Annotated in this window: 386 protein-coding genes, 9 tRNA genes, 2 rRNA genes, 1 other RNA gene, 6 pseudogenes and 1 riboswitch (1 of these 405 running past the window's edge); of the genes and pseudogenes, 243 read left to right on the forward strand and 161 right to left on the reverse strand. The window is 70.1% G+C overall.

Going from position 1 to position 461,373, the window contains the following annotated elements:
• Together OG584_RS22020 and rrf are read left to right on the forward strand one after the other, a co-directional pair.
• Positions 1–2,544, forward strand: a 23S ribosomal RNA gene (locus OG584_RS22020); it begins 580 nt to the left of the window's first position.
• Positions 2,545–2,622: 78 nt separating this feature from the next.
• A 5S ribosomal RNA gene (gene rrf, locus OG584_RS22025) occupies positions 2,623–2,739 on the forward strand.
• Between the two features lie 55 nt (positions 2,740–2,794).
• Here rrf and OG584_RS22030 read toward each other — a convergent pair.
• Both OG584_RS22030 and OG584_RS22035 read right to left on the reverse strand, forming a co-directional pair.
• Positions 2,795–4,150: an MFS transporter gene (locus tag OG584_RS22030; protein ID WP_405780282.1), complete on the reverse strand. Its 1,356-nt coding sequence runs from the start codon at positions 4,148–4,150 to the stop codon at positions 2,795–2,797.
• A 372-nt stretch (positions 4,151–4,522) separates the two neighbouring features.
• Entirely contained in the window at positions 4,523–5,749 is a 1,227-nt protein-coding gene (locus OG584_RS22035; protein WP_405780284.1) for a hypothetical protein, read from the reverse strand.
• A gap of 156 nt (positions 5,750–5,905) precedes the next feature.
• On the opposite strand from OG584_RS22035, the gene mtnA reads away from it, so the two are divergent.
• The 7 genes from mtnA to OG584_RS22070 all read left to right on the forward strand — a co-directional run bounded on the left by mtnA (position 5,906) and on the right by OG584_RS22070 (position 14,532).
• The gene (gene mtnA, locus OG584_RS22040) at positions 5,906–7,024 is read left to right on the forward strand and encodes an S-methyl-5-thioribose-1-phosphate isomerase (RefSeq protein ID WP_405780285.1); all 1,119 of its coding nucleotides are present in this window, start codon (positions 5,906–5,908) and stop codon (positions 7,022–7,024) included.
• Between the two features lie 15 nt (positions 7,025–7,039).
• The gene (gene mtrA, locus OG584_RS22045; RefSeq protein WP_005486885.1) at positions 7,040–7,717 is read left to right on the forward strand and encodes a two-component system response regulator MtrA; all 678 of its coding nucleotides are present in this window, start codon (positions 7,040–7,042) and stop codon (positions 7,715–7,717) included.
• Between the two features lies 1 nt (position 7,718).
• Positions 7,719–9,743 (forward strand): MtrAB system histidine kinase MtrB, encoded by a 2,025-nt coding sequence (mtrB, locus tag OG584_RS22050; RefSeq protein WP_405780287.1) that lies wholly within the window; start codon positions 7,719–7,721, stop codon positions 9,741–9,743.
• 94 nt (positions 9,744–9,837) lie between these two features.
• Positions 9,838–11,652, forward strand: coding sequence for an LpqB family beta-propeller domain-containing protein (locus OG584_RS22055; protein ID WP_405780289.1), 1,815 nt, complete (start codon positions 9,838–9,840; stop codon positions 11,650–11,652).
• Positions 11,653–11,842: 190 nt separating this feature from the next.
• Entirely contained in the window at positions 11,843–12,562 is a 720-nt protein-coding gene (locus tag OG584_RS22060) for a ComF family protein (RefSeq protein ID WP_405780291.1), read from the forward strand.
• A 348-nt stretch (positions 12,563–12,910) separates the two neighbouring features.
• Positions 12,911–13,600 carry a ribosome hibernation-promoting factor, HPF/YfiA family gene (hpf, locus tag OG584_RS22065; protein ID WP_405780293.1) on the forward strand — a complete coding sequence of 230 codons (690 nt, stop codon included), beginning with the start codon at positions 12,911–12,913 and terminating at the stop codon, positions 13,598–13,600.
• Positions 13,601–13,797: 197 nt separating this feature from the next.
• Complete coding sequence (locus OG584_RS22070) at positions 13,798–14,532, forward strand: response regulator (RefSeq protein ID WP_405780295.1); 735 nt, start codon at positions 13,798–13,800, stop codon at positions 14,530–14,532.
• A gap of 54 nt (positions 14,533–14,586) precedes the next feature.
• Here the strand turns inward: OG584_RS22070 and OG584_RS22075 are convergent, their stop codons facing one another.
• A complete protein-coding gene (locus OG584_RS22075; RefSeq protein WP_405780297.1) occupies positions 14,587–15,774 on the reverse strand; it encodes a winged helix-turn-helix domain-containing protein in 1,188 nt (395 codons plus the stop codon).
• A gap of 117 nt (positions 15,775–15,891) precedes the next feature.
• Complete coding sequence (locus tag OG584_RS22080) at positions 15,892–16,467, reverse strand: GNAT family N-acetyltransferase (protein ID WP_405780299.1); 576 nt, start codon at positions 16,465–16,467, stop codon at positions 15,892–15,894.
• 281 nt (positions 16,468–16,748) lie between these two features.
• On the opposite strand from OG584_RS22080, the gene secA reads away from it, so the two are divergent.
• Positions 16,749–19,568, forward strand: coding sequence for a preprotein translocase subunit SecA (gene secA, locus OG584_RS22085; protein WP_405780300.1), 2,820 nt, complete (start codon positions 16,749–16,751; stop codon positions 19,566–19,568).
• Between the two features lie 170 nt (positions 19,569–19,738).
• Here secA and OG584_RS22090 read toward each other — a convergent pair whose 3' ends face one another.
• Complete coding sequence (locus OG584_RS22090; RefSeq protein ID WP_405780301.1) at positions 19,739–20,137, reverse strand: Rv3235 family protein; 399 nt, start codon at positions 20,135–20,137, stop codon at positions 19,739–19,741.
• Positions 20,138–20,491: 354 nt separating this feature from the next.
• On the opposite strand from OG584_RS22090, the gene OG584_RS22095 reads away from it, so the two are divergent.
• From OG584_RS22095 to OG584_RS22105, 3 genes and pseudogenes are all read left to right on the forward strand, one after another.
• Positions 20,492–20,998: a DUF6912 family protein gene (locus OG584_RS22095; RefSeq protein WP_405780303.1), complete on the forward strand. Its 507-nt coding sequence runs from the start codon at positions 20,492–20,494 to the stop codon at positions 20,996–20,998.
• Between the two features lie 124 nt (positions 20,999–21,122).
• Positions 21,123–21,788: pseudogene (locus OG584_RS22100) on the forward strand (HAD family hydrolase); the annotation flags it as partial.
• Positions 21,789–22,297: 509 nt separating this feature from the next.
• Positions 22,298–27,295, forward strand: a complete 4,998-nt coding sequence (locus OG584_RS22105; protein WP_405780305.1) for an NAD-glutamate dehydrogenase — start codon at positions 22,298–22,300, stop codon at positions 27,293–27,295.
• A 129-nt stretch (positions 27,296–27,424) separates the two neighbouring features.
• On the opposite strand, the gene OG584_RS22110 is transcribed toward OG584_RS22105, so the two are convergent.
• Entirely contained in the window at positions 27,425–28,225 is an 801-nt protein-coding gene (locus OG584_RS22110) for an ABC transporter ATP-binding protein (RefSeq protein WP_405784221.1), read from the reverse strand.
• Positions 28,226–28,253: 28 nt separating this feature from the next.
• Positions 28,254–29,192, reverse strand: coding sequence for an ABC transporter permease (locus OG584_RS22115; protein WP_405780306.1), 939 nt, complete (start codon positions 29,190–29,192; stop codon positions 28,254–28,256).
• A 209-nt stretch (positions 29,193–29,401) separates the two neighbouring features.
• Between OG584_RS22115 and OG584_RS22120 the strand changes: the two genes are divergently transcribed.
• Both OG584_RS22120 and OG584_RS22125 read left to right on the forward strand, forming a co-directional pair.
• On the forward strand, positions 29,402–30,010 hold the full coding sequence (locus OG584_RS22120) for a TetR/AcrR family transcriptional regulator (protein WP_405780308.1): 609 nt from the start codon (positions 29,402–29,404) through the stop codon (positions 30,008–30,010).
• Between the two features lie 308 nt (positions 30,011–30,318).
• A complete protein-coding gene (locus OG584_RS22125; RefSeq protein ID WP_405780310.1) occupies positions 30,319–32,322 on the forward strand; it encodes a glycosyltransferase family 2 protein in 2,004 nt (667 codons plus the stop codon).
• 95 nt (positions 32,323–32,417) lie between these two features.
• Here OG584_RS22125 and OG584_RS22130 read toward each other — a convergent pair whose 3' ends face one another.
• The 5 genes from OG584_RS22130 to OG584_RS22150 form a co-directional block, all read right to left on the reverse strand.
• The gene (locus OG584_RS22130) at positions 32,418–33,218 is read right to left on the reverse strand and encodes a class I SAM-dependent methyltransferase (protein ID WP_405780311.1); all 801 of its coding nucleotides are present in this window, start codon (positions 33,216–33,218) and stop codon (positions 32,418–32,420) included.
• 322 nt (positions 33,219–33,540) lie between these two features.
• Positions 33,541–34,467, reverse strand: coding sequence for a carbohydrate ABC transporter permease (locus OG584_RS22135; protein ID WP_405780312.1), 927 nt, complete (start codon positions 34,465–34,467; stop codon positions 33,541–33,543).
• Positions 34,464–35,813 carry a carbohydrate ABC transporter permease gene (locus OG584_RS22140; RefSeq protein WP_405780314.1) on the reverse strand — a complete coding sequence of 450 codons (1,350 nt, stop codon included), beginning with the start codon at positions 35,811–35,813 and terminating at the stop codon, positions 34,464–34,466. Before OG584_RS22140 ends, OG584_RS22135 begins: the two co-directional genes overlap by 4 nt.
• 7 nt (positions 35,814–35,820) lie before the next feature.
• Positions 35,821–37,200: an ABC transporter substrate-binding protein gene (locus OG584_RS22145; RefSeq protein ID WP_405780315.1), complete on the reverse strand. Its 1,380-nt coding sequence runs from the start codon at positions 37,198–37,200 to the stop codon at positions 35,821–35,823.
• A gap of 154 nt (positions 37,201–37,354) precedes the next feature.
• A complete protein-coding gene (locus tag OG584_RS22150; RefSeq protein WP_405780317.1) occupies positions 37,355–40,828 on the reverse strand; it encodes an FHA domain-containing protein in 3,474 nt (1,157 codons plus the stop codon).
• A 450-nt stretch (positions 40,829–41,278) separates the two neighbouring features.
• On the opposite strand from OG584_RS22150, the gene OG584_RS22155 reads away from it, so the two are divergent.
• The 4 genes from OG584_RS22155 (at position 41,279) to OG584_RS22170 (ending at position 46,801) form a co-directional block, all read left to right on the forward strand.
• Positions 41,279–42,907, forward strand: coding sequence for a protein kinase domain-containing protein (locus tag OG584_RS22155; RefSeq protein ID WP_405780319.1), 1,629 nt, complete (start codon positions 41,279–41,281; stop codon positions 42,905–42,907).
• Positions 42,908–43,156: 249 nt separating this feature from the next.
• Entirely contained in the window at positions 43,157–44,437 is a 1,281-nt protein-coding gene (locus OG584_RS22160) for a serine/threonine-protein kinase (RefSeq protein ID WP_405780321.1), read from the forward strand.
• Positions 44,438–44,533: 96 nt separating this feature from the next.
• Positions 44,534–45,640 carry a peptide chain release factor 2 gene (gene prfB, locus OG584_RS22165; protein ID WP_405780323.1) on the forward strand — a complete coding sequence of 369 codons (1,107 nt, stop codon included), beginning with the start codon at positions 44,534–44,536 and terminating at the stop codon, positions 45,638–45,640.
• A 303-nt stretch (positions 45,641–45,943) separates the two neighbouring features.
• Positions 45,944–46,801: a hypothetical protein gene (locus OG584_RS22170; RefSeq protein WP_405780325.1), complete on the forward strand. Its 858-nt coding sequence runs from the start codon at positions 45,944–45,946 to the stop codon at positions 46,799–46,801.
• 225 nt (positions 46,802–47,026) lie between these two features.
• On the opposite strand, the gene OG584_RS22175 is transcribed toward OG584_RS22170, so the two are convergent.
• A complete protein-coding gene (locus OG584_RS22175) occupies positions 47,027–47,221 on the reverse strand; it encodes a hypothetical protein (protein WP_405780328.1) in 195 nt (64 codons plus the stop codon).
• A 246-nt stretch (positions 47,222–47,467) separates the two neighbouring features.
• On the opposite strand from OG584_RS22175, the gene ftsE reads away from it, so the two are divergent.
• The 5 genes from ftsE (at position 47,468) to ssrA (ending at position 51,341) form a co-directional block, all read left to right on the forward strand.
• Positions 47,468–48,157, forward strand: a complete 690-nt coding sequence (ftsE, locus tag OG584_RS22180) for a cell division ATP-binding protein FtsE (RefSeq protein WP_164266073.1) — start codon at positions 47,468–47,470, stop codon at positions 48,155–48,157.
• 9 nt (positions 48,158–48,166) lie between these two features.
• Complete coding sequence (ftsX, locus tag OG584_RS22185; RefSeq protein WP_327297304.1) at positions 48,167–49,087, forward strand: permease-like cell division protein FtsX; 921 nt, start codon at positions 48,167–48,169, stop codon at positions 49,085–49,087.
• Positions 49,088–49,155: 68 nt separating this feature from the next.
• Positions 49,156–50,325: a S41 family peptidase gene (locus tag OG584_RS22190; RefSeq protein ID WP_405780330.1), complete on the forward strand. Its 1,170-nt coding sequence runs from the start codon at positions 49,156–49,158 to the stop codon at positions 50,323–50,325.
• A gap of 18 nt (positions 50,326–50,343) precedes the next feature.
• Positions 50,344–50,823 (forward strand): SsrA-binding protein SmpB, encoded by a 480-nt coding sequence (smpB, locus tag OG584_RS22195; protein WP_405780331.1) that lies wholly within the window; start codon positions 50,344–50,346, stop codon positions 50,821–50,823.
• Positions 50,824–50,952: 129 nt separating this feature from the next.
• Positions 50,953–51,341: a transfer-messenger RNA gene (ssrA, locus tag OG584_RS22200) on the forward strand.
• A gap of 229 nt (positions 51,342–51,570) precedes the next feature.
• Here ssrA and OG584_RS22205 read toward each other — a convergent pair.
• The 4 genes from OG584_RS22205 to OG584_RS22220 all read right to left on the reverse strand — a co-directional run bounded on the left by OG584_RS22205 (position 51,571) and on the right by OG584_RS22220 (position 54,368).
• A complete protein-coding gene (locus tag OG584_RS22205; protein ID WP_405780333.1) occupies positions 51,571–51,915 on the reverse strand; it encodes a hypothetical protein in 345 nt (114 codons plus the stop codon).
• A gap of 469 nt (positions 51,916–52,384) precedes the next feature.
• Complete coding sequence (locus OG584_RS22210; protein ID WP_405780335.1) at positions 52,385–52,801, reverse strand: hypothetical protein; 417 nt, start codon at positions 52,799–52,801, stop codon at positions 52,385–52,387.
• Between the two features lie 172 nt (positions 52,802–52,973).
• A complete protein-coding gene (locus tag OG584_RS22215; protein WP_405780336.1) occupies positions 52,974–53,354 on the reverse strand; it encodes a hypothetical protein in 381 nt (126 codons plus the stop codon).
• 210 nt (positions 53,355–53,564) lie between these two features.
• Complete coding sequence (locus OG584_RS22220; RefSeq protein ID WP_405780337.1) at positions 53,565–54,368, reverse strand: class I SAM-dependent methyltransferase; 804 nt, start codon at positions 54,366–54,368, stop codon at positions 53,565–53,567.
• A 311-nt stretch (positions 54,369–54,679) separates the two neighbouring features.
• On the opposite strand from OG584_RS22220, the pseudogene OG584_RS22225 reads away from it, so the two are divergent.
• Together OG584_RS22225 and OG584_RS22230 are read left to right on the forward strand one after the other, a co-directional pair.
• Positions 54,680–55,883, forward strand: a pseudogene (locus OG584_RS22225) (IS3 family transposase).
• A 29-nt stretch (positions 55,884–55,912) separates the two neighbouring features.
• Positions 55,913–56,278: pseudogene (locus OG584_RS22230) on the forward strand (transposase); the annotation flags it as partial.
• A gap of 141 nt (positions 56,279–56,419) precedes the next feature.
• Here OG584_RS22230 and OG584_RS22235 read toward each other — a convergent pair.
• Positions 56,420–56,824, reverse strand: coding sequence for a hypothetical protein (locus OG584_RS22235; protein WP_405780338.1), 405 nt, complete (start codon positions 56,822–56,824; stop codon positions 56,420–56,422).
• A 598-nt stretch (positions 56,825–57,422) separates the two neighbouring features.
• On the opposite strand from OG584_RS22235, the gene OG584_RS22240 reads away from it, so the two are divergent.
• Positions 57,423–57,653, forward strand: coding sequence for a hypothetical protein (locus tag OG584_RS22240; protein ID WP_405780340.1), 231 nt, complete (start codon positions 57,423–57,425; stop codon positions 57,651–57,653).
• A 174-nt stretch (positions 57,654–57,827) separates the two neighbouring features.
• Here OG584_RS22240 and OG584_RS22245 read toward each other — a convergent pair whose 3' ends face one another.
• Complete coding sequence (locus OG584_RS22245; RefSeq protein WP_405780341.1) at positions 57,828–58,406, reverse strand: TetR/AcrR family transcriptional regulator; 579 nt, start codon at positions 58,404–58,406, stop codon at positions 57,828–57,830.
• Positions 58,407–58,645: 239 nt separating this feature from the next.
• Here OG584_RS22245 and OG584_RS22250 point away from each other — a divergent pair, with 239 nt between their 5' ends.
• Entirely contained in the window at positions 58,646–59,173 is a 528-nt protein-coding gene (locus OG584_RS22250) for a carbonic anhydrase (RefSeq protein ID WP_405780342.1), read from the forward strand.
• Positions 59,174–59,261: 88 nt separating this feature from the next.
• Here OG584_RS22250 and OG584_RS22255 read toward each other — a convergent pair whose 3' ends face one another.
• Positions 59,262–60,725, reverse strand: a complete 1,464-nt coding sequence (locus OG584_RS22255; protein WP_405780344.1) for an MFS transporter — start codon at positions 60,723–60,725, stop codon at positions 59,262–59,264.
• 90 nt (positions 60,726–60,815) lie between these two features.
• On the opposite strand from OG584_RS22255, the gene OG584_RS22260 reads away from it, so the two are divergent.
• From OG584_RS22260 to OG584_RS22310, 11 genes are all read left to right on the forward strand, one after another.
• Positions 60,816–61,802, forward strand: coding sequence for a LysR family transcriptional regulator (locus tag OG584_RS22260; protein ID WP_405784223.1), 987 nt, complete (start codon positions 60,816–60,818; stop codon positions 61,800–61,802).
• A 209-nt stretch (positions 61,803–62,011) separates the two neighbouring features.
• A complete protein-coding gene (locus tag OG584_RS22265; RefSeq protein WP_405780346.1) occupies positions 62,012–62,656 on the forward strand; it encodes a hypothetical protein in 645 nt (214 codons plus the stop codon).
• 77 nt (positions 62,657–62,733) lie between these two features.
• Positions 62,734–64,947, forward strand: a complete 2,214-nt coding sequence (locus OG584_RS22270; protein ID WP_405784225.1) for a glycosyltransferase — start codon at positions 62,734–62,736, stop codon at positions 64,945–64,947.
• On the forward strand, positions 64,944–66,191 hold the full coding sequence (locus OG584_RS22275; protein WP_405780347.1) for an acyltransferase: 1,248 nt from the start codon (positions 64,944–64,946) through the stop codon (positions 66,189–66,191). The genes OG584_RS22270 and OG584_RS22275 overlap by 4 nt, the downstream gene beginning before the upstream one ends.
• Before the next feature lie 130 nt (positions 66,192–66,321).
• Positions 66,322–67,719, forward strand: a complete 1,398-nt coding sequence (locus OG584_RS22280) for a nitrate/nitrite transporter (RefSeq protein WP_405780348.1) — start codon at positions 66,322–66,324, stop codon at positions 67,717–67,719.
• A gap of 108 nt (positions 67,720–67,827) precedes the next feature.
• Complete coding sequence (locus OG584_RS22285) at positions 67,828–68,976, forward strand: uroporphyrinogen-III synthase (RefSeq protein ID WP_405784227.1); 1,149 nt, start codon at positions 67,828–67,830, stop codon at positions 68,974–68,976.
• A gap of 291 nt (positions 68,977–69,267) precedes the next feature.
• A complete protein-coding gene (locus OG584_RS22290) occupies positions 69,268–69,807 on the forward strand; it encodes a GNAT family N-acetyltransferase (protein WP_405780350.1) in 540 nt (179 codons plus the stop codon).
• An 86-nt stretch (positions 69,808–69,893) separates the two neighbouring features.
• The gene (locus OG584_RS22295; RefSeq protein ID WP_405780352.1) at positions 69,894–70,475 is read left to right on the forward strand and encodes a CGNR zinc finger domain-containing protein; all 582 of its coding nucleotides are present in this window, start codon (positions 69,894–69,896) and stop codon (positions 70,473–70,475) included.
• 216 nt (positions 70,476–70,691) lie between these two features.
• Positions 70,692–73,091, forward strand: a complete 2,400-nt coding sequence (locus OG584_RS22300; RefSeq protein ID WP_405780353.1) for a HelD family protein — start codon at positions 70,692–70,694, stop codon at positions 73,089–73,091.
• Between the two features lie 618 nt (positions 73,092–73,709).
• A complete protein-coding gene (locus OG584_RS22305; protein ID WP_405780354.1) occupies positions 73,710–75,143 on the forward strand; it encodes an NAD-dependent malic enzyme in 1,434 nt (477 codons plus the stop codon).
• 301 nt (positions 75,144–75,444) lie between these two features.
• Positions 75,445–75,726, forward strand: a complete 282-nt coding sequence (locus OG584_RS22310) for an HU family DNA-binding protein (RefSeq protein WP_003968811.1) — start codon at positions 75,445–75,447, stop codon at positions 75,724–75,726.
• A 108-nt stretch (positions 75,727–75,834) separates the two neighbouring features.
• Here the strand turns inward: OG584_RS22310 and OG584_RS22315 are convergent, their stop codons facing one another.
• Positions 75,835–76,506 (reverse strand): HAD family hydrolase, encoded by a 672-nt coding sequence (locus tag OG584_RS22315; protein WP_405780355.1) that lies wholly within the window; start codon positions 76,504–76,506, stop codon positions 75,835–75,837.
• Positions 76,503–77,261 (reverse strand): GntR family transcriptional regulator, encoded by a 759-nt coding sequence (locus OG584_RS22320; protein ID WP_405780356.1) that lies wholly within the window; start codon positions 77,259–77,261, stop codon positions 76,503–76,505. The genes OG584_RS22315 and OG584_RS22320 overlap by 4 nt, the downstream gene beginning before the upstream one ends.
• 263 nt (positions 77,262–77,524) lie before the next feature.
• Here OG584_RS22320 and OG584_RS22325 point away from each other — a divergent pair, with 263 nt between their 5' ends.
• The 4 genes from OG584_RS22325 to OG584_RS22340 are packed head-to-tail and all read left to right on the forward strand — an operon-like array spanning position 77,525 to position 81,430.
• Positions 77,525–78,667 carry an ABC transporter substrate-binding protein gene (locus OG584_RS22325; protein ID WP_405780358.1) on the forward strand — a complete coding sequence of 381 codons (1,143 nt, stop codon included), beginning with the start codon at positions 77,525–77,527 and terminating at the stop codon, positions 78,665–78,667.
• Between the two features lie 2 nt (positions 78,668–78,669).
• Positions 78,670–79,569 (forward strand): ABC transporter permease, encoded by a 900-nt coding sequence (locus tag OG584_RS22330; RefSeq protein ID WP_405780359.1) that lies wholly within the window; start codon positions 78,670–78,672, stop codon positions 79,567–79,569.
• Positions 79,557–80,384: an ABC transporter permease gene (locus OG584_RS22335; protein ID WP_405780361.1), complete on the forward strand. Its 828-nt coding sequence runs from the start codon at positions 79,557–79,559 to the stop codon at positions 80,382–80,384. Before OG584_RS22330 ends, OG584_RS22335 begins: the two co-directional genes overlap by 13 nt.
• Positions 80,381–81,430 carry an ABC transporter ATP-binding protein gene (locus tag OG584_RS22340; RefSeq protein ID WP_405780362.1) on the forward strand — a complete coding sequence of 350 codons (1,050 nt, stop codon included), beginning with the start codon at positions 80,381–80,383 and terminating at the stop codon, positions 81,428–81,430. Before OG584_RS22335 ends, OG584_RS22340 begins: the two co-directional genes overlap by 4 nt.
• Positions 81,431–81,534: 104 nt before the next feature.
• Here OG584_RS22340 and murA read toward each other — a convergent pair whose 3' ends face one another.
• Complete coding sequence (gene murA, locus OG584_RS22345) at positions 81,535–82,881, reverse strand: UDP-N-acetylglucosamine 1-carboxyvinyltransferase (RefSeq protein WP_164266016.1); 1,347 nt, start codon at positions 82,879–82,881, stop codon at positions 81,535–81,537.
• Between the two features lie 261 nt (positions 82,882–83,142).
• Between murA and OG584_RS22350 the strand changes: the two genes are divergently transcribed.
• The 8 genes from OG584_RS22350 (at position 83,143) to OG584_RS22385 (ending at position 94,288) form a co-directional block, all read left to right on the forward strand.
• Positions 83,143–83,808, forward strand: a complete 666-nt coding sequence (locus OG584_RS22350) for a YqgE/AlgH family protein (protein WP_405780364.1) — start codon at positions 83,143–83,145, stop codon at positions 83,806–83,808.
• A gap of 30 nt (positions 83,809–83,838) precedes the next feature.
• Positions 83,839–84,135 carry a DUF3039 domain-containing protein gene (locus OG584_RS22355; protein ID WP_405780365.1) on the forward strand — a complete coding sequence of 99 codons (297 nt, stop codon included), beginning with the start codon at positions 83,839–83,841 and terminating at the stop codon, positions 84,133–84,135.
• 209 nt (positions 84,136–84,344) lie between these two features.
• A complete protein-coding gene (locus tag OG584_RS22360; protein WP_405780367.1) occupies positions 84,345–86,039 on the forward strand; it encodes a beta-N-acetylhexosaminidase in 1,695 nt (564 codons plus the stop codon).
• Positions 86,040–86,327: 288 nt separating this feature from the next.
• Complete coding sequence (locus tag OG584_RS22365) at positions 86,328–87,224, forward strand: FAD binding domain-containing protein (RefSeq protein WP_405780368.1); 897 nt, start codon at positions 86,328–86,330, stop codon at positions 87,222–87,224.
• Positions 87,221–88,783, forward strand: coding sequence for a 2Fe-2S iron-sulfur cluster-binding protein (locus OG584_RS22370; protein WP_405780370.1), 1,563 nt, complete (start codon positions 87,221–87,223; stop codon positions 88,781–88,783). The genes OG584_RS22365 and OG584_RS22370 overlap by 4 nt, the downstream gene beginning before the upstream one ends.
• Positions 88,780–91,095 (forward strand): xanthine dehydrogenase family protein molybdopterin-binding subunit, encoded by a 2,316-nt coding sequence (locus tag OG584_RS22375; RefSeq protein WP_405780372.1) that lies wholly within the window; start codon positions 88,780–88,782, stop codon positions 91,093–91,095. The genes OG584_RS22370 and OG584_RS22375 overlap by 4 nt, the downstream gene beginning before the upstream one ends.
• A 199-nt stretch (positions 91,096–91,294) precedes the next feature.
• Positions 91,295–93,490 (forward strand): germacradienol/geosmin synthase, encoded by a 2,196-nt coding sequence (locus OG584_RS22380; protein ID WP_405780374.1) that lies wholly within the window; start codon positions 91,295–91,297, stop codon positions 93,488–93,490.
• A 198-nt stretch (positions 93,491–93,688) separates the two neighbouring features.
• The gene (locus OG584_RS22385; protein WP_405780375.1) at positions 93,689–94,288 is read left to right on the forward strand and encodes a DUF1269 domain-containing protein; all 600 of its coding nucleotides are present in this window, start codon (positions 93,689–93,691) and stop codon (positions 94,286–94,288) included.
• Between the two features lie 111 nt (positions 94,289–94,399).
• Here OG584_RS22385 and OG584_RS22390 read toward each other — a convergent pair whose 3' ends face one another.
• Positions 94,400–95,146 (reverse strand): DUF1990 family protein, encoded by a 747-nt coding sequence (locus tag OG584_RS22390; protein ID WP_405780377.1) that lies wholly within the window; start codon positions 95,144–95,146, stop codon positions 94,400–94,402.
• Positions 95,147–95,292: 146 nt separating this feature from the next.
• Here OG584_RS22390 and OG584_RS22395 point away from each other — a divergent pair, with 146 nt between their 5' ends.
• Both OG584_RS22395 and OG584_RS22400 read left to right on the forward strand, forming a co-directional pair.
• Positions 95,293–95,556: a hypothetical protein gene (locus OG584_RS22395; protein ID WP_405780378.1), complete on the forward strand. Its 264-nt coding sequence runs from the start codon at positions 95,293–95,295 to the stop codon at positions 95,554–95,556.
• A gap of 87 nt (positions 95,557–95,643) precedes the next feature.
• Positions 95,644–96,354 carry a DUF1990 family protein gene (locus OG584_RS22400; protein WP_405780380.1) on the forward strand — a complete coding sequence of 237 codons (711 nt, stop codon included), beginning with the start codon at positions 95,644–95,646 and terminating at the stop codon, positions 96,352–96,354.
• Positions 96,355–96,713: 359 nt separating this feature from the next.
• Here the strand turns inward: OG584_RS22400 and OG584_RS22405 are convergent.
• Positions 96,714–96,788, reverse strand: a tRNA-Cys gene (locus OG584_RS22405).
• Between the two features lie 203 nt (positions 96,789–96,991).
• Here OG584_RS22405 and OG584_RS22410 point away from each other — a divergent pair.
• The 3 genes and pseudogenes from OG584_RS22410 to OG584_RS22420 all read left to right on the forward strand — a co-directional run bounded on the left by OG584_RS22410 (position 96,992) and on the right by OG584_RS22420 (position 100,506).
• Positions 96,992–98,443 carry an MFS transporter gene (locus OG584_RS22410; RefSeq protein ID WP_405780382.1) on the forward strand — a complete coding sequence of 484 codons (1,452 nt, stop codon included), beginning with the start codon at positions 96,992–96,994 and terminating at the stop codon, positions 98,441–98,443.
• A pseudogene (locus OG584_RS22415) lies at positions 98,440–98,586 on the forward strand (type II toxin-antitoxin system death-on-curing family toxin); the annotation flags it as partial. The gene OG584_RS22410 and the pseudogene OG584_RS22415, both read left to right, overlap by 4 nt.
• A 138-nt stretch (positions 98,587–98,724) precedes the next feature.
• Positions 98,725–100,506: a DEAD/DEAH box helicase gene (locus OG584_RS22420; RefSeq protein ID WP_405780384.1), complete on the forward strand. Its 1,782-nt coding sequence runs from the start codon at positions 98,725–98,727 to the stop codon at positions 100,504–100,506.
• A gap of 89 nt (positions 100,507–100,595) precedes the next feature.
• On the opposite strand, the gene OG584_RS22425 is transcribed toward OG584_RS22420, so the two are convergent.
• Positions 100,596–101,255: a TetR/AcrR family transcriptional regulator gene (locus OG584_RS22425; protein ID WP_405780386.1), complete on the reverse strand. Its 660-nt coding sequence runs from the start codon at positions 101,253–101,255 to the stop codon at positions 100,596–100,598.
• A 107-nt stretch (positions 101,256–101,362) separates the two neighbouring features.
• Between OG584_RS22425 and OG584_RS22430 the strand changes: the two genes are divergently transcribed.
• The 5 genes from OG584_RS22430 to OG584_RS22450 all read left to right on the forward strand — a co-directional run bounded on the left by OG584_RS22430 (position 101,363) and on the right by OG584_RS22450 (position 106,288).
• On the forward strand, positions 101,363–102,874 hold the full coding sequence (locus tag OG584_RS22430; RefSeq protein ID WP_405780388.1) for an FAD-dependent monooxygenase: 1,512 nt from the start codon (positions 101,363–101,365) through the stop codon (positions 102,872–102,874).
• 144 nt (positions 102,875–103,018) lie between these two features.
• Entirely contained in the window at positions 103,019–103,597 is a 579-nt protein-coding gene (locus OG584_RS22435; RefSeq protein WP_405780390.1) for a hypothetical protein, read from the forward strand.
• Positions 103,594–103,932 (forward strand): ArsR/SmtB family transcription factor, encoded by a 339-nt coding sequence (locus OG584_RS22440; RefSeq protein ID WP_405780391.1) that lies wholly within the window; start codon positions 103,594–103,596, stop codon positions 103,930–103,932. Before OG584_RS22435 ends, OG584_RS22440 begins: the two co-directional genes overlap by 4 nt.
• Before the next feature lie 751 nt (positions 103,933–104,683).
• Positions 104,684–105,325, forward strand: coding sequence for a helix-turn-helix domain-containing protein (locus OG584_RS22445; protein ID WP_328317718.1), 642 nt, complete (start codon positions 104,684–104,686; stop codon positions 105,323–105,325).
• A 174-nt stretch (positions 105,326–105,499) separates the two neighbouring features.
• Entirely contained in the window at positions 105,500–106,288 is a 789-nt protein-coding gene (locus tag OG584_RS22450; RefSeq protein WP_405780393.1) for a S16 family serine protease, read from the forward strand.
• Between the two features lie 177 nt (positions 106,289–106,465).
• On the opposite strand, the gene OG584_RS22455 is transcribed toward OG584_RS22450, so the two are convergent.
• Positions 106,466–106,948: an Lrp/AsnC family transcriptional regulator gene (locus OG584_RS22455; protein ID WP_405780395.1), complete on the reverse strand. Its 483-nt coding sequence runs from the start codon at positions 106,946–106,948 to the stop codon at positions 106,466–106,468.
• A 143-nt stretch (positions 106,949–107,091) separates the two neighbouring features.
• Between OG584_RS22455 and hppD the strand changes: the two genes are divergently transcribed.
• Complete coding sequence (gene hppD / locus OG584_RS22460) at positions 107,092–108,237, forward strand: 4-hydroxyphenylpyruvate dioxygenase (RefSeq protein WP_405780396.1); 1,146 nt, start codon at positions 107,092–107,094, stop codon at positions 108,235–108,237.
• A gap of 61 nt (positions 108,238–108,298) precedes the next feature.
• Here hppD and OG584_RS22465 read toward each other — a convergent pair whose 3' ends face one another.
• From OG584_RS22465 to OG584_RS22475, 3 genes are all read right to left on the reverse strand, one after another.
• The gene (locus tag OG584_RS22465; protein ID WP_405780398.1) at positions 108,299–109,273 is read right to left on the reverse strand and encodes an SRPBCC family protein; all 975 of its coding nucleotides are present in this window, start codon (positions 109,271–109,273) and stop codon (positions 108,299–108,301) included.
• A gap of 5 nt (positions 109,274–109,278) precedes the next feature.
• The gene (locus tag OG584_RS22470; protein ID WP_405780399.1) at positions 109,279–109,959 is read right to left on the reverse strand and encodes a histone protein; all 681 of its coding nucleotides are present in this window, start codon (positions 109,957–109,959) and stop codon (positions 109,279–109,281) included.
• Between the two features lie 192 nt (positions 109,960–110,151).
• Positions 110,152–110,622, reverse strand: a complete 471-nt coding sequence (locus tag OG584_RS22475; protein ID WP_405780400.1) for an Asp23/Gls24 family envelope stress response protein — start codon at positions 110,620–110,622, stop codon at positions 110,152–110,154.
• A gap of 242 nt (positions 110,623–110,864) precedes the next feature.
• On the opposite strand from OG584_RS22475, the gene OG584_RS22480 reads away from it, so the two are divergent.
• The 9 genes from OG584_RS22480 (at position 110,865) to OG584_RS22520 (ending at position 115,961) form a co-directional block, all read left to right on the forward strand.
• Positions 110,865–111,188, forward strand: coding sequence for a gas vesicle protein (locus tag OG584_RS22480; RefSeq protein ID WP_405780401.1), 324 nt, complete (start codon positions 110,865–110,867; stop codon positions 111,186–111,188).
• Positions 111,189–111,249: 61 nt separating this feature from the next.
• Positions 111,250–111,714, forward strand: a complete 465-nt coding sequence (gvpJ, locus tag OG584_RS22485) for a gas vesicle protein GvpJ (protein ID WP_405780402.1) — start codon at positions 111,250–111,252, stop codon at positions 111,712–111,714.
• Between the two features lie 3 nt (positions 111,715–111,717).
• The gene (locus tag OG584_RS22490) at positions 111,718–112,458 is read left to right on the forward strand and encodes a GvpL/GvpF family gas vesicle protein (protein ID WP_405780404.1); all 741 of its coding nucleotides are present in this window, start codon (positions 111,718–111,720) and stop codon (positions 112,456–112,458) included.
• Between the two features lies 1 nt (position 112,459).
• Complete coding sequence (locus tag OG584_RS22495) at positions 112,460–112,816, forward strand: gas vesicle protein GvpG (RefSeq protein ID WP_405780406.1); 357 nt, start codon at positions 112,460–112,462, stop codon at positions 112,814–112,816.
• Positions 112,813–113,166: a gas vesicle protein gene (locus OG584_RS22500; RefSeq protein ID WP_405780408.1), complete on the forward strand. Its 354-nt coding sequence runs from the start codon at positions 112,813–112,815 to the stop codon at positions 113,164–113,166. Before OG584_RS22495 ends, OG584_RS22500 begins: the two co-directional genes overlap by 4 nt.
• Entirely contained in the window at positions 113,163–114,020 is an 858-nt protein-coding gene (locus OG584_RS22505; RefSeq protein WP_405780410.1) for a GvpL/GvpF family gas vesicle protein, read from the forward strand. The genes OG584_RS22500 and OG584_RS22505 overlap by 4 nt, the downstream gene beginning before the upstream one ends.
• Complete coding sequence (locus tag OG584_RS22510; protein ID WP_405780412.1) at positions 114,004–114,234, forward strand: gas vesicle protein; 231 nt, start codon at positions 114,004–114,006, stop codon at positions 114,232–114,234. Before OG584_RS22505 ends, OG584_RS22510 begins: the two co-directional genes overlap by 17 nt.
• Positions 114,231–114,515, forward strand: coding sequence for a gas vesicle protein K (locus OG584_RS22515; protein ID WP_405780414.1), 285 nt, complete (start codon positions 114,231–114,233; stop codon positions 114,513–114,515). The genes OG584_RS22510 and OG584_RS22515 overlap by 4 nt, the downstream gene beginning before the upstream one ends.
• Before the next feature lie 78 nt (positions 114,516–114,593).
• A complete protein-coding gene (locus OG584_RS22520) occupies positions 114,594–115,961 on the forward strand; it encodes an FAD-binding oxidoreductase (RefSeq protein ID WP_405780416.1) in 1,368 nt (455 codons plus the stop codon).
• A gap of 55 nt (positions 115,962–116,016) precedes the next feature.
• Here OG584_RS22520 and OG584_RS22525 read toward each other — a convergent pair whose 3' ends face one another.
• The gene (locus tag OG584_RS22525; protein WP_405780418.1) at positions 116,017–116,493 is read right to left on the reverse strand and encodes an SsgA family sporulation/cell division regulator; all 477 of its coding nucleotides are present in this window, start codon (positions 116,491–116,493) and stop codon (positions 116,017–116,019) included.
• A gap of 209 nt (positions 116,494–116,702) precedes the next feature.
• On the opposite strand from OG584_RS22525, the gene OG584_RS22530 reads away from it, so the two are divergent.
• Positions 116,703–118,196 carry an RDD family protein gene (locus tag OG584_RS22530; RefSeq protein WP_405780419.1) on the forward strand — a complete coding sequence of 498 codons (1,494 nt, stop codon included), beginning with the start codon at positions 116,703–116,705 and terminating at the stop codon, positions 118,194–118,196.
• 64 nt (positions 118,197–118,260) lie between these two features.
• Complete coding sequence (locus OG584_RS22535) at positions 118,261–118,941, forward strand: RDD family protein (RefSeq protein WP_405780420.1); 681 nt, start codon at positions 118,261–118,263, stop codon at positions 118,939–118,941.
• 31 nt (positions 118,942–118,972) lie between these two features.
• On the opposite strand, the gene OG584_RS22540 is transcribed toward OG584_RS22535, so the two are convergent.
• Positions 118,973–119,287, reverse strand: coding sequence for a hypothetical protein (locus OG584_RS22540; protein ID WP_405780421.1), 315 nt, complete (start codon positions 119,285–119,287; stop codon positions 118,973–118,975).
• Positions 119,288–119,676: 389 nt separating this feature from the next.
• Here OG584_RS22540 and OG584_RS22545 point away from each other — a divergent pair, with 389 nt between their 5' ends.
• Together OG584_RS22545 and OG584_RS22550 are read left to right on the forward strand one after the other, a co-directional pair.
• On the forward strand, positions 119,677–122,091 hold the full coding sequence (locus OG584_RS22545; protein ID WP_405780422.1) for an immune inhibitor A domain-containing protein: 2,415 nt from the start codon (positions 119,677–119,679) through the stop codon (positions 122,089–122,091).
• A gap of 123 nt (positions 122,092–122,214) precedes the next feature.
• Positions 122,215–122,520 carry a hypothetical protein gene (locus tag OG584_RS22550; RefSeq protein WP_405780424.1) on the forward strand — a complete coding sequence of 102 codons (306 nt, stop codon included), beginning with the start codon at positions 122,215–122,217 and terminating at the stop codon, positions 122,518–122,520.
• A 78-nt stretch (positions 122,521–122,598) separates the two neighbouring features.
• Here OG584_RS22550 and OG584_RS22555 read toward each other — a convergent pair whose 3' ends face one another.
• Both OG584_RS22555 and OG584_RS22560 read right to left on the reverse strand, forming a co-directional pair.
• Positions 122,599–123,183, reverse strand: a complete 585-nt coding sequence (locus tag OG584_RS22555; protein ID WP_405780425.1) for an isochorismatase family protein — start codon at positions 123,181–123,183, stop codon at positions 122,599–122,601.
• Positions 123,184–123,321: 138 nt separating this feature from the next.
• Positions 123,322–124,650, reverse strand: coding sequence for a nicotinate phosphoribosyltransferase (locus OG584_RS22560; RefSeq protein WP_405780427.1), 1,329 nt, complete (start codon positions 124,648–124,650; stop codon positions 123,322–123,324).
• A gap of 165 nt (positions 124,651–124,815) precedes the next feature.
• On the opposite strand from OG584_RS22560, the gene clpS reads away from it, so the two are divergent.
• The 7 genes from clpS to OG584_RS22595 all read left to right on the forward strand — a co-directional run bounded on the left by clpS (position 124,816) and on the right by OG584_RS22595 (position 129,643).
• Positions 124,816–125,130: an ATP-dependent Clp protease adapter ClpS gene (gene clpS, locus OG584_RS22565; RefSeq protein ID WP_405780429.1), complete on the forward strand. Its 315-nt coding sequence runs from the start codon at positions 124,816–124,818 to the stop codon at positions 125,128–125,130.
• A complete protein-coding gene (locus OG584_RS22570) occupies positions 125,130–125,759 on the forward strand; it encodes a DUF2017 domain-containing protein (protein ID WP_405780431.1) in 630 nt (209 codons plus the stop codon). Before clpS ends, OG584_RS22570 begins: the two co-directional genes overlap by 1 nt.
• Before the next feature lie 341 nt (positions 125,760–126,100).
• Positions 126,101–127,528, forward strand: a complete 1,428-nt coding sequence (locus tag OG584_RS22575) for an amino acid permease (RefSeq protein WP_405780432.1) — start codon at positions 126,101–126,103, stop codon at positions 127,526–127,528.
• Between the two features lie 79 nt (positions 127,529–127,607).
• Entirely contained in the window at positions 127,608–128,024 is a 417-nt protein-coding gene (locus OG584_RS22580; protein ID WP_405780434.1) for a Mov34/MPN/PAD-1 family protein, read from the forward strand.
• 120 nt (positions 128,025–128,144) lie between these two features.
• Positions 128,145–128,309 (forward strand): hypothetical protein, encoded by a 165-nt coding sequence (locus tag OG584_RS22585; protein ID WP_405780436.1) that lies wholly within the window; start codon positions 128,145–128,147, stop codon positions 128,307–128,309.
• Positions 128,310–128,407: 98 nt separating this feature from the next.
• Positions 128,408–128,686 (forward strand): MoaD/ThiS family protein, encoded by a 279-nt coding sequence (locus OG584_RS22590; RefSeq protein ID WP_405780438.1) that lies wholly within the window; start codon positions 128,408–128,410, stop codon positions 128,684–128,686.
• Positions 128,687–128,692: 6 nt separating this feature from the next.
• On the forward strand, positions 128,693–129,643 hold the full coding sequence (locus OG584_RS22595) for a PLP-dependent cysteine synthase family protein (RefSeq protein ID WP_405780439.1): 951 nt from the start codon (positions 128,693–128,695) through the stop codon (positions 129,641–129,643).
• A 124-nt stretch (positions 129,644–129,767) separates the two neighbouring features.
• On the opposite strand, the gene OG584_RS22600 is transcribed toward OG584_RS22595, so the two are convergent.
• Entirely contained in the window at positions 129,768–130,265 is a 498-nt protein-coding gene (locus tag OG584_RS22600; RefSeq protein WP_405780440.1) for a type II toxin-antitoxin system PemK/MazF family toxin, read from the reverse strand.
• A gap of 250 nt (positions 130,266–130,515) precedes the next feature.
• On the opposite strand from OG584_RS22600, the gene OG584_RS22605 reads away from it, so the two are divergent.
• Complete coding sequence (locus OG584_RS22605; RefSeq protein WP_405780442.1) at positions 130,516–131,268, forward strand: MBL fold metallo-hydrolase; 753 nt, start codon at positions 130,516–130,518, stop codon at positions 131,266–131,268.
• Between the two features lie 209 nt (positions 131,269–131,477).
• Here the strand turns inward: OG584_RS22605 and OG584_RS22610 are convergent, their stop codons facing one another.
• Positions 131,478–132,746, reverse strand: a complete 1,269-nt coding sequence (locus OG584_RS22610) for a PTS transporter subunit EIIC (RefSeq protein WP_405780443.1) — start codon at positions 132,744–132,746, stop codon at positions 131,478–131,480.
• A 150-nt stretch (positions 132,747–132,896) separates the two neighbouring features.
• On the opposite strand from OG584_RS22610, the gene OG584_RS22615 reads away from it, so the two are divergent.
• The 3 genes from OG584_RS22615 (at position 132,897) to rdgB (ending at position 134,864) form a co-directional block, all read left to right on the forward strand.
• A complete protein-coding gene (locus tag OG584_RS22615) occupies positions 132,897–133,193 on the forward strand; it encodes a glucose PTS transporter subunit EIIB (protein WP_405780444.1) in 297 nt (98 codons plus the stop codon).
• Positions 133,194–133,432: 239 nt separating this feature from the next.
• The gene (rph, locus tag OG584_RS22620; protein WP_405780446.1) at positions 133,433–134,158 is read left to right on the forward strand and encodes a ribonuclease PH; all 726 of its coding nucleotides are present in this window, start codon (positions 133,433–133,435) and stop codon (positions 134,156–134,158) included.
• Between the two features lie 103 nt (positions 134,159–134,261).
• Positions 134,262–134,864, forward strand: coding sequence for an RdgB/HAM1 family non-canonical purine NTP pyrophosphatase (rdgB, locus tag OG584_RS22625; protein WP_405780447.1), 603 nt, complete (start codon positions 134,262–134,264; stop codon positions 134,862–134,864).
• Positions 134,865–134,916: 52 nt separating this feature from the next.
• On the opposite strand, the gene OG584_RS22630 is transcribed toward rdgB, so the two are convergent.
• The 4 genes from OG584_RS22630 to bcp form a co-directional block, all read right to left on the reverse strand.
• Positions 134,917–135,002: transfer RNA gene (locus OG584_RS22630), tRNA-Leu, on the reverse strand.
• Between the two features lie 65 nt (positions 135,003–135,067).
• Positions 135,068–136,072, reverse strand: coding sequence for an HNH endonuclease signature motif containing protein (locus tag OG584_RS22635; RefSeq protein WP_405780448.1), 1,005 nt, complete (start codon positions 136,070–136,072; stop codon positions 135,068–135,070).
• Positions 136,073–136,216: 144 nt separating this feature from the next.
• Positions 136,217–137,713 carry a glycine betaine/L-proline transporter ProP gene (proP, locus tag OG584_RS22640; RefSeq protein WP_405780450.1) on the reverse strand — a complete coding sequence of 499 codons (1,497 nt, stop codon included), beginning with the start codon at positions 137,711–137,713 and terminating at the stop codon, positions 136,217–136,219.
• Between the two features lie 179 nt (positions 137,714–137,892).
• Complete coding sequence (bcp, locus tag OG584_RS22645; protein ID WP_405780452.1) at positions 137,893–138,360, reverse strand: thioredoxin-dependent thiol peroxidase; 468 nt, start codon at positions 138,358–138,360, stop codon at positions 137,893–137,895.
• Positions 138,361–138,498: 138 nt separating this feature from the next.
• On the opposite strand from bcp, the gene OG584_RS22650 reads away from it, so the two are divergent.
• The 3 genes from OG584_RS22650 to OG584_RS22660 all read left to right on the forward strand — a co-directional run bounded on the left by OG584_RS22650 (position 138,499) and on the right by OG584_RS22660 (position 139,789).
• Complete coding sequence (locus tag OG584_RS22650) at positions 138,499–138,831, forward strand: DUF3618 domain-containing protein (protein WP_405780453.1); 333 nt, start codon at positions 138,499–138,501, stop codon at positions 138,829–138,831.
• 111 nt (positions 138,832–138,942) lie between these two features.
• Positions 138,943–139,278 carry a co-chaperone GroES gene (locus OG584_RS22655; protein ID WP_328326963.1) on the forward strand — a complete coding sequence of 112 codons (336 nt, stop codon included), beginning with the start codon at positions 138,943–138,945 and terminating at the stop codon, positions 139,276–139,278.
• Between the two features lie 93 nt (positions 139,279–139,371).
• A riboswitch (guanidine-III (ykkC-III) riboswitch) is annotated at positions 139,372–139,439 on the forward strand.
• A 29-nt stretch (positions 139,440–139,468) separates the two neighbouring features.
• Entirely contained in the window at positions 139,469–139,789 is a 321-nt protein-coding gene (locus OG584_RS22660; protein WP_327297391.1) for a multidrug efflux SMR transporter, read from the forward strand.
• Between the two features lie 311 nt (positions 139,790–140,100).
• On the opposite strand, the gene OG584_RS22665 is transcribed toward OG584_RS22660, so the two are convergent.
• Both OG584_RS22665 and OG584_RS22670 read right to left on the reverse strand, forming a co-directional pair.
• Positions 140,101–141,276, reverse strand: coding sequence for a GDSL-type esterase/lipase family protein (locus tag OG584_RS22665; RefSeq protein WP_405780454.1), 1,176 nt, complete (start codon positions 141,274–141,276; stop codon positions 140,101–140,103).
• A 178-nt stretch (positions 141,277–141,454) separates the two neighbouring features.
• Entirely contained in the window at positions 141,455–143,812 is a 2,358-nt protein-coding gene (locus OG584_RS22670) for a transglycosylase domain-containing protein (RefSeq protein ID WP_405780455.1), read from the reverse strand.
• Between the two features lie 190 nt (positions 143,813–144,002).
• Here OG584_RS22670 and OG584_RS22675 point away from each other — a divergent pair, with 190 nt between their 5' ends.
• The 4 genes from OG584_RS22675 (at position 144,003) to OG584_RS22690 (ending at position 147,009) form a co-directional block, all read left to right on the forward strand.
• Positions 144,003–144,803: an ABC transporter permease gene (locus tag OG584_RS22675; RefSeq protein ID WP_405780457.1), complete on the forward strand. Its 801-nt coding sequence runs from the start codon at positions 144,003–144,005 to the stop codon at positions 144,801–144,803.
• Complete coding sequence (locus tag OG584_RS22680) at positions 144,796–145,599, forward strand: ABC transporter permease (protein ID WP_405780458.1); 804 nt, start codon at positions 144,796–144,798, stop codon at positions 145,597–145,599. The genes OG584_RS22675 and OG584_RS22680 overlap by 8 nt, the downstream gene beginning before the upstream one ends.
• A 41-nt stretch (positions 145,600–145,640) precedes the next feature.
• Entirely contained in the window at positions 145,641–145,796 is a 156-nt protein-coding gene (locus tag OG584_RS22685; RefSeq protein WP_405780460.1) for a hypothetical protein, read from the forward strand.
• Positions 145,797–146,043: 247 nt separating this feature from the next.
• Positions 146,044–147,009 (forward strand): ATP-binding cassette domain-containing protein, encoded by a 966-nt coding sequence (locus OG584_RS22690; RefSeq protein ID WP_405780462.1) that lies wholly within the window; start codon positions 146,044–146,046, stop codon positions 147,007–147,009.
• A 203-nt stretch (positions 147,010–147,212) separates the two neighbouring features.
• On the opposite strand, the gene OG584_RS22695 is transcribed toward OG584_RS22690, so the two are convergent.
• Positions 147,213–148,430 (reverse strand): SGNH/GDSL hydrolase family protein, encoded by a 1,218-nt coding sequence (locus OG584_RS22695; protein WP_405780463.1) that lies wholly within the window; start codon positions 148,428–148,430, stop codon positions 147,213–147,215.
• A gap of 110 nt (positions 148,431–148,540) precedes the next feature.
• Between OG584_RS22695 and OG584_RS22700 the strand changes: the two genes are divergently transcribed.
• Positions 148,541–149,881, forward strand: a complete 1,341-nt coding sequence (locus OG584_RS22700) for a DUF445 domain-containing protein (RefSeq protein ID WP_405780465.1) — start codon at positions 148,541–148,543, stop codon at positions 149,879–149,881.
• A 69-nt stretch (positions 149,882–149,950) separates the two neighbouring features.
• On the opposite strand, the gene OG584_RS22705 is transcribed toward OG584_RS22700, so the two are convergent.
• Positions 149,951–150,250, reverse strand: coding sequence for a hypothetical protein (locus OG584_RS22705; RefSeq protein ID WP_405780467.1), 300 nt, complete (start codon positions 150,248–150,250; stop codon positions 149,951–149,953).
• Positions 150,251–150,352: 102 nt separating this feature from the next.
• Between OG584_RS22705 and OG584_RS22710 the strand changes: the two genes are divergently transcribed.
• A complete protein-coding gene (locus OG584_RS22710) occupies positions 150,353–151,240 on the forward strand; it encodes a phosphotransferase family protein (protein ID WP_405780468.1) in 888 nt (295 codons plus the stop codon).
• A gap of 92 nt (positions 151,241–151,332) precedes the next feature.
• Here the strand turns inward: OG584_RS22710 and OG584_RS22715 are convergent, their stop codons facing one another.
• Together OG584_RS22715 and OG584_RS22720 are read right to left on the reverse strand one after the other, a co-directional pair.
• On the reverse strand, positions 151,333–151,986 hold the full coding sequence (locus OG584_RS22715; protein ID WP_405780469.1) for a GNAT family N-acetyltransferase: 654 nt from the start codon (positions 151,984–151,986) through the stop codon (positions 151,333–151,335).
• A gap of 178 nt (positions 151,987–152,164) precedes the next feature.
• Positions 152,165–153,112: a MurR/RpiR family transcriptional regulator gene (locus tag OG584_RS22720; protein ID WP_405780471.1), complete on the reverse strand. Its 948-nt coding sequence runs from the start codon at positions 153,110–153,112 to the stop codon at positions 152,165–152,167.
• 378 nt (positions 153,113–153,490) lie between these two features.
• Here OG584_RS22720 and OG584_RS22725 point away from each other — a divergent pair, with 378 nt between their 5' ends.
• Together OG584_RS22725 and OG584_RS22730 are read left to right on the forward strand one after the other, a co-directional pair.
• Positions 153,491–155,053 carry a sodium:solute symporter gene (locus OG584_RS22725; protein ID WP_405780473.1) on the forward strand — a complete coding sequence of 521 codons (1,563 nt, stop codon included), beginning with the start codon at positions 153,491–153,493 and terminating at the stop codon, positions 155,051–155,053.
• Between the two features lie 175 nt (positions 155,054–155,228).
• Positions 155,229–156,404, forward strand: coding sequence for an anhydro-N-acetylmuramic acid kinase (locus OG584_RS22730; protein WP_405780475.1), 1,176 nt, complete (start codon positions 155,229–155,231; stop codon positions 156,402–156,404).
• 202 nt (positions 156,405–156,606) lie between these two features.
• Here OG584_RS22730 and OG584_RS22735 read toward each other — a convergent pair whose 3' ends face one another.
• Positions 156,607–156,795 (reverse strand): hypothetical protein, encoded by a 189-nt coding sequence (locus tag OG584_RS22735; protein WP_405780477.1) that lies wholly within the window; start codon positions 156,793–156,795, stop codon positions 156,607–156,609.
• Positions 156,796–156,950: 155 nt separating this feature from the next.
• On the opposite strand from OG584_RS22735, the gene OG584_RS22740 reads away from it, so the two are divergent.
• On the forward strand, positions 156,951–158,201 hold the full coding sequence (locus tag OG584_RS22740; protein WP_405780479.1) for a lanthionine synthetase LanC family protein: 1,251 nt from the start codon (positions 156,951–156,953) through the stop codon (positions 158,199–158,201).
• Positions 158,202–158,276: 75 nt separating this feature from the next.
• On the opposite strand, the gene OG584_RS22745 is transcribed toward OG584_RS22740, so the two are convergent.
• Together OG584_RS22745 and OG584_RS22750 are read right to left on the reverse strand one after the other, a co-directional pair.
• Entirely contained in the window at positions 158,277–158,495 is a 219-nt protein-coding gene (locus OG584_RS22745) for a DUF397 domain-containing protein (protein ID WP_405780481.1), read from the reverse strand.
• Positions 158,474–159,319, reverse strand: coding sequence for a helix-turn-helix domain-containing protein (locus tag OG584_RS22750; protein WP_405780482.1), 846 nt, complete (start codon positions 159,317–159,319; stop codon positions 158,474–158,476). Before OG584_RS22750 ends, OG584_RS22745 begins: the two co-directional genes overlap by 22 nt.
• 207 nt (positions 159,320–159,526) lie before the next feature.
• Between OG584_RS22750 and OG584_RS22755 the strand changes: the two genes are divergently transcribed.
• Both OG584_RS22755 and OG584_RS22760 read left to right on the forward strand, forming a co-directional pair.
• Positions 159,527–160,192: an ATP-binding protein gene (locus tag OG584_RS22755; RefSeq protein ID WP_405784229.1), complete on the forward strand. Its 666-nt coding sequence runs from the start codon at positions 159,527–159,529 to the stop codon at positions 160,190–160,192.
• A 159-nt stretch (positions 160,193–160,351) separates the two neighbouring features.
• Positions 160,352–161,293: a YDG/SRA domain-containing protein gene (locus OG584_RS22760; protein ID WP_405780484.1), complete on the forward strand. Its 942-nt coding sequence runs from the start codon at positions 160,352–160,354 to the stop codon at positions 161,291–161,293.
• A 57-nt stretch (positions 161,294–161,350) separates the two neighbouring features.
• Here OG584_RS22760 and OG584_RS22765 read toward each other — a convergent pair whose 3' ends face one another.
• Entirely contained in the window at positions 161,351–164,485 is a 3,135-nt protein-coding gene (locus OG584_RS22765; protein WP_405780486.1) for a DUF3427 domain-containing protein, read from the reverse strand.
• 552 nt (positions 164,486–165,037) lie between these two features.
• On the opposite strand from OG584_RS22765, the gene OG584_RS22770 reads away from it, so the two are divergent.
• Positions 165,038–166,648, forward strand: coding sequence for an APC family permease (locus OG584_RS22770; protein WP_405780488.1), 1,611 nt, complete (start codon positions 165,038–165,040; stop codon positions 166,646–166,648).
• A gap of 134 nt (positions 166,649–166,782) precedes the next feature.
• Complete coding sequence (locus OG584_RS22775; protein WP_405780490.1) at positions 166,783–167,088, forward strand: YrhK family protein; 306 nt, start codon at positions 166,783–166,785, stop codon at positions 167,086–167,088.
• Positions 167,089–167,145: 57 nt separating this feature from the next.
• Here OG584_RS22775 and OG584_RS22780 read toward each other — a convergent pair whose 3' ends face one another.
• Positions 167,146–168,141 (reverse strand): SEC-C metal-binding domain-containing protein, encoded by a 996-nt coding sequence (locus tag OG584_RS22780; protein WP_405780492.1) that lies wholly within the window; start codon positions 168,139–168,141, stop codon positions 167,146–167,148.
• A gap of 77 nt (positions 168,142–168,218) precedes the next feature.
• On the opposite strand from OG584_RS22780, the gene OG584_RS22785 reads away from it, so the two are divergent.
• The 6 genes from OG584_RS22785 (at position 168,219) to OG584_RS22810 (ending at position 173,477) form a co-directional block, all read left to right on the forward strand.
• Positions 168,219–169,046, forward strand: a complete 828-nt coding sequence (locus tag OG584_RS22785) for a class E sortase (RefSeq protein ID WP_405784231.1) — start codon at positions 168,219–168,221, stop codon at positions 169,044–169,046.
• Between the two features lie 117 nt (positions 169,047–169,163).
• Positions 169,164–169,412, forward strand: coding sequence for a DUF3311 domain-containing protein (locus OG584_RS22790; protein WP_405780494.1), 249 nt, complete (start codon positions 169,164–169,166; stop codon positions 169,410–169,412).
• Positions 169,409–170,986: a sodium:solute symporter gene (locus tag OG584_RS22795; RefSeq protein WP_405780496.1), complete on the forward strand. Its 1,578-nt coding sequence runs from the start codon at positions 169,409–169,411 to the stop codon at positions 170,984–170,986. Before OG584_RS22790 ends, OG584_RS22795 begins: the two co-directional genes overlap by 4 nt.
• A gap of 290 nt (positions 170,987–171,276) precedes the next feature.
• Positions 171,277–171,591 (forward strand): DUF6412 domain-containing protein, encoded by a 315-nt coding sequence (locus OG584_RS22800; protein WP_405780498.1) that lies wholly within the window; start codon positions 171,277–171,279, stop codon positions 171,589–171,591.
• Between the two features lie 102 nt (positions 171,592–171,693).
• Positions 171,694–172,461: a YidC/Oxa1 family membrane protein insertase gene (locus OG584_RS22805; RefSeq protein WP_405780500.1), complete on the forward strand. Its 768-nt coding sequence runs from the start codon at positions 171,694–171,696 to the stop codon at positions 172,459–172,461.
• 158 nt (positions 172,462–172,619) lie between these two features.
• Complete coding sequence (locus OG584_RS22810; protein ID WP_405780501.1) at positions 172,620–173,477, forward strand: fumarylacetoacetate hydrolase family protein; 858 nt, start codon at positions 172,620–172,622, stop codon at positions 173,475–173,477.
• Between the two features lie 198 nt (positions 173,478–173,675).
• Here the strand turns inward: OG584_RS22810 and OG584_RS22815 are convergent, their stop codons facing one another.
• A complete protein-coding gene (locus tag OG584_RS22815) occupies positions 173,676–175,187 on the reverse strand; it encodes a DHA2 family efflux MFS transporter permease subunit (protein ID WP_405780503.1) in 1,512 nt (503 codons plus the stop codon).
• A 7-nt stretch (positions 175,188–175,194) separates the two neighbouring features.
• Entirely contained in the window at positions 175,195–175,875 is a 681-nt protein-coding gene (locus tag OG584_RS22820) for an NADPH-dependent FMN reductase (RefSeq protein ID WP_405780505.1), read from the reverse strand.
• Positions 175,876–176,010: 135 nt separating this feature from the next.
• Between OG584_RS22820 and OG584_RS22825 the strand changes: the two genes are divergently transcribed.
• A complete protein-coding gene (locus OG584_RS22825) occupies positions 176,011–176,727 on the forward strand; it encodes a TetR/AcrR family transcriptional regulator (protein ID WP_405780507.1) in 717 nt (238 codons plus the stop codon).
• Between the two features lie 31 nt (positions 176,728–176,758).
• Here OG584_RS22825 and OG584_RS22830 read toward each other — a convergent pair whose 3' ends face one another.
• Positions 176,759–177,241 carry a heme-degrading domain-containing protein gene (locus OG584_RS22830; RefSeq protein ID WP_405780509.1) on the reverse strand — a complete coding sequence of 161 codons (483 nt, stop codon included), beginning with the start codon at positions 177,239–177,241 and terminating at the stop codon, positions 176,759–176,761.
• Complete coding sequence (locus tag OG584_RS22835) at positions 177,238–178,311, reverse strand: Gfo/Idh/MocA family oxidoreductase (protein WP_405780510.1); 1,074 nt, start codon at positions 178,309–178,311, stop codon at positions 177,238–177,240. The genes OG584_RS22830 and OG584_RS22835 overlap by 4 nt, the downstream gene beginning before the upstream one ends.
• A gap of 56 nt (positions 178,312–178,367) precedes the next feature.
• Here OG584_RS22835 and OG584_RS22840 point away from each other — a divergent pair, with 56 nt between their 5' ends.
• The 10 genes from OG584_RS22840 (at position 178,368) to OG584_RS22885 (ending at position 189,051) form a co-directional block, all read left to right on the forward strand.
• On the forward strand, positions 178,368–179,534 hold the full coding sequence (locus OG584_RS22840; RefSeq protein WP_405780512.1) for an ROK family protein: 1,167 nt from the start codon (positions 178,368–178,370) through the stop codon (positions 179,532–179,534).
• 128 nt (positions 179,535–179,662) lie between these two features.
• Positions 179,663–180,643 carry a hypothetical protein gene (locus tag OG584_RS22845; protein WP_405780514.1) on the forward strand — a complete coding sequence of 327 codons (981 nt, stop codon included), beginning with the start codon at positions 179,663–179,665 and terminating at the stop codon, positions 180,641–180,643.
• A gap of 105 nt (positions 180,644–180,748) precedes the next feature.
• Positions 180,749–181,510, forward strand: a complete 762-nt coding sequence (locus tag OG584_RS22850) for a GntR family transcriptional regulator (protein ID WP_405780516.1) — start codon at positions 180,749–180,751, stop codon at positions 181,508–181,510.
• Positions 181,511–181,656: 146 nt separating this feature from the next.
• A complete protein-coding gene (locus OG584_RS22855; RefSeq protein ID WP_405780518.1) occupies positions 181,657–182,778 on the forward strand; it encodes a TIGR03364 family FAD-dependent oxidoreductase in 1,122 nt (373 codons plus the stop codon).
• Between the two features lie 11 nt (positions 182,779–182,789).
• The gene (locus OG584_RS22860) at positions 182,790–183,473 is read left to right on the forward strand and encodes a phosphonatase-like hydrolase (protein ID WP_405780520.1); all 684 of its coding nucleotides are present in this window, start codon (positions 182,790–182,792) and stop codon (positions 183,471–183,473) included.
• The gene (locus OG584_RS22865) at positions 183,470–184,606 is read left to right on the forward strand and encodes an ABC transporter ATP-binding protein (protein ID WP_405780522.1); all 1,137 of its coding nucleotides are present in this window, start codon (positions 183,470–183,472) and stop codon (positions 184,604–184,606) included. The genes OG584_RS22860 and OG584_RS22865 overlap by 4 nt, the downstream gene beginning before the upstream one ends.
• Positions 184,599–185,483 carry a 2-aminoethylphosphonate ABC transporter permease subunit gene (locus OG584_RS22870; RefSeq protein ID WP_405780523.1) on the forward strand — a complete coding sequence of 295 codons (885 nt, stop codon included), beginning with the start codon at positions 184,599–184,601 and terminating at the stop codon, positions 185,481–185,483. Before OG584_RS22865 ends, OG584_RS22870 begins: the two co-directional genes overlap by 8 nt.
• The gene (locus tag OG584_RS22875; protein WP_405780525.1) at positions 185,470–186,267 is read left to right on the forward strand and encodes an ABC transporter permease subunit; all 798 of its coding nucleotides are present in this window, start codon (positions 185,470–185,472) and stop codon (positions 186,265–186,267) included. The genes OG584_RS22870 and OG584_RS22875 overlap by 14 nt, the downstream gene beginning before the upstream one ends.
• 53 nt (positions 186,268–186,320) lie before the next feature.
• Positions 186,321–187,379 (forward strand): 2-aminoethylphosphonate ABC transporter substrate-binding protein, encoded by a 1,059-nt coding sequence (locus tag OG584_RS22880; RefSeq protein WP_405780527.1) that lies wholly within the window; start codon positions 186,321–186,323, stop codon positions 187,377–187,379.
• 178 nt (positions 187,380–187,557) lie between these two features.
• Positions 187,558–189,051: an alkaline phosphatase family protein gene (locus OG584_RS22885; RefSeq protein WP_405780528.1), complete on the forward strand. Its 1,494-nt coding sequence runs from the start codon at positions 187,558–187,560 to the stop codon at positions 189,049–189,051.
• Positions 189,052–189,079: 28 nt separating this feature from the next.
• Here the strand turns inward: OG584_RS22885 and OG584_RS22890 are convergent, their stop codons facing one another.
• Entirely contained in the window at positions 189,080–189,859 is a 780-nt protein-coding gene (locus OG584_RS22890; RefSeq protein ID WP_405780530.1) for an HAD-IIA family hydrolase, read from the reverse strand.
• Positions 189,860–190,132: 273 nt separating this feature from the next.
• Here OG584_RS22890 and OG584_RS22895 point away from each other — a divergent pair, with 273 nt between their 5' ends.
• Together OG584_RS22895 and OG584_RS22900 are read left to right on the forward strand one after the other, a co-directional pair.
• Positions 190,133–190,669, forward strand: a complete 537-nt coding sequence (locus tag OG584_RS22895) for a hypothetical protein (RefSeq protein WP_405780532.1) — start codon at positions 190,133–190,135, stop codon at positions 190,667–190,669.
• Between the two features lies 1 nt (position 190,670).
• Positions 190,671–191,339, forward strand: a complete 669-nt coding sequence (locus OG584_RS22900; RefSeq protein ID WP_405780533.1) for a class F sortase — start codon at positions 190,671–190,673, stop codon at positions 191,337–191,339.
• 271 nt (positions 191,340–191,610) lie between these two features.
• Here the strand turns inward: OG584_RS22900 and OG584_RS22905 are convergent.
• Positions 191,611–191,684, reverse strand: a tRNA-Lys gene (locus OG584_RS22905).
• A gap of 176 nt (positions 191,685–191,860) precedes the next feature.
• Between OG584_RS22905 and OG584_RS22910 the strand changes: the two genes are divergently transcribed.
• The 4 genes and pseudogenes from OG584_RS22910 (at position 191,861) to OG584_RS22925 (ending at position 197,244) form a co-directional block, all read left to right on the forward strand.
• Positions 191,861–193,336 carry a peptidoglycan-binding protein gene (locus OG584_RS22910; protein ID WP_405780535.1) on the forward strand — a complete coding sequence of 492 codons (1,476 nt, stop codon included), beginning with the start codon at positions 191,861–191,863 and terminating at the stop codon, positions 193,334–193,336.
• 275 nt (positions 193,337–193,611) lie between these two features.
• A pseudogene (locus OG584_RS22915) lies at positions 193,612–194,700 on the forward strand (SPFH domain-containing protein).
• Between the two features lie 176 nt (positions 194,701–194,876).
• Positions 194,877–195,476: a lytic polysaccharide monooxygenase gene (locus tag OG584_RS22920; protein WP_405780536.1), complete on the forward strand. Its 600-nt coding sequence runs from the start codon at positions 194,877–194,879 to the stop codon at positions 195,474–195,476.
• A 109-nt stretch (positions 195,477–195,585) separates the two neighbouring features.
• Positions 195,586–197,244, forward strand: coding sequence for an AMP-binding protein (locus tag OG584_RS22925; protein ID WP_405780537.1), 1,659 nt, complete (start codon positions 195,586–195,588; stop codon positions 197,242–197,244).
• A gap of 173 nt (positions 197,245–197,417) precedes the next feature.
• Here OG584_RS22925 and OG584_RS22930 read toward each other — a convergent pair whose 3' ends face one another.
• From OG584_RS22930 to ehuB, 7 genes are all read right to left on the reverse strand, one after another.
• Complete coding sequence (locus OG584_RS22930; protein ID WP_405780539.1) at positions 197,418–198,965, reverse strand: MFS transporter; 1,548 nt, start codon at positions 198,963–198,965, stop codon at positions 197,418–197,420.
• A 390-nt stretch (positions 198,966–199,355) separates the two neighbouring features.
• Positions 199,356–199,429 (reverse strand) — tRNA-Lys (locus OG584_RS22935).
• 73 nt (positions 199,430–199,502) lie between these two features.
• On the reverse strand, positions 199,503–200,261 hold the full coding sequence (locus tag OG584_RS22940; protein WP_405780541.1) for an IclR family transcriptional regulator: 759 nt from the start codon (positions 200,259–200,261) through the stop codon (positions 199,503–199,505).
• Between the two features lie 165 nt (positions 200,262–200,426).
• Positions 200,427–201,158, reverse strand: coding sequence for an ectoine/hydroxyectoine ABC transporter ATP-binding protein EhuA (gene ehuA / locus OG584_RS22945; RefSeq protein ID WP_405784233.1), 732 nt, complete (start codon positions 201,156–201,158; stop codon positions 200,427–200,429).
• Between the two features lie 145 nt (positions 201,159–201,303).
• Positions 201,304–201,957, reverse strand: a complete 654-nt coding sequence (ehuD, locus tag OG584_RS22950) for an ectoine/hydroxyectoine ABC transporter permease subunit EhuD (RefSeq protein ID WP_405780543.1) — start codon at positions 201,955–201,957, stop codon at positions 201,304–201,306.
• Positions 201,954–202,625, reverse strand: a complete 672-nt coding sequence (ehuC, locus tag OG584_RS22955) for an ectoine/hydroxyectoine ABC transporter permease subunit EhuC (RefSeq protein WP_405780545.1) — start codon at positions 202,623–202,625, stop codon at positions 201,954–201,956. Before ehuC ends, ehuD begins: the two co-directional genes overlap by 4 nt.
• The gene (gene ehuB / locus OG584_RS22960) at positions 202,622–203,449 is read right to left on the reverse strand and encodes an ectoine/hydroxyectoine ABC transporter substrate-binding protein EhuB (RefSeq protein WP_405780546.1); all 828 of its coding nucleotides are present in this window, start codon (positions 203,447–203,449) and stop codon (positions 202,622–202,624) included. The genes ehuC and ehuB overlap by 4 nt, the downstream gene beginning before the upstream one ends.
• 200 nt (positions 203,450–203,649) lie before the next feature.
• Between ehuB and OG584_RS22965 the strand changes: the two genes are divergently transcribed.
• Positions 203,650–204,150, forward strand: coding sequence for a DUF3830 family protein (locus OG584_RS22965; protein WP_405780548.1), 501 nt, complete (start codon positions 203,650–203,652; stop codon positions 204,148–204,150).
• A 51-nt stretch (positions 204,151–204,201) separates the two neighbouring features.
• On the opposite strand, the gene OG584_RS22970 is transcribed toward OG584_RS22965, so the two are convergent.
• Both OG584_RS22970 and OG584_RS22975 read right to left on the reverse strand, forming a co-directional pair.
• Positions 204,202–205,608 (reverse strand): amidase, encoded by a 1,407-nt coding sequence (locus OG584_RS22970; protein WP_405780550.1) that lies wholly within the window; start codon positions 205,606–205,608, stop codon positions 204,202–204,204.
• Positions 205,601–206,572, reverse strand: coding sequence for a D-2-hydroxyacid dehydrogenase (locus OG584_RS22975; protein ID WP_405780552.1), 972 nt, complete (start codon positions 206,570–206,572; stop codon positions 205,601–205,603). Before OG584_RS22975 ends, OG584_RS22970 begins: the two co-directional genes overlap by 8 nt.
• Positions 206,573–206,723: 151 nt before the next feature.
• Between OG584_RS22975 and OG584_RS22980 the strand changes: the two genes are divergently transcribed.
• The 3 genes from OG584_RS22980 to OG584_RS22990 all read left to right on the forward strand — a co-directional run bounded on the left by OG584_RS22980 (position 206,724) and on the right by OG584_RS22990 (position 209,488).
• The gene (locus tag OG584_RS22980) at positions 206,724–207,542 is read left to right on the forward strand and encodes a decarboxylase (RefSeq protein WP_405780553.1); all 819 of its coding nucleotides are present in this window, start codon (positions 206,724–206,726) and stop codon (positions 207,540–207,542) included.
• On the forward strand, positions 207,539–208,258 hold the full coding sequence (locus OG584_RS22985) for a decarboxylase (RefSeq protein ID WP_405780555.1): 720 nt from the start codon (positions 207,539–207,541) through the stop codon (positions 208,256–208,258). The genes OG584_RS22980 and OG584_RS22985 overlap by 4 nt, the downstream gene beginning before the upstream one ends.
• 171 nt (positions 208,259–208,429) lie before the next feature.
• On the forward strand, positions 208,430–209,488 hold the full coding sequence (locus tag OG584_RS22990) for an LLM class flavin-dependent oxidoreductase (protein ID WP_405780557.1): 1,059 nt from the start codon (positions 208,430–208,432) through the stop codon (positions 209,486–209,488).
• A gap of 244 nt (positions 209,489–209,732) precedes the next feature.
• Here OG584_RS22990 and OG584_RS22995 read toward each other — a convergent pair.
• Positions 209,733–210,165: pseudogene (locus tag OG584_RS22995) on the reverse strand (protein kinase domain-containing protein); the annotation flags it as partial.
• 171 nt (positions 210,166–210,336) lie between these two features.
• On the reverse strand, positions 210,337–212,148 hold the full coding sequence (locus tag OG584_RS23000) for a putative bifunctional diguanylate cyclase/phosphodiesterase (protein ID WP_405780559.1): 1,812 nt from the start codon (positions 212,146–212,148) through the stop codon (positions 210,337–210,339).
• A 377-nt stretch (positions 212,149–212,525) separates the two neighbouring features.
• On the opposite strand from OG584_RS23000, the gene OG584_RS23005 reads away from it, so the two are divergent.
• Positions 212,526–213,749: a M6 family metalloprotease domain-containing protein gene (locus tag OG584_RS23005; RefSeq protein ID WP_405780561.1), complete on the forward strand. Its 1,224-nt coding sequence runs from the start codon at positions 212,526–212,528 to the stop codon at positions 213,747–213,749.
• A gap of 88 nt (positions 213,750–213,837) precedes the next feature.
• Here the strand turns inward: OG584_RS23005 and OG584_RS23010 are convergent.
• The 7 genes from OG584_RS23010 to OG584_RS23040 all read right to left on the reverse strand — a co-directional run bounded on the left by OG584_RS23010 (position 213,838) and on the right by OG584_RS23040 (position 220,398).
• Positions 213,838–213,911: transfer RNA gene (locus OG584_RS23010), tRNA-Lys, on the reverse strand.
• Entirely contained in the window at positions 213,902–214,582 is a 681-nt protein-coding gene (locus tag OG584_RS23015; protein WP_405780563.1) for a bifunctional DNA primase/polymerase, read from the reverse strand. The genes OG584_RS23010 and OG584_RS23015 overlap by 10 nt, the downstream gene beginning before the upstream one ends.
• 141 nt (positions 214,583–214,723) lie before the next feature.
• Positions 214,724–215,062: a hypothetical protein gene (locus OG584_RS23020; protein WP_405780565.1), complete on the reverse strand. Its 339-nt coding sequence runs from the start codon at positions 215,060–215,062 to the stop codon at positions 214,724–214,726.
• A 244-nt stretch (positions 215,063–215,306) separates the two neighbouring features.
• Positions 215,307–216,635 (reverse strand): AAA family ATPase, encoded by a 1,329-nt coding sequence (locus OG584_RS23025; protein ID WP_405780566.1) that lies wholly within the window; start codon positions 216,633–216,635, stop codon positions 215,307–215,309.
• On the reverse strand, positions 216,632–218,290 hold the full coding sequence (locus tag OG584_RS23030) for a hypothetical protein (RefSeq protein ID WP_405780567.1): 1,659 nt from the start codon (positions 218,288–218,290) through the stop codon (positions 216,632–216,634). Before OG584_RS23030 ends, OG584_RS23025 begins: the two co-directional genes overlap by 4 nt.
• A gap of 133 nt (positions 218,291–218,423) precedes the next feature.
• Complete coding sequence (locus tag OG584_RS23035) at positions 218,424–219,590, reverse strand: hypothetical protein (RefSeq protein WP_405780568.1); 1,167 nt, start codon at positions 219,588–219,590, stop codon at positions 218,424–218,426.
• Positions 219,484–220,398 (reverse strand): phosphatase PAP2 family protein, encoded by a 915-nt coding sequence (locus OG584_RS23040; protein WP_405780570.1) that lies wholly within the window; start codon positions 220,396–220,398, stop codon positions 219,484–219,486. The genes OG584_RS23035 and OG584_RS23040 overlap by 107 nt, the downstream gene beginning before the upstream one ends.
• Positions 220,399–220,594: 196 nt before the next feature.
• On the opposite strand from OG584_RS23040, the gene OG584_RS23045 reads away from it, so the two are divergent.
• Positions 220,595–221,191: a histidine phosphatase family protein gene (locus tag OG584_RS23045; protein ID WP_405780572.1), complete on the forward strand. Its 597-nt coding sequence runs from the start codon at positions 220,595–220,597 to the stop codon at positions 221,189–221,191.
• Positions 221,192–221,236: 45 nt separating this feature from the next.
• Here the strand turns inward: OG584_RS23045 and OG584_RS23050 are convergent, their stop codons facing one another.
• Positions 221,237–222,565 carry a hypothetical protein gene (locus OG584_RS23050; RefSeq protein WP_405780573.1) on the reverse strand — a complete coding sequence of 443 codons (1,329 nt, stop codon included), beginning with the start codon at positions 222,563–222,565 and terminating at the stop codon, positions 221,237–221,239.
• A gap of 214 nt (positions 222,566–222,779) precedes the next feature.
• On the opposite strand from OG584_RS23050, the gene OG584_RS23055 reads away from it, so the two are divergent.
• Together OG584_RS23055 and OG584_RS23060 are read left to right on the forward strand one after the other, a co-directional pair.
• The gene (locus OG584_RS23055; protein ID WP_405780575.1) at positions 222,780–223,217 is read left to right on the forward strand and encodes a hypothetical protein; all 438 of its coding nucleotides are present in this window, start codon (positions 222,780–222,782) and stop codon (positions 223,215–223,217) included.
• 114 nt (positions 223,218–223,331) lie between these two features.
• A complete protein-coding gene (locus tag OG584_RS23060; RefSeq protein ID WP_405780577.1) occupies positions 223,332–224,195 on the forward strand; it encodes a spermidine synthase in 864 nt (287 codons plus the stop codon).
• A 38-nt stretch (positions 224,196–224,233) separates the two neighbouring features.
• Here OG584_RS23060 and OG584_RS23065 read toward each other — a convergent pair whose 3' ends face one another.
• On the reverse strand, positions 224,234–224,383 hold the full coding sequence (locus tag OG584_RS23065) for a hypothetical protein (protein ID WP_405780578.1): 150 nt from the start codon (positions 224,381–224,383) through the stop codon (positions 224,234–224,236).
• A 525-nt stretch (positions 224,384–224,908) separates the two neighbouring features.
• Here OG584_RS23065 and OG584_RS23070 point away from each other — a divergent pair.
• From OG584_RS23070 to OG584_RS23105, 8 genes are all read left to right on the forward strand, one after another.
• Positions 224,909–225,598, forward strand: coding sequence for a response regulator transcription factor (locus OG584_RS23070; protein WP_405780579.1), 690 nt, complete (start codon positions 224,909–224,911; stop codon positions 225,596–225,598).
• Positions 225,595–226,989 carry an ATP-binding protein gene (locus tag OG584_RS23075; RefSeq protein WP_405780582.1) on the forward strand — a complete coding sequence of 465 codons (1,395 nt, stop codon included), beginning with the start codon at positions 225,595–225,597 and terminating at the stop codon, positions 226,987–226,989. Before OG584_RS23070 ends, OG584_RS23075 begins: the two co-directional genes overlap by 4 nt.
• A 157-nt stretch (positions 226,990–227,146) precedes the next feature.
• The gene (locus tag OG584_RS23080) at positions 227,147–228,667 is read left to right on the forward strand and encodes a cellulose binding domain-containing protein (protein WP_405780584.1); all 1,521 of its coding nucleotides are present in this window, start codon (positions 227,147–227,149) and stop codon (positions 228,665–228,667) included.
• A gap of 591 nt (positions 228,668–229,258) precedes the next feature.
• Positions 229,259–230,587 carry an ABC transporter substrate-binding protein gene (locus OG584_RS23085; RefSeq protein ID WP_405780586.1) on the forward strand — a complete coding sequence of 443 codons (1,329 nt, stop codon included), beginning with the start codon at positions 229,259–229,261 and terminating at the stop codon, positions 230,585–230,587.
• Positions 230,588–230,738: 151 nt separating this feature from the next.
• Positions 230,739–231,731, forward strand: coding sequence for a carbohydrate ABC transporter permease (locus tag OG584_RS23090; protein ID WP_405780588.1), 993 nt, complete (start codon positions 230,739–230,741; stop codon positions 231,729–231,731).
• Between the two features lie 15 nt (positions 231,732–231,746).
• The gene (locus OG584_RS23095) at positions 231,747–232,664 is read left to right on the forward strand and encodes a carbohydrate ABC transporter permease (RefSeq protein ID WP_405780590.1); all 918 of its coding nucleotides are present in this window, start codon (positions 231,747–231,749) and stop codon (positions 232,662–232,664) included.
• A gap of 136 nt (positions 232,665–232,800) precedes the next feature.
• Positions 232,801–234,258, forward strand: a complete 1,458-nt coding sequence (locus OG584_RS23100) for a GH1 family beta-glucosidase (protein WP_405780591.1) — start codon at positions 232,801–232,803, stop codon at positions 234,256–234,258.
• 211 nt (positions 234,259–234,469) lie between these two features.
• Complete coding sequence (locus tag OG584_RS23105) at positions 234,470–235,519, forward strand: LacI family DNA-binding transcriptional regulator (RefSeq protein WP_405780592.1); 1,050 nt, start codon at positions 234,470–234,472, stop codon at positions 235,517–235,519.
• On the opposite strand, the gene OG584_RS23110 is transcribed toward OG584_RS23105, so the two are convergent.
• The 4 genes from OG584_RS23110 to OG584_RS23125 all read right to left on the reverse strand — a co-directional run bounded on the left by OG584_RS23110 (position 235,509) and on the right by OG584_RS23125 (position 238,622).
• Complete coding sequence (locus OG584_RS23110; RefSeq protein ID WP_405780594.1) at positions 235,509–236,207, reverse strand: peptidoglycan-binding protein; 699 nt, start codon at positions 236,205–236,207, stop codon at positions 235,509–235,511. The genes OG584_RS23105 and OG584_RS23110 overlap by 11 nt on opposite strands.
• Before the next feature lie 240 nt (positions 236,208–236,447).
• A tRNA-His gene (locus OG584_RS23115) sits at positions 236,448–236,520 on the reverse strand.
• A 111-nt stretch (positions 236,521–236,631) separates the two neighbouring features.
• A complete protein-coding gene (gene orn / locus OG584_RS23120; RefSeq protein WP_405780596.1) occupies positions 236,632–237,234 on the reverse strand; it encodes an oligoribonuclease in 603 nt (200 codons plus the stop codon).
• A gap of 167 nt (positions 237,235–237,401) precedes the next feature.
• On the reverse strand, positions 237,402–238,622 hold the full coding sequence (locus OG584_RS23125; RefSeq protein ID WP_405780598.1) for a helix-turn-helix domain-containing protein: 1,221 nt from the start codon (positions 238,620–238,622) through the stop codon (positions 237,402–237,404).
• Positions 238,623–239,460: 838 nt separating this feature from the next.
• Between OG584_RS23125 and OG584_RS23130 the strand changes: the two genes are divergently transcribed.
• Positions 239,461–239,982, forward strand: a complete 522-nt coding sequence (locus OG584_RS23130) for a universal stress protein (RefSeq protein WP_405780599.1) — start codon at positions 239,461–239,463, stop codon at positions 239,980–239,982.
• Positions 239,983–240,079: 97 nt separating this feature from the next.
• Here the strand turns inward: OG584_RS23130 and glmS are convergent, their stop codons facing one another.
• From glmS to OG584_RS23145, 3 genes are all read right to left on the reverse strand, one after another.
• Positions 240,080–241,897: a glutamine--fructose-6-phosphate transaminase (isomerizing) gene (gene glmS / locus OG584_RS23135; RefSeq protein WP_405780601.1), complete on the reverse strand. Its 1,818-nt coding sequence runs from the start codon at positions 241,895–241,897 to the stop codon at positions 240,080–240,082.
• Between the two features lie 15 nt (positions 241,898–241,912).
• Entirely contained in the window at positions 241,913–242,188 is a 276-nt protein-coding gene (locus tag OG584_RS23140; RefSeq protein WP_405780602.1) for a hypothetical protein, read from the reverse strand.
• Positions 242,189–242,321: 133 nt separating this feature from the next.
• Positions 242,322–243,197 (reverse strand): NAD(P)H-binding protein, encoded by an 876-nt coding sequence (locus OG584_RS23145; protein ID WP_405780604.1) that lies wholly within the window; start codon positions 243,195–243,197, stop codon positions 242,322–242,324.
• Positions 243,198–243,320: 123 nt separating this feature from the next.
• Between OG584_RS23145 and OG584_RS23150 the strand changes: the two genes are divergently transcribed.
• The gene (locus OG584_RS23150; RefSeq protein WP_405780605.1) at positions 243,321–244,061 is read left to right on the forward strand and encodes a TetR/AcrR family transcriptional regulator; all 741 of its coding nucleotides are present in this window, start codon (positions 243,321–243,323) and stop codon (positions 244,059–244,061) included.
• Between the two features lie 154 nt (positions 244,062–244,215).
• The gene (locus OG584_RS23155) at positions 244,216–245,847 is read left to right on the forward strand and encodes a beta-N-acetylhexosaminidase (protein WP_405780606.1); all 1,632 of its coding nucleotides are present in this window, start codon (positions 244,216–244,218) and stop codon (positions 245,845–245,847) included.
• A 118-nt stretch (positions 245,848–245,965) separates the two neighbouring features.
• Here the strand turns inward: OG584_RS23155 and OG584_RS23160 are convergent, their stop codons facing one another.
• The 13 genes from OG584_RS23160 to OG584_RS23220 all read right to left on the reverse strand — a co-directional run bounded on the left by OG584_RS23160 (position 245,966) and on the right by OG584_RS23220 (position 259,897).
• Positions 245,966–247,762, reverse strand: a complete 1,797-nt coding sequence (locus OG584_RS23160) for an IucA/IucC family protein (protein ID WP_405780607.1) — start codon at positions 247,760–247,762, stop codon at positions 245,966–245,968.
• Positions 247,759–248,283 carry a GNAT family N-acetyltransferase gene (locus OG584_RS23165; protein ID WP_405780609.1) on the reverse strand — a complete coding sequence of 175 codons (525 nt, stop codon included), beginning with the start codon at positions 248,281–248,283 and terminating at the stop codon, positions 247,759–247,761. Before OG584_RS23165 ends, OG584_RS23160 begins: the two co-directional genes overlap by 4 nt.
• Complete coding sequence (locus tag OG584_RS23170) at positions 248,280–249,569, reverse strand: lysine N(6)-hydroxylase/L-ornithine N(5)-oxygenase family protein (RefSeq protein WP_405780611.1); 1,290 nt, start codon at positions 249,567–249,569, stop codon at positions 248,280–248,282. The genes OG584_RS23165 and OG584_RS23170 overlap by 4 nt, the downstream gene beginning before the upstream one ends.
• Entirely contained in the window at positions 249,553–251,004 is a 1,452-nt protein-coding gene (locus OG584_RS23175; RefSeq protein WP_405780612.1) for a pyridoxal phosphate-dependent decarboxylase family protein, read from the reverse strand. Before OG584_RS23175 ends, OG584_RS23170 begins: the two co-directional genes overlap by 17 nt.
• Positions 251,005–251,121: 117 nt before the next feature.
• Positions 251,122–251,967 carry a siderophore-interacting protein gene (locus OG584_RS23180; protein WP_405780614.1) on the reverse strand — a complete coding sequence of 282 codons (846 nt, stop codon included), beginning with the start codon at positions 251,965–251,967 and terminating at the stop codon, positions 251,122–251,124.
• 3 nt (positions 251,968–251,970) lie between these two features.
• The gene (locus OG584_RS23185) at positions 251,971–252,999 is read right to left on the reverse strand and encodes an ABC transporter substrate-binding protein (protein WP_405780616.1); all 1,029 of its coding nucleotides are present in this window, start codon (positions 252,997–252,999) and stop codon (positions 251,971–251,973) included.
• A 140-nt stretch (positions 253,000–253,139) separates the two neighbouring features.
• On the reverse strand, positions 253,140–254,675 hold the full coding sequence (locus OG584_RS23190) for an FAD-dependent monooxygenase (protein ID WP_405780617.1): 1,536 nt from the start codon (positions 254,673–254,675) through the stop codon (positions 253,140–253,142).
• Between the two features lie 113 nt (positions 254,676–254,788).
• Entirely contained in the window at positions 254,789–255,469 is a 681-nt protein-coding gene (locus OG584_RS23195; protein WP_405780619.1) for a response regulator, read from the reverse strand.
• A 173-nt stretch (positions 255,470–255,642) separates the two neighbouring features.
• Complete coding sequence (locus tag OG584_RS23200; RefSeq protein WP_405780620.1) at positions 255,643–256,866, reverse strand: sensor histidine kinase; 1,224 nt, start codon at positions 256,864–256,866, stop codon at positions 255,643–255,645.
• Between the two features lie 180 nt (positions 256,867–257,046).
• Positions 257,047–257,598, reverse strand: a complete 552-nt coding sequence (locus tag OG584_RS23205) for a hypothetical protein (RefSeq protein ID WP_405780622.1) — start codon at positions 257,596–257,598, stop codon at positions 257,047–257,049.
• A 153-nt stretch (positions 257,599–257,751) separates the two neighbouring features.
• Entirely contained in the window at positions 257,752–258,258 is a 507-nt protein-coding gene (locus OG584_RS23210; protein ID WP_405780623.1) for a GNAT family N-acetyltransferase, read from the reverse strand.
• 156 nt (positions 258,259–258,414) lie between these two features.
• Positions 258,415–258,687: a hypothetical protein gene (locus OG584_RS23215; protein WP_405780624.1), complete on the reverse strand. Its 273-nt coding sequence runs from the start codon at positions 258,685–258,687 to the stop codon at positions 258,415–258,417.
• A 52-nt stretch (positions 258,688–258,739) separates the two neighbouring features.
• Positions 258,740–259,897: an acyl-CoA dehydrogenase family protein gene (locus OG584_RS23220; RefSeq protein ID WP_405780626.1), complete on the reverse strand. Its 1,158-nt coding sequence runs from the start codon at positions 259,895–259,897 to the stop codon at positions 258,740–258,742.
• 154 nt (positions 259,898–260,051) lie between these two features.
• Here OG584_RS23220 and OG584_RS23225 point away from each other — a divergent pair, with 154 nt between their 5' ends.
• On the forward strand, positions 260,052–260,918 hold the full coding sequence (locus OG584_RS23225) for an RNA-guided endonuclease InsQ/TnpB family protein (RefSeq protein ID WP_405780628.1): 867 nt from the start codon (positions 260,052–260,054) through the stop codon (positions 260,916–260,918).
• A gap of 38 nt (positions 260,919–260,956) precedes the next feature.
• Here OG584_RS23225 and OG584_RS23230 read toward each other — a convergent pair whose 3' ends face one another.
• The 3 genes from OG584_RS23230 to OG584_RS23240 form a co-directional block, all read right to left on the reverse strand.
• Positions 260,957–261,898: a hydroxymethylglutaryl-CoA lyase gene (locus OG584_RS23230; RefSeq protein ID WP_405780629.1), complete on the reverse strand. Its 942-nt coding sequence runs from the start codon at positions 261,896–261,898 to the stop codon at positions 260,957–260,959.
• Positions 261,895–263,856, reverse strand: a complete 1,962-nt coding sequence (locus OG584_RS23235) for an acetyl/propionyl/methylcrotonyl-CoA carboxylase subunit alpha (protein WP_405780630.1) — start codon at positions 263,854–263,856, stop codon at positions 261,895–261,897. The genes OG584_RS23230 and OG584_RS23235 overlap by 4 nt, the downstream gene beginning before the upstream one ends.
• Positions 263,857–263,921: 65 nt before the next feature.
• Positions 263,922–265,544, reverse strand: coding sequence for a carboxyl transferase domain-containing protein (locus OG584_RS23240; protein WP_405780632.1), 1,623 nt, complete (start codon positions 265,542–265,544; stop codon positions 263,922–263,924).
• Positions 265,545–265,707: 163 nt separating this feature from the next.
• Between OG584_RS23240 and OG584_RS23245 the strand changes: the two genes are divergently transcribed.
• From OG584_RS23245 to OG584_RS23255, 3 genes are all read left to right on the forward strand, one after another.
• The gene (locus OG584_RS23245; RefSeq protein WP_405780634.1) at positions 265,708–266,346 is read left to right on the forward strand and encodes a TetR/AcrR family transcriptional regulator; all 639 of its coding nucleotides are present in this window, start codon (positions 265,708–265,710) and stop codon (positions 266,344–266,346) included.
• 166 nt (positions 266,347–266,512) lie between these two features.
• Complete coding sequence (locus OG584_RS23250; RefSeq protein ID WP_405780635.1) at positions 266,513–267,292, forward strand: phosphatase; 780 nt, start codon at positions 266,513–266,515, stop codon at positions 267,290–267,292.
• A gap of 109 nt (positions 267,293–267,401) precedes the next feature.
• Positions 267,402–268,001 carry a hypothetical protein gene (locus OG584_RS23255; protein WP_405780637.1) on the forward strand — a complete coding sequence of 200 codons (600 nt, stop codon included), beginning with the start codon at positions 267,402–267,404 and terminating at the stop codon, positions 267,999–268,001.
• A gap of 39 nt (positions 268,002–268,040) precedes the next feature.
• On the opposite strand, the gene OG584_RS23260 is transcribed toward OG584_RS23255, so the two are convergent.
• On the reverse strand, positions 268,041–268,913 hold the full coding sequence (locus tag OG584_RS23260) for an acyl-CoA thioesterase (protein ID WP_405780639.1): 873 nt from the start codon (positions 268,911–268,913) through the stop codon (positions 268,041–268,043).
• Between the two features lie 66 nt (positions 268,914–268,979).
• Positions 268,980–270,137 carry an acyl-CoA dehydrogenase family protein gene (locus OG584_RS23265; protein ID WP_405780640.1) on the reverse strand — a complete coding sequence of 386 codons (1,158 nt, stop codon included), beginning with the start codon at positions 270,135–270,137 and terminating at the stop codon, positions 268,980–268,982.
• A 598-nt stretch (positions 270,138–270,735) separates the two neighbouring features.
• On the opposite strand from OG584_RS23265, the gene OG584_RS23270 reads away from it, so the two are divergent.
• Complete coding sequence (locus OG584_RS23270) at positions 270,736–271,761, forward strand: NlpC/P60 family protein (RefSeq protein ID WP_405780642.1); 1,026 nt, start codon at positions 270,736–270,738, stop codon at positions 271,759–271,761.
• 157 nt (positions 271,762–271,918) lie between these two features.
• Here the strand turns inward: OG584_RS23270 and OG584_RS23275 are convergent, their stop codons facing one another.
• Entirely contained in the window at positions 271,919–273,370 is a 1,452-nt protein-coding gene (locus tag OG584_RS23275) for a PucR family transcriptional regulator (RefSeq protein WP_405780644.1), read from the reverse strand.
• Positions 273,371–273,501: 131 nt separating this feature from the next.
• Between OG584_RS23275 and OG584_RS23280 the strand changes: the two genes are divergently transcribed.
• The 3 genes from OG584_RS23280 to OG584_RS23290 all read left to right on the forward strand — a co-directional run bounded on the left by OG584_RS23280 (position 273,502) and on the right by OG584_RS23290 (position 277,716).
• Complete coding sequence (locus tag OG584_RS23280; RefSeq protein ID WP_405780646.1) at positions 273,502–275,004, forward strand: sodium:solute symporter; 1,503 nt, start codon at positions 273,502–273,504, stop codon at positions 275,002–275,004.
• 70 nt (positions 275,005–275,074) lie between these two features.
• Positions 275,075–276,043, forward strand: a complete 969-nt coding sequence (gene speB / locus OG584_RS23285; RefSeq protein WP_405780648.1) for an agmatinase — start codon at positions 275,075–275,077, stop codon at positions 276,041–276,043.
• Positions 276,040–277,716: a thiamine pyrophosphate-binding protein gene (locus OG584_RS23290; protein WP_405780650.1), complete on the forward strand. Its 1,677-nt coding sequence runs from the start codon at positions 276,040–276,042 to the stop codon at positions 277,714–277,716. Before speB ends, OG584_RS23290 begins: the two co-directional genes overlap by 4 nt.
• 45 nt (positions 277,717–277,761) lie before the next feature.
• Here the strand turns inward: OG584_RS23290 and OG584_RS23295 are convergent, their stop codons facing one another.
• Entirely contained in the window at positions 277,762–278,103 is a 342-nt protein-coding gene (locus OG584_RS23295; protein WP_405780651.1) for a helix-turn-helix domain-containing protein, read from the reverse strand.
• 456 nt (positions 278,104–278,559) lie between these two features.
• Here OG584_RS23295 and OG584_RS23300 point away from each other — a divergent pair, with 456 nt between their 5' ends.
• From OG584_RS23300 to OG584_RS23315, 4 genes are all read left to right on the forward strand, one after another.
• Positions 278,560–282,297 carry an ABC transporter ATP-binding protein gene (locus OG584_RS23300; protein WP_405784235.1) on the forward strand — a complete coding sequence of 1,246 codons (3,738 nt, stop codon included), beginning with the start codon at positions 278,560–278,562 and terminating at the stop codon, positions 282,295–282,297.
• A 226-nt stretch (positions 282,298–282,523) separates the two neighbouring features.
• Positions 282,524–283,672 (forward strand): hypothetical protein, encoded by a 1,149-nt coding sequence (locus OG584_RS23305; RefSeq protein ID WP_405784237.1) that lies wholly within the window; start codon positions 282,524–282,526, stop codon positions 283,670–283,672.
• 112 nt (positions 283,673–283,784) lie between these two features.
• Positions 283,785–284,234, forward strand: coding sequence for a hypothetical protein (locus tag OG584_RS23310; protein WP_405780652.1), 450 nt, complete (start codon positions 283,785–283,787; stop codon positions 284,232–284,234).
• 98 nt (positions 284,235–284,332) lie between these two features.
• The gene (locus OG584_RS23315) at positions 284,333–285,766 is read left to right on the forward strand and encodes a S28 family serine protease (RefSeq protein ID WP_405780653.1); all 1,434 of its coding nucleotides are present in this window, start codon (positions 284,333–284,335) and stop codon (positions 285,764–285,766) included.
• Positions 285,767–285,924: 158 nt separating this feature from the next.
• On the opposite strand, the gene OG584_RS23320 is transcribed toward OG584_RS23315, so the two are convergent.
• The 3 genes from OG584_RS23320 to OG584_RS23330 all read right to left on the reverse strand — a co-directional run bounded on the left by OG584_RS23320 (position 285,925) and on the right by OG584_RS23330 (position 289,976).
• Positions 285,925–287,751 (reverse strand): glycoside hydrolase family 3 protein, encoded by a 1,827-nt coding sequence (locus OG584_RS23320; protein WP_405780655.1) that lies wholly within the window; start codon positions 287,749–287,751, stop codon positions 285,925–285,927.
• A 202-nt stretch (positions 287,752–287,953) separates the two neighbouring features.
• Positions 287,954–288,745, reverse strand: coding sequence for a sugar phosphate isomerase/epimerase family protein (locus tag OG584_RS23325; RefSeq protein ID WP_405780657.1), 792 nt, complete (start codon positions 288,743–288,745; stop codon positions 287,954–287,956).
• 169 nt (positions 288,746–288,914) lie between these two features.
• Positions 288,915–289,976 (reverse strand): LacI family DNA-binding transcriptional regulator, encoded by a 1,062-nt coding sequence (locus OG584_RS23330; protein WP_405780659.1) that lies wholly within the window; start codon positions 289,974–289,976, stop codon positions 288,915–288,917.
• A 147-nt stretch (positions 289,977–290,123) separates the two neighbouring features.
• Here OG584_RS23330 and OG584_RS23335 point away from each other — a divergent pair, with 147 nt between their 5' ends.
• From OG584_RS23335 to OG584_RS23345, 3 genes are read left to right on the forward strand one after another with little or no spacing between them, the layout of a single operon-like run.
• Positions 290,124–291,275, forward strand: coding sequence for a Gfo/Idh/MocA family protein (locus OG584_RS23335; RefSeq protein WP_405780660.1), 1,152 nt, complete (start codon positions 290,124–290,126; stop codon positions 291,273–291,275).
• Positions 291,272–292,441 (forward strand): dihydrodipicolinate synthase family protein, encoded by a 1,170-nt coding sequence (locus OG584_RS23340; protein WP_405780661.1) that lies wholly within the window; start codon positions 291,272–291,274, stop codon positions 292,439–292,441. The genes OG584_RS23335 and OG584_RS23340 overlap by 4 nt, the downstream gene beginning before the upstream one ends.
• Positions 292,442–292,473: 32 nt before the next feature.
• Positions 292,474–293,271, forward strand: a complete 798-nt coding sequence (locus tag OG584_RS23345) for a sugar phosphate isomerase/epimerase family protein (protein WP_405784239.1) — start codon at positions 292,474–292,476, stop codon at positions 293,269–293,271.
• 99 nt (positions 293,272–293,370) lie between these two features.
• Here OG584_RS23345 and OG584_RS23350 read toward each other — a convergent pair whose 3' ends face one another.
• On the reverse strand, positions 293,371–294,657 hold the full coding sequence (locus tag OG584_RS23350; protein ID WP_405780663.1) for a hypothetical protein: 1,287 nt from the start codon (positions 294,655–294,657) through the stop codon (positions 293,371–293,373).
• A 286-nt stretch (positions 294,658–294,943) separates the two neighbouring features.
• On the opposite strand from OG584_RS23350, the gene OG584_RS23355 reads away from it, so the two are divergent.
• The 4 genes from OG584_RS23355 (at position 294,944) to OG584_RS23370 (ending at position 299,066) form a co-directional block, all read left to right on the forward strand.
• Positions 294,944–296,356: a family 2B encapsulin nanocompartment shell protein gene (locus OG584_RS23355; RefSeq protein WP_405780664.1), complete on the forward strand. Its 1,413-nt coding sequence runs from the start codon at positions 294,944–294,946 to the stop codon at positions 296,354–296,356.
• Between the two features lie 63 nt (positions 296,357–296,419).
• The gene (locus tag OG584_RS23360) at positions 296,420–297,673 is read left to right on the forward strand and encodes a family 2 encapsulin nanocompartment cargo protein terpene cyclase (RefSeq protein WP_405780665.1); all 1,254 of its coding nucleotides are present in this window, start codon (positions 296,420–296,422) and stop codon (positions 297,671–297,673) included.
• A gap of 15 nt (positions 297,674–297,688) precedes the next feature.
• Positions 297,689–298,567, forward strand: coding sequence for a geranyl diphosphate 2-C-methyltransferase (locus OG584_RS23365; protein ID WP_405780666.1), 879 nt, complete (start codon positions 297,689–297,691; stop codon positions 298,565–298,567).
• A gap of 247 nt (positions 298,568–298,814) precedes the next feature.
• Positions 298,815–299,066 (forward strand): hypothetical protein, encoded by a 252-nt coding sequence (locus OG584_RS23370; RefSeq protein WP_405780667.1) that lies wholly within the window; start codon positions 298,815–298,817, stop codon positions 299,064–299,066.
• Positions 299,067–299,489: 423 nt separating this feature from the next.
• Here the strand turns inward: OG584_RS23370 and OG584_RS23375 are convergent, their stop codons facing one another.
• A complete protein-coding gene (locus OG584_RS23375) occupies positions 299,490–300,875 on the reverse strand; it encodes an MFS transporter (protein WP_405780668.1) in 1,386 nt (461 codons plus the stop codon).
• Positions 300,876–301,000: 125 nt separating this feature from the next.
• Between OG584_RS23375 and OG584_RS23380 the strand changes: the two genes are divergently transcribed.
• Complete coding sequence (locus tag OG584_RS23380; protein ID WP_405780669.1) at positions 301,001–301,888, forward strand: helix-turn-helix transcriptional regulator; 888 nt, start codon at positions 301,001–301,003, stop codon at positions 301,886–301,888.
• A 400-nt stretch (positions 301,889–302,288) separates the two neighbouring features.
• Here the strand turns inward: OG584_RS23380 and rbsD are convergent, their stop codons facing one another.
• The 5 genes from rbsD to OG584_RS23405 are packed head-to-tail and all read right to left on the reverse strand — an operon-like array spanning position 302,289 to position 308,259.
• Positions 302,289–302,678, reverse strand: a complete 390-nt coding sequence (gene rbsD, locus OG584_RS23385; RefSeq protein ID WP_405780671.1) for a D-ribose pyranase — start codon at positions 302,676–302,678, stop codon at positions 302,289–302,291.
• Positions 302,675–303,580, reverse strand: coding sequence for a ribokinase (locus tag OG584_RS23390; RefSeq protein WP_405780672.1), 906 nt, complete (start codon positions 303,578–303,580; stop codon positions 302,675–302,677). The genes rbsD and OG584_RS23390 overlap by 4 nt, the downstream gene beginning before the upstream one ends.
• Before the next feature lie 47 nt (positions 303,581–303,627).
• Entirely contained in the window at positions 303,628–305,604 is a 1,977-nt protein-coding gene (locus tag OG584_RS23395; protein WP_405780673.1) for a substrate-binding domain-containing protein, read from the reverse strand.
• Complete coding sequence (locus OG584_RS23400; RefSeq protein ID WP_405780675.1) at positions 305,594–307,177, reverse strand: sugar ABC transporter ATP-binding protein; 1,584 nt, start codon at positions 307,175–307,177, stop codon at positions 305,594–305,596. The genes OG584_RS23395 and OG584_RS23400 overlap by 11 nt, the downstream gene beginning before the upstream one ends.
• Positions 307,174–308,259, reverse strand: a complete 1,086-nt coding sequence (locus OG584_RS23405) for a LacI family DNA-binding transcriptional regulator (protein WP_405780676.1) — start codon at positions 308,257–308,259, stop codon at positions 307,174–307,176. Before OG584_RS23405 ends, OG584_RS23400 begins: the two co-directional genes overlap by 4 nt.
• 197 nt (positions 308,260–308,456) lie before the next feature.
• On the opposite strand from OG584_RS23405, the gene OG584_RS23410 reads away from it, so the two are divergent.
• Positions 308,457–310,727, forward strand: a complete 2,271-nt coding sequence (locus OG584_RS23410; protein ID WP_405780677.1) for an ATP-dependent RecD-like DNA helicase — start codon at positions 308,457–308,459, stop codon at positions 310,725–310,727.
• A gap of 133 nt (positions 310,728–310,860) precedes the next feature.
• The gene (locus OG584_RS23415) at positions 310,861–312,159 is read left to right on the forward strand and encodes a citrate synthase (protein ID WP_405780678.1); all 1,299 of its coding nucleotides are present in this window, start codon (positions 310,861–310,863) and stop codon (positions 312,157–312,159) included.
• A gap of 466 nt (positions 312,160–312,625) precedes the next feature.
• On the opposite strand, the gene OG584_RS23420 is transcribed toward OG584_RS23415, so the two are convergent.
• The 3 genes from OG584_RS23420 to OG584_RS23430 all read right to left on the reverse strand — a co-directional run bounded on the left by OG584_RS23420 (position 312,626) and on the right by OG584_RS23430 (position 314,434).
• Positions 312,626–312,973, reverse strand: coding sequence for a heavy-metal-associated domain-containing protein (locus tag OG584_RS23420; protein ID WP_405780679.1), 348 nt, complete (start codon positions 312,971–312,973; stop codon positions 312,626–312,628).
• A 133-nt stretch (positions 312,974–313,106) separates the two neighbouring features.
• The gene (locus OG584_RS23425; protein ID WP_405780680.1) at positions 313,107–313,298 is read right to left on the reverse strand and encodes a helix-turn-helix transcriptional regulator; all 192 of its coding nucleotides are present in this window, start codon (positions 313,296–313,298) and stop codon (positions 313,107–313,109) included.
• A gap of 245 nt (positions 313,299–313,543) precedes the next feature.
• The gene (locus OG584_RS23430) at positions 313,544–314,434 is read right to left on the reverse strand and encodes a sugar phosphate isomerase/epimerase family protein (protein WP_405780681.1); all 891 of its coding nucleotides are present in this window, start codon (positions 314,432–314,434) and stop codon (positions 313,544–313,546) included.
• Positions 314,435–314,608: 174 nt separating this feature from the next.
• On the opposite strand from OG584_RS23430, the gene iolC reads away from it, so the two are divergent.
• The 8 genes from iolC to OG584_RS23470 all read left to right on the forward strand — a co-directional run bounded on the left by iolC (position 314,609) and on the right by OG584_RS23470 (position 325,796).
• Positions 314,609–315,571, forward strand: a complete 963-nt coding sequence (gene iolC / locus OG584_RS23435; protein WP_405784241.1) for a 5-dehydro-2-deoxygluconokinase — start codon at positions 314,609–314,611, stop codon at positions 315,569–315,571.
• Positions 315,568–316,479, forward strand: a complete 912-nt coding sequence (locus OG584_RS23440; RefSeq protein WP_405780682.1) for a deoxyribose-phosphate aldolase — start codon at positions 315,568–315,570, stop codon at positions 316,477–316,479. Before iolC ends, OG584_RS23440 begins: the two co-directional genes overlap by 4 nt.
• Positions 316,476–317,372, forward strand: a complete 897-nt coding sequence (gene iolB, locus OG584_RS23445) for a 5-deoxy-glucuronate isomerase (protein ID WP_405780684.1) — start codon at positions 316,476–316,478, stop codon at positions 317,370–317,372. Before OG584_RS23440 ends, iolB begins: the two co-directional genes overlap by 4 nt.
• On the forward strand, positions 317,369–319,273 hold the full coding sequence (iolD, locus tag OG584_RS23450) for a 3D-(3,5/4)-trihydroxycyclohexane-1,2-dione acylhydrolase (decyclizing) (RefSeq protein ID WP_405780685.1): 1,905 nt from the start codon (positions 317,369–317,371) through the stop codon (positions 319,271–319,273). Before iolB ends, iolD begins: the two co-directional genes overlap by 4 nt.
• A 19-nt stretch (positions 319,274–319,292) precedes the next feature.
• Positions 319,293–320,792 carry a CoA-acylating methylmalonate-semialdehyde dehydrogenase gene (locus tag OG584_RS23455; protein ID WP_405780686.1) on the forward strand — a complete coding sequence of 500 codons (1,500 nt, stop codon included), beginning with the start codon at positions 319,293–319,295 and terminating at the stop codon, positions 320,790–320,792.
• Positions 320,793–320,958: 166 nt separating this feature from the next.
• Positions 320,959–322,194 (forward strand): EfeM/EfeO family lipoprotein, encoded by a 1,236-nt coding sequence (locus tag OG584_RS23460; protein WP_405780687.1) that lies wholly within the window; start codon positions 320,959–320,961, stop codon positions 322,192–322,194.
• Positions 322,195–322,341: 147 nt separating this feature from the next.
• Positions 322,342–323,595, forward strand: a complete 1,254-nt coding sequence (gene efeB / locus OG584_RS23465; protein WP_405780688.1) for an iron uptake transporter deferrochelatase/peroxidase subunit — start codon at positions 322,342–322,344, stop codon at positions 323,593–323,595.
• 317 nt (positions 323,596–323,912) lie between these two features.
• Complete coding sequence (locus OG584_RS23470) at positions 323,913–325,796, forward strand: phospholipase C (protein WP_405780689.1); 1,884 nt, start codon at positions 323,913–323,915, stop codon at positions 325,794–325,796.
• Between the two features lie 90 nt (positions 325,797–325,886).
• Here the strand turns inward: OG584_RS23470 and OG584_RS23475 are convergent, their stop codons facing one another.
• Complete coding sequence (locus OG584_RS23475; RefSeq protein ID WP_405780690.1) at positions 325,887–326,765, reverse strand: hypothetical protein; 879 nt, start codon at positions 326,763–326,765, stop codon at positions 325,887–325,889.
• A gap of 142 nt (positions 326,766–326,907) precedes the next feature.
• Between OG584_RS23475 and OG584_RS23480 the strand changes: the two genes are divergently transcribed.
• The 4 genes from OG584_RS23480 to OG584_RS23495 all read left to right on the forward strand — a co-directional run bounded on the left by OG584_RS23480 (position 326,908) and on the right by OG584_RS23495 (position 331,974).
• Positions 326,908–327,774 (forward strand): aminoglycoside phosphotransferase family protein, encoded by an 867-nt coding sequence (locus OG584_RS23480; protein ID WP_405780692.1) that lies wholly within the window; start codon positions 326,908–326,910, stop codon positions 327,772–327,774.
• Between the two features lie 167 nt (positions 327,775–327,941).
• Positions 327,942–330,554 carry an alpha/beta fold hydrolase gene (locus tag OG584_RS23485; RefSeq protein WP_405780693.1) on the forward strand — a complete coding sequence of 871 codons (2,613 nt, stop codon included), beginning with the start codon at positions 327,942–327,944 and terminating at the stop codon, positions 330,552–330,554.
• Positions 330,551–331,441, forward strand: a complete 891-nt coding sequence (locus tag OG584_RS23490; protein WP_405780694.1) for an ABC transporter permease — start codon at positions 330,551–330,553, stop codon at positions 331,439–331,441. Before OG584_RS23485 ends, OG584_RS23490 begins: the two co-directional genes overlap by 4 nt.
• 71 nt (positions 331,442–331,512) lie before the next feature.
• Complete coding sequence (locus OG584_RS23495; protein WP_405780695.1) at positions 331,513–331,974, forward strand: DUF1772 domain-containing protein; 462 nt, start codon at positions 331,513–331,515, stop codon at positions 331,972–331,974.
• A 413-nt stretch (positions 331,975–332,387) separates the two neighbouring features.
• Here the strand turns inward: OG584_RS23495 and OG584_RS23500 are convergent, their stop codons facing one another.
• A complete protein-coding gene (locus OG584_RS23500) occupies positions 332,388–332,843 on the reverse strand; it encodes a tellurite resistance TerB family protein (RefSeq protein ID WP_405780696.1) in 456 nt (151 codons plus the stop codon).
• 92 nt (positions 332,844–332,935) lie between these two features.
• On the reverse strand, positions 332,936–333,577 hold the full coding sequence (locus tag OG584_RS23505; protein WP_405780697.1) for an HAD family hydrolase: 642 nt from the start codon (positions 333,575–333,577) through the stop codon (positions 332,936–332,938).
• Positions 333,578–333,770: 193 nt separating this feature from the next.
• Between OG584_RS23505 and OG584_RS23510 the strand changes: the two genes are divergently transcribed.
• From OG584_RS23510 to OG584_RS23520, 3 genes are all read left to right on the forward strand, one after another.
• Positions 333,771–334,670 (forward strand): Lrp/AsnC family transcriptional regulator, encoded by a 900-nt coding sequence (locus tag OG584_RS23510; RefSeq protein ID WP_405780698.1) that lies wholly within the window; start codon positions 333,771–333,773, stop codon positions 334,668–334,670.
• Positions 334,671–335,081: 411 nt separating this feature from the next.
• On the forward strand, positions 335,082–336,740 hold the full coding sequence (locus tag OG584_RS23515; RefSeq protein WP_405780699.1) for an amidohydrolase: 1,659 nt from the start codon (positions 335,082–335,084) through the stop codon (positions 336,738–336,740).
• Between the two features lie 109 nt (positions 336,741–336,849).
• Positions 336,850–338,343: a purine-cytosine permease family protein gene (locus OG584_RS23520; protein WP_405780701.1), complete on the forward strand. Its 1,494-nt coding sequence runs from the start codon at positions 336,850–336,852 to the stop codon at positions 338,341–338,343.
• A gap of 51 nt (positions 338,344–338,394) precedes the next feature.
• Here the strand turns inward: OG584_RS23520 and lgt are convergent, their stop codons facing one another.
• The 4 genes from lgt to OG584_RS23540 all read right to left on the reverse strand — a co-directional run bounded on the left by lgt (position 338,395) and on the right by OG584_RS23540 (position 342,331).
• Positions 338,395–339,360: a prolipoprotein diacylglyceryl transferase gene (gene lgt, locus OG584_RS23525; protein ID WP_405780702.1), complete on the reverse strand. Its 966-nt coding sequence runs from the start codon at positions 339,358–339,360 to the stop codon at positions 338,395–338,397.
• A 142-nt stretch (positions 339,361–339,502) separates the two neighbouring features.
• Complete coding sequence (locus OG584_RS23530) at positions 339,503–340,084, reverse strand: NADPH-dependent FMN reductase (protein WP_405780703.1); 582 nt, start codon at positions 340,082–340,084, stop codon at positions 339,503–339,505.
• Positions 340,085–340,207: 123 nt separating this feature from the next.
• The gene (locus OG584_RS23535) at positions 340,208–341,356 is read right to left on the reverse strand and encodes an FAD-dependent oxidoreductase (protein WP_405780705.1); all 1,149 of its coding nucleotides are present in this window, start codon (positions 341,354–341,356) and stop codon (positions 340,208–340,210) included.
• Positions 341,357–341,638: 282 nt separating this feature from the next.
• Complete coding sequence (locus OG584_RS23540) at positions 341,639–342,331, reverse strand: TetR/AcrR family transcriptional regulator (protein WP_405780706.1); 693 nt, start codon at positions 342,329–342,331, stop codon at positions 341,639–341,641.
• 437 nt (positions 342,332–342,768) lie between these two features.
• Here OG584_RS23540 and OG584_RS23545 point away from each other — a divergent pair, with 437 nt between their 5' ends.
• On the forward strand, positions 342,769–343,815 hold the full coding sequence (locus tag OG584_RS23545; RefSeq protein ID WP_405780707.1) for a beta family protein: 1,047 nt from the start codon (positions 342,769–342,771) through the stop codon (positions 343,813–343,815).
• Between the two features lie 545 nt (positions 343,816–344,360).
• Here the strand turns inward: OG584_RS23545 and OG584_RS23550 are convergent.
• A complete protein-coding gene (locus tag OG584_RS23550) occupies positions 344,361–344,978 on the reverse strand; it encodes a helix-turn-helix domain-containing protein (RefSeq protein WP_405780708.1) in 618 nt (205 codons plus the stop codon).
• A gap of 1,362 nt (positions 344,979–346,340) precedes the next feature.
• On the opposite strand from OG584_RS23550, the gene OG584_RS23555 reads away from it, so the two are divergent.
• From OG584_RS23555 to OG584_RS23565, 3 genes are all read left to right on the forward strand, one after another.
• On the forward strand, positions 346,341–348,701 hold the full coding sequence (locus OG584_RS23555) for a hypothetical protein (protein WP_405780709.1): 2,361 nt from the start codon (positions 346,341–346,343) through the stop codon (positions 348,699–348,701).
• Between the two features lie 307 nt (positions 348,702–349,008).
• Positions 349,009–349,452 carry a winged helix-turn-helix domain-containing protein gene (locus OG584_RS23560; RefSeq protein WP_366504741.1) on the forward strand — a complete coding sequence of 148 codons (444 nt, stop codon included), beginning with the start codon at positions 349,009–349,011 and terminating at the stop codon, positions 349,450–349,452.
• 11 nt (positions 349,453–349,463) lie between these two features.
• Positions 349,464–350,033, forward strand: a complete 570-nt coding sequence (locus OG584_RS23565) for an HD domain-containing protein (protein ID WP_405780710.1) — start codon at positions 349,464–349,466, stop codon at positions 350,031–350,033.
• On the opposite strand, the gene OG584_RS23570 is transcribed toward OG584_RS23565, so the two are convergent.
• Both OG584_RS23570 and OG584_RS23575 read right to left on the reverse strand, forming a co-directional pair.
• Positions 350,021–350,494, reverse strand: coding sequence for an NUDIX domain-containing protein (locus tag OG584_RS23570; RefSeq protein ID WP_405780711.1), 474 nt, complete (start codon positions 350,492–350,494; stop codon positions 350,021–350,023). The genes OG584_RS23565 and OG584_RS23570 overlap by 13 nt on opposite strands.
• Positions 350,491–351,261, reverse strand: a complete 771-nt coding sequence (locus OG584_RS23575) for a helix-turn-helix domain-containing protein (protein ID WP_405780712.1) — start codon at positions 351,259–351,261, stop codon at positions 350,491–350,493. The genes OG584_RS23570 and OG584_RS23575 overlap by 4 nt, the downstream gene beginning before the upstream one ends.
• A 665-nt stretch (positions 351,262–351,926) precedes the next feature.
• Between OG584_RS23575 and OG584_RS23580 the strand changes: the two genes are divergently transcribed.
• From OG584_RS23580 to OG584_RS23620, 9 genes are all read left to right on the forward strand, one after another.
• Entirely contained in the window at positions 351,927–352,235 is a 309-nt protein-coding gene (locus OG584_RS23580) for a hypothetical protein (protein WP_405780713.1), read from the forward strand.
• Entirely contained in the window at positions 352,232–352,576 is a 345-nt protein-coding gene (locus OG584_RS23585) for a hypothetical protein (RefSeq protein ID WP_405780714.1), read from the forward strand. Before OG584_RS23580 ends, OG584_RS23585 begins: the two co-directional genes overlap by 4 nt.
• Positions 352,573–352,776, forward strand: a complete 204-nt coding sequence (locus OG584_RS23590) for a hypothetical protein (protein WP_405780715.1) — start codon at positions 352,573–352,575, stop codon at positions 352,774–352,776. Before OG584_RS23585 ends, OG584_RS23590 begins: the two co-directional genes overlap by 4 nt.
• Before the next feature lie 57 nt (positions 352,777–352,833).
• Positions 352,834–353,838 (forward strand): DUF2637 domain-containing protein, encoded by a 1,005-nt coding sequence (locus OG584_RS23595; protein ID WP_405780716.1) that lies wholly within the window; start codon positions 352,834–352,836, stop codon positions 353,836–353,838.
• The gene (locus tag OG584_RS23600) at positions 353,835–354,344 is read left to right on the forward strand and encodes a hypothetical protein (protein WP_405780717.1); all 510 of its coding nucleotides are present in this window, start codon (positions 353,835–353,837) and stop codon (positions 354,342–354,344) included. Before OG584_RS23595 ends, OG584_RS23600 begins: the two co-directional genes overlap by 4 nt.
• Positions 354,341–354,679 carry an RRQRL motif-containing zinc-binding protein gene (locus OG584_RS23605; RefSeq protein WP_405780719.1) on the forward strand — a complete coding sequence of 113 codons (339 nt, stop codon included), beginning with the start codon at positions 354,341–354,343 and terminating at the stop codon, positions 354,677–354,679. Before OG584_RS23600 ends, OG584_RS23605 begins: the two co-directional genes overlap by 4 nt.
• 73 nt (positions 354,680–354,752) lie before the next feature.
• Positions 354,753–356,324, forward strand: a complete 1,572-nt coding sequence (locus OG584_RS23610; RefSeq protein ID WP_405780720.1) for a hypothetical protein — start codon at positions 354,753–354,755, stop codon at positions 356,322–356,324.
• A 2-nt stretch (positions 356,325–356,326) separates the two neighbouring features.
• Positions 356,327–358,399, forward strand: coding sequence for a hypothetical protein (locus OG584_RS23615; RefSeq protein WP_405780721.1), 2,073 nt, complete (start codon positions 356,327–356,329; stop codon positions 358,397–358,399).
• 212 nt (positions 358,400–358,611) lie between these two features.
• Positions 358,612–359,127, forward strand: coding sequence for a hypothetical protein (locus tag OG584_RS23620; protein WP_405780722.1), 516 nt, complete (start codon positions 358,612–358,614; stop codon positions 359,125–359,127).
• A 37-nt stretch (positions 359,128–359,164) separates the two neighbouring features.
• Here OG584_RS23620 and OG584_RS23625 read toward each other — a convergent pair whose 3' ends face one another.
• The gene (locus tag OG584_RS23625; RefSeq protein ID WP_405780723.1) at positions 359,165–359,686 is read right to left on the reverse strand and encodes an endonuclease domain-containing protein; all 522 of its coding nucleotides are present in this window, start codon (positions 359,684–359,686) and stop codon (positions 359,165–359,167) included.
• Positions 359,687–359,889: 203 nt separating this feature from the next.
• Between OG584_RS23625 and OG584_RS23630 the strand changes: the two genes are divergently transcribed.
• The 5 genes from OG584_RS23630 to OG584_RS23650 all read left to right on the forward strand — a co-directional run bounded on the left by OG584_RS23630 (position 359,890) and on the right by OG584_RS23650 (position 364,148).
• On the forward strand, positions 359,890–360,792 hold the full coding sequence (locus OG584_RS23630; RefSeq protein ID WP_405780724.1) for a bifunctional DNA primase/polymerase: 903 nt from the start codon (positions 359,890–359,892) through the stop codon (positions 360,790–360,792).
• Entirely contained in the window at positions 360,789–361,139 is a 351-nt protein-coding gene (locus tag OG584_RS23635) for a hypothetical protein (protein WP_405780725.1), read from the forward strand. The genes OG584_RS23630 and OG584_RS23635 overlap by 4 nt, the downstream gene beginning before the upstream one ends.
• Positions 361,136–362,398 carry a DUF3631 domain-containing protein gene (locus OG584_RS23640; protein ID WP_405780726.1) on the forward strand — a complete coding sequence of 421 codons (1,263 nt, stop codon included), beginning with the start codon at positions 361,136–361,138 and terminating at the stop codon, positions 362,396–362,398. Before OG584_RS23635 ends, OG584_RS23640 begins: the two co-directional genes overlap by 4 nt.
• Before the next feature lie 164 nt (positions 362,399–362,562).
• A complete protein-coding gene (locus OG584_RS23645; RefSeq protein WP_405780727.1) occupies positions 362,563–362,760 on the forward strand; it encodes a helix-turn-helix transcriptional regulator in 198 nt (65 codons plus the stop codon).
• Positions 362,760–364,148: a tyrosine-type recombinase/integrase gene (locus OG584_RS23650; protein ID WP_405780728.1), complete on the forward strand. Its 1,389-nt coding sequence runs from the start codon at positions 362,760–362,762 to the stop codon at positions 364,146–364,148. Before OG584_RS23645 ends, OG584_RS23650 begins: the two co-directional genes overlap by 1 nt.
• 200 nt (positions 364,149–364,348) lie before the next feature.
• Here the strand turns inward: OG584_RS23650 and OG584_RS23655 are convergent.
• A tRNA-Arg gene (locus tag OG584_RS23655) sits at positions 364,349–364,421 on the reverse strand.
• A gap of 337 nt (positions 364,422–364,758) precedes the next feature.
• Between OG584_RS23655 and OG584_RS23660 the strand changes: the two genes are divergently transcribed.
• The 7 genes from OG584_RS23660 to OG584_RS23690 all read left to right on the forward strand — a co-directional run bounded on the left by OG584_RS23660 (position 364,759) and on the right by OG584_RS23690 (position 374,000).
• Positions 364,759–366,363 carry a dynamin family protein gene (locus tag OG584_RS23660; protein ID WP_405784243.1) on the forward strand — a complete coding sequence of 535 codons (1,605 nt, stop codon included), beginning with the start codon at positions 364,759–364,761 and terminating at the stop codon, positions 366,361–366,363.
• A complete protein-coding gene (locus OG584_RS23665; RefSeq protein ID WP_405780730.1) occupies positions 366,360–368,519 on the forward strand; it encodes a GTPase in 2,160 nt (719 codons plus the stop codon). Before OG584_RS23660 ends, OG584_RS23665 begins: the two co-directional genes overlap by 4 nt.
• A 164-nt stretch (positions 368,520–368,683) precedes the next feature.
• A complete protein-coding gene (locus tag OG584_RS23670) occupies positions 368,684–369,085 on the forward strand; it encodes a single-stranded DNA-binding protein (RefSeq protein WP_405780731.1) in 402 nt (133 codons plus the stop codon).
• A 259-nt stretch (positions 369,086–369,344) separates the two neighbouring features.
• Positions 369,345–370,754, forward strand: coding sequence for a Cys-Gln thioester bond-forming surface protein (locus OG584_RS23675; protein ID WP_405780732.1), 1,410 nt, complete (start codon positions 369,345–369,347; stop codon positions 370,752–370,754).
• A gap of 422 nt (positions 370,755–371,176) precedes the next feature.
• On the forward strand, positions 371,177–372,841 hold the full coding sequence (gene ettA / locus OG584_RS23680) for an energy-dependent translational throttle protein EttA (RefSeq protein WP_405780733.1): 1,665 nt from the start codon (positions 371,177–371,179) through the stop codon (positions 372,839–372,841).
• Positions 372,842–372,843: 2 nt separating this feature from the next.
• The gene (locus OG584_RS23685) at positions 372,844–373,266 is read left to right on the forward strand and encodes an acyl-CoA thioesterase (RefSeq protein WP_405780734.1); all 423 of its coding nucleotides are present in this window, start codon (positions 372,844–372,846) and stop codon (positions 373,264–373,266) included.
• Entirely contained in the window at positions 373,263–374,000 is a 738-nt protein-coding gene (locus OG584_RS23690) for a hypothetical protein (protein ID WP_405780735.1), read from the forward strand. Before OG584_RS23685 ends, OG584_RS23690 begins: the two co-directional genes overlap by 4 nt.
• Positions 374,001–374,020: 20 nt before the next feature.
• Here the strand turns inward: OG584_RS23690 and OG584_RS23695 are convergent, their stop codons facing one another.
• The gene (locus OG584_RS23695) at positions 374,021–374,425 is read right to left on the reverse strand and encodes a globin (RefSeq protein ID WP_405780736.1); all 405 of its coding nucleotides are present in this window, start codon (positions 374,423–374,425) and stop codon (positions 374,021–374,023) included.
• Positions 374,426–374,552: 127 nt separating this feature from the next.
• Between OG584_RS23695 and OG584_RS23700 the strand changes: the two genes are divergently transcribed.
• Complete coding sequence (locus OG584_RS23700) at positions 374,553–375,539, forward strand: methyltransferase domain-containing protein (protein WP_405780737.1); 987 nt, start codon at positions 374,553–374,555, stop codon at positions 375,537–375,539.
• Here OG584_RS23700 and OG584_RS23705 read toward each other — a convergent pair.
• The 14 genes from OG584_RS23705 to OG584_RS23770 form a co-directional block, all read right to left on the reverse strand.
• Positions 375,517–376,770, reverse strand: a complete 1,254-nt coding sequence (locus tag OG584_RS23705) for an FHA domain-containing protein (RefSeq protein ID WP_405780738.1) — start codon at positions 376,768–376,770, stop codon at positions 375,517–375,519. The genes OG584_RS23700 and OG584_RS23705 overlap by 23 nt on opposite strands.
• Before the next feature lie 75 nt (positions 376,771–376,845).
• Positions 376,846–378,219 carry a vWA domain-containing protein gene (locus tag OG584_RS23710; protein ID WP_405780739.1) on the reverse strand — a complete coding sequence of 458 codons (1,374 nt, stop codon included), beginning with the start codon at positions 378,217–378,219 and terminating at the stop codon, positions 376,846–376,848.
• 68 nt (positions 378,220–378,287) lie between these two features.
• Positions 378,288–379,583 (reverse strand): PP2C family serine/threonine-protein phosphatase, encoded by a 1,296-nt coding sequence (locus tag OG584_RS23715; protein ID WP_405780740.1) that lies wholly within the window; start codon positions 379,581–379,583, stop codon positions 378,288–378,290.
• 4 nt (positions 379,584–379,587) lie between these two features.
• On the reverse strand, positions 379,588–382,269 hold the full coding sequence (locus OG584_RS23720) for a tetratricopeptide repeat protein (RefSeq protein ID WP_405780741.1): 2,682 nt from the start codon (positions 382,267–382,269) through the stop codon (positions 379,588–379,590).
• Between the two features lie 10 nt (positions 382,270–382,279).
• Positions 382,280–383,617 carry a hypothetical protein gene (locus tag OG584_RS23725; RefSeq protein WP_405780742.1) on the reverse strand — a complete coding sequence of 446 codons (1,338 nt, stop codon included), beginning with the start codon at positions 383,615–383,617 and terminating at the stop codon, positions 382,280–382,282.
• 75 nt (positions 383,618–383,692) lie between these two features.
• Positions 383,693–384,664 carry a glutamate ABC transporter substrate-binding protein gene (locus OG584_RS23730; protein ID WP_405784244.1) on the reverse strand — a complete coding sequence of 324 codons (972 nt, stop codon included), beginning with the start codon at positions 384,662–384,664 and terminating at the stop codon, positions 383,693–383,695.
• A gap of 62 nt (positions 384,665–384,726) precedes the next feature.
• Complete coding sequence (locus OG584_RS23735; RefSeq protein WP_405780743.1) at positions 384,727–386,157, reverse strand: hypothetical protein; 1,431 nt, start codon at positions 386,155–386,157, stop codon at positions 384,727–384,729.
• A gap of 438 nt (positions 386,158–386,595) precedes the next feature.
• The gene (locus OG584_RS23740) at positions 386,596–387,645 is read right to left on the reverse strand and encodes an N-acetylglucosamine kinase (RefSeq protein WP_405780745.1); all 1,050 of its coding nucleotides are present in this window, start codon (positions 387,643–387,645) and stop codon (positions 386,596–386,598) included.
• Positions 387,636–388,901, reverse strand: coding sequence for a 6-phospho-beta-glucosidase (locus OG584_RS23745; RefSeq protein WP_405780746.1), 1,266 nt, complete (start codon positions 388,899–388,901; stop codon positions 387,636–387,638). The genes OG584_RS23740 and OG584_RS23745 overlap by 10 nt, the downstream gene beginning before the upstream one ends.
• 5 nt (positions 388,902–388,906) lie before the next feature.
• A complete protein-coding gene (locus OG584_RS23750) occupies positions 388,907–389,803 on the reverse strand; it encodes a carbohydrate ABC transporter permease (protein WP_405780747.1) in 897 nt (298 codons plus the stop codon).
• A gap of 5 nt (positions 389,804–389,808) precedes the next feature.
• Positions 389,809–390,750, reverse strand: a complete 942-nt coding sequence (locus OG584_RS23755; RefSeq protein ID WP_405780748.1) for a carbohydrate ABC transporter permease — start codon at positions 390,748–390,750, stop codon at positions 389,809–389,811.
• 7 nt (positions 390,751–390,757) lie between these two features.
• Entirely contained in the window at positions 390,758–392,092 is a 1,335-nt protein-coding gene (locus OG584_RS23760) for an ABC transporter substrate-binding protein (protein ID WP_405780749.1), read from the reverse strand.
• A gap of 137 nt (positions 392,093–392,229) precedes the next feature.
• On the reverse strand, positions 392,230–393,438 hold the full coding sequence (locus OG584_RS23765) for an ROK family protein (RefSeq protein WP_405780751.1): 1,209 nt from the start codon (positions 393,436–393,438) through the stop codon (positions 392,230–392,232).
• A gap of 253 nt (positions 393,439–393,691) precedes the next feature.
• The gene (locus OG584_RS23770) at positions 393,692–394,756 is read right to left on the reverse strand and encodes a mechanosensitive ion channel family protein (protein WP_405784246.1); all 1,065 of its coding nucleotides are present in this window, start codon (positions 394,754–394,756) and stop codon (positions 393,692–393,694) included.
• A 296-nt stretch (positions 394,757–395,052) separates the two neighbouring features.
• On the opposite strand from OG584_RS23770, the gene OG584_RS23775 reads away from it, so the two are divergent.
• A complete protein-coding gene (locus OG584_RS23775) occupies positions 395,053–395,589 on the forward strand; it encodes an HNH endonuclease (protein ID WP_164265239.1) in 537 nt (178 codons plus the stop codon).
• Positions 395,590–395,718: 129 nt separating this feature from the next.
• On the opposite strand, the gene OG584_RS23780 is transcribed toward OG584_RS23775, so the two are convergent.
• Genes OG584_RS23780 through OG584_RS23800 form a run of 5 tightly spaced genes read right to left on the reverse strand, consistent with a single transcriptional unit; the run spans position 395,719 to position 400,091 of the window.
• On the reverse strand, positions 395,719–396,339 hold the full coding sequence (locus tag OG584_RS23780; protein ID WP_405780752.1) for a hypothetical protein: 621 nt from the start codon (positions 396,337–396,339) through the stop codon (positions 395,719–395,721).
• Complete coding sequence (locus OG584_RS23785; RefSeq protein ID WP_405780753.1) at positions 396,336–397,730, reverse strand: hypothetical protein; 1,395 nt, start codon at positions 397,728–397,730, stop codon at positions 396,336–396,338. Before OG584_RS23785 ends, OG584_RS23780 begins: the two co-directional genes overlap by 4 nt.
• A complete protein-coding gene (locus OG584_RS23790; protein ID WP_405780754.1) occupies positions 397,727–398,560 on the reverse strand; it encodes an ABC transporter ATP-binding protein in 834 nt (277 codons plus the stop codon). Before OG584_RS23790 ends, OG584_RS23785 begins: the two co-directional genes overlap by 4 nt.
• On the reverse strand, positions 398,557–399,486 hold the full coding sequence (locus tag OG584_RS23795) for a zf-HC2 domain-containing protein (protein ID WP_405780755.1): 930 nt from the start codon (positions 399,484–399,486) through the stop codon (positions 398,557–398,559). Before OG584_RS23795 ends, OG584_RS23790 begins: the two co-directional genes overlap by 4 nt.
• Entirely contained in the window at positions 399,483–400,091 is a 609-nt protein-coding gene (locus OG584_RS23800) for an RNA polymerase sigma factor (protein WP_405780756.1), read from the reverse strand. Before OG584_RS23800 ends, OG584_RS23795 begins: the two co-directional genes overlap by 4 nt.
• A 262-nt stretch (positions 400,092–400,353) precedes the next feature.
• Between OG584_RS23800 and OG584_RS23805 the strand changes: the two genes are divergently transcribed.
• From OG584_RS23805 to alc, 5 genes are all read left to right on the forward strand, one after another.
• A complete protein-coding gene (locus OG584_RS23805; RefSeq protein ID WP_405780757.1) occupies positions 400,354–400,593 on the forward strand; it encodes a hypothetical protein in 240 nt (79 codons plus the stop codon).
• Positions 400,594–400,617: 24 nt separating this feature from the next.
• A complete protein-coding gene (gene malQ / locus OG584_RS23810; RefSeq protein WP_405780758.1) occupies positions 400,618–402,720 on the forward strand; it encodes a 4-alpha-glucanotransferase in 2,103 nt (700 codons plus the stop codon).
• Positions 402,684–402,914 (forward strand): hypothetical protein, encoded by a 231-nt coding sequence (locus tag OG584_RS23815; protein WP_405780759.1) that lies wholly within the window; start codon positions 402,684–402,686, stop codon positions 402,912–402,914. Before malQ ends, OG584_RS23815 begins: the two co-directional genes overlap by 37 nt.
• 171 nt (positions 402,915–403,085) lie before the next feature.
• Positions 403,086–404,003: a LysR substrate-binding domain-containing protein gene (locus OG584_RS23820; RefSeq protein ID WP_405780760.1), complete on the forward strand. Its 918-nt coding sequence runs from the start codon at positions 403,086–403,088 to the stop codon at positions 404,001–404,003.
• 78 nt (positions 404,004–404,081) lie between these two features.
• Positions 404,082–405,212 carry an allantoicase gene (gene alc, locus OG584_RS23825; protein WP_405780761.1) on the forward strand — a complete coding sequence of 377 codons (1,131 nt, stop codon included), beginning with the start codon at positions 404,082–404,084 and terminating at the stop codon, positions 405,210–405,212.
• A gap of 113 nt (positions 405,213–405,325) precedes the next feature.
• Here alc and pepN (OG584_RS23830) read toward each other — a convergent pair whose 3' ends face one another.
• Positions 405,326–407,902: an aminopeptidase N gene (gene pepN, locus OG584_RS23830; protein WP_405780762.1), complete on the reverse strand. Its 2,577-nt coding sequence runs from the start codon at positions 407,900–407,902 to the stop codon at positions 405,326–405,328.
• A 217-nt stretch (positions 407,903–408,119) separates the two neighbouring features.
• Between pepN (OG584_RS23830) and OG584_RS23835 the strand changes: the two genes are divergently transcribed.
• Positions 408,120–408,656 carry a DUF1203 domain-containing protein gene (locus OG584_RS23835; RefSeq protein ID WP_405780764.1) on the forward strand — a complete coding sequence of 179 codons (537 nt, stop codon included), beginning with the start codon at positions 408,120–408,122 and terminating at the stop codon, positions 408,654–408,656.
• On the opposite strand, the gene OG584_RS23840 is transcribed toward OG584_RS23835, so the two are convergent.
• A complete protein-coding gene (locus OG584_RS23840; RefSeq protein ID WP_405780766.1) occupies positions 408,646–409,674 on the reverse strand; it encodes an aspartate-semialdehyde dehydrogenase in 1,029 nt (342 codons plus the stop codon). The genes OG584_RS23835 and OG584_RS23840 overlap by 11 nt on opposite strands.
• Positions 409,675–410,089: 415 nt before the next feature.
• Here OG584_RS23840 and OG584_RS23845 point away from each other — a divergent pair, with 415 nt between their 5' ends.
• Positions 410,090–411,841, forward strand: coding sequence for a TIGR03767 family metallophosphoesterase (locus tag OG584_RS23845; RefSeq protein ID WP_405780767.1), 1,752 nt, complete (start codon positions 410,090–410,092; stop codon positions 411,839–411,841).
• Between the two features lie 44 nt (positions 411,842–411,885).
• On the opposite strand, the gene OG584_RS23850 is transcribed toward OG584_RS23845, so the two are convergent.
• On the reverse strand, positions 411,886–413,049 hold the full coding sequence (locus OG584_RS23850) for a hypothetical protein (RefSeq protein WP_405780768.1): 1,164 nt from the start codon (positions 413,047–413,049) through the stop codon (positions 411,886–411,888).
• 159 nt (positions 413,050–413,208) lie between these two features.
• Entirely contained in the window at positions 413,209–415,791 is a 2,583-nt protein-coding gene (pepN, locus tag OG584_RS23855) for an aminopeptidase N (RefSeq protein ID WP_405780769.1), read from the reverse strand.
• A gap of 143 nt (positions 415,792–415,934) precedes the next feature.
• Here pepN (OG584_RS23855) and OG584_RS23860 point away from each other — a divergent pair, with 143 nt between their 5' ends.
• Entirely contained in the window at positions 415,935–416,567 is a 633-nt protein-coding gene (locus tag OG584_RS23860) for a DsbA family protein (protein WP_405780770.1), read from the forward strand.
• Between the two features lie 148 nt (positions 416,568–416,715).
• Here the strand turns inward: OG584_RS23860 and OG584_RS23865 are convergent, their stop codons facing one another.
• Positions 416,716–417,357 (reverse strand): superoxide dismutase, encoded by a 642-nt coding sequence (locus tag OG584_RS23865; protein ID WP_405780771.1) that lies wholly within the window; start codon positions 417,355–417,357, stop codon positions 416,716–416,718.
• 217 nt (positions 417,358–417,574) lie between these two features.
• Positions 417,575–418,969, reverse strand: coding sequence for an amino acid permease (locus tag OG584_RS23870; protein WP_405780772.1), 1,395 nt, complete (start codon positions 418,967–418,969; stop codon positions 417,575–417,577).
• Between the two features lie 273 nt (positions 418,970–419,242).
• Here OG584_RS23870 and OG584_RS23875 point away from each other — a divergent pair, with 273 nt between their 5' ends.
• Positions 419,243–419,827 carry a biotin transporter BioY gene (locus OG584_RS23875; protein WP_405780773.1) on the forward strand — a complete coding sequence of 195 codons (585 nt, stop codon included), beginning with the start codon at positions 419,243–419,245 and terminating at the stop codon, positions 419,825–419,827.
• Between the two features lie 113 nt (positions 419,828–419,940).
• Here OG584_RS23875 and OG584_RS23880 read toward each other — a convergent pair whose 3' ends face one another.
• Positions 419,941–421,401, reverse strand: a complete 1,461-nt coding sequence (locus OG584_RS23880) for an amino acid permease (protein WP_405780774.1) — start codon at positions 421,399–421,401, stop codon at positions 419,941–419,943.
• A gap of 87 nt (positions 421,402–421,488) precedes the next feature.
• Here OG584_RS23880 and OG584_RS23885 point away from each other — a divergent pair, with 87 nt between their 5' ends.
• Together OG584_RS23885 and OG584_RS23890 are read left to right on the forward strand one after the other, a co-directional pair.
• Positions 421,489–421,977 carry a ribose-5-phosphate isomerase gene (locus OG584_RS23885; RefSeq protein ID WP_405780775.1) on the forward strand — a complete coding sequence of 163 codons (489 nt, stop codon included), beginning with the start codon at positions 421,489–421,491 and terminating at the stop codon, positions 421,975–421,977.
• A 7-nt stretch (positions 421,978–421,984) separates the two neighbouring features.
• Positions 421,985–422,794, forward strand: a complete 810-nt coding sequence (locus OG584_RS23890; RefSeq protein ID WP_405780776.1) for an Fpg/Nei family DNA glycosylase — start codon at positions 421,985–421,987, stop codon at positions 422,792–422,794.
• A gap of 64 nt (positions 422,795–422,858) precedes the next feature.
• Here OG584_RS23890 and OG584_RS23895 read toward each other — a convergent pair whose 3' ends face one another.
• Positions 422,859–424,088 (reverse strand): GNAT family N-acetyltransferase, encoded by a 1,230-nt coding sequence (locus OG584_RS23895; protein WP_405780777.1) that lies wholly within the window; start codon positions 424,086–424,088, stop codon positions 422,859–422,861.
• A gap of 104 nt (positions 424,089–424,192) precedes the next feature.
• Here OG584_RS23895 and OG584_RS23900 point away from each other — a divergent pair, with 104 nt between their 5' ends.
• Positions 424,193–425,356 carry a PP2C family protein-serine/threonine phosphatase gene (locus OG584_RS23900; RefSeq protein ID WP_405780778.1) on the forward strand — a complete coding sequence of 388 codons (1,164 nt, stop codon included), beginning with the start codon at positions 424,193–424,195 and terminating at the stop codon, positions 425,354–425,356.
• Positions 425,357–425,637: 281 nt separating this feature from the next.
• Here OG584_RS23900 and OG584_RS23905 read toward each other — a convergent pair whose 3' ends face one another.
• Positions 425,638–426,819 (reverse strand): acyltransferase family protein, encoded by a 1,182-nt coding sequence (locus OG584_RS23905; RefSeq protein WP_405780780.1) that lies wholly within the window; start codon positions 426,817–426,819, stop codon positions 425,638–425,640.
• 487 nt (positions 426,820–427,306) lie between these two features.
• Here OG584_RS23905 and OG584_RS23910 point away from each other — a divergent pair, with 487 nt between their 5' ends.
• Entirely contained in the window at positions 427,307–427,501 is a 195-nt protein-coding gene (locus OG584_RS23910; protein WP_164261160.1) for a hypothetical protein, read from the forward strand.
• Positions 427,502–428,132: 631 nt separating this feature from the next.
• Here OG584_RS23910 and OG584_RS23915 read toward each other — a convergent pair.
• Positions 428,133–428,206: transfer RNA gene (locus OG584_RS23915), tRNA-Gly, on the reverse strand.
• 135 nt (positions 428,207–428,341) lie between these two features.
• Between OG584_RS23915 and OG584_RS23920 the strand changes: the two genes are divergently transcribed.
• The 5 genes from OG584_RS23920 (at position 428,342) to clpX (ending at position 433,017) form a co-directional block, all read left to right on the forward strand.
• Positions 428,342–428,418: transfer RNA gene (locus tag OG584_RS23920), tRNA-Pro, on the forward strand.
• A 115-nt stretch (positions 428,419–428,533) separates the two neighbouring features.
• Complete coding sequence (tig, locus tag OG584_RS23925) at positions 428,534–429,922, forward strand: trigger factor (protein WP_405780781.1); 1,389 nt, start codon at positions 428,534–428,536, stop codon at positions 429,920–429,922.
• Positions 429,923–430,227: 305 nt separating this feature from the next.
• Complete coding sequence (locus tag OG584_RS23930; RefSeq protein WP_405784247.1) at positions 430,228–430,833, forward strand: ATP-dependent Clp protease proteolytic subunit; 606 nt, start codon at positions 430,228–430,230, stop codon at positions 430,831–430,833.
• A gap of 51 nt (positions 430,834–430,884) precedes the next feature.
• On the forward strand, positions 430,885–431,568 hold the full coding sequence (locus tag OG584_RS23935) for an ATP-dependent Clp protease proteolytic subunit (protein ID WP_405780782.1): 684 nt from the start codon (positions 430,885–430,887) through the stop codon (positions 431,566–431,568).
• A gap of 156 nt (positions 431,569–431,724) precedes the next feature.
• The gene (gene clpX / locus OG584_RS23940; protein WP_405780783.1) at positions 431,725–433,017 is read left to right on the forward strand and encodes an ATP-dependent Clp protease ATP-binding subunit ClpX; all 1,293 of its coding nucleotides are present in this window, start codon (positions 431,725–431,727) and stop codon (positions 433,015–433,017) included.
• Between the two features lie 102 nt (positions 433,018–433,119).
• On the opposite strand, the gene OG584_RS23945 is transcribed toward clpX, so the two are convergent.
• Positions 433,120–434,142: a hypothetical protein gene (locus OG584_RS23945; RefSeq protein WP_405780784.1), complete on the reverse strand. Its 1,023-nt coding sequence runs from the start codon at positions 434,140–434,142 to the stop codon at positions 433,120–433,122.
• A 138-nt stretch (positions 434,143–434,280) separates the two neighbouring features.
• On the opposite strand from OG584_RS23945, the gene OG584_RS23950 reads away from it, so the two are divergent.
• Complete coding sequence (locus tag OG584_RS23950; protein WP_405780785.1) at positions 434,281–436,902, forward strand: valine--tRNA ligase; 2,622 nt, start codon at positions 434,281–434,283, stop codon at positions 436,900–436,902.
• A gap of 82 nt (positions 436,903–436,984) precedes the next feature.
• Here the strand turns inward: OG584_RS23950 and OG584_RS23955 are convergent, their stop codons facing one another.
• Entirely contained in the window at positions 436,985–437,998 is a 1,014-nt protein-coding gene (locus OG584_RS23955; RefSeq protein WP_405780786.1) for a rod shape-determining protein, read from the reverse strand.
• A gap of 121 nt (positions 437,999–438,119) precedes the next feature.
• Here OG584_RS23955 and OG584_RS23960 point away from each other — a divergent pair, with 121 nt between their 5' ends.
• From OG584_RS23960 to OG584_RS24035, 16 genes are all read left to right on the forward strand, one after another.
• Positions 438,120–439,649: a bifunctional folylpolyglutamate synthase/dihydrofolate synthase gene (locus OG584_RS23960; protein ID WP_405780788.1), complete on the forward strand. Its 1,530-nt coding sequence runs from the start codon at positions 438,120–438,122 to the stop codon at positions 439,647–439,649.
• A 3-nt stretch (positions 439,650–439,652) separates the two neighbouring features.
• Entirely contained in the window at positions 439,653–440,003 is a 351-nt protein-coding gene (locus tag OG584_RS23965) for a DUF4233 domain-containing protein (protein ID WP_405780790.1), read from the forward strand.
• 69 nt (positions 440,004–440,072) lie between these two features.
• The gene (ndk, locus tag OG584_RS23970) at positions 440,073–440,486 is read left to right on the forward strand and encodes a nucleoside-diphosphate kinase (protein WP_405780791.1); all 414 of its coding nucleotides are present in this window, start codon (positions 440,073–440,075) and stop codon (positions 440,484–440,486) included.
• A gap of 286 nt (positions 440,487–440,772) precedes the next feature.
• On the forward strand, positions 440,773–441,792 hold the full coding sequence (locus OG584_RS23975; RefSeq protein WP_164261203.1) for a rod shape-determining protein: 1,020 nt from the start codon (positions 440,773–440,775) through the stop codon (positions 441,790–441,792).
• Between the two features lie 151 nt (positions 441,793–441,943).
• Positions 441,944–442,954, forward strand: coding sequence for a rod shape-determining protein MreC (gene mreC / locus OG584_RS23980; protein WP_405780793.1), 1,011 nt, complete (start codon positions 441,944–441,946; stop codon positions 442,952–442,954).
• Between the two features lie 15 nt (positions 442,955–442,969).
• The gene (gene mreD / locus OG584_RS23985; RefSeq protein WP_405780794.1) at positions 442,970–443,644 is read left to right on the forward strand and encodes a rod shape-determining protein MreD; all 675 of its coding nucleotides are present in this window, start codon (positions 442,970–442,972) and stop codon (positions 443,642–443,644) included.
• 61 nt (positions 443,645–443,705) lie between these two features.
• On the forward strand, positions 443,706–445,886 hold the full coding sequence (gene mrdA / locus OG584_RS23990; RefSeq protein WP_405780796.1) for a penicillin-binding protein 2: 2,181 nt from the start codon (positions 443,706–443,708) through the stop codon (positions 445,884–445,886).
• Between the two features lie 3 nt (positions 445,887–445,889).
• Entirely contained in the window at positions 445,890–447,080 is a 1,191-nt protein-coding gene (gene rodA, locus OG584_RS23995; protein ID WP_405780798.1) for a rod shape-determining protein RodA, read from the forward strand.
• Positions 447,081–447,223: 143 nt separating this feature from the next.
• On the forward strand, positions 447,224–449,176 hold the full coding sequence (locus OG584_RS24000; protein WP_405780799.1) for a TIGR03960 family B12-binding radical SAM protein: 1,953 nt from the start codon (positions 447,224–447,226) through the stop codon (positions 449,174–449,176).
• A gap of 365 nt (positions 449,177–449,541) precedes the next feature.
• Positions 449,542–450,375, forward strand: a complete 834-nt coding sequence (locus tag OG584_RS24005) for a TIGR03936 family radical SAM-associated protein (RefSeq protein WP_405780801.1) — start codon at positions 449,542–449,544, stop codon at positions 450,373–450,375.
• A 282-nt stretch (positions 450,376–450,657) separates the two neighbouring features.
• A complete protein-coding gene (locus tag OG584_RS24010) occupies positions 450,658–454,803 on the forward strand; it encodes an Rne/Rng family ribonuclease (protein WP_405780802.1) in 4,146 nt (1,381 codons plus the stop codon).
• A gap of 361 nt (positions 454,804–455,164) precedes the next feature.
• Positions 455,165–455,485, forward strand: coding sequence for a 50S ribosomal protein L21 (rplU, locus tag OG584_RS24015; RefSeq protein ID WP_164265538.1), 321 nt, complete (start codon positions 455,165–455,167; stop codon positions 455,483–455,485).
• Positions 455,486–455,496: 11 nt separating this feature from the next.
• Positions 455,497–455,751 (forward strand): 50S ribosomal protein L27, encoded by a 255-nt coding sequence (gene rpmA / locus OG584_RS24020; protein WP_164265539.1) that lies wholly within the window; start codon positions 455,497–455,499, stop codon positions 455,749–455,751.
• Positions 455,752–455,874: 123 nt separating this feature from the next.
• Positions 455,875–457,314, forward strand: coding sequence for a GTPase ObgE (gene obgE / locus OG584_RS24025; protein ID WP_356825791.1), 1,440 nt, complete (start codon positions 455,875–455,877; stop codon positions 457,312–457,314).
• A gap of 259 nt (positions 457,315–457,573) precedes the next feature.
• Positions 457,574–459,598, forward strand: a complete 2,025-nt coding sequence (locus OG584_RS24030) for a glycosyltransferase (RefSeq protein ID WP_405780804.1) — start codon at positions 457,574–457,576, stop codon at positions 459,596–459,598.
• A 184-nt stretch (positions 459,599–459,782) separates the two neighbouring features.
• The gene (locus OG584_RS24035; protein WP_405780806.1) at positions 459,783–461,288 is read left to right on the forward strand and encodes an SDR family NAD(P)-dependent oxidoreductase; all 1,506 of its coding nucleotides are present in this window, start codon (positions 459,783–459,785) and stop codon (positions 461,286–461,288) included.
• The last annotated feature ends 85 nt before the right edge of the window (positions 461,289–461,373 follow it).

Raw genomic sequence — 461,373 nt, forward strand, 5'->3', positions numbered from 1 at the left:
GGAGTGAAATAGTACCTGAAACCGTGTGCCTACAAGCCGTGGGAGCGTCGCTGGCCGTACTTGTACGGTCAGTCGTGACTGCGTGCCTTTTGAAGAATGAGCCTGCGAGTTAGCGGTGTGTAGCGAGGTTAACCCGTGTGGGGAAGCCGTAGCGAAAGCGAGTCCTAATAGGGCGTTTGAGTTGCACGCTCTAGACCCGAAGCGGAGTGATCTAGCCATGGGCAGGTTGAAGCGGCTGTAAGAGGTCGTGGAGGACCGAACCCACCAGGGTTGAAAACCTGGGGGATGACCTGTGGTTAGGGGTGAAAGGCCAATCAAACTCCGTGATAGCTGGTTCTCCCCGAAATGCATTTAGGTGCAGCGTCGTGTGTTTCTTGCCGGAGGTAGAGCACTGGATAGGCGATGGGCCCTACCGGGTTACTGACCTTAGCCAAACTCCGAATGCCGGTAAGTGAGAGCGCGGCAGTGAGACTGTGGGGGATAAGCTCCATGGTCGAGAGGGAAACAGCCCAGAGCATCGACTAAGGCCCCTAAGCGTACGCTAAGTGGAAAAGGATGTGGAGTCGCAGAGACAACCAGGAGGTTGGCTTAGAAGCAGCCATCCTTGAAAGAGTGCGTAATAGCTCACTGGTCAAGTGATTCCGCGCCGACAATGTAGCGGGGCTCAAGCGTACCGCCGAAGTCGTGTCATTCCAGCATTAGGGCCAACGCCTGCTGGGATGGGTAGGGGAGCGTCGTGTGCCGGGTGAAGCAGCCGCGGAAGCGAGTTGTGGACGGTTCACGAGTGAGAATGCAGGCATGAGTAGCGATACACACGTGAGAAACGTGTGCGCCGATTGACTAAGGGTTCCTGGGTCAAGCTGATCTGCCCAGGGTAAGTCGGGACCTAAGGCGAGGCCGACAGGCGTAGTCGATGGACAACCGGTTGATATTCCGGTACCCGCTTTGAAACGCCCAATACTGAATCCCCTGATGCTAAGGCCGTGAAGCCGTCCTGGACCCTTCGGGGAAAGGGAAGTGGTGGAGCCGTCGAACCAAGGTGGTAGTAGGTAAGCGATGGGGTGACGCAGGAAGGTAGTCCAACCCGGGCGGTGGTTGTCCCGGGGTAAGGGTGTAGCCCGTTGTCCAGGTAAATCCGGATGACATTAAGGGTGAGACCTGATGCCGAGCCGATTGTGGTGAAGTGGATGATCCTATGCTGTCGAGAAAAGCCTCTAGCGAGTTTCATGGCGGCCCGTACCCTAAACCGACTCAGGTGGTCAGGTAGAGAATACCGAGGCGTTCGGGTGAACTATGGTTAAGGAACTCGGCAAAATGCCCCCGTAACTTCGGGAGAAGGGGGGCCATTTCTGGTGATCCGATTTACTCGGTGAGCTGGGGGTGGCCGCAGAGACCAGCGAGAAGCGACTGTTTACTAAAAACACAGGTCCGTGCGAAGCCGTAAGGCGATGTATACGGACTGACGCCTGCCCGGTGCTGGAACGTTAAGGGGACCGGTTAGTCACATTTCGGTGTGGCGAAGCTGAGAACTTAAGCGCCAGTAAACGGCGGTGGTAACTATAACCATCCTAAGGTAGCGAAATTCCTTGTCGGGTAAGTTCCGACCTGCACGAATGGCGTAACGACTTCTCGACTGTCTCAACCATAGGCCCGGTGAAATTGCACTACGAGTAAAGATGCTCGTTTCGCGCAGAAGGACGGAAAGACCCCGGGACCTTTACTACAGTTTGATATTGGTGTTCGGTTCGGCTTGTGTAGGATAGGTGGGAGACTTTGAAGCGGCCACGCCAGTGGTTGTGGAGTCGTCGTTGAAATACCACTCTGGTCGTGCTGGATGTCTAACCTCGGTCCGTGATCCGGATCAGGGACAGTGTCTGATGGGTAGTTTAACTGGGGCGGTTGCCTCCTAAAGAGTAACGGAGGCGCCCAAAGGTTCCCTCAGCCTGGTTGGCAATCAGGTGTTGAGTGTAAGTGCACAAGGGAGCTTGACTGTGAGACCGACGGGTCGAGCAGGGACGAAAGTCGGGACTAGTGATCCGGCAGTGGCTTGTGGAAGCGCTGTCGCTCAACGGATAAAAGGTACCCCGGGGATAACAGGCTGATCTTCCCCAAGAGTCCATATCGACGGGATGGTTTGGCACCTCGATGTCGGCTCGTCGCATCCTGGGGCTGGAGTCGGTCCCAAGGGTTGGGCTGTTCGCCCATTAAAGCGGTACGCGAGCTGGGTTTAGAACGTCGTGAGACAGTTCGGTCCCTATCCTCTGCGCGCGTAGGAATATTGAGAAGGGCTGTCCCTAGTACGAGAGGACCGGGACGGACGAACCTCTGGTGTGCCAGTTGTCCTGCCAAGGGCATGGCTGGTTGGCTACGTTCGGAAAGGATAACCGCTGAAAGCATCTAAGCGGGAAGCCTGCTTCGAGATGAGTATTCCCACCCCCTTTGAGGGGTTAAGGCTCCCAGTAGACGACTGGGTTGATAGGCCAGATGTGGAAGCCCGGTAACGGGTGGAGCTGACTGGTACTAATAGGCCGAGGGCTTGTCCTCAGTTGCTCGCGTCCACTGTGTTAGTTCTGAAATAACGAACGACCGTGTTGTATCCGGTGTTGGTTAATTTCATAGTGTTTCGGTGGTCATTGCGTTAGGGAAACGCCCGGTTACATTCCGAACCCGGAAGCTAAGCCTTTCAGCGCCGATGGTACTGCAGGGGGGACCCTGTGGGAGAGTAGGACGCCGCCGAACAATTTTTAGCCTCAGTCCCGGACCGTTATGGTCCGGGACTGAGGCATTTTTGCGTTCACGTGCAATTCCCGCAGTCAGCCGGGAAACCGGCGCCCGTGTCCCCGCAGTGGCAGCACCTGTCCCGCGAGGACGTAAGCGTCCGCCCCAGGTGTGCGAGCGGGGACAGAGCCATCACAGCCGGCGACAGGAGCATGGCCGCGGCCGTCACCAGGACACTGGTGCGCAACCCCCACCCCTCCGCGAGATATCCGCCGAGCAGTGAGCCGAGCGGAGTCAGCCCCATGCCCACAAACGTGATCGTCGCGGCCGCGCGCCCTTGCATTCCGTCCGGAGTGACGACCTGCCGCACGGCCATGACCGTGACATTCACCAATTGACCGCCGGTCCCGAAGACGAAGCCGGCCGCGAAGAGCGTGGCAACCGTCGCCGGGCAGGAGCCGTGCAGCGCGGGCACGCACAGGAACACCCCGTCCCCGATCGCCGCCGCGGACACGAGTACCGGGCCATGGCCGAACCGGTTCGGCAGGCGGGCGGCCAGTAACGAACCCAGGAGCGCACCTGGTCCCGTGGCGGCGAGTGCCAACCCGACTACGGCGCCGGAAAGATGCAGTTCCCGCGGCAGGAAGAGCAGGTAGACGGTCATCATCGCCGCGAAGGAGAACTGGAAGGCGGCAGAGGCCAGGCACACAGTCCGGAGCACGGGGTGGCCGACGACGAAACGCAGGCCCTCGTGAATGCGCCGCCAGACCCGAGGGGGACGTTCCACGCCCGCCGAGCTCCCCGGGATCGATTCGATCCGGCGGATCCGCACGATCGACAGGCACGACAGCGCGAAGAACAGCGCGCTGGAAGCGACGGCGATCGGCGCCGAGAGCAGGGACACCAACGCACCGCCGAGAGCGGGACCGCCGACCTGTGCCGCGGACCGGCTGCCCTCAAGTGCGCTGTTGCACCGGACCAGCTGATCGTCTGTCACCAGCCGTACCGCAGAAGCCTGGTACGCCACGTCGAAGAACACGGACAGTGCCCCGACCGCGAAGGCGAGGACAAGCAGGGCGGGCAGGCCGAGCCGGCCGATGAGGCCGGCCACTGCGGCGGCGCCCAGGGTCAGGGCCCGACCGGCGTCCGTGAGCACCATGGTCGTGCGGGTCCGCCACCCGTCCACCCACGCGCCGGCGAAGAGCGAGAGCAACAGGATCGGAGCCTGCCCCACCGCGCGAAGGACGCCGAGCTCGCCGGCACTTGCGTGGAGGGTGAGGACGGCGAAGAGAGGCAGGACCACCAGGCTTGTGTGTTCGCCGAGTTGGGAGGCTGTCTGCCCCGTCCAGAGTCTGCGGAAGTCGACGTCCCGCCACAGGCTCGACGGAACACGCCGACCGGAATCGGATGCAGCGGAGGAAGCGGACGGCACGGGAATCCCTTGTGTTGCCGACAACGAGGCCCGCCACCGAGAACACGAAACGTGTACCGGCGGTTCACGGGCAGGGAAAGGCTCGCTGTGCCGCAACATCAAAGGCAGCACGCGATGACAGGCGGGTCGCGGCCCGCAACGTCAACGCGCGCTCGGAGTACCGGGCATGCCTCAGCTCCTCTTGGGTCACTCGCTGTGCCCAGACCCTAGCCGTCGGCGGACCGTCGCGAAAGGCAGTTGAGGACTGCGACGGAGGAGTGGGGCGCCTCCGGACGTACCGCACTTCGTTCGAGTGCGGCTGCCTCATGTGGGGGCGGATTCTCACCGTCCGACCGGTCCACGGCGGATGCGCCGGACCGGTCGGACGGGGGGTCAGTTCTCGTAGCCGGGTACGCCCGCGGATCGTGCGAGGTCGATGTCGAGGGCCTCGCGCCGGATGCGCTGGTCGACGTAGAGGAGCACCGTCACACCGGCTGTGAACGGATAGGTGAGGGCGGCAGTGAGCATCGCGCCGACACCGCTGATGATCAGATAGGGCCAGCCGAAATCCGGGCTGCTGTCGGAGACGAGATCGCTAAGGCCCTTGCCGTCGGCGAAGATGGCGGCGGCATCGAACGGCAAGTTGATGATGGTCGATACGACGCCGGCCAGCAGCACGGCCAGCAGCGTGATCCCGAAGATGCGCCACCAGACGCCCTTCACCAGCTTTGACGAGCGGCGCAGTGCCGCTTTGACGCCCTGCCGTTCCAGCATCAGTGCCGGTCCGGCCAGGCTGAAGGAGATCCACAGCCAGAGGACCACGAGGCTCGCGGCGAACCCTCCGACGAGTGCCAGCCCGGCGCCCGACGAGCCACCGGTCAGGAGGCCGGGGAGGAGCCCGACCGTCATCACAGCGGCATAGACGACAGGCAGCAGCAGACTCAGCCCCACCAGCCGGGAGAGCTGCGGCCTGGCCTCGCGCCAGGCACCGGCGAGCGAAACCGGGCGGCCCAGCACGGAACGGCTGACGACCATGGTCAGTATCGCGGTCGTGAAGATCGTGCCGATCAGCGTGATGATGTACAGGGGCAGCAGGTCCAGCAGACTCGTCTGCATCGAGTGCAGGCTCTGGCGCAGCTGCTCGGAGGGGCCGGCGCCGGTGTCGATCCGGGTGGGCTCGGGGACCACGTAGTGCAGCACGAGGATCGAGAAGACCTGGACGACGGCTGCCACACCGATGCTGAGGCCGAGTGCCGTGCGCCAGTGGACGCGCATCGTCGACATGGCGCCGTCGAGGATCTCCCCCACGCCGAGGGGCCTGAGGGGGATGATGCCCGGCTTGGCCGCGTACGGATGCTGACCCCAGCCGGGCTGCGGCGGCCTGCCCCAGCCGCTGTTCTGCGGCCCGCCCTGCGGGGGTACGCCCCGGCCGGACGCGTGCTGCGGTGCCACGGGGGGCGGGGGACCCGGCGGGGACCACTGGGCGGCAGGCGGCTGGTCGCTGGACCACTTCGGAGCGGTTTCCCCCTGGCCGGACGGCTCGACGGGCCGGGGAACGCCCGGCTCCTGGCCGTCGGAGGGGGCGGACCCGGGCGAGGCCCAGCCCGGAGAGTCGTTCATTGTCGCTCCTTCACATGCCTGGTCCGCCACCTGCCTATCCGCGCGTCGTGGCAGCAGGCCGGCAGTCATCGTGTCATGCGGGGCACGGCAACGGAGCCGCCGCGGTATCCCCATTGCACCTTCAATTGTCGGTGTCCCAAGGGGCAGACTGTGCGGATGGCTGATCAGGACGCGCAAACACCGCTGGGCGCCGGGCCGCCCATGCTCCCCTCGCTCCGCTGGGACGAACCGCCGGAGGGGCCGGAGGGCGCGGTCGTCGTCCTCCTCGACCAGACGCGGTTGCCCGGCGAGGAGGCCGAGCTGGTGTGCACGGACGTTCCCGCTCTGGTCCGGGCGATCCAGACACTGGCCGTCCGGGGGGCTCCGCTGCTGGGGGTCACCGGAGGCTACGGGGTCGCGCTCGCGGCCGTACGGGGATACGACGTCGAGGAAGCCGCGGCGCTCCTCGCGGGTGCGCGGCCCACCGCGGTGAACCTGGGCTACGGGGTTCGCAGGGTGGCCGAGGCGTACCGGGTGGCGGCACGGGGCGGCGCGGACGACCGAGCGGCAGCGGCGGCGGCACTCACCGAGGCCAGGTCGCTGCACCAGGAGGACATAGCGGCGAGCCGGCAGATGGCGGCCAGGGGGCTGGCGCTCCTCGGCGAACTGCTGCCGGGCGGCGGGCACCGGATTCTGACACACTGCAACACCGGGGCCCTGGTCTCAGCAGGTGAGGGCACCGCTTTCGCCGTGGCGCTGGCGGCGCACCGGACCGGCAGTCTGCGCCGTCTGTGGGTGGACGAGACCCGGCCGCTGCTGCAAGGGGCACGGCTGACGGCGTACGAGGCGGCCCGTAACGGCATGGCGTACACACTGCTCACCGACAACGCGGCCGGTTCGCTCTTCGCGGCCGGTGAGGTGGACGCTGTTCTGATCGGCGCCGACAGGATCGCCGCTGACGGGGCCGTGGCCAACAAGGTGGGCAGCTATCCGCTGGCCGTGCTGGCCAAGTACCACCACGTGCCGTTCATCGTCGTCGCTCCGACGACCACGGTCGATCTGTCCACGCCGGACGGTGCGTCCATCGAAGTCGAGCAGCGGGCGGGCGGGGAAGTCATGGAGATCGGCGGGGTGCAGGTCGCTCCGCTGGGAACGCAGGCTTACAACCCCGCGTTCGATGTCACACCTCCCGAGCTCGTGACAGCCGTTGTCACGGAATCGGGGGTCGCCTCACCTGTCACCAGGGATGCACTCACCGCATTGTGTGACAGGTCACGCCAGGTAACGATTAGCTAATGGGATGATGTCGGTATGAAGGGACGCGTCCTTGTCGTCGATGACGACACTGCACTGGCCGAGATGCTCGGCATTGTGCTGCGTGGTGAAGGTTTTGAGCCGTCATTTGTAGCGGACGGCGACAAGGCACTGGCTGCATTCCGTGAGGCCAAGCCGGACCTGGTGCTGCTCGATCTCATGTTGCCCGGACGGGACGGTATCGAGGTCTGCAGGCTGATCAGGGCCGAGTCAGGTGTGCCGATCGTGATGCTCACGGCGAAGAGCGACACCGTCGATGTGGTGGTGGGGCTCGAATCCGGAGCCGACGACTACATCGTCAAGCCGTTCAAGCCCAAGGAACTCGTCGCCCGCATCAGGGCGAGACTGAGGAGGTCGGAGGAGCCCGCGCCGGAACAGCTGGCGATCGGTGATCTGGTCATTGATGTGGCCGGTCACTCCGTGAAGCGGGAAGGGCAGTCGATCGCTCTGACCCCGTTGGAGTTCGATCTGCTGGTCGCGCTGGCCCGTAAGCCGTGGCAGGTGTTCACCCGTGAGGTGCTGCTGGAGCAGGTGTGGGGATACCGGCACGCCGCGGACACCAGGCTGGTCAATGTGCACGTCCAGCGGTTGCGCTCGAAGGTCGAGAAGGACCCCGAGCGTCCGGAGATCGTGGTGACGGTCCGCGGTGTCGGATACAAGGCCGGACCGAGCTGACATGGCCCGAAGCAGTGCTGCTCCGATACCCGGGGAGCCGGGAGCACGGCCGGAGCGGCCTGCCGGACCCGAGGCCGGCGCTTCCCGGTCCGCCCCGCCGACCGGTTCGGCCGGCGGGGCGGCCGGGGGGCGCTCGCCGCGGGGCAGGATCGGGGACCGCATTCTGCAGGGCGGCCGGCTGCTCCAGGACGGGGCGCCCGGTGGTCCCGTGCTGCGGCTCGTCGCGCGGTGGGTGCGCCGTCCGCTGCTCCCGGCCGTGCGCCTCTGGCGGCGCAACATCCAGCTCAGGGTGGTCGCGGGCACGCTTCTGATGTCTCTCGCGGTGGTCCTGGTGCTCGGATTCGTCGTCATCGGGCAGGTGCGCAACGGTCTGCTCGACGCCAAGGAGAAAGCCGCCGTCAGCCAGGCGGCAGGCGGCTTCACGGTCGCCAAGGACAAGGCCAACGCGACGGCGGTGTCCGACAGCGACTCCGCCGACAGCGGGGCGGCCAGTAACTCCCGGCAGTGGCGTACCGACCTCGTCGCCCAGCTCGCAAGCGGTGGTCAGGGGGCGTACAACGTGGTCACCCTGGCCCCGGCGTCCGAGGAGACGGGTGCGGGCAACGGTGGCGAGCGTACGTCCGGCCAGGTGAGCCCCGACAGTGTCTCCGGCGGCCTGCGCAAGAACGTCGACCAGGGGACGGCGCCGTACAAGACGTACACGGACATCAAGTACGTCGACGGACGTGACGCTGAGCCGGGTCTGGTCGTGGGACAGCGGCTCGAGGACATCGACCACAAGCCCTACCAGCTCTATTACCTCTTCCCGCTCTCGCAGGAGGAGAAGACGCTCAGCCTGGTGAAGCGCACCCTGGCGACCGCGGGCCTGTTCGTGGTCGTGCTGCTCGGCGCGATCGCCTGGTTCCTGGTGCGCCAGGTGGTCACGCCCGTACGGATGGCCGCCGGAATCGCCGAGCGGCTCTCGGCCGGCCGCCTCCAGGAGCGCATGAAGGTCACGGGCGAGGACGACATCGCCCGGCTCGGTGAAGCCTTCAACAAGATGGCGCAGAGTCTGCAGTCGAAGATCCAGCAGCTGGAGGACCTCTCCCGGATGCAGCGCCGCTTCGTCTCCGATGTGTCGCACGAGCTGCGTACCCCGCTGACGACCGTGCGGATGGCCGCCGACGTCATCCATGACGCGCGCAGCGACTTCGACCCCGTGACCGCGCGCTCCGCCGAGCTGCTCGGTGATCAGCTGGACCGTTTCGAGTCGCTGCTCGCGGATCTGCTGGAGATCAGCCGGTTCGACGCGGGCGCCGCCGCGCTTGAGGCGGAGCCGATCGATCTGCGGGAGACCGCGCGACGGGTGATATCCGGTGCCGAGCCGCTCGCGGAGCGCAAGGGCAGCCGGATCAGGGTCGTCGGTGACGAACAGCCCGTGATCGCTGAGGTCGACGCGCGGCGGATCGAGCGCGTGCTGCGCAATCTCGTCGTCAACGCCGTGGAACACGGTGAGGGCAAGGACGTGGTGGTCCGGTTCGGTGTCGCGGGCGGCGCCGTCGCCATCGTCGTACGCGATTACGGCGTGGGGCTGAAGCCGGGCGAGGCGACACGTGTGTTCAGCCGTTTCTGGCGGGCCGATCCGGCGCGGGCCCGTACGACAGGGGGCACCGGGCTCGGTCTGTCGATCGCCGTCGAGGACGCGCGGCTGCATGGGGGCTGGCTTCAGGCGTGGGGCGAGCCTGGCGGTGGTTCGCAGTTCCGGCTGACCCTGCCGCGCACGGCGGACGAGCCGCTGCGTGGCTCGCCGATTCCGCTGGAGCCGGAGGACTCGCGGCGCGCCCGCGCCGTATCCCAGGCCGAGTCCGGGCGGCTGGTGGCCGTGCCGTCCCAGCCGGGTGCGGACCGTTCGCCGCTCCCGCCGCTGCCTCGTGCGATACCGGCCGACCCGACGGCACTGCCGGGCAGTGGCGCCCGCGTGGTGCCGAGGGCCGGCGACTCCGCAACGCAAGCTTCGGACCGGGAGGACACCGCCCGTGGGCGATGATCGTGGGGGAGGCCGTGGCGTACGGGGGTCGCGCACGTATGCGTGGCTCGCGTTGCTCGGCTGTGGCGGGATGCTGCTGGCCGGATGCGCTTCCATGCCGAACACCGGTGACATCGAGGCCGTCGATCCGTCCCAGCGCAGTGACTCGCAGGTCAAGGTGTACGCGGTGCCGCCGCGCGAGGGGGCGGCACCCGCGGAGGTCGTCGACGGTTTCCTGGAGGCGATGACAAGTGACGACCTGCAGTTCGCCACGGCCAGGAAGTATCTGACGAAGGCCGCGTCGCGGAAGTGGGACCCGGGCTCCCGGACCACGGTGCTCGCTGACGGCCCCACCCGCCGCGCGACTCCGGCCAACGACCGGGACGCGCCGCAGGTCTCATCGACATTCGAACTGAGCGGCACGGAAGTCGCCGTGGTCGACAAGCAGCACGCGTACCAGCCGGACAAGGGCGAGTACCGGAACGTCATCCACCTCATCCATCAGAACAGCAAGGAATGGCGGATCGACGATCTGCCCGCCGGTCTGCTGCTCAGCCTCTCCGACTTCCAGCGCAACTACCACTCCGTCAACAAGTACTACTTCTCGTCCGCTTCTTCGTCCGGTTCGTCCGGGGCGTCCGGGCCACCGGGGACGGCCGGGTCGTCCGGTCAGGACTGGCTGGTCGCCGATCCCGTCTACCTCCGTCAGGGCATCGACCCCGAGACGCGGATGGACCCGCTGACGCAGACGGTCGCCTCTCTGCTGGACGGCCCGACCAACTGGCTCAGGCCGGTGGCGAGTTCCCGCTTCCCGAGCGGTACCGCGCTCAAGAAGGGCGTCAGGGCGCTGACCCTCGACGACCGTAACGGCCTGAAGGTCCCGCTCAACGCGAGGGCGTCGGGCGTCGGTCAGGGCCAGTGCCGGATGATGGCGGCGCAGTTGCTCTTCACGCTGCGCGATGTGACGGCGATGCGGGTCGCGCAGGTGGAGTTGGAGCGCGCGGACGGTTCGCAGCTGTGTGTCCTCAGCGCGGACCAGTCGCAGGAGTACGCGCCCGATCGGACGTCCGGCACCCCGGCGGGCGAGTACTTCGTCGACGGCAAGGGCCGGCTCGTACGGATGCAGGCCGTCGGCGCCGACACCTCGGGGAAGGCCGATCCCGAGCCTGTCGCCGGTCCGCTCGGCGCGGGCGCCAAGCCGCTGAGCACCGTTGCGGTGGCGCGGGACGAACGGCATGCGGCGGGTGTGTCGAAGAACAGCGCCACCCTGTCCAGGGCGTCGATCGTCTCCGGTGACGGGTCTGCCGAACAGCTGTACACCAGCCGTGCGAAGCAGGAGAAGGACCGTCTCTCGGCCCCCAGTTGGGACGGACGCGGGGATCTCTGGGTGGCTGACCGCGACCCCGCGCATCCGCGGTTGCTGCGGTTCGCCGACGGCTCGGGTGAGCCGCACCCGGTTCCGGTCGTCGGGCTGGACGGGGCGCGGATCGAGGGGCTGCGGATGTCGTCCGACGGTGCACGGATCGCACTGCTGCTGTGGAAGGACGGGCATACGACGCTGAAGGTGGGCCGGGTGGTCCGGCGGCAGACCGGCAGCGGTACGACCGTCTCGGCTGTGGAGGAACTTCGGCCGGGCGCACCGCAGATGGCGGATGTGACGGCGGTGTCCTGGGCGAGCCGCAGTCGTCTCGTGGTGGTCGGCAAGGAGGCCGGCGGGGTGCAGCAGGTGCGCTATATGCAGGCGGACGGTTCGGTCTCCGGCGTGAATCCGCTGCCGGGCGCGAATCGGATCACCGCTGTTGCAGCTTCGGACGACGACAGGCTTCCGCTCATGGCGCTCTCGGACGAGGACGGAATTGTGCGTCTGCCGCTGCGCGCGAATTGGAAAACGGTGGTGGAGGAAGGCAAGTCACCGGTCTATCCCGGATAGTCGCGGGTGCTGTCCGGCAGCCGCAGGGTTATCCGGGACAGCCGCGGGCGCTGTCCGACAGCCGCAGGGCCGCTGTAGCCGGACAGCCGAGTGGCAGCCGCAAGGGGCGGCTTCGCCGTTCCCCCGGTTTTCTTCGCCCGGTTATCCACAGGGGTGGCCGGAAGCTCTGCCGCCCGGCAGAGTGGAAGTCATGCGGGGGTGGTGGCGGGAAATCTCGGATGTGGTGCTGCCGAGCGCCTGTGGTGGCTGTGGGCGGCCGCGTACGGCGCTCTGCACGGAATGCACGGAGGCGCTCCTCGGAGGCCCGGCGCGCAGGGTCAGACCGGTTCCTGAGCCGCCGGGGCTGCCCCCGGTGTGGGCGGCGGCGGTCTACGAGGACGCGGTGCGGGCGGTGCTGCTCGCGCACAAGGAGAGAGGCGCGCTGGGGCTGGCGGGGGCACTCGGCGGCGCACTCGCCGAAGCGGTGCGGGCCGTGTCACGGCGGGGCGCGGGGTCCGGGGAGCTGCTGCTCGTGCCGGTGCCCTCGTCGCGTGGTGCGGTGCGGTCCCGAGGGCATGACGCGGGCCGCCGGATCGCCTGTGCCGCAGCGGCGGAGCTGCGCAGGAGCGGTACTCGGGCGCGGATGCTGGGGGTGCTCCGGCAGCGGCGTGCGGTGGCCGATCAGGCGGGCCTGGACGCCCCGCAGAGGCTGGCGAATCTCTCGGGTGCACTCGAAGTGGCACCGGCGGGCGTACGTCTGCTGGACGGGGGCAGGGTGGTGTTCGTGGACGATCTCATGACGACCGGAGCATCACTGGTGGAGGCGGCGCGTGCTGTACGGGCCGCCGTCCGGAAACCGGCCGGGGCCGTGGAGCCGGTGGCCGCGGTCATCGCGGCGCCACCGCTGTCTTCGGAAATAAACCGGAACTGACAGTTAACTTGCGTCGTTGCAGGTAACGAGGGAGAAAGACCACCTGATCGGGGGTACGCGTCAGTAGCGGGTGCCGATACCTGTCCCAGCGAGCTATGTTCGGTTGTGAGGAATGGCGAAAGCTGTGGCTCACTTGAAAGCACGGACGTGCCTGGCACTTTCCGGCTTCTGCTGGTTCCGTGAAAATCCGGAATCCGGCGGGCCGGAGGCGGGTGTGGGTGGGGATCTTCCCGACGGGGGAGGAGGAGGTGAAAGTCACCAAGTCCGAGACTCCGGTGCTCACCGGGGTCTGGTGCAAGAGGGAGCTGCTCCGCCGTTGAGCGGAGCGATCCGGGAACGGAGTTCTGCGTGGACATCGTCGTCAAGGGCCGCAAAACCGAAGTACCCGAGCGGTTCCGCAAGCACGTGGCCGAGAAGCTGAAGCTGGACAAGATCCAGAAGCTGGACGCCAAGGTGATCAGCCTGGACGTCGAGGTGTCCAAGGAGCCCAATCCGAGGCAGGCCGACCGTTCGGACCGTGTGGAAATCACGTTGCACTCCCGGGGCCCGGTGATCCGGGCGGAGGCAGCGGCAGGCGACCCGTACGCAGCGCTGGATCTGGCCACGGGCAAGTTGGAGGCGCGGCTGCGGAAGCAGCACGAGAAGCGCTACAACAGGAGGGGTGCGGGCCGCATCTCGGCCGCCGAAGTCGTTGACGTGTTGCCGGAGACGGCGGAGGTCAATGGCGACGGTGAGTTCATCGCCGACGTGGCGACCCAGACCATCCCGACCACCAGGATCGGTTCGCTCGAAGTCCAGGGCGACGGACCGCTGGTGGTGCGTGAGAAGACGCACGTCGCAGCAGCGATGACGCTCGACCAGGCGCTCTACGAGATGGAACTGGTGGGACACGACTTCTATCTGTTCGTCGACGCGGAGACAAAGGAACCCAGTGTCGTCTACCGGCGGCACGCCTACGACTACGGTGTCATTCATCTGACGACCGACGCACTGGCCGATATGGAAGCGGCCGGCGCCGGCGGTGCGCTCGGCGGATGACGTCATGAACCGTCGCGGTGCCCCTGGAAGCGCGTATGTGCCCCGGGGGCGCCGCCGTGCGGTGGGGATCCGGTGGTTGGGGACCACCCGTTCTGTCGCCCCGGCATGAAATCATGGCGGTACACGTCAACCTGACTTCTATGACCTGCGGTTGGCGTCGTACATGAATTTCGGCCCGTGTTTCAGGGGGAGGAACGATGGCGGACGGCTTCGGTCCCGCGCACGACGAGGACGAGGACCCCATGGATCATGGTGCGGCTCCTTCGTGCAAGGAACCGATCAGAGTCCTGGTGGTGGACGACCATGCCCTCTTCCGGCGCGGTCTGGAGATCGTTCTCGCCGCTGAGGAGGACATCCAGGTGGTCGGTGAGGCGGGTGACGGCGCGGAAGCGGTGGACAAGGCCGCCGATCTGCTGCCCGACATCGTGCTGATGGACGTGCGGATGCCCAAGCGGGGTGGGATCGAGGCATGCACCTCCATCAAGGAAGTAGCCCCCAGCGCCAAGATCATCATGCTGACGATCAGCGATGAGGAGGCCGACCTCTATGAAGCGATCAAGGCCGGGGCGACGGGCTATCTCCTGAAGGAGATCTCGACCGACGAAGTCGCCACGGCGATCAGGGCGGTGGCCGACGGACAGTCGCAGATCAGCCCCTCCATGGCGTCGAAACTGCTCACCGAGTTCAAGTCGATGATCCAGCGGACCGACGAACGCAGGCTCGTGCCGGCCCCCCGGCTCACCGAGCGGGAGCTGGAGGTCCTGAAACTGGTGGCCACGGGGATGAACAACCGGGACATCGCCAAGCAGCTGTTCATCTCGGAGAACACCGTGAAGAACCACGTGCGCAACATCCTGGAGAAGCTGCAACTCCACTCCAGGATGGAGGCGGTGGTCTACGCGATGCGGGAGAAGATCCTGGAGATCCGCTGACGCCGGGGGCGGTGGCCCGGTCGGCCCAGGGCCGAGGCGACCGGGCCGGGCCCGCTACCCGGCCGTGTCCAGAGCCCCGGTCAGGGCCGTCATCAGCGGGGCCCGCAGCTCCGGTTCGTTGATGCGCTCCACCCGGACACCGGTGCACCCCACCCAGGCCGCGGCCTCGGCCAGAGCCTGGGCCATCGGCCGCACTGCCTTCCGGTCGTCCAGGGAGACCTGCCTGGCCACCAGCGTGGTCCCCTCCCGCGCGGGGTCGACCCTTCCGACCAGCTTCCCCCCGGCGAGCAGCGGCATGGAGAAGTAGCCGTGGACCCGCTTGGGCTTGGGGACATAGGCCTCCAGCCGGTGGGTGAAGCCGAAGATCCGCTCCGTACGGGCGCGTTCCCAGACAAGCGAGTCGAACGGTGAGAGCAGCGTCGTACGGTGGCGGCCGCGCACCGGGGAGGAGGCCAGGGCCTCCGGGTCCGCCCAGGCCGGCTTGGACCAGCCCTCGACGGTGACGGGGACGAGGCCCGAGTCCGCGACGACCGCGTCGAACTGCTCACCCTTGAGCCGGTGGTAGTCCGCGAGGTCCTGGCGGGTCCCCACGCCCAGCGACTTCCCGGCGAGCGCGACCAGCCGGCGGACACACTCCAGGTCGTCCAGGCCGTCGTGGAGCAGTGCACCGGGGATCGCGCGCTCGGCCAGGTCGTACACCCGCTTCCAGCCGCGCCGCTCCGTGCACACCACCTCTCCGTACATCAGCGCCCGCTCGACAGCGACCTTCGACGCCGACCAGTCCCACCACTCGCCGCCGTTCTTCGCGCCGCCCAGCTCGGTGGCCGTCAGCGGGCCCTCCGCGCGCAGCTGCTTGATCACTGTCTCGTAGACGGACTCGGGGAGGTCGTGATTCCAGTGCGGGCGGTCACGGTAGGCGCGGCGGCGGAAGGCGAAGTGCGGCCACTCCTCGATGGGCAGGATGCAGGCCGCGTGCGACCAGTACTCGAAGGAGCGGCCCCCGGTCCAGTACGCGTCCTCGACGGCCCGGCGCCCGACGGCGCCCAGCCTGGCGTACGGAATCAGCTCGTGCGAACGCGCCAGGACGGAGATGGTGTCCAGCTGCACGGCGCCCAGGTGGCGCAGGACGCCGCGCACCCCGCTCCGCCGGTCCGGAGCGCCCAGGAACCCCTGGGCGCGCAGCGCTGTCCGGCGGGCCTCGTCGGCGGAGAGTTCGACGGCTGGGGACGGCACAGGAGTCATGCCCCGAACGATAGGCCGCAGCACCGACAGCCGGGCTGCGGCCCCGTGGCCCCGGGGAGGGCGGCGCGCCGGTGGGGCGGGCGGACAGGCGCGGGTCCCGCATGAAGAGAGGCCGGCTCAGGAGCCGGCCGGGAGGTAGGCGTGTTCCGTGGGCAGTCCCAGGTCGGAGGGGAGTATCGCGCCCAGCCAGGCGTCTCTGCGGGTGCCCTTGTTCAGGAGGTCCGCGCGCAGTACGCCCTCAAGCCGGAATCCGGCCTTCTCCGCCACCGCCCGCGAGCCCGCGTTGCCGACCTCCGCCCGCCACTCGAGGCGCTCCGCGCCCAGCGTTCCGAACGACCAGTGTGTGAGGACGGTCACCGCCTCGGTCATGAATCCGTGGCCCCGGTGTTCCCTGGCCGTCCAGTAGCCGACCTCCCAGGTGCCTGCCTGCCCGCGCTGGAACACGGAGACGGCACCCACCAGCTGTGTGTTCGCGCGGGTCAGCACGGCGAAGGTCAGGCTGGTGCCCGCCCGCCAGCCGTCCGGGACCGTGCGGGAGACGAAACTCTCCGCGTCCTCGCGCCCGTACGGCGAGGGCACGACCGTCCAGCGCTGGATGTCGGGGTCCTGACAGGCCTGGAACACGGCCTCGGTGTCAGCGCCGGTGAGCGGGCGCAGCAGCAGCCGCTCCGAAGTGAGTGTCACGGGGTCCATCAGGCGATTCTCCCGTCCCGTCGCAAGCACACGCCATGGCTTTTTCGGGGTTCTCCCGGCACCTTCCGGACCCCCCGACCGTTGTCCTGTGCGGCAGGCCTCCCGGCGCGGCGGGGTCCTCGCTTACGATGGCCGTTGCTCTACCCCGGTTTGCCGCGTGAAAGTAAGCCGGGCTCCCTGGTCGGTCTGTTTCTCCGGCCCGGGTCCGGGGGTAGCACCCCGGGAAGTTCAGCCCATGAACTCGACCGCGCCAGGCCCGACCGGCAAGGAGACCAACCCCCGTGTCCGTCTTCAACAAGCTCATGCGTGCAGGCGAAGGAAAGATCCTGCGCAAGCTGCACCGCATTGCGGACCAGGTCAACTCCATCGAAGAGGATTTCGTCAACCTCTCCGACGCCGAGCTGCGGGCCCTCACCGACGAGTACAAGGAGCGGTTCGCCGACGGCGAAAGCCTCGACGACCTGCTTCCCGAGGCGTTCGCGACGGTCCGTGAGGCCGCCAAGCGCGTCCTCGGCCAGCGTCACTACGACGTACAGCTGCTCGGCGGCGCCGCCCTGCACCACGGCTATGTCGCCGAGATGAAGACCGGCGAGGGCAAGACCCTCGTCGGCACACTCCCCGCCTATCTGAACGCGCTGTCCGGCAAGGGCGTCCACCTGATCACGGTGAACGACTACCTGGCCGAGCGTGACTCCGAGATGATGGGCCGGGTCCACAAGTTCCTGGGCCTCGAAGTCGGCTGCATCATCGCCAACATGACCCCGGCGCAGCGCCGTGAGCAGTACGCGTGCGACATCACGTACGGCACGAACAACGAGTTCGGGTTCGACTACCTCCGCGACAACATGGCCTGGTCGCAGGACGAGCTCGTCCAGCGCGGCCACAACTACGCGATCGTGGACGAGGTCGACTCGATTCTGGTCGACGAGGCCCGTACGCCGCTGATCATCTCCGGCCCCGCCGACCAGGCCACCAAGTGGTACGGCGACTTCGCCAAGCTGGTCACCCGTCTCACGAAGGGTGAAGCGGGCAACCAGCTCAAGGGCATCGAGGAGACCGGCGACTACGAGGTCGACGAGAAGAAGCGCACGGTCGCCATCCACGAGCCCGGTGTCGCCAAGGTCGAGGACTGGCTCGGCATCGAGAACCTCTACGAGTCGGTGAACACCCCGCTCGTCGGTTACCTCAACAACGCGATCAAGGCCAAGGAGCTCTTCAAGAACGACAAGGACTACGTCGTCATCGACGGCGAAGTCATGATCGTCGACGAGCACACCGGCCGTATCCTCGCGGGCCGCCGCTACAACGAGGGCATGCACCAGGCCATCGAGGCGAAGGAAGGGGTGGACATCAAGGACGAGAACCAGACACTCGCCACGATCACCCTGCAGAACTTCTTCCGCCTGTACGGCAAGCTCTCCGGCATGACCGGTACGGCCATGACCGAGGCCGCCGAGTTCCACCAGATCTACAAGCTCGGTGTCGTGCCGATCCCGACGAACCGGCCGATGGTCCGCATGGACCAGTCCGACCTGATCTACCGCACCGAGGTCGCCAAGTTCGACGCGGTCGTCGAGGACATCGCGGAGAAGCACGAGAAGGGCCAGCCGATCCTGGTCGGCACCACCTCCGTCGAGAAGTCCGAGTACCTCTCGCAGCAGCTCTCCAAGCGCGGGGTGCAGCACGAGGTGCTCAACGCGAAGCAGCACGACCGGGAGGCGCCGATCATCGCGCAGGCCGGCCGCAAGGGTGCTGTCACCGTCGCGACGAACATGGCCGGACGTGGCACCGACATCAAGCTCGGCGGCAACCCGGACGACCTCGCAGAGGCGGAGCTGCGTCAGCGCGGCCTGGACCCCGACGAGAACGTGGAGGAGTGGGCCGCGGCCCTGCCCGCCGCGCTGGCCAAGGCCGAGCGCGCCGTCAAGGCCGAGCACGACGAGGTCACGGATCTCGGCGGGCTCTACGTCCTGGGCACCGAGCGGCACGAGTCCCGCCGTATCGACAACCAGCTGCGCGGCCGTTCCGGACGGCAGGGCGACCCGGGTGAGTCCCGCTTCTACCTCTCGCTCGGCGACGACCTGATGCGGCTGTTCAAGGCCCAGATGGTCGAGCGCGTCATGGCGATGGCCAATGTGCCGGACGACGTCCCGATCGAGAACAAGATGGTGACGCGGGCCATCGCGTCGGCGCAGTCCCAGGTCGAGCAGCAGAACTTCGAGACGCGTAAGAACGTCCTGAAGTACGACGAGGTTCTGAACCGCCAGCGCGAGGTCATCTACGGTGAGCGCCGCCGGGTCCTGGAGGGCGAGGACCTGCACGAGCAGGTGCAGCACTTCATGGACGACACCATCGACGCGTACATCCAGGCGGAGACGGTCGAAGGGTTCGCCGAGGAGTGGGACCTGGACCGCCTGTGGAACGCGTTCAAGCAGCTCTACCCGGTGAAGGTCACCGTCGAGGAGCTGGAGGAGGCGGCGGGCGACCGGGCCGGTATCACCGCGGAGTTCATCGGTGAGTCCATCAAGGACGACATCCACGAGCAGTACGCGGGCCGCGAGGAGCAGCTCGGCTCCGAGATCATGCGTGAGCTGGAGCGCCGCGTGGTGCTCTCGGTGCTGGACCGCAAGTGGCGTGAGCACCTCTACGAGATGGACTACCTCCAGGAGGGCATCGGCCTCCGTGCCATGGCGCAGAAGGACCCGCTGGTCGAGTACCAGCGCGAGGGCTTCGACATGTTCAACGCCATGATGGAGGGCATCAAGGAGGAGTCCGTCGGCTATCTGTTCAACCTGGAGGTCCAGGTCGAGCAGCAGGTCGAGGAGGTCCCGGTGCAGGACGCGGCGGAGCGGACCTCGCTGGAGAAGGACGCGGTGCCCGCGGGTGCCGCAGCCCGTCCGGAGATCCGCGCCAAGGGCCTGGAGGCCCCGCAGCGGCCGGACAGGCTGCACTTCTCCGCCCCGACCGTCGACGGTGAGGGCGGTGTCGTCGAGGGCGACTTCGAGAACGAGGACGGCCCGTCCCGCTCCGAGGCGGACGGGATGACGCGCGCGGAGCGCCGCAAGGCCCAGAAGGGCGGCGGCCGGCGCCGCAAGAAGTAGCGGAGCCTGCGGCAGCACGCAGCACGCAGCACGCAGCACGCAGCACGGGCCGGGGCCGGTCACCGCAGATTCCGCGGTGACCGGCCCCGGCCCGTTCGGTGCGGTGCGGGCCGCCCCGCCCGGCAGGCCGCTGTCCGCCTTCCGTACGGCGGCCCGGCCCGGCGTACGGCTCAGACGCAGACGCGTTCGCCGCCCAGCTCCACCGCCGCGCACCGCCACCGCAGGTCGGCCCCCTGTTCCAGCCGGAACGCCATGGCCTGCACGTGTTCGCCCGAGCCGATCCTGGCGAACGCCTCGATCACGCCGGGCGCCGGGACGAACTCGCCGCAGTGGCGTACGACGGGCCTGATGCCCGGTGCCCGCAGGGGCGCGCCCGGCGCCAGCAGCACCAGCTGGTCGTAGGCCTCACCGATGGTGTGCCCGAGCATCCAGTGGACGGGCCGCTGCCCGCTGAGTACGGCGAGGAGCCGCTCGGCGAACCAGTAGCGCGGCTTGAGCCGCCGGCGCTGGATCGGGGTGCTGCCTGGCCTGTGCTGGTCGTGCCGGCCTGCCGGCCTGGTCCGCTGCATGAAGTGAGAGCCCCCGCTCTGCCGGGCCCGGTGCGATACCGGGCAGTAGCTTCTGTTGAGCTTCTTCTACGGGGGACCCCGGAGCCGTGGCAAGGAAGGCGGACCTGCGGGGGCGGCGCCGTACGGGATCACCTATCCGGGTGACGGGGCAGCGCCACGGGCGGATGCGCCGCGGTCCCGGCGGCTGCGGGGTGGACGCCGCCGGGGGCTGCTCCCGGCACCACGAAGGGGGACTCGGTACGTATCCTGGGACCCTCTCCATCAGGCTTCATCAGGCACCACCGGGCTCCGTCCGGGCACCGTCCAGGTCATCGGACGCCCCCGGCGCCCATCCGACGACGAAAGCGGCCGGCCATGCGTGTGTACGTCCCACTGACCCTCTCCGGTCTCGCAGCGGCGCACGAGGCGGGCGAACTGGGTCCGGGCCCGCTGACGGCCTACGCCGTCACTCCCGGGCTGCGCGAGTGGTACGTCTCCGACGACATCGAGGAGCTGGAGTATGCGGCCCTCAGCCGGGCGGCGTCGGCCTCGCTGCGGATGCTGGCCGGGGCCCCGGACATCGCCCGCCGCCGGGTGGTCGTCGCCGCCGACGTGGCGGACCAGGACGCGGTCGCCGACCCGGACCGTGGCCTTGAGGCGGGAGCGCTCGGTGAGGTACGTATCGCTTCCGCCGTGCCTCTTTCGAAGGCGGCCGCCGTCCACGTCGACGCGGACGAGGCCGAGCCGGACATCACCGCGGCGGCCGGTGCGCTGGGTGCGGCCGACCACGGTGACGACGACGCGCAATTCACGGTGGACGGCGCGGAGGACCACGAACTGCTCTGGTTCGGTGTGCAGGAGATCCCCCACCTGATCGCCTGACAGACCCGTTGTCAGACCCCCCGCGTACGGTTTCCACTGAGCAGATCGCGAGGGGACCGGCCGTGACCGCGATTGGTCCGCGGCGGCCCGAGCGGTCTCAGGACAGAGCTGAACGGGGGCGGGCATGGGCGTTCAAGGGGAGTCGGGGACTCACCTCGTCTGGGATTGGAACGGGACGCTGTTCCACGACATCGACGCGGTGATCGAGGCGACGAACGCCTCGTTCGGGGAGATCGGCCTGCCGCCGATCACGCTGGAGCGTTACCGGGACCTGTACTGCGTGCCTGTTCCGCGCTTCTACGAGCGGCTGATGGGCCGGCTGCCGTCGGACGCCGAGTGGGCCGTCATGGACGAAGCCTTCCACCGGCACTACTGGGCGCTTGCCCGAGGAGCCGGGCTCACTCCGGGGGCGGAGCAGCTCCTCATGGAGTGGCAGGCATCGGGGTTCACCCAGTCACTCTGTTCGCTGGCGCCGCACGAGCACCTGATACCGATCGTGCGGACGCACGGGATCGAGCAGCGTTTTCTGCGGGTGGACGGCAGGACCGGCCCTTCGGACGGGGGCAAGGCGGAGCACATGGTGCGCCATCTGGCCGCTCTTGAGGGCATCGCACCCGGCCGTGTGGTGGTGATCGGTGACGCGGTCGACGACGCGGTGGCAGCCGCGTACGCCGGGGCGCGGGCGGTGCTCTACACGGGCGGGTCGCACAGCCGGGCCAGCCTGGAGACAGCCGGTGTGCCGGTAGTGGACTCGCTGGCCGAGGCGGTCAGGACCGCCCGGGAGTGGGCGCTCCGGCCTGCCGGTCCCGGCCGTCAGGCGGGCGGGCCGGGCGGCGCACAGGCGGACCCGCGGGACTGCGTACAGGCTGACGGGCAGGCCGGGGACATCAGCCGGAGTAACGGCTGAAGGACGGGCCGCGACGCGGGTCGCGCGCGGTCCGACGCCCAGGCCGTCAGGATGCGGACGGAGCTGGACGAAGTGTCGAAGTGGGGTGCCCCACTTGTACAGATGCGGCCCGTGACGTCCACCGGTCCCGGGGCGATAACCTGGGCAGGTGATCAGCGCGATATCTCGCGGGGGCATTGACGCCTCTGCCCCGCGCCCGGAGCACTACGGTGTCCGGGCCATCGCTGGCACCCCTCACCCGGACCGGCCTCCGAAAATGGCCAATAACGTCACGGGCATCTCTCATCGCGGCATAACGTCGACTTCGACCGGATACACGGCGTCGTGGTCGTGGCGTTGTACCGCTTCTTTCACCTACGTCACGCAACGGCGCGCGACAGGAGCCAGAGGACATGCAGACCAAGCTGGACGAACCCAAGGCCGAACTGCTCGCACGCGCGGCCCAGGTGGCTGAGAACAGCCCGGCCGGAGGACAACTTCCGGGCGGGTCCACGAGCGGGGGGAGTCCGGACCGGGACACTGTCCTTGCGTATCTCCAGCGCTACTACCTGCATACCGCCCCCGAGGACGTGGAGAACCGCGACCCCGAGGACGTCTTCGGATCGGCCCTCTCGCACTACCGGCTGGCCGAGAAGCGCCCGCAGGGCACCGCGAACGTCCGGGTGCACACCCCGAGCGTCGAGGAGAACGGCTGGACCTGCAGCCACACGGTCGTCGAGGTCGTCACCGACGACATGCCGTTCCTCGTCGACTCGGTCACCAATGAGCTGACCCGCCAGGGCCGCGGCATCCATGTCGTGATCCACCCGCAGGTCCTCGTGCGCCGTGACCTGACCGGCAAGCTCATCGAGGTGCTCGGCAAGGACGACAGCGACGATGGAGCCCATGACGCGCTGGTCGAGTCCTGGATCCACGTCGAGATCGACCGTGAGACGGACCGCGCCGATCTGAAGCAGATCAGCGCCGACCTCCTGCGGGTGCTCTCCGACGTGCGGGAGACCGTCGAGGACTGGGAGAAGATGCGCGACTCCGCGCTGCGCATCGCCGACGACCTGCCGGCCGAGCCGACCGCGGGTGATCTCGCCACCCGCGAGGTGGATGAGGCCCGCGAGCTGCTGCGCTGGCTCGCCGCGGACCACTTCACCTTCCTCGGCTACCGCGAGTACCAGCTGACGGACGACGACTCGCTGACCGCCGTACCCGGCACCGGGCTCGGTATCCTCCGCGCCGACCCGCACCACAGCGTCGACGAGGAGCACCCGGTCTCGCCGTCGTTCAGCCGGCTCCCCGCCGACGCCCGAGCCAAGGCCCGTGAGCACAAGATCCTCGTGCTGACCAAGGCCAACAGCCGCTCGACGGTCCACCGCCCCAGCTACCTCGACTACGTCGGCGTCAAGAAGTTCGACGCCAAGGGCAACGTCATCGGCGAGCGGCGCTTCCTCGGGCTTTTCTCGTCCGCCGCGTACACCGAGTCCGTGCGCCGGGTGCCGGTCATCCGCCGCAAGGTCGCCGAGGTCATCGAAGGCGCGGGCTTCACGTCCAACAGCCACGACGGCCGCGACCTGATGCAGATCCTGGAGACGTACCCGCGCGACGAGCTGTTCCAGACCCCCGTCGACCAGCTGCGCTCCATCGTCACGAGCGTGCTCTACCTGCAGGAGCGGCGCCGGCTGCGGCTCTTCCTGCGCCAGGACGAGTACGGGCGCTACTACTCGGCGCTCATCTACCTGCCGCGCGACCGCTACACCACCACGGTGCGGCTGCGCCTGATCGACATCCTCAAGGAAGAACTCGGCGGCACCAGCGTCGACTTCACCGCGCACAACACCGAATCCATCCTCTCCCGGCTGCACTTCGTCGTGCGGGTCCCGGCGGGCACCGAGCTGACCGAGCTCACCGACGCCGACGCCGACCGCATCGAGGCCAGGCTGGTGGAGGCCGCCCGTTCCTGGGCCGACGGTTTCGGCGAGGCGCTGACCGCCGAGTGCGGTGAGGAGCGGGCCGCAGAGCTGCTGCGCCGTTACGGGCAGTCCTTCCCCGAGGGCTACAAGGCGGACCACTCACCGCGCGCCGCTGTCGCCGACCTGGGCCGTCTGGAACAACTGCAGCCGGGTGAGAAGGACTTCGCGCTCTCGCTGTACGAGCCGATGGGCGCAGGCCCCGGCGAGCGCCGCTTCAAGATCTACCGGATCGGCTCGCAGGTCTCGCTGTCCGCCGTGCTGCCGGTGCTGCAGAGGCTGGGCGTCGAGGTCACCGACGAGCGCCCGTACGAGCTGCGCTGCGCCGACCGTACGCACGCCTGGATCTACGACTTCGGGCTGCGGATCCCGCAGATCGACGGTGCGGGCGGCGACCACCTCGCCGACGACGCCCGTGAGCGCGTCCAGGACGCCTTCGCCGCCACCTGGACGGGCGAGGCGGAGAACGACGGGTTCAACGCCCTGGTGCTCGGCGCCGGGCTGACCTGGCGGCAGGCGATGGTCCTGCGCGCGTACGCCAAGTACCTGCGCCAGGCCGGTTCGACCTTCAGCCAGGACTACATGGAGGACACCCTCCGCAACAACGTCCACACCACCCGGCTGCTCGTCTCGCTCTTCGAGGCCCGGATGTCACCGGGCCGCCAGCGGGCCGGCACGGAGCTGACCGACGGGCTGCTCGAAGAGCTCGACGGGGCGCTCGACCAGGTGGCGAGCCTCGACGAGGACCGCATCCTGCGGTCATTCCTCACCGTCATCAAGGCGACACTCAGGACCAACTTCTTCCAGAGCGCCGGCGGGAGCGCCGGCCGTCAGGGGCCCGGCGCCGCGGAGGGCAAGCAGGGAGAGGCCAGGCACCACTCCTACGTCTCCATGAAGTTCGACCCGCAGGCCATCCCCGACCTCCCCGCGCCCCGCCCGGCGTACGAGATCTGGGTGTACTCGCCGCGCGTCGAGGGTGTGCACCTGCGGTTCGGCAAGGTCGCCCGCGGTGGCCTGCGCTGGTCCGACCGGCGTGAGGACTTCCGCACGGAGGTGCTCGGCCTGGTCAAGGCGCAGATGGTCAAGAACACGGTGATCGTGCCGGTGGGCGCCAAGGGCGGCTTCGTCGCCAAGCAGCTGCCCGACCCGTCCGTGGACCGGGACGCCTGGATGGCCGAGGGCATCGCCGCGTACAAGACCTTCATCTCCGCCCTGCTCGACATCACCGACAACCTGGTCGCCGGAGAGGTCGTGCCGCCCACCGGTGTCGTACGGCACGACGAGGACGACACGTACCTCGTCGTCGCAGCCGACAAGGGCACCGCGACCTTCTCCGACATCGCCAACGAGGTCGCCGAGTCGTACGACTTCTGGCTCGGGGACGCCTTCGCTTCGGGCGGCTCCGCGGGCTACGACCACAAGGGCATGGGCATCACGGCCCGTGGAGCCTGGGAGTCCGTCGAGCGGCACTTCCGGGAGCTCGGTCACGACACCCAGACCGAGGACTTCACCACGGTGGGCGTCGGCGACATGTCGGGCGACGTCTTCGGCAACGGCATGCTGCTCTCCGAGCACATCCGCCTGGTCGCCGCCTTCGACCACCGCCACATCTTCATCGACCCGGCCCCGGACGCCGCGACCTCCTTCGCCGAGCGGCGCAGGCTGTTCGACATGCCGCGCTCCTCGTGGGCGGAGTACAACACCTCGCTGCTGTCGCCGGGCGGTGGCATCCACCCCCGCAGCGCCAAGTCGATCCCGCTCAACGCGCATGTCCGCGAGGCGCTCGGCATCGAGTCGGGGGTGTCCAAGATGACCCCCGCCGACCTGATGAAGGCAATCCTCAAGGCCCCGGTCGACCTCGTGTGGAACGGCGGCATCGGGACGTACGTGAAGTCCTCCACCGAGTCCAACGCGGACGTCGGTGACAAGGCCAACGACGCCATCCGGGTCAACGGTGAGGACGTGCGCGCCAAGGTCGTCGGGGAGGGCGGCAACCTGGGCCTGACCCAGCTCGGCCGTATCGAGTACGCCAGGTCGGGCGGCGACGGCTCGGGCGGCAAGATCAACACTGACGCGATCGACAACAGCGCCGGCGTGGACACATCCGACCACGAGGTGAACATCAAGATCCTGCTCAACGGGATGGTCACCGAGGGCGACCTGACCGTCAAGCAGCGCAACAAGATCCTCGCGTCGATGACCGACGAGGTCGGCGCGCTGGTGCTGCGCAACAACTACGCGCAGAACACCGCGCTCGCCAACGCCGAGTCGCAGGCCCCGTCCCTGCTCCACGCCCACCAGCGCTTCATGCGCCGGCTGGTCCGCGACGGACATCTGAACCGGTCGCTGGAGTTCCTGCCGACCGACCGCCAGGTCCGTGAACTGCTCAGTGCGGGCAAGGGGCTGAGCCAGCCCGAGCTGGCGGTGCTCCTCGCGTACACCAAGATCACTGCCGCGCAGGAGCTGATCGCCACCGGTCTGCCGGACGACCCCTACCTGCAGAAGCTGGTGCACGCGTACTTCCCCAAGCCGCTGCGGGAGAGCTACCCCGAGGCGATCGACGGCCACGCGCTGCGGCGCGAGATCATCACGACGGTCCTGGTCAACGACACGGTGAACACCGGTGGTTCGACCTTCCTGCACCGGCTCCGTGAGGAGACGGGCGCCTCGATCGAGGAGATCGTGCGGGCGCAGGCCGCCGCGCGGGAGATCTTCGGTCTGGCCGAGGTGTGGGATGCCGTCGAGGAGCTGGACAACAAGGTCGCGGCCGATGTCCAGACCCGCATCAGGCTGCACTCCCGCCGGCTCGTGGAGCGCGGTTCCCGCTGGCTCCTCGGCAACCGTCCGCAGCCGCTGGACCTGAGCGAGACCATCGCCTTCTTCACCGAAGGGGTGGCGAAGGTCTGGAGCCAGCTGCCGAACCTGCTCAAGGGCGCCGACCTGGAGTGGTACCAGGGCATCCTGGACGAGCTGACCGGTGCGGGCGTGCCGGAGGAGCTGGCAGGGCAGGTCGCCGGGTTCTCGGCCGCCTTCCCGGCGCTGGACATCGTGGCGATCGCCGACCGTACGGACAAGGACCCGATGGCCGTCGCCGAGGTCTACTACGACCTCGGCAACCGGCTGGCGATCACCCAGCTGATGGACCGGATCATCGAACTGCCGCGGGCCGACCGCTGGCAGTCCATGGCCCGCGCCTCGATCCGCGAGGACCTGTACGCGGCGCACGCCGGGCTCACCCTGGACGTGCTCGCGGCGGGGGACGGGGCGGCGACGCCTGAGGAGCGCTTCAAGGCCTGGGAGGAGAAGAACGCGTCGATCCTGGGGCGTGCGCGCACCACGCTCGACGAGATCCAGTCCTCGGACGCCTTCGACCTGGCGAATCTGTCGGTCGCGATGCGGACGATGCGCTCGCTCCTGCGTACGCACATCTGAGACGGCGGCGCCGGTGCCTCCCTGGTGAGGCGCCGGCGCGGGCGAGATGTATGCCGAACGGCCCCGGGCCGCCTGTAATTACATCAGGCGGCCCGGGGCCGTTCGGCATCCGCGCTGTTTCTTCCGCGGTTACTTCTTCTTGGTGAATTCCTCGTAGGCGGAGACGACTTCGTCCGCGGGGCCGTCCATCCGCATCGTCCCCGACTCCAGCCAGATGGCCCGCTCGCAGGTCTCCAGGATCGACTTGTTGCTGTGGCTGACGAGGAAGACCGTGCCGGCCGACTCGCGAAGTTCGGCGATCCGGTCCTGGCTGCGGCGCTGGAACCGCGCGTCGCCGGTGGAGAGCGCCTCGTCGATCATCAGCACGTCGTGGCTCTTGGCGGCGGCGATGGAGAAACGCAGCCGTGCGCCCATGCCCGACGAGTACGTACGCATCGGCAGTGAGATGAAGTCGCCCTTCTCGTTGATGCCGGAGAAGTCGACGATGTCCTGGTAGCGCTCGCGTACCTCCTCGCGGGTCATCCCCATGGCCAGACCGCCGAGGATCACATTGCGCTCGCCGGTCAGATCGCTCATCAGGGCGGCGTTGACGCCGAGGAGGGAAGGCTGGCCCTGGGTGTAGACCCGGCCGGACGCGGGAGGCAGCAGCCCGGCGACGGCCTTCAGCAGCGTCGACTTCCCTGACCCGTTGGAGCCGATCAGCCCGATGGCCTCACCCTTGTGAGCGACGAAGCTGACGCCTCGGACGGCGTGCACCTCGCGCACACCGGGCCGCGGCTTGCGGGTGACGATCCGGTTGAGGGCGGAGGTCGCGCTGCCCTTGCCCGATCCGGTGCCCTGGATCTTGTAGACGATGTGGAGGTCGTCGGCGATGACGGTCGGCGCCGCCGCGGCCTCCGCGTCCCGCGGTGTGCCGGGGAGCGGAGTGATGGTCGGGGTCAGTGTGCTCACCAGGTTCTCAGCCACGTCCGTACTGCTCCTCTGCCTTCCAGAAGTAGATGAAGCCGCCCACCCCGGCGACGACCGCCCAGCCGATGGCCAGCGCCCAGATGTGCGGGGGGAGCTGATTGGCGTGGTAGCTGTCGATGAGCGCGTAGCGCATCAGGTCGATGTAGACCGCGGCCGGGTTGGCCTGGAGCGCCAGCAGGACGAGGTGCGGCAGGTTGTCGTGCGCCAGCACCTTCTTGATGCTCCACATCACGCCCGAGACGTACATCCAGGTACGCAGGATGAACGGCATCAGCTGCGAGACGTCCGGCGTCTTGGCGGCGAGCCGGGCCATGACCATCGAGAGCCCGGTGTTGAACAGCGCCTGGAGGGCCAGCGCGGGGACCGCGAGCAGCCAGCTGGCCTTCGGGTACTCGCCGAAGCAGACCAGGATGACGATCAGGGCGCCCATCGAGAAGAGCAGCTGCTGGAGCTGCTGGACGGCGTACGCGATGGGGAGTGAGGCGCGCGGGAAGTGCAGGGCGCGCACCAGGCCCAGGCTGCCGCTGATCGCGCGGGTGCCGGTCTGGATCGAGTTGCTGGTGAACGTCCAGATGAAGACGCCGGTCACCAGGAACGGGATGAAGTCCGGGACGCCGTGGCTGGTGCCGAGCAGGACGCCGAAGATGAAGTAGTAGACGGCCGCGTTCAGCAGCGGCGTCATGATCTGCCAGACCTGCCCCAGCTTCGCCTGGCTGTACTGGGCGGTGAGCCGGGCGGTGGCGAAGGCAGTGATGAAGTGCCTGCGGCCCCAGGTCCGGCGGATGTACGTGACCAGCGTGGGACGGGCGCCGCTGATGGTCAGACCGTGAGCGGCGGCCAGCGCGGCCAGATCCTGGGCGGGCTGCGGGGAGACCCTCGGAACCGCCGCCTCCGTGGCGGGCGCGTTCCGGGCTGTCGTGGGGATCACAGCATTCGCTTTCGACGGAGTTCGACGGGTTCGACGCGGTTCGGCGAGGTCGGCGGTTCGATGACGTCGACGGGATCGCCCCGGGGGAGCGGGTGCGAGCGCCTGCGACATACGTCGCAACGGATCCGTATCGTCGTAACGTCGAGGCTAGGACGGAACGACGTCGAAACGCAACCGTCCCGTCGCGACGAATAGGTAAACTTCTCCCCATGGCATCCCCCGATTCCCGTACGCCCCGCCGAGCCCCCGCCGGAGCCGCCGTGCTTCGCGAGGACGTGACGGAGGCCATCCGTGCCGCCGTCTTCGAGGAACTGGCGGCGGTCGGGTACGCGCGGATGTCGATCGAGGCCATCGCCCGCCGGGCCGGTGTAGGCAAGACCGCCGTCTACCGCCGCTGGAAGTCGAAGCTCTATCTGGTCCTCGACCTGGTCACCGCCTTCGCGGCGCAGGGCCTGCCCGCGCCGGCCACCGGCTCTCTGTACGGGGACGTGCGCGCCCTGCTCGCCGTGGCGGCGACGGCGCTGCGTCACCCCGTCGCCTCCCAGGTGATCCCCGATCTGCTGGTCGAGGCCGCGCGCCAGCCGGAGATCGCCGACGCGATCAAGGCGGCACTGCTCGACAACCAGAAGGGTGTCGCCGCCGCGGTGGTCCGTGACGCGGTGGCCCGCGGCGAGCTGCCCGCCGACGCCGACCCGGCGCGGGCGCTCGAACTGATCGTGGGTCCGCTCTACTGGCGGCTCGCGGTGGTCAGAGAGGGCCTGCCCAAGGGCTATCTGGACGGGCTCGCCGCGGCCGCTGTGGCCGCGCTCAAGGCCTGACGGCGAGACGCTGGGCCGAGGGCGGGGCCGGGCCGCGGCCGCTTGTCACCCTCATTGCCTGCCGGTAGTGGAACCATGACTGTTGGTTTGCGCATATTTGTACGAAACTGACACGCCGAGGCCGTCGGCTCCATCGCGCCGGAACCGGCCCTGCCGTACGCCGCGTACCCGCTGAGCAGCGGCGGGACCCAGCACGCTCACCCCGGACACGGCAGTCCGACCCGGCGGGGTGAACGAGCCCGGCGATAGTACTGTGCACCCGCAACGAGAGATCGCCGGCGCAGAGCAGTGGGAAACGAGTGCACAGCATGACGGTCAAAGTCAGCGTGATCATTCCGGTGTACAACCCGGGCCCCTACATCGAGGACTGCGTCGCATCACTGTTGAGACAGACGCTTCCTGACGGCATGTACGAAGCGATCTTCGTCGACGACGGCTCCACCGACGGCACGGGTGAGCGGCTGGACCGGCTCGCCGCGGAACACCCGCAGGTGCACGTCGTCCACCAGGAGAACTCAGGCTGGTCCGGCAAGCCGCGCAACGTCGGAATCGACGCCGCCCAGGGCGAGTTCGTGATGTTCGTGGACAATGACGACTGGCTCGGCGACGAAGCGCTTGAGCGGATGTACGACTACGGCGTCGCGAACGACGCCGACATCGTCGTGGGCAAGATGGCGGGCAAGGGGCGGCCCGTGCCGCGCGAGCTCTTCCGCGTCAACCGGCCGCGCGCCAACGTCAGGAACGCCCCCCTGATCGACAGCCTCACCCCGCACAAGATGGTGCGCAGGTCCTTCCTGGAGGAGACGGGGCTGCGCTTCCTCGAGGGGCGCCGCCGTCTGGAGGACCACGTGTTCTTCGCCGAGGCGTACCTGCGGGCCAAGAACGTCTCCGTACTGAGCGACTACGTCTGCTACTACCACGTGAAGCGCGACGACGCCTCGAACGCGGGCTTCCGGCGCATCGATCCGGTGGGGTACTTCCACAACCTCAGCGAGGCCCTCGACGTCGTCGAGAAGTACACCGAGCCGGGGCCGCTGCGGGACAAGCTGTACCGGCGCTGGTTCCGCAACGAGATGATCGAGCGGATGCGCGGCGCCAGACTGCTGGCCACGCCCGACGACGGCTACCGGCAGGCGATGTTCCAGGAGATGCACAAGATCGCCGTGGAGCGGTTCGGGCCGGGCGTCTCCGCGTCCCTGCTGCCCACGCAACAGCTCGTCGGCGCGTTCATCAAGGCCGACCGCTACGAGGACGTCGAGTCCTTCGCCCGCTGGGAACGCGGAATCGCCGCACATGCCGAGCTCACCGGACTCGCGTGGGAGGACGGCGCGCTGCGGATGTCGTTCACCGCAGGGCTCCGGGCGGGGGGCGAGCCGCTCCACTTCGTCAAGGAGGACGGGAACGAACTGATCGGTCTGCCCGACGGCCTGAACAGTTCCGAGATGCTCGCGCAGCTCGGTGTGAATCCCCTCGCGGGCACCGGCAAGGCCAAGGTCGAACTGGTGGTACGGGAGCGGTCGAGCTCCGCCGAGTTCTACCAGCCCGTCGAGTTCACCAGGGAGCGCGTGGAGGGACCCGGGGCGGGCCAGTTCCGGCTGGTCCTGCGGGCGACGGGGACCGTCACCCCCGACGCCGCCGCCGGCGGCGCACCCCTCGGCGCCGGCATCTGGGACGTGCTGGTCCGCGTCCACCAGTGCGGGTGGAACAAGAACGTCAGGCTCGGCTCGGTGCGGACCGACGCGGTCACGGCCGGGCGCCGGGCGGCCCTGGTGGGCGAACCGGCCCGGATCGTCGTGCCGTACTGGACCGCGCCCCACGGCAACCTCTCGCTCGACGTCGGCACCACGACGAGCAGCCTCGCCCAGGACTACCGGAAGCTCGGAGTGCGGGAGAGCCGGGTGATGGACGAGCCGCTGCTGCTGGAGATGCTGCTGCCGCTGCACACCGAAGCCGCGGACGGAGTCCCGGCCGAGCTCCACCTCACCGACCGGAGGGGCTCGGGCGAGGCCGTGCGGACGCCGGCGAGGCTGCTCCCGTCCAAGGGGCGCGCGGGGACGGTCCTGTGTGCCGAGCGGCCCGGCGGGCAACTCGGCTCCGGAATCTGGGAGATGGCGGTGAGTGTCGGCGCGCAGAGCGGGCCGGGCACCCGGCTGCCGCTGGTGCTCGTGGCCTCGGGCGCCTCCGGCGCGCTGACGGTCCGTCGCCCGCGCGAGCGGCTGGCGCAGAAGCGGACCCGTCTGATGCGCACGCTGCGGCGCAGCGTCCTTGGGCGGGCGGTGCGCAAGGCCCGGCGGATGGCTGCCTCACGGTAGTGGTGGCGGCGGTGTGCGGGGCGCGGAGGGATCACCCTCCGCGCCCCGCACACCGCCGGCGTGCTGCCCGGCGGCTCCGGTCGCCGGCGAGCGGATCAGTAACCGCGCAGCGCCGCGAGCTCCCCGCGTACCGTCCGCAGGCCGGCGGCGCGCCCCCGCCGCCTGCGTGCCAGGACCGGCCAGATGCGCGAGCCGAGCAGGGCCTCGGGCTCGACGGCCTCCACCCGCTCCAGCAACGCCTCCGGGACCTTCTGCGGGTCCGGTGTCACCCACTCCTGGACGATCGCGTCGTACCCGTCCTTGAGGACGGTGTTGGCGGGGTCCATGCCGAACACCAGGAAGACACCGGTCGGCTGGGTGTCGACCTGGACGGTGATCAGGTCGGGCCGGTGCGCGGCCACCACCGGGATGAACTTGTAGACGTCCCCGGTCCACGGACCGGACGGCGTCACCCGTTCCCGGACGGCTTCCGCCTGGTTGCGCGGGAGCATGTCGTCGAGGACCACCACGCTCGACCAGCTGCTGAACCGCTCGGTGTTGATGAAGTCGCGCAGCGCGTACTCGAACAGGTGCATCCCGTCGATGAATGCCAGGTCGACCCGGTTCGAGCCGGTGTACGCACCGAACAGCGGGCGGCCGCGGCGGGCGTTGCGGAGCGGGTTGCGGCCGCTCATGAGATGGCCCATCGGCTGCCGGCCGGAGAAGAAGGAGTCGCTCGTCGACGTGACCAGCTGGAGGTCGCAGTGCAGCTTCGTCCGGATCTTCGGGGACGGGTCGACCGCGATACTGGGGACGCGGGAGAGGGCGAGGCTGCGCCCGTCATTGGTCCCGATCTCCAGATAGGTGCGCGGCTTCAGGACCGCGTGCAGCCGCTGCAGAAATTCGTGCCTGTGCATGGGGGGCTCTCTCACGTGGGGGGATGGCACATCGTGATCAAAAGGCCATGTCAGGCTTAACGAAGGCGTGATGTCGCAGTTGCGCCGGAGCCCCCACCGGCCGCCCGAACCACCCGTTCGGGCAGACGCCCGCCGCCGGCTCCGGCGTACGGGGCCCGCGGTTCTGGCGTACTGAACCTCGGGCCCGGCGTACGGAACCCGCCGGCGCCCGGCGTCACGCAGCGCGACGGGCCCGCCCCCGGATGTCCGGAGAGCGGGCCCGCCCGGTCGTGACCGGTTCCCCACCGGCGGCCGACCGGGGCCGCCCGACGGCCGGCCCCGGCTACTTGACCGCGCCCGCCATGACGCCGTTGACGAACTGCCGCTGGAACGCGAAGAACACCGCCAGCGGGATCACCATCGAGATGAACGCGCCGGGTGCCAGTACATCGATGTTGTTGCCGAACTGCCTGACCTGCTGCTGGAGCGCGACGGTGATCGGCGGGTGCTTGGAGTCCGCGAAGATCAGAGCCACCAGCATGTCGTTCCACACCCAGAGGAACTGGAAGATCCCGAGCGAGGCGATGGCCGGGCCGCCGAGCGGCATGACGACCCGGGTGAACAGCCGGATCTCTCCGGCCCCGTCCAGCCGCGCCGCCTCCAGGAGCTCCCTCGGGATCTCCGCGAAGAAGTTGCGCAGCAGGAAGATCGCGAAGGGCAGCCCGAACGCCACATGGAAGAGGACCACCCCCGCCGTGGTCTCGAAGAGCCCGATCTCGCCGAACAGCTTCGAGACCGGGATCAGGGCCACCTGGACCGGGACGACCAGCAGACCGACCACGATCAGGAACCACCAGTCGCGGCCGGGGAAGTCCATCCAGGCGAAGGCGTACGCGGCCAGCGAACCGATGACCACCACCAGCAGGGTCGCCGGGACGGTGATCATGACTGTGCTGAGCAGCGAGTCGGTGATGACCTTGTTGTCGAGGATCTTGGAGTAGTTGTCGAAGGTCAGCTGCGACGGGGCGGTGAAGATCTTCCACCAGCCGGACGCCGCGATGTCGGACGGCCCGCGCAGTGAGGAGAGCAGCAGGCCGATCGTCGGCATCAGCCAGAACAGGCCGACCAGTACGAGGAAGACCCGCATCGCCGTGCCCCCCGCGCGGGCGGCGATCCGGGAGGCCAGCGGTTCCCTGGCCTTCACCGCCTCGGCTGCGGGGAGCCGCTCTTCGGGTGTCCGGGGTGCGGGCACCTGCGCTTCGGCGGTCATCGGCGCCCCTCCTTCCGCATCCTGCGGATGTTGACGAGCATGATCGGGACGACCAGGAGCAGCAGCAGTACGGCGATGGCACTGCCGGTGCCCAGATCCGCGTCGGTACCGAAGGACGAGCGGTAGAGCTGGAGCGCCAGGACGTTCGCGTCGTCCTGTGAGGAGCCCGGTGCCACGATGAAGACCAGGTCGAAGATCTTCAGGACGTTGATCATCAGCGTGACCAGCACCACCGCGAGCACCGGGGCGAGCAGCGGAATGGTGATCCTGCGGAAGACCTGCCACTCACTGGCCCCGTCCACCCGGGCCTGTTCGAGGAGTTCCCGCGGGAGACCGGCTAGCCCCGCCGCGATCAGGACCATCGCGAAGCCGGCCCACATCCAGACGTAACTGCCGATGATCGACGGGGTGACCAGGGTGGGTCCGAGCCAGTTGACGCCGTTGTACGGTTCGCGGAAGTTCGAGTCGGGCAGCCGGAGCAGCGCCCCGTCGGCCTTCGCGGGCAGGGTGAACGTGCCGTTGGGCGCGGCCCTGGCGCTCGCCACCACCTTGCCGCCCTTCACGGCCTCGACCGTGACGCCCTTGAGGCCCAGCTCTTTGGGGTCTATGACGTTCGGCTTGCCGCCCCCGCCCAGGGTGAAGTCCAGCCAGGCGGTGCCGGTCACCGATCCGGCGGCTGCCTTCGGCGCCGCCGCCGGTTTCGCCGACGACGGCATTTTCGTCGGCAGGACGCCGACGAGCGGCAGCCGGACCGGGGTGCCCGCGTGCACCGGCTGCTTGGTGAGGAACGCGCCACCGCCGCCGGACTTCAGCGGGGCCACCGGCAGCGGATGTGCCCCCGGATACCCGGCCGACTCCGCGAAGGTGTCGTGCACCCCCACCCAGACGGCGTTGGCCACACCGCGCCCCGGGTCCTCTTCGTACACCAGCCGGAAGATGATTCCCGCCGCGAGCATCGAGATGGCCATCGGCATGAAGACGACCAGCTTGAACGCCGTCCCCCAGCGGACCCGCTCGGTGAGTACGGCGAAGATCAGGCCGAGCACCGTGGCGACGGTCGGTGCCACCACGACCCAGATCGCGGTGTTCTTGATCGCGGTGCGGATCGCGTCGTCGGTGAAGAGGGTCTTGTAGTTGTCGATGCCGATGAAGCTGGAGCCTGCCTGGTCGAAGAAGGACCGGTAGACCGAGTACCCGATCGGGTAGACCACGAGCGCGCCGAGCAGCACCAGGGCGGGCAGCAGGAACGCCACCGCCAGGACTTTACGTGTGCCTGTCACGCTCTTGTGCGGCTTTCCGGCGGGGGGCGCCCCGTCGAGGGCACCCCCCGCGACAGCGGAAGTCATCGCGGCGTCAGTTCTTGTACGCCTTGGCCGCGTCGGACTCCAGCTTCTGCTGGGTCCCCGCGATGTCCTTCGGGTTCTTCAGGAAGTCCTGGAGGTCCTTCCACTCACCCTTGCCCGGCGTACCGCCGAAGGACTGCGGTGCCTGGTCCGACATGTCGAAGCGGATGTCGTCACCCGCCGCGACCAGTGCCTTGGCGATCGTGCGCTGCACGTCGTTGGGGTAGGCCGACAGATCCAGGCCCTTGTTGGGCGATACGAAGCCGCCCGACCCGGCGGCGATCTTCGCCGCGTCCGTGGAGGCCAGCCAGGTCAGCAGGGCCTGTGCGCCCTTGGAGTCCTTGAGGATCACCGCGGCGTCGCCCCCGGTCACCACCGGGGCCTTGGCGCCCACCGCGGGGAACGGGAAGACCTTCGCGTCGGTCCCCACCTTCGCCTTGGTCTGGGCGATGTTGGTCTGCGCGAAGTCGCCCTCGAAGACCATCGCGCCCTTGGGCTGGTCACCGCCGGTGAAGGTCTGGGTGACCGATGCCGGGAACTCGGTCTGGAGCGCTCCGTCCGCACCGCCCGAGATGAGCGACGGCTTGCCGAAGAGCTGGGCGAGCGTGGTCAGCGCCGCCTTGACCGACGGGTCCGTCCACTTGATCTTGTGCTGGGCGAGCTGGTCGTACTTGTCCGGGCCCGCCTGCGAGAGATAGACGTTCTCGAACCAGTCGGTCAGCGTCCAGCCGTCCGCGCCGCCCACCGATACCGGTGTGACGCCCGAGGCCGAGACGGTCTCCGCGGTCTTGAGGAAGTCCGGCCAGGTCTTGGGCTCGCTCGCTCCGGCGTTCTGCAGAACCTTGGTGTTGTACCAGACCAGCGACTTGTTGGCGGCCTTGAAGTACACGCCGTACTGCTTGCCGCCGACCGCGCCGAGGTCCTTCCAGACCTGCGAGTAGTTCTTGTCCAGCTGCGCCTGCGCGCCCGGACCGGCCGGCTTGGCCCACTTCTTCGCCACGGCCTGGGTGATCGCGCCGACCTGGGGCATCATCGCCACGTCCGGCGGGGCGCCACCGGCGATCTTCGTCCCGAGGAAGTTGACGATCGGGTCCTGTGCGGGCACGAAGGTGACCGAAGCTCCCGTCCGCTTCTCGAACTCCTTCAGCACCTTGATGAAGTTCGCCTGCTCGGGGCCGGTCCATACAGCGGCCACTTCGAGCTTCGTACCGCTCAGCTTGGGCAGCACGACACCGGAGGCGGACGCCCCGCTCCCCGCCGGTTTGCCGCCCCCGCTGTCCTTCTTGCCGTCGCTGTCGCTGCCGCATCCCGCGGCGAGAACGAGCGAGCCCGCGGCCACCACTGCCAGAACGGTCCTGCGTGAACGTAGAGCTGTGCCTGTTGTGCGCATCTGCCCCGACCTCTCCCATGCGCGTGCGGTCGGCGCGCCCATGACATCGGCGACGCCGTTGTCCCGTGAGCACAGTCCTACGCCGGGTCACTCCGGCGCCGCAATACCAGGCATCGGGTCAAGTATCCGATCGTGATGGGCCTGTGACGTTACGTCAGACATTCAGGGAGGCTATGGACACCGCGTCCACCGACCTGGCGGCCCGCTCCAGGGCGCTGGCCAGCAGGGCCAAGTCCGTTGGCCCGTTTCCGAGTTCACGTACGGGCCGACGGGCCGGCGGGTCGCCCATCCGCTCCCACTCCAGGGGCACGACAGTGGGGCGCAGCGTCGCCGTACGCGGGATGCGGCCGGTCACCCTGCCGCCCTGGAACGGGGTCACCCCGCGGTCGGGGCGGCCCAGTCTGCCCCGGCCGGGCGACGGCGCGTCCGGCGTGGTGGAGGACGGCGGAGCGTCCAGGACCACCCGCAGCCGGCTGATCCTGGCCAGCTCGGTGTCGGCCGTACGGTCGGGCCGGGCGGAAGCCGCGATCAGGTGGACGCCGAGACGCTCACCGTCCCTGGCCACCGCCTCCAGCGCCCGCACGACCGAACCGGCCGTGGGGCGTCCGGGGCTGCCGAGCGCCGGTGCGACCAGCGCGTCGAAGTCGTCGACGATGACGACCAGCCGGGGGAGCGGCGTGGGACCGGGCATCGGGTCCGCACGCGGACCGGACTGACGCAGCCGCAGCGTCCCGGTGTTCGACGGGTCGATGTCGCCGCCCTGCTCGGTGGGGCTGGGCTGCCGCTGGCCGACCAGCCGCTCCGCCAGCTCACGGGTGCGGTGCCACTCGGCGAAACCGCCCGAACCCACCAGCTCGGCCCGGCGCTTCAGCTCGGCGCCGAGTGCCTGCGCGAACTCCCGCATCCGGACCGGGTCGGACGCCACCAGATAGGTCGATGCGTGCGGCAGCTCGGTGCAGGCCCGCAGGCCGTCACCGCGCTCGCCGCCCGCGCCGTCGACCAGGATCAGCCCGAGCCGGTCCGGCCGGGCGGCTGCCGCCAGCGAGGCCGCGGCGGCGCGCAGCAGCTCCGTACGCCCGCTGCCCGCGGGGCCCTCGATCAGCAGGTGCGGTCCCTCGGTGGCCAGGTCCACGGTGACGGGACCGCGTGGTCCCGCGCCGAGCACAGCCGTGGCTTCGGCCGCCGTGGCCCAGCGGGCCATCAGGGACGCGGGGGTGGCGCGGGCCAGTCCCAGCTCGTCGAGCAGCCGGGCCGACGGCGGCAGCGCCGCCGCCTGCCGGGCCGGGGTGGCGTCGGCCGACGCGTCCGCGCGCAGCGGTGCCAGTGCCCGGCCGAACCGCTCGGCCCAGGCCGCCGACACCGCGTCGACCACCGCGAAGGTGCCGCGGTTCGCCGCCTGTCCGCCGCCGGTCACCGGATGGATGCCGCGCGTGGTGCGCAGCAGCCGCAGCGCGGTGGCCACATCGCCGCTCAGCAGAGCGGCGGCGCCGCATTCGCGGAAGGCGAGAGAGGCCGCGCAGGCCGCCTCGTAGGTCGTCTCCAGCGGGGACGCGGGGGACGCGGGAGCCGTCTCGGCCAGACAGAGGACGTGGACTCCGCAGGCGGTGCCCGCCGAAGCCAGCCGTGCGGTGGTCTCGCGCAGTGCGGCCGAGCCGGGGTCACCGTCCACGATCAGTACGGTGTTCGGGCCGTCGTACCGCTCGGCCGCGGCCGAGACGGCCCCGGCGTCGGCCGAGGCCCAGCCGGTGCCGAGCGGGCCGTCGTCCAGGCGGCGTACCAGCTCGGCCGTGCGGGCGGCCGCCTGGTCCCTGTCGTACGCCAGCAGGAGCCGGCAGTCCTGGCCGTGGGCGGGCCGCACATGCGGCAGCCAGCCGAGCCAGCCCCAGTCGGACCTGCGCGCCTCCAGCGGGCGTGCCCGGTCCGTGCTGATCAGCACGATCTCCAGATCGGTGGGGGAGTGCAGGGCCGCGAGCTGGGCGACCGCCGAACGGGCCAGCCCGGCGAGCCGGTCGCGCGGGCCCGCGAGCCCGAGTGAACCGGCCTCGCGCAGCGAGACGGTCACCGGCACGGCCGGCACCACCCCGACGCCGTTGGGGCCGGTCCTGTCTGCTGTGCCGAGCCGGATGACGAGAGCCTCACCGTGGTCTGCCGTGCGCTCCCACAGCCTGGGGCCGGGACCGAGCGCGGTGAGCAGCAGCGCGGCCGGATCGGGCCAGATGTCCGCGCCCGGGACCGCGCTTGCACGGGCGGGGGCGGTGCCGGCGGAGCCGGCCGTGGGCGGTGGCGGGTCCACGTGTACGGCTTCGGGCCTGGCACCGGCGAGCCTGCGTGCCCAGGCCCCTATACCGCCCCGCCTGCGCGCGCCGTCGTCCGCGCCGGGGACGCCGCCGGCCTCACGTGCACCGCTCCCGTCGGACCGGCCTTCAGCGGACGGGCCGGTGCCGCGGGTGGGGCCCTCGTCGAAGCCGTCCGATGCGCGCTCGTGGGACTCCGCACCACGGTCGGGCCGCAGCTTGGTGCCGCGCGGGGGCGTGCCCTGGCGGCCCCGGGAGGTGAACCCCGGGTCCTGGGCGTAGGCGGCCGCCGCTTCGTCGTAGAGGTTGCTGTACGGGTCGTGCTGCTGCTGGGCGTCCGCCGCGCCGGCACGGCGGGACCCCGGCGCGCCGCCCTGCTCCGGGATGCGGGCGTCGGCGTGGGCCGGGTGCCCTTCGGGACCGGTGCCCTGAGCGGGCACCGACCCGTAACGCGGCTGCTCCGCCGGCCGCTGGGCGGGTGTGTCACGGGCGGCCCCGTAGCCGCCCGGCGCAGCCGGCCCCGGTGAGCCTGTCCCCGGGGCGGCCTGCGCGTCCGGTCCGCGACGAGCGGCCGCGCCGGGACCGGCGGACGCGCCGCCGATGAAGCCCGTGCCGGCGCCGGTCGTGGTGGGACCACCGCCCCGGGCGCCGCTGTCCGGGTGCTGGGCCGCGCGGTCGAGGGCGACGCGCAGATGGCCCTCGCCGTCCGGGACCGCCGCCACCTCGCCGCTGTGGGGCCCGCCGGCCGCCGGGGTGATCCGCAGTGCCGACTCACCGATCCGGAGCAGGGACCCCGGAGTCACCCGGACCGGGTCGCCGCCGACGCCCGAACCGTCCAGCGTCGTGCCGTTCGTCGAGCCGAGATCGGTGACCGACACCCGGCCGTCCTGCTCCACCGTCACGGTGCAGTGCATCCGCGAGACGTCCGGGTCGTCCAGCGGGACGTCCGCTTCGGCGGAGCGTCCGATACGGATGCGGCCGCCGTGCAGCAGATGGACACCGCCCGCGTCCGGCCCCGCGACCACGTGCAGCTGGGTGGCGGAATCGTCGCCGCCGTCGGCCTCGTCGGCCGGGACCTGGAGGGAGAGCACTGCGCCGTCCACCAGCGGGGGCTCACCGAGCGCGGAGCGCTGCAGGTCGAGCCGGTGCCCGCCCGCGTACAGCACCACGCTGCCGGACCCCGGGCCTTCAGGACCGGCGACAGCAGTGGCGAGCCCGGACGCGACGGTGGCGAGCGCGGCCCCGGCGGGGGCGGTGACGAGCACGTCGCAGGAGCGCGTCCCGGACGCGGATCGGCCGCTTCGCGGCGCGAGGACGGTCAGCCGGATCTGCATAGCCGTCAGCGGTCCCTTCTGCGGAGGGTGCCTGGCAGGAGCCGCCCTGTGATCTCCCCCACCCGGCAGGTCGGCACGGATCGCGGGACTCCCGACCCCACAACTCCGTGCTGGAGGCATCCTCGCATCTGCCACTGACAACACGCCCGGCGGTCACTGCCAAGTGATCTTGAATGGTCGGCTCTGGACGTAAAAGTGCCTGGTTGGGATCGCGCCTGACCTGCCAGGAGGTACGCCGCGGCAACCATCTGGACGGTGTTCGCGTCTTCTCTTCGAACACAGCTGGAACACCCTGCGCGACGCCGGCCCGGTCACCATCGGGAACACGGCGGGAGCGGCTCCGGAAGATCGTCGGCCAGTGCCCCCGCGGGCGGCACTAGAGTGGGGCGGACATCCGGGCGGGGGGCCGGTGGACCAGGCAAAGGACGACGATCACAGGGAGCGCATGACGTGCGGCCCGTAGGCAGCAAGTACCTGCTCGAGGAGCCGCTGGGACGCGGCGCCACGGGCACCGTCTGGCGCGCCAGCCAGCGGGAGACCGCGGGCGCCGAGGCGGCCGTCGCGGGCCAGCCCGGCGAGACGGTGGCGATCAAGGTCCTCAAGGAGGAGCTGGCGAGCGACCCGGACGTGGTGATGCGCTTCCTGCGGGAGCGCTCCGTCCTGCTGCGGCTGACCCACCCGAACATCGTGCGGACCCGGGACCTCGTCGTCGAGGGCGATCTGCTCGCCCTCGTCATGGACCTGATCGACGGCCCCGATCTGCACCGCTACCTGCGGGACAACGGTCCCTTCAGCCCGGTGGCCGCCGCACTGCTCACCGCCCAGATCGCCGACGCACTCGCCGCCAGCCACGCCGACGGGGTCGTCCACCGCGACCTGAAGCCCGCGAACGTGCTGGTCAAGCAGGACGCCGATGGTCAGATGCACCCGATGCTCACCGACTTCGGCATCGCACGCCTCGCGGACTCGCCGGGCCTCACCCGTACCCATGAATTCGTCGGCACGCCCGCCTACGTCGCACCGGAGTCCGCCGAGGGCCGCCCGCAGACGTCCGCGGTCGACATCTACGGCGCGGGCATCCTGCTGTACGAACTGGTCACCGGACGGCCCCCGTTCGCGGGCGGCACGGCCCTGGAGGTCCTCCAGCGCCACCTCAACGAGGACCCGCGCAGGCCCACCACCGTCCCCGAAGCGCTGTGGACCGTCATAGAGCGCTGCCTGAGCAAGGACCCGGACCGCCGCCCCAGCGCCGAGAACCTGGCCCGCGGACTTCGTACCGTGGCCGGGGGGATCGGCGTGCACGCCACCCCCGCGCAGGTCGCCGCAGCTCTCGGTGTGGGCGCACTGCTCGCACCGGACCCGGCGCCCGCCGAGGTCCCCGGGACGCCCGGCGCCGCCGACCCCACCCAGGTCCTGCCGAACAACGCGGGCGGGTACGACCCGAACGCGCACACCAGCGTGCTGCCGAGCACCGGCGCGGCCCCGGGCGGGCCCGGCGCCGCGGACCCGACCGCGGTGATGCCGCCCGTGCCGGGCCGCTCGCCGGACCAGCCCGAGCAGCCGCACCCCTGGCAGAGCCAGCTCAGCGCGGCCCGCGACCGCAGCGAGCAGACCCAGGTGCAGTACCTGGCCCCCGAGCAGGACCCGCTGCGCCGCCGCCCGCAGCGGCCCCAGCAGCAACAGCCCCCGCGCGACCGGCAGCCGCAGCAGTACCCGCCCCAGCAGCAGCGGCCGCAGCAGTACGCACCCCAGCAGCCCCAGCAGTACGCGCCGCAGCACCGGCCCCAGCAGCCTCCGCAGCAGCAGTACGCACCGCCGCAGCAGCCCCCGGCGCCCGCCCCGCGCGAGCCCCGGCCGCCGAGGCAGCGCAGCGCCAACCCGATGAAGATCCCCGGACTCGGCTGCCTGAAGGGCTGCCTCGTCATGGTCGTCATCCTCTTCGTGGGGTCCTGGCTGATCTGGGAACTGACGCCGCTGCAGGACTGGATCGGCACCTCCAAGAGCTTCATCTCGGAGATCTCCTCCGGCTTCGACTCGGTCCGGGACTTCGTCAAGGGCCTCGGCGGGTCCGGGAACTGACAGCACGGTCCGGTTCCGTCGCCCGCACCCGCGGCCCTCTCCCGGGGCCGTACCGGACGGCCTGTCTGTATACATGTCGACTTCTGCGGAATGAAATACCCCCGCAGAAGTGAGGGTTCGTGCCATCCGGGGCACTGAACACCCCGATGCCCGCGTATTTTGGGGAGCCGGGGACCGCCCGGGACCCTGCGCCTGTCCACGGAGCAGCAGCCCCGGACAGGCACAGCGCCAGCCGCTGAGGGAGCAGTCTTGGCACGGAAGATCGGCAGCCGGTACACCGCGCACCAGATCCTGGGGCGGGGGAGCGCCGGCACGGTGTGGCTGGGTGAGGGGCCATCGGGGCCCGTCGCCGTCAAGCTGCTGCGTGAGGACCTCGCTGCCGACCAGGAGCTCGTCGGCCGCTTCGTGCAGGAGCGCACCGCGCTGCTCGGCCTGGACCACCCGCACGTCGTCGCCGTCCGGGACCTCGTCGTGGACGGCAACGACCTCGCCCTCGTGATGGACCTGGTCCGCGGCACCGATCTGCGCACCCGGCTCGACCGCGAGCGCCGCCTGCGTCCCGAGGCTGCCGTGGCCATCGTCGCGGACATCGCGGACGGCCTCGCCGCCGCGCACTCCGCGGGCGTCGTGCACCGCGACGTCAAGCCCGAGAACATCCTGCTCGACATGCAGGGCCCACTCGGCCCCGGTGGCTCCCACCCCGCGCTGCTCACGGACTTCGGTGTGGCCAAGCTGATCGACGCCCCGCGCCGGGCGCTCCCCGCGGGCCCGGCCGGCCCCGGCCGCCCGCAGGCCTCGAAGATCATCGGTACCCCCGACTACCTCGCCCCCGAGATCATCGAAGGCCTGCCGCCGCGCGCGTCCGTCGACATCTACGCGCTGGCGACGGTCCTCTACGAACTCCTCGCGGGCTTCACCCCCTTCGGCGGCGGACACCCGGGCGCCGTCCTGCGCCGCCACGTCACGGAAACGGTGGTGCCGCTCCCCGGCATCCCCGACGACCTCTGGCAGCTGCTGGTCCAGTGCCTGGCCAAGGCCCCCGCGTCCCGGCTGCGCGCTTCGGAGCTCGGCGAGCGGCTGCGTGAACAGCTCCCGCACCTCGCCGGCATCCCACCGCTCGACGTGGACGAGCCGGACGACTCGGAGCCAGGGGAGCAGCCGTACGAGGAGAAGGCGTACGAACCGGCCGCGCCCACCGAGACCCGCCGACGCGGCGCTGTCCCGCTCGTCCCCGGCTCATCGGCGGACTCCAACCGGGACACCCACACGAGCATGCGTGTCCCGGCCCCCGACGAGCTGGCCGGTGGCCCCCTGGGCACGGCCCGCGCCCCCCGCTCCCCGAGCAGGCCGGGCTCCGCCCGCCACCGTTCCACCGCCGAGGCGGTGCGCAAGCGCCGCATCAAGCTGGGCGCGGCGGCCCTCGTGATCGCCGCCGCGGTGGGCGTCGGCGGCTGGCTGGCCACGTCGTCGGGCGACGACGGCGGGCGGGCCCCCCAGGACAGCCACCAGTCGGCGCCGTCCGGACCGTAGGGGCACCGGCGGACCCGCCCGGCCGATCACGCCGTCCTCCAGGTTCGATCCGAAGGGCCGGAGACCGTCCCCGCTCCAAGCCGTTACGCTGGTGGCGTGGCAGTCGTCGATGTATCCGAAGAGCTGAAGTCCCTCTCCTCGACCATGGGGTCGATCGAGGCCGTCCTGGACCTCGACAAGCTGAGGGCCGATATCGCCGTGCTTGAGGAGCAGGCCGCGGCGCCGTCCCTGTGGGACGACCCCGAAGAGGCGCAGAAGATCACCAGCAAGCTTTCGCACGCGCAGGCCGAGGTCCGCAAGACCGCGACGCTGCGCGGACGGATCGACGACCTGAGTGTGCTCTTCGAGCTCGCCGAGGCCGAGGACGACGCCGACACCCTCGCCGAGGCCGAGTCGGAGCTGCTCGCGGTGCGCAAGGCGCTCGACGAGATGGAGGTGCGCACCCTCCTCTCCGGTGAGTACGACGCCCGCGAGGCACTCGTCAACATCCGCGCCGAGGCCGGCGGCGTCGACGCCGCGGACTTCGCCGAGCAGCTCCAGCGCATGTACCTCCGCTGGTCCGAGCGGCACGGCTACGGCACCGAGGTCTACGAGACGTCGTACGCGGAGGAGGCCGGCATCAAGTCGACCACCTTCGTCGTGAAGGCGCCCTACGCGTACGGCACGCTCTCCGTCGAGATGGGCACCCACCGGCTGGTGCGTATCTCGCCCTTCGACAACCAGGGCCGCCGCCAGACCTCCTTCGCGGGTGTCGAGGTGCTCCCGGTCGTGGAGAAGACCGACCACATCGAGATCGACGAGACCGAGCTGCGCGTGGACGTCTACCGCGCCTCGGGCCCCGGTGGCCAGGGCGTCAACACCACCGACTCGGCGGTCCGGCTGACCCACATCCCCACCGGCATCGTCGTCTCCTGTCAGAACGAGCGGTCGCAGATCCAGAACAAGGCCAGCGCCATGAACGTCCTGCAGGCGAAGCTCCTGGAGCGCCGCCGCCAGGAGGAGCAGGCGCTGATGGACTCGCTCAAGGGCGACGGCGGCAACTCCTGGGGCAACCAGATGCGTTCGTACGTCCTGCACCCCTACCAGATGGTCAAGGACCTCCGTACGGAGTACGAGGTCGGCAACCCGCAGGCGGTGCTCGACGGCGAGATCGACGGCTTCCTGGAGGCCGGAATTCGCTGGCGCAAGCAGCAGGAGAAGTAGACCGCTGCACAAGCGCCGGTCAACCGGCGCTTTATCGACATAGTCAGTAGGGGAACTGCCGTCCTGGGGACGGCAGTTCTTCTAATGCGTCACAGTCGTATTCCCGTACGCCGGGCAAGTCGCTGCATTTCAGGCATCGCGCCCGCAACGGCCTTGACGCGGTCTTTAAAAGTGGGAAAAGTGACACGCGGCATGCGTAATTCTGGGGCGCGTGTGATCGGGGGGACGGACCACACACTCCCTGCGGACTGCCTGCCCCGTGCGCTGCACCATTGACAATGAGCTACTGGGGGTAGCAGCCAGATGACCAAGAAGACGCGGATTCGCGTAGCGCGCATAGCTGCGGGCGCAGTGATCGCCGCAGGCGCCTCGCTGACCGCCGCGGGCGCGGCACAGGCCGCAGGTATCGACGTCTCGCTTCCCGGCGCGGACGTGTCCGTCCAGACGGCGGGCGATGACGGCGGTACGGACGGTGGCACCAACCCGATCGGTGGTGTCGACGGCGGTTCGACCGATCAGGGTCAGGACGGCGGTTCGACGGACCAGGGTCAGGACGGCGGTTCGACCGATCAGGGTCAGGACGGTGGCTCGACGGACCAGGGTCAGGACGGCGGTTCGACCGATCAGGGTCAGGACGGCGGTTCCACGGACCAGGGTCAGGACGGCGGTTCGACCGATCAGGGTCAGGACGGCGGTTCCACGGACCAGGGTCAGGACGGCGGCTCGACCGATCAGGGTCAGGACGGCGGTTCGACCGATCAGGGTCAGGACGGCGGTTCCACGGACCAGGGTCAGGACGGCGGTTCGACCGATCAGGGTCAGGACGGCGGTTCCACGGACCAGGGTCAGGACGGCGGTTCGACCGACCAGGGCCAGACCGGCGGCTCGACCACGAGTGGTTCGACCACCAGTGGTTCGAGCACCAGCGGCACCTCCGGGTCCACGGGCGGCTCGGCCACGACCGGCGGTTCCAACACCGGCACCCAGCCGGACAACCTCGGCTCTCAGCCGGTCGAGCAGGGCAAGCCCAAGCAGGAGCTCGCCGAGACCGGTGCGGGTGAGACCACATTCCTGATCATCGGCGCCGCGACGATGATCGCGGGTGGCATCGGCTTCCGTATGCTGCCGCGTCTCGCCGGCCGTGGCGGGAACCTCGCCTAGGAGTTCAGCGCGTACGCGGAAGGGCCCCGGGTTCCGAATGGGAACCCGGGGCCCTTCCCCGTGCCAGGTGCTGGCCCGCGGGAGCGCTGAAACTTTCCGACGCCCAAAACCTGACGCCCAAAACCCGGCGCCCAAAACTGAGACGCGGTCGGACGGCGGAGCGTTGGACGGATTCAGAACGTGTAAGAGGCGATCGGTCAGACGGTCGGCAAAAGAGGCAGTCGGTCAGACGGTCTGGTGTGCGAGCAGGACCAACGCCGCCACCAGCACTATCAGCGCGCCTATCAACGCCACCGGGCTCAGTCCGCCGAAGGGGCCTTCTTCCTGCTGGAGGCGCTCTCGGCTGGCCCGGCATACCCGGCAGCGGCCCTCACTCACAGGGGACGCGCAATTGGCGCACACCAATCGGTCGTAGGTCATGCGCACTCCTCCCATGCGGCGGAGCCGTTCCACGCGCTGTCACTTCCGACAACGCCCGGCGGACCGCAACTGTTCCCCTTACCACTGTGCCAGCTCACGCGCGTTTCGGCGCGCCCCGACGGATTCCGCCCGGTCCGTACCCGGGGCCAACGCGGACATATCACGCATCGGCCGATGCTGCATGCGGGCGCGCACCGGCTTCGCGTAATGTCACGCTCACCTATTCCCGGCCGACGTGGTGCACTCGTGATCCGATTCGACAACGTCTCCAAGACCTACCCCAAGCAGAACCGCCCCGCCCTGCGGGATGTCTCCCTTGAGATCGAGAAGGGGGAGTTCGTCTTCCTGGTGGGTTCCTCCGGTTCAGGCAAGTCGACTTTTCTGAGGCTCGTCCTGCGCGAGGAGCGCACCAGCCACGGCATGGTGCACGTCCTCGGTAAGGACCTCGCACGCCTGTCGAACTGGAAGGTGCCGCAGATGCGCCGCCAGCTCGGCACGGTCTTCCAGGACTTCCGCCTGCTGCCCAACAAGACCGTCGCGGAGAACGTGGCGTTCGCGCAGGAGGTCATCGGCAAGCCGCGCGGCGAGATCCGCAAGGCCGTGCCCCAGGTCCTCGACCTGGTCGGACTCGGCGGCAAGGAAGACCGGATGCCAGGTGAGCTCTCCGGCGGTGAACAGCAGCGCGTCGCCATCGCGCGGGCCTTCGTCAACCGCCCCATGCTGCTGATCGCGGACGAGCCGACCGGCAACCTCGACCCGCAGACCTCCGTCGGCATCATGAAGCTGCTGGACCGCATCAACCGCACCGGAACCACTGTGGTGATGGCCACCCACGACCAGCAGATCGTCGACCAGATGCGCAAGCGCGTCATTGAACTTGAGAAGGGCCGACTCGTACGCGACCAGTCGCGCGGCGTCTACGGCTACCAGCACTGAAAGGACGCCATGCGCGCCCAGTTCGTCCTGTCGGAGATCGGCGTGGGTCTCCGCCGCAATCTCACGATGACCTTCGCGGTCATCGTCTCCGTCGCCCTGTCCCTCGCCCTGTTCGGTGGCTCGCTGCTCATGCGCGACCAGGTGAACACGATGAAGGGCTACTGGTACGACAAGGTCAACGTCTCGATCTTCCTCTGCTCCAAGGGGGATGTGGAATCCACCCCGAAGTGCGCCAAGGGTCCGGTGACCGAGGAGCAGAAGAAGTCGATCGAGACCGATCTGAACAAGATGACCGACCTTGTCCAGAAGGTGAGTTACGAGAGCACCGACGAGGCGTACAAGCACTACCAGCAGGAGTTCAAGGGCGCCCCGATGACGGGCTCCATCACGCCGGACCAGCTCCAGTCGTCGTTCCGCGTCAAGCTCAAGGACCCCACCAAGTACAAGGTGATCGCGACCGCGTTCGCCGGCCGGGACGGCGTCATGACCGTCCAGGACCAGCGCGGCATCCTGGAGAACCTCTTCGCGCTCCTCAACGGTATGAATGTGGCCGCACTCTGTGTGATGGCCCTGATGCTGGTGATCGCGCTGATGCTGATCGTCAACACCGTGCGCGTATCGGCGTTCAGCCGCAGACGCGAGACCGGGATCATGCGCCTGGTGGGCGCGTCCAGTTTCTACATCCAGATGCCGTTCATCATGGAGGCCGCGTTCGCCGGTCTGCTGGGCGGGCTTGTGGCCTGCGGCATGCTGCTCGTCGGCCGGTACTTCCTGATCGACCACGGACTCGCCCTGCACGAGAAGCTGAACCTGATCGACTTCATCGGCTGGGACGCTGTGCTGTCGAAGCTGCCCCTGGTGCTCGCGATCGGGCTGCTGATGCCGGCGCTGGCCGCGCTCTTCGCGTTGCGCAAGTACCTGAAGGTGTGAGACACGCCCCGTGCGCCGTGGGGTGAACGCCCCATAAGGCGCACGGGCATCGGTCTACAGTGGTCGCCATGTCAGGCCCGGAATTCGTTTCGCCGCCCCGCAGCCTTCGCCGCGGGGCGGCTCTGACTTTGGTCTTCGTGAGTGTGCTCGCCACAGCGGCGGTCACCAACTCCCTTCCAGGCGACGAGCAGACTCCCCGGCCCGCCCGTACCCGTAACGCCTCGACCACCATCGACAGCCGGAAGCTCGCCAGGGCGGCCTCGGAAGCGGCCGCCGACGGAAAGTCCGGCACGCAGGCCGCCGAGGGAGTCGTCAGCCGCAGCGGTGACCGATGGGGCGCCGTGTACGACCGGACCGACTACCAGAAGTTCGTGGACTCCCTCGACGGCGAGTACACCGGCGTCGGCCTGTGGGCCAGGCGCGGCCGCGACGGCCGGATCGAGGTGGCCAGGGTCCAGCCCGGCGGCCCCGCCGCCCGAGCCGGCCTCCGGGCGGGCGACCTGCTCCGCACGATCGACGGCCGTCAGGTCGGCACCCGACCGGTCACCGATGTGATCGCACAGCTGCGCGGCGGCGAGAGCGCGTCCGTCCCCGGCACGCCGGTGATCGTCGGCGTCAGGCGGGGCACCGGCACGGTGACGAGGACGCTGCACAGGGCCAGACTCACCACCGAGCCCGTCACTGTCGCGCGGCTGCCCGGCCGGGCGACACTGATCAAGGTCACCGCATTCACCAAGGGCTCGGGCGCACGAGTGGACAGGGCCGTCGCGTCCGCCCCCGCGGGCGGCGGCATCCTGCTGGACCTCCGCGGCAACAGCGGCGGCCTGGTCGCTGAGGCCACCACAGCGGCCTCAGCGCTCCTGGACGGCGGCCTGGTGGCGACGTACGACGTCCACGGCGACCAGCACGCCCTCTACGCACGGCCGGGCGGCGACACGGGCCGGCCGCTCGTCGTCCTGATCGACGGCGGCACCATGAGCGCGGCGGAGCTGCTCACGGGCGCCCTCCAGGACCGGGGCCGGGCCGTCACGGTCGGCACCCGCACTTTCGGCAAGGGCTCGGTGCAGATGCCGAGCGCGCTGCCGGGCGGAGCGGTGGCGGAGCTCACCGTCGGCCACTACCGGACGCCGGCGGGCCGCAGCGTCGACGGACAGGGCATCTCACCGGATGTCACGGCGGGCGATCGGGCCGAGTCGAGAGCCGAGACAGTATTGAGTGGCCTCGGGGGAGGGGCTTAGTGCGAAAATGGACGCACTATGGCTAAGGAAACAGGGCGAAAGATGATCGCCCAGCACAAAAAGGCACGGCACGACTACCTCATCCTCGACACGTACGAGTGCGGACTGGTCCTGACGGGGACCGAGGTGAAATCCCTGCGGATGGGCCGGACGTCCCTGGTCGACGGCTTCGTGCAGATCGAGAACCACGAGGCGTGGCTGTACAACGTCCACGTACCCGAGTACACGCAGGGCACCTGGACCAACCACAGCGCGCGCCGCAAGCGGAAGCTGCTGATGCACCGCATGGAGATCGACAAGCTGGAGTCCAAGGCGCAGGAGTCGGGCCACACGATCGTGCCCCTGGCGCTGTACTTCAAGGACGGCCGGGCCAAGGTCGAGATCGCGCTGGCCAAGGGCAAGAAGGAGTACGACAAGCGGCAGACCCTGCGCGAGAAGCAGGACCGCCGTGAGACGGACCGGGCGGTATCGGCGGTCCGCAGGAAGCAGCGGGCCTGACCTGCGGGTGCCTGACCGGCCCTGCGGTCCGGGGCGACCTGCGGGGAATACAGTGGCACCGTCGCACGTTGGTCACGTACGATGGCACTGCACCCCACGGGGCGCGGTACCACCTTGAAAAATCAACATGGGGATGATCGGTTTCGACAGCGACTGTTGAAACAGGTGAAGCGAGCCGAGGAAGCGGCAATGATCTCGTAAACCATATGTCGCAAAAAATAATCGCCAATTCTAAGCGCGATTCCCAGTCCTTCGCTCTCGCTGCCTAATAAGCAGTGACTGAAGGACCCTAAATGGGTGTCAGCCCGGGGAAGTTCCCGACCCGGATCCTGGCATAATCTAGGGAACTAAACCACTGGTCCCGGTCACGGGGATCAGTGGGAAATCAAACAGTGACTGGGCCTGTCGGAGACTTGTTCGCGAGATCTCCGGGGCCGAGAAAATCGCAGCGAACTGCGCTCGGAGAAGCCCTGGTTCTGCACCGCTGGACGCGGGTTCGATTCCCGCCATCTCCACCACCCCATGTGTGGCTCATGCCCTGCCGGATTTTTCCGGTGGGGCGTGAGCTTTTTCTGGGCCGTGGGCCGTGTTACTGAGCCTCTCAATGTCGACGTCGCAAACATGTCGCTCGTCGACGGTTTCTATTCGCCGAACGTGGTCGCCTCGGCGAGGAGCTGCGAGGGGCAGTCGCATTCAGCACCCTTGTTCGCGGGGGCGAAGTCGAGGCCAGGTCGACGAGTCTTGGAGTCAGCGCTCTTTCGTGAAGCGCCAGGCCGCTATGCCCGACGTTTCGCCATAGGCTTGAAGAGTGAGTTCTTCGAGGTCGCCACCTTGGAAAATGAACCCTTGCGACTTTCCGTCGCATTCCACAGTAGGAATATCTCCGGAATGTGGCTTCCTGGTTGTGCGCATGATATCAAAGCTACCATTGCCTGCGCAGGCTACCTCGAAACTCACTTTACCTTGTTCGGATGGTATTGTTAGCATTTCCGAAGTTGTTATTTTTTTCGATCCAGCAGATATCAGTTTTTGACTGGATTCAATTCTCGGAAGCATCTTCTGGGCCGCTGAACGCAACTCTCCATCTCCCATGCCCGAACTCCTCGAAGGGGGTGCCGCGGGCCGGCTGGGAGACTCTTCAGCATGCTTAGAGGTACATGCGCTCGCAGCGAAGGTGAAAAGGGAAATGCAGCCTGCAACAATAAGTAGTTTAGCGTTCCCGTGAGCGCCCATACTTATCGAATCTCCTTCGGGGTACTCGCTGTCTTCCGATAGGCCTTAGAAGTAGAAGGTTTTGGCCATTTCCCCATTTGCGAAACCATCTCGATGCACCTTTGTTGCCACTGCTTTATTTTCTAGCCAGCGACCGTAAGCCGAGAGAGCTTGGGGGCGCTTTTTTATGTCATCCAATTCCATGACGGAACCGTCAGGATTCAGAAAATTCGTGGAAGGCGGTGCCGCAGCCGGCGTGGGAGTTTCAGTCGTGACGCCCGGTGTTCACCGGGGCGCCTCAGCCTGCGTCCCGCCCAACTCCGCTCCTCCGGGCTGCGAATCCGAACGTTCAAGGCAACGTGGCGGAGGTGCTGTTCTTCTCCGCCCGTGCCTTCGCCCGCCCGGCTCTCCTGAGAATCAACGGCGCTGCCACGGCGAATATCGCCTCGACCGCCGCCAGAATCAGAAATCCTCGAGTGGTGCCCATGGACAGGGTGATCCCGAAGGCGATTGCAGCACCGACGGAGAATCCCAACGACGGTCGCCAGTCGTCGGTGCGGATCACCAACCAGCACAGTGGAGGGAATGAAAGCGTCGCGACGAAGACGACGGCGGAATACCAGCCGTAGCCGTCCGGCACCACGCACTCGACACGTTGACCGGTCTGAGCCCATTCGCACCCGCCCTCGACAAGCCCGGTCGCCCCCCAACCGATCGCGACAGCGAAGCACAGTCCATACAGGGCTCCCCACCCCTTGCTGTTCACACCCGGATCCTACTGAGTGCATCCGGGCTGGACACGGGTTACGACTCGTCTCGCTGCGCGCACACCGGTCGGGGCAAGCCTGTCCCTTGTGCGTTGTCCCTTGACTCGTTCCCTCTGCTTTTCCCCGCCCACGGCTTCCGGACGTCGGCCTCATGCATTCACGGTCCGGGATTCAGGGCCAGTCGACCAACCCACGGAACAGCAGGAAGACAAGGAGCAGGGACACCGGGGCGCCGAGGGAGAGGAGCAGGCGTCGGTCGTTATTGCGTTGCTGCCACGGCAGGGACCAGCTCGCGAGCAGAAGTCCCAGGGGGAGCAGGAGGCCGACCAGGAATACGATGAGGCCGGTGGAGTAGCTGGGGTCGAACCGCTTGAGTTCGGCATCACTGCAGGAGTCGCAAGCCATCGGGGAGAGGCCGACCATGCCGAGGGCGAAGACGCCACACGGCACTGTGATGAGCGTGGATATCAGCGGTGCGACCCAAGCGCGTTCCGCACGGGTGTCCGGTGCGGTGTGGGAGCCGAACTCGGTGTCAGCGTCGGTTTCGGACATGTGGCCACTCAACCGCGCCGCTGATCCCGCGACATGAGCCCCGGTACTCAGCGGTGGTGGGGGATTGGGCCTGGGCCCAGGTCTCCCGTACAGGTCCCACCCGATTACTCGGATTCGTGCGGGATCACACCCGCTCGCGTCGAGTCGGCCGGTCCACGGTTCAGAGGGCCGTACCAGGAGCCGGTTCCGGAGGGGGCCTTACGGCATCGGTTACGGGCGACGGCCCCAGGCCGACACCATCGGGGCTGTCGCCAGGTCGAGTTGCCCGGTAGCCACGTTCGACAGGTGACGATCGATATCCGCGTCGGTCGCGATCCCCGCAGCCACAAGGCGGCCGCGGATCTGCCGGACAGTCGCCGCCTCAAGAACGGTGCAGGCAGGCGAAGTGATCGGGAAGTACCCGTCCGCCTGTACGTCGCTCAGGCCGGCTTCGCGCAGCAGACGGGGCAGCGTCCGGCCGTACGAGAGATCCGCACCCCGCGCCGCCATGAGTTCACGGAACCCGGAGCGGAGACGGTTGGCCAGCCGCTGTTCGGGGCCCGACTCGTCCGGGCACAGCAGGGGTTGCAGCCCCGGATCTGCGTCCTCGAGAAGCAGTACGCCGCCGGGCCGCAGCGCCTGAACCATGCGGCGCAGGGCCTCGGCCCGGTCGACGACATGGACCAGGACCAGACGGGCGTGCACCAGGTCGAAAGCGCCCGGCGGTGGAGGGTCGGCCGCGACGTCGTGGCGCAGGACTTCGACGACATCGGAGGCCGCGTCCTGGGCCCAGGACACATCAATGTCGGTGCACACCACTCGTCCCGCGGCTCCTACCCGCTCGGCAAGGCCCGCGGGCACGGTGGGGCCCCCGGCCCCGACCTCCCAGCACCGCATGCCCCTGGTGATGCCGATCCGGTCGATGTGCCGGAACGTCACCGGATCGAACAGCTCCGCCAGCGCGCCGAATCGGACGCCTGCCTCCGACTGCTGGTTGTCGAGCAGATACCTGTGATCCGTGCTCTCCTCAGCCATGCCGTGCCCCACTGCCTCTCTCGGTCCGCCGGACTCGAAGTTCACCACGCCGCACTTGTTCCCGGCCGGCCGACCCACGTGTCCCCTTCCACTCGCCCGACAGGGTTGAGACCAAGCTGCTTGAGGCCGCCTACCTGGGACAAACTCCGCGAGGTCGCCGGCACCTCGAGCCGCTTTAGATTGCGATGCAGCCATTCTTCGGGCAAGTCTGGTCTGGAGGCCATGGAACGTAGTCCAGTGGTTGGGTGCCTTGACCCCGGATGTTGAACACACGAGACACTGGATCCTGAGGATCTGAGAACGGACATCTCGTGGTCATGAAGAACTACCCGCCACAGTTCAAGGTGGACGCGGTCGCGCTGTAGGAGTCGCGGCCGGAAGCGACGGTCAGGTCGGTCGCAGCCGATCTGGGGATCAACCCGGAGACCCTGCGGAACTGGGTGAGGGCAGCCGGGGTGAGCCGTCCCCGGGGACGTCGGACGCAGGAACCGTCTCAGCCGCCGGCCCCGCTGGAGGCGGAGAACGCCGCCCTGCGGAAGAAGGTCCGCGACTGGAGGAGGAACGCGAGATCCTGCGCAAAGCGGCGAAGTATTTCGCCGGGGAGACGCGCTGGTGAACCGCTTCCAGTGTGTCTCCGACCTCCAGCGCCGCTACGGCGTGAAGCGGCGCTGCAGCATCCTTGGCGTCAGCCGCTCGAGCTTCTACTACTGGCGCCGGACAGTCGCGGACCGGGCCGCCCGGCAGGTGGCCGACGCCCGCCTGGCCGCCCGGACACGGGCGGTGCACCAGGAATCGGACGGCACCTACGGAGCCCCGAGGATCACCGCCGAGCTCCGCGAGACGAACGGTGAGGCGGTCAACCACAAGCGGGTCGCCAGGATCATGCGGGCGTCGGGGATCGAAGGGGTCCGGTTGCGCCGCCAGCACCGCACCACCGTCCCCGATCCGGCTGCGGCCAAGGCTCCGGACCTGATCCGCCGCGACTTCACCGCGGGCAAGCCGAACACGAAGTACGTCGGCGACATCACCTACCTGCCCATCGACGGCGGGAAGTTCTGCTACCTGGCGACCGTCATCGACCTCGCCTCGCGCCGTCTGGCCGGCTGGGCGATCGCCGACCACATGCGCGCGGACCTCGTGACCGACGCCCTGGCCGCGGCGATCCGCACCCGCGGCAGCCTCGCCGGATCGATCATGCACACCGACCACGGAGCCCAGTACACGAGCAGGGCCTTCGCTGAAGCCTGCAGGTCAGCAGGGGTTCGGCGAAGCATGAGCGCGGTCGGGTCCAGCGCGGACAACGCACTCGCCGAGTCCTTCAACGCGACCTTCAAACGCGAGACCCTGCAAGGACGAAAGAGCTGGCCGAACGTGCGCGAGGCCCGACTCGACGCCTTCAGATGGCTCCACCGCTACAACACCCGGCGCCGACACTCCCGCCTCGGACAGCGATCACCAATCGACTTCGAGAACGCCTTCCACCGCGCACCAACTACGCTGGCACCAGCCGCATAACCCGTGTTCAGGATTAGGGGTCAAGGCCCATCGACGCCGACACCCGGCTCGTCGTCGTGGTCGGCCGGCCGCTGCCCGGCAACCGCAACGACTGCAAGGCATGGGTCGAGTCCGGCGCGAAGGATGCCGTAGGCAAGACGCTAACCATGGCGGACGGCGGCTATTCCGGTACCGGCCTGCTCATGCCGCACCGCCGCGCGAACGGCCAGGCAGAACTCCCCGACTGGAAACGCGAACACAACCGCTCCCACAAGCAGGTCCGAGCCCGCGTCGAGCACACCTTCGCCCGGATGATGAGCTGGAAAATCCTTCGCGACTGCCGCCTGAAAGGCGACGGCGTTCACCACGCCATGCTCGGCATGGCACGCCTGCACAACCTCGCCCTCACCGGCTGAGCGAACCTCCCGACCGACAGACCCACGCTCACACCGCCCGGAAGATCATTTACGGGACAGCCCGTAGGTGCCCAGGGTGTCGGCGGAGCTCGAAGCAAGTGTCAGTGGCTGCCGCGCTTCCATGGCGCTCGCAGTAGGGGCTCACAGCAGGGCAAGTGCCCAGACGAAAAGCAGAGCGCTGACGGCGGTGGTGAAGATTGCGCTGCGCATCATCGAACCGAGCCCGCCATATGGATCCATGGGGCTGTAGGGGTTGTCAGGGGAGACGAGGATGGTCATCCAGGAGCCGACAGCAACTGGCTGGTTGAAGACCGGGTTGGAGATGTCGCTCTCGTAACGTTTGCCGTTGATGTAGTAGCGAACGACCGGCGTGAGGAAGTACGCGCCCGCCTTGCCGCTCCGCGTGGCGGAGTTGTCGATCACTTCTCCCGACAGTTCGATGGCGTGCGGACGCATCCTCCTGAGTGTCATATTTCGCCGCAGCTTGCTCGCTATCGTGCCAATCGATGACAGGAGCATCAGCGCAGTCAGCGTTACGAACATCATGGGGTATCTATAGCGCACCGCGGCACCGGCCTGTTGGGGCCTTTCTCTATCCACGGGGAGTGCGACGGCCTTCTCGTGTGTCACAGGACTCCATCTGGTCTGCCCGTGGCTGCATGAGTGTGTTCATCCGTGACGTACGGAGCGGGGCGGGGCAACTCAGCGGCATGAGGTGTCGTATTCGCGCAGGCCGGCGCCGGGACCTGGATATCCGCGGCCCGGTGCGGCACGTCTCCCTTTAAAGCAACGGGAGAGAACCACAACCCGACCCCACCCCGGCCTTTCAACTTCCTTCGCCACACATACGGGTGACGAGGCATCCGGTAGTCGGATTGGTTCGGTACGGTCGGCCGCAGCAGGACACTCGTACCTCCACAACAGAAGACGGCCCCCGACAGGACGGCAATCCTGACCGAGGGCCTGACCACCCGGGAAGTAGGCTCTTCCCGATGGCTGATTCGCAGTCTAGCGCTGGCATGTCCGCGCTCCCCCGAGGACGTTCCGCGTGCCGGAGTCCTCCACGTAGGTCACCGTCACACCGACCGGTTCACGGTGATCGGCAACCACATCGCCCAGCGCCCGCGTCTCTTCCGCGACCGCCATGGGGCTTGCCCTGCACATCCTCTCGCTCTCCGACGGCGCCTCCGTCACCGCCAAAGCACTCACGCTGCGCTTCCGCGAGGGCGAGACGACCGTTCGCCGGGCCCTCAACGAGCTTGAGAACGCTGGTTACTTGGAGCGTCGGCGGGTGCCGTTGGGCGGTGGCCGCCCGGCTACCCGTACCTACGTCCTACGACAAGCCCGGGTGCGCCGTGGCGGAGCGGTCGCGTGACGGGGGCGCGGGGGAGGGCCGAAGAGCGCAAGAGGGTACGAAGGCCGGCCGGTCGCGTACTGGTCAGCCGCCGCGTTGAACGAATGGGCGCGTGAGCTGGTGGTCATCCCGGAATCTCCCCCCTGTCCGGTCGCTGCCCGCCCTGCTGCTTGCCCCCCCGGTGATGGTTTCCGGTCACAGCCCCTGGTCCGGCAGCGGAAGCCCGAGGAGGTCATGGCCCGCGCGGCGGACCGTGGTGCGTACGGCTTCCGGGTCGTCGAGATCCGCGCCGGACAGCGCGCCGTCGTGGAGCAGGACCAGGACGTGGCCGGCGTAGGCGGGGTCGGGGTGGCCGGCGCGGGAGGCCAGGTCGGTGACCGTCCGCTGGAACCAGGCGCGGTGGTCGGTGATCGCCTCGCGCACCGGATCGGAAGCGTTCGGATACTCCGCGGCGGCATTGATGAAGTGGCAGCCCCGGAAGCCTGCGGCGCAGGTCACCTCGCCGATCAGATCGAGGACCGCCGAGACCCCCTGGTCCGGCCCGCCCTGCGCGACAGCGGTGGCGACAGCTGTCCGCAGTCGCTCGTCGGTGGCTCTGAGATAGGCCACGACGAGATCCTCCTTGGCCGGGAAGTGCCGGTAGAAGGTGGCCCGGGTGACACCGGCCTGAGTGACCAGCCGGTCTACGGGCACGGTGTGAATGCCCTCGCTGTAGAAGAGACGGCTCGCCGTCTCCAGCAGGCGCTCACGAGGGCTCGGGGCTGACGGGGGCATGTTTCCAGTGTAGGGACAGGGCGGCAGAGACAGAACGTTCTGTTGACACTCCCTCGGGAGGCTCGTACCGTTGAGGAAGAACGAACGTTCTGTCTTGTTGTGACCCGCAGGGTCCGCTCGCAGGTCCGTGACCGGAACTCCCGGAACAGGGGCATGGGGCGAAGGCGCCACGACCGATGCGCGACAGGCGGCGCCCCGGACGCACGTACACCGCTCAGCCACCCGACAGGAGAACCCCCGTGTCCCACTTCGCGACGTACATGGAACGCAACAAGGCCTTCGCGAACACCGGTGCCAAGGAGCACGTGCCTGAGATCCCGTTCATCCCGTTCGAGCAGACGTTCGTGATCACTTGCATCGATCCGCGGGTGGAGCCGGCCGCCGTCCTCGGTGTCGAGCTCGGCGAGGCCATCGTGCTGCGGTCCGTGGGCGGCCGGGTCACTCCCGCCGTCCTCCAGGACGTGGCGTGGATCAGTCATCTGCACGAGGCGAAGACGCCGGACGCCGACTGGTTCGATCTGGCTGTGATCCACCACACCGACTGCGGATCGGGCCTCTTCGCCGACGCCGGCCTGCGCCGGGACTTCGTCGCGCGCGGCGGTTACGACGATGCGACGATCGCAGGCCTTGCCGTACTCGACCCGGCCGTGACCGTACGTAAGGATGTCGAACTGCTTCGCTCCTCCCCGCAGTTGTCCTCCCGCGTGCATGTATCCGGGCACGCCTACGACCTGCGGACCGGTCTGCTGACGACGGTCGTCGACTGAGGTGCCGTAGGTGCCCGGGGCGGTGGTACCGGGTGGTGGTGCCGCGCGGTGGTGCCGGCGGCTGCCTCTCCGATCGTCCGCTCGCCCGTCAGGCGGGCCCCTGGCTCCGGGCCCCGCTCCGGCGTGTGGTCGCGCACAGCGCCAGCGCGAGGGCTGCCGCCGAGGCGGGGACCGCGTATCCGCCGGTCGCGTCCAGGCGCTCCACGACCCAGCCCGCCGTCGCCGAACCCATGGCGATGCCGCCCAGGAGCGCTGTCACGACAAGTGTCATTCCCTCGTTCAACTGCCCCTGGCCGGTGATGCGTTGGACCAGCGTCATACCGGTGACCATCGTCGGGGCGGTCGCCGCGCCCGCCAGGAGCATGGCCCCCGCCAGGGCGGGCAGTGAACCGGTCGCCTTCGCAGCCACGAGCGGGCCCGTCATCAGGACCGTCATCGCCGCGAGGCAGCAGAGCAGCCGCCGCCGTACGTCCTGGGCCGGGCGCGCCGACCCGTACAGCAGGCCCGCGACGCACGATCCGGCGGCCTGGAGTGCCAGGACCGCGCCCGCGGCCGAACGGTGGCCCTGCGCGTCGGAGAAGGCGATCGTGGTGACCTCCATGGCACCGAACACCACGCCGGTCGCCAGGAAGACGGCGATCAGGGACGGGAAGCCGGGGGCGCGGAGCGGTGAGCGGGTTGCCGTTGTCCGGGGCGCCGCGGGTGGTTCGGTGGCGCGTTGCGCGGCGAAGACGAGTACCCCGGTGACGAGGAGTGCGGCCCCCACCAGGGTACCTGCCTCCGGGAAGAGCGACGAGCAGAGGAAGGCGGCCACCACAGGGCCGAGCATGAAACAGAGCTCGTCCACGGCCTGCTCGAAGGAGTTCGCCGTGTGCAGGGTGTCCGGGTCGCCGCGGTGCAGATGCTCCCAGCGGGCCCGTGACATCCCGCCGGTGTTGGGGGTGGTCGCGGTCGCCGCGTACGCGGCGAACAGTGTCCAGTCCGGCGCTCCGTAGCGCACGCAGAGCAGCAGGGCCAGCGAGCCGAGCGCCGCGAGCAGTGTGGCGGGTACGGCGATCCGGGACTGGCCGTAGCGATCGACGAGGCGCGCCGTCCACGGGCCGACGACCGCGGTGGCGGCGAGGCCGGTCGCGGTGACGGACCCGGCGAGACCGTACGAGTCACGGGACCCGGCGATCATGAGCACGGCGCTGACGCTGAACATGCCCATGGGCAGCCGGGCGAGGAGGTTGGCCGCGGTGAAGGCGCGGGCGCCCGGGGTGGCCAGGAGCCGGCGGTACGGGGCGAGGGAGCTGCCCGTGGAGCGGTGGACACCCTCGCTTGCGCCACGGGCGTCCGCCTCGGTGCTGGATGTCTCGGTGCTGGGCGTATCGGCGTTCGTTGACTCGGTGCTGGTCGGCTCAGGGGTCGTCGCGCTGTGCCCGCCCGGGTCCGGGCGCTCGTAGCGCAAGGACCCCTCGGTGCCGGCCGCCCCTGTGGTTGTCCCGGCGGCGGGGGTGGCGGCCGGGGTGGTGGCGAGGGTGTGTTCGCGGGGGGTGTGTTCCTGCTCCATGGCGCTCAGCCTCCCGGCGCGGAGTAGGTGCGGTCCAACACCTGTTCGATGCTGATTGACGCGGCTGCGTTGTAGGTTCGGCGCGTGTCAATGACCCTTCCGGACATCGAGCCCCGCCTGCTGCGTGCCTTCGTCGCCGTCGCGGAGGATCTGCATTTCACCCGTGCCGCCGCCCGGCTCTATGTGGCGCAGCAGGCGCTGAGCCGCGATGTGCGGCGGGTGGAGCGGGAGTTGGGGGCCCATCTGTTCGAGCGGACCACCCGGCAGGTGTCGCTCACTGCCGACGGCGCGCGGCTGCTGCCGTATGCCCGGCGGGTGCTCGCCGCGTACGACGAGCTGGCAGCGGCCTGGACGCACGACGAGCGCCCCTTGCTGGTCGATGTGGGCGCCCCGGTCGGCACTGCGTCACAACTTCTCGCCGATGCACGTGAGTTGGTGCGCGACGTGGAGTTCGTCGCCCGTTTCCACAGTGGCCTGACGGGTGCGGCGGCGGAGCTCGTGGCGGGGCGTCTCGATGTCTCGGCGGGCCGGGTCGCCGGCCTCGCACCGGAGGTGCTCGACCTGCTCGATCACCGGCCGGTCCGATTCGAACGCATGGCGGTCCTGCTGCCCGACGACCACCGTCTCGCAGCCCTCGGTGAGGTTCCGCTGGGCGCCCTGGAGGGAGAGACGCTCTATGCGGCGGCGGGAAATCCGGCCACCGCGGAGTGGACCGATCTGGCGGCGCGGCTGTTCGCGGGGCGCGGGATCGCGCTGGCGGAGGCATTCCCGGAGATCGACGGCCCGGAGGAGTTCGCGCGAGTGATTCGCAAACGCCGCTGGTCGGTGCTGGCGAGTACGGAGTTCATCCAGGTCCCGGGCATGGTCCTGCGCCCTCTGGTCAACCCCGTACCGCTGTCGCCGATCTCGCTCGTGTGGCGAAAATCCTTGCGACACCCGGGACTTCGTGCCCTCCATCAGGTGATTGACCGGGGCGTGGCCGCTGATGGCTGGCTGGACGTGCCCGCCGGAAGCTGGCTGCCTGCCGTGGACATGGCGATGTATGAGCAGATCAGGGGCCGATACGAGCAACTGTGAACAAGCGTCCTGAAGTGGCTTGAAGCTGCGCTAGATTCGCCCCCCGGACGGCGCGGAACAGGGGGCGCCCGGACCTGAGTGGGGACTCGGTCCGGCGGCGTTCGTCCGGTCAATGACGCGCAGTGAATCGACCTTGGGGGGATGTGTGGACACCGGTGGAAAAATGGCGCGAAGGCGCCCGTTTCGGGCAGATGTATGAGCCGCATGACGTGACGATCCAGCTGGACGGCTTGGGGCGCGAGCTGACACCCCCGAGTGCGGGTACGGGGGCGGCACACCGGCCGCAAGCCGCGCACCCGGTCACCGACAGTCCCGTCTTCGTCGACGCGAGTGGCCGCAGGGGCCGTAAGTACCGCCGGATCGGCTGGCTCGTCGCCCTGGCCTGCGCCTCCTACGCGGTGCTGCTGGTGCTCACCGTCGTCGGCGGCAGTTCCACCGCACCCTGGCTGCTGATCCCCGGGCCTGCCGCAGGGAAGAAGGCGGACACCGTCAGGCTCCCGGCCGCGCCCGTCGCGTCCCCGGCGCCGGGGCAGGAGGCCCCTGGGGCGACACCGGCACCCGTACCCGTGGACGTCGCGTCCGCCGGGGCCCCGGAGCCGGCCACCGCCGTCTCTCATCGGGAGCAGGCCAGGCCGGCTCCGCACGGGTCCCGAAAGGCCGGGCCGGGCAAGCCCCGGAAGCCCGCGGCGCCCGGCCGGGCGCCGGGCGCAGGTTCCGCGGATCCGGCGCCCGTGGTCTCCGCCCCGCCGTCCGGCGGCGGCAGGACCCCGCCACCGTCACCGCCTGCTCCCTCGGCCAGTGCGACAGCGCCGACCGGCCCCGAGCACTCCGCATCCCCAGAGAGCACTCCGTAAGCAATGAGAACCGCATGAATACCGCACAAGCGCCGGGAGTCACCCGCGCGCTGAGATCCCTCCGGCGCAGGCTGCCGATGCGTTACCTGCTGCCGCTGCTCCTGCTCGTCGCGCTCTTCGGCATGCTGGTCATGCGCGGCTACGTCCACAGCGAGATCGTCGCCGACCACCGCGTCCGGCCACCGGCCGCTACCGGCGACGTCCCCGGACACATCCTCGACGGCGGTCCGGTCATCGACGCCCGTGGCAAAGGTGAACCCACCAGCCTGCGCATCCCCGACCACAGGATCGTCCTGACCTTCGACGACGGACCCGATCCGGAGTGGACCCCGAAGGTCCTCGACGAGCTGAAGGAGTACCACGCGCACGCAGTCTTCTTCGTCACCGGCACGATGGCCTCCCGCTACCCGGCCCTGGTGAGGCGCATGGTCGACGAGGGCCACGAAGTCGGCGTGCACACCTTCAACCACCCCGACCTCTCGTACCAGTCGAAGAGCCGTATCGACCGCGAGCTCTCACAGACGCAGCTGGCACTCGCGGGCGCCGCCGGTATCCGCTCCTCGCTCTTCCGCCCGCCCTACTCGTCGTTCGCCGACGCCCTCGACGACAAGAACTGGCCGGTCGTGAAGTACATCGGGAGCCGCGGTTACATCACCGTGCTCGACTCCATCGACAGCGAGGACTGGCAGCGGCCCGGCGTACCGACGATCCTGCGGAACGCCACACCCAGGGGCGGCAAGGGCGCGATCGTCCTCATGCACGACTCAGGTGGCAACCGTGCGCAGACCGTCGAGGCGCTCGGCCGCTATCTGCCCGAACTGCAGCACCAGGGGTACGAGTTCGCCAGTCTCACCGACGCCCTGGGTGCACCGTCCGCGCAGACCCCGGTCAGCGGGCCCGAGCTGTGGCGCGGCAAGGCGTTCGTCTTCGCCGTCGGGCTCTCCGACGACATCTCCGGCTGGCTGATCGGCTGCCTCGCCGTCGTCGGTGTGCTGGTCATCGCCCGTTTCGGGCTGATGCTGGCCCTCTCCTTCGCCCATGCCCGCAAGGTCCGCGCGCCGGGATTCCGCTGGGGGCCGCCGGTCACCGAGCCCGTCTCGGTGCTCGTCCCCGCGTACAACGAACGCGCCTGCATCGTCAGCACGGTCCGCTCACTTGCGGCGAGCGACCACCCCGTCGAGGTCGTCGTCATCGACGACGGCTCATCGGACGGCACGGCGGACCTGGTGGAAGCGCTGCGGCTGCCCGGGGTCCGGGTGGTGCGCCAGCGCAACGCGGGCAAGGCCGCCGCACTCAACAACGGCATCGCCCACGCCCGGCACGACCTCGTCGTGATGATGGACGGCGACACGGTCTTCGAAGCGGCCACCGTGCGCGAACTGGTGCAGCCCTTCGCGGACCCGCGGGTCGGCGCGGTCGCCGGCAATGCCAAGGTCGGCAACAGGGACAGCCTCATCGGCGCCTGGCAGCACATCGAGTACGTGATGGGCTTCAACCTGGACCGCCGGATGTACGACGTCCTGCGCTGCATGCCGACCATCCCCGGGGCCGTCGGTGCCTTCCGCCGGACGGCCCTCGACCGCGTCGGCGGGATGAGTGAGGACACCCTCGCCGAGGACACCGACATCACGATGGCCCTGCACCGCGACGGCTGGCGCGTGGTCTACGCGGAGAACGCCCGCGCCTGGACCGAGGCCCCCGAGACCGTCCAGCAGCTCTGGTCGCAGCGCTACCGCTGGTCGTACGGCACCATGCAGGCGGTCTGGAAGCACCGCCGCGCCCTCGTCGAGCGCGGTCCTTCCGGGCGGTTCGGCCGGGTCGGACTGCCGCTGGTCGCTCTCTTCATGGTGCTGGCGCCGCTGCTCGCCCCGCTCATCGATGTCTTCCTGCTGTACGGGCTGATCTTCGGCCCGACGGAGAAGACCGTCCTCGCGTGGCTCGGTGTGCTCTCCGTCCAGGCCGTGTGCGCATCGTTCGCCTTCCGGCTCGACCGTGAACGGATGCGGCATCTCGTCTCACTGCCGCTCCAGCAGATCCTGTACCGGCAGTTGATGTACGTCGTGCTGCTCCAGTCGTGGATCACCGCCCTCACCGGCGGCCGGCTGCACTGGCAGAAGCTGCGCCGTACCGGAGTGGTCGCGGCCCCCATGGCCACCCCCGGCGCGCTGTCCGGCCCGCCACCCGCCCGGCGTCCGGCGGCAGAGACCCCCGACGCCCTCGACCTCCACGGGGCCGGCGGGGCGCAGTCCGGTGAGAACCGTCCCATCGAGCACCGGAGGCCCGTCGCATGACCGCCGTCACCCCGGCTTCCACACCGGCTCCCGTCCCGGCGTACGTCCGGGCCGCCCCCGGTCCCGGCTTGGTGAGTGCCCCTCAAGACACCTCCGGGCACGCTCCTGAGCGCGCCCCCGGCCGCGACCGCTACCTCGATCTCCTCCGGACGACCGCCCTGGTCCGGGTCGTCTTCTACCACCTGTTCGGCTGGGCCTGGCTGTCGGTCGTCTTCCCCTCCATGGGCGTCATGTTCGCCCTCGCGGGTTCCCTGATGGCCCGCTCGCTGAGCCGCCCGGCCAAGGGCCCGGCCGGCCTGGCCGTCATCCGCGGCCGGGTCCGCCGCCTGCTGCCGCCGATGTGGGCCTTCGGCGCGCTGATGGTGGGGATGATGGCGTACGCCGGGTGGCGGCCCTCCGCGACGAAGGTGCTGCTCTACCTCGTACCGGTCGGCGCCCCGCCCTACCCCGCCTCGATGGGCTCGGCGTCCGGCTGGCTGGATCAGGACTGGCCCGACCAGGCGGTGGGGCCGCTCTGGTACCTGCGCGCCTACCTCTGGTTCGTGCTGCTGTCGCCGCTGCTCCTCAGGGCCTTCCGGCGGCTGCCGTGGCCGACACTGCTCGCCCCGCTCGTCCTGACCGCGGTCGTCGGTACCGGCCTGGTGACCGTCCCCGGTGAACCGGGCCTGGCCCTCACCGACTTCGCGGTCTACGGCTCCTGCTGGATCCTGGGCTTCGCCCACCAGGACGGGCTGCTCAAGAAGGTGCCGCGCTACTTCCTGGTGTCCTGCGCCGTGCCCGTCATGGCGTTCGGCCTCTGGTGGGCGCACGGCCACCTCGGGCCCGACGGATGGGACCTCAACGACATCCCGCTCGCCCAGGCCACCTGGTCGTTCGGCGCCTGCGCGCTGCTCCTCGCCTACTCACCGACCTGGCGCCGGCTCCCGCGCCGGCTGGCGCGGTTCGACAGACTGATCACACTCACCAACAACCGCGCCGTGACCATCTACCTCTGGCACAACGCCCTCATCATGGCCACCGTGCCGCTCGTCGACCAGCTGTACAACGTGCCTTTCATCGAGGGCCGGTTCGACTCGCTGCTGACCACGACGTACAACGTGTGGATGTTCCTCGCGGTCTGGCCGCTGATAGGCCTGGTCGTCGTGGCCGCGGGCTGGATCGAGGACCTGGCGGCCGGACGCAGGCCACGGCTCTGGCCGGACGGAGCGGGGCGTCAACTCACCACCGGGCGCGGGAAGGAGTGAGAGCAAGGTTTCCCCGCGGTCACCCCCCGGCACGTGCCGGAAACCCGCCGTCCCTACCTTCGGGCACACCACCTTCAGACACGCCGCCCGCAGGGACATCGCCCGAGGGGCCGGGAACCGTGGAGGCCTGATGACTGCCCCGCACACCGCCGCACCAACGACCGGGCGCAACCGCTGGATCGAGGAGTGGAACCCGGAGGACGAAGTCTTCTGGCGGGACACGGGGGAGCGGACCGCCCGGCGCAACCTCCTCCTCTCCGTGCTCTGCGAACACATCGGGTTCTCCGTCTGGTCGCTCTGGTCGGTGCTGGTCCTGTTCATGGGGCCGGAGTACGGGGTGGACGCGGCCGGGAAGTTCTTCCTCATCTCGACCGCCACGCTGGTCGGCGCGGTCGCCCGGGTCCCGTACACCTTCGCCGTCGCCCGGTTCGGCGGCCGCAACTGGACGGTGTTCAGCGCCGCGCTGCTCCTGGTGCCGAGCGTCGCCGCGTACGCCGTCATGAAGCCCGGCACCTCCTACACCACGTTCCTGACGATCGCCGCGCTCACCGGCGTCGGCGGCGGCAACTTCGCGTCGTCCATGACGAACATCAACGCCTTCTTCCCGCTGCGGCAGAAGGGCTGGGCGCTCGGGCTCAACGCGGGCGGCGGCAATATCGGTGTGCCCGTCGTGCAGCTCGCAGGACTGCTCGTCATCGGCACGGCGGGGGCCGGTCATCCGCGGGTCCTGCTCGGTGTCTACATCCCGCTCATCATCCTGGCGGCGACCGGAGCGGCACTGCGGATGGACAACCTGGCACCCGTGCGGAACGACGCCGGGGCCGCCTTCGAAGCCGCCCGTGATCCGCACACCTGGATCATGTCGTTCCTGTACGTCGGGACGTTCGGCTCGTTCATCGGCTACAGCTTCGCCTTCGGCCTCGTCCTGCAGACCCAGTTCGGCCGGACCCCGCTGCAGGCGGCGTCCATCACCTTCCTCGGACCGCTGCTCGGCTCGCTGGCCCGGCCGGGCGGCGGCCGGCTGGCCGACCGGCACGGCGGCGCCCGCATCACGCTGTGGAACTTCGCGGCGATGGCCGTGGCGACAGGCGCCGTCGTCATCGCGTCCGCGCAGGGGTCACTGGCCGTGTTCCTGACCGGCTTCACCGCACTGTTCGTGCTGACCGGACTCGGCAACGGGGCGACGTACAAGATGATCCCCGGCATCTTCCACCGGAAGGCCCTCGCCGGCGGGCTGACGGGTGAAGCGGCCGCCGCCCGGGGGCGCAGGCTCTCCGGGGCTTCGATGGGGCTGATCGGTGCGGTCGGGGCGCTCGGCGGCCTCGCGATCAACCTCGCCTTCCGGCAAGCATTCGGGAGCGGGGGCACCGGCACGCCGGCGTTCGTCGCCTTCCTGGGCTTCTACGCCGCCTGTGCCGCCGTGACCTGGGCGGTATACCTTCGCCGTACGGCTCCGGTCGTGGCCGAGCCGCAGCCGGCGTCCTCGCCGGCCGTCGCAGGCCCGCGGTCCGCCGCGGGGAGGTCCTGAGCCGCGCCGAAGGGTGACAGGCCCCCGGAGGCGGCGGCACACCGGCGTAACAGCACGGAAATGCCGGTGAACCGGACCCGTCACGCGTCCCTGGGAGGCTCACTCACCATGCACGACACCGCACCACCCCAGCAGGGACCGCTCGCCGGGTTCACCGTCGGCGTCACCGCGGCCCGGCGGGCGGACGAACTCATCGCGCTGCTCCAGCGGCGGGGCGCGGCGGTCCAGCACGCGCCCGCCCTGCGCATCGTGCCGCTGGCCGACGACAGTGAACTCCTCTCCGCCACCAGGGGACTGGTCGGCCACCCCCCGGACATCGTCATCGCGACCACCGCCATCGGCTTCCGCGGCTGGATCGAGGCCGCCGACGGCTGGGGCCTCGGTGAAAGCCTGGTCGAACGGCTGCGCGGGGCGGAACTCCTCGCACGCGGTCCCAAGGTGAAGGGGGCGATCCGGGCGGCCGGGCTGACCGAGAAGTGGTCGCCCGCATCCGAGTCGATGGCCGAAGTGCTCGACCGGCTGCTCGCCCAGGGCGTCGAGGGCCGCCGCGTCGCGATCCAGCTCCACGGCGAGCCGCTGCCCGGCTTCGTGGAGGCGCTGCGCGCCGCGGGCGCGGAAGTCGTCGGCGTGCCGGTGTACCGGTGGATGCCGCCCGAGGACATCGGCCCGCTCGACCGGCTGCTCGACGCGACGCTCGCCCGGTCGGTCGACGCCCTGACCTTCACGAGTGCGCCGGCCGCCGCCTCACTGCTGGCCCGCGCGGACGCGCGCGGCCTGCGCGCCGGGCTGCTCGGTGCGCTGGGCCACGAGGTGCTGGCGGTCTGCGTGGGGCCGGTCACGGCGCTGCCCCTCCAGGCGCAGGGCGTCGCCACCCTCCAGCCCGAACGCTTCCGGCTCGGTCCGCTCGTGCAGGTCCTGTGCCAGGAACTCCCCTCCCGGGCGGCGGTCCTGCCCGTCGCCGGCCACCGCTTCCAGATCCGGGGGCAGGCGGTCCTGGTGGACGACACGCTGTGCCCCGTACCCCCGGCGGGGATGTCGATGCTGCGGGCGCTGGCCCGCCGTCCCGGCTGGGTGGTGTCCCGCGCCGAACTGCTCAAGGCGCTCCCGGGAGCGGGCCGCGACGAGCACGCGGTGGAGACGGCGATGACCCGGCTGCGCACCGCGCTCGGTTCGCCGAGGCTGATCCAGACCGTGGTCAAACGTGGCTACCGGCTCGCCGTCGACCAGGCGGCCGACACGAAGTACAGCGGCGCCTGAGTGGTCGCGCCCGCGTCCTGGGCGGCCCGATTCATGAACGGGTCGGTGCTGGTGCTGGTGCCGGTGCGTGGTTCGGTGCGGCCGGACACCCTGGGCCGGCGTACGTCGCAGACGATCGGGCGGCAGAAGCGGGTCACTGGATCGGGCCGGGCCTGTCGCCACCCGCGCCGCCTTCGCATCCGGCGCCGGCGGGGCGGGACGTGTGCGGGGTACGGAGCCGGTGCGGAGGCGATCCGGCCGGTGCCGGACCCGGCCGGCCGTACGGCGGGCCCCTGGCGTTACCGTGCGGGGATGATGACCGAAGGAATCCGGCTCCGTCCGGTCGAGCTGTCCGATGCGGAAGGTCTCGCGACCACTCTCAACAGCAACCGTGAGCATCTGGGGCCCTGGGACCCGGACAGGCCGGAGTCCTTCTACACCGAGGACGGCCAGCGTGAGCGGATACGGGTCTCGCTGGCCGAACGGGACGCCGGGCGGCTGATGCCGTGGGTGCTGGAGGAGACCGCCACCGGGCGCATCGTGGGATCCGTCACCCTCAACAACATCATCCTCGGGCCGCTCTGCAGCGGTGTGCTCGGCTACTGGGTCGACGCCGGTTTCACCGGACGCGGTCTGGCGTCCGGCGCGGTCGAGGAGGTCTGCCGGATCGCCCGCGACGAGCTCGGGCTGCACCGGATCGAGGCCGGGACACTGCTCGACAACGTTGCCTCGCAGCGGGTGCTCGCCAAGTGCGGTTTCGAGACCTACGGGGTGGTGCCCCGCTATCTGCACATCAACGGAGCCTGGCGCGACAACCGGCTCTTCCAGCGGATCCTGCACGACCGGGACTGAGCCGCCCCGCCCGTCTGCCCGGCGCCCGCCAAGCGTGCGGGCGGTGAGGGTTACGGCACGGCGCCCCGCCGGGCACTGTAGGAGGTATGGGTTCGCACGCGTACGAGCTGCGGTTCGATTCCGGGCGCATCTGCCTGGACCTGGTGGCGACAGGGACGGATTCCGTTGAACAACTCGACTGCGGGCGGCGGCTCGCCGCCTGGCTGACCGGCGCCGGACTCGTACCGCCCGGCACCCCGCTCCCGGCGCTCGGCGCCGACTGGCTGCACGCGTTCACCGAACTCCGTTCGCGTGTGGCCGAGTTGATACGGGCCGACGCCGAGGGGCGTCCGGCGGACAGGGCGCTGACGGAGGTCAACACCCGTGCGGCAGGGGCACCACCGGGGCTGCGGGCGGTACGTGACGAGGGCGGTCACCTCATCAGGGAGCTGGCCGCCCCACCCGAACGTGACGCCCTGCTCGCCGTCGTCGCCCGCGACGCCCTCGAACTGCTCACCGATCCCGGGGCCCGCGCACTGCTGCGCCAGTGCGAGGGCGACAACTGCCGGAGGCTGTATCTCGACACCTCCCGCGGGCGCCGTCGCCGCTGGTGTTCGAGTGAGGTCTGCGGCAACCGCGAGCGGGTCGCCAGGCACCGCCGGAGGGCGGCAGGCGCTGCCCGCGCCTGAGGGGCGCGGGCCCGAGATGCGCGTCTCACGGAGCCGACGGGCACGCGTCCTCGCGGTCAACAGGCCGACGGGGCAGCGGCGGAACATCCCCTCAGGCCGCTCCGGAGCCATTGTCCGCGCGCCGCCGCGGGGGGCGCCGACGGAACGGCGCCTGACATACGCTCCGCCTTCGCATAAGGTTGACGGTCGCCCAATGCATGCAAGAAGGGGGCCTCAGTGGCCGCGCAGGACGCCGCTGTCGACTCGGTCAGGGACCGCGAGATCGCGACCGAGCAGGAACATCTCGACCAGGTGTACCGACGCCTTGAGGAGAAGATCCACGAGGCTGAATTCCTCATGAACGACGCCGCCCAGCGCGGCCAGGTCGGCACGCCTGGCGCACTCGCGGAGCGTGACGCCCAGGTCTTCAGGGCCGGTATCCACCTCAACCGCCTCAACAACGAGTTCGAGGACTTCCTCTTCGGACGCATCGACCTGCTCCACGGCAAGGACGGCAAGAAGGGCCCGGACGGCGCGTACACCGCCGTCGAGCCCGCCGACGACGCCGTACGGCCCGACGACACCGCCGACGTCGCCGAGACCCTGCACATCGGCCGGATCGGTGTCCTGGACTCCGACTACTCACCGCTGGTCATCGACTGGCGGGCCCCGGCCGCCGCGCCCTTCTACCGCTCGACCCCGGTCGACCCCGGCCGGGTCGTCCGCCGACGGGTCGTCCGCTCCAAGGGCCGCAAGGTCCTCGGGGTGGAGGACGACCTGATGCGTCCCGAGCTGACCGCCTCCCTGGACGGCGCGCCGCTGGCCGTCGTCGGGGACGGTGCGCTGATGGCCGCACTCGGGCAGGCCCGCAGTCACACCATGCGGGACATCGTCTCGTCCATCCAGGCCGAGCAGGACCTGGTGATCCGGGCGCCCGCCGCGTCCGTCACCGAGGTCTCGGGCGGCCCCGGCACCGGCAAGACGGCCGTCGCGCTGCACCGCGCCGCGTACCTCCTGTACCAGGACCGCCGGAAGTACGCGGGCGGCATCCTGATCGTCTCGCCGACCCCGCTGCTCGTGGCGTACACCGAGGGTGTGCTGCCCTCGCTCGGCGAGGAGGGGCAGGTCGCGATCCGCGCGGTCGGCTCGTTGGTGGACGGCGCGGAGGCGACCGCGTACGACGACCCCGCCGTGGCCCGCGTCAAGGGCTCGTCGCGGATGCTCCAGGTGCTGCGCAAGGCGGCGCGCGGGGCGCTGGAGAACCCGGCGCCGCGCCCGGCCAGACACAGGAGCCGCGGTGGCGCCGGGGGCCGCGGGGGAGACGAGCAGCTGTCCTTCGGTGACGCCGACGAGCGGGAGGAGCCGCCCGCCGGCACCCCGGACCGGCTGCGGGTCGTCGCCTTCGGAGGGCGGCTCGAACTCGAATCGGACGAGCTCCAGCGCATCCGCCACAACGTCCTCGGCGGCACAGCACCCGTCAACCTGCTGCGTCCGCGCGCCCGGCGGCTGCTCCTGGACGCCCTGTGGGCCAAGTCCGGCGGCCGGGCCCGGGGCGCGTCCTCGTATCCCGGTGATCCGGAACTGGCCGCCGAGCTGCGTTCGTCCTTCGACGACGACGTGTCGAACGAGGACAGCTTCACCGACTTCCTGGACGCCTGGTGGCCCGAGCTGACCCCGCGCGGTGTGCTCGCCGCGATGGCCGACGAGCGCAGGCTGGGCCGCTGGGCCCGCCGGGTCCTCAACCAGGGTGAGGTGCGCAAGCTGGCACGCTCGCTCAGGCGTGAGGCGCTCTCGGTGCACGACGTGGCGCTCCTCGACGAGCTGCAGGCGCTGCTGGGCGTCACGCAGCGGCCGAAGAAGAAGCGCGATTACGACCCGCTCGACCAGCTCAGCGGACTTGAGGAGTTGATGCCGCACCGCGAGGAGACCCAGTGGGAGCGGGCGGAGCGGCTGGCCCAGGAGCGCACCGAGTACGCGCACGTCATCGTCGACGAGGCGCAGGACCTGACGCCCATGCAGTGGCGGATGGTCGGGCGCCGCGGTCGCCAGGCGACCTGGACGGTCGTGGGCGATGCGGCCCAGTCGTCGTGGTCGGCCCCCGACGAGGCGGCGGAGGCGCGCGACGAGGCGCTCGGCGCCCGCCCGCGCCGCCGTTTCACGCTGACGGTCAACTACCGCAACCCGGCGGAGATCGCCGAGCTGGCGGCGAAGGTGCTGGCGCTGGCCATGCCGGGTATGGAGTCGCCGTCGGCGGTCCGCTCCACCGGGGTCGAGCCGCGCTTCGCTGCCGTACGGGACGGGGACATGGCGGGCACGGTCCGCGAGGAGGCCCGGCTGCTGCTCGACCGGGTCGACGGGACGGTCGGTGTGGTGGTCGCCATGAACCGGCGCGAGCAGGCCAGGAAGTGGCTGGCCGGACTCGGTGACCGTGTGGTGGCGCTGGGCAGCCTGGAGGCGAAGGGCCTGGAGTACGACGCGACCGTCGTCGTGTCGCCCGCCGAGATCGCCGACGAGTCCCCGGCGGGGCTGCGGGTGCTGTACGTGGCGCTGACACGCGCCACGCAGCAGCTCACGGTGGTCTCGGCGGCGGGCGACGCCCCGGACGGTGCGGGCGTGCCGGATCTGCTCCGGGACTGAGGGGTCCCGGCATGGCCTATGCCCGCCCGGCGACCTCATCGGACGCTCATAGTGCAGGGACCCCTGAAGCCGGGCGGGCTCCCGCATTGACTCCCGGTCCCGGTTCCCGGTCCCGCCGGAATCCGTGGCGACAGGCCGGGAGTCAATGCGCCGCAGGGGAGTCACTTTCCCGAGTGATTTGTTAGCCTGGGTGGTGACACCGGCTCGATCCAAGCCCCCGGGCCCAACCTTCGTCGCTTCGAGCGACCACTTGCCGCGAGGCGAGCATGGCGGGCCGGTGTCGTCAGCTTGATGAGGTCCGTACCGCCCGCGGGTGGTACGGACCTTTTTCTGTGAGCTTCTCCGCGAGCTCTCCGTGAGCTTCACCGCGACGGGGTGTTTTCGGGGACGGGCCGACCCGCCTTTCGGCACTCGTTCCACGGTTCCGTTACGCAGCGTGTCCGCCCCGGATGCAGATTCCTGCGGACCGGTTCTCTGCGGGGCTTCCCCGACCAGGCGCTTTCTCGTATGGTGGAAAGTACTTTCCGAATCGAGAACCCCATTACCAGCTACTGGCTGGTAGGTGCGACCATCGGATGCGTTTTACCGAACAGCCTGGAACAGCAAAGGAAGTCGGCCATGGCAACGGCGCCTAGCGTCTCGTACTCGATCACGGCGCGTCTGGAGGTTCCCGCGAGCGGGACCGCGGTCAGCCAGCTCACCACGGCCGTGGAGTCGTCCGGAGGTTCGGTCACCGGCCTCGACGTCACCGCTTCCGGCCACGAGAAGCTGCGTATCGACGTCACCATCGCCGCCTCCTCCACCGACCATGCCGACCAGATCGTGCAGCAGCTCAAGGGTATCGAGGGCGTCGAGCTCGGGAAGGTCTCCGACCGTACGTTCCTGATGCACCTCGGCGGCAAGATCGAGATGGCGTCGAAGCACCCCATCCGCAACCGTGACGACCTCTCGATGGTCTACACGCCCGGTGTGGCCCGCGTGTGCATGGCGATCGCGGACAACCCCGAGGACGCCCGCCGGCTCACCATCAAGCGCAATTCCGTTGCAGTGGTGACGGACGGCTCCGCGGTGCTCGGGCTCGGCAACATCGGCCCGATGGCCGCGCTGCCGGTCATGGAGGGCAAGGCGGCCCTCTTCAAGCGCTTCGCGGGCATCGACGCCTGGCCGATCTGCCTCGACACCCAGGACTCCGACGCGATCGTGGAGATCGTCAAGGCCATCGCCCCCGGCTTCGCCGGCATCAACCTTGAGGACATCTCGGCGCCCCGCTGCTTCGAGATCGAGGCCCGGCTGCGCGAGGCCCTCGACATTCCGGTCTTCCACGACGACCAGCACGGCACCGCGATCGTCGTGCTCGCCGCGCTGACCAACGCGCTGCGCGTGGTCGAGAAGGAATTCGGCGAGGTCCGGGTCGTCATGTCCGGAGCCGGCGCGGCCGGTACGGCCATCCTGAAGCTGCTCCTGGCCGCCGGCGTCAAGCACGCGGTCGTCGCCGACATCCACGGCGTGGTGCACGCGGGCCGCGAGGACCTGGTCGACGCCGCGCCCGAGTCGCCGCTGCGCTGGATCGCGGACAACACCAACCCCGAAGGGGTGACGGGCACGTTGAAGGAGGCTGTCGTCGGAGCCGACATCTTCATCGGCGTGTCGGCTCCGGACGTGCTGGCCGGCGAGGACGTCGCGGCCATGGCCGACGGTGCGATCGTGTTCGCGCTCGCGAACCCCGACCCCGAGGTCGACCCGGCGATCGCCCGCCAGACGGCGGCAGTTGTGGCCACCGGCCGGTCGGACTTCCCGAACCAGATCAACAACGTGCTGGTCTTCCCGGGTGTCTTCCGCGGTCTGCTGGACGCGCAGTCCCGCACGGTCAACACCGAGATGATGCTGGCAGCCGCCGGTGCGCTCGCCGACGTCGTCGGCGCGGACGAGCTCAACGCCAACTACATCATCCCCTCGGTCTTCAACGACAAGGTCGCCGGGGCGGTCGCGGGAGCGGTCCGCTCGGCCGCGAAAGCCGCCGGTGTGACTGTGACGGCGCCCACGTCCGCCTGACGCTCGGCGCGTCGCGGGACTCACGGCCCCAAACACCCCTCTAGGGTGGCGGGAAATGAGCCCCCGGGCGCCCACAGCCGGGTTTCACGGAGTCGACGGAGCGTCACCATCCCGAGACAGTGGCGCGTTCGTGTGACTCCGGTGAGTGCCGGATTGGCTTTCCCGCCGTTGGTGGGGGCAGGATGCATATTCGGGCGCGAGGGTCTGACGTCAGACCCGGGTCCGGGGACTGTCCTAGGGCCCTGGCAGCATCGGCTTCGATCTCACGCCTTACAGGCAAGAAGAACACGGGAGTAACAACATGAACCGCAGTGAGCTGGTGGCCGCCCTGGCCGACCGTGCCGAGGTGACTCGTAAGGACGCCGACGCCGTTCTGGCCGCTCTCGCCGAGACGGTCGGCGAGATCGTCGCCAAGGGCGACGAGAAGGTCACCATCCCCGGCTTCCTGACCTTCGAGCGCACCCACCGTGCCGCTCGCACCGCGCGTAACCCGCAGACCGGCGACCCGATCAACATCCCCGCCGGCTACAGCGTGAAGGTCTCCGCGGGTTCGAAGCTCAAGGAAGCCGCCAAGGGCAAGTAACCCCGAGCGCAGCAGAGCACAGACCGAAGGGCGGCCCCCCGGCCAGGGGGGCCGCCCTTCGGCATGTCCGTACGCGTCCTCATCGGACGCTCATAGTGCGAGGAACCCTCAGGCGGGCCGGGCGGCCCCGGCCCCCTCGTCCTCCTGGAACGCCAGCAGGTCCACGGCCGTCAGGGACTCGACGAGCGTGGTGCGCGGGCCCGCAGTGATGCCCGGCACCGTGGGGACCGCCAGCAGACGGCAGCCCGCGGCCAGCGCCGCCGCCGCCCCGGTCGGCGTGTCCTCGACGGCCAGACATCGGGCCGGATCGGCCCCCAGCGCCGCCGCTGCCGCCAGATACGGGTCAGGGTGGGGCTTGCCGCGCGCCGACTCGCCCGAGGCCACGGACGCGGCGAACCGGTGCGCGCCGAGCGCGCCGAGCACCATGTCCGCCACATGCCGCTCCGAAGCGGTGACCAGGGCCACCGGGATACCCAGGGCCGAAGCCTGGTCGAGCAGCCGCAGAGCGCCCGGCTGGACGGTGATACCGGACGCCACACCGGCCGTGAAGTCCCGGTCGAGGCGGGCCGCGGCGGCGGCCACCGTCAGGCCGATGCCGTGGTCGCGCACCGCCCGTTCCGCCGCGTCGGCCACCGGGGCCCCGGCGAACGCCGCCACGACGTCGGGCCCGGCGGGGGCGCCCTCCGTCTCCAGCAGGGTGGCGACGGTCTGCAGCCAGGCGTGCTCGGTGTCGACCAGGGTGCCGTCCATGTCGCACAGCAGCGCCGCGGGAAGCGTCATGAGAGCTCGCTTTTCTGTTCCGGTGCGGTACGGGCCAGAGGGTTGGCCTGCGTGGAGTTTCGTACGGTGAAGACCACCGAGCCGGGGCGGTAGCGGTCGTCTGATGTCTCGACGGGGCGCCCGTCGGCGGTGAGCGTGGTGCGGCGTACCCGCAGCAGCGGGCTGCCGCGGCGCACCCGCAGTTCGCGCGCGTCGGCGGTGCCCGCCGCGACCGCGTCCAGATGGTGCTCGCCGTGCGCGAAGACCAGCCCGGTGTCGTCGAGCAGCCGCTGGGTGACGGACTCGCAGTCGGCGGGCAGGGCTTCGACGGCGTCGGCAGTCCACCCCGCGTATACGGTGCGCTCCAGCAGGACCGCCGCCCCGTCCAGGGTGCGCAGACGCAGGACACGCAGAACGCCGTCGCCGGACGCCAGTTGCAGCAGGGCGGCCTCCTCGGCGCTCGCACCGCCGCGTACGGACTCCAGGACGAGACCGCCGGGTACATGCCCGCCGGCCCGTGCCCACTGCGCGAAACTGCGCAGTTCGGCGAAACTCTGACTGGGTGTGGTGCTCAGCACAGTGTGGCGCGTTCCCTGCCGTGATCCGAGCAGCCCCTCGGCGAGGAGCGTCGCCAGAGCCTGTCTCACGGTGCCGCGCGAGACGCCGTGCACCGCCGCGAGATCGGTCTCCGACGGCAGCGCCGAACCGACCGGAAACCGGCCTTCCGCGAGGTCACGGCGGAGGGTGTCCGCAATCTCCTGATGCCGTCGGGTCACGTGACTCCTCCTGGTGGGCCCGGTGTTCCGGGCGACGGCTGATCATGTCATCTGCGCACACCGTCATGCATCCCACGGAGGTTCGATGTATGTGTCTCACCGATCCGCGGCATCTTAAACCAAACTTTCTATAACGCTTCTGACCTGCGGTTTTGGGGATGGTTCGGGCTTGTTTGGCGGTCGTCTTGCTGTTAGCTTGCCCAGGCTTACTGACTGATGGCTTGTCCAGACAAGTGGCTGGCCTTGAATCGCAGGAGTACAACGTGAACCCATCCCGACCGAGCCGTATCGCAGGCATCGCGGCAGTCGTGCTCGTCACCGCGACAGTGGCCGGTGGCTGCGGGGCCGCTCCCACCGCCGACGCCGCGAACAGCAAGGCGGCCAAGGCGTCGTCGGCGGCGGATCTCGGCGGGATGGCGGCCCTCGCCAAGGCGGCCAAGAAGGAAGGCACGCTGAACGTCTACGCGCTCGCCCCCGACTGGGCCAACTACGGCGAGATGATCTCGGCCTTCCAGAAGAAGTACGGAATCAAGGTCAACAACGAGAACCCCGGCGGCAGCAGCCAGCAGGCACTCAACGCCGCGGCGAAGCGCAAGGGCCAGGACCGGGCCGTCGACGCACTCGACCTCGGCACCGCGTACATGCAGCAGGCCAAGGCGCAGAAGCTGCTCGCCCCGTACAAGGTCACCGGCTGGAACGGCATACCCGCCGCGCAGAAGCAGGCCGACGGCTCGTACATGAACAACTACGGCGGCTACATCTCGATCGGCTGTGACGCCAAGGCCGTCACGCACTGCCCGAAGACCTTCAAGGACCTGCTGAAGCCCGAGTACAAGGACAAGGTCGCCCTGAACGGGAACCCGGGCGAGTCCAGTTCGGCCCTCGCCGCGGTCTTCGCCGCGTCGCTCGCCAACGGCGGCACGCTCGACGACGTGCAGCCCGGTCTCGACTTCTTCAAGGAGCTCAAGCAGAAGGGCAACTACGTCCCCGCCGAGTCGACCCTGGCCACCATCCAGAAGGGCGAGACCCCGATCTCGATCGACTGGGACTACCTCAACCTCGGGTACGGCGCGAAGCTGAAGGCCAAGGGCGTCGACTGGAAGGTCGAGGCGCCGTCCGACGCCGAGTACTCCAACTACTACAACCAGGGCGTCAACAAGTACGCCCCGCACCCGGCGGCGGCCCGCCTGTGGCTGGAGTTCATCTACAGCACCGAGGGCCAGAACATCTGGCTGCGCGGCTACTCCAGGCCCGCCCTCCTCGACGTGATGGAGAAGAACGGCACCGCCGACAAGGCCGCCAAGGCCCTTCCCCAGGTGAAGGGCACAGCGAAGACCGCCAGCCCCGCTCAGGAGGCCAAGGCCAAGGAGGCCGTCGTGCAGGGCTGGGCCAAGGCGGTCAGCTGACGATGGCCGACCAAGCCGTTGGTACGGCCGTCGTCGCTGAGGCGAAGCCGGCCGTACGCCGCCGGGGCCGCCACCGCTGGCCCGCCGTCCTCCCGTACTTCGTCTTCCTCGCCGTCTGCTTCGGGCTGCCCGCCGGGACCATGGCGTACAACGCCTTCATGGTCACCGATCCGGCGAGCGGCGCGACGCGGTTCGGCATGGACAACGTCGACAGCTCGCTCTCCGGGGCGTATGCGACCGGACTCACCGGATCCATCGAACTCTCCGTCGTCAGCGCCCTGCTGGCCACCCTTTTCGGCGCACTGATCGCCCAGGCCGTCGCCACGTCGAAGCGCCCCGCGCTGCGCAAGGCCGTCGTCGCGGCCTCCGGCGTCTTCGCCAACTTCAGCGGTGCGCCGCTGGCCTTCGCCTTCATCGCCACCCTCGGCACCACCGGCACGCTCACCAAGCTGCTGTCGCTGCACTCCACCGGCTTCAGCCTCTACAGCTTCACCGGCCTGGTGCTCGCCTACCTCTACTTCATGATCCCGCTGATGGTGGTGACCGTGCTGCCGGCGCTGGACGGGCTGCGCACCCAGTGGCAGGAGGCCGCAGCCTCCTGCGGTGCCACCCGGCGGCAGTTCTGGCTGCACATCGGCATCCCGGTGCTGACGCCTTCGCTGCTCGGCGGCGCGGTCCTGATGTTCGGCACCGCCTTCGCCTCACAGGCCACCGCGGCCGTGATGACGGGGAGTTCGGTGCCGCTGATCACCCTCCAGATCTCCAACGCCCTGAACGGCAACGTGCTGGTCGGGCAGGAGAACCTGGCCCTCGCCATGAGCCTCAACATGGTCGTGATCGCCCTCCTGGTGATGGCCGTACAGATCCCGCTGCAGCGACGGAGTGCCCGATGGCTCGGATGACGACAGCAGGTACGGCCGGACGCTCACGGATCCCGGTGCTCGCGCTCGCCGCGCTGTACTTCCTGGTGCCCGTCGTGGCCTCGCTCTGGTTCACGATCGACAACACGGACGGGATCAGCTTCGACCCGTACACCAAGGGCCTCGGCTCCGACGGGATGACCACCAGCCTGCTGCTCTCCCTCGGGCTCGGTCTCGCCACCGTCGTCCTGGGGCTCGCCCTGATGGTGCCGACGACGGTCGCGGTCGCCCTGTACTTCCCCGGGCTGCGGCGCACGGTCGAGATCCTTTCCATGATGCCGCTCGTGGTGCCGCCGATCGCGCTGGTCGCAGGCGTCAGCACGGTTCTCTCCTGGCAGCAGGACCTCTCCACCACCCCCCTGTACGGGACCTTCCAGGCCCTGCAGAACAAGAGCTTCCCGCTGATCCTCGTCCTGGTCTACACGGTGATGTCGCTGCCGTTCCTGTACCGCTCGCTGGACGCGGGGCTGCGCGCCGTCGATCTCCGTACGCTCGTCGAGGCGTCCCGGAGCCTGGGCGCCTCACGCACCCAGACCCTGCTGCGGGTCGTCGTGCCGAACCTGCGCTCCGCGGTGATCGGCGGCGCCGTGCTCAGCCTGGCCATGGTGCTCGGCGAGTACACCGTCGCATCCGTTCTCGGCTTCGCGCCGTTCGCCGTCTGGATGGTGCAGGTCGGCGACAGCGAGGCCCAGCTCTCGGTCGCGGCAGCGATGTTGAGTCTTCTGATCAGCTGGGGGCTGCTGCTCCTGCTCACCACCCTGGCCGGCGGCCGCAACCGAAGGAGGGCCACACGATGAGTGTTCCCGTACAACTCAGGAACTTGCGACGGGACTTCGGCCCCACGGTGGCACTCGCCGGTCTCGACCTGGACATCGGTCCCGGCGAACTGGTCGCCCTCCTCGGCCCGTCCGGGTGCGGGAAGACCACCGCGCTGCGCATCATCGCGGGCTTCGAGTCCGCGGACAGCGGCGAACTGCTGATGGACGGCCGCGACGTCTCGTCCCTGCCCGCCCACCGGCGCGACATCGGCATGGTGTTCCAGTCGTACAGCCTGTTCCCGAACATGACCGCGGCCGAGAACGTGGCGTACGGGCTGCGGGTACGCGGAAAGAGCGCAGCGGAGCGCCGGACGCGGTCGGCCGAGCTCCTTGAACTCGTCGGTCTCCCCGGCCGCGGGGGCAACTACCCGCACCAGCTCTCCGGCGGTCAGCAGCAGCGCGTGGCCCTGGCCCGCGCGCTCGCCGTCCAGCCGCAGGTGCTGCTCCTGGACGAGCCGCTGTCCGCGCTGGACGCCAAGGTACGGCTCACACTGCGCGAGGAGATCCGGCGGATCCAGCTGGAGCTGGGCATCACCACGGTCTTCGTCACGCACGACCAGGAGGAGGCGCTGTCCATGGCGGACCGCGTCGCCGTGATGAAGGACGGCCGGCTCGAACAGTGTGCGGCCCCGTCCGAGCTGTACGAACGCCCGGCGACCCCGTTCGTGGCCGAGTTCGTGGGCACGATGAACCGGCTGCCCGGCACGGTCCGCGACGGTGGCGTCGTGGAGCTCTTCGGCCGCCGGCTTCCCATCCACGGGGAGGCGCCGGCCGCCGGCAGCGAGGTCGATGTCCTGCTGCGGCCGGAAGGACTCGCGGTCGGATCCGCCAGAACCGGCAAGGGGGAGGCGGCGACCGTTCGCGTGGCGACCTTCCTCGGGCCCACGACGCGGCTGCACCTCACCACGGACAGCGGTATCGCGCTCAAGGCCGACCTGCCCAGCTGGGAAGCCGGACAGCTCACGGTGGGGGCCCGCTGCACCCTCTCGCCGCACGAGAATCCGGTGCTTGTCGCCGAGCGGTGAGCCGGGGGGCCGCCGCGCCGCCCGCGGCGCGCCGGTCCTCAGTCTCCGGACGGGCTCGTTCTGCCCGCTGTCCGGCGGTCGAGGACCGGCTCCGGAATCCGCGCTCAGACGAGTGCCGCTCCCGGCAGCTCCACCTTCGCGCCCAGTTCGATCAACTTGTCGAGGAAGTTCTCGTAGCCGCGGTTGATCAGGTCGATCCCGTGCACCCGCGAAGTGCCCTGCGCCGCCAGCGCCGCGATCAGGTACGAGAACCCGCCGCGCAGGTCGGGGATGACCAGGTCGGCGCCCTGCAGTTTGGTGGGGCCGCTGACGACCGCCGAGTGCAGGAAGTTGCGCTGGCCGAAGCGGCAGTCCGAGCCGCCGAGGCACTCGCGGTAGAGCTGGATGTGCGCGCCCATCTGGTTGAGCGCGGACGTGAAGCCCAGCCGGGACTCGTACACCGTCTCGTGGACGATGGACAGGCCGCTGGCCTGGGTCAGCGCCACCACCAGTGGCTGCTGCCAGTCGGTCTGGAAGCCGGGGTGGACGTCCGTCTCCAGCGCGATGGCGTTGAGCGGGCCGCCCGGGTGCCAGAAGCGGATGCCCTCGTCGTCGATCTCGAAGGCGCCGCCGACCCGGCGGAAGGTGTTGAGGAACGTCATCATCGAGCGCTGCTGGGCGCCGCGCACGTAGATGTTGCCCTCGGTCGCCAGCGCGGCCGACGCCCAGGACGCGGCCTCCAGACGGTCCGGCAGTGCCCGGTGGTTGTAGCCGCCGAGCTGGTCGACACCGGTGATCCGGATCGTCCGGTCGGTGTCCATGGAGATGATCGCGCCCATCTTCTGCAGCACGCAGATGAGGTCCTCGATCTCCGGCTCCACAGCGGCGTTCGACAGCTCCGTGACGCCCTCGGCGAGCACGGCCGTCAGCAGCACCTGCTCGGTCGAGCCCACCGACGGGTACGGCAGCCGGATCTTGCAGCCGCGCAGCCGCTGCGGGGCCTCCAGGTACTGGCCGTCCGCCCGCTTCTCGATCGTCGCGCCGAACTGGCGCAGTACCTCGAAGTGGAAGTCGATCGGCCGCCCGCCGATGTCGCAGCCGCCGAGACCCGGGATGAACGCGTGGCCGAGACGGTGCAGCAGCGGGCCGCAGAAGAGGATCGGGATGCGCGAGGAGCCCGCGTGGGCGTCGATGTCCGCGACGTTGGCGCTTTCGACGTGCGACGGGTCGAGGATCAGCTCGCCCGGTTCCTCACCGGGGCGGACGGTCACGCCGTGCAGTTGGAGCAGCCCGCGCACGACCCGTACGTCCCGGATGTCGGGCACATTGCGCAGTCTGCTCGGACCACTGCCGAGCAGGGCGGCGACCATCGCCTTGGGCACGAGGTTCTTCGCGCCGCGAACGCGGATCTCGCCCTCGAGCGGGTTACCGCCGTGGACGAGCAGGACATCGTCAGTGCCAGTGCCGGTCATGAATCTCGCGTTCCGGAGGAGGAGGGTGGACAGAGGGGCAGTCTCAAAGGGTAAGGGGCGAATACCCCGCTTCCGTAAGGCCAAGGGGGGTCGTGGCCCGTCATGACTTCGCTACAACACGCTCCGTGCCGAAATCGTCACGGCGTGCCGCCACCCGGGTGCCCGCTTCCGCCGCCCGCCGGAGCGCCCGCCCCCCGTGCTGAGCTGCGCCGGATACGTACTCCCGCGCCCGCGCCCCACGGGGAGCGAATGTGCGGGATCATGTCTGCCATGACGGAGGTGTCCTCGCTCACAGGGCGGCTGCTCGTGGCCACTCCCGCCCTGGCGGACCCGAATTTCAACCGTGCCGTGGTGCTCGTCCTCGACCATGACGGGGAGGGTTCGCTCGGCGTGGTCCTCAACCGCCCGACCCCGGTCGGCGTCGGCGACATCCTGGCGGGCTGGGAGCAGCTCGCGGGGGAGCCCGGTGTCGTCTTCCAGGGCGGCCCAGTCTCGCTGGACTCGGCGCTGGGTATCGCGGTGATTCCCGGCGGCGGCAAGGGGACCGGTGTGCCGGGAATCGACGAGCCGACGCCCCGGCGCAGGCCGTGGGGCGACGCGGGAGCGGGGCTGCGGCGCCGGGCGGACCGTAACGATCCCATCGGCTGGCGGCGGGTGTACGGCGCGATCGGCCTGGTCGACCTGGAGACCCCGCCCGAGCTGCTCGCGGCGGCGCTCGGCTCGCTGAGGATCTTCGCCGGATACGCGGGCTGGGGCCCGGGACAGCTGGCGGCGGAGGTCACCGAGGGGGCCTGGTACGTGGTGGATTCGGAGCCCGGAGACGTGTCGTCGCCCGACCCGGACGGGCTGTGGCGGTCGGTGCTGAGGCGCCAGCGGAACGGTCTGGCGATGATCGCCACCTATCCGGACGACCCGTCGCTCAACTGAAGGCGGAACGAGTCAGTACCCTTGGCGCTCATGAGCACTCTTGAACCCGAGCGCGGGGCAGGTACGGGGACCCTCGTAGAGCCGACGCCCCAGGTGTCGAACGGCGACGGTGACCACGAGCGCTTCGCCCATTATGTCCAGAAGGACAAGATCATGGCGAGCGCGCTCGAAGGCACGCCTGTTGTCGCACTGTGCGGCAAGGTCTGGGTGCCGGGCCGCGACCCGAAGAAGTATCCGGTCTGCCCCATGTGCAAGGAGATCTACGAGTCCATGGGCGCCGGAGGCGACAAGGACAAGGGCGGCAAGGACGGCGGCGGCAAGAAGTAGCACCCCGCCTCACCTCTCGTACGGCACCGTCCACCACTCGTACGGCGCGGTCGCGGCCTCCTCCGGGACGGGCCGCGGCCCTGCCCCGTGCGGCAGGTGCGGCGTTCCCGTGTGGCGTTCCGATCCACCGGCCGCGCCGCCGGCCGGTGCCTCCCGGTCCGGCCGCCCTCCCCAATTGGTCTATGCCACTTGGTGCTAGGTCCGGCAGGATGGGGCGCATGAATCTGATTCCCGCGCCCCTCGGCGCACAGGACACGCAGGCCGGCAGCGGATTCGTCGTGGACGCCGGCACGGTCGTCGACGCCGGGCCCGGCACCGAGGGGGTGGCCCGCTGGCTGCGCCAGGTACTCGGCGACGCCACCGGGCTGCCCCTCGACCCCGGTTCAGGTGACGACGCCACCGGCGGGACCATCCGGCTGCGGATCGACCCGGAACCCGCCTCCGGGGCACGGAGCGACGCCGGCGAGCGGGTCCTGGGCCCCGAGGGATACACGCTGTCCGCCGGCAGCGAAGGGGTCCGTCTGCGCGGCGGAAGCGCCGCCGGGCTCTTCTGGGGCGCGCAGACCCTCCGTCAGCTGCTGGGCCCCGACGCCTTCCGGCGGGCGCCGCTGCGGCCCGGCGCCCGGTGGACCGTGCCCGCCTGCGCGATCGAGGACAGTCCCCGGTTCTCCTGGCGCGGCATGATGCTCGACGTGTCACGGCACTTCATGCCGAAGGACGGCGTCCTGCGGTATCTCGACCTGCTCGCCGCACACAAACTCAACGTCTTCCACTTCCACCTCACCGACGACCAGGGCTGGCGCATCGAGATCAAGCGCTACCCGCGGCTGACGGAGGTCGGCGCCTGGCGCGCCCGTACGAAGTGGGGCCACCGGGCCTCACCGCTCTGGGACGAGAAGCCGCACGGCGGTTACTACACCCAGGACGACATCCGGGAGATCGTCGCCTACGCCGCCGAACGGCACATCACCGTCGTGCCCGAGATCGACGTCCCGGGCCACTCGCAGGCGGCCATCGCCGCCTACCCGGAGCTCGGCAACGCCGACGTCATCGACACCGCCGCCCTCACCGTGTGGGACACCTGGGGCGTCAACCCCAATGTGCTCGCCCCGGCGGAGAGTTCGCTGCGCTTCTACGAAGGCGTGCTGGAGGAGGTCCTCGCACTCTTCCCCTCGCCCTTCATCCACCTCGGCGGTGACGAGTGCCCGAAGGAGCAGTGGCGGAAGTCGGCGGCCGCCCAGGCGAAGATCGCGGAGCTGGGCCTCGGCGACGAGGACGAGCTCCAGTCGTGGTTCATCCGGCACTTCGACCGCTGGCTCGCCGAGCGCGGCCGCCGTCTCGTCGGCTGGGACGAGATCCTGGAGGGCGGTCTCGCGCCCGGCGCGACCGTCTCGTCCTGGCGCGGTTACGCGGGCGGGGTCGCCGCGGCCGAGGCCGGTCACGACGTCGTCATGTGCCCCGAGCAGCAGGTGTATCTGAACTTCCGGGAGGACGGTGACGAGGCCGAGCCGATGCCCATCGGGTGGGTGCGCACCCTGGAGGACGTCTACCGCTTCGAACCCGTACCGCCGCAGCTGAGCCCCGAGGCCGCAGCCCATGTGCTCGGGACCCAGGCCAACCTCTGGACCGAGGTGACGGAAAACCAGAGCCGGGTGGACTACCAGCTGTTCCCCAGGCTCGCCGCCTTCGCCGAGGTCGCCTGGTCGGCGCTGCCGGAACCGGCCGCCCGGGACTTCGAGGAGTTCTCCCGGCGGATGACCGCGCACTACGCCCGACTTGACGCGCTCGGTGTCCAGTACCGTCCGCCCGGCGGTCCGTTGCCCGCGCAGCGTCGCCCCGCGCCGGAGGGGCTGACCGCCGCGGATCTCGGACGTCCGATCGAGGGGCCGCCCCCAAACGTGTGAGCGTGCGGGCAAGGTGTGTACCAAGTTCCGTCCACTCGGGAACCATGGACGGCCGGGCCGAACAACTCGGGCAACAGGCGCAGAAGAGCGGGAAACGCCACTTCGTGGCAATCGTGCGTGAATGCGGACGTTCAGTCTGGGAAGGGATGGATCTGCCCTTCGCGGACCCTCCCGTCGGGCAGTCCGCAAGATGTGCCAGAGTTGCCACGTCCGGGCTCCGAGCACGTACCGTACGGCGCAACAGGCGGGACAGCCGGGACACCGGGACACCGGGAAGGGGCAGCTGGGTTGACCACGCACGCACCGCAGGCGGCGCAGTCCGTGACGCTGCCGACTTCGCTCGACGAGGCTGTGGCGGCACTGACCGCCATGCCCGCCGCCGTCCCTGTCGCGGGCGGCACCGACCTGATGGCGGCGGTGAACTCGGGGCTGCTGCGGCCCACGGGACTCGTCGGCCTCGGCCGGATCAGCGAGATCCGCGGCTGGCACTATCAGGACGGGCACGCGCTGCTGGGCGCCGGCCTCACGCACGCCCGGATGGGCCGGCCCGACTTCGCCGCGCTCATCCCCGCGCTGGCCGCCGCCGCGCGCGCCGCGGGCCCTCCGCAGATCCGTAACGCGGGCACGCTGGGCGGCAACATCGTCACCTCCGCACCGACCGGCGACGCGCTGCCCGTCCTGGCCGCGCTGGAGGCGACCCTGGTCGTCGCGGGCCCGGACGGCACCCGCCGCGAGACCCCGGTGTCGCATCTGCTCGCGGGCCGCGACATGCTCCAGCCCGCCGAACTCGTGGGCTTCGTACGGGTACCGCTGCTGCACGCCCCCCAGGTCTTCCTCAAGGCCACCGGGCGCACCGGCCCCGGCCGTGCCACCGCGTCCGTCGCCGTGGTCCTCGACCCGGCGAGGCGTGGCGTGCGCTGCGCGGTCGGAGCCGTCGCACCGATGCCGCTGCGGCCGATGGAGGCCGAGCAGTGGATCGCCTCGCTCATCGACTGGGACGGGGAGCGCGGGCTGGCGCAGGAGGCGCTCACCGCCTTCGGTGAGTACGTCGCCGCCGCCTGCATCCCCGACATGGCACCGCCCCCCGAAGGGGGAGAGGCGCAGCCGCTGCCCCCGGCCGTACTGCACTTGCGGCGGACCGTCGCCGCACTGGCCCGGCGAGCACTGGGGAGGGCACTCTCGTGACGACGAACGACGACCGGGGCGGCTGGCAGCCGGTCCCGCAGGGCGGCGAGTACGACGCGGAGGCCACCGCGTTCGTACAGCTTCCCGAGGGCATGGACCCGGCGGACGCACCGCTGGCCGCGCCCGGCCACGGGTACGTACCGCCGATGATCCTGCCGCTGACCCCCGCCGCGGGCACGGACCCGGGCGCCACCGGGCAGTGGGCGGTGGCCCAGCCGCCGTACACGCCGCAGGCGCCGGACGCGGCTCAGCCTTACGGGGCGCCCGGGACCGATCAGGTGCCTCGGACGCCGTACTGGCCGGAGCCCGCGCAGGACCCGCATCCCGCACCGGGCTACCCGCAGGACCCGAGGGCCACCGGCCAGTGGTCGTTCACCGGCTCACAGGACCCGCACGGCCCCGAACAGCCGCACCAGCAGCAGCACCAGCACGGTGGCGACCTGACCGGCCAGTGGACGATCCCGGTGGCCGACGGGGACGTCCCCGAGGAGTCCGGTGAGTACAGCGCGTCCTCGCTGATGCGCCCGGCCACCCTGCCCGGTGGCGCGCCCGCGCCCTGGGCCGTACCCGCCGAGCCGGAGGCGGACCACACAACCCCGTCCGACGGCACGCCCGTACCGTACGACGAGCACGGGACGGCCGCCGAACCCGCCGCCGGTGACGGACACGGCTCCGGCGACCGCGACCTGCCGGAGGAGGCCGGCCGCGAACCCGGTCCGGGCAGCGAGCACGGTGCGCTTGACGCCTACGGCCCGCCCGACGCACATGCCGCACACGCTCCGCATCCGGCACCGCAATCGGTGGACATCCCGGCCGCCCGCGCGCCCGAGTCCGATGCTCCGGCCGTCCCGGAACCCGCGACCGCTCCCGATGCCGGACCCGTCCCTGAATCCCTCACCGGCGGTGCGAGTCCCGACGCGGGCCCCGCTCCCGGCGCGCCGCCCGCTCCCGGCGCGCCGCCCGTGTCCGCCGGGAGCGAGCACACCCCCGCCTCGTACGTCCTGCGCGTGAACGGCACCGACCGCCCCGTCACCGACGCCTGGATCGGCGAGTCGCTGCTGTACGTCCTGCGCGAACGTCTCGGTCTCGCCGGTGCCAAGGACGGCTGCTCGCAGGGCGAATGCGGCGCATGCAACGTCCAGGTCGACGGCCGTCTCGTGGCCTCCTGCCTGGTCCCGGCCGCCACCACCGCGGGCTCCGAGGTCCGTACGGTCGAGGGGCTCGCGGTCAACGGCGAACCCTCCGACGTGCAGCGCGCGCTCGCCGACTGCGGAGCCGTCCAGTGCGGTTTCTGCATCCCCGGCATGGCCATGACGGTCCATGACCTGCTGGAGGGCAATCACGCCCCCACCGAGCTCGAAACCAGACAGGCCCTGTGCGGCAACCTCTGCCGCTGTTCCGGCTACCGGGGTGTGCTGGACGCGGTGGGTGACGTGGTCGCCGGGCGCGCGGCGGCGGGCGCCGCGTCCGAAGAGGCCCGCATCCCGCACCAGGCGGCACCCGGATCCGGCGGCATGCAGCCGGACAACCCGCAGCAGCAAGACGGAGGCATGGCGTGAGCAGCGACGCGGCCACCGCGGCCACCGCGACGACCCCGGAGGCGGACGGCCCGGAGCAGGAGCCGCCCGCGCACGGTCTCGGCGCCTCCCTCCCACCGGCCGACACCAGGGCGAAGACCGAGGGCACCTTCCCCTACGCGTCCGACCTGTGGGCCGAAGGCCTCCTCTGGGCCGCCGTGCTGCGCTCCCCGCACCCGCACGCCCGGATCCTCTCGATCGACACGTCCGACGCGGCCGCGATGCCGGGCGTCCGCGCGGTCGTCACGCACGCCGACATCCCCGGTGACGCCGCACACGGCCGGGCGGTCGCGGACCGCCCCGTCTTCGCCTCCGAACTCGTCCGCCACCACGGCGAGGCCATCGCCGCGGTCGCCGCCGACCACCCGGACACCGCCCGGCTCGCCGCAGCCGCGATCGCGGTGGAGTACGAGGTCCTCGACCCGGTCACCGACCCGGAGAAGGCCTTCGCCGCCGAGCCGCTGCACCCCGACGGCAACCTGATCCGCCACATCCCGCTGCGGTTCGGCGACCCCGACATCACCGGCGAGGTGATCGTCGAAGGCCTGTACCGGATCGGCCGTCAGGACCCGGCTCCCATCGGGGCCGAGGCCGGACTCGCCGTGCCCAGGCCCGACGGCGGCGTCGAGATCTACACCGCGTCCACCGACCCGCACACCGACCGCGATCTGGCCGCGGCCTGCTTCGGCCTGGATTCCGACCGGGTGAAGATCGTCGTCACCGGGGTGCCCGGCGCGACCGGCGACCGTGAGGACACCAGCTTCCAGCTCCCGCTCGGTCTGCTCGCACTGAAGACCGGCTGCCCGGTCAAACTGGCCGCGACCCGCGAGGAGTCCTTCCTCGGCCACGCCCACCGCCACCCGACCCTGCTGCGCTACCGGCACCACGCGGACGCCGACGGCCGCCTGGTGAAGGTCGAGGCACAGATCCTGCTGGACGCCGGCGCGTACGCGGACGCGTCGTCCGAATCGCTCGCGGCAGCCGTCGCCTTCGCCTGCGGCCCCTACGTCGTCCCGCACGCCTTCATCGAGGGCTGGGCGGTGCGTACGAACAACCCGCCCTCCGGGCATGTACGCGGCGAGGGCGCGCTCCAGGTCTGTGCCGCGTACGAGGGCCAGATGGACAAGCTCGCGGCGCGGCTCTCCATGGACCCGGCCGAACTGCGGCTGCGCAACGTCCTGGCCACCGGTGATCTGCTGCCCACCGGACAGCCGGTCACCTGCCCGGCCCCGGTCGCCGAACTCCTGCGCTCCGTGCAGGACTTCCCGCTGCCCGCCCTGCCCAAGGACACTCCCGAGGGCGAGTGGCTGCTGCCCGGCGGGCCGGAGGGCGCGGGAGAGCCGGGCGCCGTTCGCCGCGGGGTCGGCTACGCGCTCGGGATGGTCCATATGCTCGGCGCCGAGGGTGCCGACGAGGTCTCCACCGCCACGGTCAAGGTCCATGACGGTGTCGCCACGGTCATCTGCGCCGCCGTCGAGACCGGTCAGGGCTTCTCCACGCTGGCCCGGCAGATCGTCCAGGACACCCTCGGTATCGACGAGGTCCATGTCGCTTCGGTCGACACGGACCAGCCGCCGGCCGGCCCCGCCACGCACGGCAGGCACACCTGGGTCTCCGGCGGCGCGGTGGAGCGGGCGGCGAAGATGGTCCGCACCCAGCTGCTCCAGCCACTGGCCCACCAGTTCGGCATGTCGACCGAGCTGCTCCAGATCGCCGACGGCAAGATCACCTCGTACGACGGGGTGCTCTCCACGACCGTCACCGAGGCCATGGACGGCAAGGAGCTCTGGGCGACCGCCCAGTGCCGCCCCCATCCGACCGAACCACTCGACGAGTCGGGCCAGGGCGACGCCTTCGTCGGTCTCGCCTTCTGCGCGATCCGCGCGGTGGTCGACGTCGACATCGAGCTGGGCTCGATCCGGGTCGTGGAGATGGCGGTCGCCCAGGACGTCGGCCGGGTCCTCAATCCGAGGCTGCTCAACTCCCGCATCGAGGCGGGAGTCACCCAGGGGATCGGCGCGGCCCTCACCGAGAACCTCCGTACGACGCGTGGCGTGGTCCGCCACCCGGACCTGACCGGCTACGCCCTGCCCACCGCGCTCGACGCACCCGACATCCGTATCGTGAAACTCATCGAGGAGCGCGACGTGGTGGCCCCGTTCGGCGCGAAGGCGGCGAGCGCGGTGCCGGTGGTCACGTCTCCCGCCGCGGTGGCCGCGGCGGTGCGGGCGGCGACCGGCCGCCCGGTGAGCCGCCTCCCGATCCGGCCGCAGGCCGCGGTGGTCACGGGCTGACAGCGCGTGCGGCGGCCCGGTCCCGTCCGGCGCCCGCGGGGCCGGGACCGAGCCGCTCCTGCACACCGCACCGGGCCCCGCACCCGGTTCGCCGCCGAGTCACACATATGGGCATACCCGGCCCTCCCGGAGGATGCCCTTTCCTGCACAGGGGTAGTGCTGCCCCGATCAGCGACCTCGCGGGAAAGGCCGAACGTCAGTGTCAAAGCCTTTTGAATTGCCGGAGTTCTACCTGCCGCATCCGGCCAGGCTGAATCCCCATCTCGAAGAGGCCAGAGTCCATACCAAACAGTGGGCCAGGGACATGAGGATGCTGGAGGGTTCGGGAATCTGGGACGAGCACGATCTCGACTCCCACGACTACGCCCTGCTCTGCGCGTACACGCACCCCGACTGCGGCGGACCGGAACTGTCGCTCGTCACCGACTGGTATGTGTGGGTCTTCTTCTTCGACGACCATTTCCTGGAGGAGTTCAAGCGGTCGCAGGACCGGCAGGGCGGAAAGGCCTACCTCGACCGGCTGCCCGCTTTCATGCCGATGGATCTGGCCGACGGATTTCCCGAGCCGCAGAACCAGGTGGAGGCGGGCCTGGCCGACCTCTGGGCCCGCACAGTCCCCAGTATGTCCATGGAGTGGCGCGAACGCTTCGCGGTGAGCACCGAGAACCTGCTCAACGAATCCCTCTGGGAACTCTCCAACATCAACGCGGGGCGCGTCTCCAACCCCGTCGAGTACATCGAGATGCGGCGCAAGGTCGGCGGCGCGCCCTGGTCGGCCGGGCTCATCGAGTACGCGACGGGTGCGGAGGTCCCCGCCGCCATCGCGGGATCGCGTCCGCTGCGCGTGCTCAAGGACACGTTCTCCGACGGCGTCCATCTGCGCAACGACCTCTTCTCGTACGAGCGGGAGATCCAGGAGGAAGGCGAACTCAGCAACGGCGTACTGGTCCTGGAGACCTTCCTCGGCTGCACGACACAGGAGGCGGCCGACGCGGTCAACGATCTGCTCACCGCCCGGCTCCACCAGTTCGAGAACACCTTCTTCACCGAACTCGGCCCGCTCTTCGCCGAGTTCGGCGTCGGCCCGGAGGGCGTGGCGGACACGCTCAGCTACGTGAAGGGACTCCAGGACTGGCAGTCCGGCGGCCATGAGTGGCACATGCGCTCCAGCCGCTACATGAACGACGGCGGCACGATGGCCGAACCGGTGCTGCCGCTCGCCCCGCTGGGGATCGGCACCTCGGCCGCGGACATCCGGCAGATCATCGGGAAGACGGGCCTGGCACGGCTGCGCAACCACGTACATGTCCCGCATCAGCGCGTCGGACCGTCCCGGCTCCCCGACTTCGACATGCCGTTCGCGCTGACGCTCTCCCCGCATCTGGACGCCGCGCGGCGCAACCTCGTCGCGTGGGCGCACCGGATGCGGATGCTCGACGACATCTGGGACGAGCGGCTGCTCATCGGGTACGACTTCCCGATCTGCTCGGCGGGCATCGACCCCGACGCCACCGCTGATGAACTGGACCTGTCGGCGGGCTGGCTGGCCTGGGGGACGTACGCCGACGACTACTTCCCGATGGTGTACGGGCGGTCGCGTGACCTTGTGGGGGCGAAAGCGCAGAACGAGCGGTTCTCGCTCTTCATGCCGCTCGAAGGGGAGGCGCCGGCACCGGGGAACGTCATGGAGCGGGTGCTGGCCGACCTGTGGGCCCGTACGGCGGCCCCGATGGACCAGGAGGCGCGCCGCACCTTCCGTACGGCGGTCGAGAAGATGACGGCGAGCTGGCTCTGGGAGCTGGCCAACCAGGCGCAGCACCGCATCCCGGAGCCGGTCGACTACATCGAGATGCGCCGGATGACCTTCGGCTCCGATCTGACGATGTCGCTGGCCAGACTCGGTCATGGGCACGAGATCCCGGACGAGGTCTTCAGCAGTGGTCCCGTGAAGTCCCTGGAGAGCTCGGCGGCCGACTACGCCTGTCTGATGAACGATGTCTTCTCCTACCAGAAGGAGATCGAGTTCGAGGGAGAGGTGCACAACTGCGTACTGGTCGTACAGGCGTTCTTCAACATCGACTATCCGACGGCCCTGGCCATGGTCGACGACCTGATGGTGTCCCGCATGCGGCAGTTCCAGCATGTGGCAGAGCACGAGATCCCTGTCGTCTGCGATGACTTCGGCCTCGGCGAGGGGGCTCGCAACGCGCTGCAGAGCTACGTACGGGAGCTGGAGGACTGGATGGCGGCGATCCTGAACTGGCACCGGAAGACGCGGAGGTACGCGGAGGCCGACCTGCTCGCCGGCGGACCCGGCTCCCGCTATGTGCCGCCGGCCTCCACGGGGCTCGGCATGGCGGCGCTGGGGCTGGCGGGCCTCGTCAGCCGGGGCTGAGGCGACGCCCGGAGGGGGGCGGTCACGGGGGCCGCCGTTCCCGTGACCGCCCCGCCGGGCCGTATATCCGCCCGGAGGGGTGGACCGGGCCCCGGGCCCGCCCGGCCCCGGGCGCCCGGACGCCACAGTCACCTGTCTGGTTTGTCGGGTATTTCCTATAGTGGGTTGAGTCCTGCACCTCGATGAGGAGTCAGCCGCATGAGCAATCTGTTCGTCGTCGCCTACGACGATGTCGACACCGCCAATCAGGTCCGCGACAAGCTCGTCACGCTGAGCCGCCAGCACCTCGTGGAGCTGGAGGATGCGGTCGTGGTGGAGCGCCGGGAGGCCGACGGCAAGATCAAACTGCACCAGGCCGTCAACCTCACCGCCGCGGGGGCGACCGGAGGGGCGCTCTGGGGAGGACTCATCGGGCTGCTCTTCCTCGCGCCGCTGCTCGGTGCGGCCGTCGGGGCCGCGGCCGGCGCGGCGGGCGGCGCGGTCAGCGACACCGGGGTGAACGACGACTTCATGCGCGAGGTCAGCGCGAACCTGCGGCCAGGAGCCGCGGCGCTCTTCGTCCTGGCCAAGTCGGACGCGGTGGACAAGGTCGTGGACCAGCTGGCCCCGTTCGGCGGCCAGCTGGTCCAGACTTCGCTCTCGTCCGAGGACGAGGAGCATTTGAGGTCGATGGCCCAGGCGGCGCGGGGCGGGGATGCGGACCAGCCGACGACGAGGCCGGAGGGGTACGTGAAGCCGGCGGCCCGCACGGCGCGGGGCGGGGACGCGGAGCAGCCGACGACGCGGCCGGAGGCCTGAGCCCCGGGCGGCGCGGGCGGCGCGGGCGGCGCGGGCGGCGCGGGCTCGGGCCGGCCTGGATCGCGGGTCCTGGGGTTCAGCTTCTGGCTCTTCCGGGCGGGGCCCGCCGGGTCACCCGGCGGGTACCTCCCGGCAGCCCGCTGCCTCGACGACCCGCGTGTCGATGGTGATACCGCCGTGGGTCCGCCCGCCGGCGATGTCCGCGGCCCGCAGGCAGAAGTGCACCCACATGTTGAACTGGACCTCCTTGGACACCCGGAGCCGGCAGTACAGCAGATCCGCCCACCGGTCGCCGGCCCGGGACCACGCCTCGATCTCGAAGACGAGGAGCTCTCCCTCCCGCCGGGCCCGGAACTCGATCTGGCCCGCTTCGAGATGGCCCTGCAGCGTGCCGAACCTGAACGAGACCGGGTCGCGGTGGAGTACGCGTACGGGCCCGTCCCACGGCCCTGGCATCCGTACCCGGTACTCGTCGCCGACCCGAATGGTCCCGGCTGAGCCGGCTGTCTTGTCGAAGACGGCGACGCTGGACGGAGCCGCCCGGTTCAAGTCGGACATGACGGCGCCCATCAGCTCCTGCGGACTTGCCGCACTGCCCTCGATCAGGACGGAGAAGCGCCGGTGGAGCATGGGCCCCACACCGTCCGCCAGCCGCTTGCTGTGCCGGTCCAGCAGATGGGCGGGCACGGCGGGCGGCAGATCGCCGCTGTCACCTGCGGACTCGCTGCGGTGCAGTGCGCAGATCCGCCAGAGGTAGTTCCAGGACGTGATCGCCATCCCGGCGGGGAACCGCAGGAGGACTCCGAGCCGGCGCCGACGGGACAACTGAAACGGTTGCTCGGTATGCGCTGACGTCATACCGTTCACGATACGGTCAAAGCGCTTATTTCATACTTTTACCGACCGAGGTGATTCGCCGGTCAACGGTCGTGGTACGCCCCGACCGTCCCGACACGGCCTCTCCGCGACGCGGTTTTCCCTTCACGCGGTTTCACCCTGATGCAGTGGGAGGCACGGTGCAGATCTCGCGGGCACTGAGCCGCGCAGGAGTGCGCGGCTCCCATATGGAGGCGGCCTCGATGGCCGGAGTCGCGGTCTGTATCGGGTTCTGGCTGCGGGCCAAGGGATACGACCAGGAGGAGCGGGGCAATGCGGAGCGGCGGGCGCTGTTCGTCGGCCTCTGGCCCGCCACGCTGTGGCTCATGGGTCAGTCGGTCCGCGAATTCGAGCGGCCCGAGGGGATCGCACGGATCGGGCGGATCGGCTAGCCGGTGGGTGCCGGTCGCTGCTGTCGGTGGAGGCCGGTGGATGCCGGGCCGTTCGGGTTTCGCGGAATTCTCCAGTGAGGGGCGTCCATGGTGCGTGAGAGGCGACTCCACGGTGAGGGCGCCGCGTCGGCGCTGCGTTCGCTGAAGGCCCGTACGGTCAACTACTCCCTCCCGAGCGGCCGTACGCCCACGCGCGAGGAGGGCTGGCACGTCGACTCGCTCCGTCAGCTCCTCGCTCATGAGCGGCCGGGTGACCCGGAGCCGGGTGGAGCCTGGGACACCGCCTGCCGGCTTGTGCGCGACTACCAGTTCCCGGAGCCGGGCATCCTCCGGGCCCTCTACCGCCGCGACGACGCCCTGCTCGGGCGGAACATCCTGCTGGAGGGGCGCTTCCTCGGACTCCGATTCGACATGGGGGTCAGGATCACGTCGGTCACCGACGAGCTGCGGGGCGCGGGAGACACTGCCCAACGGGTCTGGGGCTGGGGCTACCGGACCCTTGAGGGTCACCTGGAGGAGGGAGAGCTCCTCTACCAGGTCGTGAAGTACCCGCACACGGGCGCTGTCGAGTTCCTGATCACCGGTTACTCGCGGCGAGCGCCCATCCGTAACCCCGTTGTCCGGGCGGGCTTCATGCTTTTCGGCCGCATGACGCAGCGGCGTTTCTACCGGGCCAGCGCCGACCGGCTACGGGAACTCACCCGCGCCGAGCTGCTCGGCGCCCCGCCCGCACGACCGCAGCTGTCACCGGCGGGCGACGGCCTGGTGGTCGTTCCGAGCGGCTCGGGCACCACCTAGAGCCAGGCGGTGCCGTGCTGTGCGGTGCCGCGTTGTGCTGCGGCCGTGCGGTGTCACGTTGTGCGGTGCGGTGCCGAGCTGTGCTGTGCGGTGCCACGTTGCGCTGAGCTGTGCTGTGCGGTGCCACGTTGTGCTGAGCTGTGCTGTGTGGTGCCACGCTGTGCCGAGTTGTGCGCCGCGGGGCGGTGTTGTGTGTGCTGTTGGCGGAAGCCTTGCGGCGACCCCCGGGCCCGCGGCCGGGAACAACCGGGGGCCTTACGCGCATGGAGGCCGTGGCGGGAATCGAACCCACGTGCTGTGTCGTTCCGGGGGGCGACCCCCGGGCCCCCGGCCGGGAACAACCGGGGGCCTTACGCGTATGGAGGCCGTGGCGGGAATCGAACCCACGTAACTCGCTTTGCAGGCGAGTCCCTAAACCACTCGGGCACACGGCCGGGCACTCGATCGGTTCCGTTCGGTCACTGCTCCGAACCGATCCAGTACGCCGACCGTAGGCTCCTCGCGGCGCCGCCTCAAGGCCGCCGGGGGCCCCGCAACGCGACTGCCACACCCCGTTCATGGTCCTACGACCAAGGGACGAGCCGAACCCCTCCCGCAGACAGGGTTCATCCGGTGGTTCGACCCTTACTCTGGTCGAATGGCCGCCCTGGAATCCCGCGACGCCGAGGTCGCGTCCCCCGTAGTGCCCGACGGCGCTCCCACCCCTGTGACCAGCGGGATTCTCGGCAGTGCCTACCGGGCGCTCAGTATCGGCATCGTCACCGTCGTCCTGCTCATCGCCTTCGAGGCGACCGCCGTCGGCACCGCGATGCCGGTCGCCGCGCGGGAGCTGCACGGCGTCGCGCTGTACGCCTTCGCGTTCTCCGCGTACTTCACCACCTCGCTCTTCGCGATGGTCCTCTCCGGGCAGTGGGCCGACCGGAGCGGGCCGCTGCACCCGCTCGCCACCGGGATCGCCGCCTTCGCCGCCGGACTGCTGCTCTCCGGCACCGCGTCCACGATGTGGATCTTCGTCGCAGGGCGGGCCGTGCAGGGCCTCGGCGGTGGGCTGGTCATCGTCGCGCTGTACGTCGTCGTCAGCCGCGCCTACCCGGAGCGGCTGCGGCCCTCGATCATGGCCGCCTTCGCCGCGAGCTGGGTGGTGCCCTCCGTGGTCGGGCCGCTCGCCGCCGGAACGGTCACCGAACACCTCGGCTGGCGCTGGGTCTTCATCGCGATCCCGGTCCTGGTGGTGCCGCCGCTCGCTCTCGCGCTGCCCGCCATCCGCCGCAAGGCCGCGGGCCCTGCCGATCCCTCCGTACCAGCGCCCGCCTTCGACGGTCGGCGCATCCGGCTCGCACTCGGGATCTCGTTGGGGGCCGGGCTGCTCCAGTACGCGGGCCAGGACCTGCGGTGGCTGTCGCTCGTCCCGGCCGTGGCGGGCACAGTGCTGCTGGTCCCGGCCGTGCTCGGGCTGCTGCCGCGCGGTACCTGCCGCGCGGCGCGCGGGCTGCCGTCCGTGGTGCTGCTGCGCGGGATCGCGGCGGGGGCGTTCGTCGCCGCCGAGAGCTTCGTCCCGCTGATGCTGGTCACCCAGCGCGGGCTCTCGCCCACGATGGCCGGGCTCTCGCTGGCGGCCGGCGGCGGGACCTGGGCGCTCGGCTCGTACGTACAGTCCCGGCCGGGCATGGAGCCGTACCGGCAGCGGCTGATGGTGACGAGCATGATCCTCGTCGCGGCGGCCATCCTGGCCGCGCCGAGCGTCCTCTTCCACTCCGTCCCGGCCTGGACGGTCGCGGTGGCCTGGGCATTCGGCTGCTACGGGATGGGCACGGTCGTCTCCTCGACGAGCGTGATGATGCTGGAGCTGTCGGCCCCGGAGGAGGCGGGCGCGAACTCGGCCGCCCTGCAGATCTCGGACGGCCTCTCGAACGCGCTGCTGCTCGCGGCGGGCGGCGCGGCCTTCGCCGCGCTGGGCGGGGGAGCCGTGGGGGCCCTGCACGACGGGGCCTCGGCCCCGCACCCGGCAGCATTCGCGGCGGTGTTCCTGCCGATGGCGGCGGTGGCTCTGGCGGGGGCGTGGGTGGCTACGCGACTGCGAGCCAGCTGACCTGTGTCGTCTTCCTCGCCATGAACGGCGTGCAGCTGCGGCTCGACATCGACGCGGCCGAGCGCCTGGTGACCGCGGTGGCGGCCGGGCGCACGGAAGAGGTCAAGGAGATCTCCCGGGAACTGCGCGCCCTGGCGGCGTGAATCGCCCCACGCGGTGAGTGAGCCGGGTCTCATCGCGTACGGGTGGTGCCGTTCGCGCAGGGGCCCGACCGGGCCGCAGGTAGGGTGGCCCGGTTGTCGTACCGACGCCCCGTGCACCTCTGAGAACCGACGGAGACCGTGACTACTACCGCCTCCCACCACCTCTCACCCGCCTTCCCCGGCCGCGCCCCCTGGGGCACAGCCAGCAAGCTGCGTGCCTGGCAGGAAGGCGCGCTGGAGCGCTACCTCCATGAGCAGCCCCGTGACTTCCTCGCGGTCGCGACCCCGGGCGCGGGGAAGACCACCTTCGCGCTGACGCTCGCGTCCTGGCTGCTGCATCACCACGTTGTGCAGCAGATCACCGTTGTCGCGCCGACGGAGCATCTGAAGAAGCAGTGGGCGGAGGCCGCCGCCCGGATAGGGATCAAGCTCGACCCGGACTACAGCGCGGGGCCCCTGAGCAAGGACTACGACGGCGTCGCGGTCACCTACGCCGGTGTCGGCGTACGCCCGATGCTGCACCGCAACCGCTGCGAGCAGCGCAAGACGCTGGTGATCCTCGACGAGATCCACCACGCGGGCGACAGCAAGTCCTGGGGCGAGGCATGCCAGGAGGCGTTCGACCCGGCGACCCGGCGGCTCGCGCTGACCGGTACGCCCTTCCGCTCGGACACCAACCCGATCCCCTTCGTCGCGTACGAGGAGGGCAACGACGGCATCCGGCGCTCGTCCGCCGACTACACGTACGGCTACGGCAACGCGCTCGCCGACGGCGTCGTCCGCCCGGTGATCTTCCTCAGCTACAGCGGCAACATGCGCTGGCGCACCAAGGCGGGCGACGAGATCGCCGCCCGGCTCGGCGAGCCGATGACCAAGGACGCCATCGGCCAGGCCTGGCGCACCGCGCTCGCGCCGACCGGCGAGTGGATCCCGAACGTGCTGCGCGCCGCCGACCAGCGCCTCACCGAGGTCCGCAAGGGCATCCCGGACGCCGGCGGGCTCGTCATCGCCTCCGACCAGGACACCGCCCGCGAGTACGCCAAGATCCTCCGGAAGATCACCGGTGACCGGCCCGCCGTCGTGCTCTCCGACGAGAAGGCCGCGTCGAAGAAGATCGACCAGTTCGCCGCCGACGAGTCCCGCTGGATGGTCGCGGTGCGGATGGTGTCGGAGGGCGTCGACGTGCCGCGCCTCGCCGTCGGCGTGTACGCCACCACCATCTCGACACCGCTCTTCTTCGCCCAGGCTGTGGGCCGCTTCGTGCGTTCCCGCAGGCGAGGCGAGACCGCGTCCGTCTTCGTGCCTACGATCCCGATGCTCCTCGACTTCGCGAACGAGATGGAGGTCGAGCGGGACCACGTACTCGACAAGCCCAAGAAGGGCAGCGACGAGGAGAACCCGTTCTCGGAGGAGGACAAGCTCCTTGCCGACGCGGAGAAGCTGGAGGACGAGGAGACCGAGGACCAACTGCCCTTCGAGGCCCTCGAATCCGACGCGGTCTTCGACCGGGTGCTGTACGACGGCGCCGAGTTCGGGATGCAGGCCCATCCGGGCAGCGAGGAGGAACAGGACTACCTCGGCATCCCCGGTCTGCTGGAACCGGACCAGGTGCAGCTGCTCCTCCAGAAGCGGCAGACCCGGCAGATCGCACACAGCCGCCAGAAGCCGGCCGAGGAGGCCGACCTGCTGGAGAAGGCCGCCGAAGCGCGCCCGGTCGTCACGCACAAGCAGCTGCTCGAACTGCGCAAGCAGCTCAACACGATGGTCTCGGCCTACACCCACCAGAGCGGCAAGCCGCACGGCGTGATCCACACGGAACTGCGCCGGACCTGCGGCGGCCCGCCGAGTGCGGAGGCGACCGCAGGCCAGCTGAAGGAGCGCATCGCGAAGGTCCAGGAGTGGGCCACCCGGATGCGGTGAGGGCCACTGGGGCGGCGCCTGGGGCAGGCGCCGCCCCGACGTACGTGAACCGTCGCGTCCCTCGGCTGCGGCTGGGTCCAGGAACGGCCCTACGCGCCCGTGTGCTCGCTCTCCGCGAGTCCGCACTCCGTCAGGCCGTTGCGCAGTAGCGCGAAACCGTGCTCGGCGTCCTGCACGGCGCCCGGATAGCGGTCGTCGGCCGGTTCGCCGAAGGCCAGGCGTTCGGCGTTGTCCTGGGCGAGCGCCCACTGCGTCGCGACGAGTTGGGCGGCCGCCAGTCGCGCGGTCGGTTCGGGGGCGTCCGCCGTGTCGCGCAGTGCTTGCGCGAGGGTGCGCTCCGCGACGGTCTTGAACTGCGCCATCCTGGCCACGAGCGGGGGCGCATCGAAGATCATCCGCACGAGGCTGCGGATCTCCGGGCGGTCATTGAGGCCGGTGATCGGATCACGCTCGCGCAACCCGGTCAGGAAGTGCTCGCGCAGCGCCGCCACCGGTGTGGTGCCTGCCTGGCGGGCCCGTACCACCCGGGCGGCCTCCGTCTCGTGGTCGGCGAGCCGGTGCACCACGAGGTCCTCCTTCGCCGGGAAATAGGCGAAGAGCGTGCGCTTCGACACCTCTGCGGCCTCGGCCACCTCGGCCGTGGACACCTGGGCGAAGCCACGTTCGAGGAAGAGTGCGATCGCCGCGTCGGAGATCGCCGCACGCGTCCGTTCCTTCTTGCGTTCCCGCAGGCCTGGCTTGCTGTCCACGGCTTCAGATTAGCAGGACCGTTTGCCCTGAGGATCCTTATGCACTTAGTGTATTTTTGCACTCAGGGCAGCAATCGGTGAGGGAAGCGGGAGCAGGCATGGCGAGCATGGCGACGGAAACTGACTGCGGGAGCGACATCGAGGCGGAAGTGGTGATCGCGGGCGCGGGGCCGACCGGGCTGATGCTCGCCTGCGAGCTTGCGCTGGCCGGCGTCGACACCGTGGTCCTGGAGGGGCTGCCCAGGCGTATCGAGCAGGTGAAGGGCGGCACGATCCAGCCCAGGACTGCCGAACTGCTGGAGATGCGCGGCCTGTTGGAGCCCCTGCTCGACCGGGCGACGCCCCGTGAGCCGGTCGGCGGGCACTTCGCGATGCTGCCTGTGCCGTTGGACTGCTCACCCTGGGAGACGCGGCACCCGTTTCCGATCGGGGTCCCCCAGTGGGTGATCGAGGAGGTGCTCGAGGAGCGGGCCGTCGCGAACGGTGCGCGGGTCCTGCACGGAGTCGCGGTCCTCGGAGTGGAGCAGGGCGACGGTGTGACCGTGGCAGCGGAGGGCGTGCGGGTGCGGGCGAACTACCTCGCGGCATGCGACGGCGGGCACAGCACCGTGCGGAAACTGCTCGGCCTGCCGTTCCCCGGCAGATCCGGGACGTTCCTCGCGGTGCTCGCCGACATCCGGCTCTCCGCTGTCTCGTCGCTGGTGCCCGAGCGGGCGGGGCACATCAGCGAACTGACCCGGCGCGTCGGAGAGTACTGGGCCATGCTGGTTCCGGTCGGAGGCGACAAGTACCGCTTCACGTACGGCCGTACGGGCCAGACGGACATCACTCGCGACAGCCCGGTCACGTACGAGGAGATCGCCGGCGCGCTCAAAGCGGTCTACGGCGACGGCGCCGTGCTGAGTGCGGTCGACACCTCCTCGCGGTTCAGTGACGCCACCAGGCAGTTGGAGAGCTACCGTGCCGGCCGCGTCGTCTTCGCGGGCGACGCCGCACACATCCACCCGCCGCTGGGGGGCCAGGGCCTGAACCTCGGCATACAGGATGCGTTCAACCTCGGCTGGAAGCTTGCTGCGACCGTGCAGGGCCGGGCGCCCGCCGGCCTCATCGACACGTACCAGGCAGAACGGCACCCCGTCGGCGCACAGGTACTGCACCACACGTCGGCACAGCGGGTCCTGACCGATCCGCACCCGGGTGAGGACGTGGCCGCGCTGCGGGACATCTTCATGGACCTGTTGCGGCTGCCGGACGCCAACCGCCTCCTGGCGGGTCTGATGTCGGGCCTGTCGCTGGGCTACGAGCTGCCGGGGAGCCATCCGCTCATCGGGCATCGGGTACCCGACGTCGACCTGGTCACCGAGGCGGGAAGCGCCCGTCTGTCGGCTCTGTTCGGCTCGGGGCACGCCGTCCTGCTCGACGTGGCGGGAGTTCTCCCCGCCGACCTGCGGATCCCGCCGTGTGTGGACGTCGTCCGTGCGACGTGCGCGACGGAGTCGTGGGGCGCGGCGGCCCTGCTCCTGCGTCCCGACGGCTACGTCTGCTGGGCCACGGACGACGCGGCCGACTGCGGCCGGACGCTGCTGCCGGCCATCGCCGCCGAGCTGACGAGCAGCTGATGCTCCGGGCTCTCCACCCCCGGGTGGAGAGCGGAGTTCCACCCTCGGTCAACCCCAGCGCCGATCCGAGGGCTCGGGGCTTCTCCGTACTGTCGAGGTCGTTGGCCGCTTCGGCTCCGGATGCCCGTCGAGAGGAACTTCAGCATGAGCTACTTACGAGGATTCGCCCCGTGGATCGTCTTCTCCGTGGTGTCGTCGCTCGGCTGGCAGTGGGGGGCGGCCGCCGCGCTCCTTGCGTCCGTGTTCCCGCTGGTGCGGGCCCGCAGGTCCGGTGCGGGAGCGGACGCCCAGATCCTGGACTTCGGCACTGTCCTCTACTTCGCCGGGCTCAGCCTGCTGGCTTTCCTGGATCCGGCGTCAGGCATCCACTCGTACGCAAGCGCGCTCTCGTCCTGCTGGGTGGCCCTCATCGCGTGGACCAGTCTTGCGGTGCGGCGGCCCTTCACTCTGGGCATCGCCAAGCAGCACGCCGAGCCGAGCCTCTGGAGCACCCCGCGGTTCCTGCGCGTGAACACGGTCCTCACCACCGCCTGGGCCACAGCGTTCACGTGTACGGCTGTCGCCGCCTTCCTCTGTGAAGCCGCCGGTGCCGGGCTGTTCGTCCGCGTCTGCTGCCAGGTGGTCGGCTTTGGCGCCCCCGCCTACTTCACCCACTGGTACGTCGGCCGGGCCCGGTCGCGCCGCGACGGCCGGACGGCGGCGCCGACTGCGGAGACCTCGTGAACCCGCGCGAAGCGAGCGCGGCCGCGGCCGCGGCGCTGGCTGATCCGCATCGGCGGCGGGTCGTCGCCGAACTCGCCGTGAGCCCCGAAGACGAGCGCCTGTGCTCGACGTTCGACCTTCCCGTCAGCAAGTCGACGCGGACCCACCACTGGCGAGTCCTCCGTGAAGCAGGGCTGGTGCAGCAGCGCGACGCGGGCAACCGCCTGTATATGCGCCTGCGGAAGGATGAACTGCAGCGCAGGTTTCCGGGGCTGGTGGAACTGGTGCCGGCAGATGCCAGGAGTGCCCTCACCCCGACAGTGCCAGGCGCGGTGAGCGACCCGCCCGTCGCGTGAGGCAGGGGCGGCCGTAGTCCCAGCTGTCCCGTGCGGCGCGGGCGTCTTGTGCGGCCCGGTGATCCCGTTCGGCCCTCGTGATCCCGTTCGGCCCTCGTGGTCCCGTGCGGCCCGTCAGGCTCGAAGGTAAAGATCTCCCTGGGCGGATCCGCCCGCCTCTTACCCGGCTTCCACTGAGCGTGACGATCGGCCATCTGCTCGTCGCCTTCGACGGACCGGCGAGCCAGTTCCGTATCGGGGTCTCGGATGCAAGTCCGGATCGGCCGCCGACCAGCCTGTCGGCCTTGCGGCTGAGGAGGAATCGGGCCGCGGTCTGCAACTCGTCGATGTCCTCGCCGTCAGATGGGGGCTCAGGACCACGCGTCCCCATCGGGAAGACCGTCCGGGCGGACGTGGTGGTCGCTCCGTGCTCGGCGTTCTGAAAGGTGAGTACCGAAGCGAGCCGGGGCCGAAGGTAAAGGGTCGGCATAAAGAGGTTGAAGGTAAAGGAAGGTGATCCGGTCACTGAGTGCGGCTATTCCGCCACAATCAAGGCAAGTGGCCGACCGACTGCCCGGATTCTGGACTTGCCCTTCCGCTGAGCGGACCGGCTCGCTACTGTCCCGGCAACGCATACGCCCCGTGGCAGAGCCGCCTCGGAGCGCAGCCGGTGCCCTGGCCTGCCGGCGGCCGCTGCGAGCGACGCCGACGGGAACCGGTGCCGCGATCCACGTGGTGAGCCGCCGCGACTACCACGTAAGGAGTGGGCGTCGTGACCGCCGAGACTTCTCAGACGCTCGACCGGGGACTCCGTGTCCTCAAGCTGCTTGCAGACACCGACCACGGGCTCACCGTCACCGAGTTGTCCAACAAACTCGGCGTCAACCGCACCGTGGTCTACCGACTGCTCGCCACATTGGAACAGCACACCCTGGTCCGCCGCGACCTGGGGGGCCGTGCACGGGTCGGGCTCGGCGTGCTGCGCCTGGGCCGCCAGGTGCATCCGCTCGTCAGGGAAGCGGCTCTGCCCGCCCTCCGCTCGCTCGCCGAGGACATCGGCGCTACGGCACACCTCACCCTGGTCGACGGTTCGGACGCGCTCGCTGTCGCGGTGGTCGAGCCGACGTGGACGGACTACCACGTGGCGTACCGGGCGGGTTTCCGTCACCCGCTGGACAAGGGCGCGGCCGGGCGGGCGATTCTCGCTTCCCGGCAGGGGCTGCCCGACGGGCCGGGCTACACGCTCACCCACGGCGAGCTGGAGGCCGGCGCGAGTGGCGCCGCCGCACCGCTGGTCGGGGTGACCGGGGTGGAGGGGAGCGTCGGTGTGGTGATGCTCGCCGACTCCATACCGGAGCGGGTGGGGCCCCGGGTGGTCGACGCGGCGCGGGAGGTCGCCGAAGCGCTGAGGTGACGGGGCGCTCGCCGCAACGGGCACGCGGCGCGGGGCTCCATGCTTCTGAGCCCGGAGCCCGGAGCCCGGACCCCGGACCCCCGGACCTCGACCGCCGTGCGGGGGGTGATCCGGCCCGATCCGGCCTCCGGTCCCGGAACGGGCCGGATTTGCTCCGACCGATAGATTGGCCCCGTGCTCCTCCGCAATCCGCGCTCCCGCGTCCTCGCCGTCTGTACCGTCCTGGTGCTCGCCCTTCTCGGTACGGCCGCCTTCGTGCCGCTGCCGTTCTCGGTGGCGCAGCCGGGGCTGACGGCCAACGTGCTCGGTGCCGACAAGGGCCAACCCGTGATCAGCGTTACGGGAGCGCCCGTACGCAAGGTCTCCGGACAGTTGCGGATGGTGACCATCGAGGCGACCGGCCCGTCCACCGATGTGGATCTGGGGCAGGTGGTCCACGGCTGGTTCCGCACCGACCGGGCGGTCATGCCGCGTGACGCGGTCTACCCGGGCGGCGGCAGCGACGCGCAGATCGAGAAGCACAACCTCGACGAGATGAAGGGCTCACAGGACGCCGCCACCGAGGCCGCGCTCTCCTACCTCGGCGACAGCTCCGACAAGGTCAAGGTGACCCTGCACCTCGCGGACGTCGGCGGCCCCAGCGCGGGACTGCTCTTCTCGCTCGGCATCATCGACAAGCTGGACGGTGACGGTGCGGGCGCGGACCTCACAGGGGGCCGCACCATCGCCGGTACCGGAACGATCGACGCCGACGGGAAGGTCGGCGCGGTCGGGGGAGTGGCGCTCAAGACACAGTCCGCCGCCCGTGACGGGGCCACCGTCTTCCTCGTACCGAAGGCCGAGTGCGCGGACGCCAGGACCGGGCTTCCCCACGGGCTGCGGCTGATCCCGGTAACCACCCTCAAAGGCACGGTATCGGTGCTCCGGACGCTGAAGAAGGGCGGCTCGGTCCCCGGCTGCTGACCGGCCACCGGGGACTTGCGGACCCGGCGGCGTGCGGGTCGCGGCGCGGATTCAGCTCCCCGCAGGCGGTCGGAACCCCGGTCCCGGCGCCGATCCAGGTCCGGGCCCCGGTCCGGGTCCGCAGCGGGTGGGAGGCGGGGGCGGGAGCTCCGGCTTGGACCAGGACCTGAGAAGAGTTCACTCCTCGGGGTCCCTTCCTCGGCTCGCCTGCTCCACCAGCGGGATGACCCGCAGCGGAACAGGGTTCTCCATGACGATCGCTGTGGAGGCGCGCACGATGCCATCGAACCCCACCACCAGATCGATCACCCGCTGGAGATCGGCGTTCGACCGGGCCACCAGCCGGCAGAGCATGTCGCCGCTCCCGGTCGTGGTGTGCAGTTCCAGCACCTCGGGTACCCCACTCAAGTGCGCCCGCACGTCGACCCCTTGGCCCTGTTTGATCTCCAGCGTCGCGAAGGCGGTCACCGGGTAGCCGAGCGCCGCCGGATCGACGTCGGGGCCGAATCCGCGGATTACGCCATGCGACTGGAGCCGGTCGAGCCGGGCCTGCACCGTGCCGCGCGCCACACCGAGCCGCCGCGAGGCCTCCAGTACGCCTATTCGGGGTTCGCGGGCCAGCAGCACGATCAGCTGCCCGTCCAGTGCGTCGATGCTCACGCTTCGCTCCCGCCGCTCGCGGTGCCACCGGCCTGTGGTCACCCTGTACAGATGGACCGCCCATCATGGGCGCGCACTGTGCATATTGCCCAGCGAAATCACGAACTATTGCGCACCTTGCGATACGGCGGGACGCTTCGTCCATGACTGAGACCACCCAGCACACCCCCGACACCGCGCGTGAGGCCGATCCCTTCCCGGTGAAGGGAATGGACGCGGTCGTCTTCGCCGTGGGCAACGCCAAACAGGCCGCGCACTACTACGCGACCGCCTTCGGCATGAAGCTCGTCGCCTACTCCGGACCCGAGAACGGCAGCCGTGAGACCGCCAGTTACGTCCTGACGAACGGCTCGGCCCGCTTCGTGTTCACCTCCGTCATCAGGGCCGCGACCGACCACGGCCGCTTCCTCGACGCCCATGTCGCCGAGCACGGGGACGGCGTCGTCGATCTCGCCATCGAGGTGCCGGATGCCCGTGCCGCGTACGCCTACGCGACCGCACACGGCGCCACCGGCCTGCAGGAGCCGTACGAGGTCAAGGACGACCACGGCACGGTCGTCCTGGCGGCCATCGCCACGTACGGCACCACCCGCCACACGCTCGTCGAGCGCACCGGCTACGACGGCCCCTACCTGCCCGGCTACGCGTCGGCCGACCCGATCGTCGAGCCGCCCGCGCGGCGCACGTTCCAGGCCATCGACCACTGCGTCGGCAACGTCGAACTCGGCAAGATGAACGAGTGGGTCGCCTTCTACAACAAGGTCATGGGCTTCACCAACATGAAGGAGTTCGTGGGCGACGACATCGCCACCGAGTACTCCGCCCTGATGTCGAAGGTAGTCGCCGACGGCACGCTGAAGGTGAAGTTCCCGATCAACGAGCCGGCGGTCGCGAAGAAGAAGTCGCAGATCGACGAGTACCTGGAGTTCTACGGCGGCGCGGGCGTCCAGCACATCGCGCTCGCCACGAACGACATCGTCGGTTCGGTCCGGGCCATGCGCGCGGCGGGCGTCCAGTTCCTGGACACACCCGACTCGTACTACGACACGCTGGGGGAGTGGGCGGGCGAGACCCGTGTCCCCGTCGAGACCCTCCGGCAGGAGAAGATCCTCGTCGACCGCGACGAGGACGGCTATCTGCTGCAGATCTTCACGAAGCCGGTCCAGGACCGGCCGACGGTCTTCTTCGAGATGATCGAGCGGCACGGATCGATGGGGTTCGGCAAGGGGAACTTCAAGGCGCTGTTCGAGGCGATCGAGCGGGAGCAGGAGCGGCGCGGGAATCTCTGACCGGCCTGGTGCGACGCGGTAGGGGCCGGGGCTCGAGCCCCGGCCCCTACCGCGTCGCCGCTCACTCCTCTTCGTCCTCTTCTTCCTCGTCGTACTCTTCGTCTTCGTTGTCGTCCTCCGGTTCGTCCTCGTACTCCTCGTCGTCGTCCGGCTCTTCGTCCTCTTCGCCGGCCTCGTCGTCCTCGGTCTCGTCCGTCCCGCCTTGGTCCTCGTCGTCCTCAAGCCCTTCTTCGTGGCTGCGGACGACTTCGCCGTCGCGGATCTCGCCGCGCCAGCCCTCGACCTCGTCGTCGTCCCCCGTCAGGGTGACGTAGCGCTGGAAGTGCTTGAGGTCCAGGCGCAGCCGCCGCCCCTGGGCACGCCAGATGTTGCCCGTCTTCTCGAAGAAGCCGGCAGGCGTGTACTCGACGACAGCGACGACACGGGTCAGGCTCGGGGCCAGTTCGTGGAAGGTGATGGCGCCGCGGGTGGTGCCCTTGGCGCCCTCCGACGTCCAGACGATGCGGTCGTCGGCCACTTGATCCTGGACCGAGGCCTTCCAACTGCGGTTGGAGAAAGCGACCTTGAGCTTCCAGTCGCTTTCGATCTCGTCCGACTGCTTCACGCCGGTGACGCCCTTCGTGAAGGAACTGAATTCCTCGATCTCGCACCAGCGGTCATACACCGTACGCAGGGGCTTTCCGACGTCGATGGCTTCGACGATATTGACCACCTTCTGGTTTCCGGCCTTGCCGCTGCCGCCGCCGAAGGCGTTCTTCACCGAGTCCACCGCCTTGTCCTTCACGGCGCCGGCCTTCTCACCCACAAAGGCCTTGACGGGATTCTCGCCGCCCATGACCCGTTTCCCGATGTCGAGAATTCCGCCGCCTTCGCCGTCCCCGGAATCCCCCAGGTTCTGCGCGAGGTCGGTGAGTTTCCCGCTGGCTGAATCCACCAGCCGCTGCCCCTGGGCTCCGACATAGGCGGACAACTGTTCCTTGACCTGATCGAGGCCGGACGGGCTCTCGTCCGCGGGCTCCTTGTCCTGCTTGGCCATGAGAGCTACCTCCTCCGGCTGTTACCGCTCGGGGACTTCTTCGCTGCGCCCTTCGACGGCGCCGTCTTCTTGGCCGCCGCTTTCTTGGCCGCTGTCTTCTTGGGCGCGGCCTTCTTCGCCGCAGCCTTCTTCGCGGCGGACTTCTTGGCGGGTGCCTTCTTCGGGGGAGACTTCTTCGCCGGAGCCTTCGCGGCCTTACCGGACGACCGGTCCGCGGGGCGACGGCGGCGAGGCTCCTCGTCCTCTTCCTCGTCCCCGTCCTCTTCGTCCTCGTCCGGCTCCTCGTCCTCCTCCGGTTCCTCCTCGTCCTCCTCGTCCTCTTCTTCCGCCTCGTCGTCGAATTCGTCGGCCTCGTCGTCCTCGTCGTCCGGAGGCTCCAGCAGGGCGTTGGTGCGCTGCTGGAGGGCATCGGCGACGGATTCGAGACGGCGGTTCGCCTGCGCCGACAGGGCAGTTCGCCCTGCGCTCAGCACTTCGCCACGTACTTGCTCGATCAATGGCGCGACCTGAGGATTCTCCGCCAGCTTGCGGGCGCCCATGCTGATCATGTCCCGCGGATTGAGCGGCAATTGCTGGCCCGCTACCAGGGACGCCAGCCCGATGGCCAGTTTCCCCTTCTTCGTCCGGCCAAGGACATAGCCAGCCGCCACAGCGGCGGCGAGTGAAACCTTCGTATTGTTCTCCATGAACGCCCCTCAATCAGAGCTGGATAACCGCAGGCTGGGTCGCAGAGCAGGATCACCGTTCGGGTCCCCGGGCGTGGGCACCTCGGCGGCGAGGATGCGGAGCGAGTCCGGGAGCGGCCGCCGTGCGGGTCTCCCTCGCTGCCACTCCGCGCATCCTCGTCGTGCTGCCCGGAGACGAGCGGGTCTCCGCTGCTACCGCACCCGCCCGCTCGGCTCGTCGTCCTCGTCCTCGTCGTCGTCCGGGCCGGCCAGGTGCACGTCCGACACCTTGATGTTGATCTCGACGACCTCCAGACCCGTCATCGTCTCCACGGCGTCCGTCACGCGGGTGCGTATCTCCTTCGCCGCGTCCGCGATGGGCTCGCCGTACTCCACGATGACGTCCACGTCGATCGCGGCCTGGGTCTCTCCGACCTCGACCTTGATGCCCCTGCTGGGCGCGGGCGTCTTCGAGACCCGGTCACGGACCGATCCGATGGCCCGCGATGCGCTGCCGCCCACGGCGTACACACCGTCGGTCTCGCGTACCGCGATGCCCGCGATGGTCGCGACGACCGTGTCCGCGATGGTGGTCGTACCCCGGGTGCCGCCGCTGTCGCCGCTGTTGCCCAGAGTGGTCGAGTGGGTGCTGCCGGTGCTGCCGGTGCTGTCGTTACTGGCCATGGGAAATCCTCCAGTGAGAAGAAGGCCGGCGTCGGTGAGGGGCTGAGGATTGCGTCCAGTCGGCGCTGACCCACATCTCCGTGCACCCCTCTCCTCCCAATGTCCTCCGGGGTTCGGTAAGCCGCCATTCGTGTGGATCCTGATTGGCGCCGACGAAGCCTGGTAAAGGGCGCCGGGCCCCCCACCAGCCTTTCGGTCCACCCGGCGTGCGGGGCGCCCGGGGGGTCCACAGAATGACGGACATGGCAGAACAGCGTGCCCGGAAATCCGGGACCTCCCGATCCGCTTCTCCCTCCGCGGGCAGAAAGCACGTGAAAGGAGCGGAGGACGCAGCAGAACGTGCGTGTCTGAGCCTGAAAAGGCTGATCACCCACAGGACTGAAGGCGTCTCCGCTGTTTCGCGGACCGATGGCGGCTGGCACATCGACGTGGATGTACTCGAACTCCCGCGCATCCCCGACACGACCAGCCTGCTGGCCACCTATGAAGTGGACCTCGACGAGGAGGGCTCACTGCTGCAATACCGCCGGGTCCGACGCTATCGCCGCGGCCAGGCCGACGAATGAGCCCCGGCGCCCGAGACCAGTGCCAATCAGGCCAGCGCCAATCAGGAAAGACGGTCCTCCCTTGAGCACATACAGCGAGGAGGTTGTCCGCGTTCCCCGCGCCGGCAGCCTCTACGACGTCCTGGAACTCATCCTCGACCGCGGCATGGTCATCGACATCTTCATACGGGTGTCCCTGGTCGGCATCGAAATCCTGAAGATCGATGCGCGCATCGTCGTGGCCAGCGTCGACACCTATCTGCGCTTCGCCGAAGCCTGCAACCGGCTCGATCTGGAAAACGACTCGACCAGCAGGACGGTGCCCGAGCTCTTCGGCGGCGGCATGGCCAAGAGCGCCGGGAAAGCCGGTGCCAAGAAGGCCGCGCACTCCGTCGGCGACAAGGTGAAGAAGGCCGTCGGAGTCGGTGGCGGCAGCGATGACGATGACGACGAGGCCCAGGAAGAGGAACGACCGCGCCGGCACAAGCCGAGCCGTTCGCGCAGCACCGACGGCGCACGTACTCGCCGCCACAAGGAGGAGAGCTGACCGATGGCTGCGACAGGCATGTACGTGTACGGCATCGTGGGCGGCGCACACCAGCTCCCCGCCGGTGCCACGGGCGTCGGCGAGCCGCCCGCCGCGGTCCGGCTCCTGCCGGCCGGCGACCTGGCCGTCGTGGTCAGTGAGGCCCCTGCGGGGCTCCGGGCGCGACGCCGCGACCTCATGGCGCACCAGGGGCTGCTCCTGGAACTGGCCGAAGCCGGACCGGTGCTGCCGATGCGCTTCGGGGTGGTCGCCCCGGACGATGCCACGGTGCTGTCCGATGTCGCGGCGCGCCGGGGCGAGCACGCCGCGATCCTGGAACGGATCGACGCGCGCGTCGAGATGAACGTGAAAGTCATGCCGGTGCAGGACCACCTCGCCGCGCTGATCCGCGAGGACCCCGTCGTCCGCAGGGCCCGCGACGAGACCCGCCGGCGGCCCGGTTACGAGGCCAACATCCGCCTGGGCGAAGCCGTATCGGCCGGACTCAAGCGCAGGGCCGTGGCAGCCGCGGCCCTGCTGCCGGCCCAGTGCGCGGAGATCGCCGACGAGATGCGTCCCGGCCCTGAAGTGGATGGCTGCGTCCTGAACGCTTCCTTCCTCGTCCCGCGGCGCCGCGAAGCCGACTTCCGCGCCGTCGTCGAGCGGTGCGCCGCGGCCCATCAGGACCGCCTGGAACTCCGGCTCACCGGGCCCCTGCCCTGCTACAGCTTCACAGGCCCCGAACCCGTCCCGGCCAGGGTCTGACATGGGACTGCTCTCCGGCGTGCTGCTCCTCCCGCTGGCACCGGTACGGGGCGTGATGTGGGTCTCCGACCGGCTCGTCGACGCGGCCGAGCAGGAGCTGTACGACCCCGGCGTCATCCGGGCACAGCTCGCCGAGCTGAACCGCTCGCTGGACGACGGGGAGATCGACCTGCCGCAGTTCGAGCGGGAGGAGGAGCGGCTGCTCGACCTGCTCGACAGGAAGCTGCCCGCGCCTGCCCGCCGTACCGGCGGCACCCCGGCCCACGGCACACCGATCGACGGAACCCCGGAGGGCCCACCCATGAACGAGACCGAAGAGCCGGCGCGTACGGCGCCGAGAACCGGGGGCACCCAGTGACAGAAGTGGACAGCTGGGGCTCGGAGCCCCCCTCGCACGCACCCAGTACGGCCAACCTGGCCGAGATCCTGGAACGTGTACTCGACAAGGGCATCGTCATCGCGGGCGACATCAAGATCGACCTGCTGGACATCGAGCTGCTGACCATCCGGCTGCGCCTGTTCATCTCGTCCGTGGAGACGGCCAAGAAGGCCGGTATCGACTGGTGGGAGACCGACCCCGCGCTGTCCTCGCGGGCCGCCCACAACGCCCTGTCGGAGGAGAACCAGCAGCTGCGCGAACGCCTCCAGGCCCTGGAGGGCGACGACGCCGGGGAACCCACGGGCCGAAGGGAGCTGCGCCGCCGATGACCGCGCCCCCGCAGCAAGCACCCGGACGGCCCGGCAGCGCCGGTTCGCTCGCCACCTACGTCTTCGCTGTCTGCGGGCCGGACCGTCCCGCGCATCCGGGGCCCGCCTCCGGACACGCCGGGGGCGGGCCGCTGCGCTTCCTGGACGTCGGCCCGCTGCGGGCCGTGGTCCAGGACGTACCGGCGGACGCCTTCTCCGAGAGCGCCCTGCGGGAGCGGCTCACCGACCCCGCCGAACTCGAACGCTGTGCGCGGACCCACCACGACGTCGTCACCGCCGCCGCGTCCGGCGGCCCCACGGTGCCGCTTCCCCTGGCCACGCTCTATCTGGGCGACGAGCGGGCCCGCGCCGCGCTCGCGGAGAGCCAGGACCGGTTCCGCACGGTGCTCGACCGGACCGCGGGCCGGGTCGAATGGGCCGTCAAGGTCTACCTGACACAGTCCGGGGCGCCGAGCGGGACCGCCGCCCCGCCGGGAACGCCTCAGCCGGGCAGGCCCGGCTCCGAAGCCGGCGCGGGCCGTGCCTACCTGAACCGTCTGCGCGGCCTCCGGCAGGAGCGCGAACAGCGCCAGGAGAGGGCGCTGGCCGCGGCCGAGCAGGTGGACAGTGCCGTACGGGAACTGGCCGCCGGGTCGGTCCGGCGCCGCCCGCACGGCCCCGAGGCCACGGGCGAAGGCCGCACCCAGGTCATGAACGCGGCCTATCTGATCGCCGAGGACAGCGGCGGGGAACTGGCGAGCACGATCGGGCGGCTCCGCGGCTCCCCGGACTTCGACGGCATCGAGATCGACATCTCGGGGCCGTGGGCCCCCTACTCGTTCACGGACGGAGCAGTTCATGCAGGGCACCAGTAAACCCGTCCCCTGGCAGGGCCCCGAGGCCACGGCGCCCATCGGCGTTCCGCTGGTCGACCTCCTGGACAGGGTGCTCGGCACCGGCGTCGTCATCAGCGGCGACCTGGTCATCGCCATCGCGGACGTGCCGCTCGTCCGGCTGTCCCTGCACGCGCTGCTGGCCTCCGTCAGCGAACGGGTCCCCGCCCCGTGGGCCGACAGCGGGCCGCTGTGAGCGACACCCGAGTGGACATCGACCCCGAGAGCGCCGGCCGCGATCTGGCCTCGCTCGTCCTGACCGTCGTCGAACTGCTCAGGCAGCTCGTCGAGCGCCAGGCGATCCGCCGCTTCGACACCGGAGAGCTGACGGAGGAGCAGGAAGAACGCGTGGGCACCACCCTGATGCTCCTCGACGACCGGATGACACAACTCTGCGAACACCACGGGCTGCGCCGCGAGGACCTCAACCTGGACCTCGGCCCACTCGGGACGCTGCTGTCCCACGAGTCCCGCTGACCCCCAGCGCCGGCCCGCCGCCCCCGCGCTCCCGGTCCACCCCTTCCCAGCCGGGCGCACCGGTGCCAGGCTGGGATCATGAACGATCTGCTCGAACGCCTGCGCACCGGCCTTCCACCCGAAGCCCTGATCAGCGACCCGGACATCATGGACTCGTACGCCAGGGACATGGCCGGGTTCTGCGACGCGGGGGCCCCCGCGGTGGTGGTCCTGCCACGCACCACCGAGCAGGTCCAGCACGTCATGCGAACGGCGACGGCCCTGCGTACACCCGTGGTCCCGCAGGGCGCGCGCACCGGCCTCTCCGGTGCGGCCAACGCGAGCGACGGCTGCATCGTGCTGTCCCTCGTCAAGATGGACCGGATCCTGGAGATCAGCGCCGTCGACCGGATCGCCGTCGTCGAGCCGGGCGTTGTGAACGCCGTGCTGTCGCGGGCCGTCGCCGGCCAGGGCATGTACTACCCGCCGGACCCGTCCAGCTGGGAGACCTGCACGATCGGCGGGAACATCGGCACGGCGTCCGGCGGCCTGTGCTGCGTGAAGTACGGGGTGACAGCGGAGTACGTACTGGGCCTCGACGTCGTACTCGCCGACGGGCGGCTGCTCACCACCGGCCGCCGCACCGCCAAGGGCGTCGCCGGATACGACCTGACCCGGCTCTTCGTCGGTTCCGAAGGCAGCCTCGGGGTGGTCGTGAAGGCCGTGCTCGCGCTGAAGCCCGCCCCGCCGCGCCAGCTCGCCCTGGCCGCCGAGTTCTCATCGGCCGCCGCTGCCTGCGACGCGGTCTGCCGGATCATGGAGCGCGGTCACACACCCTCACTCCTCGAACTCATGGACCGCACAACCATCCGGGCGGTCAACGCGATGGCGCAGATGGGCCTCCCCGAGACCACCGAGGCGCTGCTGCTCGCCGCCTTCGACTCCGCGGACCCCGCCGCCGACCTGGCCGCCGTCGGCGAGCTCTGCGCAGCGGCCGGCGCCACCGAGGTCGTGCCCGCCGAGGACGAGGCCGAGTCCGAACTGCTCCTCCAGGCCCGCAGGCTGTCCCTCACCGCGCTGGAGACCGTCAAGTCCGCGACGATGATCGACGACGTGTGCGTACCGCGTTCGAACCTCGGCGCCATGCTCGAAGGAACCGCGGCCATCGCCGAGAAGCACGACCTGACCATCGGCGTCTGCGCCCACGCGGGCGACGGCAACACCCACCCCGTCGTCTGCTTCGACCACGAAGACCCGGAGGAGTCGCGCCGCGCCCGTGAGTCCTTCGACGAGATCATGGCGCTCGGGCTCGACCTCGGCGGCACGATCACCGGCGAACACGGCGTGGGCGTACTCAAGAAGGAGTGGCTGGCGCGTGAACTCGGTCCGGTGGGAGTCGAGATGCAGCGGGGGGTCAAGCTCGCCTTCGACCCGCTGGGCCTGCTCAACCCCGGCAAGCTCTTCTGAGGACCGGTCCGCCTCCGGGGGTTCGGCCCCCGGAGGCCCCCGCCGCCCGCGGCGGTCACCGGCCCTCGTCGTCGGACTCGTCCGCGGGCCACGGGTCGCGCAGCCACAGATCGTCCGCGGGCAGCGGGGTGAGCAGCGCGGCCAGCCCGTCGTCGATACCGAGATGTGTGCTCTCCGAACCGGGCGGCACAGCCCGCAGCGTCCGCTCCAGCCAGGCGGAGACCTGCGCGGTCGGTGCCTCGAGGAGGGCGTTCCCGTCGGGCGAGGAGAGCGCGATACAGATGACGCTCCTCGTGTTCACCTTGGTGGGCCAGATCCGCACGTCACCGTGGCCGCACGGCCTGAACACCCCCTCGACCATCAGCTCACGGGCGAACGACCAGTTCACCGGGGTGTCGGAAGCGATGTGGAAACTGACGTGCACGGCGAAGGGATCACCCGTGCTGTAGGAAAGCCGGGCAGGGACGGGGATGCTGCGCTCCGGCGACAGCACCAGTTTGAGCTCCAGTTCACGTTCCACCACGGTGTGCATGGCGCGCGTCCTCTCCTTGTACGTACGCCCCAACGGCGGGCCGTACAGGGTGAGAGCACCCTGCCCGGCATTCATTACGCGGGTTTCGAGGATGATTCGGCGATGACCGGAAAGTGGTCGATGCGACAGGACCGGTCCGCGCCCCCGTGCCGGTCTGATAGATGTGGAGCCTTGAAATGCGGCTCTCAAGGAGATACGGGACCACGGTGATGAGCGCCCCAACCCCGGCAACCGGCGACGGCAGCCCCACGCCTGGCTACTACCCAGATCCATCGATTCCCGGATATGTGCGGTATTGGAACGGTGCTTCCTGGGTGCCCGGCACGAGCCGCCCGGCACCCGCCGACGGCAGCCAGGCCATGCCCGTGCCGCCCGGCGGCGCGGCCCCCGCGCCGGCCGCTCCGCTGCCCGCCGTGCGTGAGCCGTCCGGCGGGCCGGAGGTGCCCGCGGCCGAGGAGACCGGGCCGGTCTTCTTCGACGAGGAGCCTGGGTACGACAGCCGCCAGGAACCCTCGTCCGTCTGGCAGGCCGACGCCTCACGGCAGGGTGGTTTCGGCGGCGAGCGGGACCGGCGGGTCTCCTGGGGCGGCCCCGACCCCCGCATCCCGGCCGAGGCCCCGGCCCGGCCGTCCGACGCCGAGCCTGGCCGACCGGTCCCGGAGCCGCGCCGCGCCGAACTGCCCCCGGGCCAGGAGTCCTCCCGGCCCGCGCTCCCCACCGGCAGTCGCACGCCACCGTCCGACGGCACGGTCGCACTGCGTGCGCTGCGTCCCGGGGCCGGTCCTGACGGTGCCGCGGGTGGTGATCAGGGCCGTACGAACAGGACCGACGGCACCATGTCGATCCGCGCCGTACGCCCACAGCCCCAACAGCCCCAACAGCCCTCACCGCCTCAACAGCCCTCACCGCAGCAATTGCAGGCGCAGCAGCAGCCCCAGCCCGCGCAGCCGCAGCTTCAGTCCCCGCCGCCCGCCCAGCCCCACCAGCCCGTACAGCACCAGCCCGTACAACACCGGCCCGTACCGCCCCAACCGGTGCAGGCCCAGCCCGTGCAGCCTCAGCCCGGCCACCCGGAAGCGGTCAGTCCGCAGGCCGCTCCCTGGCCGCAGCAGGTGCAGCAGCTCGCCCGGTCGGCCGACGGGCCCGGCCAGGAGCGGCTGCCGCCGTGGAAGCCGCCGGTCGAGGACGTGTTCCAGGCCGCCGCGCGGGCCCAGGCCGCCGCCCGTCCGGCGGGCATCGGCAAGCGGTTCGCCGCCCGGCTGATCGACACCATCGTCCTGGGGGCTGTCGTCGGCGCGGTCGCCGTACCCCTCCTGACGAAGGCCGCAGACCACATCAACGCCAAGATCGACGAGGCGAAGATGTCGGGGACCACCGTCACGGTCTGGCTCCTCGACGGGACCACCGCCGGCTGCCTGGGGGCCGTCGTCGGCGCGTTCCTCGTCCTGGGCCTGCTGTACGAGGCGCTGCCCACCGCCAAGTGGGGCCGCACCCTCGGCAAGAGGCTCTTCCGGGTCCAGGTCCGGGACATGGAGTCCTTCGAACCGCCGTCGTTCGGCCGGGCGATCACCCGCTGGCTGATGTACGGGGTGCTCGGGGTCCTGGTGGTGGGCCTCGTCAATGTGCTCTGGTGCCTGTTCGACCGGCCCTGGCGGCAGTGTCTGCACGACAAGGCCGCACGGACGTTCGTGGCAGCGGGCTGACATGCCCTCACTCGTACGGTCCTGACCGGATGCGCGGCCCCGCCAGGCGCGGTCGACTCGGGCCATGAGTACCGACCAGCCGCCGCCCGGACAGCCCGATGACGACCCGTTCTCCAAGAAGCCGCACGACAATTACCCACCGCCGCCGCCGGGTGGCGGCAACCCGTACGACAGCGCCCCGCCGCCGCCCCCACCGCCGGGCGGCGGCGATCCGTACGGTGGCAGCACACCCCCGCCGTACGACCCGAACGCCTACGGCGGCGGCAACGCGTACGGCGGCGGCGAACCGCTGGCCGGGATGCCGCCCCTCGCACCCAGCGGCAAGCGGGTGCTGGCCCGCGTCATCGACATCCTGATCGTCGCCGTGGTCGTCTGGCTGGTGTCGTTGATCTTCGGTGGGCTGAGCTACAACACGGACCACATGAACTACGGCCGGTCGGTCGGCCAGAGCCTGATCGCGGCGGTCCTCTACATCGGCTACGACACGCTCATGACGGTCAAGCGCAACGGGCAGACCGTGGGCAAGGGGCTGCTGGGTCTGCGGTGCGCCAACCTGAACGACGGCACGACGCCGACCATGCAGGCGTCGTTCGTCCGGGCTGCCGTGCTGTGGCTCCCCGCGGTGTTCTGCTGCGCCTGCATCTGGACGGCGATCTGTGGCGGCTGGAGCTTCTTCGACAAGCCGTACAAGCAGGGGCTGCACGACAAGGCCGGAAAGACCGTGGTGGTGGTCGTGACGCCGTAGACCGGCCGGACCCGCAGCCCCGCGGGACCGTTCAGCTGTGCAGTGAGTGCCGGCCCGCCCGTTCGGCGGCGGGGGGCGAGTCGGGGACGCGCAGACCCGGCGGCGTGGCCACGGCGCCGGCGGCGCGGTGGCCGGCACCGGGTTCCTCACTCGCGGCCCCGGCCTGTTGCGCTGCTTTCGGCATGGGCACGGTCACCGCGACCAGCAGACCGAGGACCAGCGCCGCCACGACGATGACCGCGACTCCGACGCCCGACGAGGTGCGCGAGAGCAGCAGCATCGCGAGGGTCGAGAAGACGACGGTGGCCGAACCATACGAGAGCTGTGAGGCAGTCGGACGCGTCATGGCGGTATCCGTCCTAGGGACAGCGATGGGTGGGCGATTCGACAGAGCGTGTCGGCATGTACGTCGAGCGTGACTCTAATCCGACGGATGCCCGAGCGGAACCATTGGTAAGCGTGGCCTAACCCACGGTGCCGGTGCACGGGGGGCGCACGGAGTCACGCGCACAACCCACCGGCCGGACCGACGCGCCTGTTGACCCTCCGTGACGTACTCCGGAGTGAATGCCGTTCCAGCTGTGCGGGCGCTGTGCCGGTGCTGTGAGGCGTCCGGATAGCGGAAACGCCGCTCTGCATAGTGCAGTTGGTATGTGCAAGTCAAGATCTGTCTTTTCTCTCGCACCTCCGATCGAATGTCGTCACTTGCGACGCGTTCGGGGAGGACAGCACCAAGTGAATATCAAGAGACGGGCAACGACCCGTGTGGCCGCCGTGCTCGTGGCCATCGCCGCGACCACGGCCACCGCTTCGGCGTACGCCACCGCCCAGGCCGACACCAAGGCCCCTTCGGGCACCGCGGCATCGAAGAAGATCGACCGCCGTGACCCGGCGACGGGGCTCAAGGGCCAGAAGCACAATCTGGACAGCCCGCTCAGCAAGCAGCAGAACAAGGAACGTCAGTCGGCGCTGCAACAGGTCATATCAGGCCACAAGAAGGTGCAGTCGCACGGCGGTTCCAAGGTGGTGCGCCTCGACGACAAGAAGTACGTCGAGCTCGGCCGCGAGAAGACCGACAAGATATTCACGATCCTGGTGCAGTTCGGCGACACGGTGGACAACACCACCATGTACGACCCGGACGGCCCCGACGGGCCGCAGCCGCCCGTGAAGAAGTACGGCGGTACGCCGGGGCCGGCCCACAACAAGATCGCCCAGCCCGACCGCAAGAAGGACAACAGCACCGCCTGGCAGGCGGATTACAACCGCCAGCACTTCCAGGACCTGTACTTCGGTACCGGCAAGGGCAAGGACTCGCTCAAGTCGTACTACGAGAAGACCTCGTCCGGCCGCTACTCCGTCGACGGCGAGGTCGCCGACTGGGTCACCGTCCCGTACAACGAGGCCCGTTACGGCTCCAACTACTGCGGTTCCAGCATCTGCGCCAACGCCGGTGACCTGGTGCGCGACGGCGTCACCGCGTGGGTCAAGGCCCAGAAGGCAGCCGGAAAGACCGACGCCCAGATCAAGACGACCCTGGCCGGCTACGACCAGTGGGACCGCTACGACTACGACGGCGACGGCAACTTCAACGAGCCCGACGGCTACATCGACCACTTCCAGATCGTGCACGCCGGCGAGGACGAGTCCGCCGGCGGCGGCGCCGAGGGCCCCGACGCGCTCTGGGCGCACCGCTCGTACGTGTACAGCACGGACACCGGCAAGACCGGCCCCGCCGACAACAAGTCGGGTGGCGCGCCGGTCGGCGACACCGGTATCTGGGTCGGTGACTACACCATGCAGCCCGAGAACGGCGGCCTCGGTGTCTTCGCCCACGAGTACGCCCACGACCTGGGCCTCCCGGACGAGTACGACACCACCAACACCGCCGAGAACGGCGTCAGTTTCTGGTCGCTGATGTCGGCCGGCTCCTGGCTGAGCACCGGTGCCAACGCCATCGGCAACAAGCCCGGGGACATGTCCGCGTGGGACAAGCTCCAGCTGGGCTGGCTCGACTACGACACGGCCAAGGCCGCGACGAAGTCGACGCACAAGCTCGGGGTCTCGGAGTACAACACCAAGAACAAGCAGGCGCTCGTCGTCTCGCTGCCGGACAAGCCCGTCACCACCACGATCGCCAAACCGGCTGAGGGCAGCAAGCAGTGGTGGAGCGGGATGGGGGACGGCCTCACGAACACCCTGACCCGGCCGGTCGACCTGACCGGCAAGTCCAAGGCGTCGCTGGACCTTTCGGGCTGGTGGGACATCGAGAAGGACTACGACTTCCTGTACGCCGAGGTGTCGACCGACGGCGGCGCGAACTGGACCGCCGTCGACGGCAAGGCCGACGGTGCGCAGATCCCGCGCGACGGGGGCGACAAGCCCGCGCTGACCGGCTCGTCCACCGCGTACAAGAGCCTCTCGTACCCGCTGGACGCCTACGCGGGCAAGAAGATCGACCTGCGCTTCCGCTACTCGACCGACGGTGGTGTGTCGGGCAAGGGCTTCGCGGCCGACGCGATCTCGGTGAACGCCGACGGCGCCCCGCTCTTCACGGACAACGCGGAGACGGACGACGCCGGTTGGACCACGCAGGGCTTCTCGCGCATCGGTGAGTCCTTCACCAAGGACTACCCGCAGTACTACATCGCGGAGAACCGCCAGTACGTGTCGTACGACCAGACGCTGAAGACGGGCCCGTACAACTTCGGCTTCTCGAAGTCCCGTCCGGACTGGGTGGAGTACTACCCCTACCAGCGCGGCCTGATGATCTGGCAGTGGGACACCTCGCAGCCCGACAACAACGTCAGCGCGCACCCCGGCCAGGGGCTGATCCTGCCGGTCGACTCGCACGCCAAGCCGCTCAAGTGGGCGGACGGCACGGTCATGCGGAACAAGATCCAGCCGTTCGACGCACCGTTCAGCTGGTACCCGACGGCAGGCTTCACGCTGCACAACGCGGACGTCGCCAAGCGGGTCCTGCCCCAGCTCGGCCGGCCGGTCTTCGATGATCACCAGGGCACGTACTGGTACAAGGACAATGAGACCGGAAGCGTTCAGGTAACTGACACCAACACCCGGATTTCGATCCTCCAGCAGCCGCTGGACGGCTCGACAATCACGGTCCAGGTCGGCTCCTCGCACCACTGACCCACATATTCGCAGGTCAGAGCATGATCGGCCGTCGCCCTCTAGCGGGCGGCGGCCGATCGTGTTTAGGTGCCTCTTGCACAGCTCTTATTGACACAACGTCTCACGGGGGAGATGAACGGTATGCCCGATGGCGGATTCAGCAGACTTCCGAACGGCAGCGTGGTGGTCGCCCTCACGCTGCCCAGCCCGGACCGCATGACCCATGTCCGGATACTCGTCCACGCCGGGAACAGGGCGCGGGCCCTGACCCGACTGCGGAACGTGGGGATGCGCGCGGTGTACCTGCGCGGTAACACGCAGCCACCGACGCCGGACGAGATCACAGCCGTGCTGCACCATCCGGACGGTCTGCTGTGGCGCGCGGCGCCGCAGGAGGAAGCGGAGCTCTGGCATCCGATCCGGGCCCTGCTGGGCGAGGGCGTCTGACGCTCACGGCCCGGTGCGGAGCGCGGGAGCGGCCGGTGGCCGCCCGGCGCCGTTGAGCCGGTGAGGGGCCGGCGCCCCTCACACCACCGGCTTGCCGGTCAGCTCCACGCCGGCCGCCCGCATCTCCTCCAGCGCCCGGTCCGTCGTCGCCTCGGCGACGCCGGCCGTCAGGCCCAGCAGTACGTGCGTACCGAATCCGGCGCGCACCGCGTCGAGCGCCGTCGCCCGCACGCAGTGGTCCGTGGCTATACCGACCACGTCGACCGAGACGACCTCGCGGGCCCGCAGCCAGTCGGCCAGGGGCACGCCGTTCTCGTCGAGGCCCTCGAAACCGCTGTACGCCGCCGCGTAGGCGCCCTTGTCGAAGACCGCGTCGATCGCGCCGGACGCCACAGCGGGCGCGAAGTTCGGGTGGAAACCCACCCCCTCGGTGCCGGCGACGCAGTGCGGCGGCCAGGAGTGGACGTAGTCCGGGTTCCGGGAGAAGTGGTTGCCGGGGTTCACGTGGTGGTCACGGGTGGCCACCACGTGCCGGTAGCAGGCGGAGGACTGGCCGACCAGTTCGGTGACTGCGGCGGCGACGTCCGCGCCCCCCGTGACCGCGAGGCTTCCGCCCTCGCAGAAGTCGTTCTGCATGTCGACGACGATCAGGGCGCGGTGCATGGCGGGATCCTTGTCCTGGGTGGAGAAGGGGTGGCGGGAGGACGGCGTGGGCGGGCCGGGCCTTGCCCCGGCAGCCCTTCCATTCCCGCTCACTGCGGGTTCATGCGTACGGCAGGGGTCCCTGCGTACGGGACGGACTCAGGCGTACTCGGTGGGGATGACCGGCTCACCCCGGGAGAGCTGGAACGCCGACATCGGCAGGGTGGACCGGACCGCCAGATGGCGCTCGCGCACGGTGTCCAGCGGCTCGCGCTCGATGATCTCGCCGCCCTTGACCAGCTCCACCAGGAGCTGCCGGTCGACGAGCTCCGCCGGTACCGGGCCGGTACCGATCACCTCGGCCTCGGCGACCCCGTCGGCGTCGGTACGGCGCGCCGCCCACTTGCGGCCGCCCCTCGACGTCTTGGCACCCATCGACTTCTTCGCCACCGGCTGCAGCGGGGCCTGCGGATCGGCCGACGTGGCGCGGGCCACCAGTTTGTAGACCATGGAGCAGGTGGGGTGACCGCTGCCGGTGACCAGCTGGGTGCCGACGCCGTACGCGTCGACGGGGGCCGCTGCCAGTGAGGCGATGGCGTACTCGTCGAGGTCGGACGTGACCACGATCCTCGTCTTCGTCGCACCCATCGCGTCCAGCTGCTGGCGGACCTTGTGCGCGACGAGGAGCAGGTCGCCGGAGTCGATGCGCACGGCGCCCAGCCCGGTCCCCGCCACCTCCACGGCCGTGCGGACGGCCTCGGTCACGTCGTACGTGTCGACAAGCAGCGTGGTGTCCCCGCCCAGCGAGGCGACCTGGGCGGTGAACGCCTGCCGCTCGTCGTCGTGGAGCAGCGTGAAGGCGTGCGCGCTGGTGCCCACGGTGGGGATGCCGTACCGGAAACCGGCCGCCAGGTCCGACGTGGTCGAGAAGCCGCCGACGTACGCGGCGCGGGCCGCTGCGACGGCCCCCAGTTCGTGGGTGCGCCGGGCGCCCATCTCGATCAGCGGCCGCCCGCCCGCCGCGGCGTTCATCCGTGAGGCCGCGGCCGCGATGGCCGAGTCGTGGTTGAGGATCGAGAGGATCACGGTCTCCAGCAGGACGCACTCGGCGAAGGAGCCCTCGACCCGCAGGACCGGCGAGCCCGGGAAGTACACCTCGCCCTCCGGGTAGCCCCAGATGTCGCCGCTGAAGCGGTAGGAGGCCAGCCATTCGGCGGTGGGGCCGTCGACGATTTCCTGCTCGCGCAGGAACCTGAGCTGGTCCTCGTCGAAGCGGAAGTTCTCGACGGCGTCCAGGACGCGGCCGGTGCCCGCCACGACGCCGTAGCGGCGCCCCTCGGGCAGCCGCCGGGTGAAGACCTCGAAGACCGACCTGCGGTCGGCGGTGCCCGCCTTGAGGGCGGCCTGGAGCATCGTGAGCTCGTACTGGTCCGTGAAGAGCGCTGTCGACGGCACATGTACCGGCAGGCCAAGGTCCGCAACGTTCACAACGGTCCACCTCGCACTTTCGTCCGGGCCGGCCGGGCTCTGCCGGCCGGGTGTTCCGGGGCTGTCCCCCGCTGGACGGGGCGTACGAAGGATGCTACCCCCTATTTCGTCAGTGTGACGAGATCTATGGGCCGGTGTGTGCGCCGCCACTCCGCGGGTGGCAGCATGGGTGGCGTGAGTGTCGCCCCTGTAGAGATCGAACGTCCCGAATCGGCCGAGGAGACCTTCGTGGTCCCCGAGCCCGACGTGCCCTGGGTGACGCTCGTCCACAACGATCCGGTCAACCTGATGAGCTATGTGTCCTACGTCTTCCAGGCCTACTTCGGCTACTCGAAGTCGAAGGCGCACAAGCTGATGCTCGATGTGCACCAGAAGGGGCGGGCCGTGGTCTCCAGCGGCAGCCGCGAGGAGATGGAACGCGACGTGCAGGCGATGCATGGGTACGGCCTGTGGGCCACCCTCACCCAGGACCGCAACTGATGAGCGGTCAGTTCGAGGCGGCCCCCGGCGGCGGAGCGGCCGTCGTGCTCGACGAGGTCGAGATCTCCATCCTGCGCTCGCTGGCCGTGCAGCTCCTGGAACTGGTCGGCCCCGGTGAGGAGCCGGTGGAGGGCGAGGATCCGCTGGCCGCGCTGTTCTCCGAGGGGCCGAGCAAGCCGCCGGACGACCCCGCCCTGGCCCGCCTCTTCCCCGACGCGTACGGCGAGAAGGAGCCCGACTTCTCGTCGGAGTTCCGCCGCTTCACCGAGAACGACCTGCGCGCCCGCAAGCGCGAGGACGCGCTGGCGCTCGTACGGGCCCTCGACCGGGCCGGTGCGGACGGCGCCGGCGACGAGCCCCACGGGGCCACCCGCAGATCCGGCCGCCGCAAGCGCGGCCTCCCCGATGGCGCCGTGGAGCTGAGGCTCTCGCTCGAGGACTCGCGCCACTGGCTCGGCGCGCTCAACGACCTCAGGCTCACCATCGGCACCCGCCTCGACGTCTCGGACGAGGACGAGGAGGGCGAGCTGTACCGCCTCCCGGACGAGGATCCCCGCAAGCCGATGGTGATGGCCTACCTGTGGCTCGGCGCGCTCCAGGAAACGCTCGTCGAGACCCTGATGCCGTAACGGCCCCGGTCGTCGTCCGCTCGTCCCCTCCGGGACACCGTCCGCTCAAAGGACGCTCAAATCCGGATAACGATGAAGTCACCGTGACGGATTATTTTGCTCCTTCGGGCGCTTTTCGTCCGGTTCTTCCAGTGGCGTGAGTCACATCCGGCCTGGATGATCACTGTTCCCGACGTGTTAAATCTTCACGACCACCCGGCGGACACCACCCCCGTCCCCGGGGCCGCAAGGCCGGCCGACCGCCGACAGCACTCCACCATCCGCGGGTTCTGCCCTCCAGGATCGTCACAGTCGATCCGAGCCTCGTCAGGCCGGATCGGCATGGAGAAAGGCGCAACACCATGACCTCAGTGCAGGTCGACCAGGAATACGACGGCAGTGAGGCCGAGGACGCCACATCGGGCGAGGGGTACCAGCGCGGTCTGGGGGCCCGCCAGATCCAGATGATCGCGATCGGCGGCGCCATCGGCACCGGCCTCTTCCTCGGAGCGGGCAAGGCCATCGAGAAGGCCGGACCGAGCCTCATCCTCGCCTACGCCGTCGCCGGCCTGGTCATCTTCTTCATCATGCGGGCCCTGGGCGAGCTGCTCATGTACCGCCCGGTCTCCGGCTCCTTCTCGGAGTACGCGCGTGAGTTCATCGGCCCCTTCGCGGGCTATGTCACCGGCTGGACGTACTGGCTCTTCTGGGTCGTCACCGGGATCACCGAAGTCACCGCCGCCGCCACCTACATGACCTACTGGTGGAACATCCCGCAGTGGCTCTCCGCCCTGGTCTTCACGATCATCCTCTACGGCGTGAACCTGATCTCCGTGAAGCTCTTCGGTGAGCTGGAGTTCTGGTTCTCGATGGTCAAGGTCACCGCCATCGTGGGCATGATCCTGATCTGCGCCGGAATCCTCACCCTCGGCTTCTCCGACGCCGGCGACACCGCGAGTGTCGCCCACCTCTGGGACCAGGGCGGCTTCTTCCCCAAGGGGATCAAGGGCACCCTGATGACCCTGCAGATCGTGATGTTCGCCTTCCTCGCCGTCGAGCTGGTCGGCGTCACCGCGGGGGAGTCCAAGAACCCCAGGAAGGTCCTGCCCAAGGCCATCAACACCGTGCCGTGGCGCATCGCGGTCTTCTACATCGGCGCGCTCATCATGATCCTGTCGGTCGTCCCCTGGCCCGAGTTCCACGAAGGTGTCAGCCCCTTCGTCCACGCCTTCCAGAAGATGGGCCTGGGCATAGGCGCCGGGATCGTCAACTTCGTCGTACTCACGGCGGCCCTCTCCTCCTGCAACTCCGGCATGTACTCCACCGGCCGGATGCTGCGCGACCTGGCGCTCAACGGGCAGGGCCCGAAGGCCTTCACCTCGCTGACCAAGAGCGGCACCCCGCTCCTCGGCACCACCGTCTCCGCCGCGCTGATGCTCGTCGGTGTCTGGATCAACTACCAGTGGCCCGGCCAGGCGTTCAACTACGTCGTCTCGTTCGCCACCATCTCCGGAATGTGGGCCTGGATCGTGATCCTCGTCTGCCAGATCCGCTACCGCGCCAAGTCCGACCGCGGTGAACTCCCGAAGTCCAGCTTCCGGGCCCCCGGAGCCCCCTGGACCAGCTGGTTCTCGCTCGCCTTCATCGCCCTGGTCATCGTGATGATGGGCATCGACAAGGACACCCGCGTCTCGCTGTACGCCGCGCCCTTCTGGGCCGTGCTCCTCGGCGTCACATACCTGGTGCTGAAGGCCCGCAACCCGCAGGGTGCGGCCTTCACCAAGCGCTGAACCCGACGGCGTTCTCAGCATATGGGCTGCCCCGTACCGCAATCCGGTACGGGGCAGCCCTCTGTCTATCCTGAACGGCATGCTGACCCTTACCCAGGCCCTGCACGACCAGATCGTGGCGCACGCACGCGCCGACCACCCCGACGAGGCGTGCGGCATGGTCGCGGGCCCTGAGGGCTCCGGGCGCCCGGAGCGGTTCATCCCCATGCTCAACGCCGCTCGCTCACCCACGTTCTACGAGTTCGACTCGGCGGACCTGCTCAAGCTCTACCGCGACCTCGACGACCGCGACGAGGAGCCGGTGATCGTCTACCACTCGCACACGGCGACCGAGGCATACCCCTCCCGCACGGACATCACCTACGCGAACGAGCCCGGCGCGCACTACGTACTCGTCTCCACGGCCGACACGGACGGGGCCGGACCCTTCCAGTTCCGCTCGTACCGCATCGTCGACGGCGTGGTCACCGAGGAGGAAGTGACCGTCACCGCATAGGCGGCCCGGCGGCGCCCACCGGACCCGCCCGTGCGGGCTGAGTCCACCAGACGGACAGATCCATCCCGTATAGCGAGATCACACTCCGGATCAGGGCAGGGGAATCGATACGATGAGCCCATGGTTCCCCAAGACGTGAGCGAAAAGACGCCGGGCGAGACGCCCGTCCCGCTGCGCTCCGCCTCCACGCTCTTCCTCGGGGCCTTTGGATGTGGAGCCGCCCGGCTGCACGTCGACCTGTGCCGCCTCGACAGCGCGATCTGTCCGTGCCTCGCTGCCGTCTGAGCCGCGGCTCCGCGTAAGCACCACGCACCACCACCGGCAATACCGGCACCACGCGCGCTGCCGCGCCCTCCGCCACACCATCCGACAGGAGCCCAGCCATGGCCATCGAGGTCCGCATCCCGACCATCCTCCGCACCTACACCGACGGCGCCAAGGCGGTCGAAGGCAGCGGTGACACCCTCGCCGACCTGCTCGCCGACCTCGAAACCCGGCACAACGGCATCCGCGAGCGCATCGTCGACGGCGAGCAGCTCCGCCGCTTCGTGAACGTCTACCTCAACGACGAGGACGTCCGCTTCCTCGACGGCATCTCCACCAAGCTGGCCGACGGCGACAGCGTCACGATCCTTCCGGCCGTGGCCGGCGGCATGGTCTGAGCCCTGATGCGATACGACTCCCCGCTCGCCGCGGTGGGCAACACCCCGCTCGTACGGCTCCCGCGCCTGTCCCCATCGGACGACGTCCGGATCTGGGCCAAGCTGGAGGACCGCAACCCGACCGGATCGATCAAGGACCGCCCCGCGCTCCACATGGTCGAACAGGCCGAGAAGGACGGCCGGTTGACGCCCGGCTGCACCATCCTGGAGCCCACATCGGGCAACACCGGCATCTCGCTCGCCATGGCCGCCAGGCTCAAGGGCTACCGCATCGTCTGCGTCATGCCGGAGAACACCTCACAGGAACGCCGCGACCTGCTCACCATGTGGGGCGCGGAGATCATCTCCTCGCCGGCGGCCGGCGGCTCCAACACAGCCGTGCGCGTCGCCAAGGAGCTGGCGGCCGAACACCCCGACTGGGTGATGCTCTACCAGTACGGAAACCCGGACAACGCGGGCGCGCACTACGCGACCACCGGCCCGGAGATCCTCACCGACCTGCCGTCCATCACCCACTTCGTGGCAGGCCTCGGGACCACCGGCACCCTCATGGGCGTCGGCCGCTACCTGCGCGAGAACGTCCCGGACATCAGCATCGTCGCCGCCGAGCCGCGCTACGACGACCTGGTCTACGGCCTGCGCAACCTGGACGAGGGCTTCGTCCCCGAGCTGTACGACGCCTCGGTGCTCACCACCCGCTTCTCGGTGGGCAGCGCGGACGCGGTGACCCGCACCCGGGAACTGCTCCAGCAGGAGGGGATCTTCGCGGGCGTCTCCACCGGTGCGGCTCTCCACGCCGCGATCGGCGTCGGGACGAAGGCCGTCAAGGCCGGCAGTCCAGCCGACATCGTCTTCGTCGTGGCGGACGGCGGCTGGAAATATCTGTCGACCGGCGTCTACACGGCCCCCACGACGGAAGCCGCGATCGAAACACTCCAGGGCCAGCTCTGGGCCTAAGCCGTGTCCGTGAAGTCGCGCCGCCCGCCCTCCGGGCAACGACGCACTTTGCGGACACGGCTTCGCGCACGCCCCCGGGAGTCCGGGGCGGCGGCCGGCCACTGCGGTCCGGCCGCCGCCCCGGCTACCCGGCCAGATGCCGCACCCGCTCCCACACCCCCGGGCCGACATCGCCCGCCCGCCGCCGGAACTCCCGCACCGGGACATCCCGCAACTCGTCCGTCTCCAGAAAACTCCGCCGCCCCCGCGCGTCACCCACCGCGCCCGCCGGCAGTGCGATCACCCCGGGCCGCTCCTCGTGGTGCTTGCTGGTGATCTTGGCGACCAGGACCGCGTCACCCCGTACCGACAGCACCAGACACGGCCGGTCCTTCCCGCCGGGCCCGTCCTCGTACGGCACGAGCGCCCACCAGATCTCGCCCGGCCGGGGCGCCGTACCCCGCCGCCCGGTCCGCTTCGGCGGCCGCCCCGCGGGCGCCCGGGTCCCGCGCCCCCGCACCTGCCCCGGAGGACGTGTCCGCCCCCGCGGTCTGCGGCCGCCCCGCGCCCGCCCGTCGACGACCGAGGCGACCAGGGCAATCAGCACGACCGCTATCAGCGCCAGCAACCACGTCGTATTCATAACCAGGACCGTACCGACAGGACGGCGTCCACAGGACCGCACCCGTGGCCCCCGCGCGAACCCCGCACGACCGCCGAGCAGCCCCCAGGGACCGTCAGGCCCACCCGAACTGGTGACAGTGCAGGTGAGTTGCCCCACAACGGCGCCCTGTGGAGGAGCGGCCACCGCTCAGGCGCCTTACGCTCGACGAACCGCTTCGGCGTCCTGCCGGGCGTGCGGGGCCCGGCCCGTCCACGGAGGTTCCCACTCCATGAAGCTCACCGTCGTCGGCTGCTCGGGGTCGTTCCCATCCGCGGAATCGGCCTGCTCGAGCTACCTCGTAGAGGCCGACGGCTTCCGGCTGCTCCTCGACATGGGCAACGGCGCCCTCGGCGAGCTGCAGCACTACTGCGGCCTCTACGACCTCGACGCCATCTTCCTCAGCCATCTCCACACGGACCACTGCATCGACATGTGCGCGTATTTCGTCGCGCGCTACTACCGGCACGACGGCGGGCGCTGCGCCGCGATCCCCGTCTACGCGCCCGAAGGCGCCGCCGAACGGCTGACCACGGCGTACGCGGACACACCGTCCTCCTCCTCGATGGACGAGGTCTTCGACTTCCGCACGCTGAAGTCGGCCGCGTTCGACATCGGCCCGTTCTCGGTGCGTACGGAGAAGGTCCGCCACCCCGTCGAGGCATATGCCATCCGGATCGAGCACGCCGGCAGCGCACTCACCTACTCCGGGGACACAGGCGTCTGCGAGCCGCTCCACGAACTGGCGGTCGGCGCCGACCTGTTCCTCTGCGAGGCGTCCTTCACCCACGGCAAGGAGGACGTCGCCGACCTCCACCTCAACGGCCGGGAGGCCGGAGCACACGCGACGCGGGCCGGGGTGGGGCGCATGGTGCTGACCCACGTCCCGCCGTGGACGGACGCGAAACGCAACCTGGCGGACGCACGGGCGGTGTACGACGGGCCGGTGGAGCTGGCCCGGCCGGGCGCGGTGTACGAGATCTGACCCGTGGCACACCCCGCAGGGCCCCGGAACCGGCGCGAGGTTCCGGGGCCCTGCGGCCGGGTGCGGCCCGTACGGGGTGCCGGGGCCCGCGGGCTGCGCCCGCGTGGCCCGGCGAGGCCGAGGGCTGTCCCGTACCCGTAAGGGGCCCTGGCGCTATGCCCGACCTCATCGGACGCCCGTAGTGCAAGTGCCTGCCCCTAGGACGGCCCTCAGGCCTTGGTCACGTCGTCGACGTCCTCGTCCGGCTCGCGTCCCGGCGTCATGATGTTGAACTTGGTGATCACGAACCGGAAGACCACGTAGTACACCACCGCGAAGCACAGCCCGATCGGAATGATCAGCCAGGGTTTCGTATCGAGGTGCCAGTTGATGACGTAGTCGATCAGGCCGGCCGAGAAACTGAACCCCGCATGGACCCCCAGGGCCCAGGTGATCCCCATCGATGCGCCGGTCAGCAGCGCGTGCACCCCGTACAGCAGCGGCGCCGCGAACATGAACGAGAACTCCAGAGGCTCGGTCACCCCCGTCACGAACGAGGTCAGCGCGACCGAGATCATCAGGCCCATGACCTGCTTGCGCCGCTCCGGCCGCGCACAGTGCGCGATGGCCAGGGCCGCGGCAGGCAGACCGAACATCATGATCGGGAAGAAGCCCGACGTGAACTGCCCCGCACTCGGGTCGCCCGCGAAGAACCGGGTGATGTCGCCCTGGACCCCGGTCCCGTCCGGCTTGTTGAACGTACCCGCCTGGAACCAGAAGAACGTGTTCAGGAACTGGTGCATGCCGATCGGGATGAGCAGCCGGTTGGCCACACCGAAGATCGCCGAGCCCCACGCGCCCAGGCTGATCAGATGCTTCGAGAACCAGGTCAGCGCATCGCCCACCGGCTGCCAGACCAGCCCGAACACCACACCGAGCACGACGCAGATGAAGGCCATCAGGATCGGCACGAGACGGCGGCCGTTGAAGAACCCCAGCCAGTCCACCAGCCGCGTGCGGTGGAAACGCTGCCAGACGATCGCCGTCAGCAGCCCGATGAGGATGCCACCGAGGACACCCGGATTCTGCGGCATGCCCGCCGGAAGCGCCTTCGTCACCGTCCCGCTGATCGGATAGGCGCCCAGGACACCGTGGTACACGAGGAAGCCGACGACCGCGGCCAGCGCCGTGGAACCGTCCGCCTTCTTCGCGAAGCCGATCGCGACACCGATACAGAAGAGCAGCGGCAGCCCGAACGCCCCGTCGAGGATCGCGTTGCCGCCCGCCAGGAAGACCTTGGCCGTCCTGTCCCAGAACGCGCCGTGCAGATAGGCGGTGAACAGGTTCCCGAGACTAACCAGCAGACCCGCCGCGGGCAGGACGGCGACCGGCAGCTGAAGACTGCGTCCGACCTTCTGCAGGCCCTGGAAGAGACCGTTCCACCACTTCTTCGCCGGAGCCGGCGAACCCTGTGGCACGGCCGCGCTGCTGGTGCTCATTCGGCGTCCTCCTGGCGTCGGCCTGCTGACGGTCGTCGCACAAGGCTGAGACCGCTTCATGGCGCAATCCGGTGCCGTACCCGGGCGCTGCACCAGTGATCGCCATCTTCCGAGCTGACGCGGTTTCACGCTCGTACAGCTGGTCCAATCGTGCGTTACCGTGACCAAACGGACCGGAGAGCCGGGACGCCACGAGACACTCAGGAGTCAGACATGGCCACTAAGGCTGAGAAGATCGTCGCCGGGCTCGGCGGCCTCGAAAACATCGAAGAGGTCGAAGGCTGCATCACCCGGCTGCGCACCGAAGTGAAGGACGCCTCCCTCGTGGACGACGCCGCGCTCAAGGCCGCAGGCGCCCACGGGGTCGTCAAGGTGGGCAACTCGGTCCAGGTCGTCGTCGGCACGGACGCGGACCCCATCGCAGCGGACATCGAAGACATGATGTGAGCGGCCGGGACCTGATGTCAGCAACACCACCCGGCCCGAGCGGCGTGAGGTGAGCGGCGGGTCGCAGGCGCCATGAGGTGGACGGCGTGATGCGAGCGGCGGGACGCAGGCGCCGTGAGGTGTGCGCCATGCCGTGAACGTATGAGACGCCGACGCCCCGGACCGGCGGCCTGCCACCCGGCCGCCCCCGCCACCGGTCCCGGGCGTCCCTCCCCACCGCGGCCGATAGGGTCGTCCCCATGTCTCGTATCGACGGCCGCACCCCCGAAGAACTCCGCCCGGTCACCATCGAGCGCGCTTGGAGCAAGCACGCCGAGGGCTCCGTCCTCATCTCGTTCGGCGACACCAAAGTCTTCTGCACCGCCTCCTTCACCGAAGGCGTACCGCGCTGGCGCAAGGGCAGCGGGGAGGGCTGGGTCACCGCCGAGTACTCGATGCTCCCGCGCTCCACCAACACCCGCGGCGACCGGGAGTCCGTCCGCGGCCGGATCGGCGGCCGTACGCACGAGATCTCCCGCCTCATCGGCCGCTCACTGCGCGCGGTCATCGACTACAAGGCGCTCGGCGAGAACACGATCGTGCTCGACTGCGACGTCCTCCAGGCCGACGGCGGCACCCGCACCGCAGCGATCACCGGCGCGTATGTCGCCCTGGCCGACGCCGTCACCTGGGCCCAGTCCAAGAAGCTCATCAAGCCGGGCCGCAAGCCCCTCACCGACACGGTCGCCGCGATCAGCGTCGGGATCGTCGACGGGACGCCGCTCCTCGACCTCCGTTACGAGGAGGACGTGCGCGCCGAGACCGACATGAACGTCGTCTGCACCGGTGACGGGCGCTTCGTCGAGGTCCAGGGGACGGCGGAGGCCGAGCCCTTCGACCGCAAGGAGCTCAACGCGCTGCTCGACCTGGCCACCGGCGGCTGCGCGGATCTCACCGCGCTCCAGACCGAGGCGCTCGGCAAGTAGCCGCCGGCGCACGGGCCCGATGCGGCACGAGGCGGCGCGGGCCGGGCCCGCGCCGCCTCGGGCGCCCGCTCCCGGGGCCCGCGCGCTCCCTGATACTGGACGCATGACCCGTCTGATCCTCGCCACCCGCAACGCCGGGAAAATCACCGAACTCGAAGCCATCCTCGCCGACGCGGGCCTGCCCCACGAACTGGTCGGCACGGACGCTTACCCCGAAGTCCCGGACGTCAAGGAAACGGGCGTCACCTTCGCCGAGAACGCCCTGCTGAAGGCCCACGCCATGGCGCAGGCCACCGGCCTCCCCGCGGTGGCCGACGACTCGGGCCTGTGCGTGGACGTGCTGAACGGCGCCCCCGGCATCTTCTCGGCCCGCTGGGCGGGCACTCACGGGGACGACGAGGCGAACCTCCGCCTGCTGCTGGCCCAGCTCGCGGACATCGACGACCCGCACCGGGGCGCGCACTTCGCCTGCGCGGCAGCACTGGCCCTCCCCGACGGCACGGAACGCGTGGTCGAGGGCCGCCTCCTGGGCACCCTCCGCAGCACCCCCGCAGGCTCCGGCGGCTTCGGCTACGACCCGGTCCTCCAGCCGTCGGGCGAGACCCGCACCTGCGCGGAGCTCACAGCGGCCGAGAAGAACGCCATCAGCCACCGGGGGCAGGCGTTCCGGGCGCTGGTGCCGGTGGTGCGGGAGCTGGTGGGCTGAGCCGTGAGAACTGGAGGGGCACCCCACGGTGTGGGGTGCCCCTCCAGGTACGTGCGGCCTGTGGGACTCGAACCCACCTAGTCCAAACGGACAAACCGGACCTAAACCGATCGCGTCAACCAGCTGCGCCAAGGCCGCAGGATGCCGCTCATGGTACTCGGCCGGCAGCCGTACGAGGTATGTCGGACCGGCCTTCCGCGCCCCTACGCGCCCGATGGCTGTTTCCTGCGGTTCCGGCACCAGGTGTCAGTGAGCGCATGACAGTTCGGGCACAGATACCGGAGATTCTCCTGCCGGTTGTCGAGCCAGTCGCCGTTGATGTGGTCGATCTGGAGCGTGATCGGCCGACCACGCCATTCTCCCGGGTTGGCACAGGACTCGCAGCGGTACGGGACACCGACCTCCTGCAGCGCGCGGTGGAGTCTGGGACGGTTCGCTCGCGAGGATCCCTGCTCCATGACGACCAGGGTCTGCGGCGCGATCGCTCGCTGCTCCGGCATGCGTACCGACCCCCAGGCGCGGCGCTTGAAGTGGCTCGTGTCGAGACTGAGTCGCAGCACGCTCCGGCGAACGCGGCGGTGATTGGTGTCGTTCACCTCAAGGCCGAGCGCACGCATGAGGTCCGCATAGCTGGTGGCCCCCGGCACTGCTGCTCGCAGTGCGTCCTCGTCGATCGCCATTCGCGCGTTGCGGAAATGGGATGTGTCGATGCCGTGCCTCCTGAGCATCGCTCCCAGTGCTGTGCGTGACCGGCTGTCCCCATCGGCCAGCCCGAGCAGGCGTGCTGCCCCGCGCACACTGTCGGTCGAGGCGGCGGCTCGCCGCAACTCCTCGGCGGTGAAGAGGAGCCGAGGTTCCTCGTGGCGATTCAGGCCGGGGAGGTGGCTGACATCGATGCCCGCTGCGGCGATGCGTCGCCGGATGTGCGACAGCGTGCCGGTCGCCGGCGGAGCGCCGAGCTTGACTACCACTTCACGGAGCGTCGATGACGTACTGACGGCTGCGGCTATCGCCTCGTCCGTGTACCTGCGAAAGGGGCTGCGCCGCTGGAAGTGGCCTGTGTCGATGCCGAGGGCGGCGGCCCTCGCCCTCAGCACACGGTGCCGTCCGCCGCTTTTACGGAGGCCGAGCCGGCGCATCACGTCGGTCCAGTCTCTGGATTCGGCCACAGCCCGGGTGAGTGTCTCCGGCTCGTACGGGTCGGTCATGGTGTCCCCTCCGCTCCGGTCACACGTTCGCGACCTCGTACGGAGTAACGAACCGCTGAGCGGGCCGTCACGTCCGGGAAACGGAACGACCCGTACCGGAGGGAGTCGGTACGGGTCGTCGCGGTGTGTGGTGCCGGGGTCGGGTCAGAAGCGCGGTTCCGGGGCCTGGGACTCGACCATTTCGGCCGCCTCCTCCTTCGTCTCCACCGAGGGGGGTGAGCCGTCCAGCGGCTTCTGGGCGGTCTCCTTCATGCAGGCCACCGCGATCACGCCGATCAGCGCCGCTGCCATCGCGTAGTAGGCCGGCATCAGGTTCGAGCCCGTCACGCTGATCAGGGCGGTGATCACCAGGGGAGTCGTACCGCCGAACAGCGAGGCCGACAGGTTGTAGCCGACCGAGAGCGAGCCGTACCTGACCTGGGTCGGGAAGAGGGCCGGCAGGGCCGCCGACATCGTGCCGAGCAGGCATACCAGGGACAGGCCCATCAGCAGCAGACCCGCCGCGATGGCCGGGATGGATCCCAGCCTGATCAGCAGGAACGACGGGAGCGAGAGGAAGAAGAAACCGAGCATGCCCGCCATCAGCATGGGCTTGCGGCCGAAGTGGTCGCTCAGCTTTCCCACCTGGTTGATGATCAGCATCAGGAAGACCATGACGCCGAGCAGGATGATCAGGCCGTGCGTATCGCTGTAGTGCAGTTCGTCCGAGAGGTACGTCGGCATGTACGACAGCAGCATGTAGTCCGTGATGTTGTACGCGCCCACCAGGGCGATACACAGGACCAGCGAGGGCCAGTAATCCCGGAAGATCTTGCCGAGGTCGCCCTTGGCGGACGTCTCGACGCCGTCGGCCGCCTCGCCCGCGTGCACGCTCTCGCCCTCCAGCCGCTGGAAGGCCGGGGTCTCGTCGAGCCGCAGTCGCAGATAGAGACCGACCAGGCCCAGCGGGCCCGCCACCAGGAACGGAACGCGCCAGCCCCAGCTGTCCATGCCGCCGTTGCCGATCAGCGCGGTCATGATCGTGACCAGACCGGCCGCGCCGACGTATCCGGCCAGCGTGCCGAACTCCAGGAAGCTGCCGAAGTAACCGCGTCGCTTGTCCGGCGCGTACTCCGCGATGAAGGTGGAGGCCCCGCCGTACTCGCCGCCGGTGGAGAAGCCCTGCACCAGGCGGAAGAAGATCAGCAGAACCGGGGACCAGAAGCCGATCGCCGCGTACGAGGGCAGGATGCCGATCGCGAAGGTGCCGATCGACATCATGATCATCGTCATGGCGAGGACCTTCTTGCGGCCGATCTTGTCCCCCATCGGCCCGAACACCATGCCGCCGACCGGGCGGATGAGGAAGGCCACCGCGAAGGTGGCGAACGACGACAGCAGCTGGACCGTGCCGCTTCCTCCGGGGAAGAAGACGTGGCCGATCGTGGCGGCCAGGTAGCTGTAGATGCCGAAGTCGAACCACTCCATGGCATTACCCAGGCTGGCCGCCTTCACCGCCCGCTTGATCGCGGCCTCGTCCGTCACCGTGATGTCGGTGCGGCGCAGCCGCGGGTTCTTCCGGCGGTCGATGATCCGGAAGAGATCGCGGTGGCGTTTGACCGCCTCGGGGTCGGCGGCGGGCTGGTGGCCAGTGTCCGCCATGGTGGGCGTCCTCTCTGTGGGCATACAAAAACACGCAGGAGGCTCTTCTGCACAGCGATGGCGATCGCAAACCAGGGCTTCGAAGAAATGGGACCTTGGTCACTCACTTCAGCGGCTACCGGCCACCCCCGCAACTGCTCAGACCCGGATGGGGGGCGCCCTCAGGGGCGTCGGAGGTCTCAGAGGCCGAGGTCCTTGATGATTTTGGCTACGTGACCGGTGGCCTTGACGTTGTAGAAAGCATGTTCGATCTTGCCGTTCTCGTCGACGACGACCGTCGACCTGATCACGCCGGTCACCGTTTTGCCGTAGAGCTTCTTCTCTCCGAAGGCGCCGTACGCGGCGAGCGTCTCCTTGGAGGGGTCGCCGACGAGTGTGACCTTCAGTGATTCCTGCTCGCGGAATTTCGCGAGCTTCTCCGGCTTGTCCGGCGAGACCCCGATGACGTCGTATCCGGCGTCGGCCAGAAACGCGAGATTGTCCGTGAAGTCGCAGGCCTGCTTGGTGCATCCGGGGGTAAGCGCCGCCGGGTAGAAGTACACGATGACTTTGCGGCCCTTGTGGGCGGCGAGGGAGATCTCGTTGCCGTCCGCGTCGGGCAGGGTGAAGGCGGGGGCGGTGTCGCCGGGCTGCAGTCGCTCGCTCATCAGACTCTCCTCGGGTGGATCTTCGACCGTTGGCTACGGATGGGGCCGAGCGTAATAGGGGTGCCGCGGGGTGCGTTCCCGCTGGAGCTGACAGACTGTCGAGCAACGACTACCGGACACGACCACGGAGGCAGCGCAGTGTCGGATGCCACGGATGCCAGGACCCCGGCGCAGATCGAGGCGGACATCAAGACCCGGCGCGCGGATCTCGCGGACACGCTGGACGAGATCGGTGTGCGGCTGCACCCCAGCACGATCGTCGGAGACGCCAGGGCCAAGGTCTCTTCGGCCGTCGACCAGACCGCGGGGCGCGCGTTCGTCGCGCTGAACCGTGCCGCGAACGGCGTTCGCGCCCAGTTCGTGACGGAGGGCGGTGCACCGCGGCTGGAGCGCGTGATTCCGGTGGCCCTCATCACGGTGGGCCTGGTGGGCTTCTGCACCGTTTCGGCGAAACAGCGGCGGTGCCGCTGACCGGTCCGGCCTTTCGGCAGCCCGTTGACCGGTGGTGGTGACGGCCGGCGGTGACCGACGGCGCGGACCCTTCGGTGAACGCAGCCGCCGGGGCCAGGTAGGTTCGAGTCTGTGAGCGAGAACACCCACGACGACAAACTGCCCATCCGGATGCTGCACGACCGCGTGCTGGTCAAGTCCGACAGCCCGGAGGGTGAGCGGCGCTCCGGTGGCGGCATCCTGATCCCGGCCACCGCAGCTGTCGGAAAGCGGCTGGCCTGGGCCGAGGTGGTGGCAGTCGGCCAGAACGTGCGGACCGTGGTCCCCGGTGACCGGGTGCTGTACGACCCGGAGGACCGGGCCGAGGTCGAGGTCCGGGGTGTGGCGTACATCCTGATGCGGGAGCGCGATCTGCACGCGGTGGCGTCGGAGCGGGTGTCCGACGACTCCACCGGGCTGTATCTGTAGCGGCCCATCCGCGGCGCCCCGTATCTGTGGCGCTTCACCTGGGCGCCCGCACGCCGGCAGTGGAAATCGTGCAGGTCCGGCCGGGTCTGCACGATTTTGCTACTCTGGGACGACCCCGACGAGACGCGCCGTACCGGGCAGATCCGCAAAGACGACGCACCCTGCTGATCCGTCTCGCGGAGGTGCCGTCATGGCCTGGATTCTGCTCGTTGTCGCCGGTCTGCTCGAAGTGGCCTGGTCGATCGGGATGAAGTACACCGAAGGTTTCACGAGGCTGTGGCCCAGCCTCTTCACCGGCGTGGGCATTGTCGCGTCCATGCTGCTGCTGTCGCAGGCGGCCAAGACCCTGCCGATCGGTACGGCGTACGGCGTCTGGGTGGGGATCGGCGCGGCCGGTGCGGCGGTGCTCGGCATGGTCGTACTGGGGGAGCCGGCGACCGCCGCCCGGATCTTCTTCGTCTGCCTGCTGCTTGTCGCGGTCGTCGGCCTCAAGGCGACGTCCGGGCATTAGCGTTCCATCAGCGTTCGCGGGGGCGGGAGCGGTCGGCGCGCGGGTGTCTCGGGTGCGCCGACCGGTGAGCCGTCGAGCCGGACGGCCGTCGAGCCCGTCCACCGTCCAGCCGGTCGAGGCGCGTCCGTCAACTGCCCACCGGTCAACTGCGCATGGGTCGAGGCGCGTCCGTCAACTGCCCACCGGTCAACTGCGCATGGGTCGAGGCGCGTCCGTCAACTGCCCACCGGTCAACTGCGCACGGGTCGAGGTGCGTCCGTCAACTGCTCGCCGGTCAACTGCCCACCGGTCAACGGCCCGTCCGTCAACGGTCAGCCGGTGAAGGCTCCTTCGGCGCCGAAGGCGAGGGCGGCGAAGCGCTCGCCGATGCGGCGGTGGGTGGCGGCGTCCGGGTGGAGCTGGTCGGGCAGCGGCAGTTCGGCGAAGTCCGCCTCGCCGTAGAGCGCGTTGCCGTCCAGGTAGTGCAGGTGGGGGTCATCGGCCGCCCGCTGCTCCACGATGCGGGAGAGTTCCGCACGGATGACATTGAGCGTCAGCTTCCCGGCGGCGCGCTCCGCCGGGTCCCCGGTGGCCCGGAACTGCAGGGTCCCGTTGCTGAAGTCCGGGGCGCAGGGGCCGGGGGTGTCCTCGTGGATGGGGCAGTGGATGGGCGAGACGACCAGCAGGGGCGCAGTGGGGTGCCCTTCGCGGATCGTGTCGAGGAAGCCGTGCACGGCAGGGGTGAAGGCGCGCAGCCGCATCAGGTCGACGTTGACCAGGTTGATGCCGATCTTGATGCTGATGAGGTTTGCCGGGGTGTCGCGCATGGCGCGGGCGGTGAACGGGTCGAGCAGGGCGCTGCCGCCGAGACCGATGTTGATGAGTTCCGCGTCACCGATGGAGGCTGCGCGCGCGGGCCATGTGGTGCTGGAGCTCTCGGCGTTGGAGCCGTGGCTCACCGAACTGCCGTGGTGCAGCCATACCTTGCGCCCACGGTCCGGCACGGGCTCGACGGGGGCGTCCGTGCGCAGGGCGACCAGTTCGGTGATCTCGGTGTAGGGCAGCCAGATCTCGATGTCCTTCGGTTCGGCCGGAAGGCCGGTGAAGCGGACGGTGCCGACCGGGCCGGGGAGGGTCTCCGTCGAACCGGTGGCCATGTCCACCGTCCGGACGTTGCCGCCGGTCACGGTGGCCCGGTCGGTCAGCCGGCCGTCGACGAGCAGGTCGTACAGGCCGTCGGGGCGGGGCGGCGCTCCCCGGTAGGCCATCTTCGTGCGGAGCGTGTCCAGCTCGACGGTGGTGGCCCGGGTGCGGATGGCCAGCCGCACGCCGGACGGCTGGGCTTCCGCCATGGCCAGTTGCCCGTCGGAGCACTGCGCGCGGGCGCGGGCGGGCAGCCGGTGCGGCAGCAGTCCGTGCTCGGTGCGCTCCAGGTCGAGGGCGCCACGTATGAGGTCCCCGGTGATGGGTGTGCTGATGGGGGCGGCGTCGTTGTGCTGGGAGTTCATGCTCCCAGCCTGTCAAGCGGATTACTGATCCGCACGCTATTTTGAGCCGCCGGACCCCGGACCCCGGACCCCGGACCCCGGACCGAGGCCCCCGGCCCCGGCCCCGGCCCAAACGTAGGCCGGAGCCGGGGCCCAAGGGTCATCGGCTCCGTGCCGTCAGCCCAGGGGATCGGGGCCGTCAGCCGCCCGTGGTGCCGCCCCCGGGTCCGCCGTCCGTACCGTCGTCGGTTCCGCCGTCCGCGCCGCCGTCCGTGTCCGTGCCGCCGTCCGTCAGCCCGCCGATGATGCCCGGGTCGTCGTCGCTGGGTGTCTCCGACGGGACGCCCGGCGGCGGGGTGGGCTCGGTGCTCGGCTGTGTGGTCGCCGGGCCGGACGGTTCGTCGCTCGACGTGGGCTCCGACGAGGGTGCCGAGGGGGAGGCGGAGCTCTCGGCCGGGGTCGGCAGCGATTGGTGTCCCGCGCCCGACTGGAGGTCGAGGCTGAAGCGCGTCGCGGGGGTCCCCGAGAGCGCTGCTCCCGTGTACTGGCCCCAGATCTGCGCGGGCGCGCCGCCACCGTTGACGCGGGACAGGCCGAAGGCGCCGTACAGCGGTTTCTGCGCTCCGGTGGTGGGGTCCTGGCCCATCACGGAGATGACGGTGGACAGGTCGGGTGTGTATCCGGCGAACCAGGCGGCCTTGTCGTTCTCGGCGGTGCCGGTCTTGCCGGCCGCCGGCCGCCCCGCGCTCTTCGCCGCGGTGCCGGTGCCGCTCGCGACGACGCTGCGCAGGATGGAGGTGGTGGTGTCCGCGGCCTGGCGGCTGACGCCCTGGACGGTGCTCTTCTTCGGCAGCGGGAGTTTCCGGCCGTTCTTGGTGGCCTTCTCGACGATCGTGTACGTCCCGTGCTTGCCGTGGCCCGCGAGCGTCGCGTACGCCTCGCTCATGTCCAGGACGCTCGCGGTGGAGGGTCCGAGCGCGATGGAGGGGTACGGGTTGAGGTCGGGGGTGTTCTTCGGGATACCGAGGTCGACCGCCGTCTGCTGGACCTTGGAGGGGCCGACGTCCTCGGCCATCTGCGCGTACACGGCGTTGACGGATTTGTCGGTGGCGGTGGAGACGGTGATGTGGCCGTACGACACGTCGTCCTCGTTGCCCGGCGCGTAGCCGGTGGGCCCGTTCGGGCCCTGCACCATGCGGTGGTTGGTGCCGTCGTAGCTGGTGTTCGGCGTGATCTTCCGCCCGTCCTGGGTGCTCGAACGGTTCTCCACGGCCGAGGCGAAGACGAACGGCTTGAACGTCGAACCGACCTGGTAGTCCCGGCGGGTGGCGTTGTTGACGTACTGCTTCGTGTAGTCGATGCCGCCGTACATCGCGACGACCTTGCCCGTGTCGGGTTCCACCGACGCCCCGCCGACGCGGACGTTGCGGTCGGCCTTGCGGCTCTTGCTGAGCTTGCTGTTCACCTGGTCGTCGACCGCGGTGGCCATGGCCTTCTGCTTGCTGCGCTGAAGGGTGGTGGTGATGCGGTAGCCGCCGGTGGCGAGGGTGTCCTCGTCGATGACCTTGTTGCTGGTGAGATCGTCCTTGACGGCCTGGATGATGTAGCCGCGCTGTCCGGAGAGCCCGGACGACGGCTTGACCTTTCCGGGTACCGGGAACTTCTCGCCGGCGCGTGCCGAGGCGCTGAGCCACTTCTTCTTGACCATGCCGTCGAGTACGTAGTTCCAGCGGCCCTCGGCGCGGCCCTTGTTCTCGGGGTGTGCCACGACGTCGTACGCGCTGGGGGCGTTGAGCAGGGACGCGAGGTAGGCGCCCTGGGCGACGTCGATGTCCTGGATGTCCTTGCCGTAGTACGCCTGGGCCGCGGCCTGGATGCCGTAGGCGTTGCGCCCGAAGTAACTGGTGTTCAGATACCCCTCGAGGATGTCGTTCTTGCTCTCCTCGCGGTCGAGCTTGATCGAGATGAAGAACTCCTTGACCTTGCGGCTGATGGTCTGTTCCTGGCCGAGGTAGTAGTTCTTGACGTACTGCTGGGTGATGGTCGAGCCGCCCTGGGTGCCCTTTCCGGTCACGGTGTTCCACGCGGCGCGGGCCATGGCCTCGGGGTCGATGGCGCTCTCGGAGTAGAAGTCGCGGTCCTCGGCGGAGAGCGCGGCGCGCTGGACGTCGAGGGGGATCTGGGAGAGCTGTACGTTCTCGCGGTTGACCTGGCCGTCGCGGGCGAGTTCGGTGCCGTCCGAGTAGAGGTAGACGTTGCTCTGTGCGGTGGCCGCGGTGTTGGCGGCGGGGATGTCGACGAGGTTGTAGCCGGCGATGAAGCCCCCGATGATCAGCAGAAGGATCACCAGGACCGTGCCGAGGACCATCCGCCAGGTGGGGATCAGCCGTCGCCAGCCCTTGCGCTTGGGGCGCTTGCGCTTCTTGGCCGCCTTCCCGGGGGTGCCGGGGCCACCGGGATTCTCCGGGCCGCCGTTGGTGCCTCCGGGTGACCGCGGTCCGCCGGCTCCGGCGTTCCGCGGGGTCCAGCCGGGCTGCTGCGGCTGCTCGTCGCTCACTGTCTCTCCAGCGTCCGGCACAAGGGTGTCGTATGGGGTGAATCGCTCTGTACGCCCATAAAACACTGTTGGGGCGCACGGTTCGAACCGGGCGGATTATTCGGTCGCGGCGCGCCCCCTCCTGGTCTAGGCTCGTGCGCTTTGGCGCCTGCGGGACGGGCGGGGGAGCGACGGCGCGAAGGGGGCAGACATGCGGCTGTACGCGGTCGTGGCCGCAGGGGGGTTCCGGCGTTTCGCGACCTACCGCGTGGCGACGGCGGCGGGGGTGTTCACCAACACCGTCTTCGGTTTCATCCTGGCGTACACCTACATCGCGCTCTGGGACGAGCGCCCGCACCTCGGCGGCTACGACCAGGCACAGGCTCTCACCTATGTGTGGCTCGGCCAGGCGATGCTGACGACGATGGCGATGGTGGGCGGCGGCCTGGAGGAGGAACTCATCGAGCGTATCCGCACCGGCGACGTCGCGATCGACCTCTACCGCCCCGCCGACCTCCAACTCTGGTGGATGGCGGGAGATTTGGGGCGGGCCGGATTCCAGCTCCTGGGGCGCGGTGTGGCACCCATGGCACTGGGGGCGCTCGCCTTCCGTCTCGCGCTTCCGTCCGACCCCTTCGTGTGGCTCGCGTTCGCGGTGTCGCTGCTCCTCGGGGTGATCGTCAGCTTCGCGATCCGCTATCTCGTGGCACTCTCCGCGTTCTGGCTGATGGACGGAGCGGGCGTCGCGCAGATCGCGGGGATCTCCGGGATGTTCTTCTCCGGAATGCTGCTCCCGCTGAACCTCTTTCCCGGCGCGCTGGGTGAGATCGCCCGGCTGCTGCCCTGGTCGGTGCTGCTCCAGGTGCCGGCCGACATCCTCCTGGGCAAGAGGACGGGCTGGGGCCTGCTGACCGCGTACGCCTTCCAGTCCGGCTGGGCCGTGGTGCTGCTCGGCGCCGGGCGGCTGCTGCAGACCGCAGCGACCAGGAGGGTGGTGGTCCAGGGTGGTTGACGGAGTACGTGCGTACTGGCTGATCGCGGGGGCGTGGATCCGCTCGACGATGGCGTACCGGGCGTCGTTCGTGATGACGACCCTCGGTAACTTCGCGGCGACCGGTCTCGACTTCGCCGCGATCCTGCTGATGTTCTCGCACGTCAACCGGCTCGGCGGCTACTCGCTCGGCGAGATCGCCTTTCTGTACGGGGTCGCGTCGACCGCCTTCGGCCTCTCCGACCTGGTGATGGGGTCGATGGACCGGCTGGGCCGCCGGGTGCGCGACGGAACGCTGGACACACTCCTGGTGCGCCCCGCCCCGGTGATCGCCCAGATAGCGGCCGACCGCTTCGCGCTGCGCCGGCTGGGCCGTCTCACCCAGGGGCTGCTGGTCCTCGGCTACGCGCTGTCGGTCGTCGACGTCCACTGGACACCTCTGAAGGTCCTGATGGTGCCGGTGATGGTGATCAGCGGCGCGGTGGTCTTCGCGGCGGTGTTCGTGACGGGCGCCGCATTCCAGTTCTGGGCGCAGGACGCGTCGGAGGTGCAGAACTCCTTCACCTACGGAGGGGTGACGCTGCTGCAGTATCCGCCGACGGTCTTCGCGAAGGATCTGCTGCGCGGGGTGACCTTCGTGATCCCGCTCGCCTTCGTCAACTGGCTCCCCGCGCTCTACGTGCTGGGACGGCCGTACCCTCTGGACGTGCCGGAGTGGCTGGCTTTCACGCCGCCGCTCGTGGCAGCGGTGTGCTGCGCGCTGGCGGGGGTGGCCTGGCGGGCGGGGCTGAGGTCGTACCGGAGTACGGGGAGCTAGGGGGGTCCTTGCACAGTGAGCGTCCGACCCGGGCGGGCAGGGTGCCAGGACCCCTTGGCGCCCCGGCCGCCGGGGGCTGCGGCCCGCTGGGTGGGCTCGTCGACGACCGGCTGGGCGTCCCGGCGGCGGCCGGGAACACGATCACCTTGTCCGCGCAGTACACCTTCAGGACGTACGACCAGCTGCCGCCGCGCTGACTCCGCCCGTTTCGCGGCCGTGCGGCGCCCGGCGGCCGGTGAAATCGGCTCGCCGCGTCAGGAGGGCCGTTGCTACGCTCGCGGATTCGTGGAAGCAGACGTCGCGCACCTGATCGCTGTCGCGCTGCAACAGCCTGTCCTGGCGTGTGTGGCCGGCATCCGAGTACCGCGTCCCCGGCGGGGGCGGGTGGAGCCGCCGGGCCCGGTGCGGCGCCGGAGCCACCCGACCCGAGGGAGTTGACCTGCCGTGACCGATGCTTTCATCGAACTCGAAGGCCTGGAGAAGGTCTTCGACGTACATCGCAAGTCCGGCTTCCTGCGCAGAGAGAAACACCAGGTCCGCGCCGTGGACGGGATCACCTTCCGGGTCGGCCGGGGCGAGATGGTCGGCTACATCGGGCCGAACGGCGCGGGCAAGTCCACCACCATCAAGATGCTCACCGGGATTCTCACCCCCAGCGCCGGGCGCATCCGTGTCGCCGGCCTCGACCCCTCACGGGAGCGGACGAAGCTCGCCCAGCGCATCGGTGTGGTCTTCGGCCAGCGCACCACCCTCTGGTGGGACCTGCCGCTGCGCGACTCGTACCGGCTGGCCCACCGTATGTACCGCATCCCCGACGCCCGGTTCCGCGAGAACATGGACCGCTGTGTCGAGCTGCTCGACCTGGCGGAGCTGCTGGAAGTCCCCGTACGCCAGCTCTCGCTCGGCCAGCGGATGCGCGGTGACATCGCGGCCGCCCTGCTGCACGACCCGGAAGTCCTCTATCTTGACGAGCCGACGATCGGCCTCGACGTCATCTCCAAGGCGAAGGTCCGCGGGTTTCTGCAGGACCTGAACGCCGAGCGCGGCACCACGGTCCTCCTCACCACGCACGACCTGAGCGACATCGAGCAGCTCTGCAAGCGGGTCATGGTGATCGACCACGGGCGGCTGATGTACGACGGTGCGCCGGCCGGGCTGCACGAGGTGGGCGAGAGCGAGCGGACGCTGGTGGTGGACCTGGAGCGGGAACTCCCCCCGATCGACATCCCGTCGGCGCGCACCATCCGCGTGGAGGGGCCGCGGCAGTGGCTGACGTTCCCGGCGTCGGCCTCGGCCGCACCGCTCGTCGCGGCCGTCGCCGCCGCGTACCCGCTGGTCGACCTCGCGGTGCGGGAGCCCGACATCGAGGCCGTCATCGCGAAGATGTACGCGGACCGCAGCTACCGGTGACCGCGGCCGTCAGTGACCGCGGCCAGGAGTATCTGCGGCGATCAGCGACGCGGCGATCAGCGACGCGGCGATCAGCGACGCGGCGATCAGCGACGCGGCGATCTGTCACGCATCGATCACTCACGAGGCTGCGGGCAGCAGTGGTCCGGGACCGGCCCGGACCACTGCTGACAGCCGCTGTCCGCGCGGCAGGGCCGGGCGCGTCAGGCGCGGGCCGGAGCGGACTTGGTCAGCGCGTCCAGGTCGAGGGCCATCGCCATCGTGCGGTAACCGGCGTCGCTCGGGTGCAGGTGGTCACCGGAGTCGTACGCGGGACGGAGCCTGCTCGGGGCGTACGGGTCGCGCAGCGCCTTGTCGAAGTCGACCACCGAGTCGTAGACACCGCCCGCCCGGATGGCCGCGTTGACCTGCTGGCGCACGGCCTCCAGCTGAGGAGTCACCCCGTAGTGGCCACCGAAGGGCATCAGCGTCGCGCCGACCACGTGCAGCCCTCTGGCCCGCGCTTCCGTGGCCATCTTGTGCAGCCCGCCGGTGATCTGCCGCGCGTTCACGTTGTGCGGCAGCCGCAGGATGTCGTTGATGCCCAGCTCGATGACGACTGCCTTCACCCCGGAGCGCCCGAGCACATCGCGGTCGAAGCGGACGAGACCGCTCTGGCCCTTGCCGTCGAGCAGCACGCGGTTGCCGCTGATGCCCTCGTTGAGGACCCCGTAGTGGTTGTCGAGCCGCCCCGCCAGTACGTCCGTCCAGCGCTGGTTGGTGTCCGTGGTGGAGGTGATGCCGTCGGTGATCGAGTCACCGAAGACGACGACCGAGCCGCGCGCCTCGTGGGTCAGGACGTCCACGGCGGTGAGGTAGCGCCAGTAGGGAGTCTCGATGGTGTGGCCGCCCAGGCTGGCGTACGAGATCTGCCGGGCGTGCGGGTGGTAGGTGACCGGGCCGCTCGGTGTCGGGGTGGTGAAGGAGACCGTGAGGTTGCCGTTGCTGGGGACCGCGAGGCGGGTCGCGTCGCTGATGGTCTGCCCGCCGGCCGGGATCGTGACGTAGTGACGCCCGTCGAACGTCACGGCCTGGAGCGAACCGTCGGCAGCCACGGACGCCCCGGTGATCTTCAGCGGACGGTTGCCGAAGAGGTTGGAGAGGGTGATCCGGGTCAGCGAGCCGCCGATGCTGGTGTGCACGACGTTACGGATGGTGCTGCCGGGGAGACCGTTCGGAGTGCCGGGCTCGGGTCCGACGGGGGCCGCCGACCAGGTGCCCGTCCACATGCCGGAAGCGGGCACCCCCGAGGAGACCCGCGAGGGGGCCCCGGCCGACACGGTGGTGGCCGGTGGCTTCACCATGGCGAAGATGCCAACGGAAACGAGCGTCACCACTGCCGCCAACGTGGCAAGCAGGGCGTAACCACGGCGCCTGGTCATGGGCGGTCGGTCTCCTCGGGAACTCGACGTGCGTCCCAGGAGTAGCTCATGCAGGGACAATACGCACGGGGGCGGTACAGGTGCTGGAACGGGCGGAGCAGGCGGAGCTGATGGAACGTACTGGCAGGGACACGGAAGCCGGAGCCGTACCCGGGACGGAAGGCGTCACAGGCACCGCGCCGCTGGGCTCCGTTGCCTACAGCGCGGGCGACGAGGAGAAGAGACGGGCAGTCCGCCGGATGAAGACCACGGCTACCGGACTTCTCCTTCTTGTCGCTCTCATTTTCGTACTCGCCACTTGGGCTTCGCACACCGGGGGAGGGTCCTGGGCCGGTTACGTCGCTGCGGCGGCCGAGGCCGGCATGGTGGGTGCACTGGCCGACTGGTTCGCCGTGACGGCACTGTTCCGCCGACCACTTGGCCTCCCCATTCCTCATACCGCGATCATCCCCAACAAGAAAGACCAGCTTGGGGAGTCACTTGGTTCCTTTGTCGGGGAAAATTTTCTGTCTGAATCTGTCGTACGGGCCAGATTGCGCGCCGTGGGCATCGGCGGGCGGCTCGGATCCTGGCTCGCGGAGCCCGAACACGCCGATCGGGTGACGGCGGAGCTGTCGACAGCGCTGCGCGGCGCGCTGACCGTGCTGCGCGACTCGGACGTCCAGGCGGTGGTCGGCGAGGCGATCACCCGGCGCGCGGAGGCCGCCGAGGTGGCCCCCGGCATCGGGAAGATGCTGGAGAAGGTCGTCGCCGACGGCGGTCACCGCCGGGTCGTCGACCTGATCTGTGTCCGGGCTCACGACTGGCTGACCCTCCACTCCGATTCGGTGATGGACGCGGTGCAGGGCGGGGCGCCCGGCTGGACACCCCGGTTCGTGGACAAGAGGATCGGCGACCGTGTCTACAAGGAGCTGCTGCGCTTCCTCACGGAGATGCGCGACATGCCCGCCCATCCGGCACGCGGCGCCCTGGACCGCTTCCTGGTGGACTTCGCGTCCGACCTTCAGTCGGACACGGACACCAGGGCGCGGGTGGAGCGCCTCAAGTCGGACCTGGTGGGCCGCTCCGAGGTGCAGGACGTGATCGCCTCGGCGTGGTCCTCCGTACGCACCATGATCATCTCGGCGGCGGAGGACGAGCAGAGCGAACTGCGGCTGCGCGCCCGCGCCTCACTGCTCTCCCTGGGCAACCGGCTGGCGACCGACAGCCGCCTCCAGGCGAAGCTGGAGGGGTGGCTGGAGGACGCGGCGGTGTACGTGGTGACGACATACCGCAGCGAGATCACGTCCCTGATCTCGGACACCGTGGCGGGCTGGGACGGGGAGCAGACCTCTCGCAAGATCGAGGCGCACATCGGCCGTGACCTGCAGTTCATCAGGATCAACGGCACCGTGGTCGGTGCGCTGGCCGGCCTGGTGATCTACGCGGTGTCGCACGCGCTGGGCGCGTAGCGAACGCCTGCGAGCGGATACGGCGGGACGCGGCCCGGTCCGGATGGCCCCTGGGGGCGCTCGGGCCGGCTACGCCCGGCGCGCGACCACGGTCGCCGTCGCGGCGACGGCCCCCGCCACGGAGAACACGGCGGGCCAGGCGCCGATCTTCTTCGCGAGCGGGTGGGACCCGCCGAACGCGGCGAGGTAGACACCGGTGAGCGCGGCGGCCTTGGCCGTACCCGCCTCCTGCTGCCACTGCCGGGCGGCGACCGCGCCGGCGGCGGCGAGAGCCGCGCCGCCGAGAGGGCGCTTCCGGGTCCAGCGGGCCACGGCGAAACCGCCGATGAGACCGGTGGCTGCTACGGCTGCTGCGGGAATCTTTGCCATGAGAACGAGGCTAGTAGCCCTGATCCGGCGGTCGGCGCCGGGGTCGGGGCCGCAGGCCGAAAACGGGCGGCGGCCTGCCGGGCCCGTTGATACCGTCCGCGCGTGGCCCCCACCGACACCCCGGCAGCACGGGAGACGGCCTGCCGGATCCTCGACGAGGTCAACCGCATCCACCGCACCCGCTTCCGTCCGGTGCGCCCCCTGACCGGCGGCTTCCAGTCGGAGACCTGGCTGCTGTCCGCGCCCCCCAACCACACCCGGGCCGTACTCAAGTGGTCGCCCGACCCCGGCAGGGCCCGGCAGGTCCTGCGCGCACACCGGGCGGTGGCGACGGTACGGGCGGCCGGGTACGCGACACCGGAGTGGCTGGCGGCAGGAGTGACGGCGGCCGGACTCCCGTACCACGTGCAGCGGTTCATCCCTGGCGCCCCGCCCGCGCCAGGACTCACCGATGCGACGGCGCGCCTGCTCATCCCGCTCGTCGAGAGCCAGCGCGGCCTGGACGCCGACCCAGGGCACTGCTGGTCGCGGTATGTCCGCGATTCGCTGGCCGACGGCGGCTGGGCCATACGGGAGCGGCTGGCCGCGACCGGCCTGGCGGGGCGCGGTTTCGCCACGGAGGTCGGCGCGCTGCTGGGGGCGTACGGAGAGGCGGAGCTGCCGTCCGGAGACCTGGTCCACGGCGATCTCCGGCCGGCGAACACCGTCGTGGACGCGGAAGGCCGCCCCTGGGCGGTCGACGCCGAGGCCCTGGGCAGCGGCACCCGCGCGTACGACTACGCGACGCTGCTCACGGAGGACGAGGCGGACCCGTCGGCCTGGGACCTGACCCGGGCGGCCGGTGAGCGGGTGGCAGGCCCTGCCGTGCTGGCGCACTGCTTCGCGCTGGCAGCACTGGAACTGGCGGACTTCGTCCGGTCCCGCCGCCCCGATCGCCTCCCGGCACTCCTCGGCCCGCTGACGGCGCGGGCGGTTCGGCTGCGGCCGTAGCGGCCGGGCAGCCGAACCCCGGACTGCCGGACACGCGGACTGCCGGACAGGCGGCGGGTGGGCAGGGGGGTGGTGTGCCGGGGACTACCTACCTACCCGGCCGGCTCCTGCGCAGCTCCGGCCACCGCGCTGTACGACCTCCCGGCCGCGACGTATTCACCGAGCGGACTCATACCGAAACCATCCACATGTACACGCCACGACGCCCGGTTGCCGGCCTCGATGAAGGCCACCACGGCATCCGCACGCCCCCACGCCGACTCGACCGCCATGGTGAACAGCCCCCTGGCCACCCCGCGGCCCCGGAAGGCGGCGTCGACCACGACCGGTCCGTACAGCAACCACCGTGATTCGCTCAGTGGCCGCCCCCGCCATCGCATCGAGTCCTGAGCATCGAGCAGGGCCCGGACCGGGGGCGGCGGCGCGGTCACGCTTTCGGGCGCGGACAGTGCGAGCAGACCGGCCACCCGCGTGCGGCCACTGCCACCGCCCGCCTCATCCGCTGCGTCTGCCTGGTCCGCTGCGCCTGCTGCGTCAGCCGTGTCCGCCGCGTCAGCCGTGTCCGCCGCCTCCGCGACGAGGAGACTCCCGCTCCTGACCATGGCGAGGAGGGCGGCAGCGTCGAAACTGCCCTGGACGAAGCCCTGCTCGGAGCGTTGCCGCTCGGTGAGGGCGTCTCGGTGGTTGGCGGCGAACAGCGCAGCCATGGAGGGCACGTCGGCCTCAGTCGCATACCGGTACTGCATGCTGCCGATGGTGTCACGGGCGGGAGCTCGGTGAAGAGGCGATACGGACCGATCCAGGGGCGGGGGCGATGCCCGGCTGCGGACCTCTGGCCTGCCGAGACTGATGCTGTCCGTCGGCGCGATCGTTGCCCGCCCCTTCTCGTGTTGGCGCCGGGAGAAGCTGTGCCTGCTGGGAACGTCAGTCGCCGACCGGGGTGGGGTGCTGCGGCTGTCGGTGTCCGCGGCGCTGGACAACCCCGTAGGTCTCGTGGAGCGCCACGGTCGTGGCCTCGAAGGAACGTTGTGCGACGCCGACGAAAAGACAGTCGACAACGGCCAGTTGGGCGATCCGGCTGACGGTCGCACCGGACCGGAAGGGTGTCTCCCGGGCGCAGGTCGTCAGCACGAGGTCCGCGTTCTCGGCGAGGGTGGATCGCGGATCGTTGGTCAGGGCGATGGTGGTGGCGCCGCGTTCGGCGGCGGCCTGCAGGGGCTCTACGGTGTCCTCGGTCTCGCCGGAATGGGAGATGGCCAGGACGACGTCGCCGGGCCGGAGGAGGGCGGCTGCGGTGAGGGCGGCGTGCCGATCGGTCCAGATGAACACCATGTGGCCGATCCGGTGCAGTTTCTGGTGCATGTCCTGGCCGACGAAAGCGCTGGCACCCACGCCGAAGATGTCGATCCGCCGGGCCCCCGCCACGGCGTCCACCGCGTGGCCCAGTATCTCGACGTCCAGTCCGGCCGCGGAGTCCTCCAGGGCGCGCACCTCGTTGTAGGTGATCTTGCTGACGATCTCGTCCAGGGTGTCGGTTGCGCTGATGTCCGTGCTCGGCGCCGGGCGTTCGCCGCCGAGCACGCGCTCACGGGCCGCGGCTGCGGCCAGTGCGAGGCGCAGCTGGGGGTAGCTGCCGATCCCCAGGGTCCGGCAGAACCGCATGACGGTCGTCACCGAGGTGTTGGCCCGCTTGCCGAGTACGCCGATCGTCAGCTCCGAGGTCCGTGCGGGGTCGGCCAGGACGGCCTCGGCCACGCGCCGCTCCGAAGGCGCCAGGGACGGCAGAGCCGCACGGATGCGGGCCAGGGTGTCGGCGGAGGAGCGCCCCTCCCCTGAGCGGGGTGATGTGCTCTGCGTTTCCTGGCGGGCCATGTGGCGTTCCTCCTGAGCGGGTGGATGTCACGTTAACCACCGTCCGATGGTGCGTCAAAAATTAACGTAATGAATTTCCTTAGGTTACTTATTGACATGCGGAGTCTTGTCTTCCGATACTCGCTGCACCGGGATCCGCGCCGGTCACCGCTCTTCCGGCCGTCCCGTGCCCGTCCGCTGCGGCGGATCCGGAGACACGAGGGGTTGGTGCCGTATGGCAGCAGCAGTGGCGGTGCTCCTGTGCGGGCCCGGGTGCCGTGCCGCGCTGTGGGACGGCCCCACGGCCCCGCGGCCCCCACGGCATGCGCAGCGGTGTACGAGCCTCCCCGCCGACCCCAACCCGCCGGTGACAGTGCCGGCCCTCGCCTAGGAGTGAGCGTGCGCCAACTCGACCTCGTGGTGATCGTCATCTACCTGGTGGCGATCTCCGTGATCGGACTGCGCCTGGCAGGTCGGCAGAGGACGGCCAAGGACTACTTCGTCGGCGACAGCCATATGCCGTGGTGGACCGTTTCGTTCTCCGTGGTGGCCACCGAGACCAGCGTGCTCACTGTCATCAGCGTGCCCGGCGGCGCGTACAGCGGGCAGGGCTTCGGCAACGTCGAACTGGCCCTTGGTTACGTGATCGGCCGGGTTGTCGTGGCCACGGTGCTGATCCCCCTGTACAAACGTGGCGGTTTCGTCAGCGCCTACCAGTACCTGGGAAGCCGCTTCGGGCTGAAACTGCAGGGCCTCGCCTCGGTGACCTTCGTCTTCACCCGGCTTCTCGCCGAGGGCGTCCGGCTCTTCGCATCCGCGATCCCGATCAAACTGCTCCTCGACGAGCTCGGCATGCACACGAGCTTCCGCACCATCATCATCGTGCTCACGGTGATCACCGTCGTCTACACCTACCTCGGCGGCATCAAGGCCGTCATCTGGACCGACACCATCCAGATGGGCCTTTACCTGGGCGGCGCCATCCTCGCCATCGCCGTGCTGTACGCACACGTCGGGGGCAACGGCGTCTCACGCGCCCTGCATTCGGGCCACTTCAAGCTCATCGACACCAACTTCGACCTGGCGCACATTCTCACCAGTCCGTTCGCCCTGCCGACCGCGATCATCGGCGGCGCCATCTTCGCGATGGCCAGCCACGGCTCCGACCAATTGATCGTTCAGCGCATCCTGACCACCCGATCGCTGCGCGACGGCCAGAAGGCCATGATCGCCTCCGGTGTCTTCGTCACCGTCCAGTTCGCCGCCTTCTCCCTCGTCGGCGCCCTGCTGTGGTCCTACAACAAGGGCAGGAGCTTCCAGGAGCTCGGCCTGAGCAGCTCCGACAACCTCTACCCGAGCTTCATCCTGCACGGACTGCCCGTGGTGATCTCCGGCCTGCTCGTGGCCGGCATCATCGGAGCCGCCATGGGCTCGCTGTCCGCGGCACTGAACTCCATGTCGAACTCGACCGTCGCCGACATCATCCACAGCTTCCTCCGCACGGCTCCCTCCGAGGAGTTCATGCTCAAGCTCGCCCGGGTCATGACCCTGGTGTGGGCGGTGCTGATGGCGGTCTTTGCCTGTGCCTTCAGCACCAGTACGGGGAACGTCTACCTCACAGGCCTGACGATCGCCGGCTACACCTACGGCGCGCTGCTCGGCGCGTTCCTGCTCGGCCGGATCGTCCGGCGGGCAAGCGAGACCGACTCCGTCGTGGCGTTCCTGGTGACGGTCGGTGTGATGACGTACCTCGTGCGCGGCGTGAAGATCGACGTCACCGCGGCCGGAGCCACCGTCCCGACAGCGATCGCCGCCCAATGGCTGGTACCGGCGGGCGTGGTGGTCACCCTGGTCGTCGGCTCTGCGATGAGCCTGTTCCATCGCTCCCCCCAGAGCAGTGCGAACGCTGATACGCCGGCGCCCCGTCCCGACCGCGTCGAGGCACCTGCGGTCAGCGAATGACGGACCCCGTGGCTGCCCTGCCCGCCCAACAGCCCCCGCCCGCCCAACAGCCCCTGCCCGCCGACCGGCCGTCTGCCGTCCACCGGCCGCTTGCAGTCCACCGGCCCCTTGGAGAGACCATGCCCCACCTGCAGCCGACCCCGCCCGCGAGGCGGACCGCGGTCCGGGAGACACCATGCGCGTGATCGGACTGATGTCAGGCACTTCCTACGACGCCATCGAGGCCGCCGCCGCCGACATCCGCCTGGACGGCGACACTCTGCACCTGCAGCCGCTGGGCCATCTCTCCATTCCCTACCCGGACGACCTGCGGGACCTGATCGCCGACACCCTGCCCCCGGCTGCCACGACTGCGCAGGCCGTCTGCGCGCTGGACACCGGTATCGGGCAAGCCTTCGCCGAAGCGGCCGGGCGCGCCCTGCGGGAGCTGTGCGAGGGCGCCGCGGACCTCGTGGTCTCACACGGCCAGACCGTGCACCACTGGGTCGAGGACGGCGCGGTCCGCGGCACACTCCAACTCGGCCAGCCGGCCTGGATCGCCGAAGCCACCGGGCTCCCGGTCGTATCCGACCTTCGCAGCAGGGACGTGGCCGCGGGCGGGCAAGGGGCCCCGCTGGTCGGCATGACGGACACGCTGCTGCTGCGCGCCCTGACCGGCACACCCGCAGCGCTGAACCTCGGCGGCATCGCCAACGTCACCGTCCTCGTGCCCGGCGCCGAGCCGCTGGCCTTCGACACCGGACCCGCCAACGCACTGCTGGATGCGGCCGTGCGGCTCTTCACCGGCGGCGCCGCCTCCTTCGACGAGGACGGACGCCGGGCTGCCGCCGGCCGGGTCAGCCCCGAGCTGCTCCGTGTACTCCTGGACGATCCCTACTACCGCAGGCCCGCCCCGAAGAGCACCGGCAAGGAACACTTCCACCTTCCCTACCTGCAGCGGGCACTGGACGCGGTGCCCACAGCAGCCGACGACGTGCTGGCCACCCTGACCAAGCTCACCGCCGTCACCGTGGCAGACCCCTGCCGCACCTACGGGGTCACCGGCCTCGTCGTCTCGGGAGGCGGTACCCGCAACCCCGTACTGATGCGCATGATCGCCGAGGAACTGTCCGGCGTGTCAGTGCGGCTCAGTGACGACCTGGGCCTGCCGTCCGACGCCAAGGAGGCCCTGGCCTTCGCCGTTCTGGGCTTCCTCACCGTCAATGGTCTGCCGGGCACCCTCCCCTCGGGCACCGGTGCCCGAGGGGCCAGGCTGCTGGGCAGCATCACCCCCGGCCGGTCGCCGCTGCGCCTGCCCGAACCGGCCGCACAGGCGCCGCACCTGCTGCGCATCGACCACACCCCCCGCTGACCCCGGCTCCCTCCCCCAACGCACGCCCCGTGCGGCCGGGGCCGCACGGGGCGTCACGTCCCACCCGATTCGGCTCACCGATTCTCAGCGAGTGCCCCACCGCTGATCCGGCCACAGGGGGCTGAACAGGCCCAGCTGTCCGTACGGAAAGGCGCTGCGGGGCGATCAGCCGGCGCCGACCGGACCGTTCCCGTGCCGGCCGCTACGCCTGCGTTGTCTCCTCTGCCCGCGGATACGGGACGAACCTGCTCAGGCGATAGACCGTCGGCTGCTCCGCGCGACCGCACAACGTCTCCACACGCAACATCGACGCATCGGTCAGCCCGAGTTCGGCGCGGATCCGGGGCACCGCGCTCTGCCACTCCGCCGCGTCCTGGGTCTCGAAAACCACTTCCCACCGCCCCGCACCGGCACCCCGCAGCGGGCCGCCCCGCTGTTGATTCCTCCGCTTACGCTGTTTTGGCACCGGTCCAGCATGTCCTCCGGCCCGCCCGGCAGGCAAGAAAGACCCTTGGCCGCCCGGTACGGCCGTGGGACGCTGGCCGGATGATCGATGAGCGCGGGCTGTCCGTTGGCGCCGAGGCCCTGGGCAGGGGAGGCCTGGACTGGCTCGTCGGCTCGGCGCGGGACACCGGGAACGGGCTGGCCTGGCCGGAGACACCGACCGGCGAGGAGCTGGACCCCACCCTCTACAGCGGGACTGCCGGGATCGTACTGGCGCTGATCGAAGGCCGGGAGCACTTCGGCGAGGACCGGTACGGAGATGCCGCAGTGCGGGGCGCGCTGACCCTCGCGGCAGCCGCGGATGAGTGGGACGGCAGCTCCCTGTACACGGGCCTGACCGGAATGGCCGTCGCCCTGCGGGCAGTGCACGAACTGCTGGGAGACACGGCCGCAGGCGCGGCCGCGGACCGGGCGTTGCAGCGGGTGCGGTCCCGGTTCGACGGAACGCGCTGGGACGACAGATGGTTCGACCTGCTCATCGGCAACGCGGGCATCGCCCTGGGCGCACTGGCCGTGGGGGACACCGAGTTGGCCGTACGCGCGGTGACGCCCTACCTCCGCACCGCGGAACGGACAGCGGGCGGCATGCAGTGGGAGTCGCTGTCCGGGACACCGGCCCGGTTCCACCACCTCTCGCACGGCACGCTGGGCATCGCGTACGCACTGGCCGCCGTCGGCCGGGCTGCCGGGCGCCCCGACCTGACCGAACTGGCAGTGCTCGGCGCGTCGGACGTGGTCGCCCGCAACGAGGCGGGCCCGACGGGCTTCAGGGTCCCGCACTCCGACCCGCAGCACTCCCCGGACCTCACCGAGCGCTACAGCTACGGCTGGTGCCATGGCCCAACCGGTGACGCCCAGGTGTTCAGACTGCTGGGGTCGGTTCTCCAGGACCCGGTATGGCGGGCGCTCGCGGACCAGTGCTGGTACACGGTCACCCACTCCGGACTCCCGCAGCGGACCCACCCCGGGTTCTGGGACAACAACGGCCGGTGCTGCGGCACGGCGGGGGTCCTGGCCCTGGCGTGCGACCGGCACGTCGAACACGGCGACGGCCTGGACTTCGCACACACCCTCGCCGCGGACCTCGCTTCCCGCGCAACCGAGGACGCGGCGGGAGTGCGCTGGTCGAACATCGAACACCGGGCCACCGCGAACACACTCGAACCATGCACGGGGTGGGCCATGGGCAACGCAGGTATCGTCCGCGAACTGCTCCGATACGCCCGGCTCACGATGGGGCGGGCCGCGGGTTATGCCGTCGATTGGCCGGACCATGCGGCTGCCGGATGCTGACTTGGGGGCGGGCGCGAGCTGGCGTGAACGGGGAGTGCACGAGCGGCTCCGCGCGGCCGTGCCCGCCGTGGGGCTTCAGCCGAATTGCTCTGCGCGCAGCGCTCCTATGAAACCTGCCCAAGCGGGTCCACTCACAGTGAGCCGGGCGGCACTCGGCTGCTTCGAATCCCGCACCAGCGTTCCGTCGCATGCTGGTGCGCACTCGACGCACTCTGTGCCGCTCCCCCCGCTGAAGGTCGATTTGAACCAGCGAGGTTCCGGCCCCTTGGTCATTAACTCTCCTTGGCCACGCATCGGATGAGGTCGGCGGAGGCGTCGATGTCGAGTGCCTGCGCACAGAGATACTGGAAGGCCAATCTATAGCGTTCGATTTCTCTCGGCTTCTCCATGAACAGGCCGCCACCGATGATGTCCACGTACACGACATCCAAGTGAGCTGTCTGGCCGCCAAGGATGGTGAAGCTGCCTACGGCTGCGGCGTGTGCTCCGGTGCTGAACGGCAGGATCTGGACCGTGATATCGGGGCGATCGGCAACCGTCAGCAAGTGCAGGAGCTGATCCCGCATCGTGTGGCGGCCGCCAACCCTGCGACGGATGGCTGCCTCGTCAATGACCGCCCAAATGTGCGGCGGATGTTCACGTTTAATGAGTTCCTGCCTCTTCATCCGGATATCGACCATGTGCTGCACCTCCTGCTCGGTGCAACGCATTTCGGAGGCGCGGTGGACGGCTTCGGCGTAGGCCCGGGTTTGGAGAAGCCCTGGCACGTACATGCAGGCGTAGTGTTCCTCGCTGAGCACCTCATCTTCCAGCGTGAGCATGAGGTTCATGGACTCCGGGATGGGGTCGGCCAGAGAGCGCCACCACCCCTGGATCTTGGCGCCCTTGGCCAGCTCGACGAGGGCCTCGCGCTCCTCGTCGCTGACGTCGTAATGACGGCAGAGCGCGTCAACAGTGGGCCACTTTACGGAGCCCTCCTTGGTCTCATATCGGCTCAGCGTCGCCTTGGAGACGCCCACAGCCGAGCCCGCCTCTTCGAGGGTGAGGCCCTTGCGTTCCCGTAGGCGGCGGAGATCCGAGCCCAGCTGACGTCTACGTGTGGTGGGACCAACGGCCATGTGTCCAGCCCTTCATGTCGAACTCCCGCTGAGACTGCCGCTGTGGCGCCAACGCGGCAAGACGGCGTACGCCGGGGGCGCGTGTCACCGCCCAGCGCTTCGCACAGCCCTAAATGAGAGTTCCATTTTGAGAGTTCCACTGCCACTCTCAGTGAGGGAGTCATTGCGTGACGCTAACAAGCCTTCAGTATCAAGGGGTTGACGTACATGAACGATTGTCGCTGTGGGGTCCAGCGCAAGAGTTGGGAGCTCGCCTTCTCGGCGGAACCGGAGGAAGTGGCCGGTCTCCGTAACGTGATGCGGTTGCACCTGGGCCTGTGGGGCCTCCAGGAACAGATTGAGACGGCTCAGCTGTGTGTCAGCGAGCTGACAGCCAACGTCATCAGGCATGTCGGCCCCGGCACACCGACAACGCTCGCCGTCTCGATGAACGGCACGTACCTGCGTATTGAGGTTCACGACCCTGACACCCGCGCCCTGCCCACATTGATCGCCACAAGCGAGGACTCTGAGGCAGGCAGGGGCATGACGCTGGTCGACGCGATGGTGGACCGCTGGGGCGTCCAATTGCGCGCGGATCGAAAGGTCACTTGGTGCGAGCTGGCAACGGGGCTCGTCTCGGAGAATCGGGAGAACGGCCACAGTGAAGGCGCGGGGGTGGCGAGAGCGGAAGCGATGCTCGCTGTGTACGGAGCGACGAAGCTGCCTCGCTCCGCGACCTCGACGGTGTTGAGCGTGGCAGTAGCGGAGGCGGCTGCGATTGATGTAATCGCTGACTTCCTCCACTGGCTCCGTGCTCATGGGTGCGACCCGGACGAGGCGTTGGATCGGGCGCAGAGACACTTTGAGGCTGAGCTACGAAAGGCGCTGTAGGTCGGACAGCAGGACTCATCGAGGCCGGCGAACGGTTCGAAGACGGGTCGTCCCGAAGGGTTCGTGTGTGACAGACGTGAACAGGTCATCAAGCGCTCGAAATTAGCCAAGGTTCGATCAGGGGGCCGTTCAGTTGGTCGAGGTCGCCAACATGTTCGGATGTCGCCCTCGAACGGTTCACCCAAGAAGATCTATTTTGGCCCGCCTCCTGGCGTCCTGGAGGGGCAGACGTTCGCTTCGCACAACGAGTTGTATGCGAAGAATGTGCATCGCCAGCGAGGCGCGGGGATCTCGGGGACGGCCGCTGAAGGTGTGGACTCCATCGTGGCCAGCGGAGGGTACGCCGCTGACGAGGACTACGGCGACACCATCATCTACACCGCCCGAGGAGGAGATCGTGACAAATCGGGCCACATCACCAAGGATCAGGAGTTGGCCGGGTCCAACGCAGGGCTGGTCCTGAACTTCAGGGAAGGGCTGCCTATTCGGTTTGTCCGAGGGTTGGGCATAGTAAGCGGCAAGGCGCGCAAGGGGTATGAGTACGCCGGGCTCTATCAAGTCGACGACTACTGGGGTGTTCGTACAGCGCGGGGGCACCTGATGTGGCAGTACAGGTTGGTCAAGGATGGGATCGAAGATCCCTTGCAGACGGCCACCGGAGTATGCGGGGATCCTGATCGCGACGATTCGACCGATCTTGAGCGCTCGGTTGCGAAGTACATCAGCACGCAGCGAAGGGTGCGCAATACGAAGCATGTGCGCGCCATAAAGGCGCTGTATGGGAATACGTGTCAGATGTGCAGGACTACCCTCGCTGTGGGGTTGGACGGTGCTACGTACAGCGAGGGCGCACACATACACGCCTTGGGAGCGCCACACCTCGGGCCGGATGAGCCGGATAATATCCTGAGTCTGTGTCCAAATTGTCACGTGCTCTTCGATAATGGAGCCCGGCTGATCACTGATCGTTTCGAGATTGTCGATGGTCTGACGCAACAGGTAATTGGCGATCTCTATGTGAAGCATGATGTGCACAAGGTGAGACGAAAGTATCTTCGGGCTCATCGGCGTCGCTGGGCCGACCGGAGTGGCGAACTTTAGGGGTCCTTGCACTATGAGCGCACGACCCGGGCAGGCGCAGTGCAAGGACCCCTTAGGTCATCCTGCCGTGAGCGCCGAGTACGACCAGACATCAGCGGGAAGGTCGCGGTCGAGTCTCCACGTGATCGCCATCGGGTTGTTGCCTTGGTGCTTGAGGTATTGGGCCGAGCCCAACAGCATCCATGGGTGTGCCTTGCCGATGTCAGTGTCCTTGTATCGGCGAAGGAACAGGAGGACGTGACTTCCGTCAGCAACGTGGTTTCTGTAGCGGCGCCCAGTGGGGGAGTCCTCCCGAGTGCTGTTCTGCGACTCCCAGTGGAATTGTGTCGGGCTGACCGCAAAGTCCTTGTATCGGACCGTCGGCGAGAAGTCTTTCTCGTCCTTTTCTAGAGTGATCAGTAGTGCGTCGGATTGGAGCTCTTCGCTCCATGTCACGCCCTGAGCGAATACTCCAGGCATCTGGCCGCCAAACTTGGCAATGTTCATCGCGGCCAGGATTTCGGAACGGTTGTACCAGCTGTGTACTCGCAGAGGGAGGTGGCTCTGTGGGGCAGGCAGTCGGGTGGCGACGTGATCTGCCTGGTCAAGCCCATGATCAAGGATTTGCCTGAGCTCTCGGCGTAGATAAGGCTGGCCTCCCAAGGAGTTGAGCCCTTCGCTGTAGCTCGTAAAGCCACCACCTTTGTCCCACAGGGTAAAGAACAACATGCGGGCGAAGGCTTGATGCTCTGGATCAAGGTCATTGTAGTTGGGGGCGTCGTCACTGAGGAGCTGAGAGTACGCGCTCACCCGGTCGGGGTCGTCGACGTGAAGGAAAGCATGCGCGCGCTTCAGGAGTTCGTCCTCCCCGTTTGGGGAGGGGTCTTCAAGGAGCCTCGCGTGTCGGAGGATGCGTGTCCACGAGTTCTTTCCTTTGTAGAGCTCCCTGATATCGCGGCGGCTCTCGCGGAGATAATCAGCCAAGTCGTGCTGGGCGTACTCACGCACCTCTTTGGCAAGAGCGTTGATGTCGAGCTTCAATTGCTTGCGGATGTTGTTGAGGATCAGGTCTTTTGCCTGCGGCTCTAGGATGATGTCGCAGCCTGATGGAAGTTGCGGAAAGTCGTGCTCTATGTGCTCGACGAGGCGACTTCTCGTAAAGCTGGTTAGGGCCTTGAACTGCTCCTCGAAGCGGAACTCTGCCCGATGTTGGCCGATGAAATCCAGGACCGTCAATACCGGCTTCGACACAGTACGTCGAAGTCCTCGCCCCAACTGTTGAAGGAAAACAGTTGCACTGCCCGTCGGCCTCAGAAGGAGAAGAGTGTCGACATCTGGTACATCAAGACCTTCGTTGAAGAGGTCAACCGAGAAAATTACTTGGATTCTTCCAGCTTTGAGAGCGCCAAGTGCATTGTCTCTCTCCTCACTTGATGAGTCACTGTCGAGGGCTACGGCGGAGAAGTTGGCCTTGCGGAAGAAGTCGGCCATGAAGTGGGCATGGGCCTTGGATACGCAGAACCCCAAGGCGTGCATGGTGCCGGGGTTTGCAAGCTTCTCCTGAATAGCTTTGACGACGAGACGTGCGCGAGCGTGGTTTCCAGTGAAGACATTGCTCAGCGCGCCCTGGTCGTAGGATCCACCCTTCCAGGTGACGCTGGTGAGGTCGGTTCCGTCGGGAATCCCGAAGTAGTGGAAAGGTGACAGGAGGTCATTCTCTAGGGCTTCCCATAGCCGCAGCTCTGCCGCGATGCGGCCGTCGAAGAACTCGTCCTGAACGTTCTTTCCGTCCATCCGCTCCGGTGTAGCGGTAAGCCCCAACAGCTCCCTCGGCTGGAAGTGTTCGATGATGCGCCGGTAGGTGTTGGACGTGGCGTGATGGAACTCGTCGATCACCACTACGTCGAAGTGGTGGGCTTCCAACTCGTCTAGGCGTGTGGCCGTGAGGGACTGGACACTGGCGAAGACGTGCTTCCATTCCTTCGGCCGCTGCCCCTGATAGAGGAGTTCCCCGAACGATGGATCGTCGAGCGCCTCTCGGTAGGTGCGCAGTGACTGCTTCAGGATCTCCTTGCGGTGCGCGACAAAGAGCAGCCGCAGGTCGTTCTCTTCCGCCTCATGGAGGAGGCGCTTGTAGTCCAACGCCGCCATGACGGTCTTACCCGTGCCCGTGGCGGCGACGAGTAGATTCTTATGGCGGTCGTGAACCTCGCGCTCCACACGGAGCCGCTCCAACATGTCTTTCTGGTGGGCGAACGGATGCATTTCAAGTCCGGACAGGCTGATCTTGAGATCGTCTCCGCTCCGTTGCCCACCTGCCTGAGCTAGGGCGTCATCGAGTCGCTGCCAGTCAGTCTCGGGTCTGTACAACTCGAATGCGCTGTCATTCCAGTAGGAGTCGAAGGTGCCCTCGAACTTGTCCAGTACGGGACGTGTGGCGACGGCAGACAGTCGGACATTCCACTCCAGCCCGTCGAGTAGCGCAGCTCGGGACAGATTGGAGCTGCCTACGTAGGCCGTGTCGAATCCCGTATTGCGACGGAAGAGCCATGCCTTGGCGTGAAGGCGCGTGGATCTGGTCTCGTAGTTGATCTTTACTTCTGCACCGAAGTCCCGGACCAGCCTGTCGAGTGCGTGACGATCCGTGGCACCCATGTAGGTGGTGGTCACGACACGGATGGGGACTCCACGATCCCTCGCCGATCTGAGGGAGTCTTCCAGAACACGCAAGCCGTACCACTTAACGAAGGCGCACAATAGATCGACTCGGTCAGCTGTGGCGAGCTCCGCGCGAAGCTCGGTCCCCAGGCTCGGATCTTCAGGAGCGTTGGTGAGGAGAGCAGTCTCGGAGAGCGGCGTGAGAGGCCTGATGGCGTAGACGCCCTTGCTCTCCTGCCTAGCCAGCGCCATTAGTTGGCGGGGGCCCTCTGCGATGACTTCCACTGCTTCGGCATCGGAGTCGGTGGGAAGTGACTGCATGATGCGGTTGGCAGCGTCGATTCGATCTTTGTGCGGCAGCCCTCGTAAGGCCCGCTGTACGGCTTCACCTACATATTGAGCCAGCACATGGGGGGAAGACGCGTCGCTCACGTCGGAGGTGATGGCAGCCCAACCGCCAGCAGCGAGTTGGTCGACTTCGTCTTGGAGTCGATCGGTCAGCAGCCGTTCGTACACGCCGGCTACTGGCTGTGCGCGGTCCCCCGTGTTGGTCACGTGCGTTCCCTTCGTGAGCGTGGCACGTTGTGCAAGTCGTGCCCTCAGTCTTAACACCCGCTACTGACAGCGCCGCGATCTTCGGTGAGGAAGCTGCGGTCCTGGCGCACCGCCTGTGACCACATGCCCGACACGTCTGATGTGCCGTCGGGATCAGCGAAGGCCGCTGCCACGGCAGGGGCCTTCGCCGTGCAGCGGGGACAGTACGGCCATGTTGATCACCGTGATTTGTGCGGACTGACCAGGAGGCGGTGGTCGCAGGTCACAGCACGGTTTAGGTGTCGATCTACCGGCCTTGCACGCCGCCTTCTGGGTAGGTGCGCGTTACAGGAATGCCGATCTCTCTCGGTGAGTGGCGTGCGGAGCGGATGTATCGCCTCCCGTCGCGTTGCCCCCGGAGGGCAGTCCCCGGCCCGGTCAAGTGGTTGTGCGGAAGAAGCCGTAGAACCGACGGCCTGGCCAAGCCGGGGCGCAGGGACAAGGGGATGCCGTATGGCCGATATATCCAATCCTCCGAGCGGATCCTCGGAGAAACCAAGGCTACGGCGAGACATGGGCCGGATCAGCCTGTTGTTCGCCGGTGTGGGGTCGATCATCGGCTCTGGCTGGCTCTTCGGCGCGCTCAATGCGGCCAGGCTGGCTGGGCCGGCCTCGATCTTCTCCTGGGCGATCGCCGCGGTGATGATCCTGCTCATCGGGCTGTGTTTCGCCGAGCTGGGGACCATGTTTCCGGTATCCGGTGGAGTGGTGCGTTTTCCGCATATCTCCTTCGGGTCGTTCGCCAGCTACACCACGGGATGGATCAACTGGATCGCCGCGGCGACCGTAGCTCCCATCGAGGTGGAAGGCGCCCTTCAATACGCCACCAAGTGGGCGGACTTCACCCAATTCCATCCCAAAAGCGGGGCGCACACCCTGACGCCACTCGGTTATGTGATCGCGGTCATCGCGATGGCGTTCTTCGTGGCGTTGAACTACTTCGGTATCCGTTGGTTCGCGCGGGTCAACAACGCGCTGGTCTGGTGGAAGCTGGCCGTCATCATCCTGGTGGTCGTCTCCTTCGCCGTCACGGCGTTCCACGGCCGGAACTTCACCGCTGCGGAGTACGGCGGGTTCGCGCCGGGTGGGATGAAGGGCATTTTCACCGCCATCTCGACCGCTGGAATCACCTTCTCCTTCCTCGGCTTCCGACAAGGCGTCGAGCTGGCGGGTGAGACGGACAACCCCAAGCGCAACGTCCCGTTCGCGGTCATCGGTTCGGTGCTGGTCACCGGAGTGATCTACATCCTCCTTGAGATCGCCTTCATCGCCTCGGTACCGGGGCACGATCTGAAGTCCTCCGGCGGCTGGCTCAGCCTGACGTTCGCCAACGACTTCGGCCCGCTGGCCGCGATCTCCAGTGCCATCGGGCTCGGCTGGCTGGCGTACGTCCTGTACGTCGACGCGGTGATCTCTCCCGCGGACACCGGACTGGTCTACACGACGGTGACGGCCCGTATCTCGTATGCGATGGGGCGGAACGGGAACGCGCCGGAGGCGCTGACGAAGACGACCTCGCGGGGGGCGCCGATGATCAGTCTGGTCGTCACGTTCGTGCTGGGGCTGATCGTCTTCCTGCCCTTCCCGAGCTGGCAGCAGCTGGTCGGATTCATCACCTCTGCGACGGTGCTGTCCTTCGGTTCCGGTCCGCTCGTGCTGGCTGCGATGCGGCGCCAGATACCGGACTGGAACCGGCCGTTCCGGGTGCCCGGCGGCGATGTGATTCCGTTCCTCGGGCTGTACTCGGCGAACCTGATCGTCTACTGGGCCGGTTGGAACACCAACTGGAAGCTGTTCGCGACCATCGGCATCGGCTTCGTTCTCCTGGCCATCTTCGAGATCACCGACAAGGGCCGAGCCCCGAAGCTGGACTGGCGGGCGGGTCTGCCGTGGCTGGCGCCGTGGCTGGTGGGCCTGGCCGTCATCAGCTGGGTGGGCGATTACGACGGCGGCCTGGGGTACATCGGGCTCGGCTGGGGCTTCCTGGTCAACCTGGTTCTCGCCGCGGTCGTCTATCTGCTGGCGCTGAGGTTCAGGCTCCCGGCGGCACGGGTGGAGCGCCATATCGAGGAGGCCCGCGCCGAGGCCCGGGTCGAGGAAGAGGAGCTGGGGCGGGCGGAGTAACGGACGCCCGTCCTGCGGTGGTGAGCGGCGCCGGCTCGGGCGTCGCTCGCACCACCCGGCCCGGCGGCGGACTTGTGTCGCCCGCCCCGGGGGGAGGCCCGTGTAGGCGGGGGTGCGCCGCGTAGCGTGGCTGTATGAGTAGTACAGGCATGCGCTCTGGCACGTTGACGCTGCACATCGGGCGTGAGGAAGTGGCCCTCCGGCGGCGCTACGAGGTTGCCAGCATCCTCAACGACATCCTGGTCGCCGTGTGGTTCATCGTCGGAAGCGTGATGTTCTTCTCCGACGACTGGACCGTGACGGGGACGTGGTGTTTCCTCATCGGCAGCATCGAGCTGCTGGTCCGCCCGGTCATCCGCCTCTTTCGGCACCTGCACATTCAGCGTGTCCGTTCCTCCGCCGGGAACGGGCAGGTCTCTGACTCCACGCAGGATTACTAGGGTCACGGCCCGCGGCCGGCTCACTCATAGCGCCACGGGAAACGTCCAGTAGGGCCCCTACGCCCCATGGCACCCCCGGTAAGCCCCTCCCGACCCGCACCAGCACACCGCGTTCCGTGCCGGGGGCCAGGAGATGGCGCGGCCCCGGGCTGCCAGCGTCGTCGCGTACTGGGGGAGCAGGGCCGTCTCCGACGGGGAGGCCGACTCCGAGGCGGCGAAGGCCTCGTACGAGGGGATGCTTCCGGTCACGATGCCCAGGTTCGTGGTGCCGGCCGCCGCGAGTTCCCGCAGGGCCGCTTCGATCTCGATCAGGTGCGTCGCGTGCGAGGGGTACTCCGCCTCCAGGACCGGGTACGCCGCCACGAGTTCGGTGAGTTCCGGGGCCTGCCAGTGCAGTACCGCCACCGGGAACGGGCGGGACAGCGCCGCCCGGTAGGTGCCCAACTCCGACTGGAGGCGGGCGATTTCCGCGCGGAGTACCGCCGGGTCGTTCGAGCCCAGGGCCCACAGGCGGTTCGGGTCGTGGAGTTCGTCGAGGCTGATGTCGCCCGTGTGCAGGGAGTCCGCCAGGGCGTCCCAAGCGTCGTGCTCGTTGCCCAGGGCGCGGCTCACGCGGTGGCGGCCCGTGAGGAGGGCCTGGGCCGCGTACGGGACGTCCTCCGCCGGGTCGACCAGCAGGGTCAGGGCCTTCGTGAACGTGGCGTGGGCGGCGTCCGGTTCGTCGTGGGCCTCCAGGGTCTCCGCGACGATGGCCCAGGGGGCCGGGTCCTGCGGGGTGGAGGCGCGGATGCCGTCGATCATGGCGCGGGCTTCCGCCTCGTGACCGTATTCCCAGAGGTTGGCCGCCTGCAGGGCCTTGATCAGGGCGAGGTTCTCGGCCGGGCCCGCCAGGAGCCGGTCGTAGAGCGTCGTGGCGCGGGCGCGGTCGCCGGCCAGTTCCAGGTGGGCCGCGGCCTGGAGCAGCAGCGGTTCCTGGTCCTCCGGGTACTGCTCGGCGGTGCGGAGCAGGCGCTCGGCTTCGGCTTGGTGATCGGCGGGAGTGTCGGGGCGCATGCTCCACACCGTACTGCCGGACGGGGCTCTGGAGACTTCGGGATCCAGCGCTTATCGTGCCGCCCGTGCAGCAGCCGATGCGGGATGCGATACCGGTAGTGGTGCAGCGGGCGCCTTCGCGGCGCCGCACCGCCTTCGCGCGCGGGTTGTGGACCGGCGCCGAAGTCACCATGACGCTGGGGCTCGTGGTGCTGCTCTTCGTCGTGCACCAGCTGTGGTGGACCAATCGCGAGGCCCGGCAGGGCGCCGCCCATCAGGTCCAGGCCCTGGAGCGTCAGTGGGAGGGCGGCCCGGGGCGCGGGAGCGGCGCCGGTGACGGGGATGTGACTCCGGCCACTCCGTCGCCCGGCCCGGATGCCGGTTCCGGTTCCGGGGCCGGCTCCCGCGACAGTTCGGGAAGCCGTACGCGGTCCGCTGCCGGGGGCGGTCGGCGGGCGGCCCGTGCCCCGGCCTGGGACAAAGCGTTCGCGGTGATCCGGATCCCGCGTATCGGGATCACCGCTCCCATCGCTCAGGGCGTCAGCAAGCAGAATGTGCTCAACAAGGGCTATGTGGGGCATTACGTACAGACCGCGGGACCCGGCCAAGCGGGTAACTTCGCGCTCGCCGGGCACCGCAACACCCATGGCGAGCCCTTCCGTTACATCAACCGGCTGCGCCACGGCGACACCGTGACCGTCGAGACCGGCAGCGCCGTGTACACCTATGTCGTGGACAAGGGGCTCCCGCAGACCTCTTCGCGCGACGGCGGGGTGATCGCCGCGGTGCCGCGCAGCACCGTCAGGCCGCAGTACGGGTACAGCACGCCCGGCTACTACCTGACGCTGACGACCTGCACACCCGAGTACACCTCCCGGTACCGGCTCGCCGTCTGGGCCACCCTGCGGTCCATGCGGCCGCGTTGACCGTACGCGAGACCACCGCCACGGCCTCCCGGACGGGGGCGGTACCGGCCGGATCCGGCCCGGCCGGTTTCCCTGAGCCCGTGATCGGCGGGACCGGCAGGGCCTAAGGTCTCTGACGTGCTCAGACGTCGTCCTCAGTTGTTGTGGCTGCTTGTGCCCTTTGTGCTGTTCCTGGGGGCGGTGCCGTTCGTCAATCGCGTGCGGCCCGTTCTGCTCGGACTGCCCTTCCTGTTCCTCTGGATGATCGCGGCGACGCTTCTCACGCCGCTCGCCGTCTGGCTGACCCACCGCGGTGACCGGCGCGCGGACCGGCATGCGGGCCGGCATGCGGGCCAGGACGTGGACCCTCGGGGTGATCGCCGGTGAACGCCGCTGTCGCCACCTCGATCTTCGCGGTTTTCATGGTCGCGACCGTCGTACTCGGCCTGGTCGCCGTCCGCGGTGGCCGGACCGGCGGGCTCGCCGAGTGGTCCGTCGGCGGGCGGAGTCTGGGTTCGGTCTTCATCTGGGTGCTGATGGCCGGCGAGGGCTACACCAGCTTCAGCTACCTCGGCGCGGCCGGCTGGGGCTACAACTACGGGGCCCCGGTGCTGTACGTGGTCGCGTACATGTCCTGCGGGTACGCGATCGGTTACGTCGTGGGCCCGACGCTGTGGGCGTACGCCAGGCGGCACGGCCTCGTCTCGATCACGGACATGATCGCGCACCGTTACGGCAAGCCCTGGCTCGGCGCCGCCGTCGCCGTCCTCGCGACCGTCTTCCTGCTGCCGTACATCCAGCTCCAGATCACCGGCATGGGCGTCGTCGTCTCGACCATCTCCTACGGCGCGATCAGCCTCAACTGGGCGTATTTCGTGGCCTTCGCAGTCACCACCGGGTTCGTCGTGGTCAGCGGACTGCGGGGGAGCGCCTGGGTCTCCGTCCTCAAGGACGCACTCGTCATCGGCACGCTCGCCTTCCTCGCCCTCTACGTGCCACTGCACTACTTCGACGGCTACGGGGACTTCCTGCACCGCGTCGTCACCGAGAAGGGCGACTGGCTGACGTTTCCCGGCCACGGGGGCGGCGGAGCGGGCGGCAGCGGACTCGGCCAGGCCTGGTACGTGAGTACGTCGCTGCTCAACTCGCTGACCGTGGTGATCTTCCCGACCACCGTCGCCGGGTATCTCGGGGCGCGCAACGCCGACGTGCTGCGGAAGAACGCGGTCTGGCTGCCCGCGTACAACATCCTGCTCTTCGTCCCGATGTTCCTGGGTCTCGCCGCTCTGTTCGTGGTGCCGCACCTGACCGGCACCGACTCCAATCTGGCGCTCTTCAAACTGGTGGTGGACTCGCTGCCCGCCTGGGCCGTCGGCGTCATCGGGGTCGCGGCAGCCCTCTCCTCGATCGTTCCGATGGCCATCTTCATGCTGGTCATCGGAACGATGTGGGGGCGCAGTGTGCTCTCGCTCGTACCGCGGTGGCGCGAGCGGCAGAAGGGCGCGTCGCAGTGTGTGGTCGTCGTGGCGGGCGCGCTGGCGCTGCTGCTGACGTACACCGCGCCCAACACCCTGGTACGGCTGTCCCTGATCTCGTACGAGGGGATGGCGCAGCTCCTGCCGATGCTGCTCCTCGGGCTCGTGTGGCGTCGGCTGACGCTGCTCGGCGCGGGCAGCGGTCTCGTGGTCGGTGTTGGTGTGGTCTGCGCGTTCGTCTTCAGTGACCACGATCCGGTGTGGGGCGTGAACGCGGGCATCGTCGCGCTGGGCGCCAATCTCGTGGTCGCGCTCGCCGTGACGTACGCGGGGCCGCGCGAGCGCGACGCACGGCCGGACGAGGAGGTGCTCGCCCGGGATCCGATCGGAGTCACCGGCGGTGGGACCGGCAGCGCCGTTGGTGGCGCCGGCAGTGGTGAGCACGGTGGTGAGGGCGGTGCCGGTGGCCGCGAGGGGGGAAGCTGACGTCCCCGTCCGGAACCGAACCGGCCTCCGGGTCTTCGAGCCGGCCGGCCCGGCCGCTTCGCCGGGGACGGCGGGCCAGCGGCGCGGGTGGAGCAGCAGTGGCAGAGGGGCTCGTCCCGGAGCTGCCAACCCGGTCGGCCGCGCGCTCCTGGGGCCGCGCAGGCTGCTGGAGCCGATTGAAGCGGGTCGTGTATAACGGCTGGAGATACGTTTTTCATCGTGGAGTACTCAGCACGCGGCATGGAGCACCCGGTGCCCCCGTGACGCGGACACCGGAAGGGGTGGGAGACATGGCCGGTCGGCTCGTGCGACTGCCCCGTCCCGCGGTGGCGCTGCTCTTCCTCCTCTTCGCTCAGGCGATGCTCGTCGAGGGCGGCACGCTCTCCTCGGCCGTCGCACTCGCCGCCACCGCCGCTGTCGGGTCGGCGCTCGCCGCCTGCGCGCTCATCACCTCACGCAACGCGCCCGCTGTGCCGCGCACCCGGATCCGTACGGCCATCCGAGACCGTGAGCGCCGTACGGCCTTCCTGCCGCAACGCGATCCCGACGCCTCGGGCAGGCCCAGGCCCCGCGCACCCGGTCGTCCCGTCCCGACGGCCGCCTAGGACTCCCTCCGCACCACGTCTGTGCACGGTTCTCCGCTGCGGTCCGTCACGCCGACATGTCTTCCTGTCCGGCCCGCGACGAGACCCCCGGAGGGTTTTCCCGTGTTCTCTTCCTTCTTCGCTGCGTTCGCCAGCCTGGTCACGCACATCGCCGACCTGCTCCAGCCGCTCTTCCACGGATCGGCGACCGCCGCCGCGATCATTCTCTTCACTGTCTGTGTGCGGCTCGCCGTGCACCCTCTCTCCCGCGCGACGGCCCGCGGGCAGAAGGCCCGCACCAAGCTCGCCCCGCGCGTGGCAGAACTGCGCAAGAAGCACGCCAAGGACCCGCAGAAGATGCAGAAGGCCATCATGGAGCTGCATGCCGAGGAGAAGATCTCCCCGCTCGGCGGCTGCCTGCCGAGCCTGCTGCAGATGCCCGCGTTCTTCGTGACGTACCACCTCTTCTCCAGCGCGAACATCGGCGGCTCGTCGAACTCCCTCCTCGGCCACACGCTCATGGGCAGCCCCCTCGGAGGCCGGTTGAAGGACGCGTTCGGGCACGGCGGGCTCCTCGGTGAACAGGGGGCCGTGTACCTGGTGCTCTTCGTGATCGTCGCCGCCGTCGCCACGTTCAACTACGGCCGCACGAAGCGGATGATGGCCGCAGCCCCGGTCCCCGCCGCCACCGACGGCCCGGGGGCCGGGGCGATGGGCGCGATGACCAAGGTGATGCCGCTGATGTCGTTCGCGACGCTCCTCACGGTGTCCTACGTGCCGCTCGCCGCCGCGCTGTACGTCGTCACCAGCACCACCTGGACCGCTGTCGAGCGCGCCTTCCTCTACCGGGACACAGTGCCCGCGGGGGCAGTCGCGGCCAGCCCGTTGTAACGGCCCGACCTGCGGTGTTGGCGTCGCAGCTGAGAGTCACGGTGGTCCAGCTGATGAACGGGGTCTTGCGGCCCGGACCTCGAACTTGGAGGATCAGCCAATCCCCCCGATGGCCGCAACCCATCGGCCGGACCGGTCCAATCGTTGGGAGACTGACCATGAAGCTGCTGCGTGTCGGAACGCCCGGGGCCGAGCGCCCCGCACTGCTCGACGCCGACGGAACCCTCCGTGACCTCTCCGCGCTGATCACGGACATCGATGGAGAGCTGCTCGCCGACGAGGCGGCGCTCGCCCGGGTACGGGCAGCCGCCGCGACCGGGGAGCTGCCCGCCATCGAGGGCGAGGTGCTCCGCATCGGGCCGCCGCTCGGGCGGATCGGCAAGATCGTCTGTATCGGGCTGAACTACCACGACCACGCCACGGAGACGGGCGCGGCCATACCCGCCGAGCCGATCGTCTTCATGAAGGCTCCCGACACGGTGGTCGGCCCCGACGACACCGTGCTCGTACCGCGCGCCAGCGAGAAGACCGACTGGGAGGTCGAGCTGGCCGTCGTCATCGGGCGTACGGCCCGATACCTCGGGTCGGCGCAGGAGGCGCTCGGTCATGTCGCCGGGTACGCGGTCGCCCACGACGTCTCCGAGCGGGAATTCCAGATCGAGCGCGGCGGCCAGTGGGACAAGGGCAAGAACTGCGAGACGTTCAATCCGCTCGGCCCCTGGCTGGTGACCGCCGACGAGGTGGCCGACCCGCAGGCGCTCCCGCTCAAGCTGTGGGTGAACGGTGAGCTGAAGCAGGACGGCACGACCGCCGACCAGATCTTCCCGGTCGGCGAAGTGGTGCGGTATCTGAGCCAGTTCATGACGCTCTACCCGGGTGATGTCATCAACACCGGAACACCCGCCGGAGTGGCGATGGGGCAGCCCGACCCGAAGCCGTATCTGCGGGCCGGCGACGTCGTGGAGCTGGAGATCGAAGGGCTCGGACGGCAGCGGCAGCCGCTCAAGGACGCGTAGCGGGCGGTCCGCCCGGCAGCGGGAGCCGCCCGCCTGTGCGGGAACGCGGCTGAGCGGGTGCCTGCGGCCATGACAGTGGTCATGTCCGCGGTCACGCCTGTGGGCCGGTGGCAGTCCACCGGCCCGCGGGCTCTCGTCGTGTGACAGGGCTTGACCCCGGCGTGACCGCTTCGGCCCGGCGCGCCGCCCACCGGAGGCTCAGGCCGGCGTCCGGCGTTCCGGCCGGCCGGCGCTGACCGGCGCGCCCGGCGCCGGCTGCCCGAGCGGCTCCGGAGCAGCCTCCATGGGGGTGCGGCGGCGGCCCTTCGGCAGCAGCAGGGCCGGTACGGCTGCCAGGAGCAGCAGCCCGACCGCCCACCAGTACGTGTGCTGGAAGGCGTCCGCCCGCGGGGCGCCGCCCGTCGGACCGGCCGAGCGGGCTGCCAGCAGTACCGACACCAGCGCCGTCCCGGCCGATGTGCCGACCTGGGAGACGATGTTCAGCACCGTGCTCCCCGACGGCACGTCCTCGCGGGCCAGCCCACGGGTCGCCACCGTGTTGACGGGCATCATCACCATGCCGACGCCCGAGCCCATCACCAGCAACGCCGCGCACAGCCGCCAGTACGGTGTTCCGGGCCCGGCCTGAGCGGCGAAGAGCGACAGGCCGACCGCGGCCACCGCGATGCCCGAGACGACGACGAGCCGCGGGGACACCCGGTCGGTCCGCCGGGTCGCGATCTGCATCGAGACGCCGACAGCGAGGGCGAGCGGGATACCGAGCAGCCCCGCATCGGTGGCGCTCAGGCCGCGCGCCGTCTGGTAGTACATCGGCGTCAGCAGCATCGAGCCGAAGTAGCCGCAGGGGAAGAGCGCCATCGTGGCGACGCCGGCGGCGAACGTACGGTCGCGGAACAGGCGCAGCTTCAGCAGCGGATACCGTGCGGTCAGCCCGCGAGTGACGAACCCCGCGGTCAGCAGCAGCCCCGCGACTGCGGGCAGCAGCGCCCCCGGTGAGGTGAAGTCCGCGTGCGCGCCGCCCGTGGAGAGGCCGTAGATCAGCAGGGCGAGGCCCGGCGAGAGCATCAGCAGACCTGGCACGTCCAGCGGCTGTGCGGGCTGCGGCTCGTCGCGGTGCAGCAGCCGCGCCGCGAGCACCAGGGCCACCGCGCCGACCGGCAGGTTGACCAGGAAGATCCAGTGCCAGGAAGCGGCGTCGATCAGCCAGCCGCCGAGGACCGGCCCGCTCACCGGGCCGATCAGGACCGGAATGCCGAGCAGCGCCATCGGACGGCCCATCCGCTCCCGGTCGGCGGCGCGGATGACCATCGCCATGCCGACCGGCATCAGCAGTCCGCCGCCGAGCCCCTGGAGCACCCGGAAGAGGACCAGCGTCCCGATGTTCCAGGAGAGGGCTGCCAGCCCGGAGCCGAGAGCGAAGAGCACGATCGCGGTGAGATAGGTGCGCTTGGCGCCGAAGCGGCGCATGGCCCAGGCCGCGACGGGGATGACGGCGGTGAGCGCCAGCGTGTAGCCGGTCGACACCCACTGGACGGTGCTGACGGGGGCGCCGAACGCCACCGCCAGCGGGTGCAGGGCGACATTGACGATGGTCACGTCCAGCACGGCCATGACCGAGCCGACGATGACGACGGTGAGGATGCCCGCAAGGCCGGGGTCGGCTCCGGTTGAGCCACCGGGGGTGCCGGCGGTGCTCGCTGCGGTACGCATGGCGCGGTCAGCTGCCGTACGGGTGGTCGGTGCGGGCGGTACGCAGCGCGCGGCCCCACCAGACAAGCTGGTCGACCATGCCCTTGGCGGCGCCCCCGCAGACCGTCTCGTCGAGCGGCTTGCCGTCCGGGCCGAGTCCCGACCACGGTCCGTGCAGGCTGACGGAGTCGCGCACGGTCATCGCGTGCAGCTCGGCGAAGACCTGCCGCAGCTGCTCGACCGCGCGCAGCCCGCCGCCGAGCCCGCCGTACGAGACGAAGCCGACCGGCTTGGCCTGCCACTGCGTGTAGTGCCAGTCGATGAGGTTCTTCAGCGATGCGGGGAAGCTGTGGTTGTACTCGGGTGTGACGACGACGAACGCGTCGGCGCCGGCCAGCCGCGGGCTCACGTCGGCCAGCGCCGACTGGGTCCCCGCCGTGCTGGCGGGCAGACCGTCCCAGCCGGGCATGTGCACCGGGAGCTCCAGGTCCGCGATGTCGATGACGTCCAGCTCGATGTCCGTACGGTGGCCGACCGTGCCGGTGAACCAGTCGGTGACCGTCGGCCCCAGGCGGCCGCCGCGGACACTCCCCACGATGACGGCGACCCGGAGGGGCGCGTCCCGGCGGGCGGAACGGCCGTCGGGAACGGTTCCGGGCTCGGTGCCGGTCGTGTTCGCGCTCTCGATGGCGTTCGTGGTCTCGGTCATGCGGTCCCCCTGTGCTGAGTCGAGTGGTCTGCCGTGGCGCCCTTGCCGACGTCCACATCCACTAAGCTACAACGGGCGTTGTAGAAAGCGCAACGTATGTTGTAGATATCGTGATGTCATGACGAAGGAGCGCCGATGACCAGCACAGGTGCCGAAGGCGGAGCGGCGGCCGGGAAGGCCGCGAAGGCGGCCGACGGGTCCCCGGTCGCCCCGCCGCGCCGGGCCAGGACGAACAAGGCGGCCGCGATCTCGCACGCCGCCTGTGTGGTCTTCGGGCGGGACGGTTACTCGCGCGCGAGCATCGACACCATCGCCGCCGAGGCCGGCGCCTCCACCCGCACCCTCTACAACCACTTCCCCGGCGGGAAGGAGGAGCTCTTCCGCACGGTGGTGCAGTGGAGCTCGGGGCAGGTGCGGGACGCCCAACTGGCCCTGCTGGAAAGGTATCTGGACGTCAACCGGCTGCCGCAGGCGCCGGATCTGGAGCGGGACCTGCTGGCCCTGGCCCGTGCCTGGGTGGGTCTGATGGCGGAGTTCCGCAACCACTTCTCGCTGGTGCGGCACATCTACGCGGAGGCCGGGCACGTCCCCGCCGAGGTGCTGGACGCCTGGCAGGAGGCGGGGCCGCGCGCGGTGGGACGCCGGTTCGCCGTCGCGATGGGTGTCCTGGGCGATGCGGGGCTGGTCGATGTGCACGGCGACCCGGCCCAGGCCGCCGCACACTTCATGACGCTGACGTCGACCGACATCGTGCACCGGTCCTACTGGGGCGTGAGCCCGCTCCCCACGGCGGAGACCGACCGGCTCACGGCGGTCGGGGTGCGGGTCTTCCTGCGGGCGTACGGCCGCTGATCCGCGCTCGGGCGGGGGCGGTCGCCCTGGGTCATCCGGTCGCCAGGAAGCGCGTCAGCGCCTCCACGACCAGCGCGTGGTCCTCCGCCTGCGGCAGACCCGAGACCGTGACGGTGCCGACAACCCCGGTGCCCGCGACCATCAGCGGGAACGAACCGCCGTGCGCCGCATACCGGTCCAGGTCCAACCGGGACGTGTCGTCGAAGGTCGTCCCCTTGGCGCGGAACCGCGCGCCCACCAGCAGGGAACTCGCCGCGTACCGCTCGACGACCCGGCGTTTGCGTTCGATCCAGACGTCGTTGTCGGCGCTCGAACCCGGCAGGGCGCAGTGGAACAGCTGCTGCGCCCCACGCCGGATGTCGATCGCCACCGGCGCGCCGCGCTCCCGGGCGAGGCCGGTCAGCAGGGCGCCCAGCGCCCAGGCGTCGTCCAGGTCGAACTGCCGCAGCACCAGCCGCCGTTCCTGCTCCTCCAGCTCCGCGACACCGGGCAGGTCCGGCCGTGCGGCGCTCACAGCTCCACCGTGATTCCGTCGCGCGCGGAGCGCCGGGCGGCCTCGATGACGTCCAGTGCCGCCGCGGCCTCGTCCGCCGTGACCGGTGGCCGTCCGCCTTCGCGCAGGGCCTTCGCGACGCCCGCGTAGTACGCCGGGTAGTCGCCGGGCAGCGTCGGTACGGGTGAACCGCCGCCCGTCACCGGGGATTCGCCCGCCCCGAGCCGGCCCCACAGCGACTCGGGCTCCTCGCCCCAGTGCGCGGTGGTCGCGGGGCGCGCGCCCTCGCGCAGCGCCGCCTCCTGCGGGTCGAGCCCGTGCTTCACATAGCCGGCCGCGGAGCCGAGTACCCGGAAGCGCGGGCCGAGCTGGGCAGTGGTGGCGGAGGCGTACAGATGGGAGCGGACACCGCCGGCATGGGTGATCGCGATGAAGGTGTCGTCGTCCGCGCGTGCGCCCGCGCGGCGGACGTCCGACTCCGCGTACACCCGGACCGCCGGGCCGAAGAGCACCAGCGCCTGGTCGACGACGTGGCTGCCCAGGTCGTAGAGCAGCCCGCCGATGTCCGACGGGTCGCCGGACTCGCGCCAGCCGCCCTTGAGCTGCGGGCGCCACCGCTCGAAGCGGGACTCGAAGCGCTGTACGTCGCCCAGCCGGCCGTCGGCGATCAGGGCCCGCAGGGTCAGGAAGTCGTTGTCCCAGCGGCGGTTCTGGAAGACGGAGAGCATCAGTCCGCGCTCATCGGCGAGCGCGGCCAGCTCGCGGGCCTCGGCGGCCGTGCCCGCGATCGGCTTGTCCACGACAGCAGGCAGCCCGGCCTCGATCGCGGCGGTCGCGAGCGGCACGTGCGTCCGGTTCGGCGATGCGATCACGACCAGGTCCAGCTCGCCCGCGTGCGCCCAGAGGTCGTCCGGGGTGTCGGCGAACCGGACGCCGGGGAGCTCGGCGCGCGCCTGCTCCCGGCGCTCCTCGTTCGAGGTGACGATCGTGTCGAGAACCAGGCCTTCGGTGGCCGAGATCAGTGGTGCGTGGAAGACGGAGCCCGCGAGGCCGTAGCCGACGAGTCCGACGCGGAGCGGGTTTGCAGTCATGCGATCCACTTAAGCAACGGTGTTGCCAAAGTGCAAGTGTCCCGCACAATGGGGGTGTGAACAGGAGCGACACCATCGGATCCGGCGCCAACCTGCCGGCACTGCGCAGTCATAACGCGGCGCTCGTGCTCGAACTGCTGCGCACGGCCGGTGAGGCCGGTATCAGCCGTATAGAACTCGCCGAGCGGACCGGGCTCACCCCGCAGGCCGTCAGCAATATCACCGGCCGGCTGCGGACGGACGGATTCGCCACGGACGCCGGGCGCCGCGCCTCCACCGGAGGCAAACCACGCACGGTGCTGCGGCTGGTCCCGGGCGCGGCGTACGCGGTCGGACTGCACCTGGACCGGGACCGGGTGAGCGCGGTGCTGGTGGACCTGGCGGGCGAGGTCGTGTCCGGGCGGAGTGCGGAGCTGGACTTCGGCGCGGGCGCCGCCGTGGTGGTCGAGGCGGTCGCGGGCCTGGTCGGCGCGCTCGCGGAGCCGGACGCCGGAGACGGTGGCGCGGGCTCCGGCCCGGCCGGCGGCCCGTCCCCGGTCCTGGGGGTCGGGGTCGCCGCACCCGGCCCCCTCGACCACGACACCGGGGTGCTGCGCCGGGTCACCGGATTCCCGCAGTGGGACGGCTATCCGCTGCGCGAGGCGCTCGCCGGACGGCTCGGGCTGCCCGTCGTCCTCGACAAGGACACCAATGCGGCGGCGCTCGGACTGGCGCTGCGCGGTCCCGGCGACTCGTTCGCGTACCTGCATCTCGGAACCGGTCTCGGTGCAGGACTGGTGCTCGGGGGCGCGCTCTACCGGGGGCCGCGCACCGGCGCCGGGGAGTTCGGGCACCAGACGGTCCAGCTGGACGGACCGCCGTGCGGCTGCGGTGGCCGGGGCTGTGTCGAGGCGCTCTGCCTGGCCGCCGTCGCCGGGGGCGACCACGCGGCGGCGGCACGTTTCCTGGGGGTCGGCGCTGCCAACCTCGTACGGCTGCTCGACGTCGACCGGGTGCTGCTCGGCGGCCGCACGGTGGACGCCGCCCCGGATGTCTACGTACGCGGCGTCGGCGCCGTACTCGCCGGGCGCGCCCAGTACGAGGGCGGCGGGGCCACCGTGCCGGTGGAAGCCGCGGGGGGCGGGCGGCGGCTCGTCGCCGAGGGGGCGGCGCAGCTGGCGCTCGCCCCCGTCTTCGGCCATTTCGGCCGCGCCGCTGTGCCGTTCAACGCCCGTCGGACCTGATGACAATGGGCTGATCGGGCGGGAGGCGTGGGGCATTCGGCGGTACGCGGTCGTGGCGGGCCGGGCCGTCCTGGGCGGTGCGGTTCGGTGTGCGGAGCCCGGACCTACGCGATCAGCAAAGGCGTCCCATGCGACTGCGCAGTGCCCTCGCCACCGTAGCGGCCCCGGCCGCCGTCACCCCTGCTCTGGCCGCCCTGCTGCTCACCGGCGCGCCGCCGGCCACCGCGCAGAGCGGCGCGGCCCGCACCGGCGCCGCGCAGAGCATCACGCTCCGGAGCCTGGCCGCGCGGAAAGCCACTGTCCGGGCCGCGGCCCTCCTGGCCCGAGCGTCGTCCGCGCCCGGCTGCGCCGACCGGGACGACTCCGCCTTTCCCGTCGAGGCCCGGATTCACGGTGGTCCGACCTCGTACGTGACCGGTGGCGACTTCGACTCCTGGACGCTGCGGCTGACGAACACATCGGACCGCCTGTGCCGCGACATCCACCCCGTCGTCGCCATCGTCGACCGCGGACGGAAACTGCAGGACCGGCAGATCCGGATGGAGTTCGACGACCCCGGCGCACACCGCTGGCGGCCGGTGCCCTTCACGACCACCGACGAGGACGAGCACATCGGCCCGTTCGGCGACGGAGCCGGCGGATTCGACGTTCCGGCGGGCCGGACCGTCTCCGTCGCTGTCCGGCTCGCGTTCGCCGGGGACACGACGCCGGACGATGTCACAGCCGACGCCGCTGTCGTCCGGCGGCACGGCGACGACGGCGACTGGGTGGGTGACTCCGGCGACTACCGCTTCTCCGTCACCGCCGATCCTCCCGTCATTCCGCCCGCCGCCCCATCCGCCGACCCCACCAGGACGGACGTGCCCGGCGAGCGCGTACCGGGGGAGCGCATTCCCGGCAGGGTCCACGACGGGGTGATCGGGGGCCGGGCCGGCGTCGGTCCCGAGGTCGGCCCGCGTACCGGCGCCCACCGCTTCCCCGGTGAGCTCGCCAGGACCGGCCGGCCGCACCGGCTGCGGACACTGGGCACCATCGCCTGCACCTGTGTGCTGCTCGGCGCGGCACTGGTCGTGGGGTCGCGGCGCCCGAGGATCCAGCGCCGCCGGTAGCCACACGGCGGCGCCGCGCCGTCCGGGGAAGGGGCATGGCGGGGCCGACCCGCTCAGCGGCACCGCCCCGCCGATGTGTTCACCCGGGTCTGGGACCATCCACCCGTGGACTACCCGCACAGCCAGGCACCTGGCGCACCGATCCGCTCCGGCATCCCGGAACACGGCCGCATCCCGAAGTACTACGCGGTCAAGGCCCATGTCTCGCTCCTCATGGAGGAGTTGGGCGAAGGCGAGGCACTGCCCACCGAGCGCGACCTGGCCGTGCGCTACGAGGTCTCCCGCGAGACCGTGCGGCAGGCGCTGCGCGAACTGGTCCTGGAAGGGCGGCTGAGGCGGCAGGGGCGGGGGACCGTCGTCGCGGGCCCGAAGCTCGAACAGCCCCTGGCGCTGGCCAGTTACACCGAGGGCGTGCGCCGCCAGGGCCGCACCCCCGGGCGCCACCTCATCTCGCTGGACCGCTTTCCCTGCCCCGGCGCACTCGCCGCGGAGACCGGCCTCCGCCCGGGTGAGCCGGTCTGGCACCTGGAGCGGGTGCTGCTCGCGGACGACGAACGCGTCGGCCTGGAGAGCACGTATGTCGCGGTGGACCGAGTCCCCTCGCTGGAAACGGAGTTCGAGCCCGACTCGTCCTTCTACGACTTCCTCCGCGACCGGCTCGGTATCCGTTTCGGCGACGCGGACGAGCGGATCGAGACGGTCCTGGCGACACCGCGCGAAGCCCTGCTCATCGGCACGCCGCCCGCGCTGCCGATGCTGCTGATCCACCGGGTCTCGCGGGACACGCGGGGGCTGCCCCTGGAGCGGGTGCGGACGCTGTTCCGCGGCGACCGCTTCAGCTTCACCACCCGGCTCGCCCCGAACTGAGGCCGGGGCGCAGGCCCGCGGTCCGGAATCGGGAGCCGGTTGCATCACAGAAAGGTAACGGGTCTAGTCCAGACTTGTGAGGCTGTTCACCGCGGCGTCGCCTCAGGGTCGGCGAAGGGCCACCCGCCCCCCGCAGCGTTGCCGTCGTGAGAGTCATCGTCGTAGGAGCCGGCGTGGTGGGAACCATGCACGCCTGGCACGCAGTGGAACGCGGCCACGAGGTCGTACAGATCGAGCGCGAGACCGAGGCACGGGGCGCCTCCGTCCGAAATTTCGGACAGGTGTGGGTCAGCGGGCGGGCCGGCGGGGAGGAGCTGGAGACCGCCCTGCGTGCCCGGGAACTGTGGGAGGAGACCGGGAAGCGGGTGCCGGGCATCGGCTTCCGCGCCACCGGGTCGCTCACCCCCGTACGGAACGCCCTGGAGCGGGACGTCGCGGAGGCCGCGCTCGAGCGGGACGACGCGGCGGCGCGCGGCTACCGGCTGCTGACAGCGCGGGAGGCGCGGCAGATCAACCCGGCGCTGCGCGGGGAGTTCGAAGCGGCCCTGTGGTGCGGGCAGGACGCGGCGGTGGAGCCGCGCATCGCCCAGCTGGAACTGAAGAAGGCCCTGCTGACATCCGGGAGATACCGCTACCTCGGCGGTCGGGAGGTCCGTGAGGTCACCGGCGCGGGCTCGGTGCGCGACGACCACGGCGATGTGCACTCCGGCGACGCGGTGGTCCTCTGCACCGGTGCCTGGCTCGGCGGTCTGGTCCGCGAACTGGCCCCGGAGCTGCCGGTCCGGCGGGTCCGCCTGCAGATGATGCAGACGGAGCCGCTCGGCGAGCGCCTGACCACATCCGTGGCCGACGCCGACTCCTTCCGCTACTACCCGGCGTACGCGTCCGAGGCCCTGGACACCCTCAACGCACACCAGGCCCAGGACCCGGTGGCCGCCGAACACCGTATGCAGCTGCTGATGGTGCAGCGCGCCGACGGCGGGCTGACCATCGGCGACACCCACGAGTACGAGCACCCCTTCGCCTTCGATGTGCGCGAAGAGCCGTACGAGCACGTCGCCCGCGTCGCCGAGTCCTTCATCGGGCGCCCGCTGCCGAAGATCCGCCACCGCTGGGCCGGGGTGTACGCACAGTGCACCGACACCACCCGCGTGATCCACCGCGAGCAGGTACGCGACGGCGTGTGGCTCGTCACCGGGCCCGGCGGGCGAGGCATGACCTGTTCCCCGGCGATAGCCGAGAAGACCGCGAACGACCTCGGATGGTGAGTGAGTTGACCGTGTACAAACCGATCAATCTGGTGGTGCTCGACATGGCGGGCACCACTGTCGCCGACGGCGGTCTCGTCGAGCGGGCGTTCGCAGCGGCGGCGCGGCGGACGGGCGCCGAGCCGGACTCGATGCTCGACTACGTGCGCGCCACCATGGGGGAGTCCAAGATCTCCGTCTTCCGGCACCTCTTCGGGGCCGAGGCGAAGGCCCAGCAGGCCAACACCGCGTTCGAAGCGGCTTACGGGGAGCTGGTCGACGCCGGGCACATCGCCCCGGTCCCCGGCGCCCGTGAGGCCGTCGAGCGGATGCGGGCCGACGGGCGGACCGTGGTCCTGAGCACGGGATTCGCCCGGACCACCCAGGACGCGATCCTCGCCGCACTCGGCTGGCAGGACCTCGCCGACCTGACACTCTGCCCCGCGGACGCGGGCGGACGCGGGCGCCCCTGGCCGGACATGGTGCTCGCCGCGTTCCTGCGCACCCGCGCCGGCACCGTCGACGGGATGGACCAGGTGGCAGTCGTGGGGGACACCTCGTACGACATGCTCAGCGGCGTGCGGTCGGGGGCCGGCGTCGTGGCCGGAGTCCTCACCGGCGCCCACGACAAGGGGCAGCTGGAGGAGCACGGCGCCACTCACGTCCTGGATTCGGTCGCCGGACTCCCGGACCTGCTGGCCCGGGTGGAGATATGACCAGCGGCATCCGCTTCGACGGGGTCTCCGTCGTGTACGCGGGAAACACCGTTCTGGACTCCCTGGACCTGACCGTCGAACCCGGTGAGGTGATGGCTCTGCTCGGCCCCTCCGGATCGGGCAAGACCACCGCACTGCGGGCGGTCGCCGGGTTCGTCGCGCCCGCCGCCGGACGCGTGTTCATCGGCGGGCGCGACGTGACGCGGCTGCCGCCGCACCGGCGCGGCGTCGGCATGGTCGTCCAGCAGTACGCGCTCTTCCCGCACATGCGGGTCGAGGACAACGTCGCCTTCGGCCTGCGGGCGCAGAAGGTGCCCAGGGGGGAGATCCCGGAGCGGGTGGCCGACGCGCTCGGGATGACGGGGATGGCCTCCTACGCCAAGCGCTATCCGCGTGAACTCTCCGGGGGCCAGCAGCAGCGCGTCGCCATCGCACGGGCCCTGGCCATCCGCCCCGGGGTGCTGCTCCTCGATGAGCCGCTCTCCGCGCTCGACGCCCGGCTGAGGTCCGGAATGCTGGCCGAACTCGCCCGTCTGCACCGGGAATTGCCGGAGGTGTCGATCCTCTACGTCACGCACGACCAGGTCGAGGCGCTCACCCTGGCGGACCGCATCGCCGTCATGGACCGTGCCCGCCTCCAGGACTGCGGCACCCCGCAGGAGCTGTACCGCCGTCCCCGCTCCGAGTTCACCGCCTCCTTCGTCGGCAACGCCAACCTGCTGCCCGTCACGGTACGGAGCGCGGGGCCGGGCGCCGCCGCCGTGGTCTCCTTCGCCGGTACGGAGCTGACCCTGACCGGCACGGACGCCGCCGCCGCAGCCGGCGCCGCGGCCACCCTGTGCGTACGCCCGCATCTGGTCGGGCTCGGCGAGGGCCCGAACCCGCTGCGCGGCAGGATCGCCGAGGTCCAGTGGCGCGGCTCCACCCACCGGCTGCTGGTCGACGTGGACGGCCACCGGGTCAAGGCCGACGTCCGCGAGCTGCGCGAGACTCCTGCGCTGGGCGACGCGGTGACGCTGCACTTCGCCGCCGACGACGCGGTCCTGCTCACGTCGGGCGTGACGGCCGCCGCGACACCTGGCGGGACGGCGGAGTGCCCGGTGGACGCGTTGGCGGGAGCGTCCGATGGCTAGCGCCGACGCGCTCGCGGCGAGCGCCGAAACCGCTCCGGCCGTGCGCCGGTCACCGCCGCGCTGGATCTGGGCCCTGCCGCCCGTCGCCGTGCTCGCACTCGTCTTCCTCTATCCGCTGGCACTCGTCGTCCAGCAGTCCTTCACCCCCGACACGGGCGGCACGTCCGCCGCGCCCTACACCCCCTACACCGAAGTCTTCGCTTCCGACGCCTTCCGCCAGGCGCTGTCGACGACCGTCCGGCTCGCTGTGGGATCGACCGCCGGATGTCTCGTCCTCGGGTTCGCGCTCGCCCTGGTGATCGCCTTCGTGCCCTTCCCCGGCGGGAAGGCCGTCGCCCGGTTCATCGACGTGTTCCTCTCCTTCCCGTCCTTCCTGATCACGCTCGCGCTGCTCTTCGTCTACGGCTCCGCCGGCATGGCCAACGGGGCGTGGACGGACCTGACCGGGGCGCATCAGGGGCCGTTCCGGTTCCTCAGTACGCCGTGGGGCGTACTCCTCGCGGAGATCACCTACTTCACACCGTTCGTGATGCGGCCGCTGCTCGCGGCCTTCTCCCAACTCGACACCGCACAGCTGGAGGTGGCCTCGTCGCTGGGGGCCGGGCCCGCCCGGATCGTGCGGCGGATCATCCTGCCGGAAGCGCTGCCCGCGCTCGCCACCGGCGGCAGCCTGGTGCTCGTCATGTGCCTCAACGAGTTCGGCATCGTGCTCTTCACCGGAGCCAAGGGCGTGACGACCCTGCCGATGCTCGTGTACGGCAAGGCGATCCTCGAATCCGACTACCCGGCCGCGTGCGTGGTCGCCGTCGTCAATGTGGCGATCTCGGTCGGGCTCTACTCCCTCTACCGGATGGTGGCCCGCCGTGCTGGTGCATAGCCGTACGGGCAAGTGGGCCACGTGGGTCCTCTTCTTCGCCCTCTTCCTGCCCCTGTTCGCCCTGCCGCTCCTGGTGATCCTGCTCGCCTCGTTCGCCACCGACTGGTCGGGGGCCCTCCCCTCGGGAGCGACCGTGAGCCACTACGCGACGGCCACCGGCGGGGACTCCCTGCACGCCCTGACGACCAGCCTGATCACCGCCGGGTGCGCGAGCGTGCTCGCCCTGACCGCCGGGACCTGGGCGGCGCTCGCCGGAGCCGCGCTGGGAAGGCGCGGGCGGCGCCTCATGGACGCGCTGTTCATGCTGCCCGTCGCGGTGCCCTCGGTCGTCGTGGGCCTCGCCGTGCTGGTGGCGTTCAGCAGACCGCCGGTCCTGCTCAACGGCACCTCCACGATCGTGATCCTGGCGCACACCATTCTGGTCACGGCGTTCGCCCACCAGTCCGTCGCGGCCGCCATCCTGCGCCTCGACCCGGTGTACGAGCAGGCCGCGGCGTCGCTGGGGGCCCGCCCCTGGTACGTCCTGTGGCGGATCAGGCTGCCTCTGCTGCTGCCGTCCCTGACAGCGGCGGCCGGGCTCTGCTTCGCCCTGTCCATGGGGGAGCTGAGCGCCACGATGATGCTCTACCCGCCGGACTGGACGCCTCTCCCGATCCAGATATTCGCCGCCACCGACCGCGGCTCGCTCTACACGGGCGCGGCCGTCGCCGTGGTCCTGATGGCGGCGACCCTGCTGGTCCTGGCCGCGGTCTCCCGTATCCGCACCAGGGCGTCCTACCGCTGAACTCCCCCTGCCACCCGCTGTACCGACCTGACCTCCAGGAGACACGAAACGTCATGCGCCACCACATCAAGCCGGTTGCCGCCGCGGGGGCCCTGGTCCTCGCCGCTTCCCTCTCCGCGTGCGGTGGATCCTCCGCCGCGTCCGACGCCAAGGCCGTCACGGTCTACAGTGCCGACGGCCTCAAGGGCGAGAACGACGACGGCTGGTACGACCGGGTCTTCAAGGACTTCGAGAAGCAGACGGGCATCAAGGTCAACTACGTGGAGGGCGGTTCGGGCGAGGTCGTGCAGCGCGCGGTCCGCGAGAAGCCCAACACCCAGGCCGATGTCCTCGTCACACTCCCACCGTTCATCCAGCAGGCCGACTCCAAGGGGCTGCTCCAGAAGTACGCGCCCAGGGGCTCGGGCCAGGTCGCCCCGGCCGACAAGGGGGCCGACGGTACCTGGACCTCGGTCGTCAACAACTACTTCGGTTTCGTCTACGACAAGAAGGAGCTGAAGACCGCCCCCACGACCTGGGACGAGCTGCTCGGTTCCCGGTACCGGAACAAGCTCCAGTACTCCACACCCGGCGTCGCGGGCGACGGCACCGCCGTGCTCATCAAGGCGATGCACGACTTCGGCTCCAGGACGGCGGCCATGGCGTACCTGGGCAAGCTCCAGGCGAACAACGTCGGCCCTTCCGCGTCGACCGGCAAGCTCGCCCCCAAGGTCGACAAGGGTGAGATCCTGGCGGCCAACGGCGATGTCCAGATGAGCTACGCGCAGTCGAAGACCATGCCGAACCTCGGCATCTGGTTCCCGGCGAAGGCGGGCGGCGGCCGGCCCACCACCTTCGCGCTCCCGTACGCGGCCGGCCTGGTCCGTAAGGCCCCGCACTCCGCGAACGGCCGCAAGCTGCTCGACTTCATGCTCGCCGAGCAGGCCCAGAAGCAGGTCAGCGAGATCGGCGGCGGATTCCCGGCGCGCCAGGACATCAAGGCGACCGACGCCAACGCGACCGGGCTGAGTGCGCTGATGAAGGGCGTCGACGTGTTCGCGCCCGACTGGGACGACATCTCCAGGAATCTCACCTCGTACGTCGAGGACTGGAAGTCGGCAACGCACAGCTGAGCCCAGCGGACCGATGAAGTGCCGCACCCGAACCGGGCGTTGGCAAGAACTTCACCGCACACCCCTGGCAGCCGGCGATCTGTTGCGAAAGGATAACGGGTCTAGTCCGAAGGCCAACGCCTCCGCTCCGGCGCGGGCGTTGGACTGCCCCCGCCCGCACCCCTCACCGGAGGACCACGTGTCTCCACAGCTGTCGCGCCGCTCCCTCCTGGTCGGCGCCGCGTCACTCGCCGTCGCCGCGGGCCCCCTCGCCCAGCTCGCGCGCGCCGCGGACAGAAAGCCCAAGGTCCTGGTCATCGGCCTGGACGGCACCCTGCTGAGCAAGATCCAGGTGGCGGACGCACCGCACATCAAGGCACTGATGGCCGCGGGCCTGACCGCGGCCAGCCCCCTGTACGCCGCGCCTTTCGCGCCCACGCTCTCGGGCCCCGGCTGGTCGACGATCATCTCCGGCGTCTGGCCGGACAAGCACAAGGTGATGGACAACACCTTCGCCGGGCAGGACTTCGCGCAGTACCCGGACTTCCTGACCCGCGTCGAGAACGCGAATCCCGCGCTCGGCACCTACGCCATCGCGTCCTGGAACCCGATCACCACGCAGGTGTTCTCCGCGAAGGTGGACACCCGCATCAACACCCCGACCGCCGAGTACGACACGGGTACCACCTCACGGCTCACCGACCGGCTCGCCACAGGCAGCTCGGACGCGCACTTCGTCCAGCTCGACGGGGTCGACGAGGCGGGCCACGAACACGGCGCCGCCAGCCAGGAGTACCTCGACGCGATCCACGCGGTGGACACCTCGGTCGGGCAGTTCGTCGCTGCGATCGAGTCCCGCGGTACGTACGCATCGGAGAACTGGCTGATCATGGTCACGGCCGACCACGGCCACACCGACCCCGGCGGCCACGGCGGCTCCAGCTGGCAGGAGCGCCAGACGTTCCTGATAGCGCGGGGCGCCGGGATCGGCGCCGGCTCCACGCGGTACGACATCCGGATGCCGGACGTCGCCGCCTCCGCACTCGCCCACCTCGGTATCGCCATCGACCCCGCCTGGGGCCTCGACGGCCGGCCGCTCCAGCAGCCCGCCGCCGACGCGTTCGATGCACTGCGCCCCCGGCTCACCGGACCGGTCGACGAGAGCGGCATCGGCGCGGGTGTCATCGGCTTCACCCACACCCCGCCGCCCGGCTGGACGGTCGACAACTCCGCGATGGGCACCGGCGGGGTCACCGAGTGGCGCGGCTGGTCCTTCACCACCGACGAGTTCTGGACCAAGGCCGAGCCCGACCAGCAGCGCGAGTCGAACGTCCGGGCGCGCGGTGTCTTCGCCGTCGCCGACGGGGACGAGTGGTCGGACAAGTCCTTCTCGGGGGCCTTCGACTCGACCCTGATCAGCCCCGCCTACCCGGTCAGGGGCGGTCACGCGGCGACCCTCACGTACACGACGTACTACCGGCAGGAGTCCCCGCAGCGCGGTGAGGTGCTGGTCGGCTACGACGGTGCGGCCCCGGTGAGCGTGCGGACCTACACCGAGGACACCTCGTCCCGCACCGAGAACCTCACGCTCCAGGTCCCGGCCGGAGCCACCAGCGCCCAGGTGCGGTTCCGCTACACCGGGGGCAACAACTGGTTCTGGACGGTCGACGGGGTCGGGATCACCGCACAGTGACCCGGCCGGGCTGATCGGGCCGGGCTGATCAGACCAGATCGACGAGGTCCGCGATGGAGTCCACCACGTTGGTCGGCCGGTACGGGTAGCGGCCGATGTCGGCCCTGGCCGTCAGTCCGGTCAGCACCAGGAAGGTCTCCATCCCGGCCTCAAGACCCGCCAGCACGTCGGTGTCCATCCGGTCGCCGATCATGGCGGACGTCTCGGAGTGCGCGCCGATCGCGTTCAGCCCGGTGCGCATCATCAGCGGGTTGGGCTTGCCGACGAAGTAGGGGTCCTTGCCGGTCGCCTTGGTGATCAGGGCGGCCACCGAACCGGTCGCGGGCAGGGCCCCCTCCGGCGAGGGGCCCGTGTTGTCGGGGTTGGTGGCGATGAAACGGGCCCCGTTGTTGATCAGGCGGATCGCCCGAGTCAGGGCCTCGAACGAGTAGGTCCTGGTCTCGCCCAGGATCACGAAGTCGGGGTCCGCGTCCGTCAGGATGTACCCGGCGTCGTGCAGGGCCGTCGTCAGCCCGGCCTCGCCGATGACGTACGCGGTGCCGCCCGGGTGCTGGGTGTGGAGGAACTTGGCGGTGGCCAGCGCGGAGGTCCAGATGTTCTCCACCGGCACTTCCAGGCCGATCCGCTGAAGCCGTGCGTGCAGGTCGCGCGGGGTGTAGATCGAGTTGTTGGTGAGCACCAGGAAGGGCTTGCCGGTGTCCCGCAGCTTCTGGATGAACGCGTCGGCTCCGGGTACGGGGACGCCCTCGTGCATCAGCACGCCATCCATGTCCGTCAGCCACGATTCGATGGGCTTGCGCTCTGTCATGGGGACTGGCTCCTGGCGGCTCGGCGGGATGAACACCGGAGATCCGAACGGGGGGCTCCGAGGCGGCCATCCTATTCACGCCGGTCCGGTGGCCGGATCGGGTGCCCCCCGACCGCTGCGGGCCCCACGCCGGATGCGCGGGGCCCGCTCCGCCGGCGCGCGCCGTGGTCCGTTCCGGTGACACCGGGGCCGCGCCCCGATCGGACGTATGTGCGCCTTTCCGGGATGCGGGATGGCCGGTGAGGCAGCAACCTTCGTAACAGGAGGTTCACCATGCGTCTCATACCGATAACTCTCTGTGCCGTCACGGCGGCCACGGCTGCCCTGTTCCCCACAGCCGCGATCGCGGCCCCGGCCGAAGGGGCCTCGGGGTCGGTCACGGTCAGCCCGTCCGTTCTCGCCCCCGGTGAGGAGGTGGACCTCAGGGTGAGCTGCAAGAGCGGCAAGCCGTACGGCAGGTCGGACGCCTTCGACTCGCAGGCCGCGTTCTCGCCCGCCGCCGACCGGGGGTCCATGTACGCGGAGGCGACGATCCGCTCCGACGCCCAGTCGAGGGACTACACGGTCCAGGTCATGTGCGGGCGCACCGTCGTGACCGGGACGATCACCGTCGTCCGGCAGAACCACGACCGCCCCAGGCCGCTGGTCATCCCGACCGCCCCTGTCCACGCGGGCGGCGGCGCCACGGCCACGGTCGCGGCCCAGGAGTCGGGTCCGGACTCCCGGCACACGGTCATCGGACTCGTGCTCGCCGGGATCGCCGCTGTAGCAGTGGCGGGCCGGAGCGTCCGGCGCCGGCGCAGCAGCTGAGATGTCGTCCGATGGCTCGACGTCGGGCAGTGGGCGGTTGCTGACCGGGGTCGCCTGGGCCGTTCTGCTGCTCGGGCTGTGGCTCTGGGGCCGCCAGATCACCGAAGGCCCCGAGGGGAGCTCGGGGCCGAAGACCGGTGATGTGGCCGCGGTGGGCCGCCCGCTCGGGGTCACACTGCCACCGGCCCACGACCCGCTCGGCGGAGTGCGGCCGCAGCGGGTGCAGATCCCGTCGGTGGGGATCAACGCCCCGATCGTGCCCCGCGGGCTCGACGCCCACGGGGCTGTCGACCCGCCGCCGTTCAATGAACCGCACGAGGTCGGCTGGTTCGGTGACGGCGCCCGTCCCGGCGCCGCGGGGCCCGCGCTGCTTGTCGGTCACGTCGACACCAACACCAGGAAAGCGGTCTTCTACGGCCTGAGCGCGGTGCGCCCCGGCGAGAAGGTACGGGTGACGGGCACGGACGGCACGGTCACCGAGTTCACCGTCGACGATGTCCAGGTCTTCCAGCGCAGCCACTTCGACGCGAAGAAGGTCTACGGGGAGCGCGTGCACGGCCGCGCGGAGCTGAGGCTGATCACGTGCGGAGGCTCGTTCGACCGTACGACGCGTGCCTACAGTGCGAACGTCGTGGTCTCCGCCTACCTCACGGGTGTGCCCAAGGGGTGAGGCGGGAGCCGTGTGCGCGGTCCGTATGACCTGTTTGACCTACTTCGGTGACTTATTTACGTGATCCGCTGTGGGGATTCATCGTGTGGGGAAGATCAGTCGGAGGGGCGCCCGCCGGGCGCCCCTCCGTTGCGCTGTGTGCGGGGGCCGTACGCAGCTGAGCCTCGAACTCCCTTGTACCGCTGGCGGGTTGAGGTGGCCGACGGGGCGGGGTGGTCGGTGGGGAACGACCGAAGCCCCCCACCGTGAGGTGGGGGGCTTCGGTATCGCGTGCGCCGCCAGGGACTCGAACCCCGGACCCGCTGATTAAGAGTCAGCTGCTCTAACCAACTGAGCTAGCGGCGCCTGCTGACCTGGACAACTTTACCGGACCGGCGGACGTGCTCAGGACCTCGCGAGAGGTCCCACGGTCGGTTTGTACCCCTTCGTTACGTCAAAATGCGATTCGTCCGCATCGTTGTAAAACTGACGACCGTGCAGATGCGCCGTTGCGGAATTCCAACAACGCGGAGGGGACACGTATGACGCTTCCGGTCTTCGAGGAGTACGAACCCGCCAGTGACTGCGGCTGCGCCGGGTGCGTCGAGGTGCGCCGCTCGGCATCCCGCACCCTGTCCCTGCGGGAGGGAGGCCACCCCGCGGTCCACGGCGCGCGGCGTGCTCTCGTACTGGCGACCGCTGCCGGGGTGGTGCTCGGATGCGGGACGGTGGCAGCTGCCACGGGTCCGGCCGGTGACGCCAGGGAGCCGGCTGCCGCCCCCGTCGAGGCGACGAAGCTCCCCGCCACCACCAGGACGGCGATCATCAGCCGCGCGAAGCAGTGGGTGGCGGCCAGGGTCCCGTACCGCATGGACAGGGACTGGAAGGACGGGTACCGGCAGGACTGCTCCGGCTTCGTCTCGATGGCCTGGGGGCTGGACGGCAGTGAATGGACGGGTGGCCTGGCGGAGTACGGGGTGCGGACGGGCAAGAGTGATCTGCAGCCGGGCGACATCCTGCTGTTCCACAACCCCGCCGACCCCAACAAGGGCTCACACGTCACCATCTTCGGCGGCTGGAGCAACTCCGCCCGCACCACCTACCTGGCGTACGAGCAGACGAAGCCGCACACTCGCGCGAAGGCCACCCCGTACGCCTACTGGACCAACTCCAGCCGCTACGTGGCCTACCGCTACAAGGGGCTGAGCACCGGCAGCGCCGGTTCCGTACCGGTCACCGGCTACCCCGGAACGAAATCCTTCGGCAGGGGCGCGAAGAACGGCAATGTCACCCGGCTCGGCCGGATGCTCGTCACCCGCGGCGGCGGCCGCTTCTACCGGCAGGGCCCAGGCCCGAGGTGGGGCGAGGCCGACCGCAGGGCCACGCGGGCGTTCCAGCGGGCCCAGGGATGGAACGGTGACGACGCGAACGGGCTGCCCGGCCCGTCCACCTGGAGGCTGCTGGTGAAGGGCAGCGGCAAGGACATCCCGGCCGCAGCGAAGGGGGGCGTCTCCGCGGGTCCGGCCAGGAACTCCACCAGGAACCCCACCAGGAACCCCACCAGGAACATCGCCAAGAGCATCCCGGTGAGATCCACCAAGAACACCGCCGAGAGTGTTTCGGCGAGCTCCGCCAAGGGCGTCACGGTGAGCACCGCCGAGAAGACCGGCAAGGCCACCGCCGGGAGCACGGGCAGGGCCGGGAGTATCAGCAGGAGCACCGCCGCGGGGCGCGTGGACAGCGCCAGTGGCGGCGACGGCGGGAGCAGCACGCCGCGCGGCAAGGCCTTCCCCGGTGCCCGGTTCTTCAGGCCGGGCCGGACCGGCGTTCATGTGCGGGAGCTGGGGGAGCAGTTGGTGAAGAAGGGCTTCGGCAAGTACTACACGACCGGCCCCGGTGCCCGGTGGAGCGAGGCGGACCGGCGCAATGTCGAGGCGTTCCAGCGGAGTCAGGGATGGACCGGTGCGGCGGCCGACGGATATCCGGGCCCCGAGACGTGGAGGCGACTCTTCGCATGACCGAGACGACAGCAGCGGCGGCGGGTGCACCGCCGGTGACCGGCATGGAAGGCGCGCCGGGGCAGGCGCCCGGTTCACTCACCGAGTCCGTGGAACGGGCCGGGCCGGGTGCGCCGGTGGAACAGGCGCAGGCTCCGGCGCCCGGCGAACACGGCGGGCTCGACGGACAGGTCGAACCGGCCGGAGGGCCGGGCGGCCCCGTGGCGCCCGACGTGCCCGTGTGGTCCGGGCAGGTCGCAGGGGGGCGGCCGGCGATGCGCAGGACCTCGGTCATCATGAACGAGACCACGGCGGAGATCCCGGTCCATCTGCTGTTCCGTGACGAGGCCCCCGAGAGCACGGCGCAGGCTTTCCGTGCCGTCGGCAGGCCGGCCGGTCACCCGAGGGGCTCCGCGGGGCCGAAGCGGCAGTCGGCCCGGACGGACACGCGTGCCCAGGGGGCCACCAGGCCCGCGCCGCCCGCCGACGCCGGGCTTGCTGAGCGGCCTGGTGTCGCGCTGCCGGGCGCCGCCGCGCTGCTCTCCGGCGCCGTCGCGCTCGCCGGTTTCGCGGCGGTGCTGTGGAGGACGGGCGCGGTCCCGGCTCCGGTGGCCGCACTGCTCCGGCTCGACGCGATGCCGTACCAGGGGGTGGGGCCGGAGGCGGGCGCGGTGCTCGCCGTGCTCGGTGCGCTGGCGCTTCTCGCGTTCGGCGGGCTCGGGCGCGGACGGGTCGGTGACGCGTGGGTCCTCTCGCTCTGCGGCGGCTACCGGGGGAGCGTACGGCGGACCGGCCTGGTGTGGACGAGCCCACTGCTGCTGCGCCGCCGTGTCGACGTCCGGCTGCGGCACTGGCGCAGCGAGCCGCTGCGCGCCTTCGATGCCGACGGAACACCCCTGCGCGTTGTCGTCCTGGTGGTGTGGCGGATCAAGGACACGGCGCGCGCCGCTTACGCGGTGGAGGACCACTAGGCCTATCTGTGCGAGCAGGTGGAGTCGGTGATGGCCCGGGTGCTCTCGCGGCTTCCGGCCGATGCCTTCCACGGGGGAGCGCCGACGCTGCGCGACAGCGAGGCGGTCGGCGACGCGCTGACCCGGATGCTGAGGACGGAGGCGCTCCCGGTCGGTATCGAGGTGTTCTCGGCGCAGCCGACCAGGATCGAGTACGCCCCCGAGGTGGCGGACGCAATGCGGCGGAGCCAGGTCGCCGCGATCGACGCCCGGCACCGGGACGCCGTGCTGACCTCGGTGGTGGACGCGGTGGACGACACGGTGACACGGCTGACCGCGCGGGGGCTCGTCGAGCTGGACGTCTACGAGCGCAACGCGCTCGTCAAGGAGCTGACGGTCGCCTTCTGCTCGGGGCGCTGCGGCACCTCCTCCTGATCTCCTTCCGTACTTCTCCCGGGTACGTCGCGGCAGTACTTCTCCCCGGCACTTCTCGCCTGGCGGGCGCAGACCTGCGTTTGATATGGACACGGCGAACCAGTGTCCATACTCTGTGACTTGGTCTAGACCGCAGCTCGGCACACCGAACTCCCCCAAGTTCCGAGGAGTGCAGCATGCGAAAGAGAATAGGTGCGGCCGTGGTCGGCCTCGCCGTGGCGGGCGTCTCCCTGCTCGCCACCGGCAGCGCCAGCAGCCACGGGTACACCGACCAGCCCATCAGCCGGCAGAAGCTCTGTGCCAATGCCACCGTCACCAACTGCGGTGCCATCCAGTACGAACCGCAGAGTGTCGAGGCCCCCAAGGGCTTCCCCGGCGCCGGACCCGCCGACGGCAAGATCTGTTCCGGCGCACATGACGACTTCGCCCAGCTCGACGGGGCGAAGACCCCGAACGGCGACGCCTGGCCCACCACCAAGCTGACGGGCGGTCAGGCGTATACCTTCCGCTGGCAGTTCACCGCCAGGCACGCCACCACCGACTTCGAGTACTTCATCACCAAGAACGGATGGGACGACTCGAAGCCGCTCACCAGGGCCGACCTCGACCCGCAGCCGTTCATGACGGTGCCGTACGGCAACCAGCAGCCGCCCGGAACCGTCTCGCAGCAGGGCACGATCCCCACCCAGAAGACCGGGCACCACATGATTCTGGCCGTGTGGAACATCGCCGACACGGGTAACGCGTTCTACGCCTGCTCGGACGTCACCCTCTGACCGACGTGTCCGGCAGGTCGTCCGTGATGGTCCGGTTCCGGCCGGTCATCTTCTACCGGCTGTCTCCGGGCGTTCAATTCTGACGCTCTGTCAGTTAACGTGCGGCGCCATGAGGAGCACAGGTACCTTCGCGGAGCTCGTGCAGCGTCAATGGGGCGACCAGCGGCCCGGACTGAGGTCCGGCGAACTGGTCCTGAGTCACCATCAGGTCGCCTCCGGCGCGGCGGCACGGGCCGCGCTTCTCGTGGATCTGCTCCCGGCCGGGGCGGAACCCCACATCGGGGTGCTGCTCCACAACACCCCGGAATTCCCGCTCTGGCTGAGCGCGGCGGCCCTCGCGGGGGCCGCCGTCGCCGGGATCAACCCCACCCGGCGCGGGTCCGAACTGGCCCGCGACATCCTGCACACCGACTGCCGGGTGGTGATCACCTCACGGGAGCTGCTGCCGCTGCTCGACGGTCTGGAGCTGCCGGGCGTACGGATACTGGTCACCGATACCGACGCCTACCGCGAACTGCTCGCCCCTTACGCCGACGCCGTCCCCGGCGAAGCGGCCGTGGCCCCTGCCTCCCCGGCCACCCGCATGCTCCTCTACTTCACGTCGGGTTCCACAGGGGCACCCAAGGCGGCGATCTGTACCCAGGGTCGGCTGGCGGCCGCCGGACAGTCCCTGGTCACCCACTTCGGGCTCACCGGCGACGACGTGCACTACATCTGCATGCCGATGTTCCACGGCAACGCGGTGATCGCCAACTGGGCCCCCGCGGTGGCGGGCGGCGCCACCACCGTGCTGCGCCCGCGCTTCTCGGCGTCCCGCTTTCTGGAGGACGTACGGGCCCACGGCGCCACGTACTTCACCTATGTCGGCCGCGCCGTGCAGTATCTGCTGGAAACCCCCGAGCACCCCGACGACCGCGCCCACCCGCTGCGGATCGGATTCGGTACGGAGGCGGGCGCGGTGGACGCGGCACGCTTCGCCGAACGGTTCGGTGTGCGACTGGTCGAGGGATACGGCTCTTCCGAGGGCGGCGCGGCGGTCCAGCGGACCCCGGACACCCCTCAAGGGGCGATCGGCCGGCCGGCGCCGGGCGACGACCTGGCGGTGGTCGACCCCGGCACCTGCGAGGAGCGGCCCAGTGCCATTTTCGACTCGGGGGGCGGGCTGCTCAACAGCACCGAAGCGATAGGCGAGTTGGTCAACCGGGGGCCCAACCCGTTCGAAGGGTACTGGCGCAACGAGGGCGCGGACGCCGACCGCAGACGTGGTGGCTGGTACTGGACGGGCGACCTCTTCTACCGTGACGCCGACGGCTTCCTCTACTTCGCGGGCCGTACGGACGACCGGCTGCGCGTCGACAGCGAGAACCTGGCCGCCGCGATGATCGAGAACATCCTGGCCCGCTGGGCGGACGCCGCGGCGGTGGCGGTGTACGCGGTGCCCGACCCGGTGGCGGGCGACCAGGTGATGGCGGCCCTCGCCCTGCGCGAGGGCGTCACCTTCGACCCGGCGGCGTTCGCCGAGTTCCTGTGCGAACAGCCCGACCTGGGAACGAAGATGGCGCCGTCGTACGTGCGGGTCGTCCACGCGATGCCGGTCACGGCGACGAACAAGGTCCACCGTGTCGGGCTGCGCCGGGAGGGCTTCCGCTGTGGCGATCCGGTGTGGCGCGCGGTGGACGGGACATATGGGCCGCTCACCGCGGAGGACGTGGAGCGGCTGGTGGCGGAGTACGGGGCGCGGGGCCGCGGCGACCTGCTGTCCCGCTAAGGGCGTGGTCCGGACGGGCCCGGCGAGGGGAGAGGGGGACCGGGGCCACGCCTGTCGGCCGGAACCCGCGCCGCCGGCCCGCTGTGCCGTCGACGCGGGTTGCGCGGCCGATCCTGGTTGCACCGCTGATCCCGGGCGGCTCTGCCGGTCCTTGGCGCGCCGCCCGGTCCCGGTTACGCCGCCGGCACGGGTTCAGCCGTCGCCTCGCCTTCCAGCGTGGCCCCGCCCTCCACTGCGGCCTTGCCTCCCCGCAGTGTTGCCACGGTGAGGACGGCCCCGGCCAGCAGCAGCGCTGCTCCGCCCGCCGCCGCGAAGTGCATCCCGTGCACGAACGCCTCCCGCGCCACATCCACCATTCCCTGGTCCCCAACGGCCCGCGCACCGCCCAGCGTCGCCCGTACCTGGTCCGGCGCCGAGGCCGGGATGTCGACCCGGTAGACCGCTGTGCCGATCGAGCCGAGGACCGCCATCCCCATCGCGCCGCCGAACTCCTGGCCTGTTTCCAGGAGGGACGCCGCCGAACCCGCCTTCTCCACCGGAGCCGACGCGAGAGCCATGTCGGCGACCAGCGCCATCACGGTCACGATGCCGCTGCTGCTGACGGCCGCACCCACGAGCAGGAGCCACAGGGAGTCCGTCCCGGTGAGGTTCAGCACGACGAAACCGGCCGCCGCGATGACGAACCCGGCTGCGACCACGGACGAACGGCGCACCCGCTGGGCGACAGCGGTGGCGGTCGGGGCCGCGACACCCACCGCGATCGAAGGGGCCATGGACCAGAGGGCAGCCTCCATCGTGCTCATGCCGAGCACCGACTGGAGGTACTGCGTGGTGAAGTACGAGGAGCCCATCATGGCGAACGCGGCCAGCGCGTTGAGCGTGATCCCGGCGCCGAACCCCCGCTTCCTGAACAGCGCCCGGCTGATCATCGTTGAGCGGCCCGAGCGCTGCCGGCGGACGAATACGGTGCCGACAGCCAGGCCCGCCAGGACACACAGCAGCATCGGCACGGTGAACCCGTCGGCCGCCATCTCCTTGATGCCGTAGATCACCGGGAGCACGGACCCCATGGACAGCGGCACGCTCAGCAGGTCGAACCGGCCGGGCTCCGGGTCCTTGAACTCCGGAACCAGGAAAGGGACCAGGACCAGAAGCAGCAGCATCGCGGGCACATTGATCAGGAAGACCGAGCCCCACCAGAAGTGCTCCAGCATGATGCCGCTCATCACCGAACCGAGCGCGATCCCACCGGCCATGGCGCCCGACCACACGCCGATCGCCTTGGAGCGCTGCTTCTCGTCGGTGAACATGTTCCGGATCAGCGCCATGGTGGACGGCATCAGCGTCGCCCCGCCGACGCCCAGCACGGCCCGTGCGGCGATGAGCATCTCGGCGCTCTGCGCGTACGCGGCCCCGACGGAAGCCACGCCGAAGGCCGCGGCTCCGAACATCAGCAGCTTGCGCCGGCCGATCCGGTCGCCGAGCGACCCCATCGTGATGAGCAGCCCAGCGAGGGCGAACGCGTAGATGTCGAAGATCCAGAGCTGCTGGGTGCTGCTCGGGTCGAGCTCCCGGCTGATGGACGGAATGGCGAAGAACAGGACGGACACGTCCATCGAGACCAGGAGGAGCGGCAGCAGGAGGACGACGAAGGCGGTCCACTCCTTGCGGCCGGCGCGGGCCGCAAGGCCCGTCGGGTTCGTTTTCGTCTGGAGCGTCATGACGAGGACTGTACGAGTGTATTAAACGTCTGTATAGAACGTCTGTGTAATACAGCTGTATATTTCTCGGCGGGCAGTGGTGCAGTGGTGCAGTGGTGCGGTGCAGTGCGGTGCGGTGGCGCAGCCGGGCGAGGGTGCGGGGAGGCCGGGAGCCGGAGATGCGGGCTTGGGTGGTGCCGGTGGGCGCCGCCCCGGACTCGGGTCCCGGGTGCGCGCTGGGCCGTACGCGCGAGGCTTGTTCTGACGCGCAGGGCCACCCCCTGGCGGCCCCTGGCCCGCGGTCGCGGCGATGGCGACGACGGCTCCGGCCGGTCTGTGCGTCGCGCGGAGCGCGCCCCGTGGCCGCACACGAAGAAGCCCCCCGCTTTCGCGAGGGGCTTCTTCCGTCTGTGCGCCGCCAGGGACTCGAACCCCGGACCCGCTGATTAAGAGTCAGCTGCTCTAACCAACTGAGCTAGCGGCGCGTGCTGACTCGGAAATAGTAGCTGGTCCGGCGGGGTGCTCCAAACCAGATGAAGATCGCCCGCGGAACCGGCCTCAGATGGTGAGCGAGAGCACCACGGGCGCGGCCTGCCGGTTCAGTGAATCCGCCGCCGCGCGAAGCCGGTGGGCGTGCTCGATCGGCAGTGAGAGCGCCAGGCAGCCGACCGCGGAGCCCGCGGTGAGCGGCACCGCGGCGCAGACCGTGCCCACCGCGTACTCCTGGATGTCGAGCACGGGGACGGTCGCGGGCTGGGAGTCCAGCTTGGAGAAGAGCACCCGTTCGCTGGTGATGGTCTTCGAGGTGAGCCGGGCGATCCTGTGGCGTGAGATGTGGTCCCGGCGGCCGTTCTGGTCGAGCTGGTTCAGCAGGCACTTTCCAGCCGCGCTGGCATGGGCCGACGAGCGGAAGTCCACCCACTCCTGGACCGCGGGCGTCAGCGGACCGTCGGCGACCTGGGTGATCTTCATTTCGCCGTCGATGTAGCGGCTGATGTACACAGCGGCGCCGACCGAGTCGCGCAGCTGCTCCAGGGTGTCCTGCAGCTTGGCCTGGAGCGCGGTCTCGCGGGTGGCACCGGAGCCGAGCAGGACGAGCGAATCACCGATGACGTAGGCGCCGTCACTGATCTGCTCCACGTATCCCTCGCGGCGCAGCATCAGCAGCAGGGCGGAGAGGTGGAAGGTGGGCAGGCCGGTCTCACGCGCGATGTCGGCGTCGGTCACGCCGCCGCCGTACTTGGAGACGGTCTCCAGTACGCGGAGTGCGTACTGCACCGAATGGAACGGCGCAGTCGGCTCGGGCTTCAGCGCCACAGTTCCCCCTACAGGTTGTGACCGTTTGCTCGCGTACCACGATAGCCGCCAAGACGCTGTTGTGGGGGGCCGGTTGACGACTTGATGGCGCGCCCCGCGCCGTCAAGCTGGGGCGCGCCACCATGGCATATGCCAGAGTCATGATTCCGGAAATGGAGCCTGAGGTCAGAGCACTGCGCTGAGGAACTCCCGCGTCCGCTCGTGCTCCGGGGCGGTGAAGATTTTCTCCGGGGAACCGGACTCGATCACCTTGCCGGAATCGAACATCAGCACATCGTCGGAGATGTCCCTGGCGAAGTTCATCTCGTGGGTGACGCACAGCATGGTGATGTCGGTCGTGCGGGCGATGTCGCGCAGTACATCAAGGACCCCGGCCACCAGCTCCGGGTCGAGTGCCGATGTGACCTCGTCGAGCAGCAGTACCTGCGGACGCATCGCCAGCGCACGCGCGATGGCCACGCGCTGCTGCTGTCCGCCGGAGAGCTGGTTCGGCTTGGCGTCCGCCCGGTCACCGAGCCCGACCAGGTCGAGCAGGCCCTTGGCGCGTTCGGACGCCTCGTCCTTGGACATCCCGAGGACCCGTACGGGGGCCTCGGTTATGTTGCGCAGCACCGACATGTTGGGGAAGAGGTTGAACTGCTGGAACACCATGCCGATGTTCTTGCGCACCTCGCGGAGCTGCTTCTCGCCGTTGGACGGGAAGAGCTGGTCACCGTTGACGGTGATCACCCCTTCGTCCGGTTTGAGCAGCGTCATCAGGAGTCTGAGAATCGTCGTCTTTCCGGAACCGGAAGGTCCGATGAGGGTCACGTGCTTGCCCGGCTGAACCGAGAAGCAGAGATTGTCGAGGACGGTGTTCTCGCCGAACCGCTTGGTGACGTTGTCGAAGCGGATCAGTTCTCTGGCGGTGACCGGTGTCGACGGAGTCTTGACGGCCTCCGGTGTCTTCGCGAGATCCGTTGTGCCTGCTGCGGCCTGGGAGGTCGCTGTGTTCGGGGCGGTCTCGGCGTTCTCGGGGGTGTTGGGGTTCGCGGGGTTCGCGTCAGCGGACAAGGCGGCGCTCCAGGGCTCGTACAAGAAGAGATGCCGGATAGGCGATGACGATGAAGGCGACGCCGACGACGGTGAGCGCCTCGTTGTACTGGAAGGTCATTCCGCCCTCCAGGCGGGCCTGACCCAGCAGGTCCAGCACGCTGATCGCGACGACCAGGGGTGTGTCCTTCAGCATCGCGATGACGTAGTTGCCGAGCGCCGGGAGCACCCGGCGGATCGCCTGCGGGAGGATCACCGCTGTCCAGGTGCGGCTGCGGGGCAGGGAGAGTGCGGTCGCGGCCTCCCACTGCCCGACCGGTACCGCGTCGATGCCGGCGCGGTACACCTGCGCGGTGTACGTGGAGTAGTGCACTCCGATCGCGACCGTGCCGGTGGTCAGCGCGGAGAACTGGATACCCCACTCGGGCAGCACGAAGAAGAGGAAGAACAGCTGTACCAGCAGTGGGGTGTTGCGGATGAACTCGGTGACGAAGTTGACCGGCCACCGAACGAAGCGGCTCCGCACCCGGTAGCCGAGCGCCCAGACCAGGCCCAGGGTGAAGGACAGGACCGAGCCGAGCACCAGGATCTGGAGGGTGGTGAGCAGCCCGTCCCAGAAACGTGGCATGAAGTCCGCGACGGCGGACCAGTCCCAGCTGTTCATCGGGCACCTCCGGTGGCCGTGAGGCCGAGATTGGCCCGGGTCTTGCGCTCAAGTGCCCGCATCCCGCGAGTGAGTACGAACGCGATGACGAAGTAGATGACCAGAACCACCGAGTAGATCTTGGAGCTCTCCTGGGTGGCGAGCCGCACCAGGTAGGCGGCGAACGACACATCTCCGACGCCGAGCAGTGAGACCAGCGCCGTGCCCTTGAGCAGCTCGATCAGCAGGTTCGAGAACGGCGGCATCATCTCGGGAATCGCCTGCGGCAGCAGGATGAGCCGCATCCGCTGCCACGGGGTGAAGTTGAGCGCGACACCTGCCTCGCGCTGGGCCGGGGCGACCGAGTTGAGCGCGCCGCGGACGATCTCGGCGCCGTACGCCCCGTACGAGAGCCCCAGGGCGAGCACCGCGGCCCACATCGGCACCAGTGCCCAGCCGAACAGGTTCGGCAGCACGAAGAAGATCCAGAACATCAGCACCAGGGACGACGTGCCGCGGAAGATCTCCGTGTAGAAACCGGCCAGGAAACGCACCACGCGCGAGCGGTGGGACCTGGCCATGCCTATCCCGAAGGCCACGGTGACGGCCAGGGCCGCGCTGTACAGGGTGAGTTGGATGGTGATCCAGATGCCCGGAAGCACCCAGTGCTGCCACAGTCCGGACGTCATGCGCACAGCTCCTTGGCCGTCAGCGTGGTCATCTCGTCCTTGGTGAACCCGAACGGCTGGAGCACCCGGAAGAGTTCGCCGCTCTTCTTCATCTTGTGGATCTCGACGTTGAAGGCGTCACGGAGCGAGGTGTCGGTCGGTCGGAAGGTGAACCCTCCGCCGTCGATCTTCTTCTTGCCGTCGATCGTGGTCGCGAAAGCCTTGGTGGCCTCGGCCTTGTGGCTCTTCTTCACCACTTCGCGCACGGTCAGTGAGGTACCGGCGAAGACATCGACCCGGCCGGACTCGACTGCGTTCAGGCCCGCCACCTGGTCCTGGAGAATGACGATGTCCTTCTCCTTGTAGCCCGCGGCGACGGCGTAGGCGATCTCGGCGTACGCGGTGCCGGTGGCGAACTTCGCCTTGGCCTTCACACAGTCCTGGTAGTTGTGCAGATTCTTCGGGTTGCCCTTGCGGACGATGAAGGCATCCAGCATCTGGTACTCGGGATCGGCGAAGATGACCTGCTGACAGCGTTCCTTGTTGATGTACATCCCGGCCGACACACAGTCGAACTGCTGGGAGTTGAGCCCCGGTATCAGCGAGGCGAAGTCCGTCGCGACCGGCTGAACATGGCCGACACCGAGCCGTTTGAAGATTATCTTCGCGAGCTCCACGGCCTCGCCGGTGAAATCCCCCTGCTCATTGATGTACCCGTACGGCACCTCGCCCGCGATGCCGAGCCTGACCGTCCCCTGCGACTTGAGCCTGGCGAGTGTGTCTCCGGTCGGTACCCGGCTGCAGCCGGCTGCCCCGAGCGCCCCCGCGGCGCCCAGACCCGCCATGCCGAGCAGCAGCGAACGGCGGCGTATGGGCTGGATGGGTCGGATGAGGCGTCTTGTGGTGCTTCCTGAGTCATTCCCTGGTGGTGAAGCCATGGGCGCGCGCTTACCCGCCATCAGCCCAGATATGCCGGTCAATTCGAGCCCAACGTGCCGGGAGGCGGCCTTGACCGCACGGGGGCCCCGGGGGAAACCATGGGGGGATGAGCGATCGATTCGTGGAACTGTCCCTCGACAAGCGCGGTGTGAGCTGCACGGCGAAGCTCCTCGACGACAAGGCGCCGGTGACCTGCGCGGCCGTGTGGGACGCACTGCCGCTGGGCGGCGATGTCTATCACGCGAAGTACGCGCGCAACGAGATCTACGCGCTGATGCCGGGCTTCGCGCCGCAGGAACCGCCGCTGGAGAATCCGACGGTCACCCCCATTCCGGGAGATCTCTGCTATTTCACCTTCTCCGAAACGGTGTTGGGCACGGATTCGTACGGCTATGAGACGGCGGCCGGCCATCGCGGACGTACGACGGTGGTCGACCTGGCGCTCTTCTACGAGCGGAACAACCTGCTGATCAACGGGGATACCGGCTGGGTGCCCGGCATCGTGTGGGGCACCGTGGTGGAAGGGCTCGACCGGATGGCCGGCGCGTGTCAGGACCTCTGGCGGTCCGGCGCGACCGGCGAGACGCTCAACTTCCGGCGGGCGTAAGGGTCCTAAGGGGCCCTAGCCCCTTTCCGGCCCGCCACCGGACGCCCCGTGTCACAGCCGAATACCGGCGGGCCTGGTCAGGCCCGCCCCGGCCTCGTACAGCGCGTGCGCGGCCCGGAGCACGACGGCATCCGCATGCCGCGCCCCCACCAGCTGCACCCCGACCGGCAGCCCCGCCCCGTCCGTGCCGCAGGGCACCGAGGCCGCGGGCTGCTGGGTCAGGTTGAACGGGTAGGTGAACGGGGTCCACCCGGTCCAGCGCCGGTGCCCCGAATCCCTGGGCGCCTCCAGCCCGGCCTCGAAGGCGGTGAGCGGCAGGGTCGGTGTGACGAGCAGGTCGTACCGCTGGTGGAAGAGGCCCATACGCCGGCCCAGCTCCATCCGTACGTCCACGGCCGCCAGGTAGTCCAGCGCCGAGTACCGCTCGCCCTCCGCGACGACCTCCCGCAGCCCCGGGTCCAGCAACTCCCGCTGCTCGCTGCTGAGATGCTCCGCCACCCGGGCGGCCCCGCTGAACCACAGCGTGTGGAAGGCGGCGACCGGGTCGGGCAGATCGGGATCCGTCTCCTCGACGTACGCGCCGAGCTCGGCGAGCCGGCTCACCGCCTGCCGGGTCGCGGCCGCCACCTCCGGTCCGACCGCCACCCGGCCGCCGAAGCTGGGCGAGTACGCGATCCGCAGCCCCTTCACGCCGCCGTCGAGGCCGGTGAGCAGGCTCCCGGCGGGCGGGGCCAGCTGTGACCAGTCGCGTGGGTCGGGGCCGCTGATCACGTCCATCAGCAGTGCCGCGTCCGCGGCGTCCCGGGTCATCGGACCGACGTGAGCGAGCGTCCCGAAGGCGCTGGCCGGATACAGCGGGACCCGTCCGTACGTCGGCTTCAGCCCGAAGATCCCGCAGAACGAGGCCGGGATCCGCACCGAGCCCCCGCCGTCCGTCCCCAGACCGAGCGGCCCCGCCCCGAGCGCCACCGCCGCGGCGGTGCCGCCGCTGGAGCCGCCCGATGTGCGGGACGTGTCGTACGGGTTGCGGGTCACACCGTGCCGCGGTGAGTCGGTGACGCCCTTCCACCCGAACTCGGGCGTCGTCGTCCTGCCCACGAAGACCGCGCCGTGCTCCCGCAGCCGGGCAACCGACGGCGCGTCCTCGTCCCACTTCCCGCCCGGCGGTACGGTCCTCGATCCCCGCAGCGTCGGCCCTCCGCGCATCAGCAGGATGTCCTTGACCGTGACCGGCACCCCGTCGAGCAGCCCCCGCGGTTCGTTCGCGCGCCAGCGTGCCGCCGACGCCTCGGCCTGCTCCAGTGCCGCGGCGGACTCGATCCGGACGAAGGCGTTCACTCCGGGCTGCACCACCTCGGCCCTGTGCAGCACGGCGCGGGCCGCGTCGACCGGGGTGAAGGTGCCCTTCCGGTAGTCGGCCAGGAGTTGTCGGGCGGTGAGGTCGCAGAGGTCAGTCATGGCTGTGGACGTACCCACGTTTCTTGTCGACCACGTTCGGCAGGGGCTCTCCGTTCGCCCACTTGTCGAACAGGTGGAGGAACTGCTCACCGAGGTCGTCCCGCCAGCCGGCGGTGTCGCCGCTCATGTGCGGAGAGACCACCAGGCCGGGCACGTCCCAGAGCCTGCTTCCGGCGGGCAGCGGCTCCTGCTCGAAGACATCGAGTGCCGCCCCGGCGAGCCACCGCTTCCCGAGCGCGTCGGCCAGGTCGTCCTCGACGACGAGCGCCCCGCGCCCCACATTGATGAAATGCGCCGACGGCTGCATCGTGCCGAAGGTGTGCGCGTCGAACATGCCCCGGGTGACATCGGTGAGCGGTGCCGCACAGATCACCCAGTCGGCCCGGGGGAGCAGCAGGTGCAGCTCGTCCGCGCCGTGCACCTCGCCGCGCGCCGTCCGCCCGACCAGAGCCACCCGGACGCCGAGTGCGGTCAGCGTGTCGGCGATCGCCCGGCCGATGGGCCCCGAGCCGACCACCACCGCCCGCGTGCCCGCGACGCGCCGGGTCTCGCGGTGCTGCCAGTGCCGGCGGCGCTGGAGCTCCAGCGTGCCGGAGAAGTCCTTGGCGAAGGCGAGGACGAGGCCCGCGACGTACTCGGCGATCGGCTGGTCGAAGATGCCGCGTGCGTTGGTCACCACGGTGTCCGAAGCGGCCAGTTCGGGACAGAGGAGGTGGTCGACGCCGGCGCTCGCGGTGTGCACCCAGCGGGGACGCGCTCCCTCGCCCGGCCAGGCTCTGCGGACCGCGTCGGAGAGGAAGTCCCAGACCAGCAGAGCGTCCGCGTAGGGGAGTTGATCGCCGAGCGTGTGCGCGTCCGCGTGCACGATGTTCGCCCGTCCGGCAAGTTTCTCGAGGCGCGGCAGCGGGGCCGCGTCCAGTACGAGAAGGGTCGGTTCAGCGCTCTGGTCAGCGGTTTCGGACATGCGCGCGGTCCTTCGACTGGGGTCGGTCGGGTTTCGTCGGAGTAAGCACATTGCAACGTCTGACATGTACGGATTGACCGGGCTCGCACAGCGACCCTACCGTCGACAGCAGAACCACAGCGGCCTCACCCACATCACTTGGGGGGCAACAATGGACATCTCCTTTCTCGGCGGACCACAGCCACAACGTGGTGTGGGTGTCGTAGCCCCTTTTGACTTCGCTCTCGACAGAGAGCTGTGGCGGTGGGTGCCGGACGACGTCTCACTCCATCTGACGCGTACCCCCTACGTACCGGTGGAAGTCTCCCTGGACCTCGCCCGGCTGGTGAGCGAACACGAAACGCTCCGGGAAGCGGTCCTGGCCCTGAGCGCGGTCGCGCCGCAGGTGGTGGCGTACGCCTGCACCAGCGGCAGCTTCGTGGGCGGAGTCGCAGGTGAACGGGGTATGTGCACGGCGATGACCACGGCCTGCGACCTTCCGTCGATCACCACGTCGGGAGCTCTCCTGGAGGCCTTCCGGCAGCTCGGCGCACGGCGGATCGCCCTGGTCACGCCCTACACTGAATCTGTGACGTCTTCCCTTGAGGAATACCTCGGCGAAGCGGGGACAGTCGTCACCGGGCGGGCCTTTCTCGGCCTCACCAGGCACATCTGGAAGGTCCCGTACCGCGATGTGGTGGACATGGCTCGACAGGCGGTGATCGGTTCGGCGGACGCGCTCTTCATCAGCTGTACCAACCTTCCGACGTACGACGTGATCCCGCAGCTCGAAGCGGAGCTGCGGATGCCGGTGCTCTCGGCGAACCAGGTCACGATGTGGGCGGCGCTGCGGCACATCGGCGCTCACGCCGTCGGTCCGTACCAGCAGCTGCTGATCGATTCGGCGCCCGATCCGTCACCGGCAGTCCTGCCCGAACCCGCCAGCGCACTGGCAGAAGATCCGCCCGAAGAACAGGGAGGCTGGACATGACAGCGGTCGGGTTCCTTTACCCGGGGCATTCCGCGGAGGACGACTACGAGCGCATCGAGCAGCTCCTGGCGTCCGACGTGAGACTGCCCGTCGTCCACACCGACATCGGCGAGGACGCGCACCGGGTGGACGCCCTCATCGAGATGGGCGCTGCGGACCGGCTCGCGGCGGGTATAGAGGAGCTGCGGCTCGCCGGGGCCGAGGCGGTGGTGTGGGCGTGCACGAGCGGCAGCTTCGTCTACGGCTGGGAAGGCGCGCACGAGCAGATCCGGGACCTGGCCCGAGCGGCCGGTATGCCGGCGTCCAGTACGTCCTTCGCCTTCGCGCACGCGATCCAGTACCTCGGCGCGGAGAAGGTCGCCATCGCCGCGACATATCCGGAGGACGTGGCGGGGTACTTCGCCACCTTCCTCAAGTCGGCCGGTGTCGAGGTGACGGCGACCCGCGGCAGCGGCATCATCACCGCTGCCGAGGTCGGCACCTGGGGGCGCGACGAGGTCATCGAACTGGCGCTGGCCGGCGATCACCCGTCGGCCGATGTGCTGCTGCTTCCCGACACCGCGCTGCACACGGCGGCGTACGTGCAGGAACTGGAGCAGGTCCTGGGGAAGCCGGTGCTCACGGCGAACCAGGTGTCCGTGTGGGAAGGGCTGCGGCTGGCCGACCGGAAGGTCCCGGGCGACCGGCTGGGGAAGCTCTTCGCCCGGCGGGCGTGAGGCACTGAGGCGCGGGGTGCGGCGGATCTCCGCCCCACCCCGCGCCTTCCGTTTCCCCGGGCCCCTCGATGTCATCGGGCCGGAGGGGCCGGGACCGCCGCCGGGAATAAGCGGAGACCGTCCCCTGTTGCTGACGCTGTACCTGGCCGACAACCAGAAAGGCCCAGCGCGGTGGACCCGATTCAAGGCAAGGCGGCCGGAACCGCCCCCGTACCCCTGTCCGTACTGGACCTGGTGACCGTGGGGCAAGGGCGCACCGCCACCCAGGCCATCCGCACCGGAGTGGACATCGCGAAGCTCGCCGAACGCCGTGGCTTCCACCGGTACTGGGTGGCCGAGCACCACTCCATGCCCGGTGTCGCCTCGTCGTCGCCGGCGGTGCTGCTCGCGCACCTCGCCGCTCATACGGACCGCATCAGGCTCGGCTCCGGCGGTGTGATGCTGCCCAACCACGCACCGCTGGTGATCGCCGAGCAGTTCGGCACGCTGGAGGCGATGGCGCCGGGGCGGGTCGACCTGGGTCTCGGCCGGGCCCCCGGCACCGACGGCGCCACCGCCGCCGCACTCCGCCGCTCCGACCGGCTCCATGAAGGAGCTGACGAATTCCCGCAGCAGCTCGCGGAGTTGATCAGGTTCCTGGACGACGACTTCCCGGACGGCCACCCGTACGCGCGCATCCACGCCGTGCCAGGACCGGTCCAGGGCCCGGCCGGCCGCCCGCCGGTGTGGCTGCTCGGTTCGTCCGGCTTCAGTGCGCGGCTGGCCGGCACGCTGGGCCTGCCGTTCGCCTTCGCGCACCACTTCTCGGCGCAGAACACCATCCCGGCACTCGACCTCTACCGGGAGTCCTTCCGGCCGTCGGCGGTGCTCGACGCCCCGTACGCCCTGATCGGCGTCGCGGCTCTCGCGGCCGACGACGAGAAGGAGGCGCACCGGCAGATCCTCTCCGGCGCCCTGTCCATGGTCAGGCTGCGCACCGGCCGCCCGGGGCTCGTGCCGACGCCCGAAGAGGCGGCGGCGTATGAATTCAGCCCGCTGGAGCGGGAGTTCGTGGACGGCTGGCTGAAGAACATCATCTCGGGCACCGCCGACGAGGTCCGCTCCGGACTCGACGACCTCCAGAAGCGCACGGGCGCCGACGAGTTGATGATCACGGCCAACGCACACGGCGGCGAGGCGAGGCTGCGTTCGTACGAGCTGATCGCCGACGCGTACGGACTGCCGGGGTAGCACCGGCCTCCTGCACGTACCCTGAGCCGCCTCACCCCCTCCGGGTGGGGCGGCTCAGCGCTGTACGGGTGGTTCCGCTGCTCACCCTGCTCGGGACAGGACGCCGAGCGTGGTGATCGGAGCGGCGGCCGTGAACATCACGATGTCCCCGTTGCGGCTGCCCAAGTCCGTCTGCTCCACGGACACCTCGACAGTTGACTGGCATTCCGCCGCGTTACCGGCCGTCGGGCCGGCATCGAAGAAACGGTTTGACGTCCCGGTGAACGAGCCCGTGCTCATGCACGGCGTCGAGCGCCTCGGCCAGTCCGAAGCCCAGCGCCCGAACGGTGCGGTCCGGCAGCGCGCCGTGCTCCTCCACGATGTCCGCCAGATCGCTGCCCGCCACGTAGCCGGTCGCCACCCATGGCTGCACGGCGGTCCGGATCGGCGGCAAGGACGAGGGCGGTGCGGACGTGGTCCGCCTGACCGCTCAGCAGCCGCGCCGTCTCCACCTCACTCGCGAACCGGGTCCGGAACCGCTTGTCCGCTGCCAGGTGCGGGTGCACCACTTTCACGGCGACAAGGCGCCCACCCCGGCTGCGGGCCAGGTACACCCGCCCCATACCGCCGTGCCCCAGCACGCCCAGTAAGCGAAAGCCTCCGACTTCGGCCGGGTCGTCCCCGGCCAGCGGTTCCAGTGGCCGCATATCTCAAGTCCCCCGCACATACGATGGATCCACCGTGACGCGTCTGCGTCAATCAGCTTACGGGCGGGACGCTGCCGCGCAGTGGTTTCACGGATCGCTCACTGTCCGCGGGCAGGCCTCACGGCCGGGCCCGCTCTGCGCTCGCACGGGCGGTTCCGCCGCTCAGTTCCGCTGGACCGCGGCCCGGCCCAGCAGGGCGCCGATCTCCTCCGGTGGTACCGCCCGTGAGTAGAGATAGCCCTGCCCGGTGTCGCATCCGATCCTGCGCAGCCGTGCCGCCTGCCCCGTCGTCTCCACGCATTCGGCGGTGACAGTGAGCCCCAGCCGGTGTGCCAGCTGCACCAGTGCCTCGACGATCATCTCGTCGGCCGGGTTCGGGTGCGCTCCCGCGTCGTACCGGAACCCGCGGACGAACGAGCCGTCCAGTTTCAGCACCGACACCGGCAGCCTGCTCAGATACGCCAGGTTCGAGTAGCCGGTCCCGAAGTCGTCGATCGCGATCTGGACGCCCATGTCGCTGAGGTCCTGGAGCGCCTGCAACGGCCGTCCGGCCGACCCCATCACCGCCGACTCGGTGAGCTCCAGCTGGAGCAGGTCGGGCGCCAGGCCCGTCTCGGCGAGGATCCCGGCGACGTCGGCGACCAGATCCGAGTCCCACACCTGCCGTACGGCGACGTTGACGCTCACGAACAGCGGTGGGCGAGAGGGGTGTTCGAGCTGCCAGGCCCGCGCCTGCCGGCAGGCGGTGCGCAGGACCCACGCGCCGAGCTGGACGATCGAGCCGTCCTCCTCCGCCAGTCCGATGAACCGGTTCGGCGTCAGCCGGCCGAACTGCGGGTGGTTCCAGCGCACCAGCGCCTCCACCCCCTTGAGCTCCCCGTCCGCCAGGTCCACCAGCGGCTGGTACTCCAGGACGAACTCGCCGTCGTCCACGGCGGGGCGCAGAGTCGAGGAGAGCGCCTGCCGGGTCATCCGGTGAGCGTTGCGCTCCGGGTCGAAGAGCGTCCAGCGCGCTTTTCCGTCCGCCTTTGCCCAGTACAGAGTGGTGTCGGCATCCTGCATCAGCCCGGTGGCTGTGGTGCCTTCGGCGAGCCGCTCCACCACGCCGATCGAAGCGGACACCGAGAGCCGCTGGCCACCGAGGTCGAACGGCTCCTGGAGCGCGGCGAGTACGGATGCGGCGAGGTCGGCCAGCTGGTCCGTGCCGGTGGAGTCCTCGACGAGCAGGGCGAATTCGTCACCTCCCAGCCTGGCCACCAGATGGCCGCTGCTGCGTCCGTAACCGGACTGGTCGGCGCAGTGGGTCAGGCGGGAGGCGACCACGCCGAGCAGCCGGTCGCCGAACCGGTGGCCCAGTGTGTCGTTGACCGCCTTGAAGCCGTCGAGGTCGAGATAGCAGAGCCCGATCCGGCCGGTGCCCGGCTGTTCGTACGCCGACGGATCGAGCGCCGCCGACAGCCGCTCGAAGAACAGGGTGCGGTTCGGCAGCCGGGTCACCGGGTCGTGCATCTGGAGGTGGCGCAGCTTGGCCCGGAGCTCGCGCCGGTCGCTGACGTCGGCGACCGAGAGCAGCACCTGGGAGCTGTCGGGGAAGGGGGCGACGCTGACCTCGGCCCAGAGCGAGTGGCCGTCCGCGTGCTTGAGCCTGCGGGTGCAGCGGAAGCTGGAGCGGCGGCCCCGCAGTACTTCCCGGTACGCGTACCAGGTGCGGGTGTCCGCCGCCAGGTCCACGAGGCAGGAGGCGGTCTGGCGGGCCAGCGTCGCGGGTTCGGCGCCCAGCAGCCCGCCGAGCGCGGCGTTGGCGGTGACGACCAGCCCTTCACGGTCCACGACGGCCATGCCGAGCCGCGCGGTGTTGAAGGCGGCCCGGTAGTCGTGCAGCTCGGCCGCGGTCCTGCCGACGGTCTGACGCTCTGTGACCGGTGGCCGGACGGATCCCGGCACCGGACCCGGTCCTTCAGGGGTTCCGTTCACGGCTGGCTCCCGCTGTGCAGTCGTCTCGAACAGGTGGGGTCGGGGTCCGTCGGCCGGACGGTGGAGGGCCGCCGGAGGCGCGTGTCCACATGGGAAAGTGTGCCGATCATAGAGGTTGAAGCAAGGACCGTTCCAGCCTCGTTGGCGCGCGGTGGTCGCACCCGCGCCCAAGGGTGATCGTTTCTGCTCGGCTGTGGTCCGGGGTCTTTCTGACGTGATCGGTTGTGACTTTCCGTAAAGGTCCGGGGTGTCGAGTCCAGTCACTCGCCTGGGGCAACTGGACAGGACATAACCATATAAACCGCCTCAGGGTGGGTGGGGTGTCCCGCATCCCGATCCCGGAGGTCTACGTGCAGCGTCCGCAGACACTCGGGGGAGTGGACCGACGTCGTCTGCGACAGGCCGCAGCTGTCCTTGTCTCGTTCATGGCGCTCACCGCGACGTCCCTGGTCGCGGGGCCCGCGGTCGCCACCGTGGGCGGCGAGGGCCCGTGCGCGCTGCCGCGCAGCGACCTCCACCACTCGGTCGGTCTCGACAGCTGGAACCCCGCCTACCCCCGGCCGGTCGGGACCCTCGACGCGGTGATGATCTTCCTGTCCTTTCCCGGAGCGGCACCGGACACCACTCCCCAGGAGCTGACGGCCGACTACTTCCCCTCGACCACGACCTTCTTCCGGCGTGCCTCGTACGGGAAGTTCACCCTGCGCCCGCACCCGCAGCGGCGCTGGACCATGATGCCGAAACCGGCCTCCGCCTACGCGATACGGCGCGACTGGAGTGCGGACGAGCGGGACGCCTATCTGCGGGACGCGGTGGCCGCGGCGGATCCTTCCGTGGACTTCAGCAAGTACGACCTCGTCTACCTGATCGCGGACCCGGACGCGCCGGGGGTCGACTCGGACGCCACGAAGGTGGTCAACCTGGACACCCCGATGCACGCCGACGGGACGGAGATCCGGCGCTTCGTCACCGGTTTTGAGCACCATCCACCCGATCGCGATGTGCTGGCGCACGAGACCGGGCACGTCTTCGACCTGCCGGATCTCTACCACCGTCCGTCGGACGACAAGGGCGACTGGGACACCTACGTGGGTGACTGGGACGTCATGGGCAGCCAGTTCGGCCTCGCCCCCGACTTCTTCGGCTGGCACAAGTGGAAACTGGGCTGGCTGGACCGGCGGCAGATCGCCTGTGTGCGGGGCACCTCGGCCCAGATGTTCACGCTGGAGCCGCTGGAGGAGGTCCCGGCGCCGGGCGCCGACACCGCCGGAACCCGGCTCATCGTCCTGCGTACCGGACTCGACACCGCCCTCGCCATCGAGGCGCGCACCGCGGCCGGAAACGACGCAGCGACCTGCTCGGAGGGGGTCCTCGTCTACCGGGTGAAGGCGGACGTCGCGTCGGGTGACGGCGCGATCCAGGTGGTCGACGCCCACCCGCACAGTTCGGCCTGCTGGGGGCAGTCGGTCTACCCGCAGCTGGCCGACGCGCCGCTCGGGGTGGGGGAGACGTTCACCGTCCCCGGTAACGGGACGAAGGTGGAAGTGGCCGACCGTACGCCGTCGGGATCCTGGACCGTCAAGGTAACGCCGGTCGTATGACGCCGGTGAGATGACGGCGGTGAGGTGACGGCGGTGTGCTGGGACAACGAAGAAGCCCCCCGCTTCCGCGAGGGGCTTCTTCCGTCTGTGCGCCGCCAGGGACTCGAACCCCGGACCCGCTGATTAAGAGTCAGCTGCTCTAACCAACTGAGCTAGCGGCGCCTGCTGACGTCGTAGACCTTAGCATCCTGATCGGCGCGGGGAAAAATCGATAAGCAGCCCGCAGTGGCCGCCGGAGCAGCCGCGGCGCGCGCCGCGCGCACACAGGCCCACAGCATGACCTCGGGCCCCGGCAGCCACGGATGGCGGGTGTCGGGTGCGACGAGCCAGCGGGGTCCCGTACGGGGAACGGTGGAGGCCGGCGACGGTACGGTCACGGCGTCACCGGTGCCGTGGCAGAGCAGCGGCGGCACCGCGTCACCCCACTCCTCCCAGTGCAGCAGGGACGGCAGCCGCTGTGCGGTGCCGGGTGCGGCGAAGAGCAGCATCCGGCCGCGGTGGCCCGCGACCGGGCCCGATCCGGGGCCGTCCGACCACATGGTGTCCAGCATCCGGCGGCCGAAGACCGCGGGCACATTGACCACGTCGAAGACCGAGCCGCAGTCCAGCACAGTGGGGGCGGCGGGCCTGGACTCCCAGAGCGAGAGCGCACTGCGCGGATACGGGGAGGCGGAGGCGAGCCATCCCGCTCCGGCCGCGGTGACCGTCGTGGCGAGCTGCCCTTCCTGGTCGTCGAGGTTCCGGCTGAGCCCTGCCGAGGTGCGGCCGCCCGAGCCCCGGGCGGAAAGGAGTCCTGTGCTGTCGCTGCCGTCATTTCGCTGCCATGAGCTCATGCCGACAAGATCTACCTGGAGTGATGGCCCCACTCCGCTGGGTTGGCGGAAATCGGGACAGGCGGGGGCGGGGAGGCGTATCTTGCCCACCGGCATATGCCAAGTGAGGTGGCTTTCTGCGGATGTCGGCGGCTCAGGACCTCAGGACGGTGAGCCGCGCAGCAGGTCCCTGCCGAACTCGATCATCTTCTTCGTGTAGTCCTCGGTCCAGTGCGCTCGGCCCGCGATGTCCGCCGCCGTCAGGCGGTCGAAGCGGCGCGGGTCCGCGAGCTGCGCGGCGGCGATCGCCTGGAACTCGACCGCCCGGTCCGTCGCGGCGCGGAACGCCAGCGTCAGCTCGGTGGCGCGGGTGAGCAGCGCCGCCGGGTCGTCGATCGATTCCAGGTCGAAGAAGTGCTCGGGGTCGGCAGTGGCCGCGGAGGGCTCGAAGAGCAGCGGCGCAGGCCGCGGCTTCCGCTCGCGCTGTTCGGGCTCCGCCATGTGTGCCTCCTGCTGTGCGGGTCTCTGGTGGTGTGGTGCCGTCCACCGTGGGATTTCCGGCCACCGTCCATTGTCCCGCCCCGCGCAAGGGGGCTCGTACAGGCAGCGGGCGGCGTCGCGTCACAGCGGTCGGTACGGCACCCGGTGTTCCGCGAGGTGGGCGAGGACCGCGTGGTTCGCCTCCCACCCGTCCGGGCTGTGTCTGTCTGCCGCCTGCGGCGGTGTGCCGGGCTCCGTCCGGCGGTTACGGGGTCCAGGGCACCCGGTGTTCCGCGAGGTGGGCCAGGACCGCATGGTTCGCCTCCCACCCGTCCGGGAACTTCACCGTGACGCCCAGTTGGACCGGGTCCGTCGAGGGGTGTTCGTCGAGCAGCTCGGCCACCCCCTCGCGGCACACCACGACGCACGCGTGCCGGTGCCGTGATGCCAGGACGCAGAGCCTGCCCGTCTCCAGGTGGAACGCGGTCGCGTCCGGGCGGCCCGACAGTGGGTGCAGCACAACGGTGACGTCGAACTCGCGGCCCTGCAGGCGGTTGGCGGTATCGACCGCGACGCCCGTCACTCCGAGCTCCGTGAGCGCCGCCCGGACCGCGGCCGCCTGATCGCGGTGGGCCGTGCCGACCGCGATACGGTCCGCCGTCACCGGTACCGGGTCCGGCGACTGCTCGCTCACCGCCGCCCCACCGCGGTCGAGCAGCCGCCTGACGACCAGGGCCACCGCCCGTACCGCCTCCGGGTCCGTGCGCGGTGTGTGCCTCGCGGGCAGTTCGAGCAGGCCCCAGCCCGCCTCCGCCGCCTCGTCCAGCACCCGGTCGGGCCCCGATCCGTCCGACGCCACACCGAAGCTCAGCCGCCGGTCACCGTGGCCCGTGCCGCTGCGGAACGGTGTGTACGGATAGAACGCGTCCGACACGAGCGGCGCCGCCGACGCGGGCAGCCGCCAGGAGACCGGCAGCCGGTGCTGCGGAAGCTCGGGGTTGTGCGCGAGCAGGGTGGAGACCGCGCTCGACGACGGGTCGTACGCCAGGCCCGCCCACTGCTCGGCGCCGACGACGCTGAACGGGTCGAGCTGCCCCGGGTCGCCCACGAACAGCGCCCGCTCGAACAGCCCGGCCACGGCCAGCAGGGCGTCCGAGCGCATCTGGTACGCCTCGTCGACGATCGCGTGCCGCCACGGCTCCACGCCCTTCACGTGCGCCCACTTCGCGGCCGTCGAGATCACCACGTCGAGCCCGGCGAGATCCGCGGCCTTGGCGGACTTGCGGACGTTCGGCAGGTCGTCCAGGACCTTGTCGTACGGGTCGGGGTCGCTGCTGTGCAGTCTGCCGACCGGCAGGTCGGGGTCCTTCCCGGCGAGGCGGACGACGAGGTCGTCGACCTGGGCATTGGTCTGTGCGACCACCATCAGCGGCCGGCCGGCCGCGGCCAGCTCACGGGCCGCGCGCACCACCAGCGTCGACTTGCCCGCGCCCGGTGGGGAGTCGACGACCACTCCGCGGGCGGCGCCGTGCAGGGTGTCGTCGAGGATGGCCCGCGTGGCGCGGGCCGCCTCAGCGCCGGGGTCGAAGGTCACAGCAGGTCCTCAGGGGTGACGGGGTCGGGGCTCGTCGCGGAGCCGGGAGCCGCGGACGCGGCGGAGCCCGCGGACATGGCGGGGGAGCCGTCCGACGGGCCGGTGACGCCGGGCGGGCCGCCGTGCGTCCAGGGGGTGTCCTCGGCGGAGGGCAGCTCAGGGCCGCCGCGCGAACTGTGCTCGAAGAGCGTCCAGCACAGCCGGTCGCCCTTCTCCGGCACGGTCCCCGGCGCCGGATCCTTGGCACGGCCCATCCCGTTGGTGACGCGCAACACCAGCGAGCCGTCCTCCTCGTACCGTACGAACTCGGCTGTCTGCGCCTTCGGCGGGTCGCCGGGGAGCGAACGGTGGACCTTGCCGCGCTCGCCGATGTGCGGTGTGTCGTCCGTGCGGAACGTGACCAGGGGACGCGGACTCGGCCGCTTCGACTCGCTCCACGCCATCACGACGTCGGTCACCTCACCGGCGAACGCCTCACCCGCGAGTCGCCGCCCGGCCATCACCAGCGGGTCGTCCAGGGCCTCCTGCGCCTCCAGCTGGGTCTGCGCGGTCTCGCGCGACGCGAGCTTCTGCGCCGCCGTCACCGCGTCGTCCCGGCGCGGCTGCGGCGGCTCGCCCGCCCGTACCCGGTCCCGGTGACCGGTGAACGACCAGCGGTCGCGGGTCCAGCGCTCGGTGGCCCTGGCCCCTTCGGGCAGCTCCCCCACCAGCCCGATCGCCTCCCACACCGCGTCCCAGGTGGGGCGCAGCTGTCCGGCGAGGAGCCGGCGGATCTCCCGCTCGGCCGCCGTCAGTTCGCCGAGCCGGTCGTCGGCCGCCGGCCCGTCCTCGGCGGCGGCCAGCGCCGTACGCGCCAGGTCGTACCGCTCCACCGCGGGGGCCAGCAGCCTGTTGTCGAAGGCCGGATCGGTGGCGGGGCCCGCCGGCGGGCAGAGCAACTGTCCCTCCCCGTCGCGTGCCAGCTCGGCCCGGAGCGCGGCCTCCGCGCCCGAGGCGCCGTCGGCGGGGTCGATCCAGGCGAGCAGCGCGCCGAGATGCTGGTCCTCCAGGCTGCTCTGGCCGGTGGCCCAGTGGCGGTTGAGCAGGTCGGTGGCGGCCAGCAGCAGCGAGGACCCCGGCACCCGGGCGCGCTCACCGTAATGCGTCAGCCAGCGGCCGAGCAGGGGGACGCGGGGCGGCGCCGGATAGGGCGCCTCCGGGTCCTCTTCGGCTGTACGCCGGAAGCGCATCGACCTGCCGAGCAGCCGGACGAAATCGATGCCCGCCCGGCCCGGCACGATCAGCTGCGGTGCGTCGGAGCACAGCTCGACCTCGACCTTGACCTTCTTCCCGGTTTCCGGATCGGCCTCGGAGCGCTCCGCCGCCTCCACGTCGTCGGCATATCCGTCGATGTGCGGCAGGACGGCCTCGGCCAGCTCGGCGAGGAAGGCGAACCGCAGATCCCGGTCGCGCGGCTGTGCGACGACCAGCAGCCTCGGAGCCGCGGGGTCCGTACCGACGAGCGCCCCGAGCGGTGCCCCGGCCTCGCCCGCTGTGGTGAGCGGGACGAACACGAGCGGGCGTGCGGAGAGGTGCCGGTGGCGGACGGTGGCGGTGGGCCGGGCGCGGCCGGACTGTACGGCCTCCAGCCGGGCCAGCGTGCTGATCAGCGACATGGCGGCGAGCCTTCCTGCTGCCGGGGCGCTGCCCCGGGGTCCGGTGTGCGCACGGCCCGGCTCTGCGGGCCGGCCGGGCTCGTCCGGGTCTGCTCGACGGGCGGCTGCCGGCTGCCCGCGCCCGGTGGCGGCATCAGCACGCGGCGCCGCCCAGCGCCTCAGCGCGCAGGGCCGCGGCCCTGCGGAGCGCGGCCACCGCCGGGTCCGACGGGTCGCCCTCGTCGCCGCGCGCCGCTGCCAGTACGGCGTCGACCGTCGTCAGCCCGCCCAGCTCGCCGCGGATTCCCCGGCCGAGCGCCTCCACCGAACCCGCATCCCGGGCCCGGCCGCGGCAGTGGAAAGCCAGCTCGCAGGCGGCCAGGCATTCCGGCGCGTACGCCGCGTCGACCGATTCGACCGCCGCCGTGAGCTCGGCGGGCGGCAGAGCGGGATCGAAGGTGGTGCCTTCGGGCAGCGCCGCCGCGATGTCCTCGATACGGGTCAGCCGGGTCAGCTGACGGCGGGTCACCGCGAGCTGCTTGCGGACGTCGACGGCCGAGGCCGTCGGCAGGTTGGAGAAGTCCTTCGGGCAGACCAGCAGGATCCGGTCGTCGACCGACGCGCCGCCGACATGTGCCGCGACCCGCTCCAGCGCCAGCACGTACACCGCGGACTGACGGGCGGCGGCGCCCACCTTCGCCGCGTCGGCCGACGCGTCGATCATCGGGAAGGACTTGATCTCGATCACTGTCCAGCGCCCGGCCGGGTCCACCACCACCGCGTCCGGCTCCAGGTAGGCGGGGGAGCCCGCCACCTCCAGCGCCAGCATCGGATGGTCGAACAGGGCCCACCCGCCGGCCTCGGTGGCCTCGCGCAGGGCGAGCGCGGTCCGCGCCGCGCGGCCCTCGGGGCCCGCCGCCGCGAGATCGGGAACCGTGACATCCACCGGGTCGGCCGTGCCCATGTGCTCCGCCAGGAGCCGCATCAGATCGGCGCCGCCGTCGGCCTTGACCCTCGCCTCGAAGGCATTGCCCCGCATGAAGGCGAACTGGGACTGGCCGAAGGCCGCTGGGGAGCCGAGCGCCTGCGCGATAACCGTCTTGTTCACCCCGGCGCCGTCCAGCAGGGCGCGCCGCTCGCAGCCGGGGTTGGCCGCGAGGGCCGCAAGCGCACGGGCGTCCAGCGGCTGTGGTGCGACGGACGGGCCGCGCAGCTCAGCGAGCCGCTGTCGGAGTGCCGTCGTCGGCGGTGTCGGCGGAGGAACCGGAAGAGGCCGACGGTCTGGCGGAGGAGGAGGTCCGCTGCCCGGGGAATCGCTCACCCGGGGAAGTCTGGCATCCGGCACCGACAATCGGGGACGGGCCGGCAGGCGTACCGGAGGAGAAGCGGGCGCGTATGCGGTCGGCCAGCCGCACCACGGGCCGGGCGAGCAGCAGCCCCGCACCCATCACCGCGACCCCCGCGATCGCGTCGAGAAGATAATGGTTGGCCGTGCCCAGCACCACGAACGTGATGGCCGTCGGATAGAGGACGGCGCATATTCGGGCCAGGGGCGTACGGCCGTATCGCCAGAGCATCACCCCGCACCACAGCGCCCAGCCCACGTGCAGGCTCGGCATCGCGGCGAACTGGTTGGTCATGCCGCCGAGTCCGCGCGGGGCGCTCGCGTCGTCCCCCCACCATCCGTACGAGCTGTACTGCGCCATCGTGTCGACGAACCCCTCGGTCGACGCGAGCAGCCGCGGCGGGCAGGTCGGCGTCAGTGTGAAGCCGATCAGGCCGAGCAGTGTGGAGACCATCAGCCAGGTGCGGGCCGCCCGGTACTGGGCGGGGCGGCGGCGGAAGAGCCAGATCAGCACCGCCGGGGTCACTACGTAGTGCAGCGACGCGTACGCGAAGTCGGCGGGTATCCCGATGCCCGGGGTGTGGGTGAACAGCCGGTTCAGCGGGTGCTCGACGTTGATGTGCAGGAACTTCTCGGCCCGCAGCAGCGACAGCCCGTGCTGGACCGCGTCCTCGGTGCTGCCGCGCGCCAGCAGCCGGCCCGATGAGTAAGCGGTGTAGACGACAGCGATCACAAGGAGCTCTGTCCACCAGCGGGGCCGGTCACGGGTCGCGGTGTACGGCATCCGAATGCTCTCCATCGTCTGTCCAAACGGGGCCAGTCACCCGGCGTACCACCATAGGGCGTATCGAATGACAAGTTCAGGCGGCCCCTCTTGGCAGGGGCACGGTAGGTGGGACGCCAGGGCCGTCCGCCGGGTTGCCCCGGAACCCCGTACGCGATGATGGGAGAGGCATCACCGCACGGTAGGAGAGAGCGTCATGGCACCCCGCATGCTGCTGGTCAGGCACGGACAGACCGCATGGTCGCTGTCCGGGAAACACACCGGCAGAACGGACATCCCCCTGCTCGACGAGGGCCGCGAAGGGGCGAAACTGCTCGGCGAGCGGCTGCACCGGCCGCCGTGGGACGCCGTGCCGGACACCCGCGTGTACACCAGCAGGCTGCTGCGGGCGAGCGAGACGTGCGCGCTGGCCGGGTTCGCCGGCCGGGCGCAGGAGTGGGACGCGCTCCTGGAGTGGAACTACGGGGCGTACGAAGGGCTCACGCCTGCCGAGATCCAGGCGGTGCGCCCCGGCTGGTTCATCTGGCGCGACGGCGCTCCCGACGGTGAGTCGGTCGCCGACGTCACCGCGCGCGCCGACGAGGCGATCGACCGGATCCGTACGGGCGGAAGCGATGTCCTCGTCTTCGCGCACGGCCACATCCTGCGGGCGCTCGCGGCACGCTGGCTCGGGTACGACCTGACGTTCGGGGCGCGGATCCGGCTCGCGCCGGCATCGCTGTCGGTGCTGGGCTGGGCGTACGGCGCGCCTGCGGTCGAGCGCTGGAACGACACCGGTCACCTGGAGCCGTAGCGGCCGCCCCTCGAAGGGGGTGCCGCCCTGGACCGGCAGGCCCGCTCAGACCAGCCGGGGGGTCGAGGCGTGCCGCTCCAGGAAGGCCGGCACCCCGGCGGTCCTGCGCTCGGGCAGCAGCCGGCGGGCGGTGCCGGCGAGCATCGCCTGGATACGGGACGACTGGACCTGGTCGAGCAGGTCCAGCACCTGATGCCCGGCTGCCGCGGCCCGGTCCGGCGCGCCTGCCCTGACCAGATCGTCGGCGAGCTGGGCGCGATAGAGAGCCAGATTGCGCGCGAAGTGCGGATCCTGGAGCGCCGCGGCGCGCTCGGCGTGCTGAGCCGCCCGCGGCCAGTCGCCCAGCGCCGACCAGCACTGCCCTTCCAGCATCTCCAGCTCCGCCTCCACGAAGAAGCTCATCCACTCCGGGTCGGCGTCCGACGTGCCGCGCGCGAAGAGGGACTTGGCCCGTACCAGCGTCTCCGCGCAGGCCGTTCGGTCACCCAGCCCCGCCCAGCCGCCCGCCTCCCGCAGGGTCAGCAGCGACAGCAGCCGGGGCGACGACAGGTGCTTCGCCGCCCGCTCCCCGGCCTGCGCCGCGCGCACCGCCTCCCGCGGGCGCCCCGCGTCGCGCGCCAGGAACGCCGTGTTGCAGAAGGCGTGGGCCTCAAGAGCGGGGTCACCGGCGACTCTCGCGGTTGCCAGGGCCTCCGCGTAGTGGGAACGGGCATCGTCGAAGCGGCCCGAGTCGTGGGCCAGCCATCCCACGGAGATGGCCAGTTCACCGGCGCCCGTGTGCAGCCGGTCGGCCACCGCCTGGCGTGCGGTGCCCGCGTCGAGCAGGGCGTACGCGGCCTGAAGGGGCTGCGCCGCCCGCTGGTAGAGACCGTCGGCGCCGTGCCGGTCGTCCAGCAGCCGGATCTGCCGTACGGCCGCTTCGACGGCGCTGACCTCCGCGTCGCCGACATGGCGCGGGGACGGTACGGGGGCCGGGCCGAGGCCCAGTGGAACGGCGGCCAGCACGGCGGAACCGCCGGCCATGAATGCGCGACGCAGCACGTCGCTCTCCTCGTTGTTCTGGCTGGTGTGGGGCGGGGACGGCGGGTCGGCCGAGGCAGCATGCATACCCCGGCCGCGTACCGTCCCGCGGTCCGAGAACCCCAGGTCCTCCAGGGCCGAACCGGGGAACATGTGCAGGAAGACCCGCTCGTACGCGTAGTTGGGACAGCGGATCTCACCGGCCTCGACCCGTCCGATGTACCGCGCGTCACAGGCGACTTGCTCGCCGATCTCGCGGGCGGCCCGGCGGATCGCCGCCGCGAACTCACCGGGCGAGCGCTGTCCGCGCAACTGCCGGAAAGCCGCGTTGCGTACGCCCCGTGAAGTCGCCATGGCCGAGCCCTCTCTGGCGGATGGTGCTGCCGGCCCGGACCGCTCCGGCGCGCAAAACGTACCGTCTGTGATGAGTCGCACACACCCGGTTTAGCTACAAAACGGATATCTCACCCGCGATTTGCCATGAACTGCCATCCTTTACGGCGGCGCTGCGCCGTAGCCCTTGACGTCCGCAGGCGTTGAACCTTGTGGAGAACGAGGAGGGGTTGCCTTGTTGGAGACCGGTATCGAGATGAGCGGTTCGAGAACGACCGCCCGGCACAAGCCCAGCCAGGAGTGCAGCGCACCACCCGACGGTGCGGCCGAAGCGTGCGATCTGGTGACGGTCCCGGCGCGGCAGGGACTCGAGGCGGTGGACATCCTGCGCAGGGGAGCGGATTCGGCCGACGTGGGGCCCGTACTGCACGACGGGGCCTGCGACACGCTCGGCTTCCTGGTGCCGCCCGGCACGGCGGACGGCTGGGACATGCCGGGCAGCGCGTGTACGCAGACCAACGGCCGGGGGCTGCGGATCCCCGACGAACCGCCGGTCCAGGGCAGCGGCTGGCTGCTGCCGCCCGAGACGGTGCCGGTCACCGATCCCTCGGTGCTCAGGGCGGCACTCGGCGAGGCGGCCCGGCTGATCGAGGCGGCGGACAACCGCCGGTGACCCCGCGGGCGCCGCGCGAGCCGGCGGATGCCGGAGCCCCGACCTGCCGCCGCCGTGGAGCCGGCCGCGGCGTCCGGGCGGCGGGCGGCCGGGCGCCGCATTGATACTGGAGACGTGGCGAAGAACAAGCGGCAGGGCCGTTCCGTACCCGAGTCCGTGGTCGAGCAGGTGGACGGCGGGATCGCCGAGCTCAGGCCCGACCGCGACCGCCCGCGCGGCTGGACCCTGCTGATCGACGGCGCCCCGCAGTCCCACGTGGACCTCGACGACCCCACGCACCTCGACTTCGAGTACCAGCGCAGGCTCGGCCATGTCATCGACCTCGTGGGTCCGCCCAGGCAGCCGCTGCATGTCGTGCATCTGGGAGGCGGGGCCTTCACCCTCGCCCGTTACGTGGCGGCGACCCGGCCGCGCTCCACCCAGCAGATCGCCGAGGTGGACGGCCTCCTCGTCCAACTGGTGCGCAGGGTCCTGCCGCTGGACCCGGGCGCCCGTATCCGCGTCCGCTCCACCGACGCCCGTGCCGCCCTCTCGAAGGTCCCGGACGGCTGGGCGGACCTGGTGGTCGCCGACGTCTTCAGCGGTGCACGCACCCCAGCGCACCTCACCAGCACGGAGTTCCTCGCCGACGTCCGCCGGGCGCTGAAGCCGGACGGCTGGTACGCGGCCAATCTGACGGACGGCCCACCGCTGGCGTATCTGCGCGGCCAGATCGCCACCGCTGCGGAGACCTTCCCCGAACTGGCCCTGGCGGCCGAGCCGGGGGTGCTGCGGGGACGCAGGTTCGGGAACGCGGTGCTGGTCGGGTCGGCCGTCCCGCTGCCCGTCGCCGAGCTGACGCGCCGGGTGGCCGGGGACGGGCACGCGGGGCGGGTGGAGCACGGTCGGGGGCTGGTGGACTTCACGGGCGGTGCGCGGGCGGTGCGGGACGCCGTGGCGGAGGCCTCACCGGCACCGCCGCCCGCGGTCTTCGGCTGAGGGGGCCCCGCGCTGCGCCCCTCCGGGTCGCGCACCCCTTAGTGGTCGTCCACCTCGACCGACGGCCGGTGCCCGTTCCATGTGCAGAACACCGACACCGACCGCTGCCCCTCCGTGAACGTCACCCGGATCCACTCCGGCTGTTTCCAGACCCGCATCTGCCACCCGTCCGCGGGCGTCGCCGACACGAGCTCCGCGGAGGTGACTCCCAGGTCGAAGACGGCCCGGCCGCCCGAAGACGTATAACTCCGGACGTCACCGGACGAAGCGGAGGAACCGGTGGAATCAGCTGAGCCGGCCGGCGCCCGAGAGGACCGCGAAGGGGGTGAAGCGGGCGCAGTTGACGGAGATGACGGCGAGGAGGCGCTCCCGGAAGGGTGCGCGGACGAGGGGCCGGACGAACCGCCCCCCGGCGACCGGTGGACCGCGCCCCGGGACGTGGAACCCGGTTCCTCGGGCCGCTGGGTGGCCGACGAAAGCAGCTCGGGACTGCCCGCAACCGGGAGCGCCCGGGGCGGATCGTAGGCCGTGCCCGCCATCACCGAATGGACCCCCCACCAGGTCAGCGCGGTCGCCGCACCGGTGGCGAGCGACCATGCCAGGGCCTGTGTCAGTCGTCGGATCATCGCGCCATACTGCACCACCTGCCCCGGCGACACCGCAACACGGTGACAAGCGGACCCGCTTCCCCCGGATGGCGTACGGTGCCGCCCATGGCAAGTGTGCTCGTGGTCGAGGACGACCAGTTCGTACGCTCCGCCCTCATCCGGCACCTCACCGAGGCCTCCCACACCGTGCGGAGCGTCGGCACCGCCCTGGAGGCGCTGCGCGAGGTGGCCCATTTCGGTTTTGACCTGGTCATTCTCGATCTGGGCCTGCCCGACCTGGATGGGGCGGAAGCGCTCAAGATGCTGCGCGGAATCACCGATGTACCGGTGATCATCGCCACCGCACGGGACGACGAGGCGGAGATCGTCCGGCTGCTGAACGACGGCGCCGACGACTACCTCACGAAACCCTTCTCAGTGGAGCATCTGTCGGCCCGCATGGCAGCCGTACTGCGGCGGGCCCGCAGCCGGTCCGGCGCCGAGCCGCCCCCGCGGATGATCCGCGTCGGCGGACTCTGCGTCGACCCGCTGCGCAGGCAGGCGGAGCTCGACGGCGTACGGCTCGACCTGACCCGGCGGGAATTCGACCTGCTGACCTTCCTCGCCGGACGGCCCGGAGTGGTCGTGGCGCGCAAGGAACTGCTCGCCGAGGTGTGGCAGCAGTCGTACGGCGACGACCAGACCATCGACGTCCACCTCTCCTGGCTGCGCCGGAAGCTGGGCGAGACGGCGGCCCGCCCGCGCTATCTGCACACGCTCCGGGGCGTCGGGGTCAAGCTGGAACCGCCCCGATGAGGTGGGCGCTGGTCAAGGTGGCCATGGCCGCCACGGCCATGGTTGTGGTGGCCTTCGCCATCCCGCTCGGTCTTGTCATCAAGGAGATGGCGAGCGACCGGGCGTTCGCAGGTGCCGAACGGAACGCGGCGGCCCTCGCCCCCACCCTCTCCATCACCACCGAACGCCTCCCGCTGGAAAAGGCCGTCGCCTCCACCCCGGCGGGCGCCGCGGGCCGGGTCGCCGTCCATGTGCCCGCGTCCGGCGAACCCGGCAGCCGGGCGACCGAGATCGGGCACCGGCGGGCAGCGGGCAAGGACATCGAGGCCGCGCGCCGCCAGGCCGTGATCACCGGCGTGCCCGGAGGCTCCGCACTCCTCCAGCCGACCGCGCTGCCCACCGGGAAGATCGCGGTCGTGGAGGTGTACGTACCGGAGGACGAGGTCACCAACGGCGTCGGCACCTCCTGGCTGGTCCTCGCGGGGGTGGGTGCCGCGCTCGTCGTCGGCTCCGTGGCCGTCGCGGACCGGCTGGGCGCACGGATGGTACGGCCCGCGCAGCGGCTCGCGCGTGCGGCGCACGACCTGGGCGAGGGCAGGCTGTCGGTACGGGTCCGTGAGGAAGGGCCGACCGAGCTGCGCTCCGTCGCCGCGGCGTTCAACTCCATGGCCGACCAGGTCGTCCGACTCCTCGACAACGAACGTGAACTGGCCGCCGACCTCTCGCACCGGCTGCGCACCCCGCTCACGGTGCTGCGCCTCAACGCGGCCTCGCTGGGCGACGGGCCCGCCGCCGAGCAGACCCGCGCGGCCGTCGAGAAGCTGGAGCGGGAGGTCGACACGATCATCCGCACGGCCCGGGAACAGCGCCCGCAGACCCAGGGGCGGCCGGGCGCGGGCGCCGGCTGCGACGCGTCCGAGGTGATCCGCGAGCGGATGGCCTTCTGGTCGGCGCTGGCGGAGGACGAGGGCCGCACCGTACGGCTCGCGGGCGTGGACCGGACGGTACGCATCCCGGTCGCACGCTCCGAACTGGCGGCCGCACTCGACGCGTTGCTCGGCAACGTCTTCCGCCACACGCCGGTGGGCACCCCCTTCTCGGTCGACGTGCACCACGCGGAGGGCGCCGTCATCGTCCTGGTCTCGGACGCGGGTGAAGGCATCGACGACCCGGCGGCGGCCCTGACACGAGGCAACAGCGGGCAGCGGACCGGCTCCACGGGGCTGGGCCTCGACATCGTGCGGCGGGTCGCCGAGTCGACGGGCGGCGACGTACGGATCGGACGCTCGGTCCTCGGCGGCACAGAGGTCAGGCTGTGGATCGCCCTCGGCGGCAGCCGTACCGCACCGGCCCGGGGCCACCGGGTGAGGGGCCGCAGGCGCGGGGCACTGCGCGGCACCGCGTCCGGCTGACGCCTGACGGCAACCGCCGGAATTAACCGCTCCCTTTGTCTTCCTTAAGCCCACCCTAAGATCCTCGCCTTCCATCCTGAACTGCCCAATTGTCCGGTTCGGAGTCGCTAGCGTGCTGGCACACCCCCCACTTCCGTAACGCAGAGGCAGGCACGCGATGAGTACGACGACCCACCGGCGCAAGGTGAGCGGCAAGTCCAAGGCGATAGGTGCGGTCATGGCCGCGGCCGTCGCAGGGGGCGGGGCGTTCGCGCTGACCGGCACCGCGCACGCCGCCGATGTGGGCGCCGCCTACACCAAGACCAGTGACTGGCACGGGGGTTACACCGGCCAGTACGTCGTCAGCAACGACGCGGGCAAGGCACTCACGGACTGGAAGCTGGAGTTCGACCTGCCTGCGGGCACGAAACTCAGCTCGCTCTGGAACGCCGACTCCACGGTCGACGGACAGCACGTCACGGTGCAGCCGTCGAAGTGGGACAAGGCGGGGATCGCCGCGGGCAAGTCCCTCACCATCGGCTTCGTCACCTCGTCCGGTGCCACCGCCGGTGACCCCACGGGCTGCGTCATCGACGGAGCCAAGTGCTCGGTCGACACCGGTGGTACGCCCGCGCCGAGCGGCCGGCCCACCAAGCCGTCGCAGCCGTCGCAGCCGTCGGAGCCGTCGAAATCACAGCAGCCGTCCGCCGAGCCCACGGCGACCGCCGGGAACGCGTCCCCGAAGCCCGCCTCCACCGAGAGCACCGGATCCCCGGCGGGCACCGACGCCGGGAAGGGCACCTCGTCCGGTGCCGGCTTCGCCCCGTACGTCGACACATCGCTCTACCCCACGTACAACCTGCTCGACACCGCGACCAAGGCCGGTGTGAAGGAGTTCAACCTGGCCTTCGTCACCTCCGGCGGCAGCTGCGCCCCGCTCTGGGGCGGCGCGACGGGCCTCGGTGACGACAAGGTCGCCTCGCAGATCAGCGGGTTGCGGGCCAAGGGCGGCGACGTCCGGGTGTCCTTCGGCGGGGCGTCGGGTACCGAGCTGGGTGCGGCCTGCTCGTCCGCCGACGCGCTGGCCGCCGCATACGGCAAGGTCATCGACACCTACAAGCTCACCAAGGTGGACTTCGACATCGAGGGCGGTGCGCTGCCGGACACCGCGGCCAACACCCGCCGCGCCCAGGCCATCGCGCAGCTCCAGAAGTCCCACCCGGGGCTCGACGTCTCGTTCACGCTGCCGGTGATGCCCGAGGGGCTGACCCAGCCCGGCGTGGACCTCGTCGCCAACGCGAAGAAGAACGGCGTCGACATCTCCGCGGTCAACATCATGGCGATGGACTACGGGCCCTCGTACAGCGGTGACATGGGCGACTACGCGACGCAGGCGGCGACCGCCACGCAGGCCCAGATCAAGGGGGTCCTCGGACTCTCGGACTCCGCTGCCTGGAAGGCTGTCGCAGTCACGCCGATGATCGGCGTCAACGACGTCAACACCGAGAAGTTCACGGTCGACGACGCGAAGAAGCTCGCGGACTTCGCCAAGGCGAAGGGCCTGGGCCGGCTCTCGATGTGGTCGGGCGCGCGGGACAAGGAGTGCCCCGGCGGCGCGAAGAACTCGGCCGACCCGACGTGCTCGTCGGTCGTCCAGGACGATCTGGCGTTCACCAAGGCGTTCGCCGCGAACAGCTGACAACGCCCCCTCGACGACGCCCCGGCCGGCTCACCCCCCACCCGGCCGGGGCGTTCGCCGTGTCCGGGCGAGGCCGGCGCGCGGGCCACTGCCGGACCGCCTCCCCGGAACTGGCCTCTCTCCGAGAGGAGTTCGGAGAAATAACACGAAGCCCGCCCGGTGCGGCTTCCTCCTCCAAGCCCCGTTCACCTTGCGGTGTACGGCTGTGCTCCTGCTTCCCGTGCGGCCCGCTCCGGTCCCGCCGCCGGGATTTTCTGCGTTCATCACCCCTGTGAGCAGCGGAAATCACGGGAATTCGACAGTCGGGGCGGTGGGCTCCCAGGCTGTGGCAAGAGCTGTGCCGGACACGTTCTCGTGACGTGCGGGACACGCTCGGGCAACGGAAGCGTCTTCAACTCTTGACACCCACCCCTCCAAGGCAGCAACCTTCCGGCATCGGCGCATGGGAGCGCTCCCACATCGCACGGGATTTTCCCGTACGGACCGAACTGCCCGTGCCTCCCCCCTTGCACCTCCCGGCACCCGCACTCATCAGCGCGTACGCCGTGAAGTTAAGAACGCCAGTCCCACCCTGGAACAAGGAGTAGTGGAATGCGCATCACCCGCACCGTCGGCGGCCGCCGCCGCAGAGCCGCGGTCATCGCCACCACGGGCCTGACGGCCGCCGCCCTGTTGCTGGCCGGTTGCAGCGACTCGGACTCGTCGGGCTCCGGCAAGTCCGACGCCAACGGGCCGATCACGCTGACCGTCTCGGACTTCGGGCAGTTCGGTTACAAGGAGGCCGGGCTCTTCGCCCAGTACCACAAGCTGCACCCGAACATCACGGTCAAGGAGAACACCACCGCCGACGAGAAGGTCTACTACCCCAAGCTGCTCCAGCAGCTGAACTCCAACAGTGGACTCTCCGACGTGCAGGGTCTCGAGGTCGGCCGGATCAAGGAGCTCGTCGACACCAAGGCGAACAGCTTCGCCGACCTCAGCAAGGTGATCGACGTCGCCGACTGGGTGCCGTGGAAGGAGAAGCAGGCCACCACGTCGGGTGGACAGGTGATCGGCGCAGGCACCGACATCGGCCCGATGTCGCTCTGCTACAACACGGAACTCTTCAAGAAGGCCGGCCTGTCGACCGACCCCAAGGCGGTGGCCGCGAAGGTCGCCGGCGGCTGGAGCGACTACCTCGCGCTGGGAGCGGAGTACAAGAAGCACGCGCCCAAGGGCACCTTCTTCATGGACTCGGCGAGCGCCATGTTCAACGCCGTGGTGAGTTCCAACGCGCAGCAGTACTACGACTCCAGCGGCAAGCCGATCTACAAGACCAGTGACAGCGTCAAGCAGGGCTGGGACCTGGCGAACCAGGCCGCCACCACGGGGCTCTCCCAGGGTCTCAAGCAGTTCGACCCGCCCACCTGGCCGCCGGCGCTGCGCAAGAGCAAGGTCGCGACCGTCGTCTGCCCCGCATGGATGGCCGCTCAGATCCAGGTCAACGCGGGCCCGGCCAACAAGGGCCACTGGAACATCACCACGGCCCCCGGCTCGTCATCGGCCAACTGGGGCGGCTCGTTCCTGGCCGTCCCCAAGAGCGGCAAGCACGTGGACGAGGCCGGAGCGCTCGTCAAGTGGCTGACCGCGCCGGCGCAGCAGGCCGCCGTGTTCAAGGCGATCGGCGTCTTCCCCTCGAACAAGGGGGCCTACAGCCTCCCCGAGGTGAAGAACGCGAAGCTTCCGTACTTCAACAACGCCCCGATCGGGAAGATCTACGCCCAGGAGGCCAGCACCATCCCGGCTGCTGTGCTCGGCCCGAAGGACGCCGACATCAAGGACGCGTTCTCCGCGCAGATCGCCAACATGGAGGTGCGGCACACCAGTTCCGGCGCAGCCTGGAACGCCGCCATCCAGAAGATCGACAAGATCGTCGGCTGATCGCCGCCGGTGCCGGGGACGTCCTTCCGATCAGGCCGGACGCCCCGGGGCCGGTGCCGCACATGGACCAGCGCTCCGACACCGCCACGCCGGGCCGGACGGGTCCGCTCATCGCGCCGGGTCGGCGCACCCCAGGGAAGGACTCCCGCCTGTGGCAACCTCGACCCCCACCCGGGACACTCACGCCCCGCCTCCCCGCGCTCCCCAGCAGATGTCGGCCAGTCGGCAGAAGTGGCGGAGCCGGCTGTGGCGGTTCGACGACAAGGCATCGCCGTACGCGTACATCGCTCCGTTCTTCCTCGTCTTCGGGGCCTTCGGTCTCTACCCTCTGCTCTATACCGGCTGGATCGCCATGCACCGGGTGGAGATGACCGGTCTCGACCAGATGCAGTGGGTCGGCTGGGAGAACTTTTCCAAGATCCTCCATGACTCCGAGTTCTGGACGGCCGTCAGCAACACGTTCCTGATCGGCGTCATGTCGACGGTTCCGCAGCTGCTTGTGGCACTGGGTCTCGCGCATCTGCTGAACTACAAGCTGCGAGCCAGTACCTTCTGGCGCACGATCATCCTCACCCCGTACGCGACCTCGGTGGCGTCGGCGGCCCTGGTCTTCGCCCTGGTGTTCCGGATGGACGGCGGCCTGCTGAACTGGGTACTGCACTTCATCGGCCTGGGCCACACCAACTGGGTCAACGGACACTGGACTTCAAAGATCGCCATCTCGGTGATCGTGATCTGGCGCTGGACGGGCTACAACACGCTGATCTATCTCGCCGCCATGCAGGCCGTTCCCACCGATCTGTACGAGGCGGCGGCGCTCGACGGCGCCTCGCGATGGCAGCAGTTCCGCAAGGTGACCATCCCCTCGCTGCGGCCGACGATCCTCTTCACGATCGTCATCTCCACCATCGGCTCCATGCAGCTGTTCGGTGAGCCGCTGCTCCTTGAGGGCGGCGCCACCGGTGCCACAGGCGGCACCGAGAACCAGTACGAGACGCTCAGTGTCTACCTCTACAACTACGGGTGGAATCTGGGGCATCTCGGCCCGGCCGCCGCGGTTGCCTGGGCGATGCTGGTCCTGCTGTTGCTCATCGCCGCGATCAACTGGCTCATCGGCCGCTTTGTACGCAAGTCCGCGGTCTGACCGGGAGCGATATCCATGACTTTGACCAGCCCCACCAACGCCCCGGGCGTCCGTGTCCGGGAGGCCGCGCCCAGCGCGCCCCGCAAGCCGCGCCGGTTCAAGGAGCGCGCAGGTCAGCAGATGAAGGGCGGCCCGTTCGCCTACGTCGTTCTGATCGTCGTGGGCATCGGCTCGATCGTGCCGCTGTACTGGACCCTGGTGGCCGCGTCCCACACCCAGGACGAAGTACTCGCCACCACACCGCCGTTCCTGCCCGGCGGCCGGCTGATGCACAACCTCGACGCGGCCTGGAATCAGGCGCACCTCGGCAAGGCAATCGTCAACAGCATCATCGTCTCCAGCTGCATCACCGCGGCGACGCTCTTCTTCTGCACGCTGGCCGGCTACGCCTTCGCCAAGATGCGATTCAGGGGGCGCGGCGGACTGATGACCGCGGTGATCGCCACCCTGACGATTCCCCCGCAGCTCAGCGTCGTCCCCCTGTTCATGCTGATGTCCGACATCGGCTGGGGCGGGAATCTGGAGGCGGTGATCTTTCCGACCCTGGTGAGCGCCTTCGGTGTGTTCTTCATGCGTCAGTACCTGAGCGAGGCGCTGCCGTACGAACTCATCGAGGCCGCCAGGATCGACGGCGCGAACAACCTCCGCATCGTGCTGAGCGTGGTGATCCCGGTGGCGCGCCCCGCGATGATGGTGCTCGGGATGCTCACCTTCGTGCAGGCCTGGAACGACTTCTTCTGGCCCTATCTCGCGCTGAACCAGCAGAATCCGACGCTGCAGGTGGCCCTCGGCCAGCTGAGCGCCTCCTATACGCCGGACCAGAGCATCATCATGGCCGGTGCGCTGATCAGCACGCTCCCACTCCTCGTGGTGTTCGTGATCTTCGGAAAGCGGATCGTCGGAGGCATCATGTCCGGCGCCGTCAAGGGCTGACGCCCGCGTCTCCGCCCTCCCCGGTACGTCCCGTACGGCCTGTGCCTGACCTCGGGCCGTACGGGACACCGGAGAAGGCGTCCCGTTCCGCTCTACCCCAACTGCCCCTCACCGCCCACCCTGGGAGCGCTCCCGCATGACCGCCGTACGACCCGACATCGCCCCCGTCGAACAGGCCCCCGCGACAGCCGACTTCCCCGTGGGCTTCGTCTGGGGCGCGGCCACCGCCGCCTATCAGGTGGAGGGCGCCGCAGCCGAGGACGGCCGCACCCCGTCCATCTGGGACACGTTCAGCCACACCCCCGGCAAGGTCCACAACGGTGACACCGGCGACATCGCCGCCGACCACTACCACCGCTACCGCGACGATGTGGCACTGATGAAGGAGCTGGGCCTCAAGGCGTACCGCTTCTCCGTCTCCTGGTCCCGGGTGCAGCCCACCGGGCGGGGGCCCGCCGTGGAGCGGGGTCTGGACTTCTACCGCAGGCTCACGGACGAACTGCTCGAAGCCGGCATCACGCCGGTCGCCACGCTCTACCACTGGGACCTGCCACAGGAGTTGGAGGACGCGGGCGGCTGGCCCCACCGGGCGACCGCCGACCGCTTCGCCGACTACGCGGCGATCATGGCCGGTGCCCTCGGGGACCGCGTGGGCATGTGGACCACGTTCAACGAGCCGTGGTGCTCCGCCTTCCTCGGCTACGGATCGGGAGTGCACGCTCCGGGCCGCACCGAACCGGCCGCGACACTGCGCGCGGCCCACCATCTCAACCTCGCCCATGGCCGGGCGGCCGGGATCCTGCGCGGTCAACTCCCCGCTGCCGCGCAGATCTCGGTCACCCTCAACCTCCACCAGGTCCGCCCGCTGACCGACAGCGCGGCCGACGCGGACGCAGCGCGCCGGATCGACGCGGTCGGCAACCGGATCTTCACCGGCCCGATTCTCGACGGCGCCTACCCCGAGGACCTGATCGCCGACACCTCGCATCTGGTGGACTGGCCGGAGCTGGTCCGGGACGGCGATCTGGCCGCCATCTCGGCCCCCATCGACGTGCTGGGCGTCAATTACTACACGCCGACGCTGGTTTCGACGCCGTCCGGGGGTACGGGGGACAGCCAGGACGACGGCCACGGCAGAAGCGACCACTCGCCCTGGACCGGTTCCGAACACGTCGCGTTCCACCTCGCGGAGGGCAGGAAGCGCACCGCGATGAACTGGGCGATCGACCCCGACGGCCTGCACAGCCTGCTCATGGACGTCACCCGGGACCACCCCGGCCTGCCGCTGATGGTCACCGAGAACGGTGCCGCCTTCGACGACTACGTCTCGCCCGAGGGCCTGGTGGCCGACCCCGAGCGGATCGAGTATCTGCACGGCCATCTCGACGCCGTACGGCGGGCGGTGGCCGACGGCGCCGATGTGCGCGGATACTTCCTCTGGTCCCTGATGGACAACTTCGAGTGGGGGTACGGGTACTCCAAGCGCTTCGGCGCTGTCTACGTGGACTACGGCTCGCAGCGCCGGATCCCGAAGTCGAGCGCCCACTGGTACGCCGACGTCATCCGCCGCCACGCTCTGCCTCCGGCTGTCTGAACACTCCCGAACCCGTGGAGCGAGGAGGCCCGGCCCTGTGCCGGGCCTCCGGCGTTTCCCGGCGGCCGTCGCGGCCCGTACATTGGGAGCGCTCCCATTTCTCGTGTGCGGCACCGGTACGGGCGGTGCCTGGAAGTTTCGGGGGAGCCGGTAACCGGACTTGGTCCGGTTATCCGACTTGTGAGAAATTGACCGCGAACGGGAGGCAGCCATGGCGGCAGCGCGAGTACGGAGCGGCGGGCGGCCCACGCTCGAAGAGGTCGCGGCGCGGGCCGGCGTCGGACGCGGCACGGTCTCACGGGTCATCAACGGATCACCCCGGGTCAGCGACCGGACCCGTGAGGCCGTCGAAGCCGCGGTCGCCGAGCTGGGATACGTGCCCAACCGGGCGGCCCGCGCACTCGCGGGGAACCGTACGGACGCGATCGCCCTCGTCGTGCCCGAGCCGGAGACGCGCTTCTTCGCCGAGCCGTACTTCTCGGACATCGTCCGGGGGGTCGGCGCCGCGCTCGCCGACACCGAGATGCAGCTGCTGCTCACCCTCGTCGGCAGCGACCGGGAGCGCGACAGGCTCGCCCAGTACCTGGCAGCGCACCGGGTGGACGGGGTCCTGCTCGTCTCCGTGCACGCCGATGACCCGCTGCCGGAGCTTTTGCAGCAGCTCGCCATCCCGGCAGTGGTGAGCGGCCGGCGCTCCGACCGGGAGACGCTCCCCTCGGTCGACTCGGACAACTACCAGGGGGCGCGCAGCGCTGTCGGGCACCTGGTCGCGCGGGGCCGGCGGCGGATCGCGACGATCACCGGGCCGCTCGACATATACGCCGCGCAGTGCCGCCTGGACGGTTACCGCAAGGCCGTCGCCGCCGCGGGCGCCGACGGCGACGAGGGACTCGTCGCCCCGGCCGACTTCTCCGAGGAGAGCGGCCGCCGTGCGATGGAGCTGCTGCTCGACCGCCGCCCCGACCTGGACGCGGTGTTCGCCGCGTCCGACGTGATGGCGGTCGGCGCCCGTCAGGTGCTGCGCGAGCACGGTCTGCGGGTGCCCGACGACGTGGCCCTGGTCGGCTTCGACGACTCGGTGATCGCCCGCCATATGGACCCGCCGCTGACGAGCGTGCGCCAGCCGATCGAGGAGATGGGCCGCGCCATGGCCCGTCTGCTGCTCTCGGAGATCGCGGCGCGCCGCTCGCCGGGGGCGCCCGCCGTCGAGCGGACCCAGCTGGTACTCCCGACGGATCTGGTGCCGAGGCTCAGCTCGTAGCCCCGGGGGGCCGCGGGGCGGGCCGGGAGCCGGGCGCTCCGAGAGCCTCCCGGGAGGCCTGCCCGGGGATACCGCCGTCCACCGCGGCCCCGGAGGGTGCTCCCTCGAACTCCGGCCAGCTGCCGGGGTCCTGATGGTCGTTCTCGGGCACCTGCGAGTGCCCGTACCAGCCGGCGCAGTGCTCCCAGGTGCTCTCGTCGCGGTGCGAGGTGAAGTCGGCCGGCCTGCCCATCGGCCAGCTGTCCGGCACCCCCAGGTCCCTGACCCAGCGGTTGAGGGCGCCCCAGCCCTTGCACGGGGTGTCCGTGAGCTTCGCGTAGACCTTGCCGTCCACCCGGCAGTACGGGAAGAACAGTGCCTCGATCTGGATCACGACCGCACCCGCACGGTTCGTGCGGGTGCCGCCCGGCCGGTCCACGAGGCTCTTGGAGCGCGAGTCGGCGGGCGTGAACTGGGTGAACCGCCCGGTGAACGGGTCCCACAGCAGGTGCGGGGCAGCGGCCTTGCCGGCGGCGGTGCGCCCGAAGTGCCCGACGAGCTGCTCGTACGGCACCAGGTCCGCGGGTTCGGCGGCGGTGGCGTTCTTGTCCCAGGTGATGTGGGCGACGGCTTTGGCCGGGCCGCCCGCGGTGGCGGCGTGGTCGCCGATGTCGAGGCGCTGCGCGCCGGGCATCCAGAGGTCGGACATGATCTCTCCAGGGCAGGCAGTGAGCCCCTGGCCCGGATGGCACAGGGCAGTGTCCTGCTTCCGCCAGGTCCAACCGGTCGGCCCGCGCGGACGACACGGCCGCACAGGAGGCGCACGGGGTGGGACCGGAGCACGCCAGGAGTGGCCGGCAGCGCACGGCGGCGCGCATACGGTGGCAGGCGTACGACGGAGGCCCGGTCCGCGTGAGCGGACCGGGCCTCCGTCAGAAGATCCTGCAAGGGTGAGTAACGGGACTCGAACCCGCGACATCCTGGACCACAACCAGGTGCTCTACCGTCTGAGCTATACCCACCATGACCGTTGTCGTTTCCGACCGGCCGAGAAAAAGTGTACAGGGTCCGGGAGGGTGCTCGCGCCCGCCTTTCCGCGGGTCTCCCACGGGCCGGCGCATCGCCCCGGCGGTCTATTCCGCGGGAAGGACGTACTTGGCGGCGATCTTCTTCGCGGTGTCCGAGTCAGGTCCCGGCTGCGGTACGAAGACGGCCTCCCGGTAGTAGCGCAGCTCCGCGATCGACTCACGGATGTCCGCGAGTGCCCGGTGGTTGCCGTTCTTGTCCGGGCTGTTGAAGTACGCCCGCGGGTACCAGCGGCGGGACAGCTCCTTGATCGACGAGACATCCACGATCCGGTAGTGGAGGTAGCCCTCCAGCTCCTTCATGTCGCGCAGCAGGAAGCCCCGGTCGGTGCCGACCGAGTTCCCGCAGAGCGGTGCCTTGCCCGGCTCCTTCACGTGCTCGCGTACGTACGCCAGCACCTGCGCCTCGGCCTCGGCCAGCGTGGTGCCGCCCGCCAGTTCTTCGAGCAGGCCGGATGAGGTGTGCATCTTCCGCACCACGTCGGGCATGGTCTCCAGCGCCTCGGCGGGCGGGCGGATCACGATGTCCACCCCTTCGCCGAGCACGTTCAGCTCCGAGTCGGTGACCAGCGCGGCCACCTCAATGAGTGCGTCGTCCGTCAACGAGAGCCCGGTCATCTCGCAGTCGATCCACACCATGCGATCGTTCATGCGCCCCACCTTAGACCGCCCGGTGAACGGCGGTCGGTCCAAGGGGTCCTTGCGCTATGAGCGCGCGACCCCGGGCGGGCGCAGCGCAACGACCCCTGGGGCCACCTGGCAGTGGACCGCCCGGCACACGGGGGACCGGCCCGCGAGGGCCGGCCTCCGTGCACCGCTTACGTCGCGCTCCGCTGTCCCGGCACCGTCGGGCGGCCCGGGGCGTAGGTGTCCGACCCCGGCTTTCCGGGCTCGGACAGCGCCGGAGCGCCCTGCGGCTGCGCCGGGGACGTCGCGGTCTGGGCGCCGGGTGGCGTGGTGCGGCGGGTCTGCGGGACGCCGTCCGCCACCGGTGCCACCGGGGCCGGCTCGGAGCTCTGCGGCCTCCGGGCCCGGTACGCGGCCCGGTACGCGGCAGGTGAGGAGCCCAGCTGGCGCCGGAAGTGGCCGCGCAGCGCGACCGGCGACCGGAAACCGCAGCGGCCGGCGACCTCGTCGACCGAGTAGTCGGAGGTCTCCAGCAGGCGCTGGGCCTGGAGCACCCGCTGCGTGATCAGCCACTGGAGCGGCGCACTGCCGGTCAGCGAGCGGAACCGGCGGTCGAACGTCCGGCGGCTCATGTACGCACGGGCCGCCAGTGTCTCCACGTCGAACTGCTCGTGGAGATGCTCCAGCGCCCAGGCGACGACCTCCGCGAGGGGGTCGGAGCCGATTTCCTCCGGTAAAGACCTGTCGAGGTAGCGCTCCTGGCCGCCGCTCCTGCGCGGGGGGACCACCAGCCGCCGGGCCAGCGCCCCCGCGGCGTCCGCACCATGGTCCGTCCGCACGATGTGCAGACACAGGTCGATCCCGGCCGCGGTGCCGGCCGATGTCAGGACGTCGCCGTCATCGACGAAGAGCTCACGCGGGTCCACATGGACCGACGGATAGCGCTTCGCGAGCGTCGGCGCGTACATCCAGTGCGTGGTCGCGGGCCTGCCGTCCAGCAGTCCGGCCGCGGCCAGTACGAAGGCGCCGGTGCACAGGCCTACGATGCGCGCACCCTCCTCGTGGGCGCGGCGCAGCGCGTCCAGCGCGTCGGGCGGTGGCGGCGACGTGATCGACCGCCATGCGGGGACGACGACGGTGCCGGCTCTGCTGATGGCGTCCAGGCCGTACGGCGCGGTGAGTTCCAGTCCGCCCGTGGTGCGCAGCGGGCCTTCCTCGCCCGCGCTGACCAGCAGCCGGTAGCGGGGAACCCCGGCGTCCTGCCGGTCGATACCGAAGACCGACAGCGGAATGGAGCTCTCGAATATGGGGCCACCGCTGAAGAGCAGTACCGAGACGATCTCTTTACGGCGGCGCCCGGAGAGCTTTCTTGCGGTCTCCGTCACGGCGGTGGAGTCCTGGCCCTGACTCATGGTGCTAAGCCCCCCTCGGTGCTCACGGCTCCCTGATCCTGTCGGGACTGTCGCTCCTGCAAACTGCTTTTAATCGTCACAGCCCCTCGGTCCAGCACGAGATCCCCCGCCTCTTCCTCATGATCGAATCTACTGTGTCCCGTGGTGCCGGGGTGACAAGTTCGGATGACGGCGTTATGTCGACATGGCAACTTGGCGCGAAGCATTCGATCAGGAAGCGTTTCACCCAGGAAGCCCCCAGGGAAGTGGGCGTCCCGCGCATGGCCCGTCCCCGTAGGGTGCGAGAGCCGCCCGTGGTCCTTTCATCCCTGGTGGGACGGGGGTTGACGTATCGTTCCGCCAAGGTCGGGGTGGGTCGCATAAGTTGGCTGAAAACAATCGGGTGTGCGGGTGAGATTCAGTCAGTGGGCCGGCGCACGCGTCTGAGGGTCCCACCGGATCCTGTGTGCTCCCGGCACGCCGGGCCCTGCGGCGGGTGAATTGTGTCCGCGCAGCTGCCGTACGGCTTCTGCCCGGCCGGCGGGGGTCCGGCCCCGGCGCGCGCCGCGCCGCCGACTCACTCGGGGTGGAAGGGCGGGATGCGCCCGGCGGTCGGTTTCCGGCGCCGGCGGCCTCGCCGGGAAGCTGTAGATACCACCTGGCATTGCCATTTACCGGCCTGCTCGGGCATGCTCCCTGGAACGCCCGACTGGATCGGCGGGCAGTGGGCAGGAGAGGAGTGTCGCCGTACTCTTGAGGGTATGGGCTTGGGAAGATGATTCCCGGACACAGGTCCGCAGGACACGCTCCACCGCCAACTGCCGTTCCCTCCCAAGAGGATCTTTTCGCCGAGATACCGATGGCCGGTTACGAATTCTCCGAACCCGCGGACCGCAGGCAGATCGCCGATCCATCGGCCGAACTCCATGCGGCGGAACAACCACGTCACGCGTGTGATCCCGCTTTCAGGCACGGGGTCGTCGTCGGCTTCGACGGCTCGACCTCCAGTGAGCGGGCGCTCGCCTATGCCATCGGCATGGCTGTACGTCTCGGCTCCGGCCTGATCATCGTCCACGTCGCCAACCGGCTGCCGACCACGGTCTGGGCGGGCTGCGAGCCCCCGGTCTTCGTGGACGTGCCGGACCACAGGACCGAAGTGCTCGGCCTGGAGCTGGCGTGTGCGGACTATCTCGCCGAAGTGCCCTGGATCCTCGTGGAGCGCGGCGGTGACATCTGCCACGAGCTGGAGGAGGTCGGCCGCGAGTACGCAGCGGACGCGATCGTCGTGGGCTCCACGCACGGCATCGTCGGCCGGATCTTCGGCTCGGTGGCCGGACGGCTCGCGCGGCGCGCCCAGCGCCCGGTCATCGTCATCCCGTAACTCCGTCCGCCACTCCGTACGGCCCGCCGCTCAACCCCGGCTGTCCCCGGGGCTGTTGCCTCCGGGGACAGCCGGGGTGCGGCCGGTGGCCGGACGACTACTCGACCGTGACCGACTTCGCCAGGTTGCGCGGCTTGTCGATGTCCCGGCCGAGGGCCAATGCCGTGTGGTAAGCGAGCAGTTGCAGGGGGATCCCCATCAGGATCGGGTCCAGCTCATCCTCGTTCTTGGGCACCACGATGGTGTGGTCGGCCTTCGGCTGCTCCTGGTGCGCGACGGCCAGGATGCGCCCGTCGCGCGCCTTGATCTCCTCCAGCGCCGCCCGGTTCTTCTCCAGCAGGTCGTCGTCGGGCACGATCGCGACCGTCGGCATGGCGGGCTCGATCAGCGCCAGCGGCCCGTGCTTCAGCTCCGACGCGGGGTACGCCTCGGCGTGGATGTACGAGACCTCCTTGAGCTTCAGCGAGGCCTCCCGGGCCACCGGATAGCCGCGTACCCGTCCGATGAACATCATCGACCTGGCGTCCGCGTACTCGCCGGCCAGCTTCTCGATCTCGTCCTCGCGGTCCAGGATCTCGGCGATCTGGGCGGGGAGCTTCCGCAGCCCGGCGATGATCCGCTTGCCGTCGGCCACCGACAGGTCGCGGATGCGGCCCAGGTGGAGGGCGAGCAGCGCGAAGGACACCACGGTGTTGGTGAAGCACTTGGTCGAGACGACGCAGACCTCGGGGCCCGCGTGCACGTACACGCCCCCGTCGGTCTCGCGCGCGATGGCCGAGCCGACGACGTTCACCACGCCCAGCACCCGCGCGCCCTTGCGCTTGAGCTCCTGCACCGCTGCCAGCACGTCGTACGTCTCGCCGGACTGGGACACCGCGACGTACAGGGTGTCCGGGTCCACCACCGGGTTGCGGTAGCGGAACTCGGACGCGGGCTCCGCGTCCGCGGGGATACGGGCCAGCTCCTCGATCAGCTGGGCGCCGATCTGGCCCGCGTGGTACGAGGTGCCGCAGCCGAGGATCTTCACCCGGCGCACGCCCCTGGCGTCCCGGGCGTCCAGGTTCAGGCCGCCCAGGTGCACCGTGGAGAAGCGGTCGTCGATCCGGCCGCGCAGCACCCGGTCCACCGCCTCGGCCTGCTCGGAGATCTCCTTGTGCATGTACGTGTCGTGGCCGCCCATGTCGTACGACTCGGCCTCCCACTCCACGGTGGTCGGCGTCGCGGACGTGGTGGAGCCCTCGGTCGTGTACGTGCGGAAGTCGTCGGCCTTGAGGGTGGCCATCTCGCCGTCGTCCAGCGTGACGACCTGCCGGGTGTGCGAGACGAGGGCCGCGACGTCGGAGGCGACGAACATCTCCTTCTCGCCGATGCCGAGCACCACGGGCGAACCGTTGCGGGCGACGACGATGCGGTCCGGGAAGTCCGCGTGCATCACGGCGATGCCGTACGTGCCCTCGATCAGCCGCAGGGCCTCGCGGACCCTCTCCTCCAGCGTCGGGGCCTGCGAGCGGGCGATGAGGTGGGTGAGGACCTCGGTGTCGGTCTCGGAGAGGAACTCCACACCGTCCGCGTTGAGCCGGGCGCGCAGATCGGACGCGTTGTCGATGATGCCGTTGTGGACCACGGCGACCTTGTTCTCCGCGTCCAGGTGCGGGTGGGCGTTCAGGTCGCTGGGGGCGCCGTGGGTGGCCCAGCGGGTGTGCGCGATGCCGGTGGTGCCCGCGAAGCGCTTGGGGACCCTGGCCTCCAGCTCGCGGACACGGCCCTTCGCCTTGACCATCTTCAGCGCGGCGGACTTGGGCGAGGAGATGACGATGCCCGAGGAGTCGTACCCCCGGTACTCCAGTCGCTGCAGTCCCTCCAGCAGCAGTGGTGCCACATCACGCTTGCCGATGTACCCGACGATTCCGCACATATCGCTCCTTGGTTCCTATCCGTAGATCATGCGGCGCAGCTGCCGCAGGGAAAGCTCGGGCGGTGCCACTGCACGATGAGGCAGCTCGTCCGAGATCTGCTGGAAGATGTCCGGGTTCGTCTGTCCGCGGGCCTGCAGTTCGCGGTGGCGGCGGCGGACGAACTCCTCCGTCGTCTCGTCGAAATAGGCCAGCACATCGAGGACCACCCGGGCGGCTTCGCCGCGCTGGAGGGCGGAGCTGCGCACCAGGTGGTCGATGAGGTCGTCGTACGACGGACGGGACGCGGGCACTCGTTGATATTGGGGTTCCGTGAGGCCTTACGCAAGATTTCTGCCCGTTATCGGGCAAGCTTGCGCCTTCCGGGTCCGCATCCGGGCTCATGCAGGAGGTTCATACCGGGGGCTCTGCTGTCCGGGAGAACGTTCACTGCCCGACGGGACCGGAGAGCTGCTCGCGCAGGACCGTCCTCAGGGTGGTGGGCTCGCGGCCGAGCAGGGTGGCCAGTGCGGGGTCCACGGCCGCGAATTCGCCGGCCCTGCTCGCGGTGAACATGCCCAGCAGCTGGTCGGCCGTCGCGGCCGGGACGCCGCCGCCCGTCAGCTGCTCCCGGAACAGGTCGTCCGGCGCGGTGGTCCTCGTGACGGTCCGCCCTGTGACATCGGCGGCGATGCCGGCGATGTCGGCGAAGGTCAGTGCCTGGGCCGCGGTGAGCGGCGGTGTGGGTCCGTCGAAGCGGCCCTCGTCCGCCAGGACGGCGGCTGCCGCGTCGGCGAGATCCGCGTGCGCGGTCCAGCTGACCGGTCCGTCCGCGGGGAGGGCGACATCGCCCGACTCCAGGCCGTGGCCGAGGAACTGCAGCGCGCTGGTGGCGTAGAAGCCGTTGCGCAGCGAAGTGAACGGCACGCCGGAGACGCGCAGCGCTTCCTCGGTCGCGATGTGGTCGCGGCAGGCCTGGAAGCGCGAGGAGGCGCCGGCGCCCATATGGCTGGTGTAGAGAATGCGGCGTGCGCCGGCCGCGACTGCCCCGTCGATCGCGGCCCGGTGCTGCGATACGGCCTCGTCGCCCATCTTGTCGACGGAGACGATCAGTACCTGGGACGCGCCTTCGAAGGCGTCGGCGAGGCTGCCGGCCTCGGTGAAGCTGCCGCGTCGCACGCGTACGCCCCGGTCTGCGAGGGCCTGCGCCTTCCGCGGGTCGCGGACGCTGACGCCCACCCGGTCCGCCGGAACGCCGCGGGCCAGCAGCCTCTCGGTGATCCGGTGTCCGAGATGTCCGGTGGCTCCGGTCACGATGATCATGTTGCCCTCCAGGGCTGCGGGTCCAGTGCCGGTGTGCTGTTCCGTGCTGATGTTTCCAGCGCTACCTAAATGACCGTAACACTGAAACTATCGACGGAACCACCCGTCCTGTATCGTCGATATATGCCACCACGTCCACGCGCCCAGAACGGTGCCGCCCGGTCCGACGCCGCGCCCGCAGGGCGCGGGCAGCCCCGGCAGCGGGTCATCGAGGCCGCAGCCGATCTGCTGGCCAGGGAGGGCCGTGACGCGGTCACCACCCGCGCCGTCGCGATCGCGGCAGGCCTGCAACCACCGGCCATCTACCGGCTGTTCGGCGACAAGAGCGGGCTGCTCGACGCGGTGGCCGAGCACGGCTTCGCCACGTTCCTCGCGGCCAAGCACGTCGACCCCGACCCGCAGGACCCCATCGAGGACCTGCGGGCGGGCTGGGACCTCGCGGTCGAGTTCGGGCTCTCCCATCCCGCGCTGTACACGCTGATGTACAGCGAGCCCACCAGAGCCGCTTCACCCGCCTTCGAGGCCGGTATGGAGATCCTGATGGGCCGTATCCGGCGGCTCGCCGCGGGCGGCTGGCTCCGGGTCGACGAGGAGATCGCGGCAGCGGTCATCCACGCCACGGCGCGCGGCGCGGTACTCACCTGGCTGTCCCTGCCGGAGGAGCGCCGCGATCCGGCCCTGCTGACCGCACTGCGGGAATCCATGGTCGCCGCGGTAACCGGCCAGGAGCCGGCCGTGCGGGACGCGGGCCCGGCCGGCGCCGCCCGCACCCTGCGCGCCGTACTGCCCGAACAGACGGCTCTCAGCGGCGCGGAGCAGCAGCTGCTGAGGGAGTGGCTGGACCGGCTCGCATCCGGCGGCTGAGGTGCCGCGTGCGGTACGCCGCCGCACCGGCGGCGGCCCCCTGACGGGCAGGGGTGGTCTATACCCTTGACCCTCCAAGTGGCGTGCGATACCCATGGGACACGTTCGGTTGCCCAGCACCACAGTTGCGAGACCCTCCGGAGGGAATCCGCTTGTGAGACTGCACAGAACACTCGAACCCAGGTCCCTGCCCCGGCTTCTCGGCACGTTCATCCTCGTCGCGGCCGCCGGATTCGCCGGTACGGGAGCGGCCCCTGCCGCCGTTCCCGCGGCGTCGGCCGCACCGGCGGTCCGCCCGCTCGGCGCGGTCATCCCGGCCCCCTCATCGGTACGCGCGGGCGGCACCCCGTACACGATCACCAGCAGGACGCACATCCGGGCGGACTCCCGCTCCGCACGTCAGGCCGGCGCGTATCTGGCGGGGCTGCTCCGGCCCTCCACCGGATACCCACTTCCGGTCACCGGCGGACGTCACGGCGGCCGGGGCGACATCACGCTGACCCTCGGTTCCCATGAACACGGCCTCGGCGACGAGGGATACCGGCTGGTCAGCTCCGCACACGGCGTCACCATCACGGCAGCGAAGGCCGCCGGGCTCTTCCACGGCATCCAGACCCTGCGCCAGCAACTGCCGGCGGCCGTCGAGGCGAAGGGGCGGCAGCCCGGCCCCTGGAAGGTCGCGGGCGGCACCGTCACCGACGTACCCCGGTACGCCTACCGGGGCGCCATGTTGGACGTCTCGCGCCACTTCTTCACCGTCCAGCAGGTCGAGCGGTACATCGACGAGCTGGCGCTCTACAAGATCAACAAACTGCATCTGCATCTGAGCGACGACCAGGGCTGGCGCATCGCCATCTCCTCCTGGCCGAAGCTGGCCACGTACGGCGGCTCGACCGAGGTCGGCGGCGGCAGGGGCGGCTACTACACCAAGGCGGACTACCGGGAGATCGTGCGCTACGCGGCGTCGCGCCACCTGGATGTCATTCCGGAGATCGATCTGCCCTCGCACACCAACGCGGCCCTGGCCTCCTACCCGGAGCTGAACTGCGACGGCGTCGCGCCCCCGCTCTACACCGGCACCGAGGTCGGATTCAGTTCGCTGTGCGTGCCCAAACCGGTGACGTACGACTTCGTGGACGACGTGGTGCGTGAACTGGCCGCGCTCACCCCGGGGCAGTATCTGCACATCGGCGGCGACGAGGCGCACTCGACGAGCCAGGCCGACTACAACGCCTTCATGGACAAGGCGAAGGCCATCGTCGGCAAGCACGGCAAGAAGGTCGAGGGCTGGCACCAGATCACCGCGGCCGCACCGGTGAAGGGGGAGGTCGCGCAGTACTGGGGGTACGACGGCACCGGCGCCGCCGAACGGGCGCAGGTCGTGGCCGCGGCCGAGAAGGGCACCAAGCTGGTGATCTCGCCGGCCGACCGCGCCTACCTCGACATGAAGTACACGGCGGACACCGAGCTGGGCCTGGACTGGGCCGGTCTGGTCGAGGTGCAGCGCTCGTACGACTGGAACCCGGCGACCTATCTGCCGGGCGCGCCCGCCGGTTCGGTCCTCGGGGTCGAGGCGCCGCTCTGGTCGGAGACGCTCACCACGAGCAAGGACATCGACTACATGGCGTTCCCGAGGCTGCCGGGCATCGCCGAACTGGGCTGGTCGCCCGAGTCGACCCACGACTGGGGCGCCTACCGGACCCGGCTCGCGGCGCAGGCACCCCGGTGGGACGCGCTCGGCATCGACTACTACCGGTCGCCCCAAGTGGAGTGGCCCGCGCAGTAGTTCCCGGCCGCCACGCGAACACGCCGCCACGCGTGCGCGACAGCGTGACAGGGGAATGCCCCGGCACCAGGAGAGACCGTTCTCCGGGCGCCGGGGCATTCCCCGGCCGGCCGCCGCCTCAGGCGATCGGGTTCTTCAGGGTCCCGGAGAGCTGAAGCGCACCCGCCGGGTCCTGGAGGTCCACCATCTGCTGGTTGTTCCGCAGCTGCAGACGGTTGAGGCAGGACAGCGCGAACTCCGGCGCGAACAGGTCGTACTGGCGGAACTTGTCGGCCAGCTGGGGCACCGAGTTCTGGTAGTCGCGTACGCACGTGCCGACCGTCCGCCAGAACTCGTCCTCGCCGAGCACACCTTCGGTGGCCAGCGTCGCGCTGAGGAAGCGGAAGAAGCAGTCGAAGACGTCGGTGAAGAGCGACAGGAGTTTCATGTCGTCCGGCACATCGGCGCGGATGCGCTCGACGTCCGGCGGCAGCACCGCGTCGGGGTCCATCACCGCGATCTCCTCGGCGATGTCCTTGTAGACCGCCCGGCGCACCACACCGTCCTCGATGACCAGGATCACGTTCTCGCCGTGCGGCATGTAGACCAGGTCGTAGGCGTAGAAGCTGTGCAGCAGCGGGGTGAAGTACGCGTCGAGGTAGCGGCGCAGCCAGTCGGCGGGCTCCAGGCCCGACTCGGCGATCAGGGCGCCCGCGAACGACGCGCCGTCCCGGTCGGTGTGCAGCAGCGACGCCATCGTGGCGAGGCGCTCGCCCGGCTCCAGCGCGGGCACCGGGCTCTCCCGCCAGAGCGCGGCCAGCATCTTGCGGTACGGCGAGCCCTTGGCGGTCGCCTGCTCGTACTGCCGGTGGTGGTAGCCGATCGCGGCCCGCTCCCTGATCACCGAAAGGCCGGTGGCCTTCAGGACCGGATCGCTCTCGATGAGCTGCGCCAGCCAGTCGTTGATGGCGGGCGTCGCCTCCATGTACGCGGCGGAAAGGCCCCGCATGAAGCCCATGTTGAGCACCGAGAGGGCAGTTTTGACGTAGTGCTTCGCCGGGTCGCTCGTATTGAAGAAGGTACGGATCGACTGCTGCGCGAGGTACGAGTCGTCGCCGTGCCCGAGCAGCACGAGCCGCTGCTTGGCCACGTCGGCGGCGAAGGTGACGGAGAGCTTGTTCCGCCACTGCCAGGGATGGACCGGGATGAGGAAGTAGGCGTCGAGATCCAGGCCGAGTCCGGCCATCGTCGCGCGGAACCGCCCCAGCGCTTCCTCGCCCAGTTCGGCCCGGATCAGCGACTCGTAGTCCAGTCCGGCGCCCGCGCTGAAGGTGGCGCGGTCGCGCAGGGCTGCCAGCCAGACCAGCCGCACGGGGCTGGCCGCCTCCGGGGCGTAGCTGAGGTACTCGTCCGAACCGAAGCCGAGACGGCCGTTGTTGGCGACGAAACAGGGGTGGCCCTCGGTCATCCCGGTCTCGATGTCCTGGAATCCGGACGCGGCGAGCCCGGCGGCGGACACGGGATTCTCGGCGTGCCGGGCGAGTTTGTACGCCGTGCTGGACAGGGTGGAGGAGATCTCCTCCAGGTAGACCGGCAGGACCTCGTCGCTCAGACCCAGCACACCGCGCAGCTCGATGAAGAACTCCAGTGCGTCGAGCGGGAGTTCCTCGGTTCCGCGGTGGCGGGTTATGGACTCCGCCGGGATGTGCCAGTGGTCGAGGGCGAGTACCCGGGCGCGGAAGCGGTACTCGGTCCCGCCGTCGTCACTGCGTACGGAGAACGGGGACTCGCCTGTTCCGGCGGGACCGAGGTGCGGAAGCCCGTCGCTCAGCGGCTGTGGGGACAGCAGCCGCTCGTGGGAGAACTCCGCGAGTGCCTTGCGGACGAGGAGCCGCTCGGCTTCGGCCCAGAGTACGGGGGTCAGGTGGCTGCTCATCGGCGGGCTCCCTCGAACGCGGCGCGGGTGCACACGCTCAGCAGTGCTGTCTTCTCCGGCTTCTCCAGCTCGCGCACGACCTCGAAGCCGACGGCCTTGTTGAGCGTGTGGACCGCCTCGTTGCGTATGTCGGGCTCCACCACGACCCGGCGCGTCGCCGGGTCCGCGAACAGCTCCGCCATGACCGCTGTGATCACCGCCCGGGTGAAGCCGTGGACGGGGGAGTCCGTCGGGGCGACCAGGAAGTGCATCCCGACGTCGCCAGGCTCGGCGTCGTAGAGACCCTTGAGTTCGATGTACGCCGGGTCGTAGCGCTCCATGAGGAAGGCCGGGGTGGAGCCGTGCAGTCCTATGAAGGCGTCATGGTGCTCGGACGCCGCGATGCCCATGTACTCGCGCTCGATGTCGGTCAGGCTCGCGTCCTGCATCATCCAGTAGGCGGACTTGGGGTGGGTGACCCAGGCGTGCACCATTTCGGCGTCGGTGCGGATGTCGAGCGGGCGGATCGTGAAGCGGTTCATGCGGCGAACTCCTGGAAAGCGATGTTCTTCTCGACCGGGTAGTACTCCTGGCCGTCGAGCAGCTCGCGGATGATGCACGAGTTGCGGTAGGCGGCCATCCCGAGGTCGGGTGCGACGAAGCCGTGCGTGTGCAGCTCGGCGTTCTGGACGTAGATCGTCCGGTCCTTGTCGATGCTGTAGTTGCGGTGGACGTCGAAGCGGCCCTGCTCGTCCCAGCTGATCCGGTCGTGCAGCGGGGCGAGGAAGTCAGGCACCCGGTACTTGTAGCCGGTGGCGAGTACGAGCCCCTGGGTGGCCAGCGTGAAGTCCTTCTCCTGCTCCTCCTGGCGCAGTCCGAGCGTGTAGGTGCCGTGGTCGTAACCGGCGCTCTCCAGAGAGGTGTTGGTCATCATCCGGGTGGCCACGGGACCGCGCCGGTTCTTCGCGTACAGCAGGTCGAAGATGGCGTCGATCAGCTCGGAGTTGATGCCCTTGTAGAGGTTCTTCTGCGACACGTTGAGCCGGTCGCGGGTCCGGGGCGGCAGCGCGTGGAAGTAGTCCACGTACTCCGGCGAGGTCATCTCCAGGGTGAGCTTCGTGTACTCCAGGGGGAAGAACCGGGGCGAGCGGGTGACCCAGTTCAGCGCGTATCCGTGGTGGTCGATGTCCTGGAGCAGGTCGTAGTAGATCTCGGCGGCGCTCTGCCCGCTGCCGACGACGGTGATGGACTCCTTCGCCTGGAGAGCCTCCTTCGCCTCCAGGTAACGGGAGTTGTGGATCAGGTCTCCGCCGAGCTCCCGGCAGGATTCCGGGAGGTAGGCGGGGGTGCCGGTGCCGAGGACGAGCCGGCGGCCCCGGTGGACGGCCCCGGCCTCGGTCCGTACCACGTAGACCGCGTCCCGCTCGTCGTACGTGACCTCGGCCACGGACTCGCCGAAGCGGATCGCGGGGATCTTCGCGGCGGCCCACCGGCAGTAGTCGTTGAACTCCTCGCGCAGCGGATAGAAACTCTCGCGGATGTAGAAGGAGTACAGCCGCCCCGACTCCTTGAGGTAGTTGAGGAAGGAGAACGGCGACGTGGGGTCGGCCAGCGTGACCAGGTCGGACATGAACGGTGTCTGGAGCGTGGAGCCTTCCAGGAACATGCCGCTGTGCCAGTCGAAGTCCGGCTTGGACTCCAGGAAGAGCCCGGACAGCTCGTCGACCGGGTCGGTCAGGCAGGCGAGCCCCAGATTGAACGGCCCGAGCCCGACCGCGATGAAGTCGTAAGGCTCAAGCGGGTCAAGAGACTCAAGAGGCGTGGACAAGGGCTTCTCCCAGGTACTGGCCGGCGTACTCGGCGAGGAGTTCGAGGACGGCCGCGATATCGGCGACGGTGGTCTGCGGGTTGAGCAGGGTGAATTTCAGGTACGCGCGGCCGTTGACCGTCGTACCGGCGACGACTGCCTCGCCGGATGCGAACAGGGCCTTGCGCGCGTACTGGTTGGCCCGGTCGATCAGCGCGGGGCTGGTGACATCGCCGGGGATGAAACGGAAGACGAGTGTGGAGAGCTGCGGCTCGACGGCGACGTCGAACCGGGGGTCGGCGGCGAGGAGTCTCCAGCCCTCTTCGGCGAGGTCCACCACCTCGTCGAAGAGTCCGCCCACCCCGTCGGCGCCCATCACACGCAGGGTCATCCACAGCTTGAGCGCGTCGAAGCGGCGCGTGGTCTGGAGGGACTTGTCGACCTGGTTCGGGATGCGGGCCTCGGCGGCCGAGCGCGGGTTGAGGTAGTCCGCGTGGTACGTGGCGTGCCGCAGGGTGACCCCGTCGCGTACCACCAGCGCACTCGAACTCACCGGCTGGAAGAACGACTTGTGGTAGTCGACGGTGACCGAGTCGGCGTTCTCGATGCCGTCGAGCCGGGAGCGCCTGCGGGAGACGAGCAGCCCGCAGCCGTACGCCGCGTCGACGTGCATCCAGGCGCCGTACCGCGCGCAGAGCTCGGCGATCTCGGGCAGCGGGTCGATGGACCCGAAGTCGGTGGTCCCCGCGGTGGCGACGACGGCCATCGGGACCGCGCCTTCGGCGCGGCAGCGCTCCAGCTCACGGGCGAGTGCCACGGTCTGCATGCGCTTGTCGCGGTCGCAGGGGACGGAGACGACCGCGTCGGGGCGCAGCCCGAGCAGCTTCGCGGACTTCTGGACGCTGAAGTGGCTGCACTCGGAGGCGAACACCCTCAGCGAGGAGGCGGGGGCGGCCGGGTCGGCGGACTTCGCCTCCTCGCGGGCCAGCAGCAGCGCCTGGAGGTTGGACTGCGAGCCGCCGCTGGTGAAGACGCCGTCGGCGCCCGGACCGTAGCCGATGCGGCCGGCCGTCCAGTCGACCAGCCGCTGCTCGATCAGCGTGCCGCCCGCGCTCTGGTCCCAGGTGTCCAGCGAGGAGTTCACGGCGGACAGCACGGCCTCGGCGGCCAGCGCGGGGATGACCACGGGGCAGTTGAGGTGGGCGAGGTAGCGGGGGTGGTGGAAGTAGACGGCATCCCGCAGATAGACCGTTTCGAGTTCGTCCAGCGCGGCGCCCGCACTCCCCAGGGGCTTGTCCAGGTCGACGCCGTCCAGGGCCGGGGCGAGCTCCTGCGGTGAGATTCCGGTGAAAGGCTTTTTGGTGGAGGCGAGTTGGGCCGCCACCCGCTCGACTGCTGCGGTGGCAGTGAGGCGGTACTGCTCCGCTGTCGTGTCGTTGAGCAGGTGTGAGCGCATGAACGGTCCTCCGGGGAAGGAAAAAGGGGAGAGGGTCACTGCGACGTCGTGGTTAGGTAAGCCTAACCTAACCAATCTGGGCATCGCAATGAGGCCTCCCCCCTGGGGGCGTGCAGGTCACGCGGCCTGCGCGGCGGCCGCCCTCAGCTGTTCCTCGCTGAGCCCTCGGCGCCAGTAGCCGACGAACGTGACCTGCCGGCGGTCGACTTGACGTTCCCGTACGAGATGGCGCCGCAGTTCCTTGACGCAGCCGGACTCGCCCGCGATCCAGGCGTACGGCCGCGCTCCGGGCAGCTCCGCCGCGCGTACGGCGTCCACCGCCGCCGGGGCGCCCTCCTCCCGTACCAGCCAGGTGACCCGTGCGTCGGCCTCGGTCCGCAGTGGCTGCCGGTCCGCCGTGTGCTGGACCTCCAGCCAGACCTCGGCCCTGGTGCCGGCCGGCAGCCATTCCAGGATGGCCGAAGCGGCGGGCAGCGCGGTCTCGTCGGCCCAGATCAGCACCGAGTCGGTGCCGGTGGGCGGCTGGAAGCGGACGGCGGTGTTGTGTTCCATGGCGGGGCCGAGGACGCGGACCCGCTGGCCCGGGGTTGCCTGCCGGGCCCAGCGGGACGCGGGGCCGCTCGCAGCGGCGCCGGCCGGACCCGCTCCGTGCAGGGCGAAGTCGATGTCGATCTCGTCGGGGTCGCGGCGTTGCTCGCGCACCGTGTACGAGCGCAGTACGGCCCGTTCGTCCTCGGGCAGCGCCCGCCATTCGGCGAACCAGTTGTCGCCGGTGGGGAGTCGGGGCTCCCGCTGTCCCGGGTGCGGCAGGAACAGCGAGAGGCTCTGGTCGCGGCCTCCGGCGGCGAAGTCCCTGAGGTCCTCGCCGCCGAACGTGATGCGGACCATCGACGGGCCGAGCCGCCGCGTCCGTACTACGTGCAAGCCGAAGAAACGGAAGGGTGCGATGGCGGCCGTCGTCATGGGTCAGCTGACCTTCTTCGCGTTCTCGATTGCCTTGGCCAGGGCCTCCAGGGCCGGGGCGCACTTGTCGTAGGAGAAGATCGGGTCGGTCGTGGAGCGCGGGATGACCTGTCCGGCCTTGACCGCGGGCAGGTCGCCCCAGGTCGGCTTGGAAGTCAGCGCGGACGGCTGAAGGGCCGAGGTCCGGTTGTCCATCATGATGATGTCGGCCGGGTACTTGTCCGCGTTCTCCCAGCTCAGGCTCTCGAACCAGCCGGCCTTGTCGACCTTGTCCGGGACGACGAGGTTGACGCCGAGCTCCTTGAAGTACCGCAGGTCGGCCGAGGGCGCGGGGGTCGAGATGTAGAGCAGGTCGGCGCTGGCCGAGCCGATCAGTACCTTGATCTTCGGGTTGGCCTTGGCGGCTGCGCGCAGCCGGGCCGCGGCCTTCTCGAACCTGGCCTTGGCGTCGGTGACCTTCTTCGCCTTGAGGTCGGCGCCGAGGGACTTCGCCAGTTCGGCGTGGCGCTCCAGCGCGGCGGGCATCGAGGTGCGGGCCACCATCAGGGCGGTGCTGGGGGCGAGCTTGAGGATCTTGGACTTGGACTCGTCGGGGACGTACCAGAGGGCGCCCTTGTCGTACATGCCGGTGATCAGCAGCTGGGGGCCGATGGCGGCGTACTTCTCCACGTTGAACTCGCCCCAGACATTGCCGAGTATCTCGACCTTGCTGATGTCGAGATCGCCGGCCTGGACGTCGGCTTTGCCGTCCTTGGTCTTGGTCGGCCCGAAGACGGCGGCGACCTCGACGCCGTAGTCGTGCAGGGCCGCGGCCGTCCCGGTGAAAGCGACGATCTTGGTGGGGGTTGCGTCGGCCTTGGCGGTGATGCCACGGTCGTCCTTGAAGGACCAGGGTCCGGAGCCGGATTTCGCAGAGCCCGAGCTCTTCGAGTCGCTGCTGCCGCAGGCGCTGAGGGCGGCACCGATACCGATGACGCCGCCTGCGGCGAGGATGCCGCGACGGGAGAAGTGGGAGGCGCGGGCGTTGGGCATGGCTTAGCTCTGCTTTCCGTACGTGCCGGGACGGCCACTGGTCAATTCCTGGTCAGGTTAGCCTAACCTGACCAGTTGTCCAGGGGGTGGGGCCGGGCCCGTGGGGGCCGCAGTACGGACCGCTGACAGCTGGTCCCCGCTCAGAAAAGCAGGGACTTCACGGTGTCCACGGCGTGGCCGGGGTCGTCGCCGACCCAGGCGGTGTGACCGTCCGGCCTGATCAGCGCGGCCGGGGCGGTGGACCAGGATCCGGCCAGGGCCGGGTCCATCGGCGGGTTCGCGTCGGGGGCAGGGTCGGGGGAGACGGAGACCGGGGTGACCAGCTCCTGGAGTCCGGCCGCCGCGACCGCCCGGTCGGCGTGGAGACGGCCACCGGTGAGGTCGAGGAGAGTGAACCGGCCGGGCCGTGCGGTTTCGAACAGCCGTCGTGGGCCGTTGCCGCCGGGTGTGGGGGCGAAGGCCAGGTCGGGGGCGCGGGTACCGATGAGCGGGCCGATGCCGTGCGAGCCTGCGAGAGCTCCGTAGCGCACATCGAGTTGGGCCAGCCGGACTGTGAGGTCGTGGTTGAGCGCCGGGTATTCGGTCAGCAGGGTGTCGAAGCGCCTGCGCAGGGTGAATCCGTCCAGGCCGGTGGCGGTGACCAGGGCGATCTGGGCGCGCACGTCGGCCAGGACGGTCGAGCCGACCGGGTGGCGCTCGGCGGTGTAGTCGTCGAGCACCCGCTCTGCGGCCCCCGCGCGCAGGACACAGGCGAGCCGCCAGGCCAGGTTGTGCGCGTCCTGGACGCCTAGGTTCAGGCCCTGGCCGCCCATCGGATAGTGCATGTGGGCGGCGTCCCCGGCCAGCAGTACCCGCCCGGCGCGGTAGACGTCCGCGACCTTTCCCGCGTCCCCCACCGTCGCGATCCGCCGGGGGTCGCGCATGCCGAGGTCGGTGCCGGCCACCCTCTCGACGGCGGCGCGCAGGTGGGCGAAGGGCACCGGGGTGGGCGGCGTCCCGTGCATGGTCGCGTGGTCGAGCACGGCGACGAGGTGACGGCCCTCCGGCAGCGGGATGGTCAGCAGGATGCCCGCCTCGCAGGACAGGATCGGCGCGCCGATCGGCGGCGGATCGTCGAGAACGACGTCACCGCTGAGGGTGGTGGTGATGGTCTCGGTGCCGGTGAAGGGAATCCCGGCTGCTGTGCGGACGGTGCTGTGTGCGCCGTCGCAGCCGACCACGTAGCGTGCGGTCAGCCGGCCGGGGCCTGCCGGGGACTCGGTCTGTATCTCGACCCGGTCGGGGTGCTGCCGCAGGCCGGTGACCCGGCACCTGCGGGTCACCTCGCCGCCCAGGCCGAGGAGGCGGCGCTCCATCAACTCCTCCGTTGCGACCTGCGGGTTGAGCAGGACGAAGGGGAACCTGGTCGGGAGTCCGGCGAAGTCGAGCCGGGTCTGCCCCATGGCGAAGTGCCACGAATCGCTGACCCGGCCCGCGCTCAGCAGGGGTTCGGCCAGACCGCGGGTGTCGATGAGTTCGAGGGTGCGCGGCTGAACGGTGAAGCCACGTGACCACGTCGAGCGTCCGGCGCGGGCTTCCAGCAGCCGCACGCCGACCCCGGCGGCGACGAGTTCGGCGGCCAGCCAGGTCCCGACCGGGCCGGCTCCGACGATGAGGACGTCAGTGTCACAATCCATCTTTGCGCTCCTGGCTCGCAGATGTTCCACGTATCGGTCCGGGGATCCGTGGCCCCGGCGCTCGCTGCCGCGGACAGGACCCTTCCTGGCTGCGGCGGCACACAGGCAACGCCCTACTGGGATCTTTCGGCCAGCCCGTGGCGCCAGGCCCAGGCGATCAGGGCGCCGCGGTCCTCCAGGGCCAGTTTGGCCAGGACGTGGTTGAGATGCGTCTTGACCGTCGACTGGCTGACGACCATCTCCTTGGCCACCTGGCGGTTGTTGAGCCCCTGGGCCACCAGCCGGACGACGTCGACCTCCCGCCGGGTGAGGCCCTCGGCCTCGGCCGGGACCCCGGTCTCGGGCACGGGGGCCGGAGCGGCGGATTCCCGTTCGCTGACGACCAGTTCGACCAGGCGCCGCTGGACCGCCGGGTCCAGGACGGTGTGGCCCGCGGCCACGTCGCGGACCGCGGCGAGCACCGCTTCACCCGTGGCGTCCTTGGTCAGATAGCCGGCCGCGCCCGCCCGCAGCGCCGGCATCACCGCGTCGTCGTCGGCGTACGTGGTCAGGATCAGCACCCGGACCCCGATGCCGGATGCGACCACCTGAGCGGTCACCTCGGCGCCGGTCAGTCCCGGCATCCGCAGGTCCACGAGCGCGACATCGGGCCGCGCCTCCGATGCCAGCCGCACGGCCTCGTGCCCGTCGCCCGCCTCGCCGACCACCTCCATGTCGTCCGCCGACGAGAGCAGCAGCACCACCCCGTCCCGTACGACCGCCTGATCGTCGGCCACCAGCACCCGAATTGTCACCCGTCCGCCTTTCCCGCCCGTGCGCGGCGTCCGGACGCCGGCTGATGTGTTCACGACTCATCTTCCCTCCCCGGTATCTTCCTCCCCGGTGCGGCCGGCCGCCGTCGCTTCCGTCGCTCCGGGCAGTGGGCGGGGGAGGAGCCGGGCAGCCGGGGGCATGCCGGGGCCGGAGGTCAGGAGGGTCCGCCCGACCCGCCGGCCTCCGAAGGCCCCGCCGGGGCCGGCAGATCCGTGCTGCTGCCCCCGGCTTCCGTGAAGGGCACGCGCATCGCGATCCGCCAGCCCGCCCCGCCGGGCATGGGCCCGGCGGACAGCTCCCCGCCGACGGCCTCGATCCGCTCCGCCATGCTCCGCAGACCGGTTCCGCTCCCCTTCACACCCGAACCGCCGCGGCCGGCCGGCAGCCCCTGGTCGTGAACGGTCACCTGCAACTGCCGCTCCTGCCACGCCACATCGACATCGATGGGGCTCCCGGTCGCATAGCGGGCCGCGTTCGTCAGGGCTTCCTGCACCCCCCGGTACACCGCGTGGCCCGTCTCGGGGCCGAGCGGACAGGGGCGGCCGGTGACCCGCAGGCGGGCCTCGCCGGGGAAACCGCCGACCAGCCCCTTGAGGTCGTCCACACCCCTGCGCGGGGCGGTGCGCAGCGTACTGACGGCGGCGCGCGCCTCCTGCACCCCGTCGCGGGCCAGCTGGGCCGCCCGGTCGAGCGGCCCGGTCAGCGCCGGGGGCGCGCCTTCCCGGTTCGCGATCGCCCGTACCGCCTGCAGCTGCACGGACAGACCGGCGAGGCTGTGCGCGAGGACGTCGTGCATCTCCCTGGCGATACGGCCTCGTTCCTCGAAGGCCGCCGCTTCCTGGAGCGCCTGCCGGGAGGCCTCGACCTCGGCCAGCAGCGCGACGGCCCGGTCGCGCTCCGTCTGCAGGGCGGCGTGTTCCACGGACCGGTCGGCCATGAACCAGGCGCCCACGCCCGCCAGCAGCCCGGCCAGGCTGCCGGTGATCACCATGATCGTGATTCCGAAGGCGACCGAGACCACGCCGATCCCCGCGTGGCGCACCGGCCCCGCCGGCAGGCGCAGGGGGAGTACGGATGTGCCGGCGAGGACCGGGACCGCTCCGAGGCCCTCAGGAACCAGGAGCGAGATAGTGAGCCCGGCCGCGATGGTGACGGTCGCGCCCAGCGTGCCCACAACGGACGGCAGGACCCACCGGCCCAGCACCATACCCAGCTCGGCGAGCACCCCGAGCACCCCGACGACGATCTTGATGGTTGTGCCGTGGGCCGCGACCACGGAGACCGCCATGCACACCGCCATCAACGACCCGCCGATCAGCTGCTGCCGTCCGACCGCGACGCGGCCCGCCCGACCCGCCCACAAGAGCCTGCTCAACATCCCCGCACTCCGTTCTCCGCCGGCGGCAGCCGGCTGTTCCAGCGCGTGCATCACTTCCGGTGCCGCAGTCGCTTCGCCGGGCTCCCGTTCTCCGTGGGTCCGGGCCGCCGGTCCCGCGAGCCTCCCGGTCAGCGGTGAACCGGCGGCCGTCCGGTCGCCGGTGTGGTCCGCTCCGCCCGGTCAGACGTAGGCGCCGGGGCGGGGGGCCGGTGCGGCGGTCGCCGGCTCGGTGCGGTTGTTGCGCGAGGTGAGGATGCTGCCCCGGACGACGATCGTACCGATGCGGACGATGACCTCACCGAACGCCATCAGGACCAGGGCCACCACCCACGCCTGGCTGCTGGTGATGTCATGCGTGGCGGAGAAGTGCGCGACGTGAGCGGCGCCGGAGGGGTGGCTGGACCAGACGGCGAAAGCGAGCCGGAAGCCCATGCTGATCACCCAGAGTCCCGCGGCGGCCGCGGTGGCCTTGATGCGTGCGTGGCCGTCCGCGTAGCGGACCCGGGTCAGCAGGCCCGAGCAGAGCCCGAACACCACACCCACGCCGGCGAACGCCCCGATCAGCGCCAGGTCGTTCCCCGCGGTCGGGATGGAGTGCAGGTAGGTGGCGGCCGTCCAGCTGATGATGCCCAGCGGCAGGAGGACCGTGCGGGCGCTGAGCCGCTCCTCCCGAAGCTGGCGGAAGACGATGAGGAGGAGGGCGATGTCGATGATCCAGTCAGTGGTCGTCATGGGTACGACTATTCGCTCCGCGGCTCCGGATTCCTTCAACCCATGGGTTGAGCGTGGGTGGAAACCCGTCTCCACCGGGGGTGGGAGACCTGGCCGGGCACACACTGCTGCCTGCCGGTAAGGGGCCCCGCGGCAGGCGGCGGCCCGGCGGCGTCACAGGTCCCTGCGCATGCAGACCCGGGGCCACCGGTCCAGGCCGTGGGCGGCCTCCAGCCGGCGGATGTCCCGCAGACCCGGTCCCAGACCGCTGTCGTCGAGGGAGCGGAAACCGCAGCGCGCGTAGTACGGCGCGTTCCACGGAACACCGGCGAACGTGGTGAGGGTCAGGCCGGATACTCCGGCGGCCGGCGCATGGTCCGCCAGACGGTCCAGAAGCGCGCGTCCGATGCCGCGGCGTGCCCAGTCCGGGTGCACCGACACCTGCTCGACGTGGAGGTCGCCGTCCACGTGCTCCGCAATCAGATAGGCAACCGGGGCGTTGGTCTCGTCGACTGCGACCCAGGCCAGACCGGTCTGCCGGTAGCGGGCGAGCTCATCGACCGGGAGCGGCTCGTCATCGGCGATCTCCGGCATGCCGATGTCGCGAAAGCAGCGGCCGGCGGCTCTCTCGATGTCCTGGAGGAGCGGCAGTTCGTCGATACGGGGTGCTCGAATTCGCATGGGCCCATTGTCCTGCGTCCATGGTGCATGGGCTCTTCCTGTCTTGCGGGCGCCCGCCCGGTCGCCGTTCCTGTCGGCAGTACAGCGCGACGAGTTGAGGCGCCGGCGCGGCACCCCCGCACGGGCGCCGCGACAACTCCGTACGTACGCACCGCCTCAAGCCCCGGCGCTCCGCCCGTCCGGCGTCCCCCGGACACAGCACGCGGCCACGACGGCACCCGTGAGAGACGCGGCGGCGCCATCGGAGTCGACGTGGAGGCCCTTCCGCGCCGGCGCGCCTCGCTCCGCTGCTGCGTGGACCGGGCGGAACAGCGCCACCACCTCGCCGGAGCGCTCGGCGCCGCGGTAACCGGCCGCATGTTCGCCCTGGGCCGGCTCCGCCGCGGGAAGTACCCGCGCGTCGTCCACCTCACCGATGCGGGGCGGCATGGAGAAGGCGTTCGGCGTGCGGGCGGACGAGGTGGTGTGACGCCTCAGGGGCTCACCCGGTGGGCAGCCCCAACTCCCGGGCGATCAGCATCCGCTGCACCTCGCTCGTGCCCTCGCCGATCTCCAGGATCTTGGAGTCCCGCCACATCCGGGCCACCGGGTACTCGTTCATGAAGCCGTACCCGCCGTGGATCTGTGTCGCCTCGCGGGCGTTGTCCACCGCCACTGTCGACGAGTACAGCTTCGCCAGCGCGGCCTCCTTCTTGAACGGGTCGCCGCTCACCAGGCGCGATGCCGCGTCGCGCCACGAGACGCGGGCGGTGTGGGCCTTCATCTCCATGTCGGCGAGCTTGAACTGGATCGCCTGGTTGTCGCCGATCGGGCGGCCGAACGCGTGGCGCTGCTTGGCGTACGCCACGGACTCGTCCACGCAGCCCTGGGCGAGGCCCGTCGCCAGGGCGGAGATCGCGACCCGGCCCTCGTCGAGGATGCGCAGGAACTGGGCGTAGCCGCGGCCCTCCTCGCCGAGCAGGTTCGCGGCGGGAACCCGGACGTCCGAGAACGACAGCTCGCGGGTGTCGGAGGCGTTCCAGCCGACCTTCGAGTACGGGGCAGCCACCGTGAAGCCGGGGGTGCCCGAGGGAACGATGATCGCGGAGATACGCGGACGGCCGTCCGGCTTGCGGCCGGTGACCGCGGTGACCGTGACCAGGCCGGTGATGTCCGTGCCGGAGTTGGTGATGAAGCACTTTGAGCCGTTGATCACCCAGTCGTCCCCGTCGCGGACCGCCGTGGTGCGGGTGCCGCCCGCGTCCGAGCCGCACTCCGGCTCGGTCAGGCCGAACGCGCCCAGGATCTCGCCCGAGCACATCCGGGGCAGCCACTCGCGCTTCTGCTCCTCCGTGCCGAAGCGGAAGACCGGCATGGCGCCCAGCGAGACGCCTGCCTCCAGGGTGATCGCCACCGACGAGTCGACGCGGGCCAGCTCCTCCAGCGCGATACCCAGCGCGAGGTAGTCGCCGCCCATCCCGCCGTACTCCTCGGGGAAGGGCAGCCCGAAGAGGCCCATCCGGCCCATCTCGCGGACGATCTCGTACGGGAACTCGTGGCGCTCGTAGAAGTCGCCGATCTTCGGGGCGATCACGTCGTGCGCGAACGCCTCCACCGTGCGGCGGAGCTCTTCGTGTTCGGTGCTCAGGCGGTGGTCCATCTGGTTCTCCTTCGTGGGTACCACCGTCTTCGGGCGGTGGGGGAAGCGAAGCTCCCGTCGAGCGGTGCAGGGGGCGGCGATTCGTCGTCAGGCGGACCGGCGTTGTCAGTGGCCCGTACTGGGGTGATCACGGTCTTTCGGAAGGGGGGCCGCGTTGAGCCGTGCGTACGAGTTCCTGATGCGGCCCACTGTCCGCCAGGCGCAGGCGCTGTCCGAGATGCTGCGGGATCACTGCGGCCTCTACAACGGAGCTTTGCGGGAACGCCGGGATGCCTACCACCGGCACGTGTCGAAGACCACGGTCCGATACGGACAGCAGTCCGTGCAGCTCAAGGACATCAGGGCAGTCGGCCCCGAGCGTCAGGGCCGGTGGTCGTTCTCGTCGCAGCAGGCCACCTTGCGCCGATGGGACAAGGGGTTCGTGGCGTTCTTCCGCCGGGTCAAGTCCGGTGCGACGCCTGGCTGCCCGCGTTCTCGTGGGGTGAACTGGTTCGACACGGTTGACTTCCCCAAGGACGGCGACGGCTGCCGTAGGGACTCCACGCCACACGATCTGGTGACCCGTGTCCGCTTCCAGGGCGTGGGGCACGTCAAGGTCAACCAGCACCGGCCGGTGGCCGGGCGTGTCAAGACCGTCAGCGTCAAGCGCGAGGGGCGTAAACGGTTCGTCGTCCTGACCGCCGAACAGGGCCAGCCCGAGCCGCTGCCCAAGACAGGGTCCGTGGTCGGAATCGACCTGGGCATAGCCTCGTTCCTCACCGACTCCGACGGCGTGCCCAACGGGGGTGCCGCGAAGGCCGGGCTGAATCGTGCGATCGCTGATGCCGGTCGGGGCGCCGCCGTGGACCCCCGCAACACCTCCCGGCGGTGCCCCGAATGCGGGCACACCGCCAAGGAGAACCGGCCCACACAGGAAAAGTTCCGCTGCCTCTCGTGCGGCCACACGGCACACGCTGACGTCGTCGGAGCACGCAACGTTCTGCGGGCCGGGCTGGTCCGTCGCAAAGCCCAACCGGCATAGCGAGAAGCTCCGCCCCTCGGGGCGGGGAGGAGTCACCGTTACTGCTCCTGGTGGGAGAGGGCGCGTACGGTACGGGACGGGCTGGGTCGGCCCAGCTGTCCGGCCATCCACACGCTGGTGGCGGTGAGGAGGCCGAGGTCGACTCCGGTCTCGATGCCGAGACCTTCGAGCATCCAGACGAGGTCTTCGGTGGCGAGATTGCCGGTGGCGGACTTCGCGTAGGGGCAGCCGCCGAGCCCGCCGGCCGACGCGTCCACCGTGGTCACCCCGTGCTGGAGTGCGGCGAGGGTGTTGGAGAGCGCCTGGCCGTACGTGTCATGGAAGTGGACGCCGACCGAATCCGTACCGACGCCCGCCTCGTTGAGGGCGCTGAGCAGGGTCCGCACATGGCCGGGCGTCGCCACCCCGATCGTGTCGCCGAGGCTCAGTTCGTCGCAGCCCAGGTCCAGCAGGCGCCGGGCGACCGAGACCACCTGGTCGACCGGGACCGGGCCCTCCCACGGGTCGCCGAAGCACATCGAGAGGTAGCCGCGTACGTGCAGCCCGGTGGCGCGGGCCTTCGTGACGACCGGCTCGAACATGGCGAGTGACTCGTCGACGGTGCGGTTCAGATTGGCCTTGGCGAACGACTCCGTCACGCTGCCGAAGACCGCGATCCGGCGGGCCCCCAGCTCCAGCGCCCGGTCGAGGCCGCGGCCGTTCGGCACGAGGACCGGCAGGTCCACCCCGGGGATACCGGTGAGCTGCGGGAACAGGCTCTCGGCGTCGGCCAGTTGGGGGACCCACTTGGGGTGCACGAAGCTGGTCGCCTCGATGGTCGACAGGCCCGCGGTGGCGAGGCGGTGGATGAACTCCGCCTTCACCCCGGTCGGGACGACCGTCTTCTCGTTCTGCAGCCCGTCACGGGCGCCGACCTCGTGGATGCGCACCCGGGGCGGCAGCCCTTCAGCCGGTACGGACATGGGCAGGCCGTCGGTCATGAGTCCTCCTGCTGGGGGATGCCGGCCGGGATGTCCGCCGGGGTGACGACCGCCAGCACCTGGTCCATCGCGACCGTCGTGCCGGGCACGACGTCCAGTTCGGTGACGGTGCCCGTGTGCGGGGCGGTGATCAGGTGTTCCATCTTCATCGCCTCGACCACCAACAGACCCTGCCCGGCGACGACTTCGTCCCCGGTGGCGACCTTGACCACGGTGACCGTGCCCGGCATGGGCGCGGTGAGCGACCCCGCGCCGCCCCGGCCGGCCGCCGCGTCCAGCGTGGTCTGTACGGGGTCGTGGTCCTGGACGTGCCACGCGTCGCCGTCCCTGCCGAGCCAGTCCCCGGCGTGGTGGAAGGTGTGCACGCTCCCGTCCACGGTGACCGAGACCGTGTCCCGGGTGACCCGGCCAGCGCCCCCGGTCAGTACCGCCTCGTGCCCGGGGATCTGGAGCCACTGCGTCACCGGCAGCGGGGCGCCGCCCAGCCGCCAGCCGTCCGGCACCGAGAACGGGTCGGTCCAGCCGGCGGCGTCCGGCTCCGCGGTGCGCCCCGCAGCCCGTACCGCCGCCGCCGCCACGTACACCTCGGGCGGCACCCCGTCCGGCACCAGCCCGTCCGCCTCGCGCTCGACCAGGCCGGTGTCCAGCTCGCCCGCGACCACCGAAGGGTGCGCGAGCAGCCGCCGCAGGAAGCCCGCGTTGGTCGGGACGCCCAGGGTGACCGTGGAGCCCAGCGCAGCCCGCAGCTTGCGCAGCGCCGTCGCCCGGTCGGGGCCGTACGCGATGACCTTCGACAGCATCGGGTCGTAGAGGCTGCCGACCTCCACGCCCTCGCTGAGGCCCGAGTCGGTCCGCACCCCGTGGCCCTGCGGTTCGCGCAGCGCCAGCACCGTGCCGCCGGACGGCAGGAAGCCGCGGGACGGGTCCTCCGCGCAGACCCGCGCCTCCACGGCGTGCCCGGTGAGGGTGATGTCCTTCTGCCCGTAGGGCAGTTGCTCACCGGCGGCGACCCGCAGCTGCCACTCCACCAGGTCCAGGCCGGTGATCAGCTCGGTCACCGGGTGCTCGACCTGAAGGCGGGTGTTCATCTCCATGAAGTAGTACGAGGACGGGTCGCCGCCGGGGACGATGAACTCCACCGTGCCCGCGCCCGTGTACCCGCAGCTGCGCGCCGCCTGTACCGCCGCCTCGCCCATCGCGGTCCGGGTCGCCTCGTCGAGCAGGACCGACGGCGCCTCCTCGATGATCTTCTGGTGGCGGCGCTGCAGGGAGCACTCGCGCTCGCCCAGGTGCACCACGTTCCCGTGGGCGTCCGCGAGGACCTGGATCTCGATGTGGCGGGGGCGGTCGATCCACCGTTCCACCAGCAGGGTGTCGTCACCGAACGAGGAACGGGCCTCGCGCCTCGCCGAGGCGATCTCGTCGGCGAGCAGCGCTTCGTCGCGGACCAGGTGCATGCCCTTGCCGCCGCCGCCCGCCGACGGCTTCAGCAGCACAGGCATCCCGATCTCCCGTGCGGAGGCGGCCAGTTCGGCATCCGAGAGCCCGCTGCCCGAGGAGCCGGGAACCACAGGCACGCCCGCCGCCCGTACGGTCGCCTTGGCGCGGATCTTGTCGCCCATCAGGGAGATGGCCGGGGCGGGCGGCCCGATGAAGACCAGTCCCGCGTCGGCGCACGCCTGCGCGAAGTCCGCGTTCTCGGCCAGGAACCCGTACCCCGGGTGGACCGCTTGCGCGCCGGAGCGTGCCGCCGCGTCAAGGAGCCGCTCCACGGACAGATAGCTCTCGGATGCGGGCGCCGGGCCGATGCGGACGGCCGTGTCCGCCTCCCGTACGTGCCGGGCGTCCGCGTCCGCGTCGCTGAAGACGGCGACCGAGCGGATGCCCAGCTCCCGCAGCGTACGGATGACGCGCACGGCGATCTCGCCCCGGTTGGCGATCAGAACGCTGTCGAACATTTCCACCCTCATCAGATCCGGCACCCTCGTCACATCCGGCACCCTCGTCACGTCTGCCACTCCCATCACATCCGGAAGACGCCGTAGCCGGGCGCCGCCCGGTCCTTCTGGGCCAGCGGGGCATTGGCGCAGGCGGTCAGCGCGAGGCCGACGACCCGGCGCGTCTCCAGCGGGTCGATCACGCCGTCGTCCCACAGCCTGGCCGTGGCGTAGTAGGCGTTGCCCTGCTCCTCGTACTGCGCGCGGACCGGGGCCTTGAACGCCTCCTCGTCCTCCGCGCTCCATTCGTCGCCCAGCTGGTCGCGCTTGACCGTGGCCAGCACGGAAGCGGCCTGCTCTCCGCCCATCACGGAGATCTTCGCGTTCGGCCACATCCACAGGAAGCGCGGCGAGTACGCCCGTCCGCACATCGAGTAGTTCCCCGCGCCGTACGATCCGCCGACGACCACCGTCAGCTTCGGCACCCGGGTGCAGGCGACCGCCGTCACCATCTTGGCGCCGTGCTTGGCGATGCCGCCCGCCTCGTAGTCCCGGCCGACCATGAAGCCCGAGATGTTCTGGAGGAAGAGCAGCGGGATGCCGCGCTGGTCGCACAGCTCGATGAAGTGCGCGCCCTTCTGGGCGGACTCGGAGAAGAGGATGCCGTTGTTGGCGACGATGCCGACGGGGTGGCCGTGGATCCGGGCGAAGCCGGTGATCAGGGTCGTCCCGAACTCGGCCTTGAACTCGGCGAACCTGGAGCCGTCCGTGACGCGCGCGATCACCTCGCGTACGTCGTAGGGCGTACGGGAGTCGACCGGCACCGCGCCGTACAGCCCGGCCGGGTCCACCTTCGGCTCCTCCACCGGCTCCACGGACCAGGGGAGCGGGGTGCGCTCGGGGAGCGTGGAGACGATGGTCCGGACGATGCGCAGCGCGTGCGCGTCGTCCTCCGCGAGGTGGTCGGTGACCCCGGAGGTCCGCGAGTGCACCTCGCCGCCGCCCAGTTCCTCGGCCGTGACGACCTCGCCGGTCGCGGCCTTCACCAGCGGCGGGCCGCCGAGGAAGATGGTGCCCTGGTTGCGGACGATCACCGCTTCGTCGCTCATCGCCGGGACGTACGCGCCGCCCGCCGTGCAGGAGCCGAGCACCGCGGCGATCTGGGGGATGCCCGCGCCGGACATCCGGGCCTGGTTGTAGAAGATCCGGCCGAAGTGGTCCCGGTCGGGGAACACCTCGTCCTGCATCGGCAGGAAGGCACCGCCCGAGTCGACCAGGTACACGCAGGGCAGCCGGTTCTCCAGGGCCACTTCCTGGGCGCGCAGATGCTTCTTCACGGTCATCGGGTAGTACGTGCCGCCCTTGACCGTGGCGTCGTTGGCGACCACCACCACCTCGCGGCCGCTCACCCTGCCGATCCCGGCGATGACCCCGGCAGCCGGCGCCGAGCCCCCGTACAGGCCCTCGGCGGCCAGCGGCGCCAGCTCGAGGAAGGGCGAGCCCGGGTCCAGGAGGGTGTCCACGCGGTCGCGCGGCAGCAGTTTCCCGCGCGCCACGTGGCGGGCCCGCGACTTCTCGCCGCCACCGAGGCGCGCGGCCGCCAGCCTGGTCCGCAGCTCGGTGGCGAGCACTCCGTGCGCCGCCTCGTTGGCCCGCCAGGCCTCCGAAGCGGGATCGGCCGCGCTCGTCAGGACTGGTGCCTGCTGCATCGGTCGGGCCCCCTCTGCTCGCTCGTGTTCTCTTCTGGTTCACTTCTGACCGGTTCGACTGACCGGATCGCTCCGACCATGCCTGCCCGGTCCGGGCGGTTAGTGATCGTTAACACCTGTGGTCAGGTTAACGCTCGCTAACCCCGCTGTCTAGAATGGGGCCATGAGCACCAGGACGGACGCCCCGACGCGGCGCGAGCAGATCCTCAAGGAGGCTGCGCGCCTCTTCGCCGAGCGCGGTTTCCACGGCGTCGGCGTCGACGAGATAGGCGCGGCGGTGGGCATCAGCGGCCCCGGCCTCTACCGCCACTTCGCCGGCAAGGACGCCATGCTCGCCGAGCTGCTCGTCGGCATCAGTGAGCGGCTGCTCGACGGCGGCCGGATGCGCGCCGCAGAGGCTGCCGGAGGCCCGGCGGCGGTACTCGGGTCGCTGATCGACGGCCACATCGACTTCGCACTCGACGACCGCCCGCTGATCACCGTCCACGACCGGGAGCTGGACCGGCTGCGCGACAGCGACCGCAAGGCGGTCCGCAGGCTCCAGCGGCAGTACGTCGAGCTCTGGGTCACCGTCGTACGGCAGCTCCATCCGCACACCCCTGAGCAGGAGGCCCGCGCAGCCGTGCACGCGGTCTTCGGCCTGCTGAACTCCACCCCGCACCTGGGCACCGGCGGCCTGCCGGGCCGCACCGCCACCGGGGAACTGCTGCGGCGTCTGGCGCACGGGGCCTTCGAGGCACTGGGCCGGGCAGCGGGCGGGGCGCAGGACCGGGCACCCGACTCGGCACCGGCGACGGGCTGACCGGCCGACCCGGCGTACGGGCACGGGCGTACGGGCGCGGGCCTCGACCTGTGCACGGCCCACGGCCCCGGGCACGCCTGTGCCGGGCCTGTGCGGGCCCCCGCGCGGGACCGGCGTCCGCCGATACCGGACTGACGCGAACGCCGCCTGGCGGCACAATGGCCCTATGCCGATACCCAGCCGCGCCGAACTCGTCGACCACCTCGTCCGCACCCGGATCGCCGGAAACGTCGCCACGCCCCGCGACAACAACCTCTCGCACTACCGCAAGCTCTCCAACGGCGACCGGCACTTCTGGCTGGGACTGGAACTCGGCGACCGCTGGGCCGACGAGCAGGACGTGCTCGCCGTGATGGCCGAGCGCTGCGGCGTGAACGACGACCCGGAGCACCGGCACGGTCAGGACACCATCGACCCGCAGCTGACGGTCGACGCCCTGGACCGGATGGCCGCCCGGCTGCGGAAGGCCGCCGACGCGGGGGAGAGCGTCCTCTTCGCCACCGGCCACCCCGGCGGGCTCCTCGACGTACACAGGGCCACCGCGGACGCGCTGCGCGCCGCGGGCTGCGAGATCGTACGGATCCCGGGGGGACTCAGCGCCGACGAGGGCATGGTCTTCCAGTTCGCCGACGTGGCGATGCTGGAGCGGGGCGCGACCCTCTGGCACACCCACTCGCCCGAGCCGATGCGGGCCATTCTGGACGGCATGGAGCAGGCGGGGCGCCCCCTGCCCGACCTGGTGGTCGCCGACCACGGCTGGGCGGGCTGCGCCGGCCAGCGCGGTCTGGACTCGATCGGCTACGCGGACTGCAACGACCCCGCCCTCTTCCTGGGCGAGGCCGAGGGGACACTCCAGGTCACGGTCCCGCTCGACGACCACGTCACCGACCCGCGCTTCTACGACCCGATGACGGCGTACCTGCTGGACGCGGCGGGGCTGGGCTGAGGGTGACCCCGGCCCGTACCGCGGTACTCGACGCCGCTTCGCCGGCGCCTCGGGGCCCTCGCTAGGTTGTGGGTGTTCATGCACGAGGGCTCACAGGGGGCGGCACGAAGTGTTCGAGGTATCCGGTTACACATACGCCCTCTTCATCGCCGCGGGCGCGATCGTCTGCGCGGCGTTCGAAGGGGTGCGCCTGTGGCGCGCGTCGGCTGCCGGCAGTGACAAGGCCGTCGCGTCCGGCGTGGTCCGCGTCGCCGGGTTGACCGTGGTCGGGCTGATCATGGCGGTCATGTACTGGCGGGGCGCCGACGACGGGCGGTGGAGCGGCGGCAAAGTGCTGCACGAGACCCAGAAGATCGCGGCAGACATCGAAACCAGGCCGGCGCCGGCGGAGTCCCCCATAGCGGAAGGGCAGCCGGACCCGGGCGTCTTCACCACCCTGGTCGACGAGGCCACGGAATCCGTCGTCAAGGGGTCGGGCCTCGCGCTGACCGCCGAGTCGGTGACGCCGCCGGCCGGCGCTGTGGACAGTTACGTGATCACCGGCACGGAGGCGGGCCGGGACAGTTCGCGGAAGCCCACGAAGTCACAGGCCTGCCTGGTGTTCCTCTCGGCGGCACACATACCGGACGACATGCCGAGCGGAGCACCGGACGCGGTGCGGATTCCGCAGTACACGGTCAGTACGAAGGTCACCGCCGGACACTGCTGAGCGCCGCGGGCCGTGCGGTACGGCGGCTCCCTGGGCCCCTCACCGCGGGACCCGGATGACGCCCTCCTGGATCACCGTGACCGCCAGCTGTCCGTCCTGCGTGTAGATCCGGGCCTGCCCGAGACCTCTTCCGCCGGACGAGGACGGGGACTCCTGGTCGTACAGCAGCCACTCGTCGGCCCGGAACGGGCGGTGGAACCACATCGCGTGGTCCAGGCTCGCGCCGACCACGTCGCCGACCGCCCAGCCGCCCCGGCCGTGCGCGAGCAGCACCGAGTCGAGCAGCGTCATGTCGGAGACGTACGTCGCCAGGCAGACGTGCAGCAGGGGGGCGTCGGCCAGTTTTCCGTTCGTGCGGAACCAGACCTGCGAGCGCGGCTCGCGCGGGGTGCCGACGGTGCCGAACGGCGGGGCGTCCACGTACCGCAGATCGACCGCCGCGCGGGCCTCGATCAGCCGGTCCACGACCCCTGGCTCCAGGAAGCGGTCCGCGTACCGGGGCAGCATCTCGGCCGCCGTCGGCAGTGTTTCCGGATCGGGTGCGTCCGGCATGGCCGTCTGGTGGTCGAGCCCCTCCTCGTACGTCTGGAACGACGCCGAGAGATGGAAGATCGGCTGCCCGTGCTGGACCGCGACGACCCTGCGGGTGGTGAAGGAGCGGCCGTCGCGGATGCGGTCGACCGTGTAGACGATCGGCGCGCCCGGATCGCCGGGGCGCAGGAAATACGCGTGCAGCGAGTGCGCCGTCCGCTCGCCGGGCACGGTGCGCCCGGCGGCGACCAGGGCCTGTGCGGCGACCTGGCCGCCGAAGACGCGCGGCACGACGGCGGAGCGGCTCAGACCGCGGAAGATGTCCTGCTCGATCCGCTCGAGGTCGAGCAGATCGAGCAAGGACTCAAGTGCCTGGTTCATGAGGCTATTTCTACAAGGTCTCTCTGATGGCGGATCTCGGCGTGTCTACGGGCGCTCCGGGTGTCTCTACAGGCCCATGTTCTTCGCGATGATCATCTTCATGACCTCGCTGGTGCCGCCGTAGATCCGGTTGACCCGGTTGTCCGCGTACAGGCGGGCGATCGGGTACTCGTTCATGTAGCCGTAACCGCCGTGCAGCTGCAGGCACTTGTCGATCACGCGGTGCGCGACCTCGGTGGTGAAGAGCTTCGCGGACGCGGCCTCGGCCGCCGACAGCTCGCCCAGGTCGTGGGCCTCCAGGGCGCGGTCGCAGACCGCCTCGGCGGCGTCCACCTCTGCCTTGCAGGCGGCCAGCTCGAACTTGGTGTTCTGGAAGGACGCGACGGTCTTGCCGAAGACCGTGCGGTCCTGCACGTACGCCTGCGCGAACCTGACTGCGGCGGCGGCCTGCGCGTAGGCGCCCACCGCGATGCCCAGCCGCTCCTGCGGCAGGTTCTGGCCGAGGTAGGAGAAGCCCTTGTTCTCCTCGCCGAGCAGGTCGCCGACCGGGACCTTCACGTCGGTGAAGGAGAGCTCGGCGGTGTCGGAGGTCTTCAGGCCGAGCTTGTCGAGCTTGCGGCCGACCGCGTACCCCTCGGACTTGGTGTCCACGACGAGCAGCGATATGCCGTGCCGGCGGTCCTCCGGTGTCGGGGCGGCCGTGCGCGCGCAGACGATCACACGGTCGGCGTGCACGCCGCCGGTGATGAAGGTCTTGGCGCCGTTGAGCACATAGTGCGTGCCGTCGTCGGAGAGCTTGGCGGTGGTCTTCATCCCGGCCAGGTCGGAGCCGGTGCCCGGCTCGGTCATGGCGATGGCGTACATCGTGGCGCCGCTGACGAAGTCGGGGAGCCAGCGCTTCTTCTGCTCGTCCGTGGCGTACGCCTTCAGGTACGGCAGGCAGAGCGCTACGTGTACGCCGGAACCGCCGAAGGAGACACCGGCGCGGGCGCACTCCTCGGAGATGATCGCCTGGAACTTGAAGGACTCCTCGCCGGCGCCGCCGAACTCCTCCGGCACCTCGATGCCGAAGATCCCCAGCTCACCGAGCTTGTAGTAGAACTCGCGCGGCGCCTGGCCCGCCGCCAGCCACTCGTCGTACACGGGCACGACCTCGGCCTCGATGAAGGCCCGGATGGTGTCCCGGAACGCCTCGTGGTCCTCGTTGTAGACGGTACGGCGCACGGAAGGCTCCTCTGCGGTTCTGGCGTGGCCCCGGGCTCTGGTGTGTCCGGCCGGCCTCTCCTGCTAAGCGCTTGCTCAGTCGAAGTTACCGGGAGGTCACCGGGACTGTCCAGGGTGAGCCTGGCCACCCCTGCTCACGGCGGGGCGCTGCCGCCCCCGAGCGCGGCGATGGAGGGTGCCCGGCTGGCTTTCCGGGCCGGGGCCATGGCCTCCGCCGCCCGCCCGGCGGGTGCGCCGGGATGACTGCGGGCAGCGCGCCGAATCACTTCGGGGGAGTCGGTCCCGGCCTCTCCGTCGCGGTGCGGTCCGGATCGATGGCGTGCCCACTCGTGACTCGTGAACGTGTAACGGGCCGTCAACTCGCCGCTACGCGCCGTGTGATGTGAGTAAAGAAGCGCGTCCGCCGGGGCGGTTTTTTTCTGTGAAGATTGTAATGGTTACGAGATGGTCACTAGGTTGGGCTTCGAACCTTCGCGCGATTGCTCACCCAGCCGGGGTGGCAGTGAAGGTACCGCCGAGTCCGTGATGCGCACGGAGCCGGGGACTCGCTCCCCCCACAGCCCGGTAGGCGGCTCCGAGGAAGAAGGAGCTCGCCTTCGTGGCGTCCCACCGTCGTCCCAAGCAGCCGAGCCGTACCCGCGTGACCGTGCTCACCGCGACCGCCGCTGCCGCCGTGGCCCTGACCTCCCAGGCCGCTCAGGCCGATCCCGAGCCGACCAGGAGCGAGGTGAAGGCGAAGGTCGACAAGCTCTACGACGAGGCTGAGGTGGCCACCGAGCAGTACAACGGGGCCAAGGAGCAGCAGGAGAAGCTGGAGAAGCAGACCGACGCGCTCCAGGACAGGGTGGCCCGTGGTCAGCAGGAGCTCAACACGCTCCGCTCCGGGCTCGGTTCGATCGCCGCGTCGCAGTACCGCGATGGAGGGATCGACCCCTCGGTGCAGCTCTTCCTCGCCTCGGACCCGGACACCTTCCTCGACCGGGCCTCCGCGCTGGACCAGTTGACGGCCAGGCAGGCCGAGTCACTGACGAAGATCCAGAAGAAGCAGCGGGCCCTCGCCCAGGAGCGCACTCAGGCCCAGGGCAAACTGCACGACCTCGCGAGCGTCCGCAAGACGCTCGGTGAGAGGAAGAAGACGCAGCAGGGCAAGCTCGCCGAGGCGCGGAAAGTGCTCAACACCCTGACCGTCGCCGAGCGCGCGAAGATGCGTGACGACGACGTGCGCGCCAGCCGCGACGCCGGTGAGCGGGTCGAACTCGGGCACGAAGCCCCCGCATCCGCCCTCGGTGCCGCCGCCCTCCAGGCCGCCGCCACCAGGGTGGGCAAGCCGTACGTCCGCAGCGCCACCGGCCCCAACGCCTTCGACTGCTCGGGCCTGACCCAGTGGGCCTACGCCCAGGCCGGTGCCCAGATCACCCGCACCACGTACACGCAGATCAACGAGGGCACCCGCATCGCGCGCAGCCAGCTCAAGCCGGGCGATCTGGTCTTCTTCAACAACACCCAGCACGTGGGGCTCTACGCGGGCAACAACACCGTGCTGCACGCCCCGTATCCGGGCGCCTACGTCCGCTACGAGTCGATGAACACCATCGGTGGCTTCCAGGCCGCGGTGCGCATCTGACCGCACCCTGACGCGCGGGGTGTGCCGCCCGTGAACGGCCCCTCCACGCCGGGGCGTTCGCGGGCGCGGCCGTCGCGGTCCCGGGGCGGCCCGCGGCGATCCCGAGGAGTACGGCGGCGCCGTGTCGCGGGTGAACGGCCCCTCGGGGCAGTTCGGTTCACCCCCGCCGCAGCGCGATCCACAGCTCCGTCCGTACGTCCATGTCGTCCAGGTCCGAGCCGAGCAGGGTCGCGCAGCGGCCGATGCGCTGGCGGACCGTATTGCGGTGCACGCCGAGCGCCACCGCCGTACGGTCCCAGCTGCCGTGCAGCGAGATCCAGGTGCGCAGCGTCTCCAGGAGTGCCGCGGGCGCCGGATCGCCGAGTGGGGCGAGGAGGGTGCGGGCATGGGCCGCCGCCTCGGCCGGGTCGAGGAGGGCGGCGAGGCCCGTCGCGCCGTGCCGGGACAGCGGGGTCCGGGTCGCCTCCGCGTGGCGCAGGGCCCGGCCCGCCTGGGCGTCGGCAGCCGCGAGGTCCTCCGCGGCGGCCGGGGCGCTCACCCCGAAAGTCCAGCCGGGGTGACGGGCGATCTCACGGTCGGCGGGCAGCAGTATCCGTACGGTGCCGGACGCCGTGTCCACCAGCGGGCTGCCGAGCGGGGGCGGGGTCCCGGTGCCGTGCGCGTGCACCACGGTCCACGGGCCGGCCCCGAGCAGCGGCGCCACATCGACGGGGTTGGCGCCGAGCAGCAGGCGGACCAGCGCGGATGAGCGGGACGCCTCGTCGGCGCCCTGCCGGGGGGCGGTGAGCAGCGAGAGCAGTACGACGGCGACCCCGGCGATGGTGTGGTCGCCCGGTTCGCGTGACGTGGTGGCGACCCCGAGCACCAGCCCTTCGCCGCCCGCCACCGCGTATGCGGCCAGATGCGCGGAGCCCGCCGTGTCGGTGGCGGACGCGGGGGCGGGGTGATGGCCCGCCGGGCCGCTCCCGGCCGCCACGGGACGTACGACCCGGGCGAGCGCCGACAGCGCCGCGTGCGCTTCCGGCGCGGGCTCGCGCCCCGCCGACTGGAGCGCTGTGCCGTCCGCGGCGAGCAGCACCGTCCGGCCGCCCAGCCGGGTGGCCAGCTGGCGCAGCACCGCGGGCACCGGGTCGGGGCGGGCAGCGGCCGCCGCCAGGCCCTGCTGGGCCTGCGAGATCCGGCGCAGCTCGTGGTGGCGGGCCTCGGCCATCAGCCCCCACACCGCGCGCGCCACCGCTGTGAAGGGAGTCCTGGTGGGCACCTCCACCAGTGGCAGGCCATGGCGGTCGCAGGCTGCTGCCAGGGCCTGCGGCACCGTGTCGTACACCGGCGCGAGCCCGAAGCCGAGCGCGGCGCCGCCCGCCGCGACGATCCGCGCCGCGTACCGGTCGGGGTCCTCCGCGAGCTGCACCCCGGCGGTCAGCAGCAGCTCTCCGCCGAGCAGATACGGATAGGGGTCGGCCATCTCGCTCGTGTGCACCCAGTGCACCGCCGCTCCTCCGGCCTCCCCGGCCGCAGGGCCCGCGACCTGGCGCAGCCCGAGATCCCGGCGGGCGAGCAGGGCGGCGAGCGGGACGGGGGAGGTCGGTGGAGCAGCGGGATCCGGCATGGATGTTCCATCCATCGAAGGAGGGTTTCGGTGGATGGAACGTACACTTCAACGTCGCTTTCCGGCCACCTAGGGTCAACGTTCGAAAGCAGTCGGGCTCAGGTGGCAGAGGTGGAAGAGAGGCAGGGCGCATGGCAGTCGACTACGCAGTGATCGTGGCCTATCTGGCGGGCATGCTCGCCATGGGCTGGTGGGGCATGCGCCGCGCCAAGTCCAAGTCCGATTTCCTGGTGGCGGGCCGCAGGCTCGGCCCCGCCATGTACTCAGGCACCATGGCCGCGATCGTGCTCGGCGGCGCCTCCACCATCGGCGGCGTGGGCCTCGGATACCAGTACGGGCTCTCCGGCGCCTGGATGGTCTTCACCATCGGCCTCGGGCTCCTCGCACTCAGCGTCTTCTTCTCCGGGCGCATCGCCCGGCTGAAGGTCTACACCGTCTCGGAGATGCTCGACCTGCGCTACGGCGGCCGGGCCGGGGTCATCTCCGGCGTCGTCATGTGGGCCTACACGCTGATGCTCGCCGTCACATCGACCATCGCCTACGCCACGATCTTCGACGTCCTCTTCGACATGAACAGGACCGTGGCCATCATCATCGGCGGCGCGATCGTGGTGGCGTACTCGACGCTCGGCGGCATGTGGTCGATCACCCTCACCGACATGGTGCAGTTCGTCGTCAAGACGATCGGCGTGCTGCTGCTCCTCCTGCCGATCGCGGTCGTCAAGGCCGGCGGCTTCTCCGAGATGAAGGCCAAGCTGCCCACCTCGTACTTCGACCCGCTGGGCATCGGTGGCGAGACGATCTTCACGTACGTCCTGATCTACACCTTCGGCATGCTCATCGGGCAGGACATCTGGCAGCGGGTCTTCACCGCCCGCAGCGACAAGGTCGCCCGCATCGGCGGCACGGTCGCCGGTACCTACTGCCTGGTGTACGCGGTCGCCGGAGCTGTCATCGGCACGGCCGCCAAGGTCATGTACCCGAAGCTGCCGAGCTCCGACGCGGCCTTCGCCACCATCGTGAAGGACGAACTGCCCATCGGTGTGCGGGGGCTGGTGCTCGCCGCCGCCCTCGCCGCCGTGATGTCCACCTCGTCGGGTGCGCTGATCGCCTGCGCCACCGTCGCCAACAACGACATCTGGTCGCGGCTGCGCGGGATACGCGGCGGCGGGAGCGCCCGGGGCGAGGACCACGACGAGGTCCGCGGCAACCGGGCCTTCATCCTCGCCATGGGCGTCCTGGTCATCTGTATCGCCATCGCGCTGAACAACGTCGTCGAGGCGCTCACCGTCGCGTACAACCTGCTGGTCGGCGGGTTGCTGGTGCCGATCCTCGGCGGACTGCTCTGGAAGCGCGGCACGGTGCAGGGGGCGCTGGCGTCCGTCGCGGCGGGCGGGCTCGTCGTCCTCGGCCTGATGGCGAAGTACGGCGCCCTCGCCAACGAGCCGATCTACTACGGGCTGCTCTGCTCGCTGATCGTGTACGTCGTCGTCTCGCTGGCCACGAAGCCGACGGACGCGGCGGTGCTCGCCACCTGGCGGGAGCGGCTCGCCGGGCGGGACGGGTCCGGGGCGGACGCCGCCGCGGGGGCCACCTCCGGGTCCGACTCCGATTCCGTACCTGCCCACCGCTAAAGTTCCCAGGCGCCCAAAAAGCGCCGAACACACGCCAAAAGCGTAGAAGTAAAGACAAGAAGGGCACTCCATGAGCAGCACCGAACAGCCGCGCGGCCCCGTCGACTCGTCCCGCGTCCCCCGGTACGCCGGCCCCGCGACCTTCGCCAGGCTGCCCAGGCTCGACGAGGTCGGCACCGCCGACGTCGCTGTCGTCGGTGTGCCCTTCGACTCCGGTGTCTCCTACCGGCCGGGCGCCCGCTTCGGCGGCAACGCCATCCGTGAGGCGTCCCGGCTGCTGCGCCCGTACAACCCGGCGCAGGACGCGTCGCCGTTCGCGCTGGCGCAGGTCGCCGACGCGGGCGACATCGCGGCCAACCCCTTCAACATCAACGAAGCCGTCGACACCATCGAGGCCGCCGCCGACGACCTGCTCTCCACCGGCGCCCGGCTGATGACCCTCGGCGGCGACCACACCATCGCGCTGCCGCTGCTGCGCTCGGTCGCCAAGCAGCACGGCCCGGTCGCGCTGCTCCACTTCGACGCGCACCTGGACACCTGGGACACCTACTTCGGCGCCGAATACACCCACGGCACTCCGTTCCGCCGGGCCGTCGAGGAGGGCATCCTCGACACCTCCGCGCTCTCCCACGTCGGCACGCGCGGCCCGCTCTACGGCAAGAAGGACCTGGACGACGACGCGAAGATGGGCTTCGGGATCGTCACGTCGGCCGATGTCATGCGGCGCGGCGTCGACGAGATCACCGACCAGCTGCGCCAGCGCATCGGTGACCGCCCGCTGTACATCTCCATCGACATCGACGTGCTTGACCCGGCGCACGCACCCGGCACCGGTACCCCGGAGGCGGGCGGCCTGACCTCCCGCGAACTCCTGGAGATCGTCCGCGGCCTCTCCTCCTGCCACCTGGTCTCCGCCGACCTGGTCGAGGTCGCCCCGGCGTACGACCACGCCGAGATCACCTCCGTCGCCGCCTCCCACACGGCGTACGAACTCACCACGATCATGTCGCGCCAGATTGCCGAGGCCCGAGCCAAGTGACGCACGACCACCACCACGAGACCCCCCGGTTCACGGCCGAGCAGACCGCCGCCGCGCTGGACCCCCCGGCCGGGCGCAACGGCGGCGACCTCGTCGTCGAGACGCTCCAGGGCCTCGGCGCCACCACTGTCTTCGGGCTGCCCGGCCAGCACGCGCTCGGCATGTTCGACGCACTGCGCCGCTCCGCGCTCGCGTACGTGGGGCTGCGCGTCGAGAACAACGCGGGCTTCGCCGCCGACGCGTACGGCCGGATCACCGGCGAGGTCGCCCCGCTGCTGCTCTCCACCGGCCCCGGCGCCCTGACCTCGCTCGCCGCGCTCCAGGAGGCGGCGGCGGCCAGCGCGCCGGTGCTCGCGGTCTCCAGCCAGGTCCCGACGGCCGGGCTCGGCGGCGGCCGACACGGCTATCTGCACGAGCTGCGCGACCAGAAGGCGTCGTTCCGCGACATCGTGAAGTCCGTGCACACCGTGCGCACCGCTTCCCAGATCCCCTCCGCCATCGCGGCTGCCTGGGAGTCCGCGCTGACCGCGCCGCACGGCCCGGTCTGGGTGGAGATCCCGCAGGACGTGCTGCTGGCGGAGACCACCCTGCCGCCGGTCACCGCGATGGACGCGACCCCGCGCGAGCTCGAACCGCGCCCCGAACTGACCGCGGTCGCAGCGCACTTGCTCTCGCATGCCGAGCGCCCGGTGATCATCGCGGGCGGTGGTGTCGTACGGTCCGACGCGGCCGGGAAGCTGCTCGCGCTCGCGGAGCGCCTCGACGCCCCGGTCGTCTGCACCGTCGGCGGCAAGGGCGCGTTCCCCTGGGAGCACCCGCTCTCGCTCCAGTCGTGGATGGAGGACCGGCACACCACGGACTTCCTGGAGGAGGCCGACGTCCTGCTGGTCGTCGGCTCCGGGCTCGGTGAACTCTCCTCGAACTACCACACGTTCGAGCCGCGCGGCCGGGTCGTCCAGATCGAGGCGGACCTCGGCAAGCTGGAGTCCAACCACCCGGCCCTCGGCATCCACGCGGACGCCAGGATCGCGCTGTCCGCCCTCCTGGAGACGGTGGAGGAGCGCACCGACCCGGACGCGGCCGATGCCGTGCGCACCGTCCTCACCAAGGTCGGAGAGCGGATCGCGAGCCAGGACCTGGACCTGGAACAGCAGATCCTGGCCTCGGTCAGGGCCGCGCTGCCCGCCACGTCCCCCAGCTTCTGGGACATGACGATCCTGGCCTACTGGGCCTGGTCCGCCTGGCCCGGCGCCCTGCACTCGGCGCAGGGGGCGGGCGGTCTCGGTTACGGCTTCCCGGCCGCGCTGGGCGCGTCGGTCGCCGACCCGACGACACCGGTCCTCGCGGTGTCGGGCGACGGCGGCGCGATGTACTCGATCGCCGAACTCGCCACGGCCAAGCAGTACGGCCTGCCCGTCACCTGGCTGATCGTGGACGACGGCGGCTACGGCATCCTCCGCGAGTACATGGAGGACGCCTTCGGCGAGGCCACCGCCACGGAACTCACCCGCCCGGACTTCGTGGCGCTGGCCGAGTCCTTCGGGGTCCCGGCTGTCCGTACGACGCCGGAGGCACTGACCGAGGATCTCGCGGAGGCGTTCGCCGCTCCGGGCCCTTCGGTGGTCGTGCTGCCCGCGGTCCTGAAGATGTTCGCACCGACGCACCTGGGCTGACACCTGGGCGGGGCCCCGTCCCGGCGGGACGGGGCCCCGTCCGATTCAGGCGGCAGTCGTCCGCGCCCTGAACGCGACGTTGGACACGTCGTCGACCAGCTCCAGCTGGAGCGACGCGTCCAGCGCCCGCGCGAGGCGGGCGAGCAGCGGGAGCGTCGGCACGGTACCGCCCAGCTCCAGCTTGGAGATCTGCGGCTGGGTCATCTCCGCACGCCGGGCCAGCTCGGCCTGCGAGATGCCCAGCTCTGCCCGCCGGTCGTGGACGGCCTGGCCGAGGTCCCAGGCCAGCCTGAGCTCCTCCCGGCGCTTGGTCTTTTCCGGGCTTTCGAGGATGCCCTCTGCGACCTTCCGGTCACGAGAGAGCTTCCATTGCGCATGACCGACCATGCGGCCGAACGTACATATCCGTCCGTGTGCAGCGTGCTGGGCCACCTGTGAGTCACCCGACCGGGTGACGGCCGCAACGGTTCTCCGTATAACCGTCCGGCGCTCGGCGACCCGTCTCGGAAGGGCATCAGCCGGTCCTAGGTCCACAGACCGGCCCCCGTACCTCCTTCGGACGGCCTTCGGCCCCCGATTGTTGCGGCGGGATGAAATCCCCAGGTGGCCGTGTTGGTTCCTTCCGGTGGCAAGAGACAACGGGAGGCACCAGTGGCGGACGCCGCGCAACAGGAACCCGCGCAGCAGGGACCCGCGCAACAGGAACCCGCGCAGCAGGCCGGCGCGCAGCAGGACAGGGACGCGCAGCACGGCGAGGCCCAGGTCGACGAGGCGCAGGACGGTGCCCGGGGGACCGGGACGGAGCACGGGGGAGCGGAGCGGCAGGGCTGGTCGCGGCGGCTCATCGGGTACGCCTGGCGGTACCGGCGCAATGTGCTGCTGGCCCTCGGGTCATCGCTCGCCGGGATGGCCGTCATGGCACTCGTCCCGCTGGTCACCAAGGTGATCATCGATGACGTCATCGGCGACGGCACCCGTTCGCTCGCCGTCTGGACGGGGCTGCTGATCGGCGCCGCCGTCGTCGTCTACGCACTCACCTTCGTCAGGCGCTACTACGGCGGACGCCTGGCGCTCGACGTGCAGCACGACCTCCGTACCGAGATGTACGGCACGATCATGAAGCTGGACGGCCGCCGTCAGGACGAGCTGTCCACCGGGCAGGTCATCGGGCGCGCCACCAGCGACCTGCAACTGATCCAGGGGCTGCTCTTCATGCTGCCGATGACCATCGGCAACGTGCTGCTCTTCCTGATCTCGCTGGGCATCATGGCCTGGCTCTCGCCTCTGCTCACGCTCATCGCGGTAGCCGTGGCGCCCGCCCTGTGGATCATCGCCAAGCGCAGCAGGGCCCGGCTCTTCCCCGCCACCTGGTACTCCCAGGGGCAGGCGGCCGCGGTCGCGGGTGTCGTCGACGGAGCCGTCACCGGGGTCCGCGTGGTGAAGGGGTTCGGGCAGGAGGACCAGGAGACGGGCAAGCTCCGCGCGGTCAGCCGCAGGCTCTTCGCCGGGCGGCTGCGCACCATCAAGCTGAACTCCCGCTACACCCCGGCGCTCCAGGCCGTCCCCGCACTCGGGCAGGTCGCGATGCTCGCGCTCGGCGGCTGGCTGGCCACCCGGGGCGAGATCACCCTCGGTACGTTCGTCGCCTTCTCCTCGTACCTGGCCCAGCTCGTCGGCCCGGTCCGGATGCTCGCCATGGTGCTCACCGTCGGGCAGCAGGCCCGCGCCGGCGTCGAGCGTGTCCTGGAGCTGATCGACACCGAGCCGTCCATCGCGGACGGTACGAAGACGCTCCCGGCCGATGCCGAGGCGACCGTCGAGTTCGACGACGTCTCCTTCGGATACACCGAGGACCGGCCCGTGCTCGACGGTTTCTCGCTGACCATCGCGCCGGGTGAGACCGTCGCCGTCGTCGGTTCGTCCGGCAGCGGCAAGTCCACCGTCTCGCTGCTGCTCCCGCGTTTCTACGACGTCTCGCACGGCGCCGTCCTCGTCGGCGGACACGACGTGCGCGAACTGACCCTGGAATCGCTGCGGTCCGCCATCGGCCTGGTGCCCGAGGACAGCTTCCTGTTCTCCGACACCGTGCGCGCCAACATCGCCTACGGCTTCCCCGACGCCACCGATGAGCAGATCCTCACCGCGGCGCGGGCGGCCCAGGCCGACCGCTTCATCGCCGAACTGCCCGCCGGATACGACACCGCCGTCGGCGAACACGGCCTCACACTCTCCGGTGGCCAGCGCCAGCGCATCGCGCTCGCCCGCGCCATCCTCACCGACCCCAGGCTGCTCCTCCTCGACGACGCGACGTCGGCGGTGGACGCCCGTGTCGAGCACGAGATCCACGAGGCGCTGCGCGGAGTGATGGCGGGCCGCACCACCCTGCTCATCGCACACCGCCGCTCCACCCTCAACCTCGCCGACCGCATCGCGGTCATCGAAGGGGGCCGGCTCGCCGACATCGGCACCCACGCCGAACTGGAGGAGCGCTCGGCGCTCTACCGGAAGCTGCTGACCGACCCGGACGAGCTGGGCGGCGTCTCACCCGGCCACACGGGGCCCGCGGCGGACGAGCCGGAGGACACCTCCGTACGGGCGGAGCTGGAGGCCGAGTTCGACGTGGAGCGGGGGATCACCCCGCCGCTCTGGGTCCGCAACGAGAACCCCGGCACCGGGACCGGCGCCGGACCCGACGGCACCGAGCGGGCGCCCGCGCCCGGCGGTATGCCCGCGACGCCCGAACTCCTCGCTCAGGTCGACGCGCTGCCGCCGGCCACCGACACCCCGGACGTCGACGAGGCGCACGCCGTCTCCGCCGAGACCTCGTACGGGCTGCGCAGGCTGCTGCACGGCTTCGGGCCGGTACTCCTCGTCAGCCTGTTCCTGGTCGCGGTCGACGCGGGCATGGGGCTGCTCCTGCCCGTACTGATCCGGCACGGCATCGACCAGGGCGTCACCAAGCTCGCCACCGGCGCGGTGTGGACGGCGGCCGGGCTCGGCCTGCTCACCGTGGCCGTCCAGTGGCTGGCGCAGACCGGCGAGACCCGGATGACCGGACGCACCGGTGAGCGCGTCCTCTACACGCTGCGGCTGAAGATCTTCGCGCAGCTCCAGCGGCTCGGCCTCGACTACTACGAGCGCGAACTGACGGGCCGGATCATGACCCGGATGACCACGGACGTCGACGCGCTCTCCACCTTCCTGCAGACCGGTCTGGTCACCGCGTTCGTCTCGGTCGTCACCTTCTTCGGCATCCTCGTGGTGCTGCTCGTGATCGACGTGCAGCTCGCGCTGGTCGTCTTCGCGACGCTGCCCTTCCTGGCCGTCGCCACGTACGTCTTCCGCAAGAAGAGCGTCCAGGCGTACGAGCTGGCGCGCGAGCGGGTCTCCGTCGTCAACGCCGACCTGCAGGAGTCCGTGTCCGGGCTGCGGATCGTGCAGGCGTTCCGCCGCGAGACCACCGGCGCGGGCCGTTTCTCCGGCCGCAGCGACCACTACCGGCAGGCGCGGGTACGCGGCCAGTGGCTGATCTCGGTCTACTTCCCGTTCGTCCAGCTGCTGTCGTCGGTCGCGGCCGCCTCCGTGCTGATCGTCGGCGCCGACCGCGTCGAGGCCGGCACCCTCACCACGGGTGCCCTGGTGGCGTACCTCCTGTACATCGACCTGTTCTTCGCCCCCGTGCAGCAGCTCTCGCAGGTCTTCGACGGTTACCAGCAGGCCACCGTCTCGCTGAAGCGCATCCAGGAGCTCCTCGTCGAGCCGACGTCGACCGAGGCGAGCGCACTGCCGCTGGAGGTCACATCGCTGCGCGGCGACATCGCTTTCGAGGGCGTCTCGTTCGCGTACGGACCGGCCGGTGAGCCCGGCGGATCCGACAAGGCCGAGGCGGCACTGAGCGGGATCGATCTGCGCATCCCCGCCGGACAGACGGTCGCCTTCGTCGGGGAGACCGGCGCCGGCAAGTCCACGCTGGTCAAGCTGGTCGCACGGTTCTACGACCCGACGGACGGCCGGGTCACCGCCGACGGCATCGATCTCCGGGACATGGACATGACGGCGTACCGGCACCGGCTCGGGGTGGTCCCGCAGGAGGCGTACCTCTTCGCGGGCACGGTCCGGGACGCCATCGCGTACGGGCGGGCGGACGCGACGGACGCCGAGGTCGAGGCCGCGGCGCGGGCGGTCGGGGCGCACGACATGATCGCGACCCTGGACGGCGGCTACCTCCACGAGGTGGCGGAGCGAGGCCGCAACCTCTCGGCGGGCCAGCGCCAGCTGATCGCGCTGGCCCGCGCCGAGCTGGTCGACCCGGACATCCTGCTGCTGGACGAGGCGACAGCCGCGCTCGACCTGGCCTCCGAGGCTCAGGTCAACCAGGCGACGGACCGGATCGCCGGCCGGCGGACCACGCTCGTGGTCGCCCACCGGCTGACCACAGCGGCGCGGGCGGACCGGGTGATCGTGATGGACCACGGCCGGGTGGCCGAGGACGGCACGCACGAGGAGCTGCTGGCCCTGGACGGGAGCTACGCGCGGCTCTGGCGGACCTTCGTCGGGGAGCCCGCGGAGGTGGTGGCGTAGGCCGGTGCGCGAGGGGCCGCCGCCGAGGGGGCCCCTCGCGCGTGCGGGCCCCTCATGCGTGCGCGACGAGAGCGGGATGAGAGCGTTACCGGGGCCGCACGTCTGCCACCGGGACAACTCTTCGCCCCTTTCCGCCCTCTTCCCGGGTGGGCTGTGCGGGCCCCTGCAGACAGCGCACACCACCGGAAGCGGGAGCTGAGACACGGTGCCGACGATCAGCCAGCGGATGCACTTGGTGCTGCTCACCGCCTGGACGGTGCTGTGGTTCGCGGTGGTGGAGCCGCACGGCGGTTTCTCCTGGCACTATCTGCACACCGGCGGCGAGCTGCTCTACCAGGGCCCCGGAGGCGACGGCACCGGCGGTCTCAACCTCTACGCCCACCACCCCGAGCTGCAGATGGGGCCGGTCAGCTTCCTCGCCGCCGGGTTGTTCAACCCGTTCCCGGAAGCCACCGGACAGTTCCTCGCCGCCGCGCTGATGTCGCTGCTCGGACTGGTCATCGTCGTCCTGGCCGGGCGCAGCGCCGCGTACCACCTGCTGGGCACCGGCACCAACCACCAGCGGCTGCGCCAGCGGGTGCTGATCGCCGGGCTCGCCTTCATTCCGATGTGGATCGAGGTCGCGGTCCGCTTCGGGCACCTGGACGACGTGCTCGCGCTGTTCTTCACCGCTCTCGCCGTCCGGGCCGTCACCCGCGGGAACGCGGCGGCCACCGGCGCGTTCCTCGCCCTGGCGATGGACTCCAAGCCCACGGCCCTGGCCTTCCTCCCGCTGCTGCTGGCCCTTCCCCGGCACCGGTGGCTCCGCGCCGCCCTCTGGTGCGCGGGGCTGGTGGCGGTCGCCTGGCTGCCGTTCTTCGTGGGCGATCCGCAGTCGTTCGCCGCGGCCAAGTTCGCCATCCCCAACCATCCGGCGTCCGCCCTGCGCTGGCTCGGCGTCGGCGACCCGGAGACCCCCGGCTGGGACCGCCCCGCGCAGGCCGCGCTCGGCCTGGTGCTCGGCACGGTGGCGGTCTGGCGGGGGCGCTGGCCGGCCGTGGTCCTGCTGGGGGCCAACGCCCGGATCGTCCTCGACCCGAGTGTCTATACGTACTACACGGCGTCCGTGCTGCTCGGCACGCTCCTGTGGGATGTGATCGGGCAGCGGCGCCTGGTTCCGTGGTGGAGCTGGCTGGCGCTGCTGACGCTGTACGCCAGCGTCTTCGTCATCAGCGACGACGCGGTGCGTGGTCTGCTGCGGCTGGCGTTCGTGGCGCTGTCCACGGCGTACGTGCTGCTGTGGCCGGTGCGCGAGCGCGGCGGGCGGGGCGGGGTACGCGGACGGCGCGGACCCCGGGCCGGTGCGGGGGCGTCACTGGTGGAACCGGGCCCCTGACCGGGCTCCGAAGCTGCCACCATATGTCCCGTTCTGCGGCGCAACCAGCTGACTGCCCCATGCGTCCGTACTCACGTACGCCCAAGCGGCCGAAAGGGAAGAAGTGTTCGAGTTGCGGCGAAAGCCGGATTCCGGAGCGGAGCGCACACCGGAGCGCGGCCCGGTGGGCGGATCCTCGCGCGGCCGGGGGGCCGGGCGCTGGGCTGCCGGGCTGACGGCGGCGGCCGCGGTGGCGTTCGCCCTGGTGGGGCCCGGTGTCACGCCTGCGAGCGCCGCATCCGGGTGCCCCGGCCATCAGGTCAGGTCGGTAGGTTTCGCCACCGGTCAGCTCCGGGTCTACCGGAGCGGCCAGTACGTCTGCGCGGTCACCCTCGCCAAGGCTCCCGGGGCGAGGAGGCAGATGTCCGTCGTGCTCCAGGCGCGCGGGGCCAGGCCGGTCTCCGACAGCGGGCGCTTCACCCGTCTGGCGGGGCCCGTGAAGGTCCGTGCCGCGAACCGCTGTGTACAGGCTGTGGGCGCGATCTCCGGCAGGAAAGGCGTCTCCGGCTGGTTCCTGTGCTGAGCGGATGATCTCCCCCGATGGTCAACTGGGTCTGGCGTGCTTGGTGTTACCCCGGCTAGGTTCGCGGCTACTCGTTGTGATCCCCAGGGGAGGGCTGAATGCGCAAAGCGCTGAGATGGCTGCTCGCGTTCGTGGTGCTCATAGGCACCCTGAGTGCGGCCGGAGCGTCAGCCGGTGCGGCCACCGCCGCGGTACCGGACACCCCGGACATCAAGGACCGGATCCTCGCCATTCCGGGCATGAGCCTCATCGAGGAGAAGCCCTATACGGGCTACCGCTTCTTCGTCCTCCAGTACGCCCAGCCCATCGACCACCGGCATCCGTCGAAGGGCACCTTCAACCAGCGGTTCACCCTGCTGCACAAGGACACCAGCCGGCCGACCGTCCTCTACACCGGCGGCTACAACGTCTCCACCACGCCCAGCCGCACCGAGCCGACCCGAATAGTCGACGGCAATCAGGTGTCACTGGAGTACCGCTACTTCACCCCGTCCAGGCCGCAGCCCGCCGACTGGTCCAAGCTGGACATCTGGCAGGCCGCGAGCGACCAGCACCGGCTGTTCACGGCGCTGAAGAAGATCTACGCCAAGAAGTGGCTCACCACCGGGGGCTCCAAGGGCGGCATGACCGCCACGTACTACGAGCGCTACTACCCGCAGGACATGGACGGGGTCGTCGCCTACGTCGCTCCCGACGACGTCGTCAACGACGAGGACTCCGCGTACGACCGGTTCCTCAGCAGCGTCGGCACCAAGGAGTGCCGCGACAAGCTTCAGGGGGTCCAGCGGGAGGCGCTCATACGCCGTGAGCCGCTGGAGAAGAAGTACGCCCAGTACGCGAAGGACAACGGCTACACCTTCACCACCGTCGGTTCACTCGACAAGGCGTACGAGGCCGTCGTCCTCGACTACATCTGGGGCTTCTGGCAGTACAGCCTGCTCTCCGACTGCGACACCATCCCCGCCGACGCCCCGCACGCCACGGACCAGGAGATCTGGGACTCCGTCGACACGATCTCCGGGTTCTCCTTCTACACCGACCAGGGGCTCGACGCGTACACGCCGTACTACTACCAGGCAGGCACCCAGCTCGGCTCGCCGGACATCCAGCAGCCCTGGCTCGGAAAGCTGAGCCGCTACGGCTACCAGCCCCCGCGGCACTTCGTGCCCAGCTCCATCCCGATGCGCTTCCAGCCCGGTGTGATGGCCGACGTGGACAACTGGGTGAAGCACCACGCCCACCACATGCTGTACGTGTACGGGCAGAACGACCCGTGGGGCGCCGAGCGCTTCAGCGTCGGCAAGCACCCGGACGACAGCTACGTCCTCACCGCTCCCGGGATGAACCACGGCGCGAACGTCGACGGTCTCGCCCCCGCCGAGAAGGCGAAGGCCACCGCGCGCATCCTGGACTGGGCGGGGGTCGCCCCGGCCGCCGTCCAGGCCCATCCGGACCGCGCCAAGCCGCTCGCCGCGTACGACGCGACGCTCGACCGCAAGGACCCGCAGAGCGAGCGGGCCCTGCGTCCGTGACCCTGCGCCCGTGACCCCGGGCCGGACAGCCCGGCGCCCGGGGAACCGGTGACAGGAGTGGACAACCGGCCCCGTGCCGGAGCCGGTTGAGCTGTGCCCGCCGCGGAACTCCGCGGCGGGCACAGCTGTTGTCCGGTGACGGCTCACGGGTCGCGGTCTCAGTAGGTCAGACCGTGACCCACCGGGTACAGCACCTTCGTGGGATCGTCCACGCGCTGGACGGGGACGGGCAGCAGACCGCGCGGGCCGACCCGGCCCGCGATCACCCGTGCCGCGGCCCGCAGTTCGACGTCCGTCCAGCTGTAGGTGGCGAGCGAGGCCCGGACGCCGGGCAGCGCCGCGATGTCGTACGGATTGCGGATCGCGATCTGCACCACGGGGACGCCGGACGCGACCAGCGCCGCCACCAGCTTGGACTGGGCGTCGCCCGCTGCCACGTCGTAGGTGCCGACGATCACGGCGTCCTTTCCAGCCGCCCCGGCCACCGCGCTCTTGATGAGGTCGGCGGTGGGGGCGGTACCGGTGGAGAGCACCGTGGTGGTGAAGCCGAGGCCGGTGAGCTCCTTGCCGAGCACGGTGGTCGGCGGACCTGTCGTCCCCGTCGGTGACGCCGGATCGGCGCCGACGACCAGCAGGCGGCCGGCGCTGCGCCGGGAGAGCGGCAGCAGCCTGCCCGTGTTCACCAGCAGTGTCGTGGTCCGCTCGGCGATCGCGTCGGCAGCCGTGAGATGGGACCGGATGCCGACCGTACGGCTGACCCGGCCTTCGGCCACGTACGGGCTGCTGAAGAGGGCGCGCCGATCCTTGAGCCGCAGGATCCGCAGGATCGATTCGTCCAGCCTGTCCTCGGTCAGCTCGCCGCTCCGCACCGCGCCGAGCACCCCGTTGTACGCGGCTGCGAGGTCCGGCGGGTTCAGCAGCTGGTCGACGCCGGCCTTGAGCGCAAGGACCGGCACCCGGTCGTCGCCGTACTTGTCCCGTACGCCCTGCATGCCCAGCGAGTCGGTGACGACGACACCGTCGTACCCCAGCTCCTCACGGAGGATGCCGGTGAGGATCGGCCGCGACAGGGTGGCCGGGTCGTTGCTCGGGTCCAGCGCCGGGAACTGGATGTGCGCCGTCATGATCGCGTCGATCCCGGCGGCCACGGCGGCCTTGAAGGGCGGCGCGTCGATGCGCTCCCACTCCTCGCGGGTGTGGGTGATGACCGGGATCCCGGTGTGGCTGTCGACCGCGGTGTCTCCGTGGCCGGGGAAGTGCTTGGCGGTCGCGGCGACCTGGGAGCTCTGGTAGCCCTGCACCTCGGCCGCGACCAGCCGGGCCACGGCGGTGGGTTCGGAGCCGAACGAGCGGACGCCGATGACAGGGTTGGCGGGGTTGACGTTGACGTCGGCGTCCGTCGAGTAGTCCTGCCGGATTCCGATGGCCCGCAGTTCGGCCCCGGAGATCCGGCCCACCGTACGGACGTCCTCGCGCGAGCGTCCCGCGCCGAGTGCCATCGCGCCGGGGAAGAGAGCGGCCGGGTAGCCGACCCGGCAGACGATGCCGTGTTCCTGGTCGGTGGCGATCAGCAGCGGCACCGGGGTGCGCTGGGCGAGCCCGGCGCGCTGGATGCCGTTGGAGAGGGCGGCGATCTGGTGCGGGTCGCGGGTGTTGTGCGCCCAGCTGAAGTAGATGATGCCGCCGACGTGGTACTTGGCGATCAGCTCGGTCGCGGTGCGGACGCCGATCTCTTTCAGGTTGGCGTCGATGTCGGCCTGGTCGGGCGCGGTCGCGGAGTGTCCGTACACCCGCATCACGAAGAGCTGGCCGATCTTCTCCTCGATGCTCATGCGGCCGATGAGCTTCTTGAGCCGGCGGTCCTGGCCGTGGGGGTCAGGGGCGGAGCGGCGGGGATCGGCGTGCGCCGTGGCGCCTGTGGCTGCCGCGGCTGCCGCGGCGGCGGTAGCGGTGAGCAGGGAGCGTCTGGATGTGCGGTACTGCACTGGTGCCCCTTCCGGCCATGCTGCGCAAGGAATCTGAAGGAAACTTCCAATCAGCACGGATATCCGGAAACTAACTGCCAGTCAAGGGTGTGGGCCGGATCGGACCGGCGTTGGCCCATTTGCCTCTCGGGTCCCACGTGCGGTGCGCCCGGTCACGGGGCGTCCGGCACGGAGCGTGCCGGACGCCCCGTGCCGTGCGGGCTCATCGCGCCGCGCTCACCAGCCGCTCCAGGTGCTCGCGGCCCGCCGCCAGCAGCCCCGGCAGTTCGGCCGCCTCCGGATACCAGCGCTTCTCGTACTCCCAGCAGAGCCACCCCTGGTCCGGCGCCAGCAGCTCCACGCACTCGCCGAGCGGCAGCACCCCGGCGCCGAGCGCCAGCGGGGTGGTGTCCTCGGCCGATGCGATGTCCTTGACCTGGGTGTAGCCGAGGTGCGGCCCGAGGACGGCATGGCTGGCCGCCGGGGCCTCGCCGCCCAGCCAGGTGTGCATCACGTCCCAGAGGGCGCCGACGTTCCGGTGGCCGACCGGGCCCAGCACCCGGGCCGCGTCGGCGCCGGTGCGGTGCGAGTCATGGGTCTCCAGGAGGATCCGCACGCCCTTGTCGGCTGCGACCTCGGCCGCGACCCCCAGCCTGCGGGCGGCAGCCGCGTCGGCCTCGGCCGGCTCCTGGCCACCGCCGCCGGGGAAGACCCGGACGAACGGGGCGCCCAGGTCGGCGGCGAGAAAGACCAGCTCGGCGAGTTCGCCCTCGATCTCCTTGTCGTCGCCGGGCGCTGCCACCCGTACGTAACCGGCCACGCCGAGGACCTCGACGCCGCCACGGGCGAACTCGTCCACGGCGGCGGTCCGTTCCCGCAGCCCGGTGCCGGGGTGCAGGGCCTCCTCGGCGTGGGCGCGCAGTTCGACCCCCTGGTAGCCGCTTTCCGCTGCGAGCCGCACCACGTCCGGGACGGTGATTCCTGGCACTCCGAGGGTGGAGAACGCGAACTTCAACGCACTGTCCTTTCCTGAAGGCTGAGCGGCGACGAGGGTGAGCCCGGCGCCCTGACCGATTCTCTGTCTCTTGTGTACTGATGCCAGGACATCATTCGTCCGCGGGGCGCGTTCCCGTTAACCGCCTCGCGGGCGGACGCCGTCGCCGGGAGTGCGGGGCGCCGCCCCGTCAGCGGCCGGGCGCAGCCGTCGAAGCCCGGGTCACCAGTTCGCCCCGCACCACCGCGACCCCTCCCCGGGGCGCAGCCTCCCGCCCCATCGCCAGCCGCCCGGCCCGCGCCCCCGCGTCGTGGAGCGGGAGCCGCACCGTCGTCAGGGCGGGCACCGCGTCGACCGAGAACGGCAGGTCGTCGAATCCGGCCACCGAGACGTCGTGGGGAATCCGCAGCCCCCGCTCCCGCAGCGCCGCGCACGCCCCCAGGGCCACGGTGTCGTTGGCCGCCACGACTGCGGTCAACCGCGGGTCCCTGCGCAGGAGTTCGAGAGTCGCGTCATATCCGGAGCGACGGTCGTAGGGGCCGTGGACCGTGAGACCTGCCCGCCCGTCCGGCAGGCCGGCCGCCGTCATCGCGGCCCGGTGGCCCTCCAGGCGGTCGCGGGTCGTCGTCCGCTCGGCCGGCCCGGCCACGTACCCGATCCGCCGGTGCCCCAGGGCCAGCAGATGCTCGGTCAGCCGCTGCCCACCGCCCCGGTTGTCGAAGGTCAGCGCCGTCACCAGGGACTCGCTCCCGGGGATCGGCGGGCGGCCGCAGAGCACCACCCGGGTTCCCGCGGCGGTCAGCCTCGCGAGCTTCGCGGAGACCGCGTCCGTGTGCTTCGGGTCGTCGATGGCGCCGCCGGTCAGGACGACCGCCGCGGCGCGCTGGCGCTGGAGGAGGGTCAGATAGGTGAGTTCGCGCTCCGGGGAGCCACCGGTGTTGCAGACGACGGCCAGCTTCTCGCCGCCCGCGCGCCCGGTGCCCTCCTGCCCGCCGATCTCGGACTGGGCCGCGCCCGCCATGATGCCGAAGAACGGGTCGGCGATGTCATTGACGAGGATGCCGACCAGGTCGGACGTGGCGGCGGCGAGCGAACTCGCCGGGCCGTTCAGTACGTAGTCCAGCTCGTCGACGGCCGCCAGTACCCGCTCCCGGGTGGCCGCCGCCACCGGGTAGTTGCCGTTGAGCACGCGGGACACCGTCGCCGGGGACACCCGTGCGCGGGCCGCGACATCCGAGAGTGTCGCTGTCATGTCTGCCTCCGTGCCACTGGCCCGCATCTCCTGTCACGTGGTCGCAACTCCGTGCGCCTGCCCGCGCCTCTTGTCGGGGCCGGTGTGCGCAGGTTAGCTTCATACCGCTTAGAAAGCGCTTGCTATGGCCGTGTGGAGGGAACTTTCGTGACACGTAAGACAGTGCGGATCGCCATGAACGGTGTGACAGGCAGGATGGGCTACCGCCAGCACCTGGTCCGCTCCCTCCTCGCGATCCGTGAGGAGGGCGGCCTGGACCTCGGTGACGGCACCGTGCTCTGGCCCGAGATCGTCCTGGTCGGCCGCCGTGAGCACGCCCTCCGGGCGATGGCCGAGAAGCACGGGCTCGACCAGTGGTCCACCGACCTCGACGCGGTACTCGCCGACCCGTCCCTCGACATCTACTTCGACGCCCAGGTCACGTCCGCCCGCGAAGAGGCGCTGCGGAAGGCCATCGCCGCCGGAAAGCACATCTACACCGAGAAGCCGACCGCTACCGGCCTCGACAGCGCACTGGAGCTGGCGCGGCTGGCCGGGGCCGCCGGGATCAAGCACGGCGTGGTCCAGGACAAGCTGTTCCTGCCGGGGCTGCTGAAGCTCAAGCGGCTCATCGACGGGGGCTTCTTCGGCAAGATCCTCTCCATCCGCGGCGAGTTCGGCTACTGGGTCTTCGAGGGCGACTGGCAGGAGGCCCAGCGCCCCTCGTGGAACTACCGCTCGCAGGACGGCGGCGGCATCGTCGTCGACATGTTCCCGCACTGGGAGTACGTCCTGCACGAACTGTTCGGCCGCGTCACCTCCGTCCAGGCCCTCACCGCCACGCACATCCCGCGGCGCTGGGACGAGCGGTCCGAGCCCTACGAGGCGACCGCCGACGACTCCGCCTACGGCATCTTCCAGCTGGAGAGCGGCGCGGTCGCCCAGATCAACTCCTCCTGGGCGGTGCGGGTCAACCGCGACGAGCTCGTCGAGTTCCAGGTCGACGGAACGGAGGGCTCGGCCGTCGCGGGGCTGCGCAACTGCCGTGTCCAGCACCGCAGCTCGACCCCGAAGCCGGTCTGGAACCCGGACCTGCCCGCCACCCACGCCTTCCGCGACCAGTGGCAGGAGGTCCCGGACAACGGTGACTTCGGCAATGGCTTCAAGGTCCAGTGGGAGCTCTTCCTGCGCCACATCGCGCTCGACGAGCCCTACCACTGGGACCTGCTGGCCGGTGCGCGCGGTGTGCAGCTCGCCGAGCTGGGGCTGAAGTCGTCCGCCGAGGGCCGCCGTCTCGACGTTCCGGAGGTCACCCTGTGACGATCCTGCTTCCGCGCGCCGGTGCGCACCCGGGCGGTACGTACGCCTACACACCGCGCACCGAACCCGCCGCGTTCACATCGGGCGGTGCGCCGCTCGCCTCCCGTACGGTCTTCTCCGCCGCACACGTGGTCGCCGACCCGTACGCCGGCGTATCGCCGGACGGCCCGCCCGCCGTCGACTGGGAAGCCACCCTCGCCTTCCGCCGCCACCTCTGGTCCCACGGGCTCGGGGTCGCGGAGGCCATGGACACCGCCCAGCGCGGCATGGGCCTGGACTGGCCGGTCGCGGCGGAGCTGATCCGCCGGTCGGCGGCCGAGGCCAGGTCGGCGGGCGGAGCCATCGCCTGCGGGGTCGGCACCGACCAGCTCCCGCCCGGCGAGGTCACACTGAACCAGGTGGCCGAGGCGTACGAGGACCAGCTCACCGTCGTCGAGGAGACCGGCGCCCAGGCCATCCTGATGGCCTCGCGCGGGCTCGCGGCAGCCGCGAAGAGCCCGGACGACTACCTGGAGATCTACGGGCATCTGCTCCGCCAGTGCGCGGAGCCGGTCATCCTGCACTGGCTCGGCCCGATGTTCGACCCGGCGCTGGACGGTTACTGGGGCTCCCCGGACCTGGACGCGGCGACCGGGACCTTCCTGGAGGTCATCGCGGCCCACCCGGACAAGGTGGACGGCATCAAGGTGTCGCTGCTCGACGCCCGGCGGGAGGTGGAGCTGCGCCGCAGGCTCCCCGACGGGGTCCGCTGCTACACCGGGGACGACTTCAACTACCCCGAGCTGATCGCGGGCGACGAGCGAGGCTTCAGCCACGCGCTGCTCGGCATCTTCGACCCGCTCGGCCCGCTCGCGGCCGAGGCGGTACGCGTCCTGGACACCGGGAACACCCAGGGTTTCCGCGACATCCTGGACCCCACGGTCGAGCTGTCCCGCCACCTGTTCCAGACCCCGACCCGCTTCTACAAGACGGGCGTCGTCCTTCTCGCCTGGCTGGCCGGGCACCAGTCGCACTTCACGATGGTGGGCGGCCTCCAGTCCGCGCGCTCGCTGCCGCACCTGGCGCGGGCGTACGAACTGGCCGACGGCCTCGGCCTGTTCCCCGACCCGGCGCTCGCCGAGAGCCGCATGAAGTCCCTGCTCAGTGTGTACGGAGTCGCGCAGTGACCGCAGAACTCGCCCGCTTCAGCATCAACCAGATGACCGTGAAGCAGCTGACCCTGCCCGAACTGGTCTCCGCCTGCACCGATGTGGGCGTGCCAGGGATCGGCCTCTGGCGCGAGCCCGTCCAGCAGTACGGAGTCGGGGCGGCCGCCGCACTCGTACGGGACGCCGGTCTGGCCGTCACCACGCTGTGCCGCGGCGGCTTCCTCACCGCGATCGACCCGGTCGAACGGGCGGCGGCGCTGGCGGACAACCGCGCGGCGGTCGACGAGGCGGTGGCGCTGGGCACGGACACCCTGGTGCTGGTCTCGGGCGGTCTCCCGGCGGGTTCGAGGGACCTGCACGGCGCACGCGAGCGGATCGCCGACGCACTGGCCGAACTGGGCCCGTACGCCGCCGAGCGCGGGGTGCGTCTGGCGATCGAACCGCTGCACCCGATGTTCGCCGCGGACCGCTGTGTGGTCTCGACCCTGACCCAGGCACTGGACCTGGCGGAACGCTTCCCGGCCGACCAGGTCGGTGTCGCGGTCGACACGTACCACATCTGGTGGGACGACCAGGCGCCCGCGCAGGTCGCGCGGGCGGGTGAGGGCGGCCGTATCTGCACGTTCCAGCTGGCGGACTGGGTCACTCCGCTGCCCGCGGGTGTACTGAACGGCCGCGGGCAGATCGGCGAAGGCGCGGTCGACATGCGGGAGTGGCGCGAGCGGGTGGACGCGGCCGGGTACACGGGCCCCATCGAAGTGGAGCTCTTCAACGACGGGTTGTGGGCGCGGGACGGTGTGGAGCTGCTGCGGGAGACCGCCGGGCGGTTCGTGCGGTACGCGCTGTAGCCTGCGCGCGCCGGAGGCGCGGTCCTGCAGGCGGCCGCCCCTCCGGCCCGTCCCCGCTCCGGCCGGCCCGGTGCCTCCCCGCCGCCGCGTGTTGCCGGGTCAGGGCAGCAGTCCGTGCAGCACCCCGCCCCAGGCGCTCATCGCCCTGCTCAGCTCCTCACCGCTGCTCGCCGCCACAGTCAGTGCCGCGAGCGCGGATCTGATGATTCCGCGGTTGCGCCGCTCGGGCGGGGCCTGGGCGACCTCTGCGAGATATCCGACGTTGTCGAGCAGATCCTGGCGCTGCTCCTCGTCCAGGCCCTCCTGGGAGATGACCGCCTGCTCCAGTGCCCTCAGCGCGTCGGCCACCTCGTGGCCGCCCTGCTGGACGACCCCGGCGATCGTCGATTCGATGTTCGCGATCCGGCCCGCGAACTGGCCTCCGTAGAAGGTCCCGCCGCTGAACGTCATCGACACGCTGGGTCCAGGGAGTTCCTGTCCTGACGCTTCCGCATAGTCCGGCACGCGGTCCCGCACCTCCTCCAGATAGGCCAGGCCGATGGCCATACAGGCCCGGCCCAGGGTGTCGCCGGTGACAAGGGGGTTGCCGCAGGCGTCGGCAAGCCTGGTGAAGTGATGCCCGAGGGCCGCGCCTTCCAGACCGGCCAGCACATCGTCGGTGTCTTTCGCCCACGCAGGCACGGACCGGGCAGCGGACGCTCCACCGGCCGACGACGCTGTCAGGGTGCGGCCGGCGTCGATCCGGGCCGTGAGGTCCTCGGTGAAGAGCCGCGCCAGCACTCCGTCGGTGAACTTTCCATGCCGGGGCGGGTGTGTCTCCGGCGGTGGTTCGACGAAGTGCAGGCCGCCGGGGCGGTATCCCCGGAGCCTTCGCGAGAGTTCCTTGAGATGGCCGTGAATGCCTTTCACCACGTCGTCGACATGGTCCCGGCGATAGAACCAGCCACCTTCCTGAAGCGTGCGAGCGGCTCGCCAGGCGATGTGCTCGCTGGGGTAGTTGCTGCCGAAGCTGTGCGGAAAGGTCCCGTAGTGGTCCCAGTCGACGCTGGCCCACCCCAGGAAGCCGTAGAAGCGGCACGCGTACGCCTCGGAACTGGCTGCCTGCGCCCACTGGTACGCCTTTTCGAGCAGCCGGACGGCTTCCGGCTCGACCCGGCCGAGCGGACCCGAGTACACGTTGGGGCCGAACGACCGGTTGCGGTTCGCTCCCCAGACCCGCACCCAGGCCCTGCCGAGCCACGGTGCCAGGGTGTCGGCCACGGCGTCGGCCCGGCGGCCCTGCTCGGCCAGCAGCGCACACAGCCGCGCCAGCACTGCCTCGTCCTGCTCGCGGATGGCGAGCCTCGCCGCCGCCGCGTCCATCTCCCTGCCGATCTGCCGGTCCATCCCGCCAGACTCCACTGAGCTGGTGTCGGCTGACAAGGCCCGGTGCCGGTGCGGGCTTTCCCGATCACGGCGTCCGAATGTCGCCGCTCAGCCGGATAAACCCGATGAGCGGCGAGATCGCTGCATCGAAGTAACTCCGCCGCCGTTCCGGGCGAGTTGGACGGGCCCGCGGTTACGGTTCCCCTGGATCTGGACGGAGTTGCCTGCGATTCAACCAGTTGTTACCACTTTCAACTGTTTTGAGCGTATGCGCCGCCCATCGCCGTCGTAAAGGAGAACTCGCCTGATGACCGTTGAGACCGGCCCGGAAGCACAGCTGGAGCCGTCCGCGCAGTCCAGTCTGAGCACGGCGGCTGCCCGCAACCTGGCCACTACGACCAAGTCCGCGCCGCAGATGCAGGAGATCACCTCACGGTGGCTGCTGAGGATGCTCCCCTGGGTGGAGACCAAGGGCGGCACCTACCGGGTGAACCGCCGGCTGAGCTACACCGTCGGCGACGGGCTCATCGAGTTCGTCCAGGACGGTGCCGGTGTCCGGGTGGTCCCCCGCGAGCTCGGCGAACTGGCCCTGCTGCGCGGCTTCGAGGACGTCGAGGTGCTGACAGCGATCGCTGACAGGTGTGTCCAGCGCGACTTCCGCGCGGGCGAGGTGCTGGCCGAGCGCGGCACTCGCGCCGAGCGGATCCATCTGATCGCGCACGGCCGGATCAAACAGACCTCCGTCGGCAAGTACGGCGACGATGTCGCCGTCGCCGTGCTTGCCGACGGTGACCGGTTCGGTGAGAACGCCCTTCTGGACAGCGACGCGAAGTGGGAGTCCACCGCCAGGGCCGAGACCGACGGCACGCTGCTCGTCCTGTCCCGCGCCGACTTCGACGCCGTGCTGTCGGCGTCGCCGGGGCTGCGGGCCCACGTCGAGGAGTTCGGCTCGCGGTCCCGCAGGCCGCAGACCCGTCACGGTGAGGCCGAGATCGCGATGTCGGCCGGGCACACCGGTGAGGCCGTGCTGCCAGGGGCCTTCGTCGACTACGAACTCCGGCCGCGTGAGTACGAACTATCCGTCGCACAGACGGTTCTCCGTGTCCACACGAGGGTCGCCGACCTCTTCAACGGACCGATGAACCAGACGGAGGAGCAGCTCAGGCTCACCGTCGAGGCGTTGCGCGAGCGCCAGGAGCACGAGCTGGTCAACAACCGGGAGTTCGGCCTGCTCCACAACGCCGCCTTCAAGCAGCGGATTCAGACCCGCACCGGCACGCTCACCCCGGACGACATGGACGAGCTGCTCAGCCGCCGCCGTGGCACCAAGCTCTTCCTCGCCCATCCCAGGACGATCGCGGCGATCGGGCGCGGGTTCAGTGCCTACGGGCTCTACCCGGACCATGTCGACCTCGGCGGACAGCAAGTCCCGGCCTGGCGCGGCGTGCCGATCCTGCCCTGCAACAAGATCCCCGTCAGCAAACAGGGCACCAGCTCGATCCTTGCCATGCGTACCGGCGAGGACAACCAGGGCGTCATCGGTCTGCGCCAGACCGGCCTCCCGGAGGAGCACGAGCCCGGCCTTTCGGTGCGCTTCATGGGCATGAGCGAGCAGGCGATCATCTCGTACCTGGTCACCACCTACTACTCCGCCGCCGTGCTGCTGCCCGACGCGCTCGGCGTGCTGGAGAACGTACAGATCGCCCCCCACCTCGGCTAGGCCCTGTCGTCCGGCCGGTCCCCGGTCACGGGCCGGCCCACCCACTTCACCAAGGAGCTACGGATGCCCGAGACCGGGCCTTCCCCTCTGCAACCGAGCCCGTCCGCCGCCGCGTCCCCCGCCGGCGCACACACCCGGCCGGCCGGCCCCTCACCCGACAGCGGACCGGGCGCCGGCCTGACCGGTCAGCACCCGGCGGAGGGCGCCGGCGCGATCACACAGCCGAGCGCTGCCCTGCAACGAATCCTGTGCGGCCCCAGCGGTCTGGGCACGGCGGGCCTGCGCCTGGGCCGGCGCGAGGAGCCTCCGCCCGCGGCCGAGCCCGGGGAGCCCGAGGAGGGCACGCCCATCCCGGGCCTCTACTACCACTCGGTGGCAGAGCCCGACCCGGTGCGTGTGGAGGAGGTCAGCCGCAGGATCAAGGAATGGGCGGTGGACGAGGTCCAGGCGTACCCGCCCGAGTGGGAGGACCAGTTCGACGGGTTCTCCGTCGGCCGCTACATGGTCGCCTGCCACCCGGACGCTCCCACCGTCGACCATCTGATGGTCGCCACCCGCCTGATGGTCGCCGAGAACGCGGTCGACGACTGCTACTGCGAGGACCACGGCGGCTCGCCCGTCGGACTCGGCAGCCGTCTGCTGCTGGCACACACGGCACTCGACCCCCTGCACACGACGCAGGAGTACGAGCCGGAGTGGGCGCGGTCGCTCCAGTCGGACGCGCCCCGGCGGGCCTACCGGTCCGCGATGGAGTACTTCAACCGGCAGGCCACGCCTTCGCAGTCGGACCGGTACCGGCACGACATGGCCCGGCTGCACCTGGGGTACCTGGCCGAGGCGGCGTGGTCCGAGGCAGACCACGTCCCGGAGGTGTGGGAGTACCTGGCGATGCGCCAGTTCAACAACTTCCGCCCCTGCCCCACGATCACCGACACCGTCGGCGGCTATGAACTGCCCGCCGACCTGCACGCCCAGCCGGCCATGCAGCGGGTCATCGCGCTCGCGGGCAACGCCACGACGATCGTCAACGACCTGTATTCGTACACCAAGGAGCTCAACAGCCCCGGCAGACACCTGAACCTGCCCGTGGTGATCGCCGAACGTGAGGGCGCCTCCGACCGGGACGCCTATCTGAAGGCGGTCGAGGTCCACAACGACCTCATGCACGGCTTCGAGAGCGAAGCCGCCACCCTGGCGGCCGACTGCCCCGTCCCGAGCGTGCTGCGTTTCCTCCGGGGAGTGGCCGCGTGGGTCGACGGCAACCACCACTGGCATCAGACCAACACCTATCGATACAGCCTGCCCGATTTCTGGTAAGGAGCGGATTCCACTATGACCAGCACCCAGCTCACCACCGACACATCCGTGTTCATCCCGCCCCCGGCGTCGCCCTACCAGGGGGACATCGCCCGCTACTGGGACCGGGAGGCGAGGCCCGTGAACCTCCGTCTCGGTGACGTCGACGGCCTCTACCACCACCACTACGGCATCGGCGACGTCGACCACGCCGCCCTCGGGGACGCCCGTGACAGCGAGTACGAGAAGAAGCTGATCGCCGAGCTCCACCGTCTGGAGTCGGCGCAGGCCGAAGTCCTCCTGGACCAGCTGGGTTCCATCGGGCGGGACGACACGCTCGTGGACGCCGGCTGCGGGCGGGGCGGTTCGATGGTCATGGCCCACCAGCGGTTCGGATGCAAGGTCGAGGGCGTCACGCTGTCGGCCAAGCAGGCCGACTTCGGCAACCGGCGCGCGCACGAACTTGGCATCGAGGACCACGTCCACGCCCGCGTGTGCAACATGCTCAGCACGCCCTTCGAGACAGGGCAGGCCGCGGGCTCGTGGAACAACGAGTCGAGTATGTACGTGGACCTGGACGACCTCTTCGCCGAGCACTCCCGCGTCCTCAGGGTCGGCGGCCGCTATGTGACCATCACCGGCTGCTGGAACCCGCGATACGGCCAGCCCTCGAAGTGGGTCTCCCAGATCAACGCGCACTTCGAGTGCAACATCCACTCCCGCCGGGAGTACCTGAAGTCCATGGCCGACAACCGTCTCGTACCGCAGACCATCATCGACCTGACGGCTGCGACCCTGCCCTACTGGGAGCTGCGGGCAACGTCCTCGCTCGTCACCGGCATCGAAGAGGCGTTCATCAACTCGTACAAGGACGGCTCGTTCCAGTACCTCCTGATCGCGGCCGACCGCGTCTGACCCCGCGGCCGCAGGACGGCCGGAAAAATAACTCCGCGCATCCGTACAACCCTTTCCCTGTAACGGAAGTCGTACGTGGCATCAGGGCTTCAGGGGGACGGATCCGGGGGGATACGGGGAGCTCTGGTGACAGGGGAGGGGAATGCGGCGGGGGCCCGGTCCGGTGGACCGGGCCCCTTAGGCATGCAGGGCGACCAGCAATGAGGTCCGATTCGACTGCCAGCACCGTGGCGACGGCGGCCCGCTCGTGATCGTGCCCCACATCGGCGGAGCACCACTGACCGAGCTGATCGACGGATTCGAGATGGACGCGGGGATGCAGCCCGCAGGCGACGCCTACGGTGGTCTCATCCCGGAGTTCTTCCGGTTCGGCCCGATGGAGGATCACTTCCGTGGGCGGTCCACCAGCGCGACGGGTTCGGAGACACCCGTTTCTCGGCTGCGAATGCGGCGACTGGGGATGCTGGCCGCTCATGGCTCGCATCAGAGTGACTCCTGACCAAGTGACCTGGGACTCCTTCGAACAACCCCACCGCAGGACACGCGACTACTCGGGATTCGGTCCGTTCCATTTCGACCGCCATCAATACGATGACGCCGTGAAGGCCCTGAGCGCAGCCCTCGGTTCAGACGAGACGTGAGTACCATCCATCGGCTCGACATGAGAAGGAAACAGTGGTGATTGACCACCTCATCGGGATACGCCCAGACGAAGCACCTCGGGCGGCGCTGGTCGAGGAGTCCCGCCCAGTCCTTCGGAGTGTCGGAACGCAGGGTGTCCAGAGCCTCCTCAGCCGACCTGAAGGTCGGGGCGCCTCTGACCCGGCCGAGGCGAGGAGCGGCCTCACGACGTGCGCCGCCCGGCTCCCTCGGGTCGAGTTCATTACCGGGCCCCGCGCCGGACATCCCCGTCACCGTCCCGTCAGATACGGCCGCGCGGCAGCATGAGGGCTGCGGCCGTGGTGGCTATCAGCATCACAGCCGCGACGCACAAGGCGACCCGCAGACCCACAATGAATTCGCCCCGGTCCGCGACCAAGGCTCCGAAGACGGCCACGGCGAGCGCGCCGCCCGTCTGCCGGAAGGAGTTCAGGATCCCGGCCGCCATTCCGGCCCGATCTGCGGCGGTGTCGTTCAGCAGGACGGCGGTCAGGGAAGGTACGAAGAAACCCAGCCCGAGGCCGACCGGAATGAGCATCGCCGCGATCACTGGTCTGCTGGTGCCCTCGTCGATCCGGAGCAGGCCGAACATCGCCAGCGCGAAGATCGCTTGTCCCACGGCGATCGGCATCCGCGGCCCAAAGCGTGCCGCAGCCCTGGACGAGGCCAGGTTGGCCCCGGCGATCACTGCCATCATCGGCAGGAACATCAGCCCCGTGGCCATGGCGGACAGGTTCAGGACGTCCTGGAAGAACAGGCTCAGCACGAACACCAGCCCGTAGAAAGCGGCATTGGCGACGAAGCCGATCGCGACCGAAACCGTCACCGTGCGCGAACGGAAGAGGCCGAGCGGGACCAACGGCGCGGCGGTACGTGCCTCGATCATGATGAACGCGGCCGTCGCCACTGCGGCGAGCGCCAGGCAGCCCAGCACCACGGGCCCGCCGAAGCCGTTCTCCCCTCCGTCGATCACCGCGAAGGTGAGCGCCGCGAGCGCGACGACCGCCGTCAGCTGGCCGTACGGATCGAGCGGCGTGGCACGGCGCGGCGAGCGCTCCACGCGGGTCAACACCGCGAGGGTGGCGATACCGACGGGCAGGTTGACGACGAAGATCGCCCGCCAGCTCAGAGTGCTGGACAGCACCCCGCCGGCCACCGGGCCTGCGGCAACCGCGACGGCTCCGCCAACGGTCCACAGCGCGATGGCCCGTGCCCGTTCGGCCGCGCCCGGGAAGGCCTGCCGGACGAGGGCCAGCGAGGAGGGCAGCATGATCGCCGCCGCGCTCCCCTGGATCAGGCGGGCGGCGATCAGCTCGCCCAGCCCCGGCGCCAGTCCGCAGGCCGCCGAGGCGACCGTGAAGACCGCGACGCCGGCGCCGAACACGCGGCTCGCCCCGATGCGGTCGGAGAGCGTGCCCGCGGAAAGCAGGAGTGCGGCGAACATCAGCGTGTAGGCGTCCACGATCCATTGCAGTCCCGCCGTACTGCCGCCGAAGGTCCGCCCGATCCCGGGCAGCGCCACGTTCATCGCCATGGTGTTGAGGTTGAGCATAAAGATGCCCATGAACGCGGTCGCCAGGATCAGCTTCGGTGCGGCCGTGCGCTGCCGGGCATCCTGTGACGCGCGGGCCGGTTCAAGAGTGGTCATCCGTCCAGACTGGTGAGGCTCGCGAGGGCGAGGCAGACCGTGATCTTCCGGGGTGTGCCATAGGTGGGTGTAACAGGGCCAGGCTCCGGGCTGGACCCCTGATCACACGCTGGCACAATGACGACATGGCCGAGTTCGGGAAGTTTCTGCGCGCTCGCCGTGGCGACGTACGCCCGGCAGACGTCGGACTGCCCGCCGGAACCGGCACACGCCGTACGCCGGGTCTGCGCCGGGAGGAGCTGGCGGCGCTGGCCGGTGTGAGCATCGACTACTACATACGTCTGGAACGCGGCAAGGAGACCCATCCGAGCCCCTCCGTGGTCGAGGCGCTGGCCGACGCGCTCCGCCTCAACCAGGAGGAGAGGGGCTTCCTGCACGAGCTGGCGGCGCGGGCGGCGCGGCGTGCGCCCGAGCCCCGTCCCCTGCCGTCACGGCGGGTCCGTCCGACCGTCACGCAGCTTCTGGAGACGCTCCGGCCCAACCCGGCGTACGTCGTGAGCCGCACCAACGACCTGCTGGCGGCCAATCCCGGCGGGCTGCGGCTGCTCCACGGCATCGCCGACTGGCCGGAGCGGCAGCGGAACACCGTCCGGTACATCTTCCTGCACCCCGCTGCCCGCGAGCTGTGGGCGGACTGGGAACAGAAGGCCAAGGGGTGCGTCGCCCAGTTGCGGGCGATCGCCGGCACCGATCCGGATGCCCCGGATCTCGCCGCACTCGTAGGTGAGCTGATCGTCAAGAGCCCCGACTTCAACCGGCTCTGGGAGCGGTACGAGGTGCACACGATCGGCGACGGCGAAAAGACGCTCCGACACCCGGAGGTGGGCACGATGACGCTCTCGCACGAAGGGCTGTCCCTCAGCCGCGCACAAGGCCAGCGCCTCGTCATCTACATGGCGCGGCCCGGCAGCCCGGACCACGACAAGATGACGCTCCTCGACCTCGCCGCCTCCGGGCCGTCCGTCGGTTCCGGTGAGACGGCGCCCGTCCCGCACTCCCGGAGACAGGGCTAGGCGGTGTCCGCAAAGTCGCGTCGTTGCCCGGAGGGCGGGCGCGCGGCGGGAGTGCGTATCGGGCGTCGCACGCCAGGCGCGACTTTACGGACACGGTCTGGAACCAAAGGCGTTGCTTTTGCTGTGTGCGTGGGCTCGCCACCCTCGACGGAGGGCCCGGCCGGCCCGGCAGCCCCGGCGGATTTCCGTCCGTGGTCGATCGCGCAATCCGCAAGCAGCGCGACGTCGTGGAACGGTGCTTCAACGGCTTGAAGCAACGGCGCGGCATCGCGACCCGCTGCACCACACCGCCGAGTCCCACCAGGCAGCCCTAACCCTCGCCTCGCTGCTGATGCGGGCGTGACACTTCGACGGCAACTCCGAGGCACGTCCGGGCCGCCCATCGGGAGACGGGGACCAGTCAGAAGAAGACCCCGCACCGCAGCAGCACATTCGCGTACGGCTGTGCCTCACCCGTACGCACCACCAGACGGGCCGCCGCGGACTCCCCCTTGAGTTCGTCGTGCGTGATCAGCCGCAGGTCCGGGAAGCGGGCGCCCAGCAGTTCCGCCGTCGCCGGGTTCGCTTCCGCCATCTCGTGGGCGGCCGTCGCGCCTTCGACGACGAGTTCGTCCAGCACTCCGCCGAGTACCTCGGCGAACGACGGGGTGCCGGCCCGGAACGCCAGGTCGACCAGGCGGGGGCCGGCCGGGACCGGCATCCCCACGTCGCAGATCAGGACACCGTCGCCGTGGCCCAACTCGGCCAGTGCGCCGGCGAGATGGCGGTTGAGGATTCCGGACTTCTTCATTCCGACCGCACCTCGTCGGCAGTCGGATAGGACTCCTGCGCACCGGGCCTGGTGACCGCGGTCGCACCCACTCGCGCGGCGAAAGCGGCGGCCTGCGCCAGGTCGTCGCCCAGCCCCAGACGCCAGGCCAGCGCCGCGGTGAAGGCGTCGCCCGCTCCGGTGGTGTCCACCGCCTCGACCTTCAGGCTCGGCACGTGCGCGGTCGTCCCCGTACGGCCGTCGGCGGTCAGCGCTCCCGCCGCACCCAGGGTGATCACCACCGAGCGCGGGCCGAGTGCGAGCAGCGCCCGCGCCCATTCCTCGGGGGAGTCGCCGGCCGATTCACCCAGTACTGTCCTGGCTTCGTGCTCATTGACCACCAGGGGGTCGCAGGCCGCGAGGATCTCGTCGGGGAGGGGCTGCGGCGGCGACGGGTTCAGTACGAACCGGGTGCCGGCCGGCAGGACCCGTACTACCTCGGCGACGGTCTCCAGCGGGATCTCCAACTGGGCGGAGACCACCCGGGCCGCCGCGAGCAGGCTGTCCGCGGCGCGGACGTCCGCAGGGGTGAGCCGGGCGTTGGCGCCAGGGGAGACCACGATGCTGTTGTCGCCCGAGGGGTCCACCGTGATGAGTGCGACACCGGTAGGCGCACCGCCGACCAGGACGCCGGAGGTGTCGACGCCCGCCGCGCGCTGCGATTCGAGCAGCAGCCGGCCGTTGGCGTCGTCCCCGACCCGGCCCAGCAGAGCGCTGCGGGCGCCCAGCCGGGCCGCGGCCACCGCCTGGTTGGCACCCTTGCCGCCCGGGTGGACGGCCAGGTCGGAGCCGAGCACGGTTTCGCCGGGTGCGGGGCGGCGTTCGACGCCGATCACCAGGTCGGCGTTGGCCGACCCTACGACCAGCAGGTCGCAGTCGTACATCTCTGTCCTGCTTTCGGGAGGGGGCGCTGACGGGACCGGACGGCCCGTCAGGAGAAGTCGGCCGCGTTCTTCTTGGTGACGACCTTGACCGGCACCTTGACCATGCTGCCGATCTTCTTGCCGTGCGACGCCCTGATCGCGTTCCGGACCGCCAGCCTGCCGAGTTCGGCAGGCTGCTGGGCGACTGTGGCGTACAGGGTCCCGGCCTTGACTGCCTTCAGCCCGTCGGGCGTTCCGTCGAAGCTGACCACCGGGATCGAGGTGCCCGCCTTGCTGCCGAGTGCCTTGATCGCTCCGAGGGCCATCTCGTCGTTCTCGGAGAAGACCCCGGTGACACCGTGGTTCGCCTGGAGCAGGTTGGTCATCACGTCCAGACCCTTGGTGCGGTCGAAGTCCGCGGGCTGCCGGGCGACGATCTTGATCCCCGGGTATGCCTTCATGCCTTCCTCGAAGCCCTGGCCGCGCTCACGGCTGGCCGAGGTGCCCGCGGTGCCCTGGAGGACGACGATCCTGCCCTTGCCGCCGAGCTTGGCCGCCAGGGTCTTCGCGGCGAGCTTGCCGCCCGCGATGTTGTCGGACGCCACGAGGGTCGCGGTGTCGGCCTTGTTGACGCCGCGGTCGGCCGCGACCACCGGGATGCCTGCCTTGTCGGCAGAGCGTACGGAGGGGGCTGCCGCATCCGAGTCCACCGGGTTGATGATCATGGCTTTGACGCCGGCGCTGGTGAAGTTCTCGATCTGGTTGGCCTGCTGGGAAGCGTCGTTCTGGGCATCGGTGACGGTCAGGTCGACGTGCTCGGCCTTGGCCTCCTGCTGGGCGCCGGCTTTCATCTGCACGAAGAACGGGTTGTTCATGGTGGAGAGCGAGAGCCCGACCTTGGTACGGGTGGTCGATGACGAGCCGGAGCCGAAGTAGGAGACGGCGCCCACGACGGCCGCCACCACGACGACGGCGATGCCTGCCTTGGCCGCCTGCCGTCCCTTGCCGCCGGGGCCGCCGGACCCGGCCGCACCGGCGGATCCGCCCGGCCCGGCACCCGCACCGGACCCGGCGCGGCGGCGCAGCGTGTCGAGCAGGACGGCGAGAGCGATGACCACGCCGATCACGACCTGCTGCCAGAACGCCGACACCGAGAGGAGATTGAGGCCGTTGCGGAGCACGGCCAGGATCAGCGCGCCGATGAGCGTGCCGGACGCCTTGCCGACACCGCCGGCCAGGCTGGCCCCGCCGATGACGACGGCGGCGATGGCGTCCAGCTCGTACCCGTCGGCGGCCTGCGGCTGCGCGGAGGAGAGCCGGGAGGCGAGGACGATGCCCGCTGCGGCCGCGAAGAGTCCGGAGAGCGCGTAGATCGCGAGCTTCTGCCGCTTGACCCGCAGCCCGGAGAGCCTGGCGGCCTCCTCGTTGCCGCCGATGGCGTACATGGAGCGGCCGATGTACGTACGGGCCAGGATCAGCGCCGTGATCAGACCCATCACGATCATCACGATGACCGGGACCGGCAGCCAGCCGCCGAGCGTGTCACCGAGCGAGGAGACCGAGCCGGGGAAGGCGATCGGGCTGCCCTGCGAGATGACCAGTGAGAGACCGCGGCCGATCGAGAGCATCGCCAGCGTCGCGATGAACGGCGGGAGTTTGCCGTACGAGATGAGCACGCCGTTGACCAGGCCGCAGGCGATGCCGGTGGCGACGGCGAGGATCACCGCGATCCAGACCGGTATCCCCTCGGACGTCGCGGTCCACGCCAGCACGGTCGCGGAGAGCGCGGCGACCGAGCCGACCGACAGGTCGATGCCCGCCGAGACGATGACGAAGGTGACACCGAACGCGAGGATCGCGGTCACGGCGGCCTGGACACCGACGTTCAGCAGGTTCTGGGTGGTGAGGAAGTCACCGGAGAGCAGCGACATCGCCACCACCAGGACCACCAGGGCGCTGAGTGCGCCGTTGTCGAGCAGGATGCGGCGGACGACCGCAGAGGCGCCACTCGCGCCCGTATTGCTCTTGAGCGTGTCAGTGGTCACGGGAACCCTCTGCTTCCTTCACTTCGCCGTTGGAGTGGGTGGAGTTGTTCTGCGCCGGGGCGGGCGCGCTGACGGCGAGTGCCATCACCGCGTCCTGGGTCGCTTCGTGGGCGGGGAGTTCGCCGGCGATCCGGCCCTGCGCCATCACCAGCACCCGGTCGCTCATGCCGAGCACCTCGGGCAGGTCGCTGGAGATCATCAGGACCGCGTGGCCGGACGCGGTCAGTTCGTTGATGAGCTGGTAGATCTCGACCTTGGCTCCGACGTCGATTCCACGCGTCGGCTCGTCCAGGATCAGGATCTTCGTGTCGGCCAGCAGCCACTTGCCGATGACGACCTTCTGCTGGTTGCCCCCGGACAGGGTGCGCACGTGCTGGCCTAGCCCGGCCATCCGTACGCCGAGCTGCCCGGCGACCCGGGCAGCCGCGGCCTGCTGGCCCTTGATGTCGACGAGGCCCGCGCGGGTGGCGGAGCGCAGCGTGACCAGGCCGAGGTTCTCCTCGACCGAGGCGTCGAGCAACAGGCCCTGGCCCTTGCGGTCCTCGGGCACCAGGCCGATCCCGGCGCCCATCGCCGCGTTCACATCGTGCCGGGGGAGCCGTCTGCCGACGACGTCGACGGTGCCGGCGTCGTACGGGTCGGCCCCGAAGACCGCGCGGGCGACCTCGGTCCGCCCGGCTCCGACGAGCCCGGCGAGGCCGACGACCTCACCGGCCCGCACCTCGAAGCTGACGTCGTGGAAGACGCCGTCCCGGCCCAGACCGCGTACGGAGAGCAGCGGTGCTGCGGCCTCTTCCGTCCCGGGGTCCGCGGAGGCCGGGCGCTCCCGGGGATACTGCTGCTCGATGCTGCGGCCCACCATCAGCCGGACCAGCTCGTCCTCGGGGGTGCCGGCGGGCACCTGGTCGACGCTGCGGCCGTCCCGGATGACCGTGACCCGGTCGCCGAGTGCGGCGATCTCTTCGAGGTGGTGGGTGATGAAGACGATCCCGACGCCGTCCTCGCGCAGGGCGCGGACGAGCCCGAACAGCTTCTCCACCTCGCCCGACGTGAGCACCGCGGTCGGCTCGTCCATGATCAGGACGCGGGCGTCCAGACTCAGCGCCTTGGCGATCTCCACCATCTGGAGCCGGGCGATGCCCAGTTCACGCACCTTGGTCCGGGGCGGGACATCGAGGCCCACCCGGGCCAGCAGCGCGGTGGCGTCCTGCTCCATCCGGGCGCGGTCGATCATCCCGAAGCGGCGCGGCTGGCGGCCGAGGAAGATGTTCTCGGCGACCGTCAGATCGGGCACCAGGTTGAACTCCTGGTAGATCGTGGCGATTCCGAGGCGCTCGGCGTCCTGCGCGCCGTGGATGCGGACCTCGCGGCCCTCGGCGAAGATCCGGCCGCTGTCGGGGCGGTAGGCGCCCGAGAGCATCTTGATGAGGGTGCTCTTGCCCGCGCCGTTCTCGCCGAGCAGGACGTGGACCTCGCCGCGGCGCAGATCGAAGTCGACGCTGTCGAGTGCGACCACTCCGGGGAAGGTCTTGCGTATGCCTTCGATACGCAGCAACTCGTCGGGGGAGTTCACCGGTTGCTCCTGTTCGGCGTGGGGGACGGGGGTGGGGCTGACGCATGCGGGGGCGGGCCGGCCGGAGCGGCGGCCGCTCGCACGGCGGGCGGCGGCTCGCCGCACGAGCGGCGGATCACCAGCTCGGCGGGGAGGATCGCGGACCGGGGCTCCCGGCCTTCCAGCCGGTCGATCAGCGCGCGTACGGCGGCCCGGCCGAGCTCGCCGGTCGGCTGGGCGATGGCGGTGATCGGCGGGTCGGTGTGCACGAACCAGGGGATGTCGTCGAACGCGGCGAGCGCGATGTCCTGCGGGATGCGCAGGCCGTGGGCGCGGATGGCGTCCATCGCGCCGAGCGCCATCAGGTTGTCGGCGGCGAAGATCACGTCGGGGGGTTCGGCGAGCGCCAGCAGGCGTGTCGCCTCGCGGCGTCCGCTGTCCGCCTGGAAGTCGCCGTGCCCGATGCGGGCGTCCGGGAGCGGCAGCCCGTGCTCGGCCAGCGCCTCGCGGAAGGCGTCGACCCGCTCGCTGCCCGTGGTGGTCGTGGCCGGGCCCGCGATGATGGCCAGCCTGCGGTGGCCCATCGCGTACAGGTGGGCGACCAGGTCGCGGACGGCGCCGCGCCCGTCGGACCGTACGACGGGGACGTCCACGCCCGGGATCCAGCGGTCCACGAAGACCATCGGCACACCGGCCCTGACCGCGTCGAGCATCAGCGGGGAGCCGCCGTCGGTCGGGCTCACCAGCAGACCGTCTATCCGCCGGTCGACGAGGGTGCGGATGTGGTGGTCCTGGAGAGCGGGCTGCTCGTCGGCGTTGCCGATGATCACGCTGTAGCCGTGCGCCCGCGCCTCGTCCTCGACGGAGCGGGCCAGCTCGGTGAAGTACGGGTTCAGCACGTCGCTGATGACCAGGCCGAGGGTGCGGGTCTGCTGGGTGCGCAGGGACCTGGCCACGGCGTTCGGCCGGTAACCGAGGGCCTCCACGGCGGCCATCACCCGGGTGCGGGTGTCGGGCCTGACCGACGGATGGCCGTTGAGTACCCGGGACACCGTGGCGACGGACACCTCCGCGCCGGCCGCGACGTCCTTGATGCTCGCCATCGCTGGACCACCTCCTTGTGGGCCGCATGGAATCGATTACACGGGAGATTGGAATCGATTACATGGGAGGCGGTCAAGAGGAACCCCGCACTCCGTAACGCGATCGTGACCGCGCGGGCCGCGCGAACCGGCCGGCCGGACGGCGCCGCCCCCACCTCCCGCGACGGGCTGTCGGTGCCCGGCGGTAACGTCGCACCATGTCCAACATGGCAGTGCTGGAAGGGGTCCTGGAGCGGATCACCTACGCCAACGAGGAGAACGGCTACACGGTCGCCCGTGTCGACACCGGCCGGGGCTCCGATCTGCTGACGGTCGTCGGCTCACTGCTCGGCGCCCAGCCGGGCGAGTCGCTGCGCATGGAGGGCCACTGGGGCTCGCACTCCCAGTACGGCAAGCAGTTCACCGTGGAGAACTACACGACGGTCCTGCCCGCCACCATCCAGGGCATCAGGCGCTATCTCGGCTCCGGGCTGATCAAGGGCATCGGCCCGGTGATGGCCGACCGGATCACCACGCACTTCGGTCTGGACACCCTCGACATCATCGAGCAGGAGCCCAAGCGCCTGATCGAGGTGCCGGGGCTCGGCCCCAAGCGGACGAAGATGATCGGTGCGGCCTGGGAGGAGCAGAAGGCGATCAAGGAAGTGATGATCTTCCTCCAGGGTGTCGGGGTCTCCACATCCATCGCCGTCCGGATCTACAAGAAGTACGGCGACGCCTCGATCTCGGTAGTGCGGAACGAGCCGTACCGGCTGGCCGCCGATGTCTGGGGCATCGGGTTCCTCACCGCCGACCGCATCGCCCAGGCGGTCGGCATCCCGCACGACTCGCCGGAGCGGGTGAAGGCCGGCCTCCAGTACGCGCTCTCCCAGTCCACCGACCAGGGGCACTGCTTCCTCCCCGAGGAACAGCTGATCTCCGACGCCGTGAAGCTGCTCCAGGTCGACACCGGCCTGGTGATCGACTGCCTGGCCGAGCTGGCGGCCGAGGAAGGTGTCGTACGGGAGCGGGTGCCGGGGCCCGAAGGCGGCGAGGAGCAGGTCACCGCGGTCTACCTGGTCCCCTTCCACCGGGCCGAGATCTCGCTGGCGTCCCAGGTGGTCAGGCTGCTGCGCACCGAGCAGGACCGGATGCCCGCCTTCCGGGACGTCGACTGGGAGAAGGCCCTGCTCTGGCTGGCCGGGCGCACCGGGGCCGAGCTGGCCCCGGAGCAGCAGGCCGCGGTCCGTCTCGCGCTCACCGAGAAGGTCGCGGTCCTCACCGGAGGCCCCGGTTGCGGCAAGTCCTTCACGGTCCGCTCCGTCGTCGAGCTGGCCCGTGCCAAGCAGGCCAAGGTGGTGCTCGCGGCGCCCACCGGCCGCGCGGCCAAGCGGCTCGCGGAGCTGACGGGGGCCGAGGCGTCCACCGTGCACCGTCTCCTCGAACTGAAACCGGGCGGCGACGCCGCGTACGACAGGGACCGCCCGCTCGACGCGGACCTGGTCGTCGTCGACGAGGCCTCGATGCTGGATCTGCTCCTGGCCAACAAACTGGTCAAGGCCGTGGCGCCGGGGGCGCATCTGCTGCTCGTCGGCGATGTGGACCAGCTGCCGTCCGTCGGGGCGGGCGAGGTGCTGCGCGACCTGCTCTCGGCCACGAGTCCCGCGCCGAACGTCCGGCTGACCCGGATCTTCCGGCAGGCCCAGCAGTCCGGGGTTGTCACCAACGCCCATCGGATCAACTCCGGAGTGCACCCCATCACTCAGGGCCTGCCGGACTTCTTCCTCTTCGTCGAGGACGAGACGGAGGAGGCCGGGCGGCTCACGGTCGATGTCGCGGCCCGCCGCATCCCGCAGAAGTTCGGCCTGAACCCGCGCCGGGACATCCAGGTGCTGGCCCCCATGCACCGCGGCCCGGCAGGCGCGGGCACGCTCAACGGGCTGCTCCAGCAGGCGATCACCCCGGCCAGGCCCGGTCTGCCCGAGAAGCGGTTCGGCGGCCGGGTCTTCCGCGTCGGCGACAAGGTCACCCAGATCCGCAACAACTACGACAAGGGCGCCAACGGGGTCTTCAACGGCACGGTGGGCGTGGTCACTTCACTCAATCCGGAGGACCAGAAGCTGACGGTGCTCACCGATGAGGACGAGGAGGTGGAGTACGAATTCGACGAGCTGGACGAGCTGGCCCACGCGTACGCGGTGACGATCCACCGCTCGCAGGGCAGCGAGTATCCCGCCGTGGTCATCCCGGTCACCACGGGGGCCTGGATGATGCTCCAGCGCAATCTGCTCTACACGGCTGTCACGCGGGCCAAGAAACTGGTCGTCCTGGTCGGCTCCCGGAAGGCGATCGGGCAGGCGGTCCGCACGGTCTCCGCGGGCAGGCGCTTTACCGCGCTGGACCACAGACTGGCAGGAGGCGGTGCGGACGGCAGACCATGGGAAACGTCACCCCGGGGTTCCGGAACCGGGGCGAAGAGGGCAGGATAAGTAGGTTGGCGGCACTCAGTGCCGCCAAATAGCCCAACGGGCGACCCCGAGTGCACTCTGCTGAGCCAAGTGGGGGATGGTAGAGACAGTCAGGGCACCTCGAAGAAGAGGCACTACGTCGGTGAGGGATGACGTGAGCGAGAACGCTAACAAGGCTGTAGTACTGCGGTACGGCGATGACGAGCACACCTACCCGGTGATCGACAGCACCGTCGGCGACCAGGGCTTCGACATCGGGAAGCTCCGAGCCCAGACCGGGCTGGTGACACTGGACAGCGGGTACGGCAATACCGCCGCCTATAAATCCGCGATCACCTACCTCGACGGCGAGCAGGGAATCCTGCGCTATCGCGGTTACCCGATCGAGCAGCTGGCCGAGCAGTCGAGCTTTCTGGAGACGGCCTATCTGCTGATCAACGGTGAGCTCCCCCAGGTCGACGATCTGTCGACCTTCAAGAACGAGATCACCCAGCACACGCTGCTGCACGAGGACGTCAAGCGGTTCTTCGACGGCTTCCCGCGTGACGCGCACCCGATGGCGATGCTGTCCTCGGTGGTGAGCGCGCTGTCCACGTTCTACCAGGACAGCCACAACCCCTTCGACGAGGAGCAGCGGCACCTTTCGACGATCCGCCTCCTCGCCAAGCTCCCGACCATCGCGGCGTACGCGTACAAGAAGTCGATCGGGCACCCGTTCGTCTACCCGCGCAACGACCTCGGGTACGTGGAGAACTTCCTGCGGATGACCTTCTCGGTCCCCTCGCAGGAGTACGTGCCGGACCCGGTCGTCGTCTCCGCGCTGGACAAGCTGTTCATCCTGCACGCGGACCACGAGCAGAACTGTTCGACCTCCACCGTGCGCCTGGTCGGCTCCTCGCAGGCGAACATGTTCGCCTCGATCTCCGCCGGCATCAGTGCCCTGTGGGGCCCGCTGCACGGTGGCGCCAACCAGTCGGTGCTGGAGATGCTCGAAGGCATCAAGCAGTCCGGCGGCGACGTCGACACCTTCATCCGCAAGGTGAAGAACAAGGAAGACGGCGTGAAGCTCATGGGCTTCGGGCACCGCGTCTACAAGAACTTCGACCCCCGGGCGAAGATCATCAAGGCGGCGGCGCACGACGTCCTCTCGGCTCTCGGCAAGGATGACGAGCTGCTCGACATCGCCCTGAAGCTGGAGGAGCACGCGCTGGCCGACGACTACTTCGTCGAGCGGAAGCTCTACCCGAACGTGGACTTCTACACAGGTCTGATCTACCGCGCCATGGGCTTCCCGACCGAGATGTTCACCGTGCTGTTCGCGATCGGCCGGCTGCCCGGCTGGATCGCGCAGTGGCACGAGATGATCAAGGAGCCCGGCAGCCGTATCGGCCGCCCGCGCCAGATCTACACCGGTGAGGTCCTGCGCGACTTCACGCCGGTCGAAGGCCGCTGACACCGCGCAGCAATCGAAAAGCGCCCCGCCGTCGATCCCCCCACGGGTCGACGATACGGGGCGCTTCCCGTTTCCCCGGGCGGATTCCCCCCACGGGATCCGGACCGGGCGTCTGTTGGGCGCGGACACCATTGCGCGTACTGCTGCTGTGCCGTCTGCCGGGGTACGTACACGACGGGTGGGCCGCTCAAGCTCCCCGTGGCACGTGCCCCGGCCAACGCTTGCCCGGAACATCCCCCAAGACGTTCCGCCGGACGTCCCCCAAGACGTCCTTGGCATCGTTCACTTAGACACTCGGGGCACCCGAATGGTTACCCCCCAAAACATGTGATCTGAATCTCGTTGTGAACGTCCTGTGAAGGTACGCAATCTCGGGCTGTTTGTCACTACGGGCAGCGAAGAGATGGCTGATCCGAGGGGGGTGCCGGGGGGTGGGAATCGGGAGATTCTGTGAACGGGTGTGGGGTCAGGCCTGGTCCACGAGTCCGTAGCCCGCATCGTTGAGCACGGAACGTACGGTCTGCTCGTCCAGTGGGGCCCGGGAGACCACCGTCACGCTGCCGGTGGCGGCGTCGGCTGTGACGACGGTGACGCCGGGAAGCTCGGCGAGCTCCAGCGAGATGGAGCCTTCGCAGTGCTCGCAGGTCATCCCGGTCACCCGGTAGACCGCGGTGACCGAGCCCACCTCCACGTCGGCTGCGGAGCCGCCTCCGCCTCCGCAGCAGGCGCCTCCGCAGCAGCCGGACGTGGGGGCGGCCCCGTCGGTCGAAACGGACGGGGTGTCGGACTGGGTGGCCTCGGTCTCGGCGGTCATGCTGCTCTCCTCTGTGCGAATGTGCGCGTTCACCCATGGTGCGCCCAGGGTGCCTGGAAACCGCCGGGCCGGGTGCCGCGCGTCACCCGGCCCCGGGGGGCCGGTCTCGCAGGCCCGGCCCGGAAGAGGGCCCCTAACGGCCTCTGTTGCTGGGCCTGCGCGACACCCAGACCCGGATGGTCTCCGCGTACCAGTACGGCTTTCCGTTCTCCACCTGATCGGGTGGAGGCAGCAGTCCGTGCTTGCGGTACGAGCGCACGGTGTCCGGCTGTACCCGGATGTGGGCGGCGATCTCTTTGTAGGACCAGAGCCTGTGGTCGGTCATGTCCAGCACTTCCCTGCCTGCCGTGCGACGCCGGCCTGGCGGCCGTCGGGGGAGTCGCGCGCTGCGCATTGGTGATCAATTCACCCTCTCCCCGGACAACGGCGTCCGAAGAGGGCGGAGCAGGTGCTGTTGATCTCCTGTGACCGAAAGGCCGCGTAACGCGGACATGTGTGACGGGAAGGTAACTGCTGTGACGTAAGCGGCACATGAGGGCATAGGTGCACCGAGCGTGAGAACCCGCTGCCTCACGCTCCGCAGGAGCGGAGGAACGCACGGGTGCGCCGGGCGATGGGCAGCGGCCTGTCGGGCGGGCACGGATACATGTCCTGCTCGACGATCGCGAACAGGTCGCTCTCCAGCCTCCGCGCCGCGTCGAGCACCGGGCCCAGCGCCGGGACGCCGTCCGGCGGCTCGCACATCACACCGCGCGCCACGGCGGGGCCGAACGGCAGCTGCTCCGCGCGCACCTGCGCCAGCACCTCCGGGTCGACCTGCTTCAGATGCAGATAGCCGATCCGCTCGCCGTAGGTCTCGATGAGCCGCACGCTGTCGCCGCCGCAGTACGCGTAGTGCCCGGTGTCCAGGCAGAGCGAGACCAGGTCCGGGTCGGTGGCGTCCAGGAAGCGGGTGACGTTCTCCTCGGTGTCGATGTGGGTGTCCGCGTGCGGGTGCACCACGATCCGCAGTCCGAACCGCTCCCGCACCTCGTGGCCCAGACGCTCGGTCAGCCGGGTGAGCTGCTGCCACTGGCCGGCGTCGAGGGTGTCGGGTTCCCTGACCTCGCCCGTCTTGTCGTCACGCCAGAAGGACGGGATGACCACGAGGTGGCGGGCTCCGGCCGCCTGCGCAAGCGCCGCGACATCGGCGACGTGCGCCCAGGTCGCGTCCCAGACGCCGGGCCCGTGGTGCAGCCCGGTGAAGACCGTCCCCGCCGATACGCGGAGCCCCCGCCCGGCGGTCTCTTCGGCGAGGCGGGCCGGGTCCGTGGGCAGATAGCCGTACGGGCCCAGCTCGATCCACTCGTAGCCGGACGCGGCGACCTCGTCCAGGAAGCGGGTCCAGGGGACTTGGAGCGGGTCCTCGGGGAACCACACCCCCCAGGAGTCGGGTGCGGAGCCAATCCGGATCTGCGTCATGCGCCAAGGCTTCCGCGCGCCCCGGAAGGCTGTCAAGCATTCGTCCGAATGTCAGGACAATGTGTTGACATGTGTCCGAGCGGGGAGTTAGACCTGTGGGCCTGTCATCCGGGGCCCGTGAGGCGGGCCGGCCGCCGACCGAGGGGACGTGCAAGGGTGTACGACCTGATCACGATGGGCCGGATCGGGGTGGATCTCTACCCGCTGCAGGCCGGTGTACCGCTGGCGCAGGTCGACACGTTCGGCAAGTTCCTGGGCGGCTCGGCGACGAACGTCGCGGTCGCGGCGGCGCGGCTCGGGCGACGCTCCGCGGTCGTCACGCGGACGGGCGCCGACCCGTTCGGCGAGTATCTGCACCAGGAGCTGAGGGCCTTCGGCGTCGACGACCGCTGGGTGACCCCCGTATCCGGCCTGCCCACCCCCGTGACCTTCTGTGAGGTGTTCCCGCCGGACGACTTCCCGCTGTACTTCTACCGGCAGCCGAAGGCACCCGATCTGGAGATCCGCGGGGACGAGCTGGATCTCGGCGCGATCCGGGCCGCGCGGGTCTTCTGGATGACCGGGACGGGCCTGTGCGCCGAGCCCAGCCGCACGGCGACCCTGGCCGCGCTCGCCGCCCGGAGCGGTACCGCCGAGGCCCAGGCGTCGCCCGACGCCGGCCGACCTGAGCCCCGCGCCACCGTCTTCGACCTGGACTGGCGCCCGATGTTCTGGACCGACGACCCGAAGCCGCACTACGCCGACGCGCTGCGCCACGCCACCGTGGCAGTCGGCAACGTCGACGAGGTCGAGATCGCCACCGGTGAGCGCGAACCGGGTGCGGCTGCCGACGCGCTGCTCGCGCACGGACTGGAGCTGGCCGTCGTCAAGCAGGGCCCCGGGGGAGTCCTCGCCGTCCACCGCGACGGCCGGACCGCCGAGGTGCCGCCCGTGCCCGTCGATGTCGTCAACGGCCTCGGCGCGGGCGACGCGTTCGGCGGGGCGCTCTGCCACGGCCTGCTCGCCGGGTGGGAGCTGGAGCGCACCATGCGGTACGCCAACGCGGCGGGCGCCATCGTCGCCTCCCGGCTGGCCTGTTCGTCCGCGATGCCGTACGCCGCAGAGGTCGAAGCGGCGCTCCAGGAGGTGCGTCCGTGACGGGCGGCCGGACGGTCTCCGTCGACGGGCTGGTGGCCACCAGGACCCGTCACCCGGAAGCCATCGCCGAGGCCGCGGCCCGCCGTGTCCGCAGACCGCTGCTCGGCGACGGCGGACGGCTGATGATCGTGGCAGCCGACCACCCGGCCCGCGGATCGCTCGCTGTCGGCGGGCGGGACTTCGCCATGGCCAACCGGCGCGATCTGCTGGAGCGGCTCTGCCTGGCCCTCTCCCGGCCGGGCGTCGACGGTGTCCTCGCCACCGCCGACATCCTGGAGGACCTGCTGCTCCTGGGCGCCCTGGAGGGCCGGGTGGTGATGGGCTCGATGAACCGCGGCGGCCTCGCCGGGGCCGCCTTCGAGCTGGACGACCGCTTCACCGGCCACCGCGCCCAGGACCTGGCCCGCCTCGGCTTCGACGCGGGCAAGCTGCTGCTCCGTATCGACTACGAGGACTCCGGTTCGCCGGCCACGCTGCACGCCACCGCCCGCGCCATCGACGAGATGGCCGCCCGCGGACTCCCCGTCTTCGTCGAGCCGTTCATCTGCCGCCGGGTGGACGGACGGCTGCACAACGACCTCACCGCCGACGCGGTCACCCGCTCCCTCGCCATCGCGTCCGGGCTGGCCGGCACCTCCGCGTACACCTGGCTCAAAGTGCCCGTCACCGCAGACCCCGACGACATGGCGAGGGTGATGGAGACCACCACCCTCCCCGCCGTACTGCTCGGCGGCGAACCGGGCGGTGACCAGGATGCGACCTACGAGAAATGGCGCACAGCGCTACGTCTCCCCACCGTGCAGGGCCTGGTGGCCGGGCGCTCGCTGCTGTACCCCGCGGACGGGGACGTGGCGGGCGCCGTGGACATCGCGGTGGGTCTGCTCCAGCCGCCCGGGAGGGACGTATGAACGGCAGCCGCCCTTACGGCGATTCCCCGGTGGTGCGGGCGGGCAGCGCCGCCCGAGCCCCGTACGCCCTGGACATCGGCCCTGAGCGGGCCGGCTGGGACCGCTCGGCGCTCCGCGTCCTGGAACTCGCCCCCGGGGGTTCACAGGGTCTTTCCACGGCGGACAGCGAATGGATCGTGCTGCCGCTCGCCGGTGGTTGTACCGTCGTTGTGGACGGAATGAGTATCGAACTGCGGGGCAGGAGCGGGGTGTTCGCCGGAGTCACCGACTTCGCCTATCTGCCGCGCGACGCCCGGGTGCAGATCTCCTCCGGCGCGGGAGGCCGCTTCGCCCTGGCAGGAGCGAAGTGCGAGCGACGTCTCCCCGCCCGCTACGGCCCCGCGCCGGAGGTACCCGTCGAACTGCGCGGCAGCGGCAGCTGCTCGCGCCAGGTCAACAACTTCGCCGCCGCCGACACCTTCGAGTGCGACCGGCTCATCGCCGTCGAGGTGCTCACACCCGGCGGCAACTGGTCGTCCTTCCCGCCGCACAAGCACGACGAGTACCACCCCGGCGAGGAATCGGTCCTGGAGGAGATCTACTACTTCGAGATCGCGGACGGCGGCCCCGGCTACCACCGCGTCTCCCCGTCCAGGCCGGGCGGCACCGACCTGCTGGCCGAAGTCCGCACCGGGGACACCGTGCTGATCCCGGACGGCTGGCACGGTCCTTCGATGGCGACGCCGGGACACCACATGTACTACCTCAATGTGATGGCGGGCCCCGGCGCGGAACGCGAGTGGCTGATCCGGGACCACCCCGACCACGGCTGGATCCGGCAGACCTGGGACGACCAGCCGACCGACCCGAGGCTCCCGCTGTACGGCAACGGAACACAGGAGGACCGGCGATGACCACCCGTCAGCAGGATGACCGCCGGCCGGGCACCCGCCGCCTGACCACCGCCCAGGCGCTGGTGGCCTTCCTGGCCCGCCAGTACACCGAGCGCGACGGCCGCAGACAGCGGCTGATCGCCGCCACCTGGGGCATCTTCGGCCATGGCAATGTCGCGGGCATCGGCCAGGCACTCGTCGAGTCCGGCCAGGAGGCGATGCCCTACCACCAGGGCCGCAACGAGCAGGCGATGGTGCACGCGGCCGTCGGCTACGCCAGGCAGTCCGGCAGGCTCTCCGCGCACGCCGTCACCACCTCCATCGGCCCGGGGGCCACCAACCTGGTCACCGGCGCCGCCCTCGCCACCGTCAACCACCTTCCGGTGCTGCTGCTCCCGGGCGACACCTTCGCGGCGCGCCCGGCCGATCCGGTGCTCCAGCAGCTCGAAGTCCCCTACGCGGGCGACATTTCGGTCAACGACTGTCTGCGGCCCGTGTCGAAGTACTTCGACCGGATCACCCGGCCCGAAGCGCTGATCCCGGCCGCGCTCGCCGCGATGCGGGTCCTCGCCGACCCGGAGCTGACGGGTGCGGTGACGCTCGCGCTGCCGCAGGACGTGCAGGCCGAGGCGTACGACTGGCCGGAGGAGTTCTTCGCCGAACGGGTCTGGCGGGTACCGGTGCGGCGCCCGGACGAGACCGGGCTCGCGGACGCGGCAGCCGCGGTCCGCGCCGCGCGTCGGCCGCTGATCGTCGCGGGCGGCGGAGTCCGGCACAGCGGTGCCCAGGACGCCCTGCGCGCCCTCGCGGACGCGACCGGCATCCCGGTGGCCTCCACCCAGGCGGGGAAGGGCGCGCTGCCGTACGACCACCCCGCGGACGTCGGAGGCATCGGCCACACCGGCACCGCCACGGCCGACGGGCTGGCCCGCGCCGCCGACCTGGTGATCGGCGTCGGCACCCGCTACACCGACTTCACCACCGCTTCGGGGACGCTCTTCCAGCACCCGGACGTACGTTTCGTCAACATCAACATCGCCGGATCCGACGCGCACAAGCTGTCCGCGCTCCCGCTGACCGCCGATGCCCGCGCCACCCTGGAACTGCTCGGCGGTGCGCTCACCGGCCACCGGGTCTCCGCCGCCTACGAGGGTGCGTACCGAGCGGCGAAGGCGGAGTGGGAGGTGCGCGTCACCGCCGCCTACGCGGGCAGCGAGGACGCCGCGCCCACCCAGACCCAGGTACTGGGGGCGCTCGACGCCCTGGTGACCGGCGACGACATCGTCATCAACGCGGCGGGCTCGCTCCCGGGCGACCTGCACCAGCTGTGGCGGACCCGGTCCACCGACCAGTACCACGTCGAGTACGGCTACTCCTGCATGGGATACGAGATTCCCGCCGCGATCGGGGTCCAGCTGGCGGCCCCCGGACGGCCCGTGTGGGCGCTGGTCGGGGACGGTACGTATCTGATGAATCCCACCGAGATCGTCACCGCGGTCCAGGAGGGGCTCCCGGTCAACGTCGTCGTCCTGCAGAACCACGGGTACGCCTCGATCGGCGGCCTCTCGGCGTCCGTGGGCGGTGAACGCTTCGGCACGGCCTACCGCTTCAGGGCCCCGGACGGCACGTACACCGGCGACCCGCTGCCCGTCGATCTGGCGGCCACCGCGGCCGGCCTCGGGATGGCCGTGCTGCGCGCCAAGACCCTCCGTGACCTGCGTGAAGCTCTGGCCACGGCGCGTGCGTCGGACCGTCCCACATGTGTCTACGTGGAGACCGAAACGGCAGACACAGTGTCGGGGCCGCCTTCGCCGCAGGCGTGGTGGGATGTTCCTGTGGCCGAGACCGCCACCCGCCCCTCGGCGGTCGGGGCCCGGGAGGAGTACGACCGGCAGGTCGCAGCCCGACGCCGTTATCTCTAAGGCTTTAGGAGCGTTCACCATGAAGACCGTCAACCACTGGATCGGTGGCAGGGCCGTCGACGGCACGTCGGGCAACTGGGGCCCGGTCACGGATCCGGCGACCGGCGCCGTCACCACGCAGGTCGCGCTGGCCTCCGCCGCCGAGGTGGACGCCGCGGTCGCCTCGGCGAAGGCCGCGTACGCGACGTGGGGGACGTCCTCGCTCTCCGCCCGCACCACGGTCCTCTTCCGCTACCGGGCGCTCCTCGACGCTCACCGTGACGACATCGCGGCGCTCATCACCGCCGAGCACGGCAAGGTCCACTCGGACGCGCTCGGCGAGGTCGCCCGCGGTCTGGAGATCGTGGAGCTGGCCTGCGGGATCACCACCCAGCTCAAGGGCGAGCTGTCCACCCAGGTCTCCAGCCGCGTCGACGTGTCGTCGATCCGGCAGTCGATCGGTGTCGTCGCGGGCATCACGCCCTTCAACTTCCCGGCCATGGTGCCGATGTGGATGTTCCCGCTGGCCATCGCCTGCGGCAACACCTTCGTACTGAAGCCCAGCGAGAAGGACCCGTCGGCCGCGAACCTGCTGGCCGAGCTGGCCACCGAGGCCGGGCTGCCGGACGGTGTGCTGAACGTGCTGCACGGGGACCGGGTCGCCGTGGAGGGCCTGCTGAGCCACCCGGACGTCGCCGCTGTCTCCTTCGTCGGCTCCACCCCGATCGCCCGCCACATCCACGCCACCGCCACCGCACAGGGCAAGCGCGTCCAGGCACTCGGCGGCGCCAAGAACCACATGCTGGTGCTGCCCGACGCCGACCTGGACGCCGCGGCCGACGCCGCCGTCTCCGCCGCTTACGGCTCAGCGGGTGAGCGGTGCATGGCGATCTCCGCCGTCGTCGCTGTCGCCTCCATCGCCGACGAACTGGTCGCGAAGATCCGCGAGCGCGCCGAGAAGATCAAGATCGGCCCCGGCAACGACCCGTCGTCCGAGATGGGCCCGCTGATCACCAGGGCGCACCGCGACAAGGTCGCCTCGTACGTCACGGGAGCGGCCGCCCAGGGCGCCGAAGTCGTCCTGGACGGGACCGGTTTCACGGTCGACGGTCACGAGGACGGCCACTGGATCGGCCTCTCGCTCCTCGACCGCGTCTCCACGGAGTCCGACGCGTACCGCGACGAGATCTTCGGCCCGGTCCTCTGCGTCCTGCGTGTCGAGACGTACGAGGAGGGTGTGGCCCTGATGAACGCCTCGCCGTTCGGCAACGGCACCGCGATCTTCACCAGGGACGGCGGCGCCGCCCGCCGCTTCCAGCTGGAGGTCGAGGCCGGCATGGTCGGCGTCAACGTCCCGATCCCGGTCCCCGTCGGTTACCACTCCTTCGGCGGCTGGAAGGACTCGCTCTTCGGCGACCACCACATCTACGGCAACGACGGCGTGCACTTCTACACCCGGGGCAAGGTCGTCACCACCCGCTGGCCCGACCCGTCGGACGCCCCGGCCGGCGTCGACCTCGGTTTCCCGCGCAACCACTGACGCCACCAGCGGGGCCCGCGTGCGGCCCCGACGGGCGGGTGGCGCGGGAGTGAACTCTCGCGGAACACCCGCCGGGACGGCTCCGTACGGCAGTTCGGGGGCGGGCCGGATGCCTAGCATGAACGGCGTCCGACCCGCCCCCGCCGCCGTACGAACGGAGCCCGCTGTGTCCAGCCGCGCCACCGGCACAGGCCGGGCGCCCGCCGCCGGCCGGCGTGTCCGGGCATCGGTGGCCGTCCTCGCCACCGCTGTCGCGGTCGCCCTCGGCGCCGCACTGGCCGCCGACGGATCCGCGGCTGCCGGACACCCCACGGCGAGCGCGTCCGACGGGCTGCGCCACACCGCCGTCGAGATATCCCCGGGCTCCTGCGGCCGTGGCTGGACCCGGCCGCGCCCCGGGACCCAGGTCTTCGACCTGACCAACACCTCCACCGGCCCGGCCGAGGCCGTCCTCACCGACCCGCGCACCGGCGCTGTCTACGCGGAGACCGAAGGGCTCGCCCCCGGGACGACCCGCGAGATGCGGGTGGCGCTCGGCGGCGGTGCGTACGCCTTCACCTGCCTGCCCGACGACGCGGACGCGGTGCGGGGCCCGACCGTGCACATCGCGGGTACCGCGAGGGGGAGCGGGCCGCGCGTGACACCCGTGACCGGGCACGACCTGGTCCCGCCGGTCCTCGCCTACCAGAAGTGGATCGGCGCCAGGGCAGCCGAACTCGCCCGGCGGACCGGCGCGCTCAGAAAGGCCGTCGACAGCGGAGACCTCACGGCAGCCCGTGCGGCGTGGCTGCCCGCACACCTGGTGTACGAGCGGATGGGCGCCGCCTACGGAACCTTCGGCGATGCCGACACCGCCATCAACGGCACCGGAGCGGGGCTGCCCGGCGGGCCGCACGACCCGGACTTCCAGGGCTTCCACCGCGTCGAGTACGGGCTGTGGCACGGCGAGTCCGCCGCCTCGCTGCGTGGCCCCGCCGACCGGCTCGACGCCGCCGTCCGCGCGCTCCGCGACGGCTGGCCGCAGCAGCGGATGGACCCGGCGGACCTGGGGCTCCGAGCCCACGAAGTCCTGGAGAACACCGTGCGGTTCGAGCTGACCGGACGCACCGACCGCGGCAGCGGCACCAGCCTCGCCACGGCCCGCGCCAACCTGGACGGCACCGGGAAACTCCTCTCCGTACTGCGGCCGTTGCTGGCTTCGCGCGACCCGGAGCTGCCGCGCCTGGAATCCTGGCTCGACCGCACGCGGCACACACTGGACGGATTCGGCCACGGCGGGCGGTGGATCCCGGTGGACCGGCTGAGGACCGCCGACCATGAGCGGCTGGACGCCGACGTCAGCCGGGCCACCGAGCTGCTGTCCTCGGTCGCCGTCATCTGCGACGTGCGCCGGACGGCGTGACCAGGCACGAAGAACCGCACGGCCGGCGGGTTGCGGGCCGGCCCCGGGGGAGGACACCATGCGGGTCGGCGGTACCCCAACGGCAGCCTGCGGGACGAGAATCCACGGCACGGCACGGCACGGCATGGGAACGGCAGGAGAAACGGCATGAGCGGGAACGGCGGGAACGGCGGGAACGACGTGCGCAGGCGCGGGTTCCTGCGGAGCGCGGCGCTCGGGATGGGATCCGTGGCGGCGGGGGCCTCCCTGGTCGGCGCGGACCGTCCCGCCGCAGCCACCGGTACGGCCGCTGCTCCGGCCGGCGCGCGTGCGGAGTTCCACGGCGTGCACCAGGCGGGAATCCTCGAAGCGCCCCAGCGGGCCACCGTCTTCGTGTCGTTCGACGTCACCGCCGACGACCGCAGGGAACTCACCGAGCTACTGCGCACCCTCACCGCGAGGGCCCGCTTCCTGACCGCGGGAGGCACCCCGCCCCCGCTCGGCATCACGGCTCCGCCCAGCGACTCGGGGGTGCTCGGGCCCCAGGTCCCCGCGGGCGGGCTGACCGTCACCGCCGGTGTCGGTGCCTCCCTGTTCGACGGCCGATTCGGGCTCAGGAGCCGCAAGCCGCTGCGGCTCACCACGATGCCGTCCTTCCCGGACGACGATCTGGACCAGGCCCAGTGTCACGGCGACCTCAGTGTGCAGCTCAGCGCCGACAGCCCCGACGTGGTGCTCCACGCGCTGCGGGACATCGCCCGGCACACCCGGGGCGGCATGCAGGTGCGCTGGCGGACGGACGGCTTCACCAGCCCGTCCCGGCCGAGCGGAACACCCCGCAACCACCTGGGCTTCAAGGACGGCACGGCCAACCCCGACGTACGGGACACCTCCGCGATGGACCGGCTCATCTGGGTGGGCGCAGGAGCCGAGCCCGACTGGACGGCAGGCGGCACCTACCAGGTGGTGCGGCTGATCCGGATGCTGGTGGAGTTCTGGGACCGGGTCTCGCTGACCGAGCAGGAGCGGATGTTCGGCCGCGCCCGCGACACCGGCGCCCCGCTCGACGGCAACCACGAGTCCGACTCACCGCGGTACGCCCAGGATCCGAAGGGCGATGTCATCCCGCTGGACAGCCACATCCGGATGGCCAACCCGCGGACGCCGAAGACCGATGGGCAGCGGCTGCTGCGCCGGGCGTACAACTACGACCGGGGTATGGACTCCAACGGCAACCTCGACATGGGGCTGCTCTTCTGCTGCTACCAGCAGGATCTCGCCCGGCAGTTCGAGACGGTGCAGAAGCGGCTGGCCGGTGAGCCCCTGGTTGACTACATCTCACCCTTCGGCGGGGGGTACTTCTTCGCCCTGCCCGGCGTACGCAACCGTACGGACTGGTTCGGCCGGGCGCTGCTCGCCTGACCCGGCGGGCCGCACCGCGCCTGACGACGGGCAGGCGCCCGCGCCCCGTTCCCCGCACGGCCCGTAAGCGTCCCGCCCCGCACGTCCGCCGTCCGTACGGCTCCCGCCCGTACCGCTCGCACTCGTACGGCTCCCGTCCGTACAAAGCGACGGTCAAGTCTTCCCCCGGACTTCCTGACCCGCTGTTCACCCCGCAGACACGGCCGCGCAGCTGCCCGGCCCCGGCGGTCGCGCACCATCCTCCGCGTAAGGACCCCTCAGGGGCCCTGAGCGACACGACAAGCAGGCAGACAGCCGACAGCGGAGGCACCGAGAGCATGGTCAGCACAGGGAGAACGGCGGGGCCCGGACGACGGGCGATACGGTGGGGCGCCTTCGCCGGAGCCGCGGCGCTCGCCGTCATCGGCGGCCCGGCTCCCGCGTTCGCGCACGGACCCGGCCACGCGCCCCAAGGCGGCGGCCACGCGACCGCGACGCCGGTCAAGCACCTGGTGGTGATCTTCCAGGAGAACGTCTCCTTCGACCACTACTTCGGTACGTACCCCAAGGCGGCCAACACCGACGGTACGAAGTTCACGGCGGCCCGGAACACCCCGAAGAACATCAACACCCTGAGCAACGCGGGGCTGCTGACGAAGAACCCGAACCAGTACACGCCCCGGCGGCTCTCCTCGTCGCAGGCGCTGACCTGCGACCAGAACCACAACTACGGGCCCGAGCAGTACGCGGCCAACGGGGGCAAGGCCGACCAGTACGTCCAGAACACCGACTCCGGCAAGTGCTCGGGCAGCCTCTTCGGCGAACCCGGCCTGGTCATGGACTACTACGACGGCAACACGGTCACCGGGCTGTGGAACTACGCCCAGCACTACTCGCTGGGCGACAACGCGTACAGCTCCAACTACGGCCCTTCGACGCCCGGCGCGCTCAATCTGATCTCCGGCCAGACGCACGGTGTGACCTCCGTCGACCCGGCTTCGGGTACCGAGCACCCGAAGCAGACGGCGAAGCCCGACGCGTACACGGTCGTTTCACCGGACTCCAAGGGTGTCGGCACGGTCACCAACGACCCGGACCCGGCGTACGACGACTGCTCGGACGCCGACCACACCAGCAAGAACGCGCTCGCCGTGATGCACGGCAGCAACATCGGTGACCTGCTGAACAAGAAGAACGTCAGCTGGGGCTGGTTCCAGGGCGGCTTCCGGCCCAGCGCCGCGTGGAGCGGCAAGCAGAGCGACTACGCGAAATGTGCCGGGACCGCCCACGCCAACACCGGCGGCGCCGCTTCCGTCGACTACAGCGCCCACCACGAGCCCTTCCAGTACTACAGGTCGACGTCCAATCCGCACCACCTGGCCCCGAAGAGCGTCAGCGAGATCGGCCACAGCGGACGGGCGAACCACAACTACGACCTGACGGACTTCGACACCGCCCTGAAGTCGGACCGGCTGCCCGCGGTGAGCTTCCTGAAGGCGTCCGAGTTCCAGGACGGCCACGCCGGATACTCCGACCCGACCGACGAACAGCACTTCCTCGTCGGGCAGATCAACAAGCTCCAGAAGTCCCCGCAGTGGAAGGACACGGCCGTCGTCGTCGCCTATGACGACTCCGACGGCTGGTACGACCACGCGTACGCCACGCCGCAGAACGGCTCGAAGGACACCACGGCTGGCTCCAACGGCAAGGCCACCGACAGCCCCGCCTGCCAGACAGGGCCCCGCCCGGCCGGTGGCTACGCCGACCGCTGCGGCCCCGGCACCCGCCAGCCGCTGCTCGTCATCTCCCCGTACAGCAAGGTCAATTCGGTCGACCACACCCGTACCGAGCAGGCCTCGGTCACCCGGTTCATCGAGGACAACTGGCACACGGGCCGGATCGGCGACGCCTCGTTCGACGCCCGCGCCGGATCGCTGACGTCGGCCTTCGACTTCAGGCACCCGAACGACAAGCAGGTGCTGCTCAACACGGACGGATCGGTGCAGTCCGTACGTCGCATCCCGGCGCAGGCGTCGCGCCCGCACGGCGCGGCGGTCACCAACGCGGCCCGAACGGCGGTCCGTTCCGAGCTGGCGTCCCGGAAACTCGCGGCGGACACCTCTTCGCCGGCCGCGCTGCCGGCCGGTATCGCCGCGGCGGCACTGGTGGCCGCGGGCACTGTCCTCATGGTGCGGCGGCGCAGGGCACGTACCGAGGGGTGAACCCCCTGAGCTGATTCCACAGCGGCGTTGAGCCCCCGCCCCGCCCGTCCGGAAAGGCGGGCGGGGCGGGGGCGATCCCCGCTCAGCGGATCAGCTCGCCGGCTGCCCCGACTGAGCAGGCCCGCCCGACTGCTGCTTCTTGATCGCGTCGGTCAGATCCGCGGTGTCCGCGGCCGGCGGGGTCTGCGCGGTCTTCGCGGGCCCGAACTTGTTGAAGTCGATCGACACGTTCACGGTGCCGATGTTCTCCTTCATCCGGACGGGCATGTCATGGGAGTCGACCCAGACGTCGAAGCCGATCGAGTCCACGCCGCCGAGGAACTGCTGGAGCAGCTCCTTCGTGTCCTTGGACCCCAGGTCGGCTCCGGCTGCTACGAGATCCTTCTTCGAGACGCTGGCGTGGTAGTGGGTCGCCTCCCTGCCGAGGACGGTCTCCTTGCCGATCTCCTTGGCGTTCCTGGCGTACTTCAGGGACTGCAGCCCCTGCGTCGGGTCGGCGTTGGTGTTGTTCAGCGCGGACGAGCCCTGCTCCCCGAGGACAGCCGACGAGTCGACCTTCATCCAGTGCTTGCCCTTCAGCGGTCCGCTCGGCTGCGGAACGACGTTGTAGTAGTAAGCGCCGTGCACCAGCAGCATGTTCACGTTCTTGCCCGGGGCCAGCTGGGTCATGCCGACCGCCTTCGCGTCCATCTGCACGTCGAAGGAGAGACCGGTACCCCAGGAGTACGTCCCCGACATCGTGGTCGGTGTGCCGCCGGACACCGATGTGGCCATGGTCACATCGGCCGAGCCGTACTTCTTTGTGCTGGCGGTCGCCCGCTGGAGGGCGGCCAGCGGCTGCGCCGCGGCCTTCACCGCCTGGTGGGCCGCCTTCTTCGTCTCCCCCGCGGAACAGCCGGTCACCCCCGCGACCGCTATGACCGCCGCCGCGCACAGCGCGACTCTGCCTGCCTTCGTGCTCGTGTTCATGTCCCCACCCCTTTTGAATTCGCTTGTGACCAGGAGAGCTTAGACGGCGGATATCCAGGGGCGGGCAGCCGGTGATCGGGGGTAATTTGGTGCGGCACCCGCGCGTCGGGACGGCGGACGGCAGGCGACGGGGGAGAGCGGGATGGCCACAGCGGAAGCAGGACGGAGGTCGGGCAACCGGGCCCGTCTGATCGCGCGCTTCGGCCCCATGGCCGGACCCTGGTACGACGCACTCCCCGCGCTCGTGGACGGCCTCGCCCGGCGATGGGGTCTCGACGTCGGCGAGGCGGGCGGCGGCGGCACCTCACGCGTGTACCGCTGCTCGCGCCACCGCGACGGGGACAGCGCCACGGTGTGGCTGAAGCTCACGCCCGATCCGGTCGTCGCCGGCCAGGAGGCCGAGGCGCTGACCGTCTGGTCAGGCGCACCGTCCGTCGTCCGGCTGCTCGACAGCGACCTCGGCGTCGGCGCGCTGCTGCTCGCCGGGGTGGAGCCGGGTACGCAGATCCGGGAGCACGTCCGGCGGACCGAGGATGTGGCCCGGCTCCTGGTGGACCTGCGCACCGCGTCCCGAACCCGTACGCCCCGGCTCCCGCCGCTCGGCGAACGGATCAACTTCCTCTACGACATGGCCGCTCGACGCGGTACCCACGGCCCGGAGCCGGTGGCACGCGGGAGGGCGGCTGCGCTCGCCCTCGCCGGGACCGGTCCGGCCGACGGTCTCGTGCACGGCGATCTGCACCCGGGAAACGTGCTCGTCGGCCCGGCGGGCCGGCTCATCGCCATCGACCCCCGGCCTGCCCTCGGCGACCCGGACTTCGACGTGGTGGACTGGGCGATCGACGGCGTCACGGACGAGCGCGGACTGAGGTGCCGGATCGCGGCGCTGGCCGCCCTCGTACCCGGGATGTCGGCGGACCGGGTGCTCGGCTGGTGCCGGGCGACCGCTCCGCTCAGCGCGGGCGCGCCGGCGTTCCTGCTCGACCCGGCGGCGGTCCGGCGGGGCTGACCCGAACCGCTCGGCCCGCCGCCCTTCCGGACCGCCGCTCCCGGCGACCGCTCCGTGCGGCTACTCCCGCTGCGGTACGACAGCCCGTCCCCCTACTCCGCCAGTACGCCGGGCGGTTCCACCCGGTGGCCCGCTCCGCCGTCCGAGCGGGCGCTTAGGGTTCAGGCATGAAGCTACGCAAACCCCGTGGCCGGGTGCTCGCCGGCGCGGCCGCGGCACTCGCCGTCCTCATCGGGGCCGGTACGTGGACGGCCGTCGCATCCGACGGGCCGGCGCCCGTGCACCGCGAGGACCGGCTGATGGCGGTTGACGGGGTACGTATCGACACGTCGTACTTCACGTCGGGCGGTTCGGGGAGGCGGCCCGCCGTGCTGCTCGGACACGGCTTCGGCGGCAGCAAGGACGACGTGAAGTCGCAGGCCCAGCAGCTCGCACGGGACGGATTCGCGGTGCTGACCTGGTCGGCGCGCGGCTTCGGGAAGTCGACCGGTGCCATCGGGCTGAACGACCCCGGACACGAGGTCAAGGACGTGTCACGGCTGATCGACTGGCTGGCGAACCGCCCTGAAGTACAGCTGGACAAGCCCGGTGACCCGCGCGTCGGCGTCACCGGTGCCTCGTACGGCGGCGCGATCTCCCTGCTCGCCGCCGGTTACGACCACCGCGTCGACGCCGTCGCACCGCAGATCACCTACTGGAACCTGGCCGATTCACTCTTCCCCGACGGGGTGTTCAAGAAGCTCTGGGCCGGGATCTTCATCAACTCCGGGGGCGGCTGTGCCCGCTTCGAGGAGCAGCTCTGCGCCATGTACGAACGCGTCGCGGAGAACGGCAGGCCGGACGCCGCGGCCCGCAAGGTGCTCGAAGAGCGCAGCCCGTCCGCGGTGGGCAGCCGGATCAAGGTGCCCTCGCTGCTCGTGCAGGGCCAGACCGACTCGCTGTTCCCGCTGGGGCAGGCGGACGCCGCCGCGAAGCAGATCAGCGCCAACGGCGCGCCCGTGTCGGTCGACTGGATCTCCGGCGGCCACGACGGAGGCGACCAGGAGGGCAGCCGGATCAACCGGCGCATCTCCTCCTGGTTCGACCGCTACCTCAAGGGCGACAAGGGCGCGGACACCGGACCCGCCTTCCGGGTCACCCGTACCGGCGGGGTCGATTCGACCGACGGCGCCGCCCAGCTGAGGGGCGCGAGCAGCGGCAGATACCCCGGCCTGGAGAGCGGCGGGCACCCGCTCGCGCTCACCGGCCGCGAGCAGACCGTGGAGAACCCGGCGGGCGGCGCGCCGCCCTCGATCTCCGCCGTACCGGGCGTCGCGGCACTCTCCCAGCTCTCGGGCCTCGGAGTGGGGCTCTCGCTGGACCTGCCGGGCCAGTACGCGCGCTTCGACTCCGCGCCGATGGCCACCGCCCTCACCGTCACCGGCTCGCCCAGGATCAGGGTCAGGGTGAAGTCCACGACGCCGGACGCCGTGTTCTTCGCGAAGGTGTACGACGTGCCGCCGGGTGGCAAGCAGCAGGTGCTGCCCCACCAGCTCGTCACGCCGGTCCGCGTCACGGGGGCGAAGGCGGGCCGGACGGTCGGGCTGACCCTGCCGGCCATCGACCACAAGGTCGAGGCGGGCCACCGGCTGCGGCTGGTCATCGCATCGACCGACCTCGGCTACGCCTCACCCGCGTCCCCCGCCACGTACACCGTCTCGCTCGACGGGGCGCTCAACGTCCCCACGGTGCCCGCGCTGCACACCGCGAGCGCCGGGTTCGCCTGGTGGGTGTGGGGCCTTCCCGCACTGGGCGCGCTGATCGCGGCCGGGCTGCTCGTCCCGCGGCGCAGGTCCGTACCCGCACCCGACCCGGCCCTGGCGCAACTGCCGCTGCGGATCACCGGACTGACCAAGAAGTACGCCAAGTCCGCCGACCGTTACGCGGTCCGCGACCTGTCCTTCGAAGTCGGGAAGGGCCAGGTGCTCGGCCTGCTCGGGCCCAACGGCGCGGGCAAGACGACCACACTGCGCATGCTGATGGGACTCATCGCCCCGGACGGCGGTGAGATCCGGGTCTTCGGGCACGCGATCCGGCCGGGCGCGCCCGTCCTCTCGCGCGTCGGAGCGTTCGTCGAGGGGGCCGGGTTCCTGCCGCATCTCTCGGGACGGGCCAACCTCGACCTGTACTGGCAGGCCACCGGCCGCCCCACCGAGGACTCGCACGTCGCCGAGGCGCTGGAGATCGCCGGGCTCGGCGACGCGCTGGAACGAGCGGTCCGTACGTACTCGCAGGGCATGCGGCAGCGGCTCGCCATCGCCCAGGCCATGCTCGGCCTGCCCGACCTGCTGATCCTCGACGAGCCGACGAACGGTCTCGACCCGCCGCAGATCCGCGAGATGCGGGACGTGATGATCCGGTACGCGGCCGACGGCCGGACCGTCATCGTCTCCAGCCACCTGCTGGCCGAGGTCGAACAGTCCTGTACCCATCTGGTCGTCATGGACCGGGGGCAGCTCATACAGGCCGGACCCGTCGCCGAGATCACCGGCAGCGGGGACACCCTGCTCGTCACCTCCGCCGAGGAGTTCACCGAGGCGCTGGCCGGGAAGGTGGCCGCGCTGCCCGGCATCGGCTCCGCCGTGCGGACGGACGACGGACTGCTCGTACGGCTCGACGGTGCCACCCCGGCCGCGCTCGTCGCGGAACTGCTGCGCCTGGACGTGCCGTTGACCGGTGTGGGCGCGCACCGCCGCCTGGAGGACGCGTTCCTCACCCTGATCGGAGGCCAACCCGCATGAGTACGACTGTCCTCCCGGACCCGGCGGCACCGGGCCCCGCGGCGGCCGCCGCGCCGGGCTACCGTGCGCGGCACACGCTGCCCCTGCTCGTCGAGGCGAAGCGGCAGTTCAGGCGCAGGCGCACGCTCGCGATGGGCGCCGTGCTCGTCGCCCTGCCGTTCATCCTGGTCGCGGCGTTCGCGGTCGGCGGCACCCCCAGCGGCGGCGGCCGGAACGGGCCGACGCTGATGGACACCGCGACGGCTTCCGGCGCGAACTACGCGGCGACCTGCCTGTTCGTGTCGGCGGGCTTCCTGCTCGTGGTGCCGGTCGCGCTCTTCTGCGGCGACACGGTGGCGTCGGAGGCGGGCTGGTCCTCGCTGCGCTACCTGCTCGCCGCGCCCGTGCCGCGGGCAAGGCTGCTGTGGAGCAAGCTCACGGTCGCCCTGACGTTCAGCCTGGCGGCGATGGTGGTGCTGCCGGTGGTGGCGCTCGCGGTGGGCACGGTCGCGTACGGCTGGGGCCCGCTGGAGCTGCCCACCGGGGGCTCGCTCGCCGCGGCGGACACGGTGCCGCGGCTCGCCCTCGTGGTCGCCTTCATCTTCGTGTCCCAACTGGTCACCGCGGCACTGGCGTTCTGGCTGTCGACCAAGACGGACGCGCCGCTGGGCGCGGTCGGCGGCGCGGTCGGGCTGACGATCGTGGGCAACGTCCTGGACGCGGTGACCGCGCTCGGCTCCTGGCGCGACTTCCTGCCCGCACACTGGCAGTTCGCCTGGGCGGACGCGTTGCAGCCCCAGCTCGAATGGGGCGGCATGGTCAAGGGCGCGGCGGTGTCGGTGGCGTACGCGCTGGTGCTCTTCGCCCTGGCCTTCAGGGGGTTCGCGCGGAAGGACATCGTGTCGTAACCGGCGGGAAGCCGTGTGAGGTGCACCGAACCGGGCTGCGCCGCGCGCCGGGCCCCGTCATGATGTGCGGCATGGCCACCACACTGCTCGCGCTCGCCGTACTGTCCACCGGTCTCTACGCGGGCTTCATGTTCGCCTTCGCGGTCGGGGTCATGCCAGGGCTGAAACTGCTCACCGACGAGCAGTTCAGCGCGGCGATGCGCCGTATCAACGAGAAGGTTCCTGGCCCCTGGTTCCTGCTGGTCTTCCTCGGCGTGGTCGCCCTGCCCGCCGTGGCCCTCGCCGTAGCGGTCGACGGGCGTACGGGGACGGCGCGTTGGCTGCTCGCCGCGGGCCTGGCCTGCGCGGTGGTCAGCCATCTGGTGACCGTCGCCGGGAACGTGCCCCTCAACAGCGCCCTCGCGGCCCCCGCCGGCCGGGGGGACGGCGCCGCCCGCGCGGCTTTCGAGACGCGGTGGAACCGTCTCCACCTGGTCAGGACGGTCGTGTCGACGGCGGCCTTCGCCCTGGTGACCGGTTCCGCGCTGGCGTAGCGGCGGCCCGGCCCGTCCGTGGGCCGAGCCACGGACGCCGGTCCTGGCCGGCCGGCTTGCCCTGGCCCCGACCGCCCTGGGTCATCGCTGTTCACGCGGGGTGTGGTCCGGATCAGCGGGGCCACGGCCGGCACGCTCAGCCCTGCGGAGCCGCTGCTCGCCCGTTGCTCGGGATCGCGCTCATCGGGGAACGGCTGAGCCCTTCGGGTGCGGCGGGTGCGGTGCTCCTCCTGGGCGGGCTGGTCCTGGTCTCCGCACTGGCCCTGTCTACGCACCGGTCTGCCGCCGGGGCGGCCGGCCGACGGGGGCCGGGCGGGACGAGGTTGGCGGAGGCCACGCCTCCCGCGCCGTCCGGACGGGGACGCGCGAGGAGGCGTAGCCGGACGGCCCGACTCAGCGGTGCGCAGGAGTCCTCAGAGGTCGAACTCGGTCGGGGCGATGCCCAGCGCGAAGCACGCCTCGCGGACGACGCCCTGCTCGGACTTGTCGAAGTTGCCGTCGGCGCCGCCGATGACGATGCCGATCTGGATGACGGCGCGAGCCTCCGTGGGCTTCTTGCTGACCTTGCCGATGGTCTGGAGGATGCTGACCTTGCCGAAGTCGAAGTCGGCGGTGAGCTTCTGGCAGTAGTCGTTGAAGCGCGTCTGAAGGTCGTCCGCCGGGAAGTTCTGCAGAACGTCATTGGTGGCGATCAACGAGGCGACACGCTGCCGCTCCGCGGGATCGATCGAGCCGTCGGCCGCGGCTACCAGCGCGCACATGGCCATGCTGGCATCCCGGAATCCGCCGCTCTTGAGGTCGTTCTTCTTCGCGTCGAGCTGCGTCTGCATCGTCTTCGCAGAGTCCTTCAAGCGGTCCCACAGGGCCATCAGCCGTCTCCTCGTTCACCACCGCGTGACCATTTTGATCACTCTTTACGGAGAGACAACGGCCGGGCCGGTCAGGAAGTGCCCGCCCGGCGTCACTCGGCGAGAGCCGCCGCGAGCCGCGTCAGACTGTTGATCCGCCAGTCCGCCGCGGCGACGACATCGGGATCGTCGGCCCACATGTGGCCCCACGGCCCGCGACGCAGATGCGCGGTGCGCAGCCCGGCGGCCTTCGCCGGGAAGATGTCGTTCTGCGGGTGGTCGCCCACGTACACGGTGGCGTCGGGAGCGGCGCCCGAGGCGGCGATGACCCGCTCGAAGAAGGCCGGGTCGGGCTTGCTCACACCCCACTCGTCGGAAGTGACGACGAGGTCGGCCGGCAGATCGAGCCCGCGCAGCAACTCACCTGCCTTCACCGTCTGGTTCCCGGCGACCACGACCCGGAAGCCGAGCCCGCGCAGCGCCGACAGGGCGGGGCGCACATCGGGGTAGAGGTCGCTCTCGTCGAGGTGCTCGCCGCGGCCCGCGACCTCCCGCGCACGGTAGGCCTCGGTGATGTCCATGCCGGGTTTCAGCAACTGCAGCGCGTCGGTGTGGTCATGTCCTCGGGCGGTGACCGCGCCGACGAGCGCGGACACGGTGTGGGAGGGGATTCCGAGCCAGTCCGCCCAGGAACGCCAGTACCGGTCGTCACGGGTGAGGGTCTCGCCGACGTCGAACACGATCGTCTCAATCACCACTTGCACACTACGGTGCGCGTGGCCTGTCGGCGGGCCGCCGCGGGAAACACGCGGGTAAGGATCCCGTACGCACCGGGCGGGAGCGGGAGCGGGAGCAGGAGACAGGGAAGCAGAAGCAGAAGAAGGCGCAGGCGCAGGCGCCGGTCGCGGCGGACGGCGGACCCGGCGCGCGTGGCAGACTGACTGTCCGATGAACCTCGACTCCACCGACCTCGCGCTCGTCCACCTCCTCCAGGAGGACGGCCGTACGTCCTACGAGACACTTGCCGCGCGCGTCGGCCTCTCCCGCGCGGCAGCCCGCGCACGGGCGCTGCGGCTCACCGAGGACGGGATCCTGCGGATCGTCGGAGTCATCCACCCCGCGGTGCTGGGGCGTACGGTCAGCGCGCACGTGGCGATCGACGTCGACGGCCCCGCCGAACCCGTGGCGCGGACCGTGGCCGGGCTGTCCGAAGCGGTCTTCGTGACGCTGACCGCCGGCCGGCGCCCGGTCATCGCGGAGCTGCGGACATCCGATTTCGGCGCGCTGAGCAGCCTGGTGGCGGATGTCGCGCGGCTTCCGGGCGTACGGGGCGTGGACACGACCCCGTACACGCGCGTGCTCAAGGACCCCTACCTGCCGGTGACTTCGCCCGGCACGGTGAGCCTGGACGAGACGGACCACGCGATTCTGCGGGCACTGCAGACCGACGGACGCATGTCCTACGCCGAACTCGCAGCACGGATCGCCATGTCCGCCGCCGCCGCGCGCACCCGCTCGCTGCGACTGCTGGACGCCGGTGTCTTCCGGGTCGCTGCCCTCGTGCGCCCTGGAACCCTCGGGATGGGCCACCTGGCGGGCTTCTCGTTGCGCCGCTCCGGCGATGGGCAGGGCGCGGCCGGGGTGGGCGGCCTGCTCGCCACCGAGCAGGTGCAGTTCGCCGCGGAGTGTGTCGGCCGGGCGGACGTCATCGGCACGGTCGGGGGCGAGACTCTCGCCGACGTGCTGGCCTCGCTGGAGACGTTGCGCGCCCTGGACGGCGTGCACGGCCTGGAGAGCTGGCTCCATCTGGAGCTGGTCAAGGAGCGTTACGACTCCCTGACGGGCTGACCCGCAGCCGACTCCCTGACGGGCTGACCCGCAGCACCGCCTGCTCTGCCTGGCGCCGCCCGCTCTCCCGCCGTACCCGCTCCATCTCCATCCGGCTGCCGCACCGTCCCACCGTTTCCGTCCCACCGTTTCCGTCGTGCCCGCCCCTGGCCGTACGCGCTTCGTTCGCGACCACTCTTCGGCGCGAGCGAAAAGTTCTTCATTCACCCCTCTGGATAATCTTTCGCTTGCGTCGTACTGTCGCAGTCAGCGGATCGCTCGCACACGGCTGCGCCGGGCGTCGATTCGCTTCCCACGGGCCCCGGCCCGGGTCCCTGCGCCGCTGGTCGCGTGCGCCGGGTCCGACCGGAAGCAGCGCCCGCCCACCGGGAACGCGAGCCCTCCCGCACTACGCACCACCGGAGCACCTACATGGCCACCACGCCCGCAGCACACCAGGACCGCACCCTCCTCGTCACCGGCGGGACCGTCCACACCCTCACCCCGGGGGGCCGCGCCGAGGCCCTCGCGGTGCGCGGTGAGCGCATCGTGCACGCGGGCACCGCCGAGGAGTGCCGGGCCGCGCTGGACGGACGGGTGGACGAGCGGCTGGACCTCGGCGGACGGCAGCTGATGCCCGGCTTCGTCGACGCGCACTGCCACCCCGTGATGTACGGACAGAACCTCGCCTGGGCCGACGTGCGGCCCGAGACCGTCGCGGACATCGACGGGCTGGTCACCGCGCTCCGCCGGCACGCGGAAGGGCTCCGCCAGGACGCCCCGCTGCGCGGCTTCGGCTACGAGCACCGCAGGCTGGCCGAGGGCCGCCACCCCACCTGCCAGGACCTCGACCGCGTCGCCACCGATCGCGAGGTCTACGTGATGAACGCGTCCGGCCACGGTGGCGTCGTGAACACCTACACCCTGCACAAGTACGGCATCACCGCCGGCACCCCCGACCCGCTCGGCGGCCGCATCGGCCGTACGGCGTCCGGCGAGCCCAACGGCGAGCTGTGGGACGGAGCCTGCGACCTCCTGACAGGACCTGACGGGGTGAAGATCACCAACCACGGCCCGAACTTCCACCTCGACGACCCGGCCGACATCATGCGCGGCCATCTGCTCCGGGCCCAGCAGACCTTCCTCGCCGCCGGGGTCACCACCATCGGTGACGCCCAGGCCTCCCGCCGCGAACTCTCCACGTACCTGCGCGCCCGCGACGCCGGTGACCTGCGGATGCGCACGTCCGTCTATCTGACCTCCGCGCTGCTCGACACCGCCCTCGACCTCGGGCTCGGCAGCGAACTCGGCGACGACCAGCTGCGGATCCAGGGCGTCAAGCTCTACGCGGACGGCACACTGGGCGGCTGGACCGCCTACTTCCCCGAGGGGTACGCGGCCGACTGCTGCAACCACGGGCAGCTCTACCACGACCCCGCCGAGTACGCGGACCTGGTGCTGCGCGCCCACCGGGCGGGGTTCCAGACCGCCACCCACGCGCAGTCCCCTTACGCCATCGGCATGGTCCTGGACGCCGTCGCGAAGGCGCTCGCCGACACGCCCCGCGCCGACCCCAGGCACCGCGTCGAACACTGCGGACTCCCCACCGACGACGAGATCACCCGCATGCGGGAACTGGGCGTGCACGCAGTGCTCCAGCCGCAGCACCACCTCCGCACCGGTGACGGCACGCTCACCGCGATCGGCGAGATGGGCCACCGCTACAACCCGGCGGGTCTGCTCCAGTCGGCTGGCACGGAGTTCGCGTTCAGCTCGGACGCGCCCGTCGCGCCGCCCCGGCCGTTCGAGGCGGTCGCCGCCGCCGCGAGCCGGGAGACCGTGCTCGGCACCCGGCTCGGCACCCCGGAGATGCGGCTCGCGGTGGCGGACGGCATCCGTGCGCACACGCTCGGCGGAGCGCGGGCGCTGCACCGCGAGAACGAGGTGGGCAGCCTGCGCGCCGGGGCCTTCGCCGACTTCGTCATCACGGCCGCCGACCCGTACCGGACCGAGGACCTCGCGCAGCTCGCCACGACCGGCGTCGACGAGACCTGGATCGGCGCCCGCCAGGTCTGGTCCGCCACCGCCTGACCGGCCCCGGCTCCACCGATCCCGCGCGCACCGAACCCAGGCTGTTCACCGACTACGGCACACCGTGCCCGTCCGCCCCAGCGGCCGCCACCGTGAAGGAGCACCACTGATGAGCACCACCGCACAGCCGGACCCGCCGGGAGCGGGCACGGCCGAACGCACCGGCGGCCACGCAGCGGGCGCGGTCGAACAGCACGGCTACGACTTCATCCCCGAGGCCGAGCGGTACATGACCCCGCGCCAACTCGGGTTCTTCTGGGCGGGGATCAACTCCTACCAGTTCTTCTTCGTGCTCGGCGCGGGCGCCATCGCCCTCGGCCTCTCGCTCGTCCAGGCCCTGATCGCGGTGGTGGTGGGAAACGCGCTGTTCGGCCTCGTCGCCTACAGCTCGATCGCCGGTCCGCGCGCCGGGCTGCCCGCGCTCACACTGAGCCGTGCGCCGTTCGGAGTGTTCGGCAACCGCATCAACGCGCTGTTCACCTGGGCCATGTCCCTGGGCTTCAAGACGGTCAACGGCCTCCTCGGGGTCTTTGCCGTACTCGCCCTCTTCGACCGGCTCGGCTGGCACCACTCCGGCGCCCCGGGCAAGGTCCTGGCGACCCTGCTCGTACTGGGTGCCGCCATCGTCATCGCGGTCACCGGGCACCGCCTCCTGGTCAAGGTCCAGCCGTACTTCGCGGTGGCGGTGGCCGTGGTCTTCGCGCTGCTGCTCTGCTTCACCGTCGGCGGGGTGGACTGGAACTGGCACCCGCCGCACCACGCGGGAGGCGGCGGCAACTGGCTCGCCCTGATCGTGTCCGCCGCCGCGCTGATCGCGTCCGGGTCGCTGTCGTACCTGGTGGTCTCGCCTGACTACGCCCGCTACCTGCCTTCCGGTACCCCGGTCCGCAAGGTGTTCCCACGGGTGCTCGGCGGCGGCGCCGGGATGGCCGTCTATCTGGGCATCGCGGGCGTCCTGGTCGCCACCCGTACGGACCTCACCGACCCGGTGGCGGGCGTCCAGCCACTGGTGCCCGGCTGGCTGTACGTCCTTTACATCGTGGCCTGCTTCCTGGGCTCGATCTCCAACAACGCCTCGGTCTTCTACTCGTCGGGCCTCGCGATCCAGGCCATCGGCATCCCGCTGAAGCGCTGGCTCGCCACAGCCCTGGACGCCACCCTGGCCCTGGCGGCTGTCCTGCTGATCCTCTTCGTGTACGACTTCGAGACCGCGCTGAACGAATTCCTGTCACTGGTCAATGTCTGGGCGGGGCCGTTCGCCGCCGTCTGGATCGTGGACGGCGTCCTGCGCCGCTGGCACTACGACCAGCACGACATCCACACCAGCGACCGGAGCAGCCGGTACTGGGGCGTCGGCGGGGTCAACGTCCAGGGCCTCATCGCGCTCGCCTGCGGCATGGCCACCGGGCTGCTCACCATCAACTCGCCCCTGCTGCACAGCTGGCTGAGCGGCCGGCTGGGCGGCGCCGACCTCTCCTGGTTCCTGCCGATCCTGGTCTCCGGTGCGGCCTATCTGCTGCTGGCGGGACGGCGGGTGCGGGGCGAGCGGGAGCAGGTCGACGGGGAGCAGGGCGACCGGGGGAGCCGCCCGACGCGTCCCTGACCGGGGAGAAGGCAGAGGGCCCAGGGCTCCGGGCGGGGCGGGCGGGCTGTGCTACCCGTCCGTCCGGTCCGCTCGGTCCGTCCGGTCCGGCTGATCCATCCGGCCTGTTCGGTCACGGTCGGAAAGGGCGCTGCTCTTCGAGGACCCGCTACCGGAGGCCGCATCCGGGTCGGTGCCATGCCCGTCCCCGCTCCCGGCATCGGGCCCGGAGGCGGCATCGGGGCCGGGGCGCCGCCGGGTGGCGACGAGGTAGACGACGGCCCCGGCGAACAGGGCGACGGACACCCAGTCGTTCAGCCGCAGGCCCAGGAAGTGGTTGGCATGGTCGATCCGCAGAGCCTCGATCCAGGCCCGGCCCGTGGTGTACGCCAGCACGTAGCAGGCGAACAGCCGTCCCCTGCGGGGCCGGTAGCGCCGGTCCAGCCACAACAGCAGCGCCATCACGCCGAGATCCCACAGGGACTCGTAGAGAAACGTCGGATGGTAGAGACCGACGGACGGGCTGGAGCCGGGCCGGTGCGCGGGGTCGATCAACAGGGCCCAGGGCAGATGGGTGGGGCCGCCGAAAAGCTCCTGGTTGAAGTAGTTGCCCCACCGGCCGATCGCCTGAGCCAGCACCAGACCGGGAGCGGCCGCATCCGCGAAGTCGGCCAGCGCGATGCCCCGGCGCCTGCACCCCAGCCAGGCTCCCACCGCGCCGAGGGCGACGGCGCCGGGGATGCCGAGCCCGCCGTCCCAGATGTACAGCGCCCGGATGGGCTGTTTCCCCGCGGTGAAGTACAGCTCGGGGTCGGTGATGACGTGATAGAGCCGCCCGCCGAGCACGCCGAACGGCACTGCCCAGAGCGCGATGTCGGCGATGTGGTCCCGGTTTCCGCCGCGGGCCGCCCAGCGGCGTCCGGTCAGCCACACCCCGGCGAAGATCCCGGCGATGATGCACAGCGCGTACGCCCTGATGGGGAACGGCCCCAGATGCCAGACGCCCTGGGACGGGCTGGGAAGGTACGCCAGGATCATCGGCGGGACCGCTCTCGACGTGAAGGTGCCCGACCGGGGCCGGAGGAACCCGCACGAGGTTACAGAGGACGCCGGACCTTCCGGTCTGTGACCCCTGCGGCCGGGGTCCGCGTACGGCGCCGGCTAGGTACCGCACCCGTCCTCAGGGAGCCGGGGTGGGCCCTGAACCGCGGATTCCGGCAAGGGCGGTGCTCCAGGACAGGAGCTGGTCGAGCATCGCCGTCAGGGCGGGGCCCTGGTGCTCGCCGGGAGTGAACGAGGCGCCGAACCCGTCGAAGTCGGTGCGCAGACTCAAGGTGACCTGCGCGGAGACGTCCGCGAGCTGCAGGGCGCCGAGGACCGGGCGCAGCGCTTCGACAGCGCGTACCCCGCCGTCCACGCCGTACGAGACGAGGCCGGCGGCCTTGTTGTTCCACTCCGCGTAGACACGGTCGAGGGCGTTCTTGAGGGCGCCGGGGAAGGAGTGGTTGTACTCGGGGGTGACGATCACATAGCCGTCATAGGCGGCGACGGTGGCGGCCCACTGTTGAGTGCAGGGGTAGGCGTAGCGGCCCATGGCGGGCGGGAAGGGCTCGTCGATCTGCGGAAGGTCGACCTCGGCGAGGTCGATGAGTTCGTAGTCGGCGTCACCGCGCTGCCGGGCCTGTTCGAGGACCCACTGCGCGACGCCGGCCCCGGCGCGTCCGGTGCGGGTGCTGGCGAGAATGACTGCGATCTTCGGCATCGTGTCTCCGTTGGGTGGTCAGCCGTTGCGGGCTTCAGCGACAGAGGGTTGGTGCCGGGGGTGTGAGCGGTACGGAGTCCGGACAGCCGGACCGTACGGTCTCTCCCCCCAGCCGGTTCGTCCTTACCGGGCCGTCGGGAGGGTGGTGAAGAACGCCACCATCTCCTCCAGGCCCCGCTCGCCGAACATCACTTCCATGCTGCCGGTGGATTCGGTCGCGGATGCCTCACTGCGGGGGAAGAGCGCTTCCTCGTACGCGGCCAGGGCGGCCTCTCTGCTGCCCGGTCGGGCCGCGATCGCCAGCCCGAGCTCGGCCCCGTCGAACATCGCCAGGTTGGCGCCCTCCCCGGCGAACGGCGACATCAGGTGTGCGGCGTCACCGAGCAGGGTCACACCGGGGGTGCGGTCCCAGCGGTGCCCGACGGGCAGGGCGTGGATGCGGCGCGGCGTGAGGGTGTCCGCGTCGGCCACCAGGCCGCGCAGGGACTCGTCCCAGTCCTCGAAGAGAGCCAGCACCGCGGCTTTGGCAGCGGCTGGATCCTGGAAATCGATCGTGTCCAGCCAGCCCTCGTCGGCCTTGAGAGCGGTGTAGACGTGCAGACTCCCGTCGGTCTCCCGGTGCGCGAGGAAACCTCGCTCGTGCCCCAGCGCGAGGAAGAACCCACCGCCGATGAGGGCGGCGCTGCGCGGATGCCGGTTGTCGGCATCCGGCAGATCGGTCTCCACGAAGGAGATTCCGGTGTAGGCGGGTTTGGCGTCCGATACGAGTGGCCGGACGCGTGACCACGCGCCGTCGGCGCCGATCAGCAGATCGGTGGTGACGGTGGAGCCGTCGGCGAAGGACACCTCGTGGCGGCCGTCGCCCAGCGCCCTTGCGCCGGTCACCTTGCTGCCCCAGCGGACCGTGCCGTCCGGCAGGGAGTTCAGCAGCAGGTCGCGCAGATCGCCGCGGTCCACCTCGGGCCGGCCACCGTCGCCTTCGTCCTCCGACGCGACGTGGACGGTGCCGTCGGGGCCGACCAGGCGCATGGCCTCGCCGCCCGTGTGAATGATCTTGCGGAATTCGTCGTGGAGGCCGGCGGCGTGCAGGGCCTTCTGCCCGTTCTCCTCGTGGATGTCGAGCATCCCGCCCTGGGTGCGGGCTTCGGCCGATGCCTCCAGCTCGAAGATGGTCGCCTCGATGCCGTTGACATGCAGGACCCGGGCGGCGGTCAGACCGCCCAGACCCCCGCCGATGATCGCGATGGGGACGTGCTTGGTGCTTGTGCTCATCAGATCCCTCCAGGAGAGGTGGTGCGTGTGCGCGGGTGAACGGGCCGGGCACCTCGTACGCATGCGATGTCCCGCATGCCATGTCCACATGACCGGCTCGAAGTCTTCGTTCGGATGACTCCACCGTAGCGAACATGTTCGCTACGAACAAGTTCTTGAGTGAGTGGGCGGTGCCGCAGTGCGGCGATGCGGCGGTGCTTCGGTGCTCGGAGTGACGCCCTGCGGGCCGCCGGCTGTCGCCTCCGCGGGCCGCTGGGGTGGTACGCGGGCGGGTGCCGGTCCTCAGTCCTCGGTGTCCGGGACGGGCGTCTGGGTGATGCCGTTGACGAGTACGTCGATACCCCAGGCCAGCCGGCCTCCCCCCGTTCCCGTCAGCAGGTCCGGTATGTGCGCTTCGATCGCCGGGTGGGTCGTCTCGTCCACGCCGTGCAGAGCCCGGGTCAGGGCGTTCCAGTCGTCCTTGGCCGCCGGATTGCGTTCATGCGTTGCCTGCTCGGCGGCGGTGGCCGTCGCGTCCTGCAGCAGTTTGTCGACCCCCCAGGCGACCTGTGCCCGGGGCGCGCCGCTGCGGGCGAGGAGGCTCAGGATGCGTTCGACGAGGTTGAGGTAGTTCTCCCCGCTGGGGCGCGCCACCAGCGCGGAGCGGGCGAGCTGCGGATGAGCGAACAGGACGGAGGTGTACGAGGTCAGCACCCCGACCAGCTGGTCCCGCCAGCCGATTCCGTCCTCGCCGCGCAGATCGACCTCGCCCAGCAGTCTGTCGAGGACTGCCGCGTGCAGTTCCGCGGTATTGGCCACGTAGACGTACAGCGAGGCCGGGCCGGTGTCCAGCTCCTTCGCCAGGCGGCGCATGGTCACCTTCTCCAGCCCCTCCTCGCGCATGATCCGCACTGCGGTGTCGACGATCCAGCGCCTGCTGAGAGGGGGCTTGGCGGGGCGTTCGCGGCGGCTGATCGGTTCTCTTGCGGCAGTCATACCCTGGATCGTAACGAACGCGTTCGGCCGGCAGCGGGTGTCCTGTGCCGACCTCGCCGCCGGGGGACCGGCGAAGGTGATCCGGCCCTCCCAGGGGATTCCGGGCGCTCGCGTTCACCGCGAGGCCTGGTGGGGCCAGAACCTGCGGCCGGCCGACCGCTTGGAAGAGTCCGGGCCAGGGGCAGCCGGAGCGGGCACCTGCGATTACCTGCTGCGAGGCGAGGTCACCGGGGCGTTGGCCGGATTATCGGCGTACCCGCGTCAGGCCACCGGAAGCCGGCATTTCGTCTGCTGGTGCGGAGCGTCAGGTCAATCGCAATAGTCGGTTCCGGCCCATTGGCTCGTTTGGTGTTCTACCCATGCCGCGAACCTCTGGTCACTCTGTCGGAGAGCGGCCAGTACGCAGCTGCATGTGACAGGCGGAGCTAGGGGGGCTGGTGGTTTACGTCCCGATCCTCAAGGCGAAGGCGGGCGAGTTCAAGGCGCTTCAGCACGCAACGCCAGAGGTCCGTTCCCGCATGTGCCCGGTCATGGAGCTGGCTCCCGATCCGGAACTCGTCAGAGACCAGCTGGAGACCTTCAGCGACCGTGCCATGGATGCGGTTCCGAATGGCGTAGTACTGGCTGTCGACTGCGGTGCCTTACCGGCAGCGCGGGTCCTCGAAGGTGACACCGGAGGTCCCATTGCGCGGCTGAGTGAGTCGCTGGACCTCCGTGGGGTTGCAATGCGCCCTGTGGTCCGCCTCACGGATACTGACGAGGTCCTTGGCGAGGCGGCAGCCGCGAACGCCCGGCATCAACGCGGCGTATGCCTACGCGTGTCAACGGAGCCCAGTGAGGCCCGTGTGCGCTATGACCAAATCCAGAGAGCGCTCCGGACGCTTCATCTGGAGCCGGAGGAAGTCGACTTCCTCCTTGATGCAGGCCCCGTACGGTCAGATGCCGACGCGAGTCGCCTGGCAGAGAGGGTCTTGAAGATCCTTGATTGGCTGTCACGGTGGCGCTGGCGCCGTCAGTGCGTTGCTGCCGGTGCGTTCCCCGCCAACTTGACGGGCTTCCCCCGTGGGCAGGCAACGCCAGTGGCCCGGCAGGATGAGCAGTTGTGGAGGCGAGTTGCTCATGAGTGGCACGGCGAGCCCCTGGATTTCGGGGACTTCGGCGTTACGCACCCCCGTATTCCGAAACAGAGCCGCGGGACACCAGACCCGAATATGCGATACACGACGCCGGACTGCTGGCAGGTCTTTGTATATCCACGCGTGCGCGCCGGCAACGACGACTTCTTCACCCTGAGCCGCGATCTGGTGACTTCTCCCCACTGGCCTGCGACTGGTGCACAAACCTCCTGGGGAGACGCACGGTTGGAGGAATGCGCCGACCGTCGGAGGTTGAAGGCCGGCGGCGGAACACAGTGGCGCGCATGGGCGACGTCCCATCACCTGGCGGTGGTGACCGCGGAGCTCGCGGCTCTGGGGCACGACTGAAGCTTGTGAGGGCGAGGGCCGTTGCCACTGCGGGAACGTGCGCCCTGTTCCGGGGGAAACATCCGCGGCTGGTTGTCGAGTCCGTCGAAGTGGCGCACCCATGGAGACTCGGTTCGTCACTCGCCCGCGAGACAGCTGAGCGGAGACGGTGCAGCGGGTAGCAGCTGCGTGCACGATGTCGGCGGAGAGCCTTACCGCAGTGAAGCGCCGCCCGAGCTCGACCAACGCAATGCGTCCGACCTGCCAGTCGGCGTGAATCTCTCCGTTGAGGTCCAGCGTTCCGACGAGCCAGTCGGCTACGGCTCTCTCGGTATCGGGCGCGGTACGCATCGGCACACTCCTGGGCTGCCTGTGATGCGGCGCCGGCGCTCCTTGCGGGGGCAGGCCGACGCCGCTTGTGCAGTTCACGCTATGTATCGGCGTGACTACAGCCCGGTGACGGACTTCATCAGTCGGCCCGTCAGTTCTCTCAGTACTAGGACGTGCTGTCCTACTCCTAGAGCGACGCGTTGTGCCTCATCCCATCGGCCCTGCCGTAACAGCACTCACGACAACGTACTGACACCCATGCCTTCCATGAGCGGATCGGATGCGCGTTGGGCTGAGGCGAGTTGCTTCTCAACGGCCTGAAAGGCCCAGTCGCTGTGACCGGCTTGTGTCGCAAGGGAAGCTGCGAGTTGGTACGCGAGCCCAAGCTGCTGCCACACACGCTCGGTGTCTGCTGTGCGGGCGACGGCTCGCCCCTCGCGCAGCAGCATTGGCAGAATCCCGGACAGCCGTGAACAGTCCCCCTTCCAGTACATCGACGTCGCAGACTTGACGGTGTCCGTCCATGCATCTGGTGTTGGCGGGTCTTCGAGGTCGTCCTCCGTCGGCACACCGGGCAGTGCGCCGACGTCTTGGATCGCGTCGCGCAGGGCGATCGGCCCGCCGTCGTCGGTGAGTTCCTCGGTCACGGTTGGCTGTCCGACGAGCCGTTCGAGCTGCACATCAAGAGCTCGCGCGAGGGATCGCAGAGTGTTGATGCGAGCTGACCGGCGCCGGTTCTGCTCCAGTTTCCGGATGGTGTCCACGGAGACGCCCGCGCGTTGAGCGAGCTCCTCCTGCGTCACGTCGCGGAACTCACGCAATCCGCGAATGCGGTCGCCCATGGTCGTGTCCATGCGTACCCCCGCCAGAAGGTCGGATTTCCACGCTACTCCGGACTGCCTGGCCGACGCACCGCGTAGCCGATCGGGACATGACGCAATTGCCCCTGCCCGAACGCGAGGCCGGACAGGGGTGTTCGGTTTCAGATGCCCGACGATCTGAAGGAAGCCCGAGCATGCTCGGGCTGAGGTCCGGTGGTGGCTGACCGGCGTGCCGGCGCTCCGTCCCGGCGCCGGATCAGCGCGTCGGGGTCGTCGGGAGGGGGCTGCGGGCTGTGGCCATCGAGGCGGGTCTGCCCATCCTTGCCGTCCGTCCCGTCGGACCTGTCTCTCCCGTCAGAGCCGACGGGGCCTGCCGGGCCGACCGGCAGGCTCGCCCGGTGACTGTCTCGCCTGCGGGCTCTGTCCCCGTGGCCCCGGGTGGTCCGGTGGGACCAGAAACGGACGTCCGGGTCGGTGCGTCCCTGCCGGCCGCGCCTCGCTCGCCGCGTGGGTCAGGGCCCGCAGGTCCGCGGCTCACCGGTTGTGGGCCGCCCCGGATCCTTACGCCGTCACTACGCCGTTCTCGCTACGTTCCCCAGACCTGAAAAAGGCCCTCCCGGTGGGAGGGCCCGGCCGCGGGTGCGGCGAGAGTGCCCCCGGCAGGACTCGAACCTGCGGCCAAGCGCTTAGAAGAGAGTGCTCCTCTCGGCCAAGTCCGGGGCTCTGACCAGCGAAGTAGCGGTGGATTGCCGGTCCCCAACATAGTTTGTCCCCGCGCATTCACCGGAAGACCTCATTCCGCCCGTCGTGATCGGTCTGGCCGCCGCTGTGATCGTCAGCTGAATCCCACAGGGCGCGCTCGCGCGGTCAGTCCGTTCCAGAGAGCTGGTACGCCAACTACCGTGGTGACCCACAACGGTTGCCCGTACTGTGAGCGCTGCGGAACCTTCGCGCAGCGACCGGGGTGGGCCAGGTGACATCAAGTACGGACGTTGCTGTCACGACCTCCTCCTACCGGGCCTAGACAGCCCGAGTCCGTAATCGCAATCGGGGACGCCAGTCGACCAGGCGCATGTACGCCTCGCTGCACCTAGCCGCCCCCTCCGCGCAATTGGGTGTCGCATGCGCGGGCGCAGCGACGTAGGCCCATAGCTAGACCGAGGGGCATCAGCGTGCGGGAAATCTCCTACGAAGTTCCCCCCTCGGGCTGGGCTTGTGGTGTTGTGGCGGACGAAGGGATCGTGCCCGCTCGGCAGTTCGCGGTGAGTGTCAGCCATCCTCGCTCGCCACAACCTTGGCTGGAGGGTGCTGAAGAGCGAGTGCTCCTGAACCGCCTGCATGATCTCGCAGGAATCCGTAACCTGGAAACAGTTTAAGCGCCTTCGGGAGGTAAGAATGACCGACAAGCTTACGCGGGAAATTATTCAGGAAACCTATTCGAGCCCTGAAACGCAAGAACGAATCCTGCGGATGGATGTCATGTCCGAACTCCTCGGGTCGTGCATCATTTCCGAATCCTACGAGGTTCCGCCGAGGCTTGCAGCAGCTATCAAGCTTTCGCCTGTGGGAGCCGGACTGATTGCGCGAGTCCAAAGTAATGCAAACCCTCGAAATGAGTGCACACTTTCTGCGTTCTTGCAAGTTTACTGGAACGAGCTGCTGGTAGATCCTGACGAGACAAACATTGAAGTCATCGAAAAGGTAATTTCCGATGAGATCAAAAAGGAGCGCATCCTGTTTCCGTATATCTACGGACGGGAACTGTACGACAAGGCTTTCAATGAGCTGAAGGACAATAATGACACTTTGACTCACAAAGACACGATGATGCTGCTAGCTGGAGCTCCGCAGGGAGTGTTTCAACTTCATGATTATGTGACGGGCCCCTACGGGCTTGTGCGGTCACGAGGGATCCGGTACTGCCCACCCTCCGTTTGGGTGCCTCTTCACCATTGCAGTGATCTCTCGTGCACGAGATTGCATAATGTTCTTCTTGAGACGGGATCGTCAAAGATTTCTAAGGTGCGTACCAAAATGCGCGAAATCTTGTCTCGACAGGACAGTGCGGAAGGGGAGTGGAGTGAATTCTTGCGTGATCTCGTTTCGAATTGTATTAACCCCTTCTCCTGGAGTCATCCAGCAGGAATCCCGAGCCTAATCGGAGACGCGTTCTCCGTAGCTGAGATGCGCTTGATTCTGAATGACCTTCTGAATCACACTCAAGGAGAACTTCGAGCATCGCTTTCTGAGCTCGGGCATGAGGTGAAAGAGGCAGAAAAATTCACTGAGAATCTTAGTGAGGCTCAATCACTCCAGTTGATTCTTCTCTGTCGAGATGAGGAGATTGTTGATGCGCTGGATTCGCTGATCCTGTCCGGAGCCATCCTGATTCCGTCGGCTGAGATTCGTAAGTCACCCAGAAGTGTGAAAGCTACGGGGTACTTCGGTCTTGTTCCTGAGTGCGCAAGCAGAGGGGTTAGGTTTCTGGGGAATTCTTCGCAGGCCCTTCTTCGGAGCCGCCACTTGATCTCCAACCTCTTCGATCTAGGAAATCCCGTCCAACGCGAGAGGCTTGAATGGCTCATCCGCGGGACGGATGGTGCTTCCTTCCAGGAGCAACTGGATCAGTTTGTATGCGGTGGCCCGCTTGATGATGCTCTTGGCTCGCTCATTTTTGATAGCGGCACAAACCTTGAAGGGGCGGGAAAGTTTGTGGGTATCGGCCCGCGTGCCCGAGAGCGCTTGTCGAACGAGGAGTCCCTCAGGAGAGCAATCACCTGGCGGCTAGGAATTGATGGCCCACCGGAATCTGATGTGTTGGTCGATTTCCGGCAATATGGAGCCAGGCTCAGGGAACTAGCCATGAGAACTCATACGTATGCCTCCGCCGATCAGGCCGACATTAGAGCGGTCGCATCCAATTTCTTCGTAAAGGTGGAAGGTCTGCTTCAAGAATATCTGAAGCTCGCCACTTGGGCCCTTCTGCGAGATCACTACACAACATCTGGCTTCGTCTATTCCCCTGAAGAGGCAATTGCCTTCACGGTTCAGCAACTGAGCCAGGACCAAACGGACGTTCATTTTTCGGACGACGGAAAGTGGACACTCTTTCCAATGATTAGGGGGTTCGATATTCTGGCCAACCGGTTGACTTCTCTGAAGTCTGATGGGGCTACGCGGCGAGTTCAGAAGGACTATCCCAAGATTCTACGTTCCGCTTCTCCGTACACGTTTCTATTCAAGCATGTTCATCCATACCTTGATTTGGATCCATCCGCAAAATCCCGGATTGTGGCGATGCTATCCGCTGCGGCACAAAAGCTATCCTCGGGCAAGGTGGACGAGATTAGAAACGTATTGCAGCATACTAATCCAAAGTTTCCGACTCAGGATGACGTTTTGGCTGCAATCAATGCTGCGGAGACTGTGTTGGCAGAAGCGGAGGAAGCGGGATTCCTGCCGGTTGTGTCACGTCTTCGAGAATCTCAGACTGACGGCTATGGCAGACGCACGTTGACATTGGGGACGGCGAACGGGAAAACCCTGCGTCTAGTCCGTCCTTCGTCCTACTATTTGACAGGTCTCCCTGTGTTGTCTGAGGCGCAATATGTCCTCAGGTCGGCAATCTATGAAAACTCTAGCGAGGTGCTTCGACTTTCCATCCGCGAAAATTCTGAGTACACGAAGCGATGGTCAGAATACCCGCGGCGTCGCGGGGCTAGCGGAAAATCTGGAAATAGTCACCGCGATGACTGATTCCGAAATGTCTTGGTTATATCAGTTCCCGGTTGAGGGTCAATCGTCGAGTGTGCGGCACGGAAACTGGTAGGACTTAATCGGGGCGGAGATGGAAGCGAGCCGCCTTGATGGCTCGGAAAAGGTTCGCCCGCGCCTGCTTCGGGGCCGTTCCGCGCCCGGCAGTCTCGGCTGTCATGCTCGAGTTTCACCGCCGGCCGTTCTGCGCGGAAACTGACCCACCCATCACTCGGGTCTCCGTCTAGCTCTGGTCTCGCGTGGTCACGTGCGACCCTGGCAACAACCGAAGCTCGTGGAAGGAGGTGCCGTGCCGGAGGTCAGTCCGCGCGGAACCTATCTGCTCATTGCTGATGCGCTGCGGAAGGAGATCGAGCAGGGAGAGCTCAAGGGCAGCCTGCCGTCAGAGGCCGCCCTGATGAAGGCCCACGATGTCTCCCGCAACACCATCCGTCGCGCGCTTAAGATGCTGGAGTCCGAGAGGCTGATCACGTCCGTGCAGGGGGCTGGCTGGCGCGTGTCCAGGGCCCCCATCCCGCCTCTTGTTGAGCGCTTGGTGGCGGTCATCACGGAGGACTCGCTCGCCGTCGGCGATAGGTACCCGTCAGAGGCGAACCTCTGCGAGCGCTTCGGGGTGTCCCGGACAGCCGTGCGTCACGCTCTTGCGCAGATGGGCGGGACCGGACTGCTCGCCACTGTGCATGGCAAGGGGCGGACGGTGCGCGCTCTTCCAGCCGCCCAGAAGGAGTCATAGCCTTGCCTTCCATGGGGCTTAATGAGTGGGCATACTCGCTCTCCGAATCAATGCTGGCCGAACCACTGCCGCGCCGCTGGGTGCACTCCCTCGGGGTCGCCAAACGGGCGCGTGCCCTCAGCCCGATCCTCGGTCGCGACGCCGAGTTGCTGGAAGCTGCCGCGGTCCTGCATGACGTCGGCTATTCCCCCTCCATCGCCACCACCGGCTTCCACCCGCTCGACGGGGCCCGGTTCCTCCGAGATCAGGAGGGCGCCGACGAACGGGTCGTCCGGCTCGTGGCGCATCACTCCTGCGCGCTCCTGGAGGCTGAGGAGCGGGGTCTGCGGCATGAGTTGGAGACCGAGTTTGAGCTGGAGCGGCCTGAGCTGGTCGATGCACTCATCGTGTCGGACATGACCACCACCCCGGACGGCGGGCACACGACGCCGGCGGCCCGGCTAGAAGAGATCGTGCATCGGTACGGGCCGGACACGATCGTTGGTCGCTTCATCCAGCGAGCGGCGCCGGAGATCTTCGCCGCCACGGAGCGGGTGGCAGGCCGTATGGCACTTGTCTCGGCCGGCACTCAGCCGATGTAGGGCTCATTGCGTGATTCGTCCAGGGCGTGCTGGATCCGCAGGCGCATGGATGGGTGGATGTTGAGATCAGAGAGGTCCGCCGGGTCCACCCAGCGGACCTCTTTGGATTCACTGCTCGTGCGGAGGTCTCCGCCTACCGGGTGGGCCCGGAAGCAGATGGAGAACTGCTGCCGCACCTCGCCATCGGTGTACGCGAGCACGTGCTCCGGGTCGGTGTAGAGCCCGACAATGCCGTCTACCTCGACCTTGATTCCGGTCTCCTCGTCGACCTCGCGAACGGCCGTTTCAGCGATGCGCTCGCCGATGTCGTGGCCGCCTCCGGGCAATGCCCACAGGTTGTTGTCGGTCTTGTGAATGACCAGGAGCCTGCCGGCGTCATCGAGCACGGCGGCCGTTACTGAGGGCACCACTGAGTTAGCCGCGGGAGCGTTGGGGTCACGGAAGTAGTCCACTCGGCTCATGCGTCTGGAGCTCCTAGGTCAGTGGGCGAGGAGATGGGCCGCGCAGTCTCCCAGACCCGTTCAACGCTCTCAGCGTAGGCGTCGAACAGCTCACCTCCGGGGACACGCTGGATGTGCAGCACCGGTGCCATGTACGCGCCCACGCCGTACAGGTGGCCGTTTGCGAGCATCTCGTCATCGGCTCGGTAGATCGAGTTGTAGAGCGTGGTGGCGTGGAGCCGGAACTCCACCCCTGGAAGCTGGAACAGTGAGGCGTAGTTGACCAGCGCGTTGCGAATCTTGCTGGCCATCGCACCCCCGATTCCTTCGTCCTCGCCGCGCAGAGTGACAGCTGCGGACTCGGGATCCCCGAGCATGAACCGGATGCGTGCGCCGGCAGCCGACTTCTCCTTGACGACCTGGTGGAATGCCGCGTCCTCGGTGAGCCAGAAGCCCGAGTAGACGAGTACGTCAAAGTGCCGCGAGGCGCGGGCGTAGAGCTGTGGCCAGATGCGTTTCGGCACCACGGAGCGATGAGGGTAAAGCTTGATCAGCTCAGCATTCCCAGCCTCTGTGACCTGCGCTGATGTCCGCTCGTCTGGCCACAGGTAGGACATCTCGCACCGCAGTAGCGAGGCTGCCGCGTACTTGAAGCGGTGATACGGCTGCCGCTTCGGCTCATTGACCCAGCGTTCGACTGTCTTGGCTGACACGCCTAGCTGTTCTGCGACTTGATCGAGCGATAAGCCGCTCTTGGTGATCGCGCCGCGCAGTCGCTCATTCGCCATGCCGCACTCTCCCCTCGGTGGGACGACTTGGGACGACTTCACCGTAGCCAAGTCGTGCACCAGCCGTACAGGTACGGAGTCCAACGTCTCGACCGCAGCGGCCAAGCTGAAGGCACATCAACGGAAAGGCACGGCAACCCCGAAGAGTGAAGGGGCTTGACGCCGCGAATCCTTCTCCGCATGATGAGGAACAGGTACTACATGTACCTCTCTGGATTTCGGTCCGGCGAGAGGTGCTGCATGCGCAGAGGGCGGGGACGCTGCAATCCCGCTAAAGGCCAGGTAGGACGCAATGGGCTTCGGCCCGACTGGCGAGGTGGCCCGGCGACCGCGAGCAACGGCCGGCGAGTGGGGACGTGGTCCCCCTTGCAGTGCTTGATCCCGACCGACCACAACAGAGAGGAGTCCTGATGAGTCGCCCAACTATGTGGGCGGCGTCCGTGCTGGACCGGCAACGGCCGCCCTGCCCCTCGCGTCATCGCCTGACCTGGCCTTGAGCGGCCGGTTGCCTCCTCCGCCCGTCCGTCCTCACGGGGCCGTACGGGCGGGGCAGAGGGGAGCCGGAACACCTCTTCCTGCTTCACCCGCAGACGGCGCGCGGCCCCGGTGGTGAGACACCGGGGCCGCTGTTGTTGGGCCGTCCTACCGACAGGAGAAAACGACCCATGAAGACCATCGTTGCTGGTCGCGAGCCCGTTACCTGCACTGAGTTCATCGAACTGGCCCTGGGTATCGACCTGGAGCTGTTCATCGGCACTGCCGCCGAGTCCCCGATGGACCGGACGGCCCGGCTGGACGTCGCCCACGAGGTTCTCGCGGAGCTCCAGGAGAGCGACCCCGAGACGGCCGCGTACGCCGAGTCCCTGCTCCGCACGCTGCCGCTGAAGCAGCCGCGCCCGTCCGGTCGGCGCCCGCGCCGTACGGTCCGCCGCCCGGTCAGCGACTGCACCGCCCGTACGGCGGTGGCGGCATGAGGACGCAGACGATGAACGGCCTGGCCGCCGCGGTGGCGGCCCTGGACTCGCTCGTGGAGCGGTTCCCGGATCTGCCGGCCGCGGACGTGAACGTGTCCACGTTCTACCCGGACCGGCTGGTCCTGTCGTTCCACGGCGACCGCGGAGAGAAGAACTTCGAGGTCTGGCGGTCGGCGCTCGGTATCAGCTACGCGGCGGTGTCCAGGGAGCAGGAGATCGGTGGCCCCCTGACGTGGCTGATCGCCGAAACGACCGTGGGTGGTGTCACCGTCCGGCTGATCGGATACGGAGAGCGGCAGGCAGCGGCCGAGCAGCTCGCTCCGTGCGAGGTGGCCACATGAGCGCCCCGAACGCCGGTCTTGGCGCGTGGTGGCTGCGCTACGGCGGCGCACTGCTGGTTGCGGCATGCGTGGTGTCGTGGCTGCTGCCGCTGCCGCCGTGGGCGCACTTCCTGTGGAACATGCTCGTGAGCCTCGGCTGTGTTCACCTCCTGGCCCTGCACCGCAAGCGTGGTGGGAACGGGGGCCGTCGTGAACCGTAGGCCGAGCACGGTCATGAAGCCCGCGTCGGGCCCGTGTTCACGAGCGGGGGCGGTGTCGTGAACAGCGTTCAGATCCGTTCAGCAGAACGCGCATTGTCCGTCGGCACGTGGCTGATCGTGGGCGGGGCAATGCTCTTCTCCATCCTCACGGTGACGCCGCTCATGGAGAAGCACACGCCCGAGGGATGGAAGTGGACCGCGCCGATTCTGCCCCTGGTGGTGGACGCCGCGGTCGTCATCGTTGTCCGCCTGGACGCGGTCCTGGCCCGCCTCGGTGGGCACGGCGGCAGGTGGCCGGTCGCGCTGCGGTGGATGACTGGCTGCATGACCCTCGCGTTGAACGTGGCCGACTCCGCACTGAGGAAAGAGCTGGTCGGAGTGGCCGTGCACGCGGTCGCCCCGCTCCTGCTCATTGTCACCGCTGAGACTGGTCTCGCCTACCGCCAGGCCATTACCGCTGCCCTGAGGGCGCAGGAAGCCCGGCAGAAGGCCGAGCAGGCAGAGCGCGAGCAAGCCGCCGCAGAGCGTCGTGAGGCGGCCGAGCGGCGGGCCCGGGAGGAGCGCGAGCACGCCGCCCAGTTGGTGCGTGAGCAGCGTGAGCATGAAGCGTTGTTGGCCCGTGAACAGACCGCCCGGGAGCAGGCCGCACGGGCGGAGGAGCGCGAGCGGGCCGAGGCTCGGGAGCGTGGCGAGCGGGAGATCCGTGAACGCCGTGAACGCGAGCGTGAACAGCAGCGGGTAGAGCGTGAACGCCTTGAGCGAGAGGCCGCCCAGCGCCGTGCTGCTGAGCGTCTTGAGCGCGAGCAGCGTGAACACCGTGAACGCGCCGTACGGCAGGAGCGGGCCGAGCGTGAACGGGCCGCGCTGCTGGCGGCCGGCCCCGCGACGGAGAAGCAGTCCGAGGAGAAGGCGCGGGCAACGGTGCGTGCCGCGTTCGAGGCGGGTCTGGCGGTGCGGGCCGCGGCCGAGCTGACCGGCTGGTCCATCGGCTGGACCTCCACCCGCTACCAGGAACTGCGCGACACCACCCCCGCCCCCGTCTCTGAGGGAGTTTCCGCATGATCACCCCGGTTCGCACCCGCACGCTCGACGCTCTGCGCGCCGACCTCTCCCAGGCCAAGGCAGCCGCCACGGCCGCTCGTATCAAGGGCGAGCAGCACAAGCTGGAACGGGACCTCGCCAACGACGCCGCGATCCGGGCCGAGACCCACGTTGAGAAGCTGCGAACTGCGCTCGATTCCGCCCGCGCCGACGCTGCACGGCTCGAAGGGGAGATGGAGGCCCTGCGGGGCCAGTCGCTCCTGGACACCGAGGACCGTCAGGCGCTGCGGATGCTGCTGCGCGCCACCCGCAAGCAGCACGGCCGGGCCGAGCGCGTCTACATCCTTCTCCGCTTCGGGGACGTGCACAGCGTGCACGCCACGCGGGACGGTGCTGAGATCGCGGCCGAGGCCGAGGGCGCCCCGCGTGACGGGTGGACATCCGATGCCACGTGCTGCGCGGCACCGGTCCCGGTCTCCGAGATTCCGTGGCGCATCCGGCCGGTCCCGCTCGGCGGCGCCCGGTGAGCACTCTGCCGGTCTACCGGTGGCGCCTGGCCCCGGACGGCTACGCAACCTTCCGGCAGCTCCGTTCCTGCGGGCTGCGGCCCGGCGGTCAGGACGTCGCCGCTGTGCTGGAGCGGCCCCGCAAGCGCCGCGGCCCGCTGGTCGCCTACCTCTACCGCATCGACCGGGCCAAGCCGGTCCGCCCGATGACACCGGCCAAACGAGCGGCGCTCGCCAAGGCGAACACCGCCCAGCAGGTCTGCCCGAACTGCCGCAGGGACGCCGGATATCGCATCCCGCGCTCCCTCGGCATGTGCGTGCCCTGCGCCTACCCCGAAGAACAGTGCGCCGCCTGAAAGTTCGCAGGGCCCGGCCCTCTCCACCACAGATCGCACCGGGCCCCCAACTCCGCGAAGGAGTGCACTCAGCATGACCGACACCACCATCACCCCGGTAGTGGCCCCTGCGGCCACCCCCGACAACACCCCGCCCCCTGCACCCAAGCAGAAGCCCACACCGGCAGCCGCGGTGGACCACACCCCGGGCGGCTGGCCGGTCGTCCCGCTCGCGGTGACCGGCACCAACGCCACCACGTCCCTGCTCGCCGCGGCTGCGCTGGTCGGCGGACCGGCCGCCCTGGCCGTCGCCGCAACCGGCGCTGTCGTCCTCGGCACCGCCACCGCCGCCCGCAAGCACCGGGGCAAGAAGAGGAAGCCCCGCAAGGCCGCCGCCACTCAGCGTTTCGCGAGCAGTACGGGCTCCACCGGCCGATCGTCCCGCCACATCGGGACGGGTCGGGTGCCGGGCCAGACTCGTAACGGGAACGCCGGCACCAGTAAGACCGCACGTCATCGCGGGGGCAAGTCCGGCCGTGCGGGAGCTGGTTCCTTGCTCGGCAACGGTAAGCCGGGGCTGTCGAAGAGCAGCACGGCCCGCGTCAGTAAGACGCCGGCCCGGCAGACCACGGCCGGTGCCGGGGGTGGGGCGCGGGGCCGTGCGGGGCAGGTCAAGGCGTTGCGCGACGCGGCCCGCACGTCGCCCGCGTCGCGTGCCGGCCGCCGGTCTGAGACGGCTGGTGCGCGCCGGTCCCTGGCGGATGCCCGCCGGGACGTGAAGAGCGCGGCCCGGTCGGCGTCCCAGGCGCGTAAGGGGCCGCTTGGCCGGTCTGTGAGCAAGGCCGCGGGCCGGGTCAGCGCAGCCAAGAGCGCGGTCATCGACCGCAACCGGGCGGCCCGGGACCGGCGGGCAGCCGATGCGGTCGCCGCCGGCCGGGACACGGTCCGCAAGGCACCGGCCCGCAGGAAGGCGCGCAAGGCCCTGCGCCGGTCCGCGGCTCGGTTCCAGGGACGTCGACTCTTCGCTGCCCTGCTCGCCGGGGCGCTCGGACTGGTCGGCCTGGTCTCCACCCCGCTGGGCCGGAAGCTCGGCTGGGCCTGGCTCCAGTACCCCGGACGTCGCCTCTACGCCCGGATGACCCGCACCGCCCAGGAACAGCGCAACGGCAGGGACGACGCCATTCACGCCGCCCTGCAGGACGAGGAAGCCGCCATCGATACCGAGGCGGCCGAGAACGCCGATCAGGTCGGCGACACGGCGGAGCGGCCCACCGGGCCGACGCCGGCAGCACCCACCACCAGTGCGAGTGAGGGAGAGAACGTGTCTGGATTCCGGTTCGAGGAGTACGCCGCGGAGATGGAGTCCGCGGCCGGACAGTACGACCCCGAGAACGCCATGGAGATCCTCGCCATGGTCGAAGGGCTCCCGGCCGCGCTGACCTGCGTGGCGAACGTGATGCGGGTCCTGGCCGAGCGGGCCGACAGCGAGTTCCCGCTGGAGAAGGACGTCGCGGACGGCTTCAACGACATCTTCGGCGCCGTCATGTCCGCGGTCGCGGTTGCGGAGGACATGGGGCCGCTGTTCCGGCAGTCGCACGAGCAGGACATCGCCCGCCACGAGGACCCGCGCAACGGGTCCGAGGCCGAGAAGGGCTGGAACGTCTGATCATGACCACCAACACCGCCTCCACGGGGCCGGTGTGGGACTGGGCTGCCGGTCACGGACCCGTGACCGGCGCCCTGTCTGCCACCACCGGAGCCCTTGCAGTCGCCACCACCGGAGCGGCCACCGGCATGCCGCCCGGCTGGGCCCTGACCGTCGGCGCGGCCGGCGCGATCGGCCACACCATCAGTTCCCTGCGTGACTGCCTGTCCGCCCGCACCATCGCGATGCGCTCCGCATCGTGGCTGGTCGGTGCCGGATGGACGACGTGGGCCATGACGACGGGGCCCCTGACGTGGGCCGCGCTCGGGTCCCTGGCCACGATCGGTGTCGGGATCGGCGCCACCGCCCGCTCCACCCTCCTGCACGAGGAAGCCCGCGAGCTGGAGGCCATCGCCGCCGATGAACGGCAGGTCAGCCGCGAAATGTCGGCGGAGCGTCGGGCGATCGCTGCGGAGTGGGTGGACCGGGTACAGCGGGTCTGCAACCTCACCCTGCGGATCGTCGCGGTGGAGATCTGGCCCACCGGCACCGGCTTCACGATCGACGCCGAACTCCCTGCCGGCGGCACCACCTACGACCGGATCGCGCAGCACTCCGCCGCGCTGTCGGCTGATGCGAGGCTGCCGCACGGCTGCACGGCGGTTGCCTCGCAGGGCATCCACCAGGGCCGGGTCCTGATCGACGTGACCACGGTCAACGTGCTCTCCGAAGAGCGCACCTACCCCTCCGACTACAGCCCGTTGTCGATCTACACCGGCATCCCGTGGGGGTATCGCACCAACGCCGAAGAGATCTGCGTGTTCCTGCGTGAGCAGTGCGCGCTGGTCGTCGGCCCCACCGGGTCTGGCAAGACGAACATGGTCCACGTCATCCTCGCCGGGTTCGCCCGCACCACTGACGTCCTGACGTGGGTCATCGACCTGAACGCCGGATCGGCCGGCCTGTCCTGGGTCCGCCCCGCACTCGACGCCAACGGCGCCCCCGTGGAAGGGGTCCGGCCGGGCATCGACTGGCTCGCCTCCACCTACGAGGAAGCCGCCCTGATGCTCGATGCGGCCCTGGCGATCGGACTGCGCCGCAAGGTCGCCTATCAGGACCTGATGGCCCAGCAGAACACCGACCAGCTCCCCATCAGCGCGAAGATCCCACAGATCATGCTCGTCATCGACGAGGGTGCGGAGATCCTGACCAGCACCGACCGGTCCATGAAGGCCCTCGCAAAGAAGATCCTCGAAGTGATCCGGATGCTCCGCGCCATGGGCGTCCGCACCGTGCTCACGGCCCTGGGTGCGACCGGGTCCGTGCTCGGGAACCTGATGATCCGCCGTGAGGCCAAGGCCCGGGTCTGCCTCACCGGTGGCGAGGTGGAGGGCATGGACCTGAGCAAGGTCTTCCCCGGCACCCGCGGACTGCGCGTGGACCAGGCCCCGTTCAAGGGCGCCGGATTCATGGGCACCCCCGAGTCCACGGCGGCGCTGTTCAAGAACTGGCGGATCCTGCCCAACCAGATCCGCGACATCGTCCACGCCACCACCGACATGCACCCCACCCTCGACGACGTCTCCACCAAAGCCGCGGGCACCGCCTACGCCTCCCGGTGGGATCCGGAGCGCACCGCGTGGATGCGGGACCCGGCCAACGCCCCGGCGGCCACCGAGCAGAGTGGCGAGTCCGTGTCGGGCGGGCTGAATCTGTCGGCGCTCCGTAGTGAACCGGGCGCGCCGGCGACCGATGAAGATGCGGCCGTGCGGGCGTTCATGGAGCAGATCGATGCCCAGTTCGCGACCGCCCCCGAACCCAAGGATCCGCCGGAGCCGCCTCCGGCACCGGCGGGGCTGAATCTGTCCGCGCTCCGCGACAGCGACGACGAGAACGGACCGGCATGGGTGGCCGATGCGGTCGCCGCGATCAAGGCCGCAGGCCCGGCCGGCATGAAGCCGTCCGCCGTCGCCGATCTCGTCCGCCGCAGCCGCCAGGCCGTGCGGGCCGCACTCAAGGCAGCGGCCGAGCGAGGCGAACTGATCTACCGCGACAACGGACCGCACTCGGTGTACGTCCACCCCAAGCACGCCTGAGCGCCTCACAGAGCGCTACTGGCTACTGGATAGTGGCAACTTTCCAGTAGCCAGTAGAACGCCCTTCTACTGGCAACCAGAGGCCCTGACAGGGCTCTTTCCGCTTGCCAGTAACCAGTAGCCACTAACCACTAAGACCACGCACCGTCACAACGCGAACGGGCGGCACCCACCACCACGGGTGCCGCCCGACGCGTTGAAGGGAGCCCCTTGTGTACCCGGAGACCGCGTACGAGATCACCACCCGCACCCCCGCACCCGCCTACCCGACCCCCACCCCGGCCGGGTACCCGAGCTACCTCCCCGCGCCCGAGGGGCCCGTGATGCTGCCCTCCGAGATCCCGCCCGGGGTGCAGATGGTCACCCTGCCCGGCGGCATCCGCACCCTCGCCTACACCCCGGCACAGGCCCCACCCGCGCCGCCAGTTCCGGTCGCGCAGCCGATCCCGGCATGGGCCAAGACCACCGCACTCCTCACCCCGACGATCGGCGGGGGCATCGCCGCCGCAGGAATCGGACTCTCCTACGCAGCCCCGGGACTGATCGCCATGAGTGAAGCCCTCTGGGCCGCCGTCGCCCTCATCGCCGCCGCAGCCATCGGCGTCCCCATCCTGCTCCGGCTCGGCAAGGCCGCCACTGGTACCGGCCGGGGCAGCACACACATCACGCAGAACATCACCGCGACCGGGATGTTCGGCAAGGCCAACGGCACCATCAACCACGGCTGACACTCATCTGTGCTTACTCATAGCGCAGTCGGAGCGGTCAGCCTTCGACGAAGCGCCTGCGGTACTCACAGTTTTCTACCAAGAAGGGTGAGCGGAACTTCAGCCGTCCAGCAGCGTGAAGGCGACGGGCTGGTGGATCGCTCAGGTAGTGGTTCATGCGTTGCCAGTCCTTTCGATCTTCGGGAAGGACTTCGTACCAGGCAACGCCCCGGGTATTGCATCCGATACACAGCAGGCCCCGGACGCACCCTCCACCAATGGCCCACCCTGCGTCAGAGGGCGGACAGCAGTCGTGATCATGATCGATGTGCCAGTAGGAGACGGTTGATTGCCCCTCAGGGCCTTTGCCGCACAGGGCGCAAATGCCTCCCTGAAGATCCAGGATGGCTAGCACGTCACTCGCGGTGAGGTTGTACCGCCTGCCTTGGCGAGCTATCCGGCTGCAGCTGGGGCAGTGCCCGCTCTTGCGTCCGGCTTCCCCTAGGTACCTGACGGTGACGCCACACCCTTCACACGCCCCCAGCGTTTCGCGCGTTATGGGAATCCCGTAGCTCATCATCCCGCGACGGTAGCCGGAAGCTCTGACAGCTCTTCGACCACCGGCGCCCTTCCCGCGGCAACGTGCCTTCGGCCGCCACACCGGCCGGCCGATGACGTCCCGTCGCACTTCCACGCAGACACGCCGAAGGCGGCCCCGCCTCGCCAAAGTCCGGGACCGCCCTCGTCCAGAACACCCACGAGAGAGAACTGGAGACACCCAGCATGACCCACCACGCACAAACCGCGCTGCTCGAAGCAGCGTTACGAGCCGCCGAACGTGGCTGGCACGCCTTTCCTCTCCGCCCCGGCGACAAGCGCCCGGCCCTCCATGGCGAGAGCGTCTGCACGGGTCTCGGGGAATGTGCCGGCGGGCACCGCAAGTGGGAGGACCGGGCGACCACCGAACCGGACCGTATCCGCCGGGCCTGGGCTGACCGCCCGTTCAACGTCGGGATCGCCACGGGCCCGTCCGGGCTGGTCGTCGTCGACCTCGACATGCCCAAGCCCAACAGCAGCACGGACACGCCTTCCGGCGTGACGACCTTCGAAGCGCTCTGCGAGCGCGCCGGACAGGCCATCCCCACCACCTACCGGACCCGGACCGCGGGTGGAGGGCGGCACCTCTACTTCACTGCCCCGCCAGGGGTACGGCTCGGCAACACCGCGGGGACGCTTGCCCCGTTGGTGGACACGCGGGCCTGGGGCGGGTACGTCGTCGCCGCGGGCAGCACCACTACAGCGGGCCCGTACGAGGTGACCGACCCCGCCCCCGTCGCACCCCTGCCCGCATGGCTGCTGAGCCTGCTGCAGCCCGCCCGGCCCGCACCGGCCGGGCCGCTGGTTGCCCCGGTCGTCAGCGGCAGTCGGGCGGGCAAAGCGGCGCTGGAGCGGGAGTGCAACCGGGTCGTCGCCGCGCCGGAGAAGCAGGGCAACAACACGCTCAACCGATCCGCATTCAAGGTGGGGCGCTTCGTCGCGTGGGGCGACCTGGCCCGGCACGAGGTTGAAGCAGCCTTCCAAGGGGCGGGAGAGGCCCGGGGGCTCACCGCTGCCGAGTGCCGGGCCACCATCCGCAGCGCCCTGGACAGCTCCATCCGCACCGCCCGGCCCCGGGAGACGGCATGAGCACCCCGCCCCGGCCCCGCTTGGAAAGCCATCCACCCACATCCGGCCCCAGCCTCGCCGGACCGGCCCGCGCAGCTTCCGGCGGTGGTGCGCCGAAAGTCGTCGGCCGTAAGGCCGTCCCCACTGCTGTTCGCCCTGACCAGCAGACCGGAGACGGCCGCTACCCCATCGCGTGGCTCACGATCAGCGCTCCCCGCGGCGCGACCCCGAGCGCGACCAGCGTCTGTGAGTGCGGCCGCAACCTCTTCGCGGCCGGACACCGCAAGGTCCTGGCCCTGATCGCTGACCACGCTGACCACAAAGCCCGCTGCCCGCTCCGTGCCGACCAGGAAGGCGCCGCCGCATGAACGCCACACCGACCGCCCCGCCCATCGACGGTGCCGCCCTCCTCGACGAAGTGGAGGCCTTCCACCGACGCTTCAACGTCTTTCCCACCGAACACGCCTACGTTGCCGTAGCGCTGTGGGACGCACACGCACACCTGATGGACGCTCTCGACGGCACGGCCCGCATCGCCTTTCTCAGCCCCGAACCGGGCTCCGGGAAGTCACGGGCCCTGGAGATCATCGAAACCCTCACGCCCCGCGCGGCGACTACCGTCAATGCCTCCGCGAACGCGCTGTTCCGGCTCGTCTCCGCAGACGAGGGAACACCCACCCTCCTCTTCGACGAGATCGACACCGTCTTTGGGCCCAAGGCGGGCGGGAACGAGGAAGTCCGCGGCTTCCTCAACTCCGGCTACCGACGTGGCGCGAAGTCCCTGCGCTGTGTCGGAGACGGATCCGAACAGAAAGCAGCCTTCTTCCCCTCGTTCTGCGCGGTCGCCATGGCCGGACTCGGCTCCCTGCCCGACACGATCCTGACCAGGTCGGTCATCATCCGCATGCGCAAGAAGGCCCCCAACGAGAAGTGCGAGCCCTACCGGCGCCGCGTCCACGAGAAGCAGGGCCACGTCCTCCGGGACCGGCTCGCAGAGTGGACCGCCACCCTGCACGACCAGGTCGCCGACGCGTGGCCCGAGATGCCCGAAGGGGTCACCGACCGGCCGGCCGACGTGTGGGAGCCGCTCCTCGCGGTCGCTGATGCTGCCGGCGGGGACTGGCCGGCACGGGCTCGCAAGGCGTGCACGGAACTCATCAAGGCCGCGAGCAGCAACGAAGAAGCGTCCCTCGGTGTGCGGCTGTTGACCGACCTTCGGGACAAGGTGTTCTGCGGCGTCGACAAGATGCCCACCGCCGCCATCCTCGAAGTCCTCCTCTCCCTCGACGACGCTCCCTGGGACGACCTGAGCGAGGACGGACAGGCCATCAAGCCGCTCACCGCCCGACGGCTGTCCAAGCTCCTGAGCCAGTACGTGCGGCCCGACAACACCCCGATCAAGCCCAAGGGCATCCGGGTAGGCAGCACCACCCCCAAGGGCTACTACGCCGAAGACCTCACCGACGCGTGGAACCGCTACTGCCGCCCCAACTCCCAGGAATCCGCAACATCCGCAACATCCGCAACACCGCAGGTCAACGAGGGTGAATCTGTGGCGGAACCCCTTCCTGGGACCCGCCACATGTTTGCGGAATCCGCCACACCCGCCCTCCGCAGCGTGGTCTGACACCACCTGCCCGATAGGTGCCGCCGCACCCGCGCCGTGGCGGCACCTATCCGCAACAGAATCGGCATCCGCCACAGATTCAGGCCGCTGACCTGCACTGTTGCGGCGTGGCGGATGTTGCGGATCCCCCAAGGACAAGAGGCACGGCCGAGGAGGCACGCCCAATGCCCAGCAGGACCAGAACCCCCAAGATGCTCACCCTCCCCGAAGTCTGCGAAGAGCTGCACGTCTCGCGATCGACCTTCTACGACTGGCGCCAGAAGGGCCGCGCCCCCCGCTGCATCAAGCTCCCGAACGGCGACCTGCGCGTACGGCGGAGCGACTTGGACAACTGGCTCGACGACCACGAGGACGCTGCTTGATGGAAACGACGTACAACGTCAAGGTCTGGAAGATCGCGACGTACAAAGGGGCACGAGGTACCACGTACACCGTGCGGTGGACCTTGGACGGCAACGAGCAGCGGGCCCCGTTCGCGACACGAGCACTCGCGGACGCCTTCCGCTCCGAGCTGGTCAGCGCGACCCGGCGCGGGGAGGCGTTCAGCTTCAGCACGGGGCGGCCCGTCTCCCATCAGACGGGTGCCACGGCCGTGAACTGGTACGACTTCGCTGTCCAGTTCGCCGACCTCCAATGGGATCGGACGGCCGGCAACAGCCGGAAGAACACATCCAAGGCGCTGACGGCCACCACGGTTGCTCTGCTGCGCACACCACCGACAGGCTTCCGGCCCGTCGACGTGCGCACGGCGCTCCGGGAGTTCGCCTTCAACACCAAGCGGCGCGAGGAGGCACCGCCGGAGGTGTCGGCCATCCTCAGGTGGGTGGAACGGAACACGCTGTCCATGTCGGCCTGGGAGGACCCGGCCAAGGTGGACGGAGTTCTGCGGGCGTTCGACGTTCGGCTGGACGGCACGCGAGCCGCCGCCAGCTCCGTGAAGCGCAATCGACGCGTTCTCAATGTCGCCATGGAGCACGCTGTGAAGCGCAAGGTCCTGCGGACGAACCCCCTGCCGAAGGGCCGGGGGACCGCGCCGCCGACATCGTCAGCGGTGGACAAGCGGGCAATCCTGAACACGGGCCAGGCGGCTCGGCTGCTGGGCTGGGTGCGCGGCCGTTCCCGCGGTGGTCCCCGACTGCACGCATTCTTCGCGCTGCTCTACTACGCCGGCCCGCGCCCCGAGGAAGCAGTGGCGATGCGGGTGCGGGACATTCGGCTACCCGACCCGGACGCTGCGGACCAGTGGTGTGAGCTGTTGCTCCACACGGCTCAGCCGGAGGTCGGCAAGAACTGGACCGACAGCGGAGCCATCCACGAGAAGCGCGGATTGAAGGGGCGAGCCGCGGACGACACCCGAGTCGTCCCTGGACACCCCTCCCTCACGAGGATCCTGCGCGAGCACATCAAGGTCGAGGAGCTGAAGCCGAGCGATCTGCTGTTCCAGGGGGAGAAGGGCGAGCTGCTCGCAGGCTCCGTCATTCGCCGGGCCTGGCGATCCGCTCGTGCCAAGGTCCTCACCCCTGATGAGTTCGCCTCACCCTTGGGCAAGCGGGTGTACGACCTGCGGCACACGCGGTTGACCAAGTGGCTCGACGACGGCATCCCGCCGGCGCAGGTCGCGGAGTGGGCGGGGAACAGTGTGCCGATCCTGCTGGCCATCTACGCCCGCTGTGTGTCAGGTCAGCTCTCCGAGCTCAAGAAGCGGATGGAAGCGGGTGAGGACCTCCCCGAGTTGCCTGACGTGGGCTGACGGGGCACGGAGAACTTCTCCGTGCATTCTCCGTGGCCACCCGTAGAAACCCGGTGACAGCCGGACAGTGCCGGACCGTCCTCACAGCCTCCCGAGGCCGGTCCGGCACTTACGCGGCCTCTACGGACCACTCTCTAGTGTGCGTCTGACCAGCGAAAAGGCCCTCCGGGGTGGAGGGCCTCAAAGTGGTGCGAGCTGTGTGCCCCCGGCAGGACTCGAACCTGCGGCCAAGCGCTTAGAAGGCGCCTGCTCTATCCACTGAGCTACGGGGGCCGGATCGTGGCCTCGGTGGCCTGGAGCCCCGGTTGTACGGGTGCGTGACCTTGCCAGGGACCAGGATAGGGCTCCATTCACCTGCTCCCCGTTGCTTCACCTCCGTGGCACGATGTGGAGGTTCAGTGAAGCGAACTGATAATCGCAGGCGGGTGCGGATCACGCACGGCTTTTGGCTTCTCAGTTCGCGGGTGTTGTGCAGTCGTTATGCCTGCGTCCCACTCGTCCCGAGTGTCCCGGGTGTCCGAACGGCCCTGATAGCGGCCGATTGGCGCGCACAAGTGGCTATACGCTTCAAAAACCCAATTAAATTGGGCATTCTTCGCATGTGGTGACCTTGGATGTACGGCCTCAGCTGATTGACGCACTCTCCGCCCTGCGTGACCGAGTCGCCGCCGTGCGCCTTCCGCTTCCGCTGCCGGGCGCGCCGCGTGCCCGCCGGACCCGGACCGAGCTGCTCGCGCAGCTCGACGACTACCTGGTGCCCCGGCTCAGAGACCCGGAAGCGCCCCTGCTCGCCGTGATCGGCGGGTCGACCGGTGCGGGTAAGTCCACACTCGTCAATTCGCTGGTCGGGCGCCGGGTCAGTGAGGCCGGAGTGCTGCGGCCGACCACGCGGACGCCTGTCCTGGTCTGCCACCCCGACGACCACCACTGGTTCTCTGGGCCGCGCGTGCTGCCCCGCCTGACCCGCGTATGGCTTCCGCAGCAGGACGGCACCGGGGACGACGACGTATCCCCGGAGCCGCACGGAGCCCTCGGCGGTGCGCTGCGGGTCGAAACGGCGGTGAACCTGCCGCGCGGGCTCGCCCTGCTCGACGCACCCGACATCGACTCGCTGGTCGCGGGCAACCGCGCGTTGGCCGCGGAGTTGATCTGCGCCGCCGACGTCTGGGTCATGGTGACGACCGCCTCCCGGTACGCCGATGCCGTGCCCTGGCATCTGCTGCGTACCGCGAAGGAGTACAACGCGACGCTCGTCACCGTCCTCGACCGGGTGCCCCACCAGGTCGTCGGGGAGGTGTCGCGGCAGTACGGCGCGCTGCTCACCCGGGCCGGGCTCGGGGACGCGCCCCGCTTCACGATCCCGGAGCTCCCCGAGTCCGCGGGCGGCGGAAGCGGACTGCTGCCGACCAATGCCGTGGCGCCGCTGCGCGCCTGGCTGACCCAGCGCGTGCAGGATCCGGCGGCCAGACAGCAGGCCCTCGACCGGACGGCGAGCGGGGTGATCGACTCGCTGGGATCGCGGATGCCCGAACTCGCCGCGGCCGTGGCCGTGCAGTATTCCGCAGCCGTACGGCTCACCGGCACCGTCGAGGAGGCGTACGGCAGCGAGGGCAGGCGGGTACGCGCGCGCCTCAGATCGGGTGCCGTCCTGGCCGGTGACGCGCGGACACGGTGGCGCGGCTACCCGCTGGACAGCTCGTCGGACGAGCTCCTCGACGCGCTTGCCGAGAGCCTTGCCGTACTGCTCCAGTGCGCCGTGGCCGCCGCCGACGAACGGGTCCGCGAGAGCTGGGGCCGTGAGCCCGCGGCCGGCGGACTTGAGACGGAGGCGGTGGAGTCCGGCGAGCGGGTGGCCGTCGCCGTACGGCGCTGGCGGCGGGTCCTGGAGGAGCTGGCCGAGGAAGAGGTGCGGGAGCTGGAGCGGTCGGCCGCGCCTGACCCCGAGGCGGTCGCAGCGCTGCTGGCCGCCGCGCTGCTGGGCGGGCGCCGGACACGCAAAGCGGGGGAGCGGCTGGCCGAGCGCATCGGAGCTCAGGGGGCGCTGAGGCTGCGCGACAAGGGCGCGGAGCTGGTCAGTACGTACATCGACGACGTGCTCGGCGCGGAACGCGACCGTCGGCTCGCGCCCCTGGAGGCCCTCGACGTGGGCCCCGAGTCGCAGGCCGAACTGATCGCCGCGCTGTCCGTACTGCAGAAGGAGAAGTACCCGCGATGACCGAGCTGACAGAAGCGACCGGGGCCGGAGCAGCAAGGGCAGCCGGGACGGCAGGAGCGATGGGGACAGTCGGTGGCGGAGCGTCGGAGGCGGATGCGGTGAGGGACAGCACGGCGGTGACGGAGGCAGCGGGAGGGGCTGCTGGTGCCCACGTGACCTTCGTATCGGACACGGACGCGGATGCGGGGCGGGAGAGGCCGGATTCGTCGGATCCGGGGGAGGGGCGAGAGGCGTGGCAGGACCAGGGGGCGCAGGAGGAGCGGGTACCACTGGGAGCTCCCCGCGCAGTGCCCGGGGCTTCCGGCGCGCCCTCCGGCACGGCCTCCGTCTCGGCATCGGGCACGGCCGGCGGGGCAGCCCCGGAAGGTGAACCCGTTCCGGTCGGCGGGGGCGGCGGCGGGGCCAGGATGCCGGGGCAGGGCGGCCACCGCTGGGACGACGGATTCATCGCGCGGCGCGCGGTCGGCCGAGACAGCGCATCGGGCAGCGCCCCGGACTTCAACATGCGCCCCCTGCCCGAGTCGTACGAGGACTTCCCGCGCTCCGTGTCGTACGGCGCCGAACTGCGTGCCCGGCTGGACGCCCTGCGCGAGCTGGTCGGTCTCTCCCGTACGCGCCTCGACGGCCCCACTCTGGCTGAGGCGGGACGGGTACTCGACGAGGCGTCGGCACGGCAGCGGCTGTCCTCCCAGCACACCGTCGTCGCCATCGCGGGCGCGACCGGCAGTGGCAAGTCGACGCTCTTCAACGCCCTTGCGGGAGTGGCGATCTCGGAGACCGGGGTGCGCAGGCCCACCACCTCCGCCCCCCTCGCCTGCAGCTGGACCGACGGAGCGGCCGGGCTGCTCGACCGGCTCGCCATCCCCGGCCGGCTGCGCCGCAGGCCCTGGATGAGTGCGGGGCCGGGCGACGAACTGCACGGCCTCGTCCTCATCGACCTGCCCGACCACGACTCGGCCGTGACCGCGCACCGTGACCAGGTGGACCGGGCGATGGAGCTGGTCGACGCGGTGATCTGGGTGGTCGACCCGGAGAAGTACGCGGACGCCGCACTCCACGACCGCTACCTCAAGCCGCTCGCGGGCCACGCCGAGATCACCTTCGTGGTGCTCAACCAGATCGACCGGCTGCCCGGCGAGGCCGCGGACCAGGTGCTGGACGACCTGCGCCGGCTGCTCGACGAGGACGGGATGGCGCTGGGCGAGCACGGCGAGCCGGGTGCGACGGTGCTGGCGCTCTCGGCCCTCACCGGCGAGGGCGTCGGCGAACTCCGCGAACTCCTCGGCCGGTTCGTCCGGGAGCGCGGCGCGCCGGCACGCCGGCTGTCCGCCGACGTGGACGCGGCGGCGGACGAGCTGCGTTCGGTGTACGTGGCCGAGGGGCACGCGGGGCTGGGAGAGCCGGCGCGCGAGCAGTTCGGTGACCGGCTCGGCGACGCGGTCGGTGCGCTGGCCGCGGGTGAGGCGGCGGAGCGCGAGTGGAGCAGGAACGCGGTGAAGGCGTGCGGGACGCCGTGGCTGCAGCTCTGGCGCTGGTACGGGGCCACGCGCGCGCCCGGCGGCCTGGAATCGGCTCCCGGGGAGACCGGACCGGAGCCCGCGGGAACGGAAGCCACGGCCAGGCAGCAGGTGGAGCAGGCCGTGCGGATGCTCGCGGACGAGGCGGCGGACGGGCTGCCCGCACCCTGGGCGCAGGCGGTGCGGGAGGCGGCCGTACGGGGCGCCGACGAGCTGCCCGGGGTCCTGGACGAGCTGGCGGTGACCACCGTCGCGCAGGAGCCGGGCGGCCGTTCGGGGCGGCCCGCCTGGTGGCCGGCCGCAGTACTGGCCCAGGTGATGATGACGGTGCATCAGATTCTGGGTGTGCTCTGGCTGCTGGCGTCGATGGCGGGAGTGCTCGATGTCGCCCCGCTGACGCCGGTCCTGGTGATGATGGCCGGGACCGTGGGCGGCCCGCTCGTGGAGTGGTCCTGCGGGGTGGCCGTACGGGGGCCCGCACGCCGGTACGGCCAGGACGCTGAGCGCAGGCTGCGGGAGGCGGCGGCGGCGTGCGGCAGGGCGAAGGTGCTCGATCCGGTCGCGGCCGAGCTGCTGCGCTACCGGGAGGTGCGGGAGCAGTACGTGACCGTGAACGGGTTGTCCACAACCGGCAAGTAGTCCACAGGCGCGAGCGGCACAACCTCCGCCGGGCCAGCATGGGAACCGGAGCAGCGACCGGCGGTGGGGCGAGTGATGACTCGGCTGCCGGGCAGCCGGGTGCTTCCGCGGGGCCGTCACGGGGGCGGCCCCGCAGTACCACGGGGGACGGGGAGGCAGGGGTCATGAACGACACCTTGGTGACATTGGTGGGAAATGTGGCGACGGCGCCTGAATACCGGGACTCGGTCACCGGAGGAATGGCGCGATTTCGCTTCGCGGTCGCAGCGCGCCGCTGGGACCGGCAGAAACAGGCCTGGACCGACGGGCCGACCAGCTTCTACACAGTGTGGGCATGGCGGACACTCGCCGCGAATCTGGCTGGATCGGTGTCCGTTGGTGAACCACTCGTCGTGCACGGCAGGTTGAAGGTGCGCGAAGAGGACAAGGACGGACAACGTAGATTCTCGGCGGACATCGAGGCGCTCGCCGTGGGGCACGACCTGACGCGCGGAACCAGCGCGTTCAAGCGTGTGACCAGGGCTGATGCGTCTCTGACGGGGCGCCGGAAGGACCTGGTCCCCTGATCCGGGCCCGGCCTGCCCCAGCGCTTCACCGGCCGTACACGAGTGGAGATTTGTCGATACAGTCGCGTGACGGAGGGTATTCGCGGTAACGATTCTGATTCGGAATGGTTATCAGACGCCATGTGTGGAGACCGTGTTGCTCCTGCGTCCATAGGATTCCCAGATACTCACGGGGCATTTGAGTCTGCCGGCGAGGAACTTCCCCCACGCACGCCATGAGGCGCATCGCGCGAAGAGTCCTTGCCCGAAGGGGAATTCTGTGTTTTCTGCGCTTTTTGCGGGTTCTGGTCCTTCCATACGACGGCGGGGCACCTCCCGTCTCGCTGCCGCGGCCCTGACCGCGGGGCTGGTCGCCGGTGGCGCCGCGGCCACCGCGGGGCCTGCGTTTGCCGACGACGCGCCCGCCAACTCCTCCGGTGTCACCGCCACCCTGGACAACCCCGGGGTGTCGGTCGGGGACAAGGTCGTGATCGACGGTGCCGACGAGACGGCCGGGCTCTTCGAGCTGAAGGTCGACGGCGGCGGGTCCATCAAGACGTACTGCATCGACCTGCACAACCACACTCAGGCCAATACCTCCTACCGTGAGGTCACTTGGGCCGAGTCCTCGCTCGCGCACAACGACGACGCGGGCAAGATCCGCTGGATCCTCGAGCACTCCTACCCGCAGGTGACGCCCGCCTCGCTCGGTGCGGAGCTCAACGTCTCGCTGACGGACGCGACGGCCGCCGCTGCCACCCAGGCCGCGATCTGGCACTTCTCGGACCACGTCGACGCGGTGCCGAAGGACGAGGCCGGCCGCAAGCTGACCGAGTACCTGGAGAAGACCGCGGCCAACGTCGCCGAGCCGGCTGCCTCGCTCTCGGTCGGCCCTGCCGACGTCGCGGGCCACCCGGGCGAGTCGCTCGGCCCGGTGACGGTCTCGACCAACGCCGCCAAGGCCGAGGTGGCCCTCGCTCCGGACGCCCCGCAGGGTGTCACTGTCGTCGGTAAGGACGGCAAGCCCGTCACCAGTGCGGCCAATGGCACGCAGCTGTTCTTCAAGGTCCCGGCCGGCACTCAGCCCGGCTCGGCGAAGCTGACCGTCACCGCGCAGACCGCCGTGCCGATCGGCCGCGCCTTCGTCAGCGACTCCAAGAGCCAGACGCAGATCCTCGCGGGCACCAGCACCGCGTCGGTCGCCGCGACCGCCTCGGCCAACTGGGCCAGCAAGGGTGCCATCCCGGCGCTCTCCGCCACGAAGGACTGCGCCAAGGGCGGAGTGGACATCACCGCCAGCAACAAGGGCGATGAGGCGTTCACCTTCGAGCTGGCAGGCCAGAAGCACGTCATCGAGGCCGGCAAGTCGCAGACGGTGACCGTCCCGGTCGCTGAGGACCAGGCCTACGACTTCACGATCAAGGGCCCGAACGGCTTCGAGAAGCGCTTCCAGGGCGTCCTCGACTGCAAGACGGCCGGCAGCACCCCCACCCACGGCGCCACCCCGTCCCCGAAGCCCAGCGCGGCCTCGGCCGGCGGTAGCACCTCGGGTTCGCACGGCGGCGGCCTGGCCGAGACCGGCAGCTCCAGCTCCACCCCGATGATCGCCGGTATCGCGATCGCCCTCGTGGTGCTCGGTGGCGGCGCGGTCTTCATGCTCCGCAGGAAGAACAGCACCGCGGGTAACTGATCCCGGGACCCGGTCGCCGGAGGGCAGTGGTCCTTCGGCCGGGTCGCGAGCAGTGAGTGAACGGTCACCGGACACGGAGTGACCACCCGCAGGCAGCGGCCCCGGTACGCCTCGGCGTACCGGGGCCGTTTCGCGTGCCGGGCGCGGACGGGGGCCGTCGCATGCCCGGCAGCCGGGCGGGGGCCGGTCGCCCCGGCGGGCGGGGCCGTGCGTGGGCCGTGCGGGAGACCGGCGGGAAGCGGGTGGCGCGGACGAAATGGGGCCACCAGTGAGCAACATTGACAGAAAGCGACGAATCTGCGTCCGGCCGTCGCAGGTCAGCCCGGTGGACCGGGTGAGAGGGCAGGCGGTTTCCGTCTCCGGGCGGCCGTCAGGCAAGATGGGGTGTATCTGCCCACACATCTAATGCCGGACGGTTTCTCTTGGCTGAGTTCATCTACACCATGCGCAAGACGCGCAAGGCGCACGGCGACAAGGTGATTCTCGACGATGTCACCCTGAACTTCCTGCCCGGCGCGAAGATCGGTGTCGTGGGCCCCAACGGTGCCGGTAAGTCCACGGTCCTGAAGATCATGGCGGGTCTTGAGCAGCCCTCCAACGGTGAGGCGTACATCTCGCCGGGATTCAGCGTCGGCATCCTCATGCAGGAGCCCGAGCTGGACGAGTCCAAGACCGTCCTGCAGAACGTCCAGGACGGCGCCGCCGAGATCATGGGCAAGCTCCAGCGCTTCAACGAGGTCGCCGAGCTGATGGCGACCGACTACTCCGACGCGCTCATGGACGAGATGGGCAAGCTCCAGGAGGACTTGGACCACTCCAACGCCTGGGACCTGGACGCCCAGCTGGAGCAGGCCATGGACGCCCTGGGCTGCCCGCCCGGCGACTGGCCCGTCGTGAACCTCTCCGGTGGCGAGAAGCGCCGCGTCGCGCTCTGCAAGCTGCTGATCGAGGCGCCCGACCTGCTCCTCCTCGACGAGCCCACCAACCACCTGGACGCCGAGTCGGTGAACTGGCTGGAGCAGCACCTCTCGAAGTACGCGGGCTGTGTCATCGCCGTCACTCACGACCGGTACTTCCTTAACAACGTCGCCGAGTGGATCCTGGAGCTGGACCGCGGCCGGGCGATCGCCTACGAGGGCAACTACTCCACGTACCTGGACAAGAAGTCGGCCCGGCTCAAGGTCGAGGGCCGCAAGGACGAGAAGCGTCAGAAGCGGCTCAAGGACGAGCTGGAGTGGGTGCGCTCCAACGCCAAGGGCCGCCAGACCAAGTCCAAGGCCCGCCTCGCGCGTTACGAGGAGATGGCGGCCGAGGCGGACAAGATGCGGAAGCTGGACTTCGAGGAGATCCAGATCCCGCCGGGCCCGCGTCTCGGTTCCATCGTCGTCGAGGTCGAGAACCTCTCGAAGGCCTTCGGCGACAAGGTGCTCATCGACGACCTGTCCTTCACGCTGCCGCGCAACGGCATCGTCGGTGTCATCGGCCCGAACGGCGCGGGCAAGACCACGCTGTTCAAGATGATCCAGGGCCTGGAGACGCCGGACTCCGGCGCCATCAAGGTCGGCGACACGGTCAAGATCTCGTACGTCGACCAGAGCCGCGCCAGCATCGACCCCAAGAAGACCCTCTGGGCGGTCGTGTCGGACGAGCTGGACTACATCAACGTCGGCCAGGTCGAGATGCCTTCGCGGGCGTACGTCTCCGCGTTCGGCTTCAAGGGCCCGGACCAGCAGAAGCCGGCCGGCGTCCTCTCCGGCGGTGAGCGCAACCGTCTCAACCTGGCGCTGACGCTCAAGGAGGGCGGCAACCTGCTGCTCCTCGACGAGCCCACCAACGACCTGGACGTCGAGACGCTCTCCTCCCTGGAGAACGCGCTGCTCGAATTCCCCGGCGCGGCCGTCGTGATCTCCCACGACCGGTGGTTCCTCGACCGCGTCGCCACGCACATCCTGGCGTACGAGGGCGAGTCCAGGTGGTACTGGTTCGAGGGCAACTTCGAGTCGTACGAGAAGAACAAGGTCGAGCGCCTCGGCGCCGACGCGGCCCGGCCGCACCGTGCCACGTACAAGAAGCTGACGCGGGGCTGACCGTGCGGCACATTTATCCCTGCCCCCTGCGCTGGTCGGACATGGATGCCTTCGGGCACGTCAACAACGTCGTCTTCCTGCGGTATCTGGAAGAGGCGCGGATCGACTTCATGTTCCGGCTGGCGCAGGGGGACGGTTCGCCGTCGTTCTCCGGCGGCTCCGTGGTGGCGCGGCACGAGATCGACTACGTGCGGCCGCTGGTGCACCGGCATGAGCCGGTCACCGTGGAGTCCTGGGTGACGAAGATCGGCGCGGCGTCGCTGACCATCGCGTACGAGGTCAAGGACCCGGACCAGGTGTACGTACGGGCGTCGACGATCGTCGTCCCGTACAACCTGGAGGCCCAGCGTCCGCGGCGTATCACCGCCGAGGAGAAGTCCTTCCTCCAGGAGTATCTGGACGTGCCGGGAGCGCTCGCCGCATGACGGGGCTGCCGGGGCGCCTGGACTTCGCCGACGCCGGGGAGGCGGCCGATCTCGCCGCCTTCCTGGCCCGGCTGATCCACTACGACCGTGCCGCCGCGGTGCGGCTGCAGGCTCGTTCGGACGGCGCCGCGGAGCAGAGTCTGGCCGTCTTCGGGCGCCCGCCGTCGTTCGAGGTGCTGGCCGTCCGGTCGGCGCGGCTGGCCGCCCCGGTGGAGCTCGACATCACGGTCTCGGCGGGTGAACTGCTCGAATCCATCGACGAGTCGGGCGCCGCGGCCACTGTCCCCGCCCCGGTCACCGGCCCCCCGTGGGCCGGTCTGCTGCCGCCCCGCAGCGGCTGGCAGCAGCTGCCCGGACTGCCGCCGCCTGCTGCGCTGCACTCCGCGGTCGCGGCTGTCGTCGCTGAATTCCGCGTCCGTACAGAGGAGTTGCCGGCCGAACAGCGGACCCGGGCCGAACTCGACCGGATCGGCCGGGAGATCTGGTCCCGGCCGGTCGGCGGCAGCGCCCTCCCGGTCCGCGCGGCGCACGCCGCCCAGTCGCTCGGATTCCTCCGCGCGGTCCGCGTGGCGGTGCCCGACCTCTCGGCCGGCACCGGTGACCCCGGCCCGTACACGCTGCTCGGCGCCGGCTCGTGGCTGCGCCTGCGCACCCCGTACGGCTCGACAGCCGTGCGTGCGGCGTCCGCGCTGGGCGGCCTGAGCGTCACGCCCGCCCAGGCCCCGCGCCGGTAGGCATCCGGCCGGGACAGCCCTCAGCCTTCGGTGTTCACCATCGAGGCCGCGGCGTAGGTGAGGTACTTCCAGAGCTCCCGCTCGTGCTCCTCGGCCAGCCCGAGCTCGTCGACCGCCGCCCGCATGTGCTTCAGCCAGGCGTCATGGGCGGCCCGGTCCACCTGGAACGGTGCGTGCCGCATACGCAGCCGGGGGTGCCCGCGGTCGTCGCTGTAGGTGCGGGGGCCACCCCAGTACTGCATGAGGAAGAGGGCGAGCCGCTCCTCGGCCGGGCCGAGGTCCTCCTCCGGGTACATCGGCCGCAGCAGAGGATCTTCGGCGACACCCAGGTAGAAGTGGTGCACCAGGCGCCGGAAGGTCTCCTCGCCGCCGACCTGCTCGTAGAAGGTCTGCTGCTGAAGCGTGCCGCGCGGGATCTCTGTCACCCCTCCATGGTCGCAGACGGGGCGGCGGAGGTCTGCGGTCCTAAGACCCCGGGACTCTCCCGGGATCTCTTCGCCAACCGGCCGTTTCGCGCTCGCCTCCCGCCGGTGAACGCAGCAGAGTGGATATATGGGCGCAGATCAGGCATTGCGGGCGGGGCTGGTGCGGGAGATCGCGGAGAGCGGCGCACTGGCGGATCCAGCCTGGCGGGACGCGTTCGACACCGTGCCCAGGCACCTCTTCGTGCCCTACTACTTCGCGGACGGCGCGGGACGCCGGGACCGGATGTGGGGAGAGGATCCCGACCCGGAGCGGCGCAGGCAGTGGCTGGAGGGGGTGTACAGCGACCAGCCACTGGCCACCCGGATCCGGGACGGGGAGCTGATCTCGTCCAGCAGCCAGCCCTCACTGATGGCGCGGATGCTGGACGGACTCGCGGTGCGCGACGGGGACGCGGTACTGGAGATCGGGGCGGGCAGCGGGTACAACGCGGCGCTGCTGGCGCACCGGCTGGGCGACTCCCTGGTCACGACCGTGGACCTCGATCCGGAGATCACCGAATCGGCGCGTGCCCATCTGTCGGCCGCCGGCCACTCTCCGGCTGTCGTCACCGGGGACGGCGCGCTGGGCTGCCCCGCGCGGGCGCCCTTCGACGGGATCATCGCGACCTGCGAGCTTCCTTCCGTTCCGCGGGCCTGGCTGGCGCAGTGCCGGCCGGGAGCCCGGATCCTCGCGCCGCTGGCGACCGGACTGATCGTGCTGCGGGTGCGGGACGCGGGGCATGCGCAGGGGCGGTTCCTGGAGACGCCCGCCTACTTCGTACGGCTGCGCGGTGGCGGTCAGGGGGAGTCGGCGGTGTACGGAGGCGGGCTGCCGCCCAGCGTCCTGGAGGACGGGCTGTTCCGCTTCGTGCTCGCCCTGACCAGGGGCACCCTCGATCCGGTAGAGGCCTTCTCGCTCTGGGAGCGCGAGGGGCGTCCGCCGCGCGAACGGTTCGGTGTGACGGTGAGCGGGGAGCACGAGTGGGCCTGGCTGGACGACCCCGAAGGTCCGTACGCCTGGCCGCTCGTTCCCCCCGCTCACCGTCCGGCGGCTACTGCCCCCGGTGGATCGTGATGGTGGTCCAGGCGCCTACGTGCACCCGGTCGCCCTCGTCGAGCGGGATCGGTACGTAGGGCTGGATCGGGTCCTCGGCGCCGTTGACCGTCGTGCCGTTCGTCGAGTTCTGGTCGACGACCGCCCAGGTGCCGTCCGGCTGCTGGACGAGCACCGCGTGCTGGTGCGAAACACCGGGGTCCTCGGGCGGGACCGACAGGTCGATGTCGGGGGACTCACCCGTCGAGTGCCTGCGGCGGCCGATGGTGATCTGGTTCCCGGTGAGCGGGAGCCGCTGCTCGGGGGAGTACGCGGGCAGGTTGAGCCCGGTCGCCTCGGGGCCACTGCGCTGCATCATCGCCATGAAGTACTCACGGTCGGGCCCGACCGTGGCGGACCAGCCCGCGGCCCGGCCGCCGGGCTGCCCCTGGCCGGGCTGCCCCGGGTGGCCCGGCCCCTGTTGGGGCTGGGCCAGCGGGCCGGGGCCCTGGGGGCCCGGCGGCTGGACCTGGGGCGGTGGCTGCTGCTGTTGAGGCTGCGGGGGCTGGAACTGCTGCGGGGGCTGGTGGTGCTGAGGCGCCTGCGGCGGTCCGGCCGGTCCTTGCGGCTGTCCGGGGTTCTGCTGTCCCGTCCCCGGTCCGCGTCCCTGTCCCGGCGGCTGGGCCTGGGACGGGGGCGGGAGCAGCCAGTCGTCGGCGTTCGGCTGCTCGGGAGGGCGCGGGGACTGCGGCTGCGGCGCCCTCGGCGGCTGGGCGAACGAGGGCGGCGGCGGGGCGGACTGCTGCTGGTACGCGGGAGGCGGCGGAGGTCCCGGCGGACCGGCCGGTGAGTTCGTCAGCGGCTCGGCCGGGCGGTTCACCTGCGAGGGCCGCGAGCGCTGGTACTCGAACGCGTCCGGCGGCCTGGGGGGCTGCTGCTGGGACTGGAAGCCCGGCGGCAGGTTCGGCGCCACCGGCGTGTACGAGGTGGCGGTGTTGGTGAGGAAGTTCCACCGGCACTCCTCGCAGAACGGCGCCCCGGCCTCGCGCGGCGTACGGCACTGCGGGCAGATCTCCGCCTGGGCGGTGGCGTCCGGCGGCGGATAGCCGTAACCGGCGGCGGGGTGCCCGCCCGGCGGGGGCTGCTGGGGTGCTCCACCGCCCGCGTACGGCGGGGGCGGCGGGGGAGGCGGCGGCACGGCGCCCATGCGATGGCCGCAGACCTCGCACCAGTCGTCGGATCCCGACTGGTGTCCGTTCGGGCAGGTCGGCATGGAGTCGCTTCCCCCTCTCCTCATCCGGCCCGAAGGCCGCAAAACGTCACTTCTGCTGCTAGTGCTGCTGTTCTGTTACTTCTTCACGCGAACTGTCTTCGTGGAGCGCGTCTCGAGGGTCATCTCGTCCGCCTCCGCGACCTTTGCCTTCAGTCGCACAGTACCGGTCGCTTCGTCGACGACGTCCACCACCTTCGCGAGCAGTTTCGCAGTGTCCGCGTTCCCCGAGGCGGCCGCAAGCTGGACCGCGCGGCCGAGCTTCGCGGTCGCTCCGTCCAGATTGCCGGATTTGCGGGCATCAAGGCCCTGTTGGATGGCTTGTGCCAGTTCAGCCTGGCCTGTGTAGTGCGCGACCTGTGGGTTGATCGAGGTCGAAGCGACCATGTCGTCCGTCCAGACCGCGCGGACCAGACCCTGCGAGAGGGTCTGCGGCGCGCCCCCCGCGGGGCCGGGCAGGACGAGCGAGACGCGGGCGGCGAGCATCTCCTGGCCGATGCCCGCTTCCGGTACCTGGACGCACAGGTGGTAGTCGCGGGACTCGTCCCCCCACGAGCCGGTCGGGTAGTCGCCGGCGCGCGGCCCGACTTCGGTGCGACGGCCCGTCAACGCCTGCACCGTGGGCGCCACTTGCTTGACGTACCTGATCTCCACGCCGACCGGTGTCCAGAGCCGCAGTGCGACGTCCGCGACCTCCTTGCCCATCGCGTTCTCCATCATCCGCGTGAAGTCCGCGGAGAGATGCGAGGGATCGGCCACGATGTCGGCCGTGCCGAGCAGCGCCGACGCGATGCCGGTGACCTCCTTCACTTCCCAGTCGGTGCCCACCCCGCGGGCGTCACAGGTGAAGCGGCCCGCCGCGGCGTCGAGAGAGGCCCGCAGATCCTCCGGGGCCTCGTGCTCGTTCCGGCCGTCGGTCAGCAGGATGCCGTGCTTGATCTGCGGCACCGCGTCGCCCGGAGCGGCCGGGGTGTTGAGCAGCCGGTCGGCGAGGCGCAGCCAGGTCCCGATTGCCGTGCCCCCGCCGGCGCTCAGCCCGCGCAGCGCCTCCCTGGCCTGGGCGCGGGTCTGCGGGCCTGCGACGGCCAGCCGTCCGTTGCCCGGGTAGATGTCCTTCGCCACATGGGTGCCCGCGACCACGGAGAAAGCGGTGCCGTCCCGCAGCGCATCGATCGCGGAGGCCGTCGCCTCACGCGCGTTGCGCATCTTCGTCGGCGGGTAGTCCATCGACCCTGAGCAGTCCACCATGATCACCACGGCGGCGCCCGGCGCCTGGCCCGGCGACGGTGCGGGCGATGTGCTCGCACCCGTGAGTGCGGCACCGCTGGTTCCGCCACCGGTCGAGGTGACCGTGACGATCGCGTTCACCTCGCGCCCGCCCTCCGGCAGGAACTCGTTCTGGTACACGTCGACGGAGAATTGCGGCACGTTGGATTTGGAGAAGTTGGCCATCCGGTGGGCTCCTTGACGACAACGCGGCAATCGCAACTGGTTGACAGGACGGAGTGGCTCTCACGCCTTCACGTAGGCGTTCCTGCCCTTCGCGCAGGCATGGGGAACGGCACGACAGCCACTGTTACGTTGTCGTGGCCCCCGCCGTCGAGCGCGTGACCGACGAGCACCTGCGCACTGTGCAGGGCTCGTACGGCGGCGTCAGGCGGAACGATCTGCGCCATTTCCTCCGCCGACTCCGCGTAGTTCCACAGGCCGTCGGAGCAGACCACCACCACGCCCGGCCGGTCCGGTTTGAAGGACGCGGTGTGCGGCTCCAGTTCGTACGCGTCGGCGCCGAGCCAGCCAGTGATGGCGTGGGCCCGCTCGTCCGCGTAGGCCTGCGCCTCGTTCATCAGCCCGTTGGCGACCATCTGAGCCGCCCAGGAGTCGTCCTCGGTGAGCCGGGACGGGTGGGCGGTGCGGTCGTCGGGAACCCAGTACACCCGGCTGTCGCCCACCCAGCCGACGACGAGGAGGCCACCCACCGTGATGGAGGCCACCAGGGTGCAGGCCGGTGCGTTCTGATGGCGGTGCGTGTCGTGCTCCATGGCCCCCGTCGGCTCGGCCGCCAGCGAGTTGACCGCGTCCGACGCGGCGACGATCGCCTCGTGCAGTGCCTGCTGGGGATGCTTGCCCGCGGGCAGGGCTGCCAGCAGCGAGGCATCGGCCGCCGTTGCCGCCGCGGCTGACGCCTCGTCGGGACGGGTCGCCGATGACACCCCGTCACAGACGATCGCGACGGTGGCCGCCGAACCGTCCGGAAGGGGCACCGACGACACGGCGAAGGCGTCCTCGTTGCGGTGATGGCGCAGCCCGCGGTCGCTCACCGCTGCCACCGAGTCCAGCTCCTGCTCCATGTGGTCGCGCTCGCGGGGCTGGGCGTGACCGCAGTTCTCGCAGTAGCCGTCGTCGTCGATCCGGCCGGTACGGCAGGCGACGCAGACCTTCGTGCCCGCCGCCGGGGTGAGCGGCGCGGCGTCCGGGCCCCGGGGGTCCGGCGAGGGCAGTGCGTACTCATCGGGCGCCGGCGGGCCGTCGAACCTTACGGCTGCGGGCAGTTCACCGCCGTCCGACGCCGTGCCCGGCACATCCGACGCGGCCTGTACGGGCGCCGGGCTGCCCGAGCTGTCCCGGTCGGCGGCGGCCGGCCAGGTGGCGTGCGGTACCCGCGCCGGGGTCGCGCCGCCGGCAGCGGCCGCGGGGCGGCCGTCCGGCGGCTCGGGCACCGCAGACAGGTCGTACCCGCACGCGCCGCAGAACAAGTCGCCGGGCTCCAGCGGCTCCTCGCAGCTGGGGCACGTGACCAGATTCGTCTGGGACATCAATTCACACCCACGTCCGGGGGCGGAAACGGTTGGCCCGCTCCACCAGGTCGATCCTCTCCTCGCCGCGCTGGGCGAGCCGGGCGAGTACCCGGTACGAGCGTTCGAGTCCGAAGCGCAGGCCACGCTCGTCGAGTGGACTGCCGAGCAAGGTGGTGGACTGCACCACCTGCCCGCTCCGGCCTCCGGAGAGTACCCAGTCCAGGGCCGTGCCCAGTACTTCGGTGGTGAGCTGCTCCCGCCGCACGGCGTCGAGACCGAACTGCTGGAGCGCCCCTACCTGCCCTGCGGCCGACCGCAGATCGTCCACCAGGGGGTCGGTCGGGACGCGGCGCCGCAGCCGGGCCCGCACGGCGGCGACACGCGCCGCCGTGTAGTGGATCGAGGCCTCGGGGACCGACTCCAGGGTCCGCACGGCTCCCGTGCGGTCACCGGCCGCGAGCTGCACCCTGGCGAGGCCGAACGCCGCGCTGACGTAGCTGGGGTCGGTCGTCCACACCAGGCGGTAGTACTCCGCCGCGTTGTCCAGCTGGCCGAGCACCTCCGCGCAGACGCCGAGCGCCAGCTTCGGCGCCGGCTCGCCCGGGAACGCGTCGTAGACCGCGTCGAAGGCGAGCGCGGCGGTCTCCCGGTCGCCGGTGACCAGCGAGGCCAGACCGCGATACCAGACGACCCGCCAGTCGTCGGGGTACTCGGTCTCCAGTGCCGCCAGCATCTCGGCCGCGGGGTACGTGTCCCGGTTGTCCAGCAGGGCCCGTGCCCGACGCAGACTGCGCTCCAGGGACGGGACGGGCGCGGACTCCAGCGCGGTGATCAGCTCGCCGGGTGCCGCGGCCATCAGACCCGCCAGGAGCCCGGCGTTCGGGTCGTTCGGGTCGATGCGCGGTACGGGCAGGGCCAGTGCGGTGGCTCCGGCGTCGAGACCGGCGAGGAACTCACCGGACGGACCGGTGGACGGACCGCTGTACAGGCCGGTGGACGGGCCGCCGTACGGGTCCGCCGATGGGCCCGGTTCCGGCGGACGCTGTGCGGGGATGCCGGTCCGGGCGGGCGCGTACGCGGCAGAACCGGCTGCGCTTGCCGCGGTGTCCGGGCCTCTCTCCCGGCCGGCCGGGGCCGCCTTCGGCCCCTTGCGCGATCCCTTACCCGCCGCCCCGCGGCCCAGGGGCAGTTCGCGTGCGCCGAGCAGCGAGACGTCCCCGGTCAGCTCCGCGAAGAGCGAGGTGTCGGTGACCCGCACCTCGGGCCCGAACAGAGTCGACAGCGAAGGCCGCGGCCGCCCGGTCTGAACGGATACGACCTCCCGCAGCACACCGGTCAGCTGCTCCGCCATCTCCGCGGCCGAGGCGAACCTGCGGGCCGGGTCCGGATCCGTGGCCCGCACGAGCAGCCGGTAGAAGGACTCGTACCGCCGGAACACCTCGATGTTGTCCGGATCGGGGAGGCTGTCGACGAAGACATTCGTATAGCCCTGGAAGTCGAACGTCAGCACCGCGAGGGTGCGTGCCACGGTGTACAGGTCGGACGCCACCGAAGGACCCGCCTCGGCGACCTCGGGCGCCTGGTAGCCGACCGTGCCGTAGATGGCTGACTCGTCGTCGTCCATGCGGCGCACCGCACCCATGTCGATGAGCTTCAGCTGGTCCTGCTGCTGTATCGCGTTGTCGACCTTGAAGTCGCAGTACAGCAGCGATCGGCTGTGCAGATGTCCCAGCGCCTCCAGGGCCTCGATCCCGTACGCACAGGCCTGCTCCACCGGCAGCGGATCGCGCCTGCCCGCGGGGCCGCGCCGCTCGTTGGCGATCTCCTTGAGCGACTTCCCGCCCACGTACTCCATGACGATGTAGCCGTCCATGGAACCGGTGCGCTGGTCGAGGTGTTCCACGAAGTTGTAGATGCGAACGATGTTGGAGTGCTCGATCTCGGCGAGGAAGCGCCGCTCCGAGATCGCGGCGGCCATCGCGTCCTGGTCGCCGGTGTCCAGCAGGCCCTTGAGCACCACCCAGCGGTCCGAGACGGCGCGGTCGACAGCGAGATAGACCCAGCCGAGGCCGCCGTGGGCCAGACAGCCCACCACCTCGTACTGCCCGTGCACGATGTCGCCGGTGGTCAGCTTCGGTACGAACGAGTAGGGGTGGCCGCACTTGGTGCAGAACCCCTCCGTGCGTCCGGGGCGCTGACCGCGCGAACGGCCCACCTGGGCACCGCAGTCGGAGCGCGAACAGAACCGCTTGCGCTCGGGCACCTCCGGATCGGCCATCACGGCGGTCTGCGGATCGGGCCGCGGCACATCGGGCACCGAGACGAGACCCGCACCCAGCCTGTTACGGCTCGACGAACCCGCCGACGCCCCTGAGCTGCGCACCGAGACCGAACGCGACGAGGCGCGTCCGGACAGGGACCGCGAGAGCCGCCCGGATACCGACCTGCGCGACGTCGACGACCGGGCGGACGACCTGGCCGACCTGGACGACGTCCCGGAACCGCCGCGTGCCGAAGCGCTGTTGGAACCCACGCTGCTGCCCGCCCGGCCGCCGCCCGCGATCCCGGTCGGCGGTGAGCTCACCAGCCCGCTGGGCGACACCACCGGCGCCAGACCGCACGTGCCGCAGTACAGCTCGCCGCCGCCCATGTCCTCGTAGCTGCCGTCGCAGCCGGGCCGCTGGCACTTCTGCTGTTCGCTCATCCCGCATCCCTCACGCGTTCCCCCTGTGGTCGGTGGGTCCGGGCTGCCGCGGGACCAGGACCTCCGCCGTGGCCTGCTGATAGCGGAGCACCGCCTGCTCGGCGACGCGCAGATCGCACGGCGCGCTCCACAGCATTCTGCGGGCCGCGTCGTACCGCTCGATCAGCAGGGGATCCTCGGCCATCCCGTGCCGGGCGACCTTCGCCTTGTACGCGTCGAGCCGGCCGCGAAGCTCTGCCCGGACGGCGAGTGGCGCGGTGACCGCGGACAACGAGTCGCGGGCTCGCCGCAGTTCGTCATCGGCCTCCCGTTCGAGGGATTCCAGCAGCGGGGACAGCCGGTGCCACTGGGCGTGCCTGCGGTACTCGGCGGCCGCCCGCAGCTGCTCCTGGAGCACCGTCGAAGGGCCGCTGACCGCGGGGACCTCGGACGCCGCGATCTTCGCAAGCACCTCACCGCGCGCCGACCTCGCCTCGGTGAGCGTACGGTCGGCCCGCGTCAGTACGTCCCGCAGCCGCAGCAGCCGCTGCTCGGCGTCCTGGCGCACGGTGAGCACGGCGTCGATCTCGCGGCGGATCTCCTCCAGGGCGCGGGCCGCCCGGTCGTAGCGCCCGGTGTCGGGGCGCCCGCCGCCAGGGGCCGAACTGCCTTGAGTGGGGCGCCAGTAGGACAGCGGATCAGCGATCACCCCGGCGCGCAGATCGGTCAGCTCCTGGGTGATCGACTCCAGGTCGTCGCCCGCCGGGTGCTCACCCGGGCGTACGCCGACCGAATGCGCCAGCGAACGGGTGCGCCCCAGCTCGGCCGCGAGCAGGTCTATCCGGGCGGGCAGCGCGGACCACACCGAGTCCGATGCGACGATCATGTCCAGCGACTCCGCGTACAGACCGTTCATCCGGGTCACCAGCTCTTCGAGCGAGAACCGCTCGGTGAGCCCGGCGGGCCCGGTGAGAGAAGCGGGAAGCTGCGCGGCGTTGCCCGCCAGGACGACACCCCGGCCGCGCAGCACGTCCGTGAGCCCGGCCAGCTCCTCGTGGCCCGGCCAGCGCCGCCGGGAACGGAGCCTGCGGGCCTCCTCCAGTGCCTTCGCGTAGGCGTCGAAGTACGTCCAGAGCGCGGTGATGGACTGCTCGGTGGCGGCCCAGCGGTCCTTGGTCGTCCCGGTCAGCTCAGCGCCTTCGAGGAGCCTGCGCCCGGCGTGATCCTGCAGGGCGAGGAGTGAGGTCTCGATCGCCTCGTGCTCCGCACCGAGCCGTGCCAGTGCATGGTCCACCTCGTCCCGGTCCATCACCGGCCCGGGGGGGCTCCCCGGCCCGCCGGGGCTGGGGACGGAACCCGCGACGCCCATCGATCACCTCTCCGCTGCGTTGTGCCTGTGCCTGTGCTGCCTACAGTGTCAAGTTCTGCCCGTGGCCGCGCCGTTCTACCGGTACTTCGGCGCCGGAGGGCCGGTTATCCCCTTCAGATCCGCCGCCAGCCAGCGCCGGTACGCCTTCATCCAGGGGCTCTCATTACCGCCCTTGCGGTAGTCGACGAGCACCTGGTTGATCCGGCGCACCAGATCGTCGTTGCCCAGTTTCGTGGCCACGCCGTAGTACTCGGTGGTGAAGGGGTCGCCCTTGAGGTCGACGGCCGGGTCCTGAGCCGCCTGGCCGGCGGCCAGGGCGTTGTCCGTGACCACCGCGTCGACCAGGCCCAGTTGCAGCTTGACCAGGCAGTCCAGCTGGTTGGGCACGGTCCGCTGCGCGGTCGCGGTATCGGCGAAGACCGCGCCGTACGACTTGGCCTTCAGCGCGTCGTACGCCGTCGAACCGGTCGCCGTGCAGACCTTCCTGCCCTTGAGCGTGTCGTTGTACCCGGTGATCGGGGAGCCCTTGGGGGCGAGAACCTGCTGGCCGGCCTGGAAGTACGCGGTCGAGAAAGCGGCTTGCTTGATCCGCTCGCAGTTGACCGTCATCGTCCGCACGACGATGTCGACCTTGCCCTCCTGCAGTGCCTCGATGCGCTGGTTGGTCGGGATGGCGCGGTAGGTGACCTTGCTCTCGCTGCCCAGGATGTTCTTCGCGATGGCCCGGACAAGAGCGATGTCGAAGCCGTCCAGCCTGCCGGTGGCCGGATCGCGGTACCCCCAGCGGAAGCTGTTCTGGTCGACGCCGACGACCAGGTGCCCGGCCTTCTTGATCCTGTCGATGGTGGGCCCGTCGGCGCTCGACGGCTGAAGGCTCGCCTCCGGGTCCGTGCAGGTCTCCGCCTTCGCGGGCACGGCGCCCGGGGCCTTCGCGGGCGGCGCCTGCGCCAACGGGCGACCGCCCGGCCGTGCCCCGTCGCCGGAGCCGCCGCCCAGGACGAGCGGGAGCATGGTCGCGGCCGCTGTCAGCCCGCACGCCGCGGCCATCGCTGTGACGCCGCCCCAGCCACGGAATCTGCCGGTCCTCGGATTCAGCACGCTGCCCCTCCTCACCTGTACTCCGAAAGCCTGCGGCTGATTCCCAGCCCCGCGGCCGCGGCACCCAGCACGGCCAGCACCGCCGCGCCCACCGGGAGACCGGCCAGCGCGCCCCGGCCGTCCGTCGCGGCGCGGGTGAACTCCGTCTGCTCATGGCCGATCGCCCGGTCCAGTTCCGAGTCCACCTGGTCGAAGGACTGGCCGGTGGAGCCGGTGCCGCCGATGACCTGCTTCAGCGCGTCGTCGTAGTCACCGCTGTCGTCCGTTCGGCGTGCTGCGGCGTGCCGGTCCTTCCAGGTGGCGACGTCCTTCACCGCGGCGGCCACCGGACTGCCGCCGGCGCTGTCGTCGGCCAGAGCCTTCGCCTTGTCGAGCCCGCTGACCAGGGCGGCCATGTCCTTGGTGTAGTCGAACTCGTACTGGTCGTGCTTGCCGTCCTTGGTCAGCACGGATCCCCGCGAGACCAGGGTGAGGTTCTCGTTGGAGCGGGCCTTGAGCGAGCTGATACGCGCGTCGTTCAGCACCTTCAGTGACTCCTGGCCGCTCGTCCGCGACGTGTGCAGGTCCGCCCCGGCGACCAGATGCCCGGCCACCAGCCACAGCATCACCACCACGGATGCGGCGGAGGCGGCCAGCAGGCCCTGGTTGAACACCCGGTTGGTCCGCAGGTAGTCGCGCCGCTGGACGTAGAGGAGGCCGGCCAGCGCCAGGATCCCCGCCGCCGTGCCGAAGTACGGCCACAGTGCGGCCGAGTCGTAGTCGTCGTACAGCTTGCCCGTCTCCGCTTCGTACAGCTTCTCCGCGGCCGGCAGCAGCAGGGTGCTCATCTGCTGGTTGGCGTACCGCAGGTAGGCGCCGCCGAGGGGCAGCCCCTGCCGGTTGTTGGCGCGGGCGCGCTCCACCAGCCCCGTGTAGCGCGGCAGCTGTTCGTTGAGCTGGGCGATCTGGCGGCCGGACTCGGACGAACTGCCCGTGTGGGAGGCGGCCTTCACCAGCAGCCGGGAGGCCGTCGCGATGTCGGTGTCGTACCGGTCGTGGACATCCGCCGGCTCCTGGGAGCCCGCCAGGAAGCCGCTCGCCGCCGCGGTGTCCGCATCGGCCAGCGAGCGGTAGATGTTCGCTGCGTCCGCGCTCAGGGGCTGGCTGCGGCTCACCACGTCGTCGGCGGAGGCCGCCCGGTCCGAGATCTCGAAGGCGGTCACCGCGCCGAAGGCGACGACCAGCACGGCCACCAGTGTTCCCATGAGCCACAGCCGGCCGGGCTCGGTGGTCGCCGCGGCGCGCAGCCGGTCCCGGGATCCGGCACGGGCGCTGCGCGGTACGGGCGCTGCGGGTGCCTGTGCGGGCGGCGCGGGAACCGGCCCGCGCGCGGGCGGCACGGGCGGAGGCGCCTGCGCGGGCGGCGGGCCCTGCGCTGTGCCCCCGTTCGGCGGGTGTACCACTTGACCTCCCCCTCGGTCGTGGAGCTCGCGGACACGAACTCCCGGTCATCAGCCCCTCGGCCGCCGACCTTTCAGCCACGGACTCGTCGATCACGGGCCCCGCGCGCGGCCCCCTGCGCACGGGGGCCTACGAGTAGCAGGACCCCCTGAGCACAGACCCCCTGAGCACAGAACTCATGAGCATAGAACGCCATGAGCACGGCACCCATGGCCCGTACTCATCAGCCCCTTGCACGCGGCCGGTTGCCCGCCCTCCCCGGCGGGGGAGGACAAGTACCCGGCCAGCAGTATGGCCGCAGGGACCGGTACACACACCGGGATTGGCTGGATCTTGATCGACCTGTGCCCGCCGGGCCCCGTGCCCTCCCCACCTTGAATACGCCGCGGGGATCAATTCGGTTCCCGTTCGAGGCACGCCGCCCGGGTGTCACCCGCACCTCAGGCGTACTCCTCCCGCACCCGCGCATAGGACTCGGCGGGGGCCGCGGCCCGGTCCAGCCCCAGCAGGGCGGCGCCGAGCACGGGAGAGACCGACACCACACGCGGCACGGCCTTCGGAGCGCGATCGGCCAGCAGCTGCCGGATTCGGCCGTCCAACTGCGGGTGCTGTGCGGCCAGTACGCTCCCTCCCAGCAGCACCGGGGTCTCCACGTCCAGCAGACCGAGCCTGCCGAGTGCCACAGTGGCGAGCGACACGACCTCCTCGGCCTGCCGCTCGACGACCGACCGGGCGATCGGGTCCCCGGCCGCCGCGGTCGCGAAGAGGACCGGAACCAGTTCGTGCTTGCGCCCGCCCGGGATGCGGCCCAGATGCAGCGCCTCGATCACGGCGTACATCGTCGGCAGTCCGAAGTGGGCGGGCACGGTGCGCACCAGCTCGGTCGCCCCGCCGCGCCCGTCCTCGGCGCGCGCCGCATGCCACAGCGCTTCATCGGCCAGGCCGCTGCCGCCTCCCCAGTCGCCGGAGATCCGGCCGATCGCGGGGAAGCGGGCGGTCCGTCCGTCGGGGGTCATCCCGACACAGTTGATACCGGCACCGCACACGACGGCCACTCCGCGCGGTTCGTCGACGCCCGCGCGCAGGATCGCGAAGGTGTCGTTGCGTACGGCGACCTCGGGTGCCCAGCAACGCGCCTCTATCGCCGCGGCCAGCTCCCGCTCCTCGGCCGGCAGATCGGCGTTGGCCAGACACGCGGAGACGAATGAGGCGTACGGCGGAGCCCCCCGGTCCCGTGCGTCCGCGGCGGTGGCGCCGAAGCCGCCCCCTGCCGCCACCGGCACACCGGCCCGTGCGCCGGCGGCCGCGTCGGCGACGGCCGCCTCCACCGCGGCGGCCAGCACGTCCACCGCCGCCTCGACCCCCACCACCGGCGGCTGGAAGCCACCGGAGCGGCCCCGGCCCAGGACGGTGCCGTCCGCCGCGATGACGGCCACGTCCGTCTTGCTGTTGCCGGCGTCGATCGCCAGCACACTTGCTGTCAGGCCCACGCGAAGTGCTCCCGGTTGTGCGCGACGAGCTTGTCCGTCAGCTCGTCGGCGTACGCGTACTGCCCGATCAGCGGGTGGGCGAGGAGCGCCCGGAAGACCCGGTCCCGGCCGCCTCGCAGCGCGGCTTCCAGAGCGAGGTCCTCGTACGCCGTGACGTTCGCGACGAGCCCTGCGTACAGCGGGTCGAGCGCGGGCACGGCCAGCGGCGCCGCGCCGCCGGCGTCCACCGTCGCCTGCACCTCGATCACGGCGTCGTCCGGGAGGAAGGGCAGGGTGCCGTTGTTGTACGTGTTGACGACCTGGTACTGCGATCCCCCGGCCCCGAGCAGGGACGACGCGAGGTCGACCGCCGCCTCCGAGTAGAAGGCGCCGCCCCGCTTGGCCAGCAGAGCGGGCTTCTCGTCCAGCTTCGGATCGCCGTACATGGCGAGGAGTTCCTTCTCCATCGCGGCGACCTCGGCGGCCCGAGACGGCTTGCTCCCCAGTTCCCTGACGACCTCGTCGTGCGCGTAGAAGTAACGCAGGTAGTAGGACGGCACCACACCCAGCCGGTCCACGACCGAGCGTGGCAGGTGCAGGTCGCCGGCTATGGCGTCACCGTGCTCGGCGAGCAGCTTCGGGAGGACGTCCTCGCCGTCGGGGCCGCCCAGCCGGACACCCAGCTCCCAGGAGAGGTGGTTGAGCCCGACGTGGTTGAGGAACACCTCCGACGGTGCGACATCGAGGTGTGCGGCGAACTTCCGCTGGAAGCCGATGGCCACGTTGCAGAGCCCGACGGCCTTGTGCCCGGCCTGGAGCAGTGCCCGGGTGACGATGCCCACCGGGTTGGTGAAGTCGATGATCCAGGCGTCCGGGTTGGTGCGCCGTACGCGCTCGGCGATGTCCAGTACCACCGGCACCGTGCGCATCGCCTTGGCGAGGCCGCCCGCGCCGGTGGTCTCCTGCCCGACGCAACCGCACTCCAGCGGCCAGGTCTCGTCCTGCTGCCGGGCGGCCTGGCCGCCGACGCGCAGCTGGAGCAGGACCGCGTCGGCGCCGGCGACCCCCGCGTCGACGTCCTGCGTCGTCGTGATGACGCCCGGGTGCCCCTGCTTGGCGAAGATGCGCCGGGCGAGGCCGCCCACCAGTTCAAGACGGTCGGCCGCGGGATCGACGAGCACCAGCTCACTGATCGGCAGTGTGTCCCGCAACCGCGCGAATCCGTCGATCAGTTCGGGCGTGTACGTGGACCCGCCCCCCACTACTGCGAGCTTCATTTCAGCTAACCCTTCACTCCGGTCAGTGTGACGCCCTCGACGAAGGCCTTCTGTGCGAAGAAGAAGACGAGGATCACAGGGGCCATGACCAGGACGGTCGCGGCCATGGTCAGATTCCAGTCGGTATGGTGTGCGCCCTTGAAGGACTCCAGGCCGTACGAGAGCGTCCAGGCGGCCGAGTTCTCCGAGGTGTAGATCTGCGGGCCGAAGTAGTCGTTCCAGGCGTAGAAGAACTGGAAGAGCGCGACGGCGGCGATCCCCGGCCTGGCCATCGGGACGATGACCTTCAGCAGCGTGCGGAATTCACCGCAGCCGTCGACCTTGGCCGCGTCGATGTACTCGTTGGGGATCGTCAGCAGGAACTGCCGCAGCAGGAAGATGGAGAACGCGTCACCGAACGCCATTGGGATGATCAGCGGCCAGAGCGTGCCCGACAGGTCCAGCTGCTTCGCCCAGAACAGGTACATCGGGATGATGACGACCTGCGGCGGCAGCATCATCATCGAGATGACGAGCATCAGCGACAGATGCCGTCCGCGGAAGCGGAACTTGGCGAGCGCGTACGCGACGGGCAGTGACGACACCACGGTCAGCACGGTGCCGAGACCCGCGTACAGCAGGGTGTTCCGCCACCAGGTCAGGAAGCCCGGGGTGTCGAAGACCCTGCGGTAGTTGGACCACTCGAAGGTGTGCGGCCACAGGTCGCGGGTGAGGGTCTGCTGGTCGCTCATCAGCGAGGTGAGGATGACGAAGACGAAGGGCAGCACGAAGAAGAGCGCCGCCGCCACGCCCAGGGCGTGCACGGCGATCCAGTGCAGCAGGGCCCTGCGGCGGGCGGTCCGTCCGGCGTCGTCCGCCTGGGCGCGGGCCGGCGGGCCGGCGACGTGGGTGAGCTGTGTCATGAGGGTCAGTCACCTGCCTGTACGAGCCCGCTGCGGCGCCGCATCAGCAGTGCGGTGAACGCCATGGCCAGGGCGAAGAGGACGAGCGCGACCACGCACGCGGAGCCGTAGTCGAAGCGCTGGAAGCCGAGCGTGTAGACGAGCTGTGGCAGGGTCAGCGTGGACTTGTCGGGGAAGCCGGGCGAGAACTGCTGCCCGGAGCCACCGATGATGCCCGATGCGACCTTCCCGGCGACCAGGGGCTGTGTGTAGTACTGCATTGCCTGGATCACCCCGGTGACCACGGCGAACATGATGATCGGCGAGATGTTCGGCAGCGTCACGAAGCGGAAGCGCTGCACCGCGGACGCGCCGTCCAGCTCCGCCGCCTCGTACTGCTCCTTCGGTACGTCGAGGAGGGCCGCCATGAAGATCACCATCAGGTCGCCGATGCCCCACACCGCGAGCATGGTGAGCGCGGGCTTCGACCAGGTGGCGTCGGTGAACCAGCCGGGTGTCGGCAACCCGATGTCACCGAGGATCGAGTTGACGGGCCCGGTCCCCGGGTTGAGCAGGAAGACGAAGGCCAGCGTCGCGGCGACCGGCGGGGCCAGGTACGGCAGATAGAAGAGGGTCCGGAAGATCCCGGCACCGGTCTTGATCTTCGTGATCAGCATCCCGATGCCGAGCCCGAACACCACCCGGCAGGTGACCATCACCAGCACCAGCCACAGGGTGTTGCGCATCGCGGGCCAGAAGTCCGGGTAGTCGCTGAAGACATACGTCCAGTTCGTCAGGCCGTTGAACGCCGGGGCCTTGAAGCCGTCGTACTTCGTGAACGAGAAGTAGACGGTCGAGACCAGCGGGTAGACGAAGAAGAGACAGAACCCGATGAGCCAGGGCGACATGAAGGCTGCCGTGCGCAGCGCCGCGCGGCGGCGCTTGGAGCGCGGGGTGTACGTGGTCATGGCGAGGCTACTTCGCCTTCTCGTTGTCCTTGTCGATCTGCGAGGCGGTCTTCCGCAGACCGGCCTCCAGATCCTTCGACCTGCCGGACTCGAAGTCGTATCCGAAGTCCTGGAGCGTCGTCTGGTAGGTGCCGCCGTTGACCGACGGAGGCGTGGTGTTGGACCGCGGGTTCCGGGCGATGTCCAGGAACGTCTTCAGCCGCGGGTCGAACTTCAGCTCCGGCGACTTGAGCGCGGCCAGTGTGGACGGGATGTTGTGGATGTCGTTGGCGAAGTCCACGACCGCGTCGGTGTCGGTGGTGATGTACTTCACGAACTCCCAGGAGGCGTTCTGCTTCTTGCTGGTGGACGCGATGCCGGCGATCGTGCCGGTGATGTAGCCCTTGCCGTACGAGTCGGCCTGGTCGTCGGGTACCGGCAGCGGCGCGACGCCGATGTCCACCTTCGACTTGGCGTCCTGGGCCATCCCGAGCCGCCACTCACCGTCGACCTGCATGGCGACCTGGCCGGTCTGGAACGGGTGCTTGGCGCCCCACTCGTCACCGAAGCCGGCCCGGTACTTCTCCAGCTTGCCGAAGCCGCCCAGCTTCTTCACCAGGCCTTGCTGCCAGTTGAACATCTTCGCGAAAGCGGGGTCCTCGGCGATATCGGACTTGCCGTCCCTGCCCACGTACGTGGGGCTCCACTGCGCCACCATGTGGCTGGGCGTCGACTCGTATCCGTGGAAGGTCGGCATGAAGCCGAGCTGCTGGTACGAGTCGCCCTGGGACTTCGTCAGCTTGACGGCGTCCCGGTCGAACTCGGTCCAGGTCCTGGGTGGGGCGGTGATCCCTGCCGCCTTGAAGGCGCCCTTGTTGTAGTAGAGCGCGTACGCGTCGCTGAGCAGCGGGAGCGTGCAGCGCACACCGTTGAACTGGGTGTAGTCCTGGAGCGGCTTGGAGAAGGTCTTGTCCAGGTCGATCCCCGACTTCGCCAGGAACGGCTTGAGATCCGCGAAGGCCCCGGACGAGCAGAACTTGCCGACGTTGTCGGTGGTGAAGGAGGAGACGACGTCCGGTGCGTTCGAACCACCGGCCCGCAGGGCCTGGTTGATCTTGTCATCGGTCATGTTGCCGACGACCTTCACCTTGATGTTCGGGTGGACCCTCTCGAAGCGGTCGACGTCCGCCTGCACCGCCTTGACCTCGCTCGCGGCGCTCCAGCCGTGCCAGAAGGTGATGGTGGTCCTCGCGTTGGCGTCGTCGTTGGCCCCGCCCTGGCTCTGGCCCGTACAGGCCGATGCGAGCAGAGTCATGGAAGCGGCAGCGACGACGGCCGTGGCCAGCCGGCGGTTTCTGGGCATGACGGAATCTCCCTCTGGCGGATCTGGGGCTGTACGGGGGTACGCGCGGTTGCTGCTCGTGGAGGCACTCGGGGACGTGCGGAGCGCCGGGAATCGAAGGGTGCGAAGCCGGAACGGGCCGGCCCGGCCCCGCGGGGTCAGTGGGCGGAGGTGTCGAAGACCTCGTCGCGGGTGGTGACGAGGGCGCTCTCCAACGCCCCGCGCAGAACGGGCTGTTCCTGTACGGAACCGAGGACGAGCCGGGGCCGGGACGCGGCCAGTTCGGCCAGCTCGCGCTGGACGAGTTCGCGCAGCGGCTCGCCGCCCGCCACCATCAGCCGGCCGGAGAGGACGAGGAGTTCGGGGTCGAGTACGGCCACCAGCGAGGCGAGGCCGGTGGCCACCGCGGTCGCGAAAACCTCCAGGAGATGCCGGTACGGGCCCTCGGTGGCCTGTGAGGCCTCGGCGATCAGGCCGCTCGCCACCTCGGTGTGCGAACCGCTGCCTACGTTGTCGATGCCGAGCCCCCTGGCCAGCCTGGCCAGCGCCTGGGATCCGGCGAGCTCCTGGAAGCCGCCGGCATTGGCCTTGGTCACCTGGCGCACCAGCGGGGCGCCAGGCACCGGCATGAAACCGACCTCGCCCGCGCCGCCGGTGAAGCCGCGGTGCAGCCGGCCGCCGAGGACCACGGCGGCGCCGACGCCCTCCTCGTTCCAGAGCAGTACGAAGTCGTCGTGTCCGCGGGCGGCGCCCAGACGCTGTTCAGCGACGGCGGCCAGGTTGACGTCGTTCTCGTATTCGACGGGCATCGGCAGTGCGGCCGCCAGCTCGTCGAGCAGCGTGGGGGAGTGCCAGCCGGGCAGATGGGAGGCGTACCGCAGCCGCCCGGTGTTCGGGTCGAAGGCGCCGGGGGTCCCGATCACCACGCGCCGTACATCGGCCCGCACCAGACCGGCGGCCTTCGCGGCGCCGTCCAGGGCGTCGGTGACCTGTCGGACGACCCCGCCGCCGCGTCTGCCGGGGGTCGCGATACGGAACTCGCCGACCGTGCGTCCGGTGATGTCCGCGACGGCGGCCCGGATGCGCTGCGGGTCCACATCGATCCCGGCGGCGTGGCCGGCCGCGGCGTTGACCGCGTAGAGCTGTGCGCTGGGGCCTGGGCGGCCCTCACTGGTACCGGTGGCCACCACGAGCCCGGCGGCCTCCAGACGGGCCAGCAGCTGAGATGCGGTCGGCTTGGACAGTCCGGTCAGCTTGCCGATCTTGGTGCGCGAGAGCGGACCGTGTTCGAGCAGCAGGTCGAGGGCGGCCCGGTCGTTCATCGCCCGCAGAACGCGTGGGGTTCCTGGAGTCGTGCCACCGGCCATGTCGTACGCACCTGCCCCTCGTACCACTGTTAGGAAAGTTTCCAATTCGGTGGAAGGAACGTAGGCCGCAGGTCAGCCGGGCGTCAATGGGCCGCCCCGGTCCGGCAACCAAAGCGTTACCTGGACGGCTGCCCGGACACACGGAACGAGCGCCCCGCGTGACGCGGGGCGCTCATCTCCACGGGGAGCGGACGGTCGTGGTGCGGACGGCGGACAGGGGCGGATCGGGGGGAACCGTCGCCGCTTCGGGGCGCTACTTCGCGAGGTTCTGCGGGGGGATCGGCGAAGCGGCGAGAGACTGCGGTGAAGTCGGGCTGGCCAGCGCCGAGGGGGCCGCCGTGGACGCCGCGGAGTCGACCGGGGGTTCCACCGTGTCGACCGCGACCGGGCCGCCCACCACGTGGATGCCGGCCTCGTCCAGCGCGATCTTGAGGCGCCAGCGCAGCTCGCGCTCCACACCCAGGGCCTTGCCCGGCATGGTCTTGGCGGAGAGCCTGATGACCATCGAGTCCAGCAGCACGGAGTCCAGGCCCAGGATCTCGACCGGGCTCCAGAGCTGCTCGTTCCACGGCTCGTCCTTGGCCAGGTCCCGCGCGACCTCGCTGATCACCTCGCGCAGCCGCTCCAGGTTCTCGGTGGGCTTGACCTGCACGTCCACGGCGGCCGTCGCCCAGCCCTGGCTGAGGTTGCCGATCCGCTTGATCTCGCCGTTGCGCACGTACCAGATCGCACCGTTGTCGCCGCGCAGCTTCGTCACCCGCAGCCCGACCTCGATGACCTCACCGGACGCGACACCGGCGTCGATGCTGTCCCCGACGCCGTACTGGTCTTCCATGATCATGAAGACGCCGGAGAGGAAGTCCGTGACCAGATTGCGCGCACCGAACCCGATCGCGACACCCGCGACTCCGGCGGAGGCCAGCAGGGGAGCCAGATCGATCTTCAGTGTGGAGAGCACCATCAGGGCCGCGGTGCCGAGGATCACGAAGGACGCGACCGAGCGCAGCACCGAGCCGATGGCCTCGGAGCGCTGGCGGCGGCGCTCCTGGTTGACCAGCAGGCCGCCGAGCGCGGTGCCCTCGACAGCCGTCGCGCTGCGGTTCATGTGCTCTATCAGCCGGGTGAGCGCCCGCCGGACGAGAGCACGCAGCACGGTGGCGATGACCAGGACCAGGACGATCCGCAGGCCTATCGACAGCCAGGTGGACCAGTTCTGCTGCACCCAGTCGGCTGCATTGGTCGCGGAGTTCTGAGCGTTGTCGAGCGTGTCGGCCGTAGCGGTCCGAGAGCTGTCACCTGTCGCTAGGGACCAGGTCACGGCGTGCACGGCGTTCACAGCAGAAACCTCCAGGGAAGCGGGCAGAACCTCCACACTAACGGCGCAACACGGCCGCATCCGCCGCCCCGTTCGGCGGAGAGAGGTATCCCACGCGCGGAAACCGGGGGAACCATGGGGATCCGCGCGCGAACGGTCGGAAAGGGTCAGGTGTGGGCGAAAACACTCCGAGCCCGTTACCCGGCGTTGGTGGCGCTTCGACCAGGCATGAGGAGAGACTGAGAGCAGATCGTCCCGGCGCGAGCCACGCGCCGCCGGCGTACAAGGAGGCATCCACCGTGCCGCACGTCCTGGTCCTCAACGCGTCGTACGAGCCCCTCGGCGTCGTACCGCTCCGTCGCGCGCTCGTCCTCGTCCTGGAGAACAAGGCTGTCTCCCTGGAGGAATCCGGCGCCTTCATGCACAGTGCCACCCGCATCGTCCCCGCGCCCAGCGTGGTTCGGCTGAAGCGGTTCGTGCGCGTCCCCTACCGGGGGCCCGTCCCCCTCACCCGCCGCGCGCTCTTCGCACGTGACGGCGGGCGCTGTATGTACTGCGGTGGCGTCGCAACCAGCGTCGACCATGTCATTCCGCGCAGCCGCGGCGGGCAGCACCGCTGGGACAACGTGGTGGCCGCGTGCCGCCGCTGCAACCACGTCAAGGCCGACCGGCACCTGCTGGAACTGGGCTGGCGCCTGCGCCACCAGCCGGCCCCGCCGAGCGGCCTCGCCTGGCGCATCATCGGAACCGGACACCGGGACCCGCGCTGGCTGCCGTACTTGCAGCCGTTCGGCGCGGAGGATGCCATGGCCCGGATCGACGGCGTTTCGGCCTGAGGGCCTGAGGGCGTGAGGGCGTGCAGGCGTGTGGCCCTGCGACCTCGGGCTCGCCGCCCCGCTGGGCAGATCCGCGCCGCAGGGGCGCACTCGTGAGCCCGCCGGGCTCCCGAGGGTGTCCGCTCGCGGTCACACGCGGGAGCCCTCCCCGCGCGAGCCACGCACCGTGTACAGCGCCGTGCCGCCCAGGAACACCAGTGAGGCCGCCGCCCAGGAGCCGGGCCGCGTCTCCGGCTGTACGGGCCAGGCCCACACCGCCGCCGCGCGTCCTGCCGGGGCACCCGCCATGTACACCGAGCTGAGACAGGCGACGACAGGCAGCCAGCTGAGCCGGGCGCCGAGCACGGCCGCGGCCGCTGCCCCGATGCCCACGGCCCCCAGGAGATTGCGGACCATGGCCACGGCGCCGAACTCCTGCGCGTGGCCCGGCACGGCGAGCGCCAGCGAAGCCGCAGCGAACGCCGTCGGAACCAGCAGGGCGGCCAGTCTCCGCGGCCACCAGGGGCGCGCGGCTGTGCGGTCCAGTTCGGCGGAGTGCTCGTACAGACCGGTGCTGATCGCAGCGGCGGCGAGCATCGGCGCCAGCGCAACGACGGGCACCAGACGGCCCGGGTCGAGGTGGGCGTGCAGCGCACGGGCGGCCCAGGCGGCGAGTACGGCCGTGCCCAGGAGCGTGTACGTGGTGAGCGGGAGCCCCTGCGAACGGGCGTACAGGACCGACGGGCCGAGACCGCGAGCTGTGCCGTTCACAGGGCCGGCACCCCGTCCTTGTCGCACGTCCCCCGTGTGGCCGCGAAGTAGCGGCCGAGCCAGGCGCGACGGGCCTCGGCGCCCATGGCTGTCAGCCGGTCGAGAGCGGCGCGGCCCTTCTTGTCATCGGCGACTTGGGCTGCGGTGCCGTACCGGCGTGCGGCCTCCTCGTCCGACGCCCGGCGCCGCTCGCTCAGCCCGCTGGAGATCAGCCAGTCCTGCACGGCCCCGCTGGTACGGCTGAAGCGGCCGTCCCGGTTGCCCGTCCCGCAGGAGCCGGGGGCCAGGGACGCCCCGGTCTCCCAGGCGAACCGCTCCGGATCGGTGAGCCGGCCCCGTACGACGTTCTGGCCGAGGAAGAACTGCGGCAGCTCCACGTCGCCCGGCCGGACACGGCCTGCGCTGTCGACGAACCGGGACGGGGCGTTCTCCACGCCCTTGAGGCGTCCGCTGATCCCGGCGAGGGCCCCGGTCACCTGCGGAAGCAGGTCACGGTTCACGGCGGTGACGCAGATCCGGGGCGCCGCCCCCGCGCAGGTCTCCCGGAGCGCCGCAGGGTCCTCGCGCCACATCGAGGCGCCCGAGTGCACGATGAGCACGGCGGCGCCGCACGCGGCGGCCAGCGGCAGCAGGGCCACGGTGCGGGCCCGGCGGCCGCCCGCCGCGTACACGAGCACCACCGCCACGGCGAGACCACAGGTCCAGAGCACCATCGCGTACGGGTGCCACCACACGGGCAGTTCCTCACCGGTGCCGTACTGGAGCGCGGGGTCGAGATAGCGGACCTCACCCCCCTGATAGCTGGGCACACCGAGGACGGCGTACGCGCAGACGGCGAGCACGGGAGCAGTCGGCCGCCAGCTCACCAGCCGCCCCACGGTGTGTCCGACGAGCGTCATCGCCACCAGGTACAGGGCGTCAGCCGCAAGTGCGGAGAACCGGGGGCCGCCCGACGAGACGTAGGGCCAACTGGCCAGCAGCGCCGTCGCGGAGACTGCCAGGTAGCCCACGGCCAGGCCGGCCGCCACCGGCAGGGACGCCGTCAGGAACTGGGCGAGCGGGCCACGCGGGGCCGAGGCCCGCAGCTCGGCCGTACCGCGTCTGCGCTCCCTGCCGCCCTGCCAGCAGCCCGTGGCCGCGGCCAGCGAGCCACCGAGCAGCGAGGCGAGGACGTGCAGTTCGTACTCCGTCTGCGCCCAGCTCCCCTGCCAGTGGGCGGCCTTGGCGGCCAGTGGCACGAGCAGGTTGAGGAACATGGCTGCTGCTCCCCAGGGGGCGAGCCCGCCACGCACTTCGGCGCCCCAGGGGCGGGGCGCGCGGCGCGGGGCCGCCGCCGGCCCGGCGGCCGGAGGCGTACGGACCGCCTCACTCGCGGTGCGGACCGGGCTCACCGTGCGGACCGTGCGGTGAGCGGACTGCCCGCGCGGTGTTCGCGCAGGGCGGCCGTGTAACCGCGCTCGATGGCGTTGCCGTCGCAGTCATGGCCCGCGGAGCTCTCGCCGATGGCGGCCAGGGAGGCCGGTGTGCCGCGGTAGGCGACCCTGCCCGCCTCGATGAGCGTCACCTCCGTACAGGCGCCCGCGACGTCCTCCACCAGGTGGGTGGAGACGATGACGGTGGCATCGGCGCCCAACTCCCGGAGCAACGCCCTGAACTCGACGCGCTGCTCCGGATCGAGGCCTGCTGTCGGTTCGTCCAGGAGCAGGACGGCCGGTTCGTTCACGACGGCCTGGGCTATGCCGACCCGCCGTATCATCCCGCCCGAGAGTGTCCTTACCTTCGCGTCGATGCGGTCACTGAGGCCGACCCGGTCCACGGCGCGCTCCACGGCCTCCGCGGTCCCGGCCCGCGGCATCTCCTTCAGCCACGCCACATAGGCCACGAACTCGCGCACCGTGAAGCCCGGGTAGTAGCCGAACTCCTGGGGCAGATAGCCGAGTCCGCGGCGCACCGCCGTCCGTCCCCGGTGCCCGCCGATGTCCTCGCCCATCATCTCCAATCGCCCGGAGGCCGGGGCCGCGACGGTGGCGAGCACCCGGATCAGCGACGTCTTGCCCGCGCCGTTCGGGCCGAGCAGGCCGTGGACACCGGGACCGAAGTCGAGGTCGACGGAGTCCAGCGCGGTCGTCCTGCGGTACCTGACCGTCAGCCCGGAGAGCCGAATGGAGGGCCGCCCGTCCGGCCCGCTCCGCAGCGCTGTCGTGCCCGTGGTGGTGCTCATGCCTTCTCCATCCGGTCGAACGAGTGACGGCGCAGGGCCAGCAGCCCGGCGCAGAGTGAGGCCGCGGCAGCCCAGCCGCTCTGGACGGACGAGCCGGAGACGAGGTGCGAGAGCTGCTCGGACAGCGCACCGAACAGATACGGCCCGCCGGACCGTCCTGCCGCCGCGACCGGCAACAGCACCGCGCAGGCCCATACGGCGCCCAGTACGGCGGCCGCGGCCCGGCAGCCCACGTACGAGCCGAGCGCCAGCGAGCCCAGGGTCAGGGCCAGTCCGGGCAGCAGCCAGGTGGCAGCGCCCGGCACACCGTCTCCGGCCGGCAGCAGCGCTTCCGCGCCTGTGAGCAGCGGCACACCGGCCAGCAGCACGGCCGCGGTCCGGATCAGGAGCAGCCGCAGCCCGCCGGACGGGGCCGAGGCGACGATCTCGTGCATCGGGTCGGCGTGCCGCCCGTGCGACATGGCGACCCCGGCGACCGGCACCACCGGTGCCAGGGCCAGCAGCGCGGTCCTGGCACCGGTGAAACCGGCCCCGTGGGCCAGCCCGGCGGCCCCCAGTACGACCAGGACCACCGCTACCACCCAGGGACCCCGCAGCGCGGGCCCGGCCGTCCAGAGGATTCGGCCCGCCCCTCGGCCGCGCACCGCCCAGCGGCTGTACGGCGTACCGCGGAAGGTCCCGGGCCGCCCCCCGGCGGCCCGGGACGCGCGGGCCGCGCCGAGCACGGCGCTCCTGACATCCGCCAGCGCGGGACCGGCCGCCGACCCCCGCACGGCGGCCGACACCCGCGCCGCGCACGCGCCGCACACCTCGACGTGCTTCTCCAGTGACCAGGCGTCCTTCTCCGCTGCCCCTCCCGACGCGTAGCGGGCCGCGAGGGCTCCGTCGACGTGCCACGGGTACGGCGCGGTGTCCGGGCTGCTCATGCCGTTCCTCCCAGGGGTCCTGCCTCAGGTGCCATCCGGGCCAGTGCGGCGCGCAGTTCACGCCGGGCGCGCATCGCACGGGTCTTGACCGTCCCCTCCGGGATGCCGAGGAGCTGCGCGGCCTCGCGGGTGGTCAGCCCGTCGATGACCGTGGCGCGCAGCACATCGCGCAGCTCCGGCGATATCCGGTCGAGCGCGGTGCCGACGTCGCCGTACTCGATCCCGGCCAGGACCCGGTCCTCGGCCGAGGGTGCCACCGGCGTCATGTCGTGCGCGACGCTCTCCGTGCGGGCCGCGCGTGCCTGTGCCCGGTGGGCGTCGACCAGCCGGCGGCCCGCGATCACCCACAGCCAGCCGCCGGCCTCGTCGCCCCGGTGCGAGCCCGCGGACCGCCAGACAGTGACGAAGGTGTCCTGCAGAACCTCCCGCACGAGGTCGGGGTCGGCGCACCTGCGGGTGAGCCGTGCGTGCAGCCAGCCCGCGTGCCGGTCGTAGAGGGCGGCCAGCGCGGCCGGATCGCCCTTGGCCACGGCCCGCAGCAGCGCCGCGTCCCCGGCGTCCCCGCCGTCTTCGGTGTCTCCCCCGAGGGAGCGGAACAGTCTCACGCTCTCCCTATCGCCGTTCCGCCGGTTGTCGGTTCATCGGTCCGCGGCGCTTCCCGGTACCGGGAGGAGCGCGCGGGCCCGCGCGCTCCGGCCCCGCACGAGCGGTGTGCCGGAATTGCCCGATCCGGTGGTGGTGTGGACAATTCCTCTGCGGGGGAACGGAATGTGACCCGGCGCACGTTGGTGAAACGAATACGGATGGGGCCGCGCCCGCTGGGTAGGGCTTGAATCCAACCTCGTAGCCGACCTTACGGAGATTCTCGTGGCCGCTTCAGCGCAGCTTCTGCTCTCGGCCCTGTCCAAACCTGTCCCGGAGACTGTTCCGGAGCTCGTGCCGGACCTGATGCCCGACCCCGACGCGAGCACCTGCTCCATGGAGCTGCCGCTGACGAGTGAGCCGCCACTCTCCGATGTCGCACCCCTCACCAGCGAGCCGCCGCTCGCCGACTTCACCCCGTTGACCAGTGAGCCAACCGCATACGGCACGGCTGCCGGGATCTGACCGGAGCCTGAACGGGGAGTCCGCATGAGCCTTGCCAGGCTCGCCGCGCTGCACGGAGTCGCCACCAGCTACGCACCGTCCGAGGACGTCACCGTCCCGGTCTGCGACGCCACCGTCATCGCGGTGCTCGCCGCGCTCGACATCGACGCGTCGACACCGGAGGCGGTCAGTGCGGCGCTGTGCCGCCACGAGGCGGCCCTGGCGAACCGGTTGCTGCCGCCGACCGTGGTCGCCCGACCCGGTGAGCGGCCCGCGGCCGTGCGGGACCTCCCGCCGGGAACCCGGCTGCGGATCGAGACGGAGCAGGGACACACTCTCGACAAGTGGCAGGAACTGCCGCTCGGCGTGCACCGGTTGCATGCGGAGGCGGGCGACGGGCGCACGGCGCGGTCGGCACTCGTGGTCGCACCCGAACGGGTGCCCCAGCCGCCGGGCCGCAGCCACGGCTTCCTGGTGCAGCTCTACTCCCTGCTCTCCGCCCGCTCCTGGGGCATGGGCGACCTCGGCGATCTGGCCGATCTGGCAGCCTGGTCGGGGCGGGTGCACGGGGCCGGCTTCGTCCAGGTGAACCCGCTGCACGCGGCGGCGCCCGGGGCGCCCACCGACCCCTCGCCCTACCGGCCGTCGTCCCGGCGCTTCCCGGACCCGGTCCATCTGCGGGTCGAGGCGGTCCCCGAGTACGCGTACGTCGAGGACCACAGCCATCTCGGCCGGGCGGCCGGGCTGCGGGCCGCGGTGCTCGACGGCGGTGCCCTGATCGACCGCGACGCCGTGTGGGAGCTGAAGAGGGAAGCGCTGGAGCTGATCTACCCGGTTCCGCTCGGCCCCGGCAGACGCGCCGCCTACGCCGACTTCCTCGCCGCGCAGGGCCGCCCGCTGGAGGACCACGCGACCTGGTGTGCCCTGGCCGAGGAGCACGGGCCCGACTGGCACTCCTGGCCCGCGGCTCTCCGCGACCCCCGGTCGCACGAGACCGCCCGCGCGCGTGCGGCGCTCCAGCACCGCGTCGACTTCCACATGTGGCTCGCATGGCTGACCGACGCCCAGCTCGCCGACGCCCAGCGTGCCGCCCGCGAGGCGGGGATGGAGATCGGCCTGGTCCACGATCTCGCTGTCGGCGTGCACCCGGACGGCGCCGACGCCTGGGCCCAGCAGGACACGTTCGCCGCGGGGATGTCCGTCGGCGCCCCGCCGGACGCCTTCAACGCCCGCGGCCAGGACTGGGGTCTGCCGCCCTGGCGGCCCGATGCGCTAGCCGCTTCCGGTTACGCGCCCTACCGCGGACTGCTGCGGGGCATCCTGCGGAACGCGGGAGCGCTCCGGATCGACCATGTGATGGGCCTCTTCCGGCTCTGGTGGGTACCGGAGGGCGGCGACCCCACCTCTGGAACGTATGTCCGTTATGACGCTGATGCGATGCTGGCCGTGCTCGTGCTGGAGGCCCATCTGGCGGGCGCGGCCGTCATCGGCGAGGACCTCGGCACGGTCGAGCCCGGCGTCCGTGAATCCCTCTCGCGCCGTGGCGTGCTCGGCACTTCGGTGCTCTGGTTCGAGCGGGACTGGAGCGGCACCGGGCGGCCGCTGGAGCCCGGGAAGTGGCGTGAGGGGTGTGTGGCCACCGCCACCACCCACGATCTGCCGTCCACCGCGGCCCGGCTGACCGGTGAACATGTCGAACTCCGCCACCGCCTGGGCCTGCTGACGCGTCCACTGGCTCAGGAGCAGGCAGAGAGCAAGGCCGAACTCGCCGAGTGGCTCGGCTGTCTCTCCCGGCTCGGACTGCTGCCGGAGGGGTCCGGCGACGAGGAGGGGGAGGTCCGCGCGGTCTACCGGTTCCTGCTGCACACCCCGGCCCGGATGACCGGCATCTGGCTGCCGGACGCGGTCGGCGACCGCCGGCCGCAGAATCTCCCCGGCACCTGGGACGAATATCCCAACTGGCGGCTGCCGGTCGCCGGCCCGCAGGGCAGACCGATGACCCTGGAGCAAGTGGCCGCTTCGCCCCGTCTGCACCGCCTGATGGCTGAGTTCCGGCCGCGTACGGCACCCCCGGGCGCGCAGACCGCTCAGCCGTTCGCTACGTTTGGTCCGTGGACAAGAAGAACGCCCTGCGCGCCGGAGCCGTAGCAGCCGGTACGACGCTGATGATGCTGCTCATGTCGTCCCCCGCGCTCGCGCTGACCCGCGACGACGGCGACGACCCCGGTTCCGGTCTGAGTGTCTTCGACACGATCGGCCTCTTTGTGATCACACCGCTCGTGCTGTTCGGGATCATCGCCGGACTGGTGATGGTCCTCGACAAGTCACGTAAGAAGGCCTGAGACCCAGTCTCTTCACGCGAGGTGCCGCGGAGCCGTCCTGACGGCTGCGCGGCACCTGCGCGTTGCGCGCCCGCCGGTCCGGTGCTCCCCGTGCCGTACGTGCCGCTTCGCCGTGCCGTACCTCCCGCTTCCGTGCCGGGCGGTCCGTGCGGCGGGGGATAGGTTGCGGGCATGACCGAGTGGGACATCCGGAAGCTCCAGATCCTCCGCACCCTGAACGAGCGGGGCACCGTCACCGCCACCGCCGAGGTGCTCCGGATGACTCCGTCGGCCGTCTCCCAGCAGCTCTCCAACCTCGCGAAGCAGCTCGGCGTACCGCTGCTCGTGGCCCACGGCAGGCGGGTCAGACTCACCGACGCGGCCCATCTGGTCCTCCGGCACGCCGAGGCGGTCTTCGCCCAGCTGGAGCGCGCGGACGCCGAGCTGGCCGGCTACCTCCAGGGTGAGGCCGGCGAGGTACGGGTGGGCGCCTTCTCCACCGCTGTCCCCGCCCTGGTGGTCCCGGCGGTGGAGGCTCTGCGCCGCAGCCACCCCGCGATCGACGTCCGGATCCGTGAGGCGGAGGCGGCCGAGGCGTACCAACTGCTCTCGGCCGGCGACGTGGACCTGGCGATCTCCCTCGCCGCCCACACTCCGACGGCCCGCGACCCGCGCTTCACCCGGGTACGGCTGCTGGCCGACCCGCTCGATGTGGCGCTGCCCGCCGGTCACCCGCTTGCTGCCGCGGAGGGGCTGCGGCTCGCCGATCTCTCCGGCGAGGCCTGGATCTTCGGCGGCAGCGGCCCCTGGTCTGAGATCACCACGGCGGCTTGCGAGGCCGCCGGATTCGTCCCCGAGCAGGCGCACAGCGCGGCCGGCTGGACGGCGATCCTGGCCATGGTGGAGGCGGGAATGGGGGTCGCGCTGGTGCCCAGGATGGCGGTGGGGGAGGAGCGGCGCACGGGAGTGGTGACCCGGGTGCTGAATGCCGACCAGCCCCTGCGCCATGTGATCGCGGCAGTGCGGCGCGGAGCCGAAGGGGGCACCGCGGTCAGCAGGGTCCTCGACTCGCTGCGCGAGGTGGCGGGCGGAAGGGACGGGCTTCCGTAGCATCGTTCAGTTCCACTGAAAGGATTCTGTGGAAACTTTCGATGGACGTGATCGTTGGTTCTGGGTGAAGGTCTGACCATGACTTCCACCGATGCACCGAGCTTCCAGGACCCCCACGCCAACGATGCGGCCCCGTACGGCGGTGGCGACCCGTACGCCGACTACCGCAGCGGGAACCACGCCTTCACGGAGCTGGTCGACCTGGCGGACCGCCGCCTCGGTGCGGGTGTGGTCGCCGCCAATGACGAGTTCTTCGCCGAGCGCGAGAACCTCCTCGTCCAGGAGCGGGCCGTCTTCGACCCCGAGCGCTTCGGCCACAAGGGCAAGATCATGGACGGCTGGGAGACCCGCCGCAGGCGCGGTGCCTCCGCCGAGACCCCCTTCCCGACCCCGGACGACCACGACTGGGCGCTGGTCAGGCTCGGAGCCCCCGGCATCATCCGCGGGATCATCGTGGACACCGCCCACTTCCGCGGCAACTACCCGCAGCAGATATCGGTCCAGGGCGCCATGGTGGAAGGCTCCCCGAGCCCCGACGAGCTGCTCGCCGACGACGTGAAGTGGGAGGAGATCGTCCCGCGGTCCCCCGTGCTCGGCCACGCGGCCAACGCCTTCGAGATCACCGGTGACCGCGTCTACACCCACGTCCGGCTCTGCCAGCACCCCGACGGCGGCGTCGCCCGCCTCCGCGTGCACGGTGAGGTCGTGCCCGACCCCGAGTGGCTCGGCCTGCTCTCCACGGTCGACCTGGCCTCGGTGCTCAACGGCGCCGCTTACGAGGACGCGTCGGACCGCTTCTACTCCTCGCCGACCCAGATCATCCTGCCCGGCACCTCCCGCAAGATGGACGACGGCTGGGAGAACCGCCGCCGCCGCGTCCGCGACACCAACGACTGGGTCCGCTTCCGGCTGGCCGCGCAGGGCACCGTACGCGCCGTGGAGATCGACACGGCCTACCTCAAGGGCAACGCCGCCGGCTGGATCGCACTGAGCGGCCGCGACGGCGAGTCGGGCGAGTGGTTCGAGATCATCCCGCGCACCCAGCTCCAGCCCGACACCCTGCACCGCTTCAAGCTCGCGGACGAGGCGGTCGTCACCCACGTCCGCCTGGACACCTTCCCCGACGGCGGTGTGGCCCGGATGCGCCTGCACGGCACGTTCACCGAGGCGGGCACCGCGGAGCTGCGCCGCCGCTACAACGGGTCCTGATCCGTCCCGGACCCGGCAGGTCGACCTCTGTCCGGAGGCCGGGGGGAACCCTGGACAGAGGTAAGGGCGGGCGGTGCGGCCCCACGGGGCCGCACCGCCCGCTCCCGCATGTGCTAGGCGTGCGCCGCAGCGGCGTCAGCGGCCTGTGCCCGGAGCGCCCGCTCCACGCCCGACCGTGACTCGGACACCAGGCGCCGCAGCGCGGCGCTCGGCGCGGCGGAGCCCAGCCACGCGTCCGTCGCGTCCAGGGTCTCCTGCGACACCTGCAGCGCCGGGAAGAGACCGATCGCCACCTGCTGGGCCATCTCGTGGCTGCGGGTCTCCCAGACGTCCTTGACCGCGGCGAAGTACTTCTCCGTGTACGGAGCGAGGACCTCGCGCTGGTCCGTCTGCACGAAGCCGCCGATGACCGCTTCCTGGACGGCGTTCGGAAGCTGGTCGGACTCCACGACCGATGCCCAGGCCTCGGCCTTCGCGGCCTCCGTCGGACGTGCCGCACGGGCGCTCGCCGCATGCCGCTCGCCCGCCGACGTCCTGTCGCGCAGCAGCTCGCCCGCGATCTCCTCCTCGTCGAACCGGCCGACCGATGCCAGCCGGTGCACGAACGCCCAGCGCAGCTCGGTGTCGATGGCCAGCCCCTCGATCGACTCCTCGCCTTCGAGCAGCCCGTTCAGCAGATCGAGCTGGAGCGGCGTGCGCGCCGTCGACGCGAAGGCGCGGGCCCACGCCAGCTGGTGGTCGCTGCCGGCGTCGGCGGCCCGCAGGTGCGCCAGCGTCGCGTCCGTCCACTGGGTCAGCCCGGCCTCGCGCCACGCGGGGTCCGCGTACATGTCGAGGGCGAGCTTCACCTGGCGGTGCAGCGACTGGACGACGCCGATGTCCGACTCCTTGGAGATGCCGGAGAGCACGAGCGCCAGGTAGTCGCGGGTGGCCAGTTCACCGTCACGGGTCATGTCCCAGGCGGATGCCCAGGAGAGGGCGCGCGGCAGCGACTCGGCGAAGTCGCCGAGGTGCTCGGTGACGACGCGCAGCGACTCCTCGTCGAGACGCACCTTCGCGTACGACAGGTCGTCGTCGTTGAGCAGGATGACCGCGGGGCGCGGGGTGTCCCGCGGGAACGGCACCTCGGTGCGCTCGCCCTCGACGTCCAGCTCGATCCGGTCCGTACGGACCAGCTTGCCGTCCGCGTCCAGGTCGTAGCAGCCGATGGCGATGCGGTGCGGGCGCAGGGTCGGTTCGCCCTTGGCACCCGCGGGCAGCGCGGGCGCCTCCTGCCGTACGGCGAAGGAGGTGACGTGACCGGCGCCGTCCACCTCGATCTCCGGGCGCAGGATGTTGATCCCCGCGGTCTCCAGCCACGCCTTCGACCAGGCCTTCAGGTCACGTCCCGAGGTCTTCTCCAGCGCGCCGAGCAGGTCGGAGAGGCGGGTGTTGCCGAAGGCGTGCTGCTTGAAGTACGCCTGCACGCCCTGGAAGAACTCGTCCATGCCGACATAGGCGACGAGCTGCTTGAGCACCGATGCGCCCTTGGCGTACGTGATGCCGTCGAAGTTGACCAGGACGTCGTCCAGGTCGGTGATCTCGGCCATGATCGGGTGCGTCGACGGCAGCTGGTCCTGCCGGTAGGCCCAGGTCTTCATGGAGTTGGCGAACGTCGTCCACGACTGCGGCCACCGGGAACCGTCCGCGTACGCCTGGCAGGCGATGGACGTGTACGTGGCGAACGACTCGTTCAGCCAGAGGTCGTTCCACCACTCCATCGTGACGAGGTCGCCGAACCACATGTGGGCCAGCTCGTGCAGGATCGTCTCGGCGCGCGTCTCGTACGCGGCGTCCGTGACCTTGGAACGGAAGACGTACTGGTCGCGAATGGTCACCGCGCCCGCGTTCTCCATGGCGCCCGCGTTGAACTCCGGGACGAAGAGCTGGTCGTACTTGGCGAACGGGTACGCGTAGTCGAACTTCTCCTGGAACCAGTCGAAGCCCTGCCGGGTGACGTCGAAGATCGCGTCCGAGTCGAGGAACTCGGCGAGCGAGGGACGGCAGTAGATCCCGAGCGGGACGGACACGCCGTCCTTCTCGTAGCTGCTGTGCACCGAGTGGTACGGGCCGACGATGAGAGCCGTGATGTAGGTCGACATGCGCGGCGTCGCCTCGAACTCCCAGACGTGGTCGCGCGGTTCGGGCGTCGGCGAGTTGGAGATCACGGTCCAGCCGTCGGGCGCCTTCACGGTGAACTGGAAGGTCGCCTTCAGGTCCGGCTGCTCGAAGTTGGCGAAGACCCGCCGTGCGTCGGCGACCTCGAACTGGGTGTAGAGGTACGCCTGGTCGTCGACCGGGTCGACGAAGCGGTGCAGTCCCTCGCCGGTGTTGGTGTACGCGCAGTCCGCGACGACCCGCAGTTCGTTCTCCCCGGCGAGCAGCCCGGGGAGCGCGATGCGCGAGTCCTTGAAGACGGCGGCGGCGTCCAGGGGCGTGCCGTTCAGGACGGCCTCGTGCACGGTCGGCGCGATCAGGTCGATGAAGGTATCGGCCCCGGCCTCCGTGCTCCGGAAGCGCACGGTGGTCACGGACCTGTAGGTGCCGCCCTCCTGCGCACCGCTGAGATCGAGGTCGATCGTGTACGCGTCCACGGTCAGCAGACGCGCCCGCTGCTGGGCCTCTTCGCGGGTCAGATTCGTGCCAGGCACCTGGGGATCTCCTCGGTATGTGACGTTTCCGTTCATCCTTCCACGCCGGGACGGCGCGAAGGAGGGGAGTGCGGGTCAGCGGGGTCCGAGCCCGTCACCTCCGGCGGTCCCTTGCCGCCGGGCGGCGCTGATACGCGTTCCCGGCCCCGGCTTCCGCGCCGAGAGCCACGTCCGGATTCCGCCGGAGAACGCCGGCGTCCGGGGGGAGCCTGGAGCCATGGACACGAACTGGACCGTGCTGCCGATCGCCCCCGCCGCTCTCAGGGAACTCCGTCGGGCCGACGACGCGGGCCGCCCCTGCGCCCCGTACGCCGACGACGAGGGCGGCGCCCCGCTCCGCTGCTGTCTGCGGCCGAGCAGGCGCGGTGAGGAGATCGCTCTTGTCTCCTACGCCCCACTGCGCCGCTGGGCCGCCCGGTCCGGGGCCAGGCCCGGTGCCTACGACGAGCAGGGGCCGGTCTTCATCCATGCACAGGAGTGCGGGGGCCCGGCCGGTCAGGCCGGCGGCTACCCCTTCAGCAGGCCCGGCGCGCTGCGGACAGTGCGCCGCTACAACGCGGAGGGGCACATAGCCGGCGGCCGCCTCCTGGAGATCCAGGAGACGGCCGCCGACAGTTTCGACCGGACCTTCGCGGAAGCGTTCGCCGACCCGGACGTCGCCCTGGTACATGTCAGGGCCGTCGAGTACGGGTGCTTCCACTTCGAGGTGCGCAGGCCGCAGCGGGGCTCGGCCCCGGGGCACTTCAGGCGCTGAGCTCCTGGGCGACCAGCTCCGCGATCTGTACCGCGTTCAGCGCGGCGCCCTTGCGGAGGTTGTCGTTGGAGACGAAGAGGGCCAGGCCGTTCTCCACGGTCTCGTCGCTGCGGATCCGGCCCACGTACGACGGGTCCGTACCGGCGGCCTGGAGGGGGGTCGGGATCTCGGAGATCTCCACGCCCGGAGCCGCCTTCAGCAGCTCGTAGGCGCGCTCCACCGTGAGGGGGCGGGCGAAGCGGGCGTTGATCTGGAGGGAGTGGCCGGAGAAGACCGGGACCCGGACGCAGGTGCCGGACACCTTCAGCTCCGGGATCTCCAGGATCTTGCGGGACTCGTTGCGGAGCTTCTGCTCCTCGTCCGTCTCGAAGGAGCCGTCGTCGACGATCGCACCGGCCAGCGGCAGTACGTTGAAGGCGATCGGGCGCTTGTAGACGCCCGGCTCGGGGAAGTCCACGGCGCTGCCGTCGTGGGTCAGCCGGTCCGCGTCCGTGACGACCTTGGCCGCCTGGCCGTGCAGCTCGGCGACGCCGGCCACACCCGAGCCGGAAACGGCCTGGTACGTGGCGACGATCAGCGCTTCCAGCCCGGCCTCGTCGTGCAGCGGGCGCAGCACCGGCATGGCGGCCATCGTGGTGCAGTTCGGGTTGGCGATGATGCCCTTGGGGCGGTCCGCGATGGCGTGCGGGTTGACCTCGGAGACGACCAGCGGGACCTCGGGGTCGCGACGCCAGGCCGAGGAGTTGTCGATCACGACGGGGCCCTGGGCGGCGACCTTCTCGGCAAGCGCCTTGGAGGTGGCACCGCCGGCCGAGAACAGCACGATGTCCAGGCCGGAGTAGTCGGCCGTGGCCGCGTCCTCGACGGTGACGCCCTTGCTCTGCCAGGCGAGGGTGGTGCCCGCGGAGCGCACGGAGGCGAACAGCCGCAGCTCGTCGACCGGGAACTCCCGCTCGGCGAGGATCTTGCGCATGACTGTGCCGACCTGACCGGTGGCTCCGACGATTCCGACCCTCACGGTGACTCCTCCGTACTCACTGCGCACCTGCTGCGCGTAACTGCCGGCCATGGGCGGCCATGGCTGGCCACACCATCATGCGTATGACCAGCGGCACCTTGTCCAATCCATTGTCCGGGGGGCGGACAGCGGGTCGGGTGCCGGTTCTGGTGCCTGCCCCGAGGCCCTGCCGCTCACACGTCATTTCGCACGGTTGGGATCTTTCACACATTCGCGGTATCACGTACGCCGCGTCCGGCCGTACACCGTCCCCGGCGACGCCTCACGGCCGCGGGTGATCCCTGTGCGGTGATCGGTGTTGCCTGTTGCGGCCTCGTTCACGCACAGGTCATGCCCGCTGCCAACCATCCAGAGGAGCGGGGAGTACCAGCCCCGCAGTCCCAGCAGACGCGTTCGCACCCGGGGAGACCGAGCCATGTCACGTATGCGTTCCGCCACCCGCGCACTCGACCGCCGTGCCTTTCTCGCCGCCGCCGGCGCCGCAGCCGTGGCGGGCGTCGGTACGGCCGTCGCGACCGGCGGTGGCGCCTCCGCCACCCCTGCCGCACCCGCCCCGCCCGCGCCCGGCGCCGCCGTACCCGCCGCGCTCCGTTCCGTGCCCACTGCCCCCGCCGCGCCGTCGCGTGACGGCACCACCCTGCTCACAGCGGCGGCCCCCCGCACCGGTCACCCGGGCAGCGGCTACCGGCGGCTGGGCGACGGCCCCGGCTGGGACCGGGTGGTACGGACCCAGCTCGCCGCCGCAGGCTCCGGGCGCGCCGCCCGGCGCACCGTGCTCGCCGCCTTCGTCCAGCTCACCGACCTGCATCTCACCGACGTCCAGCACCCGGTGCGCGGAGAGTTCCTGCGCCCCGCCGACACCGCCTCCTGGCGCCCCCAGGAAGCACTCACGGTGCCCGGCGCGGTCTCTCTGATCGAGCGGGTCAACGCACTGCGCGCGGGCCCCGCGACCGGGGCACCGCTCTCCTTCGCGATGACCACGGGCGACAACACCGACAACAACTCCCACGCCGAACTCGGCTGGTTCCTCGCCGTGATGAGCGGCGGGCGCATCACCCCCAACACCGGCGACCCGCACCGCTACGAAGGGGTCCAGGACTCCGGCATCGCCCACTTCTGGCACCCGGACGCGACCCTGCGCGACACGGACAAGCAGCGCGGCTTCCCGCACATCGACGGCTTCCTGGCGGCGGCCGTCCGCTCCGTCGACAGCCCGGGGCTGCGTATGCCCTGGTACTCGACCGTCGGCAACCACGACTCGCTCAGCAGCGGATCGATGGCGGCCCGGGGGCACTTCCTGTCCGATTTCGCCGCCGGCGGCCGGAAGCTCTACGAGATCCCGGCCGCCGAGGCGCGGGCCCAGCTGGCCACGGACCAGAAGAACGGGGACTACGACGGCAGCCACTTCGCCGCTCTGGTCCGCAGGCACGGGAAGGACCTGCGCCCGGTCACCCCGGACCCGGCCCGCGCCCCCTTCACCCCTCGCGAGTACCTCGCCGCCCACCTCGACCCCGCGCACGCGGGCGCCGGGCCCGTGGGACACGGCTACACCCGGGCCAACCTCGACAGCGACACCCTCTACTACAGCTTCCCGGTGGCACCCGGCGTCCTCGGTGTCAGCCTCGACACCACGGGCCGGGGCGGCCACTTCACCGGCACGGTGGGCACCGCCCAGCTGAACTGGCTGGAGCGGACGCTGAAGGACCACCCGGACGAGTACGTCGTCGTCTTCAGCCACCACAACAGCTGGACCATCACCAACACCCACCCCGACCCGGCCCGGCCCGGCGAACGGAACCACTCGGGCGCGGAGCTCGTCGCGCTGCTGGAGCGGCACCGTAACGCGGTCGCCTGGATCAACGGTCACAGCCATCGCAACAAGATCCAGCCGCACGGCACGTTCTGGGAGGTCACCACCGCGTCGCACATCGACTTCCCGCAGCTCGCCCGGGTCTTCGAGCTGGCCGACAACAAGGACGGCACGCTCTCGCTCCTCACCACCCTGGTCGAGTCGGCTGCCCCGCACCGCACGGACTTCACCGACCTCTCCCAGACCGGCCTGGCCGCGCTCTACCGGGAGCTGTCCTTCAACGCGCCCGGCGCCCGCACGGATCTCTCGGGCACGGCCGGTGACCGGAACGCCGAACTGGTCCTGCGGAAGCGCTGACCCACCCGCGGCGCCGGGCGGTCGGGGCTCCTCGCGGCCGCGGCTCAGCGGGGCAGAACCACCACATAGGCGGCGGGGGCACGGTCCTCGGCCGCCATCAGCGCGGTCCGCACCACCGTCGCCTGCTGTGCGGGGGTGTCGCGCAGTTTGGCCGGCGTCAGGTGTACGACGGTGATCCCGAGCCGTTCCAGATGGTCGCGCTTGCGGGCGTACGGCGAACCGAGCACGTCCTCCTCCCGGTCCGGTGCGGCCGCGCCGGCGGACGGGCGCCGGGCCGCCGCACCGGAGCCGCCCCGAGACCCGCGCCCCGGGCCGCCGGCCGCCGGCCGGGTGTCCAGCTCCACCGCGACCGCCTCCTGCGGCCAGTAGATGTCCACGCCTCCGAGCGAAGGCCCGCCGGGAAGGCGCAGTTCCACATTCCACAGCGGGTCGGGCAGCCGGTGGTCGCGCACCAGTCCGTACAGCCTGCCCTCCGCGAGCGAACGGCCCTCCGCCAGCAGCGAGTCCACCGCGTCCGCCACATGGTCCCGGGAGAGCAGCCGGGCCAGGGTCAGCTCCCTGACGAGGGCAGCCGGTTCGCAGTGGCCGCCGCGCACCGCCTCGGTGAGCAGCCGGCGCACGGCGTCCGCCTCCGGCAGCCCGGCCACCGCGTCGGCCAGCGCCCGCTCGACGGGTGCCACCGGCACCCCGGCGATCTGCAGGGCCCCCGGCAGGGTGTGGGCGCGGACGATCCGGGCGCATCCCGTCGAGCGGAGCCTGCGGGTACGCGGTACCAGGACATCGATCCGGTCGACGGAGATCAGCGGGGGAGCGGCCGAGAAGCCGTGCAGAGCGAGCGCCGCGAGCCCGGTGACCATCGTGTTGCCGTACCGCGAATGACCGGCGGTGCTGTCCTGTACCACCCCGTGCCGCGGCTGGACCGGCACCGCGGCGGCACGTTCCGCCGGCGGCCGCCCGGCGTACAGCAGCGTGGCGTGCAGCCGTTCCTCGCTGGTCGGCGGGCCCGTATGCAGCACGAAGACCCCTGGCAGCAGCTGCTGCCAGGGGCCTCCGGGACGGCACTGGGCGGCCGCACGGGCCGCCGTCACCCCGTGCTCGCGCAGCTGCGGCGCGGAGAGCACCCGGCTGTGGACGCCGCCGGAGTGGCAGAGGGAACGGGGGGAGAGCGGGAACGAGGTCTCGCCGCAGAGGGAGGTGTCGCGGTTCATGACCCGGAGATGCCCATCCTCCTGCCGCCCGCTAACCGCTGTTACACAACTGTCGGCAAAACCGGACAACCCCGTCCTAAAGTACGGGCGTTCGATGGCCGATCAGGCCGTCGCCCGAATGGCCCAAGGGCGACGGCCCGCGGAGGGACGCGGCTGCTCTCAGACCGCCCGGCCCGCGCCGACGTCGCACGCCTGTGCGCGCAGCGAGCGGGCCAGATCGTCGCGTGCCTCAAGGACGAGCCTGCGCAGCGCGGGCGCGGCGTCCCGGTGCCCCTCCAGCCAGGCGTCCGTCGCGTCCAGGGTCGGCCGGTTGTCCTGCAGAGCGGGGAAGAGGCCCCTCACGACGAGCATCCCGATCTGGATCGAACGCTCGGACCACACCCGCTCGATGGCCTCGAAGTACTTCGGTGCGTACGGGGCGGTCAGCTCCCGCTGCGACGCCTGGCCGAAGCCCCCGATCGTCGCCTCCACCAGAGCGTTGGACAGTACGTCGGACTCCACGAGCGCCGTCCAGGCCGCAGCCTTGACCTCCGCCGACGGCCGCGAGGCCAGGGCGCGCACCTCGTGCCGCTTCCCGGACGCCGTGTCGTCGCGGGCCAGTTCCGCCGCGATGCCCTGTTCGTCGGCGACGCCGTGCGAGGCGAGCGGGGCGAGCAGCACCCAGCGCAGCTCCTGGTCCACATCGAGCCCGTCGATCTTCGCCGTGCCGTCGAGCAGCCCCTGGAGCAGCTGGAAATCGGTGCCGGACGTCGCGGTGGACGCGAAGAACCGGGCCCAGGTGAGCTGTGCCTCGCTGCCGGGCTCGGCCAGTCGCAGCTCGCGCAGCGCGCCTTCCGAGAGCAGCCGGCCGCCTTCCTCGCGCCACTCGGGCGCGGAGTAGTGCAGCAGCGCGCTCCGCGTCCAGGCGTGCAGCATCTGCAGCACACCGATGTCCGACTCACGGCCTGCGAACCGCAGGACCAGGGCGATGAAGTCCCTGGCCGGCATCAGCGCGTCGCGGGTCAGATTCCACAGCGCGGACCAGCAGAGGGCGCGGGCGAGCGGGTCGGTGATGTCGCCGAGGTGTTCGCGGAGCGTGTCCAGAGAGTCCTCGTCGAAGCGGATCTTGCAGTACGTGAGGTCGTCGTCGTTGACCAGCACCAGGTCGGGACGCTCCGCACCTGCCAGCTCCGACACGACCGTGCGGGCACCCGCGACGTCGGCCTCGGCGCGCGCGTACCGCACGAGGGCCCCGTCCTCGACCCGGTACAGCCCGACAGCGACCCGGTGCGGGCGCAGCTCGGGGTGTGTGCCGGCCGCGTCCTGCAGGACCGAGAGTTCCGTGATGCGGCCCTCCGCGTCATGGACGACGGCGGGCGTCAGCGAGTTGACGCCGGCGGTCTGGAGCCAGGAGCGGGACCAGGACACCATGTCCCGGCCGCTCGTCTCCTCCAGCACGGACAGCAGATCGCCGAGCCGGGTGTTCCCGTAGGCGTTCCGCTTGAAGTAGCGGCGCGCGCCCTCCAGGAAGGCGTCCTGCCCGACGTAGGCGACCAGCTGCTTGAGCACGGAAGCACCCTTGGCGTAGGTGATCCCGTCGAAGTTCAGCTTGGCGTCCTCCAGATCACGGATGTCGGCCGTGACCGGGTGGGTGGACGGCAGCTGGTCGGCGCGGTAAGCCCAGGACTTGCGGTTGTTGGCGAAGGTGATCCAGCCGTCGGTGAAGCGTGTGGCGTTCACCATCGAGAAGCAGCCCATGAAGTCCGCGAAGGACTCCTTCAGCCACAGGTCGTCCCACCAGACCATCGTGACGAGGTCGCCGAACCACATGTGGGCCATCTCGTGAAGGATGACGTTGGCCCGCGACTCGTACGCCGCGCGGGTCACCTTGCCCCGGTAGATGTACTCCTCGCGGAACGTCACCAGACCCGGATTCTCCATCGCGCCGAGGTTGTACTCGGGTACGAAGGCCTGGTCGTACTTGCCGAAGGGGTACGGGAAGTCGAAGTGGTCGTGGAAGAAGTCCAGGCCCTGCTTGGTGACGAGGAAGATGTCATCGGCGTCGAAGTGCCTGGCAAGGCCCTTGCGGCAGAGGGCGCCGAGCGGGATCTCCAGCTCGGTCCCGTCGTCCAGGGTCCGGCGGTAGACGTCCGTGACCCGGTGGTAGGGACCGGCGACGACCGCGGTGATGTACGTCGAGATCGGCTTGGTCTCCGCGAAGTCCCACACCCCGTCGGTCCGCTCGCCCGCGCCGTTGCTCCACACCGTCCAGCCGTCGGGTGCGGTCACCCGGAACGTGTAGGGCGCCTTCAGGTCGGGCTGTTCGAAGTTGGTGAAGACCCTGCGCGAGTCGGCGGGCTCGTACTGCGTGTACAGATAGACCTCGCCGTCCTCCGGGTCCACGAAGCGGTGCAGGCCTTCGCCCGTCCTGCTGTACGCGCACTGCGCGTCCACGACCAGGACGTTCTCCGCGGCGAGGTCGTCGAGCGCGATCCGGGAGCCGTCGAAGACGACGGCCGGGTCGAGCGTCCGCCCGTTCAGCGTCACCGATGTCACCGACGGAGCGATCAGGTCGGCGAAGGTGGCGGCGCCCGGCTGCTCGCAGCGGAACCGCACGGTCGTCACCGAGCGGAACGTACGCGGCTCGCCGTCCGGGCTGTCCCCGATCGCCGAGCGCAGATCGAGGGCGACCGCATACCCGTCGACGGAGAGCAGCTCGGCGCGCCTCCGGGCTTCGTCGCGGGACAGATTCTCACCGGGCACGGGCACTCCTTCGTGTATACGTTCCGTGGCTCGGATCCTTTCACGTGCCACTCAGGGCCGGCGTCCGGGAATGGCGGGGGCGGCCCCGGGTGTTCCAGCGGAAGAGTTGCCGCAGACGAGAAGTGCGCCTCCCGAGGAGAGACATGACCGAGAAGACCCCCGTCGACTTCTGGTTCGATCCGCTGTGCCCCTGGGCGTGGATGACCTCCCGCTGGATGCTGGAGGTCGAGAAGGTGCGGGACGTCGAGATCCGCTGGCACGTGATGAGCCTGGCCGTCCTCAACGAGAACCGGGACGACCTGCCCGACGGGTACCGCGAGCGGCTCGCCGCGGCCTGGGCGCCGGTGCGGGTCGTAGTCGCCGCCCAGCAGAAGCACGGTGACGAGGTCGTCGGCAAGCTGTACACCGCGCTCGGCACGCGGTTCCACAACGAGGGCCAGGGCCCGGCCCGCGAGGCCATCGTGGCCGCGCTGGACGAGGTCGGCCTGCCTCCCGAGCTGATCGACTACGCGGACCAGGACCCGTTCGACTACGAGGCGGAGCTGCGCGCGTCCCACCGCGACGGAATCGAAAGGGTCGGCCAGGACGTCGGCACCCCGGTCATCGCGGTCCCCGGCGCGGACGGCAGCCAGGTCGCCTTCTTCGGCCCGGTCGTCACCCCGGCGCCCAAGGGCGAGGAGGCGGCGCGGCTCTGGGACGGCACGCTGATGGTCGCCTCGGTCCCCGGTTTCTACGAGATCAAGCGGACCCGTACGCAGGGCCCGGTCTTCGACTGACCCGGGCGGCCGGGCAGCCGGCCGGCCACCGGAACGCGAACAGCCGGCCTCCGCGAGTCATGTCCTCGCGGAGGCCGGCTGCCTTTGTCCGCCTGCGGGTGAAGGCTGAGAAGACGATCACGAGCAGGCCGTCATGGGGCCCGCACCGTCACGGTGTGAGCAGCAGCACATCCGCCCGCGCCCTGGCCGCGGCGTAACGCTTCGCCACGTCCTGCCAGTTGACGACCTTCCACATCGCCTCGATGAAGTCCACCTTCTGGTTCTTGTACTGGAGGTAGAAGGCGTGCTCCCAGGCGTCGAAGACCAGGACCGGAACCGAACCCTGGCCGACGTTGCCCTGGTGGTCGTAGACCTGCTCGACGATGAGCCGCCCGCTGAGCGGCTCGTAGGCGAGGACGCCCCAGCCCGAACCCTGAGTGGTCGCGGCGGCCTTGGTCAGCTGGGCCTTGAACGTGGCGAACGACCCGAAGGACTCGGCGATCGCGCCGGCGAGATCGCCGACGCCGTCCTGGCCGAGGGGCTCGCCGCCTCCGTCGCCGGTCATGTTGTGCCAGTAGATGCTGTGCAGGATGTGGCCGGAGAGGTGGAACGCGAGGTTCTTCTCCAGCCCGTTCACCGCGCCCCACTGGTCCTTGTCGCGCGCTTCCGCCAGCTGCTCCAGCGTGTCGTTCGCGCCCTTCACATACGCGGCGTGGTGCTTGTCGTGGTGCAGCTCGATGATCTGGGGATTGATCACCGGTTCCAGCGCCGCGTAGTCGTACGGAAGTTCAGGAAGTGTGTAAGTCGCCATGTCGTCCGAGCCCTCCGACTGCTTATTGCAACCTCTATGCAAGTGCAGGCTAACAGCAGATGCGTTTGAGGCGCGGGAGGCCCCGCGGTCCGGAAGCCGGAACGACCGGCGCCGACTCCTGGATGCCTGGCGTGCGCAGCAGGAAGGGCGGACACCTTGCCGGTGCCCGCCCTTCCTGCTGCTTCTGTATCCCGTTCTGTATCCCGCTCAGGGCCGCTCAGGGCCGGTCGGTGCCGCGGGGCTGAGCCCGGTCCCGCCGTGCGCTGAACTCCCGTACACCCGCGACGGCCAGCACCACGGCCGTCGCGCCCAGCGACCACAGCAACTGCGGGCGCGCCGTGGCATCGGTCAGCATCAGGACGAGAACGATGGCGAGACCGGCCAGGGTGACCCAGGTCAGCCACGGGAAGCCCCACATCCTCAGCTGCAGCAGCTCCGGGCTCTCCCGCTCGATCCTGCGGCGCAGCCGCAGCTGGGAGGCGGCGATCAGGGCCCAGACGAACAGCAGCACCGCGCCGACCGCGTTGAGCATGTAGAGGAAGACCGAGTCGGGCCACTCCAGATTGAGCAGGACCGACACGAACCCGAAGGCGACCGAGGCGAGGACGGCCCGGCGCGGCACGCTGCCGGTGACCTTGAGCAGAGCGCGCGGCGCCTCACCCCGCTCGGACAGCGAGAAGATCATCCGCGAGGAGCCGTACAGATTGGCGTTCAGCGCGGAGAGCATCGCCACGAAGACGACGATGTTCATGATGGATCCCGCGGAGGGCACGCCGATGGAGTCGAGCACCGTCACGTACGGGGAGAGTCCCGCCTTCTGCGCGCTCCAGGGCAGCACCGTCACGATGACCAGCATCGACCCCACGTAGAAGAAGAGCATCCGGAACACCGCGCTGCGCACCGCCCGGCCGACCGCACGGGCCGGGTTGTCGGTCTCCGCGGCGGCGATCGTCACGACCTCCAGACCGCCGAAGGCGAACACGACCGTGAGCACACCGGAGATGACGCCGTGCCAGCCGTGCGGCAGGAAGCCGCCCTGTCCGGTGAGGTTGGTCAGACCGACGGGGTCGGTGTCCGGGAGCACGCCGAAGACCGCCAGCAGCCCGAGCACCAGGAAGAGGGTGATCGCGCCGACCTTCAGGGCCGCGAACCAGAACTCGAACTCGCCGAAGTTCCGCACGGCCGCGAGGTTGGCGACGGTGAAGACCACCATGAAGACCAGTACCCAGGCCCACTGCGGCACACCCGGCACCCAGCCGTTGGCGATCTGGGCCGCGGCTGTCGCCTCCACGGCGAGGACGACCACCAGCAGGAACCAGTACAGCCACCCCACCGTGAACCCGGCCCAGCGCCCGAGTGCGCGCTCCGCGTGCACCGAGAACGACCCGGAGGCGGGGAGCGCCGACGACATCTCGCCGAGCATCCGCATCACCAGCATCGCCAGGGTGCCCGCGATCAGATAGGAGACGACGATGCCGGGGCCCGCGACCGCGATCCCGGCGCCCGAACCCACGAAGAGCCCGGCGCCGATCACCCCGCCCAGGCCGAGCATGGTCAGATGGCGCTGCTTCAGTCCTGCGGAGAGAGGCTCCGCCGGGAGTGGTTCGGACATGGTGCTCGACGCTCACGATGCTCTGGACGATTTGGCGGGACGGTTTGGTGAGATCCCACAGTGTCCCCAAGCCTTCGCCTGTTCCGCAACGGAGATCTACCTGCCAGGACCTCCAGTGACGAGCATCACGCACGAAGGTGGTTGAACCGTGAGCTTTGTATGAAACCAACCAAACCCTCAACCTCCGCTTTGTCGGCGGCTGATGGTGTTCCGGGCGGGGGCACCGCGCTAACGTCAGCCTGTTCCCTGTCTGCCCTCACTCGCGGAGTCCCGATGAGCACTGCTGCCGCCACCACCCGCCCCGGAGCGGTTCTCGCCGACCTGCTGCCGGCCACCCGTACCCGCGACATCGCGCTCGTGCTCGGTGGCGCGGTGCTCACCGGCATAGCGGCGCAGATCGCCGTGCCCGTCCCCGGCTCCCCGGTTCCGGTCACCGGGCAGACCTTCGCCGCGCTGCTCGTGGGCGCCTCGCTCGGTGCGCGCCGCGGCTTCCTCTCCCTGGCGGTGTACGCGCTGGTGGGTATGGCGGGCATGCCGTGGTTCGCCAACGGCACCTCGGGCCCCGGTGGCGCCACGTTCGGGTACGTCCTCGGCATGCTGCTCGCTTCGGCCGTGGTCGGCTCACTCGCCCGCCGCGGCGGCGACCGGTCCGTACTGCGTACCGCCGGCACCATGGTGCTCGGCTCGGCGATCATCTACGCGGTCGGCGTCCCCTACCTGGCGCTGGCCACCGGCATGTCCGCCTCCGCGGCCGTCGCCGCCGGTCTCGTCCCGTTCCTCATCGGCGACGCGCTGAAGGCGGCCCTCGCCATGGGCGCACTGCCGAGCGCCTGGAAGCTGGCGGGCCGCCGCGGCTGACCCGCGGGCACAGCACAGACACGCGGGAGGGGCCTCACTCCGGTTGCCGGGTGAGGCCCCTCCCGCATGCGATCAAGCTGTGTGCTCAAGCTGTCCGGTCCGGTGCGTGCGGATCAGCCGCCCGACCCGGCAGGACCGGGCGACTCGGCCGGCTCCGGGGATCCGGCGACGCCGGCGGTCTTGCGCCGGCGGTCCCGCACCACCGCCACCACCATGACGAGCGCGGCCACCAGTACCGAGAGCAGCATCTGCTTGCGCCCCTCGGTGTCGTACAGCATGTAGCCGACCACGAAGAGGATCAGGCCGATCGTCGCCCAGGTCAGATACGGGTACAGCCACATCCGTACGGTCAGCAGCTCCGGGCTCTCCCGCTCGATCCTGCGGCGCATCCGCAGCTGCGAGAAGCAGATGACGAGCCAGACGAAGAGAGCCACCGCGCCCGAGGAGTTCAGCAGGAACTCGAAGACGGTGTCCTGGGCGATGTAGTTGAAGAACACCGCGACGAAACCGAACGCGACGGACGCCCAGATCGCGACCGCGGGCACGCCGCCGCGGTTCACCGTGGCGAACGCCTTCGGCGCGTCACCGCGCTGACCGAGCGAGAAGGCCATCCTGGAGGCCGTGTACAGGCCGGAGTTGAGGCAGGAGAGCACCGCGGTCAGCACCACGACATCCATGATCGTGCCGGCCCCTGGGATGTCCAGCGAGTCCAGCACGGCGACGTAGGGACTGGCCGTGACCGCCTTGGAGTCCCACGGCAGCAGGGTGACGATGACGAAGATCGAACCGATGTAGAAGAGCGCGATCCGCCAGATCACGCTGTTCACCGCCTTGCGGACGGCCTGCACCGGGTTGGGTGACTCGGCGGCGGCCAGGGTCACGATCTCCGAGCCCATGAAGGAGAAGACGACCAGCAGCATGCCGGAGAGGATCGCGCCGGGCCCGTTCGGCAGGAAACCTCCGTGTCCGGTCAGATTGCTCATCCCCGCGGGGTCGCCGCCGGGCGGCAGACCGAAGATGGCGAGGAGGCCGATCACGATGAAGGCAATGATCGAGACGACCTTGATCCCGGCGAACCAGAATTCGAATTCGCCGAAGGAGCCGACCGAGACCAGGTTGGTGCCGGTCAGCACCAGCATCACCAGGAGCGCCCACGCCCACTGCGGTATCGCGGGCACCCACCCGGTGAGGATCGACGCGGCGGCTGTCGCCTCCACCGCGAGGACCACGGCCCAGAAGAACCAGTAGAGCCAGCCGATGGTGAAGCCGGCCCACCGGCCGAGCGCCCGGTCCGCATACGTGGAGAAGGAACCGGAGACCGGATCCGCGGCCGCCATCTCGCCCAGCATCCGCATCACGAGGACGACGAGCAGGCCGGTCAGCGCGTACGAGAGCAGAATGCCGGGGCCCGCGGCGTTGATCCCGGCACCGGAGCCCACGAACAGCCCCGCGCCGATCACACCACCGATGGCGATCATCGAGAGATGGCGGTTCTTCAGACCAGCCTGAAGTCCATCAGGAGAGTCGCCGCCGGGCGGTCTCTCAGCGACCCGCGAAGGAGGTGCAGCACTCATGCTCTCTGTCCTTAATTGTCGCGAACGGGTCACGCGATACGTGCCCCGACCAGGCGTCCCACCTACCCGGCGTGCCACACTCGAAGCATGCGCGTGTACCTCGGTTCCGATCATGCCGGTTACGAACTCAAGAACCACCTCGTCGAGTGGCTCACCGCCCACGGGCACGAGCCCGTGGACTGCGGTCCGCACATCTACGACGCCGTGGACGACTACCCGCCGTTCTGCCTCCGGGCCGCCGTGAAGACGGCCGCGGACCCCGACAGCCTCGGCGTCGTCATCGGTGGCTCGGGCAATGGTGAGCAGATCGCGGCCAACAAGGTCAAGGGGGTACGGGCGGTGCTCGCGTGGAGTGAGCAGACCGCAGCTCTCGGTCGTGAGCACAACGACGCCAACGTCATCTCCGTCGGCGGCCGGATGCACACCCAGGAGGAGGCGGTGAAGTTCGTCGAGATCTTCCTCGCCACGCCGTACTCCGGCGAGGAGCGCCACCAGCGCCGGATCGACATGCTCACCGCGTACGAGGCGACAGGCGACCTGCCGCCGGTCCCGGCCCACCACCCGCAGAAGGACTAACCGCTCCGTGCCCGAGGGCCACACGATCCACCGACTGGCCGCCGACCACTTCGAGAGGTTCGGCGGCCGGCCTGTGCGCGCCTCCAGCCCGCAGGGCAAGTTCTCCGGCAGCGCGGCGCTCATCGACCGGCACACGCTGGAGAGCACCGAGGCGCACGGGAAGCACCTGTTCCTGGGCTTCGGCGCGGGCGGCTGGGTCCATATCCACCTCGGCCTGTTCGGGAAGCTGGGCTTCGGCACCGCGCCCGCAGTGCCGCCCACCGACACGGTGCGCCTGCGGCTGGTCAACGACGAGGCGTACGCCGACCTCAGGGGCCCGACCACCTGCGCGCTGATCACGGACGCCGAGAAGCAGGCGATACACGACCGGCTCGGCCCCGATCCGCTCAGGCCCGGCGACTCCCCGGACCGTGCCTGGGCCCGTGTCTCCCGCTCCCGTACGACCGTGGCCGCCCTGCTCATGGACCAGAAGGTGATCGCGGGCGTCGGCAACGTCTACCGCGCCGAGGTCCTCTTCCGGCACGGCATCGACCCGTACCGGGCGGGCAAGGACCTCACCCGCACCGAGTGGGACACGGTCTGGGCCGACCTGGTCGCCCTGATGCGGGAAGGCGTACGCAACAACCGCATCGACACCGTCCGCCCCGAGCACATGCCCGAGGTGACCGGCCGGGCGCCTCGGGTCGACGACCACGGCGGAGAGGTGTATGTCTACCGCCGGGCCGCGATGCCCTGCCACCTCTGCGGCGCCGGGATCCGCACCGCGCCGCTGGCCGCCCGCAACCTCTTCTGGTGTCCGGACTGCCAGCAGCGTTAGCGGCCTTGCACCATGAGCGCGCGACCCGGACACGGCCTGGTGCAAGGCACCTTGGGGCAGACCGCTAGAAGCCGTGCGGCAGCCAGGGCGCCTTCTCCGAACCGAAGGCGTGGGACGCACCGGCCAGTGCACCCGGTCGCAGCTCCCGAACCAGACCCGCGCCCGCGAGCGCGGACAGTGATGTACCGCCCAGATAGGCGGCCCCGAGCTCCCGCACCGAGAGTGCGAGATCGGCCGGGTCGTCGGTCCGGACGCAGACAGCGCCGGCGGCATCACCCGTGAGCCGCCAATTCCCGCTGTTCCAGGGGCAGAACGCGTCCTCGACACCGAACACCGCATCCACCGGGGCCCGGTACGTACGCGCTCCGAGCGCGGCACCCACATCGACCAGCCGCAGATGCAGCACATCACGGACCTGGAGCCGGCACCGGCGGAGGTCCGACACCAGATACTGCCAGGGGTCGTCCATGGGCCGGTTACGGACGTGCAGCGTCGAGGTCAGGTCGATACCGAACAGGAAGCGCCACAGCGCGGCGTTCGCCGCCGGGTCCACCGCATCGATGTGACGCAGCCTGACGGAGCCCTTGGGGCCCGCCTCGTCCGACTCGGGCTTGGTGTGGAAACGCGCATAACCCACCATCTCGCCGTCCCGCTCGGCAACCACGCACTGCAGGGGTGACGCTCCACCACGCTCGGCGGGCGGGTCGAGCAGCGGCAGCCGCTCCCAGCCCGGCATCCGCGCCGGCATCCCGGGGCGGGAACCGATCGAGCGTACGTACAGTGCCTCGCACTGCTCGGCCGCCTCCTGGACCGGCGCGTACCGCAGCCGTACCGAGTCGGTCCCCGCGGGCACCGCGAGCTTCACCCGCGAGGTGTCGATCTCCGCCGTCAACTGCCGCGAGGCGATGCCGTATCCGAACCGGCCGTAGATCTCCGGCTCCGAAGCGGTCAGTACGGCCAGTGGCTCACCGAGCGCCCGCACGTCGTCCAACTGCCGCCGCATCATGGACGTCAGGATCCCGCGCCGCCGGTGCGTCGCCGCGACACTGACCATGGTCACGCCCGCCGCGGGTACGAACGCGCCGCCCGGCACGGAGAGCCGGAAGCTGAACGCCCCTGCCGTGCCCACGCACTGGTCCGCTTCCCAGGCGGTGATCGAGCGCTCGCACTCGGTGAGGTCGTCCCAGAGCTCCCGCTCATCGGGTGACTCGTCAACACCGCCGAAGGCTCGCACCAGCAGCGCATACCAGGTGTCCAGGTCCTCGCGGCGCAGTACCTTCAGCTCTGTATCCATGAGCCATCCCTACCAGCGGGGCCCACACCGGGCGAGTCAATTTCGAACGCAATGTCACAGGGTCCCCCTGCGCGGGACCCGCACGGGTGGATAAGGTCCGAGCAATGGCCGGTCGCGTCGGGGAAGAAGCGTTCACGGCCCGGATGCGGAAGTCGGCGCACCGGGTCCGGACAGTGCTGCGCCGCTCCGGTGTCGACTACTTCAGGGGTGACGGATCCGAAGGCCTCGCCCTTGCCACGCTGCTGCTGAGTGTCCCGGCGCTGGCCTGGGCGACCATCCTCACTCCTGTCTGGTGCTCGCCCTCGACCCTGGTCCTGCCCATCGTGGCCGGGGGGCTGCTGCTGCGGCCGGCGAGCCTCCTCGGCCTCTACGCCGCCGCGGCCGCCGCCCTCATCGTCGAATCGGTCAAGCTCGGTCCGTACGCCGGCGGCGCCGCCGGGGTCACCCCGGGCACGGTTCTCACCGTGGCCGCCTGCGGACTCTTCGGGCTGCTCATCGCGCAGTTCCGCAGCAGGGTCGGGGTGCCGTGGAGGCGTGGCGGGACCATGCTCTTCGACCTGCGCGAACGAATCCGCGTGCAGAGCAAACTGCCGCGGCTGCCGCAGGGATGGCACCGTGAGATGGCGCTGCGGCCGGCCGGCGGGCAGTCCTTCTCGGGTGACTTCGTGGTCGCGGCGCGCACCAGTGGGGGCCGCATCCTCGAAGTCGTCCTGACGGACGTCTCGGGCAAGGGGATGGACGCGGGCTCCCGCGCCCTGCTGCTCTCGGGCGCCTTCGGCGGTCTCCTCGGCTCGCTCCCGCCCCACGACTTCCTGCCCGCGGCCAACGGCTATCTGCTGCGCCAGGACTGGGACGAAGGGTTCGCCACCTCCATCCATCTGGTCCTCGACCTGGACTCGGGCGACTACGAACTGCTCTCGGCGGGTCATCTTCCGGCGCTCCAGCTGCACGCGGGCAGCGGGCGCTGGGAGGAGAAGTCGGGCGAGGGTCCGCTGCTCGGTGTCTACGACGGCGCCCAGTTCGACGCGGCCAAGGGCTCGCTGGGCCCGGGTGACGTCCTGATGCTCTTCACCGACGGCCTGGTGGAAGCGCCCGACCGGGACATCAGCGAAGGGATCGACCGGCTGACCGGGGAAGCCGACCGTTATGTCGCCAGCACCTTCGAGGGGGCGGCGTGGCATCTGATCGAGGCGGTCGCCAAGGACGTCAACGACGACAGGGCGCTGCTGCTGATCTGCCGTGACGGCGACGCGGGGCCGGTGCTCTGACCGGCATCGGCCTGCGCGGTCGCCCCGTGCGGTCGCCCCGTGCGGTCGCCCTGTGAGGTTGCGCTGTGCGGTCGCCCTGCGGGGTTGCGCTTGTGAGGCCGGGGACGCGGGCGGAGGGGCGCACTCCGGGGGAGCCCTGGGCTCCACCGGCTCCGTGACGCAGTACGCCCCGTCCGACGGGTCTTCGTCGGACGGGGCGTACTGCGACCGTTGGCCGGTACTGGTTCAGCTCACGGACACGGGTCCGGGCACCTGCGGGGGACCGGACCGGTCAGGCGGTCCTAGGCAGGAACCTTCTCGCGCTCCCGCTCACGTGCGTTCTCCACCGGATCGGGCCGGAAGGCCCACTTCATCTCGGGCTCCGTCGCGAAGCGCATCACGCGACAGACCGGACGGGTGCAGAACAGCGTCACGGCGGCTGCCATGAACAGCGTGCTGAAGATCTCGCCCATCGGGCTCTTCAGCCAGCTGAAGTCGTCGACCCAGCCCGCGTACTCAATGGTCTTGATCAGCAGACCGTGCAGCAGATAACCGCAGAGCGTGCCGGCCCCGAGCGCGGTGAACCAGGTCTTGCCGCGCGGCACCAGGGCCAGGAAGCAGGCGCTCAGCACCAGACCGCACACGGTGAGGCCGAGCGTCATGACGACGCCCTCCCACCAGCCGACGCCGAGCTCCTGGGCACTGGTGCCCCGGTAGAACCAGTTGAGCGTCATCCGGGGCGCGGCCCAGTAGGAGAACACCAGCGTGACGAGCATGATCACGATCGCGAGGGGCCGCGCACCCCGGCGCTGCACCAGCTGGAAGTGCTCGGGCTTGAGCTTCAGGCCCAGCACGAAGAACGGAAGGAACTGGAGGACCCGCTGCATGTCGAGGTCGTCGCTGATGTTCGGGGTGATCGACGCGAGGACCGCGATGACGAGCGAGATGGTCATCGGATAGCGCAGATTGCGCCAGATCGGTGTCGTGAGCCGCCAGATGAAGAGGGCGATCAGGAACCACGTCAGGTAGTAAGGGTCGAGCAGGCTGATCTCGTGACCGGGGTCGTTGTTGCCCCACTTCTCGTAGAGCGAGTAAGTGGTCTCGAAGATCACATAAGGGACGACGACACCCGTCACCAGGCGGCGCAGCCGGTCGGGACGCATGTCGAAACTACGGGAGAAATAACCCGAGATAATGATGAATGCGGGCATGTGGAACGTGTAGATGAACATGTACAGCGCCCGGGTGGTGCGGCTGCCGTCCATGATCGGTTCCCATGCGTGCGCCATGGCCACGAGCACGATGGCGAGGAACTTCGCGTTGTCGAAGAGCGCGTTGCGCTGCTTCTTGGCGCCGGACTCGGGCGCCTGTGAGTGCGCTGTGGGGGGTCTCTGTGGCGCCTGTGGAGCCGTGGGGGTTTCGGGTTCCGTCTCCCGCGCCAGGGGGAGTGGGGCCCGCTGATATCCGTGTGGAGCGTGAACCATTCGAGGAACCCTAGCGTCGCCTGAGGGAATCCGTAAAACCCTCTCCGATGTCTGTGATATTCGCAGTACGTGTACCCGCGCGGCTTACCTTTACTACCCTGATCTTATGTCCGCATATGAGGTATCTCATCCTACTTAAATGCCGCATAACGATCGCCTCCAGCCCCCGTTCGGCGGCTGGTTCAGTCCTATCGGAAACACCTGTGAACGAAGTGTGTGGGCAGTGAAACGATCGATCTGAATTTACTCCCGGGAGTGCCGCGCCGAGCGGTCCGGAAATTGCCCCCGTCGACGCGGGCGGCGCCCGGCGCGGCGGCGCCGTGACCGGGGACGCGATGTGCTGGGGATGGCGCGATCCGATCGGCGTCGTTTCGTCACCGGGCAACAACCACAGGCCTGTTGGTGGCACCATGGACCCGCGGAAGAAGTGCTGGAACGACAACGTTCCCGGCCGGCAAGGCGGACCGACCAAGGGTTGTGATCAGTTGTGGCCATCTCACTGTCTGTGGTGCTGCTGTTGGCGATCGTCCTTGTGGTGTTGATCCGCGGTGGATCCATCAAGGCCGGTCCCGCGATCGTCGCCATGCTCTTCGGCTTCTTCCTGGCGTCGACGGGTATGGCCCCGTCGATCAACAGGTTCCTCAACTCGATAGCCGACACGATCAACCAGATCAAGTTCTAGCGTCCCTCCCGGAGTTGAGGGGTGGCGCGGTGAGTCCGCTGCCCGCGTCCGGGCGGGCTCCTCGGGAGTGGCCGCTACGCGATGACTCGGCGACGCGGAAGGGCGGTCCCGCGTCGCGGACGGCCTGACGCCGGTGAGCGGATCGCCCGAGCGGGCCCGGGAGCCGGCAGGGCCCGGGGCGTGCTCCCCGGCCGAGCCGAGGCCGATGTCGTGGAGCTGCCTGCCGCGGTCCGCGGTGAGGTGGCCGTGATCCTTTGGGCCGGGTTCCCGACGGCACCACCCGGCCGCAGGAACATCTCGCCGGGGCGGCCCCCGTCGCCGCATCCGCGACCGTGACCAGTACTTCCCGTATCGGAGTGGCCGAGCCGGCGCCGCGCGTCTTCGCGGCGGCCGCCCGGCGGGTCCGGGCCGATCCGCAGAGCTGCCTGTTCGTCGATGACACCGCCGGTCCGCACCACCGGAACACGGCCGGCCGCGGATGCCGGTCGCGCCGCCGTTCGGGCGGTCGGTGTTCCCCGGCGCGGCCCCGTCAGGAACGGGCACGCGGCGCCGCACGGACGGCTGACCGGTACCCGGGAACGGCGAAGGCCCAGGCGGAGGGAAACGTCCTCTTGCCTGGGCCTTCGTCGTATGGAGCGGGCGACGGGAATCGAACCCGCGTAGCTAGTTTGGAAGACTAGGGCTCTACCATTGAGCTACGCCCGCAGGCGCCGCAGGTCGGACTGACCGCGGCACGAGAAGCATCGTAGCGGGTCGGAGCCGGTCGGCGCACACCCGTCCCGCGCCGCGTAATGCCGCAACGTCACGGCGGGCGGCCATGTACCCTACGTCTCGCACCGACGGGGTGTGGCGCAGCTTGGTAGCGCGTCCGCTTTGGGAGCGGAAGGTCGTCGGTTCGAATCCGGCCACCCCGACCAGTACCAAGATCGCATTGTGGGTCTCCTCCTGCTTGCCGTTACTATGCAAGCTGTGTGCCCGCGTGTCTCTCAACCGGGCAGAGATTCTGAAGTCAGCCCCCAAGGAGACCGAACCGTGAAGAGCGCCGTGGAGACCCTGAATCCGACTCGGGTTCGGCTCAGCATTGAGGTGCCCTTCGAGGAGCTCAAGGACAGCCTCGACGCGGCGTACAAGAAGATCAACGAGCAGGTCACGGTGAAGGGCTTCCGTAAGGGCAAGATCCCGAACCGCGTGATCGACCAGCGCTTCGGCCGCGGTGCGGTGCTGGAGGAGGCCGTCAACGACGCCCTCCCGAAGTTCTACACCGAGGCCGTCAACGAGGGTGAGCTGAACGTCCTCGGCCAGCCCGAGGTCGACATCACGGAGCTCAAGGACGGCGAGCTGCTCTCCTTCACCGCCGAGGTCGACGTACGGCCCGAGATCGAGATCCCGGACTACTCCGGCATCGAGATCGAGGTCGACGCCGTCGACGTCAGCGACGAGGACGTCGACAAGGCCGTCGAAGAGCTGCGTGGCCGTTTCGCGTCCACCAACCCCGTCGAGCGCGCCGCCGCCGACGGCGACGTCGTCACGATCGACCTTGAGGCCAAGGTCGACGGCGAGGTCCTGGAGGACGGCGTGGCCGAGGGTGTCTCGTACACCATCGGTTCCGGTGAGCTGCTCGACGGTATCGACGACGCCGTGACCGGCCTGGAGGCCGGTGGCGAGGCCACCTTCACCTCCGAGCTCAAGGGCGGCTCCGCCGAGGGCAAGCCCGCCGAGGTCACCGTCAAGGTCACCGCGGTCGCCGCTCGTGAACTTCCCGGCCTGGACGACGACTTCGCCCAGCTGGCCAGCGAGTTCGACACGCTGGACGAGCTCAAGGCCGACAGCCGCAAGCGCCTCGAAAGCACCAAGCAGTACGAGCAGGCCACCCAGGCCCAGGAGCGCGTCCTCGACGAGCTGCTGAAGCTGGCGGAGGTCCCGATCCCCGAGAAGCTCCTCGAGGACGAGATCAACACCCGCAAGCACAACCTGGAGCACCACCAGCTCGGCCAGATGGGCCTCGACCTCGCCAAGTACCTGGAGATCCAGGGCAAGACCGAGGAAGAGTTCACCGCCGAGACCAAGGAGCAGGCCGAGAAGGGCATCAAGACCCAGTTCATCCTCGACGAGCTGGTCAACAAGGAGAAGCTGAACGTCAACCAGGAGGAGCTCACCGAGCACCTCATGCGGCGTGCGCAGTCCTCCGGCATGAGCCCCGACCAGTTCGCCCAGGCGGTCGTCGAGGGCGGCCAGGTCCCGATGCTCGTCGGCGAGGTGGCCCGCGGAAAGGCCCTCGCGGTCGTCGTCGAGTCCGTCAAGGTCAAGGACACCAACGGTGAGGTCGTCGACCTGAGCGACGACGAGGACGACGCCGTCGAGGGCGCCGACGCCGCCGCTGAGCCGGCCGACGACGCGGCCGACACCAAGACGGAGGCCTGAGCCTCCACTGGTCTCGACCGGCCCGGTCCCTGAACCCGGCCGGTTCTGATCTCGATCGAAGGGTCCGGGCGTGCCGCACGTCCGGACCCTTCGTCGTACGCGCGCGCGGCCCGGCCCGGACACAGGCCCTACCTTGCGCTCCCAGCGAACAGTTCGGGAAGCGGGATGGCGTTGTCCTACCTGCGCGTTAGGGTCCATGAAGAGGAGAGCTCGGGAGTACCAAGCACCCCCGCACTCCTGCTGTACGAAGACGCTGAGACGGCCGGAGCCGTCAGAGACGAGCAGGTGGATACGTGACGAATCTGATGCCCTACGCCGCCGGCGAGCCCAACATCGGTGGCGGCCTCGGCGACCAGGTCTACAACCGACTGCTCGGTGAGCGGATCATCTTCCTCGGCCAGCAGGTCGACGACGAGATCGCCAACAAGATCACCGCGCAGCTGCTCCTCCTTGCAGCCGACCCGGACAAGGACATCTTCCTTTACATCAACAGCCCCGGCGGCTCGGTGACGGCAGGCATGGCGGTCTACGACACCATGCAGTACATCCCGAACGACGTGGTCACCATCGGTATGGGCCTCGCGGCCTCGATGGGCCAGTTCCTGCTGACCGGCGGCACCGCGGGCAAGCGCTTCGCGCTCCCCAACACCGACATCCTGATGCACCAGGGTTCGGCCGGTCTCGGCGGCACCGCGTCGGACATCAAGATCCAGGCCGAGCAGCTGCTGCGCACGAAGAAGCGCATGGCGGAGATCACCGCCCGGCACTCCGGCCAGACCGTCGAGGCGATCATCCGCGACGGTGACCGCGACCGCTGGTACACGGCGGAGGAGGCCAAGGACTACGGCCTCATCGACGAGATCATCTCCTCCGCCTCGGGCGTTCCGGGCGGCGGCGGCACCGGAGCCTGACGCTCCGCATCCCTGCCTCCGAACCCGACCGACCACTTGAACGCCACCAGGATGGTGAACACCAGCATGAACGACTTCTCCGCCTCCGCCAGCGGCCTCTACACCGGCCCGCAGGTCGACAACCGCTACATCGTTCCGCGCTTCGTCGAGCGCACCTCGCAGGGCGTGCGCGAGTACGACCCGTACGCGAAGCTCTTCGAGGAGCGTGTGATCTTCCTCGGTGTGCAGATCGACGACGCCTCCGCCAACGACGTCATGGCGCAGCTGCTCTGCCTGGAGTCGATGGACCCGGACCGGGACATCTCGATCTACATCAACAGCCCCGGTGGCTCGTTCACCGCGCTGACCGCGATCTACGACACGATGCAGTTCGTGAAGCCGGACATCCAGACGGTCTGCATGGGCCAGGCGGCCTCCGCCGCGGCGGTCCTGCTGGCGGCCGGTACGCCCGGAAAGCGCATGGCACTGCCCAACGCCCGTGTGCTGATCCACCAGCCCTCCTCGCAGACCGGCCGTGAGCAGCTCTCCGACCTGGAGATCGCGGCCAACGAAATCCTGCGGATGCGTACCCAGTTGGAAGACCTGCTGGCCAAGCACTCCACGACGCCGCTGGAGAAGATCCGCGACGACATCGAGCGCGACAAGATCCTCACGGCTGAGGACGCCCTCGCCTACGGGCTCGTCGACCAGATCGTTTCGACGCGTAAGGGCTCCGTGGGAATGATGTCCACCTGACGGGCGTTTGATTTACCTTCCGTCCCCTGGCACGGTGCACGTCAAAGTGAACCGTGCCAAGGGGGGCCCGAACGAGGGGTCCGGCAAGGTACCGTCGAATATGAGGCACCAGGAGCCGCTGAACGTGGCGGCTCCCAGGCGAAGGGGAAGCACCTCGTGGCACGCATCGGTGATGGCGGCGACCTGCTCAAGTGCTCGTTCTGCGGGAAGAGCCAGAAGCAGGTGAAGAAGCTCATCGCAGGCCCCGGGGTGTACATCTGCGACGAGTGCATTGATCTCTGCAACGAGATCATTGAGGAAGAGCTCGCGGAGACCTCCGAAGTGCGGTGGGAGGAACTGCCCAAGCCGCGCGAGATCTACGAGTTTCTCGAGGGGTACGTCGTCGGGCAGGAGCCCGCGAAGAAGGCCCTCTCGGTAGCGGTCTACAACCACTACAAGCGCGTCCAGGCCGGCGAGAACGGCGGCGGCACCAGCCGCGAGGACGCGATCGAGCTCGCCAAGTCCAACATCCTGCTGCTGGGCCCCACCGGCTCCGGCAAGACGCTGCTCGCGCAGACACTGGCGCGGATGCTCAACGTCCCGTTCGCCATCGCGGACGCGACGGCGCTCACGGAGGCCGGCTATGTCGGCGAGGACGTCGAGAACATCCTGCTCAAGCTGATCCAGGCCGCTGACTACGACGTCAAGAAGGCCGAGACCGGCATCATCTACATCGACGAGATCGACAAGGTCGCCCGCAAGAGCGAGAACCCGTCGATCACGCGTGATGTGTCGGGCGAGGGTGTCCAGCAGGCCCTGCTGAAGATCCTGGAAGGCACGACGGCCTCGGTGCCGCCGCAGGGCGGGCGCAAGCACCCGCACCAGGAGTTCATCCAGATCGACACCACGAACGTCCTGTTCATCGTGGGCGGCGCGTTCTCCGGTCTGGAGCGGATCATCGAGTCCCGGGCGGGCGCGAAGGGCATCGGTTTCGGCGCCACGATCCGCTCCAAGCGGGAGATCGAGGCGAGCGACCAGTTCCAGGAGGTCATGCCGGAGGACCTGGTGAAGTTCGGGATGATCCCCGAGTTCATCGGCCGTCTCCCCGTCCTGACCTCGGTCCACAACCTGGACCGTGAGGCGCTGCTGCAGATCCTGGTCGAGCCGCGCAACGCACTGGTGAAGCAGTACCAGCGCCTCTTCGAACTCGACGGTGTGGAGCTGGACTTCGACCGCCCCTCGCTGGAGGCCATCGCCGACCAGGCGATCCTGCGCGGCACCGGAGCACGCGGTCTGCGCGCCATCATGGAGGAGGTCCTCCAGTCGGTGATGTACGAGGTGCCGTCCCGCCAGGACGTCGCCCGGGTCGTCATCACGGCGGACGTCGTCCGGGACAACGTGAACCCGACGCTGGTCCCGCGGGAGCCGCGGATCGTCGGCAACGACGGACGGCACGAGAAGTCCGCGTAACCGCGGTCGCGTCGAGCGCCGCCGGTACGAGCGGCTCACGGAACGACGAAGGGGCACGGGCAGGTCCGGATGGACCTGCCCGCGCCCCTTCGGCCTGTGCGGCTACTGCTTGACGCGGGCCGCGTTGTACACCTTGGCCGCGAGGGCCGCGGCGTCGTCCATCGGGAGCGTCTTCTTGGTCAGGATCAGTGACACGTCGGTGTTCTGCACGATCCCGAGGGTGCTGTAGTCCGCCCAGACACAGATCGGCAGCTCAAAGGTCTTCGGCACCTGCGATGTGGCGTCGCTGCTGCCGCTGTCGGCGGCGGTGCTCGTGACCTTGGCGTTCTGGCACTTCATGAGGGCGCCGCTGAACCCGGCGGGCTTGACCGTCTTGGGGCTGTCCTCGAGTTCCACCTTGACGCCGTCGGACGAGCTCTTGGTGATACCCGCCTTGGACATGGCGAAGGCCCCGTCAATGGCCTGCTCCGGATCGTCGATCGTGCCCCACAGACCGGAGAGGTTGAGGTCCTTCTCGGTCAGGCCCGTGCCGGTCTTGTAGGCGGCACCCATCTTCGAGGGGTTCTTGATCCCGATCCCCTCGGCCTTCTGCTTGCCGTCCTTGCCCCACGAAGACTCGTCGCCGCCCGACTGCTTCTGGTACTCACCGATCGAGGCGGGGGCGACGAGCTTGTACCCCTTGGTGCTGTCGGCGACATCGCTGTTGCCGCCGCTGTTCCCGGTCAGCAGATAGGCCCCGCCGCCGATCACCGCGACCGCCACGATCACCGCGGCGACGATCAGCCCCGTCTTCTTCTTCGGAGCCTGCGGGGGCGGCGGCACCTGGCCGTACGCGGGCTGCTGGCCGTACGGCGGCTGCTGGGGCTGCTGCCCGTAAGGGTTCGGCTGACCGGGCTGCTGCTGCGGGTAGCCGTACCCCGGCTGCGGCGGGACGCCCTGCGGCGGCTGCTGCGGGTAGCCGTAGCCGGGCTGCGGCTGGCCGCCGGGCTGGCCGTACGGGTTGCCGGGCTGCTGCTGGGGCTGCTGCTGCTGTCCGTACGGTCCGGGCTGCTGCGGCGGCTGCTGTCCGTACGGTCCCGGCTGCTGCGGTTGCTGCCCGTACGGTCCCGGCTGGTTGTAGCTCATGGACGTGGGTCCCCCTCTTGACGCTTACCTGATGCGAACATCCTGACGGACACCCGGGCGCACCGGGGAGACGGGGGCCACAGTCTCACCAAAGATTCCCGTTTCAGTACGGGACCGTGACGCCCTTAAACTGAATCCGTGACCGAGAACTCATCGCAGACTCCAGCGCCCACCACCGAACTGCCGACCCAGTACGCGCCGGCCGAGGTAGAGGGGAAGCTGTACGAGCGCTGGGTGGAGCGCGGTTACTTCGAGGCCGACGCCAAGAGTGAGAAGCCCCCGTACACGATCGTCATCCCGCCGCCGAACGTCACAGGCGCCCTCCACCTGGGCCACGCCTTCCAGCACACGCTGATGGACGCCCTCACCCGCCGTAAGCGCATGCAGGGGTACGAGGCCCTGTGGCTGCCCGGTATGGACCACGCCGGTATCGCCACCCAGAACAAGGTCGAGCAGCAGCTCGCCGAGGAGGGCAAGTCCCGCCAGGACCTGGGGCGTGAGGAGTTCACCGCGCGCGTCTGGCAGTGGAAGGAGCAGTACGGCGGCAGGATCCTCGGGCAGATGCGCCGTCTCGGGGACGGGGTCGACTGGTCCCGTGAGCGGTTCACGATGGACGAAGGGCTCTCCAAGGCCGTTCAGACGATCTTCAAGAAGCTCTACGACGACGAGCTGATCTACCGCGCAGAGCGCATCATCAACTGGTGCCCGCGCTGCCTCACCGCGATCTCCGACATCGAGGTCGACTACCAGGACGACGACGGTGAGCTGGTCTCGCTGAAGTACGGCGAGGGCGACGAGACCCTGGTCGTCGCCACCACCCGGGTCGAGACGATGCTCGGTGACACCGGGATTGCCGTCCACCCCGACGACGCCCGGTACGCGCACCTCATCGGCAAGCGGATCAAGCTGCCGCTGACCGATCGGACCATCCCGGTCGTCGCCGACGCGCATGTCGACCCCGAGTTCGGCACCGGCGCCGTCAAGGTGACACCCGCCCACGACCCGAACGACTTCGCCATCGGCCGGCGGCACGGCCTGGAGTCCATGACGATCATGGACGAGCGCGGTGTCATCACGGTGCCTGGCCCGTTCCACGGGCTCGACCGCTTCGAGGCCCGCGCCACGATCGTCGAGGCCATGCGGGAGCAGGGCCGCGTCGTCGCCGAGAAGCGCCCGTACACCCACTCCGTCGGCCACTGCTCGCGCTGCAAGACGACCGTCGAGCCCCGGCTCTCGCTGCAGTGGTGGGTCAAGGTCGAGACGCTCGCCAAGGACGCGGGCGACGCGGTCCGTGACGGCCGCGTCAAGATCCACCCGAAGGAGATGGAGAAGCGCTACTTCGACTGGGTCGACAACCTCAACGACTGGTGCATCTCACGCCAGTTGTGGTGGGGCCACCGCATCCCCGTCTGGTACGGCCCGGCGGGCGAGGTGGTCTGCGTCGGACCGGACGACGAGGTGCCCACCGGTGAGGGCTGGCACCAGGACGAGGACGTCCTCGACACCTGGTTCTCCTCCGGTCTGTGGCCGTTCTCCACGCTCGGCTGGCCGGAGCAGACGCCGGACCTGGAGAAGTTCTACGGAACGGACGTCCTGCTCACCGGGCACGACATCATCTTCTTCTGGGTCGCCCGGATGATGATGTTCGGCCTCTACGCGATGGACGGCGTCGCACCGTTCCACACCATCGCGCTGACCGGCCTCGTCCGTGACGAGTTCGGCAAGAAGATGTCCAAGTCGAACCCGAACGCGGTGGACCCGCTGGACTGGATGGACGAGTACGGCTCCGACGCCGTCCGCTTCACCCTGGCCAACGGCGCCAACCCCGGTGCGGACGTGCCGATCGGCGAGGACTGGGTCAAGGCGTCGCGCAACTTCGCCAACAAGATCTGGAACGCGACCCGTTTCGCGCTGATGAACGGCGCCAACGTGGAGGGTGAACTGCCGCCCGCCGAGGAGCAGTCGGCCAACGACCGGTGGATCCTGTCGAGGCTGAACACGGTCGTCGCCGAGGCGGACGCGTACTACGACGACTACCAGTTCGCGAAGCTCGCCGACACCCTCTACCACTTCGCGTGGGACGAGGTCTTCGACTGGTACGTCGAACTGTCGAAGACGACGTTCTTCGCGGGCGGCGAGCCGGCGCGGGTCTCGGCGCGGGTCCTCGGTGAGGTCCTCGACGTGATGCTGCGGCTGCTGCACCCGATCGTCCCCTTCGTCACCGAGACGCTGTGGACCACGCTCACCGGCAAGGAGTCGGTCGTCGTGGCCGACTGGCCGAAGGACTCCGGCTTCCGCGACAGCGCGGCCGAGCAGGAGATCGTGCTGGTCCAGCAGGTGGTCACCGAGGTCCGCCGCTTCCGCTCCGACCAGGGACTCCAGCCGGGCCAGAAGGTCCCGGCCCAGCTCGACCTGGACGGTACGGCTCTGGCGCCGCACGAGGCGTCCATCCGCCAGGTGCTGCGGCTCCAGCCCGCGGGGGAGGGCTTCCACGCCACCGCTTCGCTGCCGGTCGCGGGCGCCAGGGTCGCACTCGACCTGTCGGGGACGATCGACGTCCCGGCCGAGCGCAAGCGGCTGACCAAGGACCTCGGCGCCGCCGAGAAGGAGAAGGCGCAGGCGCTGGGGAAGCTCGGCAACGAGGCGTTCCTGGCCAAGGCGCCGGACAACGTGGTCGACAAGATCCGCACCCGCCTCGCCAAGGCCGAGACGGACATGGAGCGGATCCAGGCCCAGCTCGACGGGCTGCCGCAGGCGTAAGCGCGGCAAGCACGCGTACGACGAAGACCCCCGGCTCCGGCCGGGGGTCTTCGTCATGCCCGCAGCGGCACGGCGCGGTACGTCAGGTGGTGGGCGTCAGCACCTTGGCGGACTGCGAGTCGAATTCCTCGACACACTTGCCCGTCCCCAGTGCCACGCAGTCCAGCGGTGCGTCGGCCACGGTCACGCCGATACCGGTCGCTTCCGCGATCCGCAGATCCAGACCGGGCAGCAGCGCACCGCCGCCCGTCAGGACGATCCCGTGCTTCATCACGTCGGCCGCCAGCTCCGGCGGACTCTCCGCGAGGGTCGCCTGCACCGCCGCGATGACTGCCTCGATCGGCTCGCGCATCGCCTCCCGCACCTCGGCGGCGGTGAGGACGAGCGCGGTCGGCACCCCGTTGGACTTCTCGCGCCCCCGCACCGTGCAGGTCCGGCTCTCCAGCCCGTGGTCGTCCGGTACCGGCCAGGCCGAGCCGATCTCCAGCTTGACCTCCTCCGCGGTCCGCTCGCCGATCAGCAGGCTGCGCTCCTGGCGGATGTGGTCGGTGATCGCCGCGTTCATCCGGTCGCCCGCCAGGCGCAGCGACTGCGAGACGACGATCCCGCCCATGGAGATCACGGCGATCTCGGTCGTGCCGCCGCCGATGTCGACGACCATCGAGCCGCGTGGTTCGTCCACCGGCAGGCCGGCCCCCATCGCCGCAGCCATCGATTCGTCGAGCAGGTGGACGGTACGGCCGCCCGCCTCCTGCGCGGCCCGCACGATGGCCCGCAGCTCCACCGGAGTCACCCCGGTCGGCATGCAGACCACCATGCGGGTCCGGGTCCGCCGGCCCTTGAGGGCCTTGCGCACGAAGTACCTGATCATTTCTCTGGCGGCCTCGTAGTCGCCGATCACCCCCTCGCGCATCGGGCGGAGCGCGGTGACCGACTCCGGGGTGCGCCCGAGGCTCTCCCGCGCCTCGTCACCGATGGCCGGGGCCCCGCGGCCGGAGTCGCGTATCGCCACCACGGAGGGTTCGTTGAGCACGATGCCCTGGCCGCGGACGTAGAGGAGCGTGTTCGCCGTTCCGAGATCAATACCTATGTCCATATCTGTTAAGCCTGCCCCGGTACGGGGGTGTTCCGCGCGCCGGAGTGCTCCGAACCGGGGGTCGGGGCCCGTACGGGACGGGGGCCGACGCGCCGTCGCCGTACCTCCGTAGACTGGTCCTGTGAGCGAGCCCGACCCTTTCGACGAAATCGTCGACGCAGCGACCGACCTTCCCCCAGCCGACGACGCGGTATCAGCAGGGGAGACGCCTTCGTCCCCTGATCAGGCGGTGATCGAGGCCGGCAGTCGCACCCTGCGCACCCATGGCGGGCCCCCGCCGGGCGACAGCGTGCCCTCCCGGCCCGCCGACCCGGAGGTGGACAGGGCGCTGCGGGCGGTGGAGCAGGAGCTCGTCGGGCGCTGGCCCGAGACCAAGCTCGACCCCTCCCTCGTACGGATGGAGGCGCTGCTCGACGTCCTGGGCGCCCCGCACCGCGCGTACCCCTCGATCCACATCACCGGCACCAACGGCAAGACATCGACGGCTCGGATGGTCGAGGCCCTGCTCGGCGCCCTGGAACTGCGCACCGGCCGGTACACCTCGCCGCACGTCCAGTCGATCACCGAGCGCATCAGCCTCAACGGTGAGCCGATCGGGGCCGAGCGGTTCATCGAGACGTACGAGGAGATCAAGCCGTTCGTCGGCATGGTCGACGCCCAGCAGGAGCACCGGCTCTCGTTCTTCGAGGTGCTCACCGGAATGGCGTACGCGGCCTTCGCCGACGCGCCGGTGGACGTCGCGGTCGTCGAGGTCGGGATGGGCGGCAGCTGGGACGCGACGAACGTCATCGAGGCCCCCGTGGCCGTCGTCACCCCGATCTCGCTGGACCACACGGACCGTCTCGGCTCCACGCCCGCCGAGATCGCCGGGGAGAAGGCCGGGATCATCAAGCAGGACGCGACGGTCATCCTGGCGCAGCAGCCGGTCGACGCCGCCCAGGTCATGCTGAAGAAGGCCGTCGGAATGGACGCCACGGTCGCCCGCGAGGGCATGGAGTTCGGTGTCGGCAGCAGGGAGATCGCCGTCGGCGGCCAGCTGCTGACGCTGCGCGGCCTCGGCGGCGACTACGAGGACATCTTCCTCCCGCTGTACGGCGCCCACCAGGCGCACAACGCGGCGGTCGCCCTCGCGGCGGTCGAGGCGTTCTTCGGGGTCGGTGCGCAGCAGGCGCAGCGGCTCGACATCGACGTGGTCCGCAAGGCCTTCGCCTCGGTCGTCTCGCCGGGCCGCCTGGAGGTCGTACGGAGTTCCCCGACGGTGGTCCTGGACGCGGCGCACAACCCGGGGGGCGCGGTGGCGGCCGCCGCCGGCGTCACCGAGGCGTTCAGTTTCTCGCGGCTGATCGGTGTGGTCGGGGCGAGCGCCGACAAGGACGTCCGCGGGCTGCTCGAAGCCTTCGAGCCGATCTTCGCGGAGGTCGTGGTCACGCAGAACTCCACGCACCGCGCGATGAGCGCGGACGACCTGGCCACGATCGCCGTCGAGGTCTTCGGCGACGAGCGTGTGGTCGTCGAGCCCCGGCTGGACGACGCTCTGGAGGCGGCGATCACGCTCGCCGAGGAGGAGGACGAGTACGCCGGTGCCGGTGTGCTCGTCACCGGTTCCGTGATCACGGTCGGCGAGGCCCGGCTGCTCCTGGGAAGGCGCTGACCTATGCGCACGCTCTGCGCGTCCACCTTGATCGGTGAGTTCTTCGTGATCGGCTTCGCCGGTCTGGTCGCCATGAAGGGCGATCTGTCCGAGACCACCGTATGGACGGTGTGCGGTATCGGAATGCTTCTCTCGGTCCTGCTGTGCGGAATGCTCAGCCGTCCGGGTGCCGTCCAGATCGGCTGGGGGCTTCAGATCGCGCTGATCGCCAGCGGTTTCTTCGTTCCGGTGATGTTCATCCTCGGGGTGGCTTTCGCCGGTCTCTGGTGGGCCTCGGTCCACTACGGGCGGATCATCGACGCGGCGAAGGCCCGCTGGGCCGAACAGGCATCCGCAGAGCCTGACGCTGCGTAATAGGCGCACGACAGGGCCCTGTAGCCTGAGGCCCTGTGATCCGTATCCCGCACTGAAGGAGTCCGTACAGTGAGCCAGCGCACGCTCGTTCTGCTCAAGCCCGACACCGTACGCCGCCACCTGGTCGGCGAGGTCATCGGCCGCATCGAGCGCAAGGCGAACTGGACCATCTCAGCGATGGAGCTGCGGTCGCTCGACCAGGAAACGCTGGAGCTGCACTACGGTGAGCACAAGGGCAAGCCGTTCTATGAGCCGCTGGTGGAGTTCATGGCTTCCGGTCCGGTCGTCGCCCTTGTCGTCGAGGGTGAGCGGGTCATCGAAGGCCTGCGCGCCCTGGCGGGTCCGACCGACCCGATTGCCGCAGCGCCCGGCTCCATTCGTGGGGATTTCGGCACCATCGTCCGGGAGAACCTCATCCACGCATCGGACTCCGAGGAGTCCGCGGAGCGAGAATTGAAGATTTTTTTCCCGGATGTATCCTGACGCGGTGTCAGCCGAATAGCGCTCACAGCCTCGGGCGACCGAATTAATTCGGTCGCCCTTCGGCATATGCCGGGCGATTTCGGGAACGCATCGCACCGACATGACGTCAGCATGACTGAGGCGGTCACAACTTCCGCCCACATGGCGGAGGACCCTCGCGCGGTGTCCGTGCAGGCGGCACTACGATGGAAGCCTTCACACCCACAGCGCTCACTTCGCCTACCAAAAGCCAATCGCTCCACTTGGGAAGGCCCGACGCATCCTCATGGGGAACAAGGGGAACTCAATGTCGTTCATCGGCCGTGACATGGCTATCGACCTCGGGACTGCCAACACGCTGGTGTACGTCAGGGGTCGAGGAATCGTTCTCAACGAACCCTCAGTCGTCGCCATCAACACCAACACCGGCGGGATCCTCGCCGTAGGCGCCGAGGCAAAGAAGATGATCGGCCGTACACCGGGCAACATCGTTGCCGTACGGCCGCTGAAGGACGGCGTGATCGCCGACTTCGAAATCACGGAGCGGATGCTCCGGTACTTCATCCTGAAGATCCACAAGCGCCGCTATCTGGCCCGCCCGCGCGTCGTTGTCTGTGTGCCGTCGGGCATCACAGGGGTCGAGCGACGCGCCGTCATCGAGGCGTCCACCCAAGCGGGCGCCCGCCAGGTGCACATCATCGAAGAGCCCATGGCCGCGGCCATCGGCTCGGGTCTGCCCGTCCATGAGGCCACCGGCAACATGGTCGTCGACATCGGTGGCGGCACCACCGAGGTCGCCGTGATCTCGCTCGGAGGAATCGTCACGGCACAGTCGATCCGGGTCGCGGGCGACGAGCTGGACAACGCGATCATCCAGCACATCAAGAAGGAGTACTCCCTCCTCCTCGGTGAGCGCACGGCCGAACAGATCAAGATCACGATCGGCTCCGCGTTCGACCTGGAGAAGGACGAGCACACCGAGATCCGCGGCCGTGACCTCGTATCAGGGCTGCCCAAGACCGTGGTGATCTCAGCGGCCGAGGTACGCAAGGCCATCGAGGAGCCGGTCAACGCGATCGTCGACGCGGTCAAGACGACGCTCGACAAGTGCCCGCCCGAGCTCTCCGGCGACGTCATGGACCGTGGCATCGTCCTCACCGGCGGCGGGGCCCTGCTCCGCGGGCTTGACGAGCGGCTGCGCCACGAGACGGGCATGCCGATCCACATCGCCGAGGATCCGCTGGACTCCGTCGCCCTCGGATCGGGCAAGTGCGTCGAGGAGTTCGAAGCACTCCAGCAGGTACTGGACGCACAGCCCCGCCGGTGACGGACCCCGCCCTTCCGCCGTACGGGGCATGTCCGCCCCGTACGGCGGATCGTTGAAGGTAAAGAGTCCGACTGCATTCCTGTCGGCCTCCGCACACGCAGAACTCCATAAACGCATATGAATTCCGACGAGGAAGGCACGGCCTCCGCACGTGAGGGACACACGAGAGAGCCGGCTGCTCCTGGTGCTGCTGATCGCCATCGCGTTCGCGCTGATCACGGTGGACATCCGCGGCGGTGAGGCGTCTCCGGTGGACGGCGCCCGGCACACCGCCGCCACCGTGTTCGGCCCGGTCGAGAACGGTGTCGCGGGCGCCGTGAACCCGGTCGGTAACGCCATCGGTGCAGTACGGGACTCCGGCGACCGGCACAGCCGCATCAGCGCGCTGGAGCGTGAGAACGCCGCTCTGAAGCAGCAGCTCGGCAGCACCGACCGCAACCGCAGCCGCGTCCGTCAGCTCGACAGCATGCTCAAGACCGCGGGCGCCGGCCAGTACGGCATCAAGGGCGCCCAGGTCATCGCCATAGGAGCGGCCCAGGGCTTCTCCTGGACGATCACCATCGACGCGGGGACCGCCGACGGCATCAAGCGGGACATGACCGTACTCAACGGGGACGGACTCGTCGGCCGGGTCACCACGGTCGGCCCCAACACCGCGACGGTGCTCCTCGCCAACGACCCCGACTTCACCGTCGGCACCCGGATGGAGAAGTCCGACGAGGTCGGCTTCGCCACCGGCCGTGGTGACCGCCCGCTCTCCGTCCAGTTCCTGAACGGCAAGGCCGAGGTCAAGAAGGGCGACCGGCTGGTCACCTTCGGCTCCAGCAACGACAAGCCCTTCGTACCGGGCGTCCCCGTCGGCGAGGTCTCCCGCGTCGACCCGTCGGGCGGCGACCTCACCCGTACGGTCTACGTCCACCCGTTCGTCAGCTTCACCAAGCTCGACCTGGTGGGCGTCGTCGTCGAGCCGCCGCGCAGCAACCCGCGCGACACGGTCCTCCCGGCCAAGCCCGCCAAGCCGAAGCCCGTCCCCACCGTCACGGTCACCGCCACGCCGTCGCCCGGCGCCGACGGCAACACCGACCCGAACGGCAGCACCGATCCCAACGCCAACGCGGATCCGAACGCCGACCCCAACACCGACCCCAACGCCCCCCAGTAGGAGGAGCTGATCCGTATGCGTCTCAACCGGATGCTGCTCTCGGCCACGCTGGTGGTGGTCGCCCTGGTGATCCAGGTGAGCGTGCTCGCCCGACTCCAACTCCCCGGCGCCGTGCCGGACCTGCTGCTGCTCACGGTGGTGGCCCTGGCCCTGGTGTACGGCCATGTGGGGGGCGCGCTCATCGGCTTCGGCGCGGGCCTGCTGGCCGACCTGGCCCCGCCCGCCGACCACGCCGCCGGGCGGTACGCGCTCGTGCTGTGCGTGATCGGCTACGCGGCCGGGCTCGCCAAGCCGGACAACGGCCGCCTGAGGTCCGTCACAGGACCGATGCTCGTAGTGGTCGCGGCCGCGGTCGGGTCCACCCTGCTCTACGCCGGTGTGGGCTCCCTCGTCGGCGACACCGCCGCGCGCCACGTGGGCCTGCTCGGCCTGCTGTTCAGCGCCGCTGTCTACGACCTGCTGCTCGCGCCGTTCACCGTCCCGTTCATCATGGCGCTGGCGAGACGCGCCGAGAACGACCCGCTCGCCGAAGGCCGCGACAGCGGCGGGGTGGGCAGCGACGTGGCGACCGGCTGGCTGGCGACGGGCACCGGCCTGAGGATCGACGGTCCGCGCGGTGGGCTGCGTATGAAGGCGGCCAAGTCACGCGCGGCGAAGGCCGGACGCATCAAGGGGGTCAAGAGGCTGTGAGTCTGCGACACGCGGGGGCACGGCCGTCGGATCCCGGCCGGACAATCAGTGGGGCACGGCTGTGAGCAATATTCCCGAGACCGGAAGGACCTCCAGGGTCCGGATCAGGCTCGTCGTCATCCAGGTCCTCGTCTTCTCCCTCCTCCTCACCCTCGGCGGCCGGCTCTGGTACCTCCAGATCCGCAACGGCCAGGAGTACAGCGCGGAGGCCAGGAACAACCACGTGCAGCAGGTCGTCCAGCCCGCCGTCCGGGGCTCCATCCTGGACGCGCGCGGCGTGCCGATCGCCGACAACGAGACCAAGCTCGTGGTCTCCGCCAACCGCACCGACCTGATGCGGATGAGCGACGACGGCAAAGCCGTCCTCACCCGGCTCGCCGGTGTGCTCGGCCTGAAGCCCGCCGACGTCATCGCCAAGGTCAGGCTCTGCGACGCCAAGACACCCAAGCCGTGCTGGAACGGCTCGCCGTACCAGCCGATCCCCGTCACCGAGAACGCCACCACGCAGCAGGCGCTCCAGATCCGCGAGCGCACCGAGGACTTCCCCGGCATCACGGCCGAGCCCACCGCCGTACGCAGCTACCCCGGCACCGGGGGCCTCAACGCCGCCCAGGTACTCGGCTACCTCGGCCCGGTCACCGACCAGGAAGTCGCCAAGTCCAACAAGACGAACAACCCGCTGCTCCGCTCCGACCAGGTCGGCCGGGCCGGTCTGGAGTCCATGTACGACCAGCAGCTGCGCGGCAAGTCGGGCGTCACCCGCTACGAGGTGGACAACCTCGGCCGGGTCATCGGCAAGGCGGGGCAGACGGCGTCGCAGCCCGGCAGCTCCCTGGTCACCAGCATCGACTCCCGGGTGCAGGCGCTCACCGAGAAGGAACTGGACGCGACCATGAAGGCGCTCCGGAAGACCTATGACTCGGTCACCCACACCAACTACAAGGCCGACTCGGGCGCGGCCGTGGTGATGGACGTGCACACCGGCCAGGTCATCGCGATGGCCAGTGCCCCGACCTACGACCCCAACGTCTGGGGCGGCGGCATCTCGGCCAAGAACTACTCCAAGCTCACCAAGGCGTCCTCCAATTACCCGCTGCTGAACCGCGCCATCCAGGGGCAGTCGGCGCCCGGCTCGACCTTCAAGGTCATCTCCACCAGCGCGGCCATCAACGCCGGGTACGCCCCGGACGGCGGCTACCCCTGCACCTCGTCGATGACCATCGGCAACCGTGAGTTCAAGAACTTCGAGGGCGAGAACTACGGGGACATCAGCCTGGGCAAGGCCCTGGAGGTCTCCTGCGACACGGTCTTCTACCACGTGGCCTACGACCAGTGGAAGAAGGACGGCGGCAACAACGCCAAGCACCCCAAGGACTGGTTCTTCAAGACGGCCCACGAGTTCGGGCTCGGCAAGAAGACCGGCATCGACCTTCCCAACGAGCTGGCCGGCCGGGTCCCGGACCGCGAGTGGAAGAAGGCCTACTGGGAGGCGAACAAGGACCTCTGGTGCAAGCAGGGCAAGAAGAACGGCAGCTACGTCGAGCAGATCGAGTACGAGAACTGCACCGACGGCAAGCAGGTCCGGGCCGGTGACTCCGTCAACTACGCGATCGGCCAGGGCGACACGCTCCTCACCCCGGTCCAGGAGGCGATGATCTACTCGGCCCTCGCCAACGGCGGCACGATGTACCAGCCGAGCGTCGGCAAGGCGGTCGTCAGCGCCGACGGCAGGACGGTGCAGCCGATCAAGCCGAAGCGCATCGGCAAGCTCCCCGACAGCAAGTCGACGGTGTCGTACATCAACAAGGCGCTGGCGGGCGTGGTCACCAGCGGTACGGCCGCCTGGCAGTTCGGCGGCTGGCCGCAGGACAAGATCGCCCTGCATGCCAAGACCGGCACTGCGGAGGTCGCGGGGAAGCAGACCACGGGCTGGCTCTCCACGTACACCAAGGACTACGCGATCGTGATGACGATCTCCCAGGGCGGTACCGGTTCCGGCGCCGCCGGCCCCGCAGTCCGCAAGATCTACGAGGCGATGTACGGCCTCGGCAAGGACGGCAAGCAGAACCTCAAGAAGGCACTCCTGCCGAAGCCGCAGGCGGCCCTGCCGAAGATCAACAAGGACGGTGTGATCCTCTCGCCCAAGATCACACCCACCAAGCCGGACCCCTCGCCGCCGGCGCCCTCGCCCTCGTCATCGGGCGGACAGCAGATCGCGGCCGGACCGGGCAGGAGGGACTAGGACATGGGTGGTTTCTCCGTCGCGCGTTACGCCCCCGAGCAGGGCACCTGGTCCAAGCTGACCGCCCGCGACTCCCTGGTGCGCAGGCTGGACTGGCCGCTGATGACGGCGTCGATCGCGCTGTCGTTCATCGGCATGCTGCTGGTGTACTCGGCCACCCGTGGCCGTAACTCCCTGACCCACGGCGACCCGTACTACTTCCTGCTCCGCCATGCCATGAACACCGGCATCGGTGTCGCCCTGATGATCGGCACCATCTGGCTCGGCCACCGGACCCTGCGCGGCGCGGTGCCGATCCTCTTCGGCATCTCCGTCCTGATGATCCTCGCGGTTCTCTCACCGCTCGGGCAGACCGTGAACGGTGCGCACGCCTGGATCGTCATCGGCGGCGGATTCTCCCTGCAGCCCTCCGAGTTCACCAAGATCACGATCATTCTGGGGATGGCGATGATCCTCGCCTCCCGGGTGGACGCGGGCGACCAGGACCACCCCGACCACCGCACGGTCGCCAAGGCGCTCGGGGTGGCCGCCATCCCGATCCTGATCATCATGCTGATGCCGGACCTCGGCTCGGTCATGGTGATCGCGATGATCGTCCTAGGGGTCCTGCTCGCTTCGGGCGCCTCGAACCGCTGGGTGGTCGGGCTCATCGGCACCGGAGTGGTCGGCGCCATCGGGATCTGGAAGGCCGGGCTTCTCGACCAGTACCAGATCGCCCGTTTCGCCGCCTTCGCCAACCCCGCGCTCGACCCGGCGGGTGTCGGCTACAACACCAACCAGGCGCGGATCGCGATCGGTTCGGGCGGTCTGCACGGGACGGGCCTCTTCCACGGATCGCAGACCACCGGGCAGTTCGTCCCCGAGCAGCAGACCGACTTCGTCTTCACGGTCGCGGGCGAGGAGCTCGGTTTCCTGGGGGCCGGACTGATCCTGGTCCTGCTGGGCGTCGTGCTCTGGCGCGCCTGCCGGATCGCCCGGGAGACCACCGAGCTGTACGGCACGATCGTCGCGGCCGGAATCATCGCCTGGTTCGCCTTCCAGGCGTTCGAGAACATCGGCATGACGCTCGGCATCATGCCGGTGGCGGGGCTTCCGCTGCCGTTCGTCTCGTACGGCGGTTCCTCGATGTTCGCCGTATGGGTCGCGGTCGGGCTGCTCCAGTCGATCAGGGTGCAGCGGCCGATGTCTGCGTGAATCGCCGAATGTACGAGCGCCCGTGCCCCGGGGACCCCGGCGCACGGGCGCTCGTACGTCGCGGGCTCTGCGCCCGCCGGATTTCCGGGCGGGCGGTGGCAGTCGGCCGCCGGGGTACGCTGGATGGTCATCCCTGCCCGCTCATGAGAGACACCACCATGCCTGTCGAGTCGGTCGAGTCGGTCTTCCCGCGACTGGAAGCGCTTCTCCCGCATGTCCAGAAGCCCATCCAGTACGTGGGTGGAGAGCTGAACTCCACCGTCAAGCCGTGGGACAGCTGCGACGTCCACTGGGCGCTGATGTACCCCGACGCGTACGAGGTCGGGCTGCCCAACCAGGGCGTCATGATCCTTTACGAGGTGCTGAACGAGCGCGAGGGCGTCCTCGCCGAGCGCACGTACAGCGTCTGGCCCGACCTCGAAGAGCTGATGCGCGAGCACCAGGTCCCGCAGTTCACGGTCGACGCGCACCGCCCGGTGAAGGCGTTCGACGTCTTCGGGCTCTCCTTCTCCACCGAGCTGGGCTACACCAACATGCTCACCGCCCTGGACCTGGCGGGCATCCCGCTGGACTCCAAGGACCGGACGCTCGACGATCCGATCGTCCTCGCGGGCGGGCACGCGGCCTTCAACCCCGAGCCGATCGCCGACTTCATCGACTGCGCGGTCATCGGTGACGGCGAGCAGGCCGTCCTGGAGATCACCGAGATCGTCCGGGCCTGGAAGGCCGAGGGCCGTCCCGGCGGCCGCGACGAGGTGCTGTTCAGGCTCTCGAAGACCGGTGGCGTCTACGTGCCGCGCTTCTACGACGTCGAGTACCTGCCCGACGGACGCATCGGCCGTGTCGTGCCCAACAAGTCGGGCGTCCCGTGGCGGGTCTCCAAGCACACCGTCATGGACCTCGACGAGTGGCCCTACCCCAAGCAGCCGCTCGTCCCGCTCGCCGAGACCGTCCACGAGCGGATGTCCGTCGAGATCTTCCGCGGCTGCACCCGCGGCTGCCGTTTCTGCCAGGCCGGCATGATCACGCGTCCCGTGCGGGAGCGAAGCATCACCGGCATCGGCGACATGGTGGAGAAGGGCCTGAAGGCGACCGGCTTCGAGGAGGTCGGCCTCCTGTCGCTCTCGTCCGCCGACCACAGCGAGATCGGGGACATCGCCAAGGGCCTCGCCGACCGGTACACCGAGGACAAGGTCGGCCTCTCGCTCCCGTCGACCCGGGTGGACGCGTTCAACATCGACCTCGCCAACGAGCTGACCAGGAACGGCCGCAGGTCCGGCCTGACCTTCGCCCCCGAGGGCGGCTCCGAGCGCATCCGCAAGGTCATCAACAAGATGGTCTCGGAGGAGGACCTGATCCGCACGGTCTCCACCGCGTACGGCAACGGCTGGCGCCAGGTGAAGCTGTACTTCATGTGCGGCCTGCCCACCGAGACCGATGAGGACGTCCTGCAGATCGGTGACATGGCGGTCAACGTCATCGCCGAGGGGCGCAGGGTCTCCGGCCAGAACGACATCCGCTGCACCGTCTCCATCGGCGGCTTCGTGCCCAAGCCGCACACCCCGTTCCAGTGGGCCCCGCAGCTCTCCGCCGAGGACACCGACGCCCGGCTCACCAAGCTGCGCGACAAGATCCGCGGCGACAAGAAGTACGGCCGCTCCATCGGCTTCCGCTACCACGACGGCAAGCCCGGCATCGTCGAGGGCCTGCTCTCGCGCGGCGACCGCCGGGTCGGTTCGGTCATCCGCGCGGTGTACGAGGGCGGCGGCCGGTTCGACGGCTGGCGCGAGTACTTCAGCTACGACCGCTGGATGAAGGCCGCCGAGCAGACGCTCCCGGACTTCGGCGTGGACGTCGACTGGTACACGACCCGTGAGCGCACCTACGAGGAGGTCCTGCCCTGGGACCACCTCGACTCCGGCCTCGACAAGGACTGGCTCTGGGAGGACTGGCAGGACTCGCTCGACGAGACCGAGGTCGAGGACTGCCGCTGGACGCCGTGCTTCGACTGCGGGGTCTGCCCCCAGCTCGACCTCGACATCCAGATCGGTCCGACGGGGAAGAAGCTCCTGCCCCTGACCGTCGTCAACAAGTAGCTCCTGTCAGGTCCGGCCCCGTGTGCGCCCCCGGGTGTGCACGGGGCCGGACCTGTTCCACCGGGCGGGCTCCGCCGAAAGGCGGTCCTGACTACCCGGCGTCCCCCGGTCGGCCGAGCACGTCCGGACGAGGTCCGGGAACCTGTCGTGCTCCCTACGCGTACTCTGGGTAGTAGACGACTGTCCCCGACGTGGCACCCGAACCAGAGATCTCCCTGAACGGCGAGCAAGGCCGGACAGGGGTGAGCCGGCCGGATACCCCGGGAACCCCGCCGTAGGGCGGCGCGCCCCCCGCGCCGGCCCCGCACCGAGGAGAAGAACCACTGGGCAAGCGACAGCCCGAAGGCCCGCCGCCCGCACCGGCGGTGCAGCGCATCCGACTGCGCTACACCAAGCGCGGCCGCCTCCGGTTCACCAGCCACCGCGACTTCCAGCGAGCGTTCGAGCGCGCACTGCGCAGAGCCGAGGTGCCGATGGCGTACTCGGCCGGGTTCACGCCGCACCCGAAGGTCTCGTACGCCAACGCCGCTCCCACCGGCACCGGCAGCGAGGCCGAATTCCTGGAGATCGCGCTGAGTGAGACGCGTGACCCCGCAATGCTGCGGAAGCTGCTCGACGACTCGCTCCCCGACGGGCTCGACATCACTGACGCGGTCGAGGCGCGAACCTCGGCCCTCGCCGACCGGCTCACCGCATCGGTCTGGGAAATGCGCCTGGACGGTGTGGAGTCCGACGAGGCTGAGCGGGCGGTGGCCGCGTTCGTCGCCGCCGATGCGGTCGAGGTCCAGCGCCGCACCAAGAACGGCGTACGGACCTTCGACGCCCGCAGCGCCGTGGCCGACCTGCGGGTCGTCCGGGCCGGGGCGGACGAGGGCGGAGCATCCGGCGGAGCCGACGGCGCCGAGCCGGTCAATAGGCCGGGGGGCGAGCGCTGTGCGATACTGCGGCTGGTTGTTCGGCACGTGACACCTGCTGTGCGACCCGACGACGTCCTGTCCGGTCTCCACGTTGTGGCCGACCTCGCGCCGCCAGTCCCCGCAGCGGTGACCAGGCTGGCGCAGGGGCTCTTCGACGAGGAGTCCGGCACGGTGACCGACCCGCTCACGCCCGACCGCGAGGCAGCCCCGGCCGCTCCACCCACGGCCGCCGGAACCGCCACCCACCGGCTTCCCGCCGACGGGACACCCGCGACGGCGTGAGAGGGACCTCCCCGGCCCACCGGGCCTCGGAGGCGGTCCCGCCGCGTAAGGACCAGTCGTTGTAGCGCAGCCCTCGTATCCGGGAGCCACCTGGGTCGGGCAGCGCACTGACCAGAAGACTTTCGCCAGGCCGTACGTACATCGCGTAGGGAACCGGCGAGCCAGACATCAGCTCCCGTGCGGCGCCCGCGCCCCGGACGAGCGGAACCGCGTATCTGACGCGGACCGTGCCGGACCGGACACAGACGCGGCGCCCGGGAGCGTGACGGGAGAACCGCCCGCATGCAGACGTCGAACGATTCCGGTAACACCGGAGCGAACGAAGAGACCAGCCCCAGCGACACGCTGCCCCCGCGCCGTCGGCGCAGGGCCGCGTCGCGGCCCGCAGGCCCTCCGGGCGGTGCGCAGAACGCCACCGCCGAGGCGGCCGAAACAGTGACGCCGGCCATACCGGCCGCGGAGAGCACCCCGGCCGGATCCGGTGCAGCCGAGCCCGCGCCGCCCACCCGGCGCCGCGCGACGCGCAAGGCGACAGCCCCCGCGGGCTCCGCCAAGAACGCTGAAGCCGCGCCCGCGCCCGCCGAGGTGGCGGACGAGACGCCCGCCGCCGAGCCCGCGCCCCGTGGCCGCGCCCGCCGCCGTGCCTCCGCTCCCGCGGGCGCACCGCAGGCCGAGCCCGCCGCGGAGACCGCCGAGCCGGCCGGAGACGCGGCGCCCCCGCGGTCCCGCCGCCGCGCCACCCGGTCCACCGGCGCGCCCGTGGACGAACCGCAGACCACTCAGGCCATCGCGGCCGCTGCTGAGCCGGAGACCGCTGTGGCCGAGAAGACCGTGCCGAACGCCGATTCGGGTGAGACGGCAGCGACGCAGGATGCCGCTCCGGCGCGTACCCGTCGCCGCGCGACCCGTAAGGCCACCGCGCCCGCAGGCGCCCCGAAGAGCACCGAGGCTCCGGCCGCCGGCGCAGCGGACACCGGCGCCGGCCGGGACGCGGACGACACGTCGAGCGCCCCCGCCGAGTCCGCTGAGGCCGCGGTGACGCAGGATGCCGCTCCGGCGCGTACCCGTCGCCGTGCCACCCGTAAGGCCACCGCGCCCGCGGCGACCGATGAGCAGGCCGAGCAGGCACCGCAGGCCGTCGAGGCCGATGCACCCGCCGCCGAGGCCCCGCGCGGCCGTAACCGCCGCCGTGCCACCTCGCCCGCTGCCACCCCGGCGCCCGAGGCCGTCCAGCCGGAGGCCGCCGGTGAGAGCCTGCCCGAGGCCGTGGCCGAGGTGCTCGCCGAGGAGACCGAGGCCGCGCCGCGCGGACGCAAGCGCCGCAGGGCCGAGTCCCCGCAGTTCACCGCTGTCGCCGAGAAGGAGAAGGCGCAGCGCCCCTCGGAGCCCGCCGAAGCAGCCGAGCCCGGCCGCTCGCGCCGCCGTGCGCAGCGCCCCGCCGTGGCCGTCTTCCAGGCGCCCGTCTTCGCCGAGCCGATGTTCCAGACACCGGAGACCGCGGCAGCCGCCGCGGCCGCCCGCCCGGCCGAGTCCGCCGAGGCCCCCGAGCCCGCTGAGGACAACGGGCCCGCCGAGCAGCCCGCCAAGGCTCCCGAGCAGGCCGAATCCGCGTCGCAGGGCGGCACGCGCGGCCGCCGCCGCCGTCGCCGGGGCGAGGCTCCCGAAGCGGAGAAGGCTCCCGAGCAGGTGGCCGCACCCGTGGCCGAGCAGCCCGCAGCCGAAGAGCCCGAGGCCGACGAGCAGTCCGCCGACGACGCGCAGCACGGCGACGAGTCCGACGAGTACGGTGACCGGCCCTCACGCCGCCGCCGCAGGGGCGGCCGCCGCCGCCGTCGCGGCGAGTCCGGCGAGCCGGACGAGCACGGCGACCACAACGATCACCAGGACGACGAGGCGGAGGCTTCGGACGAGGCTGACACCCGCGAGGGTTCGTCCTCCGCAGCGTCCGCGGGTCCTGACGACGAGGAGGACGACGACAACTCCGCGTCGGGATCCAGCAGCAGCCGCCGTCGCCGTCGCCGCCGCCGTCGCAGCGGTGACTCGGGCACCGACGCCGACGCCGTGGCCGACGACCCGGAGCGCACGGTCGTGAAGGTCCGGGAGCCGCGCAAGAAGGAAGCCGAGCGCGAGCCCGGTACCGGCTTCGACGAGGTCCAGTCCATCAAGGGCTCCACCCGCATGGAGGCGAAGAAGCAGCGCCGCCGCGAGGGCCGTGAGCAGGGCCGCCGCCGGGTCCCGATCATCACTGAGGCGGAGTTCCTGGCGCGCCGCGAGGCCGTCGAGCGCGTCATGGTGGTGCGCCAGCACGGCGAGCGCACCCAGATCGGCGTCCTCGAGGACGACGTCCTGGTCGAGCACTACGTCAACAAGGAGCAGGCCACCAGCTACGTCGGCAACGTCTACCTGGGCAAGGTCCAGAACGTGCTGCCGTCGATGGAGGCCGCCTTCGTCGACATCGGCAAGGGCCGCAACGCTGTCCTGTACGCCGGTGAGGTCAACTTCGAGGCGCTCGGCATGGCTCACGGGCCGCGCCGTATCGAGACCGCGCTGAAGTCGGGCCAGTCGGTCCTCGTCCAGGTGACGAAGGACCCGATCGGCCACAAGGGCGCCCGCCTCACCAGTCAGGTCTCGCTGCCCGGCCGCTACCTGGTCTATGTGCCCGAGGGCTCGATGACCGGCATCAGCCGCAAGCTGCCCGACACCGAGCGCGCCCGGCTGAAGACCATCCTCAAGAAGATCGTTCCCGAGGACGCGGGCGTCATCGTGCGCACCGCGGCCGAGGGCGCGAGCGAGGACGAGCTGCGCCGTGACGTCGAGCGGCTCCAGGCGCAGTGGGAGGACATCGAGAAGAAGGCGAAGAGCGGCGGCAGCAGCAATGCCCCGACGCTGCTCTACGGCGAGCCGGACATGACCGTCCGGGTCGTCCGCGACATCTTCAACGAGGACTTCTCGAAGGTCATCGTCAGCGGTGACGACGCCTGGGCCACCATCCACGGCTACGTCGCCCACGTCGCCCCCGACCTGGCCGACCGGCTCTCGCGCTGGACGTCCGAGGTCGACGTCTTCGCGACGTACCGCATCGACGAGCAGCTGATGAAGGCGCTGGACCGCAAGGTCTATCTGCCCAGCGGCGGTTCGCTGGTGATCGACAAGACCGAGGCCATGGTCGTGGTCGACGTCAACACCGGCAAGTTCACCGGCCAGGGCGGCAACCTGGAAGAGACCGTCACCAAGAACAACCTGGAGGCGGCCGAGGAGATCGTCCGCCAGCTGCGGCTGCGCGACCTCGGCGGCATCGTCGTCGTCGACTTCATCGACATGGTGCTGGAGTCCAACCGGGACCTGGTGCTGCGGCGCCTGCTGGAGTGCCTGGGCCGGGACCGTACGAAGCACCAGGTGGCCGAGGTCACCTCGCTCGGCCTGGTGCAGATGACCCGTAAGCGGGTCGGGCAGGGCCTTCTGGAGTCCTTCTCCGAGACCTGTGTCCACTGCAACGGGCGCGGTGTCATCGTCCACATGGAGCAGCCGACGGCCGCCGGTGGCGGCGGTAAGCGGTCCAAGAAGCGCGGACGCGGCGCGGCCGGCGGCGACCAGGAGCACACGGCCGACCACGAGCACACGGCGGACCACGGTCACGACGAGGCACACGGCCACGAGACGGACAACGAGTACGCCGACGCGGCCGATGTGACGCGCGAGGCGGACGGCCAGGACAGCGCGGACAGCTTCGTACCGGACGAGGAGCTGTACAGCAGCCCCGCCGAGGCGGAGGAGGCCGCCACGCGCAGCCGTGGCCGCCGCAGGGCGACCCGCAAGGTGTCGGCTCCGGCCGGCGCGCCCAAGGGGGCGCAGCAGGAGGCCGCAGCGCAGTCCGCCGATGCCGGTCCGGCCACCGAGCAGCAGTCCGCTCCCGAGCGGGCCGCTGAACAGCCCGCAGCGCAGCAGCCCGCCGCCGCTGAGCCGGCCGTCGAGCCCGAGCCGGCCCAGGCGGCCGCTCCGGCCCGTGGCCGCCGCAGGGCGACCCGCAAGGCGACGGCCCCGGCCGGTGCGCCCAAGGCAGCCGACGAGGCCGCGGAGATCGTGGTCGACGAGGCCCCGGCCGCCGTGGCCGAAGAGCCGCAGGCCCCCGCCGAGCCGGTCGCCGACGCGGCTCCGCCGCGGGCCCGCCGCCGCGCGACCCGTAAGGCCACCGCCCCCGCGGGCGCGGCCGACGCGGCTGTCGTCGTGGTCGAGGCCGGTGACGAGGCGCCTGTCCAGTCCGACGCGGAGGCCGAGGTCCCGGCCAAGAAGGCGGCCGCGCGCAAGACCGCCAAGAAGGCGCCCGCGAAGAAGGCCGCGGCCAAGAAGACCGCGGCCAAGAAGACGACCGCGGCCAAGAAGGCGCCGGCCAAGAAGGCGACGAAGAAGACCGTCGCCGCCGAGGAGTAGTCGGCGCCGGGGGTCACGGCCTCCACCGAGGACTGACTCACGTCGTCCCGTACGGCGTGACGCGGACGGGTGCGGTTCTCCTCCGGGAGGGCCGCACCCGTCCGCGTTCACGCCTGCCCGGCGCCGTCCCGGCCGGGGGCCACGGGCGCGCCCAGCCCCCGGCCGGGGGCTGGTTTGACCCCCCGCACGCCGACCCGTAGCCTTAGCCGTCGGCGTGTTTCCCTGAACGCCACACCTCTGAGCAACTCCCTTCCGGCTCCGCCGGTAGAGGCCGCTCGTCCAATCCGGATCGTCGCGGGTCTCCGGACCCGTGTGAGCGGCTGGCATCAGAGGGCCGATTCCGAGCGAAAGAGAGATCCGCGTGTACGCCATCGTGCGCAGCGGTGGTCGCCAGCACAAGGTTGCTGTCGACGACATCGTTGAGGTTGACAAGATTCCCACCGCCAAGGTTGGCGACACGGTCGAGCTCTCGACCCTGCTCGTGGTCGACGGCGACGCCGTCACCAGCGACCCGTGGGTGCTTGCCGGTATCAAGGTCCAGGCCGAGGTCGTGGATCACCACAAGGGCGCGAAGATCGACATCCTTCGCTACAAGAACAAGACCGGCTACCGCCGTCGCCAGGGTCACCGCCAGCAGTACACGGCGATCAAGGTCACCGGTATCCCCGCGGCTGCGAAGTAAGGGACTGAGACATGGCACACAAGAAGGGCGCATCGTCCACTCGGAACGGGCGCGATTCCAATGCTCAGCGGCTCGGCGTGAAGCGCTTCGGCGGTCAGGTCGTCAACGCCGGTGAGATCCTGGTCCGCCAGCGCGGCACCCACTTCCACCCGGGCACCGGCGTCGGCCGTGGCGGCGACGACACGCTGTTCGCGCTGAACCCCGGTTCGGTCGAGTTCGGCACGCACCGCGGCCGCAAGGTCGTGAACATCGTTCCGGTCGCCTGATCCCCAGGCTGCCGTAGAGCGATCTGTCGAGGGCGGACCAGGTTTCCCGTTGCTTACGGGAAGCTGGTCCGCCTTTGTCGTGTTACAGGTAAGACAATTCCGTATGTTTCTGGAGGCACACCCATGACCACCTTCGTGGACCGCGTCGAGCTGCATGCCGCCGCGGGTAGCGGGGGCCACGGCTGCGCCTCCGTACACCGTGAGAAGTTCAAGCCGCTCGGTGGGCCCGACGGCGGCAACGGCGGCCGTGGCGGCGACGTCATCCTCGTCGTCGAGCAGGCGGTGACCACGCTGCTCGACTACCACCACAGCCCGCACCGAAAGGCCACCAACGGCCAGCCCGGCGCCGGTGACAACCGGTCCGGCAAGGACGGGCACGACCTCGTGCTGCCCGTGCCGGACGGCACCGTCGTCCTCGACAGGGCCGGGAACGTCCTCGCTGACCTGGTCGGCCAGGGCACCACCTTCGTCGCGGGCCAGGGCGGCCGCGGCGGCCTCGGCAACCACGCGCTGGCCTCGGCCCGCCGCAAGGCGCCCGGGTTCGCGCTGCTGGGTGAGCCGGGGGAGTCCCGGGACATCGTCCTGGAGCTCAAGACCGTCGCGGATGTGGCGCTCGTCGGCTACCCGAGCGCCGGCAAGTCCTCGCTGATCTCCGTGCTGAGCGCGGCCAAGCCGAAGATCGCGGACTACCCGTTCACCACCCTCGTCCCCAACCTCGGTGTGGTGACGGCCGGTTCGACCGTCTACACCATCGCGGACGTCCCCGGGCTGATCCCCGGAGCCAGCCAGGGCAAGGGCCTCGGCCTGGAGTTCCTGCGGCACGTCGAGCGCTGCTCGGTACTCGTGCACGTCCTGGACACCGCGACGCTGGAGTCGGACCGTGACCCGCTCTCCGACCTCGACATGATCGAGGAGGAGCTCAAGCTGTACGGCGGCCTGGAGAACCGGCCCCGTATCGTCGCCCTCAACAAGGTCGACATCCCGGACGGCCAGGACCTCGCCGACATGATCCGCCCGGATCTGGAGGCACGCGGGTACCAGGTCTTCGAGGTCTCGGCGGTGGCCCATCTGGGCCTCAAGGAGCTGTCGTTCGCGCTGGCCGGCATCATCGCCGAGGCGCGCGCGGCGAAGCCCGCCGAGGAGGCGACCCGGGTCGTCATCCGTCCGAAGGCCGTCGACGACGCAGGCTTCACGGTCAGCTTCGAGGAGGAGGAGGGCGTCTACCGCGTACGGGGCGAGAAGCCCGAACGCTGGGTCCGCCAGACCGACTTCAGCAACGACGAGGCCGTCGGCTACCTCGCCGACCGGCTCAGCCGTCTCGGCGTCGAGGACCAGCTGATGAAGGCCGGTGCCCGTGCGGGCGACGGCGTGGCCATCGGCGCCGAGGACAACGCGGTCGTCTTCGACTGGGAGCCGACCATGATGGCGGGCGCCGAAATGCTCGGCCGCCGCGGCGAGGACCACCGCCTGGAGGCCCCCAGGCCCGCGGAGCAGAAGCGCCGGGACCGGCAGGCCGAGAAGGACGAGTCGGACAAGGAGTACGACGAGTTCAAGCCGTTCTAGCCGAAACGCACAGGTTCTGACGGAACCGCTCAGAATCCCCCGAGACCCGGGAACGCCCAGGCGTTCCCGGGTTTTCGTCTGTCCCGGACGTATCCGCGGCGCCATTTCCACGACTTTTTACCGAAAGTGCACAACCCATGGTTGCTAATGCCTGTCTTGCTAGCGGGTGGGAGACCAACCGCCCATGAACGCGGGCCTGCGATGTCATGGCGGGGGTTGTGCACCGGCCCGGAGAATCCGAAGCGGAGTAGCGGGACAGATGAAGATCTCCTTCCTCATTCACACGGTCTACGGGATCGGCGGCACGATCAAGACCACGCTGAACCTCGCCGAGGAGCTCGCCGACCGGCACGAGGTGGAGATCGTGTCGGTCTTCCGGCACCGGGAGATCCCACTGTTCAGGATCGACTCCCGCATCACCGTCGTGCCGCTGGTCGACACCGACCCCGAGTCGGCGGGCAACGAGCTCAAGACCGCCGCCCACCAGCAGCCCTCCCAGTGCCTGCCGTCGGCGGAGGCGCGTTTCAAGGAGTACAGCAAGCTCACCGACCAGCGCGTGCGGGAGCACTACGCCGCGTCGGACGCGGACGTCGTCATCGGTACCCGGCCCGGACTCGTGGCCTACGTCGCGCAGTTCGCGCCGGTCGGCGCGGTGCTCATCGGCCAGGAGCACATGACGCACAACCACCACAAGCAGGCCCTGCGGTCCCAGCTGTACGAGCACCTGGCCGCGCTCGACGCCTTCGTGACCGTCTCCGAGGGCGATGCGGCGGTGTACCGGGAGAAGATGCCCCTGCCCGCCACCCGGGTGCTCTCGATCCCCAACAGCGTTCCCGAACCGCCGGTCGCGCCGTCCGACGGCAGCGGCACCACCGTGGTCGCGGCCGGGCGGCTGGCGCCCGAGAAGCAGTACCACGTACTGGTCGACGCCTTCGCCGATGTGGTGGCCCAGCGTCCCGACTGGACCCTGCGGATCTACGGCGGGGGCAGCGAACGGCAGAAGCTCCGGGAGCGGATCGACGCCAGAGGCCTGCACAACAGGATCAACCTGATGGGCCCCCACTCGCCCATCGAGCCCGAGTGGGCCAAGGGCGCCATCGCGGTGTCCACCTCCCGCCACGAGTCCTTCGGCATGACGCTCGTCGAGGCCATGCGCTGCGGGCTGCCTGTCGTCTCGACCGACTGCGACTACGGGCCCCGCGAGATCATCGAGGACGGCGTGGACGGACTCCTGGTGCCCGTCGGCGACAGCGCCGCAGTCGCCGCCGCCCTGCTGAAGCTCATCGCTGACGAGGAGCTGCGCCACCGGATGAGCGCGGCCGCGCTGGCCAACGCGAGGCGCTTCGACCCCAGCCAGGTGACCAAGCAGTACGAGGAGCTCTTCGACGCCCTGCGCGAGCAGGCAGCGCGCCGCGCGGGACGGCCGGCGTTCGTACCGGAGGCGGACTGCGTCGTGCGTCCGGACGGTGAGCTGACCGTCCGGCTCGTACCGGACGGCCCGGACACCGCGGCGTACGACGGGCTGCGCCTGCTCTGCTCGCGCACCGACGACCGCGGTGACCAGCGGTCGTACCCCTTCGACGCGCAGGGCGTCGCGGTCGTCCCGGCCGGCGGGGAGTTCGCCGAGGGCGTCTGGGACTTCTACGCCGAGACGCCCGGCACCGGGCGGCGGGTACGGATCACGGCCCGCTCCGTCGACCAGCGCGGCGCGATGCGCGCGGCGCAGGGCGACGAGGGGGTCCGCAACCAGGTCGCGTACCGGCTCAAGGGCAGAGGGTTCCTGACCATGCGCAGCTGGGACAGGCCGGTACACGCCGAGGCCGGGGACATCGCCGTCGACGGCGCCGAACTCACCGTGTCCGGAACGCTGATGGGCGCGGGTGCCATCTCCGGAGACCCGGTCCTGCTGCTGCGCCGCCGCGGCGGCACCAGCGAAGAGCTCGCCTTCGCCGGCAGCCGTCAGGGCGCGGACGGCTTCCGGGTCACCTTCTCGGCCGCAGGACCCGCCTCGCGTCAGCTCACGGTCAACGACTACTGGGACCTGTGGCTGCGGTACGCACCGCAGGCGAAGCCCGTGAAGGTCGGCCGGATACTCGACGACGTCGTCGACAAGAAGGGCATTCACTCCTACCCCCCGGCGGTACTGCGCAAGAGGCGCCCCTGGGGCGCGCTGCGCAAGGCCGTGCGCAAGGTCCGGGGCAGGCCGCAGCAGTGGGTCAGGGTGCGCCCCTACTACACGGTCAGCAATGACCTTGCCCTCACTGTGGCGGACATCAAGCCATGAGTTACCCTCGCACCCTGTGGCGTCGGTCACGCACAGTGGCTGGGGGGTTCCGAGTCACTTTCCTGCCCTTAGGGTGAACAGGCGGTATCGCAGGGGTTGTGGAGGCTTGGCGTCCACCTTGCGAGACGGTCACGGAGAGTGCGACCATCATACCGTTCCCTCGTCATCGCAAGGTAGGTCGTCTGTGTCTGTGCAGCACAAAGCAACCAAGCCCCGGACTACAGCAGTCGTTCTCGCCGGTGGTACCGGCCAGCGCGTGGGTCTGTCGATCCCCAAGCAACTGCTGAAGATCGCCGGGAAGGCTGTCATCGAGCACACCCTGACGATCTTCCAGCAGGCGGATTCCATCGACGACGTGATCGTTCTGATGGCTCCGGGGTACGTGCCCGACATCGAGAAGATCGTCGCCAAGTCCGGCCTCACCAAGGTCACCCGGATCATCGAGGGCGGCACCACCCGCAACGAGACGACCGAGCGCGCCATCACGGCCCTCGGTGAGGGCCTGGCGGAGGGCGAGGACCGTAACGTCCTCTTCCACGACGCCGTACGCCCGCTGCTCTCGCAGCGCGTGATCAAGGACTGCGTGGACGCGCTGGAGCGCTACGAGGCCGTCGACGTCGCCATCCCGTCCGCGGACACGATCATCGTGACCCGCACCCACGGCGGTGACGGCGAGTTCATCACCGAGGTCCCGGACCGCTCCCGGCTGCGCCGCGGACAGACCCCGCAGGCCTTCAAGCTCTCCACCATCCGCAGGGCGTACGCCGTCGCGGCGGGCGACCCGAACTTCCAGGCCACCGACGACTGCTCGGTCGTGCTGAAGTACCTGCCGGACGTGCCGATCTACGTCGTCGCGGGCGACGAGTACAACATGAAGGTCACCCAGCCCGTCGATGTCTTCATCACCGACAAGCTGTTCCAGCTGGCCTCCACCGCGTCCCCGCGCCAGGCCGACGAAGCCGCCTACCGTGAGCTGCTGACCGGCAAGACCCTGGTGGTCTTCGGCGGTTCGTACGGCATCGGTGCGGACATCGCCGCCATCGCCGAGTCCTACGGTGCCAAGGTGTACGCGCTGGGCCGCTCCACCACCGGTACGCACGTCGAGAACCCCGAGCACGTCGACGACGCGCTCTCCAAGGCGTACTCGGAGACCGGCCGGATCGACTACGTGATCAACACCGCGGGCGTGCTGCGCATCGGCAAGCTGGCCGAGACGGACAACACGACGATCCAGGAAGCGCTGAACGTCAACTACCTGGCGCCGGTGCAGATCGCGCGCGCCTCGTACAAGTACCTGGCGGAGACCAAGGGCCAGCTGCTGCTCTACACGTCCAGCAGTTACACCCGCGGCCGTGCCGAGTACAGCCTGTACTCCTCCACCAAGGCGGCCATGGTGAATCTCACCCAGGCCCTCTCGGACGAGTGGGCGGGGGACGGTGTCCGCGTCAACTGCGTCAATCCGGAGCGCACGGCGACGCCGATGCGCACCAAGGCATTCGGCCAGGAGCCCGAGGGCAGCCTGCTCTCCTCCGAGGCCGTGGCCCGTACCTCGCTGGACGTGCTGCTCTCCGAGCTGACCGGCCATGTCATCGACGTACGCCAGCAGGACCCGACGCGCGACGCCAGCGCGGAGGCCTCGGGCTTCGAGCAGGCCCTGGCCTCAGTGCTGGACCGTCAGGAAGATGTGTAATACTTCCTGAGCATAAGTGGACGTTTCTTTTCGGGCCTCTGTGATCGCGTCGCGCGAATCGCAGAGGCCCGAATGCGTGAAGCCC

This window comes from Streptomyces sp. NBC_00859 (assembly GCF_045161865.1).
In the GTDB taxonomy this organism is placed as follows: Bacteria; Actinomycetota; Actinomycetes; order Streptomycetales; family Streptomycetaceae; genus Streptomyces.

Bases quoted from the DNA above. Each gene is read 5' to 3' on its own strand.
- OG584_RS22035 (WP_405780284.1), bottom strand. From the start codon at position 5,749: ATGAACGACTCTCCGGGCTGGGCCTCGCCCGGGTCCGCCCCCTCCGAC.
- mtnA (WP_405780285.1), top strand. From the start codon at position 5,906: ATGGCTGATCAGGACGCGCAAACACCGCTGGGCGCCGGGCCGCCCATG.
- mtrA (WP_005486885.1), top strand. From the start codon at position 7,040: ATGAAGGGACGCGTCCTTGTCGTCGATGACGACACTGCACTGGCCGAG.
- mtrB (WP_405780287.1), top strand. From the start codon at position 7,719: ATGGCCCGAAGCAGTGCTGCTCCGATACCCGGGGAGCCGGGAGCACGG.
- OG584_RS22055 (WP_405780289.1), top strand. From the start codon at position 9,838: ATGCCGAACACCGGTGACATCGAGGCCGTCGATCCGTCCCAGCGCAGT.
- OG584_RS22060 (WP_405780291.1), top strand. From the start codon at position 11,843: ATGCGGGGGTGGTGGCGGGAAATCTCGGATGTGGTGCTGCCGAGCGCC.
- OG584_RS22070 (WP_405780295.1), top strand. From the start codon at position 13,798: ATGGCGGACGGCTTCGGTCCCGCGCACGACGAGGACGAGGACCCCATG.
- OG584_RS22075 (WP_405780297.1), bottom strand. From the start codon at position 15,774: ATGACTCCTGTGCCGTCCCCAGCCGTCGAACTCTCCGCCGACGAGGCC.
- OG584_RS22080 (WP_405780299.1), bottom strand. From the start codon at position 16,467: ATGGACCCCGTGACACTCACTTCGGAGCGGCTGCTGCTGCGCCCGCTC.
- OG584_RS22090 (WP_405780301.1), bottom strand. From the start codon at position 20,137: ATGCAGCGGACCAGGCCGGCAGGCCGGCACGACCAGCACAGGCCAGGC.
- OG584_RS22095 (WP_405780303.1), top strand. From the start codon at position 20,492: ATGCGTGTGTACGTCCCACTGACCCTCTCCGGTCTCGCAGCGGCGCAC.
- OG584_RS22105 (WP_405780305.1), top strand. From the start codon at position 22,298: ATGCAGACCAAGCTGGACGAACCCAAGGCCGAACTGCTCGCACGCGCG.
- OG584_RS22120 (WP_405780308.1), top strand. From the start codon at position 29,402: ATGGCATCCCCCGATTCCCGTACGCCCCGCCGAGCCCCCGCCGGAGCC.
- OG584_RS22125 (WP_405780310.1), top strand. From the start codon at position 30,319: ATGACGGTCAAAGTCAGCGTGATCATTCCGGTGTACAACCCGGGCCCC.
- OG584_RS22130 (WP_405780311.1), bottom strand. From the start codon at position 33,218: ATGCACAGGCACGAATTTCTGCAGCGGCTGCACGCGGTCCTGAAGCCG.
- OG584_RS22135 (WP_405780312.1), bottom strand. From the start codon at position 34,467: ATGACCGCCGAAGCGCAGGTGCCCGCACCCCGGACACCCGAAGAGCGG.
- OG584_RS22140 (WP_405780314.1), bottom strand. From the start codon at position 35,813: ATGACTTCCGCTGTCGCGGGGGGTGCCCTCGACGGGGCGCCCCCCGCC.
- OG584_RS22145 (WP_405780315.1), bottom strand. From the start codon at position 37,200: ATGCGCACAACAGGCACAGCTCTACGTTCACGCAGGACCGTTCTGGCA.
- OG584_RS22150 (WP_405780317.1), bottom strand. From the start codon at position 40,828: ATGCAGATCCGGCTGACCGTCCTCGCGCCGCGAAGCGGCCGATCCGCG.
- OG584_RS22170 (WP_405780325.1), top strand. From the start codon at position 45,944: ATGACCAAGAAGACGCGGATTCGCGTAGCGCGCATAGCTGCGGGCGCA.
- OG584_RS22175 (WP_405780328.1), bottom strand. From the start codon at position 47,221: ATGACCTACGACCGATTGGTGTGCGCCAATTGCGCGTCCCCTGTGAGT.
- ftsX (WP_327297304.1), top strand. From the start codon at position 48,167: ATGCGCGCCCAGTTCGTCCTGTCGGAGATCGGCGTGGGTCTCCGCCGC.
- OG584_RS22190 (WP_405780330.1), top strand. From the start codon at position 49,156: ATGTCAGGCCCGGAATTCGTTTCGCCGCCCCGCAGCCTTCGCCGCGGG.
- smpB (WP_405780331.1), top strand. From the start codon at position 50,344: ATGGCTAAGGAAACAGGGCGAAAGATGATCGCCCAGCACAAAAAGGCA.
- OG584_RS22205 (WP_405780333.1), bottom strand. From the start codon at position 51,915: ATGGGAGATGGAGAGTTGCGTTCAGCGGCCCAGAAGATGCTTCCGAGA.
- OG584_RS22215 (WP_405780336.1), bottom strand. From the start codon at position 53,354: ATGTCCGAAACCGACGCTGACACCGAGTTCGGCTCCCACACCGCACCG.
- OG584_RS22220 (WP_405780337.1), bottom strand. From the start codon at position 54,368: ATGGCTGAGGAGAGCACGGATCACAGGTATCTGCTCGACAACCAGCAG.
- OG584_RS22235 (WP_405780338.1), bottom strand. From the start codon at position 56,824: ATGATGTTCGTAACGCTGACTGCGCTGATGCTCCTGTCATCGATTGGC.
- OG584_RS22240 (WP_405780340.1), top strand. From the start codon at position 57,423: ATGGGGCTTGCCCTGCACATCCTCTCGCTCTCCGACGGCGCCTCCGTC.
- OG584_RS22245 (WP_405780341.1), bottom strand. From the start codon at position 58,406: ATGCCCCCGTCAGCCCCGAGCCCTCGTGAGCGCCTGCTGGAGACGGCG.
- OG584_RS22255 (WP_405780344.1), bottom strand. From the start codon at position 60,725: ATGGAGCAGGAACACACCCCCCGCGAACACACCCTCGCCACCACCCCG.
- OG584_RS22260 (WP_405784223.1), top strand. From the start codon at position 60,816: ATGACCCTTCCGGACATCGAGCCCCGCCTGCTGCGTGCCTTCGTCGCC.
- OG584_RS22270 (WP_405784225.1), top strand. From the start codon at position 62,734: ATGCGTTACCTGCTGCCGCTGCTCCTGCTCGTCGCGCTCTTCGGCATG.
- OG584_RS22275 (WP_405780347.1), top strand. From the start codon at position 64,944: ATGACCGCCGTCACCCCGGCTTCCACACCGGCTCCCGTCCCGGCGTAC.
- OG584_RS22280 (WP_405780348.1), top strand. From the start codon at position 66,322: ATGACTGCCCCGCACACCGCCGCACCAACGACCGGGCGCAACCGCTGG.
- OG584_RS22285 (WP_405784227.1), top strand. From the start codon at position 67,828: ATGCACGACACCGCACCACCCCAGCAGGGACCGCTCGCCGGGTTCACC.
- OG584_RS22290 (WP_405780350.1), top strand. From the start codon at position 69,268: ATGATGACCGAAGGAATCCGGCTCCGTCCGGTCGAGCTGTCCGATGCG.
- OG584_RS22295 (WP_405780352.1), top strand. From the start codon at position 69,894: ATGGGTTCGCACGCGTACGAGCTGCGGTTCGATTCCGGGCGCATCTGC.
- OG584_RS22305 (WP_405780354.1), top strand. From the start codon at position 73,710: ATGGCAACGGCGCCTAGCGTCTCGTACTCGATCACGGCGCGTCTGGAG.
- OG584_RS22310 (WP_003968811.1), top strand. From the start codon at position 75,445: ATGAACCGCAGTGAGCTGGTGGCCGCCCTGGCCGACCGTGCCGAGGTG.
- OG584_RS22315 (WP_405780355.1), bottom strand. From the start codon at position 76,506: ATGACGCTTCCCGCGGCGCTGCTGTGCGACATGGACGGCACCCTGGTC.
- OG584_RS22330 (WP_405780359.1), top strand. From the start codon at position 78,670: ATGGCCGACCAAGCCGTTGGTACGGCCGTCGTCGCTGAGGCGAAGCCG.
- OG584_RS22335 (WP_405780361.1), top strand. From the start codon at position 79,557: ATGGCTCGGATGACGACAGCAGGTACGGCCGGACGCTCACGGATCCCG.
- OG584_RS22340 (WP_405780362.1), top strand. From the start codon at position 80,381: ATGAGTGTTCCCGTACAACTCAGGAACTTGCGACGGGACTTCGGCCCC.
- murA (WP_164266016.1), bottom strand. From the start codon at position 82,881: ATGACCGGCACTGGCACTGACGATGTCCTGCTCGTCCACGGCGGTAAC.
- OG584_RS22350 (WP_405780364.1), top strand. From the start codon at position 83,143: ATGTCTGCCATGACGGAGGTGTCCTCGCTCACAGGGCGGCTGCTCGTG.
- OG584_RS22355 (WP_405780365.1), top strand. From the start codon at position 83,839: ATGAGCACTCTTGAACCCGAGCGCGGGGCAGGTACGGGGACCCTCGTA.
- OG584_RS22360 (WP_405780367.1), top strand. From the start codon at position 84,345: ATGGGGCGCATGAATCTGATTCCCGCGCCCCTCGGCGCACAGGACACG.
- OG584_RS22385 (WP_405780375.1), top strand. From the start codon at position 93,689: ATGAGCAATCTGTTCGTCGTCGCCTACGACGATGTCGACACCGCCAAT.
- OG584_RS22390 (WP_405780377.1), bottom strand. From the start codon at position 95,146: ATGACGTCAGCGCATACCGAGCAACCGTTTCAGTTGTCCCGTCGGCGC.
- OG584_RS22400 (WP_405780380.1), top strand. From the start codon at position 95,644: ATGGTGCGTGAGAGGCGACTCCACGGTGAGGGCGCCGCGTCGGCGCTG.
- OG584_RS22410 (WP_405780382.1), top strand. From the start codon at position 96,992: ATGGCCGCCCTGGAATCCCGCGACGCCGAGGTCGCGTCCCCCGTAGTG.
- OG584_RS22430 (WP_405780388.1), top strand. From the start codon at position 101,363: ATGGCGACGGAAACTGACTGCGGGAGCGACATCGAGGCGGAAGTGGTG.
- OG584_RS22435 (WP_405780390.1), top strand. From the start codon at position 103,019: ATGAGCTACTTACGAGGATTCGCCCCGTGGATCGTCTTCTCCGTGGTG.
- hppD (WP_405780396.1), top strand. From the start codon at position 107,092: ATGACTGAGACCACCCAGCACACCCCCGACACCGCGCGTGAGGCCGAT.
- OG584_RS22465 (WP_405780398.1), bottom strand. From the start codon at position 109,273: ATGGCCAAGCAGGACAAGGAGCCCGCGGACGAGAGCCCGTCCGGCCTC.
- OG584_RS22470 (WP_405780399.1), bottom strand. From the start codon at position 109,959: ATGGAGAACAATACGAAGGTTTCACTCGCCGCCGCTGTGGCGGCTGGC.
- OG584_RS22475 (WP_405780400.1), bottom strand. From the start codon at position 110,622: ATGGCCAGTAACGACAGCACCGGCAGCACCGGCAGCACCCACTCGACC.
- OG584_RS22480 (WP_405780401.1), top strand. From the start codon at position 110,865: ATGGCAGAACAGCGTGCCCGGAAATCCGGGACCTCCCGATCCGCTTCT.
- OG584_RS22490 (WP_405780404.1), top strand. From the start codon at position 111,718: ATGGCTGCGACAGGCATGTACGTGTACGGCATCGTGGGCGGCGCACAC.
- OG584_RS22495 (WP_405780406.1), top strand. From the start codon at position 112,460: ATGGGACTGCTCTCCGGCGTGCTGCTCCTCCCGCTGGCACCGGTACGG.
- OG584_RS22505 (WP_405780410.1), top strand. From the start codon at position 113,163: ATGACCGCGCCCCCGCAGCAAGCACCCGGACGGCCCGGCAGCGCCGGT.
- OG584_RS22510 (WP_405780412.1), top strand. From the start codon at position 114,004: ATGCAGGGCACCAGTAAACCCGTCCCCTGGCAGGGCCCCGAGGCCACG.
- OG584_RS22520 (WP_405780416.1), top strand. From the start codon at position 114,594: ATGAACGATCTGCTCGAACGCCTGCGCACCGGCCTTCCACCCGAAGCC.
- OG584_RS22525 (WP_405780418.1), bottom strand. From the start codon at position 116,493: ATGCACACCGTGGTGGAACGTGAACTGGAGCTCAAACTGGTGCTGTCG.
- OG584_RS22530 (WP_405780419.1), top strand. From the start codon at position 116,703: ATGAGCGCCCCAACCCCGGCAACCGGCGACGGCAGCCCCACGCCTGGC.
- OG584_RS22535 (WP_405780420.1), top strand. From the start codon at position 118,261: ATGAGTACCGACCAGCCGCCGCCCGGACAGCCCGATGACGACCCGTTC.
- OG584_RS22540 (WP_405780421.1), bottom strand. From the start codon at position 119,287: ATGACGCGTCCGACTGCCTCACAGCTCTCGTATGGTTCGGCCACCGTC.
- OG584_RS22550 (WP_405780424.1), top strand. From the start codon at position 122,215: ATGCCCGATGGCGGATTCAGCAGACTTCCGAACGGCAGCGTGGTGGTC.
- OG584_RS22555 (WP_405780425.1), bottom strand. From the start codon at position 123,183: ATGCACCGCGCCCTGATCGTCGTCGACATGCAGAACGACTTCTGCGAG.
- clpS (WP_405780429.1), top strand. From the start codon at position 124,816: ATGGGTGGCGTGAGTGTCGCCCCTGTAGAGATCGAACGTCCCGAATCG.
- OG584_RS22570 (WP_405780431.1), top strand. From the start codon at position 125,130: ATGAGCGGTCAGTTCGAGGCGGCCCCCGGCGGCGGAGCGGCCGTCGTG.
- OG584_RS22575 (WP_405780432.1), top strand. From the start codon at position 126,101: ATGACCTCAGTGCAGGTCGACCAGGAATACGACGGCAGTGAGGCCGAG.
- OG584_RS22580 (WP_405780434.1), top strand. From the start codon at position 127,608: ATGCTGACCCTTACCCAGGCCCTGCACGACCAGATCGTGGCGCACGCA.
- OG584_RS22585 (WP_405780436.1), top strand. From the start codon at position 128,145: ATGGTTCCCCAAGACGTGAGCGAAAAGACGCCGGGCGAGACGCCCGTC.
- OG584_RS22590 (WP_405780438.1), top strand. From the start codon at position 128,408: ATGGCCATCGAGGTCCGCATCCCGACCATCCTCCGCACCTACACCGAC.
- OG584_RS22595 (WP_405780439.1), top strand. From the start codon at position 128,693: ATGCGATACGACTCCCCGCTCGCCGCGGTGGGCAACACCCCGCTCGTA.
- OG584_RS22600 (WP_405780440.1), bottom strand. From the start codon at position 130,265: ATGAATACGACGTGGTTGCTGGCGCTGATAGCGGTCGTGCTGATTGCC.
- OG584_RS22605 (WP_405780442.1), top strand. From the start codon at position 130,516: ATGAAGCTCACCGTCGTCGGCTGCTCGGGGTCGTTCCCATCCGCGGAA.
- OG584_RS22610 (WP_405780443.1), bottom strand. From the start codon at position 132,746: ATGAGCACCAGCAGCGCGGCCGTGCCACAGGGTTCGCCGGCTCCGGCG.
- rph (WP_405780446.1), top strand. From the start codon at position 133,433: ATGTCTCGTATCGACGGCCGCACCCCCGAAGAACTCCGCCCGGTCACC.
- rdgB (WP_405780447.1), top strand. From the start codon at position 134,262: ATGACCCGTCTGATCCTCGCCACCCGCAACGCCGGGAAAATCACCGAA.
- OG584_RS22635 (WP_405780448.1), bottom strand. From the start codon at position 136,072: ATGACCGACCCGTACGAGCCGGAGACACTCACCCGGGCTGTGGCCGAA.
- proP (WP_405780450.1), bottom strand. From the start codon at position 137,713: ATGGCGGACACTGGCCACCAGCCCGCCGCCGACCCCGAGGCGGTCAAA.
- bcp (WP_405780452.1), bottom strand. From the start codon at position 138,360: ATGAGCGAGCGACTGCAGCCCGGCGACACCGCCCCCGCCTTCACCCTG.
- OG584_RS22660 (WP_327297391.1), top strand. From the start codon at position 139,469: ATGGCCTGGATTCTGCTCGTTGTCGCCGGTCTGCTCGAAGTGGCCTGG.
- OG584_RS22665 (WP_405780454.1), bottom strand. From the start codon at position 141,276: ATGAACTCCCAGCACAACGACGCCGCCCCCATCAGCACACCCATCACC.
- OG584_RS22675 (WP_405780457.1), top strand. From the start codon at position 144,003: ATGCGGCTGTACGCGGTCGTGGCCGCAGGGGGGTTCCGGCGTTTCGCG.
- OG584_RS22695 (WP_405780463.1), bottom strand. From the start codon at position 148,430: ATGACCAGGCGCCGTGGTTACGCCCTGCTTGCCACGTTGGCGGCAGTG.
- OG584_RS22700 (WP_405780465.1), top strand. From the start codon at position 148,541: ATGGAACGTACTGGCAGGGACACGGAAGCCGGAGCCGTACCCGGGACG.
- OG584_RS22705 (WP_405780467.1), bottom strand. From the start codon at position 150,250: ATGGCAAAGATTCCCGCAGCAGCCGTAGCAGCCACCGGTCTCATCGGC.
- OG584_RS22715 (WP_405780469.1), bottom strand. From the start codon at position 151,986: ATGCAGTACCGGTATGCGACTGAGGCCGACGTGCCCTCCATGGCTGCG.
- OG584_RS22720 (WP_405780471.1), bottom strand. From the start codon at position 153,112: ATGGCCCGCCAGGAAACGCAGAGCACATCACCCCGCTCAGGGGAGGGG.
- OG584_RS22730 (WP_405780475.1), top strand. From the start codon at position 155,229: ATGCGCGTGATCGGACTGATGTCAGGCACTTCCTACGACGCCATCGAG.
- OG584_RS22740 (WP_405780479.1), top strand. From the start codon at position 156,951: ATGATCGATGAGCGCGGGCTGTCCGTTGGCGCCGAGGCCCTGGGCAGG.
- OG584_RS22745 (WP_405780481.1), bottom strand. From the start codon at position 158,495: ATGCGTGGCCAAGGAGAGTTAATGACCAAGGGGCCGGAACCTCGCTGG.
- OG584_RS22750 (WP_405780482.1), bottom strand. From the start codon at position 159,319: ATGGCCGTTGGTCCCACCACACGTAGACGTCAGCTGGGCTCGGATCTC.
- OG584_RS22755 (WP_405784229.1), top strand. From the start codon at position 159,527: ATGAACGATTGTCGCTGTGGGGTCCAGCGCAAGAGTTGGGAGCTCGCC.
- OG584_RS22760 (WP_405780484.1), top strand. From the start codon at position 160,352: ATGTCGCCCTCGAACGGTTCACCCAAGAAGATCTATTTTGGCCCGCCT.
- OG584_RS22770 (WP_405780488.1), top strand. From the start codon at position 165,038: ATGGGCCGGATCAGCCTGTTGTTCGCCGGTGTGGGGTCGATCATCGGC.
- OG584_RS22775 (WP_405780490.1), top strand. From the start codon at position 166,783: ATGAGTAGTACAGGCATGCGCTCTGGCACGTTGACGCTGCACATCGGG.
- OG584_RS22780 (WP_405780492.1), bottom strand. From the start codon at position 168,141: ATGCGCCCCGACACTCCCGCCGATCACCAAGCCGAAGCCGAGCGCCTG.
- OG584_RS22785 (WP_405784231.1), top strand. From the start codon at position 168,219: ATGCGGGATGCGATACCGGTAGTGGTGCAGCGGGCGCCTTCGCGGCGC.
- OG584_RS22800 (WP_405780498.1), top strand. From the start codon at position 171,277: ATGGCCGGTCGGCTCGTGCGACTGCCCCGTCCCGCGGTGGCGCTGCTC.
- OG584_RS22810 (WP_405780501.1), top strand. From the start codon at position 172,620: ATGAAGCTGCTGCGTGTCGGAACGCCCGGGGCCGAGCGCCCCGCACTG.
- OG584_RS22815 (WP_405780503.1), bottom strand. From the start codon at position 175,187: ATGCGTACCGCAGCGAGCACCGCCGGCACCCCCGGTGGCTCAACCGGA.
- OG584_RS22820 (WP_405780505.1), bottom strand. From the start codon at position 175,875: ATGACCGAGACCACGAACGCCATCGAGAGCGCGAACACGACCGGCACC.
- OG584_RS22825 (WP_405780507.1), top strand. From the start codon at position 176,011: ATGACCAGCACAGGTGCCGAAGGCGGAGCGGCGGCCGGGAAGGCCGCG.
- OG584_RS22835 (WP_405780510.1), bottom strand. From the start codon at position 178,311: ATGACTGCAAACCCGCTCCGCGTCGGACTCGTCGGCTACGGCCTCGCG.
- OG584_RS22845 (WP_405780514.1), top strand. From the start codon at position 179,663: ATGCGACTGCGCAGTGCCCTCGCCACCGTAGCGGCCCCGGCCGCCGTC.
- OG584_RS22865 (WP_405780522.1), top strand. From the start codon at position 183,470: ATGACCAGCGGCATCCGCTTCGACGGGGTCTCCGTCGTGTACGCGGGA.
- OG584_RS22870 (WP_405780523.1), top strand. From the start codon at position 184,599: ATGGCTAGCGCCGACGCGCTCGCGGCGAGCGCCGAAACCGCTCCGGCC.
- OG584_RS22880 (WP_405780527.1), top strand. From the start codon at position 186,321: ATGCGCCACCACATCAAGCCGGTTGCCGCCGCGGGGGCCCTGGTCCTC.
- OG584_RS22890 (WP_405780530.1), bottom strand. From the start codon at position 189,859: ATGACAGAGCGCAAGCCCATCGAATCGTGGCTGACGGACATGGATGGC.
- OG584_RS22895 (WP_405780532.1), top strand. From the start codon at position 190,133: ATGCGTCTCATACCGATAACTCTCTGTGCCGTCACGGCGGCCACGGCT.
- OG584_RS22900 (WP_405780533.1), top strand. From the start codon at position 190,671: ATGTCGTCCGATGGCTCGACGTCGGGCAGTGGGCGGTTGCTGACCGGG.
- OG584_RS22910 (WP_405780535.1), top strand. From the start codon at position 191,861: ATGACGCTTCCGGTCTTCGAGGAGTACGAACCCGCCAGTGACTGCGGC.
- OG584_RS22920 (WP_405780536.1), top strand. From the start codon at position 194,877: ATGCGAAAGAGAATAGGTGCGGCCGTGGTCGGCCTCGCCGTGGCGGGC.
- OG584_RS22925 (WP_405780537.1), top strand. From the start codon at position 195,586: ATGAGGAGCACAGGTACCTTCGCGGAGCTCGTGCAGCGTCAATGGGGC.
- OG584_RS22930 (WP_405780539.1), bottom strand. From the start codon at position 198,965: ATGACGCTCCAGACGAAAACGAACCCGACGGGCCTTGCGGCCCGCGCC.
- ehuD (WP_405780543.1), bottom strand. From the start codon at position 201,957: ATGAACAGCTGGGACTGGTCCGCCGTCGCGGACTTCATGCCACGTTTC.
- ehuC (WP_405780545.1), bottom strand. From the start codon at position 202,625: ATGACGTCCGGACTGTGGCAGCACTGGGTGCTTCCGGGCATCTGGATC.
- ehuB (WP_405780546.1), bottom strand. From the start codon at position 203,449: ATGGCGGGTCTGGGCGCCGCGGGGGCGCTCGGGGCAGCCGGCTGCAGC.
- OG584_RS22965 (WP_405780548.1), top strand. From the start codon at position 203,650: ATGAGCGATCGATTCGTGGAACTGTCCCTCGACAAGCGCGGTGTGAGC.
- OG584_RS22970 (WP_405780550.1), bottom strand. From the start codon at position 205,608: ATGACTGACCTCTGCGACCTCACCGCCCGACAACTCCTGGCCGACTAC.
- OG584_RS22975 (WP_405780552.1), bottom strand. From the start codon at position 206,572: ATGTCCGAAACCGCTGACCAGAGCGCTGAACCGACCCTTCTCGTACTG.
- OG584_RS22980 (WP_405780553.1), top strand. From the start codon at position 206,724: ATGGACATCTCCTTTCTCGGCGGACCACAGCCACAACGTGGTGTGGGT.
- OG584_RS22985 (WP_405780555.1), top strand. From the start codon at position 207,539: ATGACAGCGGTCGGGTTCCTTTACCCGGGGCATTCCGCGGAGGACGAC.
- OG584_RS23015 (WP_405780563.1), bottom strand. From the start codon at position 214,582: ATGAGCTCATGGCAGCGAAATGACGGCAGCGACAGCACAGGACTCCTT.
- OG584_RS23020 (WP_405780565.1), bottom strand. From the start codon at position 215,062: ATGGCGGAGCCCGAACAGCGCGAGCGGAAGCCGCGGCCTGCGCCGCTG.
- OG584_RS23030 (WP_405780567.1), bottom strand. From the start codon at position 218,290: ATGTCGCTGATCAGCACGCTGGCCCGGCTGGAGGCCGTACAGTCCGGC.
- OG584_RS23040 (WP_405780570.1), bottom strand. From the start codon at position 220,398: ATGCCGTACACCGCGACCCGTGACCGGCCCCGCTGGTGGACAGAGCTC.
- OG584_RS23045 (WP_405780572.1), top strand. From the start codon at position 220,595: ATGGCACCCCGCATGCTGCTGGTCAGGCACGGACAGACCGCATGGTCG.
- OG584_RS23050 (WP_405780573.1), bottom strand. From the start codon at position 222,565: ATGGCGACTTCACGGGGCGTACGCAACGCGGCTTTCCGGCAGTTGCGC.
- OG584_RS23070 (WP_405780579.1), top strand. From the start codon at position 224,909: ATGGCAAGTGTGCTCGTGGTCGAGGACGACCAGTTCGTACGCTCCGCC.
- OG584_RS23075 (WP_405780582.1), top strand. From the start codon at position 225,595: ATGAGGTGGGCGCTGGTCAAGGTGGCCATGGCCGCCACGGCCATGGTT.
- OG584_RS23080 (WP_405780584.1), top strand. From the start codon at position 227,147: ATGAGTACGACGACCCACCGGCGCAAGGTGAGCGGCAAGTCCAAGGCG.
- OG584_RS23085 (WP_405780586.1), top strand. From the start codon at position 229,259: ATGCGCATCACCCGCACCGTCGGCGGCCGCCGCCGCAGAGCCGCGGTC.
- OG584_RS23095 (WP_405780590.1), top strand. From the start codon at position 231,747: ATGACTTTGACCAGCCCCACCAACGCCCCGGGCGTCCGTGTCCGGGAG.
- OG584_RS23100 (WP_405780591.1), top strand. From the start codon at position 232,801: ATGACCGCCGTACGACCCGACATCGCCCCCGTCGAACAGGCCCCCGCG.
- OG584_RS23105 (WP_405780592.1), top strand. From the start codon at position 234,470: ATGGCGGCAGCGCGAGTACGGAGCGGCGGGCGGCCCACGCTCGAAGAG.
- OG584_RS23110 (WP_405780594.1), bottom strand. From the start codon at position 236,207: ATGTCCGACCTCTGGATGCCCGGCGCGCAGCGCCTCGACATCGGCGAC.
- orn (WP_405780596.1), bottom strand. From the start codon at position 237,234: ATGAACGATCGCATGGTGTGGATCGACTGCGAGATGACCGGGCTCTCG.
- OG584_RS23125 (WP_405780598.1), bottom strand. From the start codon at position 238,622: ATGAGTCAGGGCCAGGACTCCACCGCCGTGACGGAGACCGCAAGAAAG.
- OG584_RS23130 (WP_405780599.1), top strand. From the start codon at position 239,461: ATGGCCGGTTACGAATTCTCCGAACCCGCGGACCGCAGGCAGATCGCC.
- glmS (WP_405780601.1), bottom strand. From the start codon at position 241,897: ATGTGCGGAATCGTCGGGTACATCGGCAAGCGTGATGTGGCACCACTG.
- OG584_RS23145 (WP_405780604.1), bottom strand. From the start codon at position 243,197: ATGATCATCGTGACCGGAGCCACCGGACATCTCGGACACCGGATCACC.
- OG584_RS23150 (WP_405780605.1), top strand. From the start codon at position 243,321: ATGCCACCACGTCCACGCGCCCAGAACGGTGCCGCCCGGTCCGACGCC.
- OG584_RS23160 (WP_405780607.1), bottom strand. From the start codon at position 247,762: ATGAGCAGCCACCTGACCCCCGTACTCTGGGCCGAAGCCGAGCGGCTC.
- OG584_RS23165 (WP_405780609.1), bottom strand. From the start codon at position 248,283: ATGAACCGCTTCACGATCCGCCCGCTCGACATCCGCACCGACGCCGAA.
- OG584_RS23175 (WP_405780612.1), bottom strand. From the start codon at position 251,004: ATGCGCTCACACCTGCTCAACGACACGACAGCGGAGCAGTACCGCCTC.
- OG584_RS23180 (WP_405780614.1), bottom strand. From the start codon at position 251,967: ATGACGACGGCCGCCATCGCACCCTTCCGTTTCTTCGGCTTGCACGTA.
- OG584_RS23185 (WP_405780616.1), bottom strand. From the start codon at position 252,999: ATGCCCAACGCCCGCGCCTCCCACTTCTCCCGTCGCGGCATCCTCGCC.
- OG584_RS23190 (WP_405780617.1), bottom strand. From the start codon at position 254,675: ATGGATTGTGACACTGACGTCCTCATCGTCGGAGCCGGCCCGGTCGGG.
- OG584_RS23200 (WP_405780620.1), bottom strand. From the start codon at position 256,866: ATGTTGAGCAGGCTCTTGTGGGCGGGTCGGGCGGGCCGCGTCGCGGTC.
- OG584_RS23205 (WP_405780622.1), bottom strand. From the start codon at position 257,598: ATGACGACCACTGACTGGATCATCGACATCGCCCTCCTCCTCATCGTC.
- OG584_RS23210 (WP_405780623.1), bottom strand. From the start codon at position 258,258: ATGCGAATTCGAGCACCCCGTATCGACGAACTGCCGCTCCTCCAGGAC.
- OG584_RS23215 (WP_405780624.1), bottom strand. From the start codon at position 258,687: ATGCCGCCCCGCATCGGTGAGGTGGACGACGCGCGGGTACTTCCCGCG.
- OG584_RS23220 (WP_405780626.1), bottom strand. From the start codon at position 259,897: ATGGACCACCGCCTGAGCACCGAACACGAAGAGCTCCGCCGCACGGTG.
- OG584_RS23230 (WP_405780629.1), bottom strand. From the start codon at position 261,898: ATGACCGACGGCCTGCCCATGTCCGTACCGGCTGAAGGGCTGCCGCCC.
- OG584_RS23235 (WP_405780630.1), bottom strand. From the start codon at position 263,856: ATGTTCGACAGCGTTCTGATCGCCAACCGGGGCGAGATCGCCGTGCGC.
- OG584_RS23240 (WP_405780632.1), bottom strand. From the start codon at position 265,544: ATGCAGCAGGCACCAGTCCTGACGAGCGCGGCCGATCCCGCTTCGGAG.
- OG584_RS23245 (WP_405780634.1), top strand. From the start codon at position 265,708: ATGAGCACCAGGACGGACGCCCCGACGCGGCGCGAGCAGATCCTCAAG.
- OG584_RS23250 (WP_405780635.1), top strand. From the start codon at position 266,513: ATGCCGATACCCAGCCGCGCCGAACTCGTCGACCACCTCGTCCGCACC.
- OG584_RS23260 (WP_405780639.1), bottom strand. From the start codon at position 268,913: ATGAACCAGGCACTTGAGTCCTTGCTCGATCTGCTCGACCTCGAGCGG.
- OG584_RS23275 (WP_405780644.1), bottom strand. From the start codon at position 273,370: ATGCCGGATCCCGCTGCTCCACCGACCTCCCCCGTCCCGCTCGCCGCC.
- OG584_RS23280 (WP_405780646.1), top strand. From the start codon at position 273,502: ATGGCAGTCGACTACGCAGTGATCGTGGCCTATCTGGCGGGCATGCTC.
- speB (WP_405780648.1), top strand. From the start codon at position 275,075: ATGAGCAGCACCGAACAGCCGCGCGGCCCCGTCGACTCGTCCCGCGTC.
- OG584_RS23295 (WP_405780651.1), bottom strand. From the start codon at position 278,103: ATGGTCGGTCATGCGCAATGGAAGCTCTCTCGTGACCGGAAGGTCGCA.
- OG584_RS23305 (WP_405784237.1), top strand. From the start codon at position 282,524: ATGCACTTGGTGCTGCTCACCGCCTGGACGGTGCTGTGGTTCGCGGTG.
- OG584_RS23315 (WP_405780653.1), top strand. From the start codon at position 284,333: ATGCGCAAAGCGCTGAGATGGCTGCTCGCGTTCGTGGTGCTCATAGGC.
- OG584_RS23330 (WP_405780659.1), bottom strand. From the start codon at position 289,976: ATGACAGCGACACTCTCGGATGTCGCGGCCCGCGCACGGGTGTCCCCG.
- OG584_RS23345 (WP_405784239.1), top strand. From the start codon at position 292,474: ATGACCGTGAAGCAGCTGACCCTGCCCGAACTGGTCTCCGCCTGCACC.
- OG584_RS23350 (WP_405780663.1), bottom strand. From the start codon at position 294,657: ATGGACCGGCAGATCGGCAGGGAGATGGACGCGGCGGCGGCGAGGCTC.
- OG584_RS23355 (WP_405780664.1), top strand. From the start codon at position 294,944: ATGACCGTTGAGACCGGCCCGGAAGCACAGCTGGAGCCGTCCGCGCAG.
- OG584_RS23360 (WP_405780665.1), top strand. From the start codon at position 296,420: ATGCCCGAGACCGGGCCTTCCCCTCTGCAACCGAGCCCGTCCGCCGCC.
- OG584_RS23365 (WP_405780666.1), top strand. From the start codon at position 297,689: ATGACCAGCACCCAGCTCACCACCGACACATCCGTGTTCATCCCGCCC.
- OG584_RS23375 (WP_405780668.1), bottom strand. From the start codon at position 300,875: ATGACCACTCTTGAACCGGCCCGCGCGTCACAGGATGCCCGGCAGCGC.
- OG584_RS23380 (WP_405780669.1), top strand. From the start codon at position 301,001: ATGGCCGAGTTCGGGAAGTTTCTGCGCGCTCGCCGTGGCGACGTACGC.
- rbsD (WP_405780671.1), bottom strand. From the start codon at position 302,678: ATGAAGAAGTCCGGAATCCTCAACCGCCATCTCGCCGGCGCACTGGCC.
- OG584_RS23390 (WP_405780672.1), bottom strand. From the start codon at position 303,580: ATGTACGACTGCGACCTGCTGGTCGTAGGGTCGGCCAACGCCGACCTG.
- OG584_RS23405 (WP_405780676.1), bottom strand. From the start codon at position 308,259: ATGGCGAGCATCAAGGACGTCGCGGCCGGCGCGGAGGTGTCCGTCGCC.
- OG584_RS23410 (WP_405780677.1), top strand. From the start codon at position 308,457: ATGTCCAACATGGCAGTGCTGGAAGGGGTCCTGGAGCGGATCACCTAC.
- OG584_RS23420 (WP_405780679.1), bottom strand. From the start codon at position 312,973: ATGACCGCCGAGACCGAGGCCACCCAGTCCGACACCCCGTCCGTTTCG.
- OG584_RS23425 (WP_405780680.1), bottom strand. From the start codon at position 313,298: ATGACCGACCACAGGCTCTGGTCCTACAAAGAGATCGCCGCCCACATC.
- OG584_RS23430 (WP_405780681.1), bottom strand. From the start codon at position 314,434: ATGACGCAGATCCGGATTGGCTCCGCACCCGACTCCTGGGGGGTGTGG.
- iolC (WP_405784241.1), top strand. From the start codon at position 314,609: ATGGGCCGGATCGGGGTGGATCTCTACCCGCTGCAGGCCGGTGTACCG.
- iolB (WP_405780684.1), top strand. From the start codon at position 316,476: ATGAACGGCAGCCGCCCTTACGGCGATTCCCCGGTGGTGCGGGCGGGC.
- iolD (WP_405780685.1), top strand. From the start codon at position 317,369: ATGACCACCCGTCAGCAGGATGACCGCCGGCCGGGCACCCGCCGCCTG.
- OG584_RS23455 (WP_405780686.1), top strand. From the start codon at position 319,293: ATGAAGACCGTCAACCACTGGATCGGTGGCAGGGCCGTCGACGGCACG.
- efeB (WP_405780688.1), top strand. From the start codon at position 322,342: ATGAGCGGGAACGGCGGGAACGGCGGGAACGACGTGCGCAGGCGCGGG.
- OG584_RS23470 (WP_405780689.1), top strand. From the start codon at position 323,913: ATGGTCAGCACAGGGAGAACGGCGGGGCCCGGACGACGGGCGATACGG.
- OG584_RS23475 (WP_405780690.1), bottom strand. From the start codon at position 326,765: ATGAACACGAGCACGAAGGCAGGCAGAGTCGCGCTGTGCGCGGCGGCG.
- OG584_RS23480 (WP_405780692.1), top strand. From the start codon at position 326,908: ATGGCCACAGCGGAAGCAGGACGGAGGTCGGGCAACCGGGCCCGTCTG.
- OG584_RS23485 (WP_405780693.1), top strand. From the start codon at position 327,942: ATGAAGCTACGCAAACCCCGTGGCCGGGTGCTCGCCGGCGCGGCCGCG.
- OG584_RS23490 (WP_405780694.1), top strand. From the start codon at position 330,551: ATGAGTACGACTGTCCTCCCGGACCCGGCGGCACCGGGCCCCGCGGCG.
- OG584_RS23495 (WP_405780695.1), top strand. From the start codon at position 331,513: ATGGCCACCACACTGCTCGCGCTCGCCGTACTGTCCACCGGTCTCTAC.
- OG584_RS23500 (WP_405780696.1), bottom strand. From the start codon at position 332,843: ATGGCCCTGTGGGACCGCTTGAAGGACTCTGCGAAGACGATGCAGACG.
- OG584_RS23510 (WP_405780698.1), top strand. From the start codon at position 333,771: ATGAACCTCGACTCCACCGACCTCGCGCTCGTCCACCTCCTCCAGGAG.
- OG584_RS23515 (WP_405780699.1), top strand. From the start codon at position 335,082: ATGGCCACCACGCCCGCAGCACACCAGGACCGCACCCTCCTCGTCACC.
- OG584_RS23520 (WP_405780701.1), top strand. From the start codon at position 336,850: ATGAGCACCACCGCACAGCCGGACCCGCCGGGAGCGGGCACGGCCGAA.
- lgt (WP_405780702.1), bottom strand. From the start codon at position 339,360: ATGATCCTGGCGTACCTTCCCAGCCCGTCCCAGGGCGTCTGGCATCTG.
- OG584_RS23530 (WP_405780703.1), bottom strand. From the start codon at position 340,084: ATGCCGAAGATCGCAGTCATTCTCGCCAGCACCCGCACCGGACGCGCC.
- OG584_RS23535 (WP_405780705.1), bottom strand. From the start codon at position 341,356: ATGAGCACAAGCACCAAGCACGTCCCCATCGCGATCATCGGCGGGGGT.
- OG584_RS23540 (WP_405780706.1), bottom strand. From the start codon at position 342,331: ATGACTGCCGCAAGAGAACCGATCAGCCGCCGCGAACGCCCCGCCAAG.
- OG584_RS23550 (WP_405780708.1), bottom strand. From the start codon at position 344,978: ATGGACACGACCATGGGCGACCGCATTCGCGGATTGCGTGAGTTCCGC.
- OG584_RS23555 (WP_405780709.1), top strand. From the start codon at position 346,341: ATGACCGACAAGCTTACGCGGGAAATTATTCAGGAAACCTATTCGAGC.
- OG584_RS23565 (WP_405780710.1), top strand. From the start codon at position 349,464: ATGGGGCTTAATGAGTGGGCATACTCGCTCTCCGAATCAATGCTGGCC.
- OG584_RS23570 (WP_405780711.1), bottom strand. From the start codon at position 350,494: ATGAGCCGAGTGGACTACTTCCGTGACCCCAACGCTCCCGCGGCTAAC.
- OG584_RS23575 (WP_405780712.1), bottom strand. From the start codon at position 351,261: ATGGCGAATGAGCGACTGCGCGGCGCGATCACCAAGAGCGGCTTATCG.
- OG584_RS23580 (WP_405780713.1), top strand. From the start codon at position 351,927: ATGAAGACCATCGTTGCTGGTCGCGAGCCCGTTACCTGCACTGAGTTC.
- OG584_RS23585 (WP_405780714.1), top strand. From the start codon at position 352,232: ATGAGGACGCAGACGATGAACGGCCTGGCCGCCGCGGTGGCGGCCCTG.
- OG584_RS23590 (WP_405780715.1), top strand. From the start codon at position 352,573: ATGAGCGCCCCGAACGCCGGTCTTGGCGCGTGGTGGCTGCGCTACGGC.
- OG584_RS23600 (WP_405780717.1), top strand. From the start codon at position 353,835: ATGATCACCCCGGTTCGCACCCGCACGCTCGACGCTCTGCGCGCCGAC.
- OG584_RS23610 (WP_405780720.1), top strand. From the start codon at position 354,753: ATGACCGACACCACCATCACCCCGGTAGTGGCCCCTGCGGCCACCCCC.
- OG584_RS23615 (WP_405780721.1), top strand. From the start codon at position 356,327: ATGACCACCAACACCGCCTCCACGGGGCCGGTGTGGGACTGGGCTGCC.
- OG584_RS23625 (WP_405780723.1), bottom strand. From the start codon at position 359,686: ATGATGAGCTACGGGATTCCCATAACGCGCGAAACGCTGGGGGCGTGT.
- OG584_RS23630 (WP_405780724.1), top strand. From the start codon at position 359,890: ATGACCCACCACGCACAAACCGCGCTGCTCGAAGCAGCGTTACGAGCC.
- OG584_RS23635 (WP_405780725.1), top strand. From the start codon at position 360,789: ATGAGCACCCCGCCCCGGCCCCGCTTGGAAAGCCATCCACCCACATCC.
- OG584_RS23640 (WP_405780726.1), top strand. From the start codon at position 361,136: ATGAACGCCACACCGACCGCCCCGCCCATCGACGGTGCCGCCCTCCTC.
- OG584_RS23645 (WP_405780727.1), top strand. From the start codon at position 362,563: ATGCCCAGCAGGACCAGAACCCCCAAGATGCTCACCCTCCCCGAAGTC.
- OG584_RS23650 (WP_405780728.1), top strand. From the start codon at position 362,760: ATGGAAACGACGTACAACGTCAAGGTCTGGAAGATCGCGACGTACAAA.
- OG584_RS23665 (WP_405780730.1), top strand. From the start codon at position 366,360: ATGACCGAGCTGACAGAAGCGACCGGGGCCGGAGCAGCAAGGGCAGCC.
- OG584_RS23670 (WP_405780731.1), top strand. From the start codon at position 368,684: ATGAACGACACCTTGGTGACATTGGTGGGAAATGTGGCGACGGCGCCT.
- OG584_RS23690 (WP_405780735.1), top strand. From the start codon at position 373,263: ATGACGGGGCTGCCGGGGCGCCTGGACTTCGCCGACGCCGGGGAGGCG.
- OG584_RS23700 (WP_405780737.1), top strand. From the start codon at position 374,553: ATGGGCGCAGATCAGGCATTGCGGGCGGGGCTGGTGCGGGAGATCGCG.
- OG584_RS23705 (WP_405780738.1), bottom strand. From the start codon at position 376,770: ATGCCGACCTGCCCGAACGGACACCAGTCGGGATCCGACGACTGGTGC.
- OG584_RS23710 (WP_405780739.1), bottom strand. From the start codon at position 378,219: ATGGCCAACTTCTCCAAATCCAACGTGCCGCAATTCTCCGTCGACGTG.
- OG584_RS23715 (WP_405780740.1), bottom strand. From the start codon at position 379,583: ATGTCCCAGACGAATCTGGTCACGTGCCCCAGCTGCGAGGAGCCGCTG.
- OG584_RS23720 (WP_405780741.1), bottom strand. From the start codon at position 382,269: ATGAGCGAACAGCAGAAGTGCCAGCGGCCCGGCTGCGACGGCAGCTAC.
- OG584_RS23725 (WP_405780742.1), bottom strand. From the start codon at position 383,617: ATGGGCGTCGCGGGTTCCGTCCCCAGCCCCGGCGGGCCGGGGAGCCCC.
- OG584_RS23730 (WP_405784244.1), bottom strand. From the start codon at position 384,664: ATGGCCGCGGCGTGCGGGCTGACAGCGGCCGCGACCATGCTCCCGCTC.
- OG584_RS23745 (WP_405780746.1), bottom strand. From the start codon at position 388,901: ATGAAGCTCGCAGTAGTGGGGGGCGGGTCCACGTACACGCCCGAACTG.
- OG584_RS23750 (WP_405780747.1), bottom strand. From the start codon at position 389,803: ATGACACAGCTCACCCACGTCGCCGGCCCGCCGGCCCGCGCCCAGGCG.
- OG584_RS23755 (WP_405780748.1), bottom strand. From the start codon at position 390,750: ATGACCACGTACACCCCGCGCTCCAAGCGCCGCCGCGCGGCGCTGCGC.
- OG584_RS23760 (WP_405780749.1), bottom strand. From the start codon at position 392,092: ATGCCCAGAAACCGCCGGCTGGCCACGGCCGTCGTCGCTGCCGCTTCC.
- OG584_RS23765 (WP_405780751.1), bottom strand. From the start codon at position 393,438: ATGGCCGGTGGCACGACTCCAGGAACCCCACGCGTTCTGCGGGCGATG.
- OG584_RS23790 (WP_405780754.1), bottom strand. From the start codon at position 398,560: ATGAGCACCACCACGGGCACGACAGCGCTGCGGAGCGGGCCGGACGGG.
- OG584_RS23795 (WP_405780755.1), bottom strand. From the start codon at position 399,486: ATGAGCAGCCCGGACACCGCGCCGTACCCGTGGCACGTCGACGGAGCC.
- malQ (WP_405780758.1), top strand. From the start codon at position 400,618: ATGAGCCTTGCCAGGCTCGCCGCGCTGCACGGAGTCGCCACCAGCTAC.
- OG584_RS23820 (WP_405780760.1), top strand. From the start codon at position 403,086: ATGACCGAGTGGGACATCCGGAAGCTCCAGATCCTCCGCACCCTGAAC.
- alc (WP_405780761.1), top strand. From the start codon at position 404,082: ATGACTTCCACCGATGCACCGAGCTTCCAGGACCCCCACGCCAACGAT.
- OG584_RS23835 (WP_405780764.1), top strand. From the start codon at position 408,120: ATGGACACGAACTGGACCGTGCTGCCGATCGCCCCCGCCGCTCTCAGG.
- OG584_RS23845 (WP_405780767.1), top strand. From the start codon at position 410,090: ATGTCACGTATGCGTTCCGCCACCCGCGCACTCGACCGCCGTGCCTTT.
- OG584_RS23850 (WP_405780768.1), bottom strand. From the start codon at position 413,049: ATGAACCGCGACACCTCCCTCTGCGGCGAGACCTCGTTCCCGCTCTCC.
- OG584_RS23860 (WP_405780770.1), top strand. From the start codon at position 415,935: ATGACCGAGAAGACCCCCGTCGACTTCTGGTTCGATCCGCTGTGCCCC.
- OG584_RS23865 (WP_405780771.1), bottom strand. From the start codon at position 417,357: ATGGCGACTTACACACTTCCTGAACTTCCGTACGACTACGCGGCGCTG.
- OG584_RS23870 (WP_405780772.1), bottom strand. From the start codon at position 418,969: ATGTCCGAACCACTCCCGGCGGAGCCTCTCTCCGCAGGACTGAAGCAG.
- OG584_RS23875 (WP_405780773.1), top strand. From the start codon at position 419,243: ATGAGCACTGCTGCCGCCACCACCCGCCCCGGAGCGGTTCTCGCCGAC.
- OG584_RS23880 (WP_405780774.1), bottom strand. From the start codon at position 421,401: ATGAGTGCTGCACCTCCTTCGCGGGTCGCTGAGAGACCGCCCGGCGGC.
- OG584_RS23885 (WP_405780775.1), top strand. From the start codon at position 421,489: ATGCGCGTGTACCTCGGTTCCGATCATGCCGGTTACGAACTCAAGAAC.
- OG584_RS23895 (WP_405780777.1), bottom strand. From the start codon at position 424,088: ATGGATACAGAGCTGAAGGTACTGCGCCGCGAGGACCTGGACACCTGG.
- OG584_RS23900 (WP_405780778.1), top strand. From the start codon at position 424,193: ATGGCCGGTCGCGTCGGGGAAGAAGCGTTCACGGCCCGGATGCGGAAG.
- OG584_RS23905 (WP_405780780.1), bottom strand. From the start codon at position 426,819: ATGGTTCACGCTCCACACGGATATCAGCGGGCCCCACTCCCCCTGGCG.
- OG584_RS23930 (WP_405784247.1), top strand. From the start codon at position 430,228: ATGCCCTACGCCGCCGGCGAGCCCAACATCGGTGGCGGCCTCGGCGAC.
- OG584_RS23935 (WP_405780782.1), top strand. From the start codon at position 430,885: ATGGTGAACACCAGCATGAACGACTTCTCCGCCTCCGCCAGCGGCCTC.
- OG584_RS23945 (WP_405780784.1), bottom strand. From the start codon at position 434,142: ATGAGCTACAACCAGCCGGGACCGTACGGGCAGCAACCGCAGCAGCCG.
- OG584_RS23955 (WP_405780786.1), bottom strand. From the start codon at position 437,998: ATGGACATAGGTATTGATCTCGGAACGGCGAACACGCTCCTCTACGTC.
- OG584_RS23965 (WP_405780790.1), top strand. From the start codon at position 439,653: ATGCGCACGCTCTGCGCGTCCACCTTGATCGGTGAGTTCTTCGTGATC.
- OG584_RS23975 (WP_164261203.1), top strand. From the start codon at position 440,773: ATGTCGTTCATCGGCCGTGACATGGCTATCGACCTCGGGACTGCCAAC.
- mreD (WP_405780794.1), top strand. From the start codon at position 442,970: ATGCGTCTCAACCGGATGCTGCTCTCGGCCACGCTGGTGGTGGTCGCC.
- rodA (WP_405780798.1), top strand. From the start codon at position 445,890: ATGGGTGGTTTCTCCGTCGCGCGTTACGCCCCCGAGCAGGGCACCTGG.
- OG584_RS24000 (WP_405780799.1), top strand. From the start codon at position 447,224: ATGAGAGACACCACCATGCCTGTCGAGTCGGTCGAGTCGGTCTTCCCG.
- OG584_RS24010 (WP_405780802.1), top strand. From the start codon at position 450,658: ATGCAGACGTCGAACGATTCCGGTAACACCGGAGCGAACGAAGAGACC.
- rpmA (WP_164265539.1), top strand. From the start codon at position 455,497: ATGGCACACAAGAAGGGCGCATCGTCCACTCGGAACGGGCGCGATTCC.
- obgE (WP_356825791.1), top strand. From the start codon at position 455,875: ATGACCACCTTCGTGGACCGCGTCGAGCTGCATGCCGCCGCGGGTAGC.
- OG584_RS24030 (WP_405780804.1), top strand. From the start codon at position 457,574: ATGAAGATCTCCTTCCTCATTCACACGGTCTACGGGATCGGCGGCACG.